Annotated in this window: 402 protein-coding genes, 4 tRNA genes, 1 other RNA gene and 1 pseudogene (2 of these 408 cut by a window edge); 229 read left to right on the forward strand and 179 right to left on the reverse strand. The window is 35.3% G+C overall.

Annotated features, from left to right (window positions below; genetic code table 11):
* The 3 genes in view from ACM6F9_RS02475 to ACM6F9_RS02485 are tightly spaced (at most 4 nt apart) and all read right to left on the reverse strand, a layout consistent with a single transcriptional unit that may run on beyond the window.
* Window positions 1–680, reverse strand: the 5' portion of a protein-coding gene (locus tag ACM6F9_RS02475) for a patatin-like phospholipase family protein (protein WP_414844255.1). It extends 361 nt beyond the left edge of the window; only the first 680 of its 1041 coding nucleotides appear in the window; the start codon lies at window positions 678–680; its stop codon lies off the left edge, out of view.
* Window positions 681–684: 4 nt separating this feature from the next.
* Window positions 685–1488 carry a phosphatidate cytidylyltransferase gene (locus ACM6F9_RS02480; protein WP_414844256.1) on the reverse strand — a complete coding sequence of 268 codons (804 nt, stop codon included), beginning with the start codon at window positions 1486–1488 and terminating at the stop codon, window positions 685–687.
* A complete protein-coding gene (locus tag ACM6F9_RS02485; protein WP_414844257.1) occupies window positions 1478–2080 on the reverse strand; it encodes a CDP-alcohol phosphatidyltransferase family protein in 603 nt (200 codons plus the stop codon). Before ACM6F9_RS02485 ends, ACM6F9_RS02480 begins: the two co-directional genes overlap by 11 nt.
* 153 nt (window positions 2081–2233) lie before the next feature.
* Here ACM6F9_RS02485 and ACM6F9_RS02490 point away from each other — a divergent pair, with 153 nt between their 5' ends.
* A complete protein-coding gene (locus tag ACM6F9_RS02490) occupies window positions 2234–3841 on the forward strand; it encodes a CTP synthase (protein WP_414844258.1) in 1608 nt (535 codons plus the stop codon).
* A gap of 178 nt (window positions 3842–4019) precedes the next feature.
* Window positions 4020–5819, forward strand: a complete 1800-nt coding sequence (gene yidC / locus ACM6F9_RS02495) for a membrane protein insertase YidC (protein ID WP_414844259.1) — start codon at window positions 4020–4022, stop codon at window positions 5817–5819.
* A gap of 131 nt (window positions 5820–5950) precedes the next feature.
* On the opposite strand, the gene ACM6F9_RS02500 is transcribed toward yidC, so the two are convergent.
* Window positions 5951–6535 (reverse strand): ribonuclease HII, encoded by a 585-nt coding sequence (locus tag ACM6F9_RS02500; RefSeq protein ID WP_414844260.1) that lies wholly within the window; start codon window positions 6533–6535, stop codon window positions 5951–5953.
* Window positions 6536–7087: 552 nt separating this feature from the next.
* Here ACM6F9_RS02500 and ACM6F9_RS02505 point away from each other — a divergent pair.
* The 8 genes from ACM6F9_RS02505 to argS all read left to right on the forward strand — a co-directional run bounded on the left by ACM6F9_RS02505 (window position 7088) and on the right by argS (window position 23798).
* Entirely contained in the window at window positions 7088–10093 is a 3006-nt protein-coding gene (locus ACM6F9_RS02505) for a SusC/RagA family TonB-linked outer membrane protein (protein ID WP_414844261.1), read from the forward strand.
* Between the two features lie 24 nt (window positions 10094–10117).
* Window positions 10118–11731 (forward strand): SusD/RagB family nutrient-binding outer membrane lipoprotein, encoded by a 1614-nt coding sequence (locus tag ACM6F9_RS02510; RefSeq protein WP_414844262.1) that lies wholly within the window; start codon window positions 10118–10120, stop codon window positions 11729–11731.
* Between the two features lie 407 nt (window positions 11732–12138).
* Complete coding sequence (locus ACM6F9_RS02515; protein WP_414844263.1) at window positions 12139–15099, forward strand: SusC/RagA family TonB-linked outer membrane protein; 2961 nt, start codon at window positions 12139–12141, stop codon at window positions 15097–15099.
* Window positions 15100–15103: 4 nt separating this feature from the next.
* Window positions 15104–16564, forward strand: coding sequence for a SusD/RagB family nutrient-binding outer membrane lipoprotein (locus ACM6F9_RS02520; protein WP_414844264.1), 1461 nt, complete (start codon window positions 15104–15106; stop codon window positions 16562–16564).
* A 59-nt stretch (window positions 16565–16623) separates the two neighbouring features.
* Window positions 16624–17070, forward strand: coding sequence for a lipocalin family protein (locus ACM6F9_RS02525; RefSeq protein ID WP_414844265.1), 447 nt, complete (start codon window positions 16624–16626; stop codon window positions 17068–17070).
* A 330-nt stretch (window positions 17071–17400) separates the two neighbouring features.
* Complete coding sequence (locus tag ACM6F9_RS02530; protein WP_414844266.1) at window positions 17401–20328, forward strand: SusC/RagA family TonB-linked outer membrane protein; 2928 nt, start codon at window positions 17401–17403, stop codon at window positions 20326–20328.
* A gap of 6 nt (window positions 20329–20334) precedes the next feature.
* The gene (locus ACM6F9_RS02535) at window positions 20335–21903 is read left to right on the forward strand and encodes a SusD/RagB family nutrient-binding outer membrane lipoprotein (protein ID WP_414844267.1); all 1569 of its coding nucleotides are present in this window, start codon (window positions 20335–20337) and stop codon (window positions 21901–21903) included.
* A gap of 137 nt (window positions 21904–22040) precedes the next feature.
* Complete coding sequence (gene argS / locus ACM6F9_RS02540) at window positions 22041–23798, forward strand: arginine--tRNA ligase (protein ID WP_414844268.1); 1758 nt, start codon at window positions 22041–22043, stop codon at window positions 23796–23798.
* Between the two features lie 96 nt (window positions 23799–23894).
* Here argS and ACM6F9_RS02545 read toward each other — a convergent pair whose 3' ends face one another.
* From ACM6F9_RS02545 to ccoN, 5 genes are all read right to left on the reverse strand, one after another.
* Window positions 23895–24836: a YihY/virulence factor BrkB family protein gene (locus tag ACM6F9_RS02545; RefSeq protein ID WP_414844269.1), complete on the reverse strand. Its 942-nt coding sequence runs from the start codon at window positions 24834–24836 to the stop codon at window positions 23895–23897.
* A 1-nt stretch (window position 24837) separates the two neighbouring features.
* Entirely contained in the window at window positions 24838–27165 is a 2328-nt protein-coding gene (locus ACM6F9_RS02550; protein WP_414844270.1) for a BamA/TamA family outer membrane protein, read from the reverse strand.
* Window positions 27165–32198: a translocation/assembly module TamB domain-containing protein gene (locus ACM6F9_RS02555; protein WP_414844271.1), complete on the reverse strand. Its 5034-nt coding sequence runs from the start codon at window positions 32196–32198 to the stop codon at window positions 27165–27167. Before ACM6F9_RS02555 ends, ACM6F9_RS02550 begins: the two co-directional genes overlap by 1 nt.
* 289 nt (window positions 32199–32487) lie before the next feature.
* On the reverse strand, window positions 32488–33375 hold the full coding sequence (locus ACM6F9_RS02560) for a cbb3-type cytochrome c oxidase N-terminal domain-containing protein (RefSeq protein ID WP_414844272.1): 888 nt from the start codon (window positions 33373–33375) through the stop codon (window positions 32488–32490).
* Between the two features lie 19 nt (window positions 33376–33394).
* The gene (gene ccoN / locus ACM6F9_RS02565) at window positions 33395–35674 is read right to left on the reverse strand and encodes a cytochrome-c oxidase, cbb3-type subunit I (protein WP_414844273.1); all 2280 of its coding nucleotides are present in this window, start codon (window positions 35672–35674) and stop codon (window positions 33395–33397) included.
* Between the two features lie 183 nt (window positions 35675–35857).
* Here ccoN and ACM6F9_RS02570 point away from each other — a divergent pair, with 183 nt between their 5' ends.
* The 5 genes from ACM6F9_RS02570 to ACM6F9_RS02590 all read left to right on the forward strand — a co-directional run bounded on the left by ACM6F9_RS02570 (window position 35858) and on the right by ACM6F9_RS02590 (window position 40712).
* Window positions 35858–36151: a helix-turn-helix domain-containing protein gene (locus ACM6F9_RS02570; protein WP_414844274.1), complete on the forward strand. Its 294-nt coding sequence runs from the start codon at window positions 35858–35860 to the stop codon at window positions 36149–36151.
* A gap of 312 nt (window positions 36152–36463) precedes the next feature.
* A complete protein-coding gene (locus ACM6F9_RS02575; RefSeq protein WP_414844275.1) occupies window positions 36464–37882 on the forward strand; it encodes an amino acid permease in 1419 nt (472 codons plus the stop codon).
* A 237-nt stretch (window positions 37883–38119) separates the two neighbouring features.
* Complete coding sequence (locus ACM6F9_RS02580) at window positions 38120–38731, forward strand: hypothetical protein (RefSeq protein ID WP_414844276.1); 612 nt, start codon at window positions 38120–38122, stop codon at window positions 38729–38731.
* A gap of 4 nt (window positions 38732–38735) precedes the next feature.
* Entirely contained in the window at window positions 38736–39842 is a 1107-nt protein-coding gene (locus tag ACM6F9_RS02585; protein WP_414844277.1) for an agmatine deiminase family protein, read from the forward strand.
* 237 nt (window positions 39843–40079) lie between these two features.
* Complete coding sequence (locus ACM6F9_RS02590) at window positions 40080–40712, forward strand: HdeD family acid-resistance protein (protein ID WP_105702794.1); 633 nt, start codon at window positions 40080–40082, stop codon at window positions 40710–40712.
* Between the two features lie 580 nt (window positions 40713–41292).
* Here ACM6F9_RS02590 and ACM6F9_RS02595 read toward each other — a convergent pair.
* The 3 genes from ACM6F9_RS02595 to ACM6F9_RS02605 form a co-directional block, all read right to left on the reverse strand.
* The gene (locus ACM6F9_RS02595) at window positions 41293–42873 is read right to left on the reverse strand and encodes a hypothetical protein (protein ID WP_414844278.1); all 1581 of its coding nucleotides are present in this window, start codon (window positions 42871–42873) and stop codon (window positions 41293–41295) included.
* 711 nt (window positions 42874–43584) lie between these two features.
* Window positions 43585–43655, reverse strand: a tRNA-Gln gene (locus ACM6F9_RS02600).
* A 165-nt stretch (window positions 43656–43820) separates the two neighbouring features.
* Window positions 43821–43891, reverse strand: a tRNA-Gln gene (locus tag ACM6F9_RS02605).
* A 99-nt stretch (window positions 43892–43990) separates the two neighbouring features.
* On the opposite strand from ACM6F9_RS02605, the gene ACM6F9_RS02610 reads away from it, so the two are divergent.
* The 4 genes from ACM6F9_RS02610 (at window position 43991) to ACM6F9_RS02625 (ending at window position 47461) form a co-directional block, all read left to right on the forward strand.
* The gene (locus ACM6F9_RS02610) at window positions 43991–45019 is read left to right on the forward strand and encodes an AMP-binding protein (protein WP_414844279.1); all 1029 of its coding nucleotides are present in this window, start codon (window positions 43991–43993) and stop codon (window positions 45017–45019) included.
* A 39-nt stretch (window positions 45020–45058) separates the two neighbouring features.
* Window positions 45059–45451, forward strand: a complete 393-nt coding sequence (gene arfB / locus ACM6F9_RS02615) for an alternative ribosome rescue aminoacyl-tRNA hydrolase ArfB (RefSeq protein WP_414844280.1) — start codon at window positions 45059–45061, stop codon at window positions 45449–45451.
* Between the two features lie 366 nt (window positions 45452–45817).
* Entirely contained in the window at window positions 45818–46198 is a 381-nt protein-coding gene (locus tag ACM6F9_RS02620; protein WP_414844281.1) for a GreA/GreB family elongation factor, read from the forward strand.
* 291 nt (window positions 46199–46489) lie between these two features.
* Window positions 46490–47461, forward strand: coding sequence for a deoxyhypusine synthase family protein (locus ACM6F9_RS02625; protein ID WP_312075460.1), 972 nt, complete (start codon window positions 46490–46492; stop codon window positions 47459–47461).
* A gap of 478 nt (window positions 47462–47939) precedes the next feature.
* On the opposite strand, the gene ACM6F9_RS02630 is transcribed toward ACM6F9_RS02625, so the two are convergent.
* The gene (locus tag ACM6F9_RS02630; RefSeq protein WP_414844282.1) at window positions 47940–48086 is read right to left on the reverse strand and encodes a hypothetical protein; all 147 of its coding nucleotides are present in this window, start codon (window positions 48084–48086) and stop codon (window positions 47940–47942) included.
* Window positions 48087–48159: 73 nt separating this feature from the next.
* Here ACM6F9_RS02630 and ACM6F9_RS02635 point away from each other — a divergent pair, with 73 nt between their 5' ends.
* The gene (locus tag ACM6F9_RS02635) at window positions 48160–48456 is read left to right on the forward strand and encodes an MGMT family protein (protein WP_414844283.1); all 297 of its coding nucleotides are present in this window, start codon (window positions 48160–48162) and stop codon (window positions 48454–48456) included.
* Window positions 48457–48740: 284 nt separating this feature from the next.
* Here the strand turns inward: ACM6F9_RS02635 and ACM6F9_RS02640 are convergent, their stop codons facing one another.
* Both ACM6F9_RS02640 and htpG read right to left on the reverse strand, forming a co-directional pair.
* A complete protein-coding gene (locus ACM6F9_RS02640; protein ID WP_414844284.1) occupies window positions 48741–49133 on the reverse strand; it encodes a helix-turn-helix transcriptional regulator in 393 nt (130 codons plus the stop codon).
* Window positions 49134–49634: 501 nt separating this feature from the next.
* Entirely contained in the window at window positions 49635–51530 is a 1896-nt protein-coding gene (gene htpG / locus ACM6F9_RS02645; protein ID WP_414844285.1) for a molecular chaperone HtpG, read from the reverse strand.
* Between the two features lie 154 nt (window positions 51531–51684).
* Between htpG and ACM6F9_RS02650 the strand changes: the two genes are divergently transcribed.
* Window positions 51685–54582, forward strand: a complete 2898-nt coding sequence (locus tag ACM6F9_RS02650) for a prolyl oligopeptidase family serine peptidase (RefSeq protein WP_414844286.1) — start codon at window positions 51685–51687, stop codon at window positions 54580–54582.
* Window positions 54583–54693: 111 nt separating this feature from the next.
* On the opposite strand, the gene ACM6F9_RS02655 is transcribed toward ACM6F9_RS02650, so the two are convergent.
* Window positions 54694–55473, reverse strand: coding sequence for a hypothetical protein (locus ACM6F9_RS02655; protein ID WP_414844287.1), 780 nt, complete (start codon window positions 55471–55473; stop codon window positions 54694–54696).
* 462 nt (window positions 55474–55935) lie between these two features.
* Here ACM6F9_RS02655 and ACM6F9_RS02660 point away from each other — a divergent pair, with 462 nt between their 5' ends.
* The gene (locus ACM6F9_RS02660; RefSeq protein WP_414844288.1) at window positions 55936–57369 is read left to right on the forward strand and encodes a hypothetical protein; all 1434 of its coding nucleotides are present in this window, start codon (window positions 55936–55938) and stop codon (window positions 57367–57369) included.
* 314 nt (window positions 57370–57683) lie between these two features.
* On the opposite strand, the gene recA is transcribed toward ACM6F9_RS02660, so the two are convergent.
* The 3 genes from recA to ACM6F9_RS02675 all read right to left on the reverse strand — a co-directional run bounded on the left by recA (window position 57684) and on the right by ACM6F9_RS02675 (window position 61081).
* Window positions 57684–58685, reverse strand: coding sequence for a recombinase RecA (recA, locus tag ACM6F9_RS02665; protein ID WP_047379082.1), 1002 nt, complete (start codon window positions 58683–58685; stop codon window positions 57684–57686).
* A 331-nt stretch (window positions 58686–59016) separates the two neighbouring features.
* Window positions 59017–60201, reverse strand: a complete 1185-nt coding sequence (locus ACM6F9_RS02670; RefSeq protein ID WP_414844289.1) for an oxygenase MpaB family protein — start codon at window positions 60199–60201, stop codon at window positions 59017–59019.
* Window positions 60202–60280: 79 nt separating this feature from the next.
* The gene (locus ACM6F9_RS02675) at window positions 60281–61081 is read right to left on the reverse strand and encodes a response regulator transcription factor (RefSeq protein WP_414844290.1); all 801 of its coding nucleotides are present in this window, start codon (window positions 61079–61081) and stop codon (window positions 60281–60283) included.
* 143 nt (window positions 61082–61224) lie between these two features.
* Here ACM6F9_RS02675 and ACM6F9_RS02680 point away from each other — a divergent pair, with 143 nt between their 5' ends.
* Entirely contained in the window at window positions 61225–63120 is a 1896-nt protein-coding gene (locus ACM6F9_RS02680) for a hypothetical protein (protein WP_414844291.1), read from the forward strand.
* Window positions 63121–63263: 143 nt separating this feature from the next.
* On the opposite strand, the gene gap is transcribed toward ACM6F9_RS02680, so the two are convergent.
* The 4 genes from gap to ACM6F9_RS02700 form a co-directional block, all read right to left on the reverse strand.
* Complete coding sequence (gene gap, locus ACM6F9_RS02685) at window positions 63264–64268, reverse strand: type I glyceraldehyde-3-phosphate dehydrogenase (RefSeq protein WP_047096698.1); 1005 nt, start codon at window positions 64266–64268, stop codon at window positions 63264–63266.
* Window positions 64269–64300: 32 nt separating this feature from the next.
* A complete protein-coding gene (pfkA, locus tag ACM6F9_RS02690; protein ID WP_414844292.1) occupies window positions 64301–65287 on the reverse strand; it encodes a 6-phosphofructokinase in 987 nt (328 codons plus the stop codon).
* Window positions 65288–65370: 83 nt separating this feature from the next.
* Entirely contained in the window at window positions 65371–66249 is an 879-nt protein-coding gene (locus tag ACM6F9_RS02695) for a DUF4846 domain-containing protein (RefSeq protein WP_414844293.1), read from the reverse strand.
* Between the two features lie 122 nt (window positions 66250–66371).
* Window positions 66372–66665, reverse strand: coding sequence for a winged helix-turn-helix transcriptional regulator (locus tag ACM6F9_RS02700; protein WP_414844294.1), 294 nt, complete (start codon window positions 66663–66665; stop codon window positions 66372–66374).
* A gap of 94 nt (window positions 66666–66759) precedes the next feature.
* Here ACM6F9_RS02700 and ACM6F9_RS02705 point away from each other — a divergent pair, with 94 nt between their 5' ends.
* The gene (locus tag ACM6F9_RS02705) at window positions 66760–67560 is read left to right on the forward strand and encodes a DNA alkylation repair protein (protein WP_414844295.1); all 801 of its coding nucleotides are present in this window, start codon (window positions 66760–66762) and stop codon (window positions 67558–67560) included.
* A 322-nt stretch (window positions 67561–67882) separates the two neighbouring features.
* On the opposite strand, the gene ACM6F9_RS02710 is transcribed toward ACM6F9_RS02705, so the two are convergent.
* Together ACM6F9_RS02710 and ACM6F9_RS02715 are read right to left on the reverse strand one after the other, a co-directional pair.
* Window positions 67883–68641: a TIGR03915 family putative DNA repair protein gene (locus ACM6F9_RS02710; protein ID WP_414844296.1), complete on the reverse strand. Its 759-nt coding sequence runs from the start codon at window positions 68639–68641 to the stop codon at window positions 67883–67885.
* Between the two features lie 171 nt (window positions 68642–68812).
* The gene (locus ACM6F9_RS02715; protein ID WP_414844297.1) at window positions 68813–70072 is read right to left on the reverse strand and encodes a putative DNA modification/repair radical SAM protein; all 1260 of its coding nucleotides are present in this window, start codon (window positions 70070–70072) and stop codon (window positions 68813–68815) included.
* Between the two features lie 156 nt (window positions 70073–70228).
* Here ACM6F9_RS02715 and ACM6F9_RS02720 point away from each other — a divergent pair, with 156 nt between their 5' ends.
* The 5 genes from ACM6F9_RS02720 to sucC all read left to right on the forward strand — a co-directional run bounded on the left by ACM6F9_RS02720 (window position 70229) and on the right by sucC (window position 75784).
* Window positions 70229–71557, forward strand: a complete 1329-nt coding sequence (locus ACM6F9_RS02720) for a hydroxymethylglutaryl-CoA reductase, degradative (RefSeq protein WP_414844298.1) — start codon at window positions 70229–70231, stop codon at window positions 71555–71557.
* Window positions 71558–71723: 166 nt separating this feature from the next.
* Entirely contained in the window at window positions 71724–72794 is a 1071-nt protein-coding gene (locus ACM6F9_RS02725; protein WP_414844299.1) for a hypothetical protein, read from the forward strand.
* A gap of 1 nt (window position 72795) precedes the next feature.
* On the forward strand, window positions 72796–73182 hold the full coding sequence (locus ACM6F9_RS02730) for a DUF423 domain-containing protein (RefSeq protein ID WP_034694871.1): 387 nt from the start codon (window positions 72796–72798) through the stop codon (window positions 73180–73182).
* A 2-nt stretch (window positions 73183–73184) separates the two neighbouring features.
* Window positions 73185–74462, forward strand: a complete 1278-nt coding sequence (locus tag ACM6F9_RS02735; protein ID WP_414844300.1) for a chloride channel protein — start codon at window positions 73185–73187, stop codon at window positions 74460–74462.
* A gap of 131 nt (window positions 74463–74593) precedes the next feature.
* Window positions 74594–75784, forward strand: coding sequence for an ADP-forming succinate--CoA ligase subunit beta (sucC, locus tag ACM6F9_RS02740; protein WP_034694875.1), 1191 nt, complete (start codon window positions 74594–74596; stop codon window positions 75782–75784).
* 328 nt (window positions 75785–76112) lie between these two features.
* Here sucC and ACM6F9_RS02745 read toward each other — a convergent pair whose 3' ends face one another.
* The gene (locus ACM6F9_RS02745) at window positions 76113–77000 is read right to left on the reverse strand and encodes a mechanosensitive ion channel family protein (RefSeq protein WP_414844301.1); all 888 of its coding nucleotides are present in this window, start codon (window positions 76998–77000) and stop codon (window positions 76113–76115) included.
* Window positions 77001–77095: 95 nt separating this feature from the next.
* Between ACM6F9_RS02745 and ACM6F9_RS02750 the strand changes: the two genes are divergently transcribed.
* Entirely contained in the window at window positions 77096–77731 is a 636-nt protein-coding gene (locus tag ACM6F9_RS02750) for a peroxiredoxin (protein ID WP_414844302.1), read from the forward strand.
* 103 nt (window positions 77732–77834) lie between these two features.
* Here the strand turns inward: ACM6F9_RS02750 and ACM6F9_RS02755 are convergent, their stop codons facing one another.
* The 3 genes from ACM6F9_RS02755 to ACM6F9_RS02765 all read right to left on the reverse strand — a co-directional run bounded on the left by ACM6F9_RS02755 (window position 77835) and on the right by ACM6F9_RS02765 (window position 81583).
* Window positions 77835–78428, reverse strand: a complete 594-nt coding sequence (locus tag ACM6F9_RS02755; protein ID WP_414844303.1) for a hypothetical protein — start codon at window positions 78426–78428, stop codon at window positions 77835–77837.
* Window positions 78429–78697: 269 nt separating this feature from the next.
* Complete coding sequence (locus ACM6F9_RS02760; RefSeq protein ID WP_105703943.1) at window positions 78698–79213, reverse strand: hypothetical protein; 516 nt, start codon at window positions 79211–79213, stop codon at window positions 78698–78700.
* A gap of 96 nt (window positions 79214–79309) precedes the next feature.
* Window positions 79310–81583, reverse strand: a complete 2274-nt coding sequence (locus ACM6F9_RS02765; protein WP_414844304.1) for a TonB-dependent siderophore receptor — start codon at window positions 81581–81583, stop codon at window positions 79310–79312.
* A gap of 179 nt (window positions 81584–81762) precedes the next feature.
* Between ACM6F9_RS02765 and ACM6F9_RS02770 the strand changes: the two genes are divergently transcribed.
* On the forward strand, window positions 81763–82818 hold the full coding sequence (locus ACM6F9_RS02770; RefSeq protein ID WP_414844305.1) for a Gfo/Idh/MocA family oxidoreductase: 1056 nt from the start codon (window positions 81763–81765) through the stop codon (window positions 82816–82818).
* Between the two features lie 172 nt (window positions 82819–82990).
* Here ACM6F9_RS02770 and ACM6F9_RS02775 read toward each other — a convergent pair whose 3' ends face one another.
* The gene (locus ACM6F9_RS02775) at window positions 82991–84883 is read right to left on the reverse strand and encodes an ABC-F family ATP-binding cassette domain-containing protein (protein WP_414844306.1); all 1893 of its coding nucleotides are present in this window, start codon (window positions 84881–84883) and stop codon (window positions 82991–82993) included.
* A 207-nt stretch (window positions 84884–85090) separates the two neighbouring features.
* Here ACM6F9_RS02775 and ACM6F9_RS02780 point away from each other — a divergent pair, with 207 nt between their 5' ends.
* Window positions 85091–85603, forward strand: coding sequence for a 5' nucleotidase, NT5C type (locus ACM6F9_RS02780; RefSeq protein WP_414844307.1), 513 nt, complete (start codon window positions 85091–85093; stop codon window positions 85601–85603).
* 81 nt (window positions 85604–85684) lie between these two features.
* Here the strand turns inward: ACM6F9_RS02780 and ACM6F9_RS02785 are convergent, their stop codons facing one another.
* Window positions 85685–86548 (reverse strand): glycoside hydrolase family 25 protein, encoded by an 864-nt coding sequence (locus tag ACM6F9_RS02785; RefSeq protein ID WP_105703939.1) that lies wholly within the window; start codon window positions 86546–86548, stop codon window positions 85685–85687.
* Between the two features lie 66 nt (window positions 86549–86614).
* Here ACM6F9_RS02785 and ACM6F9_RS02790 point away from each other — a divergent pair, with 66 nt between their 5' ends.
* The 5 genes from ACM6F9_RS02790 to deoC all read left to right on the forward strand — a co-directional run bounded on the left by ACM6F9_RS02790 (window position 86615) and on the right by deoC (window position 91090).
* Window positions 86615–87877: an NAD(P)/FAD-dependent oxidoreductase gene (locus ACM6F9_RS02790; protein WP_414844308.1), complete on the forward strand. Its 1263-nt coding sequence runs from the start codon at window positions 86615–86617 to the stop codon at window positions 87875–87877.
* Window positions 87874–88545, forward strand: coding sequence for a tRNA (guanosine(37)-N1)-methyltransferase TrmD (gene trmD / locus ACM6F9_RS02795; RefSeq protein WP_105703937.1), 672 nt, complete (start codon window positions 87874–87876; stop codon window positions 88543–88545). Before ACM6F9_RS02790 ends, trmD begins: the two co-directional genes overlap by 4 nt.
* A gap of 362 nt (window positions 88546–88907) precedes the next feature.
* On the forward strand, window positions 88908–89843 hold the full coding sequence (locus ACM6F9_RS02800; protein ID WP_414844309.1) for an endonuclease: 936 nt from the start codon (window positions 88908–88910) through the stop codon (window positions 89841–89843).
* 28 nt (window positions 89844–89871) lie between these two features.
* Complete coding sequence (locus ACM6F9_RS02805; protein WP_047379047.1) at window positions 89872–90342, forward strand: Lrp/AsnC ligand binding domain-containing protein; 471 nt, start codon at window positions 89872–89874, stop codon at window positions 90340–90342.
* A 4-nt stretch (window positions 90343–90346) separates the two neighbouring features.
* Window positions 90347–91090, forward strand: a complete 744-nt coding sequence (deoC, locus tag ACM6F9_RS02810) for a deoxyribose-phosphate aldolase (RefSeq protein ID WP_414844310.1) — start codon at window positions 90347–90349, stop codon at window positions 91088–91090.
* Window positions 91091–91141: 51 nt separating this feature from the next.
* On the opposite strand, the gene dusB is transcribed toward deoC, so the two are convergent.
* Window positions 91142–92137, reverse strand: a complete 996-nt coding sequence (gene dusB / locus ACM6F9_RS02815; RefSeq protein WP_414844311.1) for a tRNA dihydrouridine synthase DusB — start codon at window positions 92135–92137, stop codon at window positions 91142–91144.
* A 114-nt stretch (window positions 92138–92251) separates the two neighbouring features.
* Window positions 92252–95479 (reverse strand): hypothetical protein, encoded by a 3228-nt coding sequence (locus ACM6F9_RS02820; protein ID WP_414844312.1) that lies wholly within the window; start codon window positions 95477–95479, stop codon window positions 92252–92254.
* Between the two features lie 152 nt (window positions 95480–95631).
* Here ACM6F9_RS02820 and ACM6F9_RS02825 point away from each other — a divergent pair, with 152 nt between their 5' ends.
* The 3 genes from ACM6F9_RS02825 (at window position 95632) to ACM6F9_RS02835 (ending at window position 98347) form a co-directional block, all read left to right on the forward strand.
* A complete protein-coding gene (locus ACM6F9_RS02825) occupies window positions 95632–96423 on the forward strand; it encodes a T9SS type A sorting domain-containing protein (RefSeq protein ID WP_414844313.1) in 792 nt (263 codons plus the stop codon).
* 93 nt (window positions 96424–96516) lie between these two features.
* Complete coding sequence (locus ACM6F9_RS02830) at window positions 96517–97377, forward strand: lamin tail domain-containing protein (RefSeq protein WP_414844314.1); 861 nt, start codon at window positions 96517–96519, stop codon at window positions 97375–97377.
* 160 nt (window positions 97378–97537) lie between these two features.
* Entirely contained in the window at window positions 97538–98347 is an 810-nt protein-coding gene (locus ACM6F9_RS02835; RefSeq protein WP_414844315.1) for a T9SS type A sorting domain-containing protein, read from the forward strand.
* A 204-nt stretch (window positions 98348–98551) separates the two neighbouring features.
* Here the strand turns inward: ACM6F9_RS02835 and ACM6F9_RS02840 are convergent, their stop codons facing one another.
* From ACM6F9_RS02840 to ACM6F9_RS02880, 9 genes are all read right to left on the reverse strand, one after another.
* Window positions 98552–99523: a Gfo/Idh/MocA family protein gene (locus ACM6F9_RS02840; RefSeq protein ID WP_414844316.1), complete on the reverse strand. Its 972-nt coding sequence runs from the start codon at window positions 99521–99523 to the stop codon at window positions 98552–98554.
* Between the two features lie 104 nt (window positions 99524–99627).
* Window positions 99628–102450 (reverse strand): aminopeptidase, encoded by a 2823-nt coding sequence (locus ACM6F9_RS02845; protein ID WP_414844317.1) that lies wholly within the window; start codon window positions 102448–102450, stop codon window positions 99628–99630.
* Between the two features lie 54 nt (window positions 102451–102504).
* Window positions 102505–103884, reverse strand: coding sequence for an orotidine-5'-phosphate decarboxylase (gene pyrF / locus ACM6F9_RS02850; protein ID WP_414844318.1), 1380 nt, complete (start codon window positions 103882–103884; stop codon window positions 102505–102507).
* A 121-nt stretch (window positions 103885–104005) separates the two neighbouring features.
* Window positions 104006–104347: a YkvA family protein gene (locus ACM6F9_RS02855; protein WP_414844319.1), complete on the reverse strand. Its 342-nt coding sequence runs from the start codon at window positions 104345–104347 to the stop codon at window positions 104006–104008.
* Between the two features lie 83 nt (window positions 104348–104430).
* Window positions 104431–104970: a TlpA family protein disulfide reductase gene (locus ACM6F9_RS02860; RefSeq protein WP_414844320.1), complete on the reverse strand. Its 540-nt coding sequence runs from the start codon at window positions 104968–104970 to the stop codon at window positions 104431–104433.
* Between the two features lie 8 nt (window positions 104971–104978).
* Complete coding sequence (locus tag ACM6F9_RS02865) at window positions 104979–105542, reverse strand: thioredoxin family protein (protein WP_414844321.1); 564 nt, start codon at window positions 105540–105542, stop codon at window positions 104979–104981.
* A 17-nt stretch (window positions 105543–105559) separates the two neighbouring features.
* Complete coding sequence (aroC, locus tag ACM6F9_RS02870; RefSeq protein WP_414844322.1) at window positions 105560–106630, reverse strand: chorismate synthase; 1071 nt, start codon at window positions 106628–106630, stop codon at window positions 105560–105562.
* A 50-nt stretch (window positions 106631–106680) separates the two neighbouring features.
* Window positions 106681–108315 (reverse strand): LIC_10190 family membrane protein, encoded by a 1635-nt coding sequence (locus ACM6F9_RS02875; RefSeq protein WP_414844323.1) that lies wholly within the window; start codon window positions 108313–108315, stop codon window positions 106681–106683.
* A 56-nt stretch (window positions 108316–108371) separates the two neighbouring features.
* Window positions 108372–108926, reverse strand: a complete 555-nt coding sequence (locus tag ACM6F9_RS02880) for a YMGG-like glycine zipper-containing protein (protein WP_414844324.1) — start codon at window positions 108924–108926, stop codon at window positions 108372–108374.
* Between the two features lie 244 nt (window positions 108927–109170).
* Between ACM6F9_RS02880 and ACM6F9_RS02885 the strand changes: the two genes are divergently transcribed.
* A complete protein-coding gene (locus tag ACM6F9_RS02885) occupies window positions 109171–109611 on the forward strand; it encodes a hypothetical protein (RefSeq protein WP_414844325.1) in 441 nt (146 codons plus the stop codon).
* Between the two features lie 453 nt (window positions 109612–110064).
* Here the strand turns inward: ACM6F9_RS02885 and ACM6F9_RS02890 are convergent, their stop codons facing one another.
* The 10 genes from ACM6F9_RS02890 to thrA form a co-directional block, all read right to left on the reverse strand.
* The gene (locus ACM6F9_RS02890; protein ID WP_414844326.1) at window positions 110065–110898 is read right to left on the reverse strand and encodes a glycosyltransferase family 2 protein; all 834 of its coding nucleotides are present in this window, start codon (window positions 110896–110898) and stop codon (window positions 110065–110067) included.
* 420 nt (window positions 110899–111318) lie between these two features.
* Window positions 111319–111546, reverse strand: coding sequence for a glutathione synthase (locus ACM6F9_RS02895; protein ID WP_414844327.1), 228 nt, complete (start codon window positions 111544–111546; stop codon window positions 111319–111321).
* Window positions 111547–112087: 541 nt separating this feature from the next.
* Window positions 112088–112531 carry a lysostaphin resistance A-like protein gene (locus ACM6F9_RS02900; protein ID WP_414844328.1) on the reverse strand — a complete coding sequence of 148 codons (444 nt, stop codon included), beginning with the start codon at window positions 112529–112531 and terminating at the stop codon, window positions 112088–112090.
* A gap of 91 nt (window positions 112532–112622) precedes the next feature.
* Window positions 112623–112693: transfer RNA gene (locus ACM6F9_RS02905), tRNA-Cys, on the reverse strand.
* Between the two features lie 58 nt (window positions 112694–112751).
* Window positions 112752–113249: an RDD family protein gene (locus tag ACM6F9_RS02910; protein WP_414844329.1), complete on the reverse strand. Its 498-nt coding sequence runs from the start codon at window positions 113247–113249 to the stop codon at window positions 112752–112754.
* A 44-nt stretch (window positions 113250–113293) separates the two neighbouring features.
* Entirely contained in the window at window positions 113294–114658 is a 1365-nt protein-coding gene (locus tag ACM6F9_RS02915; protein WP_414844330.1) for a DUF4403 family protein, read from the reverse strand.
* Window positions 114659–114694: 36 nt separating this feature from the next.
* Entirely contained in the window at window positions 114695–115063 is a 369-nt protein-coding gene (folB, locus tag ACM6F9_RS02920) for a dihydroneopterin aldolase (RefSeq protein ID WP_414844331.1), read from the reverse strand.
* A 4-nt stretch (window positions 115064–115067) separates the two neighbouring features.
* Window positions 115068–116372 carry a threonine synthase gene (gene thrC / locus ACM6F9_RS02925; RefSeq protein WP_414844332.1) on the reverse strand — a complete coding sequence of 435 codons (1305 nt, stop codon included), beginning with the start codon at window positions 116370–116372 and terminating at the stop codon, window positions 115068–115070.
* Between the two features lie 16 nt (window positions 116373–116388).
* On the reverse strand, window positions 116389–117315 hold the full coding sequence (locus ACM6F9_RS02930; protein ID WP_414844333.1) for a homoserine kinase: 927 nt from the start codon (window positions 117313–117315) through the stop codon (window positions 116389–116391).
* Between the two features lie 10 nt (window positions 117316–117325).
* Entirely contained in the window at window positions 117326–119773 is a 2448-nt protein-coding gene (gene thrA / locus ACM6F9_RS02935) for a bifunctional aspartate kinase/homoserine dehydrogenase I (RefSeq protein WP_414844334.1), read from the reverse strand.
* 333 nt (window positions 119774–120106) lie between these two features.
* On the opposite strand from thrA, the gene ACM6F9_RS02940 reads away from it, so the two are divergent.
* The 4 genes from ACM6F9_RS02940 to ACM6F9_RS02955 are packed head-to-tail and all read left to right on the forward strand — an operon-like array spanning window position 120107 to window position 121021.
* Window positions 120107–120301: a bacteriocin-like protein gene (locus ACM6F9_RS02940; RefSeq protein ID WP_129038112.1), complete on the forward strand. Its 195-nt coding sequence runs from the start codon at window positions 120107–120109 to the stop codon at window positions 120299–120301.
* Between the two features lie 51 nt (window positions 120302–120352).
* On the forward strand, window positions 120353–120523 hold the full coding sequence (locus ACM6F9_RS02945; protein WP_156121586.1) for a bacteriocin-like protein: 171 nt from the start codon (window positions 120353–120355) through the stop codon (window positions 120521–120523).
* Between the two features lie 59 nt (window positions 120524–120582).
* Window positions 120583–120780 (forward strand): hypothetical protein, encoded by a 198-nt coding sequence (locus ACM6F9_RS02950; protein ID WP_414844335.1) that lies wholly within the window; start codon window positions 120583–120585, stop codon window positions 120778–120780.
* A gap of 37 nt (window positions 120781–120817) precedes the next feature.
* The gene (locus ACM6F9_RS02955; protein ID WP_414844336.1) at window positions 120818–121021 is read left to right on the forward strand and encodes a bacteriocin-like protein; all 204 of its coding nucleotides are present in this window, start codon (window positions 120818–120820) and stop codon (window positions 121019–121021) included.
* 54 nt (window positions 121022–121075) lie between these two features.
* Here the strand turns inward: ACM6F9_RS02955 and nadA are convergent, their stop codons facing one another.
* The 3 genes from nadA to ACM6F9_RS02970 form a co-directional block, all read right to left on the reverse strand.
* Window positions 121076–122095 (reverse strand): quinolinate synthase NadA, encoded by a 1020-nt coding sequence (nadA, locus tag ACM6F9_RS02960; protein ID WP_414844337.1) that lies wholly within the window; start codon window positions 122093–122095, stop codon window positions 121076–121078.
* Between the two features lie 104 nt (window positions 122096–122199).
* Window positions 122200–122763, reverse strand: a complete 564-nt coding sequence (gmk, locus tag ACM6F9_RS02965) for a guanylate kinase (protein ID WP_414844338.1) — start codon at window positions 122761–122763, stop codon at window positions 122200–122202.
* Between the two features lie 86 nt (window positions 122764–122849).
* Complete coding sequence (locus tag ACM6F9_RS02970; RefSeq protein ID WP_414844339.1) at window positions 122850–123707, reverse strand: YicC family protein; 858 nt, start codon at window positions 123705–123707, stop codon at window positions 122850–122852.
* Window positions 123708–123881: 174 nt separating this feature from the next.
* On the opposite strand from ACM6F9_RS02970, the gene miaA reads away from it, so the two are divergent.
* Window positions 123882–124802, forward strand: a complete 921-nt coding sequence (miaA, locus tag ACM6F9_RS02975) for a tRNA (adenosine(37)-N6)-dimethylallyltransferase MiaA (protein ID WP_414844340.1) — start codon at window positions 123882–123884, stop codon at window positions 124800–124802.
* A 351-nt stretch (window positions 124803–125153) separates the two neighbouring features.
* Here miaA and ACM6F9_RS02980 read toward each other — a convergent pair whose 3' ends face one another.
* The 4 genes from ACM6F9_RS02980 to ACM6F9_RS02995 form a co-directional block, all read right to left on the reverse strand.
* Entirely contained in the window at window positions 125154–126566 is a 1413-nt protein-coding gene (locus ACM6F9_RS02980) for an efflux transporter outer membrane subunit (RefSeq protein WP_414844341.1), read from the reverse strand.
* A gap of 168 nt (window positions 126567–126734) precedes the next feature.
* Window positions 126735–129917, reverse strand: a complete 3183-nt coding sequence (locus ACM6F9_RS02985) for an efflux RND transporter permease subunit (RefSeq protein ID WP_414844342.1) — start codon at window positions 129915–129917, stop codon at window positions 126735–126737.
* Window positions 129918–129958: 41 nt separating this feature from the next.
* On the reverse strand, window positions 129959–131119 hold the full coding sequence (locus ACM6F9_RS02990; RefSeq protein ID WP_414844343.1) for an efflux RND transporter periplasmic adaptor subunit: 1161 nt from the start codon (window positions 131117–131119) through the stop codon (window positions 129959–129961).
* Window positions 131120–131482: 363 nt separating this feature from the next.
* Window positions 131483–132079: a TetR/AcrR family transcriptional regulator gene (locus tag ACM6F9_RS02995; protein WP_414844344.1), complete on the reverse strand. Its 597-nt coding sequence runs from the start codon at window positions 132077–132079 to the stop codon at window positions 131483–131485.
* Between the two features lie 310 nt (window positions 132080–132389).
* Here ACM6F9_RS02995 and ACM6F9_RS03000 point away from each other — a divergent pair, with 310 nt between their 5' ends.
* A complete protein-coding gene (locus tag ACM6F9_RS03000) occupies window positions 132390–132944 on the forward strand; it encodes a thioredoxin family protein (protein WP_047378998.1) in 555 nt (184 codons plus the stop codon).
* 106 nt (window positions 132945–133050) lie between these two features.
* Here the strand turns inward: ACM6F9_RS03000 and ACM6F9_RS03005 are convergent, their stop codons facing one another.
* Window positions 133051–133956, reverse strand: coding sequence for an AraC family transcriptional regulator (locus tag ACM6F9_RS03005; RefSeq protein ID WP_414844345.1), 906 nt, complete (start codon window positions 133954–133956; stop codon window positions 133051–133053).
* 123 nt (window positions 133957–134079) lie between these two features.
* Here ACM6F9_RS03005 and ACM6F9_RS03010 point away from each other — a divergent pair, with 123 nt between their 5' ends.
* The 3 genes from ACM6F9_RS03010 to ACM6F9_RS03020 are packed head-to-tail and all read left to right on the forward strand — an operon-like array spanning window position 134080 to window position 139246.
* Window positions 134080–135309: an MFS transporter gene (locus ACM6F9_RS03010; RefSeq protein ID WP_414844346.1), complete on the forward strand. Its 1230-nt coding sequence runs from the start codon at window positions 134080–134082 to the stop codon at window positions 135307–135309.
* 2 nt (window positions 135310–135311) lie between these two features.
* A complete protein-coding gene (locus ACM6F9_RS03015) occupies window positions 135312–136793 on the forward strand; it encodes a trehalase family glycosidase (RefSeq protein WP_414844347.1) in 1482 nt (493 codons plus the stop codon).
* A 23-nt stretch (window positions 136794–136816) separates the two neighbouring features.
* Window positions 136817–139246: a TonB-dependent receptor gene (locus ACM6F9_RS03020; RefSeq protein ID WP_414844348.1), complete on the forward strand. Its 2430-nt coding sequence runs from the start codon at window positions 136817–136819 to the stop codon at window positions 139244–139246.
* Window positions 139247–139347: 101 nt separating this feature from the next.
* On the opposite strand, the gene ACM6F9_RS03025 is transcribed toward ACM6F9_RS03020, so the two are convergent.
* The gene (locus ACM6F9_RS03025) at window positions 139348–139986 is read right to left on the reverse strand and encodes an MBL fold metallo-hydrolase (RefSeq protein WP_414845093.1); all 639 of its coding nucleotides are present in this window, start codon (window positions 139984–139986) and stop codon (window positions 139348–139350) included.
* A 70-nt stretch (window positions 139987–140056) separates the two neighbouring features.
* Between ACM6F9_RS03025 and ACM6F9_RS03030 the strand changes: the two genes are divergently transcribed.
* Complete coding sequence (locus ACM6F9_RS03030; RefSeq protein WP_414844349.1) at window positions 140057–141274, forward strand: DUF5103 domain-containing protein; 1218 nt, start codon at window positions 140057–140059, stop codon at window positions 141272–141274.
* A 369-nt stretch (window positions 141275–141643) separates the two neighbouring features.
* Window positions 141644–143608, forward strand: a complete 1965-nt coding sequence (locus ACM6F9_RS03035; protein ID WP_414844350.1) for a M4 family metallopeptidase — start codon at window positions 141644–141646, stop codon at window positions 143606–143608.
* Between the two features lie 83 nt (window positions 143609–143691).
* Here ACM6F9_RS03035 and hemH read toward each other — a convergent pair whose 3' ends face one another.
* From hemH to ACM6F9_RS03050, 3 genes are read right to left on the reverse strand one after another with little or no spacing between them, the layout of a single operon-like run.
* On the reverse strand, window positions 143692–144720 hold the full coding sequence (gene hemH, locus ACM6F9_RS03040; RefSeq protein ID WP_414844351.1) for a ferrochelatase: 1029 nt from the start codon (window positions 144718–144720) through the stop codon (window positions 143692–143694).
* A 15-nt stretch (window positions 144721–144735) separates the two neighbouring features.
* Window positions 144736–145263 carry an NADPH-dependent FMN reductase gene (locus tag ACM6F9_RS03045; protein WP_414844352.1) on the reverse strand — a complete coding sequence of 176 codons (528 nt, stop codon included), beginning with the start codon at window positions 145261–145263 and terminating at the stop codon, window positions 144736–144738.
* An 11-nt stretch (window positions 145264–145274) separates the two neighbouring features.
* Window positions 145275–146153 carry a NifU family protein gene (locus ACM6F9_RS03050; RefSeq protein WP_414844353.1) on the reverse strand — a complete coding sequence of 293 codons (879 nt, stop codon included), beginning with the start codon at window positions 146151–146153 and terminating at the stop codon, window positions 145275–145277.
* 163 nt (window positions 146154–146316) lie between these two features.
* Here ACM6F9_RS03050 and ACM6F9_RS03055 point away from each other — a divergent pair, with 163 nt between their 5' ends.
* Window positions 146317–146853 carry a gamma carbonic anhydrase family protein gene (locus tag ACM6F9_RS03055; protein WP_105701907.1) on the forward strand — a complete coding sequence of 179 codons (537 nt, stop codon included), beginning with the start codon at window positions 146317–146319 and terminating at the stop codon, window positions 146851–146853.
* A 142-nt stretch (window positions 146854–146995) separates the two neighbouring features.
* Here the strand turns inward: ACM6F9_RS03055 and ACM6F9_RS03060 are convergent, their stop codons facing one another.
* Window positions 146996–147448 (reverse strand): hypothetical protein, encoded by a 453-nt coding sequence (locus ACM6F9_RS03060; protein WP_414844354.1) that lies wholly within the window; start codon window positions 147446–147448, stop codon window positions 146996–146998.
* 82 nt (window positions 147449–147530) lie between these two features.
* Here ACM6F9_RS03060 and ACM6F9_RS03065 point away from each other — a divergent pair, with 82 nt between their 5' ends.
* Window positions 147531–149657, forward strand: a complete 2127-nt coding sequence (locus ACM6F9_RS03065; protein ID WP_414844355.1) for a helix-turn-helix domain-containing protein — start codon at window positions 147531–147533, stop codon at window positions 149655–149657.
* Window positions 149658–149691: 34 nt separating this feature from the next.
* On the opposite strand, the gene ACM6F9_RS03070 is transcribed toward ACM6F9_RS03065, so the two are convergent.
* Entirely contained in the window at window positions 149692–150540 is an 849-nt protein-coding gene (locus ACM6F9_RS03070; protein ID WP_414844356.1) for a M12 family metallopeptidase, read from the reverse strand.
* 323 nt (window positions 150541–150863) lie between these two features.
* On the opposite strand from ACM6F9_RS03070, the gene ACM6F9_RS03075 reads away from it, so the two are divergent.
* The 3 genes from ACM6F9_RS03075 (at window position 150864) to ACM6F9_RS03085 (ending at window position 153728) form a co-directional block, all read left to right on the forward strand.
* Window positions 150864–151868 carry an LLM class flavin-dependent oxidoreductase gene (locus ACM6F9_RS03075; protein WP_414844357.1) on the forward strand — a complete coding sequence of 335 codons (1005 nt, stop codon included), beginning with the start codon at window positions 150864–150866 and terminating at the stop codon, window positions 151866–151868.
* 68 nt (window positions 151869–151936) lie between these two features.
* Window positions 151937–153058, forward strand: coding sequence for a 3,4-dihydroxy-2-butanone-4-phosphate synthase (gene ribB, locus ACM6F9_RS03080; RefSeq protein WP_414844358.1), 1122 nt, complete (start codon window positions 151937–151939; stop codon window positions 153056–153058).
* Window positions 153059–153146: 88 nt separating this feature from the next.
* A complete protein-coding gene (locus tag ACM6F9_RS03085; protein WP_414844359.1) occupies window positions 153147–153728 on the forward strand; it encodes a Crp/Fnr family transcriptional regulator in 582 nt (193 codons plus the stop codon).
* 79 nt (window positions 153729–153807) lie between these two features.
* On the opposite strand, the gene fmt is transcribed toward ACM6F9_RS03085, so the two are convergent.
* From fmt to folK, 6 genes are all read right to left on the reverse strand, one after another.
* Entirely contained in the window at window positions 153808–154755 is a 948-nt protein-coding gene (gene fmt / locus ACM6F9_RS03090; protein ID WP_414844360.1) for a methionyl-tRNA formyltransferase, read from the reverse strand.
* Window positions 154756–154896: 141 nt separating this feature from the next.
* Window positions 154897–156801: an ATP-dependent DNA helicase RecQ gene (locus tag ACM6F9_RS03095; RefSeq protein WP_414844361.1), complete on the reverse strand. Its 1905-nt coding sequence runs from the start codon at window positions 156799–156801 to the stop codon at window positions 154897–154899.
* Window positions 156802–156879: 78 nt separating this feature from the next.
* Window positions 156880–158316, reverse strand: coding sequence for an OmpA family protein (locus ACM6F9_RS03100; RefSeq protein WP_414844362.1), 1437 nt, complete (start codon window positions 158314–158316; stop codon window positions 156880–156882).
* A 213-nt stretch (window positions 158317–158529) separates the two neighbouring features.
* Window positions 158530–160056: an OmpA family protein gene (locus tag ACM6F9_RS03105; RefSeq protein WP_414844363.1), complete on the reverse strand. Its 1527-nt coding sequence runs from the start codon at window positions 160054–160056 to the stop codon at window positions 158530–158532.
* 45 nt (window positions 160057–160101) lie between these two features.
* On the reverse strand, window positions 160102–161181 hold the full coding sequence (locus ACM6F9_RS03110; RefSeq protein ID WP_414844364.1) for an OmpA family protein: 1080 nt from the start codon (window positions 161179–161181) through the stop codon (window positions 160102–160104).
* Between the two features lie 17 nt (window positions 161182–161198).
* Window positions 161199–161615: a 2-amino-4-hydroxy-6-hydroxymethyldihydropteridine diphosphokinase gene (folK, locus tag ACM6F9_RS03115; protein ID WP_414844365.1), complete on the reverse strand. Its 417-nt coding sequence runs from the start codon at window positions 161613–161615 to the stop codon at window positions 161199–161201.
* Between the two features lie 20 nt (window positions 161616–161635).
* Between folK and sppA the strand changes: the two genes are divergently transcribed.
* Window positions 161636–163393 carry a signal peptide peptidase SppA gene (sppA, locus tag ACM6F9_RS03120; RefSeq protein ID WP_414844366.1) on the forward strand — a complete coding sequence of 586 codons (1758 nt, stop codon included), beginning with the start codon at window positions 161636–161638 and terminating at the stop codon, window positions 163391–163393.
* 74 nt (window positions 163394–163467) lie between these two features.
* On the opposite strand, the gene ACM6F9_RS03125 is transcribed toward sppA, so the two are convergent.
* From ACM6F9_RS03125 to rpmB, 6 genes are all read right to left on the reverse strand, one after another.
* Window positions 163468–163728 carry a GlsB/YeaQ/YmgE family stress response membrane protein gene (locus tag ACM6F9_RS03125; protein WP_414844367.1) on the reverse strand — a complete coding sequence of 87 codons (261 nt, stop codon included), beginning with the start codon at window positions 163726–163728 and terminating at the stop codon, window positions 163468–163470.
* 72 nt (window positions 163729–163800) lie between these two features.
* Window positions 163801–164754, reverse strand: coding sequence for a signal recognition particle-docking protein FtsY (gene ftsY, locus ACM6F9_RS03130; protein WP_105701893.1), 954 nt, complete (start codon window positions 164752–164754; stop codon window positions 163801–163803).
* Between the two features lie 15 nt (window positions 164755–164769).
* The gene (locus ACM6F9_RS03135; RefSeq protein ID WP_414844368.1) at window positions 164770–165237 is read right to left on the reverse strand and encodes a RidA family protein; all 468 of its coding nucleotides are present in this window, start codon (window positions 165235–165237) and stop codon (window positions 164770–164772) included.
* An 89-nt stretch (window positions 165238–165326) separates the two neighbouring features.
* On the reverse strand, window positions 165327–165479 hold the full coding sequence (locus tag ACM6F9_RS03140) for a DUF4295 domain-containing protein (protein WP_002976755.1): 153 nt from the start codon (window positions 165477–165479) through the stop codon (window positions 165327–165329).
* Window positions 165480–165499: 20 nt separating this feature from the next.
* Complete coding sequence (gene rpmG, locus ACM6F9_RS03145; RefSeq protein WP_027373683.1) at window positions 165500–165682, reverse strand: 50S ribosomal protein L33; 183 nt, start codon at window positions 165680–165682, stop codon at window positions 165500–165502.
* A gap of 6 nt (window positions 165683–165688) precedes the next feature.
* A complete protein-coding gene (gene rpmB / locus ACM6F9_RS03150; protein ID WP_002976757.1) occupies window positions 165689–165931 on the reverse strand; it encodes a 50S ribosomal protein L28 in 243 nt (80 codons plus the stop codon).
* A gap of 243 nt (window positions 165932–166174) precedes the next feature.
* Between rpmB and ACM6F9_RS03155 the strand changes: the two genes are divergently transcribed.
* Window positions 166175–167884, forward strand: coding sequence for a T9SS type A sorting domain-containing protein (locus ACM6F9_RS03155; RefSeq protein ID WP_414844369.1), 1710 nt, complete (start codon window positions 166175–166177; stop codon window positions 167882–167884).
* Between the two features lie 125 nt (window positions 167885–168009).
* Here ACM6F9_RS03155 and ACM6F9_RS03160 read toward each other — a convergent pair whose 3' ends face one another.
* From ACM6F9_RS03160 to ACM6F9_RS03170, 3 genes are all read right to left on the reverse strand, one after another.
* The gene (locus ACM6F9_RS03160) at window positions 168010–168897 is read right to left on the reverse strand and encodes a C1 family peptidase (RefSeq protein ID WP_414844370.1); all 888 of its coding nucleotides are present in this window, start codon (window positions 168895–168897) and stop codon (window positions 168010–168012) included.
* Window positions 168898–169335: 438 nt separating this feature from the next.
* Window positions 169336–170970 (reverse strand): apolipoprotein N-acyltransferase, encoded by a 1635-nt coding sequence (gene lnt / locus ACM6F9_RS03165; RefSeq protein WP_414844371.1) that lies wholly within the window; start codon window positions 170968–170970, stop codon window positions 169336–169338.
* Between the two features lie 70 nt (window positions 170971–171040).
* Window positions 171041–171154 carry a winged helix-turn-helix transcriptional regulator gene (locus ACM6F9_RS03170; RefSeq protein WP_414845094.1) on the reverse strand — a complete coding sequence of 38 codons (114 nt, stop codon included), beginning with the start codon at window positions 171152–171154 and terminating at the stop codon, window positions 171041–171043.
* Between ACM6F9_RS03170 and ACM6F9_RS03175 the strand changes: the two genes are divergently transcribed.
* Together ACM6F9_RS03175 and ACM6F9_RS03180 are read left to right on the forward strand one after the other, a co-directional pair.
* Entirely contained in the window at window positions 171099–171290 is a 192-nt protein-coding gene (locus tag ACM6F9_RS03175) for a hypothetical protein (protein ID WP_414845109.1), read from the forward strand. The two genes, ACM6F9_RS03170 and ACM6F9_RS03175, sit on opposite strands and share 56 nt — an antisense overlap.
* 63 nt (window positions 171291–171353) lie before the next feature.
* Window positions 171354–171776 (forward strand): VanZ family protein, encoded by a 423-nt coding sequence (locus tag ACM6F9_RS03180; RefSeq protein ID WP_414844372.1) that lies wholly within the window; start codon window positions 171354–171356, stop codon window positions 171774–171776.
* On the opposite strand, the gene proC is transcribed toward ACM6F9_RS03180, so the two are convergent.
* The 4 genes from proC to ACM6F9_RS03200 form a co-directional block, all read right to left on the reverse strand.
* The gene (gene proC, locus ACM6F9_RS03185; RefSeq protein WP_414844373.1) at window positions 171757–172560 is read right to left on the reverse strand and encodes a pyrroline-5-carboxylate reductase; all 804 of its coding nucleotides are present in this window, start codon (window positions 172558–172560) and stop codon (window positions 171757–171759) included. The two genes, ACM6F9_RS03180 and proC, sit on opposite strands and share 20 nt — an antisense overlap.
* 143 nt (window positions 172561–172703) lie before the next feature.
* Complete coding sequence (gene murB, locus ACM6F9_RS03190) at window positions 172704–173717, reverse strand: UDP-N-acetylmuramate dehydrogenase (RefSeq protein WP_414844374.1); 1014 nt, start codon at window positions 173715–173717, stop codon at window positions 172704–172706.
* 3 nt (window positions 173718–173720) lie between these two features.
* Complete coding sequence (locus ACM6F9_RS03195; protein ID WP_414844375.1) at window positions 173721–174203, reverse strand: hypothetical protein; 483 nt, start codon at window positions 174201–174203, stop codon at window positions 173721–173723.
* 10 nt (window positions 174204–174213) lie between these two features.
* Window positions 174214–175419, reverse strand: a complete 1206-nt coding sequence (locus ACM6F9_RS03200) for a pyridoxal phosphate-dependent aminotransferase (RefSeq protein ID WP_105701883.1) — start codon at window positions 175417–175419, stop codon at window positions 174214–174216.
* A 214-nt stretch (window positions 175420–175633) separates the two neighbouring features.
* Between ACM6F9_RS03200 and ACM6F9_RS03205 the strand changes: the two genes are divergently transcribed.
* The 4 genes from ACM6F9_RS03205 to ACM6F9_RS03220 all read left to right on the forward strand — a co-directional run bounded on the left by ACM6F9_RS03205 (window position 175634) and on the right by ACM6F9_RS03220 (window position 181366).
* Window positions 175634–178126, forward strand: a complete 2493-nt coding sequence (locus ACM6F9_RS03205; RefSeq protein ID WP_414844376.1) for a GEVED domain-containing protein — start codon at window positions 175634–175636, stop codon at window positions 178124–178126.
* Between the two features lie 143 nt (window positions 178127–178269).
* Entirely contained in the window at window positions 178270–179454 is a 1185-nt protein-coding gene (locus ACM6F9_RS03210; RefSeq protein ID WP_414844377.1) for a hypothetical protein, read from the forward strand.
* Between the two features lie 10 nt (window positions 179455–179464).
* Window positions 179465–180886, forward strand: coding sequence for a hypothetical protein (locus ACM6F9_RS03215; protein ID WP_414844378.1), 1422 nt, complete (start codon window positions 179465–179467; stop codon window positions 180884–180886).
* A gap of 24 nt (window positions 180887–180910) precedes the next feature.
* A complete protein-coding gene (locus ACM6F9_RS03220; protein ID WP_414844379.1) occupies window positions 180911–181366 on the forward strand; it encodes a DUF1801 domain-containing protein in 456 nt (151 codons plus the stop codon).
* A 263-nt stretch (window positions 181367–181629) separates the two neighbouring features.
* Here the strand turns inward: ACM6F9_RS03220 and ACM6F9_RS03225 are convergent, their stop codons facing one another.
* Genes ACM6F9_RS03225 through ACM6F9_RS03245 form a run of 5 tightly spaced genes read right to left on the reverse strand, consistent with a single transcriptional unit; the run spans window position 181630 to window position 190550 of the window.
* A complete protein-coding gene (locus tag ACM6F9_RS03225; RefSeq protein WP_414844380.1) occupies window positions 181630–182895 on the reverse strand; it encodes a TolC family protein in 1266 nt (421 codons plus the stop codon).
* The gene (locus tag ACM6F9_RS03230; RefSeq protein ID WP_414844381.1) at window positions 182885–185980 is read right to left on the reverse strand and encodes an efflux RND transporter permease subunit; all 3096 of its coding nucleotides are present in this window, start codon (window positions 185978–185980) and stop codon (window positions 182885–182887) included. Before ACM6F9_RS03230 ends, ACM6F9_RS03225 begins: the two co-directional genes overlap by 11 nt.
* A 15-nt stretch (window positions 185981–185995) precedes the next feature.
* Window positions 185996–187099: an efflux RND transporter periplasmic adaptor subunit gene (locus ACM6F9_RS03235; RefSeq protein WP_414844382.1), complete on the reverse strand. Its 1104-nt coding sequence runs from the start codon at window positions 187097–187099 to the stop codon at window positions 185996–185998.
* 56 nt (window positions 187100–187155) lie between these two features.
* The gene (gene mgtA, locus ACM6F9_RS03240) at window positions 187156–189828 is read right to left on the reverse strand and encodes a magnesium-translocating P-type ATPase (protein WP_414844383.1); all 2673 of its coding nucleotides are present in this window, start codon (window positions 189826–189828) and stop codon (window positions 187156–187158) included.
* A 23-nt stretch (window positions 189829–189851) separates the two neighbouring features.
* The gene (locus ACM6F9_RS03245) at window positions 189852–190550 is read right to left on the reverse strand and encodes an MgtC/SapB family protein (protein WP_414844384.1); all 699 of its coding nucleotides are present in this window, start codon (window positions 190548–190550) and stop codon (window positions 189852–189854) included.
* 362 nt (window positions 190551–190912) lie between these two features.
* Between ACM6F9_RS03245 and ACM6F9_RS03250 the strand changes: the two genes are divergently transcribed.
* Window positions 190913–191764 (forward strand): EamA family transporter, encoded by an 852-nt coding sequence (locus ACM6F9_RS03250; RefSeq protein ID WP_414844385.1) that lies wholly within the window; start codon window positions 190913–190915, stop codon window positions 191762–191764.
* Window positions 191765–191836: 72 nt separating this feature from the next.
* Here the strand turns inward: ACM6F9_RS03250 and ACM6F9_RS03255 are convergent, their stop codons facing one another.
* Both ACM6F9_RS03255 and ACM6F9_RS03260 read right to left on the reverse strand, forming a co-directional pair.
* Window positions 191837–193198, reverse strand: coding sequence for an ATP-binding protein (locus ACM6F9_RS03255; protein ID WP_414844386.1), 1362 nt, complete (start codon window positions 193196–193198; stop codon window positions 191837–191839).
* Between the two features lie 30 nt (window positions 193199–193228).
* Window positions 193229–193930, reverse strand: a complete 702-nt coding sequence (locus ACM6F9_RS03260; RefSeq protein ID WP_414844387.1) for a response regulator transcription factor — start codon at window positions 193928–193930, stop codon at window positions 193229–193231.
* Window positions 193931–194031: 101 nt separating this feature from the next.
* On the opposite strand from ACM6F9_RS03260, the gene ACM6F9_RS03265 reads away from it, so the two are divergent.
* Entirely contained in the window at window positions 194032–194706 is a 675-nt protein-coding gene (locus ACM6F9_RS03265) for a YiiX/YebB-like N1pC/P60 family cysteine hydrolase (RefSeq protein WP_414844388.1), read from the forward strand.
* Between the two features lie 159 nt (window positions 194707–194865).
* A complete protein-coding gene (locus ACM6F9_RS03270; protein WP_414844389.1) occupies window positions 194866–195177 on the forward strand; it encodes an NIL domain-containing protein in 312 nt (103 codons plus the stop codon).
* Window positions 195178–195575: 398 nt separating this feature from the next.
* Here the strand turns inward: ACM6F9_RS03270 and murA are convergent, their stop codons facing one another.
* Both murA and ACM6F9_RS03280 read right to left on the reverse strand, forming a co-directional pair.
* A complete protein-coding gene (murA, locus tag ACM6F9_RS03275; RefSeq protein WP_414844390.1) occupies window positions 195576–196883 on the reverse strand; it encodes a UDP-N-acetylglucosamine 1-carboxyvinyltransferase in 1308 nt (435 codons plus the stop codon).
* Entirely contained in the window at window positions 196883–197551 is a 669-nt protein-coding gene (locus ACM6F9_RS03280; protein ID WP_414844391.1) for a DUF4290 domain-containing protein, read from the reverse strand. The genes murA and ACM6F9_RS03280 overlap by 1 nt, the downstream gene beginning before the upstream one ends.
* A 187-nt stretch (window positions 197552–197738) precedes the next feature.
* On the opposite strand from ACM6F9_RS03280, the gene ACM6F9_RS03285 reads away from it, so the two are divergent.
* Window positions 197739–199178 carry an alpha-amylase gene (locus ACM6F9_RS03285; RefSeq protein ID WP_414844392.1) on the forward strand — a complete coding sequence of 480 codons (1440 nt, stop codon included), beginning with the start codon at window positions 197739–197741 and terminating at the stop codon, window positions 199176–199178.
* A gap of 236 nt (window positions 199179–199414) precedes the next feature.
* On the opposite strand, the gene ACM6F9_RS03290 is transcribed toward ACM6F9_RS03285, so the two are convergent.
* Together ACM6F9_RS03290 and ACM6F9_RS03295 are read right to left on the reverse strand one after the other, a co-directional pair.
* Window positions 199415–199825, reverse strand: a complete 411-nt coding sequence (locus tag ACM6F9_RS03290; RefSeq protein WP_414844393.1) for a thiol-disulfide oxidoreductase DCC family protein — start codon at window positions 199823–199825, stop codon at window positions 199415–199417.
* Between the two features lie 4 nt (window positions 199826–199829).
* The gene (locus ACM6F9_RS03295) at window positions 199830–200297 is read right to left on the reverse strand and encodes a heme-binding domain-containing protein (RefSeq protein WP_414844394.1); all 468 of its coding nucleotides are present in this window, start codon (window positions 200295–200297) and stop codon (window positions 199830–199832) included.
* 449 nt (window positions 200298–200746) lie between these two features.
* Here ACM6F9_RS03295 and katG point away from each other — a divergent pair, with 449 nt between their 5' ends.
* The 17 genes from katG (at window position 200747) to ACM6F9_RS03380 (ending at window position 221410) form a co-directional block, all read left to right on the forward strand.
* The gene (gene katG / locus ACM6F9_RS03300) at window positions 200747–203026 is read left to right on the forward strand and encodes a catalase/peroxidase HPI (RefSeq protein WP_414844395.1); all 2280 of its coding nucleotides are present in this window, start codon (window positions 200747–200749) and stop codon (window positions 203024–203026) included.
* A gap of 140 nt (window positions 203027–203166) precedes the next feature.
* A complete protein-coding gene (locus ACM6F9_RS03305) occupies window positions 203167–203685 on the forward strand; it encodes a hypothetical protein (RefSeq protein ID WP_414844396.1) in 519 nt (172 codons plus the stop codon).
* A gap of 274 nt (window positions 203686–203959) precedes the next feature.
* Window positions 203960–205285: a phage integrase SAM-like domain-containing protein gene (locus ACM6F9_RS03310; protein WP_414844397.1), complete on the forward strand. Its 1326-nt coding sequence runs from the start codon at window positions 203960–203962 to the stop codon at window positions 205283–205285.
* Between the two features lie 1057 nt (window positions 205286–206342).
* On the forward strand, window positions 206343–207890 hold the full coding sequence (locus tag ACM6F9_RS03315) for a T9SS type A sorting domain-containing protein (RefSeq protein ID WP_414844398.1): 1548 nt from the start codon (window positions 206343–206345) through the stop codon (window positions 207888–207890).
* Window positions 207891–207894: 4 nt separating this feature from the next.
* Entirely contained in the window at window positions 207895–210699 is a 2805-nt protein-coding gene (locus ACM6F9_RS03320; protein WP_414844399.1) for a hypothetical protein, read from the forward strand.
* Between the two features lie 6 nt (window positions 210700–210705).
* The gene (locus ACM6F9_RS03325) at window positions 210706–214452 is read left to right on the forward strand and encodes a DUF6443 domain-containing protein (RefSeq protein ID WP_414844400.1); all 3747 of its coding nucleotides are present in this window, start codon (window positions 210706–210708) and stop codon (window positions 214450–214452) included.
* 15 nt (window positions 214453–214467) lie between these two features.
* Window positions 214468–214794: a hypothetical protein gene (locus ACM6F9_RS03330; RefSeq protein WP_414844401.1), complete on the forward strand. Its 327-nt coding sequence runs from the start codon at window positions 214468–214470 to the stop codon at window positions 214792–214794.
* A gap of 65 nt (window positions 214795–214859) precedes the next feature.
* Window positions 214860–215276, forward strand: coding sequence for a hypothetical protein (locus tag ACM6F9_RS03335; RefSeq protein ID WP_414844402.1), 417 nt, complete (start codon window positions 214860–214862; stop codon window positions 215274–215276).
* Window positions 215277–215374: 98 nt separating this feature from the next.
* Complete coding sequence (locus tag ACM6F9_RS03340; protein ID WP_414844403.1) at window positions 215375–216151, forward strand: hypothetical protein; 777 nt, start codon at window positions 215375–215377, stop codon at window positions 216149–216151.
* Between the two features lie 93 nt (window positions 216152–216244).
* A complete protein-coding gene (locus ACM6F9_RS03345) occupies window positions 216245–217033 on the forward strand; it encodes a hypothetical protein (protein WP_414844404.1) in 789 nt (262 codons plus the stop codon).
* Window positions 217034–217143: 110 nt separating this feature from the next.
* Window positions 217144–217422: a helix-turn-helix transcriptional regulator gene (locus tag ACM6F9_RS03350; protein ID WP_105704396.1), complete on the forward strand. Its 279-nt coding sequence runs from the start codon at window positions 217144–217146 to the stop codon at window positions 217420–217422.
* Window positions 217423–217432: 10 nt separating this feature from the next.
* Window positions 217433–217876 (forward strand): hypothetical protein, encoded by a 444-nt coding sequence (locus ACM6F9_RS03355; RefSeq protein ID WP_414844405.1) that lies wholly within the window; start codon window positions 217433–217435, stop codon window positions 217874–217876.
* A gap of 72 nt (window positions 217877–217948) precedes the next feature.
* A complete protein-coding gene (locus ACM6F9_RS03360) occupies window positions 217949–218920 on the forward strand; it encodes a hypothetical protein (protein ID WP_414844406.1) in 972 nt (323 codons plus the stop codon).
* A 207-nt stretch (window positions 218921–219127) separates the two neighbouring features.
* Window positions 219128–219394: a hypothetical protein gene (locus ACM6F9_RS03365; RefSeq protein WP_414844407.1), complete on the forward strand. Its 267-nt coding sequence runs from the start codon at window positions 219128–219130 to the stop codon at window positions 219392–219394.
* Between the two features lie 265 nt (window positions 219395–219659).
* Window positions 219660–220250, forward strand: coding sequence for a hypothetical protein (locus tag ACM6F9_RS03370; RefSeq protein ID WP_414844408.1), 591 nt, complete (start codon window positions 219660–219662; stop codon window positions 220248–220250).
* A 57-nt stretch (window positions 220251–220307) separates the two neighbouring features.
* On the forward strand, window positions 220308–221147 hold the full coding sequence (locus tag ACM6F9_RS03375; RefSeq protein WP_414844409.1) for a hypothetical protein: 840 nt from the start codon (window positions 220308–220310) through the stop codon (window positions 221145–221147).
* On the forward strand, window positions 221144–221410 hold the full coding sequence (locus ACM6F9_RS03380) for a hypothetical protein (protein WP_414844410.1): 267 nt from the start codon (window positions 221144–221146) through the stop codon (window positions 221408–221410). The genes ACM6F9_RS03375 and ACM6F9_RS03380 overlap by 4 nt, the downstream gene beginning before the upstream one ends.
* Before the next feature lie 630 nt (window positions 221411–222040).
* On the opposite strand, the gene ACM6F9_RS03385 is transcribed toward ACM6F9_RS03380, so the two are convergent.
* Window positions 222041–222111, reverse strand: a tRNA-Gln gene (locus ACM6F9_RS03385).
* 373 nt (window positions 222112–222484) lie between these two features.
* Here ACM6F9_RS03385 and der point away from each other — a divergent pair.
* Window positions 222485–223795, forward strand: coding sequence for a ribosome biogenesis GTPase Der (gene der / locus ACM6F9_RS03390; RefSeq protein ID WP_414844411.1), 1311 nt, complete (start codon window positions 222485–222487; stop codon window positions 223793–223795).
* Window positions 223796–223855: 60 nt separating this feature from the next.
* On the opposite strand, the gene ACM6F9_RS03395 is transcribed toward der, so the two are convergent.
* Window positions 223856–224338 (reverse strand): GNAT family N-acetyltransferase, encoded by a 483-nt coding sequence (locus tag ACM6F9_RS03395; protein ID WP_414844412.1) that lies wholly within the window; start codon window positions 224336–224338, stop codon window positions 223856–223858.
* A 117-nt stretch (window positions 224339–224455) separates the two neighbouring features.
* On the reverse strand, window positions 224456–228376 hold the full coding sequence (locus ACM6F9_RS03400) for a Pls/PosA family non-ribosomal peptide synthetase (RefSeq protein WP_414844413.1): 3921 nt from the start codon (window positions 228374–228376) through the stop codon (window positions 224456–224458).
* Between the two features lie 148 nt (window positions 228377–228524).
* Here ACM6F9_RS03400 and upp point away from each other — a divergent pair, with 148 nt between their 5' ends.
* Window positions 228525–229175 (forward strand): uracil phosphoribosyltransferase, encoded by a 651-nt coding sequence (gene upp / locus ACM6F9_RS03405; protein ID WP_414844414.1) that lies wholly within the window; start codon window positions 228525–228527, stop codon window positions 229173–229175.
* Window position 229176: 1 nt separating this feature from the next.
* Here the strand turns inward: upp and ACM6F9_RS03410 are convergent, their stop codons facing one another.
* From ACM6F9_RS03410 to ACM6F9_RS03420, 3 genes are all read right to left on the reverse strand, one after another.
* Window positions 229177–229863 (reverse strand): alpha/beta fold hydrolase, encoded by a 687-nt coding sequence (locus tag ACM6F9_RS03410; protein ID WP_414844415.1) that lies wholly within the window; start codon window positions 229861–229863, stop codon window positions 229177–229179.
* 129 nt (window positions 229864–229992) lie between these two features.
* The gene (locus ACM6F9_RS03415) at window positions 229993–230646 is read right to left on the reverse strand and encodes a ComF family protein (RefSeq protein WP_414844416.1); all 654 of its coding nucleotides are present in this window, start codon (window positions 230644–230646) and stop codon (window positions 229993–229995) included.
* A 168-nt stretch (window positions 230647–230814) separates the two neighbouring features.
* Window positions 230815–232296 carry a helix-turn-helix domain-containing protein gene (locus tag ACM6F9_RS03420; RefSeq protein WP_414844417.1) on the reverse strand — a complete coding sequence of 494 codons (1482 nt, stop codon included), beginning with the start codon at window positions 232294–232296 and terminating at the stop codon, window positions 230815–230817.
* A 127-nt stretch (window positions 232297–232423) separates the two neighbouring features.
* Between ACM6F9_RS03420 and aceB the strand changes: the two genes are divergently transcribed.
* The 10 genes from aceB to ACM6F9_RS03470 all read left to right on the forward strand — a co-directional run bounded on the left by aceB (window position 232424) and on the right by ACM6F9_RS03470 (window position 241613).
* Complete coding sequence (gene aceB, locus ACM6F9_RS03425; protein WP_414844418.1) at window positions 232424–233998, forward strand: malate synthase A; 1575 nt, start codon at window positions 232424–232426, stop codon at window positions 233996–233998.
* 127 nt (window positions 233999–234125) lie between these two features.
* The gene (gene aceA, locus ACM6F9_RS03430; RefSeq protein ID WP_414844419.1) at window positions 234126–235406 is read left to right on the forward strand and encodes an isocitrate lyase; all 1281 of its coding nucleotides are present in this window, start codon (window positions 234126–234128) and stop codon (window positions 235404–235406) included.
* 173 nt (window positions 235407–235579) lie between these two features.
* Complete coding sequence (locus ACM6F9_RS03435) at window positions 235580–236152, forward strand: OmpH family outer membrane protein (RefSeq protein WP_105701824.1); 573 nt, start codon at window positions 235580–235582, stop codon at window positions 236150–236152.
* A 141-nt stretch (window positions 236153–236293) separates the two neighbouring features.
* A complete protein-coding gene (locus ACM6F9_RS03440) occupies window positions 236294–236680 on the forward strand; it encodes an acyl-CoA thioesterase (protein ID WP_414844420.1) in 387 nt (128 codons plus the stop codon).
* An 84-nt stretch (window positions 236681–236764) separates the two neighbouring features.
* Window positions 236765–237931 carry a hypothetical protein gene (locus ACM6F9_RS03445; RefSeq protein WP_414844421.1) on the forward strand — a complete coding sequence of 389 codons (1167 nt, stop codon included), beginning with the start codon at window positions 236765–236767 and terminating at the stop codon, window positions 237929–237931.
* Between the two features lie 9 nt (window positions 237932–237940).
* Complete coding sequence (locus ACM6F9_RS03450) at window positions 237941–238327, forward strand: hypothetical protein (RefSeq protein WP_414844422.1); 387 nt, start codon at window positions 237941–237943, stop codon at window positions 238325–238327.
* Between the two features lie 98 nt (window positions 238328–238425).
* Window positions 238426–238872, forward strand: a complete 447-nt coding sequence (locus ACM6F9_RS03455) for a 6-pyruvoyl trahydropterin synthase family protein (protein ID WP_034696824.1) — start codon at window positions 238426–238428, stop codon at window positions 238870–238872.
* Window positions 238873–238895: 23 nt separating this feature from the next.
* Window positions 238896–239666 carry a UDP-2,3-diacylglucosamine diphosphatase gene (locus tag ACM6F9_RS03460; protein WP_105701944.1) on the forward strand — a complete coding sequence of 257 codons (771 nt, stop codon included), beginning with the start codon at window positions 238896–238898 and terminating at the stop codon, window positions 239664–239666.
* 192 nt (window positions 239667–239858) lie between these two features.
* Window positions 239859–240851, forward strand: a complete 993-nt coding sequence (locus ACM6F9_RS03465; protein WP_414844423.1) for an acyl transferase — start codon at window positions 239859–239861, stop codon at window positions 240849–240851.
* A gap of 216 nt (window positions 240852–241067) precedes the next feature.
* Complete coding sequence (locus ACM6F9_RS03470) at window positions 241068–241613, forward strand: hypothetical protein (protein WP_414844424.1); 546 nt, start codon at window positions 241068–241070, stop codon at window positions 241611–241613.
* A 266-nt stretch (window positions 241614–241879) separates the two neighbouring features.
* On the opposite strand, the gene aqpZ is transcribed toward ACM6F9_RS03470, so the two are convergent.
* Window positions 241880–242596 (reverse strand): aquaporin Z, encoded by a 717-nt coding sequence (gene aqpZ, locus ACM6F9_RS03475; protein ID WP_089690627.1) that lies wholly within the window; start codon window positions 242594–242596, stop codon window positions 241880–241882.
* 220 nt (window positions 242597–242816) lie between these two features.
* Between aqpZ and ACM6F9_RS03480 the strand changes: the two genes are divergently transcribed.
* From ACM6F9_RS03480 to ACM6F9_RS03555, 16 genes are all read left to right on the forward strand, one after another.
* A complete protein-coding gene (locus ACM6F9_RS03480) occupies window positions 242817–243437 on the forward strand; it encodes a DUF5715 family protein (RefSeq protein ID WP_414844425.1) in 621 nt (206 codons plus the stop codon).
* 62 nt (window positions 243438–243499) lie between these two features.
* On the forward strand, window positions 243500–244279 hold the full coding sequence (locus ACM6F9_RS03485) for a hypothetical protein (protein ID WP_414844426.1): 780 nt from the start codon (window positions 243500–243502) through the stop codon (window positions 244277–244279).
* Between the two features lie 16 nt (window positions 244280–244295).
* Window positions 244296–244919 carry a hypothetical protein gene (locus ACM6F9_RS03490; protein WP_414844427.1) on the forward strand — a complete coding sequence of 208 codons (624 nt, stop codon included), beginning with the start codon at window positions 244296–244298 and terminating at the stop codon, window positions 244917–244919.
* Between the two features lie 62 nt (window positions 244920–244981).
* Window positions 244982–245701 carry a sensor histidine kinase gene (locus ACM6F9_RS03495; RefSeq protein WP_414844428.1) on the forward strand — a complete coding sequence of 240 codons (720 nt, stop codon included), beginning with the start codon at window positions 244982–244984 and terminating at the stop codon, window positions 245699–245701.
* A complete protein-coding gene (locus ACM6F9_RS03500; protein ID WP_105701816.1) occupies window positions 245670–246347 on the forward strand; it encodes a response regulator in 678 nt (225 codons plus the stop codon). Before ACM6F9_RS03495 ends, ACM6F9_RS03500 begins: the two co-directional genes overlap by 32 nt.
* A 148-nt stretch (window positions 246348–246495) precedes the next feature.
* The gene (locus ACM6F9_RS03505) at window positions 246496–247836 is read left to right on the forward strand and encodes a T6SS phospholipase effector Tle1-like catalytic domain-containing protein (RefSeq protein WP_414844429.1); all 1341 of its coding nucleotides are present in this window, start codon (window positions 246496–246498) and stop codon (window positions 247834–247836) included.
* Between the two features lie 270 nt (window positions 247837–248106).
* Complete coding sequence (locus ACM6F9_RS03510; protein ID WP_414844430.1) at window positions 248107–248841, forward strand: hypothetical protein; 735 nt, start codon at window positions 248107–248109, stop codon at window positions 248839–248841.
* Window positions 248842–248879: 38 nt separating this feature from the next.
* Window positions 248880–249128, forward strand: a complete 249-nt coding sequence (locus ACM6F9_RS03515; RefSeq protein ID WP_105701813.1) for a hypothetical protein — start codon at window positions 248880–248882, stop codon at window positions 249126–249128.
* Window positions 249129–249267: 139 nt separating this feature from the next.
* Window positions 249268–251196 carry an ABC-F family ATP-binding cassette domain-containing protein gene (locus ACM6F9_RS03520; protein ID WP_414844431.1) on the forward strand — a complete coding sequence of 643 codons (1929 nt, stop codon included), beginning with the start codon at window positions 249268–249270 and terminating at the stop codon, window positions 251194–251196.
* 147 nt (window positions 251197–251343) lie between these two features.
* On the forward strand, window positions 251344–251700 hold the full coding sequence (locus ACM6F9_RS03525) for a hypothetical protein (protein WP_414844432.1): 357 nt from the start codon (window positions 251344–251346) through the stop codon (window positions 251698–251700).
* Between the two features lie 263 nt (window positions 251701–251963).
* Entirely contained in the window at window positions 251964–254357 is a 2394-nt protein-coding gene (locus ACM6F9_RS03530) for a TonB-dependent receptor (RefSeq protein ID WP_414844433.1), read from the forward strand.
* Window positions 254358–254375: 18 nt separating this feature from the next.
* Complete coding sequence (locus ACM6F9_RS03535; RefSeq protein ID WP_414844434.1) at window positions 254376–254960, forward strand: hypothetical protein; 585 nt, start codon at window positions 254376–254378, stop codon at window positions 254958–254960.
* Between the two features lie 139 nt (window positions 254961–255099).
* Window positions 255100–256434 (forward strand): trigger factor, encoded by a 1335-nt coding sequence (locus ACM6F9_RS03540; RefSeq protein ID WP_414844435.1) that lies wholly within the window; start codon window positions 255100–255102, stop codon window positions 256432–256434.
* Window positions 256435–256670: 236 nt separating this feature from the next.
* Window positions 256671–257357, forward strand: a complete 687-nt coding sequence (locus ACM6F9_RS03545; protein WP_414844436.1) for a hypothetical protein — start codon at window positions 256671–256673, stop codon at window positions 257355–257357.
* A gap of 153 nt (window positions 257358–257510) precedes the next feature.
* On the forward strand, window positions 257511–260375 hold the full coding sequence (locus ACM6F9_RS03550; RefSeq protein WP_414844437.1) for a M16 family metallopeptidase: 2865 nt from the start codon (window positions 257511–257513) through the stop codon (window positions 260373–260375).
* Between the two features lie 299 nt (window positions 260376–260674).
* The gene (locus tag ACM6F9_RS03555; RefSeq protein ID WP_414844438.1) at window positions 260675–263521 is read left to right on the forward strand and encodes a M16 family metallopeptidase; all 2847 of its coding nucleotides are present in this window, start codon (window positions 260675–260677) and stop codon (window positions 263519–263521) included.
* 71 nt (window positions 263522–263592) lie between these two features.
* On the opposite strand, the gene ACM6F9_RS03560 is transcribed toward ACM6F9_RS03555, so the two are convergent.
* A complete protein-coding gene (locus ACM6F9_RS03560) occupies window positions 263593–264177 on the reverse strand; it encodes a DUF3109 family protein (RefSeq protein ID WP_129042100.1) in 585 nt (194 codons plus the stop codon).
* Between the two features lie 6 nt (window positions 264178–264183).
* Entirely contained in the window at window positions 264184–265089 is a 906-nt protein-coding gene (locus tag ACM6F9_RS03565) for a DUF6427 family protein (RefSeq protein ID WP_414844439.1), read from the reverse strand.
* 42 nt (window positions 265090–265131) lie between these two features.
* Between ACM6F9_RS03565 and ACM6F9_RS03570 the strand changes: the two genes are divergently transcribed.
* Window positions 265132–265365, forward strand: a complete 234-nt coding sequence (locus ACM6F9_RS03570) for a DUF6341 family protein (protein WP_047386641.1) — start codon at window positions 265132–265134, stop codon at window positions 265363–265365.
* Window positions 265366–265449: 84 nt separating this feature from the next.
* On the opposite strand, the gene ACM6F9_RS03575 is transcribed toward ACM6F9_RS03570, so the two are convergent.
* Window positions 265450–265887, reverse strand: coding sequence for a universal stress protein (locus tag ACM6F9_RS03575; protein ID WP_034696860.1), 438 nt, complete (start codon window positions 265885–265887; stop codon window positions 265450–265452).
* Window positions 265888–266527: 640 nt separating this feature from the next.
* On the opposite strand from ACM6F9_RS03575, the gene ACM6F9_RS03580 reads away from it, so the two are divergent.
* The gene (locus ACM6F9_RS03580; protein WP_414844440.1) at window positions 266528–267790 is read left to right on the forward strand and encodes a hypothetical protein; all 1263 of its coding nucleotides are present in this window, start codon (window positions 266528–266530) and stop codon (window positions 267788–267790) included.
* A gap of 254 nt (window positions 267791–268044) precedes the next feature.
* On the opposite strand, the gene ACM6F9_RS03585 is transcribed toward ACM6F9_RS03580, so the two are convergent.
* The 4 genes from ACM6F9_RS03585 to ACM6F9_RS03600 all read right to left on the reverse strand — a co-directional run bounded on the left by ACM6F9_RS03585 (window position 268045) and on the right by ACM6F9_RS03600 (window position 270654).
* Window positions 268045–268650 (reverse strand): fumarylacetoacetate hydrolase family protein, encoded by a 606-nt coding sequence (locus ACM6F9_RS03585; protein ID WP_414844441.1) that lies wholly within the window; start codon window positions 268648–268650, stop codon window positions 268045–268047.
* 76 nt (window positions 268651–268726) lie between these two features.
* A complete protein-coding gene (locus ACM6F9_RS03590; RefSeq protein WP_129042096.1) occupies window positions 268727–269131 on the reverse strand; it encodes a DUF2007 domain-containing protein in 405 nt (134 codons plus the stop codon).
* A 2-nt stretch (window positions 269132–269133) separates the two neighbouring features.
* Entirely contained in the window at window positions 269134–269898 is a 765-nt protein-coding gene (locus ACM6F9_RS03595) for a 3'-5' exonuclease (RefSeq protein WP_413929062.1), read from the reverse strand.
* A 42-nt stretch (window positions 269899–269940) separates the two neighbouring features.
* On the reverse strand, window positions 269941–270654 hold the full coding sequence (locus ACM6F9_RS03600; RefSeq protein ID WP_414844442.1) for a CDP-alcohol phosphatidyltransferase family protein: 714 nt from the start codon (window positions 270652–270654) through the stop codon (window positions 269941–269943).
* A gap of 89 nt (window positions 270655–270743) precedes the next feature.
* On the opposite strand from ACM6F9_RS03600, the gene ACM6F9_RS03605 reads away from it, so the two are divergent.
* The 9 genes from ACM6F9_RS03605 to ACM6F9_RS03645 all read left to right on the forward strand — a co-directional run bounded on the left by ACM6F9_RS03605 (window position 270744) and on the right by ACM6F9_RS03645 (window position 281592).
* Window positions 270744–272672 (forward strand): LTA synthase family protein, encoded by a 1929-nt coding sequence (locus tag ACM6F9_RS03605; RefSeq protein ID WP_414844443.1) that lies wholly within the window; start codon window positions 270744–270746, stop codon window positions 272670–272672.
* A gap of 151 nt (window positions 272673–272823) precedes the next feature.
* On the forward strand, window positions 272824–273243 hold the full coding sequence (locus ACM6F9_RS03610; RefSeq protein WP_414844444.1) for a DUF2147 domain-containing protein: 420 nt from the start codon (window positions 272824–272826) through the stop codon (window positions 273241–273243).
* A 235-nt stretch (window positions 273244–273478) separates the two neighbouring features.
* Window positions 273479–274459 (forward strand): pyruvate dehydrogenase complex E1 component subunit beta, encoded by a 981-nt coding sequence (locus ACM6F9_RS03615; RefSeq protein ID WP_414844445.1) that lies wholly within the window; start codon window positions 273479–273481, stop codon window positions 274457–274459.
* Between the two features lie 114 nt (window positions 274460–274573).
* The gene (locus tag ACM6F9_RS03620) at window positions 274574–276568 is read left to right on the forward strand and encodes a KUP/HAK/KT family potassium transporter (RefSeq protein WP_414844446.1); all 1995 of its coding nucleotides are present in this window, start codon (window positions 274574–274576) and stop codon (window positions 276566–276568) included.
* A gap of 65 nt (window positions 276569–276633) precedes the next feature.
* Window positions 276634–277107 carry a Fur family transcriptional regulator gene (locus ACM6F9_RS03625; protein ID WP_089689882.1) on the forward strand — a complete coding sequence of 158 codons (474 nt, stop codon included), beginning with the start codon at window positions 276634–276636 and terminating at the stop codon, window positions 277105–277107.
* 3 nt (window positions 277108–277110) lie between these two features.
* Window positions 277111–278850 (forward strand): OstA-like protein, encoded by a 1740-nt coding sequence (locus tag ACM6F9_RS03630; protein WP_414844447.1) that lies wholly within the window; start codon window positions 277111–277113, stop codon window positions 278848–278850.
* A 97-nt stretch (window positions 278851–278947) separates the two neighbouring features.
* Window positions 278948–280123 (forward strand): aspartate aminotransferase family protein, encoded by a 1176-nt coding sequence (locus ACM6F9_RS03635; RefSeq protein ID WP_414845095.1) that lies wholly within the window; start codon window positions 278948–278950, stop codon window positions 280121–280123.
* Between the two features lie 188 nt (window positions 280124–280311).
* Window positions 280312–280698, forward strand: coding sequence for an START-like domain-containing protein (locus ACM6F9_RS03640; RefSeq protein WP_034696870.1), 387 nt, complete (start codon window positions 280312–280314; stop codon window positions 280696–280698).
* A 78-nt stretch (window positions 280699–280776) separates the two neighbouring features.
* On the forward strand, window positions 280777–281592 hold the full coding sequence (locus ACM6F9_RS03645; protein WP_414844448.1) for an aminotransferase class IV: 816 nt from the start codon (window positions 280777–280779) through the stop codon (window positions 281590–281592).
* 85 nt (window positions 281593–281677) lie between these two features.
* On the opposite strand, the gene ACM6F9_RS03650 is transcribed toward ACM6F9_RS03645, so the two are convergent.
* Window positions 281678–282259, reverse strand: coding sequence for an N-acetylmuramoyl-L-alanine amidase family protein (locus ACM6F9_RS03650; RefSeq protein WP_414844449.1), 582 nt, complete (start codon window positions 282257–282259; stop codon window positions 281678–281680).
* Between the two features lie 104 nt (window positions 282260–282363).
* Complete coding sequence (locus tag ACM6F9_RS03655; RefSeq protein WP_105701116.1) at window positions 282364–282912, reverse strand: YqgE/AlgH family protein; 549 nt, start codon at window positions 282910–282912, stop codon at window positions 282364–282366.
* A gap of 24 nt (window positions 282913–282936) precedes the next feature.
* Here ACM6F9_RS03655 and pdxH point away from each other — a divergent pair, with 24 nt between their 5' ends.
* Window positions 282937–283578, forward strand: coding sequence for a pyridoxamine 5'-phosphate oxidase (gene pdxH / locus ACM6F9_RS03660; protein ID WP_414844450.1), 642 nt, complete (start codon window positions 282937–282939; stop codon window positions 283576–283578).
* A gap of 265 nt (window positions 283579–283843) precedes the next feature.
* Here pdxH and ACM6F9_RS03665 read toward each other — a convergent pair whose 3' ends face one another.
* Window positions 283844–284134 carry an HU family DNA-binding protein gene (locus ACM6F9_RS03665; RefSeq protein WP_002976900.1) on the reverse strand — a complete coding sequence of 97 codons (291 nt, stop codon included), beginning with the start codon at window positions 284132–284134 and terminating at the stop codon, window positions 283844–283846.
* A 399-nt stretch (window positions 284135–284533) separates the two neighbouring features.
* On the opposite strand from ACM6F9_RS03665, the gene panD reads away from it, so the two are divergent.
* From panD to ACM6F9_RS03705, 8 genes are all read left to right on the forward strand, one after another.
* A complete protein-coding gene (gene panD / locus ACM6F9_RS03670) occupies window positions 284534–284884 on the forward strand; it encodes an aspartate 1-decarboxylase (protein ID WP_029294648.1) in 351 nt (116 codons plus the stop codon).
* A gap of 3 nt (window positions 284885–284887) precedes the next feature.
* The gene (locus ACM6F9_RS03675) at window positions 284888–285913 is read left to right on the forward strand and encodes a lysylphosphatidylglycerol synthase transmembrane domain-containing protein (RefSeq protein WP_414844451.1); all 1026 of its coding nucleotides are present in this window, start codon (window positions 284888–284890) and stop codon (window positions 285911–285913) included.
* A 179-nt stretch (window positions 285914–286092) separates the two neighbouring features.
* The gene (locus tag ACM6F9_RS03680) at window positions 286093–286668 is read left to right on the forward strand and encodes a TerD family protein (protein WP_103232447.1); all 576 of its coding nucleotides are present in this window, start codon (window positions 286093–286095) and stop codon (window positions 286666–286668) included.
* Window positions 286669–286696: 28 nt separating this feature from the next.
* Complete coding sequence (locus ACM6F9_RS03685) at window positions 286697–287374, forward strand: TerD family protein (protein ID WP_105681319.1); 678 nt, start codon at window positions 286697–286699, stop codon at window positions 287372–287374.
* A gap of 85 nt (window positions 287375–287459) precedes the next feature.
* On the forward strand, window positions 287460–288098 hold the full coding sequence (locus tag ACM6F9_RS03690) for a vWA domain-containing protein (protein WP_105701113.1): 639 nt from the start codon (window positions 287460–287462) through the stop codon (window positions 288096–288098).
* A 17-nt stretch (window positions 288099–288115) separates the two neighbouring features.
* Complete coding sequence (locus tag ACM6F9_RS03695) at window positions 288116–289159, forward strand: TerY-C metal binding domain-containing protein (protein ID WP_414844452.1); 1044 nt, start codon at window positions 288116–288118, stop codon at window positions 289157–289159.
* Window positions 289159–290436, forward strand: a complete 1278-nt coding sequence (locus tag ACM6F9_RS03700; RefSeq protein WP_414844453.1) for a PP2C family serine/threonine-protein phosphatase — start codon at window positions 289159–289161, stop codon at window positions 290434–290436. The genes ACM6F9_RS03695 and ACM6F9_RS03700 overlap by 1 nt, the downstream gene beginning before the upstream one ends.
* 4 nt (window positions 290437–290440) lie before the next feature.
* Complete coding sequence (locus ACM6F9_RS03705; RefSeq protein WP_414844454.1) at window positions 290441–291952, forward strand: helix-hairpin-helix domain-containing protein; 1512 nt, start codon at window positions 290441–290443, stop codon at window positions 291950–291952.
* Window positions 291953–292100: 148 nt separating this feature from the next.
* Here ACM6F9_RS03705 and ACM6F9_RS03710 read toward each other — a convergent pair whose 3' ends face one another.
* The 7 genes from ACM6F9_RS03710 to ACM6F9_RS03740 all read right to left on the reverse strand — a co-directional run bounded on the left by ACM6F9_RS03710 (window position 292101) and on the right by ACM6F9_RS03740 (window position 297715).
* A complete protein-coding gene (locus ACM6F9_RS03710; protein ID WP_414844455.1) occupies window positions 292101–292541 on the reverse strand; it encodes a GNAT family N-acetyltransferase in 441 nt (146 codons plus the stop codon).
* Window positions 292542–292568: 27 nt separating this feature from the next.
* Window positions 292569–293090: a 3'-5' exoribonuclease domain-containing protein gene (locus ACM6F9_RS03715; RefSeq protein WP_414844456.1), complete on the reverse strand. Its 522-nt coding sequence runs from the start codon at window positions 293088–293090 to the stop codon at window positions 292569–292571.
* A gap of 199 nt (window positions 293091–293289) precedes the next feature.
* Window positions 293290–294489: a tyrosine--tRNA ligase gene (tyrS, locus tag ACM6F9_RS03720; protein ID WP_414844457.1), complete on the reverse strand. Its 1200-nt coding sequence runs from the start codon at window positions 294487–294489 to the stop codon at window positions 293290–293292.
* Window positions 294490–295130: 641 nt separating this feature from the next.
* Window positions 295131–295718, reverse strand: coding sequence for an NAD(P)H-dependent oxidoreductase (locus ACM6F9_RS03725; protein WP_414844458.1), 588 nt, complete (start codon window positions 295716–295718; stop codon window positions 295131–295133).
* Between the two features lie 75 nt (window positions 295719–295793).
* A complete protein-coding gene (locus tag ACM6F9_RS03730) occupies window positions 295794–296612 on the reverse strand; it encodes a helix-turn-helix domain-containing protein (protein ID WP_414844459.1) in 819 nt (272 codons plus the stop codon).
* Window positions 296613–296622: 10 nt separating this feature from the next.
* A complete protein-coding gene (locus ACM6F9_RS03735) occupies window positions 296623–297117 on the reverse strand; it encodes a GNAT family N-acetyltransferase (protein WP_414844460.1) in 495 nt (164 codons plus the stop codon).
* Window positions 297095–297715 (reverse strand): TetR/AcrR family transcriptional regulator, encoded by a 621-nt coding sequence (locus ACM6F9_RS03740; protein WP_414844461.1) that lies wholly within the window; start codon window positions 297713–297715, stop codon window positions 297095–297097. Before ACM6F9_RS03740 ends, ACM6F9_RS03735 begins: the two co-directional genes overlap by 23 nt.
* A 233-nt stretch (window positions 297716–297948) precedes the next feature.
* On the opposite strand from ACM6F9_RS03740, the gene ACM6F9_RS03745 reads away from it, so the two are divergent.
* Window positions 297949–298323 carry a hypothetical protein gene (locus ACM6F9_RS03745; protein ID WP_414844462.1) on the forward strand — a complete coding sequence of 125 codons (375 nt, stop codon included), beginning with the start codon at window positions 297949–297951 and terminating at the stop codon, window positions 298321–298323.
* Between the two features lie 136 nt (window positions 298324–298459).
* Here the strand turns inward: ACM6F9_RS03745 and ACM6F9_RS03750 are convergent, their stop codons facing one another.
* The 13 genes from ACM6F9_RS03750 to ACM6F9_RS03810 form a co-directional block, all read right to left on the reverse strand.
* Window positions 298460–299083: a hypothetical protein gene (locus ACM6F9_RS03750; protein WP_414844463.1), complete on the reverse strand. Its 624-nt coding sequence runs from the start codon at window positions 299081–299083 to the stop codon at window positions 298460–298462.
* Between the two features lie 94 nt (window positions 299084–299177).
* Window positions 299178–299558: a VOC family protein gene (locus tag ACM6F9_RS03755; protein ID WP_414844464.1), complete on the reverse strand. Its 381-nt coding sequence runs from the start codon at window positions 299556–299558 to the stop codon at window positions 299178–299180.
* 180 nt (window positions 299559–299738) lie between these two features.
* A complete protein-coding gene (locus tag ACM6F9_RS03760; RefSeq protein ID WP_414844465.1) occupies window positions 299739–300842 on the reverse strand; it encodes a serine hydrolase domain-containing protein in 1104 nt (367 codons plus the stop codon).
* Between the two features lie 123 nt (window positions 300843–300965).
* Window positions 300966–302246, reverse strand: a complete 1281-nt coding sequence (locus ACM6F9_RS03765) for a serine hydrolase domain-containing protein (protein WP_414844466.1) — start codon at window positions 302244–302246, stop codon at window positions 300966–300968.
* Between the two features lie 85 nt (window positions 302247–302331).
* The gene (locus ACM6F9_RS03770) at window positions 302332–303063 is read right to left on the reverse strand and encodes a methyltransferase domain-containing protein (RefSeq protein WP_414844467.1); all 732 of its coding nucleotides are present in this window, start codon (window positions 303061–303063) and stop codon (window positions 302332–302334) included.
* Window positions 303064–303262: 199 nt separating this feature from the next.
* Window positions 303263–303676, reverse strand: a complete 414-nt coding sequence (locus ACM6F9_RS03775; RefSeq protein ID WP_414844468.1) for an SRPBCC family protein — start codon at window positions 303674–303676, stop codon at window positions 303263–303265.
* A 3-nt stretch (window positions 303677–303679) separates the two neighbouring features.
* Entirely contained in the window at window positions 303680–304183 is a 504-nt protein-coding gene (locus ACM6F9_RS03780; RefSeq protein ID WP_414844469.1) for an SRPBCC family protein, read from the reverse strand.
* A 66-nt stretch (window positions 304184–304249) separates the two neighbouring features.
* Window positions 304250–304570 carry an ArsR/SmtB family transcription factor gene (locus tag ACM6F9_RS03785; RefSeq protein ID WP_414844470.1) on the reverse strand — a complete coding sequence of 107 codons (321 nt, stop codon included), beginning with the start codon at window positions 304568–304570 and terminating at the stop codon, window positions 304250–304252.
* A gap of 164 nt (window positions 304571–304734) precedes the next feature.
* On the reverse strand, window positions 304735–304935 hold the full coding sequence (locus ACM6F9_RS03790) for a YqaE/Pmp3 family membrane protein (RefSeq protein WP_414844471.1): 201 nt from the start codon (window positions 304933–304935) through the stop codon (window positions 304735–304737).
* A 28-nt stretch (window positions 304936–304963) separates the two neighbouring features.
* A complete protein-coding gene (locus ACM6F9_RS03795) occupies window positions 304964–305347 on the reverse strand; it encodes a tetratricopeptide repeat protein (protein WP_414844472.1) in 384 nt (127 codons plus the stop codon).
* A 51-nt stretch (window positions 305348–305398) separates the two neighbouring features.
* Window positions 305399–305818, reverse strand: coding sequence for a DUF1801 domain-containing protein (locus tag ACM6F9_RS03800; protein WP_414844473.1), 420 nt, complete (start codon window positions 305816–305818; stop codon window positions 305399–305401).
* Window positions 305819–306021: 203 nt separating this feature from the next.
* The gene (locus ACM6F9_RS03805) at window positions 306022–306456 is read right to left on the reverse strand and encodes a hypothetical protein (RefSeq protein WP_414844474.1); all 435 of its coding nucleotides are present in this window, start codon (window positions 306454–306456) and stop codon (window positions 306022–306024) included.
* A gap of 144 nt (window positions 306457–306600) precedes the next feature.
* Window positions 306601–308619 carry a M3 family metallopeptidase gene (locus ACM6F9_RS03810; protein WP_414844475.1) on the reverse strand — a complete coding sequence of 673 codons (2019 nt, stop codon included), beginning with the start codon at window positions 308617–308619 and terminating at the stop codon, window positions 306601–306603.
* Window positions 308620–308831: 212 nt separating this feature from the next.
* On the opposite strand from ACM6F9_RS03810, the gene ACM6F9_RS03815 reads away from it, so the two are divergent.
* Window positions 308832–309362 carry an SRPBCC family protein gene (locus ACM6F9_RS03815; RefSeq protein WP_414844476.1) on the forward strand — a complete coding sequence of 177 codons (531 nt, stop codon included), beginning with the start codon at window positions 308832–308834 and terminating at the stop codon, window positions 309360–309362.
* A 35-nt stretch (window positions 309363–309397) separates the two neighbouring features.
* Here the strand turns inward: ACM6F9_RS03815 and ACM6F9_RS03820 are convergent, their stop codons facing one another.
* Window positions 309398–309757 (reverse strand): DUF805 domain-containing protein, encoded by a 360-nt coding sequence (locus ACM6F9_RS03820; protein ID WP_414844477.1) that lies wholly within the window; start codon window positions 309755–309757, stop codon window positions 309398–309400.
* A gap of 131 nt (window positions 309758–309888) precedes the next feature.
* On the opposite strand from ACM6F9_RS03820, the gene ACM6F9_RS03825 reads away from it, so the two are divergent.
* The 5 genes from ACM6F9_RS03825 to rimM all read left to right on the forward strand — a co-directional run bounded on the left by ACM6F9_RS03825 (window position 309889) and on the right by rimM (window position 312779).
* Entirely contained in the window at window positions 309889–310338 is a 450-nt protein-coding gene (locus tag ACM6F9_RS03825; protein WP_414844478.1) for a hypothetical protein, read from the forward strand.
* Between the two features lie 104 nt (window positions 310339–310442).
* The gene (locus ACM6F9_RS03830) at window positions 310443–310952 is read left to right on the forward strand and encodes a nitroreductase (RefSeq protein WP_414844479.1); all 510 of its coding nucleotides are present in this window, start codon (window positions 310443–310445) and stop codon (window positions 310950–310952) included.
* A 1-nt stretch (window position 310953) separates the two neighbouring features.
* Window positions 310954–311538, forward strand: a complete 585-nt coding sequence (locus ACM6F9_RS03835) for a hypothetical protein (protein WP_414844480.1) — start codon at window positions 310954–310956, stop codon at window positions 311536–311538.
* A gap of 117 nt (window positions 311539–311655) precedes the next feature.
* Window positions 311656–312222 carry a 30S ribosomal protein S16 gene (locus tag ACM6F9_RS03840; RefSeq protein ID WP_414844481.1) on the forward strand — a complete coding sequence of 189 codons (567 nt, stop codon included), beginning with the start codon at window positions 311656–311658 and terminating at the stop codon, window positions 312220–312222.
* Between the two features lie 14 nt (window positions 312223–312236).
* A complete protein-coding gene (gene rimM, locus ACM6F9_RS03845) occupies window positions 312237–312779 on the forward strand; it encodes a ribosome maturation factor RimM (RefSeq protein WP_414844482.1) in 543 nt (180 codons plus the stop codon).
* 58 nt (window positions 312780–312837) lie between these two features.
* On the opposite strand, the gene ACM6F9_RS03850 is transcribed toward rimM, so the two are convergent.
* The 5 genes from ACM6F9_RS03850 to ACM6F9_RS03870 form a co-directional block, all read right to left on the reverse strand.
* A complete protein-coding gene (locus tag ACM6F9_RS03850; RefSeq protein WP_414844483.1) occupies window positions 312838–314490 on the reverse strand; it encodes a serine hydrolase domain-containing protein in 1653 nt (550 codons plus the stop codon).
* Between the two features lie 93 nt (window positions 314491–314583).
* Complete coding sequence (locus ACM6F9_RS03855; RefSeq protein WP_414844484.1) at window positions 314584–315498, reverse strand: helix-turn-helix domain-containing protein; 915 nt, start codon at window positions 315496–315498, stop codon at window positions 314584–314586.
* Window positions 315499–315664: 166 nt separating this feature from the next.
* Window positions 315665–316504, reverse strand: a complete 840-nt coding sequence (locus ACM6F9_RS03860; protein ID WP_414844485.1) for an SDR family NAD(P)-dependent oxidoreductase — start codon at window positions 316502–316504, stop codon at window positions 315665–315667.
* Window positions 316505–316624: 120 nt separating this feature from the next.
* Window positions 316625–317431 carry a helix-turn-helix transcriptional regulator gene (locus ACM6F9_RS03865; RefSeq protein WP_414844486.1) on the reverse strand — a complete coding sequence of 269 codons (807 nt, stop codon included), beginning with the start codon at window positions 317429–317431 and terminating at the stop codon, window positions 316625–316627.
* Window positions 317428–318357 (reverse strand): helix-turn-helix domain-containing protein, encoded by a 930-nt coding sequence (locus tag ACM6F9_RS03870; RefSeq protein ID WP_414844487.1) that lies wholly within the window; start codon window positions 318355–318357, stop codon window positions 317428–317430. The genes ACM6F9_RS03865 and ACM6F9_RS03870 overlap by 4 nt, the downstream gene beginning before the upstream one ends.
* A gap of 104 nt (window positions 318358–318461) precedes the next feature.
* Between ACM6F9_RS03870 and ACM6F9_RS03875 the strand changes: the two genes are divergently transcribed.
* The 6 genes from ACM6F9_RS03875 (at window position 318462) to rpoN (ending at window position 325936) form a co-directional block, all read left to right on the forward strand.
* Complete coding sequence (locus ACM6F9_RS03875) at window positions 318462–319061, forward strand: LA_2272 family surface repeat-containing protein (RefSeq protein ID WP_414844488.1); 600 nt, start codon at window positions 318462–318464, stop codon at window positions 319059–319061.
* 21 nt (window positions 319062–319082) lie between these two features.
* Window positions 319083–319544, forward strand: a complete 462-nt coding sequence (locus ACM6F9_RS03880) for a hypothetical protein (RefSeq protein ID WP_414844489.1) — start codon at window positions 319083–319085, stop codon at window positions 319542–319544.
* 29 nt (window positions 319545–319573) lie between these two features.
* Window positions 319574–320212, forward strand: coding sequence for a hypothetical protein (locus ACM6F9_RS03885; protein WP_414844490.1), 639 nt, complete (start codon window positions 319574–319576; stop codon window positions 320210–320212).
* Window positions 320213–320363: 151 nt separating this feature from the next.
* Window positions 320364–322106 (forward strand): helix-turn-helix domain-containing protein, encoded by a 1743-nt coding sequence (locus ACM6F9_RS03890; RefSeq protein WP_414844491.1) that lies wholly within the window; start codon window positions 320364–320366, stop codon window positions 322104–322106.
* Window positions 322107–322864: 758 nt separating this feature from the next.
* Window positions 322865–324313 (forward strand): asparagine--tRNA ligase, encoded by a 1449-nt coding sequence (gene asnS, locus ACM6F9_RS03895; RefSeq protein ID WP_414844492.1) that lies wholly within the window; start codon window positions 322865–322867, stop codon window positions 324311–324313.
* A gap of 159 nt (window positions 324314–324472) precedes the next feature.
* On the forward strand, window positions 324473–325936 hold the full coding sequence (gene rpoN, locus ACM6F9_RS03900) for an RNA polymerase factor sigma-54 (RefSeq protein WP_414844493.1): 1464 nt from the start codon (window positions 324473–324475) through the stop codon (window positions 325934–325936).
* 68 nt (window positions 325937–326004) lie between these two features.
* Here rpoN and ACM6F9_RS03905 read toward each other — a convergent pair whose 3' ends face one another.
* The 10 genes from ACM6F9_RS03905 to ACM6F9_RS03950 form a co-directional block, all read right to left on the reverse strand.
* Window positions 326005–326376, reverse strand: a complete 372-nt coding sequence (locus ACM6F9_RS03905; protein WP_414844494.1) for a hypothetical protein — start codon at window positions 326374–326376, stop codon at window positions 326005–326007.
* 15 nt (window positions 326377–326391) lie between these two features.
* Window positions 326392–327627 (reverse strand): DUF6625 family protein, encoded by a 1236-nt coding sequence (locus ACM6F9_RS03910; RefSeq protein ID WP_414844495.1) that lies wholly within the window; start codon window positions 327625–327627, stop codon window positions 326392–326394.
* 1 nt (window position 327628) lies between these two features.
* Window positions 327629–330679 carry a lantibiotic dehydratase gene (locus ACM6F9_RS03915; RefSeq protein WP_414844496.1) on the reverse strand — a complete coding sequence of 1017 codons (3051 nt, stop codon included), beginning with the start codon at window positions 330677–330679 and terminating at the stop codon, window positions 327629–327631.
* A complete protein-coding gene (locus ACM6F9_RS03920; RefSeq protein WP_414844497.1) occupies window positions 330676–331830 on the reverse strand; it encodes a lanthionine synthetase LanC family protein in 1155 nt (384 codons plus the stop codon). Before ACM6F9_RS03920 ends, ACM6F9_RS03915 begins: the two co-directional genes overlap by 4 nt.
* The gene (locus tag ACM6F9_RS03925; RefSeq protein WP_414844498.1) at window positions 331823–332740 is read right to left on the reverse strand and encodes an LLM class flavin-dependent oxidoreductase; all 918 of its coding nucleotides are present in this window, start codon (window positions 332738–332740) and stop codon (window positions 331823–331825) included. The genes ACM6F9_RS03920 and ACM6F9_RS03925 overlap by 8 nt, the downstream gene beginning before the upstream one ends.
* Before the next feature lie 68 nt (window positions 332741–332808).
* Complete coding sequence (locus ACM6F9_RS03930) at window positions 332809–332991, reverse strand: class I lanthipeptide (RefSeq protein ID WP_076596309.1); 183 nt, start codon at window positions 332989–332991, stop codon at window positions 332809–332811.
* 65 nt (window positions 332992–333056) lie between these two features.
* The gene (locus tag ACM6F9_RS03935) at window positions 333057–334685 is read right to left on the reverse strand and encodes an alpha/beta fold hydrolase (RefSeq protein ID WP_414844499.1); all 1629 of its coding nucleotides are present in this window, start codon (window positions 334683–334685) and stop codon (window positions 333057–333059) included.
* Window positions 334686–335015: 330 nt separating this feature from the next.
* Window positions 335016–336644 (reverse strand): AMP-binding protein, encoded by a 1629-nt coding sequence (locus ACM6F9_RS03940; protein ID WP_414844500.1) that lies wholly within the window; start codon window positions 336642–336644, stop codon window positions 335016–335018.
* A 58-nt stretch (window positions 336645–336702) separates the two neighbouring features.
* Window positions 336703–337377: a beta-carotene 15,15'-monooxygenase gene (locus ACM6F9_RS03945; RefSeq protein WP_414844501.1), complete on the reverse strand. Its 675-nt coding sequence runs from the start codon at window positions 337375–337377 to the stop codon at window positions 336703–336705.
* Complete coding sequence (locus ACM6F9_RS03950) at window positions 337370–337861, reverse strand: RNA polymerase sigma factor (RefSeq protein ID WP_002976998.1); 492 nt, start codon at window positions 337859–337861, stop codon at window positions 337370–337372. Before ACM6F9_RS03950 ends, ACM6F9_RS03945 begins: the two co-directional genes overlap by 8 nt.
* 164 nt (window positions 337862–338025) lie before the next feature.
* Between ACM6F9_RS03950 and rnpB the strand changes: the two genes are divergently transcribed.
* Window positions 338026–338349, forward strand: an RNA gene (gene rnpB / locus ACM6F9_RS03955) — RNase P RNA component class A.
* Between the two features lie 101 nt (window positions 338350–338450).
* Here the strand turns inward: rnpB and ACM6F9_RS03960 are convergent.
* Both ACM6F9_RS03960 and ACM6F9_RS03965 read right to left on the reverse strand, forming a co-directional pair.
* Entirely contained in the window at window positions 338451–339320 is an 870-nt protein-coding gene (locus ACM6F9_RS03960) for a polyphosphate kinase 2 family protein (RefSeq protein ID WP_414844502.1), read from the reverse strand.
* Between the two features lie 224 nt (window positions 339321–339544).
* Window positions 339545–340009 (reverse strand): DUF1573 domain-containing protein, encoded by a 465-nt coding sequence (locus ACM6F9_RS03965; protein ID WP_414844503.1) that lies wholly within the window; start codon window positions 340007–340009, stop codon window positions 339545–339547.
* A gap of 128 nt (window positions 340010–340137) precedes the next feature.
* Between ACM6F9_RS03965 and ACM6F9_RS03970 the strand changes: the two genes are divergently transcribed.
* The 5 genes from ACM6F9_RS03970 to ACM6F9_RS03990 all read left to right on the forward strand — a co-directional run bounded on the left by ACM6F9_RS03970 (window position 340138) and on the right by ACM6F9_RS03990 (window position 346012).
* Window positions 340138–342753 (forward strand): valine--tRNA ligase, encoded by a 2616-nt coding sequence (locus tag ACM6F9_RS03970; RefSeq protein ID WP_414844504.1) that lies wholly within the window; start codon window positions 340138–340140, stop codon window positions 342751–342753.
* An 87-nt stretch (window positions 342754–342840) separates the two neighbouring features.
* Window positions 342841–343476: a DUF4241 domain-containing protein gene (locus ACM6F9_RS03975; protein WP_105701062.1), complete on the forward strand. Its 636-nt coding sequence runs from the start codon at window positions 342841–342843 to the stop codon at window positions 343474–343476.
* A gap of 68 nt (window positions 343477–343544) precedes the next feature.
* Entirely contained in the window at window positions 343545–344435 is an 891-nt protein-coding gene (locus ACM6F9_RS03980; protein ID WP_414844505.1) for a ribokinase, read from the forward strand.
* Between the two features lie 90 nt (window positions 344436–344525).
* A complete protein-coding gene (locus ACM6F9_RS03985) occupies window positions 344526–345371 on the forward strand; it encodes a serine aminopeptidase domain-containing protein (protein ID WP_414844506.1) in 846 nt (281 codons plus the stop codon).
* Complete coding sequence (locus ACM6F9_RS03990) at window positions 345368–346012, forward strand: HD domain-containing protein (RefSeq protein ID WP_414844507.1); 645 nt, start codon at window positions 345368–345370, stop codon at window positions 346010–346012. The genes ACM6F9_RS03985 and ACM6F9_RS03990 overlap by 4 nt, the downstream gene beginning before the upstream one ends.
* On the opposite strand, the gene ACM6F9_RS03995 is transcribed toward ACM6F9_RS03990, so the two are convergent.
* On the reverse strand, window positions 346009–347253 hold the full coding sequence (locus tag ACM6F9_RS03995; protein ID WP_414844508.1) for a hypothetical protein: 1245 nt from the start codon (window positions 347251–347253) through the stop codon (window positions 346009–346011). The genes ACM6F9_RS03990 and ACM6F9_RS03995 overlap by 4 nt on opposite strands.
* 69 nt (window positions 347254–347322) lie before the next feature.
* On the opposite strand from ACM6F9_RS03995, the gene ACM6F9_RS04000 reads away from it, so the two are divergent.
* Window positions 347323–347916 carry a hypothetical protein gene (locus ACM6F9_RS04000; RefSeq protein ID WP_414844509.1) on the forward strand — a complete coding sequence of 198 codons (594 nt, stop codon included), beginning with the start codon at window positions 347323–347325 and terminating at the stop codon, window positions 347914–347916.
* Window positions 347917–347960: 44 nt separating this feature from the next.
* Here the strand turns inward: ACM6F9_RS04000 and ACM6F9_RS04005 are convergent, their stop codons facing one another.
* Together ACM6F9_RS04005 and ACM6F9_RS04010 are read right to left on the reverse strand one after the other, a co-directional pair.
* Complete coding sequence (locus tag ACM6F9_RS04005) at window positions 347961–348191, reverse strand: hypothetical protein (RefSeq protein WP_414844510.1); 231 nt, start codon at window positions 348189–348191, stop codon at window positions 347961–347963.
* A gap of 128 nt (window positions 348192–348319) precedes the next feature.
* Complete coding sequence (locus ACM6F9_RS04010; RefSeq protein ID WP_105701136.1) at window positions 348320–349210, reverse strand: DUF72 domain-containing protein; 891 nt, start codon at window positions 349208–349210, stop codon at window positions 348320–348322.
* Window positions 349211–349528: 318 nt separating this feature from the next.
* Here ACM6F9_RS04010 and ACM6F9_RS04015 point away from each other — a divergent pair, with 318 nt between their 5' ends.
* Window positions 349529–352714, forward strand: a complete 3186-nt coding sequence (locus tag ACM6F9_RS04015) for a TonB-dependent receptor (protein WP_414844511.1) — start codon at window positions 349529–349531, stop codon at window positions 352712–352714.
* A 453-nt stretch (window positions 352715–353167) separates the two neighbouring features.
* Here ACM6F9_RS04015 and ACM6F9_RS04020 read toward each other — a convergent pair whose 3' ends face one another.
* From ACM6F9_RS04020 to ACM6F9_RS04030, 3 genes are all read right to left on the reverse strand, one after another.
* Window positions 353168–354835, reverse strand: a complete 1668-nt coding sequence (locus ACM6F9_RS04020) for a ribonucleoside-diphosphate reductase subunit alpha (RefSeq protein WP_414845096.1) — start codon at window positions 354833–354835, stop codon at window positions 353168–353170.
* Window positions 354836–354881: 46 nt separating this feature from the next.
* Window positions 354882–355172, reverse strand: a complete 291-nt coding sequence (locus tag ACM6F9_RS04025) for a hypothetical protein (protein WP_414844512.1) — start codon at window positions 355170–355172, stop codon at window positions 354882–354884.
* A gap of 109 nt (window positions 355173–355281) precedes the next feature.
* Complete coding sequence (locus tag ACM6F9_RS04030; RefSeq protein ID WP_047378790.1) at window positions 355282–356256, reverse strand: ribonucleotide-diphosphate reductase subunit beta; 975 nt, start codon at window positions 356254–356256, stop codon at window positions 355282–355284.
* A 424-nt stretch (window positions 356257–356680) separates the two neighbouring features.
* Here ACM6F9_RS04030 and ACM6F9_RS04035 point away from each other — a divergent pair, with 424 nt between their 5' ends.
* The 42 genes from ACM6F9_RS04035 (at window position 356681) to ACM6F9_RS04240 (ending at window position 402603) form a co-directional block, all read left to right on the forward strand.
* Complete coding sequence (locus ACM6F9_RS04035) at window positions 356681–357370, forward strand: ABC transporter ATP-binding protein (protein ID WP_414844513.1); 690 nt, start codon at window positions 356681–356683, stop codon at window positions 357368–357370.
* Window positions 357371–357461: 91 nt separating this feature from the next.
* Window positions 357462–358691, forward strand: a complete 1230-nt coding sequence (locus ACM6F9_RS04040; protein WP_414844514.1) for an ABC transporter permease — start codon at window positions 357462–357464, stop codon at window positions 358689–358691.
* 67 nt (window positions 358692–358758) lie between these two features.
* Window positions 358759–360030: an ABC transporter permease gene (locus tag ACM6F9_RS04045; RefSeq protein WP_414844515.1), complete on the forward strand. Its 1272-nt coding sequence runs from the start codon at window positions 358759–358761 to the stop codon at window positions 360028–360030.
* 109 nt (window positions 360031–360139) lie between these two features.
* Window positions 360140–361351: an efflux RND transporter periplasmic adaptor subunit gene (locus ACM6F9_RS04050; protein ID WP_414844516.1), complete on the forward strand. Its 1212-nt coding sequence runs from the start codon at window positions 360140–360142 to the stop codon at window positions 361349–361351.
* 152 nt (window positions 361352–361503) lie between these two features.
* Complete coding sequence (locus ACM6F9_RS04055; RefSeq protein ID WP_414844517.1) at window positions 361504–363030, forward strand: glycosyltransferase family 39 protein; 1527 nt, start codon at window positions 361504–361506, stop codon at window positions 363028–363030.
* A 137-nt stretch (window positions 363031–363167) separates the two neighbouring features.
* Window positions 363168–364073, forward strand: a complete 906-nt coding sequence (locus ACM6F9_RS04060; RefSeq protein ID WP_414844518.1) for an NAD(P)/FAD-dependent oxidoreductase — start codon at window positions 363168–363170, stop codon at window positions 364071–364073.
* 127 nt (window positions 364074–364200) lie between these two features.
* On the forward strand, window positions 364201–365466 hold the full coding sequence (glyA, locus tag ACM6F9_RS04065) for a serine hydroxymethyltransferase (protein ID WP_105701045.1): 1266 nt from the start codon (window positions 364201–364203) through the stop codon (window positions 365464–365466).
* 57 nt (window positions 365467–365523) lie between these two features.
* On the forward strand, window positions 365524–365982 hold the full coding sequence (locus tag ACM6F9_RS04070) for a regulatory protein RecX (RefSeq protein ID WP_414844519.1): 459 nt from the start codon (window positions 365524–365526) through the stop codon (window positions 365980–365982).
* Window positions 365983–366336: 354 nt separating this feature from the next.
* Window positions 366337–368265 (forward strand): polysaccharide biosynthesis protein, encoded by a 1929-nt coding sequence (locus ACM6F9_RS04075; RefSeq protein WP_414844520.1) that lies wholly within the window; start codon window positions 366337–366339, stop codon window positions 368263–368265.
* Window positions 368266–368300: 35 nt separating this feature from the next.
* Window positions 368301–369122, forward strand: a complete 822-nt coding sequence (locus ACM6F9_RS04080) for a polysaccharide biosynthesis/export family protein (protein WP_414844521.1) — start codon at window positions 368301–368303, stop codon at window positions 369120–369122.
* Between the two features lie 6 nt (window positions 369123–369128).
* The gene (locus ACM6F9_RS04085) at window positions 369129–371528 is read left to right on the forward strand and encodes a GumC family protein (RefSeq protein WP_414844522.1); all 2400 of its coding nucleotides are present in this window, start codon (window positions 369129–369131) and stop codon (window positions 371526–371528) included.
* Window positions 371525–372820 carry a nucleotide sugar dehydrogenase gene (locus ACM6F9_RS04090; RefSeq protein WP_414844523.1) on the forward strand — a complete coding sequence of 432 codons (1296 nt, stop codon included), beginning with the start codon at window positions 371525–371527 and terminating at the stop codon, window positions 372818–372820. Before ACM6F9_RS04085 ends, ACM6F9_RS04090 begins: the two co-directional genes overlap by 4 nt.
* A gap of 6 nt (window positions 372821–372826) precedes the next feature.
* Window positions 372827–374017 carry an L-2-hydroxyglutarate oxidase gene (gene lhgO, locus ACM6F9_RS04095; protein ID WP_414844524.1) on the forward strand — a complete coding sequence of 397 codons (1191 nt, stop codon included), beginning with the start codon at window positions 372827–372829 and terminating at the stop codon, window positions 374015–374017.
* A gap of 39 nt (window positions 374018–374056) precedes the next feature.
* Window positions 374057–375184, forward strand: a complete 1128-nt coding sequence (locus ACM6F9_RS04100; protein ID WP_414844525.1) for a DegT/DnrJ/EryC1/StrS family aminotransferase — start codon at window positions 374057–374059, stop codon at window positions 375182–375184.
* A 13-nt stretch (window positions 375185–375197) separates the two neighbouring features.
* Window positions 375198–375770, forward strand: a complete 573-nt coding sequence (locus ACM6F9_RS04105) for an acyltransferase (RefSeq protein WP_414844526.1) — start codon at window positions 375198–375200, stop codon at window positions 375768–375770.
* 3 nt (window positions 375771–375773) lie between these two features.
* Window positions 375774–376790, forward strand: a complete 1017-nt coding sequence (locus ACM6F9_RS04110) for a Gfo/Idh/MocA family protein (protein ID WP_414844527.1) — start codon at window positions 375774–375776, stop codon at window positions 376788–376790.
* Between the two features lie 163 nt (window positions 376791–376953).
* The gene (locus ACM6F9_RS04115; RefSeq protein WP_414844528.1) at window positions 376954–378231 is read left to right on the forward strand and encodes a lipopolysaccharide biosynthesis protein; all 1278 of its coding nucleotides are present in this window, start codon (window positions 376954–376956) and stop codon (window positions 378229–378231) included.
* Window positions 378231–379559, forward strand: coding sequence for a hypothetical protein (locus ACM6F9_RS04120; RefSeq protein WP_414844529.1), 1329 nt, complete (start codon window positions 378231–378233; stop codon window positions 379557–379559). Before ACM6F9_RS04115 ends, ACM6F9_RS04120 begins: the two co-directional genes overlap by 1 nt.
* Window positions 379559–380737, forward strand: coding sequence for a glycosyltransferase family 4 protein (locus tag ACM6F9_RS04125; RefSeq protein WP_414844530.1), 1179 nt, complete (start codon window positions 379559–379561; stop codon window positions 380735–380737). Before ACM6F9_RS04120 ends, ACM6F9_RS04125 begins: the two co-directional genes overlap by 1 nt.
* Before the next feature lie 51 nt (window positions 380738–380788).
* Window positions 380789–381961: an N-acetyl sugar amidotransferase gene (locus tag ACM6F9_RS04130; RefSeq protein WP_414844531.1), complete on the forward strand. Its 1173-nt coding sequence runs from the start codon at window positions 380789–380791 to the stop codon at window positions 381959–381961.
* Window positions 381958–382572, forward strand: a complete 615-nt coding sequence (gene hisH / locus ACM6F9_RS04135; RefSeq protein WP_414844532.1) for an imidazole glycerol phosphate synthase subunit HisH — start codon at window positions 381958–381960, stop codon at window positions 382570–382572. Before ACM6F9_RS04130 ends, hisH begins: the two co-directional genes overlap by 4 nt.
* A gap of 6 nt (window positions 382573–382578) precedes the next feature.
* Window positions 382579–383340 carry an AglZ/HisF2 family acetamidino modification protein gene (locus tag ACM6F9_RS04140; protein WP_414844533.1) on the forward strand — a complete coding sequence of 254 codons (762 nt, stop codon included), beginning with the start codon at window positions 382579–382581 and terminating at the stop codon, window positions 383338–383340.
* Window positions 383341–383394: 54 nt separating this feature from the next.
* A complete protein-coding gene (locus tag ACM6F9_RS04145; RefSeq protein ID WP_414844534.1) occupies window positions 383395–384429 on the forward strand; it encodes a polysaccharide biosynthesis protein in 1035 nt (344 codons plus the stop codon).
* Between the two features lie 100 nt (window positions 384430–384529).
* Window positions 384530–385639: a glycosyltransferase family 4 protein gene (locus ACM6F9_RS04150; protein ID WP_414844535.1), complete on the forward strand. Its 1110-nt coding sequence runs from the start codon at window positions 384530–384532 to the stop codon at window positions 385637–385639.
* Window positions 385640–385670: 31 nt separating this feature from the next.
* Window positions 385671–386654: an NAD-dependent epimerase/dehydratase family protein gene (locus tag ACM6F9_RS04155; protein ID WP_414844536.1), complete on the forward strand. Its 984-nt coding sequence runs from the start codon at window positions 385671–385673 to the stop codon at window positions 386652–386654.
* 6 nt (window positions 386655–386660) lie between these two features.
* Window positions 386661–387086, forward strand: a complete 426-nt coding sequence (locus ACM6F9_RS04160; RefSeq protein ID WP_414844537.1) for a WxcM-like domain-containing protein — start codon at window positions 386661–386663, stop codon at window positions 387084–387086.
* A complete protein-coding gene (locus tag ACM6F9_RS04165; RefSeq protein WP_414845097.1) occupies window positions 387086–388204 on the forward strand; it encodes an NAD-dependent epimerase/dehydratase family protein in 1119 nt (372 codons plus the stop codon). The genes ACM6F9_RS04160 and ACM6F9_RS04165 overlap by 1 nt, the downstream gene beginning before the upstream one ends.
* A gap of 1 nt (window position 388205) precedes the next feature.
* The gene (locus ACM6F9_RS04170) at window positions 388206–389420 is read left to right on the forward strand and encodes an O-antigen ligase family protein (RefSeq protein ID WP_414844538.1); all 1215 of its coding nucleotides are present in this window, start codon (window positions 388206–388208) and stop codon (window positions 389418–389420) included.
* Complete coding sequence (wecB, locus tag ACM6F9_RS04175; protein WP_414845098.1) at window positions 389368–390504, forward strand: non-hydrolyzing UDP-N-acetylglucosamine 2-epimerase; 1137 nt, start codon at window positions 389368–389370, stop codon at window positions 390502–390504. Before ACM6F9_RS04170 ends, wecB begins: the two co-directional genes overlap by 53 nt.
* A 3-nt stretch (window positions 390505–390507) precedes the next feature.
* Entirely contained in the window at window positions 390508–391713 is a 1206-nt protein-coding gene (locus ACM6F9_RS04180; protein ID WP_414844539.1) for a glycosyltransferase family 4 protein, read from the forward strand.
* A gap of 3 nt (window positions 391714–391716) precedes the next feature.
* On the forward strand, window positions 391717–393210 hold the full coding sequence (locus tag ACM6F9_RS04185) for a hypothetical protein (protein WP_414844540.1): 1494 nt from the start codon (window positions 391717–391719) through the stop codon (window positions 393208–393210).
* 146 nt (window positions 393211–393356) lie between these two features.
* Entirely contained in the window at window positions 393357–393944 is a 588-nt protein-coding gene (locus ACM6F9_RS04190; protein ID WP_414844541.1) for a sugar transferase, read from the forward strand.
* A complete protein-coding gene (locus ACM6F9_RS04195; RefSeq protein ID WP_414844542.1) occupies window positions 393937–394896 on the forward strand; it encodes a methionyl-tRNA formyltransferase in 960 nt (319 codons plus the stop codon). The genes ACM6F9_RS04190 and ACM6F9_RS04195 overlap by 8 nt, the downstream gene beginning before the upstream one ends.
* The gene (locus ACM6F9_RS04200; RefSeq protein WP_414844543.1) at window positions 394893–395567 is read left to right on the forward strand and encodes a PIG-L deacetylase family protein; all 675 of its coding nucleotides are present in this window, start codon (window positions 394893–394895) and stop codon (window positions 395565–395567) included. Before ACM6F9_RS04195 ends, ACM6F9_RS04200 begins: the two co-directional genes overlap by 4 nt.
* A 64-nt stretch (window positions 395568–395631) precedes the next feature.
* Window positions 395632–396273 carry an acetyltransferase gene (locus tag ACM6F9_RS04205; protein WP_414844544.1) on the forward strand — a complete coding sequence of 214 codons (642 nt, stop codon included), beginning with the start codon at window positions 395632–395634 and terminating at the stop codon, window positions 396271–396273.
* Between the two features lies 1 nt (window position 396274).
* Window positions 396275–397411, forward strand: coding sequence for an aminotransferase class I/II-fold pyridoxal phosphate-dependent enzyme (locus ACM6F9_RS04210; RefSeq protein WP_414844545.1), 1137 nt, complete (start codon window positions 396275–396277; stop codon window positions 397409–397411).
* Between the two features lie 14 nt (window positions 397412–397425).
* Window positions 397426–397995, forward strand: a complete 570-nt coding sequence (locus tag ACM6F9_RS04215) for a sugar transferase (RefSeq protein ID WP_414844546.1) — start codon at window positions 397426–397428, stop codon at window positions 397993–397995.
* A gap of 14 nt (window positions 397996–398009) precedes the next feature.
* Window positions 398010–398555 (forward strand): dTDP-4-dehydrorhamnose 3,5-epimerase, encoded by a 546-nt coding sequence (rfbC, locus tag ACM6F9_RS04220; RefSeq protein WP_414844547.1) that lies wholly within the window; start codon window positions 398010–398012, stop codon window positions 398553–398555.
* Window positions 398556–398652: 97 nt separating this feature from the next.
* Window positions 398653–399954, forward strand: coding sequence for a 30S ribosomal protein S12 methylthiotransferase RimO (gene rimO / locus ACM6F9_RS04225; protein WP_414844548.1), 1302 nt, complete (start codon window positions 398653–398655; stop codon window positions 399952–399954).
* A 436-nt stretch (window positions 399955–400390) separates the two neighbouring features.
* On the forward strand, window positions 400391–400936 hold the full coding sequence (locus ACM6F9_RS04230; RefSeq protein WP_414844549.1) for a hypothetical protein: 546 nt from the start codon (window positions 400391–400393) through the stop codon (window positions 400934–400936).
* A 17-nt stretch (window positions 400937–400953) separates the two neighbouring features.
* Window positions 400954–401661 (forward strand): hypothetical protein, encoded by a 708-nt coding sequence (locus tag ACM6F9_RS04235; RefSeq protein WP_414844550.1) that lies wholly within the window; start codon window positions 400954–400956, stop codon window positions 401659–401661.
* 570 nt (window positions 401662–402231) lie between these two features.
* Entirely contained in the window at window positions 402232–402603 is a 372-nt protein-coding gene (locus ACM6F9_RS04240; RefSeq protein ID WP_103293848.1) for a septal ring lytic transglycosylase RlpA family protein, read from the forward strand.
* Between the two features lie 70 nt (window positions 402604–402673).
* Here ACM6F9_RS04240 and ACM6F9_RS04245 read toward each other — a convergent pair whose 3' ends face one another.
* The 4 genes from ACM6F9_RS04245 to ACM6F9_RS04260 all read right to left on the reverse strand — a co-directional run bounded on the left by ACM6F9_RS04245 (window position 402674) and on the right by ACM6F9_RS04260 (window position 407346).
* The gene (locus tag ACM6F9_RS04245) at window positions 402674–403438 is read right to left on the reverse strand and encodes an exodeoxyribonuclease III (protein WP_414844551.1); all 765 of its coding nucleotides are present in this window, start codon (window positions 403436–403438) and stop codon (window positions 402674–402676) included.
* An 89-nt stretch (window positions 403439–403527) separates the two neighbouring features.
* Complete coding sequence (locus ACM6F9_RS04250) at window positions 403528–403905, reverse strand: MliC family protein (RefSeq protein ID WP_414844552.1); 378 nt, start codon at window positions 403903–403905, stop codon at window positions 403528–403530.
* Between the two features lie 123 nt (window positions 403906–404028).
* Window positions 404029–405573 (reverse strand): PglZ domain-containing protein, encoded by a 1545-nt coding sequence (locus ACM6F9_RS04255; protein WP_414844553.1) that lies wholly within the window; start codon window positions 405571–405573, stop codon window positions 404029–404031.
* Window positions 405574–405705: 132 nt separating this feature from the next.
* Window positions 405706–407346, reverse strand: coding sequence for a S41 family peptidase (locus ACM6F9_RS04260; protein WP_414844554.1), 1641 nt, complete (start codon window positions 407344–407346; stop codon window positions 405706–405708).
* 163 nt (window positions 407347–407509) lie between these two features.
* Between ACM6F9_RS04260 and ACM6F9_RS04265 the strand changes: the two genes are divergently transcribed.
* The 10 genes from ACM6F9_RS04265 to ACM6F9_RS04310 all read left to right on the forward strand — a co-directional run bounded on the left by ACM6F9_RS04265 (window position 407510) and on the right by ACM6F9_RS04310 (window position 416152).
* A complete protein-coding gene (locus ACM6F9_RS04265) occupies window positions 407510–408736 on the forward strand; it encodes an HD domain-containing protein (RefSeq protein ID WP_414845099.1) in 1227 nt (408 codons plus the stop codon).
* Window positions 408737–408807: 71 nt separating this feature from the next.
* Window positions 408808–409839 carry a UDP-3-O-(3-hydroxymyristoyl)glucosamine N-acyltransferase gene (lpxD, locus tag ACM6F9_RS04270; protein WP_414844555.1) on the forward strand — a complete coding sequence of 344 codons (1032 nt, stop codon included), beginning with the start codon at window positions 408808–408810 and terminating at the stop codon, window positions 409837–409839.
* A complete protein-coding gene (locus ACM6F9_RS04275; RefSeq protein ID WP_089689994.1) occupies window positions 409832–411229 on the forward strand; it encodes a bifunctional UDP-3-O-[3-hydroxymyristoyl] N-acetylglucosamine deacetylase/3-hydroxyacyl-ACP dehydratase in 1398 nt (465 codons plus the stop codon). The genes lpxD and ACM6F9_RS04275 overlap by 8 nt, the downstream gene beginning before the upstream one ends.
* On the forward strand, window positions 411230–412024 hold the full coding sequence (lpxA, locus tag ACM6F9_RS04280) for an acyl-ACP--UDP-N-acetylglucosamine O-acyltransferase (protein ID WP_034699162.1): 795 nt from the start codon (window positions 411230–411232) through the stop codon (window positions 412022–412024).
* A 24-nt stretch (window positions 412025–412048) separates the two neighbouring features.
* A complete protein-coding gene (locus tag ACM6F9_RS04285) occupies window positions 412049–412384 on the forward strand; it encodes a hypothetical protein (protein ID WP_414844556.1) in 336 nt (111 codons plus the stop codon).
* A gap of 15 nt (window positions 412385–412399) precedes the next feature.
* Window positions 412400–412966: an elongation factor P gene (gene efp / locus ACM6F9_RS04290; RefSeq protein WP_076596574.1), complete on the forward strand. Its 567-nt coding sequence runs from the start codon at window positions 412400–412402 to the stop codon at window positions 412964–412966.
* Between the two features lie 67 nt (window positions 412967–413033).
* Complete coding sequence (locus ACM6F9_RS04295) at window positions 413034–413933, forward strand: LpxD N-terminal domain-containing protein (RefSeq protein WP_414844557.1); 900 nt, start codon at window positions 413034–413036, stop codon at window positions 413931–413933.
* Window positions 413933–414499, forward strand: a complete 567-nt coding sequence (locus tag ACM6F9_RS04300) for a hypothetical protein (protein WP_414844558.1) — start codon at window positions 413933–413935, stop codon at window positions 414497–414499. Before ACM6F9_RS04295 ends, ACM6F9_RS04300 begins: the two co-directional genes overlap by 1 nt.
* A gap of 90 nt (window positions 414500–414589) precedes the next feature.
* A complete protein-coding gene (gene sucD / locus ACM6F9_RS04305) occupies window positions 414590–415462 on the forward strand; it encodes a succinate--CoA ligase subunit alpha (RefSeq protein ID WP_047378735.1) in 873 nt (290 codons plus the stop codon).
* Window positions 415463–415480: 18 nt separating this feature from the next.
* Window positions 415481–416152: a porin family protein gene (locus tag ACM6F9_RS04310; RefSeq protein ID WP_414844559.1), complete on the forward strand. Its 672-nt coding sequence runs from the start codon at window positions 415481–415483 to the stop codon at window positions 416150–416152.
* Window positions 416153–416263: 111 nt separating this feature from the next.
* Here the strand turns inward: ACM6F9_RS04310 and ACM6F9_RS04315 are convergent, their stop codons facing one another.
* From ACM6F9_RS04315 to ACM6F9_RS04325, 3 genes are all read right to left on the reverse strand, one after another.
* Window positions 416264–417574, reverse strand: coding sequence for an ABC transporter permease (locus ACM6F9_RS04315; RefSeq protein WP_414844560.1), 1311 nt, complete (start codon window positions 417572–417574; stop codon window positions 416264–416266).
* A gap of 4 nt (window positions 417575–417578) precedes the next feature.
* Complete coding sequence (locus ACM6F9_RS04320) at window positions 417579–418490, reverse strand: ABC transporter ATP-binding protein (RefSeq protein WP_414844561.1); 912 nt, start codon at window positions 418488–418490, stop codon at window positions 417579–417581.
* 109 nt (window positions 418491–418599) lie between these two features.
* Window positions 418600–418950 carry a T9SS type A sorting domain-containing protein gene (locus tag ACM6F9_RS04325; protein WP_414844562.1) on the reverse strand — a complete coding sequence of 117 codons (351 nt, stop codon included), beginning with the start codon at window positions 418948–418950 and terminating at the stop codon, window positions 418600–418602.
* Window positions 418951–419068: 118 nt separating this feature from the next.
* On the opposite strand from ACM6F9_RS04325, the gene hemB reads away from it, so the two are divergent.
* Both hemB and ACM6F9_RS04335 read left to right on the forward strand, forming a co-directional pair.
* Window positions 419069–420058, forward strand: a complete 990-nt coding sequence (gene hemB / locus ACM6F9_RS04330; protein ID WP_414844563.1) for a porphobilinogen synthase — start codon at window positions 419069–419071, stop codon at window positions 420056–420058.
* A gap of 145 nt (window positions 420059–420203) precedes the next feature.
* Entirely contained in the window at window positions 420204–420350 is a 147-nt protein-coding gene (locus tag ACM6F9_RS04335; protein WP_414844564.1) for a bacteriocin-like protein, read from the forward strand.
* A gap of 80 nt (window positions 420351–420430) precedes the next feature.
* Here ACM6F9_RS04335 and ACM6F9_RS04340 read toward each other — a convergent pair whose 3' ends face one another.
* On the reverse strand, window positions 420431–420724 hold the full coding sequence (locus ACM6F9_RS04340) for a TM2 domain-containing protein (RefSeq protein WP_414844565.1): 294 nt from the start codon (window positions 420722–420724) through the stop codon (window positions 420431–420433).
* A 186-nt stretch (window positions 420725–420910) separates the two neighbouring features.
* Here ACM6F9_RS04340 and lptB point away from each other — a divergent pair.
* The 3 genes and pseudogenes from lptB to ACM6F9_RS04355 all read left to right on the forward strand — a co-directional run.
* Window positions 420911–421636: pseudogene (gene lptB / locus ACM6F9_RS04345) on the forward strand (LPS export ABC transporter ATP-binding protein); the annotation flags it as partial.
* 336 nt (window positions 421637–421972) lie between these two features.
* The gene (locus ACM6F9_RS04350; protein WP_414844566.1) at window positions 421973–422224 is read left to right on the forward strand and encodes a hypothetical protein; all 252 of its coding nucleotides are present in this window, start codon (window positions 421973–421975) and stop codon (window positions 422222–422224) included.
* 168 nt (window positions 422225–422392) lie between these two features.
* Window positions 422393–424120: an ABC transporter ATP-binding protein gene (locus ACM6F9_RS04355; RefSeq protein ID WP_414845100.1), complete on the forward strand. Its 1728-nt coding sequence runs from the start codon at window positions 422393–422395 to the stop codon at window positions 424118–424120.
* 49 nt (window positions 424121–424169) lie between these two features.
* On the opposite strand, the gene ACM6F9_RS04360 is transcribed toward ACM6F9_RS04355, so the two are convergent.
* The gene (locus tag ACM6F9_RS04360; RefSeq protein ID WP_414844567.1) at window positions 424170–424634 is read right to left on the reverse strand and encodes a carboxymuconolactone decarboxylase family protein; all 465 of its coding nucleotides are present in this window, start codon (window positions 424632–424634) and stop codon (window positions 424170–424172) included.
* A gap of 189 nt (window positions 424635–424823) precedes the next feature.
* Complete coding sequence (locus ACM6F9_RS04365; RefSeq protein WP_414844568.1) at window positions 424824–425396, reverse strand: Crp/Fnr family transcriptional regulator; 573 nt, start codon at window positions 425394–425396, stop codon at window positions 424824–424826.
* Between the two features lie 84 nt (window positions 425397–425480).
* On the opposite strand from ACM6F9_RS04365, the gene ACM6F9_RS04370 reads away from it, so the two are divergent.
* Window positions 425481–426434 carry a helix-turn-helix transcriptional regulator gene (locus ACM6F9_RS04370; protein WP_414844569.1) on the forward strand — a complete coding sequence of 318 codons (954 nt, stop codon included), beginning with the start codon at window positions 425481–425483 and terminating at the stop codon, window positions 426432–426434.
* Between the two features lie 224 nt (window positions 426435–426658).
* Here the strand turns inward: ACM6F9_RS04370 and ACM6F9_RS04375 are convergent, their stop codons facing one another.
* On the reverse strand, window positions 426659–427150 hold the full coding sequence (locus tag ACM6F9_RS04375) for a DinB family protein (RefSeq protein WP_414844570.1): 492 nt from the start codon (window positions 427148–427150) through the stop codon (window positions 426659–426661).
* Window positions 427151–427321: 171 nt separating this feature from the next.
* Here ACM6F9_RS04375 and ACM6F9_RS04380 point away from each other — a divergent pair, with 171 nt between their 5' ends.
* From ACM6F9_RS04380 to ACM6F9_RS04405, 6 genes are all read left to right on the forward strand, one after another.
* A complete protein-coding gene (locus ACM6F9_RS04380; RefSeq protein ID WP_414844571.1) occupies window positions 427322–427906 on the forward strand; it encodes a hypothetical protein in 585 nt (194 codons plus the stop codon).
* 335 nt (window positions 427907–428241) lie between these two features.
* Window positions 428242–430662 carry a TonB-dependent receptor plug domain-containing protein gene (locus tag ACM6F9_RS04385; RefSeq protein WP_414844572.1) on the forward strand — a complete coding sequence of 807 codons (2421 nt, stop codon included), beginning with the start codon at window positions 428242–428244 and terminating at the stop codon, window positions 430660–430662.
* Between the two features lie 195 nt (window positions 430663–430857).
* On the forward strand, window positions 430858–431427 hold the full coding sequence (locus ACM6F9_RS04390) for a cob(I)yrinic acid a,c-diamide adenosyltransferase (RefSeq protein ID WP_414844573.1): 570 nt from the start codon (window positions 430858–430860) through the stop codon (window positions 431425–431427).
* Window positions 431417–432064: a thiamine diphosphokinase gene (locus ACM6F9_RS04395; protein ID WP_414844574.1), complete on the forward strand. Its 648-nt coding sequence runs from the start codon at window positions 431417–431419 to the stop codon at window positions 432062–432064. Before ACM6F9_RS04390 ends, ACM6F9_RS04395 begins: the two co-directional genes overlap by 11 nt.
* 110 nt (window positions 432065–432174) lie before the next feature.
* Window positions 432175–433050 carry a tyrosine-protein phosphatase gene (locus tag ACM6F9_RS04400; RefSeq protein ID WP_414844575.1) on the forward strand — a complete coding sequence of 292 codons (876 nt, stop codon included), beginning with the start codon at window positions 432175–432177 and terminating at the stop codon, window positions 433048–433050.
* Between the two features lie 122 nt (window positions 433051–433172).
* Window positions 433173–434567, forward strand: a complete 1395-nt coding sequence (locus ACM6F9_RS04405) for an arginine decarboxylase (protein ID WP_105700994.1) — start codon at window positions 433173–433175, stop codon at window positions 434565–434567.
* A 118-nt stretch (window positions 434568–434685) separates the two neighbouring features.
* On the opposite strand, the gene ACM6F9_RS04410 is transcribed toward ACM6F9_RS04405, so the two are convergent.
* Window positions 434686–435345 carry an HAD family hydrolase gene (locus ACM6F9_RS04410; RefSeq protein ID WP_414844576.1) on the reverse strand — a complete coding sequence of 220 codons (660 nt, stop codon included), beginning with the start codon at window positions 435343–435345 and terminating at the stop codon, window positions 434686–434688.
* Between the two features lie 195 nt (window positions 435346–435540).
* Here ACM6F9_RS04410 and speB point away from each other — a divergent pair, with 195 nt between their 5' ends.
* The 3 genes from speB (at window position 435541) to ACM6F9_RS04425 (ending at window position 438103) form a co-directional block, all read left to right on the forward strand.
* Window positions 435541–436398, forward strand: coding sequence for an agmatinase (gene speB, locus ACM6F9_RS04415; RefSeq protein WP_414844577.1), 858 nt, complete (start codon window positions 435541–435543; stop codon window positions 436396–436398).
* A 69-nt stretch (window positions 436399–436467) separates the two neighbouring features.
* Window positions 436468–437310, forward strand: coding sequence for a bifunctional helix-turn-helix domain-containing protein/methylated-DNA--[protein]-cysteine S-methyltransferase (locus tag ACM6F9_RS04420; protein ID WP_414844578.1), 843 nt, complete (start codon window positions 436468–436470; stop codon window positions 437308–437310).
* A 184-nt stretch (window positions 437311–437494) separates the two neighbouring features.
* A complete protein-coding gene (locus ACM6F9_RS04425) occupies window positions 437495–438103 on the forward strand; it encodes an alpha-ketoglutarate-dependent dioxygenase AlkB family protein (protein ID WP_414845101.1) in 609 nt (202 codons plus the stop codon).
* Window positions 438104–438238: 135 nt separating this feature from the next.
* Here the strand turns inward: ACM6F9_RS04425 and ACM6F9_RS04430 are convergent, their stop codons facing one another.
* The 4 genes from ACM6F9_RS04430 to ACM6F9_RS04445 all read right to left on the reverse strand — a co-directional run bounded on the left by ACM6F9_RS04430 (window position 438239) and on the right by ACM6F9_RS04445 (window position 444158).
* Window positions 438239–440098, reverse strand: a complete 1860-nt coding sequence (locus ACM6F9_RS04430; protein ID WP_414844579.1) for a CocE/NonD family hydrolase — start codon at window positions 440096–440098, stop codon at window positions 438239–438241.
* 278 nt (window positions 440099–440376) lie between these two features.
* Window positions 440377–443148: an outer membrane beta-barrel protein gene (locus ACM6F9_RS04435; protein ID WP_414844580.1), complete on the reverse strand. Its 2772-nt coding sequence runs from the start codon at window positions 443146–443148 to the stop codon at window positions 440377–440379.
* 95 nt (window positions 443149–443243) lie between these two features.
* A complete protein-coding gene (locus ACM6F9_RS04440) occupies window positions 443244–443663 on the reverse strand; it encodes an SH3 domain-containing protein (protein ID WP_105700988.1) in 420 nt (139 codons plus the stop codon).
* Between the two features lie 6 nt (window positions 443664–443669).
* A complete protein-coding gene (locus ACM6F9_RS04445; protein ID WP_105700987.1) occupies window positions 443670–444158 on the reverse strand; it encodes a BON domain-containing protein in 489 nt (162 codons plus the stop codon).
* 230 nt (window positions 444159–444388) lie between these two features.
* Between ACM6F9_RS04445 and ACM6F9_RS04450 the strand changes: the two genes are divergently transcribed.
* On the forward strand, window positions 444389–445639 hold the full coding sequence (locus tag ACM6F9_RS04450; protein WP_414844581.1) for a dicarboxylate/amino acid:cation symporter: 1251 nt from the start codon (window positions 444389–444391) through the stop codon (window positions 445637–445639).
* A 6-nt stretch (window positions 445640–445645) separates the two neighbouring features.
* Window positions 445646–446368: a phytanoyl-CoA dioxygenase family protein gene (locus ACM6F9_RS04455; RefSeq protein ID WP_414844582.1), complete on the forward strand. Its 723-nt coding sequence runs from the start codon at window positions 445646–445648 to the stop codon at window positions 446366–446368.
* A gap of 186 nt (window positions 446369–446554) precedes the next feature.
* Here ACM6F9_RS04455 and ACM6F9_RS04460 read toward each other — a convergent pair whose 3' ends face one another.
* On the reverse strand, window positions 446555–449356 hold the full coding sequence (locus ACM6F9_RS04460) for a GH92 family glycosyl hydrolase (protein WP_414844583.1): 2802 nt from the start codon (window positions 449354–449356) through the stop codon (window positions 446555–446557).
* Window positions 449357–449450: 94 nt separating this feature from the next.
* Between ACM6F9_RS04460 and ACM6F9_RS04465 the strand changes: the two genes are divergently transcribed.
* Window positions 449451–451793 (forward strand): TonB-dependent receptor domain-containing protein, encoded by a 2343-nt coding sequence (locus tag ACM6F9_RS04465; RefSeq protein WP_414844584.1) that lies wholly within the window; start codon window positions 449451–449453, stop codon window positions 451791–451793.
* 138 nt (window positions 451794–451931) lie between these two features.
* Here the strand turns inward: ACM6F9_RS04465 and ACM6F9_RS04470 are convergent, their stop codons facing one another.
* Window positions 451932–452387, reverse strand: coding sequence for a hypothetical protein (locus ACM6F9_RS04470; protein ID WP_414844585.1), 456 nt, complete (start codon window positions 452385–452387; stop codon window positions 451932–451934).
* 228 nt (window positions 452388–452615) lie between these two features.
* Here ACM6F9_RS04470 and ACM6F9_RS04475 point away from each other — a divergent pair, with 228 nt between their 5' ends.
* The 4 genes from ACM6F9_RS04475 (at window position 452616) to ACM6F9_RS04490 (ending at window position 456870) form a co-directional block, all read left to right on the forward strand.
* Window positions 452616–454562 carry a metallophosphoesterase family protein gene (locus tag ACM6F9_RS04475; protein ID WP_414844586.1) on the forward strand — a complete coding sequence of 649 codons (1947 nt, stop codon included), beginning with the start codon at window positions 452616–452618 and terminating at the stop codon, window positions 454560–454562.
* Between the two features lie 39 nt (window positions 454563–454601).
* A complete protein-coding gene (locus tag ACM6F9_RS04480; RefSeq protein ID WP_414844587.1) occupies window positions 454602–455348 on the forward strand; it encodes a hypothetical protein in 747 nt (248 codons plus the stop codon).
* Between the two features lie 119 nt (window positions 455349–455467).
* Entirely contained in the window at window positions 455468–456574 is a 1107-nt protein-coding gene (locus ACM6F9_RS04485; protein ID WP_414844588.1) for an Mrp/NBP35 family ATP-binding protein, read from the forward strand.
* A gap of 47 nt (window positions 456575–456621) precedes the next feature.
* A complete protein-coding gene (locus ACM6F9_RS04490; protein ID WP_002977212.1) occupies window positions 456622–456870 on the forward strand; it encodes a NifU family protein in 249 nt (82 codons plus the stop codon).
* 113 nt (window positions 456871–456983) lie between these two features.
* On the opposite strand, the gene ACM6F9_RS04495 is transcribed toward ACM6F9_RS04490, so the two are convergent.
* The 4 genes from ACM6F9_RS04495 to ACM6F9_RS04510 all read right to left on the reverse strand — a co-directional run.
* Window positions 456984–457376 (reverse strand): DUF3060 domain-containing protein, encoded by a 393-nt coding sequence (locus ACM6F9_RS04495; protein WP_414844589.1) that lies wholly within the window; start codon window positions 457374–457376, stop codon window positions 456984–456986.
* A gap of 142 nt (window positions 457377–457518) precedes the next feature.
* On the reverse strand, window positions 457519–460557 hold the full coding sequence (locus ACM6F9_RS04500) for a choice-of-anchor I family protein (RefSeq protein ID WP_414844590.1): 3039 nt from the start codon (window positions 460555–460557) through the stop codon (window positions 457519–457521).
* 142 nt (window positions 460558–460699) lie between these two features.
* The gene (locus tag ACM6F9_RS04505; protein WP_156106575.1) at window positions 460700–460849 is read right to left on the reverse strand and encodes a hypothetical protein; all 150 of its coding nucleotides are present in this window, start codon (window positions 460847–460849) and stop codon (window positions 460700–460702) included.
* Window positions 460846–461373: the 3' portion of an NAD-dependent epimerase/dehydratase family protein gene (locus ACM6F9_RS04510; protein ID WP_414844591.1), read on the reverse strand. It continues 126 nt past the right edge of the window; only the last 528 of its 654 coding nucleotides appear in the window; its start codon lies off the right edge, out of view; it ends in the stop codon at window positions 460846–460848. The genes ACM6F9_RS04505 and ACM6F9_RS04510 overlap by 4 nt, the downstream gene beginning before the upstream one ends.

Below are 461373 nucleotides of genomic sequence, written 5' to 3' on the forward strand. Positions count from 1 at the left end.
TATTTTCCCTGAAGAAATGCAGGTTCTACATAAAACATATCGGAAATGGAAGCACGGGTGCTTTCAAGTAGAGAAAAGTTTGTGAAAATTTTGGGAGATTCTTCAATAGCACTATTTTTAAAACTCTCAGAATCAGCAATGATGTTTTCTGGATTGATTTTCTTTGCCGTTTCAGGATCTGTAAAGATTGTTTTTTGATATAGTTTTCTTCTGTTTCTTTTCTGTCCACAATCTTTTGGGGTAAAAAGAAGTTCGGAACCAATAATTACTGTAAGAATTTCTTTTGAAAACTGAACATTTTTGATAGACGGGAAACATTCGGATAGATCTTGAGGCATTTCCACAAGATATCGGTTGAAAACATCTTCGATAAAGGGAGCTTTTCTTTTATCCAGCATTTTTTTTAATGAAAAAAGTCCCATTTTTGATAACTTTTTTTGCTCCGTTACAATTGTACCTGAAACAAACCGAAAGTATTCCTCAGACTGTAGATATTCTTTTCGGGAAAGATGATCAGGAAAAGCATTGATGATTGTGGCTGCAAATGATCCGCCACAGGAAGCAATCAGGATGTCCGGTTTGAGATCGAGTTCTTCCAGCGCTGCAAACATCCCTAGATAAATCATCAGTCTTGTTCCGCCTCCTGAAAAAATAACTGCTCTTTTAAATTTTTCACTCATTGCCTTAATTTTTGATCAAAAGAGGAAATAACCAGAAGAATAGCGGAGCATTAAATACTAAACTGTCTACTCTGTCCAGAAGACCGCCATGCCCAGGAAGAAGGGTTCCTGTATCTTTCACACCTGTTTTTCTTTTTAAATAAGACATAAAAATATCTCCAAAAAAACCTGAAATTCCCAGAACAAGTCCTAAAATACTGTTCGTTAAAATATCAGTTTTAAGTAGGAAATAACCTAGAATATTACTTAAAACAATGGTAAGAAAGATACCGCCGATAAGACCTTCCAGTGTTTTGTTAGGACTTATTTGAGGTGTTATTTTATATTTTCCGAAAAACTTTCCCATCAGATACTGAAATACATCATTGAGCTCTGTCACAACGACAATGAAAATAATGGCACTCAATCCATCAACGCTATCTCTTATCCACAAGAGGTGAGGGAATGAGAAAAGACAAATTAATAAAGCAACAGAAATTCCGTAAAGATGTTTTTTGGAAGTTCCCCACAATATAAAGCGAGAGGAAATAAGTATTGATATAAGAAAACAGTACAAAAAATAGGTTTCAATATTCAAGAAATAAAGCAGGAAAAATTGTAAAGCTCCAATAAAGATCGAAGGAGCAACAGGAGATTCATAAATTTTAAACATCCTTGAAAATTCAAAAAAGCACTGATAACTTATCCACGAAACAAAAACGGTCATGGCAATAGGATGTGAGATCCCCAGCGCAAAAACAATAATGATGTAAATCCATGTTTTTACCCTTAAAGGAACATCCGCAAATTTATTTTCTTCAGGCTTCATTCAGAGATTTCTTAAGTCGGATATAAGTGCTGATTACAAGTAAAGCAATGATAATTCCAAAAATATATTGGGAAATATTGGAAATATCTACTCCAAAGAGCATTAGCAAGCCATATAACCCAAGAATAAGTGCTCGGTCACTTTTCCCCATGGGGCCATCATAACGGCGTTCTTTTCCTACAATTTTTCCCATTAATCCAGCAAATTCATTAATAATGCTCATTACGATGAAGATTACAATAAGATATAAACTCTCTGGTTGAAATTTAAGAAGAGGAAAAAATATAATGATATCGGAAACAATATCGCCCACTTCATTCAAAACTTCTCCAAGTGTACTGGTCTGATTGAATTTTCTGGCCATCATTCCGTCCAAAGCATTGAAAGCCATCCTCAGAAGCAACCCTACCGGAAGACTTAGGAAGAACCATTTCGAAATATCTGCATTCCAGAATAAGATCCCAATCACCACAGATAACAAGATAGAACTGATGGTAATCTGATTGGCTGTAATATTATTTCTGTGGAAAAATAATAAAACAGGCGTGAGAAGCTGCTGAAATTTAGGTTTTAATTTATATACGGAAATCATGATGGTTATAGCTTTGTTTCATTTGCTTATATCAAATATAGATAAAAATTTTTATCAGGTTTTATGATTGTTTGAAGGATGTTTTATCATTTTCAAAATGCAAAAGATTGCTTTGTATCTCTTTTTCCCATAACTTTGCACAAACCTAATCTAATGAGTAAAAAGAATACAAAGTACATCTTTGTGACAGGAGGTGTAACTTCATCTTTGGGAAAAGGAATCGTGTCTGCTTCTCTGGGACTATTGCTAAAATCACGCGGTTTTAACGTAACGATCCAAAAACTAGATCCTTATATCAATATCGACCCGGGAACTTTGAATCCTTATGAGCACGGAGAGTGTTATGTGACTGAAGATGGTGCAGAGACGGATCTGGATTTAGGCCACTATGAGCGTTATCTTGATGCTCCTACATCCCAAAACAACAACGTTACTACAGGGAAAATCTACCAGACTGTAATCGAAAAAGAAAGAAAAGGAGATTTCCTTGGAAAAACAGTTCAGGTAATTCCTCATATTACTAACGAAATTAAACGTAGAATTAAAATGCTTTCCAAGCAGAACTACGATATCATCATTACTGAAATCGGAGGAACTGTAGGAGATATTGAATCTTTACCATACATTGAAACTGTTCGTCAGTTGAAGTGGGAATTGGGAGAGAGCAATTCTATGGTAATTCACCTTACTTTACTGCCTTATCTGGCTTCAAGTGGAGAATTGAAAACAAAACCATCTCAGCATTCCGTTCGTCAATTGATGGAAAGCGGAATTATGGCAGATGTTTTAGTGTGCAGAACAGAACATAAAATTCCTAAAGATCAGAGAGCAAAACTGGCTCAGTTCTGTAACGTTCCTTTAGATAATGTTATCGAATGTAAAGATCTTGAAACAATCTATGAAGTTCCAATGTATCTTCAGAAACAAAATTTCGATGATGTAGTATTAAAAGAACTGGATCTGAAAAGTGATAAAGATGCAGATCTTAAAGACTGGAAGAATTTCCTTAAGAAATTCCAGAACCCTAAGAAAACTGTTGAAATTGCATTGGTAGGGAAATATATTTCACTTCAGGATTCTTATATTTCTATTGCTGAAGCATTCAAACATGCAGGAGCAGACCTTGAAACTGAAGTAAAAGTAAGATGGGTATACAGTGGAGATATTACGGAAGAAAATATCAAAGATACGCTGAAAGGAGTCAATGGTATTCTTGTAGCTCCTGGTTTCGGAGACAGAGGAATTGAAGGAAAGGTTCTTACCGCAAAATATGCAAGAGAAAATAAAATTCCAATGTTGGGAATCTGTTTAGGAATGCAGATCATGACGATTGAATTTGCAAGAAATGTTTTAGGACATACCAAAGCAAACTCTATGGAATTTGATACTGCTACTCCGGATCCTGTAATCTCTTTAATGGAAGAGCAGAAAAATATAGTAGATAAAGGAGGTACAATGCGTCTTGGAGCATGGAAATGTTCTTTGAAGAACGGATCAAAATTAAATGATATCTACGGAACCAAAAATATCTCTGAAAGACACCGTCACCGTTATGAATTCAACAGTGATTATCTTCAGGAGTTTGAAAAAAATGGTTTCCTTGCTACAGGTACTAACCCTGAAACAGGCTTGGTAGAAGCACTTGAATTTCCGGATCACCCATTCTATGTGGGAGTTCAGTATCACCCTGAATATAAGAGTACGGTAGCTACACCGCATCCTTTGTTCAGAGCTTTCATTAAGGCTTGCGAAAAGAAATAAGGTAAAACTTTATCATAAACGTCTACACATAAACTCAAGCTGATTATTCTCAGCTTGAGTTTATTATATAGTAACAACGTAAAGCATAGAGTTTTGATAAAAAAACAGTATTTTTGTCAGCTCAAATTATGTACACTGATATGTATATTTTAAATTTTAAATTTTAATATAAAATAAAATGCAACAAAACAACGGAATCGATAAGAAACAAATGATTAGTTTCGCGGTTTTATGCCTGGTTCTCTTCGGTTTTATGTTCTACTTCCAGAACAAACAAATGAAAGAAGAGGAGTTAAAAGCTCAGCAGCAGAAAACGGAACAGGTAAAAAATGTCGTAAAACAAACTCAGGCAAACAATATCAATCCAAATGTAACTCCTAATGCAATCCAGACTGCAAGTCTTGGAAATAATGAATTGAAACTTGAATTTTCAAGCTTAGGAGGGCAGGTTTCTAAAGTAGAGCTTTTAAAATATAAAGCCTACAATCACAAAACAGACAATGCTGATCAGCCACTTTATCTGATCAATAAAAATAATTCAAACTACGGTTTTCAGTTTAAAGACAAAACGGGAAAGGTTATTAATACTAAAGATTTAGTTTTCTCACCTACTGTTAACGGTAATGCAGTAACCTTAACTGCAGATTACAATGGTGCTGTTATTCAGTTTATTTATACATTGCTTCCTAAATATACTCTTGATTTTAAAGTAAGAACTCAGGGACTTTCTAAAATTACTTCAGACAACAAAGCTGATTTTATCTGGGATTATAATGTGAGAAATTTAGAAAAGGGTAGAGCTCAGGAGCAGTCTCACTCAGAATTTTCTTATGCCTTCAATAATTATAAAGACTATGATTATGATGGAAGAACCACAATGGATGAAGAAAAGGAAACCCTTAATTGGATTGGCGTAAAACAGCAGTTTTTCTCTTCAGTAATTGAAGCTAAAAACGGGTTTACTCAAAGTAAAGGAAATCAGGAAACTGTTGAGGAAGGAGAGTATTTAAAGGAATTCAACTACGAAGGTTTTGTTCAGATGACAGGAAGTGAGCTGAACCAAGACTTTACATGGTATTTTATGCCATTGGATTTACCATTACTTAAATCTTATGATAAGAACTTTGATGAGATCCTTCCATTAGGTTGGTCATTCATTGGAGCAATGAACCGTTATTTCTTCATGTGGTTATATGGTATTATCGCGGCATGGGGATTATCAGCAGGTTGGGTAATTTTTGTAATGACGATCATTGTAAAGCTGATTCTTTCACCAATTATGTATAAGCAGCATAAATTGAGTGCGATGATGAAAGTAATTCGTCCGGAAATTGATGAAGCAAATGCGAAGTTCAAAGATGCAGATCCAATGAAGAAGCAGCAGGCTACCATGGAAATTTATAGAAAAGCCGGAGTGAATCAGATGGCGGGATGTTTACCTGCATTGGTTCAGATTCCTATCTTCTATGCTTTATTCCGTTTCTTCCCGAACTTTATTGATCTTAGAGGACAAGGGTTCTGGTTTGCAAAGGATTTGACAGCTTATGATGATTTGATCAAACTTCCGTTTAAAGTTCCTTTCCTTGGGGACCATTTGAGTATTTTTGCATTAGCTTGTACAGTTGTTATTTTGATCTATACAGTAATGACTTCAGGAAACATGCAGCAGCCTCAGCAGGAAGGAATGCCAAATATGAAAGTATTAATGTACATCTTCCCGATTACATTCTTATTCTTCCTTAACACTTCGGCTTCAGGTCTTTCATGGTATTATTTTGTGTCGAATGCGATTAATATTTTAATCATCCTTGTTATTAAGTATGTGATTCTGGATGAGAAGAAAATCCATGCTCAGATTCAGTCTAATAAGGAAAAGCCAAAAGCAGAAGGTAAGTTCCAGAAGAGAATGAGAGAAATGATGGAGAAGGCTCAGGAGCAACAAAAAACTCAAGAGCAGCAAAGGAATAAAAAGAAATAATTCTTAAATTATAATAAAAAAAGAGAAGCAATTCAAAAATTGCTTCTCTTTTTTTATCTGGACTTTTATTTAGAATGATTTTAAATTTCTGATCATTGGATGGGAATTTAATAATTGGGAATCAGAGATTTTCAATCATATTTTAGCCTGAAAGATTGTCTGTGATGTGATGTTGGACCATATTTTATAAGGGCTTCCCGGTGTTTTTTTGTTGCATAACCGAAATTGGAGTCCCAGCCATATTCAGGATATTCTTCATGAAGTTGAATCATTAATTTATCCCGGTAGTTTTTAGCGAGAATCGAAGCCGCTGCAATTGATAAAACCTTAGAATCACCTTTAATAATACATTGATGTGGAATGTAATTATAGGGGTGAAACTTGTTACCATCTACCAAAATAAGTTCTGGTGTTATTGTCAGTTTATCCAGAGCACGATGCATTGCATGAATGCTTGCATTGAGAATATTATGCTCATCAATAAAAGAAGGTGGAAGTTCTGCTATAGCATAGCTTTTCACGTTATCTTTGATGTAACTGTCCAGTTCCATCCGTGTTTTAAACGTTAACTTTTTTGAATCATTAACCAGATTTTGCTTGAAATCATCATCCAGAATTACTGCAGCAGCCACTACCGGCCCGCTTAAACATCCTCTTCCTACTTCATCACATCCTGCTTCGATGTAAAGTTTTGACCAGTTTTTTATTAGCTCCATATTGATCTTAAATAACGGTACAAAATTAAAACAATAAATATATTAATTTATTCTTTGAGTGGAAGATTCTGCCAAAAATATGAACTTATATCAGCTGTCTTTTTAAAATAGGATTCTCTCAATATAGTAGATGAGTTTTTCTTATAAAAAAGAAACTTTTTTTGATAATAGTATTATTGTTTATGATTTTTTATAATATTTCTCTTTTTAGTGAGAGCTGAAGTATTGATTAATATTATTCTTAATATATTGATTTTTTGTTGTTTTCTTTAATTGAATTGATTTATATTTCTGTAAATCAATGTTTTGTGATTCATTTATTTGTGAATTAAGTTAATTTTTTTAATTAAAAATAGCATTATAGTATTAAAAAAATTATCATTTAATTTTTTTTTAACAATTGTTAAAAAATATATTTTTAACAAAAATTAATATTATATTTTTCTATTTTATTGATAATAATTAAAAATTTTATTTTTTTTTAAGAAAATGCTTTGTGTTTTTAAGAAAGTTTTACAAATTTGTAGCCTGTAAAAAATAATTGAATTTGATATGAAGAAATTAACTGCGAGTGTATTTGCGGTTGTACTATCGTCATCATTTATGATGGTATCAGCGCAAAACACGAAGGATACTCTAAAAACCAAAAATATAGAGGAGATAGTTGTTACCGGAGCCTTAGGTATCAAAAGAAAGGCTGATGCGGTAACAAATACACAGCAAGTTGTAACGACAAAAGAATTAAATCAAGCGTCTGCACCAACCGCTGTACAGGCGTTGACGGGTAAGGTTTCAGGTTTACAAATCAATTTGACAAATAATGGTGTAGATCCTAGTTATAGAGTTGTCTTAAGAGGTGCTAAATCTATCACGGGTAATAATCAGGCATTAATTGTAATTGATAACGTTATTTCATCTGCTGATATCTTACAGCAGATACCACCAGAAGCAATCGAAAACATTAACGTAATTAAAGGTTTACAAGGGGCGGCTCTTTATGGTCAACAAGGGGTAAACGGTGTAATTATCGTAACTACAAAAAGAGGTACAAAATCTGAGAAACTTCAGATGACCTTCAATTCATCTATTGACATTTCTAACGTTTTCATGCTTCCAAAAGTTCAGCAGAAATACGGAAAAGGAGTTCAGGATGAAGGATGGAGTGATGTAAGTTATGGTGGTACAAATTATGTGCCATGGGAAAATATGTCTTGGGGTGCTGCATATGATAATCCGGCTATCGGAGGAATGATGATGCCTTCAGGTCTTCCACAGGCTGATGGGTCATTTATTTATGAAAAATATGCTCCAGTGAAGAACTTTATGAATAAATTCTTCTCAACAGGAGTATTAACTCAAAACGGAATTACAGCAACTGCTGGTGGATCTGATGCTTATGTGTCTTTTTCTGCTAACAGAACAGAAAACAATTTCGTGGTTGAAGGTGATAAATTAAGACAAAACAGTTTTATTTTTAAAGCTGGAAAGAAAATTGGAAAATTGAAAATTGATGGTAACATCAACTATATTAATAGAATAGTATCCAATACAAACTCATCTTTATATGATGATATTCTTCAAACTCCTACTAACAATAATATTAAGCTTTACAGAAATAGTGGCATTGAAGGATACTATACAGGATATGCTGTAAACCCATATTGGACAATCGATCACGAAAGATACGACAGACGTAGTGACTACTTTAGTGCTATCCTTGGTTTGGATTATGAGCTAAATAAGAATATCAACATTACATATACTGGTAACCTTACAACAAGAGGTATGACTTATATGAGACATAATGATGGTGCTATTTTTACTAAAACTTATAATCTTCCAGGAGCATCTATTGATGGAGCTACTTTTGGCGATTTAGGACAAGGTGATATTACTTCTTGGTACTATGAAAGTACATCGAAAGAGAGAAATTATTATGGTGACTTAATGATTAACTTTAACTATGATTTAACAGACAAAATCAACTTAAAGCTTAATATTGGTAATAACATCCAGGATAGAACTTATAATGTAACCTCTGTAGGAGGAAATAATCTTGATATCCCAGGTTGGTACAATATTAAGAATGTGCTTAATCCGGATCCTTTCTCAAGTGCAAACTTGGATAACTATCAAACAAATAATAGAATTATTGCAGGATTTGCGAATTTAGATTTAAGTTATAATGATTATTTATTCTTAAACTCTACTTTCAGAATTGAGCAGTCTTCAGTAATGTCTACAATTCCTTATAATACAGGTAAGAGAACAAACCCAGTTTATCCATATTATTCTGTAGGTTTATCTTTTGTTCCAACAAAAGCATTTGCTAATTTAAAGGGAGATATTCTTAACTATGCAAAAATTACCGGTTCATATACAAGAGTAGGTAATACATCTGCTATTCCTCCATATGCTACAGACGAGATCGGAGTGTTCCCAACAGGATTCCCTTTCAACGGCCTAAGTTCATATATCAATAACCAAACTCCAACAGCAGTAGGTATTAAGCCTGAGTTTGTTAATACTTTAGATTTCGGAGTATCTCTAGGATTCTTGAAAGATAGAGTGAGATTAGATGCTTCAGTTTACCAATCTACTACTGATGATTTGATTACAGCTAAAACAACATCTAGTGCATCTGGTCTTACAAGTGTTCTTGATAACGTAGGTAAAATGAGACTAAGAGGTCTTGAGCTTGATTTAGGATTAACGCCTATTAAAACAAGAGATTTTACTTGGGATATGAAAGTATCTTATTCTACTTACAGATCTAAAGTATTAGAATTAGCTGATGGAGCTGATGAAGTATCTTTATTGAGTAGTACTGCAGCGGCTGTAGGTATCTTTGCAGTAAAAGGATCTGACTTCCCGGTTATCAAAGGAAGTGCATTCCAGAGAGATGATCAGGGAAGAATTATTGTTGACTCTAAAGGAAATCCTTTGACAACAAGTAACCTTCAGGTTTTAGGAAGAGCTACTCCTGATTATATTCTTGGATTCTCAACTAACATTAAATATAAAGGATTCACATTATCAGCAATGGGAGACTTTAGAAAAGGGGGGCAATTTGTATCCTTTACGAAAAACTTACTTGCCTTTACAGGAGGTTTAGAAGAGTCAGCTGAATTCGACAGAACACAAGGGTATATTGTTCCTAATTCTGTACAGAATACAGGTACAGCGGCTAATCCGGTATATACTCCTAACAATACGCCGGTTGGTGGTGCAGGAACGTATACTAATGTTACTAACTATTTCTCTAGTAGTGCTTATAGAGCGGTTGGAGAAAATCTTGTAGTGGATGCAACTGCATTGAAAATCAGAGAAATAGCATTGAGCTATGATATACCAAAATCTGTTTTAAGTTCTACTTTCTTAAACTCACTGACAGTTGGTGTTTACTCAAGAAACCCATTCTTTAAGTATGCAGACAACAATAGAAATTATGCGGATCCGGAAACTGCAAGTACAACAGGGAATGCTGCTGGTTTTGCTTACACAACGCAGTATCCATCAACTAGAAGCTTTGGTGTAAATCTTAAGGCATCTTTCTAAACTTTAATTAATTATTACTTGAAAATGAAAAAATTTAAATATACAATACTAGGTTTAATCGTTGCCTCAATGACGTTGACTTCATGTGATCATTATTTGGATATTAATGAAAACCCAAATAACATCCATGCGGAAGCTATTACCCCAACTTTATTATTCCCTGGTGCTGTTGCTCAGACTTACAGAACCCAGGCTACTTGGATGAATAGATTTGGTGGGCTAATGATGAACTCTTATGCAGGGAACTCTTATTCTTTTGGGTCTCCGTTTGGGAATGAGTATACCTTGAATGTTGATAGTTCTTTTTATCCGCAAATCTGGGATGGTTTGTATAGAAATGTAAGTAATTTCGTGGCGATTGAAAAATATGATAATTCAACACATAAATATGATAATTACTTAGCAGCTGCAAAAGTAATGAAAGCATTCTATATGCAGACTATTGTTGATTTATATGGAGATTCTCCTTATACTCAAGCGTTTATGGGGCAGGCAAATGCTACTCCAAAATACGATAATGATGAGGAAATTTATAAGTCATTAATTCTTGGTATCAATGACGCTATCACTATTATTGATAACGGAAATACGGCTGCGCTTGAATTAGGTGCTACTGATATTGTTTTTCAGGGAGATATGGATAGCTGGAAGAGTTTAGCTAATACCGTGAAATTAAGAATGTTGATAAGAATGTCTAAAGTAACAGGATCAATGGCTGCTTTTAGAGATCAGCAACTTCAAACGTTATCAGGTGCGCACTTTGTGGAAAATGATGTTTTAGTAAATCCAGGATATAGTGCTGCTAATGATGATCAACAAAATCCTTTCTATGGATATTATGTAAGAAACAGTTCTAACTCTCAGTTGCAAAATAATACACTATTTACAGCTTCTGAACACATAGCAACTTGTCTTAATGGTAACCCTTATAATATGGCTGATAATGTGTATCAAAAATTTAATGGTATCATTGATGGAAGAAGAGGAAGAATGTTTTCGTTAGTTAATTATAATAATCTTCCAGTTGTTAAAGGAGTTAGACAAGGTGCTACACCTGGTCAGCCAGGAGCTCCAACAGATCTTACAACAGTTTCCAGGTTTGGAAATGGTTGGATCTTTGGAAATGGTAATCCTAGCACTACTGCTCAGTTGACATCTGTTGGGTCTGCTAAATCAGGAGTTATAATGAGTTTAGCAGAAGCCAAATTCTTATTGGCAGAGGCTGCTGTTAGATATCCGAGTATCTTCTCCAATGGACAAGGGGTATTTGAAGAAGGAATCAAAGCATCTTTTGATTATCTATATGCTGCTGGTGCTGACTATACTACATACAAAAATGCAATACAGACTAAAGTAGGTTTAGGATGGACTGGTACTAATGACAATAAGATTGAAGCAATCATGACTCAAAAATGGTTAGCTACTGCAGGAATTAATCCTACTGAATCTTTCATTGATTATAACAGAACTGGTTTCCCGGTTACACCTATGGCAACTACTTCTGCAAAGCCTAACAAACCATACAGGTTGATGTATCCTTCTTCTGAGTATGTTGCTAACTCAGCTAACGTTCCTCAGATTTCAAATGCTGAATGTTTTACAAAGAACCAAACGACACCATTCTGGAATCAGAACTAATTTTTGTAATTACAATTTTAATATATTTTACCGCCTTCGGGCGGTTTTTTTTGTTTTAAAATCAAAAAAAATTCCAAATTCAAAAATATGCCTAGCATAGTACTAGCTGTGGATATTTATGGATTCTATCTTTGTGTTTTTTTTAATTTATTGATATTCAATTTGTTTATAATAATAATTGAATTTGAAATATAGATTATATCAATTTAATTGATTGTTATTATTTCTTAAAAAAAATTAAGTTTTAAATGAGGGTTTTTTGTTAAATGTTTTATTTTTAACTTATTTTAATAATTTATTGATTGTTTTTATTCTAAAATATTGAATAAGTTGTAATTTTTCTACATTTTCCTTTGTGGTATTGAGAAAGTTTTACAAATTTGTAAAGTCACAAAAATTAATTTGATATGAAGAAACTAACAGCAAGTCTTCTTGTTTTAGTATTGTCTTCTTCCATAGCTGTTGCCAACGCTCAGCAAAAGAATGATACTATTAAAACAAAAGAAATTGAGGGGGTGGTTGTAACCGCACTCGGGATTAAAAGAGAGAAAAAATCTCTTGGTTATGCTTCTGAAGAAGTTAAGGCTGCAGAATTAACCGGTGGAACTACCAATACCGGTAACGTAGCATCTCTTCTTTCAGGTAAGGTAGCCGGGCTACAGGTAAATACAAATAACAACTTTGGCGGATCTGCCAACCTTTTGATCAGAGGATACAAATCTTTAAATGGAGGTTCTCCACTTATCGTAATTGATGGTTCACCTGTTAATAATACAACAGTAACAACGGGAGCTCCATTTGATTATGGGAATTTCTTATCAGATATCAACCAGGAAGATATTGAATCTATTAACGTTTTAAAAGGAGCGGCTGCATCTGCTTTATACGGAGAAAGAGGTAGTGATGGGGTTATTCTTATTGTAACCAAAAGTGGTAGAGGTAATAATGACGGAAGCTGGGGAGTTACTTTAAACTCAGGAATTACAGCTGGTTTCATTGATAAATCTACATTTCCTAAATATCAGACAAAATATGGAGCAGGATATGGAGGAGAATCCTGGAATGAAGCGCCAGGGCCAGGAGGATATAATTATGCTAACTTTGGAGATGATGCATCCTATGGACCAGCATTTAATCCAAATTCACTTGTTTATCAATGGGATTCATTTGACCCATCTTCACCTAATTATGGTAAAGCAACACCTTGGGTAGCCGCTAAAAACGGACCCATCAAATTTTTTGAAACACCAGTCACTTATATTAATACAATTACCCTTGAAAAAGGGAATAAAACGTCAAACCTTTCCTTGTCATATTCCAATATGCTTTCTAATGGTTTGATGCCTAATTCAGAATTGAGGAAAAATACAATCTCAGCAAAATTCAGCCACGATTTTACCGACAAATTACATGCATCTGTTTTTACGACATTAACTTTACAAGGTACGAGAGGGCGTAATGAAACAGGGTATTCAGATAATATTGTTTCTGGCTTTAGACAATGGTGGCAGACCAACACGGATGTGTATGCTCTAAGAAATGCCTATCAAAACAATGGAAACAGTAACTTTTCCTGGAACAGAACTTCGGCAGATGATGGAACTCCACAATATTGGAATAACCCTTATTTCCAAAGATATCAGAGTTATCAATCCGATGATAGAACAAGAGTCTTTAGTTATGCACAATTAAAGTATGATGTTTCTAAAAATTTCGGTATCACTGGTAAGTTATCTTATGATGATTTACAGATGGTTGTAGAAGAAAGACTAATGAACGGATCATTGCCTCAGGTATTTGGAGCATCTGGTCTTAACGTGGGTTCAGGATATGCAAGAACGAATGTTAAAAATTCTGAAATGAATTTTGATTTGTTTGCTAACTATAAATTTAACATCACTCCTGACTTGAACGTTAGCGGGATTGCTGGAGGAAACGTGAGAAGAAACCTGATTGATAATGTGTATATGAGTACAGAAGGTGGTTTATCTAAACCAGGACTTTTTGCTATTTCAAACTCAGTAAGAACCATACTTCCACCGGATGAAAATTATGCGAAGTTTGTAACTTCAAGTTTATATGCAACGGCTTCTTTCGGATATAAAAACTTTTTATTTGTAGACGGAACATTCCGTGTGGATCAATCTTCTAACTTACCAAAAGGAAATAACAGTTACTCATATCCATCAGTAACAGGATCCCTAATCTTGTCAGAATTTGTAAAACAGCCATGGCTTAGCTTCTGGAAAATTAGAGGAAATTATGCTGAAGTAGGGTCTTCTACTACTAACTACAGATTAGCCAATACATTCAAAGCAAGAGGTGAAGGATTATTTGATCAGCCTTATTTCCTTGCCAATCCTGATTTGAAACCTCAAAGATCTAAAGAAACCGAATTTGGTATGGAGGCTCAGTTCTTCAAAAATAGATTAGGATTTGATATCGCTATTTATAAAACTAAAACTATTGATCAGATCATCAATTTACCGGTTTCTTCAGCTACAGGATATAGAACGTTCTTAGTAAATGCGGGGCAGATTGATAATAAAGGTATTGAAGTTCAATTGAATGGTACACCATTTAAATCTGATAACTTTAGCTGGGATATTAATGTGAACTGGTCTAAAAACGAAAATAAAGTTATTGCACTAAATGGTAATTCACAGAATTATCTAATGGCTACTTATCAGAATGGAGTTTCTTTGAATGCCCGCGTTGGAGAAGCTTTTGGAGCATTAGTAGGATCAGACTATCAATATGATGCTAATGGTAACAAAATTGTAGATCCGGTTAGTGGAAATTATCTTAGAAATAATAACCAGGTTATCGGAAATATTACACCAGATTGGGTAGGGGGTGTAAGAAACAGTTTCCGTTATAAGGATTTCTCTGTAAGCTTCCTTATTGATGTTAAACAAGGAGGAGATGTATATTCTCCGGATATGGCCTATGGTACAGCAACCGGATTATATGAAGAAACAGCTTATTACAGAGAAAGTGGGGTGATCAATCCGGGAGTTAATCCAAATGGAAATATCAACACTACTGTTGCAGGTGATCCAACTTCTGCGGGTAGTGTAGACGGATATGGTGTGATGCCAAACAAGAGATTCGTATATGATGCTTCCTATGTAAAACTAAGAGAAGCTAGTATAGGATATTCTTTGCCAAAATCTATTTTAGCGAATACTTCTATTCGGGATGCAAAAATATCTATTGTAGGTAGAAATTTATGGATTATCCATAAGAATTTACCATATGCTGATCCGGAAGCTGGTACTGGAAACGGGTTAGCTGCAAAAGGACAGTCTATCGGGGTATTGCCTACGACTCGTGATATTGGAATAGATTTAACTTTAAAATTCTAAAAAAATGAAAAAAATATTTTTAATTATAGGCTTGGCTTCATTATCGTTAACTTTTACTTCTTGTGAAAGAGAGATTACCTCATTGAATGAAGATCCTAAGCATCCAACGGAAGTACCTTCCGGAGTACTTTTTGCAAGTGCTGAACAGGTTTTGCTTGATCAGATTTTGAATGTGAATGTTAATCGTAATATTACCAGATTTTTTACTCAGCAATGGTCAGAAACAACATATATTGATGAATCAAGATATGATATGGTATCAAGACCTATTCCTAGGAACCACTACAATCGTATGATGGCTTCTTCCTCTGCTACAGTAAACTCTCCGGGAGTTCTTTCGGCACTGAGAGATGCCAGAAGATTTCTTGATGGGGAAAGTGTAAGTGGCATTGCGAAAAATAACAATATTGCCATGATTGAATTGGTAAATGTTTATGCATGGGCTAATTTAGTAGATACCTATGGAGATATTCCTTATTTTGGAGCTCTTAAGGCAACAGCAGAAAATCCTGGAAATTCGGAAATTCCATATGATGATGCAAAGACTATTTATCTTGATCTGATAAAAAGAATAGATGCTGCTCTTGCTATGATTGATACTTCAGGGACAGGATATTCCAATGACCTGATTTATAAAGGAGACATGTCAAAATGGAAAAAAATGGGTAATTCTTTGAAGTTCAGACTGGCAGTTACCCTTGCTGATGCAGAGCCTGCTCTGGCTAAAACGTATGCTGAAGCAGCATATTCAGGAGGATTATTTACAGATAAATTAGATAATTTTGGATTACAGACTTTCCCATCAGGTTTATTATCAAACCCTGTTTATCAAGACGTAATTCAGTCTGGTAGAAATGACTTTTTACCTTCTGATGTTTTGGTGAATTTTATGAATGGTAAAAATGACCCAAGAAGAGCTATCTGGTTTACAACTGTAGGTGGTGCATATCTTGGCGGAAAATATGCTAAACAAAATGTATTCGGACAATATTCTCACTTTACCAATGTTATTTCAGGAGAAAATGCTCAGGGATTTTTGTTAGATTATACAGAGATTATGTTTTTAAGAGCTGAGGCTGCACAGAGAGGATTCAGTGTTGGAGGTGCTGCTGCTACTTTGTATTCTGATGCAATTATGGCTTCTATGACAGAATATGGAGTAAGCAATGCTAATGCAACTGCATATATTGCTGCTAATCCATATGATGCTGTTAACTGGAAAAAATCAATTGGGGAACAATCATGGGTGGCTATGTTTAATAAAGGCTTCCAGGCATGGAACTTTTCAAGAAGACTGGACTTTCCTGTATTTGTAAATCCTTCAAACTCCAGAGTAGAAGCTGTTCCAATAAGAATGCGTTATTCTGATCAGGAATATCTTTTGAATTCTAATAACGTAAATGCAGCTGCTGCAAAGATTGGTGGAGATAAAGTTTCAACGAAGATCTTTTGGGATAAGTTTTAATTTGAATAATAATCCGGTTGGTATTATTATAACTGGCCGGATGTAGAAAATAATTAAGTATGAAGTATGTTATTGGAATTCTTTTATTGATGGGCATTGTTTCATGTTCCAGTGATGAAGATAATCATGTAGTGGTAAACGAGGTGGGTATAAACGGAACCTGGAGACCATTTAAATATGAGTTCAGAGGTAAAAATATTGCACTGAATGATTGCGAAGATAAAGGAGTAATAATGATTAATGCAGATTTTTCAGGATCTTATGACAGATATGAATCTGGAACTTCAGGAAATTGTAATTTATCAGACTCTTTTGTAGGAAAATGGGCTTATGATAGTTTATATAATACTCTTACAATAACTTATACAGATGCCGGAGGTACTAAAACTATGAAAAAACAAGTACAGTCGTATTCTGATACCGAGCTGAGAATTAATGATAACAGTAAAAACCTGGACAATACGCCCGGCAATGACGAGGCTGTCCTTGTTTTCAGAAAAGAATAAATTTTCTCATTTATCTATAAAAACCGCCATTTGGCGGTTTTTTTTATTTGTAATCATTTTTTTATAGTAAATAGTGAATTATATTTGATTTTTTAATTTATATATTACGTAAAATCAGTTAGTTGTGTTGGTTTTGTGTTGGTGAATTTTGATAACTTTAATTAAGATATTGAGGTTATTTTTTTTTATTAAATCATTTGTTTTTAACGTATTTTATTAATTAATTTAATTGTTTTTATATCAATTAATGGATTGTTTGTTATTTTATTCAGCTTTAGTTGCTAAGTTGTTAAGAAAAATACAAATTTGCTCCCTAAAAATTAATTTGATATGAAGAAACTAACGGCGAGTCTGCTTGTTTTGGTATTGTCTTCGTCTGTTGCAGTTGCAAATGCCCAGCAGAAGAAAAGTGATTCCGCAACACAGACAAAGGAAATTGAAGGTGTAGTGGTAACTGCACTAGGTATTAAAAGGGAAAAGAAAGCTCTAGGATATGCTTCTCAAGAAATTAAAGGAGATATTATTTCCGATGCAGGGCAAACTAATGCCGTAAGTGCATTGTCTGGAAATGTTGCCGGGGTTCAGGTTACAGCACCATCATCAATGGGAGGTTCTACGAGAATCACAATGAGAGGGATCAGTTCAGTTACAGGTGAAAACCGTCCATTAATTGTAGTTGATGGAGTTCCTTTAGATAATTCAAATGTTAACAGTGATGATACTCAAAGAGGAGCAGGTGGTAGAGATTATGGAGATGCCTCTTTTGATATTAACCCGGATGATATTGAAAGTGTAACTGTATTAAAAGGGGGACCTGCAGCCGCATTATATGGTTCACGAGCAGGAAATGGTGCGATTATTTATACTACAAAATCAGCTAAAAAAGGTAAAACCGAAGTTCAGTTTAATACAGGTGTCTCTTTTGAGTCTATATATATCAGACCAAAATTACAAAACCAATATGGGGGTGGTTTAGAGTCTGCTTTGCCTACAGCCACAATCAATGGGCAAACCTATAACATTACGGATTTCGGAACAGATGAAAGCTGGGGTCCTAAATATAATCCTAATTTATATTATTTAGGTTGGAATTCTTTTGATCCTGAGTTCCCTAATGAATATATGAAGTTAAAACAATGGGTTGCCCCTAAAAAAGATGTTGATGATTTCTTTAGAGTGGGTACTACTTTTACAAATAATTTCTCTGTTTCTAAATCGTTTGAAAATACCAACGTAAGATTATCTTATACGAATACAAAAATTAATGGTATTGTTCCCAACTCAGAAATTAAAAAAGATAATTTCAGTATGAATGTTTCGTCTAAATTATCAGATAGATTAAAGGCAGATGCTGTTTTCAATTATGTACATACTGCCGGGTTCAATAGACCAGAACAAGGTTATGGAGACAATTCACTTGCACAAAAGTTCTACCAGTGGGGACAAAGACAACTTGATTTTACAGAGTTAAAAGATTATAAGTTACCTAATGGGATGCAAAGGTCTTGGAATAGAACATCCTGGAGTGATGGTACTCCTAATTTCTCGGATAACCCTTATTGGACTATTTATGAAAATACTTCTGAAGACACAAGAGACAGGTTCTTTGGGAATGCCGGATTAACCTATAACTTATCTAAAAAAGTTTATTTGGCAGGAAAAGTATATGGGGATACCTATTCTCAGACAATCAGTTCGAGAGTTGCTATAGGTTCTGCAGCTCTACCTGAATTTAATCTTCAAAAAAGAAATAATTCGGAATTCAATTACGAAGGAAGAATTCACTACAATGATAATTTCGGAGATTTTAGTTTGAATACTTTTGCTGGTTTCAATATTATGGATCGTAAGCTAAGTGTTTTAGAAGGAAACTCAGTAGGAGGATTAATTATACCAGGTTTATATAATTTGAGTAATAGTGTTGAGCAGGCAAAAGCAACAAATTTATCCAGACACTCAAGTGTTCGAAGTTTATTTGGATCCGTTTCATTAGGTTATAAAGACTATTTGTTTTTAGAAGCAACGGGTAGAAATGACTGGTTTTCTATGTTAAATGATGATCAGTTTTATCCATCTGTTACCGGAAGTTTTGTGTTTTCAAAAGTATTAAAAACCGATTGGTTATCATTTGGTAAAATAAGAGCAGGTTGGTCAAGAATTGCAGGTGGTTCAGATCCATATATCAGAGGTACTTATGCTACTATTGGAACCCCGTTTGGAGGAGACCCTATATATTCAATGCCTACAACAAAGGGTGAGCCAATGATTAAACCTGAGATTAAAACGACGAAGGAGATCGGTCTAGAAGCAAGCTTCTTTAAAAACAGATTAGGATTTGATGTTACTTATTATGATGTAAAAACTACAGATTTAATTATTCCATTACCAGTTGATCCTTCTACAGGATATGGGTTCCAAAGAATCAACGCTGGGGAAATGACTAATAAGGGTATTGAGGCGATGGTAAATGTTACTCCTATTAAAAGCAGTGATTTCTCTTGGGATATAACCTGGAACTTTACAAAGAATAAAAATAAACTTGTTGAATTACAGGGGAATCTTCAAAATTATATCTTAACAAATGCTCCGTTTAGAGTACAACTTGCTGCTCAGGTTGGATATTCATATGGTGTAATCTTAGGTACTGATTTTGTGTACGATACAAACGGAAATAAAGTAGTTGATGCAAATGGATTCTATAAAGCTTCTGAAATTAAACCTTTAGGTTCAGTGCTTCCTGACTATAATATGGGCTTCAGAAACTCATTTAAATATAAAAACTTTGCATTGTCATTCCTTATTGATATTCAAAAAGGAGGAAAATATTTCTCAACTACCCATATGTGGGGAATGTATTCCGGTATGTTGGAGGAAACGGCACTTGGAGGAAATAGAGAAGCTGGAGTTATTCTTCCGGGAGTAAAAGAAGATGGTACTGCTAATGATATAAAATTGGATGCTCCAACATGGGGTGGAACTTACTATAATACAGTGGATGCTCAAAATGTTTTTGATGCAAGTTATATCAAATTGAGAGACCTTACGATATCTTATGACTTGCCAAAGTCTCTTATAGGTAATACACTTCAAGGTGTAAGAATATCGGCTTTTGGAAGAAACCTATTCGCGTGGAACCTTGCTTTTAAAGGTATTGATCCTGAAAACACATCGTATGGATCAGGTAACGTTCAAGGATTAGAAGGGGGATCATTACCGTCTACAAGAATGTATGGAATTAATGTAAACTTTAAATTTTAAATTACGATGAAAAAAATATTTTCAATATTAACATTGGCAGGCTTATCATTAGCACTTAGCAGTTGTGCAGATAAATTTGACGAAATAGATGTAAATCCAAACTCTACTGAGAATCCATTACCAACAGGTTTATTCAATAATGCAAATAAAGAGTATATGGATTATACAAGAGATGCCTGGGTATCAGGTAGAATGATGTTGCCTTGGGTGCAATATTCTGCTCAGAGACAGTATACAGAGGAGGATAGATATCAATATAGATTGACCACTGGTACTCAATTATGGACAAGATCTTATTATGTGGCTGAAGATTTAAGGAAAATTATAGAACTTAATACAGATCCTGCCACTGCTGCTAAAATGTCAAACTATGGAGCTAATGCAAATCAAATTGCTGCTGCAAGAGTTATGCTGTCTTATGTATTCTTAAATTTGGTTGATGCATTTGGTGATATTCCTTATTGGTCATATAGTAATAAAGATACTGATTTTCAGGCATTAAATGTGAAACAGTATTTACAACCTAAATTTGCGAGTCAACAGAAAGTTTATGCAGATATTATGAAAGAGCTTAAAGAATCTGCAGAAATGATCGATCTAACTCAAGATGTTGTTTTTACAAGTGGAGATCAATTATTTAAGAGTCCTGAGAAGCTTAAAAAATTTGCTAATTCATTAAGACTAAGAGTAGCTACAAGAGTGAAAGGTGTTGTTCCGGGAGCTGAAGCTCATATTACAGATGCAATAGCTTCGGGAGTAATGACATCTAATGATGATACAGTAGGCTTAACATATGAAAATAATCTGGTTAATCCTTCACCTTTCTTTGCTGCATATCAGACAAGATCTGATTTTGCAATTTCTAAAACTTTTGTACAGCTATTAAAAGGGCAAGTAGGAAGCTTTGGTGAAGATCCTAGAATTTTTAAATATGCTTCTCCAACATCTGTAAAAATTGGAAACATCAGAAACCAAAATATGGTTGAAGCTACAGATGTAAATCAGATATCTGGTATGCCTTATGGTCTTCCCAGTACTTTGGCTGCTAGCCAAGCTTCTTCCTCTAGCTTCTTTGGGGCAAGTGTCTTGAAGCCTGCTTATAATGAGGTGTTTATGGAATATTCTGAAGTGGAATTTCTGTTAGCTGAAGCTAATGGTTGGTCACAGAGTAACTACGAGAATGGTGTAAGAGCATCTATGGAAAGATGGAAAGTACCAGCTGATAAAATTAATACATTCATATCAGCACTTCCTGCAGCAAGTAAAGCAAATGTTTTGACACAAAAATATGTTGCATTATTTATGCAACCTAATGAAGCTTGGGCAGAATATAGAAGAAATGGTTATCCTAACCATTTATTACTACCTGGGCAAACAGCTAATCTAAATGTGCCATCAGCAAGTGGACAAACTACTTATACATTTACTTCACTTATTGCAGGGTTAACTGATTTACCAACTAGAATTTTCTATCCTACTAATGTTCAGACATTAAATACAGCTAACTACGAAGCTGCATCTAATGCTATCGGTGGGGATAAAATGGATACCAAACTAATTTGGGATAAAAACTAACATATATTTTAATAATATTCATGTAATACCGCCTTCGGGCGGTTTTTTTATTTCCGTATATTTGTAGTTCAGATTTTAGGCGGAAACATATTGTAAAAATGTTTCAACTATAAGCATTAAAAAGAGAATTTAGAAAAATGAATATTAAAGATATTATAGAACAAAAACTTTCGGAAGTCATTTTAAATGTATATCAGTTAAAAGACATCAAGTTGGAAGTTCAGGAAAATAAAACGGAATTTGAAGGTGATTTTACCATTGTCACTTTTCCATTGGTAAAACAGTTGAAAAAAAATCCTGAAAGCATTGGAGTTGAATTAGGTGAAGCTTTGACAGAGACGGATCTTTTCGAAAGCTTTAACGTAGTAAAAGGTTTTCTTAATGTAAAGGTGAAAAACCAATTGTTTGTAGACAATTTCAGATCTGTAACTAAGAATTTTTCTACTATAGAAAAGAAAAATGCTACAGTAATGGTAGAATATTCTTCACCGAATACCAATAAGCCATTGCACTTGGGACACATCAGAAATAATTTATTAGGATTCTCAGTAGCTCAGATTTTAAAAGAAGCTGGTTATGATGTGATCAAAACTCAGATCATTAATGATAGAGGTATTCATATCTGTAAATCTATGTTGGCTTGGGAGAAATTCGGGAACGGTGCAACGCCTGAAACAACCAATACAAAAGGTGATAAATTTGTTGGAAACTACTATGTAGAATTTGACAAAAACTATAAAAAAGAAATTGCAGAACTTGTAGAACAAGGTGTAGGAGAGGAGCAGGCTAAAAAAGATGCTCCGGTAATGAAGGAAGCTCAGAAAATGCTTTTGGATTGGGAAAATGGAGATGAAACAGTAAGAGCGCTTTGGGCTGAAATGAACTCATGGGTTTACAAAGGGTTCAATGAAACGTATAAAAGACTAGGTGTTGATTTTGACCAGGTTCAATACGAGAGCAATACTTATATTTTAGGAAAAGATCTTATTCAGGCTGGATTGGATAAGGGTGTTCTGTATCAGAAAGAAGATGGTTCTGTTTGGTGTGACCTTACAGATGAGGGGCTTGATCAGAAACTTTTACTACGTTCAGACGGTACATCTGTTTATATGACACAGGATCTTGGAACAGCAGTTGAACGTTTTAAGCAAAATAATATCCAAAAACTGATCTATACAGTAGGAAACGAACAGGATTATCACTTCCAGGTGTTATTTAAAATCCTAAAAAAACTAGGATATGAATGGGCAGATCAGTTGTTCCACCTTTCTTACGGAATGGTCGAATTGCCTGAAGGTAAAATGAAATCCCGTGAGGGAACTGTAGTAGATGCAGACGACCTGATGCAGGAAATGTATGAAACGGCAAAATCTAAAGCTCAGGAATTAGGAAAGCTGGAAACCCTTTCAGAAGAAGATAAAGAAGCATCTTATGAAACGGTAGGATTGGGAGCATTGAAATATTTCATGCTTAAAGTAGATCCTAAGAAAAAAATGCTTTTCAACCCTGCTGAAAGTATTGATTTCAACGGAAATACAGGTCCGTTTATTCAATATACGTATGCACGTATTCAGTCATTATTGTCTAAAGCAGGTGCTTTGCAAACAGAAATTGCTGATATTGAATTAAATCAATCCGAAAAAGAATTGATTATGCAGTTGACCAACTTTAAAACGACAGTAGCCAAATCAGCGGAAAGCTTAAGCCCTGCTTTAGTGGCAAACTATGTATACGATCTTGTGAAGGCATACAACTCTTTCTACCAGAATAACCCTATTCTGAATCAAGAAGATGAAAATGTAAAACAATTCCGTTTGAATATTTCAGATATCACAGCAAAGACGATCAAAAAATCGTTAGAATTGCTGGGAATCGGAACCGTAAACAGAATGTAAAAATAGAAAGCCTCCCGAATTTTTCAGGAGGCTTTTTTATATATCAATAATCTCGTATCAGGAATATCCCGGATCTCAAAATCTCGCAATCCAAATCTACGTTTTATCACTATTCTCACCGTTCATCTGCTTTAAACTATCCGCATACAACTTTGCAGGAGTCCATCGTGCATGTTTGGAAAGGACTACTTTATATCCTTTTTTGTAAGTGTAAACCTTGGTAAATTCTGCACCGAAGAATATCAGCATACAGGAATAATTAATCCACATCATAATCAGAATAACTGTTCCGGCAGCTCCAAAGGCTGAAGTAGGTTTTATCTGGTTGAAATAAAGGCTTAATAAAAATTTTCCAAGGGTAAATAAAACAGTAGTCAGAAATGCTCCTTTCCATACCGGTTTCCAGCTGACCAAAACATCAGGCAGAACTTTAAACATTAAAGCAAATAAGAGCATGACAAGACCAAAACCAACGGCAAAATTCACAGTTTCTACCAGCATATAGGTTTCAAAACCAAAATATTGAGTGATAATAGTGTTAAACAGGCTGATCAGGGAAGATAAAATCATAGTGATCATCAGAAGGAACCCCAGAATAAGAATCATTCCTAAAGAATTGGCTCTGTCTAATAAGAACTTGACCAGTGCTTTTTTGGGAGCGGCTTCTACTTCCCAAAGTGTATTTAATGTATGTTGTAGTTGAAAGAAAAGAGTGGTAGAACCAAAAACCAATGATCCAACTCCTACAGCTTTCATAAAAATATTCTTTTTGTCAATTAAGGCACCAGCGAGCATTCCTTCAATACTTTTAGCCACATCCGGCCCCATAATACCACTGATCTGTGTGCTAATCTGCCCACGGATGGCTTCTTCACCAAAGAAATTTCCAAGTACCCAGATAATAATGATCAATAATCCCGGGATAGAAAAGATAGCATAATAAGCAAGACTTGCTGAATCTTTTGATGCAGAAGAATTGTTCCATTCCGTAAACGTATCTTTTAGAACTTCCCAGAAAAATTTAACAGTATTGATCATATTAAAATGGATATCCGATGGCAATATTTAAAACAAGATTATCTTTTCTCCAGCTTGAGTCTCCGAAATTGATTTTATCGAAAGCCCATCTGTCTCCTTTCTGATAGTAAGGAACCCTCAGTGGCATCGCAAGATCCAGTCTCAGAATCAGGATAGAAAAATCCAGTCTCAGACCTACTCCGGCTCCCACCGCAATTTCATTTAAAAAGTCTTTTGAAAACTTAGCGCCCGGTCTGTCTTTGTCGTCGTGAAGCAGCCAGATATTTCCAGCATCTACAAAAACGGCAGCATTTAAAAATTTATAAAGATTGGCGCGGTATTCCGCATTCAATTCCAGTTTGATATCTCCGGATTGGTCAAAATAAGTACCAGGCTCCAGAGTTCTTGGATCAAAACTTCCCGGGCCTAATGTTCTCGCACGGAATGCTCTGATACTGTTACTACCTCCTGAGAAAAACTGCTTGGAGAAAGGTATAAATTCTGAGTTTCCATATGGATAGGCAATTCCTCCGATAAATCTCGTAGCCAGTGAAGATTTTTCAGTGAACTTATGATAGAATCTGAAATCGTTTTCAATCTTTACATACTGGCTGAAAGGAATACCAAATATTTTCTTTTCCTTATCTTTTTTTACATCGGCTCCTGTTGCCAGTCCTGTTATATTTCCTGCAAGATCAAGCGTTCCTTTATAATAAACCGTATTGGTTCTCGGCAGCATGGTGTTGGTGTACGTGAAAGAATAGGTAGGTCCGAAAATAAGCTGTCTATCTACAATTCGTTTCATAGCAGGATTTTTTTCAGATATTCTCATGTATTCATCAGTAACATTTGCAGGAGAAACTAGTGTAATGTCAATCACCTTCAGTTCATGCTCTTTTCTGGCATTTTCTTTCCACAGATACCCGAATGATCCGGTGAAGTTATTTAAAGTATAATATTTTGTTCTGTTTTGGAATTCATATCCCAATGTGATATTCGTTCTCGGAACAAATTCACTGGAAGAATGAAAACGGAAAGGCGCTACAATTCTTGGGATGGAAAGCTGTGCATTCGCTCCTGCACGGAAAATATTATTGGCATCCTGCGCACCTCCCATCTGGAAATCAAAAGCTCCGAAGATCGCTGCTTTGAATTGCTCTGCCCCTCTGAAGAAATTTCGGTGGGTCCAGTTCAGGTTGAGCTCACTCCCTGCATAGTTCGCGGAGTTTGTTCTTCCTAAAGCTTCCAGGCGAAGTGACTGGATTTGTCTTGGAGTCAATAAATAATACGCATCAAATTTATGACTTAATGAATCTGAAACCACAAATTCATTTTTTACAAATTTGAAAACGCCCAAACTGATCAAACGGTTCAAAGTAAGATTATGATTGGAACGGTTGTAAAGATCTCCTTTTTTGAAGTATAAAGCTCTGTCAAAAATTTTCGGTTTAAATTTATGCTGAGGATCAATAACATAAATATCATCAAAAGCATATTTGGAAAGAGAATCTTTATTCATCGGAATGCTATATTTTCCGTCTTTTACATCCTGAATGTTGTAATTGGGAAATACAATAACATTATTAATGCTGAATTGCTGTGTTGCTAAATCAGGCGTATTATCTTTCAGTTTTACGTTAAGTTCTACCTTATGATTTTTGCTTACCGTACTGTCTGCCTGAACGATAATATTATCAGGATGGAAGTAATAAAAACCTCTTTCCTTTAAACCATTATCAATTCTTTCTCTTTCTGCTTTGATGACATCCAGATCAAAAGGTTTTCCGTTTTTAAGAAACGTTCTTTTTGTTAAACCCTGGATTTCCTGATTCACCAATGTAGAATCCTTCTGGAATTTTACACCGTCAATCAGATATCTTGAACCCGGTCTTAGCGTATAAATTACCTGAGCCTTTTTGTTCTTGGAAACTGTATCATAAGAAGCTTTAGCATTGAAATAGCCTTTGTTTTCAGAATAATTAACAATGATATCTTTATTGAACTCCCGATCTACATCACCTAATAAGACAGGCTTTTCACCTACTTTATATTTAAGCCAGTAATTAAAACCTTTATCTTTTTTCGGTTCTTTGGCTATATTATAAAAATACAGCTTGGGACGCATTCCCAAAAATGTAGAATTGGGTTTAGGAGTGAGATTTTCTTCCAGTGCAGCCTGAAGATCTTTTTTTTCTTTTTTGGAAATCGTATCGTTTTCAATCTTTACTTTGGCTCCTGTGTACAGCATTTGCCCTTCTTTCAAAAACCTTGTGTTGCTGCACGAGACTACTGTGGATGCCATCCCGGAAACCAACAGATACTTACAATATATATGGAACTTATTACTCATTATTTAAATTCTACCACTTGGTTATTTTGATTTTTTTTCGGCTTTTTTTCTTTAGATTTCTGGAAGATCTCACGGAATTTGTCATAATCCAATGTAATGATGAATCCAACTCCGGTCTCTATGATCTGCCCCTGAAGAGCCACCTGATATTCATCCTTACGATATGCACGAAGCATATATCTTCCATCTTTGGAAAGGCTGTAATCTACAGAAACATTCCCTGCAATATTGGTCATATTTTCATTCTGGCGGGCCTGGCCTTCCAATCCGAAGTTACTTCCTACTGTTACTTTCAGACGATCATTCAGTAGTTTTTTACTGATGTCTACATTCAGATCCGTTCTGGTATTTTTTTGTCCGCTGGAATAGTCTTCAGAAGAATCAAGACCGAAATTAAGATCTACCCCTTTAATCAATCCTGCAGCAAGATTATTCAGTTGTTGTGAAAGTATTTTACTCACACTCTGTCTTGCCATTGTTTCAGCGGACATTCCGGCTCCACTTTCAAATGGATTTTCTCCAATGAAACGATTCAGAAGCAATAACGCAAATACCTGTTTGTTCATTTCAGATTCCTGAGTTCTGAGCTGAGCCAGTTTCTGATCTACAACATCTTTTACATTCGTAGAGATAGAATTGTTCTTTTCTTCCGTAGTAATGTCAAACGTAAGCTGAGGTTTCAGAAGTTCCCCTTTCATTTTCAATAAAGCATTGAATGGGATTCTCTGTTTAAACTGGTTGATGAGTGAAGCTCCACCATTTTCCGTACCTACCTGCTGTTCTACAAGATCTATAGGTGCTGCTTCGGTTTTGTAAACCGCCGTAATATCCATTTGAGCCATTGTAGGTTCACCCGTCCATGTGATCGTGCTGCCTTTCTGAATATCAAACTTACGCTTAAGCAAGCTCACAGAAAGATCATAACTTCCTTTTTCCACTTCATAAACGCCTACCAATGTCATTTTTCCGGAAGGATCAATTCCACCAGTCAGTTCAGCTTCTCCCTGAAGTTTTACAAAATCACCGTTTACTTTATCAATAATAATAGAGAGCTTAGCTTCTTTGCTGACCTCAATATTGACACTTACATCCATCCCTTTGATACGGCTTTTGGAATCGAGAGAATCTGCTTTGATGGTTTTATTTAAAACAACCTGATCCTGGTCTACAAATTCTACAATTCCATCTCTTTCCTGTAAAGATGGGGAAGATTGAGGAAGTACAAATGTGAAATCTGTGTTGTCTGCTACTTTCAGTTTTCCGTCCACTTTTGGGAGATCCAGGTTTCCGCGAATATGAAGTCCGGCATCAATAGCCAGAATCCCGTACATCATCGCATCATTTGACTTTTCTGAATTAACAACTTTAAAGTCCTTGGCATTTACATTTAGGTTAAAGGCGAAATCTCTGTACGTTTGGGTAAGAACCTGTCCATCTACGACTAGAGCATTTCCGTCTTTGTCTTTGATTTTGAATTTATCAAACTCAATTCCACGGCTGGTAAAATCTATTTCATCACTCAGATGTCGGAAATCACTTCCTGTTTTTGCTATTTCCAGCCCGGCATCATTGAATTTTACTTTTCCTAAAATATTAGGCCTGTCAGCAGTTCCTGTGATTTTTAAATTTCCTGAAAGATATCCTTCCGTATTGGTAATGGCATTCATGGAAAATCCTTGAATACTCTTCATCTGAAGCTGGTTGATGGCCATATTCAGATCAAAAGTACTGGAAGAAGTATTATAATCACCAAGGATTTTTACATCATTATTATTTCCGGAAAGTGCGATATCTGCATTTAAAATATTCGGTGAAGCATTGTTCACTTTTACAGCAAGATTTCCAACAGGACTTCCATACACAATTAAGTCTGAAATATTCAGATCAGAATTGAAAGTCATTTTCTTTGTCACATCCCGAAGCTGTGCTGTTCCGTTGATGGTTCCTCTTGCCAGAACGGTATCTTTTTTGATAAGTTCCGTAATGGTTTCAATTTTGAAATCTTTCAACGAAATGTTCAAAGGACTACTTGGGTTATTGCTTTCAGACTGAACTGCAATTTGGCTGTTTCCATTGGACAAAATAAAGTTATCCGCCAGAATTCCTTTGCTGCTGATCTGGATTTTGTTGTTTTCAGCAACATTCCAGTCTGTATAATTAAGCTTTAATCCGTTCGGATTTAAAGATATTTCGGTAATATCGTTCAGTGATTTTGCATTTCCTGCAATCAGGAATTGGGTAGCATCTTTCTCGTCTTTTGTCGTGACATTGTATCGGATGGTATTGTCTGCAACATCTCCATCAATACTGATTTTGTTTAAAGAAAAACTTGAACTTTTTAAAGCAGCAACATTCAGGTTGTACTGCAATGCCTGATTTTCATTGGTAACTTTTAAAGTTCCTTTTTCAATGGTATTTTCACCATATAATAATCGTGGAATCTGTCCGTCAATCTCAATTTTCTGAGAATCTGCATCATAATTTCCGACAAGATTGATGGTTTCAAAATCTTTCAGATCCGGAACAAATTTTCTGATCAGATCATCATTTTTAATTTTCGCAGTAAAGGTAAAATGCTGTCCCGGATCAATTTTCTGTTTGTTATCCGGTTTCTGGAACTGGTAATATTGATTCACTGTTTTTGTTAAAGCACCAAAAATCTGAGTCAGTTTATATTTACCTTTCAGTTCTACATCTGCTACCTGAGAATTGAAAATAATTTGTGTAGAATCCTTTGTGGATGAAGCTTTCAGATTGACTTCCTGTACAGGATAGACTTCTTTAGTATCAGAGAAAGCGAAATCTTTAAGGTTTAAATAGCCATTCAAATTATTCGGGTCTAAACTGGTGAAATCTCCATCAATTTTTCCGGCGATAATCATTGGCTTTTCATAGAAACCAAGCTTGTTGACATCCAGTTTGATGACTTCTCCATTCACTTTTACCGTAGGATTTTTTTCATCATATACTCCAGAAGCGGTCAGTTGTAAACTGGCATTTGGGTCTTTTGAATCCAAAATCACATGGTAGGCTCCTTTGTTAATTTTTCCGGTAAGGTTCATGTTTTGATAACGATATCCTTTGTAAACTGCGGAAGCAACATGACCTTTTAAGTCTGCATTGGCATTTTTAAAATCAAAGCTTTCTCCTTTTGCAGCTATTTGTGCAGTGATGGGACCAATATCTTTATTCTGAATAATTTTTCCTACCTGTATCCCTTGTAAATTTGCTTTCACATCATACAATTCATGATTTTTTCTGCGCATGTCTACCTGTGCGATGATGGCGGCATTCCCTAAAGTAGAGTAGAGGTTAAGATCTGTATTCACTACCTTGGTTGTTCCTTTTGCATTTCCTTTAATACTGAAATGGGAAGGAAGAGAAATATTGGAAGGGATTGTATTTTTAGGAACAAGATTGAATATGGTTTTGGCACTGGAAGAAAATTCCCCGATTCTCAGATCATAATACAATTGATCCGGATTCATCGCATTTTTGATTTTTCCGGAAGCCATTACCCTCAACTGATCCAGCCCGGAAACTTTAAGATCCTGAATTAAAAGATCATTCACGCTTCCTTTTACATTTGCATTGACATTAAGAATAGCGTTCGGGTATTTGTTGAACGGAACGGTATTTTTTAAAGATGGAACCAGATTCAGAATATCAGAGAACCCTATTTTTGAATCTTTGATGTTGGCTGAGATTTTTACAGCACCTAAGTTTGAACTGAGCTGATCTATGGAGTTATAGTTTAAAATAACCTCATCACGCAATATCGTTTTCGGCGTTTGAAGATAAAGATCTTTCAGATAAGCTTCCTTTTCTGCATACACGAAATCCGTATTGAATTTCTGAATATCCAATCCTCTTCCTTCTTTAATTTCTGCTGTGTTCACTGTTCCTGCAAAAGTATTATTCTCCATTTTGAAACTTCTTACTTCCACATTCATTTTTGAAAAATTAAGGTGATTGAAGTCTATTCCCTGTTTTGTCGGAGCGATGGCTGTATTGTTATAATTAACTTTTACATCGTTCAAAACAAGTTTTCCTAAGAGCAATTTCATGGCCTTATCCTGATCGGAAGCTTTGGAAACTTCAGGTTCTTTTGTTGTTTTTGGATTGGCATTCTGGGCAGGAAGATAAAGATTAGCATTAATATCTGCCCCGGAAAGAAATACATTCGCTACATTGAAAGCATTGTTTTCCAGATCCAGTTTATTAACCTTTGTGCTCAGCTCTTTGAAGATAACTTTTGCAAATGTTTTGGTATTGTCATCACCGTAATCAATATCGAAATGAGTAAGCTTGATTCCTCTCAGTCCAATATTCATCGGTTTTTTTTCGTTGAGAGAGTCTACTTTTTTCTCCACCTTTTTAGCCACTTCTTCTACAAGTCCTTGCTTTAACTTTAATTTTAATCCGTCAAGATTGATATCATTAACCGCATAATTATTTTTGCTGAGATCAAAAGTTTTTACTCTGGTATCGAAAGACTTAAAGTAGAGTTGAATATCATTCTTCGACTGTTGGTCATTAAACGTTACCCCAACATCTTTTAAATTGATTTTATCAAGAGAAATAATAAATGGCTTGGAAGGACTTTCTTCCCTATCCGTGGAAGCAAAAGCATCCATGATATAATCAAAATTGAATTTGCCATCCGGTTTTCGTACTACATTAGCACGCGCTCCTTCCATATTGACAGAAGTAATATCTGCTGTAGAATTAAGCAGCTTCAGCATGTGCAGTCCTACATCAAGCTTTTTAACGGCTAGAAGAGTGTCTACATCCTGTCCTTTGAGGTAAAGATTTTCCATGACAAGGCTGTTAGGAAATCCAATATAAACTCTTTCAAGGCTTACAGGAGTTTTAATTTTCTTTTCCAGATAAACAATAAGCTTGTCTTTGATGAAGTTTTGAACGGCGGGAAGCCTTAAGCTTAGGATCAACAGGGTAAGAAGAACCAATATCGAAATAAAGGTTATTGCAATACGCCTTAAGAGTTTTGTGATGTTGATTTTCAGTTTCAAATGCGAGGTGGTTTCTAACAAAGATAATAATACTATTTTACTTGGTCTTTGTTGTGGTACCCTTTTGCGAATGCAAAAATCCTGCCTTGGCTGTCTTTTTATGGAATTTCTAGTTTGTAGTTGTCAAGTGAATAGTTGAGTAAGACAGCCAAAGTAAGGATTGTTATTTGTAAAAAACGCCCCCTTTTATCATTTTTTAATGTTGAAAAGGTAGTTAGCAAAAATGAAATTCAAATGTTAGTAGTTGTGAAGGGGGCGTGGCATGGTTTATATGATAGATAATAATAATTTAGTTGTTTCCGTTTTCCCATTTCACTTCTTCTCCCTGAGGAGCGGCACCGCCTTGTGCCGTAGTGATAGGAGCTGTTTCCTGATTGATGTGATAAATGTAAGCGGCAATTTTTTCAGCATCTCTTCCGGTAATGGTTCCTTCTTTGATGAAAGGTCTCATGGTTGGATTGTTTGGAGAGCCATTTTCAAGCATCCAGAATACATTTTTAAATAAACTTTTTTCTTTTATATTGATCCAGTGGGTGTCGGTAAGGTTAGGACCTATTCCTCCTTTTCCGCCATCACCATGGCAGGTTACACAATTTGTTTTAAACAATTCCTGTCCTTCTGTGATATTATCTGCACTGTATTTTGCAGATTCCAGATTGATCTGAGGTGCTGTTTTCTCATATTCCGCGATAGATGCTAACATCGTTTTTGTTTCTTTGGTATATTCTGCTTCCGGATGGGCATAATCTGTGAAAGAAAAGGCAAACAGATACACGGCACAGAAGATACATCCGAACCAGAAAAGACCGATCCACCATTTCGGAAGAGAATTGTCAAGCTCTGTAATTCCATCAAAACCATGGTCAATAAGAATATCTTTTTCTTCCGTAGCGGTTTGTTTTTTGAAGGCAGAATTCCATAATTTCTGGTAATACGGAACTTTTTTCTCTTCCAGATATTGTTTTTTTTCTTCCTCGGATAATTTGCTGAAGCTTTGATTTTCTACCAGATCTCCAATAGAATTCATGATCAGCAGCAGAATCGTGGCGATTAATATCAGCGCCCAAAAAAAAGGAGAAGAAAAATATCCTGAATCACTGGCGAACATTTCAAAGGCCATGATCGTTAAACCTATCGTTGCTGCGATATATATTGAAATGGGGGTTCTCGTTTTCATTGCAGTTTAATTTTAAATGTTACTCTACGCTTGCGGTTTGTACCTGCGTTGTTTTAATGTCTGTACCTAATCTTTGCAGGTAAGCAATCATCGCTACAATTTCTCTCTGTTCAAGCGGTATATAAGCAGATCCTTTGGCTGCTTTTTCTTTTACCATCTGATCTTTTACATCCGTTGCTTCAGAGTAAATTCTCTGTACAATTGCTTTTGACTGATTATCTGCCCATTGGTTGGCAGAATCTATCTGAGCCTTTGTATAAGGAACATCGAAGGCATTTTTCATCAGTTTCATTTTATCCACCATTTGAGTTTTGTCCAGTTTATTGGTGATTAACCATGGGAAACGTGGCATGATAGAACCGGCAGACGTAATTCTTGGGTTGTACATATGTTTGAAGTGCCATGAATCCGGGTTTCTTCCTCCTTCTCTATGTAAATCAGGTCCTGTTCTCTTAGATCCCCATAAGAAAGGTCTGTCGTAAACAAATTCTCCCGCTTTGGAATACTGTCCGTTTTTCCCTTCAAATCTTACCACCTCATCACGGAAAGGTCTGATCATCTGAGAGTGGCAGGAGTTACAGCCTTCACGGATATATAAGTCTCTTCCTTCAAGTTCCAATGGTGTATAAGGTTTTACTGCGGTAATTGTAGGAACACTTTGCTTCAGGGACAGCGTAGGAACTATTTCTACCAATCCACCAATTGCTATGGTAATGAAAGCTAATACAGAAAGGAGAGTAGGTGTTCTTTCTAACCAAAGGTGTACGCCTTCACCTTCTTTTCTTATAGTCCCGATATTGGCTAAAGCAGGAGCTTCCGCAGGAACGTTTTTCTGGAATGAACCGACTTTAATCGTTTTGATAACGTTGATTACCATTAAAATCGCTCCTGATAAATAAAGTACTCCACCTAAGAATCTCATTTTAAAGTATGGAATAATTGCAGTTACCGTATCCAGCCAGTTTTTCCATAATAAAGTTCCGTCCGGATTGAATTGTTTCCACATTAATCCCTGTGTAAATCCTGAAATATACATAGGAACGGCATAAAAGATAATTCCTAATGTTCCCAGCCAGAAGTGCCAGTTGGCAAGCTTTTTAGACCAAAGGGATGTTCTCCACATGATCGGTACCAGATAATATACCACTCCGAATGCCATGAAACCATTCCATCCAAGAGCCCCTAAATGTACGTGGCCAATCACCCAGTCGGTATAGTGACCAATTTTATTTAATGATTTTGTTGCTAATAAAGGTCCTTCGAAAGTAGCCATACCATAGCATGTAACCGCTACTACAAAGAATTTAAGGATCGGATTTTCTCTTACTTTATCCCATGCTCCTCTTAACGTAAGAAGGCCATTCAGCATTCCTCCCCATGAAGGTGCAATCAACATGATAGAGAATCCTGTTCCTACTGCCTGTGCCCATGCCGGCAAAGCTGTATACTGCAGGTGGTGAGGGCCGGCCCAAAGGTATACAAAGATCAGCGACCAGAAGTGAATAATGGATAGTTTGTATGAGAATACCGGTCGCTGAGCTGCTTTAGGCATAAAATAATACATCAGACCTAATACTGGAGTAGTTAATACGAATGCTACCGCATTGTGTCCATACCACCATTGTACTAATGCATCTTTTACCCCTGCATATACAGAATAGGATTTCCAGCTTGTGAAAGATAACGGAACCTCCAGGTTATTGAAGATGTGAAGCATGGCTACTGCAATCCAGGTGGCTATATAGAACCAGATGGCTACGTATAAATGTCTCACTCTTCTTTTGGCAATCGTTCCGAACATATTGATTCCGAAAATGATCCATGAGAATGTAATTAAGATGTCAATAGGCCATTCATGTTCGGCATATTCTTTTGAAGTATTGATTCCCATAAGGAATGTGATTACTACACTTACAATCATAAGCTGCCATGACCAGAAGTGAATCCATGAAAGGGTATCGCTGTATAATCTGGTTTTAAGAAGCCTTTGCATACTATAGTAAGCACCACAGAAAAAGGAGTTACATACGAAAGCAAAAATAACAGCACTTGTATGAAGCATTCTGATTCTTCCAAAGCCCATGGCTCCCTGAGTATTGATCAGCCCCTGAATATTACCCGAAGCTAAGCTTTTAATAGTCGTATCATCCGTACCGAATAAAAATTCAGGCAGTTCAGGATAAAAAAGCATCAATGCAGCTGTAAGCCCCAGCAGAAATCCTACAAGTCCGAATGCGATAGTCGCATAGAGGAATGCTCTGACAATATTATTGTCATAATTAAATTTTTGCGTCTCCATAAATTCCAATAGTGTTTACCGAAGTGATATTTTCTCTGAAAAAGACATATTTTTAAGTCTTTTCTATGTTGAAAATAAATATCATGTAACGTGTATAATGTTTTGCCAAAGGTATTTATTAACTTTGTTGGAGGCTAATAGCTAATCTTCTAAAATATACCGAAAACTACTAAAACAAAAACGATGAAAGTATGTGGACAAAATATCAGGAAAATACGTAGGAGCAGAGATCTTACACAGGAATACATGGCGTTTGAAATGGGAATTTCCCAAAAAGCATATTCCGATATTGAGAATTCCAAGGTGAAGATCAACCTGGAGATACTAACTAAAATATCTGATATTTTAGACATCAAACCATCTGATATCTGTAGTATTTCGCATAAATGTGGAAATGATGAATATGAAGATAAATATCAAAGTCTTTTGGAATACATGAAAAAGAATGATATCTCTGTTCCCAAAGAATTTCTATAAATTTTTGCTTCCCTCTTTTACATTCAATTTAAATAATTATAAAAAATGATCTCCTTCAATAACTGAAGGAGATCATTTTTTGAAATAGGCTTATTATGAATGGTAAATAATTTCATATTAAAATTTTAAAATCCAATCTTTATTTCACCTATCAAGGTTGTTTTTGTAATGACATTTTAAACTTTATCAGGAATAGAGTAAAAAGAAAAGAGGGCTTATGTTCTGGGATGAGGTGGAATTCTCAATTTACCCCATGGAATGTGAATTTCTCTGAAAAGTTTTTATATATTTAGCGACCGAATAATTCATTCAATGAGCAACGAAAATAAAACAGGACAAAACGAGACTTTAGTTAGAGGATTAACAAACCGACATATACAATTAATTGCCCTTGGAGGTGCCATAGGAACAGGATTATTTCTGGGAATTGGACCCGCCGCAGTATTGGCAGGACCATCCGTAATCTTAGGCTATGCTTTGGCAGGAATTATTGCCTTTTTTATTATGCGTCAGCTGGGTGAAATGGTAGTTCAGGAACCCGTTTCGGGAAGTTTTAGCTACTTTGCCTACAAATATTGGGGGAATTTCCCTGGATTTGCTTCCGGATGGAACTACTGGATTCTCTATATTCTGGTAAGTATGGCGGAGCTTACAGCAATTGGACATTATATTCACTTCTGGTGGCCGGATATTCCACTCTGGGTTTCCAGTTTATTCTTTTTTATAGTCATTAACGCACTTAACCTTGCTTCAGTAAAAGTGTACGGAGAAACAGAATTCTGGTTTTCCATCATCAAAGTAGTGGCTATTATTGCAATGATTATTTTCGGAGTATATCTATTAATTAGCGGTACAGGAGGAGAAAAAGCAACCATCACCAATCTATGGAATGATGGAGGATTCTTTCCAAAAGGATTATTTAATAAAACAGAAAACGGATATTCGGGGTTATTTGCAGCCATGGCGATGATTATGTTTTCATTTGGTGGGCTTGAACTTATTGGAATTACTGCTGCAGAAGCAAAAAATCCGGAAAAAACAATTCCACAGGCTACCAATCAGGTAATCTATAGAATTCTTATTTTCTACGTAGGAGCTTTGGTGATTTTATTTGCTTTAAGTCCTTGGAGAGATATTACAGAAGGATCCAGTCCGTTTGTAATGGTATTTCAAAATCTGAATGGTCTTGAATTCAGCCTTTTTGGTAAAGTGATTCAGTTCAATACATTAATTGCTAATGTTCTTAACCTGATTGTTTTAACAGCTGCTTTGTCGGTTTACAACAGTAGTGTTTACAGTAACAGCAGAATGCTTTTCGGATTGGCTCAGCAGGGAAATGCTCCAAAATTCCTTAAAAAACTGAATAAAAACTCAGTTCCTACCAATGCAATCATTATTTCTTCATGTTTTGCAGGAATCTGTATTATCATCAATAAATTAGTACCGGAAAAAGCCTTCGAATACTTAATGGCTTTGGTTGTATCTACGTTGATCATCAACTGGTTAATGATATGCTACACCCATTTGAAGTTTAAAAAATCGATCAATGCAGATGGAATTCAATCAAAATTTCCTTCTATATTTTACCCAATATCCAATTATATCTGTATTGCGTTTTTGGTTTTGATTTTAGGGCTGATGAGTATTACTGGGATGGAAATTCAGGTAATTCTGATTCCAATATGGATAGGCTTTTTGTTCGTGATGTACAAATTATACAAACCGAAGTAAAAATATAAAACAGATCCAAACATGTTTTAAAAAGGTGAAAATCAATTGATTTTCACCTTTTTTGTTTTTATTTTCAGTAAATTAGGATAGAAAATATGATCACCTGTATTTATTTTCCGCTGTATGAAAAGAATGTCAATTTAGGACAAGATTTGCTTTTTTGAGAGCTGTAATTTTGCACCTGTAAATCATCACAATGATGAATTTGCATTGTAAAACTTCAAAAAAACAAATAGAATGAAAAATATATTTCTGCTCATCTTATTACTTCCTTTTTGTGCCCAATCACAAATTTCTGTGCAGGCATACGGCGGAAATAAAGAGACTGAACTTCTGGGAATTTATAATAAAGATTTCAGTAGAAAATGGAATTATTTCGCTTCAGGAACTATCAGTTATGATTATGCTTCAAAAAAAGTAACTCCCGAACTCTATCAGAACATTAATTATGGAATTATAAAGAACCTTGGTGTTTCTGCAGGAGTTCATATTTCAGAAAAAGATATCATGCCGTCTGTAGGAGTAGCGTATGGAAAAGAAAATGATGTTTTTGCTATCAACGTATTTCCTGCATTTACTTATTCTACTGATGCGAAAGAATTTGGTTTAGGGCTTTATACTTTATTGGAATATACTCCAAAAATCAACGAACCGTTTAATCTTTACAGTATGTTGATCGTAGAATCTGATTTCAGCTTTAAAGAACATCAGTCCAGCAGTCAGGTTATCCGTTTAGGATTAGAAAATAAGAAAAAAATGCAGTTCGGAATTGGAAGTAATATTTCCCAGACTGGAAGTAGCTTTGATACCGACGTTAATTTCGGTGTATTTATAGGAAAGAAATTTTAATGATATGAAAAAATTATTCACACTCACTTTAGCATTGAGCTTTATACTAAGTATGGCACAGACAGATTATAATTTCCCGGAAGAATCTTCAAAACATGAAGGTACGTGGCTACAATGGCCTCATCACTATCAGCATGGAATAACCTACCGTAAGAGAGTAGAACAGACATGGGTAGACATGACGAAAGCCCTTCAGGCTGGCGAGAAAGTTCACATTATTGCTTATAATAATGAAGAAAAAAACAGAATTATCAATCTTTTGGAGGAAAACAAAGTTTCCATGAAGAATGTTGATTTTAAAGTGTATCCTACAGATGATGTATGGATCAGAGATAACGGACCTATTTTCGTAAAAGATAAGAAAGGAAATGTTCTCATAGAAGATTGGGGATTCAACGGATGGGGTGAGAAATTTGATTTTGAAAACTGTGATAAAATTCCACAAAAGATAGGTGCAGATCTTGGTATAAAAGTCATCAATCTGAATGAAGAAATGGTGAACGAAGGAGGTTCTGTAGAAACGGATGGAAATGGTGTTTTAATGGCTTGTAAAAGCTCAGTAATCAGTCAGAAAAAAGGAGCTACCAGAAATAAAGATATCACTCAGGCAGAAGCTGAGGAAATGTTTGAAACCTATTATGGCGTTTCTAAAGTAATTTGGCTGGACGGAGTAACTGGATTGGACGTTACCGATATGCATATCGACGGTTTTATGAAATTTATTAATCATAATACCATGCTTATTATGAAAGAAGATGATCTCCTTGATCTTGGTCTTTCCGAAAAAGATGTCAATACACTTTATACTGCAACCAATGTCAATGGAAAAGAATATAAGAAAGTCTATGTACCGGCTACCAAAAATAAAGTGAAAACAGCCTACGGAAAGCAACTGGATGAAAAAGGCTCTTATGTTAATTATTATGTGGCCAATACTGTAGTGCTTGTTCCAAACTATGGAGATCCAAATGATGCAATTGCCAATAAGATTATTCAGGATCAGTATCCGGATAGAAAAGTAATAGGAATAGACGTAAGAAACCTATATGAAAACGGAGGAATGGTACATTGTGTAACCCAGCAGCAGCCTGCCGGAAATCCAGCAAGATAAATTCAAAGAATTAAATGATAATTATTGTGCATCAGGTGAAATCAGTTGAAAAATTGGCTTCATCTGATGCTTTTTTATGAAAACAATTCACGAAATGTGGCACTTTCTTCGGTTATTTTCCGTATATTAGTAAGAGGTTATATTTCAAATTCAGGTGAAAATTATAATCTGTTTGAAGTACCTGCGGATAAGCCGAAAACCATTACAAAAAAGTAGGCAGGACCAAAAAAGACACCTATGGCCAATTTATTTCAAACGCTTACCAACACTGTAAAACACTGGTACATCCCATTAATCTTCGGAATTATTTTCCTTATCTGTGGTTTCTATGTATTCAGTGTGCCTCTTGCAACGTATGTTACACTTTCTATCTTTTTCAGTGTTTCATTCTTATTTTCAGGAATTACCGAAATATTCTTTTCCTTACAAAATAGTAAGTCTCTACAGGGTTGGGGCTGGTTTCTGGTAAGTGGATTATTAACAACTGCAATAGGAGTATATCTTATTGCAAATCCTCAGATTTCAATGACGGTACTTCCGTTCGTGATTGGATTTACTTTACTGTTCCGCTCTTTTCAATTACTGGGCTTCGCATTTGATTTGAAGAGCATGAGAATAATGAGTTGGGGAAATGTAGCCCTTGCCAGTGTAGGAGGAATTATCTTTTCCTTGCTGCTGATATTTAATCCGGTGTTTACAGGAATTTCATTAGTTACTCTTACCGGTGTTTCTTTCATTTTTATGGGAATAGCTTCCATTATGCTTGCTCTGGATTTAAGAAAAATAAAAAAGATTCCAGGAAAAGTAAGTCAGGAATTAAGAGACAGAATCAAATCTATACAGGAAGAGATTGATGATCTTAAAAAATAAAGAGTTATACATTTCTAAATAAACAAAGCCATCTTTCAAAAAGATGGCTTATATTTTAATGAGGCATAAATCTACTGATGTCATCTTTATCAAAATACTGAGTGTTTGTTCTCTCTGATTGTGGAATCTTATTATTGGGATCATATCTTAGGTAATCAGAATAGTCATTGATAATGTATTGCTTTGTAGGGGTATTTAAGAATTCACGCTGCTTTGCTTTTACATCATCGACATTTTTGCTTATGCTATTTTTTTGGTCAAAAGCATTTGCTGTACAACTGCTAACTAAAAATCCAATAAAGATTGGAATAATGATTTTTTTTCATTTTTTAATCTTTATATCTGCTAAAAGTGTACCAATATAAAATGAAGGTGAATTAAAGGATAGATCTTTTATGAACTTCTTATAGGACTAATTGGGTTTTTAAATCAAAAATGCGATTTTTTATTTGTTATAAAAGTATGTTCAGTATCTTATCAAAGTTTTAAAAAAAGATGGCTACTGCAAAGTAGCCATCTTATCTTTGTTTATAAGAAAAACCAGTAACAATTAAAGCTTGAAAGTATAAGCTTAATGTTTCTAATTTTTAATACAACGAACTATATTTCCTGATCCTCTACCAACATTATTAATTGCTTTAGCAGTTGCTGTAAAATTTGTGAGTGATCTTGTTGTACCTGTCACAGTGCTTGATGTAAAATTGAAAACTTGTCCGGCACTTACAATATTTGCTCCAGTATAGGGTACAAAACCTGCTGCTGGAAGTTTAAATACAGAAGTGAATGCATCATTTGTATTATTCATACTACCGATTTCAGCATTAATTTCAGCTTGTGTCGGAACCCTAAATCCTGAAGGACACGGATTGTTGGTTCCGGCAACTCCCTGCCAAAGATTATCATTCTGGGGGGAACGCCAATCACCATTGCCACCTGGATTGGTAATAAATAAGTTATTTCCTGGCACATCCGTAGAAGATAAAGTAGTTGTTGATGGTTTATTATCTGCTGATGTACTGCTTCTCCAAGTGACATTTCCATGTCCGTCAGAAAGTCTTCCCCATTGAATTAAACAGCCATAAGCAGCATGATCTGTACTAGATAAAGCCGGACGGCTTGCACCTAAATTTCTATCCATCCATACTCTTGTTGTTGCTGGTGAAGTTATCTCTACAACTTGAGTAACATCAGAAGGGCCGCACTTAGCTAAAATAGTGATAGGAATGGTGAAATTACAAGACTGCCCACCAAGATTTACAGTAAAGGTTGCATTGGCTGTTTCATTGTTGGTTATAACATCCGTTTGACCTGTAATTGTAAATGTTAAACCTCCGCTTCCATTGGTTATTGTGCCCGCAGGGATATTCATAGTAAGCCCCGTAGCTCCTGTGGAAGGAATACTTAATGCAGGATATTGGAAGGTTCCTGTAGCCGTATAATTAATTACTTTAGTAACACCAGAAGCAGCTACTTTGTCTTCAACTGTTCCTGTAAGTGCTCCTGTGGTACAATTCAATGAATTGATTGTTCCTGATTGCACCGTTACGGAATTTGTACAAGTTAATGAGAGTTTCTTCCAGGTACCAGTAAGGGTACCTGTACTTGTAGGTGTTCCTGTAAGATTATAGGTAATGAGAACTGACTGCCCAGGTATTAAAGTGCTGGAAGCAGGAGTTACTGTTGATACAGAAACACCACTCACTCCACTTAAAGTCAAATCACTAGCTTGAGAGGCTATCGTTACATTACTAAAAGAATTGTTTGTAAGAGTCACTGTAAATTTTGCACCACTTAAGGCAGCTCCATTTAAATAAGTACCTTCAAAACCATTTTGTGCACAATTGGCTTCAACTGAAGGGGTTGCAGGTGCATTTAGACATGGCCCCCAGCCTTCTGGTGATGTTCCTCCTGTTGCGTGCTGGCTGTATACTTTAACGCAGTCTGCAGTACTATCATACATGATTGTTCCAGGAACAACATTTCCTCCCTGAGGATTGATCATATTAGTTGGAGATGTATTTGCGGGTAAGACAAGTCCAAGATTATAGCTTGTTGTCTTGTTAATGTCCAATGCACCCCTAGGGGTTGTCGTCCCAATACCAACTTGACATGTAGCAATTAAAGGTATTGTGGAAAAAAGTAATAGAAATTTTTTTTTCATGTTTTAAATATTTATTATTAATCTAATTTCAGATGATATACTATATTTAAACTGTTTAAGCTTTTATTAGATTAGAAATATTAGATAATTTTGATTGATCTAATTGATATTCGATGTTTCGTTTTTTTTAAAAGCTTTGAAACTATCAGGTTCATAGGCTGGACTTCTATTTTAAAACTTTCCTTATAAAGCTATGTTTAGTATCTTCCGGAATATTTATGAATTCCTCACTGATAAAACCAAAATTCATATTGAAAAGCATTCTTTATTTTTTTTATGTATTAAAATTACTTTTTTTTTTAATATATATCCTTATTTTAATCGTATTTTTTATAATAATAATATTAGATTGATATTAATTTAAAAATAGGCGTGTTTTGTTAAATATAATTCATGGTTTGGATTAAATGTTGAAAAATATTAATTTAAAAATACGGGCGTAAATTAAATATAGCTTATGATTGATATGAAATACTGTTTTGTATCTGGTAAGTAAATTCAAAAAAATGAAAAATCAGGTTTATTAGATGATTTTCACTTTAAGAAAAATTTTAACCTACTATTATAGAAAAGAAAGAAGGCTTTTTTATTTACATTGACTAGACTTTTATATAGTCTAAGTTTAGATATTAAATCAATAAAGACTTTTGATGAATAGAGAGCTTTGTTCTTTAAGATAAACAAAAACCATCCTTTAAAAAGGATGGTTTGTAGACCCACAGGGATTCGAACCCCGACTGACGGTACCAAAAACCGGAGTGCTACCGTTACACTATAGGTCTGCTTTACTTTGGTGATGCAAATTTATATATTTTTTTCTTATTTACAAATACCTCCTTTGAAAATTCTTGCTTTTTAAGGTGAAAAAGGATAAAGTCTGAATTTTTCTATACCCAAATACCCTATTCATTCTAAAAACAAAAACCATCCTTAAAAAGGATGGTTTGTAGACCCACAGGGATTCGAACCCCGAATGACGGTACCAAAAACCGGAGTGTTACCGTTACACTATAGGTCTGTTTTATTTTGGTGGTGCAAATTTACAGTTTTTTTCTTTACATACAAGAACTTTTTGAATTTTTTTTTAAATTTACTGTAGAATTTATTCACGGAAAATATGTTGTTAGACTTCAATAATCTCAATATTAATCAATTATCATTCGATACTGAATTTGAAAAGAAAGTAAAAATTTTTCTGGAAGAATGGTTTTCAGAAAAAAGAGTAGTAAATGTTCAGACATCAGGCTCTACAGGAGTTCCGAAAATCTTTGAAATTGAAAAAAAGAAAATGGTTAACTCAGCAGTGATGACCTGTAATTTTTTGGGATTAAAACAAGGTGATAAAGCATTGCTTTGCCTGCCGGTAGAATATATTTCAGGAAAAATGATGATTGTACGTTCTATAGAAAGGAAATTAAAATTAAAAATTGCCGCCCCTTCTTTAAAGCCTATTGGAAATTTGGAAGAAGAAATAGACTTTTGTGCTATGACGCCACTTCAGGTAGAAAATTCTTTGGAAAAACTTCATCTGATTAAAAATCTGATCATTGGCGGGGCTTCAGTCTCAGAAAGCCTGAAAAATAAAATCCTACAGATGAACCTCAGTAATTCAAATCGTATTTTTGAAACGTATGGAATGTCTGAAACACTTTCCCATATTGGTTTAAAACAATTGATGCCGGAACAGGAAGATTATTTCACTGTCTTTGAAAATGTAACCATCTCTTTGGATGATAGAGGATGTCTTAAGATTTTTGCCCCCAATGTAAATGCTGAAGTATTGCAAACTAATGATTTAGTTGATATTAAAAATGGAAAGCAGTTTAAATTCCTCGGAAGAATTGATAATGTGATCAACTCAGGAGGAGCAAAAATTTTTCCGGAAACCCTTGAAACTTTGGTGAAAAAAGAACTCCCAAACGAAGCCGTATTTATCGGTTTGCCGGATGATAGCTTGGGTCAGAAATTGATACTTGTTATAGAGGGAAATGAGTCTGATGAGGTAATAAAAAAGGTTTCGGAAATACCTTTTGAGAAGAGGTTCCACAAGCCAAAAGAAATTATTTTCATCCATGAAATTCCAAGAACACCCAATGGAAAAGTAAACAGAATAGAACTCTATAAAAATATAAACATAAATCTCTAGTCTTGGCTCTTGATTCTAGTATCTCAAAATCTTAAAAAAATGAAAGACTTTTCAAAAGAACTTAGTTTCAAAACTTCCCGGAGCAGTGGAGCGGGAGGGCAAAACGTTAATAAAGTAGAGACTGCTGTTACCGTACTTTGGAAAGTAGATGTATCAGAATTTTTTAATGATGATCAGAAAGTATTGATTCAGGATAAACTGAAAAACAGAATCAATGCAGATGGTTTTTTATTTCTCACCGTTTCTGAAAGCAGAACCCAGCTGATGAATAAAAATAAAGCCATTGAAAAAATAATTGATATCGTCAACAAAGCGCTTATTGTTCCCAAAAAGAGAACCGCAACAAAACCATCAAAAGGACAGAAACAAAAGAGACTGGATAACAAGAAAAAACTTTCCGATAAGAAAGAAAACAGGCGTTTTAGGTTGTAGTTTAAAGTTTTATTCTTGGTCAAAAAGATTAAAGTACTTCTTTGAGTATAAGTACTGCCATTCCGTTTTTAAGTCATATCTTTGTTAGAATTAACAATAATTGATAATGGCAACAACAATCTTTTTTTCTGCACAATACCACCGTTCAGGATTGCTGATGTCTTTACTTTATCGTCATACAGATTCTTTTCTGAAAAGTTCCAAGGACTTCATCATTTAAGCCCTGTCAGGATTCAAGACAGGGAATCACTTCCAATTTATTTATTACTTTTTGCAGTTTTCCATAGAAGAAGGCTGTTATATGCCTTGGTTCTACATTGGATCATTGGGGAATAACTGCATCTTAATCTAAAAAAAAATGAAAAAATGTCCAATCATATTATTGTAACCACCGGAATTTATGATGCTATAAAAGATACACTCAGAAGAAAAAAAGTAAGCATCGGAGAAGAAAAAAGGCTTACGGAGGAACTTAGAAAAGCGAAACAGGTATTGAGAAGAGATCTTCCTGCTGATATTGTAACCGTAGACAGAAAAGTGACGTTAAAAGACCATACATTAAATTTTGAACACGAATATATTTTTGTGCCCTCTACCAAAGCAAAGCTTAAAAAGAATAAACATTCCATCCTGTCGGATATTGCTCTTGCGGTTGTAGGATACAAAGTAGGAGATATCATAGACTGGCCTTTCAGAGAAGGAGAAAGGAAAATTGAGATTCTAAAAGTGGAAACCTGGGAAGGATAAGGCTTTGTTGAATAATATTAAGTTGAATTACAATGAAAGCGTGGCTCGTATGGGCTGCGCTTTTTTATAGTAATGTGATGGAAAACGCAAGGGCGCAAACTTTTTAAATACTAAATCCTTGCGCCTTACAATATTCATAAAGCTTTAAAATCCTTTGTGCCTTTGCGTTTTCCAACAACTTATACCTTCCTCATTTAACAAATGATAAAAAAATACTCCTCTATTACACTTTCTTCAAGTGCTTTGACTGCATTCCGTTTTTAAGTTTTATCTTTGCAAAAATTAAAAAAAATGAGCAAACCGATAACTGAATTCATAGAAAAGTATTACCTGCACTTCAACGCAGCTGCATTGGTGGATGCTTCTAAAGGGTATGTTGCACATCTTAAAGATGGCGGAAAAATGATGATTACTTTGGCTGGAGCAATGTCTACTGCTGAATTAGGAAAGATTCTTGCTGAAATGATCCGTCAGGGAAAAGTAGATTTTATCTCTTGTACAGGGGCTAACCTTGAAGAAGATTTAATGAACCTTGTAGCACACTCTCACTATGAAAGAGTTCCTCATTATAGAGATTTAACAGCTCAGGATGAGTGGGATCTTTTAGAAAGAGGTCTGAACAGAGTTACAGATACTTGTATCCCTGAAGAAGAAGCTTTCAGAAGATTACAAAAGCATATCGTAGAAATCTGGAAAGATGCAGAAGCTAAAGGAGAAAGATATTTCCCACATGAATTCATGTACAAAATGATTCTTTCAGGAGTATTGGAGCAGTATTATGAAATTCCTAGAGAGAACTCTTGGATGATTGCTGCTGCTGAAGCCAACTTACCAATCGTAGTACCAGGATGGGAAGATTCTACAATGGGTAACATCTTCGCTTCTTACTGTATCAAAGGAGAGCTTAAAGCTACTACAATGAAATCAGGTATTGAATATATGACTTACCTTGCTGACTGGTATACTAAAAACTCAGCAGGAAAAGGAGTTGGGTTCTTCCAGATTGGTGGAGGTATCGCAGGAGATTTCCCTATCTGCGTAGTTCCAATGTTGTATCAGGATATGGAAATGCATGACATTCCTTTCTGGTCTTATTTCTGTCAGATTTCTGATTCTACAACATCTTACGGTTCATACTCAGGAGCAGTTCCAAATGAGAAAATCACTTGGGGTAAGCTTGATATCACTACACCGAAATTTATCGTTGAAAGTGATGCAACGATCTGTGCACCATTGATGTTCTCTTATATCTTAGAAAACTAAGAACAAAATTCTCAAAAGAGATTACAATATCAGCGCTTCAATTCATTTGAAGCGCTTTTTTATTTTAGGGTTGGGATATAGATTTGTTTCAGAAACTAAAAGTAATGAACCATTAAGATTATTTAAGTTTTAAATATTAATAGTGGAAATGGCTAAAGCTATTTTATTTAGCAGTATGCTTTACTTTCATCAAAGATGAAACTTAATTATTCTTACAATCTTCATTTTTCTTAATGGTTTAAAAAAGTGGGATATAGTATTCCCACAGATCACACGAATTACACAGATTTTTATTATCTGCGTAATCAGCAAAATCAGCGAGAGATAAAATAAGCTACGTCGTATGAAATTTTATCGAAGATAAAATCCTTGCGCCCCTTACAACACATAGTATTAAAATAATTTTGCGCCTTTGCGTTTCTCTAAAAATATACATAAACATTTGTGAAAATCTGTGCGATCAGCGGGAAAATAAAAATCAATCTAAAGAATTCACCAGCACAAAATAACGATATGCCAGAATTCCCTTTTCAATTTTAGTCAGACTATTGGGATCCTTATTACTTAGCTTCGGAAAAACTTTTTTATTAACAGCATTCAACAGCTTGAAAAATGATTTTTTCATATCTTTATCTTTTAATGAAGCATCATTGAGTTTAAGAGTATTCAAAAATGATGCAAAAAAGATCGTGAGCAGTATGGACGAGATTTTCAAACAACAGGTATACGAAGTAGCAAGGCTTATTCCCAAAGGAAGAGTATCTACCTATGGTGCCATAGCAAAAGCTGTTGGCTATCCTAACCATTCGAGACATGTAGGAAAAGCAATGGGAGGATGTCCGAAAAATGTTCCTGCTCACCGCGTGATTTCCAGTTCAGGAGTATTATCTGTTCCGGAATTTCAACCTAAACTGGAAGCAGAAGGAATTACTGTGGATAATCTGAGAATAAAAAACTTCAAAAAACTGTTCTGGGATCCTTTAGAGGAATTGTAAATATTAAGTTTTTGGAAATGATAGGTTTTTAACGCAAAGATTTCATTTTCTTTAATATTTTAAGGGAGCAAAGGCGGAATACATTTCATTGATTCTTTTTAAGCTAACGTATTACTCAATGCTTCATCAACGACAGTGTCGCACCTCTTTGCCTCCTGAAATAAAGCATAGGAAAATTAATCCTTTGCATAAAAAACTCACCCATCAACACTACAAAGCAAAAAAAAATGTCACTACATAATTTAATAGAAGTGACATCAATATTTTTAAGTGTTCAAACTGTGTTATTTTCTTCCTTTCGGGAGACCTTTTAGTTCTTCTTTCAGCTTTTCGTTCTCCTCTTTTAATAGAGCAATATAGTTTTGAAGGTTTTCAATAATAGCTCCAGGGATATTATCATAGTTGTTCTGGCTAGTAATTATTCCCGCAGAAGAAGATCTGTCATTAAATACAGGATGATCATTATTAACAACTACTGTAGCTTCCTCTTCTTCATAAATGTCCTCAAACGGTACATTCAAAAAACGGGCAAGTTTGTCCCATTCATCTCTTACGATTCTTACATCACCGCTTTCTTTTCTGCTGTAATTAGATACATCTGTTGCGATATAATCAGCTACCTGCTGTTGTGTGTAGCCTTTTTGTTTTCTGATGACGCGTAATTTTTCTTTTTGCATGACCGACATTTTATACAAAAATGGCAAAAAAGCATAAGCTGTACAATAAAAAGTAGAAAAAAATAGGTACTAAAGAATAAGATTAAAGATAAAATAAAACTAAACTGAAAAACCGAAGTGTTATCTTGTTTAATTGTTGAAAATTTTCTTCAAATTAGTCCCTTGTTTCATAATAACTTCCGACTGATCAAAAATAGTAAGAGACAAGATTTTAACCTAAAAGATTTAGATTAACTATTGATGATTTTTATACTGTTTTTAGATTGTTGGAAAACGCAAGGGCGCAAAGATTTCCTAAGCACTACAAATATTTAAGGCGCAAGAAAATCAAAGATTTTCAGCAAGAATTAATTCTTATAGTATTAGGACTATGGAATTTTATCGCAGATAAAATCCTTGCGTTCTAAAGCATACATTATAAAAAAAACTTGCGTCTTTGCGTTTTCCCAACCTTCTGTAAACAAAAAAAGACTGCTTCAAAATGAAACAGTCTCTCGTAAATTATTTTTCAAGTTGCTTATAGCTTCTCTGTATAAAATCTGTAAGGTCTTTTCCTTTCAATAGGTTTTGGGAAAGCTTGGCTAGATCCAGAGCGTATTTAATTAAATTCTCTTTCTCTTCCGTATTCTCTGTCTTTAAAATCTGATTAGAAAGCTCACTGTTTGAATTCACCACAAGATTGTACATCTCCGGGAAACCTCCCATTCCGAACATACCACCTCCGCCTGTAGCCTGCATTTCTTTCATTCTTCTCATGAATTCTGGCTGGGTAATCGTGAACGGAGCATCAGTGCTGTCCAGATCTTCAAGCTGAACTGTAAATTTAGAATCCTGAATAGCCTCTTCCACATTCTTTTTCAAAGACTCTTTTTCTGTTTCATTCAGTTTTGAAATTACCGGCTCATCTTTTTTGATGAGATTATTCACGTGATCTGCATCTACTCTTGCAAACGAAATATTTTCTTTTGAAGTTTCAAGTTTCTGAATTACGTGTGAAATAATAGGAGAGTCTAATAACAGAACTTCATATCCTTTATCTCTTGCAGATTGAATATAGCTGTGCTGCTCATCCGCATTGGTAGCGTATAATACCACTAACTTGTTATCTTTATCAGTTTGCATTGGTTTGATTTTCTCTACCAATTCATCCCAAAGGAAATATTTACCGTCTGTGGTAGGATATAGTGTGAATTTGTCTGCCTTTTCAGCAAATTTTTCTTCAGTAACAATTCCGTACTCAATAACTACTTTGATGTCGTTCCATTTTTGCTCATAGTCTTCACGGTTTTCGTTGATTAAAGAAGCCATTTTGTCGGCTACTTTTTTCGTGATGTAAGACGAAATTTTCTTTACAGCACCGTCTGCCTGAAGATAAGAACGGGAAACGTTCAATGGGATATCCGGTGAATCAATTACCCCTCTCAGAAGCATCAGGAAGTCCGGAACGATACCTTTTACTTCATCTGTTACGAATACCTGGTTTTGATATAATTGAATTTTATCCTTATCGATATTCAAATTGTTGCTCAGTTTCGGGAAGAAAAGAACTCCCGTAAGGTTGAAAGGATAATCAACATTCAGATGAATGTTGAATAATGGTTCTTCAAACTGCATTGGATACAATTCATGGTAGAACTTCATATAATCCTCATTGGTCAGTTCACTTGGAGCAATTGTCCATGCCGGTACCGGATTGTTGATGATATTGTCAATCTCTTCCGTTTCAGCTACAGTACCTTCGGGAGCATCTTCTGGTAAAGGAAGAGTATGTGTTTTTGTTCCGAATTTAATTGGAACAGGCATGAATTTGTTATACTTTAATAACAGCTCACGGATTTTTCCTTCTTCTAAAAATTCTACAGAATCTTCAGCGATATGAAGAATAATTTCCGTTCCTCTGTCAGTTTTGTCGGCAGTTTCTTCAAGAGTAAATTCCGGGCTTCCATCACAGATCCAACGTACAGCTGGCTCATCTTTATAAGATTTTGTAAGGATTTCTACTTTTTCCGCTACCATAAATGCAGAGTAAAATCCAAGGCCGAAATGTCCGATAATCCCTGAATCTTTCGCAGAATCTTTATATTTTTCCAAAAACTCTTCAGCTCCTGAGAAAGCAACCTGGTTGATGTATTTTTCAACTTCTTCACCCGTCATACCAATCCCCTGGTCTATGATACGTAAAGTTTTCTGGTCTTTATCAATTTTAACTTCAAGTTTTGGATTTCCATATTCAATTTTTGCCTCACCAATGCTTGTTAAATGCTTTAATTTTAAAGTTGCATCAGTAGCATTGGAAATCAATTCTCTTAAGAATATTTCGTGGTCACTGTAAAGAAATTTTTTAATAAGCGGGAAAATGTTTTCCACAGATACATTAATATTTCCTTTAGTTGTCATATTTTATAATTTTTAATTTTCAAATATTTCTCAAAAAAAATACCACGAAGAAGAATGTGACAGATTGACATTTTCTCGATTTATAATCGAATAGGTCTATTGTGTGTATTTTTCAAAGAAATACCTTACTTTTAATTCTTAAAATTCTTTAAAAATGAAGTTGAAATGTACAGTTTTTATTCTGCTCATGATGACCTGTTTTGTGTATGCGCAGAAAAAGCCTTTAGACCATTCTGTTTATGACAGTTGGCAAAATATCGGCTCGAGAAAAATCTCAAATGATGGAAAATGGGTTGCCTATTCTGTGGATGCTCAGGAAGGAAATCCTAACCTTTTTTTATATTCGGTTAAAAATAAAACCTCGAAGAAGTTTGCAAGAGCTACAAAATTGAATTTTACAAATGATTCCAGGTCTGCTGTTTTTCAAATCCGTCCGGAGTATAAAGACATAAAGGCGGTAAAAGATAAAAAACTCAAACAAAATAAATTAACAAAAGACAGCCTTGCGATCGTTGATTTTTTAAATGATAAAACAGAGAAAATTCCTAATGTAAAAGGATTTAAAACTCCTGAAAAAGCAGGCTCTTACATTGCTTATCTTCTGGAAAATACAAAAGATAAATCTTCAGATGACAACTCTGATAAAGATGACGGAGATGAAAAGGATGAAGAAAAAAATGCAAAACCATTACAATTGGTAGTACGAAACCTTTTGGATGGAAAAAGCACTACATATGATAATGTAGTACGCTACGAGTTCAGTAAAAATGGGAAGCAGCTTGTTTTCGTGACTAAGAAGCCTGAGGAAAAGATCAGTAAAGATAAAAAGGAAAAGAAAGATTCATTAGACAAAAAATCTGAGGATAAAAAAGTTACTGACAAATCAAAACCAAAGAAATATGCATTTCAAACGGTACAGGTAGTGGATCTGCAAAAAGGAACTGTCAATAAAATTTCTGAAATGGAAGGAGATTTTTCACAGTTATCTTTTGATGAAGAAGGAAATCAATTAGCTTATGTAGGAACGCCTTCGGCACAGAATGATCTGGTGAAATTCTATCAGTTGTACTACTTTAATTTTAAAGGAAACAAAAAAGAAATGGTTACCAATGAAAATACCCAAATGAAAAAGAACTGGGTGATTTCTGAAAACCGATTACCTATTTTCAGTAAAAACGGGAAACAATTGTATTTTGGTGTTGCTCCAAAACCTATCGCAAAAGATACAGCAATGATTGCGAATGACCATGCAGTGGTAGATGTCTGGAGCTACAGAGATGACTATCTGCAAACGGTACAGTTAAAAGAACTGAAAAATGATCTGAAGAAATCTTATGCTGCAGTAATGCAGACAGAAAAACCGGACTTTTTTAGAAATATAGATGGGGAAGATCTGGATACTTTGCGATTGGTTAACGAAGGAAATGCAGAATTTGCAATCGGTATTACAAGTCTTAATAACCGTATTTCTTCGCAGTGGGAAGGCTCAACAAAGAAAACGTATTTTCTGATTGATAATAAAACGGGGGAAAGAACAGAAGTTATTAAAAACCTGGATGGAGCAGTTGCCGTATCTCCGCTTGGAAATTTTGTTGTGATTTTTGACAGAGAAAAAGGGAAATGGTTGAGCTATAACGTGAAAACAAAACAAACACTTCCGTTGAATACTGGATTACCTGTTCCCTTTGTTGACGAGGAATTTGATATGCCGGATTTCCCGAATTCTTATGGTATTGCATCATGGACGGATAAAGATGAATCTGTGATTATCAGAGACCGTTACGATCTTTGGGAATTTTTCCTGAATGGTTCAAAAAAACCGAGAAACATCACCAATGGATTTGGACGTAAAAATAAAATAACATTTGATACGTACGATTTAGATAAAGATATTAAAAGTTTAAACCGAAAATCAGCCATTTATTTATCAGCGTTTGATAATACATCCAAAGCGAACGGAATTTTCAAAACATCTATTCAGTCGAATTCTGATCCTGTGAAAATCCAGATGGAAAATGCTTGGGGATACAGAACTCTTCAAAAAGCAAAAAATGCTGAAGAATATATTTTAGTAAAAGAATCGTACACAGATTCTCCCAATATTTTCGCAACATCAGATTTTTCAGAACAGCAAAAACTGAGCAATACAAATCCACAGCAAAGTCAATACAACTGGGGATCTAGTGAACTGGTAAACTGGACAACTCCAAAAGGAAATACATCCACGGGAATTTTATACAAGCCGGAAGATTTCAATCCGAATAAAAAGTATCCTATGATTGTCTATTTCTATGAAAAACTTTCGGATAATTTAAACCGTTATGTTGCACCGGCTCCAACCCCTTCAAGATTAAATATCTCTTATTTTGTAAGCAACGGATATCTGGTTTTCACACCTGATATCTCTTATACAGATGGTTTCCCAGGAGAATCTGCAATGGAGTACATCAATTCCGGAGTTGAAAAGTTAAAGCAAAACTCTTGGGTAGATGGTACAAAAATTGGAATTCAGGGACAAAGCTGGGGCGGTTATCAGGTAGCCTATCTTATCGCGCATACCAATATGTATGCAGCAGCATGGAGTGGTGCTCCTGTTGTTAATATGACTTCCGCATATGGAGGAATCCGATGGACTTCAGGAATGAACAGACAATTTCAGTATGAAAAATCTCAGAGCAGACTAGGAAAAAATCTATGGGAGGCTCCGGACCTTTATATTAAAAACTCACCACTTTTTACCATTAATCAGGTAAAAACTCCGGTAGTTATTATGAGTAACGATAAAGATGGAGCAGTGCCTTGGTATCAGGGAATCGAAATGTTTACGGCATTACGCCGTCTTGGAAAACCAGTATGGCTTCTGAACTATAATGGAGACGATCACAACCTTATGAAACGCCAGAACAGAAAAGATATTCAAATCCGCGAACAGCAGTTTTTTGATTATTATCTCAAAGGGGCTAAAGCTCCGGTATGGATGACAAAAGGTATCCCAGCCACCCAAAAAGGAAAAGATTGGGGATTTGAGTTAACAGATGAGAAACCTAATTAATATAAAAGATATTGATGATATAGTTGAAATTAGATAAAAACCCTTGAAATGAGTTTCGTGTTATCACTGCTTATTTCAAGGGTTTTCTCAATCATGATTTCTTTACTCCTTTTAGTTTATTTTCTGAATTGAAACATTAGAAAGCCTGAATGTTTGCGGGGTTCCAGATGTTCCAAAAGTTAAACCTGCAAAACTTATTGTATCACCGGCACTTAAATCCAAAACTTCACTCCAGGAAAGGGAGAAAATAGCACTTGTAAAAGTTCCGCCTGTTTGGGGGATTGTACATCCAGGGGTACCTGTTGAGAGGCTAGTTCCATTTTTGTTAAGATATATAAAAAATGAATAGGATGATGGTACATCGCCTGTTACTCTTACTCCTCCAGTGAAGCTTACTAAGTATTTTCCTGATTTACCCGCTGGTACAGTTAAAGTAGTATTATTAGTTCTCCAACTGGCAAGAGTGCCAGTCCCAATACTCATATCTAAAGCTACCGAAGTATTATTTCCTGGATAAGGCACTGTATTTCCTGATATTAATGTTTCATAAGATACAAGAGTACCTCCGGTATTATTACTGGAAGTGGTCCATATATTCCCATTAAAAGTATAATAGCCAGGGGAGGTTACATTGATGGTTTTAGGAGTTGTAGGAGCTGCTGCAGCTGTTACATATACCATTGTTCCTGTTTGAGCTGCTGTATATTTTGCATCTTTTGCAGCTAATTGATTTCCGGTAAGTCTGGGTGCCATAATGCCATCTGCTTTAGTAGCATCATTTGGATTACCTACTACATCTAAAGTAGAATTGGCATTTGGTGTGTTAATTCCGACCTGGGAGAATGCAAATGATGTAGTAATCATCGCACATAGAATAATTGTTTTTTTCATTATAGTGTATTTTTAATGTGTTTAGAGCTATATCTATCTTGGCATTTATTAAAATGTTGTTATAATATTTATCAACAGATTAAATTGTGAAAATATTTATAGTCATCACTTTCCTTGGAACAGCCCAGATAGTTTAGATATCAAAAAGTTTATCTATCTTTTAAATTACATCAACATATTTTATTACTTCACTCATTTCAAAAAAAAGTAGAGTTAAATTTTGTAAGAATCAAAGAATATTTTTGGCGAATTTAAGTAATTTTTCAATTTTTTTTCAGATTCTTTAAAAAAAGGTATGAAATAACGATAAAATTCTATGAAAAAAGGTTTTTTTAATTATCAGATATATAATTTTTAACTCTTTCTTAAAAGTATGTGGAAAGAACTGACACAATGACATTTTTTTTATGTTGGGTCTGTTGATCGCTTTTATTATATTTACCGCCAATTATAAATAACAGTATGGGAATCTTTGATTTTTTTAAGAAAAAGAATAACAATCAGGAAAATGTGAGTACTCCGGTTCAGGAAATAGAAATGCCAGAGGAAAAAGTAGTAGAGGAAGTGGTGGAAGAAGTTGTTGAAACAATACCAGAAACTCCTTCACAGCAGGTAGAAGAGTCAAAAGTAAATGAAGAATTTGAAAAAATCAGGATTTATAATGATTATATCGTGTATTCTATTGCACTTCAGTTAAGAGGAGAATATACACCTCTTTCAGCTTTTGAAAAAGAAAATGGCGAGGTAGAAGGCTTTGCTTATATGGTAACTGAAGATGCTTATGCACTTTCTCCACAACAGGCTATTGCGCAGATGGAAGAAAAGTTCGAAAATGAGCTTCAAGAAGGGAAAATTAAATCTTATATGATTCTGTATCATTCTCAGTTTGATCATAACGGAAATCATACTCCGGCAACACAGGATGGAGAGTTTAAAGGAATTTCTCTTGCATATCATTTTGCAGAAGATGACAAGGCGAAAACAGGTCTTCCTTATGTTTTTGAAAATCAGAATGTCACTTATAAAGGTTTTGCAGAGTTTTCTCACGAAGAAAATAATGAGATCATGAATCATCAGTTGATTGAAGGCAAAAATTATTTTCCGAATACAGAAGGAATTGCAGCTCCTGAAATGACAAATGAAGCAGGAATTATCATCAGAAAGTCTAATATTCATAATCTTGTCAATACATGGAGCGGGATTTTTGGCCATCAGAATTTCCAAACTAAAGATTACGGTCAGTATCTTACAACTATTTTGATGCAGTCTACTGTTGCTGATCCTACGGGAGAAAGTAAAAGTAAGACGGAGTTTGAAGATGTAAGATTCAAAACGATTGTAACGGATGAACTGAGCACGATCATTCCTGAAGTAAAAACTGATTATACGTTGGATTTTGAAACAAGATCAATCAGAGAATGGGAAAATGCACTGAATTTGCAGGCGATTGTTGCAGGGCCTGCCAGAGATACTTTTGGCGTTTGGTTCTTTGCAACGGATTATGCAGAAAATAGAAATACATACATGACACAGCCTCATCTTAAGGTGAATGTGAGTGGAATTGTTCTGATCCTTGATGTTCATACCAATACTGATTTACCGGATGGTACCAAAATGAGTGAAGATTTCACAACGTATGCACCAAGCCAGGATCTTCCTAATTATGCATGTTTTGACTTCATTGGTCAAATTATAGACTTTAAGGAAACAGAATTGCTTGATGATGGAAGTGTTAAAGGATATATTCTGAAACTGAAGCTGATTACGAATGAAGAAAATGAAAACTTCTTCACGATTGATGCTTTTGTGAATAAAGAGAATATGAGAATAGAAACGCTTACAAAAGGAATGAAAGTAACAGGAGCCGTTCAGCTGCAGGGTAAAATTGCTGGATAATTTTTTTAAAATATAAAACTTGAGGAGGTTGTTCTACGGAATGACCTCTTTTTTATTTCTAGTAATTAATGATTTAAACGCAAAGAAATAACAATTCGAAAGCTGGTCCTAAGGAAGCAAAAATTTGCGACTTTGTCGCTGATGAAGTTTTAAGTAAATACATTCGCTTAGTAAGAATCAATAAAATTGATTCCATCCTTTGCTCTCTTAAAAATATGATAGTATACAGATAAAAACTTTGCGTTAAAAAACAGCATCACTTAAAAAACAAAAAAGGCAATCCGAAGACTGCCTTTTCTATATTTTCTGAAAAATTATTTGTTTTTCATTTCCTCTTTGATCTTGTTTTCCAATTCTTCGGAAAGATCTGGATTGTCTTTCAAAACATCTTTTACAGCATCACGTCCCTGACCCAATTTAGTCTCTTCGTAGCTGAACCAAGAACCGCTTTTCTTCACAATTCCCATATCTACAGCAGTATCAAGAATTTCTCCTACTTTAGAAACTCCTTCGCCATACATGATGTCGAATTCTGCCTGCTTGAAAGGAGGTGCTACTTTGTTTTTCACAATCTTCACTTTCACACGGCTACCGATAGCTTCATCACCTTGTTTGATGGGTGCACTTGCTTTTCTGATATCAATTCTTACAGAAGCGTAGAATTTAAGAGCGTTACCTCCGGTAGTCGTTTCAGGGTTTCCGAACATGACACCGATCTTTTCTCTTAACTGGTTAATGAAGATTACTGTACATTTTGTTCTTGAAATAGTAGCAGTCAATTTTCTTAATGCCTGAGACATTAATCTTGCGTGAAGACCCATTTTGGAATCTCCCATTTCACCTTCGATTTCTGCTTTTGGAGTAAGAGCAGCTACGGAGTCAATAACAACAATATCAATAGCTCCTGAACGGATTAAGTTATCAGCAATTTCTAATGCCTGCTCACCGTTGTCCGGCTGAGAAATGATCAGGTTTTCAAGATCAATTCCTAATTTCGCAGCATAAGTTCTGTCAAAAGCGTGCTCCGCATCAATGAATGCAGCAATACCGCCTGCTTTTTGAGCTTCAGCAATAGCGTGAAGAGTTAATGTTGTTTTACCTGAAGATTCAGGACCATATATTTCAATGATTCTTCCTTTTGGATATCCGCCTATTCCTAAAGCAATATCTAATCCTAAAGAACCGGAAGGAATTACTTCTATTGTATTGTCTATAGATTGATCACCTAAAGTCATTACAGTACCCTTTCCATATGTTTTATCTAGTTTGTCAAGCACTAAAGCGAGTGCTTTTTTCTTATCATCAATGTTACTCATCTCTATTAAAATAATTTCTCAAAAATACATAATTTAAATATCAAAAGCTAATATTATTTATTCCTGAAAGCTGTTTTTAGAGTTAAAAAATGATAAATTTTTATGGCTGATCTTATTCATTACGAAGCAGATGCAGAATGTGGTATTAGTACATGAAAAAATAGTAACTATTAGCTAAAAATGATGCTGGAAGCTGGAAGAGGGAAGTTATTGAAGCTCGGAAAATATTATGAATTTAATATTATTACTATTTTAAAATTTTTACTAAAAGAGATTTATTGTCCAATAGAAACTTTCTGCCTCCATCTTCCATCTTCGAGCTTTTTTAAACCTAATGAAAATTTGAATTTTTAGTGATCGCAAGATAATCTTCCAGTACTTTCATCTGGTCCTTATTTCCTCTTTGTATTCTCGTTTCACGACTGACGAGTTGATCATAAATTTTGTTGAAAAGTATTTTCGATTTGGGAAACAGATTTTTGCAAGGAACCTCTGGAATTTGTAATCTTTTGCAAACTTCGTCATCCAGAAGAAACCAGGTACAGCAGACGTGCAGATATTTCAGATTTTTTCTTTGAAATTCATATTTTAAAATAGGATTTTCCAGCGATTCATCCAGCAGAGAATGAGCAAGAAGAACAGAATCTTTATCTGAGGGTGGTTGAACCGAAGTCCATAAATAAAAATATTCCGTTGCCTGTTTTTTATCATCAGGAAGAAGCTGTTCCGGAATTCCCAAAAGATACCCTACATATTTCCAAAGGTGAAAAATTCCCTGCTCCTCTTCAATGGAAAAGCTGTTTCCCAGCTTCTGAAGGCTGTGTAGAAAGACCAGACTGAATCCGATATAGGTTGCCATCATATCCCATGAATTAATGGGTTCTCCCCAGTTGTCAGTTTCCCAGTCTTTATAATGTTTTTTAATAGAAAGTCTGGCGTATGAGTGAATCAGACGGGTTTTTATGGCAAACTCATACCCTTTTGCATGAACTTCCAATGCATTATAACGGGTAGCATTCACCCAAAAATCTAATGTTTCAGAAAGACGCTTTACAGCCCCTTTTTTCAATGCTTCTGTGACAATTAGGGGTTTGTTGAGATAAGCGTAGTCATAACCACCGATCAGACAATAATCTCTCAGGGAGATTAAAGAATCGAGGTTGCTTCTCATACAAAGCTCAGCACCGCTTTTGAGAAGATTATAATCCAGCCATTTGGGAACTTTTTGAGTCTGACTGAACAGTTTTTTTACACTTTCAGGAACTGAATCTGTTTCTGAAACACCATTTCTGATGTAGTGCTCAATTTCTCTTGATGCTTCATGGAATTTTTTAGTGAAATAAACATCTTTTACCACCTCGTCACCCGTTTCATCCACATGATGAAAATAGGGGGCAAACTTTTCAAATTTTTCGAAGCTAACTTCAGCTCCGGAAAATTCAATAAGCTGTTTTCCGTTGCCATTTTCCCAAAAATTCCTGAAATGGGCAGCATCTTTAAAACGGGGTTGTATCATGTTCATTCCTTTACCTATAAAAGTACAAGTTTTGCACCGAAATATATTGGTGAGATTTATCAGGCTTATGATTTGTTCTCTATAAATATCCCCATTCAAAAGTTTTTTTGATCAGCTCCGAGCTGTTTTTGCAGTCGGATTTTCTTAAAATATTTTTTCTGTGGGTACGAACAGTTTCTTCTGAAATATTCAGCAGATCCGAAATTTCACATGTTGAGTATCCTTTTGCAATGCAATTGATGACTTCAACTTCTCTTTTGGTGAAAATGACAGGGATAGCTTCGGGGAATTTGCCATGATCCATCCATTGCATCTGGTGAAAATCTTCCCGTCCGTTGATTCCGGAAACCAATACAACATAAGAATTTTGATGGGTTATATGTTCGATATTGGTGTGGATATTAACGGCCTGCAAAAGTCTGCCGTCTTCATCTTTATAGGTATGTAAAGCCTGATGATGGAAGAGTTCATAATTACCTTTTGATGTTCTCATCCTGAAACAATAGCTGGTTTTCAATTCCTGTTGATAATCAAAACCGTCAATTTCTTTTATTTTTTCTATCGACATCCTTTCTGCTTCCATCACAAATTCTATGTCATCAGGATGGATGAGGTCTATAATTTCTTTTAGATGTACAGGATGTTTATGGAGACCATGAATTGCTAAAATATCTTCATCGTGGTTACAAATGATGGTGCTGTCTGCGAAATTGATGACATAATAATAGAATTTTCCGGGAGCAAAAATTTCTCCGATTATTTTTTCAATGGTGGGAACGGGTAGTATTCTGTTGTTATTCTGTAAAATTTCAGGATAATCATTCCAGACCTTAATGAGGGGATGAGGTCTTTTTGCGTGAGTCAGGTGTTTTTTCTTCATTGGTTAATGTTTTCTTAAAAATAATAAAATTATGTTAAATAAAATCACCCTTTTGTGGTATTTCGGGTGGTAGGGAAGTATTGTAGTTTTAAATAAAACTAATGACCATTTCAAAAAAACTTTAATCTGAAAAATAAATAACCATGAAAACAAAAATTGTATTGCTGTTTCTGCTTGGATGGGTGGGGATGGTTTATGGACAGGAGAAAAATATCTCTGCATCAAAAATAGAAAAAGAAGTAGGAAAACAATCAGGAAAACCCAATAGGAAAAGTGAAAAACATAAGGATCAAAAAAATCAAGAAATAATTTATAATTTTTCGACTGGTGAATTTGAAAAATCTGTAATAAAACCTCGTCAAAAAGTTCCTACGGTGTTAAAGATAAAAAATATTAATACATATTTTTATGATATTCAGATCCAGTCTAAGGATATTAATATTAATTCCGAAGGTTTATATGAAACTTCAACAAATGCACACAAGACGGCAATTATTAAAATTGACACTACGGCAGTTTTAGGGATTTTAGATACAAAATCTATTAATGCTATACCAGTAATGCCAAATGCAACTAATAACAATACAAGTGGCCTTGAAGAGATAAAAAAGAAAGAAGAAGCATTGGCATCGAATAAAAATGCTTTACAAGAATCCAGTAAATCACTCAATGAATCAGAGGTTGAAAAAAAAGAACTGGAAAGTATAGATATTTTAAAGAAAGATATTAATGCTATTCAAAGTCTTCCTGATTCTTTAAAAGCGAAAAATATTAGTTTATTAAGCACTAAACAAAAAGAACTTTCTAATTTAGCGAATAAGTATAGTAATAAAAGCATTGATTCAATAAATAAAGAAATTGCTCAAAAAAAGTCAGATATAGAAGTAAAAAAATCTAATGTTTTTATAGCAGAAAGTGTACTGGATAGAGAGCTTTTAAAGCTGAAAGATAAAAATGAGATTTTGTTAAAGGTAAATGATGGGATTTTTAAATTAAATATTAAATATTTCGAGCTTGACACAGAATTTACGGATGTGTTGAAAATAGCTGGAGCTTACAATAATTTTATCTATAAAATTTATCGCCCCGGTATAAATAAAGGAGAGTATAAAAAAATCAAAAGTCCTGAAGAAAAATTTGAAACTGTTGCTATTCTTAATTCTGAAAGAATATCAGAATATTATACACAGCTAAAAAAGTTCAATAGAATTTATTCCGAATTTCAAAGTGTATACAATCAAATAATGCATCAGAATATTTTGCTAATGCAGGATCAAAATGAAGAACTAATGATAATAAAATTGACTTTACAAAATGAATTTGGTAGGATCAAAAATGTTACAGACCAAATGCTGAAAAAAGTAGAGGATATGAGTCTATCTACCAAACTGAGTTCTGTAGAAATATATAATAGAGAACTTCAAAATGATGAGACATTTGTATATGTGTCAGATCCTATTCAAGGTTTAGGAGATTATATAGAGTTTGATGTTACAATAAAACCCAAAACAGAATTTAAAGAAGTTTTTGCTAAAAATCAGAATCGTAGATTCAAATATTCAGAATATCTACGTGGTGGGATTCGATATGATTTCAGTGTAGGTACAGTATTCGATTTTGTAAACAAAGACGAATTTTATGAGAATAGAAACAATACTATTGCAAAAACTTCTAATAATAAATATTATCCTACGCTTGCCGGACTTTTTCATGTAAGTTTACGTTCAAGTTCTCTCTGTTCTGTAGGATTTAGTTTAGGAGCTTCACTCAATATTACAGAGTTTGATATTAACTCACTTTTTATTGGTCCTAGTTTATTAGTAGGGAAAAAAGAGAAAATTATATTTACTTCAGGGATGTCTTTCCGAAAAACGAAACAATTAAAAAGTGGATACTCTGATGGGCAACAAATAGTTGGAGAAAGTAATATAGATAATTATTTGACAAACAACTTTAGATTAGGTTTTTTTGTTGGAATCAGCTATAATCTAACGAAAAAGCAAAAATCAAGTCTGAAAATTGCAGGTAACGAACAATAATTATTAGGATAACTTTTTGAATTTTGAGAGTAATTACCTATAGAATTAAAGTTAAAGTAGAATGCTCTCGGATCAATTTAATATAAACAAAAAAACCTTCCCATCGGGAAGGTTTTATATTATTGCTTATCGCTCATTACTTATTATAAAGAAGCAGCGTGTACAAGCATATCTACTAACTTGTTAGAGTAACCCATTTCGTTGTCATACCAAGAAACAAGTTTCACGAAGTTAGGAGAAAGCATGATACCAGCATCTTTGTCGAAGATAGAAGTTCTCTTATCTCCTACGAAGTCCTGAGATACTACAGCCTCTTCAGTATATCCTAGGATACCTTTCAATTCACCTTCAGAAGCAGCTTTGATTACTGAACAGATTTCTTCATAAGAAGCAGCCTTTTCAATTCTCACTGTTAAATCTACTACAGAAACGTCAACAGTTGGTACTCTGAAAGACATACCTGTTAATTTTCCGTTTAGTGAAGGGATTACTTTTCCTACCGCTTTAGCAGCACCTGTAGAAGAAGGGATGATGTTGTTTAGAGCAGCTCTACCACCTCTCCAGTCTTTCATTGAAGGACCGTCAACAGTTTTCTGAGTAGCTGTTGTAGCGTGTACAGTGGTCATTAAACCTTCTACGATTCCGAAGTTATCGTGGATTACTTTAGCTAGAGGAGCTAAACAGTTTGTAGTACAAGAAGCGTTTGATAAGATTTTGATATCATCAGTAAGTTCCTTGTGGTTTACGCCCATTACGAACATTGGAGTATCATCTTTAGAAGGAGCAGAAAGGATTACTTTCTTAGCACCTGCAGTAATGTGTTTTGCAGCGCTTTCTTTATCTAAGAATAAACCTGTAGATTCTACTACGTAATCTGCACCAATTTCATTCCACTTTAGGTTGCTTGGGTCTTTTTCAGCAGTTACTCTGATTTTTTTTCCGTTTACTACAAGATCATTTCCTTCTACAGAAACTTCACCTGGGAAAATACCGTGTACAGAGTCATATTTTAACATGTAAGCCATGTATTCTGCATTGATTAGGTCATTGATTCCTACAACTTCAATGTTGTCTCTTTCAGTCATTGCTCTGAAAACAAGACGTCCAATTCTACCAAAACCGTTGATACCTACTTTAATTGTTGACATAATAGTTTGTTTTTATTAGATTATAAAAATAATTAGATTGCTAAAATTTCTGAAATCAGTAAAAGATCTTTATTGATTTCGTTATGTTTTTTAATGGCTTCTTCAATTGGGGTATACGTCAGATCATTAGAACGCATTCCTGCCATTACGTTGGTTTGTCCTTCCATAAGTCCTGTTACGGCTCCATAGCCTAGTCTGCTTGCCAAAACTCGGTCTGCACAGCTTGGAGAACCTCCTCTCTGCATGTGTCCCAAAATGGCTACACGAATATCGTAATCAGGGAATGTCTGTTTTGTTTTTTCTGCAAGTTCGTAAACGTTGGCTAATTTTTCACCTTCCGCTACTACTACAATACTGGATGATTTTCCTGTTTTTTCAGCATTTCTGAATTTCACAAAAAGCTCATCAATACTGTCTTTCTTTTCAGGAATTAAAATATCCAGAGCACCTGCAGCCAATCCACTGTTTAATGCAATAAAACCGGCATCACGACCCATTACTTCCACAAAGAAAACTCTGTTATGGGAAGTTGCCGTATCACGGATTTTATCAATCGCATCCATTGCGGTATTCAAAGCAGTATCGTAACCAATGGTATTATCAGTACCGAAAATATCATTATCGATAGTTCCCGGGATACCGATTACTCTGATTCCGAATTCTTCATTAAAGATTTTTGCACCGGTAAAAGTTCCGTCTCCTCCAATACATACCAATCCGTCTATTCCAAGTTTTACGCAGTTGTCGTAAGCTTTTTGACGGCCTTCTTTCGTTCTGAACTCAGCGGATCTGGCAGATTTTAGAATCGTTCCACCCTGATTGATTATATTTTTTACGGAACGGGCTCCCATTCTCAGGAAATCATCGTTGATAAGGCCATTGTAACCTTCTCTTACTCCGTAACATTCGATATTATAGTAATTGGCGGTTCTTACTACCGCTCTTAATGCCGCATTCATACCCGGAGAGTCACCTCCTGAAGTAAGAACTGCAATCTTTTTTACAGCACTCTCTTTCATCAAGTAAAAAATTTCGAACACAAATTTACAAAAACAAGTTCAGATTATCGTAGTAACTTTCCAATAGTTTTGAATATAAATTATTAAAAGCTTCTGAAGTTTGTAGGTTTAAAAAAATATCGCGCAGTTTTCGTTTCCGAAGCATTCACGTCAAGGTCGTACCAAGGCGTAAAATAGGGATTAAATGGATTGGAGAGCACATGAACCGACTGAGCCGGGGTGAATCCTTCGCTCAATAAAAATAATCTTTCCCCTTTCTTATTTTGGCAGATACCGGAAATAAAAACGATATGTCCCGGACTGCCTGGTGTGATCAGAATATCTCCCGTTTTCAGATCAGAATTCTTTGTTACCGGCTTTGTCTCCTTGTTTAATGAAATGGTTCCGGCATAATTGAAAATCAGATCCAGATAATTTCTGAAACTCTGGTAAGAATCATCAAAAGCAGCTGTTTTTCTAAAACTGACCGAGTTTCCATTGACAAAAGCTCTCGTTCCGTTTTTATAATCATTCCAACTTAGAAGATCACCGCTCGTGAAATGAAATTTAATTTCGTCAAACTTTTTAGCCTTATAAAGATATTCTGCCCTTATCCGGATAGCCACATCAGCACATTGCTGTAAATCTTTATTTCCGGTATCGATATCAAAAACAGCTTCATGAAGATGTTGGGTAGAAATAGGCGTTCCATCATATTTTACAATCTGGGTGCCATAAGGTTTTAGTTTAAAATTTTCAATAAAATACCCGAAAGACCCCGGTTTTTCTTCAATCCATTCATAACCCTCCGGAGGAGAAAATCTTTCCCGTATGGTATTTTTATTTTTATGAATTTTTAAAGCGTTTTCTGTGATTAAATGCTCGTTTTTATCCGGCTCAGCCAATAGACGGTCTGATGATTTTTCTTTTATACAGCCTGTGAGAATTAAAAATGCTGCGATTCTGGTGATAACTTTTTTCATGTGTTTTTTTAGTTCAAACAAATATCATTTTTTTTAGCTTATCTGCCAATATATAATCTGAAAATCTGCTAGTTTAATGACTCTTCATTCTCAGGAATCAATAATTTCCCCCAATCATTCAGTTACCAGAGAATTTTCACAAGCTGTTCACCAAGTTCTGTCAACGTGTATTCAACCCTTGGTGGAAGTTCATTGAAAGATTGCTTGGTTAAAATACCGTCTTCTACCATTTCACTCAGCTGCTGATTGAGAACTCGCCGGTCAACTTTAGCAATACCACGTAAAAATTCACTGGGACGTTTTTTCCCTTCATTGATCTGCCAGACAATAGGAATTTTCCATTTGCCGCTAATGGTATTCACAGCCACTTCCAATGGACAAATTTTATTTTCTTCAGCTTTTTTCTTTGTTTCCATAAAATTGACTTTTTTATCCCTATGGGTGAAAAATATGCGCTATTGTTTTTGTCTGCATAGTTTCAGACTTTTGTAAAGATAATCATTAAATAGTATGACAGAAAAACGAAAAGGAGCCCGCTCTATCAAAGATATTTCACCCGATATTCTGGAACAGCTGAACAGAGGAGAAATTGAAACCGCCAACCTTACAGAATGGCTGGCAGTAGATCAAAGACTGCTGCTGGAAAACTTACTATTGCAGAATAATCGCAAAGAATACTTGAAACCCATTTTAGAAAGTGTAAACCAGCTGAAAAAACAAACGGTGAATACCATTAATGAAACAATTGGTGTTGAGCTTCTTAATCTGGCCATAAAAAATAAAGATGATGAATTTCTTCATAAATTGGAAACTCATTCTGCGGATCTTGTACGTTGCTGGGCGGCTTATACCATTGGAAGAAATAATGATTTACAACTAAAAGAAAAGTTAGACAAAATTCAATCGTTTGCTGTAGATACTCATTTTGGAGTGAGAGAAATCTGCTGGATGAGCGTGCGAACGGATATTTCTAAAAATCTTGATGAAAGTTTATCTATTTTATCAGAATGGACGATGCATGAGAATGAAAATGTGAGACGTTTTGCCAGCGAATCTACAAGACCGAGAGGAGTTTGGTGTGAGCATATTCATGCTTTAAAACAAAACCCAGGACTGGGGCTGGAAATTTTAGAACCTTTACGATCCGATTCCTCCAGATACGTGCAAGACAGTGTTGGGAATTGGCTGAATGATGCGAGTAAATCACAACCCGAGTTTGTAGTAGAAATCTGCGATGAATGGCTGCGCGAAAGTCCGACAAAAGAAACTCAATATATCATTAAAAAAGCCTTACGAACCCTTAAAAAGTAAGAGTTATCCACAAAACATGAATGCAGATATAATTCGTTATCGCATACGTTACATATTTTCAGACTTTTAAATGGTTTTTGAAAACCATTTTTCTTCGTTGGGTAGGGAATATTCTGCTCTTTTTTCTGATGAAAATAAGATTTAAAAAATTCTAATATTAACGGAATGTTAATTGAAAAAAGTTATCCACAATATGAGTTTTCGATAAGTGTGAATTATATCTTCCATAAAATGAGTTGATTAAATAATGTGCTTCACAAAAGAGCTTGAAATAATTTATTTTTTAGTCGAAATAAAAAGTTATCCACAATATGAAATTTGACTACCATTTTTCAGTCAGATATTTCCAGTATCTTTTTGGTACATGCTGAATATGAAGTTTCATGTTTTTTCTTTCCACGATATTGGTTTTCGTGAAATAGCGCTGCCAAAGAATCTGATAATTCTTTTCCTCATCATGGAACTTTTGCTGATAATGCTTCAAATCAATTTTTTCATCCGGATAAAAGAACTCGCAGGTGTCCAGATCATAGAGAAGACCGTAGTTTCTTTGAAGATCATAGATCATCCATTTCTGGTTCTGGTATCGATCTTTAAAATGTTTTCTGATTAAAGGAAGCACATTGAAGTCGGGATCTATTTTAGAGAAAAAAACACCATCCTGCATTTTTTCAAAGCGGACAAATGCGGTCATCCTGTGCCTTTCTCTATCCACGGATTTGCAGATTTTTGAAATTTTTAAAATATCAGAATCAGCGAAATTTTCAAGAATATTGTCATTAGGATGTTTTACTGACTGTCTTACTGCAGATAAGATGAGGTTTTCCAGATCCGGCTCCTCAGATAAAAAAACTTTTAAAAGTTTGTAAACCCCCTGTTTCCCGATATTCAGCTCCAGTTTATTCAGAACTCTCTCAGATTTGTCCGGTTGAGTTATGACTTCATGGATTTCAGCGAAAATATTTTCCTGATGAAACCTTTCTTTACAAGTAATCTCCACATCCTGATAGCGATATTCGAAAACTTCAAATATAGCAGTGAAAAGACCGTCAAAACTTCCATCGTAGAGTAAGGTTGTCATGTATTGAATTAAAATTTAAAATTTAGTTGGTTTACCACTGAATAAAATAAAGAATCTGGTTCATTGAAGAGATGCTTCCTCCGTCAGAATGACAAATATGCTGTTATATCTGCATAATAAATTAGTGATCATTTGTGAAAACATTGGTGCTATTAGTGTTTAATATCAAAATCAAAACAAAGTCAGCTGTTGTGAAAACTGATTGTGAAATTTGGATGAACTTCCACCTACTAACAACTTCCTGAAGTTTTTATCCGTTAGATATTTCAGATAAGCATTTCCTGCATTAAAATCAATAAAATATTTTGCACGGTTGACAGCTGCTCCCAGTTTTTTCAAATGATCTATTGTTAAGATCTGAAAACGTCTTGCACTCACAATTTTCTGAGCTGTTTTCACTCCAATTCCCGGAATTCTTAAAATCAACTGATATTCTGCGGTCTGAAGATTGATCGGAAATTGATGAAGGTTTCGCAGTGCCCAGCTTAATTTCGGATCTACTTCCAGATCAAGGAAAGGCATATTTGGGTCTAAAATCTCTTCCGCTTTAAAACCATAAAATCTCATCAGCCAATCCGACTGATACAATCGGTTTTCACGAAGCATAGGAACTTCCGTCGTTAAAGAGGGCAGTCTCTGATCTTCCAAAACCGGAACATATCCGGAATAATACACCCTTTTCAGATTAAAATTTTTGTAAAAATGATCAGCAACTTTGATGATTTGGAGATCATTTTCATTGGTTGCCCCCACGATCATCTGGGTAGATTGTCCCGCCGGAGCAAACTTGGGCACCTTTTTCAGAATTTTCTTTTCATCCTTATATTGAATGATCCCTTTTTGAATATACCTCATCGGGCTGATCATATCCTGTCTGTTTTTTTCAGGTGCCAGCAATTTTAATCCGCTTTCCGTAGGAATTTCAATATTTACTGATAAACGGTCTGCATATAAAGCTGCTTCCTGCATCAGATCATCACTTGCTCCCGGAATAGATTTTAAATGAATATACCCGTTAAAGTTTTCTTCCAGACGCAGTTTTTTAGCAACCCTTACCAATCTTTCCATCGTGGTATCGGCATTTTTGAATATTCCTGAACTCAGAAATAAACCTTCAATATAATTTCTTCGGTAAAAATTGATGGTAAGATCTACCACTTCTTCTACGGTAAAAGCAGCTCTTTTAATATCATTAGAACTTCTGGAAACACAGTAAGCACAATCATAAATACAATGATTGGTCAATAGAATTTTAAGCAGTGAAACACATCTTCCGTCTTCCGTATAGGTATGGCAAATCCCGCTTGCAGAACTGTCTCCCAAAGCCCCTTTTTTATTCTTTCTCGTGCCTCCGCTTGATGAGCAGGAAACATCATATTTCGCTGCATCAGCAAGGATTTCAAGCTTTTCTTTAAGGCGGTCAAAATTCATATTTTTAAATAATTGATCTGTTTTGTATCAAAATTGTAGTTTAATTTTGTTCAAATTTAGTTCCAAAATTGATAAATGTCAATCTTTTTTCATAGAAGTTATCAACAAAAAAGAGTCTCAAAATCATTATATTTACGGCTCATTAAAGTTTATATCATGAATCATAAACCAATCGAAGGTTTTTCTAAGCTTCCAAAGCAGGGGAAAATCGAATGGCTCGTAAACGAATATCTTGAAGGAAACCAGGAATATCAAAATATATTAAAACAATACTGGAATGAGGATGCGGATCTTCAGAAGCTTCACGAAGAATTTTCTGAAAATACCATCTCCAATTTTTATATGCCTTACGGAATTGCTCCGAACTTTCTGATCGACGGAAAACTATTGGCACTTCCAATGGCTGTTGAAGAAAGTTCTGTAGTAGCAGCAGCTTCCAAAGCTGCTAAATTCTGGATCGACAAAGGAGGTTTCAAAACTACCATTATCAATACAGAAAAGCTGGGGCATACCCACTTTATTTTTAATGTAGAACCTCACAAATTATTGCATTTCTTTAATTTCAGTTTAAAGAAAAAATTATTTGAAACCACTGAGGATATTACATCCAACATGAGAAAACGTGGTGGCGGTATCTTAAATATCAGTCTGGTGGATAAGACCGCAGAAATGCCGAATTACTATCAGTTGAAAGCAAGCTTTGATACGGTAGATTCAATGGGAGCCAACTTTATCAATTCATGTCTTGAACAGTTTGGAAAAACATTGAGACAGGAAGTGGCTGCCAGCGAAGATTTTACTCAGGAAGAAAAGAATTCATTGCAGATTGTAATGAATATTCTTTCCAACTTTACTCCTGACTGTATCGTAAGAGCTGAGGTTTCATGTAAAATGGAAGATTTAAAAGATGACAGCGGAATTTCTCCTGAAGAGTTTGCTGCTAAATTCAAACAGGCTGTTACCATTGCAGAAATTGAACCTTACCGTGCAACAACTCACAATAAAGGAGTAATGAACGGAGTAGATGCTGTGGTAATTGCTACCGGAAATGATTTCCGAGCTACAGAAGCCTGTGCGCATGCTTATGCTGCAAGAGACGGACAATACAGATCTCTGACCCACTGTACAACAGATAACGGTGTTTTCAGATTCTGGATTGATCTTCCTATTTCTGTAGGAGTTGTAGGAGGACTTACCAATCTTCATCCTTTGGTAAAATTCTCTCTGGCACTTCTTGGAAAACCTTCTGCACAGGAATTGATGAGTATTCTTGCCGTTTCAGGTCTTGCACAAAACTTTGGTGCTTTACGTTCTCTGGTAACAACAGGAATTCAGAAAGGACATATGAAAATGCACTTGTTGAATATTCTGAACCAATTGGGAGCAACCGAAGAAGAAAAACAGCACTTTGTGACGTATTTCAAAGATAAGACCGTGAGCCACCACGAGGTGATCAATGAATTTAACAGAATGAGAGGGAACTAATGTTACAGATCATTTTGCCCATCGTATTCCTTCTTTTTGGATTTTTTCTGAAAAAAACAAATAATGAAGGTTTCAGAAGCTCTAAGAAATTCGCCAATATGTTTATCATACTTGGAATTTCTACGCTGGTTGCCAAGTTCATTTTAATGTACTTAAAATCAAAATAGTGAAAAAGAGTATTGTATTCTTCTTATTGATTTCAGGGTTAAGTTTTTCGCAGCAGAAAGACTTAAAAATACAGGATTTACAACCTAAATCAGAAAACTTTGTGTTTCCGGTAGTTACTTATTCTGCAAATCCTTCCGTGGCCAATAAGATCAATACATTCCTTCAGGTCAATGAACTTGAATATATCCCGAATTCCGGAGAAAATCCTTTTAAACTGGCCTCTACAGCTACTAATTCTTATTCCAACTATGTTTATTTTTATGATTGGAAGAAATTGGATACTCCTAAGAATGTTTTAAGTATAAATATCAATGGAGAAGCTTCGGGAGCGTATCCGGAAGAATTTGCAGACTGGAAGAATTTTGACCTGAGAACAGGAAACTATATCAATGCTGAGGCTTTATTTCAAGCAAGTGCTGCCAAAACGGTTACAGGTTTGATTCAGAAAAAAATTAAAAAAAGAGTCAATGGCTTTCTCGTAAAATTGAAATCCGAAAAGAATCCTTCAGAAGAAGTTCAGGAGCAGATTGGCTTATATGAAGGCTGCTTCATGGATTATAGTTTGAATGGAATCCGATATTTTTTTGGAAAAGATAAGTTAACTTTTGTAGCAGGCAGATGTTCTAATCATGCGATGCGGGCATTGGATGATCTGGGAAGTCATGAACTTGAATTTACCTATAAAGAACTTGAAAAATACCTGAGCGTTTATGGAAAGAATCTGATATCAGGTTCTGAAAAGATGGGTCAAACGGGTCCCGGAAATAAATTATACAAAGGAAAAATTGACGGAAAATATCCTATTACAGTTTTATTTAACGAAATCAATGAGGATGATTCCTTTTCAGCCACTTATTGGTATGATAAGAACAAAAAACCAATCAATTGGAGAGGAGAATTTGTACATGACCATTTTTCCATCACAGAAGATGATTACCATAGTGAGGAATTGAAGGAATGGATACCAAAAGCCTTAATAGAAGCGGATTTGAAAGGAAATAAAATCATCGGGAAGTGGCAGGATTATAAAACAAAAAAATATTTAACCCTAGAATTAGAAGAGTTATAAAATGAAAACAATTACTTTAGTTTTTGGAGCGGTTTACGGAATGGTTTCTGTAATCCTGGGTGCATTCGGAGCACACGCTTTAAAGAAAATATTAGCTGTGGAAAGACTGGAAAGTTTTGAAACAGGAGTAAGATATCAAATGTATGCAGCTTTTTTCCTGCTGATCATTGGTTATATCTTAAAATTCGAAACTTCTGCAGAGAAATGGACTTCCATTTTAATGATTGCAGGTACCCTTTTGTTCTCAGTAAGTATCTATTTTCTGAGCATGCAGGATTATCTGGGAATGAATCTTAAATTCTTAGGCCCAATCACTCCGCTTGGAGGTCTTATGATGATCTTAAGCTGGGGAATGCTGATCTTATATTTTGCTAAAAACAGAATTTAAGAATGAAAATTAACAGACGACGACGGTTAATACGAACCTTCAATCTCTTAGATCAACCTATCAGATTTAACCCGTTTGTATTCAGTCGTACTTTTTTTATGTGGGCTGTCACAGGCCTTGTAGGTGGTATCATCGCTGGAGGATATTGGATAGTACTGGAACATTTTACAGAGTTTTTAGCTGAATTTCAAGGCTGGCAGGTAATTCCAACCATGGCAATCTGTGGTTTGCTGGCTGGGCTGGTGATCCATTTTATCGGTGATCCGGGAGAAATTCATCTGATTGTTAATAACATCAGATTCAATAAAGGAAAACTGGAGCCGAAGAACAATCCTTCCATGATCCTTTCATCCCTGTTTTGTGTAGCATCAGGAGGAAGTTTAGGTCCTGAAGCACCATTGGTACAGGTTACGGGATCTACGGGAACGTCGCTGGGTAAAATTTTCAGACTGAAAGGAGAAGAGTTGAGGTCATTAAGTATTGCCGGGATGGCTTCCGGGTTTACAGCATTATTTGGTGCGCCGCTTGGAGGAAGTCTTTTTTCTCTGGAGATATTGCATCATAAACATGCTGTAGAATATTACAGAGCGATTATTCCTGCGTTAGTGGCAAGTTGCTTCAGCTACCTGATGTTTGCACTGATTATCCATTTGGGAATTGGGGCAACATGGGATTTGAAAGCGTATCATTACACAGGAGTATATGATTTTCTATATGCAACCTTGTTCGGAATTGTAGGAACATTTTTTGGATGGATTTTCATTTTTGTAGTTAAATTTTTCAAAAAGGTTTTTGAATACAGACAATTTCCAATTTATATTAAAACATGTGTAGGAGGAATTGTTTTAGGAATTATCGCCTATAATTTTCCTATTACTAGGTACTTTGGACACAACGAAATCAATCAGCTGATTGGTGGGAATTTCGGACTGAACTTTTTAGTTTTAATTCTTGTTTTTAAAATATTAGCCATCGCTATTACAGTAACTTCCGGATGGAGAGGTGGATTTATCATCCCTCTGTTTTTTGTAGGAACAACATTGGGGTTAATTATCCACAATTTATTCCCAAGTGTAGATACCACGCTGGCTATTGTAAGCTGTATGGCAGCAATCAATTCCTGTGTAACAAGAACACCGATGAGTACTACGATTATCTTAGGGACGCTTACCGGATTTACGTATTTCGTACCAATATTGTTTGCTAGTCTTACAGGATATTTCCTGGCTCCAAAAATTCCGTTTATCGGATCTCAATCTGAGGAATTAGCGGAGGAATAAGGGAAAATGGAAAGATATGTTAAAAATCAAGTCCATCAGACTTTAATTTTTGAGTCAATAAACTTGAACTTCCGTGTCTTTTTAGTAAATTTGTCAACCTTTAAATATTAAAATAAAATAATAAAAATAATATGAATCTTCACGAGTATCAATCAAAAGAGATTTTATCAAAGTATGGAGTAGCTATCCAACGTGGTTTCGTTGCAAACAACGTAGATGAAGCTGTAGCAGCTGCTGAAAAATTGACTGCTGAAACCGGAGCACAGGCTTGGGTTGTAAAAGCACAGATTCACGCAGGTGGTCGTGGTAAAGGTGGGGGTGTTAAGTTTTCTCCAAACATGGATAAGCTTAAAGAAAACGCTCAGAATATCATCGGAATGCAGTTGGTAACTCCACAAACTTCTGCTGAAGGTAAAAAAGTACACTCTGTTTTGGTTGCAGAAGATGTTTATTATCCTGGAGAATCTGAAACTAAAGAATTTTATGTTTCCATTCTTTTAGATAGAGCTGAAGGTAAAAATACAATCGTATATTCTACTGAAGGTGGTATGGATATTGAGCACGTTGCTGAAGTAACGCCTCATTTGATCCACAATGAATTAATTGATCCTGCTATTGGTCTTCAAGGATTCCAGGCTAGAAAAATTGCTTTCAACCTAGGTCTTGAAGGAAATGCATTTAAAGAATTTGTGAAATTTATTTCTTCTCTTTATAATGCTTACACAGGAATTGATGCTTCTCTTTTCGAAATCAACCCGGTATTAAAAACTTCTGATAACAAGATTATCGCTGTAGATGCTAAAGTAACTTTAGATGACAACTCATTGTTCCGTCACAAAGACTTAGCTGAGCTTAGAGATACAAGAGAAGAAGATCCAATGGACGTAGAAGCTGGTGAAGCTGGTCTTAACTTCGTAAAACTAGACGGTAACGTTGCTTGTATGGTAAACGGTGCTGGTCTTGCAATGGCAACTATGGATATCATCAAATTATCTGGTGGTAACCCGGCTAACTTCCTTGACGTAGGTGGTACTGCGGATGCTCAGAGAGTACAAACTGCTTTCGGAATCATCTTAAGAGATCCAAACGTAAAAGCTATTTTGATCAACATCTTCGGAGGTATCGTAAGATGTGACAGAGTTGCTCAGGGGGTTGTAGATGCTTACAAAGCGATGGGTAGCCTTCCGGTTCCATTGATCGTAAGATTACAGGGAACTAACGCTGTAGAAGCTAAAAAATTAATTGACGAGTCTGGTCTTCCGGTACACTCTGCAATTACTTTAGAAGAAGCTGCAAACAAAGTAAAAGAAGTTTTAGCGTAATCTAAAATTTTCAGATAAATAAGAAAACCGTTTCATTTTTGGAACGGTTTTTTTATTTGTAAATCTAAAGATATATAAGAATTTTTTTGGATTAAATTTTCCCACAGATCCCACAAATCCCGCAGATTTTTATTAAAATCCATGTCATCTGTAAAATCAGAGTGAGATAGGCAGCATGTAATTTTATCGGAGATAAAATCTTTGCGCCTTAAAATATTGAATATAGAGTTGAAGAATTAATTGCGCCTTTGCTATATCTAACCTTTAATAGTGTAAAAAAATACCACTTCAACATTTGAAATGGTATTTATATTTTTAGAAATAAGACTTACTTATCCTGATGGGTTTCGGGTAAACTACTTTCACCACTTGTAATGCTGATACTTGTTGGCGTTACCAATTGAATTTTATCCGCATCAAAACGTTCTTTAATACCTAAATATGCCTTACTTCTTATTTGAGCAAGATTGGCACCTACTTTTATCCAGAACTTCACCTGGAGATTAAAAGCGCCCTGCTTAAGATCTGTAAAGATCACTTCTATGGTGTCCAGCTTATCCACATTATCAAGATTTTTAATAACATCAAGAATGCTTTTCTGGGCTTTGCTGATATCTTCATCTGCTGGAATTTCAAAATTTAAAATAATCCTGCGCTGTGGGGAAGCCGTAATATTGTAGAAAGGAGCATTGAAAACAACCTGATTCGGAATATATGCCTTCTTGCCATCATCAGTAAGAAGTTTTGTCGTTAAAAAACCAATTTCCTGTACCGTTCCGGAGTGTGCTCCGATTGTAATATAATCTCCTACTTTGTAGGCTTTATCAATTCCAATCAGCATTCCCGAGAAAATACTTGATACAAGATCTTTTAGAGCTACCCCTGCGATAACCCCTGCAACTCCTAAACTTCCGATAAACTTCCAGAGAAAACCGCTGAAGCCCATTATTTCAAGAGCAATAAAGGTTCCCATCAGCATAATCAGGAATCTGAAAATACTGATTAAAGTAACTAATGAACTCTCTTTTTGGCTTTTTGGGAAAAATTTGTGGAACAATTTTACAGCCCCTTTACTTAAATATTTACTCGTAATCAGAAAAAATGTAAATACTAAAATTCCGACAATCAGTTTGGGAGTAAGCGCAGCAAATGTTACATACCAACTTTCCAATACTTTATAAACCACATCTACATACCTGAGGCCCGTTTTCTCCATGAATAAAAATTTTAATTAAATATATAAATTTTCATCAAAAAATTTGCCAGTTCCAAAAAGTCTACTAAATTTGTAGACTATAAAGAAAAAACATTATGTCAATTAAACTAGGAGATACAGCACCCAACTTTCAGGCAGAGTCATCTGTAGGTGACATCAATTTTTATAATTATCTGGGAGATTCCTGGGGAATTCTGTTTTCGCATCCTGCAGATTATACACCGGTATGCACTACAGAGCTTGGCTATACGGCGAAATTGCAGTCTGAATTTGATGCGAGAGGAACCAAAGTAATTGCTTTGAGTGTAGATGGAGTAGAAGATCACCAAAACTGGGTGAATGATATTAATGAAACTCAAAAAACCAATGTTCAGTTTCCTATTATTGCTGATAAAGACAGAAAAGTTTCAGAGCTGTATGATTTTATTCATCCTAATGCTTCTGTAACGGCAACTGTACGTTCTCTTTTGATTATTGATCCTTCCAAAAAAGTAAGACTGATTATTACCTATCCGGCCTCTACAGGAAGGAATTTTGACGAAATCCTTAGAGTGCTGGATTCTTTACAACTGGTGGATAATTATCGTGTGGCAACGCCTGTTAACTGGGAATATGGAGAAGATGTTATTGTTCCTCCTACCATTTCCACAGAAGAGGCCCGAAAAATATTCCCGAAAGGTGTGACGGAAATAAAACCGTATTTACGATACACGCCTCAACCCAATACATGATTTATTTGATTTTTTATAGTTTAGTTTTAATTTGTACGAAAATCGCCTCGAAAAATTTTTCGAGGCGATTTCAATGTATACTTTTATATAGTGAAGCAATTGATTATTTTACTTCATTAACAACTTGCTTAGCTTTAGAGGTTGGCAAATAAATACTAAATCCTAGGTTAAAAGTAATATTAGATGTTAAACCTTGATTTCCGAAACCTGTAACACCAGCATATTTTACTAAACCTTCTAGACCAATATTTGGAGTGATAAAGTAAGAATACCCAGGTCCTGCACCGAAGTCAAGGCCTGTTGTAGAGTTACCTCCTTTGCTGATAGAATAACCACCAACACCTAAGTTACCTTCGAAAAACCATCTTCCGTGGTGTAATAAGTTATTTACTCCTTGTTCTCCAGGAGAAAGATAGTAACGTCCTAAAGCTCCTACACCATAATCAAATCTGGTATTAGAAGTATTAGAAGATTTGCCAATACCTAAATTTACATAACCCCCAACGGCTAAGTTATCTTCGATAAAATAAGCTCCTTTTGGTTGTAGGTTAATTTGGTATCCACCACCTGTATTTAATCCAAAATTACTTGTTGCCAAGCTACTTCCTACCATCCAATTACCTTTCTGAATCTGAGCGTTTGCAGTTGCTGTTAAGCCTGCTACGGCTAATATCCCTGTTAAAATAAGTTTTTTCATAATTTATTATTTTAATAATTAAATGTTTATTATTCACGAATTATAGAAAAAACAATAAATGTGCCAGACTCTTAATTTTAGGTAATTTTTCCAAATAAACGTTAACATTATCAGGGAGATATATTTTATCTTTTTAACATATTAACTGAATATTTCGTAATGATAAAGAAAATAAAAGGGTATTTTAAAAATGGATATAATAAAAACAGCTGTCAGATCATTAATACTCTAAAATGATGTTTTTTTCTCTTATTCTGCTTTAGTATTAATTAAATAAATAGAAGAATCAAAGAAATAATAAGTCCTGCAATAGTAAACTTAATACCACGTTTGAACGCTTTTGTTTTAGGATTAAACATCCAGAAACTGGAGATCACAAAAAAGAAAAGAGAAACTCCAAAGAATACGCTTAGAGGCGATATGGCATCTTTAGACTGCGATTTGTGAAGAGATACCATTTTGTCCAGTACGAAAGGCAATTCCTTTTTGGTGTACTTTGCTTTTCCGGTGGCGCTGTCATAAGTTCCCTGTTTAAAGTAAAGCACGCTTCCTTCCGTTTTTTCCACTTCAAGACCTTTCATTTTAAGCTCTTTCTTAAGCTCTTTCTCTGTAAGATTAGCAGCGATATTTTTTTCGTATTTCTTTTCGTTCTTTAGAAAATCGGTGTCTCTGTACACCAGAAGAATTCCACTTAACGAATATACAGCCATAATACCTGCAAGGAAATATCCCAGATAACGGTGTGTAATTCTCATGAAACTTCTTGTGTCTTTAATCTTATCCATATCTTATTGTTTTGTTTTTGTTTTAAAATTTCAAAAGTGGAAACTGCAAAAAATGCAATTTCCACTTTTAATGAAAGAATTATTATATAAAGAATTCTATAGTCTGTATGTCAGTGTGAAATAGTAGTTTCTAGGTGTGATAGGATTCACTGAATAATTCTCGTGGACATTGTAGTTTACGACATCAAATAGGTTCCCCACTCTTCCCTGGATAGAGAATTTGTTCCATTCGTAGCCAACTGATACGGAAACAGTGGTGTAATCTTTTAGATCAAACATTCTGCTCACGTTGTTTCTACTTGTATTGGTAGATTTTGTATCATTCCATCCAGCGATTCTGTCGCCAATGTAGTAAACTCCAGCTCCAATTTTCAACCCTTTTACATAGTTTGTAAATTTATAGAAAACGGAAGCATTTGCTGTTGTAGCAGGTGTTCTTACCAGTCTTTGGTTTTCAACATATCCTTTTTCAGGAGTGTCAGTGTAAACAGAATTGTTGTAAGAGAAACCTCCGATGATGGATAAGTTTTCTGTAGGATTTCCTGTAATATCAAGCTCCACACCACGGCTTCTCATATTTCCTGCAAATTCTTTAAGATTCGCATCTGTTGAATTTACCGGAGCTCCGTTTGGAGTAGAAGCAAACCAATAGGTCTGATAATAATTGTTGTACATAATCTGGTAAGCCGTTAAATTAACAGCTAAAGCATTGTTCCAGAAATTCTTTTTAACCCCAATTTCGTATTGATCAACGGTTGATGGCTTTATGCTTTGTTTTGATAAATTATTTAACTGATTTTGAACTTGTGACGCAGATTGGTTGGTATTTACTGTACCGAATTGATCTGAAGTATATCCTGCATTTGAAGCAAATGAATTCGTATACGTTGCAAATACTGAAAGGTTTTCATTAGGTGCATAAACCAAACCTACTTTTGGTGAAAATGCATTATCAGCGGTTGAGGAATTCGCTACTTCAAATTTATCATTTAATGTAAAACGGGTGGTCAATGTAGGCATATTCTCTACATAAGACCATCTTAAACCTGCAATAACTTTAAGTTGTTTTGTTATGCTGATAAAATCCTGTGCATATATTCCGATTCTTCTTGTGTTAATTCTATTTCTTGTATTAAGAGTAGAATTTGGCATGTCGATACTTCCCCATGTTGAAGGATCATCTAAATATAAAATATTAGAAGTTGCAGCTAAAGTATATGTATAAGCATCTGCCTGGCTGTAATCTGCATCAGAACCAATCAAAACTTTATGGTTGATTTTTCCTGTATTGAACTCACCATTGATGTTTACTTGTGCAGAAGTATAGTTTTGCTCGTTGTATGTTTTACCAAAAGGTCTGTTCCATGATAGTCTGGTCGCAGTTGGTGAGCTGTAACCCCATTGTACTCTTTCAGAAGAGAAATAATCTTTAGTATAGTTTTGGTAAGAAGCAGTAGCATTTAAAGACCATCTTTCGTTAAATTGATGATTAAACGTTACGTTTGTAGAAGCTTGCTGTACATTTTGATATTGCCAGTCAGTTCCGAAGAAAATGTTTCTGGAAATATTATCATTCAATCTATAGCTTTGGTCTTTTTCAGTAATAGATCCAAGACCAAAATCTGGAGTGAAATTATTTTTAAGATAATCTGCCTCAACAATTAATTGAGATTTATCACTTAAATTAAATAAGAATGAAGGGTTGAAGTAATATTTTTCAGATTGTACAACATCTCTGAAACTTTCAGCATACTCATAAGTTCCGTTTATTCTAAAAGCAACATTCTTAGATAAAGGTCCGTAAATATCTACTGTTGGTTTGTAAGAATTCCAGCTTCCGCCATTTAATCCTATACTTCCGCCAAAATTGAATTTAGGCTTTTTCGTAATCATGTTGATAATACCGCCGGCAGCAGTATTTCCGTAAAGCATTGCGTTTGCACCTTTTAAAACTTCTACTCTTTCAAGACCACTTACCTCAGGGAAAACTCCACTGTTTATTCTAGAACCATTCTTGAAAATATTGTCATTTCCTAAAATGAAACCACGTCCACCAAAGCTGTCCTGAGAATTTCCTCTTGAAGAGGTAACGTACATCCCGTTTACATTCTGAAGAACATCGCTAAGTTGTTTTGCCTGCTGTTGCTCAATAATTTCATGAGTAACAATCGCAATAGGCTGTGGGTTTTCCATTACCGTCAGGTTTGACTTTGTCGATAATGGTCTTGCCTGGTTAGGATTTCCTGTTTTATGAAGATTAATATCTTCAATAGTCTGGGTTCTGATAGTATCTGCTTCAGCATTTTTCATCTGAGAACTCACAGAAACAGCGATAAATAGCAGCCCTAAAGAAAGTAGTTGTCTTTTCATTTTATTTTTATGTAGAACAGTTTTAAATAAGGCGCAAATGTAAGTATTTGTTTAGAATAGATAAAAATAATTTTATGATTTAAATCATATTCTATCAATAATGGCATGGATTATTTCTATACCTCTTTTGGAACTGGGAATGAAGTGTTTTTATGAATATATTTGTTAAAAATTTTAATATGCAATTGGTAAAAGCAGGGCTTTGTGCCTTTGGAATGAGCGGAAAAGTATTCCATGCTCCCTTTTTAAAGGAGCATCCGGGATTTTTCATTTCTGCCATAGTGGAAAGAAGTAAAGAAGAGTCGAAAGAAAAGTATCCGGAAGCAACCATTTACCGTTCTGTAGAAGAAATGCTTCAGCAGGCAGATGTAGAGCTGGTAATTATCAATACTCCGGTTCAGACGCACTATGAGTATGCGAAAAAAGCGTTGGAAGCAGGAAAAAATATTGTGGTGGAAAAACCTTTCACCGTAAATGTTTCCGAAGCAGAGGAACTGGTGCAGTTGGCAGAAGAAAAAGGACTGTTTCTGAGTGTGTATCAAAACCGAAGATTTGACCGTGATTTTTTACAGGTTCAAAAGATTTTAAATGATAAAAAAATAGGAAACATCAAAGAAGCTGAAATCCGTTTCGACAGATTTCGAACGACTCCCAGTGGAAAACAACATAAAGAAAGCCCGGATCAGGTTGGTTCAGGATCACTTCATGATTTGGGAGCTCATCTTGTAGATCAGGCTGTACAATATTTTGGATATCCTGAAAAATTGTTTGCTGATGTCTTTTCAATGAAAGGGAAAGAATTTGCAAATGATTATTTTGAGATTTTGTTATTCTATAAAAATGATCTGAGAGTAAGATTGAAGACTTCGGTTTTCAGTAAAGAAGGTCATTATGCATATACTATTCATGGTGACAGAGGAAGCTTCTTACAGGAAAGAACAGATAATCAGGAAAATGAACTGGTAGCAGGCACTATTCCTGAATATGGTAAAGAATGGACACAGCCGCTGAAAGAATCTGACGGAATTTTAAATTTCCTGAATGATCATTCCGAAACAGAAAGAATTCTGACTTCAAGTGAAGCCGGGAATTATATGGATTATTACCAACAGATCTATGAACACATTGTTTTCGGATATGCTTTGCCATCTTCAGGAAAAGAAGTAATCCAGAATATGAAAATCATTGATGCTTCTCTGGAAAGCGCAAAAGAGGAAAGAATTATTCAATTATAAAAAGGTTATTTAATTATAAATGATGAGTTATGAATTATGAATGAATTCAAAGTTTAATGTTTAAGGTTGATTGTAGTTGTGATTAGAAATCTTCAACTCATTTACACTCAAACCCTAAAACTCTCCAACTTATTGAATTCATTCATAATTCATCATTTATAATTCATAACTATTAAAGGATTTCCTGAAGCTCCAGCCACCTCATTTCGTGGTTCTCCAGTTTTTCTGAAACAGATTCCAGATTTGCAGAAAGCTTGGCTATTTTTTCATAATCAGATTCATTATTGAGCTGCTCCAGAATTTTGGAACGCTGATCTTCCAGTTCAGGCATTTCTTTTTCTATGGTTTCCAATTCTCTCTGCTCTTTAAACGTTAATTTTCGTTTAGGACTTGAAGATGAGTTGCTTTCTACTACAGGAGCTGTTTCTTTAACCGGTTCAGGTTTTACTGCTGCATTTTTTTCTAATGCTTCTTCACGGCTTTTTGCTTCTCTGTACTCTGAGAAATTTCCTACAAAATCTCTGATTTTCCCTTCTCCTTCAAAAGCCAGAACATGATCTACAATTCTGTCCATAAAATACCTGTCGTGGGAAACAATAATTAAAGATCCCTGGAATTGCTGAAGGAAATTTTCAAGAACCGTTAATGTAGGAAGATCAAGATCATTCGTAGGCTCATCAAAAATCAGGAAATTGGGATTCTGATATAAAATATACATCAGGTGGAGTCTTCTTTTTTCACCCCCCGAAAGTTTGGAAATAGGAGAGTACTGTGTCTGATCATCAAATAAGAATAATCTTAAGAACTGCGATGCAGACAGACTTCTGCCATTGGCTAAAGGATAAAATTCTGCAATCTCTTTAATGAAATCAATTACACGTTCATCCTCCTTATAAGTAAGACCTTTCTGAGCGAAATAACCGAAAGATATCGTTTCTCCCGTTTCAATTTCACCCTTGTCAGCCTTTTCAAAACCTTGAATAATATTAAGCAGGGTAGATTTTCCTGCCCCGTTTTTTCCAATGATTCCTACCTTTTCACCACGTTGAAACTTGTAGCTGAAATCTTTTAAAAGGACTTTTGGTCCAAAGCTTTTATCAATGTTTTTAAGTTCAAGAATCTTATTTCCCAGACGTTTCATCTCAAAATCCAGTTCAAGTCCTTCTTTTCTGGTATCGGTTTTTGCTACTTTTTCCGTTTCGTAGAAAGAATCGATTCTGCTTTTTGATTTTGTAGTTCTGGCTTTTGGCTGTCTTCGCATCCATTCCAGTTCCTTTCTGTAAAGGTTGTTGGCCTTATCAATCGTAGCATTAAGATTATCCTCACGGATCATTTTGTTTTCAAGATAAGTGGCATATGAACCATTGTGTACATACAGATTTCTATCTTCCATTTCCCAGATAATATCGCAAACACTGTCAAGAAAATATCGGTCGTGGGTTACAAGCAATAAAGTGATTTTTGCTTTGTTCAGATAATTTTCAAGCCATTCTACCATATCTACATCCAGGTGGTTGGTAGGTTCATCCATGATAAGAAGGGTGTGTCTGTGCTCAGCTCTTGTTTCCGTTAAAAGTTTAGCCAGTGCTACACGTTTGATCTGTCCTCCGGAAAGGGTTCCCATTTTAGCTTCCAGATCAGTAATTTTAAGCTGGGAAAGAATTTGTTTCATTTCATTTTCCAGATCCCAGGCTTTATGAACTTCCATATCAGCCAATGCTTTTTCAATAAAATCATGATCAGTAGAATGTAGTGATTTATGGTAATTCTTAAGAGCAAGAATAGGCTTGGAATCCAAAGTCATCATAAACTCCTCAATGTTGAGGTTAGGATCATAGTCAATTTCCTGGTCAAATAATACCACCTGGATATCTTTATTGATGATCGCAGTTCCGCTGTCTGCAATTTCTTTACCCATTAATATTTTCAGAAGAGTAGATTTTCCACTTCCGTTTTTGGCAACAATAGCAATTTTATCTCCTTCATTGATGTGAAAAGAAATGTTTTCAAACAAAACTTTGATGCCGTAAGATTTGGTAAGATTTTCTGCAGAAACGTAATTCATTGGAAAGTAATGGTTTGATTTTAATTTTGAATAGAACCGCAAAAGTACGAAAATGTAGCCTAAAATTTTCTGTAACAGCTTTTATAAAAATGAAGATTTATGATTTTTTAATAGACTGTGTCCATTGCCTGCAAAAACTAATCAGTAAATTTGAAATGCTAAAATTTACATAGTATAAATATTAATACAAAAAATCTGATTGAAGTAATGAAAAAAGTTATTGTCGACATGGATGGGGTAATGGCAGATGTATATCATCAGCTGGTACAATTTGAAAAAAGAGATACAGGAAGAGAAATCGAAATCAGTGATTTGGCAGGTAAATCTGAAATAGAATCTTTTCCCAACGGAAAAAAACATGTGAATGAGGTTGGATTTTTCAGAACTTTACCTCTCATGAATGGAAGCCGTGAGGCTATGGAATATCTGAATAATAAATATGACCTGTATATTGTATCTGCCGGAATGGAATTTCCGAACAGTTTAAGAGAAAAATACGATTGGCTGGCAGAACATTTTCCTTTTATCACCTGGGAACAGATTGTTCTTTGCGGAAGTAAAAAAGTAGTGGCAGGAGATGTGATGATAGATGATTATCCTAAAAACTTAGACCATTTTGAAGGTCAGAGACTTATATTCACTCAGCCTCATAATGAATTTATCGAAAATGAAACGTACGAAAGAGTTCATTCCTGGGAAGAAGTGATGAATATTCTTTAAAAGCTGGTAGGAGGAAGCTGGAGGTTATTAATGTAATTTCATCAACTTCCATCTTCCTGCTCCCATCGCCCTTTCTCTCCTCTAATCCAGTGTAAGTCTTTTCAACGACCAGGAATTACCATTGTAAATATCTAGGTCTACTTTGGCATTGATGCCATGAACAATTCCGTTTTCCGTAAACTGCCAGAAATCCCACTGGTCATCGGGAGAAGGAGTGGGGACATCATTGTAATTAGCCAGCCATAAAGGATAACCTTCAAACTCACCTTTCAGAAAATCTTTATAATAATGATAATAAGTATAAATGATAGGTTTCTCACCATAAGCTTCCTCTACAATTTTACACCATACTTTTAGGTCTTCAATTAATTTTTTATTGGTTTTACGCTTTGGTATTTTTTCAATATCAAGAATAGGAGGAAGGTCGCCGCTTTCAAGTTTTACATTCTCCAGAAAATTATTTGCCTGGATCACAGGATCTTCATCAGCTCTGTAGAAATGGTAGGCACCCCGGATAAGATCATGTTTTTTAGCACTCTCCCAAAATTCATCAAAATGCTTGTCGGCACTTCGGTTTCCCATAGTAGCACGCATCACTACAAACTCCAGTGGAATGGTTTTATTGCCAATGCTTAGGCTGTCCCATTTGATATCTTCTCTGTTCTGATAATGAGAAACATCAAAACCATAAGTTTTATCAAGATTACTGCTCAGTATTCTCTGAATTCTTAAAGATTCCTTTTCGGTGTTGTGAAGTTTTTTGTGTCTGAATTTATTAAAGTACAATGCATAATAATAGCTTACAGACTGCTTCAAATAAAGACCTGTTCCTACCAGTGCTATGATTAATATTGCCAATATTACCCATCTTCGGAAAAAATAGTTCTTCCGTCTTGTTTTGTGGACTTGTTTGGCAGTTTTTTTGGTGTACTTTTTAGGTGTCATAAAGTTTTGCAAAACTAACTTTTTTCACTATGAAATGCTAAAATAAAATCAGTAAATTTGTGTATTATGGAAACACGCGAAAAAATCATCATTATAGGAGGAGGATTTGCGGGGCTGCAGCTTGCAAAAACATTGAATAACAAGAACAAAAAAGTTATTGTTCTGGATCGGATGAATCACCATATGTTTCAGCCGCTTTTTTATCAGGTAGCCTCAGGGAGGATAGAACCTTCCAACATTTCTTTCCCTTTCAGAAAGATTTTTCAACAGTCCAGAAATACACAGTTTCGTATGACAGAGGTCAAAGAAATAGACCCTGCCAACAATAAAGTCATTACTGACGAAGCAGAATTTACTTATGATAAACTCATTATTGCTACGGGCTGTAAAACTAATTTTTTCGGAAATAAAGATCTGGAAGGAAAAGCTTTCGGGATGAAAAATACTCAGGAAGCCATCAGCATCAGAAATCATGTCCTGATGACCTTTGAAAAGTTGATCATTGAAAAAAGCCGAAGTGATGACGGAAACTGGAATATCGTTATCGTGGGAAGCGGACCTACCGGAGTAGAACTGGCGGGTGCTTTTGCCGAAATGAAAAAAGATATCCTTCCAAGAGATTATCCTTACATGAATTTTGATCATCTGAAGATTATTTTAGTAAGCTCTACGGAGAAACCACTAGCGGTGATGAGCAGTGAAGCTCAGGAGAAATCTGAAAAATACCTTAAAGATCTTGGGGTGACTTTTATGAGCGGAGAAGTAGTTACGGATTATGACGGAGATAAAGTTCATTTGAAAAGCGGAAAAGAAATCCCATCCAATAATGTCATCTGGGCAGCTGGAGTTACAGGAAATGTTGTGGGAGGTTTTCCGGAAGACAAATTAGTACGAAACAGATATATTGTAGATCGATATAATAAAATACAAGGTTACGATAATATTTATGCCATCGGGGATATTGCCTACATGGAAACACCAAAATATCCACAAGGACATCCTCAGGTAGCCAACGTAGCTATTAATCAGGCAAAAAATTTAGGTAGAAATTTATTAAAGAAAAGCCAGAGCGAGTGGACTGAATATGAGTATGATGATAAAGGTTCATTGGCAACTATTGGGAAACACAGAGCCGTGGTTGATCTACCATTTATAAAATTTCAGGGATTTTTGGCATGGTATTTCTGGATGTTTCTCCATTTAATGCTAATTTTGAGCGTTAGAAATAAGCTGGCCATATTCTTCAACTGGATGTGGAGCTATATCAACAAAGATTCTTCTTTAAGATTAATTATTATACCTACTAAGAAAAACGGAACATTACAATGAGAATTGACATAATAAGCGTACTTCCGGAATTGATGGAGAGTCCGTTCCAGGCTTCTATTTTAAAAAGAGCAATGGATAAAGGACTGGCAGAAGTACATTTTCATCAGTTAAGAGATTGGGCTATCAATAAGCACAGACAGATTGATGATGAACCATATGGAGGCGGAGCAGGAATGGTAATGATGATAGAACCACTGGATAAATGCATCTCAGAGCTTAAGTCCCAAAGAAATTATGATGAAGTCATCTATCTGACACCGGATGGCGTTACCTTAAATCAGAAAATAGCTAATACACTTTCCATAAAGAAAAATTTGATTTTCCTTTGTGGACACTATAAAGGAATAGATCAAAGAGTAAGAGATCTTCATATCACAAAAGAAATTTCGATTGGAGATTACGTTCTTACAGGAGGTGAGCTGGCTGCCTGCGTTCTTGCAGATTCAGTGATAAGACTTCTTCCCGGCGTTTTGAATGATGAGCAGAGTGCTTTGACAGACAGTTTTCAGGATGATCTTCTTTCACCACCAATTTATACCAGACCGGAAAGTTATAAAGGATTAGATGTTCCTAAAATTTTATTGAGTGGTAATTCCGGTAAGATTGAAGAATGGCGTCATGATGAAGCCGTAAGAATCACCAAGGAGAAGCGTCCCGATTTATTGTAAACAAAAAATATAGAACTTTATTTGATTCCATTTATTATTAAGATAAATGGAATAATATTTGTTGTAGGTCAAACATATGTGAAAGATATTAATGTTTTTGATTTTAAATTGATGTTTTATCTCGATTATTTTCGATTTTGCTTATTGTCTCGATTTAGATTAATATGATAAAACTCTCTAATAATTGAAAAATTAATTCGATACAACTGATTTCATTAGTATTTTTTACTATATTTGAACTGTTTTTTGTTGGAAATTGATTCGCTTCTATTGGAGTGAATCTAACATGTATGAAAAAAAAATATAAATTTAAGACCTTAAAGAAAAGAACATAATAAATTAAAAGTATAGAAATTAGGTAGATGGAACTGTTCTCTTTTTATAATGTTGAAAATTTATTTTTACCCGATCCGAAACCTGTCCACAAATTAGATCCTACCCGGTCAGGATTGAGGAATTGGGATGAAAAGAGATATAAAAACAAGCTTTTTAAAATCTCACACGTATTTCAGTTAATGAAAGAAGACAATGGCGTATTGCCATTTATGATTGGATTGTCTGAAGTTTCCGGAAGGAAAGTTTTAGAAGATCTCGTGGAGATGGAACCTTTTAATTCGCAATATGGAATTGTACATTACAATTCTATGGACGAGAGAAAAGTGGATGTAGCAATGTTATATGATAAAAATAAAGTAGAGGTAATAGATTCTGAAACCATTACTTTCTTTTTTGAAATAGAAAATAAAAACACAGGAAATTACGACACAACAAGAGACATACTTTTTTCAAAAATAAAATATAAAGGGGAAATTATTAATGTCTTTATCGCCCATCTTCCCTCTAAGCGAGAAAAAGATATTAATAAACCTAAAAGAGCCTTTATATTGAATGAAGTCCGGGAACGGATTATGAAAATTGTAAATGCTGATAAAGAGCATGTCATATTGTGTGGTGATTTTAACGAAAACCCGGATGATGAAAATTTAGTACAGATTCTCTATGACAATGACCATGAGAAGGTTTTAATGAACCCTTTTCAGAAATTGTTTTCTACAAGAAATTATTCTACTTTTCATTATAAATCTGGATTGTTGTATGATCAGATCATTATGTCAAGATCTTTGCTTGATAATAAGAAGCTGGCTTTTCAGGATGCGCATGTATTTAATTCTGAAAAAATCCGCAGCAGAACCAGAAATTTTGAAGGACGGCCTTTCCGAACATATGCTGGTACCCGGTATCTAGGAGGATATAGTGATCACTTTCCGGTTTTTGTAAAATTTAAAAATTTACAGTAAAAAACATAAATAATAAAAAAAGTAGAAAATGAAAAATTCGAGCAACACAAGCTACCATTTAGATTCTATTGACAAAGAAATCATCTACATGTTGATGGATAATGCTAAAACTTCTTTAGCCCACATTTCCAAAAATGTTGGTATTTCCACCACTGCAGTGCATCAAAGAATCAAAAAACTCGAGCATGCAGGAGTTATTGAAAATTCAATATCATTTCTTAATCCTAAAAAAATTGGATATAAGGTGATTTCCTACATCGGTGTATTTCTGGATCAGCCAAGTCATTATCCAGAAGTAGTAAAATCTTTACATGATATTAACGAAGTAGTGGAAGCCCACTATACTACAGGGAATTATACGATATTCCTGAAAGTTCTTTGTAAAGATAATGATCATTTAATGCAGATTCTGAATAAGCTTCAGAAGCTGAAAGGAGTAACAAGAACAGAAACCTTTATATCTTTGGAACAAGGTATTTACAGACAATTGAAAGTATAACGATATGAACATAGCCCAATATTTGGATTCAACCTACCTGAAGACACCAGAACAATCAGGTATTTCCCATGAAAAAACACTTCAAAAAGATAAAGAACTAGCTCAGGAAGCAATAGATAAAGGTATTTTTGCAGTGATGATTCGTCCCGATTACGTATCTGAGGTCAAGAAATATATTCAGGAAAAAAATTCAAATGTTGCAGTAGGAACTGTAATAGGCTTTCATGAAGGTACATATTCTATTGAAGAGAAGCTTGCAGAAGCATCAAAAGCAATAGAAGACGGTGCAGATGAGTTGGATTTTGTTATTAATTATACAGCTTATTTACAAGGAAATATAGCATTGGTAAAAGAAGAATTTGTAAAATGTACGAGATTATCTCTTGAACATCACAAAGTAGCAAAATGGATTATTGAAATTGCTGCTTTGACCAATGAACAAATTGCAGATCTTACTAAAAATATTTCTACTTGGGCAGAAGAGAATTTCTCCGAAAATGACCTGTCGAAAATTTTTGTTAAATCTTCAACAGGGTTTTACGAAACTACTGATGGAAAGCCTAATGGGGCAACTTTTGAAGGGATTACCATCATGCTCAATAACGCAGGGAAGCTTCCTGTAAAAGCAGCAGGTGGTGTAAAAACTCCTGAAGATGCTGAGAAAATGATCAGTATGGGAGTAAAGAGAATCGGAACCTCTTCAGCATTAGCTCTGATTGAAAACAAATCTTCATCTGAAGGATATTAATCAAAATTTTAAATAATAAAAAACCATCAGAAAAACTGATGGTTTTTATTTTTATATCTGTGCCTGATACTCTTCGTAGAATTGTTGTGTTTCCTGGATTAAGCTGTTCATCTCTTCCAGTGTGAAAACTTCCAGGAATTTTTTTCTGAATTCTTTAAAGTGCGGGATTCCTCTGAAATAATTGCTGTAATGCTGTCTCAATTCTACCAATCCTAACCTTTCTCCTTTCCATTCTACACTCCATTCTGCATGCTGGCGAACTGCCAATAATCGGTCTGATATGGTAGGTTCAGGTAAATTTTCTCCTGTTTTAAAGAAATGCTTGATTTCATTAAATATCCATGGATAGCCAATAGCAGCACGTCCTATCATAATCCCGTCACAGGCATATTTTTGTTTGTATTCTAATGCCTTTTCAGCAGAATCTATATCACCATTTCCGAAAATTGGAATCTCAATATTAGGATTTTGTTTGATTCTGGAAATATGTTCCCAGTCTGCTTCACCCTTGTACATCTGAGCTCGGGTTCTGGCATGGATGGTAAGTGCTTTGATTCCTGTTTCCTGCAGGCGTTCTGCTACTTCATCAATATTGATGGTATGGCTGTCCCATCCTAAGCGGGTTTTAACAGTTACAGGCAGGTGAGTAGAGCTTACAACGGCTTTTGTAAGACGAACCATGAGGTCAATATCTTTCAAAACACCTGCTCCGGCTCCTTTGCAGACAACTTTTTTTACAGGACATCCAAAATTGATATCTACCAGATCCGGATTTACTGTTTCAACAATTCTTGCGGACATAGCCATTGCTTCTTCGTCTCCACCGAAAATCTGTATACCAACCGGTCTTTCATAATCGAAAATATCAAGCTTTTTACGGCTTTTGATAGCGTCACGAATCAACCCTTCGGAAGAAATAAATTCCGAATACATTAAATCTGCACCATGCATTTTACACAAACGTCTGAACGGAGGATCACTAACATCTTCCATCGGAGCCAACAAAAGTGGAAATTCCGGCAGTTCTATGTTGCCTATTTTTATCATGGTGCAAATTTACGAAATTTTGAAAAAACAATATTTTATAAATTTAAATAGGTCTGGTATTTACTTCTGTTGATTTATTTAAGGGATTTTTTATGTAAATAATAACCGTTGATCTTAGAAACTGGCTTTCACCTGCATACTACCGATATGAATGGTTCTGTCACCCGAGTTTCTTCCTTCATAGTTAAGGTTAAGCTGAATAAACGAGTTAATAGCCTGTTGGATGAATACACTCCATACCTGGTTTTTCCCAGGCTTCAGACCATCCAGCATCTGGTTTCCTACAATACTGAAATTGTTTCCTGTAAAATTGTTGCTGATGAATGAGAAATTTCCACGAATAGACGTTTTTCTACGCTCCCATTGAATGGTTCCTGTAACATCAAACGCTTTAAGAAGCTCCTCACCATCCAGTCTTTGTTTCTGACGGAAAGCCGAAGACAGTTCAGCCTGGATAGCATCTGTAAACTTATAAGTGGCTTTAGGTTTCGTTTCAAAGTTATTAAGACGGTAATCTCTTGTTCCAAACAATTGTGAAGAGTTTTTGATATCATGAACAGAATTTTCCCAGTCAACCCTGAATTCTTTATTGAACCAATATCCTACATTCAGGAAATGAGAGGTCTGCTCACGTTCTTCATTACTGAAATTGGCATTGATAAGGTTATCATTGGTGATGAATCTGTAGTTTCCGTTCCAGCCTGATTTGTCAGTCGGATTGAACTGTACGGAAGCAAGGATATTTTGATTTTTAAGGATCTGATCGCTGTTCTTTTCAAAAGGATTCAAAACAAGTACTTTATCTTTTTTATAGAATGAGTTTTGAGAATTCAATGAAATGTTGAAATTCCAACGTTTTAAAAATCCGTTCTCCGAGTTGAAAACAATGGCCGGATTGACAAATAAAGCCAACTGTAATTTATTTTTATTGGAAGGGATATATCTTACAGAATTCGTATACACACGAATATATTGTGCAAGATCGGAATATTCAGCAATTTCAAATTCGTCCAGCTGCTGAACACCATCTCCGTTGTAATCCGTCCATTTGTACACACCCTGTCCGTCCGTTACTTTAATGTATTGGAACTCTCTCTGTGCTTCCTGTCCGTTTCCAAGTTCATAGAAAGCCTGAAGACGCATACCGTTTCTGAAAAGCTGCTGATTGTATAAGATATTTCCAACTATAAAGTCATTATTTCGGGTAACATCACCTTCAGCTCCGGAGTAGAAGAATTTTCTATAATGAATTAAAGCATTTAAAGTAGTTCTTTCCGTTTTGATGATCTGACTTTCTGCCATGAATCCCAAAATATTATTCATATTCTGAAGTCTGTTATCACGCACGGAGTCATTATCCCTCATGTATACCTTGGCCAATAACTTTGTCCTTGTACTGTCACCGATTTTCTTTTGTAAAAAGATTTCTTTCCAGCTGAAACTTGTGACATCCATAAGCTGAGTGTCATTGTACTTTTTCTCATTGTGCTCCATGCTTCCACCAATTGCCCAGCTTCCTTTTTTACCGGTAAATTCAGTTGAAGCTCCTCCACGGATGAATTTAGTATCCTGAAGAGTAGCATTGGTATTCAGGAAGGAAAAATTCCCTTTCGTAAAGAATTTCCCAGTGATCCAACCAAAATCCAGATCGTTTTTAAGCCCTTTGTAAGAATTTTGTTCGTTCAGATAATTGACACGGTAGTTCAAAGTAGATTTGTTGTTCCATTTATTCAGGAAGCTGAAAATAAATCTGTTTTGAGTCTTCTTATTAAATTCCTGTGCAAGGTTGAAATCTCTGGAGAATTCCACATCATTGATACGATCAAGGATATGGAACTGTCTGTCAATATATTGATATTCGAAACTAGGTGTTCCTTTCCATGTGTTCTTTGTAAAGCTTTTATTTCCGAAAATACGCCATGCATACCCCATATTCTGATTAGAATCTTTGGATGAAAATAAATTGACATCATAATTACTCAGGGAAATATCTGCTCCTATTTTTCCCTCATTTAATAGATATTCTGAGTTTAGAGAGTATACTTGAGATTTTTGTGGGGAAGGAAGTTTTCTTACCGCTCTGTAATCTCCAGCATTTGGTCCTACATATTGGAAAACACGTCCGTTGTTAGTAGTTTGAGCTATTTTATAATCTCCCAGATTTGCCCCAAAATAAGTAAAAGAAACCTGATACAGCGTTAAGCTGGAATCTGTAGAAAATTCATAGAAGTTTCCGGCGGTATTTAATTTGTATAAAATTTTATTGACATCATACTGTGTTACTACTCCTGATGGTGCATACATTAGATTAGGATCATTTCCGGCTTCTGCAAGAATTTGTTCATCCTCCTTAGAAAGACTTAGAGAAAGAGGAGCATTCTTGTTGTCATTTTCCATGAACCAGTTAAGACCTACTTTGAATTTTTCTCTCTGATGTTCAACTTTTCCGGTAAATAAATATCTTGAATAATTTCTGTTGGCATAGTTATAAGAAATCGTAATGAAATTCTGCTGGAAAATAGGACGGAAACTGGTAAAAGTAACCTCACCCGTATTGTAATTGATTATATAATCCTGATTTTCTCCTCGTTTCATCAAAATACCATCAATGAAAACCTGTTCGGAACCGGAGATCAACGTAATAAACTGTTCACCATTCTTACCAGTCAGACGATAGGGTCCCTGATTACCTTCAACCCCCTGAAAACGGATTCTGTGGAATTCACTTCGTGCAACACCGGCAGAAATATCCACTAATGTTTTGTTCTCCTTCCCGAATTCTGTCTGGAACTGAAGTCCCATACTCCTTCTCTGGTATTTGGCAAAATAATTTTTAGCTTCTACCAGATCAAGATGCCCGGCTCTGAGGATAGACTTTTCCTTGATGTTAAGCTGCATATAGATTTTATCAAACTCCTCCAAAGTCTGGGTATAACCATCCGCCTGAATAGGAAGATTGTGGTCTGAAATACTGGCTAAAATGGTGACATCTTTGGATAATCTCCCCGAGATCTGGAGATCCATAGAACTTTGTACGGATTGCCCCTGGTTATTTCCAAAAGTAATCCCACGGATAATTGATCCCTTTGAATTAAGTTCACCTAAAAATCTCTTTTTATCATTTTTTGCCAGTACAGCTTCATCAATAATGATCTTGTTGTGCGTTCTGATAAAGTCCAGTGTATCTTTTGCAAAAATATCCTGTTCAAGTCTTGCTGCGAGAATACTATCTCTTTTTATACTGTCTTCAGGAATGTTGGGATTTTTCCACGAGAATACCTGAGCATTTCCTGAAAATATGCCTAAGAAGAAAAAAATGAATACAAGAGTAAAATTCCGCAAGTCCTCAAAAATAATTCGTAAAAATAGCTAAAAAATGTTAATACTAAGAGGTTTAGAATTATTAACAGAAATTTAATGCAAATATTGTGAAGACGTAAAAAATCAACGTAATTTAGCCCTCGAAATTATTAATAACAAAAAAATTTTAAATCATGAAAAAACTTTATTCGTTTGTAGCGGTTGCTATGTTGGCTGCTACTGCCTTTGGACAAACTACTCTTTTGTCAGAAAATTTCGGAACTACTAATAATACATTACCTGCAGGCTGGATAAGTACAAGTACTGCCAATGGCTGGAATGGAAGTACTGCTTCTGTATCAGGTACGTATGCCGGAGCTTCCGGAGGTGCGAATGCTTTATTTGCTGGAACAGGAACTAATGCTGTTACTCATACCCTAACTTACTCTCTATCAACAGTTGGATATAGTAATATTAATATTATCTGGGGTGCAAGAGGAACTACTGCTTTCGCTCAGAATGTTAATTTTCAATGGAGCACAAACGGTTCTACATGGAATGATGTAACTTATACTTATGCCAAAAATGGCAACGCTTGGGCTCTTGTAAACGGTGGAGTAGCTATCCAATTGCCGGTACAGGTAGAGAATGCAACAACTTTAAGTCTTAGATGGTCATCTGTTACAAGTAATACTGGAAACTATAGAATTGATGATGTTAAAATTGTAGGAACTTCTGCAACATTAGGAACTTCTAATTTAAACACATCTAAAAACGTTTTTGTTAAAAATACAGTTGTAAACAGCGAAATTACTTTCGGAGCAAAATCTGATGTGAAAATCTTCAACACTGCTGGTCAGATTGTGAAAACAACAACTGTTTCTGAAAACCAATCTTTGAATGTTTCAGACCTTAAAGAAGGTACTTATATAGTAACCGGAACTGTAAATGGTGAAGTAGTTTCAGAGAAAGTGATTAAAAAATAACGTCTATAATTAACTTATTGTTAAATATATAACGCTGTTCAGATTGAGTAGCGTTTTTTTTGTAGTTTTACGATGTATTAAAAAAAATTATTTATGAAAAAGATCTTTACTATTTTAGGAATTGCTTTTGCATCAGTATTAATGAACGCACAAGTAACCATTGCACAAGTATATGTTGCTGGAGGAAATACAGGTGCAACTTATAACAGAGATTATGTAGTTCTATTTAATAAAACTGGAACGGCAGTAGATATTTCCGGATGGTCTTTACAATATGGTTCTGCTACTTCTACTGCAGCTTGGTCTGGAAAAGTAACTATCCCTGGAGGAGCAAGTGTTGCCCCATATTCTTATTATCTTGTAGGTTTTGCCGGGACGGCTGCTGTAGGTGCTGCATTACCAGTTGCTGTTGATTTTGATGGAGGAATGGGAGGTGTTAACATGGGAGCAAATGGAAAAGTAGCTTTAATGGATAACTCAACAACGATTAATGGAGCGGCTCCTACCGGTGCTATTGATTTTGTTGGTATGGGAACAGCAAATGCTAACGAAGGTGGCGCTAATGCACCAGCTGGAACAACAGCTAATGCTATTTTCAGAGCGAATGGAGGATGTACGGATACAAATAACAATAGTGCTGATTTCGCTTTAGCAGCAGCAACTCCAATGAACTCTACTTCTGCGACTAACGTTTGTGCATCTCTATCAGTTTCAGATACTAAAAACATACAATCTTTAAATTTTGTAAAGAACTCTTTCGTTAAAAACAACGAGATTGTTTTCGGATCTGATGTAAAAGACGTAAAAGTTTTCAATATGTTCGGACAGCTTGTAAAAGAAACTTCTGTAAAACAAAATGGAACTGTAAGCGTTGCTGAATTGGCAAAAGGAAATTATATCGTAACAGGTACAGTAAACAACCAGCCGGTTTCTCAAAAAGTTCTTAAAGACTAATCTATTCACAATAAAAATAAAAACAGCCGCTTCATTGAAGCGGCTGTTTTTTTATATGACTATTTGCTGTTTTTTTAAATCTTTCTATCCTATTTATTTCTTAATTTGGTGGTATTGTTTTTGATATTTTTATTTCAAATCCATTTCTAAAATTAAGACGATGAAAAAAATCTTTACTCTTGCAGGGCTTTTATTATTAACAGCCTTTTCGAATGCCCAGATTGTGATCAATGAAATTTATGGCGGTAATGCCAATTCTGGTGCTGTATTGAAAAATAATTATATTGTGCTTAAAAATATCGGAACCAATCTGGTTTCTTTGACGGGAGCCAGTATACAATATGGGCCTGCCATTGGTGCTTTTACTGAATATCATATGCTGCCGGATTTGACTTTAGGACCTGAAGAAACCTACTTAATTCAGGAGTCAGTCATTGAAGATGGTACTGAATCTTTACCGACACCCAATTTTATTGCCACTACGATAACTAATTTTGATGGCACACCCAACAAATCTTCCGGATTGAAGATTTCCAGTGTTTCAGGGAAAATAGCCTTAGCTGGAAATATAGTGCAGGTTACCGGGCCTTCTGCATCCAATGTGCTGGACTTTGTAGGATATGGATCAAATGCAGACCAATTTAAAGGCGATGGGCCAGCTCCTTCTCCCACTACCACCACAGCCATTAAAAGAACATTAGTGAGTAATAATGATAATATGGCAGACTTTTCACTCGAAGGCAGCGTGAAATCAGGTTTTGTTCAAAATCCTTTTATAAAAGACAGTAAAGTCGTATTCGGAACAGAGGTGAAAGATGTAAAAGTTTATGATACATTCAGACAGGTTGTTAAAAAATCACCCACAAAATTAGCCTCAAGTCTTGATATTGCTGAACTGCCAAAAGGAACTTACATTGTAACAGGAACTATTAATAATATTCCGATATCTCAGAAAATTATAAAAGATTAGTTTTTAATAAGGTATATTCGTGAAATATTCAATCTATTGTATATTAATGAATTAATTCTATGTTTAAATGAATTAAACCCCGAATTTTAGCATTTTAGCTGAAAATCGGGGTTTTAAATTTTTAAGTCATAGACTAGTTGGCATGGTGTTTAATCCTTTAGCTACAGCAGTGATTTTTTAGCAAATAATGCCAACATGAATAATTTATTTTCTTGTAAAAGCATCCATTAACTTCATTGTTATAAGTGCATCTTCACCACTACATGGATTTTGCCCTCTGTCTAAAAAGTAATTGACTACTTTTTCGATCATCGGCTGTTGTACATGCTGTAGGGGTTCAAATACATATTCTTCTGATTGATCGGTAGTAACTGTAATTTTATTACCAAATACTGGGAAACTAATATGTCCTTTAGAACCATATATCACACAGCTATCAACTTGATCTTGCGGGGCAACTGAGAAGCACCAGGTACCGCTGAATACAATTCCGTTCTTGAAAAGAATATTACCAGTAACTAAATCATCAACATCGGTATTTTCTTGTTGCTTGATGGCGATGCCTGAGGCGCTTTCAACTGGGCCGAAGTAGTAGGTCATAAGATCTAGTTGATGAGGTGCCAGATCATGAAATAGTCCCCCACCAGAAATGATCGGGTTAATCCGCCAATTTTCGACTGTTTTGGCAATGAGTGCAGGGTTTGGAGATTGTAACATCTTTAACCTTACAAAACGGATATTACCAATGGTATTTTGCTTCAATAGTTCTTTAACTTTCAGGAATACAGGTTGTTCACGACGGTAATGGGCTATACAAAGTTTAAGTTTAAGTTTGTTTGCTGCATCAGTCATCCTTTGAGCAGCGGTAGCATGCAAAGTCATGGGTTTTTCTACATATACAGGTTTCCCTGCATTGAGAGCCTCGATAGTATAAGCTTCGTGCTGCAGTGGTGGTGTAGCAATGTAAATTGCATTCACCTCTGGATCGTTGATTAGTTGAGAAGCATCATCATACCATTTCGGAACATTGTGTCTTTTTGCATAATCTGCTGCTTTTGCACCATCGCGCCTCATTACGGCTACCAATTTAGAATTGGCTACCTTATTAAACGCTGGTCCACTTTTTATTTCCGTTACGTCACCACAGCCAATAATACCCCATCTGACTTCTTTCATTGTCCTTTTAATTTGAAAGTGTGAAGTTAAAAAAAATATTGACGAAAACTGACTTGATTGGCTACAAGCTTTTGTGAAAAAAAGGATTAACTACTTCCAGAATCTTAATACCAGCCTCTTCTCGCTGCATTAATAATTGATCCAAGATTAAGAATCAATGTATATCTTATACGTTTACCATAATCCTTGAATGAAGGTTCGAATCCTAAAGAAGACTGTATCGGGAAATAAACTTCCAGGAAATCCGGGATAATTCTTACTTTAACTCCAGTGTCCCAGATGAATTTGGCAGGAAGATCTTTGTTTTTATAAACCCCGGCATCAGCATAAACATGGAATATTTTCCAGATACTTGAATCTACGTTTGCAGAAGTGATCCATTGGTTCACAGTTCCCGGTAGGAATGATTTAAATCCACCATCAGCTAATATAAATTGTTGCGAAAGAAGACCACTGCTGGCACTCTCTCCCAAAAGAGTATAAGAGAATGAATAATTGGAAACCCTTGAAATACCATAATCGAAAAGATTATTTCTGGTATTATTTCTTAGAAAATATCCGGCAAATAAACGTAAGCTAAGCTTTTGTTTAGGGGCAAATTCCCATCTGTAGAAACCTTCAGCAGTTATTTTATTGAAATCTTCCATTCCCTGGGTGCTCAGACTAAAACTTTTTTCATGAATCATCTGGCTGTCGCTATAACCATATCCGATACTCCAGAGATTATACTTCTTATAATCGTCATTAGCAATCATTAAAGGACTAAGATCTCTCTCGAAATAGTTATAAGAAACTCCGATTCCTCTGCTTACTGTACTTCTTGGGTTCTTTCTGAAATTGATAGAGGAAGATATGGAAGTCTTTCTGTAAGCCAGATTATAATCATAATGAAAATAAGAACCGGATAGTCCAAAGGTTAAGCTTCGGATAATACTTTCAGCAGGCAGAAAAGAGTAAGAAACCGCTCCGGAACCAGTCAGTTTTCCTGTTCCGGTACTATAGGTTGGTGTTACTGAATACAAGAATTTCTGATCAAAGAAAGACTGGTTTTTTAAATTGACTCCCAAGAGGAATTTATCATATGTATTGTTGAAACGTACTCTCGGGCTGATATAAATTTCGTTGTATTCCGGATTGGGAATATCTTTTATTAATTTAAGTTTAATCTTTTTTGCATTGGAAAAAATTCCTTTTGCATATAGAAAATTATCTCTGTAATTGGATTCCGGAAAGATGTAGCCACTGTTTAAAGTTACTTTGTAAATATTATCTGAAGCCGGAAGCGTCAGACTGGTCATACGTTCATTTTCTTCAGTATCTATCCAGTAAGCCTTCTTTTCTCCTGTTTTTGTTTCTGTTTCCAATTTTACGGGAATGGAAATGTCAGTATTTTTTACAATGTTTATTTGTAGAGAATCGTTTTCTTTTCGAATGTTTTTTAATTTGAAATCAACTCTGTTTTTCTGTTTGAAAAAGTTTGAAAGATAAGCTGTTGATTTATTTTTTTCGGAAAGTGAAGTCAGAAAATCTTCAGGGTGTATTCTTTTTCCCGAATTCTGAGAAATATAATTTTTTACAATACCATTGAATTTGTCATACCCCATTTTATCCGCTGAATAATTGAACAGACTCCCGGTTTCAAAACTGCTGACAGCCATATCATTGAAATTACTTAAAACAGGGAAATGTTCAGTAATTTTCTGATCAAGATTTTGCAGCATGATATATTGATAGGAAAGTCCGTAGCGATCCAGAAGTTTTACTTTGGAGGCATGGAATAATTTTAAAGGCTTTACTCCGAAAATTTTAGTTTCCGGAAGGGTCCCTAAAAGTTTTGTATCGGCATAGAATTTTTTCAGATACTGAATTTCCAGGTAAGATTTTAAACCATTTTTAAACCAATGATCTTTCTCTTTATCTGCAATAACGGTTTCATCAAGAATTTTCTTGGTAATCATTCCAAAATAATCGAGATCCGTTTTTTCTGTATTGGTAAATAACTGGAATCTGAATTTCCAGAAAGTAATATCATTATTTCCAAAAAAGTCTTCTTTAGCTCTGAATTTATCTGAAATAAAAAGACTTTTAGGAAGAATACCCAGTCTCTCCTTAAGGAATTTTAAATGTAAAGGAAGATAAAATTCCAGATTCTGTTTTTCTTCGGGATTCAGGTTATATCCAAATTTTACTTCGGTTTCATCTCCATCAATATTGGTTTTTATGGAAGGATATCCAATGGGAGAAATTAAAAACTCAGGATCCGAATCCAGATTTCCTTTAAAAGAATTCATCTGAATCTGCGGAAGATTCCCTTCAACAAAAGTATTGACAGGAATATCAAAATTGATGGTCCAGAAAGTATTGAAACTTACCGGTTCTTCAATATCGTGGTAGTTTCTTTTGGAAATATTGTCCGGATCAAAATGATCCGGAACAATAAAGAAATATTTTAATACCGTATTCTGGACTGATGTTCCATATCCCGTAAAAGTTTTATCGGGAAGCTGCATTTTGTATTGCAGCTGTAATGTAACACTTTCGCCAGGTTTCAGTACGTTTTTCAGAGGAATAAAAAGATTTTCATCTGAGAGTGTATTGACAGGGATAGCTTCATTTTCAGAATTTTTAATATCTAGTTCAAGAAGTTTTCCCAATTGATCACTTTTTGCAAAGTGCAAATCCGTATTCCGGTCTTCCAGTTTTCTGTAGACTAAAGAAGTTCCGCGTCTGTTGTATGCGGAAACCCAATTCAGGAGTTTTACAGTTTGAAGATCTTTTCCGGAATGATTGTAATAAACAATTTCCTGATTGATCTCAAGGTTTTTCTTGTCAGGAGACAGTTTGGCTTCAATATAAATACTGTCTTTCTGTGCAGAGACCTGTGCGACTCCCCAGAACAAAATAAGGCAAATGCTGAACTTTTTCAAATATTCGTGATAAAGCCCAAATATAACTTATTTTGTATATACTTGAGTAGGATTTTAACCTTGAATTGCTTTTTTATCCAAAGAATTAACATAAGCATTCCATCCTTCAGTCTTATAAGTGATGGCAGATGCTTCAGGATCATTGGATTTATAAATTCCTCTTCCTACAATAATAAAATCCGTATGTAGTGTTTTAAATACATGCTCCGGTGTATTGTACTGCTGTCCTTTACCATCTCCTGAATCTGCAAGATTCACACCCGGAGTGAATAATAAAAGGTCTTCCGGAATTTTGTTTTGAGATACTCCACCAATTACATTTGGATGAGATAAAGCTACTTTTAAAGCTTCTTCACGATAGCTGGCTGTTGTAAGCGCTCCTTTTGAAGACATTCCAACGATGGCTACCACGCCTACATTTTTGAAACAGTCTAATGATTCAAAACCTCCGATCACTTGTGAAGTAACGAAATCTGCCCAATCTGTAATTTTGAAAACCCCGCTTGTAAACTGAAGTTCCTGTGTATTTCCGATGTCTGCAAATTTTCTGTCTTCCATCAATAAAAACTGATGTTTTGCAGCAATAGCTTTTAAAGGAGTGATTGTTTTTTCGTACTCAAAATCAGAAATAATATCAATATGCGTTTTTAAAGCAATAACGTGCGGACCTACCTTTTCAGCAAGTTCCAACAGCTCCTGAGTCGTTGTAACATCAGCAGAAGCAATAAGGTTTGATTTTTTCGCTAAAGCTGTTTCCAGTAATTTTTTTGATACAGAATGCTGTGTAGCTTCAAGTTTCTGCTCATAAGAAGATCTTGTTTCTTCTTCAAACTGAATGTGGTTCCCCTGTAGGAAATCCTGAATTCTTTTAACCTCTTCATCAGACAATTCTCCGGTTTCCTGAAGAATGTCGCATACCTCCGAAATATTGAAAAGCGTGTGTACTCTGTAGCCTTTGCCTTCTAACAGCTGCTTTCCTCCCTGTTCTCTATCCAGTACCACTACAATATCAGAAACTTTAAGATCTTCCTGTTCTATTTCAGGAATGGTTTCTAATAAAGACTTTCCTGATGTGATCACATCTTCTACCAAAAGACAGTTTTGTCCTTTCTGGTAAATTCCTTCGATCAGTTTTTTTGTACCGTAGCTTTTGGCTTCTTTTCTTTTAATAATTAATGGAATGTAGCTTTCCAGAGACATCGCAGTTGCCATAGGAAGAGCAGCATAAGGAACTCCACAGATTAAATCAAAATTATCTAATGGAAGCATTTCCAATAAATAATTAGCAAGATTTTTTAAAATTTTAGGATCTGAAGCCAAAGGTCTCAGGTCTACATAAAATGGGCTTTCAATACCACTTTTTAGGGTAAACCTTCCGAATTTGATGATACCTAGCTTGTAGCACTCTAAGAAGAATTCTTTTTTACTTTCCATTATTTTTTATTAGATATTGCAAATTTAAGCAATTGAAATAAGGCTCAAAAATTTATCGCTCATTTGTAAATAAAAAACCATCCCGGATGGACCAGGATGGTGTGAAAAATATAATAAACTGTTATTTTACGATTTCAGCCTCAATGATTTGGGCTCCACTGTATTTTTGTTCGGCTTCCCATAATAAAAACTTGTCTACCTCTTTGATGAGTTTCGGAATGGTAAGTGACAATACTGCCAGGTCATCCATTACTCCTAATACTGGTATCACAAATTCAGGAAGCAGGTCAATAGGGGAGAGTACATATAAAATTCCCAGTAAAGGAAGAATAATGTCTATGGATCTCATCGGATAAGCTCCTTTTCTCCACATTTTAACCATTCTGAAAATATCAGGGATCTTTTTTATAAAGCCCTTGTGATTGATGGCTTCTTTTGCAAGATTTAATTTTGAATATTTCATTTTGTGTTAGGATTTAATAAATTTTTCAACGCTATTAAATTCGCAAATCCTGTACCAATAAATTATAAAATTTAGTTAAAATATTATTTGATAATATTGTCAATGAACTGATGCACAGTCTCTGTGTTCCAGTCTTTTGTAGCATCCTCTTTAATAAGGATTCTTCCATGCTTATCCAGAAGGAAAGTGGTAGGGAATACCTTTGGAAGAATTTTCTCAGAAATAGGGCTTTGAGCAATATATACAGGAACGGTATAGTTATTTTCTTTTAAAAATTTTCTTACATCCTCTTCCTTATCATTCATGGCAATCAGTACAAAATCTACATGATCTTTTCTGGTATCATACAGTTTCTGAATAGAAGGCCATTCTTTTCTGCAAGGCGGGCACCATGTTCCCCAAAAATTCAGGAACACCCCTTTGTCCTTAAAGTTTTTAAGGTTGGTGCTTGGTGCATTGATTCCTTTAAGCTCTATATCGTAATCTTCTTCGCTGATGTGAACAGCATTTTCAATGGTGGCTACCGGAAAAAATGTATCCTTCAGGAAATTTCTTATTCCCGGTACAAATGCAGCAACACCAATGATCGCTATGATTACAATATATATGATACTTTTTTTCATATCTTTTTTTATAGAAGATCTAGAATTTCCTGAACAGCGTCTTTTCCTCTGTTTTTGGCATAATATATCTGCAGATCATTATAGAACATATCTTTTGAATACGTTTCAGGATCAGCTTTGTATTTCATCAAGAGTTCATATCCGTATTTCGGACGCGGCCCCCATGAGTTTTTTACATTAAGGTCTTTATCAAGGATAATTACTTTAGGAATAGATTCGGTACCATTGGTCAGAAACTGATTGATTAAACTTTTATCACTATCTCTCAGGAAGACTCTTACCTCATTATGTCCTTCAAAAAATCTGAAAAGAGCAGGCACTGTTGCGCTTGCGTCTCCGCACCATGCTTCGGAAATAATTAAAATCTTTCCGTCAAAGTTTTTGGCAGCAAGTTCTTTTAGCTGATCTTCATCAGGAACGTATTTTTTTACTGTTCTGTCCATTCTTTGAAGACCCAGTTCGTAATATTGTTTATAGTCAAGTTCCTGTTGGTTAGCAGGATTTTCTAATCTTTCTTTTGCAATCTGAAGATATTCTTCAAAAGAAATTCCTTTATCCCAGTAATTTTTCATTACTAAAAATATTTATGTTAAAAATTATTGATGTTTCTTGTTTTGTTGATCAAAAACAGGTCTGCCAGTACAAATGCAGCAAGACTTTCCACTACAGGAACGGCTCTTGGAACTACACAAGGATCGTGACGGCCTTTTCCTTCTACGATAACAGGATTTCCGTCTTTGTCAATACTGTCCTGAGGTCTCAGAATAGTAGCCACGGGTTTGAAAGCTACACGGAAATAGATATCCATTCCGTTAGAAATTCCACCCTGAATACCTCCTGAAAGATTAGATTTTGTAGTAAAATCTGTATTGAAAGCATCATTGTGCTCTTTTCCTGTCATTTTGGCACCGCAGAAACCGCTTCCATATTCAAAACCTTTACAGGCATTGATATTAAGCATTGCTTTTGCCAGTTCGGCCTGAAGTTTTGAAAAAATAGGTTCACCAATTCCTACAGGAACATTTTTAATCACACAAGTGATGGTTCCGCCGATTGTATTACCTTCTTTTTTGATCTCTTTGATTCTTGCAATCATCTTTTCTGCTGTTTCAGCATCCGGACAGCGAACGTCATTGCTTTCCGTTTGAGAAAAATCTAAAGCCTGATATGGTTTTTCGCAGAAAATATCCCCTACGGAAGAAACGTAAGCGTTGATCTCAATGTCTGGTAAAAGTTGTTTCGCAAGTGCACCTGCTACTACCCAGTTCATTGTTTCTCTTGCAGAAGATTTTCCACCGCCGCGGTGATCCCTGAAACCAAATTTCTGGTCATAGGTGAAATCAGCATGGCTTGGACGATATGCCCCTGCGATATGATCATAATCTTTCGATTTCTGATTTTCGTTTTCAATGATAAAACCAATTGGGGTACCTGTTGTTTTTCCATCAAAGATTCCGGAAAGAAACTTTACTGTGTCACTTTCTTTTCTTTGTGTAACGATTGCTGACTGGCCGGGCTTTCTTCGGTTCAGTTCGTATTGAACCTGATCGAGATTTACCGCTAAACCTGCCGGAAAATTATTGATGATACCGCCATAAGCCACTCCGTGACTTTCTCCAAATGTTGTAAGACTAAGAAGATTACCTAATGTGTTGAACATACTACAAAATTACCTTTTTTTCTTCAGATAATAAAGTTTCTGGATTTGTTCTATTTATAAGTGTTTTTGATATTATTGATAACCTTTTGGGCTTCCTTTTCTTCTTCTGAAGTCATTTTTTTCCAGATAAAACCCTTTTTGAGATCATTTTTGTCTAAAAGCTGAGGGAAAATACCTGCTTTTACGTAATCAAAAATATAATTAGGGCTCACTGCAGGAATGGGAGTATCAAAACTGTAGGGGTAGTGATGGGGTATATTAAATTTAAAATTCCCGACTTTATATGGATCAAACTGATGATATTCGTAGGTTGAAGGCTGGTAAAGCTGTTTCTTTTCAAATCCTGTCATAAAACTTCCCACTCTGAAACTGGGAATATATCTTTGAATAAATTCAGGAAAGGATAATAGTGAAATAAAAAATAAACTTAATGCAGAAAAGACAATAATAGATTTCTTCTGATCAAAATATTCATAAAACAGAACAAAGAATATTACAAAAAAAACATCTAAAAAAAATCTGTATTGGGCAGAAAAAATAAGGATTAATACACTTTTTACTAATAATGAGATACAGATCAGGGTGATCATTTTTTTCTTTTTTATTAAGGCAAATGCAGAGAGAACGACCAGGCTCAAAACAAAAAGAATATTGATTTTGGATTTGATTCCTTCCAGAGAAAACCAGTTTTTGATATAATCTATAGTCGAAAATTTCTGAATTTCCTCATATGCGTACTGCATATCATAGGTTTTCATGATCGCAAATTGTGAAGAAATTTTTAAAACTTCCTGATTAGGTTTCCAAGATATTCCCAAATCACCTATGGCTACAGGAAAGACAGGATAACCAAATACCCAAATGTTTTTCATGAAAAAAAGGAAGAGAATGATCATTCCTAAAAACAGCTGTCTGAAGTTATTTTTGAAAATAAAAACAGAATTTAAGAATGCCAATATGGGAACCCATATCATAGTAGGTTTTATCGCAAAAACAAAGACCGAAAATGCAAAAAGGAGTTTAGTATTTCTGTTTCCGGCTATAATTTCATTTAAAATAATCAATGAAAAAATAATGACAGGAAGATCCGGGCTCGGAGATTGAGAAAATAGCAGTAATACGGGCAGAAAACAAAGGTGGATCCAGTTCTTCTTTTCAATGACATAAATGCTGTAGATAATAAGTAGAATGGAATTAATTCTCAAAAAAGGATCAGAGAAATTGGAAACCCCTGCCTGAAAAATATGCCATAGAGACATTTGTCCCAGCGTTAGGTCTATATTTGAAATTCCCTTTACCAGTCCATATTCTGTGAGCCATTTCAGAGTGGGGATATAGTATCCAAAATGATCTAATATATAAGGGTAAAAAGAGCCTGCAAATAGAATGGTGAGTGAACTTACACTTAATAATGCAAAATCTTTTTTTGAAAACTGATAGAATTCCTGGTAGAGCTTATTTTTAAAGAAAAAGAATAATCCCAATAGGATGGAGGGGAGTTCTACTTTCATATTTAAAGGGATGAAAAAAGAAATAAGTGTCCATATAAGAGTTATTCCCAAGATTCCGGATAAGATTTTTCCTGAGATTCCCTGGAATAAGATTCCCCATATATTTTCCATGATTTTCCCCCAGCCCATAAGGACAGGAATGATAAAAATGGAAGAAAACAGAATTAATATCATAAAAAAAGATTGCTTAAAAGTAAGCAATCTTTATATTTTATTCTTAAAAATATTTATTAACGGGGTTGTACCCTTCCGTCTTTTCTATCTTGTGATCTACCTATGGTATATCCTGTGGCTCCACCTACAACACCACCAATTACAGCTCCTAATCCTCTGTTTTTCTTAGCAATCAGGGCTCCGGCAGCAGCTCCACCTACAGTGCCAATAACGGTTCCTTTGGCAGCTTTACTCCATCCTTTTTTCTGGGTAGTTCCCTGTGAAGTACCACTTCCGTTGTTGGCGTAGCTTCCGTTGCTGCTTCCTCCGGAATTGGAATTTGAGCTTCTGTCTCTATATACTGTTCTTGTTTCTCTGATTACTTTTGGTCTTGAATTATTTTCAGCAGCAATTCTTGCTTTTTTGCTTTCTGATATACTGTCTGCTTTTTTCTGGGCTTCATAGACCATTTTTCCCTTTTCAATGGCTAGTTTTTGTTTTTCTATTTCAAGTTGTCTGGCCTGAAATTCAAGTTTCTGTGCTTCCAGTGATTTTTCTGCAACGCTGTCATCTTTCTTGCAGGCCGTCATTAAGAAGACGGATAAAAAACCTGCTAATACTATCTTTCTCATAATTCAAATTTTAATACGATAAAGCCAAAACGACTTTAATTTTAGTTTTATTTTCAATTATGAAGCCAAATTTTAGTTAATGAATGTTAAAATTGTTATTAAATCACCAAAGTAATTTCTAATAACGCTTAGTTTTATATTGCTGGTACGGGATTTCGGGAGTATTTGTGAATTTTAATTCACTGATAGTTTTTATTGAATTCATATAAGTTGATTATTTTTGAATACCAAATTAGTTTTTAATATGAAAAAATCAATTTTTACAGTGTCAGCATTGATTGGATTGCTGACTGTTACCATGTCGTTTTCCTCTGGAGAAATAATAGAAGGCAATAAGATTTGTTCTGAAGTATCTGATAAGACTCCAAAGGCTCAGATTTACAAAATCCGTTATGGACTTCTTTCAAAAAGTGGAACAAAAATTCTTTCGGGAAATTATGACGTAGGAAGTTTTGTTGCGGAAAATGTGGCTACCGGGGAAGTGTACGATACATATTATGGCGGTGGATTTCAGTCGGTTCCTCAATATTATGATGGCCTTCCGGGAGGAACTTATACATTTTCTGCAATGCAGGGGCAAGGTGGCTGGGTAGGTTATGGAACGGTAGTTGCTACAGTTTCTGACGCACAGGTAGATTCTGATGGATATATAACGGTGTATATTCCGATCGTTTGGGAGGAATAGGTTTGTGAACCCAAAATATTTAGTTAAATTTACCCTTCCAGAAATGAAGATTTTTCTTTAGATATTCAATGGATATCTTTGTTTATTTTTTATGCAACTATTGTAATAGTATAAAATTGAGATTGATTTAATCTTCAGGATGCAGTTTGATTCTTATAGAAGTATTCATTCTTCAATTCCGACTTTGTATTATATTTTTCTATTGAAGAAAGATAATTAAGCGGTTGTGAGGGATAATTTTACAATATTCTGTTTGGATTTTTCTAAATAGATTTTTTCATCATTTGTGTTTTTTAGGCCTCCACCAGGAGGCCTTTTCATGTAAGTTTATTATAATGTGAAAATTATGATTCTGCTCATATAATAATTGTGCAGCATATGCTAGATTTGATAAAACATTTTCATTCCATATTTATCAAAAAGACTTTTCGAAACGAGAAGTCTTTTGTTTTTTTAGATACTATCCAAAGTAATTTTTATTTTGCTGATTAAACGTTCCATTCGATTGTTCTGATAATTAAGAAGTTCAAATATTTCCTGTGAACTGGTAAAAATTTCAGGAACCGTTTTGTTATTAATTGCTTTAAGTCCTCGTCTCTTCATGGTCTCATGGATTACTCTGGCAAATGATTCTTTTGCACTTTGTTTTGCTTTATCCTGGGAAATTCCATGGGGATGAATTCTGTATAAATATAGAGGTTCTTTGAGGTATTTTACTTCTCCTTGTTCCAATATTTTTAAGTAAAGATCCTGATCTACCGCATTTTTCAGATTAGGATTAATGCCTTTTGTTCTTAAATATGTTTCTCTTTTGAATGTAAAGAAATGGGCAACCTGAATAGGGCAATTAAAAAAATAACGGTTGTTGTAGATTTGCTTGGTGCCTGCATATGTGCTTTTAGGAGTGAGGTTTTCATCACAAAGTCTCATTTGGGAATAAACGGCTGTCAGATCATTTTTGTAAATAAATTCATGAACGATTTTTTCAAGTGCTTCGGGATAAATGGCGTCATCCGGATCCAGGTAAGCACACAGATCTCCCTGAGCATATTTTATGCAGGCTGCTTTTGTAAAACCGCAACCTTGATTGATGACATTATGGTAGAGTTTGAACCGGGAATCATTTTTAATCAGAGACTGGATCATCTCTACTGAATGATCTGTAGAAGCATCATCAATAATAATCACCTCCCAGTTTTCATAGGTTTGATTAATTAATGATTGATAGCATTCTTTGAAATACTTTCCATTATTATAGTGGGCTATAAGTATAGAAAATTTTATCACGTTATTTTGAATTAATGATGTAAAATTATAAAATAATGCAGATTAAAAACTTAACATGCATCATGGTGTATTTGGTATTTTTTTAATATATTTTAAATGTTATTAATTAATATTATTCTTTAAATATTATTTATGAATGTAAATAGAATAAAATATTTAAACTTAATCCGATGTTTGATTGTTATTATGATTCTTTATTGTCTTTTTTTGAGAAATATTGTCTGCGAACCAGAAAATCCGCTATTTAAAAGAATTAATAATTTTATGATTATACTCATAAAATAAAAATAAAGACTGGTATATCTTTGGTGATAGAATCAACAGATAAAATGATTTTTATCTTTGATATAAAATTTTTTTTCATCATTTGTGTTTTTTGAGGCCTCCATTTTTTGGAGGCTTTTTATATCATGAAAGGCTTTAAGCATCAAATAGTATTCTGCCATCAAATGGTGTATCCCAGATGATAAATATTTTGTCATTTGATTTTCGTAGAGGAGCCTGAACAATTTCATAGTCTCCTTTTTCGGTTAGCCTTTCTATGATAAGATCAGAACCTTCACCTATTTCACTTATTTTGTATTCCAACTGATATTCTTTTTCGTTGCTTTTTGTGAAATCTTTTTTACTAAAAATTCTTTGTGCCATGATTATTTAAATTTATTAGATTGATTTAAATAAAGAATAAATGATGCCAATTGTGTATGGATGTGATTTTTTTTTTTTTTTTTTTTTGAAGATCAATACCTATATGTTTCTTTAATATGAATTTAATTTTATGAAACTGTAAATTATTTTTTTGTTATTATTTTTATCTTGGTATTGGAAATGTTTTAATTAATTATTAATAATTATGAAGTGGTTTTTAAAACATCTATAAAATCGGTTTAAAATGCTGAAATCACAAAAATGATAGCATAGGGATAAATAGGTTTTTTTTATCAAAAATGATATTCTTGGCACGATTTTTCGATATAGTAATATAACTCATGTTTAATTTGAGTTTTCATGGTTATTAGTTTTTATCCTCGGAATTTCCGAGGATTTTTTATTTGATACTGTTTATCAATCCGGATTATCAATGTCTGTCTGTGAATGACACTTTCTATCCATCATCAATTTTTATATTATTTATTAAGCTCTTCATTAAAAAGAGTTTATTTGTGTGAATTACAGTAAATTGGAAAAATTACATTATGAACAGGAATCCATAAAGATTGAATAAGGAGTGAAAGAGTACTGTAAGAATAAAACTGTATTTAAAAGAATGCTTTCTGTAATAAACATACAGATTATTTAAAATAAGACCACCAAAAAATGTCATGACAATATACAGCCAGTTATAATAATGCATTGATGAGAAAATGATACTCATTATCAAAATACAAAATGCCTTATTTTTAATACCTATCCATTTGTTCAGAATCAGATAAGGTATATATTGGAATATAAAAGTTTCCAAAAAAGGGGCAGCGAATATGGCAATGAAGTTTAATTCATTTTCTGAAATATTGGGGTTTTTATTTTGATTTATTTCCAGATGAAAGAATGTATCATTAATGTAATTAAAAAAATATCCATTTAAAAGAGCCAGCGCAAATGAAATTAAAAAGAAAATCACTGTTTTTTTCATAATTAAAAATATGGATTGCAAAAAGCAAATGAATATTTAAAAGACTTGCGAATAACAAAAAAACCTCTAAATAACTTAGAGGTTTTTTCTGAGGTACCTAGCGGATTCGAACCGCTGTAGATGGTGTTGCAGACCACTGCCTAGCCGCTCGGCCAAAGTACCATTTTTACCATTTTTGAGGTGTGCAAATATAGCAAAATTTCTTTATGAACAAAAGTTTTTAAGCAATTTCTTTCTTTCCAAGAGCTTCTATTTCGCTTTTTGCTTGAATTTCAGCCTGATAATTTTTAAGGTTAATAACTCTGGTATCACTCCAGCTGTCATGCCATCCGTTTACACCAAGAAATGATAACCCATCAAAAGGGACAATTCTGGAAAGACTTCTGTAAATAATTTGCTGGGTAGTTGGTTTTGTACCATCTGTACTGATTACTTTGGTTCCTGTAATATATTTGGCAACGGTTCTCCCATCTAAATAATTTTCCATCAGAAAGTAATAAAGGCAATAATTGAAATTTCCAATCAAGAGCTGCCATAACATATTTCCATTACTGTAGAAGTAGAAAAACTCAATTGAAGTTACTTCATAAAGAAGATTAGAAACAGTAGAGAGGAGATAATTAATAATATATAGTACTATAAGATCAAGAAAATTATTAGCAAGTCTGATCCCTGATGAAGCTTTGTTATATTCAACAACATTTAGAATTGTTTTCATGTATAAGATTATTAGTTTTTTAGTTTAATTTTTTATTTGAAGTTTTAGAAGCCATTGACCAATAATTTTAATGAAGCATTGGTATCAATGACTGCTGTAATGCCTGTACTGCTAAGTAAAATTTTACTAGGCTTAAGATTGAAAACCTTTCCGTTCATCTTCAAACCTTTATAATATTCTTTGTTAAAAGCCTCTTCGATACTTTTTCTTGAAGTTTCTTCCAGTTCCTGAGTAGGAATACCGTATTCTTCTTCAATCATTTTTACGATTTTCCCCTGGAATAGAAGGGAAGCCGTTTTTTGCAAAATATTAGTTGTTTTCAGCTTAAATTTGGTTTCTGATAAAACAATCTTTCTTTTGGTTTCATCATACACCGGAATCCCTGAAATAATGGAGGTTCCTTTGATATAGCCATCGGTCTGAGCCTCAATAACCACTCTGTCATCAACACCATATACTCTGATGTCGGTTACCTTCACTTTAGAATCACGTACATCAAACTCCTTGTTCAGGAACGTTTTTCTAGCCATATTGCTTGCTTCAGTGAAGGGAATGTTGGCTGTTGTCTGTAAAATAAACTTATCCGCAACAGTAGGAGTGGAATTAAAATTAGCAACACTGGTCACTGGGGAAGAAGCGGCAGGTTTATTTCCTGTAAAAGTTTCAGAATAAATATCCACCCCAAGAGTAGCATTGATCTGGTTTCCATAAAATTTCAAAGGCGTGATATTGACTCCCACAGGGCTTACTTTAAGCCAGGTATTATATTCTTCCGAAATATTGAAAGGCTGCAGAAAAGTATTCCACGCCATTAAGGCATATTGCTGGAAATTCAACTGGGTCGCCATTTGCTGATCGATGGTTTTACAGAATTTTTCCTGTTGTTCTTTTAAGCTTTTTTCAACGATAGAGGTAATAGGAATCTGTATTCTCCCATAATCCAGCACGGGTTTGGTTACCCATCTGAAACCGTTCGGCTGGGTATTCGTAGTGATTGTCCAGTTGTTTTTAAAAGTAACGGTTGTATTGAAAGACATTACCGTTTCAAAAGTGGTATTCTGATACGTATATACTCCCAAAGTACCAATACCTTTTTCTGCCCATATTTTTAAAGGAACTTCAATCAGTAGATTCTGGCTGGTTCCTCCTACAAGTCGGATGGGTCTGGTCTTCCAAACTTTTACTTTGAACTGGTCATTGTTGTTATCCGTATAAGAATCATCCTGATATACCAGATCTTTCACAGAAGCATTAATCATATTGCTTAGCTCCGAAAGAGGAATCGTCACAGGCATCGTAATGCTGGACTTGATCTTAGGGAAGTTATAAGCTGCTAATTGATTATCAACACCGGTTTGACCAAAAGTGCTGATCCCTATTGCTAAAAATAATATTTTGACGAATTTCAATTTGTATGTTTTTTTAATGAAACGAAAATAAGCATTTTAATTTTCAGGCTTAAAGCTCTTTTCAAGCTCAATGCTGGCTCCTGTCATTTCTCCCTGCATAGGTGGAGCTGTTTTCGTTATTTTTAATTTAATATAATCGACCTGTGGAAAGCTGTCATGAATTTTTGTGATGATTCTTCCGGCTACATGTTCCAGTAATTTGGATTGTATTTTCATTTCCTTGTGGAGAATATCATTAATGTCCGCATAACTTATGGTGTCATGCAAATCGTCTGATATAGCGGCTTTCCACAGATCGGTATGAAGTTCTGCATTCAGAATATAATAGGTGCCAATGATATTTTCTTCAGGAAGTACACCATGGTACGCATATATTCGCACATCTTCAAGATATATTTTGCTCATTGCTTCAGATTTTATGAAGCAAAAATCGTTTTAATTCTTCAAAATCTGAATTTATTTCTATAGTTTTTTTCTCCTTCTTCATAAGTTCATTCAATGTTTCCGGAATTTCAATCTGGGTATGAATAGCTTTTTCCACCGCATCAGGGAATTTTACCGGATGCGCAGTACCCAGGATAAATCCTTTTTGAGATGGATTTTCCTGCAGATATTTTTCCATTGCAGTATATGCGACAGCACTGTGAGGCTCAAGAATATATCCGTATTTCTCGTAGACTTCCGTGATGATGTTCATTGTTTGCTCATCATCAATAGAGTAAGCAGATATTTTGTTTTTTAAAGTTTCAAACTGATGCCCGAAAAGTTCCAGGATTCTTACAAAATTACTCGGATCTCCTACATCCATAGCATTGGATAGGGTAGCGACCGCTTTTTGTGGCTGGTAGTTTTGAGTTGTAAAATAATCCGGAATGACATGGTTGGCATTACAGGCTGCAATAAAGTGACTGGCGGGCAAACCTCGGAAATGAGCCAGCAATCCGGCACAGATATTTCCAAAATTACCACTTGGAACACAAATTATTGGATGTTCTTTATGATATTGTTTCCATTGTTTTAATGCGATTAAATAATAAATCTGTTGGGGAAGCCATCTTGCCACATTGATAGAATTGGCAGATGTCAAAAATAATTGATTGTTGATTTCCTCATCTGAAAAAGCCTGTTTTACAAGGTTCTGGCAGTCATCAAAACTACCGTTAACTTCCAATGCTGAAATGTTTTCTCCCAATGCTGTAAGCTGTTTCTCCTGAACTGGACTTACCCTGTTTTTTGGATATAAAATGACTACATTAATCTGCGGGATTTTATAAAATCCATGGGCAACAGCTCCACCCGTATCTCCTGAAGTGGCTACAAGAACAGTGACTTTTTTTTGCTGGTCTTTCAGAAAATAAGACAGACAACGGCTCATGAATCTCGCACCAATATCTTTAAAAGCCAGGGTAGGACCATGGAACAACTCCAGTATAGAGATCTGTTCATTGATTTTGATCAAAGGGATATCAAAACTGACAGTTTCTGCAACAATTTCTTTTAAGATTTCTGATGGAATTTTATCTCCGACAAAATCTTTCATACATCTGTATGCAATTTCTTCATTAGAATATTGATCAAGATTTTGAATAAATTCTTCATCAAACTGAGGAATGTTTTCAGGGAAAAACAATCCTTTTTCTTTTCCCTGACCTTTTATGGTTGATCCTCTGAAATCAATTTTTTCTGAATGGTCCTTTAAATTATAGTATTTCATTTCTGTTTTTTTATGATTAAGCTTCTTCAACGATCTGGATGCCCGCCGGATTTATTTTTGAAACGTATACAAAACTTTCTATTTCAATTTCATCATAGACTGATTGCATCATTTGGGCAATTTTTTCTGCTGTTTCTTTTTGTTCAGACAGCATAAAAATAGAAGGCCCTGAACCGGAAATTCCGCCTCCCAAAGCACCCAATTGCAGACTTTTTGCTTTGATTTCGTCAAATTTCGGAATCAAGATACTTCGGATGGGCTCTATAATAACATCGTTAAGGCTTCTGCCAATCAGTGGAAAATCGTTTTTTTGAATTCCTGCCACGAGTCCGGCTATATTTCCCCATTGTTCTACTGCACTTTTTAAGGTGATGTTTTTCTTTAAAATCTGTCTGGCATCTGAGGTTTTGACCTCCACTTGCGGATGTACGGCAGTTACAAATAAATCAGGACTATTTAAAGGAATAATATCAATTGGGCTGGTAGATTTTACCAAAGTAATTCTACCATAGATGCATGGTGCGATATTGTCTGCATGGTGTACTCCTGAAGCAAGCTCTTCTCCAAACATGGCAAAATGAACCATTTCCTCTTTCGAAAGTTTGTTTCCTAATAAAATATTGGCACCAAAGGCAGCTCCGGCGGCACTTGCCGCACTGGAGCCGAGCCCGCTTCCCGGTTTTATATGTTTATGGATAATGACTTCAAAACCGTTTTTCAGATTAAAATATTCCTGGATTTTTAACAAGACAACTCCTGCAACATTTTTAGAAGGTTCTTCAGGAAGTCCAAAAGAATCAGAATGTTTTATAATGATCTCAGGGGTTTCCAGTAATCGGAATTCCATTTCGTCATAAGGATCATGCACAGCCATTCCCAGAATATCAAATCCGCAAACCAAATTGGCAACAGTGGCGGGTACTTTTAATTTTACTTTTTTCATAACTGTATTTTTAAATAGAACGAATAATATCTGCAAAAACTCCGCTTGCTGTCACTTCAGCACCGGCACCAGCACCTTTTACAACCAAAGGCTGTTCGGAATATCTAAGTGTTTTAAAAATGACAATATTATCTTTACCATAAAGATGAAACAGGTCACTTTCCGGAGCAATATGCTGTAGACCTACTTTGGCTTTTCCGTCTTCAAATTCTGCAACATATTTTAAAATCTTTCCTTCGGCTTTTGCTTTATTTAATAAGTTTTTAAAATGCTCTTCATATGCAGTAAGCTTTTCGTAAAAGCTGTCAACACTTCCCTGCATACATTCTTCAGGGAGAAAACCTATGTTTTCAATTTCATCAAACTGAAGGGGATATCCAGCTTCTCTTGCCAGAATTAAAACTTTTCGTGCGACATCTGTTCCGGACAGATCAAGTCTCGGATCGGGTTCTGTATAACCTTCTTTCTGAGCCTGTGCCACTACTTCAGAAAATGTTCTGCTGCCATCATAATTATTAAAAACAAAATTTAATGTTCCGCTTAATACAGCTTGAATGGATTGTATTTGATCTCCACTTTTGATGAGGTCGTTGATGGTTCCTATTACCGGAAGCCCTGCACCAACATTGGTCTCAAAATAAAAATTGCAGCTGTGGTTTCTCGCTGTATTCTTTAAAATTTTATATTTTTTAAAATCTGAGGAAGCTGCTATTTTATTACATGCAACGATGTTCACGCTTCTTTTCAATAGGCTTTCATATACTTCAGGAACATCAGGACTTGCTGTTACATCAACGAAAACAGAATTTCTAAGGTTTCTTCTGATAATTTCATCAGCAAATTCTTTGGCAGAAGCTTTTTCACCTTGCTGATTCCAGTTAAGATAATTTTCCTTTGATATTCCCTGATCTGAAAACAGCATATAACGGCTGTTGGAAATTCCTGCCACCCTCAAATTGATCAAAAAGTTTTCCTTTAAATATTCATTTTGGTTATAAATCTGCTGAATCAGTTTTGAGCCTACATTTCCGGTTCCACAAATGTAGAGGTGAATTTGTTTAACTTCTAATTCAAAAAATTCTTCGTGAAGTACATTCACTGCTTTTTTACTGTCCTTTGCTGAAATGACAATACTGATATTTCTCTCCGAAGATCCCTGAGCAATCGCTCTTATATTGATTCCGTTATTTCCGAGACATCCGAACATTTTTGCACTCACTCCACTTCTGCTTTTCATACTTTCTCCTACCAGAGCCACAATGGAAAGCTCAGTTTCAATTTTTACAGCATACACTCTTTCCAGACTGATATCATCAGCAAAAGAAGAATTGATAGCATGTTCGGCTCGCAAAGCTTCTTTTTCTTCAATAGCAATGGTGATAGAATGTTCTGAAGATCCCTGAGTAATAAGGATTACATTTATTTTTTCATGACTTAAGCACTGGAAAAGTTTTGCCGAAATTCCTGGAATTCCTACCATACCACTTCCTTCTAATGTGAGAAGGGCAATATTGTTCATGTTTGAAATCCCTACTGCGATCTGTTTTTCATTCTCTGAAGATTTCAGCTGATGTGAAATTAAAGTTCCCTGTGCATTAGGATCAAATGTATTCCTGATGATCAAGTCTATGTTTTTTACCATCACAGGCTGAATGGAAGGAGGATAAAGCACCTTTGCTCCAAAATGAGACAGTTCCATCGCTTCATGATAAGATATTTCTGAGATAGGTTTAGCGTTAGAAACAAGACGAGGATCAGCAGTCATCATTCCGCTTACATCGGTCCAGATCTGAAGTTCTTCTGCATGAATAGAAGCTGCAACAATAGAAGCCGTGTAATCAGAGCCTCCTCTTCCTAATGTTGTTGCATTATTTTTTTCGTCTTGAGCTATGAAGCCTGGACCTACAATGATGCGGTTTTGATTTTCATTCAGAAAATTGATGATATTTTTTTCTGTGCATTCAAAATCTACTTTTGCATGAGTGAAATTACTGTCTGTTCTGATTAACTCTGCAGAATTCATCCATACACAATCTAATGCTTCATGCTGAAGTCTTGCAGCTATGATTTTTGAAGACAGAAATTCTCCGTAAGAAGAGATCTTATCTTTTATTCTGTCAGTAAGTTCTCCAAGCACAGCGATTCCGTTGCAGAGGTCTTCGATGTCATTGAAATGCTTTTTTACAAAGCTTAACCATGAGCTTTGTTCCGTGATTGGGAAAAGCTCTTTCACCAGATTGATATGTTTTTCTTCAAGATTCTGAACAATCTGAATATAGCTTTCATCTTTTACTGAAGCATATTCTGCCGCTTTGATCAGCTGATCAGTAACACCATGTAGGGCTGATACAATAACAACAACTTTGTTTTTTAAAGATTCACTTTTTATGATGTTTTCCACCAATAAGATATTCTGAGAATGGGCGACTGATGTTCCGCCGAATTTTAAAACTTTCATCAATTATTTTTTTGAAGTTGGATAAAAAGAAGTGGTTACTCTTTAAAAAAAGAGTACGGGTACCGGAAATAATATGTGAAAATTTACCCCGTTATGGGGTAGTTGTTGTAGTTGTGAATGTAGAAACGGAAGATATGCCTGAAATAGGTAATTTCAGGGCAGAAATATCAGATATGTTTCTTAATACATTCATTGTAAGAGACAAATGTACAAATTATTTTGAAACAACCAAGTTTTTAACATAATAAAATATATTTCCTTTTTTGGAGATATAATTTGGTGTAATTGGCTAAAAATGTTACATTTATAATGTTAACTAATAACGAAATAACCATGAAAAATTTAAAAAAATTAAACCGTCAAAATCTGAAATCCATCAGTGGAGGTAATGTAAACAATTGTTTTGAAAACTGTCCTGCCGGACCTTACGGACCAGGTGAGCCTAGATCATGTGCTGATTATTACGCTTTACCGGAATGTTGTAAAGGAAGAGTACTGGTAAGTTTTGAATGTTTTGGTCCTAATTAATTTGAAAGATACAATTTATTATTATTCAAAAAATACTAAAATTATTACAATATGAAAACAATCAAGAAATTATCAAGAGAAGATAAGAAAAATATCAAGGGTGGCTTCACTGATATTCAGATTGAAGCATGTGGTGGAGAGCAATTTGTCTGTTTCCGCGGAGGTGGAAAATGGGGATGTTGGCTAAAACCGGGAGGTACTTGCTATGCACCGATGCTGTAAGTATTGACTGATTTCATTTAATAAAAACTATCAAAATTTAATTTAAAATAAAAACTACCATGAAAAATTCAAAAAAATTAAACAGAGAAGGTTTAAGAGCTATTATGGGAGGGGGAGGAGATGATTGTGCTGTAGATCTTGACTGTGGACCAAAAGGCTGTGCTGTATGTACAGATTTTAAAGGGCGTAAAGTTTGTCTTTACCTTTTCCCTTATGATCCATCCATCCCAGGCAGCTGCCCAATTCTGGAAGGTTAATGAAAAATCAAAATCAAAAATTTAATTAAAAACGACTATGAAAAATTTAAAGAAATTAAACAGAAAAGAACTTCAAACACTGCAAGGAGCAGGTCCTGCCACATGTACAGGATGTCCTAAAAATACGACTTACGGAAATAATCCTGGCGATGCTCCCTGTGAAGCTTTTCAGATGCTTCCTGACCGTTGTAAAATGTGTGTTATTGTGGATATGTTATGTATGAGCGGAGGAGTATCTTAAAATAAGATTTGTTTTAATAGCAATAAAAAAGCACTGTTTTCACAGTGCTTTTATTTATTTTATGCTTTTTGAAAGATCAAGCATGGCTTCAATAGGCTTCAATGCTTTTAATCGTAATTCTTCGTCGATAAGAATTTCAGGAAGCTCATATTTCATACACAAATACAATTTTTCCATGGTGTTACGCTTCATATAGAAACATTCTGAACAGTTACAGCTTTCGTCAAAAACTAATGCAGGAATGAGTTCTTTGTGAGGTGCACGTTTTCTCATTTCGTGAAGGATACCTTCTTCTGTAGCGATGATGAATTTCTGACAGTCATCTTTTTCTACATAGTTCAACAGAGCAGAAGTAGAACCGATGAAGTGAGCCAGTTTCAAAACAGCTTCTTCACTTTCAGGGTGTGCAATCAGTTTAGCATCTGGATTGTCTGCCAATTGCTGGGCAATTCTTTCCATTGAAAATGCTTCGTGTACTACACAGCTTCCATCCCATAGGATCATATCACGTCCTGTTTTCTTAGACAGATATCTTCCCAGGTTTTTATCCGGTGCGAAGATGATTGGTCTGTCTTTCGGAAGGGCTTCAATAACTGTTTCAGCATTGGAACTTGTTACGATGATGTCACTTTCTGCTTTGGTTTCTGCATTACAGTTGATGTAAGTTGCAATTAAAGCATTGGGGTGCTTTTCGCGCATTTTTCTTAATCCTTCTCCGGAACAACCGTCTGCAAGGGAGCATCCAGCCATGGTATCAGGAAGAACTACTTTTTTAGTTGGATTCAGAATCTTGGCGGCTTCTGCCATAAAATGTACTCCACAGAATACGATCATGTCAGCATTGGTATCTTTTGCCTGTCTTGCCAGCTGTAAAGAATCTCCAAGGAAATCTGCGATATCCTGAATTTCCCCCGGTTGGTAATAGTGGGCAAGAATAACAGCATTTTTTTCCTCTTTAAGTTTAAGAATGGCTTTCACCAATTCTTCTCCCTGAGGAATAGCAATATCTTTTATATCCAGAAATCCTCTGACAGGAATTGCAGATTTAGCTTTTTCTAATGTTTCGGTACTCATATCAACCTCAATTTTTTATTATCAGAAGCTAGAGGTTAGAAATTAGAAGTTAGATTTTGAGAATATTTAATTACTCCCATCTTCCTGCTTCCATCTTCCAGCCATTAATTACTGATAAAACTTTTTATTAAACTTTCTATTTCTATTTTAGCTGCATCAAGATCTTCATTAATCACGATCTTGTCAAACTCGCTTGCATAGGTCATTTCTTCTTCTGCCTTTGCTACACGGGTTTTTATGGTTTCTGCATCATCTGTATCTCTGGAGATCAATCTTCGTTCCAATTCTTCAATGGAAGGTGGTTCTATAAAAATAGACAGTGCCTTTTCACCGAAATATTTTTTTAGCGAGATACCTCCTTTTACATCTACATCAAAAATAACTACTTTTCCCTGCTTCCAGATTTTTTCTACTTCAGATTTTAAAGTACCGTAATATTTGTCAGTATATACTTCTTCATATTCTACAAAAGCATCTTCAGAAATTTTTTGTCTGAATTCATCAGGTGTCAAAAAATGATAGTCCACTGCATGAATTTCATTTCCTCTCGGCTGTCTCGTTGTGCATGAGATAGAAAACTCCAGTTCAGGAAATGTTTCCAGTGAATGCTTTACTAATGTAGTTTTTCCGCTCCCTGATGGTGCTGAAAATATAATTACTTTATCCATTTTTTACAATTTCGGGTTACGAGGTCCGAGTTTCGGGTTCTTGTCTTAGAAATGACAACCACGCATCTCGTACCTCGTACCTATCATTACAATACGTTTAACGTTTGTTCTTTAATTTTTTCAAGGTCATCTTTCATCATCACTACCAGTTTCTGGATTTCTGCGTGATTGGCTTTAGAACCAAGAGTATTGATTTCTCTTCCGATTTCCTGAGAAATGAAGCCCAGTTTTTTTCCGTTGAAAGATTCATTGTCCATTACTTCTTTATAATATTTCAGGTGCTGGGCAAGTCTTACCTTTTCTTCAGAAATATCAAGTTTTTCGGTGAAGTAGGCCATTTCCTGGTAAAAACGTGTTTCATCCACATTTTCGAATTCTTTCAAAGATTTCTGATAACGCTCTTTCACGCTTACAATTCTTTCTTCTTCAAAAGGAATCACCTCTCCAAGATACTTGTCGATATTCTGAATATTTCTGTTTAATTCTTCATGGAGAATACCGCCCTCAGTTCTTCTGAATTCTTCGAATCTGTCTACGGCGTTGTGAACAATTTTAGCCAAAGCTTCCCATTCCCCTTCCGTCAATTCGTCAGGTCTTGATGTAATAGCATCAGGAAGTCTTACCGCCATTTTAAGGTATTCGAAATTGGGGCCGTCAGAAGCTATGTTTTTAAGTTCGTTGATATAAGAGTCAATTAAGTTTTTATTAATTTTTACATCATTGGACTCTTCAAGATTCTCAATATTAACGTAGCAGTCTACTTTTCCACGGATAATTCTATCGTTAAGAATTTTTCTGATTTCAAATTCTTTTTCTTTATAACGTAAAGGAATTTTGATATTCAAATCAAAGCTCTTGCTGTTCAGAGATTTAATATCAATTGTAATTTTTTTTCCTTCAAAAACATCTTCGGCTCTACCGAATCCGGTCATTGATAAAATCATAGTTTTTTATTGTTCTACAAAGATAAACAATTAAGTCTATAGTTTGGCTAATGTTGAATGGCTGGAAGATGGAAGCGGGAAGCGGGAAGATTGTTATAGATCCAATTTTAACTTCCAGCCTCAGGCTTCCATCTTCCAGCAAATTAAATAAACTCGTTTTTGTAAATTAGCGCTGTGAAAAAGAAAAATTTAATTTCTGTAGTAGGACCCACCGGAATTGGTAAAACGAGATTGGCAATTGATTTGGCTCAGCATTTCAATACGGAGATTATTTCCTGTGATTCCCGTCAGTTTTTTAAAGAAATGAAAATAGGAACGGCTGCTCCTTCGGAAGAAGAATTGGCAGGTGCACCTCATCATTTCATCGGAAACCTTTCGGTGGAAGAATATTATTCTATTGGACAATATGAAGAAGATGCGCTTCAAAAACTCAATGAACTTTTTACAACACATGATACCGTAATTCTTGTTGGTGGAAGCATGATGTATGAAAAAGCGGTGATAGAAGGTCTGCATGATCTTCCAGAAGCTAATGTGGAAAACCAAGAGAAACTTCAGGTTATCATGGAGCAGGAGGGAATAGAAAAACTTCAGGAAATTTTACAGGAACTTGATCCTGAGTATTTCAGCGTGGTGGATATTCACAATCACCGCAGGCTATTGAGAGCCATTGATATTATCTGGCAAACGGATAAAAAATATTCTGAACACATTTCGGTTTCTCAAAATGGCAGAGATTTTAATGTGATCAGAATCGGAATAGAAGCTCCAAGGGAAGAACTGTACGAAAGAATCAACCGAAGAGTGGACATTATGATGGAAAATGGATTGCTGGATGAGGTAAAAGGGCTTGAAAGATTCAAGGAATTGACTGCTTTAAATACAGTAGGATATGCGGAACTTTTCAAATATTTTGACGGAGAGTGGGATCTTGATTTTGCAGTTTCAGAAATTAAAAAGAACAGTCGAAGATATGCAAAACGCCAGCTGACGTGGTACAGAAAGGCGGATGATATTCACTATTTACAGTTGGGATATTCTGAAAAAGATTACGAAGATTTGCTGAAATGGCTTGCGGAGGAGTTTGATAAGTAAATGCTTTTACATTATTAAGAGGCTCTGTAAGCTTTGAAAATATAGATTCCTACGGAATGACATAGCGTGCGGAGAAACTAAGCGCTTAGTTTGTCATTCTGAATGGAACAAAGTGGAGTGAAGAATCTCAGTAACAATTAAAGAGATTCTTCCTTCGTCAGAATGACAAACAGAATGTTTTTAACTTGGCTCTATCAAGTATAGTCTTAAAAATCTATTTGATTTTTCTTAATTAAGCTTAGTAACTTAAATGTTCTTAATGGTTCAATGATTATTTATTTCATTGATGAAATCGTAAAAAAATGCGGTCCTGAAAAGAACCGCATCTTAAAACAAATATAATTTAATTTACTACTTCCAACCGCCGCCCAGCGCTCTGTATAAATCTACAATGCTGCTTAATCTCTGTCTTTTAATGGAAGCCAGATTCAACTCTGCCTGTAGGGAATTCCCTTGTGCTGTAATCACTTCCAGGTAATTGGCTGAACCTCCTTTGTAAAGAAGTTGTGCACTTTTAATTCCGTCTTTCAACGTGGAAGATTGCTCTGTGGCTTTCTGTTCCTGAACTTTTAAGTTTTCATTGGAAACCAAAGCATCAGAAATTTCTCCCACAGCATTTAATACTGATTGACGAAATGCCAGTACATTTTTCTCTCTTTGAATTTTTGCTACTTCCAGATCTGTTTTTAATTGTCTTTTCTGGAAAATAGGCTGGGTAATTCCTCCTAAAACGGATCCAAATAACGAAGCCGGAATCTGGAACCAGTTATCAAATTTGAATGAATTAACCCCTCCATTAGCTGTAATCTTCAGTGCCGGATACATATTGGCCTGAGCAATTCCAACCATCGCATTGGATTCTAATAAAACCAATTCCTGCTGACGTACATCCGGTCTGCGGCTTACCATAGCTGCCGGAAGTCCTGCGGAGATATTCTGAGGTAATGAAGTATCAGACATTTCAATGGTTCTGTTTACTTTATTAGGCAGCTCACCAGTTAAAATACTCAATGCATTTTCCTGAATAGCAATATTCTGTTCCAGCTGAGCAATCAGAAGTTCTGTTGCTTGTTTTTGTGCTGATGCCTGTTGTACTCCTAAAGAGGTATTGTCACCACTTTCCCACATTTTTTGCGTGATTAGCAGGGTATTGCTGCTCAGTTCCAGATTGGATTTTGCAATAGCCAATTGTCTGTCAAGCATTAACAAATTATAATACCCTTGTGCAATAGCTGCTACTACCTGGGTCTGAACTGCTTTTGAACCTTCATACGTCTGAAGGTACTGCATTCTTGAAACTTCCTGCTGGTTTTTGATTTTCCCCCAGATGTCAGCTTCCCATGAAAGGTTGAAGGCTGCATTATAATCTTCAACATGGCTTGAACCTAAAAATAAATTTAAGCTTTGTCCGTTCATGCTGTTTTTGGAAGGTCTTGAAATCTGTCCGCTTACTCCGAAGCCAACGTCCGGATATTGCATATATTTTGCCTGTTTCAGTTTTTCCTGTGAAGCAGCTACCTGTTTCAGGGCAATCTGAAGGTCATAATTGTTTTTAATTCCTTTTTCAATCAATCCCTGTAAAATTGGATCGCTGAAAAACTGTTTCCACTCCAGATTGGCTATGCTGGCTGTGTCGGCAGTTGCGGTGTACTGAAATTTCTCCGGAAGAGGAAGCTCGGGCTCAGCGTATGCCAGTTTAGACACACATGAAACAGAGCCTATAGCCAGTACGAATGTTAGAATTATATTTTTTACTCTTTTCATAGTTTTTAAACTTTTAATTGAATACAAAACTTAGAGAGGTTTTTTGAGGCAAAAATTGTCTTTAGTAGGAGAAAATAGTTAGCTTTTTCAAACCATTAAGATTAGTAAGAGAATAGTTGATCTTTTAATCTTAAAATTTTCTCTAAGTTTTTGTTATTCATTTTTTTATTAGTGACTAGCAGCTAAAAGTTCTTCCTCCATTTGTTTTTTCAGAAGTCTTTTCTTTTTTCTGCTTGGCATTTTTTCATGCAGATACTGGAATACCACATACATTACCGGAATGATAAAGATTCCTAATATTACTCCTGTAAGCATTCCGCCTACTGTACTATACCCGATAGAATGGTTTCCTTTTGAAGAAGCACCCTGCGTCCATACCAATGGAAGCATTCCCACGATGAAAGCGAAAGAGGTCATTAAGATTGGTCTTAAACGTAGTCTTGATGCCTGAAGCGCAGATTCAATTAATGTTTTACCTGCTTTTCTTCTCTGTACGGCAAACTCTACAATCAGGATGGCATTCTTGGCGAGTAGCCCGACCAGCATGATCAATCCTACCTGAACATAAATATTGTTATCAATTCCTGCTAATCCTGTGAATGCAAATACTCCGAAAATCCCTGTTGGAATCGTAAGAATAATGGCAAACGGAAGGATATAACTTTCATATTGTGCTGCCAGTAAGAAGTATACGAACAGGATACTTAGGAAGAAGATAAATGAAGTTTGTCCACTTGTTTTAATCTCTTCACGGGTAATCCCGGTCCATTCATATCCATATCCTCTCGGAAGGGACTGCTGAGCAACTTCTTCTACAGCTTTGATGGCATCTCCGGTACTGTAACCAGGTTTTGGAGTTCCATTAATTGTTACTGCGTTGAAAAGGTTATTTCTTGTTACCGTTTCAGGACCGAAAGATCTTTTTAACGTTACCAGAGTTTTTGCAGGAACCATTTCTCCCGATTTATTTTTTACATAAATTCCTTCCAGGGAATTGACATCTGTACGATAAGGAATATCTGCCTGAGCCATTACTCTGTAATATTTTCCGAATCTGTTGAAATCTGATACAAAGCTACTTCCGAAATAAATCTGCATAGTCTGCATCAATTCTGTTACAGAAACACCTAACTGATTGGCTTTATCCGTGTCTACATCAATCGTATACTGAGGATTTCCTGCTGCATAAGTTGTAAAGGCAAATGCAATTTCAGGTCTTTTCATCAGCTCTCCAATGAACTGTTGCGTAGTTGTTCCCAACTGTTCGAAAGAACCATTCGTTTTATCCTGAAGCATGAACTCAAATCCGGAAACGTTACCAAAACCTTGTACAGTAGGGAAGTTGAAGAAGAATGCATTGGCATCTTTCACCTGGCTTACCTTTCCTGTTAATGTTGCTGCAATCTGATCTGGATCTTTCATATCACCACGCTTGTCATAATCTTTAAGCTTAATGAAACCTGCAGAATATGGAGAAGCGTTGGCATTACTGATGAAGTTCATCCCATCTGCTACCCAAAGGTGGTTGGTGGCTTTTTCACCGTTGATAATTTTATCAATCTGCGCCGTCGCTCTGTGCGTTCTTTCCAGTGAACTTCCCGGAGGCGTATTTACTGCATACAATACGAATCCCTGATCTTCAGTAGGAATAAATCCTGATGGTGCTTTTTTGATCAAAAATACACTTGCCACTGTGATAAGAACAAGACCTCCTATAGCAACCCATTTATTTTTAATTAAAAACTTAAGGCTGTAGATATATTTTCTGGTCATGCTGTTGAAGCTGGCATTGAAAGCATTGAAGAATCTTGCTCCAAAACCTTTTTTATGACCGTGTTCACCATGTTCTCCCTGCGGATCATTTAAGAACATCGCACATAATGCCGGGCTCAATGTTAATGCATTCACTGCTGAGATTAAAATTGCAATGGCTAATGTGAAAGCAAACTGTCTGTAGAATACCCCTGCAGGTCCCTGCATGAAACCAACCGGAATAAACACGGCACACATTACCAATGTAATGGAAATGATGGCTCCTGAAATTTCACTCATCGAGTTCATTGTAGCCTGTTCTACCGGCATACCTGTTTGTTCCATTTTAGAATGGACGGCCTCTACCACTACAATGGCATCATCCACTACAATACCGATGGCCAGAACCAATGCGAATAAAGTAAGCATGTTGATACTGAAACCAAATAACTGAAGGAAGAAGAATGTACCAATAATGGCTACAGGTACGGCAATAGCAGGAATTAATGTAGATCTGAAATCCTGAAGGAAAATAAATACTACAATAAATACCAATACGAAGGCAATAACAAGTGTTTCCACAACCTGATGAATCGAAGCATCAAGGAAGTCTTTGGAATTATACATGATAATGGGTTTCACTCCTTTTGGAAGCGTGGTTTCCATTACTTTCACCTGCTTTTCAATTTCGGTCAGGATTTCGTTGGCATTAGAACCTGCAGTTTGTAAGATCGCAAATCCGGCAACCGGTTTTCCGTCTACTCTGTTGGTAGCAGTATAGGTATAAGATCCGAACTCTACTCGTGCAACATCTTTTAATCTTAAGAAAGAACCATCACTGTTCGCTTTGATAGCGATGTTTTCATAGTCTTCATTCTTATTCAGTTTTCCTTTATATTTAAGGATATATTCGTAAGTTTCCTTACTACCTTGTCCAAGACGCCCTGGAGCTGCTTCAAGGTTGTGATCTTTAATAGCTCCCAAAACTTCCTGTGGAGAAAGATTGTTGGCTGCCAGACGATCCGGTTTCAGCCAGATTCTCATAGAATAATCCCTTGTTCCGAATACCTGAGCCTGTGCAACTCCCGGGATACGCTGTATCTGTGGAATTACATTGATCTTCAGGTAGTTTTGAAGGAATAATTCATCGTATTGTTTTTCATTTTCACTGGTTAATCCCATGAACATGATCATACTGTTCTGAACCTTCTGGGTTGAAATCCCGGCCTGTACTACTTCCTGAGGCAGCTGGCTCATTGCTTTTGATACACGGTTCTGTACGTTTACCGCAGCATTGTCAGCATCTGCTCCTTGCTTGAAGTACACACTAAGTGTCATAGTACCGTCATTACTGGAGTTGGAAGTCATATAGGTCATATTCTCAACCCCATTCACAGCTTCCTCAATAGGTGTGGCAACCGAACGTGCTACCACCTCAGCATTAGCTCCAGGATAGAATGCCGTTACCTGAACGCTTGGTGGAGCGATGTCCGGAAAGAGGGCAATCGGTAAATTAAAGAGAGACAAAGCTCCCAATAATAAAAGTATTATGGAGATGACCGTTGAAAGGACCGGTCTTTCTATAAATTGTTTTAACATAAGAAGTTTATTTTTTTAAGTCTTCTGTTTTTCGGAAAGGACTATAATGGTTTCGCTTTTAATAAGCTGTCAGACGAAATATTTTTCGGTCTGATGGATGCGCCGTCTTTTAAGTTTCCAATTCCTGTGTATACGATTTTTTCTCCACGGGAAAGTCCTTCAGAAATAAAGTAATAGCTGTCCGTTTTTCCGGATATTTTAATAGGTCTTCCCATTACTTTTTTATCTTTATCCATCACATAGACATAGGTTTTATCCTGAATTTCAAATGTTGATTCCTGAGGAATAACCACTGCATTCGAGATCAGCTGAGGCATACGCACTCTTCCCGTGTTTCCGGTTCTTAAAGTTCCGTTGGCATTAGGGAAAACGGCACGTACACTGATGGCTCCGGTAGTTTTATCAAACTGTCCGTCTACAATGCTTAATCTTCCTTTTTCAGGATAAGTACTGTTATCGGCGATGACAAGATCTACCATCGGCATATTTTTCAGTTTTTCTTCTAAGCTTGCTCCCGGATATTTATTTTGGAAAGCAATGAAGTCAAGTTCACTTAAAGAAAAATAGGCGTAGATTTCACTGATATCAGATAATAATGTCAATGGATTTACATCTGTTCTTGAAATAAGACTTCCTTTTTTGTAAGGAATTCTTCCGATATAGCCACTTACGGGAGCGGTAATTGTTGTAAATCCTACATTGATTCTAGCGCTTCCTACAGAAGCTCTGGCTTGTGAAGCAGCCGCAACAGCAGCTTCATAATTGGCTTTTGCTGTTTTAAGTTGCACATCAGAAACTACTTTTGCAGCAACCAGCGGCTGAAGTCTGTCTACTTCCACTCTTGCTTTTTGAATATTAGCGTTGGCAGCCTGAAGATTGGCCTGAGCCATATTCATCTGCTCACCGTAGCTTCTTGAATCTATTTTAAATAACGGTTGTCCTGCTCTTACATAAGCACCTTCTTCTACATAGATTCTATCCAGGTATCCGTCTACCTGAGATCTGATTTCTACGTTGTTTTTCCCTTCCAAAGCAGTTGGGAATTCCTGATATGTAGTAGCGGGTGATGTAATAACGGTATAAACCGGAAGTTCTGGAGCTGGAGGTGCGGCATTGGTTCCTTCTGCGGCTTTTGTGCAGCTCTGTAAAAGAATTATACTTGCAATAAGTACAATAAACCTTGTTTTTCCAGGTAATTTCATTGTTGGTTTAATTTTTTTAATGAAGTGTTAGAGGTAAGTAAAGTGTTTTAATAAATGCTGTATTTTTTCCTAACAGTGTTAATAATTAGTTCAAAAAAAATTACAGAATTTTTAATGTCCAATGAAGTCGATTGTTTCCATAATTGAAAATTGTTTTTAATGTATTTAAGTATATAATGATGGTGTAAGGTGTGTTAATTTTACTAACAGTGTTAATTTATAAGCAAAAATGACTAATTTTAACAACTGAATTCTATGAATGGTTCCATAAATGATTGCGTTTTTAATCAGGAAAAACAGAATAATTTAAATTAATTAAGCGTTAAATTTCCTAACGGTGTTAATTTTTAATTCAAAAAAAATTTACAAAGACTTAATAAAAGCCGAAACTGTTTCGTCCAATGTAGTCTTATTCATCGTAGAAGGGATATCAGCTGTACGCATCATCATAATAGAGATCATTCCGTGTACGGCAGAAAACAGAGCGTGAGACATATGGCAGGCATTGTCCGGATTGGATCCGTTTTTCTTTATAGTCTCATAAGTGCATTCATAGATAAGCTCCTGAAATGATGAGAATTCCTTTTTCATCTGACCTTTTCCGCAGCATTGCATTCCAAGACCAAACATAAGCTGGTAATATTCCTTGTTTTTAAAAGCAAAGTTCCAGTAAGCATCCACAATGGCAACAAGCTGCTCTTCCGGTGTACTGTGTTTCTGCTGAGCTTTTAATAATTCAATATGTAACTTGTGGAAGCCATCTAAAGAAATTTCAAATAAAATAGCTTCTTTATTTTCAAAATAATCGTACACCACCGGGGCACTATACTCAATAGCGTCTGCTATCTTTCGCATAGAAAGTGATGCCCAGCCTTCAGTTTTAGCCAACGTAAAAGCAGCCTGCAAAATATTTGCACGGATGGATTCTTTTTCTCGTTGACGGCGTTCATGTAGACCCATGATATTTATTTACTAACAGCGTTAGCAAAACTACAAACTTTTTAATATAACTTCCAAAGGATATTATGACTTTTATAGATTGGGTGACTATTTAAAGAAAAGTAAATCAAAGGCTGGAAGCTGGAAGAATGGTAGCTGGAAGTTGTTTTTAGGATTGAATACTGTAATAATAGAATTTGACTATAACTATTTTTGAAGCCTAAAATCTTCCCAACTTCAGCTTCCCGCTTCCTTACTTTATTAAAAATGAAAATGTCTTCTTCCTAATTAATAAAAGAAATATCTATCTTTGCGGTAAAGAAAAAAGGATATGAATACTCCCTCAAATATGCTGGCATTAGGAACAAAAGCACCGTTTTTTGAACTTCCTAACCCGTCAAAAACGAATGAACTTCAGTCTTTGGATGAGCTGAAAGGAGAAAAAGGAACTTTGGTGATCTTCATGTGCAACCACTGTCCGTTTGTTCTTCATGTGATCGACAAGATCAATGAATTATATGAAGATTATAACGAGCGTGGAATAGAATTTATCGCCATCAATGCTAATGATATTGAAAAATATCCGGCAGATTCTCCTGAAAAAATGATCGAATTCCAAATTGAAAGAAATTTTGATTTCCCTTATTTATTTGATGAAAGCCAGGCTGTAGCAAAAGCTTACGAGGCTGCTTGTACTCCGGATTTTTATTTCTTTGATGATAAGCTTGATCTTGTGTACAGAGGCCAGATGGATGATTCAAGACCGGGAAATAATAAAGATGTAACAGGTGAGGATCTGATTATTGCTTTTGAAAATCTTTTGGCTGGAGAAGCTCAGGAAGAAATTCAAAGACCTAGCATGGGATGCAATATTAAATGGAAATAATTGCTGGTTATTTAGTTACTGGTTTTATTCATTATAATACAAGGCTGCTCTTTCGGAGCGGCTTTTTTGTTTTTTGTTGATTCATAGTAGGAGTCTAAATAAATTATTAAAAGCTTGCTTTAGTTTTAGTTTCCTTTTCAGCCTTGATATCTACATTGACATTGCTGTGAGAATAATTTCTGATAAACTCTGAAGGTGTCTTTCCTGTATATTTTTTAAACATCCTGTTAAAATACGTTACATTGTTAAAGCCACACTGGTAGCTGCATTCTGAAATAGATCTGTCCTGCGCCATCAGCAGACAGGCTTTATTAATTCTGTATCGGTTTACAAACTCTGTAAAAGTAATCTGTGTCGCTTTTTTAAAGAAATTACAGAAAGCCGGTAAAGTAAGATTGGCTAGCTTTGCAACATCTTCAATATCAATTTCCTTGTCGTAATGATGTTCTACATAGGTGAAGATATTCTCAAGGCGGGTCTTATTTTTTGAAATAATGGTATAGGGCATGATTTCTTTATTTAAAAGATCATAATCCTCACATTTTGAAAGCTCAAAAAGAATTTCAAGCAATAATAAATATCTTTTATAGCCTTCTGATTCCAGCATCAGTTTCAGTTTGGGAAGCATTACTTTTTTTACTTTCTGATGAAAATGAATCCCGTATTTTGAAAGTTCCAACAGATTTTTAATAGATCTGGCTTCTACTTCCTGCTGAGGAAACTGAAGTATTTCTTCTTTGAACTGAAGCACAATTTCTTCGTGCGGATCAATAGAATTCAATCCAAATCCGGAATGCGGAATATTGGATCCAATCAATACCAGATCTCCATTTGTATAATTACTTTTATGATATCCTACGTGGCGGGTTCCGTTCCCGGAAATGACGCATACCAGCTCAATTTCGGGATGATAATGGTACTCCCATTTAAATTCTGAAATGGGGGAGTTATTATGAATAGTGCGGAATGAACTCTTTTCATTAGGGATTACCCTTTCAAAAGTAACTTTCATTTAATTAATCATATTTATTTGCTAAAAATAGTAATTATATTAATATAGTTCAAATATTGATTTACTGTGTTAAATTATCGTTAACAGAAATGCTTCTATCTTAGCCGACAAGAAATAACCTGAATGAAAAATCTTAACATCAAGGCCGTTTTATTTTTAAACTATTTTGTCTTCGCAATTCTTCTGAATTCTGTAGGAACAGTTATCCTACAGGTACAGCAGAATTTTGGGATTTCAAAATCTTCGGCCAGCATTTTGGAAGGTTTCAAAGATCTTCCGATTGCCATATGTTCTTTCATTCTGGCTTCATTTCTTCCGAAGATAGGAATCAAAAAATCAATGCTGACTGCTTTATTGCTGGTAAGCTGTATGTGTTTTGTAATGCCGTTTACCAATGACTTCTGGGTATTCAAATTGTTATTTGCGACAGTGGGAGTTTCATTTGCATTGATTAAAATATCGGTTTTTACTTCTATTGGACTGGTTACGGAAACAGATAAGGAACATTCCAGTTTTATGGGATTTTTGGAAGGTTTTTTCATGATTGGAGTATTGGCCGGAAATGTTTTATTCAGCTTATATATAGATGATCATAATCCGAAATCTACAGAATGGTTAAATGTATACTGGATTCTGGGAGGACTTTCAAGCTTATCTTTTTTATTCTTATTCTTTTCAAAACTGAACGAACAGGAAGCTAAAAGTGAGAAAACAGATCTCTTGGGAGACTTGAAAAACAGTGTAAGCTTATTCAGTTATAAAAAGGTTTTGTGCTTTTTATTATGTGCTTTCCTTTTTGTACTGGTAGAGCAGAGCTTTCAGACCTGGACGCCTACTTTTTATAAAGAAATTTTAAAAGTACCTACATCTATGAGTATCCAGGCAGGTGCCGTTTTAGCAGGAGCCTTTGCATTGGGAAGATTTTTGTCGGGATTCTTCTCTAAGAAATTCAGCTGGATCTATGTAGTTTCTTTCTGTGTGGTTGGTTTTGCTATCAGTTTACTGCTTGTTTTACCACTGACACATAATATTCATATCGATACGAATACAAACTGGATGAATGCACCTTTGGTTGTCTATTTATTTCCTTTGATGGGAGGTTTGCTGGCACCTATTTATCCAAGTATTAATTCTGTAATTCTGGCATCTATTCCGAAATATCTGCACAGTGCGATGTCAGGATTGATTGTTGTTTTCTCAGCAATCGGAGGAACGATAGGTTCTATCATTACCGGTTTTGTGTTTCAGGAGTTCAGCGGACAGCAGGCATTTTACCTTTCTCTGATTCCGCTTTCATTACTGATCACATCTGCGGTTTTCATGAATAAATTAAAAATTAATCCTAAAAAATAACAATGAGTAACCAACTTTACATAAACGAAATTCAAAGTCTGTTTGATGCGGTACAGAGATCTGAAGTTTTTGAAGATCAGAAAATGATGACAGATGCAGTTCCTCTGTTTCCTATTGCAAAGATTAATGAGGATTATGAAAAATCAAAAAATACCGAAGGTTTTAATCTGAAAGATTTTGTGATGACTCATTTTGATTTTTTAGGAGCAAGAGTTTCTGTACACAGAGAAGAACAGCTTCCAATTGGTGAACATATTGAAAAGTTATGGGATGAACTGACTCGTACAGCATATGAAGAAAAAGGAACGCTTTTAAAATTACCCAAGCCTTATATTGTTCCGGGAGGCCGTTTTAATGAATTTTTTTACTGGGACAGCTATTTTATTATGCTGGGATTACAGGTTTCAGGAAGAATAGAAATGATGGAAAACATTATTGAAAACTGTTCTTCTCTGATCTTAAATGTAGGATTTGTTCCCAATGCAAGCAGGACTCATTTCCTGAGCAGATCGCAGCCCCCTTATTTTTCATTAATGCTGGATCTTCTTTTTGAAACGACGCAAGACGAGGAAATTTATAAGAAATATCACGAAACACTGGAGAAAGAATATGCTTTCTGGATGAATGGCGAAGAATGGCTTGAAAAGGGATCCAGTGTAAAAAGAGTAGTTAAAACAACAGACGGAGATATTCTAAACCGTTACTATGACGCAGAAAATGCACCACGTCCCGAAAGTTATCTGATCGACATTGAAGATCATGAGACCACTTCAGGTGACGAATTTTACAGAAACATAAGAAGTGCCTGCGAATCAGGCTGGGATTTTTCCAGCAGATGGTTTGCAGACGGAGAAAATATACAGACGATAGAAACGCTGAACTTAGCACAGGTTGATCTGAACTGCCTTTTGTGGCATTTGGAAATGACTTTGGCAAAATCTTCAGCACTTCAAAATCTGAGTGAAAAAAATAATTATTTTTCAGAAAGAGCAGCAAGCCGAAGACAGATGATCAATAAATATTTCTGGGATGGAAATACTAACAATTATAAAGATTATCACACTAAAAAAAACACAAAAACACCGTCTGAACATATTGCTGCTCTTTACCCTTTATTCCTTGGGATTGCAGATCAGGAGCAGGCTGAGGCGGTTGCAAAAGCTGTTGCTGAAAAGTTTCTCTATCAGGGAGGGCTTGTTACTACAACTAAAAACTCAGGGCAGCAGTGGGATCTTCCCAATGCATGGGCTCCTTATCAATGGTTAGGATTTAAAGCCATGAAAAATTATGGCTTTGATGAACTGGCAGAAAAAATTAAAAATAACTGGTGTTCCAATGTAGAAAGAGTCTATAAAAATACCGGTAAACTGATGGAAAAATACAATGCATTAGACACAGAAACAATAGCAGGCGGCGGGGAATACCCCAATCAGGACGGATTCGGTTGGACCAATGGAGTGTATTTACAATTACAACAAAACTGAAACTAACAATAAAAGATATGGCTATGAAAAAAAAATCGATCTTTTTAATCGCCGCAACAGCTACATTATACTTTAATAATGCTTATGCCCAGGAAACTCCGAAAGATTCGGCAAAAGTTTCTTCTATAGATCAGATTGTCATTACCGGAAATTCCGGTCCTAAGAAAAAAATAGAATCCAGTACTGCGATTTCTACATTTAGTGCTAAAGAAATTCAGAAACAGAATCCTATCAGTGCAGCTGCTTTATTACAGAGAGTACCCGGATTCGCTGTAGAAACTTCAGGAGGTGAAGTAGGAAATAACCTTTTTGCAAGAGGGATTCCTTCTGCAGGTGCCTATGAATTTGTACAGGTACAGGAAGACGGTCTTCCGGTTTTTGAAGATGGAGCGCTTCAATTTGCTAATGCGGATAATTTTTTCCGTGTAGATAATTCGGTAAGCCGTCTGGAAGCCTTGAGAGGTGGCTCAGGGTCTATTTTTGCTACCAATTCTCCAGGAGGACTTATCAACTTTATTACGAGAGAAGGAACCAATGATTTCAGAGGAACTGCAAAATTGGAAACAAGTACTTACGGATTGATGCGTACAGACCTTAATGTAGGCGGAGCATTGGTTCAGGATAAATTATTCTTCAATATTGGTGGTTTCTACAGAACAGACAGTGGAATCAGAAAAACGGGTTTCAAAGCCAATGATGGTGGTCAGATCAGAATGAACCTGAAGTATGTCTTTGATAAAGGCTATGTAAAGGTATATTATAAAAAACTGGATGACAGAAATACATTCTTCCTTCCGATTCCTTTGATCCAAAATGGAGATGATCTGAAAGGATTTCCAGGTTTTGATCCAAACTATGGAACCTACAGTTACAGATCAATCAGCCAGCTGAATATCCCACAAGCCGGAGGAGGATTTTTCAAAAGAAATCTTGAAGACGGAATTCATCCGAAAGTAGATGTTTTGGGTGCTGAGTTCAAATATGATCTTGGAAATAACTTCAGTGTTTTAAACAAAACAAGATATACGAATATCAACATGAATTATACAGGGATTTTCCCTGCAGGAGCTCCATATACAGCAGGTGATTTTGCCAAGCGCAGTGGAATTGCCGGAAATAATTATCAGTATTCATTAGTAAGTAACGGAGCTGTTGTAAATCCGGCCAATGTACAGGAATTAGGTTTCTGGGCTATTGACAAGCAGATGAATAACTTTGTGAATGACTTACAGTTCAACTATAAATTCGACAAAGGAAATGTTACCGCAGGTTTCTATAAGTCTAACTGGAAGTCTCATCAATACTGGAACTGGAGCAATATTCTGGCAACTGCAACAGACAGACCGGAATTGCTGAACCTTGTGGATACTTCTCTTACCCCTTTGGATAATGGATACTCAAAAACATATAACGGAGTGACGAGTATGACATTTTTACAGAGAGACACTCAGACTCAGGGAAGTTTGAATGATCTTTATGTAAACCTGGACTACAATATTACCGATGCTTTAAGTGTAAACGGAGGTCTTCGTTACAGCCACGATTATTATAAAGGGAATTTCGCCAATACAACTACTGGCAATTTAAATAATTCAGGGTTAACAACTGATGGAACTCACGGTTTCAACACGACAACTGCTGATGATAATATGAGTGTTTTAGGAAACAAATACACGTATTGGAATTATAATATTGATAAAGTGTCTTTCACTTTAGCGGCTAATTATAAAATCAACAGAGAAAATGCAGTGTACGCTCGTTTTTCTAATGGTTTCAGATCACCGAATGAAGAAGCATACTATAATTATTTCTCCAACCCAACTCCTGATAAACCGTTAAAATCTGTAACAACCAATCAGCTGGAAGTAGGGTACAAGTATTACTCGCGTACTTTTGATATCGCAGTGATTCCGTTCTATTCTACATTGAAAAACCTTTCTTTCACAGATATTTTCTCTAATGGAAAATCTGAAAATACATTTGCGAATACACAAAACTACGGGGTTGAATTTGAAGGGTATGCCCGTCTGTTCAATAATATTTTAGAAGTTTCATTCAACGGAACCGTTCAGAGTCCTAAATATAAAAATCTTGAAGCAGGAAGCGTTCTTGAAGGAAATGTAGTACGAAGAATGCCGAAATTTTTCTTTAATATTTCACCGGCAGTTAATATTACAAAAGCCTGGAGAGCCTATGCAAGCATGAATTACTATGGAAAACGTTTCCAGGATGAGAAAAATGTACAAACCTTACCAGCTTTCACAGAATTCGGGGCGGGTACATCTTATCAGTTAGGAAAAATACGCTTTGCAGTTGATGGAACCAACATCTTTAATACCATTGGTATCACAGAAGGAGATCCAAGAGCTGGATCACCAAACGGAGATGGAACCATTATGGCAAGACCTATCATGGGAGCCGCTGTAAGAGCATCCATTACTTTAGATTTCTAAAGTAAACTCTATTTTCTTCTTATTAATGAACCCACCAGAATATTCTGGTGGGTTCATATTTTATTTAAAAATTAACCTCATGTTTCTTGATGAGAAATCTTTTATTTCAAAAACGGATTATATTGTTTCTCAAATCCGATAGAGGTTGGGTTTCCGTGTCCAGAGAAAACCTGAGTATCATGATCTAGAATGAATAGTTTTGATTTAATACCCTCAATTAGCTGATCATAATTTCCTTTATATAAATCTGTTCTTCCGATACTGCCTTCAAAAAGAACATCCCCGGAAATCATGAATTTCTGATTTTCATTATGATATACCACACTTCCCGGAGAATGTCCCGGAACATGGTAAATTTTAAACTTTTCACTATCCAAATCCAGTTCATCACCTTCCTTAATGTATTCTACATCCACTTTTACAGGATCTATCTGCATTCCGAATCTTACTCCGCTTGCCTGAAGCATATCCAGTACTTCCTGATCTTCCTGATGCATATTCACAGGAACTTTGAAGGTATCAAAAGCCCACTGAAGCCCGAATACATGATCGATATGAGCATGTGTTAAAAGTATTTTCTGAATTTTCAGACCGTTTTCTTTGATGAAGTTGTCTATAGCCTGAGTTTCCTGTCCGCTCATATTTCCCGGATCAATTAACCACGCATTTTTATTTTCGTTATAAATGATGTACGTATTTTCGCTCGCAAAGTTGAATACGAAACCTTGAATCTGAAGCATATCTGAATATTTTTTATTCAAAAATACGATATTATTAAGAAAATGGCTATTTTTCGCTATCTTCGTCATAATGAAAACTTTGCGAATACTCTTACTTTTTTTGAGCGGACTGGTTTTTGGACAAAATATCCAAAGTGTTCAGCTGTTCAATCCTCAGACCAATGATGAAACCCCGGTAATTAAAATTGGCGAACAGCTGGTTCTGGGTTTTGATGATCTTACCAATGGCAGTCAGATCTACAGATATACATTCAAACATTATGACAGAAACTGGAATGAAGATAATCTTTTTTTTACAGAATTTGCTACCGGAAGTATGAATGCACTTCTGGATCAGTTTCAGTATTCTTTTAACACATTACAGGCTTATACCCACTATAAACTGGTTTTTCCGAATGATAAAATCCAGCTTAAGGTGTCAGGGAACTATGAACTGATTGTTTACAAAGACTCTGCAGACAAGCCTCTTTTCAAAAAAAGATTTTATCTGGTAGAAGATGTAACCTCTGTAGCTTTAAATATTTCAAGATTTGCGGATGCAAAAAAGCCAAACCTCAACCAAAGGGTAGAAGTGAATGTTTCTCCAAAAGGAGGAGATATTTCTTCCAACATCAATTCAATCACGATGAATGTGATGCAGAATAACAACCCGAATATGGTCATTTCCAATCTTAAACCAAGCAGTGTTTTAGGAAATCAGGTTCTTTTCCAACAGATGAATCTTACTTTTCCTGGTGATAATGAATTTTATTATTTCGATAATAAAAATATGAATATGGCAGCCGATATGGTACGTGTAACCGAAATAAAAGATGATGTCAACCAGACTTATCTGCATCCGGTATGGGCGTTTCCTTTAAATTACCAATATCAGCCGGATGTGAATGGAGCCTGGTATTACAGAAGAAATGATTTAGGAAGAGAAAGAGATGCAGAAAGAGAAGCTGATTATTCATGGGTACATTTCTATCTGGAATCTGACCCTGTAGATAAAGAGATCTATGTATTAGGTGGGTTTAATAACTTTTTGCCAAGCAAAGAAAATCAGATGCAGTATGATGCTGCTACCAAACAATATGTGGCTAAAATATTCCTGAAACAAGGTTTTTATAACTATGTTTTGGTCACAAAAGATGGAAGCGGTTTGAATTTTGGAGAAGTGAATGGTAATTTCTGGCAGACGGAAAACCTTTATCAGGCATTTCTTTATTATGCTCCTTTTGGGAGAAATTATGATGGCTTGATGGGATATGGTGAATTCAGAACACCCATTGCTAATAAACGCTAATCAATGGATTTGATATAATTTTAAATAAAAAAATATACATAAAATAAGGACTGTCTTTTAAGATAGTCCTTATTTTTTTACCAATATTGAACATGTTAAACCCTAAAATTTCAGATTTATATAAAATTTTTCGAAAATAATGCACTTCATGGTGAAAAATAATAATTCACAAAATTTTGATTTTAATTAAATATTTTAATACAAAAATTACATTGTAGAAAAATTATATTTAAATAATTTTCTTTGTTTTAAAATCATCATTGTGTTTTATTTATTGATTTATAATATCAATTGAATTTTTATCATGTTTTATATCATTTTATTGTGAAAAGTTTATAAATTCGTCGTCACAATCAACCAAATATTATTATGAAAACGAAATTTATCTTAGTGGCAAGCGTTGCTGCCTTCTCTTTTGTTTCTGCACAAAACAAACCATCAAAATTAGATCCGGGTAAAAGCGGCTTACATGCAGAATTTATGAGATTTGAAAAAAATGCACCAGCATTCCAGGGAAGCCCTGTTTTATTTGATGAAGCTTCACAAAGGCTTTCTCAAGGACAAGGACTTAAGCTAGGCTTAGAAAGAGATGCATTGGGTTTTGAAACTCATAGATTCCAACAGACTGTAAACGATATTCCTGTAGAATACGGAATGATGGCTGTACAGACAAAAGACGGAAAAATCGTAGGACAATCAGGAAAATGGGTTCTTAATGTTCCGAAAGGAGTTGAAAAGAAAGCTAATCTTTCTGAAAACATTGCACTGCAAAATGCTTTATCATTCATAGGAGCAGAATCCTACAAATGGCAAAACAGAGAAGAGGAAGAATTTTTAAAAAGAGATTCCAATAATTCTAATGCAAGCTTTGCTCCTAAAGGCGAATTGGTATATTATTCAGATCCTACAGATGAAAAACTGAATGATTTAACACTCGCTTACAAATTCGATATTTATGCTGAAAAACCATTAAGCAGACAGTATGTTTTTGTAGATGCCAAAAATGGTAAAATACTGGGAACAGATGCCATCATCCACGAAGTAAATACTCCGGGAACGGCTACAACAGGGTACAGCGGAAGCAGATCTATTGTTGCTGACTCTTATAACGGAAGCTACAGATTAAGAGAAACCGGAAGAAACGGAGGTACTGCTGTAGAAACATATAACCTGAAAAAAGGAACCAATTATTCAACGGCGGTAGACTTTACAGATACTGATAATGTATGGAATAACGTAAACACCAATAAAGATCAGTATGCTACCGATGCTCATTGGGGAGCAGAAATGACTCTGGACTATTACTATACAAAATTTGGAAGAAAAAGTATAGATAATAATAATTTTGCAATCAAATCTTATGTTCATTATTCTACTAATTATTTCAATGCATTTTGGGACGGTTCAAGAATGACGTATGGAGATGGAAGCCCTACAACAAACGGAGGAAAACCACTAACGGCTCTTGATGTTTGTGGTCATGAAATTACTCACGGTATGACTTCTAAAACAGCCAATCTTGCGTATCAAAGAGAGTCCGGGGCATTGAATGAGGGCTTCTCTGATGTTTTCGGAAACTCAATAGAACGTTGGGCGAGACCTACTCAGGCAAGCTGGACGCTGGGTGAAGATTTCAGTTATGTAATCAGAGATATGGCAAATCCAAATGCTTATAGCCAGCCGGATACTTATAAAGGAAAATATTGGAAAGACGCAAGCAGTTCTTGTACTCCTCAGGGAAATCCTAATTTGCCAGGGTATAATGATTCTTGCTGGGTACACACCAACTCAGGAGTACTTAATTTCTGGTATTATTTACTGGTAACAGGAGGTTCAGGTACTAATGATAACAGTTTCGCTTATAATGTTTCCGGGATTGGACTGGATAAGGCCGGAGCTATTGCTTACAGAACTTTAACAACCTATCTGACGTCATCATCCAATTATGCAAATGCAAGAACCTATTCTATTCAGGCAGCTACTGATTTGTATGGAGCTACCAGCAATGAAGTAACTCAGGTTAAAAATGCCTGGAACGCAGTAGGTGTAGGAGGCGGAACTTCTGCAGCTGGAAAAGTAGCAGCTACAGATACTCAGCTTTATACAATAAGTCCAAACCCTGCAACAGATAGATTCACTGTGAATTTCGAAGGTAAAGCCGGAAAAGGAATTGTAGAACTGGTAAGCCTGACTGGTAAGAAAGAGATTTCTGAAAAAGTTGAAATGACAGATGGTATCAATAAGCTGAATATCCAATTACCTTCTAATATGCTTCCAGGAGTATATATTGTAACAGTAAACGGACAAAAAGCAGGAAACCTTATTAAAAAATAAACACCAAATTTTAATATATTCAACAAAAAGGCCACAAGTTAATTCTTGTGGCCTTTTGTTTTTGTATATTTTGAGTGAATTGATTATACCAAATAGAAATCATTCAGTTTTTCTTCACAAAGTATTTTTACAACATCAATCCATCGGTCTTCATCATTCAGACATGGAATATAATGGAAATTTTCACCACCTCCATGCATAAACTGTTCTTTTCCTTCTACAGAAATTTCCTCGAGAGTTTCCAGACAGTCAGAAACGAATGCTGGACATACAATAGCCAGGTTTTTAATTCCTTTTTTGCCAATTGTTTCTAACGTCTCATCCGTATAAGGTTCAATCCATTTGTCTTTTCCTAATCTTGACTGGAAAGAAACAATCGTTTTCTCTTTAGGTAAATCCAGTTTTTCAATAACGCGTTGCGTTGTTGTATAACATTGATGACGGTAGCAGAACTGGTGGCTTGGATTATCTTCTCTGGAACAACAGTCATTAAGATTGCAGGTCTTTGTAGGATCTGTCTTATAAATATGTCTTTCCGGAACTCCATGATAAGAAAACTGTAGCGCATCAAAATTTTCCGGAAGTTTTTCTTTAATACTTTCTGCCAGACAGTTGATATAAATATCCCTATTGTAAAAAGGTTGAATATAATTGATTTTTATATTGGGAAACTTCTTTTTTCTCACCTCTTCTGCCTTTTCAATAACAGTTTCCGTTGTACTCATAGCATATTGAGGATATAAAGGAAAAAGAACAATTTCCGTGATTCCCTGATCTACCAGTTTCTGAATACCCGTTTCAATACTAGGCTGAGCATATCTCATCCCGATTTCTACCGGAACATCTACCACTTTCTGAAGTTTTTTCTGAATTTGTTCAGTGATAACAATCAGTGGTGATCCTTTATCTGTCCAAACCGTTTTATACGCTTCAGCAGATTTGGCGGGTCTTGTTTTCAGGATAATTCCTTGTACAAGCAGAGCACGAAAGATCCAACGGTAATCAATCACTCTCTCATCCATCAAAAATTCATCAAGATATTCCTTTACGTCGTTTACAGAGGTTGATCTCGGTGATCCGAGGTTGACCAGTAAAATTCCTTTCTTATTCAATATTCTAAATTTTAATTATGAAACAGAAGTTGTAAAATCTGTTACTAATTTTGATACTTTAGCAAAGGTATTACTTTCCAGTAAGCCATTGCTCTCAAATTTGCCTTTTATCCCTTTTATTAAAGCCTGATGTTTATCATCTGCTGTCGCACCCAGAGTTTTTAATATCAATAATAACTCTTCATGGCCTTTTTCACCACTTGCGGAAGCCGTAATCACAGCTACTGGCTTTTCAGAAAAGATTGTAGTGGAAACACACCATTCCAGCATGTTTTTTAATCTGCCCGGAATGCTGAAAATATATTCGGGAGTAGAAAATATAACTCCCGATGAATTTTTAATCGCTTCTCTTAATTTCAAAACCTCTTTGGGAGTATTTTCATCCGTTAAAGCAGTATCAAAATGGGGAAGAACAGAAAGATCACTGTGCATCTGGAAATCAATATTATTCATGTTTTCCATTACTTGTTCCATTAGTTTCAGGTTACTGGAATTTTCAGAAGCACTTCCAATAATGACCACAATTTTCTTTCTGTAAGGCATCTCAGCTATTATTATCCATTTACAGCTTCCACTCTTTCTACTAAATCAGGAACGAATTGCTTTAAAATGTTTTCAATTCCGTTTTTCAAAGTAGCAGTAGAACTTGGGCAGCCTGAACAAGCTCCCTGTAAAAGCATTTTTGCTGTTTTATTCTCCTGATCATATTCCATTAAAGAAATCTTTCCACCATCATTTTCTACAGCAGGAGCTACATATTCATTTAAAATGTCAGAAATTTTCTGCTCATCTTCTGTATAATCTCTGTTGATAATCTTTTCAACAGGGTTTTCATGCTTCTGAGGTTCAATATTAGCAATTTCACCACCATTTTGAAGATATTCAGCAATAAGACCACGAACAGCCATCATTACCTGGTGCCATTCTACAGAATTATTTCTTGTAACGGCTACAAAATTGTCAGAAATGAAAACTTCCGTTGCAAAATCAAATTCTTTAAAAATAGCTTCTGCCAAAGGAACTCCCTCAGCTGCGTCTCTCGATTTTACTTCCACAAAACCCTCCATCAGCAATTTGCTCGAAACAAACTTCATTACATTAGGATTTGGAGTCATTTCAGCATAAATCTGATACATTTCTTTTTTCTTCTGAAGATAAATTCTTGGGTTGGCCAATAATTCGTCCTCAATTACATTTTTCAGACTTTCAGCTACATGTTCCCATTCTATCGTATCCTGTTTTGCTATAGCCACAAAATTAGCCGTGATGAAAATTCTTTCCACAAACGGATAATTGAAAAGTTCCTGAGCTAAAGGAATTTCTGAGATATCTGAATTTCTGTCCAACTCTAAAGACCCGGGAATGAGATTGTAATCTGTTACAAATTTCATTACTTTCGGGTTTTCGGTAGGTTCTATAAGTACGGTACGCATTTTTTCGTTAAATTTGAGATACAAAAATACGCATTAGAAGTTAGAAGCTGAAAATTGAGAGTTAGATTTTTGCTATCACTGTAATTTAGAACTTATATACATAAAAAGATAGTATATTTTAATTTTCAAATTGGCCTATTTTTAAATTTTCAAATTAATACTTATGGCACTTATAAAAGAACTCTTAGGAAAAGCACCACAGATTGGAGAAAACACCTTTTTAGCAGAAACCGCTACTATTATTGGCGATGTTACGATGGGAAGAGACTGCAGCGTTTGGTATAATGCGGTAATCAGAGGCGATGTTCATTATATCAAAATGGGTGATAAGGTCAATGTTCAGGATAATGCAATGCTTCATTGTACCTATAAGAAACACCCTCTGAATATCGGTAATAATGTTTCTATCGGGCATAATGCCATTGTGCATGGATGTACCATTAAAGATAATGTTCTGATTGGTATGGGCGCTATTGTAATGGATGACTGCCTTGTAGAAGAGAATTCTATTGTAGGAGCAGGATCGGTAGTTACTCAGGGAACTCATATAAAATCCGGAGAAGTTTGGGGCGGAGTTCCGGCAAGAAAAATCAAAGATATCAATGCCCAATTATTAGAAGGAGAAGTGAACAGAATTGCAGATAACTACGTGAAATATTCATCGTGGTATAAAGAAAATGTAAAGGATCATCAATTCTAGTCTGTCAAGTAAATAGTGAATAGTCAATTTGCTGCGTTTGTCAATTTTTTGATGATAAAAATTGATGTGATTTAAATAAATATAAAAAGCTCTGTCTCAGGACGGAGCTTTTTTCGATTTGATATAGAACCTTTGCTTTATGTTAGTTAGGATCGGGTGTGATCAATCTTATCTTTCCCTGAACACATTTAAGAGAGGTAGGGGGAGTGATCATTACACAATCTGACATAATATTATATTTTTCATTAAAAGCCCTTACTTTATCCGTATAATCATTCACTCTCTGTAAAAAAGAGGTTTCTATTTTCTTGGGATAAGCAATATACAGTTGCGGACCACCACAGGATTTTGCACCCATGGGAGCAAATGCCCATTCACTGGCATCGGTACATTTTTCCCCGGATACTTCAGATTCAATCGAAGCTTTTAGTCTGTCGAGCTGTGCCTGTTCATATTTTTGGCTGTCCTCATCGGCAGGTCTGTTTGCGATATCAACGGGAAGATTAGTATTGATATTCTTTGATGTATTACAGGAAACTAAAGTTAATGTAGTACATAATACTATTACCGGAACATGAAAGAATAATTTTTTCACAATAAACTTTTTTCTTTTTATAATTTTTCAAAACTTATGCCAAGGTAAGAAATTCAAATTCATTTCCGTATTTTTGACGACGATGAACAATCATTTTTTTGACTTAATAGAATATACCAACAGAAGCGTTTTTTTAACCGGGAAAGCCGGAACAGGAAAAACGACATTTCTTAATGATTTTGTAAGACGAACAAAGAAAAAACATATCGTAATAGCTCCCACGGGAATTGCTGCGATTAATGCAGGTGGAGTTACTATCCATTCTATGTTTGGTCTGCCGCTAAGAACCTTTCTTCCTACGACAGATAGGATAGATACCAGTTTGGCAAATAATATTGCCGATCTGATGCCCCATTTCAAATACCGTAAAGATAAACTGAAGCTCCTGAGAGAAGTAGAGATCATTATCATTGATGAGGTTTCAATGCTCAGAGCAGACGTTCTGGATATGATGGATTTTTCTTTGAGATTTATCAGAAGGAATAATCAGAGATTTGGAGGGGTGCAGATGCTGTTCATTGGGGATTTGTTTCAGCTTCCTCCGGTAGTGAGGGACGAGCATATCCTGAAAATGTATTACAATTCACCTTTCTTTTTTGACAGCCACGCCATTAAAGAAATTCCAATTGTTACCATTGAGCTGACAAAAGTCTACAGACAATCTGACGAAGAGTTTTTGGAAATTCTAAACGCTATCCGTGATGGTGACGTAGATAATATAGATTTTAATCATCTCAATGAAAGGTATGATCCTGATTTTGATATGGGAAAGGAATCTTATGTATATCTGTGTTCTCACAATAAAATGGCAGATGAGATCAATCAGGAGAAATTGAAAGAGATCAAAGTGGACCCTCAAACGTATGAGGCGAAACTTGTAGGTGATTTTAAAGAAAATCAGTTTCCGAACGAGCAGTTTCTTGAACTGAAAATAGGAGCTCAGATTATGTTTATCCGAAACGATATTTCCGGTGAAAAGAAATATTTTAACGGAAAGCTGGGAGAGATCATTGGATTGGATGAAAATGAAATCCGTGTCGTACTGGACGAAAGCGAGAGGGAAATTGTTGTAAAAAGAGAAACCTGGGAACAGAAAAAATATTTCCTTGATACCGATAAAAATATCAAAGAAGAAGTTTTGGGAAGCTTTGAACAGTTTCCCATCAAATTAGCATGGGCAGTTACAATACACAAAAGTCAGGGATTAACATTTGATAAAGTGATTATTGATGCAGGGAAAAGTTTTACTGCCGGGCAGGTATATGTTGCTTTATCCCGTTGCAGAACGTTGGAAGGGATTGTTTTAAAATCAAAAATTACTCCTGAAGTTATTTTCAAGGATAACAGGATTTTACATTTCCACACGGATACGATTGCCAATGACAATGTAGAAGCCATTCTGAATCAGGAAAAATACGATTACAGTATCAGAAAAGTACTTCGTACCCTGGATTGTACATGGTTTTTGAAAGAAGTAGAAGAGTGGAATAACCTTTCGATTGTTACCAAAAATATTGACCATGCTAAAACCAAACAGCTTTATCTTCAATTGAAACACGAAGCTGTAAATCTTGGAAAAATATTTGAAAAGCTGGAACGTATCATTTTTCAAAAGGTTAATAATTTTATTGAACAGAAGGAAGAGTGGTCTGAGATTGAAAGCAAATCAAAAGGAGCGGTTAATTTCTTTTTTACAGAAATCAGGAATAAAATTTTTGATCCTTTGAAAGATTTCTATGCCGAAATAAAAGGAGCGAAAGGCTTAAAACAATATAACGAAGAATTTAAAAACTGGCTGGAAGACATTGAAGAATATCTGAACAGCCTGAGAGATATTCACCTTCTTGAAACAAAACTTTTAGATGAAAAGAATGATAAAGAAATCAATCTGAAAATTGCCAAAGTTCCGTCACAGGTTTTAACCTTTCAATTATTTGAGCAAGGGAAAACTATTGGTGAAATTGCTTTAGAAAGAGGTTTGGTGAAAGAAACAGTAATTGGACATCTTGCCAAATTTGCAGAACAGGGATTGCTGGATATTGCCAGAGTTATCACTTCAGATAAGATCAAGGCTTTTGAAGATGAGTTCTACAAAAATCCACACGAAACATTAACCGAATGGAAAAATGCACTGCCAAGCACTTTTGAATTTAACGAAATCAGAATTTTAATCAATCATTACAATTATAAAAAAGAAAAGAACTCCTAGGAGTTCTTTTTTGATTTGATATGAATTTTTAAAACTAAGGATACATTGCATTAATAGTATTGATATCACCGGTTGTAAATCCGGTTCTGTTATAGGTAAAACTGCTGTTGTCAGCTCTGGTGATCGTTGGTTGTCCGTTTTTAGAATATGAGGTTGGCCAATACATCATCACCGAATTGATATTGAAAGGTCCTATATCCGTACCAGAACTATACATATTAAAATTATATGACTGTCCGCTTTGGATATTGTTCCACAGGATTTTTACATACTGATCCCTATCTTTACGTGTATGTTCATGGTAAAGTCCTACCGTATGCCCCATTTCATGAATAACTGATCCCACAGAAATATATTGATCTAAAGAAACATTTTGTTTTCCACCCTGATATCCGATATGAGCCCAGCCATCCGATCCGGATGAACTTCCGAATATAAATTCAACATAATTAGACTGATTGGTGCGGTAGATCCATTGTGTATTGGTTTTGTTGTTATACTCGCTGATTGCAGAATTGATTTTATTAACGTTGATTGAACCCATGTTGCTGGCAATCGTATAATAAATTTTACCGCTTGGCCATCTGGAAAAACTGGCACCTCCTTTATTGAGTTCGCCACCTTCTGAAAGTTGCTTGTCTGAAAGAACAATATCTCCCTGGAAGAAATTCATTCCATCTTTTCTTTCATACATAATGTCTTGGCCATTCAATTGTCCTTTTTTAACGTTGTCAGCATTGAATGCATTGGTTTGAGCTTCGGAGGTAATTTCTTCATTGTTTTTACTGCAGGATGATAATGTTGCAGCGATAAGAAAGCTCATAAAGACAGTTTTTCCTGTCAGGATCTGCCAATAAAACAGACTGTTTGATTGTTTGTTCATATTAAAGTTTTTTTAAGATTTGGTATCCAAATATAATAAATAATTCTCTTTTTAATGAATTATTAATGTTAAAATGTTTTATTTATAGTATAAATGATTTTTTAGAATTTTAAACCAAAACATTACATAAATAAAATCAATTAAATAAAAATTGAAACGCAATAGTTTTTCCCTGAACTGATCAATTGTTTTTATTAATTACAAAAAGTAACTAATGCAGTTTTTATGTTTTAAATTTGTTTTGTTTTTAAGAACCCAATTTAGAATTATGAAATTGACGAAGGAGATTCCCTATCACCTTCGGAAAAATTAACGATCTCAATATGAAAAATTTTGAAATTTCTGTTTTAGATCTTGCACCGGTAAAGCAAGGCAAGAGCATTCATGATACTTTTCAGGACAGCTTATCATTGGCTAATCACGCTGAAAATTTAGACTATAAAAGATTCTGGCTGGCAGAGCACCACAATATGGAAAGTATTGCAAGCTCAGCAACTTCCGTTTTAATAGGTTTTATTGCCAATGGAACAAATAAAATCAGAGTAGGTTCTGGAGGAATTATGCTTCCCAATCACAGCTCCTTAATTATTGCAGAACAGTTCGGAACTTTGGAATCTCTTTTCCCGGGAAGAATTGATCTTGGATTAGGAAGAGCACCAGGAACAGATGGATTGACGGCTCAGGCTTTAGGAAGAAATCCAGCCATTATCAATGAGCAGTTTCCAAGACAGATCCTCGAGCTTCAAAGATATTTCTCAAAAGAAAATTCAGATGCGATGGTTCGTGCTATTCCCGGAGAAGGTTTGGATGTTCCACTTTATATTCTGGGATCAAGTACAGATAGTGCTTGGCTGGCTGCGGAATTGGGATTACCTTATGCATTTGCAGGACATTTTGCTCCGGAACAGATGGAAATGGCTTTTAAAATATACAGAGAACATTTTGAACCCTCAAAATACGCAGATAAACCTTATATCATTGCCTGCGTAAATGGTGTTGCAGCCGAAACATCTGAAGAAGCTCATAAAATTTCGACTACTTTATTTCAGGCATTCATTAATATTGTAAGAAACGACAGAAAACCTTTTGCACCACCAGTGGATGATATGGATGAAATCTGGTCTCCAATGGAAAAATCTATGGTGCTTCAGAAGTTGAGATATACTTTTATTGGCGATTATGCTGAAGTTCAGGAAAAGCTTAGAGATTTTCAGGAAAGATTCCAGGTTGATGAGCTGATGATCAATTCACATATCTACGATCATCAGAAAAGATTGAGATCTTACGAAATTTTCAGAGAGGCAGCTAACTCCTTATCCAAAGCGTAACAAACCATTCATAATTAATTGGCAGATGCTTATTTTTATGAGTATCTTTGCACAAATAAAAAGTAAAAATGTCCGATATTAAATTAAATACTATTCCAGAGGCTATTGAAGACCTTAAAAATGGTAAAATAATCATAGTAGTAGATGATGAAGACAGAGAGAATGAAGGTGATTTTCTTTGTGCTGCAGAGCTGACAACACCGGAAATTATCAATTTTATGGCGCTTCACGGAAGAGGGCTGATCTGTATGCCGCTTCCTGAAAAAAGATGTGATGAGCTTGGCCTTGAAGTGATGGTAAGCAGAAGCAGCGACCCTAAAGAAACTGCTTTCACTGTATCGGTTGACCTTCTTGGGAATGGAACATCTACGGGGATTTCTGCAGGTGACAGAGCAAAAACTATTTTAGCACTGATGGATGAAAAATCCAAACCTACAGATTTTATGAGACCCGGCCACATTTTCCCGCTTCGTGCAAGAAAAGGGGGAGTATTAAAAAGAGCCGGACATACTGAAGCAGCTATTGATCTTACTCATTTAGCAGGATTGAAAGAAGGAGGAGTGATCTGTGAGATCATGAATGAAGATGGTACAATGTCCCGTTTGCCTGAACTTCAGGCATTTGCTCAAAAGCATGATATGAAGATCGTTTCTATTGAAGATCTGATCCATTATCAGCTTAAAAAAGGAAATCTGGTAGAAAGACTTGAAGAGAAAAAAGTAAAAACGCACTACGGTGATTTTGATTTTTATGCTTTTAGAGAGACTTCAAATGACCAGATTCACTTTGCTTTGACAAAAGGAGCATGGACAGTAGATGAGCCTGTTTTGGTAAGAGTACAGTCTTCAGATTCTTATTTTGATGTATTAACAAGACTAAACAACGGTGAAAAGCCATTGTTGGAAAAAGTAACTAGTATGGTCAATGAAGCTGGAAAAGGAGCGATTATTTTCATTAATAACGTTTCTAATTCTGAAAATACATTGAGAAAGCTTCAGCAGTTCCTGAACTATCAGGACGGTCAGGAGCAGCATCCTACATTGGCGTACAATTACAGAGATTATGGAATTGGAACGCAGATCTTAAAGAATTTAGGAATCAATAAGTTCAAAGTAATCACTCAAAATCCTAATATCAAACCTCAGGTTGGAGGATATGATGTAGAGGTTACTGAATTGGTGCAACTATAATAAATAATAGTCAAAATTCACTTTTGACTGTTTATAATATGAAATAAAAGGTTTAGGATTTTTCTAGACCTTTTTTTATTTTTAAACTATGACTGAGCCTTTGAAAAAACACATCCGGGAATATATTGATATTTCAGATGAAAAGCTGGAGAAATACTGCAGTGCTTTTACTCTTCGGAAAATAAAGAAAAAAGATTTTCTTTTGAAAGAAGGAGACATCTGTGAATTTGAAGGATTTGTGCTCAGTGGCTGCCTGAAAGTTTTTCATACCCATCATAATGCTGCCGAACAGATATTATATTTTGGAATTGAAAACTGGTGGATTTCCGATATTGACAGCTTTATCAACCGTATTCCTTCAAAACTTAATATTCAGGCACTTGAGGATAGCGAAGTTCTTCTTATTCCTAAAGAAAATAAAGAAAAATTGTATGCTGAGATGCCAGAGATTGAAAGATTAATGAGGCTCAAATTCCAAAAATCAATTATAGCATTACAACGCAGGATTATTGATAACCTGAGTAAACCTTCAGATGAACGTTATGTGGAATTTTTAAAAGATTACCCGAAAACGGCACACCGTCTTACCAATATTCAGATTGCTGCCTATCTGGGCGTAACACCAGAGTTTATAAGCAGAATCCGAAAAAAGATTGTAAGTAAGAGTTAATGGTGAAAAATTTAAAAAGTCCCAAAAGTTTTATTTGAAAATACTTTTGGGACTTTTTTATGTATAATATCTCTTATTTTTAGCTTAATGAAATTCCATCAAAGTTTCGGAAACCATTAAGAAAATCTTTGACCAGCATTCTTTTTTTACCTTCCAGTTGAAGTTCCTGTGGATAGTATATTCCGTCTTGAGTATAAATCTTAAATTCATTTTTTGAAATATCCAAAGTTCCGGCAGGTTTTCCATGGTCAGAAAGCTCAAATTTGCCTCCGAATATTTTTAATCCTTTTTCTTCGTTTTCAATTTTTAAAGTGGTGAATGCTGCAGGATAAGGAGACATTCCAAGGATAAATTGATGAACGGTTTTTGAAGGCTGCTCCCAATTGATTTTAGTATCTTCTTTGAAAATCTTATACGCATTTTTAGGATGTTCTACCTGTGGCTGAGGCTTTTCTTCAATTGTATTTTCAGCCAGACCATCTAATGTTTTAACAACTAGCCCTGAACCCATTTCCATCAATCTGTCGTGAAGGCTTCCCGCATTTTCATCAGGTAAAATTTCCATTTCCTGCTGAAGTAGAATATTTCCTTCATCAATTTTTTCATTAATAAAGAAAGTAGTTGCTCCGGACTTCTCTTCTCCGTTGATCACTGCATAATTAATAGGTGCAGCACCTCTGTAATCTGGAAGCAATGAAGCATGAAGATTGAATGTTCCCATTTTAGGCATTTCAAAGAGAACCTTAGGCATCATTCTGAAAGCTACCACCACAAAAACATCGGCATCTAGTTTTCTTAGTTCTTCCAGAAACTCTGGATTCCTTAGTTTTTCCGGTTGAAAAACAGGAATATTATTTTCTTCAGCATAGATTTTTACCGGTGATTGGTGAATCTTTTGTCCACGTCCACTTGCTTTATCAGCTACCGTTACTACACCTACCACCTGATGGTTAGATTGATGGATTGCCTCCAAAGAAGTTTTTGCAAACTCAGGAGTTCCTAAAAAAACGACTTTCAATGATTTCATACTGCAAAGATAAGTTTTTGATCTGAGAGTCGAAGGGTGTTAGGGTTTGGGGATATGAGAGTGTGAGAGTTTTAGAGATAGGATAAGTATATTTATCTTTTTAATTTAAAAGTTTATTCTATTCTTACTTATTGCTCATTACTAATGATTCAGCTCATACGTTCTGAAGTTCAGCATTCTTACCTTTCCGGAATCTAAAAGAAAAATAAGATTTTCTAATATATTCTCTTTAGAATGATAGCTTAATTGTATTGAAAGTTCTTCAATCGTTGCTGGCTTTTTTGCTAATAAATTAACGATCTGCTGAGAAATATTTTTCCCAAACATAGATTGTTTATTTTTTTCACAGACCGAACACTGACCACAGTTTTTGGAATTTTTTTCACCAAAGTAAGCTAGAATTAGTTTCATTTTACAATAGTCATTGTTTTCTACATAAAACTTCATCTCTTCCCATTTTTGGATTTTATTTCTCTGAATATGTTCAAATAATTTCCAATAAGCATTGTTTACAGCTCTTTCGTCGCGGGGCTTCAAAAATTTAATACTGGAAAGTGCACCGTCAATATATTCAAGATAATTCTTTTGCTGAAGTTCTTTCAGGCGCTCCTTGATCAGAGGAACGCTGATATTTATTTTATTACTCACCTGCTGTTCACTGAACATTACTTTGTGAGTTGTAATTCCTGATACAGTACGGAAAAGGAGCTCCATAAAATGGGCATCTTTTTGTGGTAATTGATCCATGTCCTCAGCTTTAATAAAAAGTTCGAGAGAAGACAGACTTTTATTTTCGTTGTAGTAAATAATTTCTTGATTATGCAGAAAATTAAGAATATTATTAATTTTTGCTTTCGACAGTTTGGTGAAATTCTGTATACTCAGCGTATTCAGCTGAAATGTTTTTTCTGGAAGTTCAAATTCTGCTACCTGGAAAATAGAGTAGAGGAAGCTGATGATCTTTAAAAACTCTGCTTTGTTGGGAATTTGGTTTTTTAAAATCTGATCAAAATTCAGAAGTTCCTGTTTATTCCAAAGCATGAAAGCAAAACTGTCTTTTCCATCTCTTCCGGCTCTTCCGATTTCCTGATAATAGTTTTCCAGAGAAGCAGCGGGAGAGTAGTGGATGACAAAGCGTACATTGTCTTTGTCAATACCCATTCCAAAGGCATTGGTAGAAATAAGGACATGATTATCACTGTTATTCCAAAGATGCTGTCTTGCATTTTTTTCTTTGGTTGTCAAGCCGGCGTGAAAATAATCTACATTTTTCAGTTGATTTTTTTTCAGGAATTCTGCCAGCAGTTCTGCTTCTTTTCTGGTTCTTACATACACAATCCCAGAGTCGTTGCTGTATTTTAAAATATCAAAAACACGCTGGAATTTATCGGATACTTCATCGCTGAAAATTTTAATATTTTCTCTTTTGAAACTTTTTTGGAAAACAAACGGTTTTTTCAGTTCCAGTTTATTTTTAATTTCTTCCAGTACTTTCGGAGTTGCTGTTGCAGTCAGGGCAAGACAGGGAATCTCAGGATTGTTACTTCTAAATCCTTTAATATTCTGATAACTTGGTCTGAAATCCTGACCCCATTCTGAAATACAGTGTGCTTCATCCACCGCAATAAAGGATAGCTGAATTTCCTCCATATTCTGAATAAACTGGGTATTGGTAAGTCTTTCAGGAGAAACATAAAGTAATTTGGTAAGGCCTTCTTTACATCGGTCATAAATAGCTTCTGCATCATATTCATCCAGTTCAGATGAAAGATATTCTGCTTCTATACCGCGGGATTTAAGCTGATTTACCTGATCTTTCATCAATGCAAGCAGAGGGGAAACTACGAGGCAGGTTCCTTCTTTGAGTAAAGCAGGTAATTGATAGCATAAAGATTTTCCTGCTCCTGTAGGTAACAGTACCAGAGTATCTTTTTCATTGATAACGGCATTAATAATTTCTTCTTGAGAGTCTCTGAAGTCGGTATAACCCCAGAAATACTTAAGAGTATCATATTTGAGCTTTTGAAAATCCTGCGGAGAAATCATGTTGTAAAAATAAGGAAAGAATTATGACAAAAAAAGCCACGCATAGCGTGACTTTTATATAATATATCAATAAGTTTATTATTTAGCTTCGAAGTATACTCTTCTGTTGGCTCTGTTTTTCCATTCAGGGCACTTCGTTGCTGGCTCGCACTCAGGGTATTTAAGGTCTTTTTCACCTTTTCCTACTGCCTGTAGTTTACCTGTTTGAACACCGTTTTTGATCAGATAGTTCTTAACGTTGTTTGCTCTTCTTTCAGATAGTTTTTGGTTGTAAGCATCAGTACCTCTTGTATCAGTAGCTCCGATTACATTGTAAGAACCATTTGAAGAATTAATATAATTTACAGCATTGTTTAGAATTGGAGTATTTGAAGGTAAAATTCTGTCAGAATTTAAATCAAATTCAATTCCTTCCAATTTAGTTTCTGTTTCTACTACAGGTCCTGTGGTTGCTACTGGACATCCATTGTTTTCAACAGGTCCAGGAACAGTTACGCACTTGTCGTAAAGATCGATTACACCATCTAAGTCTGTATCAAGAGCAACTCCGGCACCATCCACTCTTGCTCCTGCAGGAGTATCAAGCTGTCTGTCCCAATCGTCGCATACTCCATCGTTATCAGCATCTCCTTTTTTACATACTTCAATATCCTGGTTTTTATTAGCCAGTACATCCAGTTTGTAATAGATTTCCTGAAGTGGATCATGCCACATTACATGAGACTCGTGTTTTCCAAGTTTTAGAGAAACCCCTAAAGTAGCGTTAAAGAAGTTATCAGAAACCTGCTCAGATTTTCTGTTGATAGCACTGTAAGCGTCACCACCTCCATCAAACTCTTCATCACCTGTTACAACATACATTAATCTACCTTCGATATCAATTCTTCTGTTCACTTTAAACTTCAGACCTGTACCAGCCTGCATGAACATTGAACCTAATTGGAACGGTTTTACTTCAGTCATCAATCTCTGTCCGTTGATGTCTTTCTGGTATGCTCTGTAAGCGATAGTACCGATACCTGCATATCCATGAAGTGCCCATCTGTAAGGGGAGTGGTTATCAACTCTTCTTAATAGATTAGAGAAGTTAATATCTCCTAAGATTGAAATTGCATCATACTGAGTTCTTCCCGCTACAGATCCTGCGTCAGGCGCTGAATCTTTGGTATTGAACCAACCTTGTCTGGTCTCACCTCTGTCATATTGTAAATTGATTCCAAAAGCATGTGTAATGGCTTTATCAATACTTACATAAGCTGAATATCCAAAAAGGTTTTTACCGTTACCATTTTTGATTGAAGTCAAATCTGCAGATTGAAGAAGTGGAACCCCCACCCCGGCAGAAATAGACCAATCATTAAATCTTTTAGATTGATTGGTGAATGGGGAAACATTAGCAGATCCCGAAGAAAATGTATTAGGATATTCTCCTTTTGAAACTGCCGTTGAGTCTTGTGCATAAGTGGCAGAAGGAATTGCCAAAGCAAATGCAACAATTGCTAAACTTAATTTCATAGTGTTATTTTTTTAAGTTAAGTTATTTTAAATGATTTTTTTACGATAAAAAGTGATTTTGTGTTGATTTTTTTCAAAACAAACTTACTGGTTTTTAATGTTTTTCATACCATTTGCCATGAAAATAATGATAAAGGTATGTAAAATAATTCGTAGTAGAAAAAAAATGAACCGAAAAGAATAATTCTTTCCGGTTTATATTGTATCTAAGAATTATTTTTTCTTTTTCTTAGCTGGAACTTTTTTTACAGCCTTTTTTACAGGAGCATCTTCATAGTCTTTCTTTTTGATAGCATCCCATTCTGATGTTTCAATATATTTTACTGTAACTTTTCTGTCTGCCATTCTTTCAGCATCTGAAGCTGATGCAGGAATCGTTGCTTCTGCAGAACCTACACCTTTTGATTTCAGTACATTTTCATTGATTCCTCTGCTTTCTAAAGCTCCTACAACAGCAGCAGCTCTTTCTTTAGATAGTCTTAAGTTGTAAGCAGCGCTTCCTTTGATATCTGTATGTCCTGTTAACAGGTAATTACCTCCATTTTCTTTAATGATAGAAGCGGCTAAATCCAATTTTGAGTTAGACTCTGGTCTGATAGTCGCTTTGTTGAAATTGAAGTAAATATCTTTAAGCGTTTTTTCTACTTCTTTGGCTGTTTCATTGTTGTCTTTTTTGGCTACCGGACATCCATTGTTTTCAACAGGCCCAGGAACCGTTACGCACTTGTCGTAAAGATCGATTACACCATCTAAGTCAGTGTCAAGAGCAACTCCGGCACCATCCACTCTTGCTCCTGCAGGAGTATCAAGCTGTCTGTCCCAATCGTCGCATACTCCATCGTTATCAGCATCTCCTTTTTTACATACTTCTACATCCTGGTTTTTATTAGCCAGTACATCCAGTTTGTAATAGATTTCCTGAAGTGGATCATGCCACATTACATGAGACTCGTGTTTTCCAAGTTTGAAAGAAAGACCTAGAGTAGCGTTAAAGAAGTTGTCAGAAACCTGCTCAGATTTTCTGTTGATAGCACTGTAAGCGTCACCACCTCCATCAAACTCTTCATCACCTGTTACAACATACATTAATCTACCTTCGATATCAATTCTTCTGTTCACTTTAAACTTCAGACCTGTACCAGCCTGCATGAACATTGAACCTAATTGGAACGGTTTTACTTCAGTCATCAATCTCTGTCCGTTGATGTCTTTCTGGTATGCTCTGTAAGCGATAGTACCGATACCTGCATATCCATGAAGTGCCCATCTGTAAGGGGAGTGGTTATCAACTCTTCTTAATAGATTAGAGAAGTTAATATCTCCTAAGATTGAAATTGCATCATACTGAGTTCTTCCCGCTACAGATCCTGCGTCAGGCGCTGAATCTTTGGTATTGAACCAACCTTGTCTGGTCTCACCTCTGTCATATTGTAAATTGATTCCAAAAGCATGTGTAATGGCTTTATCAATACTTACATAAGCTGAATATCCAAAAAGGTTTTTACCGTTACCATTTTTGATTGAAGTCAAATCTGCAGATTGAAGAAGTGGAACCCCCACCCCGGCAGAAATAGACCAATCATTAAATCTTTTAGATTGATTGGTGAATGGGGAAACATTAGCAGATCCCGAAGAAAATGTATTAGGATATTCTCCTTTTGAAACTGCTATTGAGTCTTGTGCATAAATGGCAGAAGGAATTGCCATAGCAAATGCAACAATTGCTAAACTTAATTTCATCGTGTATTATGATTTGAATTCTTTTAAAAAGAAATTTTTTTTAAATTATTTTACTGGGCATCCATTATTCTCAACAGGTCCAGGAACCGTTACACATTTATCATAAAGATCGATAACTCCGTCAAGATCTATATCCAAAGCAACTCCGGCACCATCTACTCTTGCTCCTGCAGGGGTATCAAGCTGTCTGTCCCAATCGTCACATACTCCATCATTGTCTGCATCTCCTTTTTCACAAACTACAAGATCAGTAGAAGCATTTTCTAAAACACTAGTTCTATAGTAGGCTTCCTGAAGAGGATCATGCCACGCAAGATGAGATTCATGCTTTCCTAATTTGAAGCTTGCCCCTAAGGTTACAGCCCATGAATTATCTGATTTTCTAGGATTAATTAAATTATAGTTGCTGTATGCAAAACCACCTCCATCAAATTCCTCATCACCACTAATAAAATACATAGTTCTAGCTTCAATGTCAATAAGCTTAGATACATTATATTTTAGTCCTAGTCCTCCTTGATAGTATACGGAACCAATTCCCAGAGGAACATCAATAAATGCAGGTGTTGTTTTATTACCCCATTTATTTACATCATTGTCATGCAATGAAGTTCTATATCCCTGAAGACCAATTCCCATATATCCATGGAAAGCCCATCTGTAAGGAGAATGGTTGTCGACTCTTCTTAATAGATTAGAAAAGTTAATGTCACCTAATAAAGCCAGCTGGTCAAATTGCGTTGTAGCTGTAGCCACTCCTGCTGACTGTCCTGCAGCGCCGGCAAGTTGTCCGGTTTGTTTTGTTTCTCCTCTTGTATACATGATGCTTAAGCCGAAAGTATGTGAGATTTGTTTATCAATACTTACATAAGCATTATATCCCCAATTAATCTTGTCCTTGCGTATAGATTTTAAATCGGAGTGAACCATAAATGCAGGACCTCCTCCAACAGAAATAGACCAGTCTCTGAAACGTCTGGCTTTGTTGTCGAAAGGCTGTACATTAGCAGAACCTGAAGAGAATGTATTAGGGTACTCTGTGGAAGAGTTTACCGTTGTACTGCTATTCTGAGCGAAAGCAGCAATTGGCAAGGTTGTAGCCAATAATAATAAACCTAATTTCATACAATTTGTTTTATGTTTTAAATAAATTTTTCTAACAATACTCTTGAAAAATCCCTTTCAAAAAGATGTTTTTTATGAGGGATTTCTAATCTTTCTGATATAAAATTTAATTCATTATACTTAATGATATCAATGTCAATTATCCTGTCAGTATAGCCTCCGGATACTATTGAATCATTAATTCTTCCCATCTCAACTTCTATATTCTTAATACAATCAAGCAGTTGAATTGGTGAAAGATGTGTGAATATTATTGCTGCAATATTACAAAAAATATTGGAACTGACAAACTCTACGGGTTCAGACATTAAATATTCGCTGATTTGTGAAATGTTATTTCCTGCATCTTCTATCTTCTTTAATGCTAGCTCTATATTTTTTTTTTGCTCTCCTAAGTTACTTCCGAGTAACAAAACGACCTTATGCTGCGACATATTAGAAAATTGATTGATTTATGAGAAGTTTCTTTAAAAATGTTTTGGCAAATATAGTAGCAATTATCATACTTTGCGCTTTATTTTTCATTTTTTTCATTGTGATGCTTGTGTTCAGTTCTATGGGAAATGATAAGTCTGTAGCCGTGAAAAAGAACTCGGTTCTTACGATTAATTTAAAGACAAATATAATAGACAGCCCTACTGAAGAGCAGATGGGATTGTTCGGTATTGGTGCCCAAAATAAAAGTGTTCTTTTATATGATGCATTGGAAGCTATTAATAAAGCTAAGACCGATGATAATATTAAAGGAATCAGTATTGAAGCAGATGATTTATATGCAGGCCTTACGCAGATTGATGATATTAGGAATGCTATAGAAGATTTTAAGAAAAGTGGGAAGTTTGTGTATGCTTACGGGAACGGAGTTTCGCAGTCTGCTTATTATTTAGGATCTGTAGCAGATCAATATTATCTACATCCGGCAGGAGGAATTGAGTTGAAAGGTTTATCTACTGAAGTTACTTTCTTTAAGGATTTTGCTGATAAATATGGTATTGGAATTGAGGTTATCCGTCATGGTAAATTCAAATCTGCTGTAGAACCTTTTCTACGAAATGATATTTCTCCGGAGAATAAAGAACAGCTAAGTACTCTTCTGAATGATCTTTGGAAAAATACATCCAATAAAATGGCAGCTTCCAGAAAAATTGATACTGCTCAGTTCAGAACAATTACAGACAGCTTATACGGAATGATTCCTGAACAAAGTTTAAAATATAAACTTGCAGATAAGCTTATCCAGAAATCTGAATATGAAGATCTTCTTAAAACAAAGCTAAATGTAAAGAATGATGAAAAACTGAACAAAATCTCTCTGACAAGTTATATCAACTCCTATGCTGATGAAGATAAATCCGGTGAAAAAATCGCTGTACTTTATGCTTCAGGATCTATCAACAACGGAGATGAGTATAATGATATTCATTCTGAGAAATATGTGAAGTATATTAAAAAACTTCAGGAAGATGATAAAGTGAAAGCTGTAGTCTTCAGAATTAACTCTCCGGGAGGAAGTGCGAATGCTTCTGATGAAATCTTGTTTGAATTGCAGCAGTTGAAGAAGAAAAAACCGTTGGTGGTTTCTTTCGGTGATTATGCGGCTTCAGGAGGGTATTATGTAGCAATGGCAGCGGATAAAATTTATTCTGAGCCTAATACACTTACCGGTTCTATCGGAGTATTTGGGGTAATGCCATATTATAAAGATATTGCCAGCAAAAACGGAATCCGTGCAGATATTGTTGCTACCAATGCCAATTCAATGTATTATTCCGGATTAAATGGAGTAACGCCTTACGGAGTCAATATGATGACAAGAAGCGTAGAAGGTACCTACAAGAGATTTGTACACTTTGTGACTCAAAACAGAAAGAAAACTTTTGAACAGATAGACAATGTAGGTGGTGGTAGAGTATGGAGTGGTGTTCGTGCTAAAGAAATTGGTCTGGTAGATGAACTTGGTACCTTAAATGATGCCGTGAAATTTGCTGCACAGAAAGCCGGATTAAAATCTTATCAGGTAGATGCTTTCCCTAAGAGAATGTCACCATTTGAACAAATCTTTAAAGATCTGAATGAAGAGGATGTTTCTGCCAGAATTATCAAGAACAAAATTGGTAAATCCAACTATGAGATTCTGCAGCAGATCACAGATAAAAAGCTACAATCTGAGGTGAAAATGGAAATGCCTTATCAGATTAGAATCAACAACTAACTAAATTTTATATTGTAAAAATCCCGGGTCTGAAATTTCAGATCCGGGATTTTAATTTTTTATAAGCGTTACAATTAGCTTTTCTTGGTGGCCATTCCGTAAATCCAGAGAATGATTAAAGCTCCTCCTATTGAAAGAATCCAGCTTCTAGGATTCCAGAATGAACCGACATCTCCCCAATGTAGAATGTAAACTCCTATAGCTCCTCCTACAAATGCTCCTAAAATTCCAAGGATAATAGTGATTAGCCATCCTCCTCCCTGAGCTCCAGGCATGATCATTTTAGCAATTGCTCCTGCAATAAGACCGAATAGGATCCATGTTATAATTCCCATAGTTGCAAATTTTTTTATTGTTAATATTTAAAAATGAATTGTTTGCTAATATAAGGGAAAACATGATATAAATCATCTTTTCTTGAAGAATGAGTCTACAAATTCCGTACCATTAAAAAGTTGCAAATCCTGCATTTTTTCACCTACACCAATATATTTTACGGGAATTTGGAACTGATCAGAGATCCCGATTACAACACCTCCTTTTGCTGTTCCGTCCAGTTTTGTTACTGCTAAAGCATTTACTTCCGTAGCTGCCGTAAACTGTTTTGCCTGTTCAAAAGCATTCTGACCTGTGGAACCGTCAAGAACCAAAAGAATCTCATGAGGAGCATCAGGAATGACCTTTTGCATTACTCTTTTGATTTTTGAAAGCTCATTCATCAGGTTGATTTTATTGTGAAGTCTTCCTGCGGTATCAATGATAACAACATCCGCATTTTGTGCAACAGCACTTTGTACGGTGTCAAATGCTACAGAAGCAGGATCTGATCCCATTTCCTGTTTTACAATAGGAACACCCACTCTTTCGCTCCAGATGACAAGCTGGTCTACTGCAGCTGCTCTAAAGGTGTCAGCCGCTCCAAGAACTACCTTTTTGCCTTCGGATTTAAATTGGTGAGCCAGTTTTCCGATAGTAGTTGTTTTTCCCACTCCGTTTACCCCAACAACCATGATGACATAAGGTTTTTTGGAAGTATCAATATTTCCTGTACCGGCATGAGGGTTTTCAAGCAGCAGCCCAGAAATCTCATCACGAAGAATTTGATCAAGCTCGTTTACTCCAACATATTTGTCTCTGGCAACGCGCTCTTCAATTCTTTCAATGATTTTGATGGTAGTAGAAGCTCCTACATCAGATGCAATCAGTACTTCTTCAAGATCATCAAGTACTTCATCATCTACTTTGCTTTTGCCGACTACGGCTTTCGTCATTTTTTCAAAGAATCCCTGACTGGATTTTTCCAATCCTTTGTCTAAGGTTTCTTTTTCTTCCTTTTTGAAAATATTTTTAAACCAACTCATAGTTTTAGTTTATTCTTATTTATTTTTAATCACTGCTGTGACTTCTACTTCTATAAAAACGTCATCTCTGAAAAGCCTGCTCACTTCCACAAGGGTGCTTACAGGAGGGTTCTGAAGATTGACATACAAATCCCTTACTTTTCTGAAATCGGGTGTTTTTTTGATGTCTGTGGTAAAGATTCCCAGTTTGATAATATCTTTTCCTGTTCCTCCGTATTCTTTCAGGATACTTTCAATATTTTTGAAAACCTGATGCGTCTGTTCTTCTATCGTATTTCCCACAAGATTACCTTCCGGGTCCAGAGGCACCTGCCCGGATAATAAAATCATTTTGGAACTTCCGCAGTCAATACTTACTGATTGGGAGAGTCCTTTTATGCTGAAAACTTTTGGCGAACTTTTATATTCTACTGGGTTCATTGTTTTCTGACTGAATGAAAATAGAAAAGTTGCTGTGCAGGCCAGAACAAGTATCTTTTTCATACTTTACTGATTAATAATCTGGTGCACAAAGATAACAAAAAAACTACCCAAAATATGAGTAGTTTTTTATATTGTAAATAAAGTACTGATTATTTTTTTAAATAACCATCTACTTCATCAGCATTCATTACTTTTTCTTCGAAAACGTAAGCTCCTGATTTAGAAGACTTAACCATTTTCACCACTTTCGTCATTTTCTTAGACTGACCGCTTTGTAGGGTTGCTACTACTTTCTTTGCCATGGTAAGTTATTATTTATAAATTACTTAATTTCTTTGTGAAGGGTAGATCTCTTAAGAACAGGATTGTATTTTTTCAATTCCAATCTTTCTGTAGTGTTCTTTTTATTTTTTGTAGAAATGTATCTAGACATTCCTGGCATACCACTTTCTTTGTGCTCTGTGCATTCAAGGATTACTTGAACTCTATTTCCTTTTTTTGCCATGATTTATTAATTCTTTTTAATCAATCCGTTTCTAGTAGCTCTTTCAATAGCTTCCTCGATTCCAATCTTGTTAATCACTCTCAATCCATGAGCTGATACTTTCAGTGTAACGTGCTTATCTTGCTCCGGAAGGTAAAACTTCTTCTCTAATAAGTTAATTTCAAAACGACGCTTCGTTTTGTTATTAGCGTGAGAAACGTTGTTACCAACCATTGCACGCTTTCCTGTTATTTGGCAAATTCTTGACATATCTCGATGTTCTTATTTGTATAATATTTGAGAGTGCAAAATAACGAAGAATTTTTTAGATAGACAAATCTTTTGGAAAATATTTGTAAATAAGTAACTGATTAATAATATTGAATTTTTAAAATAGTAGAATCCTTGGGATACAGCAGATAAAGGGTGCTGATATATTTCATGCAGGCTTTTTTTTACCCAGAGAATTTAATATTCTATCTTTGTTTTTAATTAATCTAAATAAAAACAACTATGAAGAGGATTTATATTTTATTGTCTATGTTACCTGTCAGCATTATGGCTCAGAACTTTACTGAGATCCAGACGGGCATGAATAATTTTTATTATTCTGCAGCTGATATTGCTGATATAGACAACAACGGAACAATGGATATCGTGCTTAATGGGGCTATTGATTCTGATGGAGACGGAAATGTGGACAGTACTTACAATGAAGTATATCAGAATAATGGAACAACATTAGTACCTTATGCAGGACTGGGGGCAGATGTAACGCATCTCGGAGACATCAGATTCATTGATTTTAATAATGACGGGCTGATGGATATTGTTTCTACCGGGCTCAGCTATTTGGATGTTGTTAATTATAAACATTATCGGTTCAGAAATACAGGAACAGATTTTGTGAAAGAGGCTGACCTTCCTGGAAAGATCTACGGATCTATAGAAGTTTTTGATTTTAACCACGATGGAAAATCTGATTATGCCATCAACGGAACGCAATACGCTCATGGAGGAGGCTTCAGAAATACACTGGATTATTATAAGAATACAGGTGCTGGTTTTGATATGACGGAACACTGGGCAGATGGTACTCAGAGTGGAAGTTTTAAAGTAGTAGATTTGAATAATGATAACCTTTTGGATCTTGTCATTATAGGATCGGATATTAATGGTGTTCCTGTGTCTAAAGTTTACATGAATCAGGCCGGAGTTCTTACTCATACACAGGATCTTGCTCCAGTAGGGGTGGGGAAAATAGATTTTGCAGACTTTAATGCAGATGGATTTCAGGATGTTGTCATCGCTGGAAGGGATGGAAATGACGACGGATATTTTGCAGTTCTCATGAATGACGGTACTGGTAATCTGGCACCTCAAATGATTAGCGGAACTGATATTTCAGATGTTTCATTAAACGTTGGTGACTTGAATAATGACGGTTATTATGACTTTATTATTTCAGGAAATGAAAATTATAATGCAGTTGTGAAAACCTATATTTATGATGTGGCCAATAATAAATTTAATGAAGGAACGATCACAGGAATTACTAATCTGGGAGGTCCGGGGCTGATTCATCTTTTTGATTTTAACAATGATCATCAACTGGATGTCTTGCTTAGTGGTTTTGACTGGGCTGCTTCTGATCTGCCTTCACTTACGAAAGTATTTAAAAATAATTCCACAGCAGTCAATGCAAAGCCTACCGCGCCAACGCAGCTGAACATGACGAAAAACGGAAACAGATTCAATTTTGCATGGAGTGGGGCTTCGGATGATAAAACTCCGGTAAATGCATTACTTTATGAAATTACAGTAGGATCTACACAGGGCGCTTATGATATTGCCAAATATGTTGTAACAACACCTTCATGGTTTCTGGAGCTTGATCCAACTATTCAGAATGTATACTGGAGCGTGAAGTCTATTGATGCTTCAAAAGTATATTCTGATGCTTCCACACAAGGTACGCTAGGTACCGCAGAAATTAAATCAGATAAACAGCTTGTGATCTATCCGAATCCGGCATCAGATAAAGTATATATCAAAGGAGAAAAAGTTTCGGAAGCCGAAATGTATTCTATGGATGGAAAAAAATTGAATATTAGTGTAAATGGAGATCAGTCTATTGATGTTTCTCATTTACCGAAAGGAATCTATTTACTAAAACTGAAGATAAAAAATGAAATAACCACAAGGAAACTTACGATTAAGTAATTGAATCAATTCTATCTTCTATCAATGAGAAAAGCCAGGCGTCCAGCTGGCTTTTCTCTTTTTAATTCTTGATTTTTTATAATATAAGCTGATTTAAGTGTCAGCCTATTTTAGAATGGCTCAATTTATTGAACATACGCTACGTAAGATTCTCTGACAGCGCCGTTAAAGTTTCTTGTGAAAAATGAATAACTTATCCAGAAATAACCATTCTGGCCCCAGCCAGTGCCCCATGAATTCTGGACTTTGAAAGCCTGCTTAGCATCATCATATCCTATAACACAAATTGCGTGTCCTCCTCTTACTGCACCAGAGTGGGATTTCCATACCCAACCGTTTGCTGCGCTTAAATTGTCAAAACTGGCATCTACATTTACTGCAATGATTATTGGCAGGTTCATACTTAGAAGTGTTTTTACATTACCAAGATTTGTTTTATCTACAATTGCCCAGTTTGTAAACTTATGTGTGCTTGCTGCATTTTGTTGTGTAGGGTTAGGTTGAGTAGAGCATCCGGTGTCTGTGTATGGCATTTCATCCCAACTACAAACCCCCTGATTTTGTATTAGGTTTAATGCGTCAGGGATTAATGAGCCCTGGCTGCAATCATTGGGATTAGATTTTATTTGATTAAATACATATTCCGGGCTTCTAGGTGAAATAACTCCTTTGTAGTTGAATTCCAATGCACTTGTAGCGGCATAAGCTGTGGACCACGCTACACAAGAACCTTCCGCTCCCTGATTTTTAATAGGTGCAGTAGTAGGTATTGAATAAGCAGTAGGTAGAGCCGCTTTGGCAGTTGTTTCATCTTTCCCTTTGTATTTCAATGTCAGCTCATTTACATCTACTTTCTGAAAAGAATCATATGTATTTTGATCTACAAAATTTGCTCCTAAAGCATGTAATTGAGGTGTTTGGGTAGATGTGTTGTTTAAATCGTCATCAGATTTTTGACACGCAGTAATTGATAGCAATCCTATTGCTGCAATTAATAGTTTTAAATTTTTCATAAATTAATTATTTTTGATTGATCATTGCGAATATATACTTTATTGTCAATAATCAGTCGTTTTATTTGATTAATTCATGTTGTTTGCTAATAATAATTGTATTTGTAATAATATTTAAACATCCTTGTGTTTTAATAATTTATTTTATAAACTTTAAAAGTTAATATATAGTATTATTTTACTGATTTAATATTTTGTTTTCTACTTTTTTTATATATAAATAATTTTATGTGTGATTTTTGCTTTTATAAATAAATTATTTTTATTAATGTGAATTTTTAGTTAAAAAATATTTTTTTACTTATGGTTGAAAAATTATTTTTTTTCTCAATTTTTTGAAAAAAAATGTAAAAATTATGCATGATATAGTAGTTTTTAGTTACAACTTTTGATTATCAAGAAATAAGATATAATATAAAAAGGTAAATTTTCCTGTTTTTAAGCTTTCTTTGTTTTCTTTTTAAACCATTCAATTAGAAAATAGAACAGTAAAAATCCTAATGCAAATATGGAGAACCTTGAAAGAATATCTCCTGCTCTTGTATAGAATGTCATGGTATCATATAGATTTACTTTCGCAAATAAAGCTGTTTGATCTCCATAGAAAGTATCAGCAGTCACTTCACCTTTCGCATTGATATGTGCTGAAATTCCACTGTTGGCTGCACGGGCAATTTCTCTTCTGGTTTCAATAGCTCTTAGTTTAGCATAAGATAAAAGCTGTTTGTGTCCTTCCGTAACACCCCACCAGGAGTCATTGGTCATAATTCCTAAGAAATTAGCTCCTTTTTTTACATAATCTGTTACAAACTCACCATAAATGCTTTCATAACAGATGATAGGTGCGAGTTTCCCTTTGTTGTAAGGATTTGCAAAAGCAACTCTTTCTTTGTCTGTTCCCAAAGAAGCTACTGTACCTCCCAGATTGAGCATAGCATCTCCTAACAATGGTTTTAAGACGTTCATATAAGGGAATATTTCAACACCTGGCACTAGTTTTCCTTTGTGATAAGCCTGAACTTTTTGATTAGGCACCAATTGGATAGCCGTATTATAACTGCTCACCCAAACACCACTATTGATCTGGTAAGCTTCTTTAGGTAAGTCAGCAGGATTATAAAAGAAACGGTGTGAAGAAATTCCAGTTGCAAAAACAGATCCCGGATGTTGGGATAAAAATCCTTTGATATTATTTAAAAGTAAACTCTTTTCAAAAGCAGTTTCAGAAATAGAACCTCTTCCAGGTAATGCTGTTTCAGGAGCAATATAATAATCAATTTTACCTGTTGAGTTTTTTTCAGCAAGAGCCAATAAGTCCTGCTCAATTGTAAGACTGTCTTTTGAATACTTTTCTGCATAAGGATCAAGATCCGGCTGCAGCATCAGAACGTTTACCTGTCCGGTTGGTTTTTCATCAAAATTATTGTATTTGATTACTGAAATAATCATTGGAAGAACAATTAAAACTCCAACAATAGCAGAGTTTTTAATCAGATCTTTTCTCTTTCTGCCAGCTTCCCAGGTTCTTACGGTATAAAAAATCAGGACATTAATAACAAGAATCCAGAAGCTGCCTCCTGTGGCTCCTAAAGTGTCATACCATTGGATCAGTTTTGGGTAATCTGAAAATACATTTCCCAGGTTAAGCCAAGGCCATGTCAATTCCCATCCCAAATGAAATTTTTCAAAACTCATCCAGATCGCGATCAAAAATCCTAATCCCCAATAGGTTCCCTGTGCATTTTTATACCAGTGATAGCATTGAAATACCAAAGAATATAAAAGTGAGTTTACCAATACTGGAAATACAACAGCCATCATGGAATGGCTTCCGTCCGGGTTTTTTGAGCCATACAGCCATCCTGTAGTTACTATGTTCCAGATTACAAAGCATAAGTAGGACAATCCAAAGACTACCCAGCTTTTTCTTTTATAATCTGAAAATTTTGAAACGCTATGTTCCATCATCAAAAGAGGAACAAGGGCAAAAAATATAAAAAACGGAACTCCGTAAGTAGGCCATGAAACCGACAGCAGCATTGCTGAGATAAGGGTAAGTAAAATGTATTTCATTGAGATAAAATATAATGCAAAAATAAGACTTGTAAAAGGAAACTCAAAGCCAAAAGAAATTATTAAAAAATTAATTTTTTAAGGCCATATCTTTAATTCCCCAATCCTGAATGGTCAACAGGATTGGCATGAATGTTTTGCCATATTCCGTAAGCTTATATTCTACTCTGGGGGAAGGAAATATTGGTGGGAGAGGTTTTGATACAGAAGAAAACCGCCCTACCAATCTGCAGACTCCTATGAAATGGAAATGGAAATGGAAATGGAAATGTTACAATTTAAAAAGAGAATCTGATAACTTTCTTTTTTTTGCAGGATAAATTTTAAAAATCTGTTTTAAAGGCTGTTGATTATTTTTTTGAAATGAATATCTTAGCGGCGCAATGTTGAAAAAAATATATAAAATCCTTATCGTACCGTATACGCTGTTTCTGCTTTATCTGATGTTTTTAGGGATGGGCAGATTTCAGTATGATGATAATTTGATTACAGTAGAGCCTATACTTTCTACCATTAAATATATACAGGGAGTCAGATATTGGAGAGACACTGTAACCGTGGTTCTTGGAAATGTTTTGATGTTTATTCCATTTGGTTTTTTAGGCTGGGTTTTTCCAAAGTTGAGAGATTTAAAAACATTACTCATTAATTTTATTGCTGCAATTACCATTGTGGAAGCACTTCAATACTTTACAAGAATGGGAATATTTGAGGTAGACGATATCATCCTGAATGCTTTTGGAGTGTATTTAGGATGGCTGCTTTGTAGGTTTATGGAAAAGAAATTTAGCTATTTAGTTCTTTAGCGCGTTTTTCTGCATTTAGTATTCCCTGCTTTAGAATATCTTTGAAGCTGTTTTCTTCAAATGTTTTTAAAGCAGCTTCGGTAGTTCCGCCTTTAGAAGCTACGTCCTTAATCAGTTCTTCAAGATTTTTTTCTGAATTATTGATCAGGTGATATGCTCCCAGCATGGTTTGTTTTACAAAAAGCTTGGAAAGGTTTTCTTCAATTCCCATTTCAATACCTGCTTTAATCATAGCATCAATAATGTAATAGAAATAAGCAGGGCCACTTCCTGAAAGTGCTGTAACTCCATCTAAAAGATTCTCTTCTTCTAAATATACTGATCTTCCGGTGCTGTTCAGTAATCGTTCTATATTGATTAGCTGACTGAAAGAAATTCCGTCTGCAGCAGTATATCCTGTAATTCCCATTCCTAAAAGAGTAGGAGAGTTGGGCATTGCTCTTACAACTAATGGATGATTCAGAGATTTTTGAATTTTTTCAATGTTAATCCCGGCCATAATGGACAATACCATCTGGTTTTCTTGTAACGTAAATTGAATATTCTGGGCTACTGCATGAAAATCCTGAGGTTTTACGGCGATGATGATCAAATCAGCATCAAGATCCTTAACTTCTTCAAACGTGGAAATTTTAGATTTGGGGAATTCTTCAGCTATTTTAGAGATTTTTTCCTGACTTCTGATAATAAGATGCAGGTTTTCAGGTTTGATCAGTTCGTATTTCAAAAAAGATTTTGAGAAAGAAAGCCCCATATTTCCGGCTCCAAGAATAGCTATTTTCATCTCGAATTGTAATTTTTAGCTAAAATAATGATTTTTTTTTGATGATGTATCGTATAGAGTAAGTGGAAATATTTGCGTGTACCAACAAATTTAAAAGATAAAAAAGCTGTCCTCATTATGAATACAGCTTATATATTTAAAAATTAAATAATATTTACTTCCCTTTCAAGTTCTATCCCGAATTTTTCTTTCACGGAATTAATGATTTCTGTAGAAAAATCGAAAATTTCTTTTCCGGTAGCATTTCCTGTTGCATTAATGATCACCAATGACTGTAATTTATGGGAAGCTGCATTTCCAATTTGCTTTCCTTTCCATCCACACTGTTCAATAAGCCATCCTGCAGGAACTTTTACTTTATCTTCGTTCGGGTACCCCTGGATATTCTCAAATTTTTGTTTCAATGCTTCAAACTGGGCCAGAGGAATGGTTGGGTTCTTGAAAAAACTTCCGGCATTCCCGATTTCTTTAGGATCCGGCAGTTTGCTTTGGCGGATATTGATCACTGCTTTGGAAACATCCTGAATTGTTGGGTTTTCTATACCTAAATTTTTCAGTTCAGATTGTATAGCACCATATTCTGTTTTAATATGATGATCTTTTTGAGTAAGCTTAAAAGTGACTTCAAGAATAACATATCTGCCTTTTCCTTCCTGCTTGAAGATAGAATCCCTGTATCCAAACCTGCATTGTTCAAGATTGAATACTTTAATCTCAAGATTTTCCAGATCTAATACCTGGCAGCTAACAAAAACATCTTTAATCTCAGTTCCATAAGCCCCAATATTCTGCATAGGAGAAGTTCCTACATTTCCGGGAATTAAAGAAAGATTTTCCAGTCCGCCGAAGTTTTTTTGCAGGCAATACATCACAAATTCATGCCAGTTTTCTCCTGCTTTTGCTGTTACCAGTACTTCATTTTCATTGAGATACTCTTCAGAAATACCTTTTAAACTCAGTTTGATGGCAAGACCTTCAAAATCTTTGGTCAAAAGAATATTGCTTCCGCCTCCCAAAAACAGAAGTTGAAGAGCGTTGGCCTTAGATAAAATAAGCGCTTCTTTTAATTCATCAATACTATTGACTTCAGTAAAGTATCGGGCTGTGGCTTCAACACCGAATGTGTTATAAGGCTTTAATGAAAAATTTTCCTGCATGTTTTATTTATATTCTTTAGGAAGAATCTGGTCTAGTTGTTCTTTAGTTTGTTGTAGCTGCTTGTAATGCAAAGTATCCACAAAAGCATTTACATAGATATGTGATTTTTTTGGAGTACGGATCTGAAATGTTTCATCTATTCCATCTACAGACTGTTGGCTGGGAGAACTTTTTATAGAGTCGAGATCTGCAATTTTGACCGATGATATAAGCTGTTTCCAGGTGTCTTTACTAATGGCAGATGCCCATGCTTTGTGGGTTTGATTATCAGTCTTTCCTTTTTCTGCAAAAACGGAATCTTTTGTGACTTTGATAATTCTGTAATTTCCAAGATTTCCCTCGACATGAGATACACTGATGAAAGTAATTTCGTTCGAATTTTTATGGGAAACTGATTCTGTTTTTTTTGAATCACATGAAAAAAATGCCGACAGCAAAACGATCGAAAACAGGATTTTCAGATATGTAATTTTTGTTGTCGGCATCGTGTATATTTTACAGGCTGAATTCTTCTCTGTATTTCTTTAGAGCTTCCTTAAGGATTTCAGCACTTCTTTTTAAATCTTCTTCTTTCAGAACGTAAGCAATTCTTACCTGTTTCTTACCTAATTCCGGATTACTGTAGAATCCACCTGCAGGAGCTACCATGATCGTCTCATTGTTAAGAGCATATTTCTCTAGCAGCCATTGTGCAAATTTTTCAGTATCATCTACCGGGAGCTCAGCAACACAGTAGAAAGCACCTCTTGGCTTAGGGCAGATTACTCCAGGAATAGCATTTAAAAGATCTACCAATACATTTCTTCTGTGGGTATATTCTTCTCTTACTGCTCTGATGTAAGGACCATCGTTCTGGTGTGCCGCTGTTGCTGCAATTTGTCCCAAAAGAACAGGGCTTAATCTTGCCTGTGCGAAAAGCATCGCTGCATTACGGATTTTGTTCGAACGGGTAACCATACATCCGATTCTTACCCCACACATAGAATAACGCTTGGATTCAGAATCAATGATGATACAGTTTTCTGCTAATTCAGGAAAATCAAGCATTGAGATTTGCTGTTTTCCGTCATATACATATTCTCTGTATACTTCATCGGAGATGATCACAATGTCATATTTTAAAGCAATTTCTGCAAGCTTTTGAAGCTCCTCACGGGTATACAGGTATCCTGTAGGATTTCCTGGGTTACAAATGATAATTGCTCTTGTTTTTTCTGTAATTTTTTTCTCAAATTCTTCAACAGGAGGCAATGCAAAACCTGTATCAATGGTAGATGGTACTGCTACTACATTTACATCAAAAGTGCTGGTGAAACCATTGTAGTTGGCATAATAAGGTTCAGGAATAATCACCTCGTCACCCTCATCACATAAAGTAGAGATGGCGAAGTTAAGGGCTTCAGAACCTCCATTGGTAACAATGAAGTTATCAGGAGTAAGATCTGAAAAACCTAAAGAATGATAGTATTCTGTAAGGGCTTTTCTGTATTCTATATTCCCTTCAGAAAGCGCATATTCCAATACTTTTAAATCTATGTTTTTTAAAGCATTTAAAGCTGTTTCCGGAGTTTCAATATCAGGCTGTCCGATATTAAGGTGATATACTTTTATTCCTTTCTGTTTTGCTTGTAACGCAAAGGGAACCAGTTTTCTTACCGGCGATGGCGGCATATGCAGTGCTCTGTTTGAAATATTCGGCATTGTTCAAAAAATTTGTATGACAAAAATAGGATTTAATTTCACAATAATAAAATTAAGAGCTAATAAGAAGTGGATCAAGATCTTTTAATTTTTCATAATTTTTGCATTTATAAATGCTGATATTTTATTTTGATTGAAAATATTTTACTTTTTATTTAAAAATAACTTTTTTGTATTGTTATTTTTACTAAATTTCGCCATAAATGTAATCAAAATGGTAATAAATTTATTTTCTAGAGTGGTGCCAGCCATCGCTCTCTTCTCTGCCAGTGTAATGATGGCTCAAAATTATCAAACTTTACCCGTTTCGTCGGGCTTTACAGCTGATGTAATCGCAAATGGTATAGGTTCTTCAACAGTTTCTACCAATAATGATGTAGATGGAGTTTCTTATGCTTTTGTAGCTAAAGATTTTCAGCTGACATCTACAAGCGCTGCTATTACGTATGGTATTCCTGTCGATGGAGTAATTAATTCTGTAGTGGCAACCACTCCAGGATTGAGTTTTCAGCTGGCAAGTCTGAATGCAAACAACTCGTTAAGACTAGCTGCAGTCAATGATGTAGGAACTTTAGCGTTTACAACACCAAAAGCCGTTACTAAATTGTATATGCTTGCCGTAAGCGGAAGTGGTACTTCTACGGTAAATGTCGTGGTAAACTTTACAGATGGAAGTTCTCAGACATTTTCAGGCATCAGTTTAGCAGACTGGTATGGAGGAAGTAATTTTGCTATTCAAGGCATCGGAAGAATTAAGAAACCTGGTGCAACTCCTGCCAGTGGTGATGATGTTCCTTCTCCTGAGGGCGGAACAAATCCAAGATTATATCAAAGTGAACTGGTTATAGACGCAGCCAACCAGGCAAAACCTATACAAAGTGTAACAATAACCAAAGCAAGTGGTTCCGGGTTACCGAATATTTTTGCTTTTTCAGCAGATGCTTATTCAGACTGTGCTCCTCCTGTATTGCAGGCGGTTTCAGGGATAACAGCTAATTCTGCTTTAGTTTCATGGACGGGTAATGCTGCCAGCTATGATGTATATCACAGTACTTCAAACACAACACCTGCAGCTTCAGTAACTCCTACTTATCCGGGAGTGGCGGGTACAAGCACAACAATAGGAAGTCTTACTTCCAATACAACCTATTATTATTGGGTAAGATCTAACTGTAATACGGCAACCAGTCAGAGCGTTTGGTCTTTCGTCGGATCATTTAAAACAGCCTGTTCCACCTTCACTGTGCCATATACAGAAAACTTTGATACAACAAGTGTTGGTACTTCAACAAATACGAATGCACCAAGCTGCTGGGCATATCTGGAAAGTGCATCATTTGCCGGTTACGGATACGTAGCTGCATCCAATAGTTATTCTGCACCTAATTCTTATTATCTGAATAATTCAAGTGGTACTACAGGAAGCCAAATGTTGGTAGCTCCTCCAACTGTAAACCTTTCAGATGGTACTAAGCGTATAAGATTTTATGCAAAAGCCGGAGGAAGTGGCTATACATTATTAGTAGGTACTTTATCAAATCCTACGGATCCAGCTTCTTTTACACAAATTGGGTCTCCTATTAGTTTAACGACTACGCATACACAATATACTGTTAATATTCCTGCCGGTTCTGATTTGCAGTTAGCATTCAAACATGGTTTAGGCGGTTCTTCCCGTTCTATTTATATTGATAATATTACGGTTCAGAATATTCCTTCTTGTATTGAGCCCACTGCAGTTACAGCTTCAAACGTGACAATGAACACAGCAACAATTGGTTGGACAGCCCCAGCTTCAGTTCCGGCAAACGGATACGAAGTATACTACAGTTCAACCAATACAGCACCTGATGCTTCTACAGTATTAAATGCTACGAACTCTGTAGCTTCTGCTACAACTTCTGCACCATTGAGCTCATTAACGACAGATACCAATTATTATGTATGGGTAAGGTCTGTGTGCAGTGGTACTGACAAAAGTATCTGGAGTGAATTGACTTCGTTAAGAACAGGTTATTGTCTGCCTTCATCTACGGGACAGGCTTCATGGCTTTCTGCTTTCAGTTCTACTGGTGGACTTATAGATATGGCTTATTCATCAGGTTCTAGCGTAACCGGAGGATATCAGAACCTTACAGCAACCAATAACAGAATCACAAATGCTCCGGGAGCGAGTACTTCGGTATCTTTCACAGCCGGAGGTCCTACGTGCGGAATTGCGGTTTGGGTAGACTGGAATAATAATTTAACTTTTGAAGCTTCAGAAAAAATGTTTGTTACTTCCGGTTATATAACAAACACTTCAGGAACGATTACTGCACCTGCGGGAACACCAATAGGAAATTACAGAATGAGAGTGGTAACGGATTATAATAGTACAGCGCCTTCAAATGCCTGTGCTGCTATTTCAAGAGGTGAATTCATTGATTTTATATTTGAAGTCGCTACTTCTTTATCAACTTCAGAGACAAGTTTGAAGAAAAAAGAAATCAGTGTATATCCAAACCCTTTCAAAGATGTTCTTCATATTGCTGATATCAAAGATGTAAAATCTGTAACCGTTACCGATGTAGCAGGAAGAGTAGTGAAAACTATTGATAATCCAACTACGGAACTTCAGTTAGCTGAATTGAATGCTGGTTTATACTTAGTGACAATGAACTTTAAAGATGGTTCAAAATCAACAGTAAAAGCCATTAAAAAATAAAATTTTTTGAGTTAATAATTTCTGTAGGCAGTTGCATTCGTGTAGCTGCCTTTTTTATGATCAAATTAAATAATAACTGGAAAAATTATTATTCGAAAATGTTGATAAAATTATTATAAATTTGCTGCGAAAACTATGACACTATGAATAAACTTAAACTCTTTTTTTTAATATCATTATTTTATTCCGAATTTTCACAGGCGCAGAGAATTGATAAAGAAACCATCAGTTTTCAACTTTTAAAAGAACCGGTTTTTCCTACGGAACTTTCCAACAGAAATTATAAAGTTACGGTACAATCTCCTTATAATATCACTAAAGATGATGTGGTAAGACTGTCAAAAGAAGACTATCAAAAAAAGGTGGATAACTATCAGACGAATGTGGAAAATGCCAAGTACGAACACGGAGAAAGATTAAAAGACTATGATGCTGAGGTGAAAAAACTTCAGGAAAAATATAAACTGGAATCTGCAGAGTACAGCAAATTATCGGCTGTTGAAAAAATAGCTGCCACCAATGGAGCTCCTACATTGAGATTACCTTCAAGACCAATTCTTAATATTCCTCCAACGCCGGTTTACCAACAGCCAGATTTGAGAGATGCTCTTATTGTGGATAATAAAATCCTGGCTTCTCAAATTGATGTAATTGGTTTTTCAAAAGGCGGAAATTATCTTGATATTGTCATTGAAATGGAAAGAACGAATTTTCAGGACAATCAGGGAAAAACATTCGCCAATCAGCCAACAAGAATTGTAGCAAAACAGGGCGGAACAGTAAAACTGGATAAGACTTATTTTTCCGATTTTGCTGAAATAGCAAGTGTTCCCACCAATGAAATTAACCTGAATGCTCAGGAAAAGAGATATCTGCAGAGAACAATAGACCGTACAAGGAATATTATTAATGAAAACTTCGGTTATCAAACCATCAATTCTACAGTGGTATTAGCAACTGTAAAAAATAAAGGGGAATATGATGATCTGGAGAAAGCTTACATCTACGTTACAACCAACTTGAAAAAACTTCAGGCCAAATCAGACTACGCACCGAATAAAGTAGCCATGGAAAATATGCAGAAAGGAATTGATCTTTGGAAGAGTGCTTTGACAAAAGTAAATTATAACGACAAAAAAGCGCTTTACAATCAAAAAATCGGGGAATACCTTTATTTTAACCTGATCAGATTAAATATCGCTTTAGGCAACTACCAGGAAGCTGAGAAATATTTAAATGAATTGCAGGAACATCTGGTAGATATCAAATTATCTTACGATGCTAATCTTGAACTGAAAAGATTAGAAGAAAAAATTTATAATAACTAAAGAAAACGATATGATTAAACAGATTATTGCTTCGGCATTAATTACCGCTTCTGTGTACTCTTTTGCACAGACGAAAGTGACTGAAGGAACAAAATTCACGGTGGATGCCAATCTTGAAACCGATGATAAACTGGTATTGGCAGATGATTACAATTCTTATATGTTCAGTGCCATTAATATTGACGGGCTGATGAGAAATGTTTTTCCTCACAAGAAACTACTGATGAGAAAACTGGATCAGAACGGAAGCCTTGTAGATACCTATGTAAAAGATTATGCCAATAAAACAAACGGTGTTCTTCACAATTATCTTGGATCACAGCAGATAGATGATGATAAATTCATTGCATTTACCGAAGAGTATTTCGGAAAAGAAAACAGAAAAGAAGTTTTTCAGCATGTTTTCAGTAGAAAGGAAGGTACTTTTACCACAAAAAGTATTGCAAAATACAGCATTGAATCTACCAACAGATCAGGAACAACGTATGTTCTTTTCTCAGAAAACGGGAAATATGCAGCGATCTTTAATGATAGATTTGCCAACAAAAAAACAGAGAATATAAATGATGTTCTGGTATTGGACCTGAGAACACTGACTCCGGTTTGGAACAAAGAAATTACATTGAGCAATGATTATGTTGAAAAATCTTTGACATTAACCAACTCAGCAAAAATTGTTGTATTGCGTAAAGCTTCAGGATGGAAAGAGTCTTATAAACTGGAACTGGTTTCTAATACAGAAGATAAAGACCTTCCGTTCGATGATAAATATATTCCTGAAAAATTATACGCGTTCAGTAAAAACGACAATGATTATCTGGTAACTTTTGGAAGAAAAAATGCTGCGGTTACGATTGGAGCAAGTACTTTCGGGACAGTAATGTTCTATGACATGAAATCCGGAAAAGCAGTGATCAGCAATACCAACTTAGCGGGAAGCAAAGATATGAACGATGTAAAGGTGATCAAAACCATTGTGAAAGAGGATGAAACTTTAATGGCTGTTCAGCAGGAAACTGTGACAAGACCAATGCCTACCGCAATGAACCGTTTTCCCGATCCTGTTTATTCACTGGATGCCGGGATGTTGATCAAGTTTGGTAAAGAAGGAGATGTAAAACAATTTGTTGCAGCAGGAACTTCTACAGGAAAAAGAATCAATATCGTTGAAGCGGGGGACAAGCTTTATATTTCTGCATTCTATCCTAAAGGAGCGTTTGGAAATACAGGATTTTCTATGAAAGTTTTTGATTTTGCCAATCTGAAACCTCAGGAAGTAAGTCTAGATTATAAAGGAAGAAACTTTTTCCAGAACTATGGTTTTGCAGATGGAAATATGATTCAGTACGTTCCGAATGTGAATAAAATGATGTTCCTTCAAAAGAGCAGCAAAGATGTTCAGATGTTCAATGTATACAATTTTATAAAATAATCGTATTTTAGAAAAAAATACAATATGCAGATTCAGTCAGTTTCCATAGAAGATTATATCTCCAAGATTCCTGAAGAAAGACAGGAAGCTTTCAAAAAACTTTACGATACGGTGAACGATAACCTTCCAAAAGGTTTTGAAGATGCTGCTAATTACGGAATGATAGGTTGGGTAGTTCCTTTGGAAACATATCCTGCCGGATATCACTGTGCACCGGGAACACCTCTTCCATTTATCAATGTGGCTTCTCAGAAGAATTTTATAGCATTGTATCATATGGGGCTGTATTCCACACCGGAACTTTTGGACTGGTTTGTAGCGGAATATCCTAAACATTCCAAAAAGAAACTGGATATGGGAAAATCCTGTGTCCGGTTCAAAAAAGTAGAAGATATTCCTTTTGAACTGATCGCCGAACTCAGTAAAAAAATGACTGCAGACGACTGGATCAAAATTTATGAATCGCAGTATAAGAGATAAAAAAAGCTCCGAAATCTATCTGATTTCGGAGCTTTTTTATGCTGGGAGCTGGAGGCTTGAAGCTGGAAGTTATATTTGTTTTTAAAATTAATATGAGACAGGAAGTTGGAAGTTGGAAGTTGGAAGCTGGATGCTGGAAGTAATATTTGTTTTTTAAAGCTACCGATTGTCATTCCTTGATGAAAATTCCAAGTGTTAATTAAATGGCGGGTATTTATTCATCGGCTTCCATAAACCTCCCTCTCCCAGCATCCATCTTCCAGCTAAAAACGAATATCCCAGATCCCCACTTTACGCTCAAGCTCAATCAAAGCAGCAGCATTATCTGCAAGCGCCTGATAATAATCTTTTCGTACATTGTTATAGGTTCTCTGGGCATTCAGAACTTCAAGGATAGAGCTTTCTCCTCTTTTGTAGCTGTAGGTAATTCCTACCAAAATGCTTTGTGCTTCTGAAAGCATTCCGTTATGGAATTGTTTGAGCTGCTTCTGGGTTGCCGTATATTGCTGATAAGCCTGCATTACTTCGGCCTTTATGCCTTGTTCGATCTGTTTATATTCAACTTCTGCCTGAGAGTGGGTCATTTCAGCGATTTTCAATCCTGCATTTCTTCTGTTGGAAAATTTTATGGGAATGCTAATGCCCATTTTTACAGCATTTACAGTTGGGGAAGGCGCAATTTCGTTGGTAGCCTCGGTATGCCGTTCTGCACCGGCACTGATGCCAAGATCTATGACACGATTGGCTTTTTCAAGGTTGATCTGACTTTTTGTAACCTCCGTATTTTGTTTGGCTGCCAATAAATCTGCTCTTTCATTCAAAGCCTGAAGAATCAGATCATCAATGCTGAAATCTCGGTTGAAGGTGTTAAAATCTCCGGAAACATCTCTCCCTGTTATTTTATTATCTCCAAGAAATACAGACAAACTGGTGAGAGCCTGTTCTTCTGCACTTTCAGCCTGATATACTTCATTAAGCAGAGAAGCAGCTTCAAGCTTACTCTGTTTCGAAGTGACTAATGTTATAGTTCCTAATTTATAGCGAATACTGTCAGATTTTGCCAGTTGCTGCATGTTTTTATAAGAATCCTGCTGTACTTCATGTAAAGCTTTGGATTTTAAAGCCTCAATATATCCTAAACTGGCATCCGCACGGAGATTTCTGAAAAAATCCTGCAATTGTATTTTGCTCAGTTCGGACTGGTTTCTGGCGAGATTAACTCTGGCTTTTCTTTTTCCACCCAATTCAAGTGTCCAGCCAATGGAGGCTCCGTAGACATACCCCATATTCTGCTTCACTCCGTTATTGGTGGTTTCCATTTCCAGTTGGGGATCAGGAAACATATTAGCCGTCTGGATTGCGGCTTCGGCCATACTTACATTATATTTCTGAGAAGCATAGCCCAGATTTTTATTTCCGACAAGGCTCAGGTATTCTTCAAATGGTAAAAGCTCTTTTTCCTGTGCTTTTATCTCTGTAATGCTGAATAATATTACAGATAATATGATAATTTGAACTTTAATTTTCATTTGATTCTAAATTTTGTTTTTCGCTTCGGCGTTCAGCCATAAAATAAATAGCCGGCAGCACGAATAGGGTTAAAATAGTAGAGAACATCAGCCCGTACACAATGACTGTTGCCAGTGGACGTTGTACATCAGAACCGATCCCTGTGGCCAATGATGCAGGAAAAAGCCCGATTACGGCAACTGTTGCGGTCATCAGTACTGGTCTGAAACGGTCTTTTGCGCCTTTGATGGCTGCCTGTTTCAGTTCGTATCCTTTCTTACGCAGATCGTTGATGTGGGAAATCATAATGACTCCGTTCTGGATAGCAACTCCAAAGAGGGCAATGAATCCTACCGCTGAAGAGACATTCAAAGACATTCCTCTTATATTGAGTGCCAGCATTCCGCCAAATAACGCCAGTGGAACAATAGACATCAGAACCAAAGCCTGTCTGAAATCTCCAAATGCACCATATAACAAAAGAAACATGATCGCTAATGCCAACGGAACAATAAATGCCAATCTGGAATATGCTCTGTTTTGATTTTCAAATTGTCCACCCCATTTGATTTGGTATTTTTCATGATCGTATTTGATATCCTTTTCAATTTTATCCTGTGCATTTTTTAGGAAAGAAGAAAGGTCAGTTCCTCTTAAATTCAGTTTTACCGTAAGATGTCGTTTATTCATTTCTCGGGTAATGGTGCTTTCTCCGGTACTCAGTTTCACTTCTGCTACCTGTGATAAAGGGATTTTTGCTCCGGAAGCTGAGGTCAGCATCAGGTTTCCTATTTTATCAGGAGTATCCCGGCTGTCTTCTGTATAACGGCATGAAATGTCATATACTTTATTGCCAATGAAGATCTGGGAAATAGCTTTTCCACCTAATGCAACTTCAATAAGGTCGGCTACATCGGCTACATTCAAACCATATTGAGCAATCTTATCTCTGTTGGCAATAATCTGCAGTTGAGGTAATGGTGGTTCCTGATCAATGGCTAGGTCTGCCGAACCCGGAATTTTGTTTAAAGTAGACAATACATTTTCTGCAATTCGCCTGGTTTCTTTGAAATCTTCTCCGTAAACCTTTACCACCAGTTCACTGTGAGCTCCGGAGATTTTATCCATCACTCCGTCAATCATCGGCTGTGAGAAACCTACGGTAAATCCTGGCATATCTTTATAATCTGCTGCCAGTTCTTTGATGAGGTCTGCTTTTGTTTTTCCGGCTGGCCATTCGCTGTAAGGTTTTATCCCGACAGAGACTTCAAAATGGGAAGCTGTCCATGGATCGGTACCATCATCGTTACGTCCTGCCTGAACCATCATATACGTAATTTCAGGATGTTTTAAGGTGCGGGCACGTAAGGTATCGCTCATTTCTTTTGATTTGGCTAAAGAAATTCCGGGAGGCAGCTGTACCTGAAGCCATATGGAACCTTCATCAAGCTCCGGAAGGAAGTCTTTTCCTACATGATAGGAGAGAACTCCGGCCGAAACTAAGACAATCATAATGGGGATGATTACTCTTTTGGGTGTCTGCATTATTTTTTCAATGCTTTTTCCATAGGCTGTGCTTAGTTTTTCCAGCCATTTATTGTGATATATTTTCTGTGGTTTACGATAGATCACATAAGCCAATCCGGGGATCAGAAGCAATGCTACAGCAAGTGCTCCCAATAGTGCATATCCTACTGTAAAAGCCATGGGGGTAAATAATTTTTTCTCCACTCTTTCAAAAGCAAATAAGGGAAGATAGGCGGTAATGATAATGATGGTTGAAAAGAAAATAGGTTTTGCTACTTCAATCACTCTTTGGGTAATGGTCTTTTCTTCCAGTGTTTCTTCTGAGTTTTCTTCTCTTTTCTTCAAAATGGTTTCCAGCATGACGATGGCTCCGTCTACAATAATCCCAAAATCTATGGCTCCCAGTGAAAGGAGATTGGCCGGAATATTAGTAAAATGCATTAATATAAAAGCAAACAATAATGAAAGCGGAATGGTAATTGCTACCAGCAACGCTCCGCGCCAGCTTCCAAGAAATATAATTAGTACGATAATAACCAAAACAATTCCTTCAGTCAGGGTATGAGAAACTGTGGTCAGTGTTGTTTTAACAAGGTCTGTTCTATCCAGAAAAGGATGGATTTTTACTCCGGGAGGAAGTGTTTCGTTATTCAGTTCTTCGATTGCTTCATGTACACCTTCCAGTACTTGTGAAGGATTTTGTCCTCTTAATAAAAGTACAATTCCTTCCACACTCTCAGAATAATTTCGTTTTTTGTCTGTGTAGCCGAGAATTCCTTTTCTTTCAAGGTTTCCGTATTTCAGTGTTCCTACATCATTAAGAAAAACAGGAACACCATTTTGTGTTTTTACCACAATTTTTCCAAGATCATCCAAGTCTTTTACCAAACCTATTCCACGGATTACATACGCAAGGTTTCCGCGGGGAAGCATACTTCCTCCGGCACTCACATTGTTTTTGGAGATGGTTTCGGTAACTTCTGACAGAGATAATCCATACTGTTCAAGCTTATGCGGATCCAGCTCAATTTGAAACTGAGTGGTAATTCCCCCGAAATTGGTAACATCAGCAATTCCTGAAACCTGTTTGATACGGGGAATGATGACGAATTTCTGTAAATCTGTCAATTCCCGCAGACTATGGTTGTTACTTTCGATAATATAACGGTACACTTCGCCGATAGGAGAGGTGAGAGGATCTAATCCTGGTTGTGCACCATAAGGAAGCTCTACCTCTGTCAGTCTTTCCTGAATACGCTGCCGTGCCCAGTAATCATCTATCCCATCATCAAATACCATGGTGATGATGGAAAGTCCGAAGGTACTTTTGCTTCGCATGACATGCATTCCCGGAAGTCCGTTCAGAGATCTTTCCAAAGGGATTGTGATTTGCTGTTCCACTTCTTCGGCAGCAAGTCCCGGAACCTGTGTTACGACTTGTGAGGTTACATCGGCAATATCAGGATAAGCCTCTATGGATAATCTGGTCCAGGAATAATACCCGAAGAATCCCAGTAAAAGGAAGAGGGCAAGCATAAGCCATCTTTTCTGTATAGAGATTGTTAGTAATTTCTTCATAGTTTTTCTTTTACATTATTTCGCATCCAGCATATAAATTCCCCCTTCAGTCATGATGGTTTCTCCGGGTTGTAAGCCTGATGTGATTCTTACTGTTTTCTGATCTGTTTCTCCTGTTGTCACAGAGCGTTTTGTATATTGACTCTTACCGGTTTTCACCCATACATACTGGGAATTGTCCTGCTGCATTAAAGCGGTTACGGGAATCATCACTGTTTTTTCAGGAGTTGTTGAAAAGCTGACTGTAGCATACATGCCCGGTTTTAATTTTCTGTCCGGATTGTCACATTCAATAAGAACTTTTATGCTTCGGGTATCTTCGTCTACAATTTCATTGATGTGATAAACTTTCCCGGTAATATTCCTGTCGGGATAAGCACTTACTTTTACAGAAACCTGATCTCCGGTGTTGACAAAGCGGATGTCTTTTTCTTTTACATCACCGGAAATCCAGACTTTTGATAATTCTGCGATAATCATTACCGGATCGGCATCTCCCTTCAGATATTGGCCGTTTACAATTTTGTTGGAAATAATTTCCCCGTTAATGGGAGCTCTTACCACAAGAGGACTTCCGATGCCTCCGCCTTTGCTGTTATACACCTTCAAAGCGGAAGAAGCATTGGAAAGAGATGTTTTTTTATTTTTAAAATCAGTTTCTGCTTCGTCCAGCTCCTTTTGAATACCTACTCCATGTTTTACGAGATCCTGCTGGCGTCTGTAATTTTTTTCTGCAAGCTGTACATCATTCAATGCATCTGTGTAATCCTTTTGAACCGAAAAATAATCTGAAGAAAGGATTTCAAAAAGAGGACTTCCGGCCGAAACATTTTGTCCAAGCTGAATAAACGATTGGGTAATTCTTCCGGAAAAAGGACTGGCAATTTCTGCATAATGATTGGGAATTGCCTGAATTGTTCCCGCTGAAACCACACCATCACTATGTTCCTGTTCGGTAACGATCTGTGTTTTAATTTTTTTGAAAACAGGATTGTTTTCCGGAATTGTGACCTGATCGTTTTTGATGAGGAGATCCTGATCCTGCGGGGTTTCACTTTTTGGATTTTTACAAGAGGTAACAAATGTCAAAAGTACCATTGTTAAGACTGTTTTTCTCATATAAGTTATTTATAACCATTATTTTATTGATAGATCTGTAGGCTATGATTTTTTTATTAAAGCCACTGCCCGAATTTTCTGATAAACCATTGCTTGACAAACTGGGTTAATACACAATATCCTGTAAGAATTCCTATTAAATAAGGGAAATAACTTAGAGGCAAGGGCTGCATTTTCAGATACAAAGCCATTGGAGTGAAGGGAATCAGAATTCCGATCAGCATGATTAAACTTGTTAATGCAACAACTGGTGTGGCTGCCCAGCTTTGGATAAATGGAATTTTTTTCGTTCTGATAATATGAACAATCAAAGTCTGGGATAATAAACCTTCCACAAACCAGCCTGTCTGAAACAATCCTTGTTGTTCCGGTGTATTGGCTTTGAAGATAAAAAACAGTACTGCAAAAGTTACATAATCGAAGATGGAGCTCAAAGGACCTATATACAGCATGAATTTTTTGATGCTTCCGGCGTCCCATTTTTTGGGTTTCTCCAGAAAATCTTTATCCATTGTATCCCATGGGATGGAAGACTGTGATACATCATATAGTAAATTCTGTGTCAGAATCTGCAACGGAAGCATAGGCAGAAAAGGAAGCAAAGCACTGGCACCGATCATACTGAACATATTTCCAAAGTTGCTGCTGGCCGTCATTTTGATATACTTTACAATATTCCCGAAAGTTCTTCTTCCGTAGATTACGCCGCTTCGAAGCACCATCAGATCTTTTTCCAGCAAAATGATATCCGCACTTTCCTTGGCAATGTCTGCTCCGGTATCCACAGAAATTCCGACATCTGCTTCCTTGATGGCTGCCGCATCATTGATTCCGTCTCCCATAAAACCAACGGTGTGGCCTTTCGATCTTAATATTTTTACAATACGTTGTTTCTGTAGCGGACTTACTTTGGCAAAAACAGAGTAGAGATCCATATCCTTGCGAAGTTCATCATCACTCATATGCTCCAGTTCATCACCCAGCATAATGGTGTTGATAGGAATTCCTACATCATGGCATATTTTTTTAGCAACAATATCATTATCTCCGGTTACCACTTTTACTTCTACTCCCAGCTTGTGTAAAGCTTTGATGCTTGGCTCTGCAGAGGGTTTTGCCGGATCAAGGAACCCCATAAATCCTGTAAGGGTAAGGCTATTTTCATCTGCAACAGAATAATTCAGTGGATGATCACCGTCAAATTCACGGATGGCAATCAATAATACACGTTGTCCTTCAGCATTCAGTTTTTCGGACATTCTGATAATTTTCTGCTTCATAACATCATCCAGCGGAACACTATTGTCATTCTCGATATGCAGACTGTGATCTTCTCCCGGATCTAAGGCATATTGGCATAAAGGAAGCATTTCTTCTACTGCACCTTTGCAGATCATCAGATGCTTTCCTGTAGATGTATTCAATACAACAGACATTCTTCTTCGTTCGAAATCAAAGGGAATTTCGTCTACCTTTTGGTACATCTCATCGGCTCTCATCAGGTTATGAACTTCAGCATGATCCAGAACAGCCTGATCCAACAGATTTTTGAGCCCGGTTTGGTGGAAACTGTTGAGATAACCCCATTTCAAGACTTCATCATCTTCAATTCCACGAACGTTGAGGTGGGTTTCCAGTACAATTTTGTCCAGCGTAAGCGTTCCTGTTTTATCAGTACACAGGATATCCATAGCTCCAATATTCTGGATGGCATTTAATCTTTTAACGATTACTTTCTTTTTGCTCATATTGACAGCACCTTTGGCAAGATTGGCTGTAACGATCATAGGAAGCATTTCCGGAGTCAGTCCCACAGCTACAGCAATGGCAAATAATAAAGCCTGCATCCAGTCTCCTTTTACCAATCCATTGATCAGGAAAATAATAGGAGTCATGATCAGCATAAATCTGATCAGCAGATAGCTCACTTTATTCACTCCTATATCAAAAGTAGTTTCAGGTCTTTTAGTAGCGAGGCTTCTGCTGATGCTGCCGAAATAAGTAAATATTCCTGTATTGGCTACCACGACTATTGCTGATCCGCTTACCACATTGGTACCCATAAAGCAGATATTCTGAAGACTGAGAGGATTGCGATCTTTGGCATCTTTAATGGGGAGTGCATTTTTCTCAACCGGAAGGGCTTCTCCCGTCAGGATGGATTCACTGATGAAAAGATCTTTGCTCTTAAGAATTCTGCAGTCGGCCGGAACCATATCTCCTGCGGACAGAATAATAATATCTCCGGGAACAATTTCAGTGATTTCTATTTCTTTGCTTTCATTAAATTTTCTTTTGGTGAGACAGCTCGTCTTTACCATTTTTTTTAAGGCTTCTGCAGCTTTATTGCTTCGGAATTCCTGAATGAATCTTAAAACCGTACTAAAGAGCAGCATCACCGAAATAATAATACTGGTGCTAAAGTCCTTTTCACTTGGAGGCACAAGAATAGCATCAATGAATAATGAAATTGTGGCAATGCAGGCCAGGATATAATTAAATGGATTAAAGAAAGAATGAGCAAACTGTTTTACCCATGAGGGTGCTTTTTGAGTGGCAATTTCATTCTTACCATAGATTTTCAAACGGTCTTTTACCGTGTTTTCGCTGAGTCCTTCTTCTGAGGTTTCCAGTAGAGCATAAATCATTTTTTCGTTCTCAACTGCAGCTTCTTTCAATTTTACAAGAGCTGCGGAATTGAGATTTTTGTTTGAAGATTTTTTTAACATCGCTTCAATGGTTGTTTTTAATGTTACAAATCGTTTTCCGTGCCTATAATTTCCCAACTTACTTTGATGACTTTATCTTCAATCGTTAATCTGCTGGCTGTTTTTTCCATGAAACTGTCCTGTGGAGTAGAAGCGTGGACTTCTGCTGTAATGATGGCGTTTTCAGGCAAACCGTTGTCATCGCTGGTTAGGGATTTCAGTAATACTTTATCATTTCCGCTCAGAGACTGCATTAGCTGTACCCGGACGTGATTTTCCACTTCACTTTTGCATTTGATGCTGAGAAGGTATTCTGTATAATGATTTCTGCTGTTGATATTATTGCCCAGTTTTACCCCTAGAGGACGGAGAATGATATGCGTGAGAATAATAAATCCGCTGGTAATGGCTGCTTCAATAGGAAATCCCATGGCGCTGAGTGCTCCTACAGAGGCCGAACACCAGATAGTAGCCGCTGTATTGAGTCCTCTCACGGTAAGACCATCTTTCATGATAACGCCTCCACCTAAAAAACCGATCCCGCTTACAATATAAGAGGCTATCCTGCCTGTAGCATCCCCTCCAATTCTGATAGAAAGAAGAACGAATGCTGCAGAACCAAGGCATACCAGGGTATTGGTACGGAGTCCTGCACTTTTCTGGCGCCATTGTCTTTCAAAACCAATGCTGGCACCAAGGGCAAATGCGGTAAGGAGACGAAGGGTAAATTCTAATGTAGTCATAACTTTTCCTGTTTTTATAAAGCTTTTCAGCTGTACGGGAAAAGTGAGTACAACTAAAGCTTTTAAGATTGATAATTACTGTAAGGATCAGAGTCCATATGCTTTATTTTTTACTGTGCAAAAGTAAAACTGTCAGTTTTTTTTTACCGTTAGAAAAGCTTTAGAATGTTATTAGAAAATCATTAGAGAAAATCTGAGCGAAAAAATTATATGGAATCTGTACCCATTGCAGACGATAAAATTTCAATACATTTGGAGCGGATAATTTTAAATAATATATCTCACAATTTGTCATGTGAGATAAGAGATTATTTAATCCCGGAAACTTCTTTCCAAAAATTTTTGAACTATATATTTTAGAAATGAAAAAATCAAACTTAGCAATACTAGCTACGCTTTTAGCGATTATCTGTGTACAGGGAGGAGCTTCCATTGCAAAGCAGCTTTTTCCCGCGATTGGAGCCATTGGTACGGTTACTTTAAGAATTGTACTTTCTGCTGTTTTGCTTACTTTGATTAACCGTCCGAAATTTTTGCAATTTAACAGACAAAAGTGGCAGTATTGTGCGATGTACGGAATAGGGCTGGCTGCTATGAATCTTATTTTCTATATGGCGATTCAAAGGATTCCTTTGGGACTTGCCGTTACTGTAGAATTTGCAGGACCATTGTTTCTTGCTCTGGCTTTATCCCGTAAACTGTTAGATGTAGTATGGGCATTATTGGCTTGTGTGGGAATTTTACTGATTGTTCCGTGGCAGAATGATCATGTGGATTTAGTAGGGCTTGGACTTGCCTTTCTGGCAGGGATGTTCTGGGCTGTTTATATCATAATGGGAGGAAAGGTTTCTAAAATAATGGATGGAAAAGATGCTGTTACCACAGGAATGATATTTGCCAGTCTTGTGATCATTCCTTTTACAATATGGGATGGTGCTGTTTTTAATCTTACCCCAACTATTTTTGTAAAAGGGCTTGGTGTGGCTATTCTTTCAAGTGCTTTGCCTTTTTCATTGGAAATGATGGCCTTGAAAAAACTTCCTGCAAAGACATTCAGCATTCTGATGAGTCTGGAACCTGCATTTGCAGCGCTTTCCGGATTGGTTTTTCTTGCTGAAGAATTATCTTTTTTACAGTGGATTTCTATTGCCTGTGTAATTGCGGCCAGTATTGGGACAACCGTTTTCAATAAGAAATCTCTTTCTCATGATTGATAAAAATTTTTAAAACATTAAGCTAATTAAGGTCAAGATTCATATAAATATGAATGAAGCTTTTTTGATACGTTAACTGATCATAAACTCAACTGTAAAAGTAGTCTTGTTATCTTCTGAAACAACTTTGACTTTTGCATTGTGGAGCATAATAATTTTCTCAGTGAGAAATAATCCAATTCCGTGACCTTTTTCCTGTTTTGAAGTTTCGCTTCTGTAAAATGGCTCGAAAATATGTTGCAAATCTTCTTTATGAATGCTGTTTCCGGTATTGGTAAAACTTATTGTAAGAATTCTTGAATTAGCTTGCACGTCGATGAGGCAAGTATGTTCCGGTGAGTATTTACAGGCATTGTCAATAAGATTGTTGAAAGCCACCTGAAGAAGATATTCATTGCCTTGAATGATAAGTTGATGCTCTTCTAAGGAATCTTCTATATTCAGAGAAACTTTGTATCCTGAATTTTCTTTGATGATCTTAGTGTAAGATTCCAGAAGAACTTCATCAAGGCGGACTTCCGAAAAACTGATTTCATTAGGATCATAGCTTGCTTTGGCAAGATCCATTAAACTATTCGACAATTTTACCATATTTCGGGCATCATCCAGTGCATATTGGATGGTTTCCTGATATTCTTCTTTGGTTTTATCTTTTTCAGAAGCCAGTTCCAGCTCAGTAATGATAGCCGATAAAGGAGTTCTCAGCTCGTGTGAAATATTAGATACAAAATGTTTTTGCGAATCAAAAGAATTTTCAAGTCGCTCCAGCATTCCATTGAAATTTTGGGCAAGTTCATTCAGTTCGTCTTTTTCTTTTGTTGTTTTCAAACGCAATTGTAGTTTCCCTGCAGTAATTTTTTTTATCTGTATGACCATTTCACTCAGTGGGCTCAATGCTTTTTTGGAAAGAAATATCCCCGCCAGATAAATTAAAATCAGGATGATAAAAAAAGAGATAATGCTGATGGTCAGAAGGTGGGTAAGATAATCGTATCCGTATTTATCGTAAGCTGCAGCGGTTACAGCATATGTTTTTCCTTCATAATGATACACCATTCCGATCACCTGCAAATCTTTCAGAAAGAAATTAATCTTCTTTTTCTCGAATATCTGAGAAAGCATTTCCGGAGTTTCCTTTACATAATCTACCTTGGCATCATCGTGATAAATCAGTTGTTTATTGACATCATAAATGGCGACCTGAACTTCATTAAGAGTTCTGGTATTGTTTTTATAAAGCTTATGCATTTCCTGTTCGGGAAGTGAGCTTCGGAAAAATAAGTCAGCTTTGGCGATTGCTTCGTTCTGAAGTTCGCTGTAAAAAGATTTTTCTCTGGCTTCTTTGGATGAATAATAGATCGAAATACTGTAAACGCTTAAAAGCATTGCAGTGATTAAGGTAAAAAGCAGCGTAAGTCTGGTTCTTATTTTCATCCGGATATTTTTAGTTCATCTTAATGATTACTATACCGTGCCTGATTCGTAGTCTTTTTTCAGAATAAATCCCATACCGGCTTTGGTGTGGATCAGTTTGGTTTCAAAATCTTTATCTATTTTTTTTCGGAGATAATTAATATAAACATCAATAAAATTGGTACCTGTATCGAAATGAGTTTCCCATACTTTCTCAGCAATTTCACTTCTGGAAAGAACTCTTTCAGAATTTTCCAGCATGAATTTTAAGAGATTGAATTCTTTTGGTGTTAATTTGATGGGCATTTTATCACGGCTTACGATTTTCTGTTCCAGATTCATTTCAATGCCTTCATATTTGAGAACAAAAACTTTTTGCTGTCGCTGTTGTGAAAAACGTTTTAGAAGTACTTTGATTCTTGCTACGAGTTCCCGCATTTCAAAAGGTTTGGTCAGATAATCATCAGCTCCGGCATCAAATCCTTCCAGTTTATCATCAGTAGTTCCCAATGCAGTAAGCATAATGACAGGAAGATTAGGTTTTAACCCTTTGATTTCGTTACAGAATTCCAGACCGTTTTTTTTAGGAAGGACAATATCTGTCACCACCAGATCATAATGATTCTGCAAAGCTAGTTTCAAACCTGTGTTTCCGTCATAAGCCACAGTAACCTCAAATTCAGCTTCCTGAAATCCTTTTGCAATCAGTTTTGAAAGTCTGTCGTCGTCTTCAACTAATAAAATATGTGGCATAAGAATGTTGGAAATGTTTGGGTTGGTGTGAAGAATAGATCAATATTCCCACAAATGTAATAAATTCTATTTTGTAATTTTGGCACTGAAAGTATAATAGAATGTCTGAATTTAAAATATTTTTTAGCAAAAGAATCAAAGAGATTGCAGTTATAGGGATTTTATCCTTTTTAATAGTTTTATTGGTTCAATGTAGTCACGCTTGTCCAAGCAATCTAAAACTCAAAAATGGAGATCTTCTTTTTGTTACTGCCAAGGAATCCGGGCTTTCCGGAGCAATCAATAATGTAACTCAAAAACAAAAGGCAGCGTCATTTGATCATATAGGAATTTTGGAACAAGATGGGAACAGAATGTTTGTTCTACATGCTGCTCCTAAAGGCGGTTCCCAAAAGCAGGATTTGAATGATTTTATTAAAGATCAGAAAAAAGAAGGGCAGGAGGTGATCATTTATCGATTAAAATCGGAATATCAGAAAGCAATTCCTGATGCTGTTAAAAAGGCGAATTCGATGTTGGGGAAACCTTATAATTTCAATTATATTTTGGATGAACACTCATATTACTGTTCTGATTTTGTGGAGAGAGCTTTTCGGGCGGAAAATATTTTCAAATTGGAGCCGATGACGTTTATAGATCCAAAGACAGGAAAAACGAATACATTCTGGGAAGAATTTTACCACAAAAAAAATCTCAAAGTCCCTGAAGGAGAGCCGGGTTGTAACCCAAACGGACTTGCTGGTTCTGATAAACTTGAAAGAGTAGGGAATTTTTAAAATATTGCAAGAAGCTGAACAAGCTTCTTTTTTTAGGTTAAATTTTTAAAAATATTAGTCTACTAATTTGGTGGACTAATATTTTTTTATATTTTTGTGACAGATTTAAATGCAGAGCGCACTATGATCTGACAATGTTTAACCAAAAAATGTTTAGCAATGATTACACCTAATCCCGGCCTGCAGGTTTTGCAAAATAAAATAAGCCTGCCTAAAAAAGAATTATTACTGGAAATAGAGTTGAATGGCAAAATGAAATTTGAACATTTGATGAATACCATCTATAATCAATTAGGCATCTGTCATAGAGTGTTATCTGCTAATGTAGAATATGTAAATGGATACAGTTTTGGTTCAGTACAGTTATATATTAATGTCAATTCAGAAGATTTCCATCAGCTTGAGATCTATCTGAATAAAAATAAACTTATCAATACGACGGTAGAATATACCTGCAGAAGCTATTTTTAAGTGAGATTCATATAGTTTTAATTACTCAAAGTGTCCGGTTATTTTACCGGGCACTTTTTATTTTTTGTACTAAAACAGATAAAAAGATCAATCGTTAACCGGGACAAAATTCCCCTCCTCTGGAGGGGTGGCAAAAATTCAAAGAATTTTTGACGGGGTGGTAAAAAAATAACACAGAGGTAAACAAAAAAGCGTTCAGAATATTCTGAACGCTTTTTAATAAAATTATTGACTTATTCCTTTTATTAATACCCGAGATTAATAATTAACAAAGGATTTCTTATTGATAACCCTTCGACAGGCTCAGGGTGACAGCTCGAATACCAACTGAATTTTTAGGCGTTGTCAGGCTGAGCCTGTCGAAGCTATTATTAAAAGGATTAGGTCAATAAATAATTTTAAATTCTTTCGATGTCTGCACCGATTGCTTTCAGCCTTCCATCAATATTTTCATATCCTCTGTCGATCTGCTCGATATTGTGGATAATAGATTTTCCTTCTGCAGAAAGTGCGGCAATAAGAAGTGCATTTCCAGCTCTGATATCTGGGGAAACCATAGTTGTTCCTCTTAAAGGAGCTTCCTGGTTCAATCCGATTACTGTAGCTCTGTGCGGATCACATAAAATGATCTGAGCCCCCATATCGATTAATTTATCTACAAAGAATAACCTGGATTCAAACATTTTCTGATGAACAAGAATACTTCCTTTTGCCTGAGTAGCTACCACTAGGATAATAGATAATAAGTCCGGTGTAAATCCTGGCCATGGCGCATCCGAAATAGTCAGGATAGAACCATCAATAAATTTCTGGATTTTATAATGTTCCTGAGCCGGAATGTAGATATCATCACCGCTTTGCTCAAGCTCAATTCCTAATTTTCTGAATGTATTTGGGATCACACCAAGCTGGTTCCAGTTTACATTTTTAATGGTGATTTCAGATTTTGTCATGGCTGCAAGACCAATCCATGATCCGATTTCTACCATATCCGGAAGCATCGTGTGCTCTGTTCCTCTAAGGTAGTCAACCCCTTCAATGGTAAGAAGGTTGGACCCGATCCCTGAGATATTAGCTCCCATTCTGTTCAGCATTTTGCATAATTGCTGAAGATAAGGTTCGCAGGCAGCGTTGTAGATTCTTGTTTTTCCTTTTGCCAGAGCTGCTGCCATTACAATATTAGCCGTTCCGGTAACAGAAGCTTCTTCCAATAAAATGAATTTTCCTCTTAATTCTTTAGCTTTTAAAGAATAGAAATATTCCTCTTCATCATAATTGAATTCAGCACCTAATTCTACAAGTCCCTGGAAGTGGGTGTCTAATCTTCTTCTTCCGATTTTATCACCTCCCGGAGTTGGCATATAAGCTTCTCCGTAACGGGCAAGCATCGGGCCCATCAGCATAATGGATCCACGTAATTTTGCTCCGTCTTTTTTGAACTCGTTAGATTTAATATAATCAAAATTAACCTGATCTGCCTTGAAAGTATAATCTCCTTGTCCGTTTTTAGTAATTTTTACTCCAAAATCCCCAAGAATTTCAATCAGTCTATTGACATCATGGATATCCGGAATATTTTTTATTCTTACTTCTTCGTCAGTCAGGAGAACCGCACATAAAATTTGTAGAGCCTCATTCTTGGCTCCTTGTGGAGTTATTTCACCCTGCAGTTTTTTTCCTCCTCTTATTTGAAATGTTCCACTCATTATTTTCTGTTTTTATGATTGTTATTATGCCTTCTCTTATTAGGCTGGTTATTATTATTTTTATTGTTATTATTCCTGTTGTTGTTATTGTTATTATTTCGGTTGTTATTATTGCTGGTGTAATAGATTTTACTTTTCTCAAGAGAATCAATTCCAGTAAGATCCAACCTGTTTTCAGACAGTTCTTTCAGGTGGCGGAAAATTACATCATCCGTCACATGTTCTTTATTATAGACATTGTAAGATTTCTTCATATTGTTGGCAATCACTTCGATAAGGGCTTCTTTTTCGTCACCCATTTCCAGTTCTATTGCTTTTTCTATCAATTGAAGAATACTTTTTCCGTAAAACTTAAAGTCACCCTGAAGTTTTGGATATTCCATTCTTTTAGGTTTTTCTGCTAGTTGTTCCATGGTCGGGAACGGATAAGGTGAGTCTACATCCAGATCATGATTAGCAAGAATATAAAGATGGTCCCAAAGTTTATGTTTATAATTTTCCTCGTCGCGAAGTTGTGGGTTTCTCTGACCCATAAAATCGATGATTGCCATAGCCATTTCGTTCCTTTCCTCTTTGGTAGGAAGTTCTTTGCAGCGCTCAACCAACTGTTGTATAATTCTGCCATATTCCGGCATATGAAGCTGAGTTTTTTGGGTATTGTATTCCATAGTATGCAAATATATGCATTAAAAGAAAAATGACTTCGAGAATCTTAAAAATTTATGATTTTTTAATGAAATATTTAAATGCCTTTCTTCTTGATTTTTTGTGGAAAATTAAATTATTTCCCGTTGGTTTGAATTTGTTTTCAATAAAATTGTATATTGTTTAATAGAATGATAATTAATTATTACGATGAAAAAAACTAACTTTTTCCTTTCACTACTGGCTTTAGCATTAGTAAGCTCATGCCGTACTAGTGATGAATTAATCACTGAACCCTCCAAGCAGGAAGAGGTTCATAACAAAACAGTCAATGTAACCCACCATGACGGGCGGCCTTTCAGTACCGGAAATGAATCCGGATCTATGCAGGGTAAATTTGTATCCGGTCCTGGAGGTGGAGTTCTGATGCAGGGCTTTTACTGGGATGTTCCGGACGGGGGCAACTGGTGGAATACTGTTAAAGATAAGCTGACAGCATGGTCTGATGCCGGAATTGGTGCCGTATGGTTACCTCCCGCTTCAAAAGCGCAGAATGGAGCCTATTCTATGGGGTATGATCCTACTGACTATTATGATTTTGGAGATTTTAACCAAAATGGAAGTGTAGAAACCCGTTTCGGATCCAGAACCGAACTGGAAGCTTTGATTACAAAAGCACATACTGAAAATATGCAGGTATATGCAGATATTGTGATCAATCATAATAGTGGTGGACAATCTGAAGCCAATCCTTTTACCGGGACGAATACATGGACTGATTTCTCAGGAGTAGCATCCGGGAAATTTCAGAGAAATTACAATGATTTTTACAAAAATGCTTACGGAAATAATGACGAAGGAGCTTTTGGTGGTTTTCCGGATCTGTCTCATGCTAACCCTCATGTGCAAGACTGGCTTTGGGGAAGGGATGATTCTGTGGCAAAGTATTATAAGAATGTGATGAAATTTGATGGCTGGAGGTTTGATTACGTTAAAGGTTTTGGTCCCTGGGTAGTCAATACCTGGAATTCTAAGGTAGGAGGATTTTCTGTAGGAGAGTTATGGGATTCCAATGTCAATACATTGGAGTGGTGGGCAAATAATGCCAACAGTTCCGTATTTGATTTTGCCGCTTATTATAAAATGGACGAAGCTTTTGATAACGGAAACTTAAACGCTTTGAATGATGATATGATGTGGAAAAGAAATCCGTACAAAGCCGTTACTTTTGTAGCCAATCATGATACTGATATTATTTACAATAAAATGCCGGCATATGCCTATATATTAACCCATGAAGGCTATCCAACCATTTTTTACAGAGACTATGAAGAATGGCTGAATAAGGAAAGACTAAACAATCTGATCTGGATTCACAACAATAAAGCTACCGGAACAACCTCTATCCTGTATACCGATAATGATGAATATATTGCAAGACGTAACGGTTATAACGGTAATCCAGGGCTTGTTGTATACATCAACACCTCCTCAAACTGGCAGGAAAGATGGATAGAAACCAACTGGAGCAGCCAGCAGATCAAAGATTTTACAGGAAATTCAAGCTGGTATCCAACCACTCAGGGTGATAAATGGGTGAAAATCCAATGCCCGCCGAATTCTTATTCTGTATGGTCGCTGAATTTATAAGTAATGAGCAATGGGTAATGAATGATAATTGATGAATGATAATTGATTAAGCTGGTAAGAGACTGTTCTTCAGTTTAACTTCCATTAAACATTAAACATTAAACATTAAACATTAAACATTAAACATTAAACATTAAATATTAAACAAAAACAACCATACATCTTATTTGTCATTCCGTAGGAAACTCTTACGGAATGATATTTTTTATAAGTTAAATGAAACGGTGTAAGAATAATTACACCTGGATAAATTTTTTCTTCTGATGCTGATCCGGTAGATAACATTTTTGATTGGCCAGTTTCATTCTGTTTCTGGAAATGATATCATACACTTTGTCACTTAAAAATGAAGGCAGGATTTTCCCAACAAAGGAAAGTTTATAAACTCCTCCCAATAAGTTGGCGATTTCCAATACTGCCCTTGATTTGATCTGATAATAGCGTCCCGGTTTCCACAGATACATGGTATTAAATACATTTGTTTCCAGGCCTCTTTGAGATAAAAACTGCTGTCCAAAGTCAGACTGAAGAGAAGCAAACATGAATTGGTCTTTCTTATCCTTCTCCAAAATCCATTGCACCCAGAAATTACAAACTCCGCAATCTCCATCAAAAAAAACAATATGTTTATTTTCCCAGCTTTCCATGACTTTATTTATTAAACATGATTCCTCTTTCAGTATCTTCTTTTACTTTTTTGAAATATTGAACAAGATCTGCACGCTGTTCATCAGACAATTTGGCGTCTTGGTGTCCTAAATAATAAGACTCAAGCGGCATTTCTTTCTTCTCAACCATTTCTATACATTCTTCCAGTTTATGAATCTGTCTTTGAGGTTCATATACTGCAAAGGTAGAAAAATTAAGATGTTTTCTGCCTTCATCAATATGATTTTTTACCCACCACGCAGTAGGGGAGATATTGGCATACCATGGATACTTTGTTTCATTGGAATGGCAATCATAACATGAAGTTTTCAGGGTACGGGCAATTTTCTCCGGAGTATTTTTTATCTTCAGAAAATCCATGCCGGGTGTAGGTGGTGGATTCGTTTTATCGATCGGAAAAAACTGGATGATGATAAATGCAACAAGAATGATAACAATTATTTTTTTCATAGCAGGTGTTTCATATTTGATACATATAAAGGTAGTTAATTTATTTTTAGTGAGATAAAGCAGGAAGCTGGGTGAGGGAGGCTGGAAGTTCTTGAAATAATGATTTTCTTAAATTTAGATCAATATTAAATGAATATTTCTTCGGCGATTATAAAAACTTCCTTCCTTCAATATCGAGCTTCCTTCCTTCTCAAATTCTTACGTTGAGTAATTCTAAATTGCACTGTATACTGCTGTTTTTATTGAAGTTAATTTGAAAAATTACTAACTTAATACCACAATTATGTCTTAGCCGAAAAGCTGTCGGAAAAACCTATTTATAGTTTTTAACTATCGTTGAAATAAAAATTAATAGATTGTATTTATCGATCAAACGTTGTAGGTTTGTCTTGTTCTTACAACAGAGAATTTAAACTGTATTAATCAATATAAAAATAAAATAAACGACAATGGAAAACGATTTGAATGACATCAGTAAATGCCCGTTTCATAATGGAACGATGAAGAAGAGTGTAGCAGGTGGCGGAACTCAAAATTCTGATTGGTGGCCAGATCAGCTTAGAGTAGATCTTCTGCGCCAGCATTCTTCCCTTTCTGATCCTATGGATAAGGATTTTGATTATGCTAAAGCTTTTGAAAGCCTGGATCTGGAAGCTGTAAAAAAGGATCTTCATGCATTAATGACAGATTCACAAGACTGGTGGCCGGCAGACTTTGGTCATTATGGGCCTCTGTTTATCCGTATGGCATGGCACAGTGCGGGCACGTATCGTGTAGGTGACGGAAGAGGTGGAGCAGGAGCAGGACAGCAGCGTTTCGCACCATTAAACAGCTGGCCGGATAACGTAAGTCTTGATAAAGCAAGAAGATTATTGTGGCCGATCAAACAAAAATATGGAAGAAACATTTCATGGGCAGACCTTTTGATCCTTACCGGAAATATTGCTCTTGAATCAATGGGCTTTAAAACATTCGGGTTTGCAGGAGGACGTGCAGATGTTTGGGAACCGGATTCCGATATATACTGGGGATCAGAGAAAACATGGCTGGGAGGTGATTTACGTTATGCTCACGGTTCGGAAGGAGTACCAGAGGGACATTCCGCAGTTCTTCCTACTGATGATAACGCAGACGGAGATATTCATTCAAGAAATCTTGAAAATCCGCTGGCAGCTGTACAGATGGGGCTTATCTATGTAAACCCTGAAGGTCCGGACGGAAATCCAGATCCTATTGCTGCAGCCAAAGATATCCGTGATACTTTCGGCCGTATGGCAATGAATGACGAAGAAACAGTGGCTCTGATAGCAGGAGGGCATACTTTCGGTAAAACCCATGGCGCAGGTCCCGCAGATCATGTAGGCAAAGAACCTGAAGGTGCAGGAATTGAACAACAGGGACTTGGATGGGCAAGTACCTATAAATCAGGAAGTGGAAGAGATGCTATTTCCAGCGGTCTGGAAGTAACCTGGACTGAAACTCCGACTCAGTGGAGTAATTATTTCTTTAAAAATCTTTTCGAAAATGAATGGGAACTAACGAAAAGCCCTGCCGGAGCTCACCAATGGGTAGCAAAAGATGGAGCTGATATTATTCCTGATGCATTCGATTCTTCTAAAAAGCATAAACCAACGATGCTTACAACAGACCTGTCATTGAGACTGGATCCTGTTTACGAAAAAATTTCAAGACATTTTTATGAAAACCCTGATGCGTTTGCCGATGCTTTTTCAAGAGCATGGTTTAAACTGACGCACAGAGATATGGGACCACGTGCCCGTTATTTAGGATCGGATGTGCCACAGGAAGAACTAATCTGGCAGGATCCTATTCCTGAAGTAAATCATGAACTGGTTGACGGAAATGATGTAGAGGCATTAAAATCAAAAGTTTTAAACTCAGGATTAAGCAACGCTGAACTTGTAACTACAGCTTGGGCTTCTGCTTCTACCTTCAGAGGAAGTGATAAGCGTGGTGGTGCTAACGGAGCGAGAATAAGACTGGAGCCTCAAAGAAGCTGGGAAGTGAATAATCCTTCACAGCTAAACAAAGTATTGGGAGTATTGGAAGGAATTCAAAAAGAGTTCAATGATTCTCAAAACGGAGGTAAGAAAATATCATTGGCAGACTTAATTGTATTGGCTGGTAATGCTGCTGTAGAGTCTGCTGCAGGAAATGCAGGTCAGGATGTGAAAGTTCCTTTTGCACCAGGAAGAATGGATGCTTCTCAGGAACAGACTGATGTGGAATCTATGGGATATTTGGAACCAGCAGCTGATGGATTCCGTAATTATCTGAAAAGAAAATACACGGTTTCTACAGAATCTTTACTGATTGATAAAGCACAGTTATTAACCCTTACTGCACCAGAACTGACAGTGCTAATAGGTGGGATGCGTGTTTTGGATACCAACTTTGACGGTTCAAAACATGGCGTTTTCACCAGCCGCCCGGGAGCTCTTACCAATGATTTCTTTGTGAATCTTTTGGATATGGGTACGCAATGGAAAGCAATGTCAGACGACAAACAACTTTACATGGGAACGGACCGCTCAACAGGTCAGCCAAAATGGACAGCAACGCGTGCAGATCTTGTTTTCGGATCCAATTCTGAATTAAGAGCAATCGCTGAGGTATACGGAAGCGCTGATGCTCAAGGTAAGTTTGTGAATGACTTTGCTGTAGCATGGACGAAAGTGATGAATCTGGATAGGTTTGATCTGGTTTAATAAATAAAAATGAAAATAGAAAAAGACAGCATTTGTGCTGTCTTTTTTTATTCATATTGTAGAATTTTTTTACAGTTAATTCTTATATTTTTTAGAGTTTGTAAATTTGAATGCTATTAAAGGAAAAGATTTAAACGCGGATGAAAACAAAAGAACTTATCAATAAAGTAGTTTCGGTTACTTTAAAGAATAAAAAAGAATTTGCAGGTATATTGATTGATGTCTCAGAAGATTGGTGTTACCTGAAATATATTCCTGTAGATTATGTAGTAGATGGCTTTGTATTGATCAGTCAGAGATATGTTAAAAGTATTGAAAAATCGGATGATCATAATTTTAAAGAAAATATACTGAGATTAAAAGGAGCGATTACTGCAAAAAGTGTTGAACTAAATATTGATGATAGTATAAGATTACTATCGGATATGCAATCTAAAGTTGAGCTTATTCAAATTGAACTTAGATACCCCGATAAATGTTATATTGGTAAAATTGATATTGTTAAAGAACATTCATTCAAAGCGAGATTATTGAGCCCTAACGCAAACTGGTTGTTGATAGAATCTTTTTTATATAAAGAACTACGAGCTATTTATTTTGATAACGATTATGTTAATTCTTTACAACTGGTATCATCTCCTATTTCAAATCAGGACTAGATATAATTTATAGAAATATAAAAACAAAAACCACCCTTAAAAAAGGATGGCTTGTAGACCCACAGGGACTGTAAGTATTTAACTGTCTTGAATCTATTTTATTTCTGCTTAATTTTTAATCATATATAATGTTCTAGTAATCATTATTTTATTGTTTTATTAATTATACTGTAGTTAAATGAATTAAAATAAATTTAGAATATAATGATTTATTATTGACTAGAAATTGACTAAATGGTTATATTTGTATTGTTCAAACTTTAATAGTACAAAAATGGCTACGGTAAAATTTATTCTTCAGTCAAAGAAATCCAATTCAACCATTTATATGAGATTTTCTATGGGAGCTAATCAAGTGTATAAACGTAAGACCCGTGAAACCGTCAATCCTGAAAACTGGAATGCCAAAAAAGGCTCTATTATTCAAAGATCAGCACTTACAAAATACGACTTACAAAAGCAAAACGAACTCATCAGTACTTTAAATAAACTGGAAACATTCATATTAGATCAGTATAGAAAAAGAACCGAAACTGAAATTATTAATGGTGAATGGCTGGATGAAATTATTGCGGCTTACTATTCTGGTGGTCGTAAATTTGAGCAATTGGACTTTATAGAAAATTATTTAGAACATTATAAAACGGATATTTTACCTTTTAGAAAATACAAAGGGAAGCCGATTACCCAAAGAACTAAGCAGAAACATTTAACGATCATAGAAAAGTTTCAGAATTTTTTGAAATCAGAGAAGAAGAGGCTGAAGGTTTCGGATTATAATATAACTGTAGGAAACAGATTTGTTACCTTTCTAAGAAGGCAGCATTTAAGTGATAATACCGTAGGGAAATATCTAAAATATACCAAAACGATATTTAAAGATGCAAAGATTGAAAATATTCAAGTCAATGAACAGTTGAGTGAAATCAAAGGATTTACTATGGAAACTCCAACTCCATATCTAAAAGTAGAAGAGCTGGAAAAAATACAGGATTTACTAATTGTTAATGAAAGGCTTGAACAAACTCGAGACTGGCTAATTATTGGCTGTTATACCGGGCAAAGGGCTTCCGATCTTTTTAGAATGGCTCCCGATAAAATTGTAAATATTAATGGAAAGGAATTTATTAATCTAAGCCAGAAGAAAACGAAAACTCCGGTTTTGGTTCCGATTCATACAGAGGTAAAGAAAATCTTGAATAAAAGAAATGGTAATTTTCCTCCGCAATATTCAACTAACTTAGAAAGTTCAAAGACCATATTTAATGATAATTTAAAAAAAATCTGTAAGCTGGCAGATATTGACCGTCAGGAATATGGAAGAGTATTTGATGAGTTTAAAAAGCATTATGTTTTTGGAAATTATCCAATGTATGATTTAGCTTCGTCACATATATGTCGAAGAACCTTTGCTACTATGTATTATTCTAAAATTCCTACAGCTATTATTATGAGTGTAACAGGGCATAAAACGGAAACAGAATTTTTAGGATATATTGGAATTGATAATAATACACTTTCTGAGCAGATGTATTCTTACTGGGAAAAGCTGGATATTAAGGAAAATCAGACAGAGTTGCAAATTAAAAATGCAAATTGATTTTTAAAATATATTAAAGTCTTGAAAACCCAAGAAAATCCAAAATAACCCAGTGGGTTTCTTGGGTTTTTGCTAATATTCTAAGTGTACCATGTTTAAGAAAATAATGTAATGTGGTTCACAGTGAACCACAAAGTGAGTCACAAAATTAAACTTCGACAGGAGTCTGTAATATCTGGTCAATCACCCTAAATTTAAAATACCCGATTTTCTTACCCATAAAAAGTCTCATTTTTTTATTTCAGGTGATTAAATATTTAATACTCTTCAGTAATTTTTATTCCAAAGTTTCTTAATAATTTAGATTCCTGAACTCACAATCTTCCCATCAATTTCCCTATCTGTCATACGCACGGAAAACAACAATAAAAACATCTAGAGAATTCATATTCCCCTATCTCTTCATATGTAAGAAGATTAATTACCGTTTTTTCTACCATTATATCTCAAAATTTTGGTATATCAATTATGGTAAATTACGCTACTGATGGAGAATATTTATCAAATAGAATCTAATTTAAGCTAGTGTATAGTAAAACATAGATTAAAATATGGGGAAAATACGGATATGAATGTCTACCATTTAATATAAAATATATTTATCTTCGCGATCATAATTTTAACGAAACAAGCGTAAGCTATCATTTGGGCTAGAGAAAACTGCGAATCTTCTATACAACCTAAAAATGGTAGGCTTACGCCCGTGTACACATACGGGCGCGGGTTGTAAGTCATATCTGGTTGTGGGTTCTTCGCAGTACCTCTCTAGCGGATTGGCTTCAGCTTTGCGCCTTTCTTTATATTATAAAAAGCATACAAAAATTGTTTCAGGTTGGAATCACTTGCAATAAAATACGACACGTTCTGTCGCTGTAATGAAATAGTTTTGCAATATGATAGATTAAGATAATTTAATACAAGAACAAAACATATGAAAAAGCATATTCTATCTAGGTAAAATAATATATCATAAAAGTTATAATTGAAATATGGGGTTTTTACGGGGTATATATCTCCAACATTAATAATATTTTTGACACGTTAACAACACAAGCCTATGAAGAAAAATTATTTCTGTGCATTTACTTTATGCACAATCTTGAGTTTATCTGCTCAGGAAAAGGATGTAGTATGGCAAAAAGACATCAAATCCACTACTCAGGATTTTTTAAGCCAGGTTACCACTACAATAGATCAGCAGTATCTGATCACAGGAAGCTCGATTCAGAGCGACAAACGACAACAAACGAGTAAGCAAAACAATGGTTATGATTTCCACCTCGTAAAACTGAATCAGCAGGGAGAAGAAGTCTGGGAAAAATATTTCTCAGGGCAAAATCATGATTATTTATCTGCAACAGTAACCACACAGGATGGTGGATTTTTGTTAGCTGGAACATCTTATTCAGGAAAAGGTCTGGATAAAAAGGATAATTCTAAAGGAGGCTCAGACATTTGGTTAATCCGTATCAATGAGTTTGGGGATGAATTATGGCAAAAAACGTTGGGAAGTTCTTCAGATGAAGAAGCAAGAGCCGTGATTCAAACAACAGATTTAGGGTTCTTTGTTGCAGGCAACGTTCAAAATTCTTCAAAAGGTTACGGTTCTAAAGATGTCTTGATCACAAAACTGGACAAAGAAGGAAAAGAATTATCACAATTAATTCTAGGTGGAAAAGGTTTAGATGAAGTAGAAAAAATGATTCCAACAAAAGACGGAGGAGCCTTGCTTGGAGTTTACTCAAGAAGTGGTATTTGGGGATCAAAAAAGACGGAGAATTACGGTGAAGGAGATTTCTATATTATTAAACTTGATAAAAACGGAAAGGTAGAATGGGAAAAGAACTTTGGAGGAAAGGGGGATGATCATATCAGAACCCTGGCTTTAACTTCAAATGGATTTATCATTGGTGGAGAATCCACATCAGACAGGTCGGGAAATAAAAGAGTAGGTATTGAAGAAGGAACAGACCTATGGCTGATTTCTTTAAATGAAAGAGGGGATGAACAGTGGCAGAAATCTTACAATTTAAAAAACAGAGACATTTTAATGGGAATGAGTGTTTTGTATTCAGCAGATGACAAATCTTCTAAAGGTATTCTGCTGGGAGGCTATACTCAGGCTGAGGGAAGGATTGAAACGGATGACGAAAAGTTTTGGATGTTATATTTAGATGCAAACGGAAACGAACAATGGCGTAAACACATAAAAGGTGAGGCTTCTAAACGTGAAGAGCGATTATCAGATCTTAAATTAAACAGAGATGGTTCTATTATTCTGGCTGGAACCAGCGCAGAAGAATTAGGCAAAGAAAACTGGAAGATTGTAAAGCTGGGAGACAAACAGGTTGATCAGTTGATTGAAAAATATGACATCAAAATCTATCCAAATCCAGTATCTGATTATGCTTATGTAGAAATCGGATTTGACTTCAAAGAGGCTGATATTCTCTTGTATGATATGAGCGGAAGACAGCTTCAAAGTATTAAAACTAAGAACATAGTGACGAAGATTAACACTCAGGCACTCATTCAGGGTGCTTATCTGGTGACAATAAAAACTGATAATAACAAAACGGCGAATGCCAAATTAATTAAGAAATAAAGCCATGTTTAAGAAAATTATTTTAGCTCTGATTTTTCTAACCTTTAATTTAGGAAAATCACAGATTGAAAGGAATTATGGGGATACAGCTCAGCCCGTACCATCGGCATCTTCTTTTTCTTCTTATGTAAATACCCCTATTTCTTTATCTACTGGTGTTCCTAATATTGGAATTCCTTTATTATCATTACCTACTGGAAATAAAGACTTTGAGATTGCTACATCATTGAACTATCATACTTACAATACAGGACAGGATAAACCCGCTAGTGAAGTTGGTCTTGGATGGTCTCTTTTAAAAGGGGGAGCTGTTATTTCAAGAGTGATCAATGGATCTGTCGATGAATTCAATTATGATGTTACAAAATCAAGCTACAAAAAGAATTTATTTGATGATATTTACTATTATGATTTACCAGGTAATTCAGGAAAGTTCAAATTTGTCAGAGATACCATTAACAATACTTTTACGCTGAATAATATTTCAGGAAGTAATGTTAAAATAGAATACACAAGAGATTCTAACACTGCGACACTTGTCCTTAACTCTTTTAAAATAACAGACAGCAAAGGATTTAAATATATGTTTGAAGATTATAGTATTGCAAGATTTGATACAAGTTATAAAGGATTTAATTATAAATCTGCCTTCTATTTAACAAAAGTTATTGATGAAAATAATTTTACAATAGCTACTTTCAATTACCAGAAAAATAGTAAAAATGTAGGTAATAGCAGTATTTTATTATATCAGAACTGTAAGGTGGAAAGTATAGCGACTTCTTATGGAAAAATCACTTTTGAAAATCTATATACCGGAATTAGTGATGATGACCCTTATATTATAAAAAGTCTTAGTTTATGGGATATATCCTCTCATCTTATTGCTAAATACAGGCTTGATTATGGGAGTTTTTCGAGTTCCGCTTATCCAGTTAATGTCAATAAAGGAAAAAGGACTCTGTTATCAGTTCAAAAACTAGACAGGAATCAAAACCCTATTGAAACAAGACAATTTACGTATGATGAGGCAGGTTCAGAAACCAACTATGGAGCTACTCCAAATCTAAATGAATACGGAAACTTTTTGTGCCCTGACAACGCAAAAACTAATTCTAAAACGTACACATTAGGATTGCTTAAAAAAATGACTTTACCTGAAGGAGGATATGTAGTATACAACTTTGAAGCGAATGAAGTGTATGAAGATAAAAGCAATCTACAACTTAGTAGAAATCAAATTACGGACCCTGCTTTACAATATTTAAGTCTTGCCGGTACGGTCAATTATAATACAAATAATAGTAGAAGCTATACATTTCAGGTATCAACATCACAAAGATTTTTTATTAAAATTTTGACTGATGAGGTTTATGAAATCGTGAATATCCATGGTAATATTATTATCCCACCAACCTATAAATTACTAAGATCATCAGGAACTGAGGTTAATGGTGTTGCTAATGGCTGCTCAGAAAATATTAAATATTATGACTTAGTCCCCGGTACTTATACATTCCAAATCAGCGGAAATGGAAATGGAAGCATGCAAAATTATGTAATCAATAACCTGCCTGCTCCTTATAAAAATACTGCACAATCGAAAACTGGAGCCCGCATTGCCAATATAAAATATTATGATGCAGATAACACCGTAAAAAAAGCGATGTCTTATCAATATGATTTATTTGATAATAGCGGCTCGAGTGGTAAATTGTTTTCCGGTGAGGTATGCAATGAGGAAGCTGGAAATCTAAATGAAACAATATTATATAAAAATGTAAGAGAAATATATGAGGGAACTTCGGGGAATCTGGGGTATAGTAAATATTATTTTAAGACTCCGGATGACTATACAAGTACTGTCAATCTCTATAAACCTTATTATAATATTACCTCTACAGGCCTTTTGACAAAAAAAGAAATGTATAATCAGCAAAATCAGAAGCTTTCCAGTGAAAATACAGAGTATGTACTTGATGAAATTGCTGGAGTACAGGAATATATTATTTGTGGAGGTTACAAATCTAAAAGTGCTTGGTTAAAATCAACCACAACAACATCTAAAACATTCTATGCTAACGGAAGCAGTTTAGAAGGTACTACAGAAACAACTTTTAATACTTCTAATTTTCAACCTGCCTATACAAAGAGTACTTCACCAGACGGTAAAATCACAGAAACCAATATAAAATACCCTTTAGACCTATCTAACACTCGTTTAATCAATGCCAATATGCTTTCCGTTCCTCTTCAAACGGAAACCAAGATAAATGGAAATGTTGTTAGCAAAGGTGGAGCGAAATATGAATTTGCAGATAATTTATATCCATCTTCTGTAGTTACTTTTGAGATGAAAGACTTGACTGCGATAACCACAATGACTTATGATGTATTTGATAATAAAGGAAATTCGGTTCAGATAAAAGGGAAAAACGGTATTCCTACTGTTAAAATATGGGGATATTATCAGACGCTACCTATTGCTGAGATTGCAGGAGTTAACTATAATCAAATCTCTAATTTACCATCAGTAATTGCAGCCATAAATGCCTCTAATGCAGATGCTGATAATCCAATAAACGAAGCACTTTTATTACAAGCTTTGGATAATCTGCGCAAAGATCCGGCTTTACAATCTAAGCCTGTTTCGGTATATACCTATGATCCTTTGATTGGTATTACGAATTCAGTGTCTTCTAATGGGATAAAAACATCCTATGTTTATGATTCTGCCAACAGATTAATAAAAACAATGGATTCAGATGGAAAGACACTCCAGGAATACCAATATAATTATAAACACTAATATCTGATGAAAAAAATTTTAAATATATTCAGTCTTTTATGGATAGCAGGGTATTCTTATGCCCAGACTTTAAATGCTTCTACTACAGAAAACTATGTATATACCAAAACTTGCCTAGATGCAGACTGTTTAAAAAAAACGGAAGCAATACAGTATTTTGACGGGTTGGGAAGAATGAAACAAACAATAGGAATTAAAGCTACTCCATCCGGAAAAGACATAGTGAATCATGTAGAATATGATGCATTTGGAAGAGTAGCTAAAGAGTATCTTCCAATCCCACAAAATACAACACAGAATGGAGCTTTTTATATGGCTCCTCTTGCCAATGCTCCCTCAGTATTTGGACAGGAAAAAATTTATTCTGAAAAACAGTTTGAAAACTCTCCCTTAGGTAGAATTAGCAAGATTACGCCTTTAGGTAATGATTGGGCACAGCATCCTGTACAGATGGAATACAGTGCAAATATTGCCGGAGAGGTGAAGAAATATACTGTTATCAACACCTGGGTCGATGAAGCTACTTATTCAAAACTGGTAGAAAGTGGAACCTATGGTGCCAATCAACTGATGAAAACTACTGCCATAGACAGCGATAATAATACTTCTGTTGAATTTAAAAATGCTGCTGGGCAGACAATTTTAGTACGCAAAAATGACGGAACACAGAATGTTGATACTTATTATGTTTATAATAATTTGGGAATGCAGGTTTTCGTCATTACTCCATTGGCAGCTACAACCACGGTAGATCAGAATGCTTTAGATAACCTTTGTTATCAATACCGTTATGACAGTTTGGGAAGGCTGGTAGAAAAGAAACTTCCTGGCAAAGATTGGGAATATATGGTATATGATAAAGCCGACAGGCTTATCCTTTCTCGTGATACCAATATGAAGCAAAACAACCAATGGTTGATAACAAAATATGATGAGCTTGGGAGACCTGTTTATACAGGCTTTTTAAAAGGAGGAGATAGAGCAACGAGACAAAATGATTTGAAAAACCTTATCATCACTGAAAAAAGAGATGCAGCTGGGTTTTTCAGGAGTGCAACAAATGTTTATTATACAGAAAATTATTTCACTGGTGAAACACCTGTCATTTTAAGTATCAATTATTACGATACATATCCACAAGGAACTCCTTCTAAACCTGCTTCTATTTTCGGACAGGACATCATAGGGGATAATCTGAGTGCTTCCCAGAGCACCAAAAATCTTCCTACTGCTTCTTATGTGAAAAATATTGATGATGATAACTGGACTTATAACTGGATCTGGTACGATTCAAAATTAAGGGCAGTTGGGAGTCATTCTATCAATCATTTAGGAGGATATACGAAAACAGAAACAAAACTGGATTTTGCTGGTGTTGCAATGCAAAGTAAAGCATACCACAAGAGAGTACAGACTGACACGGAAAGAATTATTAGTCAAATTTTTGAATATGATGATCATAACAGGCTTTTGGTACAGAAACATCAGGTTGATAACAATCCTGTTGAAATTCTATCTCAGAATGAATATAACGAACAGTCTCAGCTGAAAAGAAAAAAAGTAGGTGGAACTTTACTTTCTTCACCTCTTCAGGCTATAGATTACAGCTATAACGCTTTAGGTGCACTTATTAAGATCAATGATCCTGTTAACTTAAATGGTAAATTGTTCGGATATGGAATTAAATATACCAATCCAGAATATAGTAATGTTGGCCAAGGGAAATATAATGGCACGATTACAGAAATAGATTGGCAAAGCGCTTCAGAGAATGTACAGAAAAGATATACATATACTTATGATAAGCTTAACAGACTGAAAGATGCCATATACTCAGAACCAGGTTCTACAACTCCATTTAATAATTATTATAATGAGTATCTGACCTATGATCTGAATGGAAATATTAAAACCTTAAAAAGAAATGCCTTTCCTATATTTGGCACAACGGCTACACAAGTAGATGACTTGGTGTATGATTATACAGGAAACCGTTTAACCAAAGTAACAGAGAACTCTTTGAATGACTCAGGGTATGAAGGGGGCAATAATACTATTACCTATGATCTGAATGGGAATATGAAAGATATGTTAGACAAAGGAATACAGTCTATCAGTTATAATTTTCTTAACCTGTCAGATACTTTTACTATTGTACAGAACGCATTTGGTAATCCTATTAATAATACTCTTAAATATCTTTACAGTGCTGATGGAACTAAGTTTAGAAAAATCTACACAAGCCAAACCACAGGAAGAGGGGCAAGCACTACTACCCAAACTACAGATTATCTGGATGGATTTCAATACACTTTTGAAGATGGGAGTGCCTGTCTGACCTGTAGAACAAGTAATGCTTACGAACAGCAGGCCTACAAAGGGATTGCTGATCTTGAAAGAGTGATTACACCATTATGGAATCTTGATTTTGTAGGAACGTCGGAAGGTTATTACAGTTTCATTCAAAACCGCTATATTTACCAGTATAAAGACCATCTTGGAAATACCAGGGTAAGTTTTGCAAAAAACAGCGCAGGCGTTCCTGAAATTTTAGATACCAACAATTATTATCCTTTCGGTCTCAACCATATTGGAAATACATTCTCTCCGTTTGGAAGTTTCTATAGCTACAAGTATAATGGAAAAGAACTTCAGGAAAGCGGGATGTATGACTATGGTGCAAGAATGTATATGCCTGATTTGGGAAGATGGAGCGCAACAGATCCGTTAGCTGAAGCATTCAGTCAATTTAGTCCTTATCATTATGGTGCTGATAATCCGGTAATGTTTACAGATCCTGATGGGATGAGAAATGTTCCTTATGATGGAGGAGTTATTAGTAATGTTCCTGATGGCTCATATTGGTTTGCCGGGATGAATGGAAATTTCACTTATACTCCTCAGTTTAAGCAAGGAAGCAAAACTGGAGGCGGGAGTGGAGGTTCCAGCGTGAATTTGGTTAATAGAATAGCATCATTAGGCGGAAACTGGACTAATACCGGTTCTGGTTTCCAAGACAGTAGTTTTATAAGCCTCGGGTATGATGGAGGCTATCAAAGCCTTAATAGCAAAAACGCTGAAGGTGGTATTGGAGATGCGTATGTAAATATTCCTACAGTGGAGCTTTCGGGGAATTTTGCGATTGAATTTGCATTACAGCTGCGGAATCATGTAAATGATTATATGTCTGGGTGGAATGCCCAAAGTATGCTGGAATGGAAAAAATTAAGTTGTCCACGTTGTTTTGATGGTCCTATAACTTTTATAGGAAATGCTGGAGATCCAGCTGGGGTTTTTGATATTGGAGGTCAGGTGATTAGCAACTGGAAGCCTGAAAATAGGTACCTAGCGATGGGTGTTGGAATTGTTGGAGCTATAGCTTTGAGAAAGCCGGGGTTAGCGGTAAAAGAAGCTGATGGAGCTTTTTATTCAATTGCATATGAAATGAAACTTGCTAAATCATCATACCCAGGAGTAACCCGATATATGCACTTCAAAGAAGCTAATATTGCATTAGAGTCTGCTATGAAATCAAACCCATTATTAAATGAATTAGGGATAGCTATACCAAAATCGGTATCGGGGTCTATTATAGGAAAATCACCTAAAAATTGGGTTTGGCACCATGATATTGAGAAAGGTGTTATGCAGTTAGTTCCAAAAAGCCAACATCCTAATGTTCCTGGTGGAATCTTTTGGGAAACAATGCACCCGGGAAGAAAAGGAGGATTTTCAATTTGGGGAAAAAAATAATTTAAATATAAAAAAATGAAACTACTAGATTTAGTAAAGTATTTTAGAGATGGAGGCTCTTTTGAAGAGTTTTGTCAAAAACAATCTTTGGATCTTGAATCTGAAGCTATTGAAATTTATATGGAACAGCCCTTGAAAATTGACAATAATCTGGCTTTCTTTGAAATTGAGAAAACAGAAGGTTATATTGAGTATGATTATAAGAATATAAAATATTCTAACCTTTTTGATTTCTATTATTTTTTGGATGCTATAGAAGAATCGAAAAATGCTCAAAATCAGTCATTGTCAAATGAAGAACTTACAAAGCTTCTGTTCAATTATGCAATTAATGATGCATAAACAATATCTGGTTAAAGGTAGCCTATTTCTATAAGCTGCCTTTTTTTCTAATACAAAATCTGCTAATGTATAAAATTATTGAACCAGAAGTAGCCGGAGGCTTAGGTAAACAAACCCAAATGGATAATTCTTTTTTTCCTCCTCTTATTAAAAATCTTCATTATGAATTCGAGGGTTGGATAGATAATGATATTTTAGAGTCCTTTCCATGTTATATAGTAACAGAGAAGCTAAGAAAAGGTATAGAAACTGAAAAACTTACAGGTATTATTTTTGATGAGGTCATAATATCTAAATCAGAAACCTTTTTAGAGCTTTATCCCAGTAAAGAACTTCCAACCTTCTTTTGGGCCAAAATAAGTGGAGAATCAAATAGAGATGACTTTTTTATAACGAAGAAAAATACTTTAACAGTTTCTGAAAGAGCTTATTTATTATTAAAAAATTACAACATAGATCAAGCTGATATTGAAGATTTATGAATTTATTTTTTCTGAAAAATTTTAATGCGACATTCTTTGTCGCATTTGTTATTTAGTTTAGCTAAACAGAATACATGGTTAAATTAAAATAGTTGAAAATGGAAGCTGAAAAAAAGAAATTGGATGAACTCGAAGAAGATTTATTTATTGCTACAATTTTATCCTATGAATCTCAATTTATACATCATTTAGAAAAATGTATGGATATTTGTTTTATAGGATTGCAGGGGATATTTGAAGAAAAAGAACCAGCCGTTGAAGATGAGGTCATAGAGTTTTCAAAAGCTATGCAGAGTGCGGTAGAAGAGCGTTTTTTAATCACTGATCATTTGAAAGAAACATTCAAAGAGTTTGATTATGCCATAGATAATGGAAAAATTTACTTTAGAAGTACTTGCATTCTAAAAATCTTTTCAAGCTACCTTTCATACGAAAAAAGATTGGAATTTGATAAAGATGATGAGCTTTTTGATTTTCTGTTTTATTTCTATTATTTAAATGGATCGGAGTACAAGGATACCGCACAGGAAATTCTGGTAGAGTTTTTACTGAATCTGTTTCATTATATCATCTATAGAGACTTTTTAAAGCTAACCTGTTTTTTCAATAAAGACTTTCTTATTTCTCCAAATGACAATCATATTCCCATTAGAATTGCCATATTAGATTCCCTAAACCTCATCAGTGATCTGAATAATAATGTTCCCAACAGAGAAAATATTTACAGAATCATTCATGCCATTGTTGGTGGAAACGAAAACAACGTTAAAAAATACTGTCATTCCCTGATTGGAAAAAATAGCCTATCACAAAAACAAATTACTAAAAAACATAAAGAGTTTGCTCAAAGATATATCAATGATAAGAAAATGTAAATAGACATAATTTACATTCTCAGATATTTAATAGAAATGTTTTGTTGTTTCAGTTGTTTTAGATAGATTTATTTTAAGAATAAAATTAATAACATGGAAGAAATAGATGATCAAGAATTATTTGAGAGGTTACAATATAGCTTAGAAAGAACACTGGTTTACAGTCATACAATTGATGTTATTGCTCTTTTGCAAGGTATTATGAATAGAATTCATAAAGATTTAAAATTTTTATATCGGTATACTGAGCCAATGAATGAAGATGATGTGTTAAACAAAATTGAAGATTTAAAGAATGAGGTTTTTAACGATTTTGGACTTACACATACCTTAAACGAAATATTTAACGAATTTGATTATGCAATAAACGAAAGTGAAGACAGAATTTATTTTGATGTTGATCGGATATTAGATGTTTTTTCAAATTACTTGCTACATGAGAAAAGAATATTATTTGAGACGCAGGATCCTGTGTACAATTTCATGTATTATTTTTATGATTATGGAAAAGAAAAAGAGAAAGAAATGGCTAAAAAACTAATTATAGATTTTGCAGTTCATTTGTATGGTTTTATTTTATACAGAGACTATCTTAAAATTATAAAGTATATTAATCCGGATTTTTTAATATCTCCTAATGATAATCATATTCCAATCCGGATAGCTCTCTTAAACTCATTAAATTTAATAAATGAGTTAAATAATACGGTTCCAAATAAAGAAAATCTCTACCGAATAGTTCATTCTATCGTTGGTGGAAATGAAGATAATGTGAAGAAATATTGTCTTTCCTTAATAGGCCATAATAGCACATCCCAGAAGCAAATAACTAAAAAGCATTTAGAATTTGCCCAGAAATATATTAATGAAAAAAAACTCTAGTTTAAATAAAAATAGACCCCAACTATACCCCATCCATACCCCTGATTAATAAAATACGGTAAGTGTAATTTCAATCTTTGTATTGTGAAACAAATAAAACTCACAATACAATGGAATCTATAAACTTTATCGGGGTAGAACCTGAGAACCTCATCAACGAAATCGTAAGTAAGGTTAAAGAATCCTTACTCACAGATCTGGAAAAAACCTTTAGAGAAAACGAGCCGAAACGCTACCTTTCCGCAGAAGACATCTGCGAACGTTTTGGTGTGACCAAACCCACGATTCATGAGTGGCGCAAACGTGGGATCCTCAAATCCTATAAACTCGGTGCAAGAGTTTACTACAGGCTGGACGAGATAGAGAATGCAATGATTGTTAATGATTAATTTTTCTATTATGCCAGCTTCTAACAATAATCAAGATTATACAACTATCATCTACCAGCTAGATGAGGTTAAAAAGACTTTCCGACAATATAAAAGGCAAGGACAAATACCACAAGAATTTGTCAAAGCAAATCTTTTCCCTGAATTGATACGCATCGAAAAAAACAATGGTTATAATACCTTCAGCGGATTCAATAATCTTTTACGGCTTCGTGATGCTACCAATTGGTCTGCATGTACAAGATTGGGATTAAAACCGATAGGAATTAGTAATTTCTATTGTGCGGATTTACTTGTAGAAAATAAAAGGATTTTGTGTATTGTCTATTATTCTAGAGATAGCCAGTTAACTGAACTCAGTATTTTTCCAGAGTTTTATCCATGTCAGAAATCTGAATTAACAGAAATAATAAAAGAACTCGCCCAGAGTATAGTCCATAAAAAAGGAATATAAAAGCTTATATCCCTTTGGTTGTTCAAACTTTGACAAAAGTCTAACCTTTTGTCTTTGCAAAGATAAGAAATTATGCCGATCGACTTTGTAAAAATTCAGTACACGGACAAAGATTATGAGCTTCCCATTAACAAGACCGATTTCACGATTTCTGTAAACAATGAGACTGGAGAAACCGACAATAAAAAGGAAGGCGAATATTTTGGAATGCAGATCATCAAATATGCCTCTGGTCGGTTAATGGTAAAGGGAAGTATTCATAAACTTTTTAATCGTACAGACTTTAACGGAAATGATTTTGATATAATCAATTTTTCCTCAGCATTACAAGACCTTGAAACTGAACTCGGATTGAAACCTGAATATTGCAGGTTAGAAAATATTGAAATAGGGGTAAATATTCAATTACCATTTGATCCGAATTTGATATTACAAAATTTGCTGTTTCACCGATCAGTAGAATTTAATAAAACTATCTCAGGTTCTTTTTATTATCAGTCTGCTAAAACAGAATACATTATTAAGATTTATAATAAAACTGCACAGTATGAGAAAAGATTAAAAAGGATAGCCCAAAACCCCAATATAAAAAATAAGCAGGATGAGGAAGAAACAAGTTTTCTGAAAGAAACAATAGAAAAACAGCTTCAGCCCAATACCTTACGATTTGAAGTCAAATTTTTGAAAATGAATATAATAAACGATTTGGGACTTGTTTATTTATCCGATATTACAAAACCTGAGCTGAAGGAGTCTCTTAAAAGTCTTTTATTAAAAGAGTTTCAGGAAGTTTATTTCTACGACTACACCATGGATGAAACTAAAATGAGAGTATCTGAAATCAATAAGCTAAAAGACTATCGGAATCCGAATTATTGGATTAACCTCAACAAAAAAGATAAATACTATCATAAAAATAGATTTGAAAAAATGACAATGAAATATTCTCAGAATTTGAAAGGTAAAGTTTCGGAATTGATAAAACATAAAATAGAAAGATTAACAGCAAAAAGTTTAGACTTTTTTACCAGCAATTCTAGTTAAGCTGAAAAATAAATGTTTGGACTTTTTTACCATTCAGATATAGGGTGAAAAAGTCTAAATCTATACCTTAAAAATTAAGAATATGAAAAAGAAAGATGTGTTAGAAAAAAATGCGAAAAATACCGATGTAAGAAATTATGATTTGTTAAAAATAGCCAGCAAAATGTAAAAGACAATAAAGCACATGAGAAGAGAAAAGAGCAGTATTTGCAGGAACCAAAAATTGAAGTATTTGAGGTTAATCTTTCTGACCTAGAAATTAATATGTCAGCTTTAGATGTTGATATTTTGAAGATGTTGGATATTGTAATGAATATACCTGAATTTGATATGAAAGTGTTTGATATAGAAATGCATGAAATAGAGATAGGTTTTCCGGAAATAGAAATACCGGAAATGGATATAAACCTACCGGATTTACTGGAAAGTACAGATTTTGAATTATCTGATTTTGATGTATTTATCGAGGAATGATGGAGGTTTACAGATAATATAATTCGTTTTTAATAAGTGAAATTTTTGAACATATTTTGAAACGTCTGCAAATACTATGAATAAAGGGTTTAACATGAAAACAAGCTAAAATACATGGAAAGTTCCTTAATAATTTAGGTTATTAATTCAAAACAGAAAACTGACTCTTAAATTTTAAAATGACTTATTAAAATTTAATAAAGTAAATGCAAAAGCTAGGCATCCGTAAAACACTAACAAACATTAACAATTAAAAATAGAAATTATGGGACGTTGGAGTAATTCTCCTGATGAGGTAGAGTGTTTAAAATGTATTAGTATCTCAGATTTAAAGAAACTGGGATATTTAGAGCCTAATATCTCTATGAGTAGGAGCCTTTATTGGACTGATAAGAATGGAGAAAGAACGAGTTCAATTACAGTCATTATAGATACCACTGAAACAAAAGGAAATGTCACCTTTGACTACACATATAATCAGTCTCAAAAGATTAATTATACTGTCAAGCTTATTACCAGACCAGCAAACCTGGGAAATGGCTTGCTTTGGTTTTTTGTTTGTCCCAGTACATTTAAGGTGTGTAGAAAGTTACATTTAAACAGTGGTTATTTTATTCATAGGACAGCTTTTAAAGATGTTTATTATGAAAAACAGTTACAATCTAAAAAGTGGAGGAATTGGGAAAAAGTGTTTGGTTCTTATCTGGATGATAGATTATATGAACAGTTATACAAAAAGCATTTTAAGAAGTTTTATAATGGGAAACCTACTAAGAAATATCTTCAGCTTATGAAAAAGATAAATGCAAGGAAAGATATTGATTTTGAAAATGTTGAAAAATTTTTGCTAGCATAATTTTTTATCCTACATTTAAGAATTAAGTATTATCTGTAAAAAAATGTTTATTATTTTATGAAACTGAATTTTCGAAACGACAAAAATGTTAAACCTCCTGGTTCAATAACTCAATTACTTTCACATCCTTACTATCAGGATTGGAAAAGTATTGAAATATCAATATTTAATGACCATAGGTATGCATTTTTCTTTTGGAATTGTTGGACACAGAAATTAATTGAAGATGATAGAATTAATTATAGTCCAAGTTTGGTTTCTTTGGATTGGCATCAAGACTTAGTATATCCTACCACAAGCGAAAAAGAAATGCTTAAAGAACTAGATTTAAACAATAATAAAGATGTAGCCCTATATTGTTGGGCTAACCTAAGCCATATAAATGACACTCACATTATGGCTGCAGCATATTTAAATATCATAGGTGATATTTATATACATTGTCGTCAAGGAAGTTCTGAAGCTGCTTGGAATGATGAGCAATTCATTGATAGGTATGGAAATATTCATACCGTTAAGAAATTTAAAAAGTATGATGATTTGAAGACTTGTCTTTTGAATAGTGATGAAAATAATGTGTACTTTGATATAGATTTGGATTTTTTTACAATAAAGAATCCTTTACAGATGGGAAGTGGAAGCAGCGAATATACCTATTTGTCAGAAGAAACGATACGTGAAATGCTTAAAATTGATAATCCTTTAATCGAATGGATTTTCCAAAGACTCCAAGGTATTACTATTGCTGTAGAACCAGAACATACTGGAGGGCTTTTGAATGCACATAAATTTCTTAAACTAATTAATAATATTTGGTTTAAGCCATCATTGTTTACTTCATATCCTGGAAAATGGAAGAAAGAGACGCAATGGAGGCATCTAAAGAATAAAAAATGAGCAGAAAAATAAAAAATAAAAAACTTGGATTCTGCCGTTTGTGTCTCAAAGAAGATATGTTGTCTTTTGAACATTTCCCTCCAAAATCAACATTTAATAAAAGAATGAAGTATTTTCATCTTGATCCAGTAGAAATGAATACATTAGATTGGATTGATGATAGAAAACCTAATAAGAGAATTTATGAAGGACCTTTGGGGGATCATTCCCTATGCGAAGAATGTAATAATTTCCTAAATAAAGAGTATGTAGGGGCTTTTTAGACATTTTGCTTATTGCGCAAGCCATATAATTTCCTCCATTAAACCCAGTTCTGATAAAGTTTACTTCACAATCGAGAATCTTAATTTATTAAGAATTTATAAACATATTATATCTATGTTCATATCTATGAATGATACATGGTATACAGATTCCTATCCTGAACTAAGAGAGTATGTAAACAATCCTGATCAAAATTATCTCTCAGATAAATATCGTTTATATTTATATTTAATCAGACCTCATTCGTTTAGAAAGTTAAAGTGGAGCATGGTTAGCGATATTGGAGCAATTTCTGAATTTGCTTTTTATCCTTTTGGATTTGTTCTCTCATATGATAATCTACTATTGGGAAATCATACTCCCTTATATGACTTATTTCCCTGAAAGTTTTTCAATAAAGACAGAGAAACTACTGTAAATTTCCTATTACCAATACTTGAAACGCATCTACCAATACCTTTGGATTATCGACAAAAAGAAACTTTGAGAAAGTATGTTTAAGTTAAATTTGGACAAGTAATATTTACAAGGAGTTTTCACGAAATTTTAATAAAAAATAAACTTATTGACTATATATTGACTAGAAAATAAAAAACCACTTGAAAATCAAGTGGTTGATTGTTAGATTGTAGACCCACAGGGATTCGAACCCCGACTGACGGTACCAAAAACCGGAGTGCTACCGTTACACTATAGGTCTGTTTCTATGCTGCGAAATTATAGAAATTATTTTAAATATGAAAATCAAAATTAAAGATTATTTAACATAATAGCGGCTTAAATAGCATTACATATTGATATACAAATAATTATTTTTCAGGAAAAATTTAAAAAAATCTACTTTTATAAGGTAATTGCGGATTTTAGGATATCGTTTATTTAATTTTAATGAGAATGACTATTATGAACTCTCCGATGAATAGTGACTTCCAGCCTCCTTCTTCCAGCTTCTATCACTAAGTTCTTGTTAAATAATAAAACCTTATCTTTGCAAAAAATTGGGCTCCAAAAGTTGAAGTAACCCATTAATAACATATCCTTGAGCAAAGCAAAAGGATTATTAAACATTTTTTATGTCAAATATTGTCGCAATCGTTGGACGTCCCAACGTAGGAAAATCCACGCTTTTTAATCGTTTATTAGAAAGAAGAGAAGCTATTGTAGATTCTACAGCTGGTGTTACCAGAGACCGTCACTACGGAAAATCAGACTGGAATGGAGTAGACTTTACGGTAATTGATACCGGAGGTTATGATGTAGGTACAGATGATATCTTTGAAGAGGAAATCCGTAAGCAGGTACAGTTAGCAGTAGATGAAGCAACTTCTATTATCTTCATGGTGAATGTGGAAGAAGGGCTTACTGATACAGATTACGAAATTTACAGACTTCTAAGAAGATCCAATAAACTTATTTATTTAGTTGTAAACAAAGTAGATTCCTCAAAAGAAGAACTTCCGGCAACAGAATTCTATCAATTAGGAATAGACAAATATTATACACTTTCTTCTGCTACAGGATCCGGAACCGGTGACTTGTTAGATGATATCGTTAAAGATTTCCCAACTACAGAATACAAAGATCCTTTTGAAGGGTTACCTAAAATTACCATTGCAGGTCGTCCAAATGTAGGGAAGTCTACCATGACAAATGCTTTATTGGATGTTGAAAGAAATATTGTAACCGATATTGCAGGAACTACAAGAGACAGTATCCAGACTTTATACAACAAATTCGGACACGAGTTTGTGTTGGTGGATACAGCAGGGATGAGAAGAAAATCTAAGGTAAACGAAGATCTTGAATTCTATTCTGTAATGAGATCTATCCGTTCTATCGAATATTCTGACGTAGTGATTATCATGGTGGATGCAACACAAGGATGGGAATCTCAGGATATGAACATTTTTGGGTTGGCCCAGAAAAACAGAAAAGGAATTGTAATTCTTGTGAATAAATGGGATTTGATTGAAGACAAACAGACCAATACAATTCGTGATTTCGAAAAATCAATCAAAGATAAAATTGGTCAGTTCCAGGATATTCCAATCTTATTTGTTTCAGCTTTAACGAAGCAGAGAATCTTAAAAGCTGTAGAAGTAGCCATGGAGGTTTATGAAGACCGTAAGAAGAAAATCAAAACTTCAAAACTGAATGAAGTAATGCTTCCGATCTTCGAACAGACACCACCACCGGCATTGAAAGGAAAATATATTAAAATCAAATATTGTGTTCAGCTTCCTACGCCGTCCCCACAATTTGTATTTTTCTGTAACCTTCCACAATATGTGAAAGAACCTTATAAGAGATTTACTGAAAATCAGTTGAGAAAACAATTCGGGTTTACCGGAGTTCCGATTGAAGTTTATTTCAGACAAAAATAATAAGAACGAGTGTTCAAAAAGACTCCGGCAAGCAAAGCTTGCCGGAGTCTTTATTTTAAGCTACATCCATTTTTCATATACCAATCTTACAGGCTGGTACCCTTGGGAAGTCAGCCACCGCTGCATGGTGTCATTGGTGCAAAGCGTATAACGATAGATTTTTCGAATTTTATAGTCTGTATAAGCTTCTTCAAATGCTTTGTTAAGGGCAGAGTAGATTCCATGTTTTCTAAACTCTTTTTTTACATATCCTTCAGAGACATACAGGTCATCACCCTCTCCTGATTCAAAATTACTGTCGTCTTTCTCATCAATATATCCGAAGAGAAAACCAATAGCTTTTCCATCAACTTCAGCAATAAGAAAAGTACCATTATTTTCTTCCTCACATTCGGTCATAAAACGGAGGTAATTTTGTCGGATCAGACTCCAGTCAGCAGTTTTATTATTCATTTCTTTTTCTGAAACATGAAGTTCTCCTACCAATTCATCCACGATAGATAGATTTTTACTGATTTTTATTTTTCTGATGGAATAATTCATAATGATGTTTTTTTATTTGTTGGAAGCCGGAAGAAGGAGGATGGGAGTTTATCTAGTAACAGACATTCATCCCTGTTATTTGCTTTCATCAACTCCAGTATCCATCTTTCTGGGTAATTACTTCCCTCTCAACGGGCTTCCGTACCATGATGTATTATCTGATAGTACTTCACCTTTCATTACGAGAGAAAGAGGATCTATATTGACATTGTTTCCAATTTCACTGTCGTATAAAATAATGGTTCTTGAATTGATTGTAGTCTGTTTTCCAATTTTTACACTCCCGATTTTCATAATCCGGTCTTCAAAAAGATGGGTTTGAGGACCGCAGTCTTCATTCAGCATCGTTTCATCTCCGATAGATACCATGTCAAACTCTGTAATATCAGTGGTATTAAGCCATACTCTTTTTCCAATTTTTACGCCTAAAAATCTCATGAAGAATGGCAGCCAGAATGTACCTCGCAGAAAGTCAAGGAAAAATTGTACAGGAAGTGCTTCGTAAATGGTAGTAATTCCTTCACTCAACCATACTTTCATGCTGTACATTGGCATTTCGGTTTTTTTATATTTTCCGATCAATACCCACTTCAATATGACGGTGAAGAAAAAAGAGGGTAAAGCAACAATTCCTAAATAATAAAAAGGAGCCAGTAAGATAAGATAATGAATATTCCCTTCGAGATAAGTGCTTGTATATGCAATGAATAATACACTGCAGATAATCACTACCGTCTGTGGAAGAATAATCCTGATGCCTTCTACAACAGCTCTTGCCAGCTTAAGTTTGAATGGCGGATTATACGTAAGGGTATCCTGAAAAACATCAGATTTCTGTCTTGATGGAAGGCCAATCGGAGGAGATCCAAACCAGTCTTTTTCAGTAGAATTTTTCAATTGTTCTTCTGATGGTGCTTTGCTTAGTACCCCGATCAGCATATCGTTTCCTAGCTCATATCCCTGAGGAATCAGTCCGCTGTTTCCTACAAAGCTGTTGTTTCCAATCGTGGTTTTGGATAAAATTAATTTCTCATTTCTTACATCATGTTCTCCAAGGATTACAGCATCTGCAATAAATGAGCCTTCCCCAATTTCCAAAAGATGGTGAGAAACATCACTTGCAGTAGATATTTCTGAGTTTTTCCCCACTTTTGCTCCCATCATTCTGTAAAACTTACTGATATAAATAGAAGCAAAAAGCGGATGTACAATAATCAGGGACAAGTTAAAAATCTGATCCTTTATCCATTTTTTATAATACATAAAACTGTAAACAGGATAGATACCCGGTTTCATATTGTATTGTAAAATGCGGGTCAATATACTTATCACTCCAATAAATAATAAAATATATACTGTGGAAAGTATTGGAGCCTGCCACAAATAATAAAAAGTATAATCAGCAGAGCGGTCATCCAGATAATATAAAGTGTAAAGTGTAGGGGCTAAGGGCAAAACAATAAGAAGAGGAAAGAAGAACAGTGAGCATGCATACAATAACGCAAACCGATTTCTTTTTCCTGACGAAGCCAATTGAGGAACTTCAATTTCTTCACCTGATTTTACTCTTATCTTTTCAGCTGGACTGCCATTCCATACTTCTCCGAATCCAATTCTTCCTCCTTCATTAAGGCAGCTTAAATCCTGAAGTTCCCCAAATTGATCGATCTCTGTGTCTCCGCATACAATAACAGAAGATCCCAGGTAAGCATGTGCTTTTATATGCACTTTTCTTATTCTTAAGATTCCATTTTCAACAGAAGCATTATCGATGCTGCAGCCGGAGCTGGTGTTCACATTTTCATCAATGGTGACAAGATCTTCCGCCGCAATAGGAAGTAAACTCAGTTGTGCACTTGGATGCACCTTTACTCCCAGTAACTTTAGGTATTTTGGATATAAAGGAGTTTCTACAATAAATTCTGATGGCATTAACCGTTTAATAGTCTTCCACAACCACCATCGGAAATAATACCATCCCCAGAGCGGATAATCTCCTTCTTTTATCTTTCCAATCACCAGCCATTTCGTAAGAACGATAATAGTGGAATACACCGGAGGAATCAACGTATAAAGCAAAACGGCACTCAATAAAGCATAATGCAGTCCATACCCGTTAATCTGAAAATAATAATAACTTAAATAAGGGAAAAAGATCTGAATACTCAATAAAGCAAATACAACCAGCAGACTGATTGTCTGGGCAATATTACAGGCAATATATTGGAAAGTTGAAACCCTTTGAAAAGGCTCCTGATGAGCTGCTGTCTGAGCATGTTTATTTTTGAGACACTCAGAATATACCGATAAAGGTCGGTTTTCATAGATCTCTTTTAATGAAGCTGTAGGAATTCCTGCTTTTTGACGAAGATGAGAAACTAATGTAGCAGCCAGAAGAGAATGTCCGCCCAGATCAGTAAAAAAATCCTGATTCAGATTAATTTCTTTTCCCGGAAATACCCATTGCAGTGTTTGAATAAGTCTTTCTTCAATAGGAGCTTCAGGATCAATTTTTATCTCTTCTTTTTTATCATGAATGAGGAAGCTTTCAGGAACAGGAAGTCGTTTTCTGTCGATTTTACCACTTGGCATCCTTGGCATTTCTTTCATCAGAACAATAGAAATAGGAACCATATAAGGTGCCAGGAATTTTGCCAGTTCCTTCCGCATTCCATTTTCATCAAAAGAATGTTCGTTATTCATTACAATGTATCCTACAAGTTGTCCCTGTTCGTTGGAATCTTCCTTCACAGCCACAGCAGCTGAAGATACATCATGAAGTTGGTTCAATCTCGATTCTATTTCTCCAAGCTCAATTCTATAGCCACGCAGTTTAATCTGATCATCTATTCTTCCCTGAAATTCAATAAAGCCATCTTCACGGATGACAACTGCATCTCCGGTTTTGTAAATTCTGTCTCCCGGAAGATCTTCAGGAAACGGATTCTGTAAAAATTTCTGTTCAGTAAGCTCAGGAAGATTAAAATATCCATTGCTTACTCCGGGACCGGAAATAATCATTTCACCGCGTTCTCCCCGTGGAACGATATTCATATTTTCATCAACCACCGCAACATGATAATTGGGAAGAGGAGGTCCGATAGTCAGCTCCTGTTGGCTATTCAGTTGAACCATATTGGAAGAAACTGTGGTTTCCGTAGGGCCATAGCTGTTGATGAAAGTTCGATAGGGTTTTGCCCATTTTTCCTGTACCTGTTTTGTACATGCTTCTCCTCCGGTATTGATCAGTCTGATGGCGGGAACTTCATCAATAATGGCCAAAATACTTGGAACAGCATGAAGGATCGTAATGTTATTTTTTGTTAAAACATTGCTGAGTTCATCAATCGCTTTTACAGTAGTGGCATCAGCGATCCATATGGTAGCTCCTGAAAAGAGAGTGATCCATACTTCTTCGCACCACATATCAAAAGACACAGAAAAACCCTGATAAACAATATCTGTATCCTTTATTCCTATAAAATCCTGTTCGGAACGGATCAGATGGCAGATATTTCGGTGAGAAATAGGAATTCCCTTAGGATTTCCTGTGCTGCCGGAGGTAAATAATACGTAAGCCCAGTTATCAGGGGTATAATCTACAACAGATAAAGTAGCAGGAATCTTTGGCTGTGGGACAATTTCTAACGGCTGGCAGTGAATATGAGCATCTGTATCTGAAAAATAAGTCTTGACATTGATATCTGTAAACACCTTTTTGATCCTGTCTTCAGGCATCTCGCGGTCTAATGGAATATACGCCGCACCAGCTTTCAAAATTCCGAGTATAGCTACAGGAAGTTCAAGGCTTCTGGGATACCATACCCCTACGCGATCACCTGGCTGTACTCCCTGTTCCTGCAGTTGAAGGGCTATTGCATTACTCCAGCTGTCCAGCTCAGCATACGATATTTTTTTATCTTTAAATATAAAGGCTGTTTTATCTTTATATTTTTCAAAGGTGGGAACCAGTAATTCAGGCAGAGTTTCTTCTTTGATAAACTCCGGGCTGATCTTTCCTAAAATCAGGCTTTTCATCATTAAAAAATTACAATATAATGTGTTGGGAATATTTTTATAAATATACTTTATTTCTCAGCAAGCCCGATCTTTCAATTCGTTTTTTAGTTGTAATTTTGTAAGAATTAATATCAATTAACTGAAATTAAAAAAAAATAAAATTTTCATGCTTACTATTTTATCGCAACACTTTTCTCTTGTCAATGAATGGATCAACGAACTTAGAAACGTTGAAGTCCAGCACGACCGAATGAGATTCAGAAGAAATATGGAAAGAATCGGGGAGATTGCCGCTTTTGAAATCAGTAAAGGACTGGAGTACAGAGAAGTTGAAATTCAAACTCCTTTAGATACAATAAAAAGCAGAGAAATTGCTGTACAGCCTGTTATTACTACTATTCTAAGGGCCGGAGTTCCATTGTTTGAAGGAATTTTAAACTACCTTGACAGAGCAGACTGTGGTTTTGTGGCAGCTTACAGAAAACATGATGCCAACGATTATTTCTCCATCAAACAGGATTATCTTACTTGCCCAAGCATTGAAGGAAGACCTTTGATCGTAGCAGATCCCATGCTGGCAACAGGTGCTTCTTTAATTGAAGCGATCAAAGATTTGCTAACCAACGGAAATCCAACCCAGCTCCATATTGTAGCAGCTATTGCTTCAAAACAAGGCGTTGAAACAGTTCAAAATGCCTATCCTGAAGCTCACATTTGGGTAGGAGCTATCGATGAACATTTAACTTCTAAAGGATATATCACGCCTGGATTAGGTGATGCCGGAGATCTTAGCTACGGAGAAAAACTTCAGAGATAATTTAAGAAAGATTCCAGAAATCTTTTATTAAGTTCAATAATAAATTAGGTCGTACTTTATCCATAGGGTGTTTTGTATCCGGAAGTACGGCCAATTTTGCATTAGGAAGGCTTCCGTAAACTCTTACACTTTCCTCAATGGTAACCATATTGTCTTTGTCGCCCACCATAATCTGAGTCGGAATATTAATCGTGGTAAAGTTATTTTCTAAGGGCGGATTTTTACCTAAATCAATCATTAAATCAGCAATAGCAGGAAGAAGCTGTTTCCATTTTGCTCCGTGCTGCGATTCTAAAAGCTGGGCATACTGCGGAATTTTCTCAAGAATAACATCAGGATTTAACATTTTGCTTTCTTTCAAAGCCTGTTCCTCAGTCCAGTCAAATTTTGTTCCCAACGTTATAATAGAATTTACATTTTCCGGACTTTTCATCGCATAACAAAGCGCAACATAACCTCCCATACTATGCCCGAAAATGGAAACATCTGTTAGGTTATTCACTTTACAGTATTCGGATAATTCCTGAGTATACTTTTTAATATTAATTCCATCTGCAGGAAGCTCCTGATCTCCATGTCCTGAAAATAAAGGAGTATGTACTGTGAAATATTGAGACAAAGTGTTCAGATAGGGCTTGAAAATGTCGCTGTGGCCTAAAGCTCCGTGCAGTAAAAGCAGATTGGGCATAGTTGTTTAGTTTCCGGAAAATTAGGAAAAAGAATTGAATAGTGAAAATGTATTGAGTAGGAGAGTGGGAGAGTTGTAGAGTTTGAGGGTTCTAGAGTTTGAGAATATTTTTGAAGATGATCCTCCATATCAAACATCCACTGCCATTACCAAAACACTCACTCTATTGTTCCCGGCATTTAAAATCTCCCAGGCAACTGATGAAACTGTATTTCCAGTAGTGAAAACATCATCAATCAGAAGAATATGTTTTTCGGTAATAGGATAGGTGATTGAGAATGTATTGATTGATTCCAATCTGTGTTTCTTATCCTTTAAGGCTTGTGCTTTGGAATAATGATTTCTTTTGATTAGCTGATGATCGAAAGGAATGCTGTAAAATGAAGATAAAGTTTCTGTAAATAAATGAAGCTGATTGTATCCCCGTTCCTTGAGTTTCTTTGGGTGAAGAGGTACACTTACCAATAAGTCAGGTTTTTCGTCTTTGAATTCCAAGCGTTCAGTGGTCCAGTCTGCAAGAATCTTTCCTGCTTTTTCCCGGTTTCTGTATTTTAGGTCGTGAATAATCTTACGGCTTAAGCTTTCCTCTTCAAACTGTATCAGTGCAAAAGTGTTTTCAACCGGGAAAAACAAACTGCATTTTTCCTTCACCGGATTATTTTCGAAATAGTTATAATGAGTAAAATGAATCTGGCTAAAGCAAAGATCACATACCAAAAGTTCAGGATCAATGATTCTGTTGCAGTGGCTGCAACGGTTCGGAAACAATAAATCTAATATCATAAGTGTGTTTTTACTAAGATATAAAAATATTTGTCAATTTTTATTTTGGAAAGCCAATTAGTAAATCATAGATTAAAAAAACAGTAGATTATTCATAACCCCGAATCACGTATTCCGAAACATGCGTAAATTCATAAACGAAGCGCATTGATAATTCATTACCTACACTTAAATATCCTCAAAATTCTTCCTGATTTTCTCTACAGCATTCTTCATACTCAGATTAAAATGCTCTTTTTCCAATCTTACGGGTGGAGCCTGCCTTACCTCACAATCTGCAATGCTGCAGGATTCACAAGTGACTCCTACGTTGATGGTTTTTAAAGAAGGAGACTTTATGAAACTTATTTTTTTGATCGTTTGAGAGTTTAATAAAATTCCCAGACAATAACTTCTGTTGCTCCCGTCTGAAAAAGGATTTTTCTGTGAAGTGGAAATCACCAGATAGCTTATGCCCTGATCCTTATAATGAGAAATCTGAGCATCTGTCAGGGTTTCATTTTCTTTTAAATGGTCAAGGTTTTTCACAGCAATCCACCTTCTGCAGTAATGCTCATTGGTTGCATTGGCGTGAGGAGCCTGCTGATGATTAAGGTGAAGTTCTTTTAAGATCTGAATTTTATCCGAATTCTTCTTTTTGACCAGACATAAATAAAACAAATCTTTGATTCCCATCTCTGCCGAAAGAATATTGGTCAATCGGTAATAGAATGTTTCAGGAGAATGAGTAAAGTTCTTGATAAGGCTTTCAAAACTTTTCGGCTCCCACTTATTTTGCTGGAAAAGCTCTGAAGTTTTTTCAATAACAGGTTCTTTTGAAATTAATAAAGCTCCTGCGAAATATGATGCGTAAAAGTTGTTCAGAATCTCTTCAAAACTTCCAAAATCAAGCCATGAATAAGTATTTGGACGATTTTTTAATTCCAAAACATTGAATCCAATTTCTTTCGCAAGAATGAAAGTTTTCTGATCCTTTTCCAGTTTTTGATTCAATAATAAAAGTTTTTTCTCCGGAATGAAAAGAGAACGCAGGTTGTCCAGCGTCCCATATTTTTCAAAATCTCCAGACTGAATGGTGTAATTGAATTTTTCTGCAAGGATCTTTTCTAAAATATCAGACTTTAAGTTTTTTCCAATTTTTAACTGATTTTCTTTCGTGAAAATGTCTACTTTCTCCTCAATTTCCGGGAAATAATTATCGTACAATTCCTGGAATGATCTTAATACGGCAAAATAAAATCTTTCCTTTCCAAGATTGTAATTCTGTGAAATTTCGATCAATGCATTGATAAAAGCAGTTACCTTTTTAGGAGCATCACTGATAATGCTGATGAGGTTATTCTTATTGATTCCGAACAGTTCCAGCGGAACTTCTTTGAAAAAATCAGATTGAAGAATTTCATTGAATGGAGCCAGACTTTTATCAAGCTTGGTAGAAACCAGATCATCGAAAGTACAGTTCAGTGCTTCAGAAAGCTGAATGATCTTATCGTGCTTGGGATACTTTTTCCCGTTCTCAATTTCGTTGAGGTAAGATTTTGATAATCCTGTCTTTACAGCAAGATCCTGCAGAGACCAGTTTTTCTTTTGTCTCTGCTGTTTCAGCTTTAGGCCGAAAACTGTTTTGATATAGTCGCTTTCTGAATTCATTACTCAAATATAAATAATTAGATGCGATTATTCGCATAATAAATTTTAAATAAATTTAGCGAACGTTCGCTATTTTATGAAAGTTTTTATTTATGTTTGTAATATCAAATCACAAAATCAATATGTTATGGAAACCAAGACTCAATTAGAAATAAAGTCACAGAAGCAGTTTGAAGAAATATTTACTCCGGATTTAGCAGATTTTCTGATTTCGCTTCATCAGAACTTCAATCATCAAAGACTTGAACTTTTAGAAGAAAGAAAAAATACACAGAAGAATTTTGATAACGGAAATCTTCCTGAGTTTTTAAAAGAAACAGAAAATATCCGAAACGGAAATTGGGTATGTGCTCCACTTCCTGATGATATGCTGGACAGAAGAGTAGAAATTACAGGACCTGTAGACCGTAAGATGATCATCAATGCCTTAAATTCCGGAGCATCTACGTTTATGGCTGATTTTGAAGACAGTAGCTCGCCGGTGTGGGAAAACTGTATCCAGGGACAGATTAATCTTTCTGATGCCATTCATCGAACTATTGATTTTGTCAACGAAAAAGGAAAAGCTTATACCCTTAATGAAAAAACGGCTGTTTTACAGGTTCGTCCGCGTGGTCTTCATCTTCCGGAGAAGCATATTGAAATCAATGGAGAGAAAGCCTCCGGTTCACTGACAGATTTTGGAATGTATTTTTTCAGGAATGCAAAACAACTTTTGGAAAACGGCAGTGGTCCTTATTTTTATCTTCCAAAACTGGAACATTATAAAGAAGCCCGCTGGTGGAATGAAGTTTTTGTTTTTGCTCAAAACTACCTCGGAATTCCTGAAGGAACCATCAAAGCGACTGTTTTAATAGAAACCATTACAGCTTCATTTCAGATTGATGAAATTTTATTTGAATTAAAAGAACACAGCGCAGGCCTGAACTGTGGAAGATGGGACTATATTTTCTCTTACATCAAAAAGTTCAGAAATCTTCCCGAATTTATTGTTCCGGACAGAGATCAGGTGACCATGACTTCTCCTTTTATGAGTGCCTATTCAAAAAGAGTAATTGAAATCTGTCATAAAAGAAATGTACATGCTATTGGCGGAATGGCAGCGCAAATTCCTGTAAAGGACGATGACGAAGCCAATAATATTGCTTTTGAAAAAGTAAAGAATGATAAAGAAAGAGAAGTGAAAAACGGCCATGACGGAACATGGGTAGCCCATCCGGCATTAGTAGCTGTAGCAAAAGAAATTTTTGATCAGTATATGCCTTCCAAAAATCAGATCGATAAAAAATTTGAATATCATGTTACAGAAAGTCAATTATTGGAAATTCCCAAAGGAGATATTACCGAAAAAGGTGTCCGAAAAAATATCAATGTAGGAATTCTTTACCTTGAAAGCTGGCTGATGGGAACGGGTGCGGCAGCCATTTATAATTTGATGGAAGATGCCGCTACTGCAGAAATTTCAAGAACTCAAATCTGGCAATGGCTGAAAAATGAGGCTGTATTAAGTGACGACAGAACTTTAACCCGAAATATGATATTGCAGTGGGAAAAAGAAGAAATGGACAATATTGAAAAGTATGTAGGAGAAACCCGCTTCAATAACGGAAAATTCAACCTTGCGAAGGAACTTTTCAATGAATTGATTTTCTCTGAAAAATTTGAAGAGTTTTTAACCCTTAAAGCATATCCTTTTATTTAGTAAAAATGTTTGTTGTTGGTTTTATAGTTGTTGGTTGAAAACCAAATCATCAAATAACAGGTAACAATAGAACCGGCATCTAGTAACAAAATTACTTTCAAATCTAATCAAACAAAATCCAAATATTATGAAAACAAGACAAGAACAAATCCAGGCTCTAGAGCAAGATTGGCTGACAAATCCACGTTGGAATGGTGTAAAAAGACCTTATACAGCAGAAGAAGTTTTAAAACTCCGCGGATCTTATACCATAGATTACACCATTGCCACTGAAATGTCTAAAAAATTCTGGGATAAATTGAATACCCAGGATTATGTGGCAGGACTTGGTGCACTGACAGGTAATCAGGCAGTGCAGGAAGTGGACGCAGGGCTGGAAGCTATTTATCTTTCAGGCTGGCAGGTAGCTGCAGATGCTAATTTATCTGGGGAAATGTATCCGGATCAGTCGTTGTATCCTGCCAACTCAGTACCTTCTGTAGTGAAAAAAATAAATAATGCTTTATTGAGAGCAGATCAGGTACAGTCTGTGAGCGGAACAGGAAATAAAGAATATCTGGTACCGATCATTGCAGATGCAGAAGCAGGTTTTGGTGGTAATCTGAATGCTTTTGAACTAATGAAGCAAATGATTGAAGCAGGAGCGGCAGGAGTACATTTTGAAGATCAGCTTTCTTCAGCCAAAAAATGCGGCCACTTAGGAGGAAAAGTATTAGTACCCACTCAGGAAGCTATTAATAAACTGATTGCTGCCCGTCTGGCTGCCGATGTACTGGGAGTTCCGAGTCTTATTATTGCAAGAACTGATGCGGATGCTGCAGATTTACTGACTTCCGATATTGATGACAGGGATAAAAAATTCGTGACGGGAGAAAGAACTTCTGAAGGATTTTATGTAGTAAGAAACGGCGTAGAGCAGGGCATCGACAGAGGTTTGTCATATGCACCCTATGCAGATCTGATCTGGATGGAAACCTCCAATCCTGATCTGGAGCAGGCAAGGAGATTTGCAGAAGGAATTCATGCCAAATTCCCAGGGAAAATGCTGGCCTATAACTGTTCTCCTTCCTTCAACTGGGCGGCAAGGCTGAGTGTAGAGGAGATGTCTACTTTCAGAGAAGAGCTGGCTAAAATGGGATACAAATTTCAGTTTATTACTTTGGCGGGTTTCCATGCTTTGAATACCGCAATGTTTGAGTTGGCTTTAGCTTATAAAGAAAGAGGAATGGCCGGATATTCTGAACTGCAGGAGCGTGAATTTGCTTTGCAGCAGAAAGGATTCCGGGCGGTGAAACATCAGTCTTTTGTAGGAACAGGATATTTTGATGAAGTACAGAATGTTGTTACTAACGGCTCTTCAGCTACCGTGGCGATGAAGGATTCTACAGAAACCGCACAATTCCATTAGTCATTCTTTCCATATTTTTTGATGTTAAACCTTCTCTTTTTATGAGGAGGTTTTTCTTTGTTTAAAATCGTTTTTTAATTCATTTAGACTTCAAAATAATAAAGAATAAATATTACATCGCAAGTAATTGAAATTTGAATTATATTTGGGGCTTGAAAAAAATATTATTAAAAATGAATTTAATTAAAACACTTTTTATTGCATTAGGATTAACACTTACTGCAAATATCGTAAATGCTCAACAGAAGGTTGGAAGTGTAAACACAGAGGAAGTTTTTGCAAGTTTATCTGAAGTTAAAACAATAGGTGCTACCATTGATAATCTTACTAAGACTAAGCAGACTGAAATTGAAAAGCTGATCAATGATTATCAAGCCAAGCTAAAAACGGCTCAGGATAAAGAAAAAACTTTAAGCGAAGCCAACAAAGAAGCTGTAACTAAAGAACTGATTGCAGCACAAACGGAATTACAAACTTTAGGGAAAAAGATAGAAGAAACCAGATCACAGGCTGCTAAAGATATCTCTGCTAAACAAAACGAATTGTTTAGCCCGCTGCAGAAGAAAGTAAGAGAAACTATTTATGCTGTTGCGAAAGAAAGAAGTCTGAGCTATGTATTTGATACAGCAGCACAGGAATCTAATAATCTGCTTTATACTGACGGAAGTGAAGATATCACTGCTATTGTGAAAAGCAAATTAGGGGCTACAGCTACAACAGCTAAACCAGCTGGAAAATCTAAATAAGAATTTCAATATACCCAATATTATAGACGGAATCAGAGAACATCTGATTCCGTTTTTTTATGTCTGAAATGAATGAATTGTTTCCGCAGGACTAAGGTAGTTTTGTTTTAAAATGATAAATTTGAGTAAACTTTCAGGAGAATGAATTTAATGTATGAAAAACAAATCCAGGTAACAGAAGAACATATTGACCAGAACAATCATGTGAATAATGTACAGTATGTACACTGGGTGGAAGAAGTGGCAGCAGAACACTGGGATCTTTTAAAACATCAGACCGAATATGCAAACGATGTCTGGATGCTTCTTGATCACCACATTCGATATAAAAAACAGGTTTATCTGAATGATACCATCACCGTAAGAACTTATCCCATGCCTCCTGAAGGAGCCAAACAGCCGAGAAAAGTGGAATTTTACTGCAATGATGAGTTGGTGGTAGACTCAAGCACGCTTTGGATTCTGTTTGATCCGGAAACTAAGAAGATCAAACGTCTTGAGAGTGACTGGCTGGAGAATTTTTTTTAAACAGGTAAATAATTAAAATCAGAGTGAAGAATAGAACTTTGATTTTTTATTTTAGGATATAGCATCAATCAAAAACTAAATAACATGAAATTCTTTTATTCACTGACTTTGCTGCTTCTTGGCATGGCAGGCTACGGTCAGGAAAATCCTTATTGGTTTTCGGACGATATTAAAAAGAAGTTGGAAGATCCTGCTCAAAATCAGTCCTGGAAAAGCCAGATGGGAGCAACATATTATTCGATAAGCGGGCAATATAAACAAGCACTGGAAAGTTGGGATACAACATTCGGAAGAGTGAAAAAACTAGATCCTGCAGATAGTTTGAAATTCACAAGATTAATCCCTATCAATGCAAAAGAGTATATTTTGGAAAAAGCAGTGAATGAACAGATTATTATCATTAATGAAGCCCATCACAACGCTCGTCACAGAACCTTTGCCTCTTCATTGCTTCAGGGATTATATGATAAAGGGTACAGGTATCTTGGACTCGAAACATTAGCGAGTGACTCTTTAAATACAACAAAATTTGCTACTCTTAACAGCGGATATTATTCTCAGGAACCGGAATTTGGGAACTTTATTTATAATGCTCTGAAAATAGGATTTAAACTTTTTCCATACGAAGCAGAAGGAAACAATAAAGAAAGGGAAATTGGTGAAGCCAAAAATATCTCCGATTATATGCAGAACAACAAAGAAGGGAAATATCTTATCTATTGTGGTTATCAGCACGCTTACGAAGGAACCCATAAATCATGGGAAAAAACCATGGCTGGTAGGCTTTCTGACTTAACAGGTATTAATCCATTGACTATTGATCAGACCCAGTTTTCAGAGAAAAGCAATCCTAAATATAATGAACCGCTTCTCAGAATCGTAAACAATACCTTTCCGGTTGTTTTAAAAGATGAAAAACAGGTGATCTATAATGGAGAAGATAAAATATTGTATACAGACATAAAAATCATTCATCCCACAACAAAGGACGTTAAAGGAAGGTCAGGCTGGATGCTAGCGGAAAACCGAAAATTGTACAAGATTCCGTCTTCTGAAATTCCCAATTATCCGGTTTTAGTGTTAGCCTACAGAAAAGGAGAGTTTGAGCAGAAAGGAATTCCTGCTGATATCATCGAATTGAATACTTCCAAAGACAGCCGTTTTTTAATCCTGAATAAAGGAGAGTATGAGATTGTCATTAAAAATAAGGAGTATAAAGTCATCAATAGATTTGAAAAAATGATCAGATAAAGAGAGATAATGAAAAATAAATTAAGAAAGATAGTCATCGATAATAATGAATATCTGTATTCGGTTACGGATCAATTGAACGCTGGAACTGAAACTAATACTCTAAAATTGAAAGTTTTTCTAAGCGGACAGAAGCAGACTCCTTTAATTATTGAGTTTATAACAGTTGATCATTATATTATGGGTCAGCCTTTAAAATCAGGTGTTAAGTTGATAAATAAAATAACAAATTCTGAAGATGAGGTTAATATGAATGAGCCGAAATACATCAGACAATTTATTTTACTTGGACTAAAAAATGGATGGTCCGGAGTTAATTCAATAGCAGTTCAAGATGGACTGGGCTATTTGCATCAATTAGGTTTTGAAACAGATCAATTAATTTTCAGGAAGTAATAGATATCACTTTTGAAAACTGCTAAAAAAATATTTTAATATCGCTGTAATAGAAACAGTCTTTTCTGTATTAAGCGGTTTTGTCATATCTTTGTACTATGATACGTATTACAAAAATTTTTACATTCGAAACAGCTCACGTGCTTTACAATTACGATGGGAAATGTAAAAATATGCATGGACATTCCTATAAACTGTTTGTAACAGTGAAAGGAAAACCGATCAATGATATTGAAAATCCTAAAAATGGAATGGTGGTAGATTTCGGAGATATTAAAAGTATCGTAAAATCTGAAATCGTAGATGTATGGGACCATGCGGTTCTTGTAAACGCCCTGTCACCACACAAAGAATTGGGTGATGATCTTGAGCAGAAAGGACATAAAGTAATCTATTGCAGCTTTCAGCCTACCTGTGAAAACATGTTGTATGCCATTGCTGCCAAAGTAAAATCAAGACTTCCGGAAGGAATTTCTTTAGCTTATCTTAAACTTCATGAGACCGAAAACTCTTATGGAGAATGGTTTGCAGAAGATAATCAATAATTTTACCCAACAAAACTCACAAGGTGTTAAAAACGACAATTAATTTAGAACCTGGAAAAAAAGTATATTTCGCTTCAGATCAGCATTTTGGTGCTCCTACACCAGGTGAAAGCAAAGTGCGTGAAGAGAAATTTATACGCTGGATGGATCAGATTAAAGAAGATGCACAGGTTTTGTTTTTAATGGGTGATCTTTTTGACTTCTGGCATGAATGGAAACATGTAGTTCCCAAAGGATACGTCCGCGTACTCGGAAAAATTGCAGAGCTTAAAGACAGGGGAATTCATATCTATTTCTTTGTCGGAAACCATGATCTTTGGATGAAGGATTATCTTGAGGAAGAAATCGGATGTACTGTTTTTTATCAGAAACAGTATTTCGAAATGGGAGGAAAACAATTTTTGCTGGCACATGGAGATGGTTTGGGACCTGGTGACAAAGGATATAAAAGAATGAAAAAATTATTCACAAATCCTGTTGCACAGTGGTTTTTCAAATGGCTTCATCCGGATATTGCAATGAAAGTGGCTTTATATCTTTCCCAAAAAAATAAAATGATTTCCGGAGAAGAAGACAAAGCTTTTCTTGGAGAAGATAAGGAGTTCCTGATTATTTATTCTAAAGAAAAACTGAAGACTCAGAAGATAGACTATTTTATCTATGGACACAGGCATCTTCCAATGGTACTGGATCTGGAACAGAATGCAAAATATATTAACCTGGGAGACTGGATTTCCTATTTCACTTACGGAGTTTTTGAGAAGGATTTTGAATTAAAGACCTTTGAAAAATAAGACAAAAAAATTACCCCTAAAAAGAGGTAACCTTCGAACGGGTGGAAACCCACTCTTGTTTTTAATCCATATTCCATTTAGGTAATTGCAAGAAGCCTACCAAAATAGGTTCTGCAGATTAAAAAATTATTAAATAACATCATTTTATCTCTATAATTGCCTTGTAGTGAGGGATTAAGAAATTCAAAAATTATGGAATTGAAAAATATATTCAACATACAGACCGAACAGGATTTCCTGAATGCATCATTGAAAACATTTCGTTATCAATATGAAAATGTTGAAATATACAGGAAGTTTGTGGATTTTCTGAAAGTGAATCCTGATGAGGTAGACAGCTTGGTGAAAATTCCTTTTCTGCCTATTGAAATGTTCAAAAATCATCAGATTCTGGATAAGAATGTAGCTGCAGATCTGTTTTTTCAAAGTTCAGGGACAACTCAGATGAATCTTTCAAAACATTTCATCGCAGATCCAAAGCTGTATGAAGAAAGTATTTATAAAAGTTTTGAACAGTTTATCGGAAAACCAGAAGATTTTATTTTTCTGGGTTTACTTCCAAGCTACCTTGAAAAACAGAATTCATCACTGATTTACATGGTAGATTATCTGATGAAAAAATCGGGCAAGTCTGAAAACGGATATTTTCTTTACAATCATTCTGAACTTTTTGAATTATTGAACAACCTGCAGGGTAAAAAAGTTATTCTTTTCGGAGTTTCCTTTGCCTTATTAGATTTTCTGGATTACTGTCATGCTGAACAAAGCGAAGAATCTCTAAATTTTCCTGAAAATTTAGTAGTGATTGAAACCGGAGGAATGAAAGGGAGAAAAGAAGAAATGACCAAAGACGAATTACTGAAAATTTTGCAGTACGGTCTTAAAACAGATAAAATCTATTCAGAATATTCCATGACAGAGCTTCTTTCACAGGCTTATTCCCTTGGAAACAATGAATATGAATGTCCCAACTGGATGAGAATCATGGTTCGTAATGCAGAAGATCCTTTAGCGTATGAAAAAGAAGGAAGAACGGGTGCTATTAATATCATTGATCTTGCCAATACGCATTCCTGCTCATTTATTGCAACCCAGGATTTGGGGAAAATAGTTGGCGATAAATTTCAGGTACTTGGAAGAATAGATCATTCAGATATCAGAGGCTGCAGTCTATTGGTAAGTTAGAAGGCGTAATATCAAAGGGTAATTGTGAATATTTAATTCGCTTCGCTTGTCAATTTTTGTATGATCAGAATAAATAAAAATTGCTCATAACTTTTGCTGAGTGAAACGCCTTTGCGAACATCTAACAGTTGTGAATGAAAACTTTGTGAACCTTGCGTTTATCATATTTATTATTAAAGAATAGCATTATCATTAATCCTTTTTACAATCATATCAATGATCAAAATAGAAGAACTTATCCACGCCTACATCCATTCACACTGCGATTTTGAAAAAGAAATCGTACTGACGAATTATTTTCAGGCAGACTGGGAAGCAGATATTCTGATCATTGATGCAGAGGGTGGAAGTCATGAAATCGAGATCAAGTTTTCAAAAAGTGATTTTAAAAATGATTTCAAAAAATCATATCTGAATAAAGATACCGGAGAAAAATTTCTGAAGCATGATAAGATTTCCTGTGGAGATTATGTCTGTAATTCTTTTAGTTTTTTACTTCCAATGGGAATGGTAGATGCTGCAATTATCCCTGAACATTGCGGGATCATTGAATTTTATCATAATGCAGACACTTGGGAAACAGAATTTTATCTGATCCGTCCACCCAAAAAACTTCATGAAGATTCTTACTGGAAACTGAATGATAAAGATCTTTTTATCAGAAAAATGGCTCTGAATCTTCTTCAGCGCAAAATGGAAATTAAAGGAAAACATGAAGAACTGATCTTCAAAAATCCTTTTGACATCAAAAAGCTGAAATAAGATTAATATTTTTTTAACGCAAAGTTTAAATTCTTATTGATAAGCTTTAAGGATGCAAAGAAGGAATCTATGAGATTGATTCTTACGAAGCAAACATTATAATTAGCTTCATCCACAGCGTAGTCTTACCCACTTTGCTCTCTTCAGTAATCCTTCTTCATAAAACTTTGCGTCTACAAATAATTTCAAAGTAACTTATTCAAAATCAGAAAATAAAAAAATCCTGCCGCCTGACAGGATTTTATAATTGATTATTATTTGAAAAATTAATCTGCGATTTCTGCAGTATCTCTCTGAAGTAAGAACTTGTAGATTAATCCTCCTACAACTCCTCCTAAAATTGGAGCTACCCAGAACAACCAAAGTTGTGACATTGCTGTACCTCCCACAAATACCGCCTGAGAAAGGGATCTCGCAGGGTTTACAGAAGTGTTTGTGATTGGAATAGAGATCAGGTGAATCAAAGTAAGAGCAAGACCAATAGCAAGACCGGCAAATTTACCGTTAGCCCATTTATCCGTAGCTCCCATGATCACGATAAGGAAGAAAGCAGTTAATAAAAACTCAGCAAGGAATGCTGCTCCCATACTGAATGCTTTTCCATTGTAGACCGCCTCTCCGTAAAAGTTTGTGGCAAAATCTCCGGGTTTTGAGAATTCTACCGCTCCCGCTCCGTTAAGAATTGTATACAGACATCCTGCTGCTACAATTGCTCCCAGACATTGAGCTACAATGTATGGAATAAGATCTTTTGCAGGAAATCTTCCTCCAGCCAGCAACCCGAAAGAAACTGCAGGGTTAAAGTGTCCTCCTGAAATGTGTCCTACAGCATAAGCCATAGTAAGAACAGTAAGACCGAATGCTAAAGCAACTCCTAAAAGTCCGATGCCGATGTCTGGAACACCAGCTGCGAAAACAGCGCTTCCACAACCTCCGAAAACAAGCCAAAATGTGCCGAAAAATTCAGCGAAAAGTTTTTTTATCATGTTGTTTATTATTTAAATGTATCTCAAATGTAAAATTTAAATCTTAAAGTAAAAAGCAAAAACTGAAAAAATATTTCGAAAAAGTGTGAACAATAATTGTAAAATCTATAATTTGGTGTAAAGTTTGTTTGGGATTTATTTATAGAGTATTATAGTCAGTTTTGAAAGATCCAACATAAATGTTTTATCTTTCATTTGTAATTTAAAAGGAAGGTGAATGAGAAAGTTTTTTTGTGTGGTCTTTGTACCTTTTATTTATAGTTTACATTATTCGCAGACGGCAAAAAAAGCTTTTCCCTGCTATGATCTTTCTACTGTATTGAAAGTTGAGGCTACACCGCTTTACAAACCTCACCTTGATGCTTCAAAAAGTTTCGGGATACAGCTTCTGAAAGATTCCAAAACAGTTCAGAAGTATATCGGCAACGGAAAACTCCACAAAATAAAAAAATCAGGAAAAGGATATCAGGTTCAGAGACTGGATTACAGCAGGGCTTATATGGTATCCAAGGGAAAAACAACCCTGGAGAAAATAGGTTCCAAATTCAGCAAAGATACCAAAGGCGGTACATTCACTGTTTCATCCATTACCCGCACTCTTGAAGACCAGTGCAGGCTGAGAAGAGTAAATTCCAATGCCTCACTAGGGATTAGTTCGCATAATTATGGTAACTCTTTTGATATTTCTTATATAAGATTCAACAACGTTCTTAAGTATAATCCCAAAATGGAAATGGCGTTGGAAAAAGTATTGAAATATTATGAAAAAGCCGGTAGAATCTATTATATCAAAGAGAGACAGCAGAGCTGTTATCATATAACAGTGAAAAATTATTAATAAAAATCTTCTTGCATAGCATATTTAGTTTATATATTTTTATACAACCAAAAACTATGCTTATGACAACTTTAAACATTGTAGACTACATGCTTCCTGTAGAAGAATGTAGAGCGGCATCCCTTGAATGGAAAGCCCGCTTTTCTGATTTTTCCAAACTGCAAAGTCTGATTCCTACCAATTACGTTTTCAATATTTCAAGAGAACATCTTGAATGGATGAAAGGATTTAGTAATTATAAAGACTTTTGTTCAGCAATAGGAGTATATAAAGAACGTTTGATTATGATTCTTTATCCTATGAATGATAAAGGTGGAAAAATAGACGTAAATGAATATCCATACAGTTTCCTTACTGAACTGGACAGAGATCTGAGACTTCAGGAGATCCAGGAATATACTGTTGTTAGAAACGCAGTTCTTTCCAAAGATCTTGAAAGCACAGAGAAGAATGCCAATATGGGATTCCCTGTTTCTAATGCACCAATTCTTGAACAGGATGTAGCTGTAGCAGCTATTGAACGTTGGAGAAACGAAGGAATGGATTGGTTCTACAAAGAATGTAGCGAAAATCAAGGAGCTGGTATTTTCAGAAAATTCTATGTTCCTACGGCGGACCTTTGTCTTGATGATGCTGGCTTAACAGGAATTACCTGTTCTTTTGGACTTAAATACAATGATATTTATGGAAAAGTGCTGGTAACTCTTATCTTCATCTCTTTCCGTGAAAACCTTAAGAATTCAGAAGTAGGAGCGGAAACCATTTCAAATACATACGACTGGGCAAAACCATGTCCTCCTATCTGCCGTATACCGGATGTAGATGTAGGATGTGAATTTTAAAAAGATAAACTGAGGAATGGCTGGACTTTATAAGGCAATTTTATTCCTGAACTATGCACTGCTTCTATCTGTTATACTGTTGGGAGCAGCAAAATATCGCATATTAAACTCAAGAGAAAAGCAATATTTTCATTGTATTGCTTTTCTTTTTTTTATTGAACTGCTGAATCTGGCACTGCCATATATCTTCAGGCTGAATGATACCTCATTTCTCTATCCTTTGTATATCGCAGGAGAGTTTTTTTTGCTGACAGGTTTATTCATTAGAAAACTAGATTGGCCAAAAGTGGCTCTCTGGACTGTAGGGATATTGGCAGGAGGTTTTATGGTTGCAAAATATGGATTTGATTACCCATCCAACGCAGATATTGCGAAAGTAGTTTCCAATATCATCATCATCTGCCTTTCCGGATTTACCCTCATCCGTGAGATTAAGAATACATCTGTACAGAACCGTTTTCTTTTTGTAGATGCAAGTATCTTTTTCTATTATTCGGTTTCGGTATTTATTTTTATCATTCAGCATCAGATTGCCAATCTGTCAGAAAACGATTATTATATTATTCTCAGTGCCAATAATATTCTTTCGAGTATTTTGTACTGTTCATTTTTATACACATTTATCAGATTAAAGAAGTAACTTTAAATATCAATCTGCTGATCCTTATAATTGTTACCATAGCAATTATAGTAGCTTTTATTATGCTTGCTTACAGAGCATTTATAACCAGAATTATAAAGGAAAAAAGTGTTCAGCATGAGGCGGAAGTTCTTCATCAGAAAAAATTAGTACTGGAAAACATCAAAGCCCAGGAAGAAGAAAGAAAAAGAATTGCGGTAATGATTCATGATGATATCGGAAACCGGCTCAACATTCTTTCATTATGGTTGAATAACCTCGATACCCAGGGCGATGAGCTGATCAAAAAAAATATCTATGGTCAGATGTCTTCCCTGATTGATGCTGCCAGAAGTATTTCTCATTCATTGTACCCTGTAAATCTGGAATCTGTGGGACTGGTTTTATACGTTGAAGAATTAATAGCCAACCTTTCCCATAAAATTAATATTTCCATGCAGGTAATGCCTGGATATAAACAGAAAGATCTTTTCGTGGAAGTACAGCTGTACAGGATTATTCAGGAATTTACTACCAATGTGATCAAACATTCTGATGCAACAGATCTCTGGATTTATATTAAAGATTATCCTGAAAATATGGCAGTGGTAATTTCGGATAACGGACAAGGCTTTGAATATGAAGAAGTAAAAAAAGGAATGGGAATAAAAAATATAGAATCCCGTATTAAATCTATGAACGCCACACACAAATGGAAAAAAACATTTTCGAATAAAGGAAGTCGTTTAATTATAAAAATTCCAAAATATCATGAGTTCCCAAATCAAACTAGCACTGATTGATGATGAACAGCTGATCCTCGAAGGGGTAAAAATGTTGCTGTCCAATGAAAAAAATATATCGGTATGCCTTACCGCGGATAATGGCCCCGATTTTATAGAAGACCTCGGAAAACTTTCAAAAGATGAATTTCCTGATATGGCTCTTGTAGATGTTCAGATGAAACCTATGAACGGTTTTGAACTGGTAGAAATCCTGAAGGAAAAATTTCCCGATCTTAAAATTATTATCCTGTCATCCCATTATAAAACCTCTATTCTTGGATATATGGTCAAGCTGGGAGTATCAGCATTTCTTCCTAAAAACTCGAATAAACAAACATTTATTGATGCCATTACAATGGTGGATAAAAACGGAGTCTTTTTCACCGCTGAAGATCATCAAATGCTGTTTACTTATATGAACAGTACTGCTAAGAAAAATTCTCTTTTTGAAACCGAAGACGAGTTGTCCGAAAGAGAAAAAGATGTTGTAAAACTAATCTGTCAGGAATTTACCAACAATGAAATAGGAGAAAAACTCTTTATCAGTCCGAGAACCGTAGAAAGTCACCGACAGCGTATTCTCGAGAAGATTGGAGCCAAAAACACAGTAGGTATAGTCATTTATGCCATTGTCAACAATATATATTCCCTTGAAAAAATATAATCTGATTCCGTAGAAATACGGAATTTTTTATTTGGTACTTTTCACTCTAGCGATCCTTGTTTTTCTTCTGTTATTTTGAAATGTCTCTTTTAGGGATGTTAATTGAAAAAACACAAACAAGATCTGTAATAAAAATTAAAGTAAAAACATGAATGGCAGCAGCGTGATTTCCGTCGGGATTTTCTTTGACGGTACAGGAAATAATGGGGTTAATATTCTTTCAGCGGATAAACCACTGAACAATAATGAAAGCTATTATGGTACCTTCAGCAATATCTATAAATTATACAGTTTATTTATTGGAGATGAAAAAATATATATCGAAGGAATAGGAACCGTAACAGGTAGTGAAGATAGTAATTTTGCGATGGCAACATGTGCCAATCCACCATATGGGAATGGATATTCTTCTGATGATAAACTTCAGAAAGTCTGGGATTTTATACAGGAGATTGCTCATGACGAAACCAAAGAATACAATTTTTATATCTATGGATTCGGGAGAGGAGGTATGCTGGCAAGAACTTTGTGTAACCAGCTTTTGAGCCATTTTTCTCCGAAAAATTGCAGAATAAAATTTTTAGGAGCCTTTGATACCGTAGAGTCCAAACCTTTTAATACCTATAACCTGAACATTCCTGTGCAGGTAGAGAATGCTTTGCATCTCTGTGCAGTCAATGAAAGTCGATTTTTTTTCCCACTTACAGGTTTTTTTGAAAACTCAAAAACCATGCAGGATCAGAAATCTGAAAATGAGTCATCTGTTTGGAAGGAAGTTTTTGTACCGGGAGATCATGCGGATATAGGAGGAGGATATCTGGAAGGGCCACAATCTGTTTATATTTCTACAGATTTCATGAATATTGATGATCTGCATAACTATGTCTCAGATATAAAAAATGCAAAAACCAATGCCGAAGGAAATAAAATATGGGATGCCTTGCTGTCAGGATATAAAGTGGAGACAGCCAATGGACTTTCACAGGCATATGTGTGCAGAGATAAAGTATACAATGATCTTTCAAAAGTATATGGAAAACTGATGATGGAAGAAACCAATGAAATATTATCCGTTTTTAGTACAGAAAACTATGCCTACTTTGGAACGGATTATAATAAACATGCTTTTCTCAATCGGTTTTATATCAAAATGAAAGAATATATAAAAGATCTTTCTGTAAGCAAAAAACCTATATACGATTTTGCGAAATTTGCAGATTATACCCATATTTCAGCCAATTTCGGATTGTATAGTAATAGTTTCAGGAATAGATCGCAGCAGGAAATTAATATTGAAATGATTAACAACGGGCTCAATGTTTCCAGCAGTACATCTGTTGATCAAACCAGCCAGACAAGACTTTCTGTGGAACTTCATCTGCCGGAAGACAGCTTTGTTGCAGATTTTCTTTATGGAACCAGTGTTCCTAATAATGATATCTGGGTCCGTTCCATTATAAAAACTCCAGCAGTTATTACTTCACATTAAATGAAATAAAGAACCAGTGCAACACTTCTCAGTTTTAAATTTAGGTTAGGGGACATCATTCAGGTGTCTCCTTTTATTTATAATTATTTTATAATCAATTGGGTATAATTACTGAATCCTGAATTTGGTATTTTATACTGTAGTTTCTGGATTTTAATTCCTGTTACTTTGAATTGTTCATTTCGCGAAGCTTCGAAACACGAAACTGAACAAAGGCGTATTCTGAAAAGCCTAATACCAAAAAGAGTAAGAACACCAAAGATTAAAACAATGGAAAAGACACTAATTCAAAGACCCGGAATTACGAGATACTCAATTAATTTTGATTTTACATCCGCTGATCAAAGACGAATTTTACAATACTTGCAGGAAAATGGATATCAATTCTTAGGGTATAAAGGAGCTACAGGGCTTAACCAGATCACTTCAGGAGTACCAACTTGGTTTGCGATGAACTTTACGGAGATGTTCGGTATGGCAGAAATAGATTGTGAATCACAATATAAAGTGTATGTCTTCAATAAAGAAATCATTCAACCTAATACAACCATCCAGATGCAGGCATTATCGCAGGAAATTCCTTTAGGTACATCCTTAACATTTCATCCGGATGGCTCGTTTTCTACTAATGGAAATGCTCCTGATGGAGTAATTACCGTAAGAAATGAAAGACCGGCAGGTACTCCTGCTCTCACCATTGGTCTTGCAGGAAAAGTTAATGGAAGGTTTCAACCTTTCTGTGCATTTACTTGTATGTCACAAGGACAGGTGAGTATGGAACCTAATGATAATATAGCTTTATTTGCGGTTCAGGCTAATTTAACCTCAGGATCTGTTGCCAGTAATGCCAGAACATCAGGATGTGAGTTTATGTTCAGTGCCGAAAATATGGAATATGATCTACAGATTGTTCCGGGTACATACAGCATAACAAGCTCTCCGGGAGCAGCTCCGGTATATCCTGTATCTGCAGGTCAGTCATTAATACCGCTTCTGAATAAATAAAAACATTTTACATTCAAATCACTAAAAACAAAATAATTATGAAAGTTTCAGAATGGCTTAAAAAAGCAAACAAACTTTTAGACACTTGTGAATACGAGATCAGTATTAAAAATGGAAGTAAACCCATCACAATGTCTGAAGCTAAGACCTTGAATGAATTGCAGGTTGCAATAGGATCTAACCACGGGATCAAACAGGTGAAATATAAAGAAGCAGAAGCAACCCTTGTAGAAATGATTGCAATGGTACAGGCAGGACAGAAAACACCGCCGCTTACCCCAGGATAAATTTCTTGTAAAAATCAGTTCATATGCAAATGAAATAGTTGTCTGTTTTGGGCAGCTATTTTTATTTCTGGGCTATTCATTTCTTTTTCCGTATTTTTGCACCCGAAAATTCATTATTCATTACTAATTATTAATTAAGATGCTTTCGGTTCAAAGTTTAGGGTTACATCATTCAGGAAATTACTTATTTCAAAATGTCAGTTTTACCATCAAAAAAGATGATAAAGTAGGTCTCGTAGGAAAAAATGGAGCGGGTAAATCCACTCTGTTAAAAATGCTGTCCGGAGAAATTAATTTCTACGAAGGAGAGGTTGTAACTGAAGGTAGTGTTACCATTGGTTTCCTAAAACAGGATCTTGACTTTGTAAAAGGAAGAACCGTTTGGGCTGAAACAATGCAGGCTTTCGAGCAGATCAATGCCTGGAAGAATGAGCTTGAAGAGGTGAATCACCAGATGACAGTGAGAACAGACTACGAAAGTGATTCTTACACGGATCTGATTAATAAAATGACCGAATTAAACGATCTTTTGATGAACCATGATGCCTACAATCTTGAAGGCGACATGGAAAAAGTTTTGTTTGGTTTAGGATTTAAAGCAGATGATTTCCAGAAAATTACCGATGAATTTTCCGGAGGATGGAGAATGAGAATCGAATTGGCAAAATTACTTCTTCAGAAGAATGATATTATGCTTCTCGATGAGCCTACCAACCACCTGGATATGGAATCCATCATCTGGTTGGAAAACTTCCTGAAAGACTATCCGGGAGCTATTGTTCTCGTAAGTCACGATAAACAGTTCATGACAGCAGTTTGTAACCGTACTTTTGATATCAACAATAGGAAAGTTGACGACTATAAAGCCAACTACTCGAAATATTTGGTCATGAGAGAAGATCGTCGTGAAAAACTGATTCAGGCTAAAAAGAATCAGGATGCGGAGATCAAGCAGATGGAAGATAATATTAATAAGTTCCGTGCAAGTGCTACAAAAGCATCTTTTGCACAGTCACTTATTAAAAAATTAGATAAAATAGAGCGTATCGAAGTAGATAATGAAGACGTTTCAAAATTCAACATTCGTTTCGTACAGTCTATGGTTCCTGGAAAAATTATTTTTGAAGCTGAAAATTTAGGAAAAGCTTATGGTCAGAAACAGATTTTTGATGATGTAGACTTTATCGTTCAGAGAGGAGACAGAATTGCCCTTTTAGGACAGAACGGACAGGGAAAGACAACTTTGGCTAAAATCTTAGCAGGAGATATTAAAGATTATTCCGGAACATGGAATCTTGGCCACAACGTCAATATCGGATATTTCGCTCAGAATCAGGAAGAGGTTTTAACACCTAATAAAACGGTTCTGGAAGAAGCGGAAGATGCTGCAACAGAAGAAACCAGACCTAGAGTAAGAGACCTATTGGGATCTTTCCTTTTCCAGGGAGATGCGGTTACCAAAAAAACAAAAGTGCTTTCCGGAGGAGAAAGAAACCGTCTGGCTCTTTGTAAACTGTTACTTCGTCCTTTCAACACACTGATCATGGACGAACCTACCAACCACCTTGATATCCAGTCTAAGGAAATTATCAAGCTGGCGTTGCAGAACTTTGAAGGAACTTTAATTGTGATCTCGCACGACAGAGAATTCCTTCAGGGACTTTGTGATAAGATCTACGAATTCCGTGACGGGAAAATGAAAGAATTCCTTGGAGATATCAATGAATATCTTGAATACAGACAAAAAGAAACCATCAGAGAAATTTCTGCAGAAAAGGCTAAACTTCACAGCGAAGTAAAGGTAGAACCTAAGAAAGTGGAAGTGAAGCCTGTTGTAAGCAGCAGCCCATCTTCAAACATTGTAAGTAAAGAACAGAAAAATATTCAGAATAAAATCAAAAAAGTAGAAGAAAAAATTTCCGAGCTTGAAACAAAAGTGGAAGAAATGGAAGCTTCTTTTGCCAAAGAAAATCCTTCAGATGAAACCTTAGAACAATATAATAAAGCTAAGGAAGAGCTGGATACAGCTTTACAGGAGTGGGAATATCTTGGAACCCAACTGGATTAAACTAAAATATAAAAGCTTCATAAACTAAAAATTATGAAGCTTTTTTTTGTAACAAAATCAGCCTGATTTCTACATATTATCAATAATCATAGAGTAATTTAATGAAACTTTAAGGAAACAATTAAATTATTTTCATAATTTTGAACCATGATTTTTAAAGAAAGCAGAAACCTAAAGAGTTTTATCTCCAAGCTATTGTTTGGAGTATATTTCCTCGCGCTGCTTTCTCAGAGCTTTCACCATCATGATTCCGTAGATTATTTTAAGGCTTTCAATCTTAAAAAAGTTGAGAATACAGTGACGAAAGCAGTTACTAAAGAGAAAGCTGGCGACTGTCTGGCCTGCCACTTTTTGGTTACCGGACATACATTAGCTCCTGAAGAATTCAACTTTACTTTTGAGCATTACAGCCATGAAGTAAAACAAATCATCGCCATTCAGGAGAAAATCTGGTCACAGACCAAATTCACTTTTCAACTTCGGGGACCGCCCGCACTTTCATAATTCACAGATTCTTATTGGGTTTAAAGTTTTTTACTTTAAAGTTCAATGTTTAATGCTTCAAATTATTTGATGTTTAAAGGTTTAATGTTGTTAGGAAAACAACTGATCGTTTGTAATTACTATTTCAATAATATTCAATTACTAACTGCTAATTTCTCACCTCTAACTTCTCATTAGACATTTTACAATTAAACTAACCCAATCCCATAAATTTTAACGAAAAATGTACTCCATTGAAAGAGTACGCAATCAATCTATTTACAATGAAATTGATATATTGCCTGCTGCTGATCTTTTGCGGATCAGTATTTACAAGTGCACAAAAAACTTATACTGTAGAGGGAACCGTTCATGATTTTCATGATAAAACACTGCTGGAAAATGCAGTGATTAAAATCGGGAGCTTTACAGCCAAAACGAATAATAAAGGTCAGTTTTCTTTTGACAAAATTCCTGCAGGAAAGTATACACTCATTGCACAGCATCCTGATTGTGATGATTATACTGAAAATATAGGAGTTAATCAGGATGTACATCTGGTTATTACACTGGAACATCATGTCAGAGACATCGAAACAGTGACCGTTCACGGAAGCCACAAGAACAATGGAAGCATGGTAGTGAAAACTCTTGATAAATCAGTGCTTTCAAGAAATGTTACTGAAAATTTAGGGAATCTACTAACTAATATTTCCGGTGTTAACGTTCTTAAAACGGGAAATAATATCGCCAAGCCTATTATTCATGGGCTTTATGGAAGCAGAGTTTCTATCCTTAATGATGGGGTGAAACTTGCCGAACAGGAATGGGGAGTAGAGCATGCACCCAATGTAGATGTCAATAATTTTGAACATATTGATGTCATCAAAGGAGCGTCAGCCTTGAAGTATGGAGCCGGAGCTGTAGGGGGAGTCGTTGTCTTGCAGCCTCAGGTTTTGCCTAAGAAAGATACCATCATGGGGAATGTTTCTCTTTCCGGAATTTCAAACGGAAGAGGGGCGGATCTGAATGTAAAACTGGCAAAAACGTGGGAGAATGGTTGGGCCATCAAAACCAATGGAAGCTATAAAAAGCTTGGTGATCTTGAAGCTCCGGATTATGGCTTGATGAATACCGGACTTGAGAGCTCAGGATTTAATTTTGGGGTGCAGAAAATGACATTTGAAAAAGGTTTTTCGTTTGATTATTATCTGACTAAAAGCACTGTTGGGATTCTTAGAAGCTCTCACGTAGGGAATTCCGAGGATCTGCGTACTGCTCTTACCTCACCGGAACCAATCTATCAGAGAGATTTTAGTTATGATATTGATAATCCTAAACAGGAAATTGAGCATCATATTGCTAAAGTTTCGGCTTACAAAAGGTTTGAAAATTTTGGAAAGATAACGGCTACGTACAGCTTCCAGTACAATCATAGAAAAGAATATGATATCAGACGCACAGAAGCTTTGAGCAAAAAACCGGCACTGGATCTTGAACTGATTACCAATGATCTGAATGTGAACCACCTGATAGAAAGAGGAAACTGGAATCTTGAAACAGGGATTAATGCAGGGTATCAGAATAACTATTCTAATACGCAGACCGAGGCAAGACGTCTTGTTCCGAACTACGACAGATATTATGCAGGAATTTATTCTGTATTAAAATATAAAATTGCTCCCCAATTGGATCTTGAACTGGGAGGCAGATATGATTACGATCATTATGATGTAACAAAATGGTATGATCTGAGCGACTGGAATAAGACCTATGCCGCAGATTATTCAAATTTTGTAGTAAGAATAAACCAAAACAGAATTCTTACGAATCCATCATTAACCTATAATAATATTTCAGTAAACGGAGGACTGGTTTACCATCCATCCGAATATTTTAACCTGAAATTTAATTATGCCAGAGTGTCAAGATCTCCAAATATTGCAGAGCTTTTTGCAGACGGACTTCACCATTCTGCAGCCATTATCGAAAGAGGAGATATGAGAATGAAAAGCGAAACAGGAAATCAGTTCAATCTGGTTGCAGACGTAAAAGCAAATGTCTTGAAAGGATTGAATATTTCAGTAAACCCGTATTTCTTTTATACTCAGAATTTCATCAACCAGATTCCTACAGGATATCAGAATACCCAGTGGGGAGGAGCTTTTGTAGTATACAGTTATCAGCAGATCAATGCAAAAATGTATGGATTAGATATTGATGCACAGCTTAAGATCACAGATAATCTGACTTACAAAGGAAGCGGTTCCTATGTTTATGGGCAGGATACGACTAATAATGTACCTCTTATCCTGATGATGCCTCCGAATTTTAACAATTCATTGGAATTCAATAAAAAAGAATGGAAAAACTTCTATTTCACTGTAAGTAACAACACGTATCTGAAGCAAACAAGATTTCCTGTTTATAACGTTCCGATCAGATTATTCGATTCTGATGGAAATGCTTACAATGAAGATGTAGATATCTCTACGCCTCCAAGCGGATATTCGCTTTGGAACCTTCAGACAGGGGTGAATCTGTCTAAAAATTTCGGAATTGATTTCTCAGTTCGAAATGTATTCAATAAGTCTTACAGAGATTATCTGAACAGACTTCGTTTCTTTTCCAACGAAATGGGAAGAAACTTTATTTTAACTCTTAAATATCAATTTTAATTACTTAAAATCAAAAACATGAAAAATATTTTTAAAAATACTACTCTTATCTTAGGACTTTTCTTTGCAGTTGCTTTAAGCGTAACATCGTGTAACAGAAGCGATGATGAAGCAGATGATCTTCCTCAGGAAGAACTTTCAGATGTTCTCTTAAGAGTAACAGATGTAGCTACAGGTACTCCCGTCGTATATGATTACCAGGTGAACAGTACTACGAATCCGAATGTTAAATTGATCAACGGTCATACCTATAACGTAGAAGTTATTTTCAAAAATGGTGATGAAGATGCTACTCAGGAAATCAAAGAAGCTAAAAATGAGCATTTCTTAGTGTATAACTTTCCCAACTCTGATATTACTTTAACCCGTACAGATGATGAATCTTCTACAAGAGGAGATGGAAACCGAGTAGGATTGAAAACAAAATGGGTGGTAAATACTGCTGTGAAAAATGCTTCAGCACCTAGTCAGCTGGTTCTTACATTATTCCATGAGCCGGTAACAGTTTCTGAAACTTCTGCGGTAAGTGGAAACGGAGTGATCTACGGAACCCATACAGGAGGTGAAACAGACGCGCAGGCTAACTACAATATTATTAATTAATATATTCTTTAATCTTGTTTGAACCACCGGAATTCTCCGGTGGTTTTTTATTTAACAATATTTGGCGTTATAAGTTGATTTTAAATGGGTGATTTTCATAAAAAATTCATATTTTTGCAACCTAAAATTTTAATCAATAATGAAGGTTACCGCACAAAACCATGATGACGTAAGTGCATTGCTTACAGTAACATTGGAAAAATCTGACTACAAAGAAAAAGTAGAGAAGCAGTTGATTAATTATGCTAAAAATGCGCAAGTTCCTGGATTCAGAAAAGGGAAAGTGCCTTTGAGTATGGTTAAAAAACAATATGAAGCAGGTATTGCATTTGAAGAAATCAACAGACAAGTTTCTGATGCTTTAAACAACTATGTTAATGAGAACAAATTAAGATTAGTTGGTCAGCCTGTTCCTCAGCCAGTAAACGAATTAGATTACAATGCTGAACAATTAGAAGTTGCTTTCGAAGTTGGATATGAGCCTGAATTCACTATAGATTTAGCTAAATATGAAGCTCCTCATTACAAAGTAGAAGCTTCTGACAAAGAAATCAGCAAGAGTATTGAAAACATGCAGAAGCGTTTCGCTGAGCAGGTTCCTCAAGATAAAATCACTAAAGATTCTTACATTGCTTTAGAAGTTTCTCAGGTTGTGGAAGAAGATGCTGAAGGAGAGCACCACCACCACCCAAAAAACCTTACCGTTACAGCTGATAACAAAGAAGCTTTCAAATTGGTAAAAGGTTTGAAAATGGAAGGTTCTGTAAAAGTAACGAAAGAAGCTCTTGCAGGTGATGAAGAATTAGCTAAAGAATTAGGATTCAGCAAAGAAGAAGTTGAGCACCTACACCACAATGAATTAGAAGTAAAAGTAAAAGATTTCTATTCATTAAACTTAGCTGAGCTTAATCAGGATTTATTCGACAAAGTATATGGAGAAGGAAACATCAAGTCTGAAGATGAGCTTAAAGATAAAGTAAAAACTGAATTAGACGAGTATTTCCAACAAAATGCTGATGTTCACTTTGTGAATAAAGTATTAGAGCAGGTAACTGAGAAAGAAGAAGTAAAACTTCCTGAAACGTTCCTTGTGAAGTGGTTATTATTCTCTAACCAGAATATCCAGTCTGAAGCACAAGCTAAAGAAATTCTTGAAGCAGAGAAAAACCAGTTGAGATACCAGATCATCGAAGGTAAATTGATGACTGATAACGAAATCAACCTTGACTATGCTGATGTATTAGCTCAGGCTGAGCAGTTGGTGAAAAACCAATTGGCAATCTACGGAATCCACCACTTAGGTGATGAAGAAGTTCAAAAATATGCTGTTGAAATGTTGAAAGATCAGGAGCAGGTAAGACAAATTTCTTCTGAAGTAGCTATGGCTAAATTGAAAGATGTAATTCTTGAAAAGGCTAGCAAAAAAGAAACTAAAATTTCTCACGACGAATTTTTAGAAGAACTTAAGAAATAATTATATACAGATATAAATATTTGAAAACCGTCAATTTTTTGGCGGTTTTTTTATTGTAAAGCAGTTCCGGGGCTTATAAAATTTGTGAAATAAACAGAACCGTATATAAACTTTAGTTTAATTAATTTTTTTATAAAAAAATTAAATTAACATTTATGATCTGTTATTTATGTTTTTTTTAGAGTGATAATATTCATCAATATCCCTATATTTACCCAATAAACTTTATTATAAATATGAAAAAGATCATCATTCCATTTTTCTGTGCTGTGCTTTTTTCAGTACCTGCAGCAGCTCAGAAGAAAGGGGCTGCATCTGCTAAAACAGAAGCTGTAAAATCAAAACTGACCTCTAAAGAAGTTCTGGATAATTATTTCAAAGCTTTAGGTGGAAAAGATAAATTGGAGGCTGTAAAATCTACCATTACTGATAACACGGTTTCTGTGCAGGGAATGGAAATTCAAATGACAACTAAGAAATTAGGAAATAAATTCAAATCCGTACAATCGCTGATGGGAAAAGAAATGATTCAGCTTTTTGACGGAGAGAAAGGATATTTTGATCAGGTGGGAACTAAAACAGACATTCCTGCAGACAAAATTGCTGAGCTGAAAAAAGGAAAACCAATTGATGCTTTAGCCTTTGATGCTTCTAATTTCCAGACAGTATCTACGGAAAAATTGGACGGGAAAGATTATAATGTATTGTCTTCAGACAAAGGAAAATTTTATTTTGATGCTGGAACCGGACTTTTGTATAAAACAAATGCAGGAGAAGGAAACGCAACAATCAAAAGCTATATGGCGGTAGACGGATTACAGTTTCCTGCTGAAGTAGAAGCTGAAGGTGGAGGTCAGAAAATGACAATCAAAACTACAAAAGTGGTAATCAATTCCGGAGTTACGGATGCTGATTTTAAATAAAAAGTCACTTTTTAAGAGATAAAAACCGGGAAATTCCCGGTTTTTTTGGTGTTTTAATACTTTTAACTCAAATTTAACTATAAATTTTTGACTTAGTATTTCTTCAGCTTGTGAAGAATTGATACTTTTAGCATGCAAATAAAATCAAATATCATGAAAAAAGTATTATCTTCATTTGCAGTCATTTTCCTGATGTCTGCGAATGCCTTTGGACAGAATATCCCTGTGGATCCGTCCGTAAGAATGGGTACCCTTTCCAACGGAATGAAGTACTATATCAAAAAAAACACTTTACCCGAGAAAAAAGTAGATTTCCGTCTGGCGATCAATGCCGGATCTATTCTTGAAGACGAAAATCAAAGAGGATTAGCTCACTTTATGGAGCACATGAACTTCAACGGAACCAAAAATTTTCCGGATAATAAATTAGTAGACTTTCTACAATCTATCGGAGTGAAATTCGGTCAGCACCTTAATGCTTACACCAGTTTTGATGAAACAGTTTACATGCTTCCTGTTCCTTTGGATAAACCTGGAAATCTGGATGCCGGACTGAAAGTAATGGAAGACTGGGCATTTAATGCAACCCTTTCAGACAATCAGATCAATAAAGAAAGAGGAGTTGTACTGGAAGAACTGAGATTAGGTCTTGGACCGGATAAGAGAATGATGGATAAATACCTTCCAAAACTTTTATACAAATCTCAATATGCAGACAGACTTCCGATCGGTAAAAAAGAAGTATTGGAAAACTTTAAACCTGATGTGATCAGAAAATTCCATCAGGAATGGTACAGACCAGATTTGATGGCGATTATCGTGGTAGGAGATATCAATGTAGATGAAATTGAGAAAAAGATCAAGGATAACTTCAGCAAATATAAAAACCCTTCAAAACCTAGGGAAAGAAAATCTTTTGATCTTCCGAATCATAAAGAAACTTTGGTAGCGATTGAAACAGATCCTGATGCAACCAATTCTATGGTACAGTTTATCATGAAAGATGCTGATGCTTATACGCCGGATGTAACTGTTCAGCAATATAATCAGAGTCTTATAGAAAATCTTTCAACCACGATGTTGAATAACAGGTTGAGAGAACTGATCAACTCTACAAACCCTCCTTTTACGTTTGGATCAGTATACCACGGAGGAACTTATGCAAGAAGTAAAGAAGCTTTCCAGGGATTTGCTATGGTAAAAGAAGGAAACCAGCTGAATGCATTAAAAGTTTTACTGGAAGAAGTAGAAAGAGCAAAAAGATTCGGATTTACACAGTCTGAATTGGACAGAGCAAAATCTCAGGTACTTTCCGATCTTGAAAGATCTTATAACAACAGAGATAAGACAGAAAGTGACAGGCTGATAGGGGAGTATGTAAGAAACTTCCTGGAGCAGGAACCAATTCCCGGAATTGCTTGGGAATATGAAGATACCAAATCTTTCTTACCATCCGTTACTCTTGCACAAACCAATGATATCATCAAGAAAATGGTGAAAGATGACAGCAGAGTGATCGTAATTACAGGTCCTAAAAAAGATAATGTAACCATGCCTACAGAAGCAATGGTGCTGAATACATTTGATGCCGTAAAAATGACAGATCTTAAACCTTATGAAGAAAAGGCTGCCATCAAAAACCTGGTAAAACCATTTAAATCAGAAGGGAAAATTGCTAAAACAGAAACAGATGCTAAGTTAGGAACAACAACCTGGACTTTGAGCAACGGAGCTAAAGTAACTTTCAAGAAAACTGATTTCAAAGATGATGAAATCGTATTTACAGCAAGAAGTTTAGGAGGAAGCTCCCTTATTCCGGATGCTGATTACAATAAAACACAATTTGCTTTCTCTGCGCTCACAGAAGCTGGCGTAGGCGGATTCTCTAAAGCAGATCTTACCAATTATCTTGCCGGTAAACAAGTGGGGGTAAATCCTATGGTGACTTCACTTTTTGAAGGTATTTCCGGAAGAACTACCCAAAAGGATTTAGGAACAGCTATGGAATTGATGTATGCTTATTTTACAAGTTTAAATTACAACCCTGCTTCCTTTAATGCTTACAAAGAAAAGCAGTCAGCAATGCTGAGTAACCTGTTGTCAAACCCTCAGGCTTATTTTTCTAACGAACACGCAAAATTCACGAATCAGAAGAATCCGAGATTCATTGGGTTGTTTCCACTGGAAAAAGACTGGGCCAATACAGACTATAAAAAAGCATACGACATCTACAAAGAGAAATTTGCGAATGCCGGAAACTTCCAGTTCTATTTCGTAGGAAATATTGATGAGGCGAAGTTTAAAGATGAAGTACTGCAGTATATTGCCAGTCTGCCATCATCAGGAAAAACTACCATGTTTAAAGATACAGGATACAGAACGATTACCGGTGATTATACAAAAGTGTACAAAAAAGGAAAAGATCCGAAGAGTATGGTATCTATCTCATACAGTGGAGAAGCGCCTTACAACGAGAAAGAAGCCTTAGCATTATCTGCTCTTGGAGAAGTGGCTACCATCAAGGTGATCGAAAAATTAAGAGAAGATGAAAGCGGTATCTATGGTGGAGGAGCAAGAGGAGGTATGAACAGAATCCCTTACGGTACTTACAGTTTTGGGATCAACTTTCCTTGTGGTCCTGAAAATGCAGATAAATTGACTAAGAGCGCCATTGCTGAGCTTCAGAAGCTGATTGACAATGGTCCTGAGCAGAAAGATCTGGATAAGTACAAAGAAGGAGAATACAATGACAATAAAACAGAACTTAAAGACAATATGTTCTGGATGAATGCCATTGCTAAAAACCAATTAGATGGAAGTGATAAATATGATATCCTGAATTACCAGGATAAAGTAAAAGCACTTACCGTAAAAGATCTTCAGGATGTTGCTAAAAAATACCTTACAAAAGGAAGAATTGTAGCCACTCTGATGCCGGAAGACGGATGGGAAAAGGCTAAAAAAGAAGAACCTAAAAAAGCAGAAGTCACAGCTGTAAAAGCAGGTGCTTCTAATTAAATTTTTTTCTTAAAATAACAAAACCGTTGTATTTTACAGCGGTTTTTTTTGTTGAATAAGGATAATATAATGGTATATCAATGGTAAATTTTAGGTTATGATGAAAATAAACTTATTTTTAATTAGTCTATTTAATATTATTTGCGAATATTTTAAATTAAAAATTACTTTTATCAAAATAAAAACAATAATTTGTTTTCATTTTGTAATATTTAAATTTTTTAACTTGAATTTAACCCTGTTGCAAAAGGCTAATTGTAAGGAGAAATGATATTTTTGAGTGTCAAAAAATAATGCAGATGAAAAAAATATTATCTTCGTTTTCAGTCATCTTTCTGATGTCAGTAAATGTCTATGGACAGAACATCCCTGTGGATCCTTCTGTAAAAATCGGTACCCTTTCCAATGGAATGAAGTACTACATCAAAAAAAATGCTCTACCTGAGAAAAAAGTAGAATTCCGTCTGGCGATCAATGCCGGATCTATTCTTGAAGACGAAAATCAGAGAGGACTGGCTCACTTTATGGAGCACATGAATTTCAACGGAACCAAAAATTTTCCGGATAATAAATTAGTAGATTTTCTACAGTCTATCGGAGTGAAATTCGGTCAGCACCTTAACGCTTCCACTGGCTTTGACGAAACGGTTTACATGCTTCCTGTCCCATTGGATAAACCTGGAAATTTGGATGCCGGACTGAAAGTAATGGAAGACTGGGCATTTAATGCAACACTTTCAGACAAACAGATCAATAAAGAGAGAGGAGTGGTATTGGAAGAACTGAGATTAGGTCTTGGACCGGATAAAAGAATGATGGATAAATATCTTCCAAAACTTTTATACAAATCTCAATATGCCGAAAGACTTCCGATCGGGAAAAAAGGAGTAATTGAAAACTTCAAACCCGATGTGATCAGAAAATTCCATCAGGATTGGTACAGACCGGATCTGATGGCGATTGTCGTAGTAGGAGATATCAATGTAGATGAAATCGAGAAAAAAATTAAGGATAATTTCAGTAAATATAAAAATCCGTCCAAACCTAAAGAAAGAAAGTCTTTTGACCTTCCGAATCATAAAGAAGCACTGGTAGCTATTGAGACAGATCCTGATGCTACAGGTTCCGGAGTACAGTTTATCATCAAGGATTCTAAAGCTTATCAGCCCGATGTAACTGTTCAGCAGTATGATCAAACACTTATAGAAGGCCTTGTGAATATGATGTTGAACAGCAGATTGGCAGAGTTGGTTAACTCCACAAACCCACCTTTTACTTATGGTTCGGTATACCACGGAGGAACGTATGCAAGAAGTAAGGAAGCATTCCAGGGATCAGCCACTACAAAAGACGGTGATCAGCTGAATGCACTGAAAGTTTTACTGGAAGAAGTGGAAAGAGCCAAAAGATTCGGATTTACACAATCTGAATTGAATAGAGCAAAAGACCAGATGCTTTCTTCTTACGAATGGGCCTACAACAACAAAGATAAGTACGAAAGCAGCGAACTGATTGATGGATATGTAGGTAATTTTCTGAGACAGGATCCAATGCCAGGGATAACCTGGGGATATGAACATATTAAAAAAGTCCTTCCAACTGTAGAACTAACGCAAACAAATGAAATTATCAAAAAGCTGGTAAAAGATGACAGCAGGGTGATCATCATGACAGGACCGAAAAAAGATAATATTAAAATGCCAACAGAAGCTATGGTTCTGAACACATTTGATGCAGTGAAAATGGCTGATCTTAAACCCTACGAAGAAAAAACTAAAGCTGAAAATTTAATAAAACCTTTCAAATCTGAAGGGAAAATTACTAAAACAGAAACGGATGCTAAGTTAGGAACAACCACATGGACTTTGAGCAATGGGGCAAAAGTAACTTTCAAAAAAACAGATTATAAAGATGATGAAATTGTCTTTTCTGCAATAAGCCTTGGAGGAGTATCTGTCATTCCGGATGCTGATTACAATAAAACAAAATTTGCCTTCGATGCTTTGCTGGAAGCCGGATTAGCCGGACTTTCCAAAACAGATCTCATCCATTATCTAGCAGGAAAACAAGTGAGTGTAAGCCCTTATATTGGTGGACCTACAGAAGGGGTTTCGGGAACGAGTTCGAAAAAAGATCTGAAAACAGCTATGGAATTGATTTATGCTTGCTTCACAGACTTAAATTATAACCCTGATGCGTTTAATGCATATAAAACAAAGAAATCGGCAATGCTGGCTAATGCAGACTCAGATCCGCAATACTATTTTTCTAATGAATATTCAAAATTTATCAATCAGAAAAACCCAAGATTTACCAGCCTTGAACCTACAGAAAAAGATTGGGCGAGTACAGATTATAAAATGGCCTATGATATTTACAAACAGAAATTTGCCAATGCAGGTAATTTCCATTTCTATTTTGTAGGAAACATAGACGAAGCAGAGCTTAAAAATGAGACACTGCAGTATATTGCATCACTTCCTGCAACAGGAAAATCATCTACATTTAAAGATACGGGTTACAGACCTTTGCAAGGAGGATATACCAAAGTTTATAAAAAAGGAAAAGAGCCGAAGAGTCTCGTTACAATTTCCTACAGCGGAGAAGCCCCTTATAATGAGAAGGAAGCTATAGCTCTTTCGGCGCTTGGAGAAGTAGCTACTATTAAAATTCTTGAAAAGCTAAGAGAAGAAGAAAGTGGTATTTATGGAGGCGGGGCAAGTGGAAGCTTCATGAAAATTCCATATAGTGCCTATGATTTTACCATTAATTTTCCTTGTGGTCCTGAAAATGCAGATAAGCTGACAAAAAGTGCAGTGGCGGAATTACAAAAATTAATAGATAAAGGTCCTGAGCAAAAAGACCTTGATAAATATAAAGAAGGTGAATACAACGAATATAACACAAGCCTTAAAAACAATGGATTCTGGTTACAGGGGATCGCCCAAAACCAATTAGACGGCAGTGATAAATATGATATCCTGAATTATCCGGCTAAAGTAAAAGCGCTTACCGTAAAAGATCTTCAGGATGTTGCTAAAAAATACCTTACAAAAGAAAAGAATGTAGCGACTCTGATGCCGGAAGAAGGTTGGGAAAAGGCTAAAAAAGATGAAACTAAAAAAGCAGGTGCAGCAGCCCCCTAACTTTTTTATTTTAAATAAAAAACCGCAGAGAAATCTGCGGTTTTTTGTTATTGAATTCAAATCCTGACCGGTTAAGAACCATATTCTTTTTTCCATTCTTCAGCAGCTTCGCTTAAAACAGTATAAAATTCTTCACCGTACTTTCTCGTTAATGGAGTTTTTAAAAACTTATAAACAGGAACCTGAAGTTCTTTTCCAAGCGTACAGGCATCGCTGCATACATTCCATTCGTGATAATTTAATGCGGTAAAAGCAGAGTATTCCGTAATACGGATCGGATAAAGGTGGCAGGAGATAGGTTTTTGCCAGTCCACGGCACCATCCTCGTATGCTTTTTCAATACCACATTTGGTAATTCCTTTTTCATCGAATGTTACATAAGCACATTCGCGATCCTCCACCATAGGAGTAACATACATTCCGTCGTGCGGATCAGTAGTCCATGTTCCTTGTTCTTCAAGGGCTTTGATTCCTTCCTGAGTAAGGTAAGGTTTTATTTGATCAAAAATACTGTCCAATATCTCAAGCTCGTTTTTATCCAACGGAGCCCCTACATCTCCCTCCACACAACATGCACCTTTACATTTCGTAAGGTTGCAAACAAATTCTTCGGAAAAAATTTCCTCAGAAATCAATTTATCGTCTATCTGAATCATAATTTTTTAAAATAAATCAAAAACTGTACCTGCTTTGAAGGCCAGTAAACTAGTAATAATAAGCCATAAACCGGCTTCACGCATCCAGTATTTGGGTAAAAATCTCATCATTCTACTCAGAATAATACTTGAAGGAAATGCCAGAAGCAGCAGATATTCATAGCTTTTATTCATATACAAGATGATGGAAATAAGCTGTGCTACCGAAAAGACCAACAGAAAAGTATATTTGTATCTGCTTATCGGGCTTTTCTTATTATAGTTTTTAAAATGGTCATATACTGCATAAATAAGCATCAGAACCACCGGGGTCAGTGGTAGAAGTTCCGTATAATCCGTTACCGGTTTCATTTTTCCAAAAGGAAAATAGTCTATATTCCAGGAAGTAAACTGAACGAAATACATGACTGAAAAATAGCTGAATGTAATCAAAACAATTCCCAGTAGAAACCTGAAAAGGTTCAAAGTAATTCTGGCAGAAGTAGCAATCACATGAATGATCACAAACACAGCCATTGGCCAGGTAGTGGGAAGGAAAATAAAGTTCAGTGCCACAATAGCTCCTACAAGAACATACGACTTTTTTCTGATATCTTCATCTGCACTCGTTAGAAGTAGAATAAGAAAGGAATTGGTAAGCAGCGAAACAGCAATTCCTATATCCAGATTTCCGGGATACAGCCCAAAAATGAAAAAAGTATATAAAAATAAAGGCAGATGGGTCTGATAATTAAGAGCAATACTGTGAAAACAAAAATATCCCAAAGCAATTCCCAGAAAAGTTATTCCGGCAACTATAGCTTCGTAAGTATTGAAATTCAGTATGTTAAATATTACGACTACTAAAAGAAGAAAACCAATATAAACAGGAATTGAAAAAATATTGCTTTCTTTTGAAAGTAATTTAAACATTTTTTATAAATTTGTACAAAGTTAATTTAAAAAAGGAAAATAATGACGTCTTTCTTTCTATTCTTAAGTAAAGTTTTCAAATGGACTTTCGGTTTCTTTGATACTTTCGGTAATGTTTTAAACTGGATTTTATTTGCAGTTTGCTGTGTACTATTTACTTATTGGTGCTATGTACTAGTAGTTACACTAGGTGGTGACAAAGACAAAGACTATTATTCTCCAACGGAAGGTAAGAATCCTTACTACGATCCGAATATCTACAAAAAAGAAGGTTAATTAATTGGTTATATAGTAAAAAACCGATCAAACATTATGCTTTGATCGGTTTTTTTATTACTAACGATTAAAATTTTCTGTTTCTTAGTCGTGAATTGGAAGTACCAGTACAGGAATGCTTGAACTTTTTGTGATTCCTTTTGTTAAGCTTCCCACAAATACATCATAAATTCCGCTTCTGCCGTGTGATCCCATCACAATATAATCTGCATTTTTCGCTTTTGCATGTTCCAGAATAATATCTTTGGCAAGCCCTTGTTTTAAAAGATGCTCACAATCGATATCATGTCCTATGATTCTTTGCTCAATTTTATTAAGCTGCACCAGCTCTTCTCTTATTTCATTGGCTTCCACTTCCGGAAAATATTGAAATCCCATATCACCAATAGCAAAGCCGATATCTGATGGCGCTACGTGAATCAGGTAAATTCTGCCGTTAAGCTGTTTTGCAAATTTTATGGCACCATCTACCAGTTGGTCTGTCTTGTCCCCAAAATCTACGGGTAATACAATATTTATCATAACCTCTATTTTGTTACCTAAAGATAGGAAAAATTTACCAGAGTCTATGTTAAATAAGTCATAATATTAATTTCGGAGTACCATCAATACTAAGATTGCCGTTTTTTATCCATCCCAGATATCTTCAATTTGATAAATAAAAGATAAGATAACTTATTTAGACTTCTTAATTAACATAATTTGAAAATAAGCTGATTAAGCATCAAATTATACAATCACACGGTTGTTTATAAATTACATTATATTCCTGTATTTGTGATTTTTTTTAATATTTCGGCAATAATATTTTTGATCATTTATGAAACTATATTTCATTTAATTTTTTACAAAAACAAATTCATTTTTAAATAATTTTAGAAATAATGATCTCAAAAAGGATATTACATAAATATTATATTATCCTTTTTGAACTTTATTTTGAAAGTTTAGAGTAGCTCTATGAAAAAAAACTATATTTTTTAATTTATTGATTTTTAAGTTTTTGTGAAATATTTTTAAGCGTAAAATGAATTGTTATATCTAAGTAAGGGTTCTTATTTTGTCTTCCAGATATGATTGGTTTAAAATTGCATCAACACTTTAAAAATTATTTATAGAATAATCTTCGCGATTATAATTAAAAGATTAAAAGATGAAAAAAATGAAATTATTTTTACCATTCAGTTTTTTTTCAATAGCTGTATTTGGACAAGTCGGAATTAATACAACAAACCCTCAGGGTATTTTTAATGTAGACGGTGCAAAAGATAATGCAGTAAGTGGAGTTCCTACAATAACTCAACAAGCCAATGACTTTACTATAACTTCCACAGGGAGTGTTGGAATAGGTACTGTAAGTCCTAATGCTTCAGCTATTCTGGATGTAACTTCTACAAACAAAGGAATATTGGCACCCCGAATTTCCTTATCTTCAGCTACAGATGTAACGACTATTCCTAATCCTGCGGTAGGATTATTGGTATTTAATCTTGGAACTCAGCCTTCCCTTAATTATAACGGATATGTTTTCTGGAACGGGACAGAATGGAGAGCTCTTGATAACTCTTTTCTTATAGCTGGAACTCTAGGTGCCATTGATTGTGATGGAGCCTCACTTTCTCCTAATTCTTACACTGCCGGTGTTCCTTATACAGGTACAATGAGTATTTCTTATACCGGAGGAAACGGAGGTACCTTTGGTGCACAGACGATAGGACCTGTTAATGGGCTTACAGCTACATTGTCATCAGGTAATTTTAATAATGGAGCAGGAACTCTGAATTATACTGTTTCAGGAACCCCTACGATATCCAGCCCGGCAACGGCGACTTTCCCTATCAATATTGGAGGGCAGAGCTGTAGTGCAGCAGTAGGAGCCGGAAACGCAATTTCTCTTGGTGAGGAAATCTACTGGTCTGGACAAGCCCCTGCCAATATAGGAAGTGGAGGGACAAATGCAACGACTTCTGTTATAGTTAATTATCTAAGTAATTATGCTGCAAACGTACCGGTAGTGGATGGGATGAAATTTGATTTCTACTTTATTAATCCTTCTACAGCTGCGGGATCTATTTCGGGGATTCCTCGTATAGTTAACGTTTCAGGAGGTAATATTAAAGTTAATTTTGCTGCCGCATCAAGTGTTCAGAATTATGGATCGAATAATATCTTATTAGGTCCTGGTGATTTCATTAATCTCGATGATGGTATTTATAACGGATTTGGAGCAAATATGACTACAAGCAGTACACCTGCAAGTTATACCAGCCCTGCAACTACCCATACAGAAATAGAAACGGTAAACCTTTGGGTAAATAATCACTGGTACAGAGCAACTTATTATCCTGTAATAGATAATAACAACACAGCAGCAGCAGCAGATGACATAAGAAAAATAGCAATTTCTGTACAGAGACTTAAATAACAGATTTTTCATAATACCTCTGGCTTATTCGAAGGTTTTATGAAACTGGTTTCAAAGATGATTATTGATGATTGATTTTAATATTACTTTCATTTGTCCCCATTACAAAAATCATTCTCTCTTTTTTACAATTTAATAGCTACTACAAATGAAAGACTGAAGCCATATGCAAATATGGCTTCATTATTTTTTTAACAGAATTTAAAATCCTAAGTTTTGTATGCTATAAGCTGATATGAAATCTCTGTAGCGGATTACATTACTCGAATGTCAAGAATTTTTTCCTTTTCAAGATAAGCTTCCAGAATATCATTTTCTTCTACTTTTCCAACCCCTTTTGGCGTTCCTGTGAAGATAAGGTCACCCACTCTTAACGTAAAATACTGAGAAGCAAAAGCAATGATATCATCAAAATTGAACATCATATCTGTTGTATTACCATCCTGTACTTTCTCTTTGTTTTTTAACAATGAAAACTGAAGGTTATCAAGACTGAATTCCTCTTTTTTGAAGAAACTGCTTACCACAGCAGAACCGTCAAAACCTTTGGCAAGCTCCCATGGAAGCCCCTTTGCTTTTAGCTCACTCTGAAGATCTCTGGCTGTGAAATCTATTCCCAGACCTATTTCTTCGTAATGTTTATTAGCCGTTTCTTTCTGGATATATTTTCCGCCCTTTGATATTTTTAATACTACTTCAAGCTCGTAGTGAATATCATTTGAGAATTCAGGAATATAAAAATCACTTCCTTTCAGAACCGCTGTATCCGGTTTCATAAAAATAACAGGATTCTCAGGAATTTCATTTCCTAATTCTTTCGCGTGTTCACTGTAGTTTCTTCCTATGCAGATGATTTTCATAACTCTTTCTATTTTTTTGACTTCATCATTGAAAAGAACGAAGCCATCTTTTATTAGATGATTGGTTGTTTAATTTCTATTGGTCATGGGTAAATTCATTCCCACAATAATAGCATTTGAATTTGTGGCTCGTCAGAAAAGAAATTCCAAAGAAGCTAGTGGCACTGTCATCCCTGTAAATATGATTGGAACCGCATTTAGGACATACAAAATCAAACTCAGGATCAGAAATAGTGTGTTCTACTTCCAGCGAATATTGCTCATTATCTTTGTAGTCCTGAAGAATCTGCTGAGCTTTTTCCTGATCATCTTCAAAGACCTGAAGTTGTATACCGCCTACAGCCTGTGAAAGAAGCCAATCCGATTGAATCAGCTGTTCATTCGCAATGAAGCTGTTGATGCCGTTTTCAGCAAGTATCTGCTTATCCCTGTTTGCTTCGAGGGCTGTTTCATAAAATTTAAAACGAACAAGTTCTGACATTTTTAAAATCTGCTTGATAGTTGAATCTTTGTAAAAACTTTCTTGGTATACAACGGAAAATCAGCATTCTGAAGCCATCCGAAATATCCTAAATCCTTTTGGAATACTGCTTTCACCCCCTGGCCTTTATATTTTCCAAAATTGAAAACTTCTTCCATTTTTTCATTATAGCCGATAAATCCGGCAAGATCTGCATTCTTATTATGGAATGTAAATTCACTTAGTGGTGCTATTTCGTTCGGGATATCATCGTATTTTCCTACCTGAGCATCCAGAACTTCAAAAGTCGCCATTACATCAGCCTCTGCAGAGTGTGCATTTTCCAATGTTTTTCCACAGTAAAACTGATAAGCTGCCCCTAAATTTCTAGGTTCCTTTTTATGGAAAATAGTCTGTGCATCTACCAGTCTGAATTTACTCAGATCAAAATCCATACCTACTCTTAAAAGTTCTTCTGCCAAAAGCGGAACATCAAATCGGTTAGAATTAAATCCTCCCAAATCACTTCCGGTAATCATCTCCATCACTTTAGAAGCAATATCCCTGAAGGTAGGAGCATCTTTTACATCTTCATCATAGATCCCGTGGATCTCACTGCTTTCTTTAGGAATAAGCATTTCCGGGTTTACACGCCATGTTTTGCTTTCTCTTGAGGCGTCCGGGTTTACTTTTAAGATACAGATCTCAACGATTCTGTCTTTTCCGATATTAGTTCCTGTAGTTTCCAGGTCGAAAATACAAAGTGGTTTATGGAGTTTTAAATTCATGTTGATGATTAATAATTTGAAGTGTGTTTTATATTAAATACGTTATTTTAACTGTCCCTGAAAAATAAGAGACACCAATATATAATAAATAACAAGCATTGGGATTCCTACAATCTGGAATATCGCAAGAATGGCAATTCCTCCTACCAGTAATACTACTTTAGGATAGTTATCTTTTAATTGTTTGGATTTGAATTTCATAGCCATCATCTTAATCGGGCTGATCAGAAGCCATGAAGTAAGAAGTGTCAATAGGACTAATAGCAGCTCATTATTGAATAAAAAGTCAAAAGTTCCTGTTTCTTTAAATGCGTAATAAAGTCCAAACAGTAAAACGGTATTTGTAGGCGTATTTAATCCTTTAAAATAATAGCGTTGTTCTTCATCAAGGTTGAAGATAGCCAGTCTTAGGCAGGAAAATACAGTAACAATTAATCCCAGATATTTGATCTCAAACGGAAAGTGAATCCCAAGCAGCTCAGCGCCAAATGGTTCCAGTGCTTTATACATCGTAAGCCCCGGAATCACCCCAAAGCTCACCATATCCGCAAGAGAGTCCAGCTGAAGCCCCAGATTGGAGTTTGATTTTACTGCTCTGGCTACAAAGCCATCAAAAAAATCAAAAATAGAAGAGAGAATAAGGCAGATCGCTGTAGTCTGATAATCTCCTAAAATTAGATGTATTGCACCTATACAGCCTGCAAATAAGTTAGCCAGGGTTAAGGCATTGGCCAGATTATTTTTTATAAAATTCATAGACACAAAATTACATTTTTTAGAAATTCTAATTCAAAATAATCTGAACTAAAAAATGCATTAAAGTGATTTTGATGTAAATTTGCCCCATGAAATTTTTAAAAGGATTTAGAAAACAGGAAGTTCTGGCACTCGTTTACAGGATTTTTCTGGCCTATGTTTTTTATCAGATTGCCAGACTTTTATTCTGGTATTTTAATAAAGATCTGATTAAAGTTGACTCTGTTTCAGAATATATAAAGCTGGCTTTCCATGGTACAGCTTTCGATACCACAGCTATTTTGTATGTGAATGCCTTATTTATACTCCTCAGTTTATTACCCTTGATAATCAATACGAAGAAAGTTTTTCAACAAATTCTTTTCTGGCTTTATTTCATTACCAACGGGATTGCCTATGCGATGAATTTCGGAGATTTCATATACTATAAATTTGCACAGGCAAGGCTTACTTCTGCGGTATTTCAGGTAGCAGAACATGAATCTAATGTTTCCAAAACATTGATGATCTCCGTTGGGGAACACCCTTTTGTGCTGATCTGGTATATAGTTTTGATGATCCTTTGGGTTTTCCTTTACAAAAGAGTAAAAGTAGAGGATATGAAGCCTTCGAAGCTGATTCCTTATTTTCTGACTTCCATTATTACTCTATGTATTACAGCAGTGTTGGTTGTGGGAGGGATCAGAGGAGATTTCAAACACAGCACAAGACCTATTAATATGGTAGATGCTACCCGTTTTGTAGCCAATCCGCTTCAGGGAAATATAGTGCTCAACAGTACATTCTCCTTTTTCAGAACTTTAAATACTAATAACTTTAAGGAAGTTCATTTCGTAGATGAAAAATATATTGAAGACAATGTACATCCTTATAAAGTATACGATAGAAAGGTGGAAAACCGCCCCAATATTGTTATTTTCATTGTAGAATCTTTTGGGAGAGAATATTCCGGAGCTTTTAATAAAGATAAAAATATCAAAGATTACGTCTCTTACACGCCATTTATGGATAGTCTGGCTGGTCAAAGTCTTATTTTTCCAAATACTTTTGCGAATGGAAGGCAGTCTATTCATGGGATGAGCAGTGTATTGGCGGGAATTCCGAGTCTTACTGATGCATTTACAGGATCTCCGTATTCCAACCAAAAAATTCAGTCCATAGTTTCTGTGTGTAATGATCTGGGTTATGATACTTCTTTTTATCATGGAGCGCCTAACGGTTCTATGGGATTCCTTGGATTTGGAAATATTTTAGGATTTAAACATTATTTCGGAAAAACAGAATATAACCACGATGAAGATTTTGATGGCATGTGGGCTATCTGGGATGAACCCTTCTTACAGTATTTTGCTAAAAATGTAGGAAAGAAACAGCCTTTTATGACGACTGTATTTACCGCTTCCTCACATCACCCTTTTAAAATCCCTGAAAAATACAATGGGAAATTTAAAAAAGGAAAAATACAGATGCATGAGCCGATACAGTATACAGATTATGCGATTAAAAAATATTTTGAAACTGCTAAAAAGCAGCCATGGTACAATAACACCATCTTTGTTTTCACGGGAGATCATACCAATCAGGTATATTACCCTGAATATGAAAGAGCGATGAATCATTATGCTGTTCCACTAGTTTTCTATTCTCCGAATCCTGCATATCAGCTAAAAGGAGTTAGCCAGGAAATAGCACAGCAGGCCGATATTTATCCTACATTGGCAGATCTTATCGGGTATAACAAACCAATAAGAAGTTGGGGGAGAAGCTTGGTAAGTGATAAAAAATATCCTTTCCTTGTAGTCAATTCCGATGGAAGTACAGATCAGTTCATGATCGGGAACTATATTTACCGCTTTGATGGCAAAGAAATCATTGGAGTATATGACAAATCAGATTTGAGCCTTGAAAAAAACATCATGAATGAAGTTAAAACCCCTGAGGTTGAAGCCGGAAAGAAAACGGCGAAAGCATGGTATCAGGATTATATGGATAGGGTGATTAACAGAAAGCTTTATTAAGGTTGAAAAGGTAAGCTTTGAATTGGTTTTATTGTCTTTCTTTACCTCTTTATGCTTTGTATAACAAAAGTTTTTGTTCGTTGAAAATTAATTTATATTTTTATCAATACGTAGATAAGAATATTGTAATTAAATTAAAACTAAAAGAAATATGAAAAAATTATTGTTAACGTTCGCGCTTTCTTTTTGCGGTGCGCTTACATTCGCACAGATAGAAGGTAAGTGGAAAACGATAGATGATGAGACAAAACAGGCAAAATCTATTGTTGAAGTGTACAAAAAGTCAGACGGGAAATACTATGGAAAAGTTTCTCAGTTATTGATCAAACCTGCTGATCCGAACTGTACAGTTTGTAAGGATGACAGAAAAGGAAAACCCATTTTAGGATTGGAAATCATCAGAGGATTGAAAAAAGACGGTGATGAGTTCACCGGAGGAACCATTACTGACCCTAAAACAGGAAAAACATACAAGTGTACCATTACAAGAAGCGGTGATAAGCTGAACGTAAGAGGTTACTTAGGATTATCTTTATTAGGAAGAACCCAGGTTTGGGAGAAAGCTAATTAATTTAAGTTTAAATAGAATTTTAGATGACATCTCAGAAACGGGATGTCATTTTTTGTGGATAAAAATTCTCTATAACTTCTTCAGAACCTGGAAAAGCCACAGGAAGCAAGCAGAAAGCAGGAAATCTGATTTTAAATACAGTTAATATTATGACTTCTCATGGAAATGAAGAGGCTTTTTATGATGTGTATAATAAAAAAACACTATTTTTGTAGTCTAAATTTTTCGAATAAATATGGCAGAATATACTTTTCGTGAGGTAATTGCACAGGCAATGAGCGAGGAAATGCGTAAAGACGAATCCATCTTTTTAATGGGGGAGGAAGTTGCAGAATACAATGGTGCGTATAAAGCTTCAAAAGGAATGCTGGATGAGTTTGGTCCTAAAAGAGTAATCGATACTCCAATTGCAGAACTTGGTTTTACAGGAATTGCTGTGGGTGCTGCGATGAATGGTAACAGACCAATTGTAGAGTATATGACATTCAATTTCTCATTGGTAGGAATTGATCAGATTATCAATAATGCGGCAAAAATCCGTCAGATGAGTGGTGGACAGTGGAATTGTCCAATCGTTTTCCGTGGTCCTACAGCTTCTGCAGGTCAATTAGGAGCTACCCATTCTCAGGCTTTTGAAAACTGGTTTGCAAACATTCCCGGTCTTAAAGTAGTGGTTCCTTCAAATCCTTACGATGCGAAAGGGTTATTGAAAACTGCAATTCAGGATAATGATCCGGTTATTTTTATGGAATCTGAGCAGATGTATGGAGATAAAATGGAAATTCCTGAAGAAGAATACTACTTACCAATAGGAAAAGCAGATATTAAGAGACAAGGTACAGACGTTACTTTAGTTTCTTTTGGTAAAATCATGAAGCTGGCTTTACAGGCTGCTGAAGATATGGCTAAAGAAGGAATCTCTGTAGAAGTTATCGATCTTAGAACAGTTCGTCCTCTGGATTTTGATACTATTTTAGAATCTGTGAAGAAAACAAATAGATTGGTTATTTTAGAAGAAGCTTGGCCATTTGCTTCTATATCTTCTGAAATTACTTATATGGTACAGCAAAAAGCATTTGATTATTTAGATGCTCCAATCAAGAGAATTACTACTCCTGATGCACCTGCACCTTACTCTGCAGCATTGTTTGCAGAATGGTTCCCTAAGCTTGAAAAAGTAAAAGAGGAAATCAAAAAAGCGATGTACGTAAAATAGTTATAGAGAAAAACTTCCGAAAGGAAGTTTTTTCATTTATTATATTCATGAAGAAAAGTTCTTGACGTCATAAAATTAGTATAAATTTGCGCCTTTAAAATAAATTAAGCTGATATGGCAGAAGTTACAGAAGATGGCTACCACTTCGATATAAAAAAGCTTTCCTTTATGGGAGTTTTAGTGTCTCTAGGAATTGTTTTTGGAGATATTGGTACCTCTCCGCTTTACGTAATGAAAGCAATTGTGAATGCACAGTTACAGGGAAGTAATATGCCATTCAATGAATACATAGAAGGTGCTCTTTCTTGTATTATCTGGACTCTTACACTACAGACCACAGTAAAGTATGTAATCATTGCTTTGAGGGCAGATAACAAAGGTGAAGGAGGAATTCTGGCCTTGTTTTCATTAGTAAGAAACCTCAAAAAGGGATGGCTGTATCTCATTGCAATTATTGGCGCAGCAGCCCTTATTGCAGATGGAGTGATTACCCCATCACTGACTGTAATGTCAGCTATTGAAGGTCTTCAGATTTATAATCCGCACACACCTGTTGTTCCTATTACCATCGGAATCCTGATTGCTATTTTTGTAGTACAGCAGTTCGGAACCAGCTTTATCGGGAAGTTTTTCGGCCCTGTGATGGTGGTTTGGTTCCTTGTATTGGGAGGGTTGGGAGTAATGCATTTGAGCGAGAATTTTGAGATTCTAAGATCTTTTAATCCTTACTACGCTTATAAACTTATTGTCAACTCACCGAGTGCTATTGTTATTTTGGGAGCTGTTTTCCTTTGTACAACAGGGGCAGAAGCTCTTTATTCAGATTTAGGACACTGTGGTGCTAAAAATATCAGAGTAAGCTGGGCATTCGTTAAAATTATGCTTATTCTAAACTATCTTGGTCAGGGAGCATGGCTTTTGACCAATTACAACAAACCTGGATTCTCCGTAGTAAACCCGTTCTTCGGAATTATGGAAGAATGGATGATCATTCCGGGAGTAATTTTGGCAACAGCCGCTGCAATTATTGCCAGTCAGGCATTGATTACAGGTTCTTTCACCATATTCTCAGAAGCAATGTCTCTTAACCTTTGGCCGAATCAAAAAATTGATTACCCTTCCGGAGTTAAAGGACAGATGTATATCCCAAGAATCAACTGGGGGCTTCTTATTCTGTGTATCATTGTAGTTCTTCACTTCAGGGAATCTGGGAAAATGGAAGCCGCATACGGACTTTCCATTACAGTAACGATGCTGATGACAACCGTCCTGTTGGTATTCTGGTTACTGAAACACAGAGTGAGCAAAATATTAATTTTGTTTTTTGCATTAGTCTATATGGCCATTGAACTAGGTTTCTTCAGTGCCAATATCATCAAGTTTATGGAAGGTGGATGGATTACTGTTGTATTGGCAGGTTCTATCGGAATTTCTATGTATGCATGGTATAACGGAAGACTGATCAAAACAAGATTTATCCAGTTTGTAAAGATTGAAAAATATGTGTCTATCCTTAAAGACATGAAACTGGATGAAACAATCCCGAAATATGCTACCAACCTTGCATATCTGAGCCGAGCAAAAAGAAATGATGAAGTAGAATCTAAAATTATCTATTCTATCATCAAAAAACAGCCGAAAAGAGCAGATCATTACTTTATCCTGAGCATCGTAAACCAGGAAGATCCATATACTTTCAGATATACGGTAGACGAAATTCTTCCAGGGACCGTATATAAAATCAATTTCCTTTTAGGATTCAAAGTAGACCGAAGAATCAACGATTATTTCAATATGGTCCTTAAAGATTTAATGGCAGACGGAACCATTCCTTCAAGAAGCAGCCACCCTTCTTTAAGATCTCATGAGATACCACCGGATCTTAAATATGTAATCATAGATAATACTTATATCAACGATATACTTTTAACTGTTAAACAAAAGATTATTCTTAACATTTACAACTTTGTGAAGTATATCGGAAGTGATGACTTTAAGGCTTGGGGAGTATCTTCTCATAACGTTGAAGTAGAATCTGCTCCGATTACAGAATTAACAGTTTACGATAATAAGATCGAGCAGTCCGGATATTTCCGTCACAACTCTTAACCCACTAGCAGTAACCATACTATCTATTTAAATAAAATTCAATAAATTTGTAGATAATTTTTTTAATGGATACAATACAAAAAGAAAAAAATATAGCTTTGATCAAGGATGTTTTGAGAAACTACTTATTAGAAAAAGGGTTCAGAAACACACCTGAAAGATATACGATATTGGAAGAGATTTATAATATGGATCATCACTTTAATGTTGATGATCTGTATCTTCTGATGATGCAGAAAAAGTATCATGTTTCCAAAGCAACCATTTACAACACGATCGAAATTTTCCTTGATGCAGGATTGATCCGTAAGCATCAGTTCGGAGAAAAGACATTGACCTCTTCATCTTATGAAAAGTCTTATTTTGACAAACAGCATGACCACCTGGTGATCTACAAAAAAGACTCTGACAAAGAGATTGAAGAAATTATTGAATTCTGTGACCCAAGAATCCAAGGAATCAAAGAAGCCATCGAAGAAGCGTTTGGCGTAAGAATTGATTCTCATTCGCTATATTTTTATGGCACTAAGAATGACTAATTAATGAGAATAATCCTTTTTCTGTTACTCTTTATTTCTACGCTGAATTTTGCGCAGGATAAAACACCTGTGAAAAGAGATCCTTATTTACAGACTCCCGCCCAGCCTAAGCAGGTGCAGGTAAGACCTGAAGATAAAGTAAAGATCATCCACGCAGACGAAATCAAGAAAAACCCTGAAAAATACGACGGGAATCAATATTTTACCGGGCATGTTCAGATTGAACACCAAGGCTCCATTCTTACCGCGGATGAAGTGGTTTTGTATAATGAAGAGAACTTTGTAAAAGCTATAGGCAATACAAGACTTCAAAATACAGACGGCTCTGTAATCACAGCAGGAGAAATGGAATATGACGCCAATACCCAAAAAGGTGTTGCCAGAAAAGACGTTGTCTTAACTGACCCCAAACAAACCATAAAAACAGATATTCTGTATTACGACAGGCTGGCTAATCAGGCTTATTTTAATACAGGAGGTACAATCTCTGACGGTCAGAATGTAACCTACGCCAAAGTAGGAACCTATTTTCTAAATACCAGAGTGGTAGATCTTACCGGAAACGTTAAGATTGAAACCCCTCAATATATCATAGAAGGTCCGAATATCAAACAGAATCAGAATACAAAAATTGCTGATTTTTTAGGACCTACAACCATTACCAGCAAAACCAATCCAAGAAACAGAATCTATACGGAAAAAGGAACGTATAAAATGGATTCTAAAGAGGCTTTTCTAACCAAAAACTCCAGGATATTTTATAACGAAAAAATCCTTACCGGTGATGATATGTACTACAATCAGATTACAGGATTTGGTAAAGCAACAGGAAATGTAACCCTTGATGATCCCAAAGAAAGAAGATATATAAAAGGCGGTTACGGAGAAATCTTCGAGAAAAAAGACTCCGCAATGATGACGAAAAATCCGTATGCAGTAAAAGTAATGGAAAAAGACTCTATTTACTTTGCTTCCGAAAAAATTATCTCTTATCAAAGACCGGATTCACTGGATATCAAAGTGAAGAAAAGCTATTTGAGAGCCTTTAAAAAAGCCCGTATTTTTAAATCCAATGCGCAGGGAAGAGCAGATTCTATTGCCTTCAATGAAACAGACGGAGTGATGCATATGTATACCAACCCAATTCTTTGGAGCGGCGAAAAACAGGTAACCGGAGATAAAATAGAAGCTTACTTTAATACGAAAACGGAAGATATAGACTCGTTAAAAGTAATCGGAAATGCATTTGCGATCAGTAAAGTAGATTCTCTGACTCTGAAAGATGAATTCAATCAGGTGAAAGGAAAATTCATGACGGTTTACTACGAGAAAAACGCCATCAAAGAGGCAAGAGTAGTTGGGAATGCCCAGTCTATTGTTTATGTGGATGATACCGATCAGGAAACCAAAAAACCGGAAAGAATAGGAATTACCCTTTCTAACTGCGGAATTATTGGAGCATTATTTGAAGAAAGAGCACTGCAGATTATTTCATGTAGTATCGGTGCTGTTTCAGATACATATCCCATGAGTAAAATTGAACCTTCAAAAAGAAAATTTGCCGATTTTAACTGGAATACCAAAGATCGGATTCGAAAATGGCAGGATATTCTGGTAGACACCCCGAACAACGAGGAAATACAATATACTGCTGATAGCGAGCTCTTCGATAAAGCACAGAAAGCGATTGACGATGAAAAAGCCAAAGAAGAAGCTAAAAAACCTAAACGAACCAGAAAATAATATAAAAGACCAGTAACTTACTGGTCTTTTTTGTGGATTAATTTCAGCATTTAATGAATCTTTTATAGCTTTGCTGAAATTTTTGGAGACAATGGAAATGCATAAAGATTTTTTTATATATCAGGCTCAGACCACAAAATTTGCTGCCGGTTTTGAAGTGGAGAAAGCAGTAGGAAGTTATATTTACGGTACAGACGGAAAAAAATACCTTGACTTTGTAGCAGGAGTTTCCGCCAATACACTGGGACATTCACATCCTAAAATTGTAAATGCGATCAAAGAGCAGACCGATAAATATCTTCATGTAATGGTGTATGGAGAGTATGCACAGGAAAAGCCCATAGCTTTATGCAGACTGCTTGCAGAAGCTACTCCAGATCCCTTAGAGGTTACTTATTTGGTCAATAGTGGTGCAGAAGCCATTGACGGAAGTTTGAAGCTGGCCAAAAGATATACAGGAAGAGAAGAAATTGTTTCCTTTAAAAACTCTTACCATGGGAACACTCATGGCGCTTTAAGTGTTTCAGGAAATGAAACCCACAAAAGAGAATTCCGTCCTTTACTACCGATGGTTTCCTTCATTGAATTTAATAATGAAGCAGACTTCGATAAAATAACAGAAAAAACCGCTTGTGTTATCCTTGAAACCATTCAGGGAGCAGCAGGGTTTTTGGTTCCAAATAATGACTATCTGATCAAGCTGAAGAGAAGATGTGAGGAAGTAGGAGCTCTTTTGATTTTGGATGAAATACAGCCGGGATTTGGAAGAACAGGAAAATTATTCTCTTTTGAACACTTTGGAATCGTTCCGGATATCCTTGTGATGGGTAAAGGAATGGGAGGAGGTGTTCCTGTAGGAGCTTTTATGAGCTCCAGAGAAATTATGGAAACCCTTTCGCATTCACCAAAACTTGGCCATATTACTACTTTTGGAGGAAATCCACTGATTGCAGCAGCAAGTTATGCCACATTAAAAGAAGTGCTGGAAAGTGGCTTAATGAACGAAATAGAAGAAAAAGAACAGCTGTTCAGAGAGCTCTTGGTGCACCCAAAAATTAAAAATATAAATGGTAAAGGTTTAATGCTTGCTGTGAATCTGGGAACACCGGAATATACGCTGGAAGTAGCCAAAAAATGTATGGAAAAAGGATTGGTGGTTTTCTGGCAGCTGTACAGAAATGAATATCTGAGAATCTCTCCACCGCTTACATTATCTAAGAACGAAATCAGAGAAGGATGTCAGATTATTCTTGATATACTGAACGAAAATTAAAGATAAAATCTCTCTGAAAAGGAGAGATTTTTTTATGCTTTACATGGCAAAAATAGGCCTTAAAACTTAATGTAATAAAGATTTAAATCCAGTGATAAATATCATACAGATTCTATAAAAAAGTAATTGTTTTTTTGCGTAATAAAAAAATTAATTTATATATTGCGGGACGATAAAACAAAGATTATATGGCGAAACATAAAGTCCATTACGAATTTCCAATGCACTGTTTATCAGAGATTTTATACGAATATCTGGCGACTGCAGAGGGATTGTCTGAATGGTTTGCGGATGAGGTAACAGAGAAAGGCGATGATTTCTTTTTTAGCTGGGGCGGAGGACCTGCTGAGAAGGCCACTTTGATCAGATATAAGCCTGAAGGTTTCGTACGTTTCAGATGGGAAGAAGATGAAGGAACAAAAAATTTCTTTGAAATGACTATCACAATTGATGATATTACAGAAGATCTGGCTTTAAATATTACAGATTTCTGTGAAGAAGGTGATGAAGAGGAAAATGCAATGTATTGGGAAAATCTTATTGAAAACCTGAGAATAAAACTAGGTGCGGCATAATACCGGGCTATATTAAATGATAAAACTGATGAACGATTTATCGTTCATTATTTTTTTGTAAATAAACCACATCAAAAATTGGAAAATCAATATTTTACATCAGACGAGTTAAATGTAAAGAACAGAGCTTTTCTTTGGGGAGACTCAGTGAAGGTTTCTTTCTTTGTAAGAAATGGTGGATTGATCATGGACGAAGAATGCTATTTTTTCCTAATGGCTTCCATGAGAAAGATGAGACTGAATATTCCTTTGACTTATACATTGGAATTTTTCCAGACCCTTTTTCAAAAGGAAATTATTGAAGGTAAAGGAGTGAAGAACGGAATTATCAATTTCCAGGTGTTCAGAAATAATGATGGAGTGACATTAGTAAAATCTTCTGTTTCCTATTTTTACGAAGTTTCAGAAATGGAAGATGTACTGGCTGTTCATCAAAGATCTTTAGAGTTAGATTTGACAAAAGAAATTAACGTTAATAATAACCTTCTGAGCAATATCAGGGTTCACTGTCCGGAAAATATTTACGGAGCGATCTATGCGCAGGAAAACGACCTTGATGACGTCATTCTGTTGAACCCTAATAAGAGAATTGCACGTACCACTGTGGGAAATCTTCTTTTTTTGGAAGGTAACGTTATTAAAGTACCAAAACAGACTGAAGGAGCCTACATTTCTCCTTTGATGGAAAATTTTGTTACTTTTTTACATAAAAATAACCTGGCAGATATCCAGGAACACGAGATTATTGCATTCGAATCTCAGAAAGCTGAAGAAATTTTAATGATTTCTGACGAGAAAGGTATATTTTCTGTAGGTAAGATTAGAAATAAGACTTTTGAAAGTTCCCGTTTCTCAGAATTGGTAGAAAGCTGGAAGAAAAGTTTTAATCAATAAAGATATTGACAAACCCGGTAAACAACAAAGTTCCAGAAGTCCTTTACCGGGTTTTATTCTGATTTAATCAGAATTTGTATTTTATTTAATATTCGTTGATGATCTCAACAAATTTCTGTGCAATTTCTTTTTGTCCTTCCGTACTGGTAAGGTATTCCCGGTCTTGTGTATTATTAATAAACCCTAGCTCTACCAGAACAGCAGGAGCTTTGGTTTCTCTTAAAATATGAAGATTGCGTCCTTCTATTTTGCGGGTATCAAATTTTTTAGAAATTTTTTCAGCCAATTGTTTTGAACCTTCAGAATTCTGAACATAGATTTCAAATCCGTGATAAGGAGTTTCCTTTGTGAGATTTTTGTTAACGTGAAGTGAAATAACTAATTCAGGATTCAATTTATTAATTTGATCTGTTCTTTCAAAAAGAGTCGGGAATTTGTCAGAATCTCTCGTTAAAATAACTTCATATTTATCCTGACTTTCATTGATTTTTCGGATTTCCTTAGCAACACTTAATGCAATATTTTTTTCCAGAATTTCACCGTGGGTAGCCCCAAAATCATTTCCGCCATGGCCGGCATCAATGACAATATATTTTTTGTTATTAGGGGTGAATGATAAAAATGCTGTGGAAAATATTGATAAAGCAAGTAATGTAACACCTTTCATATCTGTATTTTAGTTATTCAAAGAACGGAAAAACTTTCTTTAAAATTGGTTAAAGGAATCTTAAAGTTTGTTAATTGTATAAATGCCGCAAAAAATATACTTTTTTAGTTCAGTGAAATGTCTTCAGGAGAGTTAGCCCAAAGAAGAAATTCTCCCCCAAGATTCTGCATGATAGATTTCCAAAGCGTCTGATCATTAGGAAGGGTGTAGTCGAGATTATAAACATCCACTACCGTCCACATTTTTCTTTGAACCTCAGTATCCAGCTGATTAGGAGACCATCCTGAGTATCCCGAAAATATTTTAATATGCTCAATATCCAGCTCACTGCTCAACACAGCATTAATGATACGTTCAATATCTTCAGTAAGGTAATATTCATCAGTGATGTCAGTATAGACTTCGGTAACTCTTTTACCTTTTACAATAAAAAATACCTTGTCGTTTTCTACAGGACCTCCATCGTATACCTCAATTTTAAAGTCAAAAAAATCTTTGAACTTACTGCTCATCTGGCTGTTCTTTTTGTTTAAAATCAGACCAAATGCACCACTTTCATTATGTTCAATAACCAACACCACCGATCTTGAAAAAAGATCACCGGAAATGTCAGGTGTCGAGATTAATATTTTACCTTTGTATGAGTGATTCATACTCAAATTTAATAAAAAATATTTATGGAAAACCTGCACGACAAAAGAAAAGTGTACGATAAATCCCAACTTATTGAAAGTGAGATAAAACAAAATCCAATTGAGCAGTTTAGAGACTGGTTTTTGGAGGCAAGTGAAAGCCCAATGATCTCAGAAGCCAATGCTATGGCTGTTTCTACAGTAGAGGAAGATGGGTGTCCGAGAACAAGAATGGTACTCCTTAAAGCATATACCCATGAAGGGTTTATTTTTTACACCAATTACAACAGCCGAAAAGGAAAAGCAATAGAAAATAATCATAAAGCATGCCTGCATTTCTTTTGGCCTAATCTTGAAAGGCAGATTATTATCAAAGCAGACCTGGAAAAAGTAGCGGAAAACCTAAGTGATGGTTATTTTCATTCACGACCGAAAGGAAGCCAGTTGGGAGCAGTAGTCTCTCCACAGAGTCAGGTGATTCCCAATAAAGAATTCTTGGAAGAAAAACTAAGAGAATTGGAGAAAGAATATGAAAATACCGAAGTACCAAGGCCAGCCAATTGGGGCGGATACCTGGCAAGACCTTATGAAATTGAATTTTGGCAGGGAAGACCAAACCGTCTTCATGACAGGATTATTTATCAGCTTGAAGATCTGGATTGGAAAATATCAAGACTGGCACCTTAATGAGAGGTTAGAAACTAGAAGTTAGATGTTAGTGATGATGTTTTTAAAATATGATACTGGCATCCTGAAAATATGAACTTTGTGATATCAGTGGAAGCGGGCTTTAGCCCGCTTATTTTATTGTATGGGACAATAGGAGGCTTTAGCCAAAACTTAATAATTCTTAACCCCTTAAAACTTCTTAATGGTTTAATTTTCTATCACTATTGGCAATAAAAAAAGGCTGTTTCTTAGAAACAGCCCTGAATTTTTGTAATCTGAATGATTATTTTTTCTTAGCACCTGAAACTGCATTTGATAAATCAGCTCCAGCCTTGAATTTAGCAACTTTTTTAGCCGCAATTTTGATTGGTTTTTTAGTTGCAGGGTTAATACCTTGTCTAGCCGCTCTCTCAGCTACTGAGAAAGTACCAAAACCTACTAAAGAAACTTTTCCATCTTTTTTCTTTAAAGTAGTTGTTACGTTACCAATGAAAGATTCTAAAGCAGCCTTTGCTGCAACTTTCGTGATACCTGCATCTTTTGCGATTGCGTCGATTAATTCAGACTTGTTCATAATTTTTAATATTAAAGTTAGTTCGTAATTATAGCAAATATAATACTATTTTCTAATTGTGCAATTTTTTTATTAAAACTTGTAAAATTTTTTTGCTTTTCGGTGAAAACAGTTAAAATATGATAATTCCACTTTTCACGGAAAATCTACGTTACAGGTTACTAAAATCATGCCAAATGCTTATGTGTATTGACTTTAGCAAAAAGTTAATATTATTTTTCGTATTTATTAAATCCTAAATTTTGTATAAACAATTAATTTTTTTGACCATATGATTATTAAATCTCTAAGTAATTTTCGGAATCCTTGTGTTTTGTAAAATTAAACCCCTGTGTTTGTGGGAGTTTTAAAATCATACTAAAGGTCTGTTTTATTAATTTTTATTAATAAATTTGCAACATGTTAATAGAAGTTTTCAAGTCTAAGATTCATAGGGTGAGAGTAACAGCCTCTGACCTTAATTATATAGGGAGTATAACAATAGATGAAGATCTTATAGAAGCTGCCGGTCTGGTAGTGGGAGAAAGGGTCTATATTGTAAATGTGAACAACGGAGAACGTTTTGATACTTACGTGATCAAAGGGAAAAGAAAATCCGGAGAAGTATGTCTGAACGGGCCTGCAGCAAGAAAAGTACAGAGAGATGATATTATCATTATTATTGCTTATGCTCAGATGACCCCGGAAGAAGCAAAAGACTTCCAGCCGAAGATCGTTTTCCCGGATGAAAAAACAAACCTTCTTACGTAGTCCATGGAGAAAACATCAAAAAACCCGGTAAAATCAATACTTACAATTGTAATATCGCTTGCTTTTGCAGGCTTTTTTTTATGGCTTGCCTTAAAGGGATTGGATTTTAAAGTGATTCAGAAGTCTCTGGCAAAAGCAAATTATCTTTGGGTCTTGTTTGCATCCGTATTCGGTCTTCTTGCCTATTGGTTTAGAGCGATCCGCTGGAATCTGATGCTGGAGCCGATGGGACACAGAATTTCAAATTCCAATGCGCTTTGGTCCATATCATTTGGATATCTGATGAACCTTACCATTCCTAGAAGTGGGGAAGTGGCAAGAGCCACGGCTTTATATGGAGTAGAAAAAGTACCTGTAGACAAATCTTTCGGAACCATCATTTTAGAAAGGGTGGTTGATCTGGTTTGTATGCTTGGGTTTCTTGGATTGACATTCTTGTTTAAATATGAAGCAATTCTGTCGTTTTTTAAAAATTCAGGAATTAATATCCCAACTAAGATGCTGATAGTTCTTTTGGTATTGGCGATAGGAAGTATTCTATTTTTTATTTTTAGAAAAAAACTTGTAGATGTCCCATTTTTAGGAAAAGTTGTTAATTTCATCGATGGAATTTTTGAAGGATTAACTTCAATTTTTAAACTAAAAGAAAAAGGGAAATTCATTCTTTATACATTAGGAATCTGGATTTGCTATTATTTTGCGGCTTATCTTGTGTGTTTTGCACTTCCTGAAACCTCCAATTTTACCTTTGCAGATGGTTTTTTCATCATTGTAGTAGGAACATTGGGAATGATTATTCCTGCGAGTGGAGGAATTGGTGCTTATAATCTTGCGATGAAGTATGGTTTTATGGCTCTTTTCATTTCAATAGGAAAAAGTGCAGATTTCGGAGGTGAAATGGGACTTACCTATTCTTTTATCTCTTTACCTCTGCAGATTGTAATTATGCTGGTAATGGGACTAATTTCCATTCCTATGCTGGCAAAGGCAAGAAATAAAGCAGTAGCCGGTAAAGAATTCGAAAATTAATTCAATACATTTTAATAAATACAAGGTTCAATTTTTTAATTGAACCTTTTTTTATGATCATTTTCTGACTTAAATCGTTTTAATTAAGCTTTATAAAATATTTTTTTAATAAATAAATTTGGTTAATTCGTAAATCACTTCTATCTTAATGCGAAAAATAATTCATAATATAAAACACTATGGCAATTAATCTACAGAAAGGGCAAAAAATCGAGATAGGATTGACGAAAATGACGATTGGATTAGGCTGGGACCCCAATGAAGGAACCGGTTACGACTTTGACCTGGATGCTTCTGCAATCATGATTGATTCTGACAGAAAATTAGTAAGCGAAGAATACTTTGTTTTTTACAATAACCTGAATTCTCCGGATGGAGCACTTACCCATACAGGCGATGATCCGAGCGGTAAAAACAGTGATGGCGACGATGATGAAGCTATCGTTATAGATCTTGATAAAGTAGATTCAAGAGTGGAAGAAATTCTTTTCGTGGTAACCATTGAAGATTTTGAAAGAAGAAGACAGAATTTCGGGCAGGTGAGAAACTCTTATATCAGAGTGGTAGATAATCATTCCAATCAGGAAATAGCAAAATATGAACTGGATGAAGATTTCTCTATTGAAACAGGAGTAGAGTTCGGAAGGCTGTACAAGAGAAACGGAAGCTGGAAGTTTGAAGCTTCAGGAATAGGATACAGAGCAGACTTAGGTTTCTTCCTTGAGAAATACTACAAAGGGCAAATCATCAAATAAAATCATCAAATACACAAAAACGATAACTATGGCAATTAATTTACAAAAAGGACAAACGATAGATTTAAGAAAGAACGACCGCGGAGAAAGCGTTTATGATCTTTCAAAAGTGACCATCGGCTTAGGATGGGACGTAAGAAAACAAGGCAGTGGATTCTTTGGAAAACTCTTCAGTAAAGAAGCTGAATACGATCTTGATGCAGTAGCATTTCTTTTAGATGGCAATGGAAAAGTAGCCAATTTGGGAAGAACAGTGCAGACCAATGACGGAAGGCAGATGGGGCTTTATCAGGGAGATGTGGTTTTCTTCAATTCTATGCAGCATCCAAGCGGGAATGTATGGCTTACGGGAGACAACAGAACGGGAGCAGGTGATGGTGATGATGAGCAGATCATTGTAAGACTGGATCAGCTGGATCAGAGTTACCAGAAAATAGTCTTCATTGTTACTATTTATCAGGGAAGAACCAATAACCAGCACTTCGGAATGATCGAAAATGCATTTATCCGTGCGGTAGATGCTTCAGGAAAAGAAATTACAAAATACAGCCTTTCCGGGGATTCAAGTATGAATGGTAAATGTGCCATGGTTTTTGCAGAAGCATACCGTCATAATGGCGACTGGAAATTCCGCGCTGTGGGAGAGCCGCACAATACAGATAACTTTATAGATATTCTGAGACAGCAGTACGCTTATTCCAACTAGATTTTAAATTTTTTCAACCCATATAAAAGCCGGCTTGGAAGTCTCCGACTCCCTCCGCCGGCTTCAGAATTAATACTTGTCTATAATGAGCAGGAGATTATTAGCTTATTTTTTATTAGATACTTCGGGATCTATGAACGGAGAACCTATTCAGGCTTTGAATAACGGATTCAATGGTCTTATCAGTATGCTTCGTGCAGATCCGCAGGCGATGGACAGTCTGCATTTAAGCGTGATTACATTTGATAGAGAGGTTAAAAATATTATACCCTTAACAGATCTGGCGAGTTTTTATCCAATGGAAATTACTTGTCCGGACAGTGGTCCAACCCATACAGGAGCTGCTCTGGAAATGGTTTCAGAACTGGTTCAGAGAGAAATTGTAAAAGAATCAGCTGATGCAAAAGGAGACTGGCAGCCTTTGTTGTTTATATTTACAGATGGAAAACCTTCAGATATTCAGAAATACAGGCAGATGATCCCGGTGATCAGAGGATTGGAATTTGGTGCTATCGTAGGATGTGCAGCCGGTCCTAAAGCCGATGAACAGTTTCTGAAGGAATTAACGGATCATGTTGTAAAACTGGATACTACAGACGCTATAACGCTTTCTTCCTTTTTCAAATGGGTGAGTTCTTCCATTACACAAGGAGGGCAATCGCAGAATACGGGAGAACATATTACGTTACCTCCGCCACCATCGGAGCTTAATATTATTATTTAAAAAATTGTCTTTACACAATGAGAAGACTGCCTATTTATTTTTTAGTAGACATCTCCGAATCTATGGTAGGAGAGCCTATTGAGCAGGTACAGGAAGGTATCGCCAATATCATCAGGGATTTAAAAAAAGATCCGTATTCACTTGAAACGGTTTATATTTCTGTGATAGGTTTTGCGGGAGAAGCGGAAGTGATTACTCCGATGCAGGATATTATCAGTTTTTATCCGCCTAAAATCCCTATTGGAAGCGGGACATCACTTTCGCAGGGCTTAATCAAAGTCATGGATTGTATTGACAGGGATATTGTAAAAACAACCTATGAAAGAAAAGGCGACTGGAAACCTATTGTCTTCCTTTTTACAGACGGTGTTCCCACTGATGATGCAACGAAAGCCATTGAAAGATGGACTCATAAATACAACGGGAAATCCAATACGATTGCTGTATCTATTGGGGAAAATACCAATTATAAACTTCTAGGTTCTCTGGCAGATCATGTTTTATTGTTCAATAATTCCGATGAGAATTCTTATAAAGAATTTTTCAAATGGGTAACGGATTCTATTAAAACAACCAGCCAGAGTGTCACGGAAGCCAAAAAAGAAGGGATTAATTTGTCTAAAATCGATTCTCACATTCTTGAAAAAGTAGACCCTGAAATGGAACAGGGATTTCCGGATAATAACTTTGTTGTTTTAAACGGGAAATGTCAGGAAACAGAAAGGCTTTATCTTATGAAATTTAAAAAAGCATTTGCAGAATCAAGCATACCGGGAATGGCTACAAGATATTACAGATTGGATGGAGCATATAAAATTGATGAAAAAGCCTACTACAGACTTTCCTCCAATCAGAAAACGCATCTTAAAATCAATATTGAAGAACTGGATGGCGGAACATCATGTCCTCACTGTGCGAATCCTATTGCTTTGGCTACCTGCTCATGTGGAGGAATTCACTGTCTAAGAGGCGAAGGATATAGCAAATGTCCATGGTGTGGAACGTCGGATTATTATGGATTTTCCGGAGGTGGATTTGATATTAACAGAACGCTGGGATAATGATGGGTAAATTTTTCAGGAAATCAGGTGATGAATCCAAGCCTAAGACAATGGAACAGGCTGTTATTTATAAAGAAAAAGAAGAATTCAAGGAGGCTCATTGGGTGTTGAAAAATGCCAGTGCAAAACAATTCTATGAGTTCAGTTTTGATATGGAAGACTTTCCGAACATCAAGATTCAGAATATTGGAAATCTGGAAGAAACGGGACTTAGTTTTGAAAACAATACAATTTCAGGAACTCCCATGACGAATAATATGTATCATCTGGATGTTCAGTTTTATCACATTTACGATCATAATCATCTTGAGACCAAGAAAATACAGCTGTTTGTCAATGCAGATCCGAAAGACTTATGGAAGAATATTCCAAGCGATACAAACGCTGCTTTTTATAAATCGGAAGAAGACTCATTCAAAGGTTCTTTTTCAGATAGAAAAATTGTTGTGGCTTCCAAAAGAGGACGTTCCCATGCTCATGAAGGTAAATTTCGTGAAGATGATTTCGCAGTGAATATTCTTTCCAATGGCTGGAATATTGTTTCTGTCTCAGACGGAGCGGGTTCGGCAATAGCTGCAAGAGAAGGTTCAAGGTTGGCAACCACAACGATCAATCAGTTTTTCAGTTCGCATGAGATTTTAAACCAGATTGAAAATTATATCAATATTCTGTATACCGTCCAATCTTCCGGTGAAGAACAATCGGAAGCTAAGAAGAATATCATCAATGTTTTATCACAAAGTATTTTACATGTTTATCATACATTAGAAAAAACAGCAGTAGACAATGCGCTTTCAGTAAATGATCTGCACGCAACCCTTATTTTTACTTTGGTTAAAAAGTTCAGTTTTGGATATGTCATTCTGAGTTTCGGAGTAGGAGACTGCCCAATTAATCTGATCAATGCTGACTTTTCTGAAGTGAAACTTTTAAATCAGATGGATGTAGGAGAATTTGGCGGAGGAACACGTTTTATCACCATGAAAGAAATTTTTAATGATCAGATGAATTCCCGCTTCAGGATCACCTGTGTGAATGATTTTTCTTATCTCGTACTGATGACGGATGGCATTTACGATCCTAAATTTACCACAGAAAATAAACTGGAAGATACAGAAAGTTGGAAATCCCTTTTTGAAGACCTTGCCGGAAACAACGATGACAGGACGAAAGTGGATTTTATCAACAATGAAAAAATTGATGAAGAACTTTTAATCTGGAGCGACTTCTGGAGCAGAGGAAATCATGATGACCGTACATTGGCCATAATCTATTAATACCATGAAAAAGACTATTAAGGTTGTTTCTGTTCTGAACACAGCCAAATCCTATGAATATGTAGATGAAAGCCCAATCCGGGGCGGAGTGAAAGATGTTTATTTTTCGCCTGATAAAGACTATGTAGTCGCTTTTTACCGAAGTCCGCTGGATGAAGGACAAAAAGAAAGAATCATGAGAATTGTTTCCACTTATCTTCAGAATATAAAAGGTGGAAATACCTCCGAATACTTTCTGAACGAAATATTCAGATGGCCTTATGATATTGTGGAAAGAAATAAACTCACAGGAATTGTAGTTCCTGTATATCACCATAAATTCTATTTTGCCAAGGGATATATCGGTTCAGATAATATCCAGGGACAGGATAAAGTGGGGAAGTGGTTTACCGCTCCTATGTTCAGAAATGAGCAGTATCCGTTGAGACTCGACCAGTCAGAGTTAGGAGATTGGTTGAGCTATTTCCAGATTGCAGTCAATATCAGCAGAGGAGTGAAAAAACTACATCAGATGGGGCTGGCACATTCCGATTTATCATATAATAATATTCTGGTAGATCCCGTTACAAAATCTGCCTGTATCATTGATATTGACGGTCTTGTTGTTCCCAAGCTCTTTCCACCGGAAGTGATAGGCACCGCAGATTTTATTGCCCCTGAAGTGTTGAAAACAAAACATTTGAATCTTCAGGATCCGAACAGACATTTACCCAATCAAAAAACAGATCTGCATGCTCTTGCCGTTCTGATTTATATGTATCTGCTGAGAAGACATCCGCTGCGTGGAGGAAAAATTTGGGATCTGGATTCCGAACAGGACGAAATTTTATCCATGGGAGAAAAAGCAATGTTTGTAGAACATCCGGAAAACTCGTCCAACCATGTAAAACCTGATCATCTCAGAAAATGGGATGCATTCTGGGGTGATCCTCAAAAGATTCCGTACACTGTTACGGGGCCTTATATTTCAGAATTATTCCGGAAAACATTTGTTGACGGATTGCACGATCCTATCAGGCGTCCCACTGCCAATGAATGGGAAACCGCTTTACTGAAAACTGTTGATCTGATCCAGCCTTGCTCTAATTCAAACTGTACCGAAAAATGGTATGTCTTTGATAATACCAGCAATCCTAAATGCCCGTTCTGCGGAACCCCTCATCAGGGAACACTTCCGGTATTAGATCTGTATTTCAGATTTGATGATGAAGTATGGAAACCGGAAAATCACAGGCTGATGGTCTATCATAACCAGTATCTGTTCAAATGGCATGCTTCCAGAAAGGTGATACGCAACGAAAATCTGACGATGCAAGATAAAATGCCTGTAGGATACTTCACATTCCATCTGGGAAAATGGGTATTGGTGAATCAGGGATTATCCGGAATGAAAGATATTACAGAACAAAAAGAAATTCCGCCAGGTTCTATGGTAGAACTTACCGATGGAAAAAAAATATTGCTTTCCTCAGAAGAGGGCGGAAGATTGATCTATGTAACCATGACAAATCAATAAACCGTCATTGCGAACGTAGTGAAGCAATCTCAGATTCTCAGATCTTACAGATAATTGTGACTATTTGTGCCTATTTTATTTGTGAAATTTGGGTTTAAATCAAAGAAAAAATTCCAACGACTTTAGCCAAAACATAAATAATTTCAATTTACTCCCTTTCCGTTTCCATAAAATAAGAATACTGATCTTCATCCACAATTCTGAACCCAAGACTTTGATAAAGATTCTGTGCTTTATTAGTCTTTAAAACACTTAGCGAAACCGTTTTTCCTGCCAGTGAAGCTTCCTCTAAAATATCTTCCAAAATCTTTCTCCCAAGACCCTTACCTTGCTGGCTGGGATCAATCTGAAGTTGCAGCACCTCAATATTGGTAAATGTCCTGTCTACTTTTAACAGACCGATGGGCTGATTATCTAAAAAAATAATATTTGCTTTTTCAAACTGATACAGAACTCTTTGAAGGGTTGTTTCTCTGTCTGTAGAAAGCCCCGAAGCTTCATAATGAGGATTCATTGTTTTCATTCTGAGATTGAGAAGAAAATCAATGTCAGTTTCATCGGCTTGTTTATAATGCAGGTCAGGATTCATATTCAAAAATAAAATTAGATAGAGTTCTTACTTTAATACAATTTTCAGTCCCATTTCTTCTTTCATGTACAATAAAACTTCAGCATTTCCTCTGGCATCGTCTACAGGATTGTGCGTGTGTTCCGTCTTGCGGAGATGCTTCCATTGGGCAAAAGTATCCTTTTCCAGTCCACAGTACAGATCAGAAAGTCTTCTGGAAGAAAAGCCAAAAGGATTTCTTCCGATAAAATGATGAAAATACCAGCAGATAAACATCCAGTCGAAACCATTATTATCACTGATGAAAATGGGTCTGCCTTTAGAATGATTTTTAATCCAGTCTTCAAAAGCAAGCATTACCTCCTCGGGATCATCAAAACTCATTGTTTCTTCCCTGCTGAAGCCCGAAACTGCTAAAGCATCAGGGTTGAACTTATCAGAAACAGGCTTTAATTTTCCATAAAAAGTAGTGTCCAGTTCCTCATTCACGAGTACTGCCCCGAAACAGACCATTGAAAAATCACCGGGAATAGGACCATCCGACTCTATGTCAACCATGATGTAGCTCATTGGAAATAGTTTTTTAACAGGACGAAGATATTGAAATATGCTGGAAGATGGAGGAGGGAAGCTGGAAGTTATTTTTGTGTTGTCAAGAACTTTTTGTCTTTTAATTCAAAAAGCTCCTTCAAAAAATACCTCAATCAAAAAACTTTCATCAATTCATCGTCTTACAAAACCTCCTTCTTCAAGCTCCCATCTTCCATCCTTATATCAACTCAAAGAAGCCCCTTTTTCCGATTTTTATTTTAGTTTGAGGGATCAGTTCCATTTCTTCATTTGCATCTGTTATTTTGATTGTATTGATCTGAATTCCTCCGCTCTCAATTAATCTCCGGATCGCCGATTTGCTGTGGTCATTTTTAAGCTGATGACAAAGCTCAACTAGAGAAATTTTATTTTCAATGCTTTTCAATGAATCAATAAGAACCGGTTCATATACTTTCTCTTCAAAATTTTTATTCTGAAATTGATTGATAAAAAATTGTTCTGCATTTTCGGCAGAAGCAGGATCATGGTATTGGCTGATTATATTCTTTGCAATCAGTTTTTTAATATTCATAGGATTTTCACCCTCTTTTATTCTCAAAAGAAGTGCTGTTTTTTCTTCCACAGAAAAATCTGTTGTGAGGTTTATAAATTCGTCAATCAAAGCATCCGGAATCGACATCGTTTTTCCAAACATCTCATTGGGTTCATCTGTCAATCCGATAATATTGTTCAGTGATTTGCTCATTTTTTCTTTTCCGTCAAGACCTCTCAGCAAGGGCATGCACATCACAATCTGCGCAGGCATCTGATGGACTTCCTGAAGCTGTCTTCCCATCGTACAATTGAAAAGCTGATCCGTACCGCCCATTTCAATATCACATGCTATTTTCACAGAATCAAAACCCTGAAGAATAGGATATACCAGTTCATGCATGGCAATAGGTGTATTTTCTGTAAACCTTTTATTAAAATCATTTCTGTGCAGCAGTTGGGCAACGGTCACTTTTGAAAGCAGCTGGATCACCTCTGAAAAGTTCAAAGTATCTAACCAATCAGAATTGAAAACAATCTTTGTCTTCTGTACATCAATTACCTTGGAGAGCTGATTGATATAAGTGTGTGCATTATGCTGAACATCCTCAGTACTCAAAGGTTTTCTTGCCTTATTTTTCCCGGTGGGATCGCCAATTCTGGCCGTAAAGCTTCCTACAACAATAATAATCTGATGTCCCAGATCCTGAAACTGTTTCAGCTTTTTTAAGACTACGGCATGTCCCAGATGCAGATCCGGAGCGGTGGGATCAAAGCCCAGTTTGATGGAAAGCTTTCTGTTTTCTTTTTCGGCTTGAGCCAGTTTTTCTTCCAAACCGTTTTCCGGCAGGATGATAACCACATTTTCTTGTAATGGATGAATCATGTTGAATAGTTTTAAAATGAAAAAAGCCCGGACAGATAATGTCCGGGCTCTATATATATGTTAGATTATTTTATTGGATTACAGATATAGAAAGTCTTCCCGAACGATAGCTCGGTGCATAATATTCACTGAAGAATGGAAGACGTAATATGCTGTTAAGATGTTTCATTGTGATCAATATACAGGATTTTCCTGAAGAGCCAATATCTAAACCATTAAGATACATTGCAGGGTTATAACAAGATTTGTTTTTTAAGAAAAAACTTAACCATCCATCAATCTTAATGGCTTAAAATAATGGTTCAAAACAATTTTACTTGCGGTTTTTGAAGCCAATTTCATGCCATAAATCACTTAAAAGCAAAATACAGGAGAAAGATATAGAAACTGTATTTTATTATTTTCTTGGTCACTTGATAAGAAGTCAGTAAAACCGGGTGGAAGCTTTGTTTTTCAATAGGTGTTTTCATAGAAAAAAATTAATAATTTAAGGTAATTATATACAATTTTACACTAATCATAATATTTAATTATTATGACTCTGTCATTCTGAATGTAATGAAGTGAAATGAAGAATCTAAGCTTTACATGAGATTCTTCCTTCGTCAGAATGACAACAGTATAAAATTGTATACAGCCACCTAATTTAATACATAATCAGAGTATAAATTTCTTATCTGATCTTTCCAGATTTCCAGATTTTCCTGAGAAGCTTTATCTGCTTTATCAAAAAATAAATGTTTGATGATTTCCAGCCCGGAATAAATGAAAATGCCATTGTCAGAAGTGAGTGTAAGTGCTTTATCCATGCCTGTTTTTTCATATTCTTCATGAGATTTTCCATGGGTATTGATGATAACGGTTTTTTTGCCTTTCAGAAGCCCTTTCTGTATTCCCTGGTCATAGCGGTAAGCAAATCCATAACTGAAAACACGGTCTATATAGCCTTTCATCATAGCGGGAAGCCCAGTCCACCAAATAGGATAAATAAAAGTAATCTGTTCTGCCCACGAAATATGCTCCTGTTCAGTTTTTATATCATCAGATATTTCTCCCATTCGCTGTCCTTGCATATCTGCGAGAGAAAGTACTGGATCGAAACCGATTTTATACAGATCTCTCACAATAATTTCCTCATTATGGGATTGAAGTGTTTCAATAACAGTGTTTAAAAGAGTATGATTTAAACTGCTTTCGTTAGGGTGTGCGTAAATGATTAAATGTCTCATTGTTTTGATTGTTAAGATTAATGAGACAAAATTAGCGCAGCGTACTTTCCAAAAATTGTAAGAAAACGAAACTGCCTATTTCGACTTTGGATTACAGATTTCCTGCTGAAATTTTAAATACTGAGCTGGTGAGATGTTGATAAAATGCTTGAAATCATGAATGAGCTGGCTTTGATCGTAGTAACCACATTCATCAATAATGGTAAACCATTTGACGTGACTTTGTTTTTCGGTTTCTTTTTCAATGAGTTGGATAGCTTTTAAAAAACGGTTGTAACGGGTAAGTTCTTTTAAAGAATATCCAAACTGTTCTTTCTGCTTTCGCTGTATGTTTCTTTCCGTCTGGTGCGTTTGTTCTGCAATGACTTTAACAGGATTTAAAAGGTCATTCTCAAAACTGCTCAAAAGCAGGCTGGTCATATCCCGATCCTGTAGATAAGGTTTACAGAATTCAAGAATATGATCTACCTGTTCTGTGGCTGAATTTAATTGAGTAAGTTGATGCCAAAGCTCTGTAAAACAATTTTCTTCCAGCAGTTCATCCGGATGTTTTATCGATTGTTTAATGGAGATCTTGCCAAAGAATCTGAAGAATGCATCATCTTTAAAATTAGCAACCAAAATAGAACAGCCAGCGGGAAGGGTATACTCAAATGCTTGTCTCACTGGCCCGAAGACCATACATTTATCAACATCTATGATGGTTTTTTCACGGGTAGACATGGTAGCACTTTCCCCAAAACAAAATAACAGAATTGTCTGATAAGTGGGTAAAAGGGTTTTGGTTATGGATGTTTCAGAGGTATTTTCAGCAAAGTAAAAATGAGTAAATACGTTTTCAAATTCCTGAGGAACTGAAATTCTGTATTCATTATATTCTGAATGTAATTCCATAAGCCTGAAACTAGGAGATGAGGTGTTTTACCATTTTATAATTGGTCATTGCAATTCCTTTTACGTTGACAGTCTGTTCCTGAACAATTTGAAATCCTGCTTTTTCAAAAAATGGTCTGGCTGTTTTGCTTACATCAGCAGTAAGTTCTTTCTCATTGCATCGCAGAGCTTCTTTTTCAACCTTTTGGTAAAGCAGAGATGCGATTCCTTTATGCTGATGATCTTTGTGCACAAAAAGCAGATCAATATAATTTCCCTGATCGAGCGTACAAAAACCCACTATTTTATTTTCTATGGCAGCCATTAAAACATATTGATCTCTGATTACCTTCATCCATCTTTCCTCATTCTCGGTACCGGATTTCCAGGCTTCGAGCTGTTGAAGATTATAGTCTTGTTTACATATCTCATCTATCGTTGCTGTAAAAAGCTGCAGCATTTCCGGAAGATCAGCACTAACTCCTTTTCTGATGGTGATTTGATTATCTGATGTAATGTTGTTCATAAAGCTTTTGCTGTTCTTTGTTGAGAAGTGGATAAAAAAGATTCATCTGCAGCAGCGTATAATGCTGAACCGCTTCTTTCGGATTAAGTTTCGAAATAAGTCTGTTGTGCGTAAGCCAGTTGTCAGCTATGATGAAAATCTGCTCCACAAGCCCTTCTATAATAAAATGAGGAACATCTTTTTGAAATATATGGTTCTTCTGAAGACCGGAAAAAATCAGCTGAAATTCTTCTTTTCTGCTGAAATTGATTCCTTCATATTTAGATTCGATGTCAGGATTCTGATTCAGAATATCTATAAAATTGATGAATATAAAACGGAAAGAATAAAAAATTTCGCACGTAGAATAAGTAAACTTGTAAAGGTCTTCCAGCGTTTTATTCTCCCTTTTTTTCATCTCATTCAGCAGTTCATCCATTTTTAAGGTAAGCTCTGAGAAAAGGACCTTAACGATGTCTTCCGAATGTTTGAAGTGATAATGCAGATTTCCCGCACTCATATGAAGTTCAGCCGCAATATGCCTTGTGGTAATATTGTTATACCCTTTATCATTAAATAATTCCAGTGCTTTAGACAGAATTTTATCCTTTGTCTTCATAACCCAAATATAAGAATATAAGAATGGATATAAATCATATTTTTAAAATTAGAACAATTGTTCTAATTTGATATATTTGCAATATCAAATCTTATGACAATGGAAGGTAAACAGAAATTCAATTATGATTCAGCAGAGAATACCAACAAAGAAAATAAAACAGACCCTCAGGAAGTTATATCAAAAATATTGCAGATAATTCTTGGAGTAATAATGGCTATATTACATATGTGATGAAAAAAAGGATTTCATTTTGGTTTCTGCTGGGGCTGGTAGTCTGGGGGATAATTATTCTACTGAGAAGAAACGGAATTGTTATTCCCGTTATCAATGATTATTTTACGGATTGTATTTCAGTTCCTATGTATTGCTATCTGATAGAATATATAATGAATGGAGTTCTTGGCTATCAATGGAAACCTGATTTAAAATTTGTACTAACCTCAGTGTTGTATCTGTCTTTTTTATTTGAAGTGATTTGTCCGAAACTATCTACTCATTTTACCGGAGACTTTCTTGATATGCTGGCTTATTTTGTGGGAGGTATTTTGTATTATTTTTTTGCAGTCAGGAAGATTCATAAAAAAGCCAGCAGTTCCACATCGTAAAAGGAGACTGCTGGCTGTGTTATAGTTTTTATCCTGATTCAATACTTATTCTTACTGCATTTTGAGCAGCAGTTTTCTTTCGGTTATGTATAGAAGACAATTATTGAATGCAAGATGTTACATGAGATGCGAAAAATTACTCTTGCTCAAGCTTAATGATAGAACCTTTGTAAAACTTAGTAAGATCATACAGATCTGCAAAATAATGCTGAAGATCCGGGATCAGGGTGTGATCAAACTCTTTCAAATTACATTGGTTTTCTGCCAGAAGATATAGAGATTGGTTATCCGGTTTCAGATATTCGCAAAGGATATTATCCGGATGCTGTTCCTTGTTGATAATCTCAGTCAGGAATATCCCATAGATCAGAAACTGATTGAAATTTTTGGAATCAACAATATAATTCATGTCCTGCTGCAGAAGCTTTTCATAATCTGAAAGGATCTGAAGAAATTTTTCAACATGAACGGTAGTCGGAATTTCATAAAAAAGATCTATGCCATTGATGAAAAGCTGTGTTTTGGTTTCCTCGTGATCTGAAGAATAGACTTTATGAAACCACTGAAAAATAAGCAGAAGTTCTTCCTGGGTAAGTTCTTCAACAGAATCCTTGATCTTTTCTTTAATCGTTTCAAGGGTGTTTTTTGCTTCAGGCTGAAGAAATTTCAGAATGTTTTCTTCTTCACGGCTGAGCTTATTGTACAAATTAATTTTGGCAACAGTTGGATTGGTCTTGATGAAATAAAGTTCTTCCGCCATAGTTATTTACCAAATCAGATTTCAAATGGTTATTTAAATATACAAAATATGCGTCAACCGCATTAAAAAATTTAATATGCGATGAATGGTATAGCTATTTTACGGTTTCATGAAGTGCAATTCTGTTACCTTCCGAGTCTTCAAATTCTGCTACAGCAAATCCGTATTTTTCATCAATTCTTTTGGGATATAAAATATTTCCTCCGTGTTGAACGGCTTTTTCCAATGTTTGGTCAATACTCTCTGTTTTAAAGTAAATAATAACTCCGTTTTTGGATGGTTTATAAACCTCTCCTTTGGCCAAAGCTCCTGTAATACCACTGTTTTTTTCTTCGAAAGGAAACAAAGCCATCTCATAGCTGTCTATGATTTCTTTATCAAAACTAAAGTTGAAAACAGCGGAATAAAATTTTTCAGCACGCTCCAAATCATTCACAGGAATTTCAAAATAGACAACAGGATTGGTAGATCTCATATTTTTTGCAGGATTAGATTTTTCTGATTTACTGCAAGATACGCCTATTAGCAGTAAGAATATGAAAAAGTAGGGCCGTGGTTTCATAATCAGGTTATTATTTTCTGACTCTAAAATAAAGTTTTTAAAGTTCCCAATCATGTTCTTCCTGAAATGAGGCATAAAAAATAAATATTGCTTTTAGGGTTTCTTGGATGAGGTTTTAATTTCATTTAAAGTTGCTTTTGCAATATTTTTGGTTATTTCGGTAGGAGAGTGGCAGTCGCAGTTGCTGAGCCCAATCACATAAATATCTTCAGCAGGAATGTAAACACCCATGCTTTTAAATCCAAATACGCTTCCTCCATGTTCGCGGTCAGGAACTCCATTGATTTCTTTCAAATGCCATCCGTATCCGTATGTAAATTCTTCACCATTATTCAGTTTATATTTTTGAAAAGCCTTTTGTGTTTCTTTTGAATTCAGTAATAAATTTTGATTCAAAGCCTGCTGCCATTTCAGCATATCATCTGTAGTAGACATTAGTGAACCGGAAGAAAATGGTACACTGAAACTGATAACTGTTTTATTCACAAATCCCTGTTCTTTTTTGTGATAGCCGTAAGCTCTTTGAGGAATCACTTTTCTGTCAGAAGCATAATAAGAATGATTCATTCCAGCTTTGTCAAAAATATTTTTCTTAATAAAATCTTCATAGGAAGTTCCGGAGACAAGCTCAATGATGTATCCCAAAACAACGTATCCGGAATTGTTGTAATCAAACTTCTCTCCGGGAGCAAAATCCACAGGTTCATTTTTAAAGAAATTAACCATTTCTTCAGGTTTCATTTCTTTTTGGGCAATAGAGGAAAGCGATTTTATTTTTGTGAAATCTTTTATTCCTGAAGTATGGGTCAAAAGATGATGAATGGTGATTTTATCTCCGTTAGGATAATCTTTAATATATTTGGAAACAGGATCATTGGTATTGAGTTTTCCCTGCTGCTCGAGCATCAGAATGGACACAGCAGTAAACTGTTTGGTCATTGATCCGATTTGAAAAACATTATCCGGTGTCATATTGACATTGAGTTCAAGATTCGCTTTCCCAAATGCTTTCCTATACAGATTTTTTCCGTGTTGAGTGATCAGAAAAACACCTCCGGGTTCATTTTTATTCCCGAATTCAGTCTGGATAATACTGTCAATTTTCTTTTCATATCCTTTTGATAGTGCCTGAGCATCCACAGTATTGATTAAAAATGGAAGCAGAGCAAAAGTGGCTATTAATTTTTTAATAATCATATTGATGTAATTTGTTATGCAAAGATATAATTTATTTTCATTACTATGTTATGCAATATAGTTATTTGTATTTTTAAATTTTAAAAAATTAATCAGGACAGCTTAGACAAAGAATATATGTTTTTATTGTACCCGTTTAGCCTTTAATTTTACGCCGGTTGAAATAATGACTAAGTCATATTGATCATCATGGGTGTTTACAAATTGATAGCCGTCTTCTGACTCCGGATTATCAAAAAAAGAAGTTTGAGACTCAGGATAAATTTTCGTTTTTTCTCCGTCTTTATCAAGAATATACAGAAAATTATTTTCCAGAATAATGGTGAAAATTTGTGAATGGTCTGCTTCAAGTGCAAATTTTCCGGTGTACTGTTTTAGAATTTCATCCGAAACTTCAATTGTTTTTCTGCTGATTTTCTGAGGAATGCTGTAGGGTTGATCATTCAAAAGATGAATAATGTCTTCAGTTACTTTCTGAAAAGGAATATCCGTGAAATTTGATGTAAAAATAAATGTGATTCCCGATTTTAGGTTTTGATAGTAATAAGCCCTATAGCCGGGTCTTCCTCCTGCCTGTACTAATTGGCTGTCTTTTCCAAACATGGTAAGAACAAGATCTTTTCTGAGATTCTTCCCTGAAATGAGCTGTTGGCTAAAACTATAAAGATCATCCGTAGTTGATACATAATTTCCTGTTTCAAAGCGGTTGATGCTGGTATGGGGAACAGCTATAATTTTACCGTTCTCACTTGAAAATCCGTAAGCAAAATCAGATAGTGATTGTGCAGAATTGAATTCACTGGTATTTTTTAAATGATATTTTTTGATGATTTCAGTCTGGATAAAATTCCAATATCCTTTATCAGACAATTTCCCAATGAGATCATGCAGGATAAAGTTTCCTACATTTGAATATAAAGTCTGGGTTCCGGGCTGAAATTGCAATGGCTCCTGTTTGGCAAGTTCTATTATTTTTTCAAGGCTGAGGTGGTCATACTTTTCATAATCTTTGATTTCTCTTGGAAGTCCGGATTGATGAAATAACAGATTTTCAATTGAAATTTTTTCACCATTGGGAAAATCACTGATGTATTTGTTGAGGGGATCTGACAGCTTTAATTTTCCTTGCTCAACCAATTTTAAAATTCCATACTTAACAAAGATTTTTGAGACCGAAGCTATAATGAATTTACTGTTTTTATTGACCTGTAAAGCTTTGTCCTCATCCGGAATATTATATGTTTTATCAAGAAGAATCTTATTGTTTTTTGCAATCTTCACATTTCCGTTGAAATTTTTCAGATTGGTCAGTGCCGTAAAATAATCATCAAGTTCTTTCTCGTATTGCTGAGCAGAAAGTTGGATTGAAAAAATGAATAGGAAGAAAAATGTCAAAAGCTTCATAATCTGTTGTTTGTAACGAAACAAATATACATTATAATCACTTATGAACTCTTTTTAAGGCTATTTTGTTATACCCGTTTCAACGTTATTTTTCTACAGAGATTAACAACATCATAGGTCTGCGGAGCTCCTCTTTCATTTCCGGAATTTCTTTCAACATTTCCTGACTTGGCTCCGGCTCAATGACTTCTTTGATTTTGAAGCCGTGTTTTAATAAGGTATTTAGATAAGACGTTAAAGTACGATGGTATTTGATGACATTTTCTCCAAGAAAAGTAGTATTCCTTTTTCCTTCTATAAAATAACGATCCACCGGCCAGTAGATTTTCTCGCCATTTTTATCATATACCCAATCCTGACCGCCTTCTGCAGTAAAAACAGGATGTTCTACAGAAAATACAAATGATCCTCCGGGAGTAAGCCATTGGTAAATATTATGAACCAAAGTATCGAAGGATTCTACATAATGTAAGGTCAAAGAACTCAATATCAGATCAAATTTTTCAGCAGGATAATGCACTTCTTCCAATGCTTTTCTTTCATATTGAATGCCTTCCATATTATTGATCTCTTTAGCTTTTGCAAGCATTTTTTCTGAAAGATCAATTCCAATGACAGATCGGGCTCCGTTTTCCATCACATAGCGGCAATGCCATCCGAAACCACAGCCAAGGTCGAGAATATTTTTTCCTTGAAAATCCGGGAACATATTTTTCAATGTATGCCACTCGCCAGCTCCTTCCAATCCAATCTGAGAACGAAGCATTTTTTCGTACTGATCAAAAAATGAAGGATTGTCGTATTTATTTTCTTTCATGACATTAATAATTTATGTTTTTTGATGTTAAAATGTTTCAGTAAAAGGAATTTACTATTCTGGTAGTTTCTCTGATGAGAGCGAGATCTAGTGTAAATTTACGATAATTATATCAAATTCATATGTTGGCATCAATTCAAAACAAAAGCTGGATGTTCTACATCCAGCTTTATTTCATTGTTTTTCAATTGAAATCTGTTTAATTCGATTCCGTATATTTTTTAAAATTATCAAGAATAGCCTGCCAGCCTCCTTTCTGCATTTCTTCAGGATTCTGATTTTCCGGATCGAAAGCAACATCTACATGAGTTTGACCTGCATTTTCTTTAAAATCAACCTGTACCTGTCTTCCGTCCGGCATGGTGTACTTAAAGTTTTCACCATCCTTTATTTCATCATAAACCGCTTCAAAATCGAAACCGAAACTTCCGTCTTTAGCTTCCATTCTTGCAGCATATTTTCCCCCGACTTTCATATCGTTGGAAGCAGAAGGACATTGCCATGAAGGATCAGCAAAGTTCCATTGGGTGATGTGTTCAGGATTGGTGTAGTAATTCCATACTTTTTTTGCATCTGCATTGATGGTAGCAGAAACTGTGATTTTTTGGCTCATTTTTTATGATTTTAATGTTAATAATAATTCGTCAAGTTTTTCCAGTGTGGCCTTCATTCCCTGTTCCATTCCCATCTCGATAATGGTTTCAAGATCCGCTAAAGATTGATAGGTAACAATAGTTTCCACAAAGGTATTTTCATTTTTATCTGTGAAAGTGACTATCCATTCTGCCTGAGGCAAACTTGCGTTGATTTCTCCCTGTTCATTACAGAAAGCATCGCTGGAAGTATAAGAATCGATAGGGTTGATCTTGTGATAACCGACCCAGCCCCAATATTCTGTTCCATTGGGCTCTACCATAGCATAATGCCAGTGTCCGCCTTCATGAAATTCCATTGATTTTGTTTTTGTAGTCAATGGTTTTGGGGCAAACCAGCGGTCGAGTAGGTCACTCTTTGTGTAACAATCCCAAACCATTTGTCGGCCTGCCATAAATTCACGTCTGATCGTTAAGGTGTTCTTTTCCTTGTCAGCAAGAAAATCGAACTGAAGAAGATGTTTCATAATATTGTTTATAATTTGTTTTGGTTAAAATGATAAAAAAACACTGTGGTTTTATGGTGTCAACCTTTATTTCTGCTGGCTTTTCAATGTTGCCAGTAAAGTGTCAAGCTGCTCAAAACGACTTTCCCAAATCTTTCTGAATTGTTCCAGCCAATGATCTATTTCTTTCATTTTATCAATTTCTAAAAAGTAATATATTTCTCTTCCCTGGTGATTTTGGGTAATCAGTTCACACTCAGTCAGGATTTTCAGATGTTTTGAAACGGCCTGTCTGGTGGTGTCAAAATGCTCAGCTATGGCATTCGGTGTCATTGCCTGTACCGCTATTAATGCAATAATAGCTCTGCGTGTAGGATCTGCTATAGCCTGAAAAATATCTCTTCTCATGGATGATAATTTTTAAATGAAACCATATGGTTGCAAATATATGTGCAACTTTTTGGTTTTGCAAATATTTTTAATGAAATTTATAAATCAAAAATTTGAAAAATAATAGATGTTGTTTATTAATTGGTTTTAAATCAGTTGTTTGTGGTTGATCTGGGCAAGCTTTATCTTTTGTTTTCCCGCATGGCTTTTATGAGCCTGTCATTTCTTTTGTCAGCTCTTGCATTATTTAAAGAAAGCACAGCCCAGATGGCAGCAGGAAGCCATCCGATCAGGGTAATCTGCAAAATCAGACAGATAATTCCGGTGAGAACCTTTCCACGAACCATGAAAGATAAGAAGGGTAATAATATAGCTAATAACATGATTTTAAGTTTTAATTGAATTGGTTTTTTAACGGGATTGAGGATCGAAATACGCTTTAAAAGTAAGCAGATCTTCCGTTTTATCCTCGGCTTCTTCCAGATATTCCAGATACTCTTCCTGGTGTTTCTCCATATAAACAAGCACAATGGCAAGGTTTACAAACAGATTTTTGTCTTTGGAACCTAAATTCAATGCCTTTTTTAAATACTCCAGAGCTATTTCGTTTTCTCCCATATCAGAATAAATAGCACCAATATTGATTAAAGCCGAAGTATTTTCAGGTTCAATAAGTAAAATTTCCTCTAATTCTTTCACTAAAAGATCGTTCAAAGTATCCCAGTGATCTTCATTTTCCCATCTTTTAGCCTGAAGTTTTTTTACGTTTTCTAATCTTGTTGTTATCGTACTCATTATTTAAAATTACAGAATGGATGCTTACTTATAATGTGCAAATTTAGCTTTTTACTCTTTAAGTCCATCCAGTATTGCAGCTTTCAGGATTTCAATGTTGATATCTTTCAATGTTTTGAATTTAATACAATATCCCGTTACGCTGGCTTTACCTATTTTTTCTCCATAGGTTTTGGATAAATAAGTTTTATCACTGATATTCATAATATAAACCGAAATACCTGTTGTATTGGCACTCATTCCAATCTGGTAAAAGTCTCTGGTTTTTCCACCTGCATATTGCATGGTATACAATCCATATCCAATATTAGGATTGGAAACGGTTTTATTCTCACTGTTTTTACCATCCAGAAACCAAAGTTGGCATTCTGGCATGAGATTCAGAATGATGTTGTGGAGTTCCTGCATATCATTACGCTTTATTTCAGGATGGCTGTTGATATACTCCTGGATTTGTTCTTGGATAGTCATGTGAAATTTTGATTATTTAAATATTGGTCAAGATTATTATTAATGATTAATCCTCTTGTTTGCTTTAAGATTTTTCTTATTAACTAACTAAGGTTGATAAGATCTTAAAGCGGCTTCAAATTTATAGAAAAATGACGGAAAATATCTTCTGATATATTTTTGAATTCTTATTTATTCTTTATCAAAAATATTACAGTTGTTTATTATTTTATGATACTGTATTTATAATCTTTAAATAAATATCTACGACTTGCTTCTTTAAGATTACTTTTTTTTGGATTAGGTATTCCCTGCTGAATTACTGAGTTTTTCTCATCAGGAATAAAAACAGGTAAATCATTTTTTTCTATTAAAACTCCTGTTACTTTTACGGTTTTAGCATCGTGTTCATTTACATAATATCCGTCTGGCCAGCTATCTAGTCCTTCCATCCATATGTTTTCTCCATTTTCCGTAATCAATAGAGCTCCCATTTTCATATTTATTGTTTGACCAATAATAGTTATACGTTTTCCAATAAACCCTTTTAAATCTTTATTCTGCAAATCTTCTTTTATAGTTTGCTTGGGATTTGAACATGCATAGATGTACAATATACTGAGGATTAAAAATCCTTTTATTACCAACCTTTTTCTCATAATTTTCTACAGTTAATTTGTGCTTGTCTGCAGACTAATTTATATATTTTCATTGAGATATAAAGCTGATAAAACAAAAAAGAACAGCAATCACTGTTCTTTTTATATTGTATTTTCTTGATGTGTTCAATCAGTTTCTGTTGATTATCCAAATGCTCTTTTCAGTAAGCTTTCCACTTTCGGTTCGCTGCCTCTGAAACTCTTGTAAAGTTCCATTGGGTCTTTAGTTCCGCCTGAAGAAAGCAATACTTTATATTTGGCTGCAATCTCAGGATTGAAGATTCCGTTTTCTTTGAAATACTGGAACGCATCAGCATCCAGAACTTCCGCCCATTTGTAAGAATAGTATCCTGCTGAATATCCGCCCTGAAAAATATGGGAGAAACTTGGGCTCATAGCTGTTTCTGAGTTAGAAGGATAAAGAGTGGTTGCTTTGGTATATTTATCTTCAAATTCCTTTACACTCTCGTTCTCCAATTCTGCTACTTTTGTATGATAATTCATATCCAGAAGTCCGAAACCTAGTTGTCTTAAGGTTTGATATCCCTCCATAAAGTTTTTAGACTGCTCAATTTTTTCAATTTTTTCGTCAGGAAGTACTGCTCCGGTTTTATAATGCTTTGCAAACGTTTTTAAGAATTCCGGTTCATAGCAGAAGTTTTCCAGGAACTGTGACGGAAGTTCCACAAAATCCCATTTTACAGAAGTTCCGGAAAGGCTAGGGTATTGAGTATCGGCCATCATTCCGTGAAGAGCATGCCCGAACTCATGGAATAAAGTAGTCACCTCCTGGAATGTCAGTAAGCTAGGCGCATCTTTTGTCGGTTTGCTGAAATTGCAGACGATTGAAATATGCGGACGGGAATTTTCGCTGTTTTGCTTGTATTGATTTTTATAGCTGGTCATCCATGCTCCGGCTCTTTTCCCTTTTCTTGGAAAATAATCGACGTATAAAAGAGATTTATAAGTCCCGTTTTCTTTTACTTCGTATACTTTTACATCTTCATGGTATTTCGGAATATCATTTCTTTCCTCAAAAGTCAGTCCGAAAAGTTTTCCAGCCAGTCCAAATACAGCATCCTGTACCTGGTTGAGTGGAAAATAAGGTTTTAATTCTTCATCATTAAGATCAAATTTAGCTTTACGAAGCTTTTCAGCATAAAATGCGTGGTCGTAACCTTGCATTTCGTCAATTCCGTCAGCTTTTGCTAAAGATTTCAATTCTTCAATTTCTTTATCAGCATAAGGTTTTGCTTTCGTTAAAAGTTCGTTTAAAAAATCAAGAACTTTTACCGGAGATTTAGCCATTCTCTCTTCCAGTACAAAATCTGCATAATTTTTATACCCGATAAGCTCAGCTTTTTGTTGCTTTAAATTCAGAAGTTCTTTGATCAGATTCTGATTGTCAAATTCTCCTCCGTCAAAGGATTTTTTACCATTTGCTAAAGCCAGTTCCTTTCTCAGTTTGCGGTTTTCAGCATAGGTCATAAACGGGATATAACTTGGATATTGTAAAGTCACAACCCAGCCTTCAAGATTTCTTTCTTTAGCTTCCTCAGCATATTGATCGATGATGGCTTCAGGAATTCCTGCAAGATCCTCTTTATTCGTGAGATGTTTAAAATAAGCATTGGTGGAAGCCAGTACATTTTGTCCGAACTGTAAAGATTTTAAAGAAAGATCCATACTTATTTTCTTTAGTTTTTCTTTGTCTTTCTCATTCAATAAAGCGCCGCTTCTTACAAAACCTTTGTAGGTTTCATTCAAAAGCATTTCCTGCTCTTCATTGAGATTATATTTTTCCCTTTCATCATATACTTTCTTGATCTTGTTGAAAAGGGCTTCGTTTTGAGAAATTTTTGAAGAATATTCTGTTAGGATAGGAGAAACTTCCTGTGCAATCTGCTGAATTTCGTCGCTGGTTTCTGCAGAATTTAAATTGAAGAAAATATTAGAAACCACGTCCAGCTGTTCCCCTGAATATGCTAATGCTTCAATTACATTTTCAAAAGTGGGTGCATCAGGATTATTGACAATAGCATCAATTTCCGCTTCAGATTTTTGAATCAAATCCTTAAATGCAGGAAGATAATCTTCATTTTTAATGGTATTGAATGGAGCTGAATGATATGGCGTGTTAAATTTTTCTGTTAAAATATTCATTTTTGATCTTTTTATGTAAGGTAAATTTAATGATTCATCGGGAACCACAGCTGAAATGCTCAAAAATAATGCCTCAGTGGCAAGTTATGACAAAAATACCTTATCTTTAATTAATCTTGTCATATGGAAAGAGGGAGTGATGTGGGAATATTTAATTTTGAAAACAGATTTGAAAATCATTATTAAAATAAATAACCTTAAATATATAGACTATGAAAACACTCTTAAAAATTATTGGTACTATTATCGTACTGATCCTTATCTATGCTGTAATTGCCATGTTGGCTTTCAGTAAAGATTACCATTATGAAAAATCTATTGTTATCAATGCACCACAGGAAAAAGTATGGGCCTATACAGGTAACTTAAAAGGGTATAACCAGTGGGATCCTTTTTCCAAAGCTGATAAAAATATTGTCATTACCTATTCCGGAAACGGAGATAAAGTAGGAGATTCCTATCATTGGAAAGGAGATAAAAATGTAGGGGAAGGAGAACAATCTATTACTGAGCTGATTCCGAATCAGAAAATGGGTACAAAACTTCACTTCGTAGAACCTTTTGAAGGAGATATGAAAGCCAATTTCATTATGGTTCCGGAAGGAAGCGGTACCAAAGTGACCTGGATGATAGATAACGAACTGACTCCTATGATGAAGGTTATGAAACCGTTGATGAACGGTAATATGGATAAAATGTTTAGCCAGGGACTGGGTGATCTGAAGAAACTAGCTGAAAAATAAAATAAAAGCCTTGTAAATTTTACAAGGCTTTTTTATTACAATTCTTTCTTACCAATCTCGTTGATCGAGTTATAGTTTCCTTCACCTTTAGGATTAGGACCATACTCATTAGGACCATGATCGCTGTCTGCGAATAACATCCATAAACTATAGAAAGGAATTAATTGATACCAACCGGAATTTCCCCTGTCGTGACATCTTTTTGCCCCTTGTGCAAGAAGAAACCAAAGAAATGGAATAAGAAAAATAACGAATACAAAAGTAAGAACTGCTGATGGTTCATTATTTTTGATATAAATATTAAAAGGTACAGAAAATACCAGATATAGAAGATAGGACAATCCGTATTCTGTCCTTCTGATTCTTCCATCAAATGAAAATGGTGCTTTAAACATGGTTTTAGTTTTAAAAAGGCAAATCTAAAAATAAATTTTAGAAGATGATGGTTATTTTCTGAGCATTATTTTATGTTAAGCTCAGGAAATATTATTCTAAAAATATTATCTTTATATAAAGAATAGATTGTATGGAGAAGATCGTATTTGAAAAAAGTGATATCAGAGACTTTGTGAAGACCACCATCGCAGAGAAAATTGAAAAGCTTAAAAACTTTATTGAATTTACCCTGGAAGCCAGCCGTGACATTAAAAAAACTCCGAAATATGACAGCATGAGAGAAGAGATGCAGGAGGAGATTTATCAGATGCAGCGACAACTGGGGGCTTTGAATGATCTTAAAAGAAATATGGCAAAAGTCCTGAATACGGCTACAGAAAGAGTGCAGCTCGGCTCATTGGTCATTACTAATAAAGCAAGGTTTTATATATCGGTGTCATTGGGTGAGTTCTTTTTTGAGGGAGACAGGTTCTACGCGATCTCTCCCGAAAGTCCTATGGCCAAAAAAATGATGGGGATGAAGCCGGGCGATGAATTTACCCTGAACCAAATCCATCAGAAGATTATAGAGGTTTTATAAGTAAAAAGTAAATTTGATAAGTTTCTGCGATCTCTATTATTCTGGCTCACATTAAACTTCCTTTATCCTGCCTCCTGCTTCCATCTTTTTCGTAATTTTGTTTCATGAATAATGCATCCATTTTAAAAGAAATTATAGAGCAAAGAAGAAGTATTTTCCCAAAAGATTATACAGACACAGAGATATCTCAGGAAGTTGTAGAGGAAATTGTAAACTCTGCCACATTTGCTCCCAATCATAAACGTACTAAACCTTGGCGTTTCAAAATATTCAAAGGGGAAGAAAAAGCAAAGCTGGCATCAGAAATGCAGGCAATCTATAAAGCAATTACACCCGAACAGCTTTTCTTAGAAAAAAAATATGCAGACATAGGTTTTAAAATCAATAAAGCCAATGTTGTAGTTTCCATCGTAGTCAATTTCAGCGGAATGGTTCCTGAATGGGAAGAAATAGCAGCGACTTCAATGGCCGTTCAGAATATGTATCTTACCTGTACAGCGAATAATGTAGGATGCTACTGGAGCTCTCCTAAAATTGTTGAGGAGCTGAAAGATTCTTTGACTATTGAGGAAAACCAGCAATGTCTGGGGCTTTTTTATATGGGAACGGTATAAAATGAAGAATATTTACAGAAATTATAATGAAGAAGATTTGCATGCTGCTTATCTTCATATGACTGATCATACCGGTACAATCAATGATGAATTGCGGGAAGTAATCAGTCAGAAATTCAATTATGATGAATTTGTAAAAGAAGCAGAATACAGGAAAGTTTTAGTCAAAGAAAAAGGGAGAATCTCATTTGAAGTACACAAAAGGGTACAGAAAGGAGAAAAGATAAATACTATTCTTGAAAATGTCTCTTCAGAAATGATAGGTAGCGGAGATCTGAAAATTTTTATTCTGGATAAATTTGATCAGTTTTCAAAAGTAAAAGAGAATGATAAAATAGATGATAAAATAATTTTTAAAAGCCTTTTAGGAATTGTAGCAGCTTCTGTTACCGGACTTCTTTTTTTAAAAGCTATAATCTCATTTACAGGACAGTTCTCCTTCTTTCTTCTGGTACCTGCTTATATCATCAATTATCTGGTGATTTATGGTATTACAGGAAAAACACGGGGTAATTTTGCTGTTTTTATGGCTGTTTTAATTTCCGTAATTATTTCAACAATATTTTCTTTAGCCCTGCTTGGTTAGAAAAAATAATCTGAATTTATAAAACTTTTTACTCAGAGCTTTTTACTTCAAACTTTTTTACTATCTTTGCACTCTTAAATATTTAACTGGGACGAGTTCCCGTAAAATTCAAACATTATGTCAGTAAAAATCAGATTACAAAGACACGGTAAAAAAGGAAAACCTTTTTTCCACATCGTGGTTGCAGATTCTAGAGCTAGAAGAGATGGTAAATTCATCGAAAAACTAGGAACTTACAACCCAATTACTAACCCGGCAACTATCGAATTGAACGTTGATTCTGCTGTACAGTGGTTAAACAACGGTGCTCAGCCTACTGATACTGCTAGAGCTATCCTATCTTACAAAGGTGCTCTTTACAAAAAACACTTACAAGGTGGTGTAGCTAAAGGTGCTTTTGACGAAGCTGAAGCTGAAAAAAGATTCAATGCTTGGGTAGAAGCTAAAGATTCTAAAGTACAAGGTAAAGTAGAAGGTTTAGCAACTGCTAAAGCTGATGCTAAGAAAGCTGCTTTAGAAGCTGAAGTAAAAGTAAACGAAGCTAGAGTTGCTGCTGCTGCACAAGCTGATGCTGATGCTAAAGCTGCTGAAGAAGCTGCAAACGCACCTGCTGAAGAAGTTGTTGCTGAAGCTACAGAAGGAGAAACTCCTGCTGCTGAAACTGAAGAAAACACTGAAGCTTAAGAACAAACCCTGTTATGCGTAAAGAAGATTGCTATTTTTTAGGAAAAATCACACGCAGACATGGACTTGCGGGTAACGTAATCCTTAAATTGGATACCGATCAACCCGAGCTTTACAATAAATTGGAATCAATATTCGTTGAAATCAACGGATTATTGGTTCCATTTTTTATTGAAAAATCATCCTGGAGCAAACTTGATGCTCTGAATCTTGCATTCAAAAACTCTTCTGAGGCTCTAGTAGATCAGGTGTTGGGTAAAAGTGTTTACCTTCCGCTTACCTCTTTGCCTAAACTTTCAGGAAAACAATTCTATTACCATGAAATCATCGGATTTGAAATTTTCGATCAAAATGATAACAACTGTGGAGTGATTAGATCTGTAAATGATCAGACAGCGCAGGTGTATTTTGTTACCAATCTGGATGGAAAAGAAGTGGTTATTCCTATGATCAAAGACTGGATTCTTGAAGTTGACAGAGAAGAAAGAACAATCAAAATGGAGCTTCCTGAAGGTCTTATTGATGTATTCCTTATTCCATCCAAGAAAGACGAATAGCTTTCAGTAAGCAATAAGTTATTCTTTCTCACTTTTCCACATTATTACTGATTATTCATTACTCATTACTCATTTTTAAGGCGGGTAAAAGATATTCCTGTACTATTTTTTCAGATTGCTGGTGTGCATATGGCTTATTATAGGCTTGTGCAGTAATTACTATGACAACTGGTATTTGAGTGAATATAATGATTTTATTTCCCCCATTTCCACTGGATTGGAAAGCTTCATAGCGGTTGTTGCCCACCGTGTAAACTTTTCTCCAGAATAAATATCCATATCCTTCAAAATCAGAATTATCAGTGAAATAATTGGTGAAAGATTTTTTAATCCAGTCCTTACTCAGGATTGTTTTTCCATTCCACACTCCGTTATTTTTATACAGTTGCCCGAATTTTGCGAAATCAAGTGCTTTCATACGCAATCCTCCAGCCAGTGAAGGCTTTTGCTGTGGTGTAAACTGCCATTTATAATTAGTGATTCCAAGAGGTTGAAATAACTTCTTATCAGCATATTTTTCCAAACCTTGTGGAACTTTTTTATCTAAAATATCTCCTGTTAATACAACCCCAGCAGTGAAATAACTCCAGTTTTTCCCTATTGTATTCTCTGTCATAGGCAGATCTAATATAAACTTAATCCATTTTTCAGTGGGATACATATTTTCTTCATTCCCGGGAGATTCATAATTTTCATCGTTTCCGTCAAATCCTGAGCTCATTGTCAATAAGCTCTTTATCGTGACATTATCTTTTTGTGAAGAATAATTTTTAAAGGGCTTCAGGTTATAAAATTCCTTCAGATTTTGATTTTCACTCTTTAAATATCCATCTTTGATCGCGATTCCCGTTAAAGCTGAAGAAAAAGATTTTCCTACAGATCGTGTATCTTGTAAAGAATCTCTTCCGGATCCGTTGAAATATTCTTCAAGAAGCAATTTCCCTTCTTTTATAACGACAATGCCGGTTATATTTTTAAACCTGTTTTCTGCAATTTTCTTATTCAGGGTTCTGATGATTTCCGTATTGATTTTTTCCTGAGAAATTATCCATCCGCTATTGGATTGGATAGGCTGAAGTGCAATCTGCTGTTCCGGAATATTCTGAGAAGGAACAGTAAGGTTGATTTGTCCTTCTGCAATTATAGGTCCTGTTTTGATGATAGAAGCATTGAGATAAGGTTTGATTTCAATTTTCAATAGGTGATTTTCTGCTGTCAGTGCATCAATTCCGTTGTGAGCCATATAAAAACGCATCCATAGATACCTTCCCCATGAATCTTCATTTTTACTGCTGACAAGAGGAATCCGTAATGTAGTTTTGATTTTTTTACTGTCCGGAGTACCTGCGCCTGTATTAAGGTTTTCCTTGTAGATGAGCTTTCCGTCTACATAAAATGAAAATTGATAATTTCCTTTTTTCAGCAATTCATCCACTGTCCAGCTGGGTTCAATCTGATGCAGATAGTTGACCAGAGAATTATCAAAGAAGGCCTGAATTCCAAGATCTCCGTTTTCCTGAAATACAGAAGAAGTGAGGATGTCTGAATCTTTCAGATTTTCCAGCACAATGTTTTGGGGAAGAAAAACAATTTTTCCGGAGTATTTTTTTTGAATTGGATTCTCAATTTTCTCAGGATTGACAATATCCTTAGTTTGTCCCTGATAAGAATAAAATATAAAGATAAAGATCAATAATAGGATAGGTTTCATCTTAAAAAAGTATTTAAACAAAAATAATGAACTTCCTTATGGTAAAATAGAATGAAATTAACATTTCTAATGTATTATTGATCTCTACAGATTTTAATTAAATAACTTTCTGAATTCTCCCGGAGACTGATGGGTTTTCTGTTTAAAGAGCTTACTGAAAGATTGTGGATGTTCGAATCCTAATTCATAAGCAATTTCGCTTACAGATAAACTGGTGGTACTCAAACGTTCTTTCGCAGAATCAATTAATTTATTCTGAATATGCTGCTGTGTATTTTGCTGAGTATGCAATCGGAGCAGCGTTCCCAGATAATTAGGCGAAATATTCATCTGATCAGCAATGGTTTTTACCGAAGGAATCCCATTTTCAAGGAGATTTCCGTTTTCGAAATATTGAGAAAGGATATCTTCGAACTTGTATAATAATTCGTGACTCGATTTTTTCCTGGTGAAAAATTGACGTTCATAAAAACGGTCTGAGTAAACCAGTAATAATTCAATCTGTGAAATAATTAGTTCCTGCGTAAATCTATCGGTATTTGATTGATATTCTCTTTCAATATTTTTAAAAATATCAACAAGAGTTTTCTCTTCTTTATCGGAAAGAAAAAGAGCTTCTTTTACCTGATAACTAAAGAAATCATAAGATTTTATTTTCTTTGTTAAAGAAGTATTCCACAGAAAATCAGGATGAATAAGCAATAAAAATCCGGTGGGGTTTACTTCAACCTCAGGATTGACCTCAAGACTTAAATATTGCTGAGGCGAAACAAAGCACAGGACTCCTGAATCGAAATCATATTGCTGCTGCCCATAATTGAATTTCGGGCTGACATTTTTTTTCAGGCCAATGGAGTAAAAATTCTGAATCCATTTCAATTCATCATTTTCAATAATATAATTGACTTTGCTGTAATCTATCAGGCTGATCAGAGGATGTTCAGGACTAGGCAGACTACAGAAAGCATGAAAATCTGAAATGGAATTAAAACGAATAGGCTGTTTCATAGAGCGAAGTTAGTTGTTTTTGTAAAAAGGATAACGTATTGATTCAAAAAGTCTTCGACTCCGTCCAGACAGACTTTTCTAAAGGTTTATATTTAATTTAGTCGATTAAATTAAAATATAAGTAGTGGGAATGTCATCCTGAGCGGAGTCGAAGAATATTACCAGATTAAATCGCAGTAGAAACGGTAAGAGTTTCCCATTTCTCAGCATCTTTCTTTAAAATATCAATTTTATTATTCAGAAATTCCACCGTTCCTACCCCTAATAATAAATGTACCGGAGGATTTTTCTCTTTACTGATCTGGATCAGAACATCAGCTGCTTTTTCAGGATCATTGGGCTGATTTCCATTGATTTCATTAAGATGAGCCTGTTCCGAATTTCTTGCTGCTTCATAAGCCTGAATAGGATTAGAAGGTGTTTTTACAGAATCTTTGGTTAAGAAATCTGTACGGAAATATCCTGGATAAACAACGGTAGCGTGAACTCCAAAATCTTTTACTTCTTCAGCCAGTGCTTCTGTAAATCCGGCAACGGCAAATTTTGTTGAACAATAGATTCCCCAGCCCGGAAAATTAGCAGAATAGCCGCCCACAGAAGAAATATTGAAGATGTTTCCTGATCTTTGTTCACGAAGATAAGGCATGGCATTTCTAATCACATTTAAGGTTCCGAAAACATTCACTGCATAATTTTCTCTTGCTTCCTCATCGGTAAGTTCTTCCAGTGTTCCGATTTGTCCATAGCCTGCATTGTTGACCACCACATCAATTTTTCCGAAATGATTCACTGTTTTTTCAATAGCAGATTTAATGTCATTATTGTCTGTAATATTGACGCTGAGAGGAAGGAAGTTTTCTGAAGATTCTCCGATAGTGGAGATCAGGGATTCAACGGTACGGCTTGTAGCAGCAACCTGAAATCCTTCGGATAGTAATTTTTTTACCAACTCGAATCCTAAGCCTTTTGAAGCTCCTGTCACGAACCATACTTTTTTTGTTTCCATTTTTAAATATTTTTTTGTTTAAATGATGGTACAAAGATGGAAACTTAAGGAAAGGGAAATGTAGCCGAATCGGGGAATGATGTATCCAAATCGTGAATGGTGATTGTATTCAGATAGATTTTAATAATTTTTCAGAAGATTCCTGTATTTCAAAGGAGTAATTCCTATATTTTCTTTGAAACATCTGATAAAATGACTTTGATCTGAAAAACCGCATTCCAGAGCAATATCTGTCAAAGAATTAGGCAAAGTGAGAAGTTCAAGAGATTTATTGAGCTTTAATTTTCTTAGGTATTCGCCCAGATTACAATGGAAATACTTATGAAAATCCCTGCTGAGATGAATAGGATGGATGTTCAGTGTTTTGGAAAGTTCCGTAAGATTAAGGTTTTCCGTAAAGCTTTCATGCAGAATTTCATTGATCTGGCCTACCCACAAAGGTTTTCTTTCAGCACTTTCTTTTTGATGGGTTAACTGACTGAAAAGATGTAACAGCAGCTGATTGACAGTGAGTTCAAAAGAATTGTCATTGCTTTTGGTTTCTTTAAACATCTGATACACCAGAAGTTTCAGTGCCGGATCTTTTATATTAAAACTTCCTTCCACTTTATTTTTCTGAATATCAAACCGGTCAAACCAGCTTTGAGTGAGCTCTATATGAAAACCTCTTGTAAAAACATCAGGTTTAATATTGTAATGTGGATCTTCCCAATGGTGATATAATAAGGTTCCTGCAGAACAGCCATAGACTTCTTTTCTGTTTCCTTCCGTCATATTGCCTTGCAGAAGAAAAGTGAAATAAGCATTTTCATGATAATGCCAGTCTACGTAAGGATGAGTATATTCTGTATCGGTGATGGTCAATCCTTCTAAATTGACCATTTGATTGGTGTTTCCAAAGTATTCGCCGTTACGAAGCGTATTCATGATAAATTTTGTTTTAATCGGTCAATCTGTTCATACATTTTATTGAAAAACATTTTCCTTTCACGGTTTCCGGATTCATTCAGTGATCTTGAATTTTTAATCTGATGCTCAAAATAGCTCAGAGAATCTTCACACGTGATTTTATCATTGGTCATCATATATCCAAACATGCTGAAAGGGACAAAAAAGGAACATTGTTCTTCATTTTTAAATAAAATACTGTTGTTTAAAATTACTAAATCATTCACATAAATCTGAAAATTAGTTTTTTCCAGCGTTTTTATTTCAAGTCCTTCCAGTAATTGTCTCAGGTCTTCCAGAATAAGATCCACATCATTTTTCTTTAATAACCCCATTTCATAATAGAATGAGATTTGTCTCAATGCACTCATAATCGTAGTGTCATTCCATATTTCTGTTACGTTTTGTTTATCGTAAAGGTCTTTCAATAGATCATTTTTTACAGAATGATATTCCATATTAAACTCATGAAACGGGCTCAGGAACTTATCCTGATTCAGTAGATTCATCCAGACATAAAACTTGAAACGGGACAGAATGGAATCTGAAATGGTATAAAAAAATGGGATGTCTTTTGCAGAGTAAAATACTTTGGAATTGGTGATATTCTGAAAAACATTCAAAATCTTCAGAGAGTTCTCGAAATAGTTTAAAAGATCTTCGGTGGTTTTTACAGGCTGTGTTCTTTTGACCACCAACTGATTTTCAGTTCCCAGAAACTGATCCAGCGAGATTTGATAGTATCTGGCGAGCTCCAGTGCTTCCTCAAAACTGAACTTGGCTTTCATAGAAGTCCTTCTGTGAGCTGCATCATAGCTGATATTAAGAATATTGGCGATCTCATCATTTAAAGATTTCTCACCGATTTTTCTTCGGATTTCCTTAAGCAGAGCTTCCTGGTGCATAGTTTTGTGATTTTCACAAATGTAGTATTTTTTTTAATTTTTTTTCACATTCGGAACAGGAACTTCTGCTGATAATTTTGAACTATAATTTTAAAATAAGAGTTATGAAAACACGAATTTTAGTAATAGCAGTTCTTTTATTCAGTAGTCTGGTTCATGCATCAGACAGTTTAAAAGTTGATTCTTTAAAGCCGAGATTAATCGCAGCTTCCCCCTCAAAGAATGTCCGAAATGTCAATGGGATTTTATTTAAATATTTTGATGAAGAAGACCATTTTAAACCTAAAAAAGTAAATGGATTGGGAATGGGATTCAATTTTGTGGGCATTTTTCTTCCACCATTGATGCTTGTTAACTTAAAATTACCAGGCAGTTATGATTATGTCATTGTTCCCCGTGAAAAGATGAATACAATCAACGGACTTCAATTGTCGATAATCAATATGGAACCTACAGTCACCAATGGATTGGAAATCAGTATTTCTAGTAATATAGATACCTATGCGGTAATCAACGGGATGTCTGTGTCTCCATTTTTTAATGTGCATCATGAGATGAAAGGCGTTTCTGTAGCGCCATTGGCCAATATTGGGAAGAAATGCAGAGGAATACAGATTGGATTGTACAATAAATGCGATGATTTCAGAGGAATACAAATTGGAGGGTGGAATGAGAAAGCTTCCTTTGATCAACTGGAATTTTAAGAAAAAGAAAACAAATTAGGCATGAAAAAGCTCACTCTAATAATCACAGTATTTCTTTGTGGCTTTCTGCAGGCCCAATTTGAAGAAATTAAGGAGAAAAGAGGACTGGCAATGCTTCTATGTACAAGAATTGAAGGAACTTCAATGGATAGAAAGACATTTTTGTCAATAGGAACAAAACTTACTGATGGGTATAATTATTACAGTTTAAGAGGTCACTTTAATTGGTGGGATGAAAGAAAACTGCTGGTTATTCCCGAGTTTGATTATTTCAGAAAGGTTGTATCGTTTCGGGATGGAGCAGAGGTATCCTCTTTATATGCAGGTGCAGGAATTTCACCTTATGCAGTTTCGCCCAAGGCAGGAATCAATTTCTACCATTTCTTTTGTGCAGAATTCGGGTACAACTTCGAATATAATACCTATAAACCATTCCCAATTGAAGGATTCCGCTTCGGAATAGGAATTAACCTGGTCTTTTAAATGATTTTAAACCATTAAATAATTCAACCATGAAAAATTATAAACTGATATTATTTTTATTACTGTTTTCAGGCCGCATTTTCTCTCAAAATGCCATCAATGATACAGTGAATACTCCAACAGAAGAAACCTTTGACTATAAAAAATATTATGACTGTGATTTTGGGGAAGGAAATGTTTTGATCGTCCTCAAAAAAGGAAAAGAGTTTACAGATCTTAAAGATTTAAGAAAATCTGGAAAAGGTTTTGCTATTAAAATGGAAGCGATCTACAGTATGGAATTTGCAGATGGAAAGAGATATGAATCAAGTGTGGTGAAGAAAATTACGAGCGATAGCCTTTCAATCACTAATTTTTTCAATGAAAATGCAGCCAAGCTGGAAGAACAGCCTTTTAAGTTGATTACGTATCCTCTTTCTTCTTTGAAATATGTCCGTTTTATAGATGATAGGATGCTGTCTCTATACAGCAAAAAGAATATTCAGAAGAGCTTTGACCTTATTGTAAAGAAAATGGATCGGGCGAAAATGTGTCCTGCGGTTATAGATTTTAAAGAAAGAAATGAAACCAAAGTGTGCCATTTTTATCTGACATCTCAAGGATATGATCTTCTTTATGAGGATAAAGGGAAGGTATATTACTTGGAAGGAAAAGTAGAATGGAAATGATTTTGAGAGGGTGCAGTCTTCATACTGTACTCTCTTTTGTGAGTTTATCAGCATTGGTTTTAATAAAATTATTCCCCATCCACGGAAAAAAATAAAAGGATTGGTGCATCTACTGAAGAAAAATAATATTTTTGTAATATAGCTAGGATGAATGATGAAAATAAAATTTTCACTACTGTTTTTAATTATTGGGATGGTGTTTTTTCATGCACAGGTCAATAATTTAGAAAAAAATACTCCGGAAAAACGAACTTATGAGGAATTGGAAAAAGAATTCTATAGTACTCGTATGGGAGAGGGAAACAGTAAAAGTATTGCAGATTATTATCTTAAAAAGGCAAAATCTGAAAAAGATGCGACTCATACTGCTGAAGGATATGTGATGCTTCACTTCGAAGCAAACTTACCGGATGCACTAAAATATCTTGACAGCTTACAACATATCACCCAAAACTCCAAAGAAAATACGTACCCGGCCAGAATTTATCTGTTAAGAGGGAATCTTTATTTTAGAAATGACAATCTCCAGCCTGCATTGAATAATTATATCTTAGGGCTGAAGTATGCAAAAGAAAAAGGAAATAAGAGGCAGATTGCGATGGCCCATATCAGTATTGCCTATCTGAATAATTATATCGGAAAACATGAAGAAACAGCTAAAGTTCTAAGGCATTACGTTTATGATGCTGATTATATGAATGAGGATGAGAAAAAAACGCTCAAACTGAATCTGGCTGATGCTTACATAGAAATCAATAAGATGGATTCTGCCTATATCCTGATACAGGATGGATTACAAGAATCCAGGAAAAATAAAGATCTTTACCGCTATTATGAGAACCTTGGGCTTTTGGGGTATTATAATCTGCATTCAAAAGAATACCAGAAAGCCATTGGCAGCCTGTTAGAATGTGAGAAATATTTCTTTACGAATAATAATAGTGATAAAAGAAGCCTGCATTATACCCTTTTATATTTGGGAAAATCTTATGCAGGCCTTCAGCAAAAAGACAAAGCCGTAGATTTTTTCCGAAAGATAGATTCTATGGTTCTTAAAACAAACTACATTTATCCTGAACTGAGAGATGTATACACCTATCTGATTGATTATTATAAAGAAAACAGTGATACCGAGAAGCAGCTGTATTATGTAGAGCGGTTTTTAAAGGTGGATAATGTTCTGGATAACCAGTTCAGATATATTTCCAGAGAGCTTCCGAGAAGATATGATACGCCGGAACTTCAGCAGGAAAAGGAAAGTATTACCAATGAGCTTACAAAAAGAAAGAGTCTGTTTTATATAGTGTTGAGTCTTTTATTGATATCACACTTGTTGTTCATCAACGTTTATTTTAAATATAAAAAGTCTGAAAAGAACTATAAAAAGATTGCTCAGGATTTAATTCTTTCGGCTAATGAAAGAAGATTTGATAGAGACTATAAATCTGAACCAGAAAAAGAAACCTTCTCTGAAACTCTTCCGATAGAAAATACAGGAAACTTAGAAGACAGGACTACCAGAACAATTTCGGAGGATATTGCTCAAAGTATTTTAAAAGAACTTGAAATATTTGAAAACAAAGATCAGTTTTTGAATAAAGGAATCACACTGGGAAGTCTTGCCAAAAAAATAAAAACCAACTCGAAATATCTGTCGGAAATGATCAATACTCACAAAGGAAAAAACTTTGCAACGTATCTTAATGATCTTCGTATTGATTACGCCATCAGCCGACTGGCCAATGACAGAAAATTCAGATCCTATAAAATTCCTTTTATTGCCGAAGAATTAGGGTATAATAATGAACAGGCTTTCACTTTAGCCTTCAAAAAACGAACAGGAACACCTCTTTCTATCTATCTGAAAGAAATTGAAAACATGACCGGAAAATAAGTTTAACTTATTCATTTTCATTTTATTTGTATTTATAGATTCATGATTTTAGGTATATAAATTTATGAATCTATATACCATACACTTGTGCCGTTATTCCAGTTCCTGCATCTTTGCTTCAGGTAAAAACACAACCATTTATTTTGTATGTGCACAATACAGGATATCAATTCAAAACTGTTGATTCATTACCATCTTAAGTCAGGAATTGAATCAATAAAAATTAATAATAAAGAGGATAAAAACCTAAAATAATAACCAAGAAAATAGAATGTAAATAATGAGATAATTGTTCAGAAATTTAAAAATATAAAGTGTAGTGATTATTTAAAAATCATAAGCATTTAAAAACAAAATCCGGTGAATCCTCCACAATGTTTAAAAGTATAGTATAGTCTAAAAATGGATGTATGGCCGGTAATGTACCACAGAGTTATCACTTAAAAACTAATAACCATTTCAGTAAAACTAATTCCATGAAAGCTCAGAGTAAAATAAAATTTTATTTTTTTTAAAAGTGATAGTGTAAAGTGTTCATTCCGGATCAATACGGATTTTATTGAAGTTCAGGACAATATTGAGTGGAAATGTAACCTGAAAATGCAGAAGAGTAAGCAGAAGAAAAAAGGTGAAATTCCTGAACAGAAAGTTTAAATGCTTGTTAAATGATTTTTAAAGACAGCGCAATCATCAAGTTGCGCTGTTTTTTTGTAACTTTGCGGACATTAATTTTTATATAAAAAATTTATCATCAACAAATGAAAAAGCAAACGATCAAAGAAGTCCTAAAGGATTACAAGAAAGTATTACATCATGACATTACAGTTTACGGATGGGTAAGATCCTTCCGTGCTAATCGCTTTATTGCGCTTAATGATGGTTCTACGATTAATAATTTGCAGATAGTTGTTGATTTCGAAAATTTTGATGAAGCGATCCTTAAGAATATCAGTACAGCTTCTTCCCTTAAAGTAGTAGGTGAAGTGGTAGAAAGCCAGGGAGCAGGACAATCTGTGGAAATTATTGCTAAAAAGATCATTGTTTTAGGAGATAACTTTACAGAAGAGCTTCAGAGTACGATTCTTCAGCCTAAGAAACACAGCCTTGAAAAGCTTCGTGAGCAGGCACACTTAAGATTCAGAACCAACCTTTTCGGAGCAGTGTTCAGAGTGCGCCATGCAGTAAGCTTTGCGGTTCACTCGTTCTTCAACCAGAACCAGTTTTTCTATATCAACACTCCGGTTATTACAGGAGCGGATGCAGAAGGAGCAGGTGAAATGTTTGGAGTAACGAACTTTGACCTGAACAATATGCCGAAAACTGAAGAAGGAGAAATTGATTTTTCACAGGATTTCTTCGGTAAGAAAACCAACCTTACCGTTTCAGGTCAGCTTGAAGGAGAAACTGCAGCAATGGGATTGGGAAGAATCTATACTTTCGGACCTACTTTCCGTGCTGAAAATTCTAACACAACAAGACATCTTGCTGAGTTCTGGATGATTGAGCCGGAAGTAGCATTCAACAACCTTGAAGATAACATCGACCTTGCGGAAGATTTCTTAAAATATGTGATCCAGTACGTATTGGATAACTGTAAAGATGATCTTGAGTTCTTAGACAGCCGTTTTGCGGAAGAACAAAAGACAAAACCGGAAAAAGAAAGAGCAAAAGAAGGTCTTATCGAAAAACTTCAGAATGTAATCGCTAAACGTTTCAAGCGTGTAAGCTATACAGAAGCTATCGAAATCTTATTGAACTCTAAAGAAAATAAAAAAGGAAAATTTGCTTACCCGGTTGAAAAATGGGGAACAGATCTTCAGTCTGAGCATGAAAGATACCTTGTAGAAAAGCATTTTGAAAGCCCGGTAGTATTATTTGACTATCCGAAAGAAATCAAAGCTTTCTATATGAAACTGAACGATGACAACAAAACCGTTGCTGCTATGGATGTTCTTTTCCCGGGTATCGGTGAGATTATCGGTGGATCAGAAAGAGAAGCAAGATTAGATGTATTAAAACAGAAAATGACAGATATGCATGTAGATGAACACGAGCTTTGGTGGTACCTTGATACCCGAAAATTCGGTTCTGTGCCGCATGCAGGCTTTGGTTTAGGATTGGAAAGACTAGTTCTTTTCGTAACAGGAATGACGAATATCAGAGATGTAATTCCTTTCCCTAGAACACCGAAAAGCGCTGAATTCTAGAACAATAAAAAAAGCCTTAATCACAAGTTAAGGCTTTTTTTATTATTTAATAGTTTATTATATTAAGGTAAGTCATGCAAAAATCATGCTAAATGCGTTTTTTATCAAATAAATTTATTAAATTCGTAGAATATGTTATGTTAAAACGTAAATTAGAATATGCTTAAACAACACTTACAACTCAAATTAGGACAGAAGCTGGCCCCTCAGCAGATCCAGTTGATGAAGCTTATTCAACTTCATACTCTTGAATTTGAAGAGGAGTTGGAGAGAGAGTTAGAAGAAAACCCGGCTTTGGAAATTGCAAAAGAAGATTCTAAAGAGGATGATTATTCTTCTCTGGAAGACGCTTATCAGGATGAGGGTACAGAAAGCATTGAAACAGATTTCGACGTCAATGAATATATCTATGATGACGAACCAAGCTATAAAACTGCATCCAGCAACTACTCTCCGGATGATGAGGAATTTGATAATGAAAGCCTTCTAACGGAGGGACAATCTTTATATGACTATCTTACGGAACAGATTCACTTGGTGAATATCAATGAAGAAGATCTTAAGATTGCAGAATATCTTATCGGAAACTTAGATACAGACGGCTATCTGAGAAGAGAGATCAAGTCTATTGTTGATGATCTGGCTTTCTCACAGGGAATTTATACCACAAAAGAAAGAGTAGAGGATATTCTTGAAAACTATGTTCAGAAACTGGATCCATCAGGAGTAGGAGCAAGAGGTCTGCAGGAATGTTTATTATTACAGATTGAAAAGAAAGTAAGCTCAGACAAAGCGGTGTCTTTGGCGGCCAATATCTTAAGACATCAGTTTGAAGCCTTAACGAATAAGCACTATAATAAGATCATTCAGAAATATGATATTGAAGAAGAAGATCTGAAAGATGCACTGGATGAAATCTCAAAACTATCTCCTAAAGTAGGAGGGAACTTTGATACCCAGACCATTACAATCAATCAGGAGATTATTCCGGATTTTGTGATTCAGGTGAAAGATGGGCAGGTAATTCCAATGCTGAACAGCAAAAATGCACCTACCTTAAGAGTTTCTGAAGAATATAAAGATATTCTGACTACTTATTCTCATGATAAGAATTCATCAGAACATAAGCAGGCTGCATTATTTATCAAGCAAAAACTGGATGCTGCAAAATGGTATATTGATGCTATTAATCAACGTCAGAATACCTTATTACAGACGATTACAGCCATTGTGAAGTTCCAGAAGGATTATTTCATTACCGGAGACGAAAAGTCTCTGAAACCAATGATTCTGAAGGATGTTGCAGATATTACAGGATTTGATATCTCCACGATTTCAAGGGTGGTAAAAAGTAAGTATGCAGATACTCCTAATGGTATCGTATACCTAAAAGATCTGTTCTCAGACAGCTTAACTAATGATGATGGAGAAGAAGTTTCTACCAAAGAGATCAAAACCCATCTTCAGGAAGTAATCAGCAAAGAAAATAAGAGAAAACCGCTTACAGATGATGCATTAGTCGTCATTCTGAAAGAGCAGGGGTATAATATTGCCAGAAGAACGATTGCAAAATATCGTGAACAGCTCAATATTCCTGTCGCAAGATTAAGAAAAGAACTTTAAGTTTATAAACATAAAAAAGGTGAATAGATCTATTCACCTTTTTTGTATTTTAAATTCATCTGATATCCCTAAGAAATCAGAAATATATTGTCACTTATCCTTTTAAACAGGCTGAATGTATTCACCTGTTTTCCATATTCTTTACTTTCCCAATGTATTTTTCCACCTTTATAATCATTCATCAGGACAAAGATTCCTCCATTGATCTTTAAGAAAGCAATAGCGGGAAAGCTAAGTTCTTCAATATCTTCCCACTCGTCCAGCCTTATTACCATTGCCTCAATGTCAAAATCATCTTGTAGTATATTGTAAAAACTGAAGAAGTTATAATCTTCCAGCGGTAGGGTATAGTCTTTTATTTTTCCTGCTTTTTTATGCTGCTGTACAAATTTCTTCAACAAAAAATTAAAGGACAGGAGATACTCATATTTTGCAATCATAAATGCTGAATTTTTTTAATAAATATAGTAGGCATTCTCTGTGATACGATTCTTTATGTTCTTGATGCTTATTTTATAGGGAATATTTTCTTCGTTTTTATAATGAAAATCAATCGTACTGATATTTTTTTTACTTACTCCTATCCATTGATTGCCCTTAAGCTTATAAAGAGAAAACTGATTATAATGGAGCGCATTCTCGCCTTCGTTAATTATGATCAGTTTATTTTTGTCCTGCGGATAAAAGGTAATATGAGTTTTTCCGATCTTGTAAGACTGTTCTTCCAGAAAATTCACATGCTGTTTTTGGTTGTAAGCAAGAAGCCTGGATTTCCATAATAAAAATCTGTAACGGGTATTGGTTACTCTTCTCTCTATATTTCTCCTGATCTTTTTTAAGGGATAGGAAACCTTGTTAGATTTATAATGAATCCCTTTTGGAGAAATTGAAAAGTTGCCCTTAGGTTCAAAACGATCTATAAAGAAATGCGGATTGTCCTTCAGATTGATAAGATGAATCAGCAGATATTGTTTTTCGGTTACAGTATTGAAAATATTACCCTCCACCCAATGATGGGTTACATTGGAATAAACAAACTCCTGAACAATATTTTTGTGATAATATTTAATTTCCTTTTGAAGTTCCAGCTTTCTTACCACGAGAGTGAAACTTTCAATTTCAGTTTGGATCTCAGTAATATCTTTGGTATGAACAAGATTAAACTCAAAGTTACATTCATCAAAACAGAAATGACGTGTATTTTGTAGAATATGCGCATAATCTTTACTCTGTTTGAAAAGGTTAATGCACTGTTCATTGTTTTTCAACAGGGTGAAGAATCCCGCAGGATAGTTTTTGTGGGGCGAAATAACATCATATTTTTTCAATAGCTTCTCCGTGATAAAATACCGGATATTCCCGAAAATAATATCAATGTCACAGTATCCCCAAAAGTCATATCCCTTTAAATAATCCTGAAATATCAATCCATAAGTAGGTTTAAAATCACACAATTTGTAACCATCCAAAATGTTGATGGATAAATTCAGTTTTTCGCTTGCTATTGCACTGAATTCAGCAAGGCTGCTGATCTTTATAAAATGAACATTCGGTAGATGAAAAGGCGCTTCCAGGTTGGTGAATAATAAAAAATCAACATCCGGATTGTATTTGCAGCTGTATAAAAAATGGTTGAAATACTCAGGCCAGCTTTTGCCAAAATAACAGTTTATTAATGCGATTCTGGTCATCTTACGTCAGTTTTTTAATATTCAGTAACGAGTCATAGCTTTTATGTAAGAAGTAGTATAAAATAGACTCGTGGATATTCGGTTTTGAAGCAAATGTTCTGTTGATAAACATATGAATATAGCTTACCACTAATGATTTTACCATTTGCTGGGATTGCAGTTCCATAACTTCAGCAATATAACGGGCTGTTTTTTTAGACCTTATATCCAGAATTTTAGAGTACTCATCTGTGCCTGCCAGAAGTTCCAGGGTCTGATGCCTGTGATCTCTATATTTATCTTTTAATGTCTGTTTAGAATGATCATCCAGCATGCTCCCATATCCATTGGAGAGTTGCTGCAGGATATCTCTTTTTTCCGCCATGTTATAGCCGAAATCATCCAGAATCCTGTTGATTCCGGCAACGGAAGCTTTCCAGATAGGAGTTTCGGTGTATTCGGCTTCTTTCAGTAACTGGCAGACGCATTCACTGTCAAAGTAAAAAATAGATTCCATCTGGTCTATTGTGGTTTCACCATATCGCTCAATCTCCCTATTGTAGGTGTCCAGAACAATTTTATGGATAATCATTTCTCGGGTAAGATATTTGTCAAGCAACTGATAAATCTGGTTAGAAAGGGTATGATCTTGTGACGCAGTCAGAAATCTTATTCTGATGTGCATATCCGGATCGCTGTAACGGATGAAGAACCATTTTTTGATAACCCCTTTTTTAACAAGTCCATTGGCGAATTTATAGAGGGTATCTTTAATAATCTGGTCCGAAACCTTTGTACTGCAATAAATTTTATAGAAAAGCCACTCACTTCCCGGAACAAAATTTCGGGTCACTGTATTTTTCACAGGGAAAAGGGTCAATTTATCTTTCTTTTTGCTGCTGAAATTATTCCATGGAACAAGAAATTCATTGCTGTGATGATTTCCTTGTTTATCCTTAGTAACAGTTTTGTAATGGCTGGAAAGGTTTTCCAGAACTCTTATCTGTTTTTCTTTCAGTAAATGGTCAAAAAGAATTTCCAGTGAAAGAGGATTATTGGTAAATACGGGAAGTTCCATGTCTTTTTCTGTGAAAACACAGATTTCAGGAATGTTTTTCTCCTTTAAATACTCTTTGAAAGCCTCAATAGAAGCCTTCTTTCCATTGAAAATTTTATGATAATCCAATAGCCATGAAGCTCTGGACAGAATCACATTGTTGATCATTATCCTGGGCAGATATTCATAATTCACAAACATGCCCCAGTTCCAGTTATAGGAAGGAGTTGTATGCTGGTACTGAAGATCACATAGAAAATGATACATCGGTACTTTATGCAGGTTATAATTATGCGCAGACGAAAGACTTGGAATAACTTCTTTATTATATTTTTTAGAACGAAGAACAATTCTGTCGTTTTTTACAGAAATCATAATGTCATTCAGATAAATGGGCTCACCATCCGTGTTGTGACGATTGATGATAGGAATTTCATATTTTCTCAGATGAGGTCGGATCGTAATATTTCCAACCCTTGGCTGCGGATTGTGTACCACTTCAGCAATGATCTGTCCGTCAAAGAAAGACTCTTCTTCCAACAGAGCATTTTTTACTGATTCCTCCAACTGGTTATCCATATGGCAAAAACGTCCCATATAAGTAGAAGATGAAGGTCCATCACTGTATTTATGGAAAATGACGGGTTTTCCTTCCAGGTCTTCATAGATATGGACCAGTGAAGACATTGAAAAAGGAATATTTTTATTCTCCTCTAAAAATGGAGTAACTTCTTCCTGTGTTATCTGTATTAAATTCTGATTGTCTTTTAGGGCATCAATGAGCTTTTCTCCTAAAAACTGATTCCACTTCAAAGATCCCTGGATAATGTTTGTAGTATTTTCAGACTTAAACTGAATTCCATCTGTCAGATTAGAATTTTCATTATCAGAATGCAAAGGATAATTGATCCCAGACAGCGGATCAAGAGCTAATAGTATCGGAATTTCCTGCTGATCATACCTTGCGATGAATTCCTTTTTAAAATTATCCAGAGCGTCAATAGTATCTGCAGCTCCAATCTGAAAGACTGTAGAAAGTACTTTTTTAAAGTCTTTAAAAATATTTTTATCCAGTGTATTGGATGTTTTCCCTTTCAGTAAGTCTGTCTGAAGGATATTCTTTTTGTGATTTTTAATCCCGATTGAGGTTAATATCTCAGAAATCTGATCAACAGCAAGAAACGTACTATTGGTTTCGTTAGCTTTCTGTACAATTTCAAAGATGGTAATCAGGCTTTGGACCAGTTCTGCGTTTTCTTTGTTTTCTTCATCCGCAGGAATCTTTAAATCTTTTAAAAACTGATAGATGAAATTTTGAAAATTCTTGTCAGTAACCTTTGGTGAAAGTTCACTGACAAGAATTTTTGAATCTATCAATTCGTTGATATAGTCGAAACTGTCTTCATAAGAAATATCCTGATTAACTAATATTTCTATTATCTCTGAAAGCTTTAAGCCATCCTGACAGGCTTTTATGATAGAATTCAGATATTTGTTTTTTTCGGTAGAAATAATCTCATATTTCAACCCTGAATCCTTGATAGTAGGCTCAATATAGCGGTATTTATTTTTAGTGCTGTAGATGGTATTGTTGGTATAGAATTTACAAACTTTTCTCACCTGCATATTCTCTTCCAGCTTTACGGTAATGTCATGCAAAAGCTGCATATCCAGTCTCGCAAATATTTTATCCTGATCTTTATCCAGAGTAATATGAGTGCTGTCACTCCATTCGCCCATACTTACGCCGGCATTGGTGCCAAAAGGAATGGTTCTGAAATGAGTTCTCAGCCAATACTTCAACAGAGATTTTTTTATTTTATCAACTTTTTCTTTGGACAGTTTTTGTTCGTCCCAATGAATGAGCTGCTCATATAAATCCGGTGATGATAAATAAATGGTATTACGGAAACTTTCTGTATGGATATCCTCTTCCCACTGATCTATGTTTTTCTGTGGAAGAAAGGGAGTTCTCAGCAGGTAAAAGTTGAGTTTTTCTATATCGTTATATTTCATCCTATGTTCATTAAATAAATTTTGTCCCAATCTTTTGCTTTATCGGGATACTGATAGTCCAGCAATACCATTCCTACTCCGGAAATACCTTCCAGAAGTCCTGTATGTTCTGCCCATTCGTCATTCTTAAGATCGAAAGGAAATTTTGCTCCTTTATCCAGTTGTTGTAAGGTTAGAGACATCCAGTAATCATGAGCCTCTTTCAGCTCTTCATTTTGAAATATCCTGTGGAATTTATTGAATATATGAGAAATTCCGGATGTCCCGTGGCATATTCCTGTGTCTATACACTCATTTTTTTGACTATAGAAAACCCCGGAATTGTCTGCTTTTACTTTTGATACATTCAAAATCATGGAATGGCACATCGTTTTCAGCTCTTCATCCTGTAAAACGGTGTAAGCTTTCCAGATGCTTATTGCAACTCCTAAATCACCATAGCACCATGCCAGTCTTTCGGATAACTGTTTTTCTCCTGTGGCAATATTGAGTTTTGAAGGAAATATGAATTGTGCATCTTTATTTTCTTCGTAAAGTTCCTTTAGAAAGTTGACACTTCCCCTGATCAGTTTTGAACATGTTTCCTTCTCGCAGCCTTTATGATAGCATTCGGCTAAAAAGGATATGATAGAAGGCTGGCCGTGGGCAAGGCCAAGGTCAATAATATTGTTTTCTTTTACTATATGATCAATCCAGAAAAAGGATTGGTTTCTTTCATGTTTTAAATGGTCTATGTGAGATACTATTTTTGCAACAGCATCCAGTTTTTGAATTTCAAGAAAATAGATTCCTAATCCAATCAGACCTGTGAATAAATCGTACTCTTTTTTATCAGCAGCGGCAGAAAGTAGTTCCAGGAAAAATTCAATAGAATCTTCTTCTATGCTTTCAATATCTTCGTCCGTAATAATATTGGAATTATGCAGAAGTCTCATGAAGTAAATGATGGCTAGGCTTCCGGTAGCAAATGATGAATAAGAAGCTTCTGACGCCATGTCAATAAGATCCTCAATTTTTTCAATCTCAACATCATTGTTGTAAAATAATGAGTAATATCCGTTTCCCAGGCTGAATGTGATGTTTTCACCTTTGTCTTCATTACATTTTTCTGAAATTTGGGTTAAAAAGAAGTCGATTTTATCTTTATACATATTGGCTTAATATTTCAATAGCTGTTAAGGAATCTTTGTGTGATCTCGAGATATTATTGAACATAAATTCATTATATCCGTAGAGTTCTTTAAATTCCAGCAGTTTTTCCTGAAAGAAACTTCCGTCTCCTACAAGGCTTATGTTGCTTATATCGTTGTTGGTACTTTTTTTAGCAACGTTGATTGCCTTTTGTTTTGTTTTATGACAGCAACCTGAAAAAGTAAGGACCATTGAAGGTTCTTTTCCATGTTTTGCTTTGTATTCTGCTCTGAAATTTTGTAATTCTTCTTTAAGATATTCTTTGTTTGATTCTCCATGAAATATGGATCGTGCAAAATTAAGATCATGCTCTAAAGCAACTTTTAAACCTGAGTGTGAAGATCCCATATACCATACATCCGGAATATTTCCTTTGTAAGGAGGGATAATCAAATCTTTTTTGAGAAACTCACTTTCATCTCTCAAAAAGCTTAATGTAGATTCCAGTTTGGGAAGGAAGGATGAAAAATAATTTTCTTTATCTACATCCACGTTGAAATATTTAAGATCATATTCACCTACGAGACCTTTAACGAACCCGAGGTCTAATCTTTTGGGATATAAACTGGATAGCAGCTTATAATTGTGAGCCACTCTGAAAGGGCTTTGTAAGGGTAAAATAACTCCTGCAATTCCTATTTTTATTTTTTCTGTTAATCCTAATAAGATAGGAATCAGCATTTCAGGAGTAGACCAGGCCATGTCATGTGCTTTTGAAAAGTAGTTTTCTGTAACCCAGAATCTGGAGAAACCCAGTTCGTCCGCTCTTGTAGCATAGTCAATGATATCGTATAATGATTTCTTAGAATTGTTGAGCGAGTTTTCTCTTATGCCAAATTCTAAAAGGCCTATTTTTAATTTATTTGCCATAATAGAGCTATTAAAAGCAGCTACCCCTTACGGAGTAGCTACAGTTTTTGTAAAATGTTTCTGATTTACTAAGCAGGACAAACGCAAAGGTTAGTAGATCTGCTGCTTCCAGCAGTACATGTCCAGTGCGAACAATCAAAAACAGATGTTACTAGCTCTTTTCCAGCTTTTACTGATTTCATTTCTTCAGAGTTTAATTGAGATAACTTCTCTTTTTTAAGAGTTAACTTTTTTGTAAGCTTTTTGCTCATGGTTTAAAAATTTTAATTTGTACCTACTCGTTAGCTTTTCGGTTTCCGCTTTATTATCAATTAAATTATATTTTTAAAAATTTGATGATCGACTTATTAAGTATGTCTGGTTTCTCAAACGGAACATAATGAGATGCATCAGGAACGATCAGGAGCTGTGAATTTGGTAGGCTGCTATTGATCAATTTCGTATGTTCTTCTTTGATCACATCATTGCTTCCTGCGATTACCAAAACAGGATTTTTTATGGTTTTTAGTTGATTTGTCTCGATATGTGGCTGCTGAACCATCAGTTTTATTAATCTTTGGTTAGGAGCATCTTTTATTTCAAGTTGCTTTTTAAAGATATCCAGCGTTTTAGTTTCTATGCCTTCCGGATTGAGATTAGCTCCAATAACGATCAACTTATTAACTAATTCAGGATGATTAATGGTAAATAATAAACCCGTAATTCCGCCATCGCTCCATCCAACAATATTGAATTTGTTGATGTTAAGTTCTTTTGTTACTGCGAGTAAGTCATCAGAAAACTTTTCATAAGTATAATCTTCCGTGGAAAGATCTGTACTTCTTCCTTGCCCTCTTGTATCTAATACAATTACTTTGAATTGTTTTGCCAAATCAGGAATCTGATTATAAAAATCTGATATACTGCCATTGTTTCCATGAAGTAGTACAAGCGGTTCCCCACTTCCATATTCTTCATAATATATTTTAGCATTCTTAAGATCAATATACTTTCCGGATTTATTTTTTCCATAGACAGTTTTCCCTGCCTTCTCTTTATTTTTATAATAATCAACAAGTGATTGATCTTCAGTGTTGTTGTCTGTTTGGCTTATATTCTTCGGAGTATTTTCATTTTTATCTTTCATATAATTAACATCAATATTGGAGATAAAACTTCCTTTACTGGCATCCCATTTCCCTTGACTTTGATAGCGGAACAGAAGATCATTAGACAATGTTTTTTTTGCAGAGATTCCAAATACGAAGTCTGCATTATCCTGAGGTACGCTTTCAACAAGCTGTAAGGTAATCGCCAGTTGATCAAGATCCGTGTAAATTAATTTATACTTTTGAAGATCAATGGTTTGCCATCCTGTGGTGCTCGTTTTGAATATTATATTTTCATAAAGCAGAGATTTCTGTGGTAAATTATCCTTTACAGAATATATATTGAGCTTTAAAGTAATTTCCTTGAATTTAGAACTCGGAATAATGAAAAAATTATAGCTGTTAAGTTTCGTCCATTTATAAATGTCAAATATTTGTCCTTGCTCTATGGTTGGAACATTTTTATCAAACATTTTAGAGAAAGTAAGCATGGGGCTTTTTGTATTGCCCAGTGCTTCATTTTTTGTTTTTTTCCCTGTTATACTAATTTCCGGAATAATATTAATCTTTTTGCCTAATTTGATATGGGCATCTGTAATTATTTCTTGTACAGTAACTTTTTTATCGTCATACCCATTAGATTCAAATATGATATAGTCATTTTTTTTTGCATTTTCGGGGATATCTATTGAATAGTTCCCATTAATATCGGTAATCGTGCTGGTATTTATATTCTCCAGGCTTATGGAGCAGTAAGAAATAGCTTGGTTGCTTTCATCGGTAACTTTCCCTGAGATTTTTTGAGAGTAAAGGGTTATACTAAGCAAAAGGGCACCTAGTACCGATATAATTTTCATGAGTTAGTTTTTTGTAAATATATTATTTTATTTCATATTAATCACATGGTGAGGAAAAAAATGAAAAAAAATATTTACTATATATTCTTGTTTTAATCGTATTTATTGGTTTTTTTTAAATTTATTTCAAAAAATACATGTTAAATTTTCATTAAAACTAAGTTTTTGAAAAGTGCTTGTATTCTATGTTTTTCACATATTTGTGTATTAAATAACTCTATTTTTCTAAGAAAAATAGAGTTATTAATTTCTTTTTAGCAAAAATGAAGCTTATTGATATGAAGGAGATGCTAAAATTATTGATTGGAGCTTTTTATGATACTAACAATCTTAGTGATTACTTTTCATATAATCCAATCCTAACTCCTTCATGGAGATTTCACGCATCTCCACCTTTCTTATTTTTCCGGAAATAGTCATTGGGAATTCATCTACAAACTTCCAGTATTTTGGAACTTTGTAGTGGGCAATTCTTCCTTTACAATATTCCTCAAGTTCTTCTGCAGAGAGGACAAATCCTTTTCTCACTTTTACCCAGGCCATTACTTCTTCCCCGAATCTTTCACTCGGAACTCCAATAATCTGAACATCCAGAATGTTGGTATAAGTATATAAAAAATCTTCAATTTCCTTAGGGGAGATATTTTCTCCACCACGGATGATGAGGTCTTTAATTCTTCCTGAAATCGTAATATAACCGTCTTTATCCATTACCGCCATATCTCCGGTGTGCATCCAGCGGGCATCATCCAGTACCTTTTTGGTATTTTCAGGATCATTCCAGTATTTCAGCATGACAGAGTAGCCTCTTGTACAAAGCTCACCATGTTCCCCACGCTGAAGAGTTCTGCCATTTTCATCCACAATTTTTATTTCAAGATGATCCTGAACAGTTCCTACAGTACTTACCTGCTTCTCCAATGGCGTTCCTATTAAAGTCTGAGTAGATACGGGTGATGTCTCTGTCATTCCATAGCAAATGCTCATTTCTTTTATATTCATAAGGCTCTCCACCTTTTTCATGATCTCCGGAGGACATACTGAACCAGCCATAACACCTGTTCTTAAGCTTGAAAAATCATAAGTATCAAAATCTTTTACTGCCAGTTCAGCAATAAACATCGTTGGGACACCATACAAAGATGTACATTTTTCGTCTGAAACGGCTTTTAAGGTAATATCCGGATCAAAGCTGTCATTGGGAATGACCATACAGGCACCGTGAGCCACGCAGCACATATTTCCGATGACCATACCAAAGCAGTGGTAAAAAGGAACCGGTATACATACACGGTCTTTTTCCGTATATTTTAATCTGATACCAATAAAATAACCATTGTTGAGAATATTATGATGAGAAAGAGTAACACCTTTCGGGAAACCTGTAGTTCCGGATGTATATTGAATATTAACAGGATCATCGAATTGTACATGTTCCTCAAAACTGTGAAGAAATTCATCTGAAATATCCTGGCCGTTATTCACAAATTCTTCCCAGTTTTCATCAAAGAAAATTTCATGCTCAAGAGTAGGGCATACCTCCTTGGCATATTCCACCATTTCTTTGTAGTTGCTGGATTTGAAACTTAAAGAAGAAAAAATAAAACGAATTTCAGATTGATTGAGTACATACGTCAACTCATGAGTTCTGTAAGCAGGATTGATATTAACTAAAATAGTTCCTATTCTCGCCGTAGCAAACTGTAAAAGTACCCATTCATAGCGGTTGGAAGACCAGATCCCTATTCGGTCGCCGGCTTTTGCTCCTAAAAGAAGTAAAGCTTTCGCAACAGCAGTGGTCTGATTATAAAATTCCTGGTAAGTAGCTCTGTAGTTCTGATGAACACAGACTAACGCTTCCTGATGGGGGGATTTTTCGACAGTCCTTTTAAGATTGGATCCGATGGTCTGTCCTAATAATGGAACATCAGAAGTTCCATATACATAAGATAAGGGCATAGTTTAAGATTTGGTGGGCTAAAATTAATGATTATATCCCGAACTATGCCTATGAATATTAACTTTCCTGCGAATCTATTTCTTTAAGCTGGTTTAGGTTTTTATCAAGTTTTCTGATAATAGTACCATAAACCAATCTGTAATAAAACCAGATCATGGAAATTGCCAGTAAAGTGCTCACAACTATTCCTACAATAATGATAGTGAGATTGGAGCCGCTAGGCTGTATATTTTGAGAATTTAAAGTGTAAAATATAAATGCTGTCAGTACAAAAGTAAAGACTACTAATAATACAATACTGATTAGAATAAATGCATTGACCGTTGTTTTGAATTTAATGATCCTGGTGATTAGTCCCTTCAGATTTTCCTCAATCTTAATTTTTCGGTAATTCTGATAAAATTTAAATACAAAATAGGCTGTGATCAATAGACTCAAGATCTTTATAGCTAAATAAACATGACCGAAGTTGTTCTCTACTTCAGGAGCTTCCTGAGCACCAAGCCTTTCCAGCATTTTACGGAAACTGTCCGATTCTTCCTCTGGAAAAAGATAAAATAGTCCCAATACCGAAAAGAAAAGAAATTCTACAACACTGATCCAGAAAATATATTTTACGTAATTACGTGATTTTCTATTCAACATCTGAAGAATCTCCTTGTTGTCATATTTAGGCTGAACAGGCTGTTCCTGCCATGTTTTTTTAAAACTATCTAAATCAAATTCAGGCATATTTTTCCATCTGTTCTTTAAGGGTTTTCTTTAATCTGTTCATTTTCACACGTGCATTAACTTCAGTGATTCCGAGGTTTTCTGCAATATCCTTGTAAGGCAGATCGTCAAGATACATCATGACAATAGCTCTTTCCACATTAGGAAGAGTCTTGATTACAGTATACAAAAGTGATACCTGTTGTTGTTTTTCATCATCATCTTCCACAAAATCTCTGTGGTTGATGTCTAACTCGTTCGTAGGAAGGCTTTTGCTTTTTTTTCTAAAGAGGGTAATGGCGGTATTGAGCGCTACACGATACATCCATGTGGAAATCTTGGAATTTCCTTTAAAAGAATCATAACTTCTCCAGAGCTGTAACACAATTTCCTGGAAAAGATCCTCTTCATCCTCCAGAGAATTGGTGTAAAGACGCGATACCTTAATAATCAGCCCCTGATTATCTTTGATAAGTTGCGCAAATTCTTTTTCTCTGGAATCCATAGATATATAATGGCACGAAGATAATAATAAAGTGGTAACTGGTGAAAAATATAATACAAAATAGTGGAAAGATAAAAATACCAAAATTGGACAAGTATACTTGATCTCTCTGCATCTTGTGCTTTATCAGCTTTCTTTACGAAATTTATGTATCTTTGCCACCGCGAGAAAATCGGCTTGTTGATTTCCCGTTTTCGGGAGGTAGGAAAGTCCGGACACCATAGAGCAGCAAAGCGGATAACATCCGTCACCCGTGAGGGTAGGACAAGTGCAACAGAAAGCAGGTACAGTTCGGCTGTAGTGAAACCAGGTAAACTCTTTGCGGTGCAATGGTAAGTATATCGGTTCTTTTCAGCAATGGAAATAGGGGCGGCTCGTCCTGAAAACCGAGGGGTAATCAGCTCAAGTGTTGCAGCAATGTAACACGTAGATAAATAACAGGCACTTCTTCGGAAGTACAGAATCCGGCTTATAGATTTTCTCGTGATTTTTTTTAAAAAAGCTGAAAGTTAGAGGCTGGAAGAATGAAGTTTTTTAACCGTAATGATTTTAAACCTCCACTCTTCAAGCTTCCTCCTTTCATCCCAATTTATTCACTTTCCAATTGTCTTTTAGATTCCTGCAGATCTTGTTTGTCCTTATCAGAAAGGGTGGGGTATTTAAGATCCATTTTCTCCAGAGTATCAATAATAATCTGTATAGCAGCTACTCTTGCAAACCATTTGTTGTCAGCAGGGAGTACATACCATGGAGCATGATCTTTTGACGTTTCGTTAATAGCTGTTTCATAAGCCTCCATATATTGGTCAAATAAAGCTCTTTCCGGAAGATCTCCTGCAGAGAATTTCCAGTTTTTTTCCTGTTCATCAATTCTGTCTAAAAGCCTTTTTTTCTGTTCATCCTTAGAGACATGTAAAAAGATCTTTACAACGGTTGTTCCATTTTGAGCGAGGTGTTTTTCAAAATTCCGGATGCTTTCATATCTGTTTTCCCAGAATTTATTGTCAAAATCTTTTACTGAAGACCATGTTTTTTCACTTAAATTATATTCAGGGTGTACTTTGCAAACTAGGACACTTTCATAATGAGAACGGTTGAAAATTCCAATCATTCCTTTCTGTGGCAGTGCAAGGTAGTGTCTCCATAAAAAATCATGAGAATACTCCTTAGAGCTTGGCGTTTTAAAGCTGGTCACATTACAGCCCTGAGGATTTACTCCTCCGAAAACATGCTCTATCATACTGTCTTTCCCTGCAGCGTCCATTGCCTGAAGCACAACAAGAAGAGACTTGCTTCCATCAGCATATAATTTTTCCTGCAGTTCACGAAGCTTTTCTTTCTCCTGAATCAGCATTGCTGCTCCTTCTTCTTTAGTAAGTTTTCCTTTATAAGAGGTTGAAGTTTTTTTTATTGAAAATTTTCCATTTATTTTAAAGTCATCTGAGAAATCGGTATCCATATATTAAAAAATTATATTATTAAAATTCAATAGGGGTGGGCTTTAGCCCAGTCATTTTAAAGAGAAATAAGTCCAAAGGCTTCAGCCAAAACCTAAATACAGATGATAAATTTCAACACTATTTCCTGTCGCCTATCACTTATCATCTGCAACCTATTCTAATATAAATGTAATAAAAAAACCGCCTCAATGGAGACGGTTCTTTTATTTTTTTTGAGTAGAGATTACTTCGCGGCAGCCTTTTTAGCTAGTTTTGCAGCTTTTTTCTCAGCTTTAGCAGCTTCTTTCTGCTCAGCAGGAGTCAATACTTTTGGCTCAGGTGCGTTAGCATCTACGTTACCTTTGATGTAGATTACACTTCTGTTGTTTGCAGGGTCGTTAGAGAAAACCTCAATCATTTTGTTGAAAGGACCAGGAATAGCAGTGTTGTATCCAACTTTGATCTTAGCTGATTTCCCAGGCATAATCGGATCTTGGCTGAACTCAGGAGTTGTACATCCACAAGAAGGTTTTACATTTGAAAGAATCAAAGGCTTATCACCAGAATTCGTTACTGTAAAGAATCTTGTACCATCACCATTAGGCTTAACAGTACCATAATCGAAAGTCGTTTTATCAAATGTAATAGTTTGTGCAGATGCAAGAGCAAATGTCCCGAATAATGCAATTCCTGCAATTAGTTTTTTCATATTCTTGAATGTTAATATGTTTGTTAGATAAATTTTGTGAAACAAAGTTAAAAATTATTTTAATTCATGCTTAAAAATTTTTTTCTTTAGACTATTTTTGCAAATTGCAAGCCAAAGAAATAGAATTTATGCAGATTTCAGAAAAGTACAATCCACAGGAAACAGAACAAAAATGGTACAGTTACTGGTTGGAAAACAAATTTTTCCATTCAGAACCCAATGACAAACCACCATATACCATAGTCATTCCTCCGCCAAACGTGACGGGGATACTGCACATGGGGCATATGTTGAACAATACCCTTCAAGATGTTCTGGTCCGTCGTGCAAGAATGCGCGGATTTAATGCTTGTTGGATTCCGGGAACAGATCACGCTTCAATTGCTACTGAAGCTAAAGTTGTTGCTAAACTGAAGTCTGAAGGAGTCAATAAGTCAGATATTACCCGTGAAGAGTTTTTAACTCATGCATGGGACTGGACCAATAAATATGGAGGAACGATCCTTGAGCAGCTGAAAAAGTTGGGATGTTCATGTGACTGGGACAGAACCCGCTTCACTCTGGAGGATAAACTTTCGCAGCAGGTTATCAAAAGTTTCGTAGATCTTTATAACAAAGGATTAATCTACAGAGGCTACAGAATGGTGAACTGGGATCCGGAAGCGAAAACCAACATCTCTGACGAAGAAGTAATATTTAAAGAACAAAACGGAAAATTATATTTCCTTAAATATAAAATCGAAGGATCTGAAGAATTTCTTTCAGTTGCTACTACACGTCCTGAAACTATTTTTGGGGATACCGCTGTATGTATCAATCCTAATGATGAAAGATATGCTCACCTGAAAGGTAAAAATGTAATCGTACCGATTGTTGGCAGAGTAGTTCCAATCATTGAGGACGAATATGTTGATATTGAGTTCGGAACCGGAGCGTTGAAAATTACTCCTGCTCACGATATCAATGACTATGAAATCGGACAGAAACATCAGTTGAAAATGATTGATGCTCTTGATGATGACGGAAATCTTAACGAGCATGGTTTACATTATGCCGGGAAAAACAGATTTGACGTAAGAAAGCAGATCGCTAAAGAACTTGAAGAAAAAGATCTTTTGCTTAAAGCTGAAGATTATGTAAATAAAGTGGGAACTTCAGAGAGAACAGGTGCTGTTATTGAGCCTAAAGTTTCAGTACAGTGGTTCCTTAAAATGTCTGAAATTGCTAAGCCAGCTTTGGATGTGGTAATGGATGATGAGGTTAAGTTTTATCCTGAAAAGTTCAAAAATACCTATAAGCACTGGATGGAAAACATCCGTGACTGGAATATCTCCCGTCAGCTTTGGTGGGGACAGCAGATTCCTGCGTATTATTATGGAGAAGGAGAAAATGATTTTGTAGTTGCTGAAACTAAAGAAGAAGCTTTAGAATTAGCAAAACAGAAAACAGGAAACTCAGGCCTTATTATAGAAAACCTTAGACAGGATGATGATGCACTAGATACATGGTTCTCATCATGGTTATGGCCAATGTCTGTATTTGACGGATTGCTTGATCCTGAAAATAAAGATATCAACTATTATTATCCAACATCTGATCTTGTTACAGGTCCGGATATTATTTTCTTCTGGGTAGCCAGAATGATCATGGCCGGATTGGAATACAGAAAAGAAGTTCCGTTCAAGAATGTTTATTTTACAGGAATTGTAAGAGATAAGCAGAGAAGAAAGATGTCAAAATCTCTTGGAAACTCTCCGGATCCTCTTGAATTAATGGATAAATACGGAGCAGATGGAGTACGTGTAGGTATTCTATTGAGCTCTGCAGCTGGAAATGACCTTCTTTTTGATGAAGATTTAATGCTTCAGGGAAGAAATTTCATGACGAAGATCTGGAATGCATTCCGTCTGATCAATATGTGGAATCATGAAGATAAGCCAGCTATTGCTACAGATAATCAGGCTATTGAATGGTTTGAAAATAAATTGAACAAAACAATTGCTGAAATTAATGATCAGTTTGAGAAATTCAGAATTTCTGATGCCCTTCATTTGATCTATAAATTAATTTGGGATGATTTTTGTGGTTGGTATCTTGAAGCCATCAAGCCAAATTATGGAGAAGGAATTTCTAAAGAAGTATATAACAAAACCATCTATTTCTTTGAAGAACTAATGAAGCTTCTTCATCCGTTCATGCCTTTCTTAACAGAAGAATTATGGCAGACGATCTCAGAAAGAAGTATTGATGAAGCTTTGGTGATTGCTCAGCAGAAAGAAGCAGAGGCATTTGATGAAACGATTATTAAAAACTTCGAAACGGCAGCAGAATTGATTTCTGGAGTTAGAAACTACCGTCAGACAAAAGGAATCTCACCAAGGGAAGCCGCTGAGGTTTATACTAATGCTGCTGAATTTACTAATGAAGCTGTAATAAGAAAACTGGCTAATATTTCTGAAATCCACTTTGGACAGAAGACGGATAAGCCAAGTTTTACCTTCCTGGTAGGAGCCACAGAAGTTTCTATTCCTTTAAGTGAAAACTTAGATTTAGGAGAAGAAAAGGCAAAAACCGAAGAAGAAGTAAAATATTTAAAAGGATTTTTAGTTTCAGTAGAAAAGAAGCTTTCCAATGAGAAATTTGTGGCAAATGCAAAACCTGAAGTTGTAGAGGTGGAGCGTCAAAAACAGAAAGATGCTTTGGATAAGATTGCGATCCTTGAAGAAAAACTGAAAAGTTTATAAAACATAGACAATAAATTTTGTCAAAATCTCAGGCTGGATACACATGAACAATTGTATCCAGCCTGATGGTTTAAAAGAATAAATACAATGACACACATAGAAAACATAAAAAAACTATTCTCGAAAGACTTTGTAGAAAGCCCATTACTTGAAAGTTTTGAAGTAGGAAAGATTTACCTTTCCAGTGGTAAGCTGGTTGCCTGCGATCCATTGATCACCAATGATATGCTTCCTTTCACTACAGAATTTCCGAAAGGAGATTTCTCTGTAATGTTGCATAAAGAAAGAGAAAGCAATTGTGTAGCCTATACTGAAATTATTTTCAATAATTCTGAAATTAAAGAATGGAAAATGGCCACTACAGCGGGACAGAATATAAAAGATCTTGCGAAAGAAGAAGTTTTTGGATATCCTGTAGAAAGTGGTATGGGATGCTTCATGGATGTTGACACCCAAAATAGCCTCAATGATCTGGAGCAGAGATTGTATCAAAATAAAGGAGGTGATTTCATGGGAATCTACGAAGAGTTTTTCCATGATTATTTTTTTGATGAAAACGGAGCTATAGATCAATATGCCTTCCTGAAACCAGCAAAAGAACATCCCGGAACTATATTTGCTTTTGAAACCGGATATGGAGAAGGATTTTATGCAAGTTATATAGCTTACAGCAAAGATCAACAACCAGTTAAAATAATTACTGAATTTATTGAAATAAGTTAATTTTAAATTAGTTATTTTTGAAGCGCAATTTTTGTCAGGTATAAATTTTAAAGCTAATACAAAACACAATGAATTTCTCATCAGAACAACCTCGTATTATTGTTGTAGGCAGCTCATCCATAGATTTGGTTCTTGAAACCGAAAAACTTCCTTCGCCTAATGAAACCGTTCTAGCCGTCAAGTCAGACAGTTATTTTGGAGGTAAAGGAGCCAATCAGTCCGTAGGTACTGCCAGACTTGGAGCAAGTGTGTATTTTATTGGATGTGTAGGAATGGATCCTCTCGGGCAGCAGATCATGAGGAATCTGGTAGGTGAAAATGTGAATGTAGGATTTGTTCATGAAACAGATAAAGAAGCTACAGGAACTGCCTATGTAACAACATCTCATGGAAATGCAGCTATTGTGGTAGTGCCGGCAGCCAATAAATACCTTAGCAAATCACACATAGACGAAGCAGATAAATATTTTCATACAACAGATCTTGTGCTGGTACAGCTTGAGGTTTCTATGGATGTAGTAGAACATACGGTTAAAAAAGCTAAGCAGTACGGAAAGAAAGTAGGTTTATATGCTTCTCCCGCAATGAGAGTCAGAGAAGATATTTTAGAAATGGTCGACTTTATTGTAGCGAAGAGCAACGAACTCTATACTATTTTCGGAGAAGAAAAAAGAGAAGAAGTTCTTAAGAAATATTTCAATAAAGTTTTTGTAAGAGATGATACCAACTCAACCATTTATTTTGATGGTATGGAGATGAAGTACTACAGAAACGATAAAGACGAAAAAGTTTATAAGATGGGAATGGGAGATGCATTTACTTCAGGATTTGCTATCGCGCTCTGCCATGGGAATTCTATTGAGGAATGCGTGAAATTCGGGAATGAAGTTTCATCAAGAGTTTCCGGAGGTAAAGGCTCTCAGACAGGATTGCCAAGAATCTCAGATTTCTTTTCCTAAAACTATTTACGACATATCAAAAGTCTGAAACTTAACATAAAAATATAAGTAAAATGTCCACTTTTATAGTGGATTTTTTCTTTTTATACTATGGAAAAACTAATATTAACCACAGAAGATCATACTCCTCTGGCTGTCCATCTTTTTAAACCGGAAAAAGATAATGGGAAACTCCTGCTGATCAACTCTGCAACAGGAGTAAAACAACAGGTTTATTTTTCTTTTGCCAGCTATTTCTCTGAACAGGGCTTCACCGTAATTACCTATGATTACAGGGGAATAGGACTTTCCAAGCCGAAAAATATGAGAGGATTCCATGGCTCAATGCGGGTATGGGGCTCAAAAGACTATAAAGCTTTAACTCAATATATCAAAAAAGATTTTAAAGAATACAAAAAGTACTGCCTTGGTCATTCTGTAGGAGCACTGATCCTGGGAATGAATCAGGATTCTGAAATATTTGAAGAATTTGTCTTTGTAGGAACACAAAATGCCTTCGTTGGAAACCTTAGAGGAATGACAAAAGTGGAAGCTTATTTAGGCTTTGGAATTGCCCAGCCATTAACAACTTCATTGTTAGGATATTTTCCTGCACATTGGTTTGGATTGGGAGAAAGTCTTCCAAAAAATTGCGCATATGACTGGAGAACCTTAATTTTAAACAAGAAATCAACCAACAGGCTGTTGGAAAAAATTGAGAATTTCTCTGAAAATTTAACGCAGAAAGTATTTGTAATTCGGGCTGAAGATGATATCTGGCTGACAGAAAGAGGAGTATTAAGCTTATTAAATAATACCTATCCTAATCTAAAACCAACTTACAGACTGGTGACGGTTTCAGAATCTGAGAAAAAAGAAATCGGACATATCAATTTTTTCAGAAGTTACAACAGCAAGCTTTGGGATATTATTTTAAATGAACTGATAGATAAATGAAAAGTACGATTGACAACACAGTAGCATTTGTAAAAGAAAAATTAGAAGGAGCCGAAGCAGGACATGACTGGTTCCATATTGAAAGAGTCTGGAAACTGGCTGCTCAGATAGCAGAAACAGAAGATTGTGACAAAGAAGTAGTAGAGCTGTCTGCTCTTCTTCATGATATTGCAGATCCCAAATTTCATAATGGTGACGAAACCATCGCTCCCAAAATATCCAGAACATTCCTTGAACAACAGAATGTTTCTGAAGAAACCATTCAGAAGGTTTTATTTGTAATCGAAAATATTTCGTTCAAAAACAAGGATCAGGCACCGGTAAACCCATCCATTGAACTGCAAATTGTGCAAGATGCCGACCGTATTGATGCCATAGGAGCTATTGGAATTGCCAGAACATTCAACTTTGGAGGGTTTAAGAATAATTTGATGTATCACCCGGATATAAAACCCAAATTAGGAATGTCAAAAGAAGAATATAAAAAGTCTGATGGAACTACCATTAACCATTTCTACGAAAAACTATTGCTTCTGAAAGATATGATGAATACCAAAAAAGGAAAAGAAATGGCCGAAGAAAGACACTATTATATGTTGAATTTCCTCGACCAGTTTTATAAAGAATGGAATGTAGATTAAAAAATATTATATCCAAGAATTAAGGATACATATTTAAGATCTGCAGTCGCAGAATTTCTTTTTTCATCCAGTAGATTAGTATTTGTATTATATCTTGCTTCAATGCTGTACTTATTCTTATAGTTGAAGCCCACACCAAATACAACACTTTTAAAATTTTGGGACGGAGATAATTGCAATTTGTCAAAAACCGTCCCATCATAATCTAGATCAATGCTCTCAGATGAGCTGGTTTTAAACGAAAGAATATTAATCCCGGCATTGATAAATATTTTTGAATCATCATTGATAAACATATAATGTCTTAAGCTAAGCGGAAGACTGAAGAATGCATAATTCTCCAGATGCATACTATATAAATTATCACTTGTTTTAATGGTCGACTTATTGTTGTAAAGAGTGTAGGTAGGTTCCAAAACTAATGACCATTTATTTTTGTTGAATGGTAACACAATTTCCGCCTCTACACCTATTCTTACCCCTGTTTTAGAAGAGAAACCCTCATTGCGGTATGTTTGCTCTATTTTCAGCGGAGAGTAGAAATTAGCCCCCGGTCTTATGTTCAGGTTAAATTTTGCTTTCTTTTTAGCGTCTGTGAAAGACTGCTCACTATCTGAGGCTGCTCCGGAAAATTTACTGTTGTATACACTGAAGATCTTTTTTAGATCGCTGGTGGTATATTTTGTTTTTGCTGCCAGAGCCTGTGCGTTGCTATCGCCCGAAAAAATTGTTTTCAATTGATTGATATAATCATCATTGGTTGCAATCTGTGAACTGCTGCCGTTGAAGTAATATTTTTTGTAGATCAATGGCTGAATAGAAGAATCAGAATCCGAATAAAAATATCTTTCAAAATTTTGTTTCTGATAGAAATACAGATTTTTATTTCCTTTTACTACTTCTTTTAAGAAAACGATTCCTTTTTTAAATTCAGGTTCTTTATTGTTGGAAAGGTCATCAAGATGATCAGATGAATAATCAATATCACCATTGTAACTAATAAACTTTACCTCATTATAAATTCCAAATTCTTTAATTGAAATGGGAGTACCGGTGTTTTCTGTTGAAGTTTCATCTGTTTTGTAAATGAAATTTTCAGGAGTACTTACCCATCCCTGATTTTTGATGAGTACCTCTTTTTTTACATCATTGCCATTGATGATGTATCCTTTTTCGAATTTTACCTGAGCGCAAATAAGCACGATACAGAAGGAAAGTAGTACCGAGAATGTTTTTTTCATGGTTAGTTAGGATTAAAAATTTGGGCGCAAATATAGATAAAATAGAGAGAAGAAGTATCTTTGTAAAATATGACACTCATTATTTTTATAATATTCCTTGCTTCTGTTCTTTCTTTGGTCCTGTTTAAGGTTACATCAGGAAGTATGGCGAAGTGGGCAAAACTGTTTCGTATTGTAACACTGGTCTTTTCAATTTCTGTTTTTACGTACTGGTTTATCAAGAAAAGTGCGGTGGCATTTGTAGATAATTCTGTTGGACTGCAGGTTGTGAATAAACTACCTCAGACATTAGACTTCTACCTTATTAATGTCAATAAAACCGATAAAAATACTACCCTTGAACCAAAACATATCGGGAAAATACGTCCGGAATATTACAGAATAGAATATCTGAAAATGGATAAGTCTGATGAATATTGGATTGCAGGGTATCTCGGAAAGAAAAATCTTGTATACTTTTCTCAACATTCTGTGCCCAATAAAAATATTGATCAGATTGTAGAAGTTCAGAACTACATCAACCAAAGTATGAAACTTTCTGAGACTGCCAAAAAACAGGTAGATGCCTATAATTATGATAATACTAAACTGGGCATCTGGATTACACTGGATTTTCTTCTTCTGTTCCTCAATCTGGTACTGCTTCTTCGAAAAAATAAATAAAAAAGGAATGAGACTTTACTGCTCATTCCCCATTTTTTGTTTTGTTAAGGATAATCCAGAATCTGCATGACCTGTTCTTTACATTCTTCAGGACACGCTCTTATGAGTTTGTCCTTAGTATGTTTATTAATACTTTTAGGGGCAATCCATTCCGTTTTATCGGAATTCAGACTTTGGCTGTCATATACTCTTTTTATGGTATTGTTGTCATAAAAAATATATTCATCACCAAGCCAGTTATTAACAACACTGATTGTACAAATTTCCTTTTCCATGATTTATGTTTTTTAAAGTATAATGATTAACGAAAAACATTATACTCTAATATACGAGTTTTTGTAATGAAAAGGATTGAATTGCTGGTTAAAAGTATATCGAAATTATTCTATTTGAATTGATCTCATTAAAAAAGTGTCCCTGTACTCTCTGTAGCCATTTGAGGAATATGAATATCAGTTTTCCATTCCTCATTTACTTTCTTGATGAAATAAGCTGATAATAATGGAGAGGCTTTTTCAATATTCTGATGCACGAAAAAGTAAAGATTCTGAAGACCATTTTTCTTCCATTGAGTAAGATGCTTCAGCCAGTCATCCAGTCTTTCATAATCACTTTCCGCATTGGCACCCACATAACGGATAAATGCATTAGGAGTTGTAAGACGCATATGAAGCATATCTCTTCTTCCTGCAGTATCTACAATAATATTGGTAATGTTATGAGCTTCAAAAAGGTCACAGGTTGTATTCAGAATTTCTTCATTGGTAAACCATTCCGTATTTCTGAGTTCAATAGCTAATGGCACTTCTTTTGGCCATTCTTTTACAAACTTTTCCAGTCTGTCATAATCTTTAGGTTTAAAATTATCATGAAGCTGAAGGAAAGCCATTCCCAGTTTTTCATCAAAATTGATAACGGAAGAAGCAAACTGTGTCACCGGATCTGTCACATCAATCAATCTTCTGAAATGAGAAACCGTATTGGTGATCTTCGGAAAGAATTTAAAATCTGCCGGAGTCTTTTCTTTCCAGGTGGTTACCTGATCAGGAGTAGGCATTCCGTAGAAAGTAGCATTCAGTTCAATAGAATTAAACTGAGTGGCATAATACGTCAGTTCATCCTTAGTTCCTTTAGGATAAAATCCTTTAAGGTCGGTTTTATTCCATTTGGCGCATCCGATAGAAATGTTTTCCAGCCCTTTTTTATTAAGAGCCAGCATTTCTTTGGTTTTAGGATGATCTTTGGGTAATGTGAAATCTATTTTTGAAGGGTCTTCTACTTGTCCGAATTTCATATCTGTAGTTTTGGTATTAAACAATAAACACAAATATAAACCAAAAAAATCAGAGCATTCTATGATTTCTCCGGAAAGTACTTCAACAGAAAATAGTTGTTCATAGTAGAATTTTAAGAAATTGAAACCTTTTGAAATACCTTAAAAATAGAGCGTTTTTTGAGTGTTGTCTAGAAAATTTTTTAAGATTTTGAACCTCTTTCTATTAAGTTTTTTTTAAGGAAATATTAAACATTCTGTTACGTAATGTTAATTCTATGTTACCATACTTCATTTTTTGTAGATCTAATTTTACACCAAGTTTATAGCGAATAAAATATGAAGAAAAAAATCATCTGTGCTTTTGCTCTGTTATCGTTTGGGTTTGCATTTTCACAGGAAACCAGCTCTAAAATTTTTGGAAGATTAAAGGGAATCTCTTCCGAAGTTACAGTAAAGGTAATACACATACCTACCAATAGTACCTTTGAAACGAAAAGTAACAGCAAAGGACAGTTCAGTTTGGATAATCTTCAGCCGGGAGGACCTTATAAAATTGAAATCTCTGACGGATCACAGGTAATCTATGAAAATCCTAATCTTCAGCTTTCTTTAGGAAGTAACGATTTACCTGTAGTAGAAATTGGAAATAAAGAAAAGACAATTGATGAGGTAAAAATTACTTCCAAAAAAACGACCGCAAAATATGGAGTAGGGATCAGCCAGGCCCAGATTTCCGGTCTTCCGAATATTAACCGCGGAATTCAGGATGTTACAAAACTAGTTCCTCAGAGTGCTAACAACTCTTTCAACGGAACTAATTTCCGTTATAATAACGTAACGATTGATGGTTCTATCAATAACGATGCTATTGGTTTCAGTCCTTCATTGGGAGGGCAGACAGGTACTTCAGGAATGCCGGGAAGCAGTACGCGTTCCAATTCTATAAGTCTGGATGCTATTCAGGATGTGCAGGTTTATATTGCGCCTTATGATGTAAAATTGGGGAATTTCCTTGGCGGAAGTATTAATGCGGTAACCCGAAGCGGAAGTAATGATGTTACAGGATCCATCTATGCATACGGAAGAAACGCGGCTATTACTGGTAGAAACAGAGTAGGAGACAATTCTAAAATGCCGAGTGACTTTGAAGACTTCATCTATGGTGGAAGAGTGGGATTGCCTATTGTAAGAGATAAAGTTTTCTTATTCACAAATTTAGAATATACCAAAAGAACAGATCCTGTATTCTATAATGCCAACGATCCGGGAGCATTGGTGAATGAACAGACTGCACAGCAGATTTCAGATTTTGTACGAAATAAATACGGATTCAATGTGGGAAGCTTTAACCAGTACAATAACTTCTCTGAAAGTTCTAAACTTTTCAATAAGTTAGACTGGAAAATTAATGACAAACATACTTTATCCATTAAGAATAACACGGTATTTTCACAGGCATCCAACCTGGAAAGAGACGGAGCCAACTTCAGGTTCTCCAGCATGGATTTTGTTCAGAAAAATACGGCGTCCACCACTACACTTGAATTGAAAAGCCGTTTTAATGATAAATGGAGTAATAACTTGGTGGTAGGATATTCTTCCATTCATGATTACAGAGATCCTACTTCCGGTAATGCCATGTTTCCACAGGTAGAAATTGCTTACAACGGAGGAACTATTCTTCTTGGAAATGACAGAGAGGCTACCGTTTTCAATATGAAACAAAAGACTTTCGAAATCACAGATAATCTTACCTACAAAACAGGAAATCATACTTTCTTGTTAGGAACTCACAATGAGCTGTACAATATCGATTATGGTTTTGTGAATGCTTTAAACGGAAGAATTTCCTATAAAAACCTGACTGATTTTTATAATGGAACACCTTCAAGAATAAGAGGTACTTATCCTTTCAACGGAGACAGCAGAGAGACGCTTTTTGATAATCCGTATGCTCAGTATAAGGTAAATCTTCTTTCCATGTATCTTCAGGATGAAATCAATTGGGGAAGAGTGAGACTTTCACCGGGAGTAAGAGTAGATTATACAGACTTACCGAATAAACCGCAATTAAGTCCATTGGTATCCAATTCTTCTCAGGATCCAAATGCTGGAAATACTTACAATTACACTCCTTTAAGTCAGCTTACCAACAACTATCTGAATAAACCTACATTCTCCCCAAGACTTGGATTTACAATTGATCTTACAGAAAACAGATCTATGGTATTAAGAGGTGGATCAGGTATTTTTGTGGGAAGAATTCCTTTTGCGTGGTTAGGATATGCGTATTACAATGATGGAGTAGGTTTTGGAAGTTATGATTACAATGCACCAACACCCGCACAGCTTGCTGCCAACGGAGATCCATTGAATAGTGCCAATTTCCCGAAATGGCAAAACTCTTCAAAAGTACAGGTAGACCTTGTTGATAACAATTTTAAAATGCCAAGAGTGTGGAGAAGTTCATTAGCTTTCGATTATACTTTAGCAGGATATAAGCTGACCTTAGAAGGGATCTACACAAAAGTACTTTATGACCTGAAATTCCAACAGGTGAATAAGACCGATAATGTGACGTATTACAGCTATGATACGAATCATGAAATGCCGATCTATACCACAAATATCAACAATAATTTTTCTAACGCCTATCTTTTATCGAATACAAAAGAGGGATACCGTTATAACCTGACGGCACAGCTTTCAAAGTCGTATGATTTCGGATTTAATTTCTTTGTGGCTTATACTTACGGAGATGCTAAAGATATTACCAACGGTATCAGAAACTCCATGGAAAGTAACTGGCAGATGAACCAGTCTCTTACCCCTAACGATCCGAAGCTGACAACTTCCAATTTTGCGATCAAAAACAGAGTAGTAGCCAATCTTGGATATGCTTTTAATATTTCTGATACCAACAGATTATACACCAATGTATATTTCAATGCGCAGTCCGGAAATCCATTTTCATGGGGATTTGTAAACAGTACGATTGCCAATACCGGACAGGCTGCAGGACTTTCATATATCTTTAAAGATGCTGCAGAAGCTTCCAAATATATTGTTCCTATAAAAGATGCTGCAGGAAACGTCGTAGTAACTGCTCAGCAGCAGATTGCGGATTATGAAAACTTTGTCAACAGTAATGACTATCTGAAATCCAGACGAGGGAAGTTCACAGAAAGAAATGGCGATGTTACTCCATGGAATATTCAGGCAGATATCAGGATCATGGATGAGATCAGGCTGAGTAAAAAATCTAAGAATAATATACAGATCTCATTGAGTATCATCAATTTTACCAACTTGCTGAACAAAGACTGGGGGAAAGTTTATTTTGTGCCAAATACTTTCAACTCTACGGCAAGTGTCGGTCTAACGAAGGTGGGAAATGTAGCAACAGGACAACCTTCTGCGGGAGATCCTACCTATAATTTCAAAACTCCGGGACTGCCTTATACCATTGATCAGTTTGCATCAAGATTCCAGGCTCAGCTGGGAGTTCGATACAACTTTTAATGACGCTTTTACATTTTACTTCATATAATTCTTTTTCAAAGGTTCGGATTTTCTTTCCGGACCTTTTTCATGAACTATAAATGATGAATGATGAATGATGAATGATGAATTTTGCCGATAAAAGAAGTGCGTTTTTATTCTTACTAAACCATTTTAAATACATGCAGTTATCTGTGGAAATCTGCATAATGTGTGGTTAGCCTCCAATAATTATATACACATTGTAATTATTCAATAGGAACGGGCTTTAGCCCGTTTAAAAAATAAAGACCAATCCCGACAGCTTTAGCCAAAACCTATCAACATTAGGAGCTGAAGTGAATTTTTTTCAATTTTTACCCAATCATCTGTGAGAATCTGTGCAATCTGAACTATCAATCCAGGCCTATGAAAACGACAAAAGCACACCTCTCGGTATGCTTTTGCAAAATATAGCGTGTTTATTACTTGATCCTATGCCTCACAGCTTGAACATGATACGAAGTTAACCATCATTTCTTTTGAAACAGATGAACTTCTTTGGTAGTAAAGTGTTTTTACTCCTTTTTTCCAAGCTTCAATATAAAGGTAGTTGACATCTTTCACAGGCATTGTAGAAGGAATCTGAAGATTCAGAGATTGTGCCTGATCGATGTATTGCTGCCTTTGTGCAGCCTGAGAAATAACCTCCATCGGAGAAATTTCTTTGAATGTTTTGAATACTGCTTTTTCTTCAGGAGTAAGCTCATTCAGGTGTTGTACAGATCCGTGGTTCAACATGATGGTTCTCCATGTTTCTTCGTTATCCAACCCTTTTTCTTTTAATAGTTTTGCAAGGTATTTGTTTTTACGCATAAAGTTTCCTTTCGCAAGACCTGCTTTATAATAGTTAGAAGAGAAAGGCTCAATTCCTGGGGAAGTCTGTCCTAAAATTGCTGAACTTGAAGTCGTAGGAGCAATTGCCATTGTAGTGGTATTTCTTAATCCGTACCCTTTCAATACTTCCGGTTCTCCATAGATGTTAGCAAGTTCTCTTGAAGCCTGCTCAGCCTGTTCTTTGATATGTCTGAATGCTCTTGCGTTAAACTGAGTCGCCTCGAAGCTTTCAAACGGAATCATATTTTTCTGTAAATAAGAATGGTAACCTAAAACTCCTAATCCCAGCGCTCTGTGACGCATAGCAAAGTTTCTTGCCCCCTGTAGGTAATAGTTACCATCAGTTTTGTCGATAAACTCAGATAATACAGCATCAAGGAAGTATACTGCTAATTTTACAGCATCTGTATCTTTCCACTCATCGTATAACTCAAGGTTCATAGAAGACAGACAGCAGATGAAAGACTCTTCCATTGTAGAAGGAAGCATGATTTCAGAACAAAGGTTACTTGCGTTTACCGTCATTCCTAAATCTTTATACACCTGAGGTTTGTTTCTGTTCACGTTGTCTGTGAAGAAAATATACGGAAGACCTTTTTGCTGGCGGCTTTCCAATACTCTTGCCCAAACTTTACGTTTTTCCATATCACCGTCAATCATGTCCTGCATCCAGTAGTCTGGTACACATACTCCGGTAAATAAGTTCTGAATAGGACTACCGATATCTTTAATGGATAAAAATTCTTCAATATCTCCGTGGTCAATATCTAAGTAAGCAGCAAAAGCTCCTCTTCTTACGCCTCCTTGTGAAACAACATCCATAGCTGTATCAAAAAGCTTCATGAATGAAACTGCTCCTGAAGACTTTCCGTTATCCGTTACCGCTGTTCCTCTGTTTCTCAATTCTCCAAAATATCCTGAAGTACCTCCTCCGATTTTAGTCTGCATGATAACTTCACCCATTTTGTGAGTAATCCCTTCAATGCTGTCCGGAATGTGAGCGTTGAAACATGAGATAGGAAGACCTCTTTCTGTACCCATATTAGCCCATACAGGAGAAGAGAAACTGATCCATCCTTTTGTGATCATCTCTTTGAATGCTGCTTGAAGTTCTGGTTTGTACAACCTTTTTGCAGCAGCAGTGGTAATTCTGTCGATAGCTCCGTCTACCGTTTCACCTTTCAACAGATATCCTCTGTTCAGCATTTGCTCAGACTCTTCATTGAGCCACCATATATTTGAATTTTGCTCTTCCATAGATGTTATATTTTCGAATTCCGAAGTGAGAGAATCACTCCGGAATTTTGTTTTTTTATATTATTGATTGTAAAATTTCTACTTTGTGGGAACCGTTCAACCCGCTTTCGTCTCTTAGTCTTTGAAATTCTTTAAAAGACGGAACATTCAAAACTTCATGCTGAACTTCTTCATTAATGTAGTTTGAATAATGGACAAAAGTAACACCGTCTTCCTTTACAAAAACCTTGTATTCAAATGTTGATTGATCCAGATTTTTAAAATCTTCCAGAAACTTTTGGATATTGGTTTTATTGTTTGGAACAAATTCGGGGTTTACCGTATAGCTTACTATTACATTGATCATTTCTTTGGTATTTGTGCTTTATTAATGAACAGCAATTCCACTTATGAATCAGAAAAGGATTAATCCTGATACTGACTGCTTTGACGCTCGCTTCGCTCGCGTCTCCGTATTAAAACAAATCGTTTGCAGTAATACTTTTATCGTGCTTCGTATAATCTACAGGTCTTTTTGCAAAGAAATCATCTAATGAATTTGCGAAAACTTCCTCTTCGAACCATACCATTGGTTTGTATTGTTCAGGAGTGATGTTGTATCTTGTTTTCATGTTGATTTTTTTCAAGCTGTCATCTACACGGTATTTCATGAAGTTTAATAAATCTTCTTTAGAAACATTGTCAATTTCTCCCAATTCGAAGATCCAGCTAAGGATATCACCTTCTCTTGCGATAGATTCGTCTACTAACGTGTAGATATCTTCAATATCGCTGTCTGTTAATAAGTCAGGTTGTTCCTCACGGATTTTGTTGATCAGGTAGATTCCTGCATTAGCGTGAATCTGCTCATCTACTGAAGTCCATGCGATGATATTGGAAACATTTTTCATGAATCCTTTGAATCTTGTGAAAGAAAGGATGATGGCAAACTGCGAGAAAAGAGAAACATTTTCTACTAAAATACTGAATAACAGTAAAGCAGAAACATACTCTTTAGGGGTTGCAGAATTAGCATGTTTTAAAGCATTTCCTAAGAACTCTATTCTTCCTTTTACCGCAGGAATTTCGATCACATTAAGGAATTCGTCGTTATATCCTAATACCTCTAATAAACGGGAATATGCTTCAGAATGACGGAATTCGCATTCTGCAAAAGTAGATCCTAATCCATTGAATTCCGGCTTTGGTAGGTGGTTGTATAAATTCCCCCAGAATGTCTTTACAGACACCTCGATCTGTGCAATGGCTAACAGCGCATTTTTCACAGCATGCTTTTCATGTGGTTCCAACTGCGAATGAAAATCCTGAACATCTGCAGTAAAGTCCACTTCGGAATGTACCCAGAACGATTTGTTGATTGCCTCTACAAATTGAAGAACCTCCGGGTATTCAAATGGCTTATAACTTACTCTTTTATCAAAAATTCCCATATTAAATATCTTTATAATTAAATAATTTAGATCCTTGTGGATAACGTTCCTGAAATACTTAACTTTCTGTTTATCTGTGAGTTGTTAAATAAAGTTATTCACTTCCACAAATTCATATTTCTTGTAAAGAACTAATAGCAAAGTTCGAAAAAAAGAACTGATTTTGAAAGAGGTAAATACTAATCGGTTGACTTTTAGCCTGAAAAGTTTTCCACATTTACATGAAACTGGCTCGAATAATAGGCTAGACCGCTATCTAAGGGGTAAATAGATGGAAAACCGTAGTTACAGTTAAACAAAATTTAATAAAGTACTATGAATAAAGGTTTAATCTGTTAAACAAAAAAATATTTGAATAAATTTTTATTCTTGTAACAATTTGAAAATATCATCTACTTATTGGGTATAAAACATACATCACTTAATGTTAGTAATTCAGGATTTAAATAAGTCATACGATACAGGGAAAAGCAAGCTTCATGTTCTCAAAGGAATTAATCTGAATATTTCTGAAGGGGAGTTTGTTTCTATTATGGGAAGTTCCGGTTCCGGAAAATCTACGCTTCTTAATATTATTGGGATTCTGGATGAAAAAGATTCAGGAACCTATGAATTGGATGGAGTTCCTATCGAACATTTATCTGAAGTAAAAGCTGCAGAATACAGAAGTAGATTTTTAGGATTTATTTTTCAGTCTTTTAACCTTATCAATTATAAAACAGCTTTGGAAAATGTAGCACTTCCTCTGTACTATCAGAATGTACCGAGAAAAGAGCGAAATCTGAAAGCAATGGAATACCTTGAAAAGGTAGGGTTAGCACAATGGGCCAATCACCTTCCAAGTGAGCTTTCCGGAGGACAGAAACAGAGAGTGGCTATTGCAAGAGCCTTGATTACCAATCCAAAAGTTGTACTTGCAGATGAGCCTACAGGAGCACTGGACTCCAAAACCACTCATGATATTATGAAACTGCTTCAGGATATTAATAATGAAGGGAAAACAATCATTGTTGTAACCCACGAACCGGATGTTGCTGCACAAACTAAAAGAAATGTAGTGCTGAAGGACGGAATTATTGAAAGTGATGAGTTTATTAAGCAGATTGTGCTTTAGGAATTTGAAAATTTGAAAACGAGATAATTTGAAAATTTAACGGTTCAGTTTTTAATCTTTAAATTTTTCAATCTTTAAATACCAATAAAAAATGTTTGACCTAGATCGTTGGCAGGAAATATTCAGTTCTATCCGTAGTAATGTACTTCGGACAGTACTTTCAGGGTTTACGGTAGCTTTGGGACTGTTTATTTTCATTGTGCTTTTCGGAATTGGAAAGGGCCTTCAGAATGCATTCTCTGACGGATTTGCAGGAGATGCTAAGAATCTTATTATTTTTTCTACAGGAAAAGCCTCTTTAGCTTATAAAGGTCTTCAGTCTGACCGAAATATAACAATGAATAACTCAGACTATGATTTTCTAATTAATGCAGATAAGAAAAAAGCAGGGCCTTCCAGTCCTAGATATAGTGCCAATTTGATGGTGAAATATGGAAAAGAAAGTGGTCTTTATCAGATTAATGGGGCTGAACCCGGAGAGCAGGTCATTGAAAACAGAAAAATTATTGACGGCAGGTATCTGACGGCTATGGACCTGGAAAGGAAATTAAATGTTGCGGTGATTGGAAGAATGGTTCAGAGAGACTTGATCAAAAATGGGAGCCCGATAGGAAAAGAACTCGATATTAATGGAACAATGTATAAGGTCATTGGAGTTTTTTCAGATGATGGAGGAGATAGAGATGAGAGACATATTACTGTTCCGATTACTACTTTGCAGCAGATGAAAAAAGGATCTGATACAGTAAATATAGCCTATATAACATACAATGATAAACTGACTCCGGATCAGGCCATTAAGTATGGTGATGAGCTTAAAGATAAATTAAAAGCGAGAAAAAGTGTTTCTCCTGATGATGAAAACGGTGTACGTGTCTGGAATAATGCCCAAAATATGAATGGTACCTTCACTTTTATGGCGGTACTTACAGCCATTGTTGGGTTCATTGGCTTGGGAACACTGCTGGCAGGAATTATCGGAATCAGTAACATCATGGTGTATATCGTAAAAGAAAGAACCAAGGAAATTGGGGTACGAAAAGCAATTGGAGCAAAACCAAGCGGAATTGTAGGTCTGATTGTTCAGGAAAGCGTTGTCATTACAATGGTGTCCGGACTTATTGGAGTAGGAATAGGGGTTTTGACATTAAGCCTTATTGGGAACAGTCTTGAAGAGTTTTTTATTAAAAGCCCAAGCGTAGGGTGGGGAGCCATCATAATGGCATTTATCGCACTGATTTTTTCAGGACTAATTGCAGGTTTTGTTCCTGCATACAGAGCCTCGAGAATTAAACCAATCGAAGCTTTAAGAACAGAATAATTTGTGAAAAAAATAAACAGATTAGTGAAATTCATAATCCATAATTTATAACTTATAATTCAATAAGGTGAATATCATATTTAAAAAAGATACTTGGCAGGAAATTTATTATTCATTGAAGAATAATAAACTCCGAACATTTCTTACCATGATAGGCGTAGGATGGGGAATGTTTTTGTATGTGAGCCTTCTTGGAGCAGCAAAAGGAATGGAGAATGGTTTTGATAAAATATTTTCCGGTTTTGCTACCAATTCAATTTTTTTGTGGGCGCAGAAAACCTCTATTCCCTATGAAGGATTTCCTAAAGGAAGAGAAGTTCACCTGAACTTGGTTGATATGGAAATGCTGAAAAGAAAAGTAACTGCCATAGATTATATTTCGCCTCAAAATGCGCGGGGAAGCTTTACCGGAACTCCCGGGGAAGCCATGTCCAGAAACGGAAAGAACGGAACATATTCGCTTACCGGGGACTATTCTGTAGGAAATAAAATTTCAGAAAAGAAACTGATTTTCGGGCGCTACATCAATGATGCCGATGTTTCAGGAAATAAAAATGTAGTGGTGATAGGAGAAGAAATTTATAAAAACTTCTTTGATGCCAAGAAAAAAGAGAACCCAATAGGAAAATCGATCAATATTAAAGGATTGTTCTTTAACGTAATCGGAGTTTTCCGTGTGAAAAAAGGAGGAGGATTCGAGAATGATCAAACAGTTTTTATCCCGCTTTCTACTTATACAAAAATGTATAATGCAGGAGATCAGATTGATATGTTTGCTATTGTAAGTAAACCTAATGCCAATGTGAATTCTGTAGAAGAAGATGTAAAACAGGTTTTAAAAACAAAAAATAAAGTTTCTCCTGAAGATACCAACGCTTTTGGAAGTTTCAACTTTGGAAAAGAATTTAAAAGAATCACTGGTTTTCTTACGGGAATGCAGTTGTTAACAATCATCGTGGGTACGCTTACCATTCTTGCGGGAGTAATTGCTATTTCGAATATTCTCTTGATTACGGTAAAAGAAAGAACAAAGGAGATTGGCATCAGAAGAGCATTGGGAGCGAAGCCAGCAGAAGTAAGAAATCAGATTTTGCTGGAAAGTGTTGTGATTACGCTCTCCTCGGGGCTATTAGGCTTTATGTTCGGGATTTTTGTACTGATGATACTTAACATCGTTACCCAGGGACAGGACGTATTTCCGTTCTATAATCCGACAGTCAACTATGGAAACGTATTTGCTGCGATGGCTGTTATGGTAACTTTAGGATTGATCATCGGGATGATCCCAGCACAGAGAGCTGTAAAAATCAGACCTATTGAGGCCTTAAGAACAGAGTAATTAATTTGAAAATAAAACCATTTTAAGATTTAAAAATAAAAAAAAATAGAGAATCAATTTTTTGAATTTTAAATCTTTTAATCTATTTAATAAAAAATAAACTATACATATGAAAAAGAAATTCACCTGGAAAAAAGCCATTTATATACTGTTGGGGCTTTTATTTGCAGTGGCATTGTTCTCAGGGATTGGCTATCTTATCAAATCTAATTCTCAAGAAGGAGAAGCTTTCCTTACCCGTAAGCCTACTATTCAGAATATGGATGATAAAGTAATGGCTACAGGGAAAATTGTTCCAAAAGAAGAAATTGAAATCAAACCCAATATTGCAGGGATTATAGAAAAAATCTTAGTAAAAGAAGGAGATAAAGTAGAAGTAGGCCAGCTGATTGCTACAGTGAAGATTGTTCCTAGTATCTCTGAAGTAAACGCAGCTCAGCAGGAAGTACAGAATGCACAGATCCAGATCAGCAATGCTCAGATGAATGTAGGAAACATGCAGAAGCAATATGAAATGCAGGATAAACTGTATAAGCAGGGAGTAACTTCTAAACAGGAGTATCTTAATTCTCAGCAGCAATTATTCTCACAGCAGCAGACGTTGAAAAATGCTCAGCAGCAATTGAATACCGCTCAAAAAAGATTGCAGATCGCTAAAACGGGAGCAACACCTGAACTTAAAGGGCAGGGCTTAGCTACGACAGAGATCCGTTCCAAAGCTTCAGGTACCGTACTTGAAGTACCTGTAAAAGCAGGAAGCCAGGTGATTGAAGCCAATAACTTTAATGCCGGAACTACAATCTGTTCAGTGGCAGATTTAAATGTTCTGATCTTTAAAGGTGAAATTGATGAAGCTCAAGCAGGAAAGTTAAGCGAAGGTATGGATATGAATATTGTAATCGGTGCATTACAAAATAAAACTTTCCCTGGAAAACTAACCATGATTGCTCCTAAAGGAAAGGATAATGCAGGAACTATTAAATTTCCGGTAGAAGGAAACGTAACTAATCCTAATAATGAGTATATTAGAGCAGGTTTTTCTGCCAATGGTGAAATTGTTTTGAGTTCTCAGAAAAATGCACTATTATTGGATGAATCTTTAGTTCAATATGAAAAGAAACAAGGAAAAGACGTACCTTTCGTAGAAGTAAAACAACAAGACGGTAAATTCAAAAAAGTATACGTGAAACTGGGAGCAAGTGACGGTATCAACGTTCAGATTCTTTCAGGATCAAATATTACTAAAGATACTGAAATTAAAGTATGGAATCCATCCGATAAAGATAAAGAAGAGCTGAAAGAGAAATCTAAGCAAAAATAATAAACTACACTATACACTTTTAAACTGTGAATCCTGGAGGAATTTTTTTCTCCGGGATTCTTTTTTATGGACATATAGTATTATAAAATAGCAGGAATGTAACAAAAAGTAAATTTAAAATGTCTTAATTTTAAATTTCAAACTATACCTCCATGAAAAAAGACTATTGGATCCTGTTTCTTTTTATTATTGCAAAGTTTGTACTCCAATACTCATTGATAAGCCCTGAGTATGAACTGCACAGAGATGAATACCTGCATCTTGATCAGGCTAATCATCTTGCGTGGGGATATCTCTCCGTTCCTCCTGTCAACTCCTGGCTGGCCTGGATGATCAAAATGCTGGGAAATTCCATATTTTGGGTTAAATTTTTTCCAGCTTTGTTTGGTGCTTTAACCATTACATTGACATGGAAGGTGGTTGAAGAACTCAATGGAAGCCTGTTTGCCAAAGTACTAGCCTCTTTAGGAATATTATTTTCAGTACTTCTTCGGGTAAATATGCTGTTTCAGCCAACATCTTTAGAAATTTTGCTGTGGTTGTTCCTTTATTATAGCCTGATTAAATATGTTAATTCCCAACAAGTAAAGTGGATTTATGTAGGAGCTGTCATTTTCGGAATAGGAATATTAAATAAATACAATATTGCTTTTTCCTTATTGGGACTTATTCCTGCTCTATTATTAACAGAGCAAAGGAAGATTTTTATGCAGGGTCATGTGTATTGGGCTGCGCTTTTAGTCTTAATGATTATTTTTCCCAATCTTCTTTGGCAGTATCAAAACCAGTTTCCGGTTATTCATCATATGAAAGAGCTTTCCGAAAAACAGCTTGTACATGTAGACCGCATGGATTTTATGAAATCTCAGATTTTATTTTTTATAGGCGTTATCTTCGTAATTATTGCAGGGTGGGGAGCTTTGTTACTCTATAAACCTTTTGAGAAATTCCGGTTTTTCTTCTGGAGTTATATCATAACCATTACCCTGTTTTTATTTTTCAAAGCAAAAGATTATTATGCAATAGGGCTATATCCTGTGTATATTGCTTGTGGTTCTGTTTTTCTCGGTCATGTATTTGAAAAAGGATGGAAGAGGTTTTTGAAACCGGTCAGCATACTTATTCCGGTACTTTTATTTCTTCCTTTATATAATGTAGCCTTTCCGAATAGAAGTCCTCAATATATAGAATCCCATCAGGACGAATACAAAAAATTTGGACTGCTTCGCTGGGAAGATGGGAAAGATCATCCCTTGCCACAGGATTTTGCCGATATGCAGGGCTGGAAAGAACTGGCTCAAAAAGTAGATAAAGAATATTCCCGACTGTCAAAATCTGGAAATACCATGGTGTTGTGTGATAATTACGGACAGGCTGGAGCGATTAATTATTATTCAAAGGCCGGTGTTGTTGCAATGTCGTTTCATGCAGATTATATCAATTGGATAGATTTAAGCAAAAAATATAAAAATGTGATCAGGGTAAAAGATGCTCCCGAAGCAGGAAAGGAGCTTGAAGAATCCGGTTCCTTTTTTAAAGTTTCAAAATTAAAAGACTCTATCACCAATCCGTACGCAAGAGAAAGAGGAACTGCTATTTTTAGTTTGCAGGGAGCGAAAATAGATGTCAATAAAAGAATCCATGACGAAATTATCGAAGTTAAAAATGAATGGAAGTAGTTTTTAGTAAAGATGAAAATGATGATTTGTTGATAAGATAAAGTTAATAGATAAATATTATTGCAACTATATTGCATTAGTTGATTTTAGGTTAACTTTGCATTATCAATTATCAATTATCAATTATCAATTGAACTATGGAAAACAAAAACTTTGATGTCATTATTATAGGAGGAAGCTACTCTGGGTTATCCGCAGGAATGTCTTTAGGAAGATCTTTAAGAAATGTCCTGATTATTGACAATGGAAAACCCTGTAACAGACAGACTCCACATTCACATAATTTCGTTACCCATGACGGGAAAACACCAGCAAAAATTGCAAAACTGGCAAAAGAAGATGTAGAAAAATATGACACCGTCCGGTTTTATAATGGAACAGTCATAAAAACAGTGAAAGCAATGGAAGGTTTTGAGGTTGAAATTTCATCTGGTGAAAAGTTTTATGCTAAAAAGCTGATTCTGGCATCCGGAGTGAAAGACATAATGCCGGATATTCCTGGATTTGCAGAATGTTGGGGTATTTCTGTAATACATTGTCCATACTGCCATGGCTATGAAGTGAAAAACGAAGTTACCGGTATTCTTTCTAATGGAGAAATGGCTTACGAATTCTCAAAACTGATTTTTAATCTGACCAAAAATCTTACTTTGTTCACCAATGGAAAGGCTGCACTTTCAAAAGAACAGATTGAAAAACTGGATCAGAACAAAATCATGCTTAACGAAGATGAAATCGAAGGAATACAACATGAAAACGGCTATATTCAAAAACTGGTTTTCAAAAACGGACAGGAAGTATCTTTACAGGCTTTATATGCTAAAATTCCTTTTAAACAGAATGTAAATGTAGCGGACGATTTGGGATGTGAACTTACTGAACAGGGATTTATTAAAGTAGATATGATGCAGAAAACAAATATTCCCGGACTTTTTGCCTGCGGAGACAATGTAACCATGATGCGTTCTGTAGCCAATGCAATAGCACAGGGTAATTTTGCGGGTGCCGTGGTGAATAAAGAACTTTCTGATGAAGAATTTTAAAGACTTTCCGAAGAAATAAAACACATATATTTTCATTTTTTAGCGTTTAAAAATCATTTTTTCAATAGAGAAATCTCGACGAAAATTCCGTACATTTGGGGTGGAAATTTCAAAAACTAAAAGTAAAATGGATATTATTTTCGACCTGATTGAAAAGGAAAGACAAAGACAAACCCATGGATTAGAGCTTATCGCATCAGAAAATTTCGTTTCTGAAAACGTGATGAAAGCAATGGGAAGTGTACTGACAAATAAATATGCTGAAGGATATCCCGGAAAAAGATATTACGGAGGATGTGAAGTAGTAGACGAGGTTGAAACATTGGCTATCAACAGAGCAAAAGAACTTTTCGGAGTAGATTATGTGAATGTTCAGCCACATTCCGGTTCTCAGGCGAACGCTGCCATTTATCTTGCAGTTTTGAAACCAGGTGACAAAATCATGGGTATGGATCTTTCAATGGGAGGACACCTTACTCACGGTTCTGCAGTTAATTTTTCTGGTATTCAGTATAATGTAGTTTCTTACGGAGTTCAGCAGGAAACAGGTCTTATCGACTATGACCAGATGAGAGAAGTGGCTTTGAGAGAAAAACCCAAAATGCTTATCGCAGGTTTCTCAGCCTATTCAAGAGATTTAGATTATGCGAAATTCAGAGAGGTAGCAGATGAAGTAGGTGCAACGCTTTGGGCAGACATTGCCCACCCGGCTGGTTTAGTAGCAAAAGGATTATTAAACTCACCATTCGAACACTGTCATGTAGTAACTACCACTACTCACAAAACCCTTAGAGGGCCAAGAGGAGGAATGATCATGATGGGTAAAGATTTCGAAAATACATATGGCCACAAAACTCCAAAAGGAGAAATCAAAATGATGAGCCAGGTATTAGACGGAGCTGTATTCCCAGGTATTCAGGGAGGTCCGCTTGAGCATGTAATTGCTGGTAAAGCAGTAGCTTTCGGTGAAGCTTTAGATGTTCAGTTCGAAACCTATGCAAAACAGGTTAAAGCGAACGCTCAGGCATTATCAAAAGCGATGATCGACAGAGGATTTGATATCGTAAGCGGTGGTACAGATAATCACTTAATGCTGGTTGACCTTAGAAACAAAGGTGTAAATGGTAAGGAAACAGAAAAAGCATTAGTGCTTGCTGATATTACTTGTAACAAAAACATGGTTCCTTTCGATGATAAATCTCCATTTACTACATCTGGGATCAGATTAGGAACTGCTGCTATTACAACAAGAGGATTGAAAGAAAATGATATGGATACTATCGCAGGATTGATTTCTGAAGTAGTGGATAATATCAAAAATGAAGAAGTTCTTTCATCAGTAAGAAAGAAAGTGAACGAATTAATGGAAGGAAAAGCTTTGTTCAATTACTAACAGGCATTCCAATATCATATAAAGAATGGGCAGACTGCTCATTCTTTTTTTATTCAAATGGACAAAAAATCATATACTTTCGAGGAAATCAAACAAAAGCTGGTCAATTACTGTGTTTACCAGGATCGCTGTCATGCAGAAGTGGAACAGAAGATGAGAGAATTTTTGCTTATTGATGAAGCAAAGGAAGAAATCATTTTATATCTGCTGAAAGAAAATTACCTGAATGAAGAAAGGTTTACACGAAGCTATATCAGAGGTAAATTCTATATCAAACATTGGGGCAGAACTAAAATAAAAATGAATCTGAAGCAAAAACAGATTTCTGAGAGGTTAATCAATTCTTGTTTTGATGAGATATATGAGCCTGATTATGAAAAAACTATCAGAAAGATTTTTGAAGATTATTATTCCAAGCAAACCGGCTTGAAAGAATATCAAAAAAAAACCAAGACAATAAAATATTTAATGAGCAAAGGTTTTGAATATGAGAAAATAATTGATATTTTTGACTAGAATTTTAACGAATTAAAAAAACTAGACCGTGATTTATTTAGATAAAACAAAAAGTTCATTGAAAAAGATTGATATATAGATATTTAATAATTATTTTAAATATAAAACAGCTACAATAGAGGGTTTTTACCAATAAATATCACTTCTGTAAGATTTTTTATGGTATGATTTTTGTCTGTCAGTTTAGCTGTGTTGTGATGAAATTGTAAGATTTCATAAATGTAACATCAAATTTATTTTTGATTTCAACATATTGAGATAAATTTATTTATTTTTGCATGATTGTATCGGAATTATCTTTGATTGTATGATCAGATATTAGACTTTAATTAAATATGAACACCAATATAGACAATGTACAATTCTCTTAGGAAAAAATTATTTGGAGGGGATAATGTTGTCAATCTCTCAGACGTAAGGTATCTTCCTAGATGGATAATTCTTGTAATAGACATTATTATTCTGGTTATATCTTTATTTCTTTCTACTTACATTATCGAAAAAATTACCAAGCAGGAATTTATATATCATGAAGATAAAAGCGTGATTTTCGTTTTTATTATTCTGATGAATACTGCTTTCATGTATGCGTTTAAAACCTATGCAGGAATTATCCGCCATTCGACATTTATAGACTTGTTTAAGCTTCTGATATCTTGTTTTTGTACAATGATAGCGATCGGAGCAATAAACATACTTTATTTCTGGACCACTGGCAGTAAGTTTATACTTACTCCCTATCTGGTACTATATTTTGTAATTTCTTTTATGGGATTATTTCTCTTTAGATTATATGTGAAAGAATTTTTTCATATTGTAAGAGAATACAGAAGAAGTGCCTTGAAGAAAAGAATTCTTGTACTAGGGATTGATGAACAGTCAATTGCTATTGCAAGAGCAATTCTTGATAACCCAAGCCTTCCCTATCAGGTGGTAGGGTTTCTTACTCAGAGAACAGACTCAAAAAGAGCTTCATTGCTTGGGAAACCAATCTATGAAAAGAAAAAAATTGAAGAACATACAAAAGAGGACCTTATCATAGACGGTGTGCTCATTGTGAAAGAAATGATGGCAAGAGATGAAGTGAACTCTTGGGTAAACTTATTTCTTGAAAAAGACCTGAATGTTTTCAAAGCTCCATCTGTACAGAAATTAAGAGATAGTGATTTGGGAGGATCTATCAGAAATCTTCAGATTGAAGATCTACTGAATAGAAAACCGATTAAAATCCAAAACGAAAAAGTAAAAAGCAGACATTTTGATAAAACGGTTCTGGTAACCGGAGGAGCAGGGTCCATTGGGAGTGAAATTGTAAGACAGGTTGCTAACTTTAATCCTTCTTTAATTGTTATATTAGATCAGGCGGAAACACCACTTTACGAAATTGAACTTGAAATGAGAGAAAAATATCCTCATATTGCTTTCAAATTTGTTTTAGGAGATGTTTCTAACCAACATAGAATGGAAGCTCTATTCCAGATGTACAACTTTTCAATGGTATATCACGCTGCTGCCTATAAACATGTGCCTTTGGTAGAAGAAAATCCTCATGAAGCTATTTTTGTTAATATATTAGGTTCAAAAATTGTTGCAAGGCTATCCAGCAAGTATAAAGTAAACAGATTTGTTATGGTATCTACAGATAAAGCTGTAAATCCGACGAATGTAATGGGGGCTTCAAAACGTGCTGCAGAACTTTTTGTACAGTCGCTTCAAAATGTGGATGGTAACGTAACCAAATTTATTACAACAAGATTTGGAAATGTATTAGGTTCTAATGGTTCAGTAATTCCGCACTTTAAAAAACAGATTGAAGCCGGAGGGCCGGTAACCATAACTCATCCTGAGATTGTAAGATATTTCATGACTATTCCGGAAGCTTGTGAGCTTGTACTTCAGGCTGGAACTATGGGAGAAGGAGGTGAGATTTTTGTCTTTGATATGGGCGAACCAGTTAAAATTCTTGATCTTGCGAGGAGAATGATAAAATTATCAGGGTTCGAACCTAATATTGATATTAAAATTATTTATACAGGACTCAGACCTGGAGAAAAACTCTATGAAGAGCTCTTAAGTGATGATGCGAAAACACTTCCAACTCACAATGATAAGATTATGATCTCCAAAGATCCTTCTATGGGATTTGAAGAAATAGATACACTTACTAAACAAATTACTAAGGCTTCCTTAAGAAGAGACAAGGTGGAAGTAGTTAAAATATTGAAAACAATTGTCCCTGAATTTAGAAGCAATAATTCTATTTATGAGGCACTAGACAAGTAAAAAATATAAATGTATATTTGTACAATTTTTAAAATATGAAGGGTAAAGCATTAGCAATATTTCTGGCATTTTTGTTGGTTTCTTGTAAGACTAACCAGAAAGCTCAAAATGATTTGAACTATATGCAGAATATAGAAAACGTAGCTTTGGAAGCTTCTGCAAAAAATTCAAAATCGACAATCCAAACCGGAGATCAGTTAGTAATTCTGGTTACCGCAAAAGACATGGACGTTGTAAAATCGTTCAATCAAAATTATTCTGCTTCTGAACTGATACAGACAAATACCTTAGCAGGAGGTAATACTCCTAATCAAGGAGCAACAACACTTATTGGGCCTACTTATATCGTAGATGCCAATGGGAATATAGACTTTCCTGTAATAGGAAAACTAAATACAACTGATAAATCATTAACTGAATTTAAGGATGAGCTAAGGGAAAGAATGACAAAATATGTTATTAACCCAACAGTAAATGTAAGGCTCGCCAATTTCAAAGTTACAGTATTGGGAGAAGTAAACAGACAAGGTGATTATACTATATCAAATGGTCAGGCCACTATATTGAATGCTTTAGGACTTGCTGGTGATTTGACAGTATATGGGAAAAGAGAAGAAGTATTGGTTATTAGAACTGAGAATGGAGTTGTTACACATGGCCGTGTAAACTTACATGATGCAAACCTTATTAATTCTCCGTATTATAATCTAAAACAAGGAGATGCAATTATTGTTTCTTCTAATAATACAAAAGACCTTATCGCAAAACAAAACCCGAACACAGGACTTTACTTAACAGCAATTTCCATAGGTGTTACCGCCATAGCAGTAGTAGTAAGTTTATTTAATAAGAAATAAAAATTGATGGATAACCAGCAATCTTCGCAATTTTCAGAAACAGAAAACAGCTCAAACAATATTAATATCAATGAAATCATAAAACCATTTATCCGAAGATGGCCGTGGTTTATTCTCAGTGCATTTATCGCTTTGATTATAGGATATATTTCACTGAAATTTATGGTTCCTGTATATGATGTACAGTCTACGATATTAATTAAAGATGCAAAGAATTCTTCTTCGCCAATGATGGCAAATGATTTAGGCATTTTACCCGATTTATCGGGAATTGGAGGTCTTAAGACAAACAGTATTGCTAATGAAATAGAAATTTTGAAGTCGAAAAAGATGATGCGTGAAGTTATTCTTAATCAAAACCTTCAAACTAATATTACTGCAAAAGGAAGAATTTCAACTTTAGAGCTGTATAAAGAAACTTCACCGATTGACGTAAAAGTAATTTCAGAAAAACCGAGTAAATCTCAAACAAATACAGTTAAACTTTCTCTAGATGGAGAAAAGCTTACATTAAGTTCTGAGGATCTTAAAAAAGAAATTATTACAACTTATGGAAAAACAATCAGTTTACCATATGCAAATATAATTATAACAAAAAATCTTACATTTAATCCAGCAGAAGTTAAAGGTGTAGATACAAAGAATCTTGATATTCAGATTTCTTCTGTGGAAGCTAAAGTTAACAACCTTCAAGGACCTCTTACGGTAGCATTAGTTAATAAAGAAACTACGGTTTTGAAGTTAGCTTATAAATACCCTCAGATATCAAAAGCAAAAGATATTATCAATAGTCTTGTAGTAGCTTATAATAATGATGCTATTTTAGATAAAAACTCAGAATCAAAAAAGACTCTGGATTTTATTGAGGACAGAATCAAAAAATTATCTGGAGAACTTGGTGAAGTAGAGAATCAGAAAGAAAGTTTCAAATCAAAAAATAATCTTACAGATTTAGAAACAGAAGCTAAGATTAATCTGGAAAGCTCTGCAGCAGCAAGAGCTAAACAATTGGATGTGGATGCACAGTTGGAGCTTACAAATGCATTAATTGGCTATGTTTCTAAACAAGGACAATATCAGGTTTTACCTGCAAATGTTGGATTGAATAATCCTGACGCAACCTCTGGTATTTCCACATACAACCAGCTTGTTCTACAAAGAAATAGATTGTTAGAATCTGCTACAGCAGAAAACCCAGCCGTAGTAGATGTTACAAAACAAATAAATGGAATGCGTAATTCTATTATGCAGAGCCTTCAAAGAAATAGAGTAGGTCTTGAACTTGCCAGAAATGAATATCTAGGAGAACAAAATAAAGTTTCAGGGAAGATATCAAAGCTGCCTTCTATTGAAAAAATGTTCAGAAGTATAGAAAGACAGCAACAAATTAAAGAGAATTTGTACCTGCTTTTACTTCAGAAAAGAGAAGAAACAGCTATCGGCCAATCTATTACAGCTCCAAAAGCGAAAATTATTGATGCTGCTTATGCTTCTGCAGCACCTATTTCTCCTAAAAGTAGTATTATCTTTATTGCTGCATTAGTGTTAGGATTGTTAGTGCCTTTCATTATTATTTATGTATCTCAGCTTCTAAATAATAAAATTGTTACGAAACATGATTTAGAGAAACTAGTACATGCACCTATTATAGCAGAACTTCCTAGCCTGGAAAAAGGAGATTCAGATATTGTAAAAGTAAATGATGTTACTCCTATGGCTGAAGCATTCAGAATTCTTATTACCAATATGAATTTCATGCTGCCTAAAGAGAAAAAAGGGAAAATTGTGTTTGTTACATCTACGGTAAAAGGAGAAGGGAAAACCTTTGCTTCCGTTAATTTGGCTTTAACATTAGCTAATCCTAAGAAGAAAGTAATAATTATTGGTTCCGATATTAGAAACCCACAGCTTCAAAGATATAATCCTGCCAGAAAGGGACTTACAGGACTTACAGAGTATCTTTATTCTGATCATACAAAACTTGAAGATATTGTTCATGTATCATCTTTTAATCCTCATTTGGATGTGATCTACTCAGGGATGATCCCACCTAATCCAACAGAATTATTATCCAATGGTCGTTATGAAATACTTTTGGATGAGTTGAAAGGGAAATATGATTATATCATTCTGGATACTGCTCCATTGCTTCTGGTTACAGATACATTCCTTATTGCTGATCTAGCAGATGTTACAATCTACGTATCAAGATCTAAATATACTGAAAAGACATTGCTTGACTTTGCAAATATTAATATTGATCAGAAGAAGATCAGAAATGTAGGATTTGTACTTAATGATGTAAGCAGAGAAAATCTGGGATATAGTAACAAATATGGTTATGGATACAATAATCATGTTGAGAAATCTTGGTTTGAAAAATTAAAAAATAAACTTAGTAAATGATGAAAACATATAAAATAGCAGTTATTGGGCAAGGCTATGTAGGACTTCCATTGTCATTAGAATTTGCGGCTCATTACCCTGTATTAGGATTTGATATCAACGCACAACGTGTAGAGCAGCTTAATGACGGAGAGGATATTACTTTAGAGGCAGACCTTGACAAACTGAACAGTGGTCTTGAAAGATTTAAAGAATCAAACGGAACTATAGGATACAGATCTACAAGCCAGCTTTCTGAAATTGCAGATGCTAATGTTTTTATTGTAACAGTGCCTACACCTATTGATAAATATAATGCACCGGATCTAAACCCTTTGATTTCTGCTTCAAAAATGCTGGGAGAAATTATTAAAAAAGGAGATATCATTATATATGAATCTACAGTTTTCCCTGGTTGTACAGAAGAAGAGTGTGTGCCGGTTCTTGAGAAATATTCAGGTCTGAAATTTAATGAAGACTTTTATGTAGGATATTCACCAGAGAGAATTAATCCTGGGGATAAAGTGAATACACTTACAAGTGTAAAGAAAGTAACCTCTGGTTCTACAGAAGAAATTGCAGAAGAAGTAGATAATCTTTATAAAAAAATTATTACTGCAGGTACCCATAAAGCACCAAGTATTAAAGTAGCAGAAGCTTCTAAAGCTATCGAAAATGCACAGAGAGACGTTAATATCTCTTTTGTAAACGAACTGGCTTTAATTTTTGATAGAGTGGGTATTGATACCAATGATGTATTGGAAGCTGCAGGAACAAAATATAACTTCCTGAAATATAAACCAGGATTAGTAGGAGGACACTGTATTTCAGTAGATCCTTATTATTTAGCACATAAAGCAGAACAGTTAGGATACCATCCTGATGTTATTTTATCTGGTAGACGTGTAAACGATTCTATCGCAAAATTTGTTGCTTCCAAAGTAGTAAAACTTCTTATTGCAAAAGGAGGAGTGATCAAAAATTCAGAAGCTTTAATCTTAGGGGTTACCTTTAAGGAAAACTGTCCGGATGTAAGAAACACAAAAGTGGTAGATATCTACAGAGAGCTTTCAGACTTTGGAGTAAATGTAGATATTTATGATCCTTGGGCAAGTAAAGAAGAAGTACACCATGAATATGGTATCAATATCCTTGATCAGCTTATTGAAGGGAAAAAATATGATTCTCTTATCATTGCTGTTTCCCATAATGAGTTCCTTGAGATGGATCTTAATACACTGAAAAAAGAAAATGCAGTGGTGTTTGATACCAAAGCATGCTTAGACAGAAATTTGGTTGATGCTAGACTGTAATTGAGAATGAATTATGATATTGTAATAGTTGGTGCAGGTTTAGTAGGGTTGGCAACAGCTTATCAGGCTAAACTTAAAAATCCAGATTCTAAAATTCTTATTTTAGAAAAAGAAAAAGATGTAGCATTACACCAGTCTGGACATAACAGTGGAGTAATTCATAGTGGTATATATTATAAACCAGGAAGTCTTAAAGCAACCAACTGTATAGAAGGATACAACTCAGTAATCAATTTTGCTGAAAAATATGGGATCAAATATGATCTTTGCGGTAAAATTATTGTAGCTACCTCGCAGGAAGAGCTACCTCTTCTTGATAATATTTATAAAAGAGGAATAGATAACGGTCTTCAGGATCTGAAATACCTTTCAAGAGAAGAATTCCGTGAAATTGAACCCCATTGTGAAGGAATAAAAGCGATTAAAGTACCGCAAACCGGAATCATAGACTATCCTGGAGTTGCTAAAAAGATCAAAGAACTCTTTGAAGAGCTTGGAGGAGAAGTTAAATTCAATAATGAAGTAAAAAACATTAGAAATACCGATTCTGAAGTGATTGTTACAACCAGTCAATCAGAATTCAAAGCAAAGCAATTAATTTCATGTGCGGGACTTTACTCAGATAAAATCACAAAAATGACCAATGAGAAAAATGATGTCATTATCATTCCTTTCAGAGGCGAGTATTACAAAATAAAAGATGAGAAAAAACATCTTGTAAAACACTTGATTTATCCTGTTCCTGATCCTAATTTCCCTTTCCTCGGTGTTCATTTTACAAGGATGATTGATGGAAATATTGAAGCTGGTCCTAATGCTGTTTTAGCTTTCCGAAAAGAAGGGTACAAGTTTTTTGATTTCGATTTCAATGAAACAATGCAGACCCTTACATGGCCTGGTTTCAGAAAAATTGTTGCAAAATATGGAAAAACAGGTATGGGAGAGGTTCACCGCTCTCTTTCAAAATCTGCCTTCACAAAAGCTTTACAAAAACTGATGCCCGAAATACAGGAAAGTGATCTTGTAACAGGAGGAGCCGGAGTAAGAGCACAAGCTTGTGACAGAAACGGGGCATTAATTGATGATTTTGATATCGTGAAAAACGGAAATATCATCCATGTAAGAAATGCACCTTCCCCGGCTGCAACATCTTGTTTTGCAATTGGGAACAAAATAAGTGAGCTTATACAAAAATAAAGAACCACTTTTTGTGTGATATCCAAAACAGATATAAATATGAAAATTCAAATGGTTGATCTTAAAGGTCAATATCAGAAAATAAAAACTGAAATCGATGCCGGTATTCAGGAATGTATCGATAATACAGCATTCATCAATGGTCCTGCAGTAAAAGAATTTCAGCAGGATTTTGAAAAGTACTTAGATGTAAAGCATGTAATTCCTTGTGCTAACGGCACGGACGCATTGCAGATCGCAATGATGGCTCTGGATCTGAAACCAGGTGACGAAGTACTTTGTCCGGCATTTACTTATGTAGCCACTGCAGAAGTCATTGGTCTTTTAGGATTGAAACCTGTTATGGTAGATGTGGATGAAAATACTTTTGAAATTGAGCTTAAAGGGCTGGAAAAATATATAACTTCCAATACAAAAGCCATAGTTCCGGTTCACTTATACGGACAAAGTGCTAACATGGAGAATATCCTTGAATTTGCCAAAAAACATAACCTGTTTGTCATTGAAGATAATGCTCAGGCTATTGGTTCAGATTATACCTTCTCAAATGGAACAGTAAAAAAAACAGGTACGATAGGAGATATCGGGTGTACTTCTTTTTTTCCATCAAAAAATTTAGGTTGCTATGGAGATGGAGGTGCTATAATGACCAATAATGATGATCTGGCTCTAAAAATCAGAATGATAGCAAATCATGGACAGCAAAAAAAATATCATCACAAAGTTTTGGGTTGTAACTCAAGACTGGATACCATCCAGGCAGCTGTTCTTAAAGTGAAGTTGAAGAAACTTGATGAATATTCAGAAGCCAGAAATAAAATGGCGACTTATTACGATGAAAACCTTACCGGTATATCCGAAATTCAGGTTCCGGAAAGAGCAAAAAACTCTACCCATGTTTTTCATCAATATACTCTTAGAGTGAAAAACGGAAAAAGGGATGCATTACAACAATATCTTGGTGAAAAAAATATTCCAAGTATGATTTATTATCCACTTCCGTTATATAAACAGGAGGCTTTTCAGCAGTATGTAGAAGAAGGCTTTAGTCTTCCGGTTACAGAAATACTTTGCTCAGAAGTTCTTTCGCTTCCTGTACACACAGAATTTGATCAGGAATCCTCAGATTATATTATTTCCGAGATCAAAAATTTTTTTAATCAATAATAATCAATATAATATGTCGGATTTTTTTGCACACGAAACAGCCGTTATCGATGAAGGATGTAAGATAGGAGCCGGAACTAAAATCTGGCACTTTTCACATATCATGCCAGATTGTATTTTAGGAGAAAAATGTAACATTGGTCAAAATGTAGTGATTTCCCCTAAAGTCGTTTTAGGAAAAAATGTAAAAGTTCAGAATAACGTTTCTATTTATGAGGGAGTGACATGCGATGATGACGTTTTCTTAGGCCCATCTATGGTTTTTACCAATGTGATCAATCCAAGAAGTGCTGTAAACAGGAAAAATGAATACCTGAAAACACACGTTGGAATTGGTGCCTCCATTGGAGCTAATGCAACTATCGTTTGTGGACATGATATTGGAAAATATGCATTTATCGGAGCTGGAGCTGTAGTAACAAAAGAGGTTCCTGATTACGCATTGGTGGTAGGAAATCCTGCAAGACAAATAGGATGGATGAGTGAATTCGGACATCGTCTTAATTTCAATGAAGAAGGTATCGCTGTATGTGAAGAAAGCGGAGAACAATATAAACTTGATAATAATAAAGTTTCAAAAATTTAAAAAATGCAAATAGCTGAAAAAATAAAATTTGCAGTAGTAGGCTGCGGGCATATCGGGAAAAGACATGCCGAAATGATCTCAAGAAATGAGGAATGTGAGCTTGTAGCTCTAATCGATGTAAAAGATAAATCTGTTTTAGGAATTGAAAGCTATGATGTTCCTTTCTTTGCATCTTTGGATGAGTTTTTGAAATCCGGAATTGAAGTAGATGTTATCAATATTGCTTCTCCAAACGGATTCCACTTTGAACAGTCTTATAAAGCAATTGATGCCGGAAAACATATTGTTGTAGAAAAGCCAATGGCTTTGAACAAACAGGATGCTGAAAAACTTATTTTCCAGGCACTGCACAAGCATAAACAAGTTTTTGCTGTAATGCAAAACCGCTATTCTCCACCTTCGGCATGGGTAAAAGAGATGGTAGAAAGCGGAAAATTAGGCGAAATATATATGGTTCAGCTTAATTGCTATTGGAATCGTGATGAAAGATATTATAAACCAGAATCATGGCACGGAAAGCTTGAGCTGGATGGAGGAACACTGTTCACACAGTTCTCTCACTTTATCGATATCATGTACTGGCTATTTGGTGATATCACTAATATTAAAGGAAAGTTTGCAGATTTTAATCATAAAGATCTTACTGATTTTGAAGACTCAGGCTTTATTAGCTTTGATTTTGTAAATGGAGGAATGGGAGCTTTAAATTATTCTACTTCTGTATGGAATCAGAATCTTGAAAGTTCAATGACAATCATTGCCGAAAATGGAGCTGTCAAAATTGGAGGACAATATATGGATAAAGTAGAGGTATGTAATGTTAAAGATTATGTAATGCCGGAACTTCCTCCTACAAACCCAGGAAATGACTATGGTGCCTATAAAGGTTCTGCAGCCAATCACCACTATATCATCGAAAATGTGGTAGATGTACTGAAAGGAAGAAATACTATTACAACCAACGCTTTGGAAGGATTGAAAGTAGTAGATATTATTGAGAAAATATATGCTCTTAAATAATTAAAGCAATTTTTTTCAAAAGGTTTTAGTTTCTATATAAGTGAGATTAAATTATTCAATACATTATTGATCGTTTCATTATCTTACCAACGGCAGACATAAACTAGCTGAAAAATTCAATGGAATTGACAAAAAATATGAATGAAAAATTATTTAAATAATTTTGGATTTTAGAGGTATCATAAATAGAGTAAAATCTAATTCGTTCTTTAGGAATGTTGCAATATTGGCTAGTGGTACCATTATTAGTCAGATTATTGTCATTGCTTTTTCTCCATTGCTTTCCAGACTTTATTCTGTGGAAGCATTTGGATTACTTTCTCTTTTTACGAGTTATATGGTAATCTCTGGAGTAGTTTCTACAGGGAGATTTGAACTGGCAATAGGGCTTCCTGAAAAAGACAGTGAGGCCAAAAAGTTATTTCAACTTATATTGTTCATTGGCTTTTTTGTCTCGTTAATATATTTAGGAATAATAATTATTTTAAAGGAGTTTTTTAAAGACCGGTTAGAATTGCAGATTCTTAATTACTGGTGGATTTATCTGGCTCCTCTTTATATATTTTTTATTGCTGTTTTTTCTGCTTCAGTTTATTGGTTGCAAAGGAAAAAAGAATATAAAAAAATAACATTTGCCAATGCGCTTCAGGTTATCATTACGACAATTTGTAGTGTAGCTTTAGGTTTTATGAAATTAGGTGAAGGAATGATATTTGCCTTGATTTTAGGAATAATTATTTCCAGTTTTTATATCATTTATTCAGAGCCGGAGTTAAAGAAAGGAATTTTTGTATTTAAAGATATCAAGAGAGTAGGTAAAGAATATATTTCTTTCCCTAGATATATGCTTTTTTCTGATTTGTCATTAACTGCCAGTCAGCAATTTATACCTATTTTATTCTCTATAATATATAGTACTACTATTGTAGGATTTTTCTCAATGGCCAATAGAATGTTGAGGCTTCCTAATATCGTTATTACTACAGCTATAGGAAATGTTTTTAGGAATGATGCGATAGATGAAATTAGAAAAAACGGAAATTGTATAGATCTGTATAAATCTACATTCAAAAAATTGGTTATTATGTCATTACCAATATACCTTTTTCTGTTTATCGTTTCACCGTATCTGTTTGTAGTAGTATTTGGAGAAAAATGGTATGAAGCAGGAATGTTTGCTAGAATTTTATCTGTTTTATTGCTCGTGGAATTTATTGCTACACCATTGAATGTTCTATTCAATATCAGAGAAAGACAAAAGATACTTATGAGGCTTCAGTTTTTGAATGCAGTTATAGGAGGAATTATGATTTTTTTAGGGTTTAAGATTTTTAATAATGCTTCAGCATCCTTGATTTTATTCACTATAAACGCTTTAATTTTTAATATTATTTTTATAGCATTATCTTATAGGATCGCAAGACAAAAAATTTCAAATTAATGAATGTAAAAAATATAAATTTTGAATCCAGATATAAACTAATTATTTCCTCTTTGATATTAAGTATCTTGGTGGGAATTGGTTATTTTTCCTACCTAGTGCCTACTTGGGGGTATTTTGGTTTGGAGAGTGATGAGCCAACACTGGAGATCTGGAGTTTTTATATTATTTTCGCGACGCTCCCCTCATTATTCATACCAAAGGAAATCACAAGACCAAGTATGTTTGGAGTATGGATACTTTATGTATTTACATATATACCAATGATCACCGGAACTTTTTTTGATAAACAGATCATTTTTAATGACAAAATTACAATTTCTTTCTGCTATTGTCTAGGTTTTTGGGGATTATGTAGCTTCTATAAAATTAAACTTTTCAAATCTAAGCCATTTAATGTACCCTATCGTCTGTTCTGGACACTTTACTATTTTTTAGTATTTACCATGTTGGCTTATATTGTTTTTTTATATCGTGATAATTTAACGTTTGTTAATATTCTTGCTTCTGAAGAGGTGTATCAGACTCGTTTCGCTGGACAGGAGATTCAGGAACAGTCTGCTTTTGCAGGGCATATTATATTATGGCTTAGTAATGCATTTTTTCCCTTTATTTTATGTATAGGTTTCATTGAAAATGATAAGATAAAGAAGATAATAGGTATTTCAGGTTTGGTCATTTTATATATGACTATGGCTAATAAACAGTACATCTTCTCTATTGTATTTATATACTTAATTTTCAAATTATTTTCATCAACAAACAACAGAGCGAAGATTTTTAGATTTTTTAAATTTATAATAATTCCTACAATCGTTCTTCTATTTTGTAATGAATTTGTTGATATTCCATTCGTCAATGATGTGGTTTTTGCTCTTTCAGGAATTTTTCTGTTTAGAACTTTGTATACAAGTACGTTGATGACTGTTTATTATAATGTTTTTTTAGAGAATCATCCATATACTTATTTTAGCCATATTTCAATCATCAATAAATTTGTAGAATATCCTTATCAGGACCAATTGGGAATAGAAGTAGGAACTTATTTTATAGATATTGATAAATTTAATGCAAATGCTAATTTCTTCATCACAGATGGCTTGTCTTCTATTGGGCTTCCCGGAATTATTCTTATTGGGTTTTTCTGTTCGTTCATATTTTATCTATTTGATTCATTTTCTTTGAATACTAACAAGTTACTCGGTATATTACTTATAAGTGTGGCTTGTGTTGTGTTAATGAATGTATCTCTTTTTACAACCTTAGTTTCAGGAGGTCTGCTGTTCTTTATGCTCCTACTTAATAACAACAACATAATTAAAAAATAATGAAGATCTTAATGCTCTGTGAGCTATACATAGAAAATTTAGAATATCAGGAAAATCTTTTAGTAAAGTATTATCGAAAACATGGGCATGAGGTGACAGTAATTACTTCAACTTATGAAAATGTATTTGATTATTATAACAATATTCATGATAATTCTAAACCCAAAAGAATCTATTATGATCATGGAGCAAAAATTATAAAGCTTCCTTTTAAATTTAATTTATTAGGTAAAATAAAAAAATATACTGATATTACAGATATTGTTGAAGACTTCAAACCTGATTTGCTATATATTCATGATATTATGCCCAATATGTTTGAAATGTTAAAATATAAGAAGAAGAATCCCCATGTTAAAATGATTATGGACTATCATTGTGATTATTCTAATTCTGCTAATAATTGGCTGTCTCTCAGTATTTTGCATAAAATCATTAGAAAACGCTTGTATATGGATCCTATCCGCAAGCATATATCGAAATTTTATCCTATAGTTCCTGGTAGTACAAAATTTTTGAACGAAGTATATCAGATTCCTGAAAAAGAAATGGAAGTTTTGCCTTTGGGAGCAGATATTGATCGCGTAAAAGAAATTAAAGCTTCAGGAAAAAGAAAGGAAATAAGAGAAAGGTTGGGAATCACAGATGAAAATATAGTGATATTTTCGGGAGGTAAGTTCACACCTGCAAAAAAAATAGATCTGTTACTTCAGGCATTTAATGAAATTAATGATCCTAACGTTCATCTCATTATTGTTGGTGATGCAGATCAGTATAATAAAGAGTATAAAGAAATATTGCTAACTTTATCACAGAACAACCCAAATATTCATTATGTAGGATGGTTGGATAATGGGGGAGTTTATGAACATTTGTCCGCGGCAGATCTTGCAGTTTTTCCTGCAAGTCAATCTATTGTCTGGCAGCAGGCAATAGCTTCAGGCTTAGCATTAATTGTAGGGGATACAGGTGAACAGTCTATACAATATCTTAATGAATTTAATGCAATAACAGAATTGAAAAAAGACGAAATAAATTCTGAAAATATTAAAAAAAGCATTGAAGAAATTATTTATAAAAAAGATGAACTGGAGAACAGAAAAGCATTAGCAGCGAAAACCGCTTCAAAATATCTTGATTGGGATCATCTTATTAATAAAACGTTATCACATTTTTAGAATAACATAAACACAGAAGTTGAAATTTAATGATAATTTTGATTTAAACTTATGAACAAAAACCAAAATAGCATAGGGATGAAAGAAGACAGAAAATATCAGATCTGTACCAAAACAATTATGGATACTTCAGATCCTAATATTGTTTTTAATGAGAAAGGAGAGAGTGATTATTATATTAACTATACAGAAAGTATTTTACCAACCTGGCATACGGATGAAAGGGGGCTCAAAGAACTTGAACAGGAGGCTGAGAAGATAAAAAAAGATGGTAAGAATAGAGACTTTGACTGTATTATAGGACTTAGCGGGGGACTTGACAGCTCATATGCAGCCTATGTAGCGAAAGAAATAATGGGACTTAGACCTCTTATCTTTCACGTAGACGCTGGCTGGAATACAGACCGAGCAGTAAGTAATATTGAAAAATTAGTTAATGGACTTAATTTGGATTTATATACAGAGGTAATCAATTGGGAAGAAATGAAAGACCTTCAGGTTGCCTTCCTGAAATCACAGATTGCAGATCAGGATATGCCTCAGGATATTGCTTTCTTTTCAGGGCTTTATAAATTCGCAAAAAAGAATAAAATTAAATACGTTCTTACTGGAGGAAATTTCTCAACAGAATGTTGTAGAGAACCCGAAGAATGGGGAGCTTACCCAGGGATAGACAAAACTTTAATCATGGATATCCATAAAAAATTCGGGAAAAGAGATCTTAAATCTTTTCCTATAGTAGATATCATGAGCTATAAACTTTACTATAAGTATGTCTTAGGAATGCAGGTTTATAAACCATTAAACTGTCTGCCTTATATTAAAAATGATGTAGAAAAATTGTTGCTTGACAAGTATGGTTGGGAGAGTTTCCAGCATAAACACCACGAGTCAAGATTTACAAGGTTTTTCGAAGATTATTGGCTACCTAGAAAATTCGGATATCAAAAAAGAAGAGCTCATTTTTCGAGTTTAGTTCTGACAGGGCAGATGACAAGAGAAGAAGCATTAGATAGAGTGTCAAGACCAGAACTATCTGAAGAGTTTTTACAGAAAGAGTTTGAATATGTAGCTCATAAATTAGACCTTACTACGGACGAACTTCAGAAGTTATTTGAAGGTGAAAATAAAACCTATCATGATTATAAGAATAAAAGATCACTTATAGGAATTGGTGCACAGACTATGAGAAAACTTGGTCTTGAAAAAAGATTATTCAGATGATAACAATTATTGATTACGGTGTTGGAAATATCAATGCCTTCGTTAATGTATATAAAAGAGTGGATGTTCCCGTGAAGATTGCAAAAACAAAAGATGATCTTGAAGGAGCGGAAAAACTTATCCTTCCGGGTGTTGGTCACTTTGACCATGCAATGACCCAGTTGAACAATTCAGGAATGAGAGATAAACTGGACGAACTTGTATTAGGGCAGAAAGTCCCTGTTATTGGTATCTGTGTAGGAATGCAGATGATGGCTAATAACAGCGATGAAGGAAAACTCGATGGTTTGAAGTGGATAGATGCTACTGTTAAAAAATTCGATGAAACAAAAATTCATCAGGTAACCAGACTTCCACACATGGGCTGGAATGATGTAAAGCCGGTAAAAGATATTGAATTATTTAAAGGTCTAGAAAACAACTCCATTTTTTATTTTCTTCATACCTACTATTTTCACTGTAATAATCAGGAGGATATTATGGCAATTACAGATTATGGTGGAGAATTTGCATCAGCAGCTCACCATGAAAATAAATATGGAATACAGTTTCATCCAGAGAAAAGCCACCATTATGGTGAAATCTTATTACACAACTTTGCAAAACTTTAAATATACATGCTAAGGCCAAGAATTATACCGAGTCTTCTGATCCAGGATAACGGACTTGTAAAAACTGTTAATTTCAAAAATCCCAAATATGTGGGAGACCCTATCAATGCGGTAAGAATTTTTAATGAAAAAGAAGTTGACGAACTTGCCATTTTTGATATTGATGCTACAGCAAAAGGTTTGGAACCCAATTACAGTTTAATAGAAAGAATTGCTAATCAATCCAGAATGCCTTTATGTTATGGAGGAGGAGTAAAGACTTTAGAACAAGCTCAGAGAATTTTTGGATTGGGAATTGAAAAGATTGCATTATCCTCCGCTGTACTCCAAAATCCGAAACTGATTACAGAGATTGCAGAAAGAGTTGGTTCACAAAGCGTAATCGTTGTTTTAGACGTTAAGAAAAAGCTTTTTGGGGGATATGAAGTATATACCCATAATGGAAAAAAGGCTACAGGAATCAATCCTTTTAAATTTGTTGAGGAAGCACAGAAACTGGGTGCTGGAGAAATTGTTATCAATTCAATAGATCAGGATGGTGTGATGAAGGGATATGATATGAGCCTTATAGATAAAGTAAGAGAAAAAATATCACTTCCCCTTACTGTTTTGGGAGGAGCAGGTACTTTGAATGATATTAAGCAGGTAATCGATAAGCACGGGATTATAGGTGTTGCTGCAGGAAGCCTTTTTGTATTCAAAGGAGTTTACAAAGCCGTTTTAATAAATTATCCTACTTTTGAAGAGAAGGAAAAACTAATAAAATAATAATAGAAGATTTTACCCTGTTTAGAGTAAATAAACCATATACAACAAAAACACATGCAAATAAAAGATAAAGTACTTCTTATCACCGGAGGAACAGGTTCATTTGGAACTGCTGTTTTAAGAAAGTTTATAAATACAGAGCATTTTAAAGAAATTCGAATCTTTTCCCGTGATGAAAAGAAGCAGGATGATATGAGAAACCAGTTTAAAAATGATAAACTGAAATTTTATATTGGTGATGTAAGAGATTATAAAAGTCTAGAGCCTGCTATGAGAGGAGTAGACTATGTTTTTCATGCTGCAGCGCTAAAACAAGTACCATCTTGTGAGTTTTTTCCAATGCAGGCTGTGAAAACAAATGTAGAAGGAACTCAAAACGTAATAGATGCAGCTGCTCAAAATAAAGTAAAAAAAGTAATCTGCCTTAGCACTGATAAAGCTGCATATCCTATTAACGCTATGGGTATTTCCAAAGCAATGATGGAAAAAGTAGCAGTTGCAGCTTCCAGAAATCTGGTAGAAACTGTTGTATGTCTTACAAGATATGGAAATGTAATGGCATCCAGAGGTTCTGTAATTCCATTGTTTATAAAACAAATCAAAAATGAGGAACCTATTACAATAACAGATCCGAATATGACAAGATTTTTAATGTCATTGGAAGAAGCTGTTGATCTGGTACTATTTGCTTTTGAACATGGAAATCCTGGTGATTTATTTGTTAATAAAGCTCCTGCAGGAACTATTGGAGATCTTGCTGTCGCTTTAAAGGAAATGTTTAAATCAGACAATCCTATAAAAATTATTGGTACAAGACATGGAGAGAAGCTTTATGAAACTCTTTGTACACGCGAGGAAATGATTAAGGCAGAAGATATGGGAGATTTCTACAGAATTCCTGCAGATAACAGAGACCTTAATTATGCCCAGTATTTCTCTGAAGGAGTAGAAGATATCTCTAAAATTGAAGATTATCATTCCCATAATACAGAACAGCAGGATGTAGAAGGAATGAAAAAATTATTATTAAAACTTCCATTAATCAGGAAAGAAGTTTTGGGAGAAGATATCATGCAATACCCGGATTAATATATTCTAATTTAACTTTTAATATAATTCTTTTAAACCCATGAAGATAGCAATAGTAACTGATTTTTTTGGAGATAATTTGACTTATATTGAAAATGAATTGGCAAAACAATATATTAAGTTGGGTTTCCAGGTTTTTATTATTTGCTCAGTTACAGATAACGTTTTTGATTTTTATAATCATCATTATTATACATATCGGGAGGCGTCTGTAAAGATGAGTAATGGGATAAAAATATATAGACAACCTTACCAGTTAAATTTAAAAAAACGTATTAAAAAATTTGAAAACTTCTATAACATTCTCTGTATAGAAAAACCTGATTTTATTTTTTTTAATGCTATTCAGCTGAATCTTAAAGATGCTGTAAAATATAAAAAAAAGGAAGGCTGTAATATTATATTATATTCTGAAATTGACTATAGTAATTCCGCGCAAAATTGGCTTTCTCTGAATATTCTTCATAAAATTATTTGGAGAAATGTCTTGAATAGATATAAAAAGCATATTTTTAAAATATTTTATGCTACACCGGGAAGCTCGAAGTTTTTGCTTGAGGTTTATAAAGTACCCGTAAACGAAACCAAATTATTGCCGCTGGGGTGTGATTGTAGTTTCTCAGAAATTATAAAAGAAAAAGTAGATCGAAATACTTTTAGAGAAAAGTTAGGAATTGCAAAAGATGATATTGTACTGATAACAGGTGGAAAACTGGATCAGAAAAAAAGAACAGAGGTGATAATTGAGGCTGTCAGGCTTTTAAATAAAGCTCATTTACACCTGATTGTTTTTGGAGCTCCAGCAGCGGGAGCTGATCAATATTTTAATCAATTAAAAGATAGGGCAGCAGGACATAATATTCAGTTTACAGGATGGCTTGATTCAGAAGCTTTCTATGAATATATGGCAATTTCTGATATTGCTGTTTTCCCGGCAAGTCAGTCTGTTTTATGGCAGCAGGCAATAGGAATGCACCTGCCTTTAATTGCAGGTGATTCAGGAAATCAGGATATGTCTTATCTTAACTTTAATGAAAATGTTATCAAAATAGAACAAAATGATATTACTCCAACTAGATTTGCTGAAACATTAGAAAAGATTATTTCAGTGCCAGGTCTTTTAAACAAGATGAAAAAAGGTGCAGAAAAGACCTCTAAAGAAAATTTAAGTTATGATATTATTGCTAAAATGTCAATTGGATATGAATAGAATTTTATCCTTTAATTAAAATCTAAATAATATGCTTTTAGGGGGGGTAGACAGGAAAAAAATTATCGTAACAGGAGGAATGGGATTCGTAGGTCACAATCTGGTTAAGTCATTGGTTGATCGTTACGATTGTATGGTTGTAGTAGTAGATAATTGTTGTAATAGCAGTCCTGACAGACTTTCTGCATACATGCAGAAAATTATTTTTATAAAAACAGATGTTTTAAATGTTGAAAACTATGTTGATCATTTAGATGATTGTGATTATGTTTTTCATTTAGCCTGTTCACACATATCTGTATCAGGAGAAAAACCTGAACACGATCTCGAAGTTAATGCCTTAAGTACATTGAGAATATTGAATTATTTAAAAGACTCAAATCCCAATAAACTTGCCCGGTTCATTATCACTTCATCCTCGTCAATTTATGGGGATATAAACAATAATGAAGCTCCATTTGATGAAAGCTCTGCCCCCAATATTTTGAGCAATTATGCCGCCACTAAGCTTTTGAGTGAAAATTATGCTCTGTTGTATGCAAAAAAACATAATATACCAGTTACCATTTTAAGATATTCCAATGTGTATGGTTATGGACAGTCTTTTAGTAATGAGTATTGTGGAGTTTTAGGAAAGTTTATTTATAATGCTCTTACCGGGTCAAATCTGACGGTATTTGGGGATGGCGAGCAAACCCGTGACTTTACATTCATAGAAGATGCTGTAGATGCTACTATTTTATCTGCTGTGTCACCAGATTCAGTGAATGAAATTTATAATATTAGTACAGGTCAGGAAATATCTATTAATTCATTAATTACTATTTTAAAAAAACAAGTTCCACATTTAGCGGTTGTGGTGCACAAAGAAAGAGATATTGATAATATTAAAAGAAGAGCTGTAAGCTATAAAAAAGTTAAACAGCAATTAGGCTGGAAACCTGTAGTAGATATAGAAAAAGGGATTAAGCTGACTCTTCAGTGGTATAAAAAACATTTAGAAGAAATAATATAATATTTTATGGGCCAACCTGAAATTATAAAAGGTGAAAATTACTCGGATATCAGAGGAAATTTATTCTTTAATAACAAATTAGATCTATCAAATATTAAAAGACTATACTATATAGAAAATGTCAATACTGAATTGATAAGAGGATGGACTGGGCATAAAGTAGAGCAAAGATGGTTTTCTGCAGTATATGGAAGTTTTATCATACGGTTGATAAAAATTGATAGTTGGGAAAATCCGAACGAAGAAACTGATATATTGGAGTTCGAATTGAATGCTGACCAATTAGATGTATTGCATATGCCCAAAGGGTATGCAAGTGCAATTCAGGCAAAAGTAGAAAAATCAAAATTACTGGTAATGGTTGATCATTCTCTAGGGGAGATTGATGATGATTATCGGTTTCCAATAAATTATTTTAAAAAATTAGTATGATGAAAAAAATTGGAATTACAGGCCAGAATGGTTTTGTTGGTTCACATTTATACAATACATTAGGGTTAAGACCTGAAGAATTTGAGAGAGTTGATTTCCATAAAGAATTCTTTGATTTTCCTGAAAAATTAGACGCTTTTGTTGGGCAATGTGATGTTATTGTACATCTTGCTGCAATGAACCGTCATCCGGATCCTGAAGTCATTTATGAGAACAATGTAAAATTAGTAAGAGAACTTACAACATCATTGGAGAGAACCGGATCGAAAGCTCATGTTCTTTTTTCATCGTCCTCTCAGGAAGAAAAAGACAACCTTTACGGAAAATCAAAAAAAGAAGGACGTGAAATTTTTGCCCAATGGGCAGAAGCTGCTGGAGGGAAATTTACAGGAATGATTATCCCAAATGTATTTGGCCCTTTTGGCAAACCAAACTATAATTCTTTCATTGCAACTTTTTGTTATAAACTTACCCATGGAGAAACTCCGGTAATTGACAATGATGGCGAAGTAAAGCTAATCTATGTGGGAGAATTGGTTCAGGAAATTATCAGTCAGATAGAAGGTGGTAAAACGAATAATGTATATGAAGTTTCACATACTTCTGTAAATAAAGTTTCAGAAGTACTTCTGAAACTTGAAAATTATAAAAAACTTTATTTTGAAAACGGAGAGATCCCTGTATTGGAATCAAAGTTTGATCTGAATCTCTTCAATACATTCAGATGTTATTTTGATATTAAAAACCACTATCCCGTAAAATTTACACAACATACTGATCCAAGAGGAGCTTTTGTAGAAGTAATCAGATTGGGAATAGGAGGACAATGCTCATTCTCTACTACAGTTCCTGGTATCACAAGAGGAAACCACTTTCATACAAGAAAAATAGAAAGATTCGCAGTAATAAAAGGAAAAGCTCTAATACAGCTTAGAAAAATAGATACTGATGAAGTTCATGATTTTTATCTGGATGGTGCAGAGCCCGCTTATGTAGATATGCCGGTATGGTACACCCATAATATTAAAAATATAGGAGACGAAGAATTATATACAATCTTTTGGATCAATGAACCTTTTAATCCTGAGGATTCAGATACTTATTTTTTAAATGTCTAATATGGAATTGGTAAAAAAAAATAATATTGGATTTATCTTTTTACTAACCTTCGGGTATATATTTTCATACTCGTTCGCTATTTTAGTAAATGCAGATTCAAATAATTATTTTTCTGTTCCTTTCCGTATTACAGTCTTATTGTTAGGCTGTTATGTTATTTATCAAAATTTTGAGAACATTAAGAAAAGGAAATTTACAATTATCTGTACATTCCTTTTCTGGATGTTCTATTTATTCAAAGCTATTTATAGTTTTAAAAATGACACTTACTTACCGGATACAATCAATGAAGAAAATAGAACTTATATAAGGATCATTTTTTTGAACCTGATCCCTTATATAGCTGTTTTAGGAATTAGCTTTACAAAAGAGATCACGGTGAAACTGAATTCTCTTATATTCAACTTCCTATTAATTATTTTGGGAGTAAGTTGTTTATGGACAATATTTGTATTTCAGCACTTTGAAAAATCAAGTGGAATATTTGTCAGTTACTATATAAGTGTTGGGCATTATGGTTTGTCATTGCTGATATTGTCAATTTTCTATTATTTTCAATCACCTCAAAAATGGCTAAAACCAATTTTAGGTACATTAATAGGTGGATTTACTATTTTCAGTTCTTCTGCAAGAAGCCCTATGCTGGCCGCATTTATTATTTTATTAGTACTACTGTTATATATCAACAAAATAAAATATTGGATCGCTTTAGTAGCTTTTGCACTTATTTTTATTATCAGCATTTATTTTCTAAAGCAAACATCAGCATCAGACTTTGAATTTGTAAACAGGATGTATAATGCAATTTTTGAAGGAAACGGAGGTGGACGGTCCTATTATTTATTAAAGGGATGGAATGTTTTTAAAGATAATATTCCTTTTGGTGGGCGTATTTTGTTTGAAGATGGTATGTATCCACATAATATTTTTGTTGAGGTATTGATGAGTATGGGAATAGTGGGTGTTATTTTATTATTTTTCTATTTTAAAGATTTTGGGAAATTCAAAATAAGGTATATCAAAAAAAATATCTGTTATTTACCCTTTTTTTTATTTTTTATCCAATACTTTGTGTTGGTTCTTACTTCATACAGTATCTTTGCGAATATGGAGTTTTGGAGCTTTACAGCAGTAATTATATCTATAATTTTATTTTGTTATGATGAAGAAATTAAAAGTAATGACAGTCGTAGGAACACGACCGGAAATCATTAGACTATCAAGAGTATTATCAGCTTTAGACGCATCTGAAGCTGTAGAACATATTATTGTCCATACCGGGCAAAATTACGATTATGAACTTAATCAGATTTTTTTCGATGATCTGGGGTTAAGAAAACCCGATTATTTTCTTGAAGCAGCAGGAAAAACAGCAACGGAGACTGTAGGAAATATTCTTATTAAAATAGATCCGCTTCTTGAAGAACTAAAACCTGATGCGTTTTTAGTACTTGGAGACACTAACTCTTGTTTATGTGCTATTCCTGCCAAAAAAAGACAAATTCCGATTTTCCATATGGAAGCAGGAAACAGATGTTTTGATCAAAGAGTACCTGAAGAAACAAACCGCAAAATTGTTGATCATACTTCTGATGTCAATTTGACATACTCAGATATTGCAAGAGAATACCTTCTAAGGGAAGGGCTTCCTGCAGACAGGATTATTAAGACTGGATCTCCAATGTATGAAGTTTTGAATCATTATCTTCCGAAAATTAAAGATTCTGAAGTTCTTACAAGACTCAACCTTGAAGAAGGGAAATATTTTGTTGTTTCATCTCATAGAGAAGAAAATATTAACTCCGATAAAAATTTTAGAGGATTAATCAGCAGCCTTAATGCTATTGCAGAAGAATATCAATATCCGATTATTGTTTCTACACATCCAAGAACAAGAAATATGATCGATAAAATGCAGTTGGAGGTTAGACCTGAAATTCAATTTCTGAAACCACTGGGATTCCATGACTACAATGCTCTTCAAATGCGAAGTTATGCGGTACTTTCAGATTCTGGTACAATTTCAGAAGAATCATCAATTTTAAATTTTAGAGCTCTTAATATCAGAGAAGCACATGAAAGACCTGAAGCTATGGAGGAAGCATCAGTAATGATGGTGGGCTTATCTCCGGAAAGAATCTTACAAGGACTAGTTCAATTAAAACAACAGACAACCGGAAGTGAAAGAAACTATAGACAAGTATCCGATTATTCCATGCCAAATGTATCAGAAAAAGTAGTGAGAATAATCCTCAGCTATACAGATTATATTAATAGAGTAGTTTGGAGAAAGATATAAAAAATGAATATATTATTTCTTACCCTGGCTAAAATAAATACGTTAAAAGAGCGAGGTATTTACCATGATTTGATGCGTGAGTTTTCAAACCATAATCATAATGTATATATTGTAAGCCCGATAGAAAGACGTGAAGGTCAAAAAACAACTGAAAGAAAAGAAGGAAATGCAACTTTCCTGAATGTAAAAACACTCAATATCCAAAAAACAAACTTTATTGAGAAAGGAATTTCAACGTTAGCGATTGAAAAATTATTTTTAAATGCAATAAAAAAATATTTTTCAAAAGTGAAGTTTGACCTTATAATCTACTCTACACCGCCTATTACATTTACAGGAGTTATTAAATACATAAAACAAAGAGATAACGCCAAATCATATTTGCTTCTGAAAGATATATTTCCACAAAATGCAGTAGACATGAAGCTGTTATCAAAAAAAGGAATTTTATATAAATATTTCAGAAATAAGGAAAGAGAACTATATAATATATCTGATAAAATTGGATGTATGTCTGAGGCAAATGTAAAATTTGTTCTCAATCATAATTCCTATATATCTAAAGAAAAAGTAGAGATTAATCCAAACTCTATAGACTTGCAATTGGTTGCAGATATTTCAGAAGATAATAAAAAGAAGATTCGGGAAAAATACCAGATACCTTATAACAGAAGGGTATTTATATATGGCGGAAATTTAGGCAGACCTCAGGGAATAGATTTTCTTATAGAAACGTTGCAGGCGAAGTCCAGAGATAAAGATATATTTTTTGTTATAGCTGGTTCAGGAACAGAATATGATAAACTGAAAAACTGGTTTGATAGTTTTAAACCTGAAAATGTATTACTACTTCCGGCAATTCCGAAATCAGATTATGATCTTTTGGTTCAATCCTGTGATATAGGACTTATTTTTTTACATAAGGATTTTTTGATTCCAAATTATCCGTCAAGATTGCTTTCTTATTTGGAGTTTAAAATGCCGGTACTGGCTGCTACAGATTCTAATACAGATATAGGAACTGATATTGTAAAAAATAATTGTGGTATGGCTGTTCATTCAGATGATTTAAAATCAATGATTAATGCTATTGATACTTTGAAAGAAATGGATGGCGCTAAATTTGAAGTGTTGAGACAAAATAGCTTGAATTTTTTGAAAAAAGAATTTCAAGTTGAACAGTCTTATTTCAAAATAATAGAAGCTTAGCTTATGAACAAAGAGAAATTTATTTTAATATGTATTCTTTTATGTAATGTTTTATTGGGACAAAAACCAATAATATACTATTCTGCGTATGCTTCAAAAACGCAGAAGGATCATAATGTTTCTCTGATTAAGTTTTTTCAGGATGTGTCAAATAAGAATGCGGTTGGAGTTGTTGACGGTTATAATATTGAACTCGAAAAAGAGATAACTGTAAAGAATATAAATAATCTTGAATTATCTTTTAAAAATTCAACTTTGTATTCCAATAAAAGATTTTCTGGGTTTTTTATAAACTTTTTGAATTCTAAGAATATTAGAATTGATGGCTTTAGTGTAGAAATGTTTCGTTCGAAGCTTCAGACCTATATTAAAGAAGATTATCCCAATATTTTTAATGGAGGATTGGGCTTTAAAGGGTGTGAAAACATTGAAGTTAAAAATTCCAAATTTTTGAATTTATATACCCGGTCAATCCAAATAACAGAAAGCTATGGGAATGTATCCATAAATAATAATTTTTTTAGTTCAAAAAAACAAAATCAAAAATATTTGCTGGAACATGTAGTTTTTGGGTCATCCCGAAATGCAGTCATATCAGTCAGTAAAAACAGATTTGATAATGAAACATATGAAAATCCAGATTTCGGTATAGCTGCTATTTCAGGATATGGATTAGGAAAGAACGGAGGAAAAGTAAGTATTGTAGATAATTACATTAATAACGCAGGCAGAAGTAATTCAGGACAGCATCGTCTGTATGCTATTGATTTTTATGATGATTGTGATAATTTATTAATAAAAGGAAATACTTTTAATAACATTATGTGGGGGGCTGTAAGATTTAATGGAAGTTCAGAAAATATAAGTATTACAGACAATAATATTTCTATAAAAAATCCAGATGATACATCATGTATAACGAGCTCCACTACGGGTAATAGTCCCTATTTTAGAAATATTAGTATTGAAAATAACAGTATTACAACCTTATCAGGACTCAATTCTGCAATCATGCTTCAGAATCAGTTTGAAAAAACGAAAACAGAAAACATTTCCATTAAAAATAATAAAATAAATAATTCTTATAATAACATTTTTATTTTGGGATATTTTGATGATGTATCTGTAGTTCAAAATGTTTTTAAAGGAACCGGATCTTCAATGGGAATCTGTTTTATTTTAAAGAATAAACAGATTAATAAACCAATATATATAACGGATAACAAGATTAGTGCCTTTAATACAGGTATCTCTTTAAATTCTAAAGACAATACGATTAATTATAATAGTTTTTTTGTTAAAAATAATGAAATCATTACAGGTAACAAGGAATTTAATGGTTTTGGGGTTATTGTAAATTTGGGAATGAAAGGAAATGTGAACATTGAAGATAATAATATTCTTAATTATAACACAGGGTTATATATAAGAGAAAAAACAGTAAATACAAAACTTAATAAGTTTACTGGAAACATAAAAAATATGTCCAGAGAATAAAATATTGGGACATTTTATAAATAGAATTGATAGAATTTTTTGTAATCAATCTATTTGAACAGATTTTTTTAATTTTGGAATAGAACTATGAGAATTAAAATGAAATTATTTCCGTATATATTTTTAAACATATGTAAATTATAATAATGATGTATAAGACATTTATCAAAAGGTTATTGGATGTTTTTATAGCACTTTCAATCATTATATTTTTATTCCCTATATTTCTGATCGTTTATATTTTAGTTAGAATAGACAGCCCTGGAAAGTTCTTTTTCTTTCAGGAAAGATTAGGTTATCAGGGAAGAGTATTTAAGATATATAAGATAAGAACAATGTATGATAGGGAGAGGGTGGCAGATAGAGAAATACTAAAAGGAGATGCAGAGGTAACCAGAATAGGATACTATTTAAGACGTTTTAAAATAGATGAACTTCCCCAGATTATTAATGTATTTAATGGTGATATGTCTTTAGTTGGTCCACGTCCATGTTTACCGAGACAACTTACAGAATTCAATGAAGACGGGAAAAAAAGAATTCAGGTGGTTCCTGGCCTTACTGGATTGGCGCAAATTAATGGAAATATTCATTTATCCTGGGAAGAAAGATGGAAGTATGATAGAGAATATGTCGAAAATCAAAGTTTTTTATTAGATACTAAAATCATACTTAAAACATTTCTGATATTGTTTAATGGTGAAGATAAATATATAAACCGCCCAAATGTATAAAATATTAGTAATAGGAGCTGTGAATTCCACAGCTAAGATTATTCAAAAATTAATTGAAAATGGTCTGGAAGTAGTTGGAGTCCTTGGGCATGAACCTAAAGATAAAGATAAGATTTCCGGATGGGCAGACTTGGCTGCATTATCTTATGATCTTGGTATAAATTACAAAAGTTTTACCAAAATTAATGATGAAGAAAATCTTAAATGGGCTGCTGAAAAAAAGGCTGACATAATTTTTGCTGTTGGATTTTCTCAGTTATTGCAGGACGATTGGTTTTCTGTTTCGAAATTAGGCTGTGTTGGTTTTCATCCCACAATGCTTCCGGTAGGAAGAGGAAGAGCTCCTTTGGCATGGATAACGTTGGAGCAGTCTTATGGTTCAGCTACGTTTTTTCTAATGGGAAAAGGTGCTGATGACGGACCGGTTTTTGTGCAATCTATCTTCAAAGTTCAAGAAGATGACAATGCAGAAAGTGTTGAAACCAAGATTTTGGAAAATATTGAACTGGCATTGGATCAATGGCTTCCTGAATTGAAGAATGGTTTATGGAATCCTATTCCTCAATGTGAGCACTTAGCTTCTCATTATGGAGTAAGAAAAGAAGAAGATGGACTTATCAATTGGAATGATAATGCCGGATTTATAAACAGGTTGATTAAAGCTGCTTCCAAACCACACCCGGGAGCTTATACTTATTGCAAGGATGAGAAACTGATTATCTGGTCTTGCCGACCGGAAAAATATATTCAGTTCAAAGGAGTAATAGGAAGAGTTTTGTTGAAAAATGAAAAACAAGAACTTCTGATCCAGACAGGTGAGGGATTACTGTGGATAGAAGAATATCAATTCAAAGGAGATCTTGGTATTTCAATTAATGTTGGAGATAAATTGGGTTACAATATAGAAGATGAAATATATAAAATAAAAAACATTTTAAAAAATAATAAATGAATAGAGTAGTAATAGTGGCACCCCATGCTGACGATGAAATCATTGGATGCGGAGCAACGATTGCCAGACATATAAAAGCTGGAGATGAAGTAACTATAGTAATTGCAACAAATGCTTCGGAAGGAGCACCCGAGCTTTATTCAGCAGATCAGGTTAAAAGTACACGTTCTGAAGCTATGGCAGCACATCAGTTTTTGGGAGTAAAAGAAACTTTTTTTTTAGAATTTCCTGCCCCCGCTCTTAATGCCTTTCCTGAATTTAAAATTTCTTTGGAAATTTCTAAAATATTTCAAAAAATAAACCCCACTCATTTGTATCTTCCACACCCAGGAGATATTCATCAGGATCATAAAGCTATTTATCGTGCTTCTTTAGTAGCTGCAAGGCCACAAGGAGAAAACAAAATCTTAAATATATATTGTTACGAAACACTATCTGAAACAGAGTGGACACCAATGCAAGAGAAAGCATTTGTACCCAATCACTTTGTTGACGTTACTGATGTATTTTCAAAAAAAACTGAAGCAATGAAGTTTTTCGGTTCACAAATAAAGGAATTTCCTCATTCAAGATCATTAGAAGCCTTTGAAGCATTAGCTATGTATAGAGGAGCTACTATAGGTGTAAAGAAGGCAGAAGCATTCGTTGTTGAGAGACAGGTGGTTTTATAATAATAATTATTCCGCTTGGAGATAAGTAAATTTTAGAAAATTTTTTTTAAGAAAAATTTAAAATATGAAAAAAATAGCAATTATTGGAGCAGGAGGATTTGGACGTGAGGTGAAAATGCTGATCGATCATATCAACCAAAAAGATCAACAATTTGAGATTCAAGGATTTTATGATGATAAACATTATGATCATGATATTAATGGAGTTCCATATTTAGGGAAAATTGAAGAAATAAATGAGGTAGAGCATCCTTTATGCATTGCAGTAGCGATAGGAGATCCTAAAACAAAGAAAAAAATTATACAGGGAATAAATAATCCTAATATTGAATTTCCATCTTTAATACATCCATCAGTAATTATTGGGCAAGATGATACAAAAATTGGAAAAGGAAATATTATTTGTGCAGGGGTTATTATTACAGTAAATATAGAAATAAAAGATTTTGTAATTCTTAATCTTTCTTGTACAGTAGGGCACGATACAATAATAAAAGATTATTGCTCATTCATGCCGACAGTTAACATTTCAGGAGAAGTAGTTATAAATGAGGCAGTTTATGTAGGGACAGGTGCGAAAATTATAAACCTTCTTGAAATTGGTGAAAATACTATTGTTGGAGCAGGGGCAGTAGTTTATAAAAGTCTTCCTGCAAACTGTACAGCAGTAGGAATTCCAGCTAAACCTATAAAATTTCACGAATAATATGAATACTAAAATCTGGTTATCCTCACCACATATGGGAGGTAATGAATTAAAATATATCCACGAAGCATTTGACGAAAATTGGGTAGCTCCATTAGGACCTAATGTTAACGGTTTTGAAAATGACCTGGAAATGTTTTTAGGTGAAAATGCAAAAGTAGCTGCTCTTTCAGCAGGGACTGCGGCACTACACCTTTCCCTTATAGAATGCGGAGTACAGCATAACGATGAGGTAATCTGCCAGTCTATGACTTTTTCAGCCTCAGCCAATCCTATTGCTTACTGTGGGGCAATCCCTGTTTTTATAGATAGTGAACCAGACACTTGGAACATGTGCCCAAAAGCATTAAGAGAAGCTATCGAAGACAGAATTCAAAAAGGAAAAAAGCCTAAAGCTATTATTGTGGTTCACCTATATGGTATGCCGGCAAAGATGGATGAAATTACGGCTATTGCTCAGGAATTTCAAATTCCAGTAATAGAAGATGCTGCAGAAGCTCTCGGCTCTAAATACAAAGGACAAGCATGTGGAACATTTGGCCGTTTTGGAATCTTAAGTTTTAATGGAAACAAAATTATCACAACTTCAGGAGGAGGAGCTTTGGTTTGCCATACTCAGGAGGATAAAGATAAAGTTGTTTTCCTTTCTACACAGGCTAGAGATAACGCTCCTCACTATCAGCATTCACATATTGGTTTCAACTACAGAATGAGTAATATCGTAGCAGGGATAGGAAGAGGACAGATGGAAGTGCTTAAAGACAGAGTTGATGCCCGTAGAGCAATGCATGATTTTTATCTTGACATCTTCAAAAATATTGATGGAGTAACCGTATTTTCCGAACCAGGAAATGATTTTTATTCAAATCATTGGTTATCCGCAATAATTATCGATCCGGAAACTACAGGAAAAAACAGAGAAGATTTAAGACTTGCATTTTTAGAAGATAATATCGAATCAAGACCGCTTTGGAAGCCAATGCATCTGCAGCCGGTTTTTGAATCAGCTCCTTACTATGGAGAAAATATTTCTGAAAAGCTTTTTGATAATGGGTTGTGTCTTCCATCAGGCTCTAATTTGTCAGATGACGACAGAGAAAGAATAACAAAAGTAATCCATACTTACTTTGGAGTTTAATATTGTTAAATTAAATGAATCAGTATAAATATTGGAAAGTAATTTTTGATTTTATCTTAGCAGTACTATTTGTGCTGCTGTTTATGCCAATACTGATCATTTTGTTTGTGATTGCAAGTCTGGACACCTCTTCTAATGGGATTTTTTTTCAAACCCGAATAGGACAGTACGGAAAACCTTTTACCATTTTTAAATTTAAAACAATTCATGAACATAAGAGAACATGTTCCGGAACAGGGCAGGCTCTCAGGAAATTTAAATTTGATGAACTTCCGCAATTGTTTAATATTTTGAAAGGTGATATGAGTTTTGTTGGTCCCAGACCTGATATCGAAGGATATTATGATAAACTTACAGGAAAAGACAGAAAAGTACTGGAGCTGAAACCAGGATTAACTTGTGAAGCAAGCATAAAATATAGAGATGAAGAAGAACTTCTGAGAAACCAGAAGGATCCTTTAGCATATAATGATGAAGTATTGTTCCCAAGCAAGGTAAAAATGAATCTTGATTATTTTGAAAATATGTCTTTCAAAAACGATATCAAAATTTTATTTAAAACATTAAAAACCGTATTGAAATAGAATTTGTTACTACTATGAAAATTAAAGAAACCCCGCTTAAAGATTGTTATATCCTAGAGCCTACCGTATTTGAAGATGATAGAGGATACTTCTTTGAAAAGTACAACGAAAAAAGATTCGAAGAACTTACAGGAATGAACGGACACTTTGTACAGGATAATATTTCCAAATCTTCTTATGGAGTACTTAGAGGCCTCCACCTTCAGAAAGGAGAACATGCACAGGCAAAACTGGTATCTTGTCTTGAAGGCAGCGTATGGGATGTAGCGGTAGATCTTAGAGAAGATTCTCCCACATTCGGAAAATGGTTCGGAATAGAACTCACGGCTGAAAATAAACTTCAGCTATATGTACCAAGAGGTTTTGGTCACGGATTTTCTGTGTTGAGTACCCATGCCGTATTTTCCTATAAATGTGATAATTTTTATAATAAAGAATCAGAAGGCAGCGTAAAATACAATGATCCGGATCTTGGTATAGACTGGAAAGTTGATGAAAAGGATGCTATACTTTCTGAAAAAGATCAGAATGCCCCTGCATTTAAAGAAAAAAACTTTTAAAGTTATATCCCTGAAAACCACTTTTCTAAAGTGGTTTTTATTTTTTAATTCCTAACTCTTCAATATTTTGTATCTTTGCAGACTCAAAATCAAAACGATGCGTACAAAATCTGTAGGGAAGAAGAAAATCAATGTAGTCACTCTTGGATGTTCCAAGAATGTATATGATTCTGAAGTATTAATGAGCCAGTTGAAGGCCAATGGCAAAGAAGTGGTTCACGAAGACCGTGGTGACATTGTTGTAATCAATACCTGCGGATTTATTGATAATGCTAAAGAAGAATCCATCAATACTATTTTAGATTATGTAGAGGCTAAAAATAGAGGTGAGGTTGAAAAAGTATTCGTTACAGGATGTTTATCAGAAAGATATAAGCCGGATTTGATAAAAGAAATTCCGGATGTTGACCAGTATTTTGGAACACGAGATCTTCCGATGCTGCTAAAGCACCTTGGAGCAGATTATAAACATGAATTGGTAGGTGAAAGGCTGACAACTACTCCAAAACATTATGCATACCTTAAAATTTCAGAAGGCTGTGACAGACCGTGTTCTTTCTGTGCGATTCCATTGATGAGAGGAGGGCACATTTCAACCCCTATCGAAAAACTGGTTTCTGAAGCTCAGAAACTAGCAAAAAAAGGAACGAAAGAATTAATTCTTATTGCGCAGGATCTTACTTATTATGGTCTTGACCTTTATAAAAAAAGAGCATTGGGTGACCTTTTAAAAGAACTGGTAAAAGTAGAGGGTGTAGAATGGATCCGTCTTCATTATGCTTTTCCAAGCGGTTTCCCGGAAGATGTTCTGGATATTATTCGTGAAGAACCTAAGATTTGTAATTATATAGATATCCCGCTTCAGCATATCAATTCCGATTTGTTGAAATCAATGAAGAGAGGTACAACCCACGAAAAAACAGATGCTCTTTTAGGAAAATTCAGAGAAAAAGTTCCTGATATGGCAATCAGAACAACACTTATTGTCGGGTATCCTGGTGAAACAGAAGAAAGATTCCAGGAGCTTAAAGACTGGGTAAGAGAACAGAAATTTGACAGATTAGGCTGCTTTACTTATTCTCATGAAGAGAATACTACAGCATATGTATTGGAAGATGATATTCCGCAGGAAGTAAAAGAGGCGAGGGTAGAAGAAATTATGGAACTGCAGTCTCAGATTTCATGGGAAAAAAATCAGGAAAAAATAGGGAAAATATTCAAATGTGTTTTTGACCGTAAAGAAGGGAATTATTTTATCGGAAGAACAGAATATGACTCACCTGATGTAGACAATACTGTATTGGTTTCTGCAGAAGATACTTATATTTCTATAGGCGAATTTGCAGAGGTCAAAATTACTTCAGCAGAAGAGTTTGATTTATATGGAGAATTGGTATAGCTAAACACTTATTAATCAGTTCAAAATAAGGTTTATAAAATTAATAGATTAATAAATTTTAACATAGAATTTTCTCTGCTATTTATTTTTATTTAGTTGATAATCAAATTGTTAAGATTTCGTAAAATTAAGATTTTTTAATTTTCTTTTTTTATTTAGATAAATTCAAAAATTATATCTTAAATTTGCGCAATAAACAATATTTTTAAATAATGTGCTTTCAATGAGTTAATCATTAGAATGAGACTAAAAACTGAATTGAAATAGTTATTTTAGTTTATATATAGTATTCACAAGTTGGGATGCATTTTCCTTTTTGGAAATATTGATGAAAAAAAATGTAATTAAAAATCTTTAAAAACTTATGAAAAAAATTTTATTAACAGCAATTATGCTTGTTGGCCTTTCGGCTTTTTCTAAGGCTCAGCAAGGGCGAGTGGGGATTAACACGACCACGCCTGCCGCAACGCTAGATGTAGTAGCTAACACTACTGATCCTGCTAGACCTGATGCCTTATTAGTCCCTCGTATGACGGCAGCGGAATTATCTTCTAAGGATGATACTAGTGGTACATATGGTGCACCTCAGAATGGAGCAATTGTTTACATTACTGGAGGTACTGGTACTGGATCTAGAAAAGTTAAAATTACTGGTCCTGGGTTCTATTATTTTGATAATTCAGTTCCTGAATGGAAACCTGTAGGTGGAGGTGCAGTTACAACTGTCGGGTATACTAACGTTGCACAAGGAACAACTATTAACAAAAATGAATCAATGATAGTAACTACTAACGTAACTATCGCAGCTCCTGCAGTAGGAACTTCAGTAGCTGGAGATAAATTCAGAATAGTTGATGCTACAGGTGGTTCTGGTTTTAGTGTTACTGGTGTTCATCCTACTACAACTACGTCTCCAGCCGTATCAGGTTCGGCATTAGAGTATACTTTCATCAGTGGTGCATGGTATTGCACAAGTTTATAATTTAAAATAATATTGAAATGAACACAAATAAAAAAATTTCTGCTCTTGTATTATTAGCTGTGGGTATCTTTTCTAATGCACAGATCAAAACAAATAATACAATTAATGCAACCATAGGTGGAGAATCAGTTTACTTAGATGCTTCAAGTTTCCCGGCATCAAACAGTTTAGGAAAAGGTTTAGCTTTTCCAAGAACAAACCTGACTAATTTTACATTTACTACGCAAGTAACTAATGGACTAAAGTTCCCTACTGCATACGATGGTATGATCGTTTATAACTCAGTTGCGGGTACTACTCCTGCTTCAGGTTCAGGTATTGGAGGTCAAACTGTGGGTGTAGGTTTTTACTATTTCAGTAACCCTACTCCAACACCAGCATTTTCTTCTGCTTCTGGACAATGGTTGCCATTAGGCGGGTCAGGTAAAGAAAATATTCTTACTACTGAAACTGTTACAAACAGACAAGTAAATAACGCACAAATTTATGGTATAAAAGGAACTTTCGCTGCAAATGGTACTACTACTGCAGTAACAATTCCTGCTCCTACTGGAATTACTGCTATGTACGGAATTACTATTTATAAAGCGGGTACTAATACAGTATATTCTAGAGAATTATATTCATATGATACATCTACAGGAGCTGCTGTTACAGGATCTCCAAGTATGTCTGTAGTATATCCGAACGGAACATATGACTATGTTTTAGAATACTTAAAATAAAGAAATTTATTTAGTTACATAATAAAAACCAATGAGAAATCATTGGTTTTTACTTTTTAAAAAGGACTTGTGTTCATTTAATTTTTTTGGTAATGCATCATCATTAATTCATTTTTTGAGCCATTAAAATCTAATTTTAGATCAATAGATAAATCAGCATCTAAATTTTAACAAAATAAATGGTGTTAAAAACCAGTCTGTAAATCTTATTTTATGAAGCGAAACTTCTTCTGTAAGAAAGTTTATCCAATATCCGGTTTTTAAGACTTTAAATGTTGAAAATAAATTTTGTGGTTTTTATTTTAACTTTATAAATTTTGTAAGCTATTGATTTTCAATTGTTTTTATATTTTATAAATTTTAATTATGTACGGGTTAGTTAATTATGTTAACTTTTTGAAGTTTTTTTTAACACTTTTTAACAGTGTGATTTAAAAGCCCTATCCATAGGGGCTTACAGGTTTAGTTAACATTTTGTTAGTGTTTTGTTAACTGTTTTTAACATATTGAATAGGGTTTTATAAAGATTCCTGATACATTTGCTCCGTCAAAACCATATAAAAGTTCAACATGATGAAAAGATTCATTCTCGTAATCATAATGATGATTTCAACCCTGGGTGTTTATTCTTTTACGAGTAATGCCTTAGATGCGAAAAAAACAAGTTATGCATCGTACTACCACGATAAATTTAACGGTAGAAAAACTGCTAGCGGAGAAATCTTTGATAACTCAAAGTTTACTGCAGCAAACAGAACGCTTCCATTTGGAACAAACGTTAAGGTTACGAACCTTAAGAATGGTAAAGAGGTAATAGTGAGGATTAATGACAGAGGACCTTTTCATTCATCAAGATCTTTAGACATGTCTAAAGCTGCGTTCGATGAGATCGGAGATATCAATCATGGTACAATTCCGGTCGAATATGAAATTGTCGATTAATTTTATGATTTAAATTAAAAAAAAGCCAGCTGATTCAGCTGGCTTTTTGTATGCATCAATATCTTGTTGATTATACATCCAATTCCAATAAAGCAGGGCAATGGTCAGAATGCACGGCTTCCTTTAAAATAGCAGCCCTTGAGAGCTTATCTTTTAAGCTGTAAGAAGTGAAGTTATAATCCAGCCTCCAGCCTTTATTTCTCGCTCTGGAATTTTGTCTGTAACTCCACCAGGTATAATTGTCAGGATCACCATTGAAGAACCTGAAGCTATCTATTAGTTCACATTCATTCATAAAATTGGTCATCCACTCTCTTTCCATAGGAAGAAATCCTGAAACATTCTTTAAGCCCTCCGGATTGTGAATATCAATTGCTTCATGGCAAATATTAAAGTCACCGGATATAATCAGATTGGGAATTTCTTTCTTTAAATTTTTGATATACTCCAGAAAGTCATGGCAGAACTGCATTTTGAAATCCAGTCTTTCAATATTAGAAGCGGAAGGAACATATACAGAAATAGCTGAAAATCCGTCAAAATCTGCACGAATGATTCTTCCTTCATTATCATAGCTTTCGATACCACAGCCATACTCTACATGATTAGGTTTAATTTTGGAGGCAATTCCGACCCCGCTATAGCCTTTTTTAACGGCTGAGTGCCAATAACTGTGATAACCTAATTTTTCAAGGCTTTCGATGTCTATCTGATCGTTTCCGGCTTTACTCTCCTGAATACAGATGATATCCGGGTCAGCAGCCTTCAGCCAGCCGAGGAAATCTTTTGTGAAAGCAGCTCTGATTCCGTTGACATTATAAGTGATTAATTTCATAAGCAAGAATAATTTTTTTCAAATGTAGGGAAATAAAAAAGCCGGTTTTGAATTTCAAAGCCGACTTTTTATATTTTTAGGAAGAGATTTTATTTTTTAAAAACGGTTTTACCATCTTTTGTTAGTTCTATTTCCTCACCTTTTCCTCTCAATTCATAATGATCATTCTTATACCAAATCCCTGATGCAGGTTTTTGTCCTTGCAATTCAATGGTTTCTTTGTTGAATACTACTGTAGCTGTATTTTTGGTATTGTTGAAAGTCATCTCCAAAGTTTTTCCGCTTTTGTCTTTCGAAGTACTTTTTACAATTTCATCCTTAGTTCCAGCAACAGCTGCGGAATCAGAAGGTTTAGAAGCAATACTGTCCGCAGTGGCAGAAGTTGAATCTGTTGCTTTTTTTTCTTTATTACATGAAGTCAAAAATAATGCGGTAGATGCTGCTGCAATAAAAATGTGTTTTTTCATAAATGTATATTATTAATGTGTGTGCCTTTTTGTATGCAAAATAAATGCCTTAAACAAAAAAGCGAAAAAAATCATTCGATTTTTTCCGCTTTTAACTCAAGATTAAATAAACTATGAAGAAAACTACTTGGGTTCTAGAACGCTGAAAGGAATAATACACTCTTCCAGTGAAATTCCTCCATGCTGATAAGTCTCTTTATAGTAATTAACGAAATGATTATAATTTTTAGGATAAGCCAGGAATATATTGTTTTTAGCAAAAATATATTTCGAACTTAAGTTTCCTTTCGGAAGGAAAAGCTTTTCCGGATTTGTAATCGCCCATACATCACTGTCATCATACGTTAAGCTTTTACCTGTTTTGTATCTGATGTTGGTAGAAGTTTCTCTGTCTCCCACAACTTTACTAGGCTTTTTAACATATACCGTTCCGTGGTCTGTAGTAATAACCAATTTATAACCGTTTTCTGCAGCTGTTTTAATAATCTTCAGTAAAGAAGAGTTTTCAAACCAGTTGTAGGTAAGAGAACGGAAGGTTTTATCATCACGGATCAACTGATCTACGATATGGTTATCTGTTTTCGCATGGGAAAGGATATCAATAAAGTTGTATACAATTACCAGCAGATCGTTATTTTTATGCTGGTTGAAATCATCATAAATTTTTCTTTCAAAATCTGCGTTCAGTACTTTAAGATACTTCATGGATTTTGATCCCAGACCAATTCTTTTCATCTGATCCTCCAGAAAGTCACGTTCAAATTCATTTTTGTTTCCTTCTTCATTATCATTAAACCATTTATCAGGGAAACGTTTCTCAATCTCAGACGGCATTAATCCTGCAAAGAAAGAGTTTCTTGCATATTGTGTAGCGGTAGGAAGGATACTGTAGTAGTAATCTTCCGAGATTTTATTGTAATACTTTGTAAACAAAGGTTCAATAACTTTCCACTGATCATAACGAAGATTGTCTACCATTAGTAAGAGAACTTTTTCTTTTTCTACTTCTGGTTTTACTTTTTCTTTGAAGAGCGTGTGGCTCATTAGAGGTTTGTCTGAGTCAATAAGCCAGTCTGCATAATTTTTCTCAATGAACTTAGCAAACTGAATATTGGCTTCTTCTTTCTGAGATTGCAAAAGATCAGCAAATTCATTATCTGCTACTTTATCAAATTTGATTTCCCAACTGAGAATCTTTTTATAATATTCCGCCCATTCCTGATACGTTCTCAGGTAAGAAAGCTCCATAGAAAGGTTTCTGAACTCCTGCTGGTACTGTAAAATTGTTTTTTGCTCCACCAGATTATCCTGCTGAAGATTTTTCTTGAGGGAAAGTAATATCTGATTAGGATTTACGGGCTTTAATATATAGTCGGCGATTTGAGATCCAATGGCTTCTTCCATAATATGCTCCTCTTCGCTTTTGGTAACCATTACAATTTTTAAGGCATTATCTTTTTCCTTAATCATTGGAATAGCCTCCAAACCGGAAATACCGGGCATATTTTCGTCTATTAATGTTAAAGCAAATTTCTCTGAATCCATAAGTTCCAAAGCCTCATTCACATTATTAACAGGGGTTACCTGATAACCCTTCTTTTCTAAAAATACGATATGAGGTTTAAGTAAATCTATTTCATCATCTATCCATAATATCTTTTCTGACATAATTTATTTTTTACACGGTTATAGTATCAAAATGTTGACCAAATCCTTTTAAAATCTCACAAAATAGAGATATTAAAAGTTAAATATTAGTTAAATGAAAATATCGTTTGATATTTCACATTTTTGTTTCATTCAATTGGTGGTTCTTATATATTCCAAAGCCTTTTCCAGGATTTCATCTTTTCCATTTTTAAGCCCTTCTATGCTGGGTTTTATAAGAATGTCCGGAATAATACCTATTCTCTGAGTTTCCCTGCCATCCGGATAATACGCTCCAAGACCCGTAAAGCGGGTATCAAGATCAGCAATTTTAAACATAATGACATCTCCGTTGGCTCCTGAAGTATTACTTCCGATAATTTTCGCTTTCGGGTGCTGCTTAAACATCATTGTCGTTGTTTCTGCCTGGCTTTGGGTATTCTCATCTACTAGAACGATTACATTTCCTTTATAGTATTCGGGATTCTTTCTGCCGGTAACATTTTTTCTGCTGTAAAACTTACCGGGATAATTGGTGTCCGGAAAAGTAAACTGATAATAAACCTTAGGCTCCGGAAGCAGGAGATAACTTAAAGGAATGATTGTTTGTTTCGGATAATTTCTAAGATCAAAAATAATAGATTTTGCAGATTTTAGATCTCCATACATTTCGTCCAAATCTTCCTTTTCTATGATTTCCATATTGACATACCCGATTTTTTTCTCATCATCAACGAATTTCCATTTTTTAGGAGTCGGAGTTTTTTCATGGATAATATCTCTGATAAGATAAGTTCTGGCTTTTATTTCCAGATTTTGTCCATCTCTTTCAATCTTTAAAGAAATAGAATCATTATTGCTGAAGAGAAGCTTATCCTTTATTTTGCTTACTTTGCCCCATGAGTTGGATGCAGGAATGTATTTTCCAAGACTGTTGATCATTTGAGGAATTGTTTTACCTTCAATATCATAAATGACATCCCCTGTATGTAAAGGACTATTGTTTTTGGGGCGGGTGTCTTTTATTTTTGTAATCACTAATTTTCCTTCAGCATAGGAGTATTCTGCAGGAACTTTTCTTTTTCCAAATTGATTAAGTTGAATTTCTTTTGATGAAAGATAAGCATGTGAGTCATCCGTTTTGGTCACCAGCTCTGCCAGTGCCAAGTGATAATTTTCATCATTATCAATCAAAAGAAACCTGGGGATCATTTCTGTAAGAACATTATTCCAGTTTTGATCAGTTTCATATTTATAAGGAAAGAAATATTCTACGTAATTCCAGTATCTGAACAACTCCAGTAAGCTATTTCTTTTAGACGTAAATTTAGAACCATAGGATTTTTCATTCCTGAAATATATTTTTCTTCCTCCTTTTCCAAAATAGTGATTGTCTCCAAGATTCCTGTTGTTTTCAATATATCGAAGTTTTTGAGATACATCATCGGAGAAAATTTGAGAATTGTCAATCCAGCTCAGGTCAAAGTTTTTAAGAAAATACACTTTATTTTCCTTTACTGAACATTCTTTGCATACAGGAACTTCTCCGAGACTTTTAATCCATTCAGAATAAATAGTGTTCAGTGACTGTTTATCATTAATATATTCAAGCTCATCTATTTTTTGAAAAAGCTGTTTGTCCCAGTTCAGATTTCCTTTGGCAACATCAGGATGATAATATTTTAAAAACCCCCATATTCTGCAGAGAGACTCCAGTTTTTGGGTTTCGGTTATAATTTGTGCAGAAAAATGTAAACTTAAAAATAGTAGAAGGAAAAGAACGTATTTTCTCATTAAAAGTTATCGTGTTTTCTCTCTCAAAGATAGCCTTAAAATACAATAGTGACAAGCGTTTTTAAAGAATAAATACTGAACGGGGGCAGATCTTCTTTTAACATGAAATTAACCAGAACTCAAATTTAAAATGCCTAACTTTGTTCCTAATATTGACGTTTCAATGCAGAATAAGCTAAAAATTATCAACGATCCTGTTCACGGATTTATCAAAATTCCACACGAAATTTTATTTGATATCATTGAGCACCCTTACTTTCAGAGATTGAGGAGAATTGGGCAGACGGGACTTTTGAACCTGATCTTTCCGGGAGCTACTCATACAAGATTTCATCACGCGCTGGGAGCAATGCATCTTATGTTTACTGCTTTGGAAACATTGAAGCAGAAAGGCGTGAAAATTTCTGAAGAAGAGGAAAAAGGAGCGATGCTGGCTATTCTGATGCATGATATTGGTCATGGTCCGTTTTCTCATGCATTGGAAAGTATGCTGATGGACGACTGGCATCATGAAAATCTATCTCTATTATTGATGAATAAGCTGAATGAAGAATTTGAAGGCCAGCTTTCCATGGCTATTGAAATGTTTCAGGGAAAATACCATAGAAAATTTTTCAATCAGCTGATCTCTTCCCAACTGGATGTTGACCGTCTTGATTATTTGAAAAGAGACAGCTTTTTTACAGGAGTATCTGAAGGAAATATTAATACACAGAGAATTATTTCCATGATGAATGTATGTGAAGAAGGGGAGCTGGTGATTGATGCAAAAGGAATTTATTCTATTGAAAATTTTCTGACTGCCAGAATGTTTATGTACTGGCAGGTGTATTATCATAAAACTTCAGCTTTGGCCGAATTCCTTTTGGTTAAAATCCTTGAAAGAGCAAAATATCTGATTTCCCAAGGCACAGAGCTTCCTGCGACCGATAATCTGAAATATTTTTTATACCGGGAAAAGAGCGGTGCTACAGACGAAGATGTAGAAAGATTTACCAAGCTTGATGATAATGATGTGATCCAGGCGATGAAAGAATGGCAGAATTCGGATGACTTTGTTCTTTCATATTGGTGTAAATGTGTAATTCAGAGAAATTTACCTAAAACAATTATTTCATCACATCCTTTTGGAAAGGAAATAATTGATGAAAAAGTGAAAAATAGTAATGAATTTTTCGGAATCAATAATGGAAAAGAACTGGTTCACGAAATAAAGCGAAAACTTTTGCCCTATCATGCGGAGAAACAACCCATTTATTTATTGCATAAAAATGGTAAGAGAACAAGGCTTCATGAGTCAGAAGATCAGCTTTTATCAGGGTTAATTGTAAATAAAACAACCCGCTATATCCTTATGTTTCCAAGAGATATCTCCGGACTAGACTCTTAAATAATATTAAAATTTACGATCTGAAACCAAAAAATGTTTGCAAATTCTAGAATTTCTTATCTTTGCAGAATATGGAATTTACAGCTTCGCAAATTGCAAGTTTTATTGACGGAAAAATAATAGGTGACGAGAATGCACTTATTACAGGGGTTTCACCAATTGAAAATGGTGAATCAGGACATCTTTCTTTTATAGCACAAGATAGATTTTCTCATTTTTTGGATACCTCAAACTGCTCTGTTATTATCGTTTCGGAACAACTTCTGGATAAAAATAGTTATAACCCTACCTTAATCGTTGTAAAAGATGCCTATCTTTCTTTTCAGATTCTGATGAATTTATATCAGGAAATGCAGGGAAGAAAAGAAGGTGTTGAGGATGGCTCATCCATCCACGATACAGCAATAATAGGAGATAAAGCCTATATTGGAGCATTTACTTATGTTTCTGAGAAAGCTAAAATCGGGGAAGGGTCACAGATCTATCCACATGTATATATAGGCAAAGGAGTAAAAATTGGTAAAAACTGTAAGATAGACAGTGGTGCCAGAATTTATGACTACTGTATTATTGGGGATAATTGTGTGATTCATTCCAATACGGTAATTGGAGGTGATGGTTTTGGTTTCCAGCCAACAGCCGAAGGCTTCAAAAAAATACCACAGCTTGGAAATGTAATCATTGAAGACGATGTAGAAATTGGTTCAAACTGTAGTATCGACAGAGCTACAATTGGTTCTACCATTATAGGAAAAGGGACTAAAATTGATAACCTGATTCAGATTGCCCACAACGTAAAAATAGGTCAGAACAATGTAATTGCTGCACAGGCAGGAATTGCAGGTTCTACCACTATTGGTGACTGGAACCAGATTGGTGGTCAGGTAGGAGTTGTAGGACATATCAAAATAGGAAATCAAGTGAAAATTCAGGCCCAGAGTGGCGTGAATTCCAGCGTTAATGATAGAGAAACATTGTATGGCTCACCAGCAATCAGCTACAATGACTATTTGAGAAGCTATGTTCATTTCAGGAACTTACCTGGAATAGTAAATAGAATAAATAATCTTGAGAATAACTCAAAAGATAATACTAATGAGTGATATGCAAAAAACACTTCAGCAGGAGGTTACTCTTTCTGGAATTGGTCTTCACACTGGTAAAGAAGTAAAACTTACCATTAAACCTGCTAAAGAAAATACAGGTTTTGTATTTGTAAGAACAGACCTGGAGGGACACCCTCAGGTAGAAGCAGATGTAAATTATGTTGTAGCAACAGAAAGAGGTACTACATTAGAAAAATTAGGAGTAAAAATTACTACTTGCGAACACCTTTTAGCAGCTCTTGTTGGTTGTGATATTGATAACGCAGTTTTAGAAATGGATGCCTCAGAACCTCCTATCCTGGACGGATCTTCAAAATACTTTGTGGAAGCTATCGAAAGTGTTGGAGTAGCAGAACAAAGCGTAGCAAGAGAATATCTTGTGGTAAAAGAAGTTCTTACATACAGTGATCCGGCTACTGGTTCGGAAATCACAATCATTCCTTCAGATACTTACGAAGTAACAACAATGGTAGATTTTGGGACTAAAGTTTTAGGTACTCAGAATGCTACTCTTAAAAATATTTCAGAATTTAAAGACGAAATCTCATCAGCTAGAACATTTAGCTTCCTGCATGAATTGGAAATGCTTTTAGATCATGGTTTGATCAAAGGTGGAGATATTTCCAATGCCATTGTATACGTAGATAAAGATCTTACTCCTGAAACTACAGAAAAATTAAAGAAAGCCTTTGGAAAAGATAATGTATCCATCAGACCAAACGGTATTCTAGATAATCTTAATTTAAATTATCCTAACGAAGCGGCAAGACACAAATTACTCGATGTAATAGGTGACCTTGCTTTGGCAGGGGTGAAAATAAAAGGTAAAGTTATTGCCAACAAACCGGGACACTATGTGAATACTCAGTTTGCGAAAAAACTAAACCGCCAGTGGAAATTGCAGAAAAAGAAAAACGTTCCGGATTTTGACCTGACAAAAGAACCAGTATTTGATATCAACGGAATTATGAAGCTTATGCCTCACAGACCTCCGTTCTTATTGATTGATAAAGTTCTTGAACTTTCAGACTCTCACGTAGTAGGGTTGAAAAATGTAACCATGAACGAGCCATTCTTTGTGGGACACTTCCCTAAAGAACCTGTAATGCCAGGAGTACTTCAGGTAGAAGCATTAGCACAGACAGGAGGTATTCTTGTATTGGCAAGCGTTCCGGATCCTGAAAATTACTCTACTTATTTCATCAAAATTGATAAAGTGAAATTCAAGAGAAAAGTAATTCCGGGAGACACACTAATATTCAAAATTGAATTGATAGAGCCTATCAGAAGAGGAATTGTTCATATGCAGGGGTATGGATATGTAGGAGATGCAGTAGCAGTAGAAGCAGAGCTTATGGCTCAAGTTGCAAAAAATAAAGTTGATTAAATGATTCATCAATTAGCAGCCGTAGATAAACGTGCGAAAATCAGCAAAAATGTAATCGTAGAACCTTTTACTACAATTGCAGGGGATGTAGAAATTGGAGAAGGAACCTGGATTGGTCCTAATGTAACCATCATGGATGGTGCAAGAATAGGGAAGAACTGTAGGATCTTTCCCGGGACTGTAATCTCTGCAATTCCCCAGGATCTGAAGTTTGATGGTGAAGATACTCAGGTAATTATCGGTGACGAAACGACAATCAGAGAGTGTGTTACCGTAAACAGAGGGACAAAAGCCTTAGGGTATACCAAAATAGGTGCTCACTGCCTTATTATGGCAACTTCACACATTGCACATGACTGTGTTATCGGAGATCACGTAATCATCGTAAACGGGTGTGGTATTGCAGGCCACGTGGAGATTGGAGATTATACGGTAATGGGAGGTTTATCAGCTGTTCATCAATTTGGTAAAATCGGGAAGCATGTGATGATTTCCGGAGGTACTTTGGTAAGAAAAGATATTCCGCCTTACGTAAAAGTAGCAAGAGAGCCAATGTCTTATGCAGGTATCAATTCTGTAGGCTTAAGAAGAAGAGGATTTACCAATGAGAAAATTTTTGAAATCCAGAAAATCTACAGAGCAATCTTCCAAATGAAGATGAACGTTTCTCAGGCTATTTCTCATATTGAAAAAGAAATGCTTCCAACGGCTGAAAGAGATGAAATCTTACAGTTTATTCAAAACTCACCAAGAGGTATCGTAAAAGGATACGGAACCGGAAAGGATAGAGAATAATTTAATAACAAATACTATCAGGCTATGAAAAGTTTACTTGTACTTACAGCGCTTTCTGCAACATCTTTTTTGTTTGGACAGCAAACAGAAAAGTCTGAAACCGGGAAAAAAGAAAAACCTTTTACCATAGAAAGAAAAATTTCTGAAGTACCTAATGATAGTATTGCAAAGAATAACTTAAATAGTATTCTGAAACAGAAAAATACCGGAAGTTCAATTTTAGGAACAGCCGATCAGTATAAATCTGATCTTCAGATGAATGTAAACAGATTGAATAATAATGTGAATACGTTCAATAATAATACATTTAACAGAATGATGCCGCAAGGGCAGGGAATACAGTTTAATAAAAGAAAATAAATATCTACAAAATTAATGGCAACAAGTAACGATATCAGAAAAGGTCTTTGCATCGAATATAGCAATGATATTTTTAAAGTAATCGAATTTCTTCACGTAAAACCAGGAAAAGGACCTGCTTTCGTAAGAACAAAATTAAAATCAGTGACTAACGGAAAAGTAATTGATAACACTTTCTCTGCAGGACACAAAATTGATGAAGTAAAAGTAATCACAAGAAAATTCCAGTATCTTTATGATGATGAGAACGGATTCCACTTCATGAACAATGATGACTTCTCTCAATTATACATCAACAAAGAAATGATCGAAAACTCTCAGTTTATGAAAGCTGGTGAAGAAGTAACAATCATTTTAAAAGAAGCTGATGAAACTCCACTTTCTGCTGAACTTCCACAGTCAGTATATCTGGATGTGATTGAAGCTGATCCGGGTGTAAAAGGAAACACTGCAACAAACGCTCTTAAAAACGCAATCGTTGAAACAGGAGCAAGAGTTATGGTTCCTTTGTTCATCGAACCGGGAGACAGAATTAAAGTAAGTACTGAAGACGGTAGCTACTTAGAAAGAGTAAAAGAATAAATAAAATTTACATAAATTCGGTTTGCATTAGCAGTCCGAATTTTGTTTTATAAGAAAATCTATTGTTATGAGATTCCATTCTCCGCAAAAGCTTAAAACGATTGCAGATTTAATAGGTTCAGTATTTGTTGGACCTGAAGACTTTGAAGTATTGGGAACTAATGAAATTCACATGGTAAAGCCAGGGGATATCGTTTTTGTGAACCATCCTAAATATTATGACAAAGCTTTAAACTCTGCAGCAACTATTATTTTAATTGATAAAGAAGTAGAATGTCCGGAAGGCAAGGCACTTTTAGTTTCTGATGATCCTTTCAGAGACTTTAATAAAATCAATACTCATTTTACCAGAATATATAATTTCACAGAAGAACTTCACGATGTTGAAATAGGAGAAGGCACAAAGATTCACTCTTCAGCAGTGATTGGAAACAATGTGAAAATCGGAAAAAATACCCTTATCTTCCCTAATGTTGTAATCGGCGACCGTACAGAAATCGGAGATAATGTCATTATTCAATCCAATACAGTGTTAGGAGGTGATGCGTTTTATTACAGAAAATTAAACGGAAATTTTGACCGCCTGATTTCGGTAGGAAATGTGATCATCGAAAACAATGTAGAGATTGGAAATGGATGTACCATTGACAGAGGAGTTACAGACTCTACCATTATTGGTGAGGGCTCTGTTTTGGATAACCAGATTCAGATCGGACACGACACCGTTATCGGGAAAAAATGTCTGATTGCTTCTCAAGTAGGAATTGCAGGATGTTGTATCATTGGAGATGAGGTGACATTATGGGGACAGGTAGGAATCGCTTCCGGGAACAAAATTGAGTCAGGATCTGTACTTTTGGGAAAAACAGGAGTAAACAGAGATCTTGAAAAAGGAACCTATATCGGGATGTTTGCAGAAGATTTCAAAACTTATCTGAAAAAAGAAGTAAAGCTGAGAAAACTGTGATGAAGAATTTACTAGCTCTATTTCTTTTTATATATTCAATAAGTTTCGCTCAGAAATCACAGGTTGAATCAAAGGTTACATTTAGCGACAACAGAATAGTAGATGCTAAAATACCTTTTATAACAAACCTTTTTGATAGTAATCAGATTGATGAGATAACGATTAGCGACAGAAAAGTTAAGATTTTGGAAGATGGAAAAGCTATTAAGTACCAGCCTTCTGAAATTCAGAAAATAGAATTTACAGATCTTAAAGGTAAACCAAGGATTTTCATTTATTTTCCTTTAGAATCAACTAAAACTTTGGTGGAGCTTGTGTATGATGGTAAAAAAATAAAATGGGTGAAAGCATATAGACGCCACGGCTATGATGGATCTACCCTTGTATCAGATGTCTTGTTCAAAGGAGATATAAGACAACCTTTGAATATTTTGGTCAATAACAGGAAGAAATTAAAACAATTAATGGTTGAAAAACCCGAACTTGAGCCACTTATTGAAAATATTAATTATAACAGACTTAAGGAACAGGATTTAATCGATCTGTTGAAAAAATATGATGAATAAAATCAGATTTAAAAATTTTTTTAACGACAAATAATCATTATTTTTGTCTGACGTATAAACTGAAAATAAATAAATTAAAACAACAATAAAATGTCAATTTTAGTAAACAAAGATTCTAAAGTAATTGTACAAGGATTTACAGGGAACGAAGGAACTTTCCACGCTGGTCAGATGATTGAATACGGAACAAACGTAGTAGGTGGTGTTACTCCAGGAAAAGGAGGTAGCGAGCACTTAGGAAAACCGGTATTTAATACAGTTGCTGACGCTGTTGAAAAAGCAGGAGCAAATGTAAGTATCATTTTCGTACCACCGGCATTCGCAGCAGACGCTATTATGGAAGCTGCCGAAGCAGGAATCAAAGTGATTGTATGTATTACTGAAGGTATTCCTGTAGCTGATATGGTAAAAGTAAAATCTTACATCGCAGACAGAGACTGCAGATTAATCGGACCAAACTGCCCTGGAATCATTACTTCTGAAGAAGCTAAAATTGGTATTATGCCAGGTTTCGTTTTCAAAAAAGGTAAAGTAGGTATCGTTTCAAAATCAGGTACTCTTACTTACGAAGCTGCTGATCAGGTAGTAAGAGCAGGTTACGGTATCTCTACTGCTATTGGTATTGGTGGTGACCCAATCATTGGAACGACTACTAGAGAAGCATTAGAGCTGTTTATCAACGATCCTGAAACTGAAGCGGTGGTAATGATCGGTGAAATCGGTGGAGGTCTTGAAGCTGAAGCTGCAAGATGGTACAAAGCAAGCGGATCTAATAAGCCGGTTGTAGGTTTCATTGCTGGACAAACTGCTCCAAAAGGAAGAACTATGGGGCACGCAGGTGCTATCGTAGGTGGTGCTGAAGATACAGCTCAGGCAAAAATGGAAATCATGAGAGAAAATGGTATCAATGTAGTAGATTCTCCTGCTGATATCGGTGCTACTGTAGCAAAAATCTTAGGATAAAATACAAAACCAAAACATATGAAAAAACTTTTATTAGCCTCAGCCCTGACTCTTTCTGCTTTATCTTTTGCACAAGTGCAATGGGAAAGCACAAGATTTGGTGTTACAGGCGGCCTAAACTACTCCAGAGTATCCAATGCCCATAACCCTTCGGGCCCAAGATATACTTTTCAAGGTGGAGCTTTAGCTTTAATCCCAGTAGGGAAAACAAATCAATTCTTTATACAACCCGAAGTTCTATACTATGGTGCAGGAGAGACAGGGAAAAATAAAGATTCTAAAGGTGTAAATGGTTATGATGCTCTATACGCAAATAACTATCTGAGCGTACCTCTTTATTTTAAAGGGTATTTTTCAGAAGCTGAATCTGAGTTCTTTGGATTATTAGGGCCAAGATTTAACTTTCTGCTAAGTCAGAACGTTAAAGATATTCCAGCAAACAGACCTTATTATGATCCGGATGTTACTGATCCTTCACAGCCGGCAGGCGTAAACGGGAAAGCAAACAGCTTTAACTGGGGATTAGGATTAGGAATCGGATATAGCTACAAAAGACAACTTGAAGTAGCAGTAAAATATGATTTAGGTCTTGCCGATACTTATCCTGGTCTAAGAAATGAAACCAAGGGTAGTAGTAAGAAAAAATCAGAGCAGGTTTTAGCACTTACGTTAAGCTATATATTCAACTAGAATATTTCAAAATAAAAATCCCGGAAATTAAGTTTCCGGGATTTTTTTGTTTATATGTTTTTAATTATCAAAGGAAATAGGAACACTTCTTTCTTTGCCTTCTTAATTATTTTACCCTCTTATCCACTTCCAAAGCTCTTTCATAGTAGCTTTATTTCCATACATCAGAATACCTACACGATAGATCTTTCCCGCCAGGAAGATCATAAAAATAGTAGTTGCCAGTAACAATACGATAGATAATACAATCTGCCATATAGGAACTCCAAACGGAATTCTGGCAATCATTGCAACAGGTGATGTAAACGGAATGATCGACAGCCAGAAACCTAATGGTCCGTCCGGATTGTTCATTAATGTGAAGCTTCCATACATCCCTAATGTTAATGGTAAAATTGCAAATAAAGTGAATTGCTGTGTTTCTGTTTCATTATCCACAGCAGAACCAATTGCGGCATAAATAGAACTGTAAAAAATATATCCTAAAAGGAAGTAAACGATGAATACAAAGATAATCAATGGGAAATTCAGTTCCAGTAAACTGTGAGAAATCTGGGTAGCAAGCTGTCCCATATCCAGTTTACTCGCAAGTTCTTCGCTTCCTCCCGGAATATTCTTCTGAAGAGGAGAGAAGCCTGTGTTTAAAACCAGTGCTCCTATTACAGACATTGTGATCCAGATCAGAAACTGTGTCAATGCAACCATTGTTACTCCCAGAATTTTACCCATCATCAGTTCAAAAGGTTTTACAGAAGAAATGATGATCTCTACAACACGGTTGTTTTTTTCCTCAAGCACACTTCGCATTACCCTTACCCCATAAATAATGATAAACATAAAAGTAACATACATCAATACCATACTTAGCCCGGATTTCACTCCAAAAGCAAGATCAGAATCTTCTTTATTATTATCCGTAACATTGATGGTTTTTAATGTGAAATTTTTATCAAGATCATTTAGCTGTGTCTCCTGAATACCCAGTTGCTTAATTTTTTCTTTTTTAACAACATCGCTGATGTCAGAAACGATTTTCTGCTTTGTATCAAATCCTATTTTACTGTTGATCACTAATCTTGTGTCCTTTTCAAGGGCATCAAAATTTTGATTTTTCAGCTCAGGAAGAATCAAAATACCATCCAGAGATTCATTTCCCTTTAAATTGTTGATCTTAGATTTTTCATCTGCAGCAGAAACAAAAACGTAATTTAATTTATCATTAGATTTTAGCTGATTGGTAAATAGTCCGCTTTTATCAACCACTTCTATAATACTGTGAGATTCATTCGCCTTAAACATCAATCCGATTACTGCTCCAAAAGCAATAATCATTACCGGAGCAAGGAGTGTCAATATGATGAAAGATTTTTTCTTAACCTGCGTAAGAAACTCTCTCTTGGTAATTAAAAAAATATTATTCATAAAATTAAGAATGGTTACTTACAGCGTTAATAAACACCTCATTCATACTAGGAATTCTTTCGTCGAATGATCTCACTTTACCTACCTGTACAAGATCAAGAAGAACATTATTCTGGCTTTCTTCATTTTTCAGGTCAAAAGAAATAAGATTATTTTCATTGGATAAATTGAAAATATCATACTTGCTTTTGAAGCTGTCAAACTGATCGTTGCTTACCTCAGAAAGGGTAACTCCAAAAATATTTTTTTTGAATTTTTCTCTTACGTCAAAAACCCTTCCGTCAATAATCTTTTTAGAATTGTTGATCAAAGCAACATAGTCACACATTTCTTCCACACTTTCCATTCTGTGGGTAGAAAGAATAATAGTTGTTCCATTATTTTTAAGATCAATGATCTGATCTTTGATTAAATTAGCATTAACGGGATCAAAACCTGAAAAAGGTTCATCAAGAATTAAAAGGTGAGGTCTGTGAAGAACGGTAACTACAAACTGAATCTTCTGTGCCATTCCTTTAGACAGCTCGGAAAGCTTTTTCTTCCACCATTGATCAATGTGAAGCTTTTCAAACCATTTTTTAGCTTCATTCTGAGCATCACTTTTACTCATCCCTTTAAGTTCACCGAAATATAGAATTTGATCACCAACACTCATGTTTTTATACAATCCTCTTTCTTCGGGCATATAACCGATGTCTTTGATATGACTGGGATTCAGTTTTTCTCCATTGATGAAAATATCTCCTGAGTCGGCCTGAGTAATTTGGTTGATGATACGGATAAAAGAAGTTTTCCCGGCTCCGTTGGGACCTAAAAGACCATAAATACAGCCTTTCGGGACATGGATGCTGAAATCATCCAGTGCGACCTTTTTACCGGCATTATAGGTCTTTTTAATATGTTCAGCTTTTAGCATTAAAATTGTTCTTTTTACTATTAGTATTAAAAAGTCCCGAAAGTTACGGAAATATTAAAACAGAATTAATGTAAAAAGAAAAAATCCTGATGATTATCAGGATTTTAATTTATTGTTTTACAATTTGAGTAACTTTCTGTGTGTTGTCACTTAAAATATAGCGTATCATATATTTTCCGGGCTTTAATTTTTCAATATTAATCTCACCGGAGTTCATGTTTACTGTATAACTGGCAACCTGCATACCCAAAATTGAATAAAAAGTCACACTCTTGATCTTTAAAGATGGATCTTTTGCCTTAACGATAAGAAAATCCTTTGCAGGATTTGGATAGGCAAGCAATACCCCATCATCTGCCTTTTGAGTGATGGAACCCGGCTCTTTAAGCTGAGCTTTTAAATTGTTGGAAAATCCAACAAAAGTGCCTACAAATAGAAATAAAAGTAAAAGTTTTTTCATCAAATTTATAATTTCTCGAATATATATAACAAATATAATAAATTCTACAATTTCATACAATAGTTTTTTGTAGAACTTATATTAAATTTGTAGAAACTTATTCAAAAAGTATTCCAAAATGATACATTCAAGAAATAGAAGACTTAGAGTTAATGAATCTATCAGAAGTTTGGTAAGAGAAAATGTGCTTACAACTGATGATTTTGTAATGCCGATCTTCGTAATGGAGGGCGAAAACAAGCAGGAGGCAATCCCGTCTATGCCGGGAATTTTTAGGCGGAGTATAGATTTAACAGTAAAGGAATGTAAGGAATTATTTTCTTTGGGAGTAAAAGCTGTCAATTTGTACATGAAGGTGTCAGAACATCTGAAAGACAATACAGGAAAAGAAGCCTGGAACAAAGACGGATTAATGCAAAATACCATTAAAGCAATCAAAGATGCGGTTCCGGGAATGATTGTGATGCCTGATGTAGCGTTGGATCCTTATTCCATCTACGGACACGACGGAATCATTGAAAACGGAAAAGTATTGAATGATGCTACCAATGACGCACTGGCAAGAATGTCAGTATCTCATGCAGAAGCAGGGGCAGATCTTGTAGCTCCAAGTGATATGATGGACGGAAGAGTGCAGATCATTCGTGAAGCATTGGAAGAAAGCGGATTTACAGATGTGGGAATTGTAAGCTATGCTGCCAAATATGCAAGTTCTTTCTATGGACCTTTCAGAAGTGCTTTAGACAGTGCTCCGAAAGATGATATGGAAATTCCAAAAGATAAAAAGACTTATCAAATGGATTTTCACAATACCCGTGAAGCATTGAATGAGGTTTTCAAAGATATTCATGAAGGTGCAGATATGATTATGATTAAACCAGGTCTTCCTTATTTGGATATCGTTTCCAAAGTACGTGAAGCTATTGACCTTCCGATTGCAGTATACAACGTAAGTGGAGAATATGCCATGGTAAAAGCGGCTGCTCAAAACGGCTGGTTGGATAATGACAAAACGATCATTGAAAGTCTGACATGTTTCAAAAGAGCAGGAGCAGACATGATCTTCACCTATTTTGCGAAAGAAGCGGCTATCTTATTGAATAAATAAAAGCTAAAGGATTATTGATCAGGATATAAACGTTAATGTTACGTTAATAGCCTTTGTCAGTAAGTTCTTCATAGATAAAAATATTATTTTTGAGTTAAACTAATTTCGAGAAACGAAATCATTAAAACATCAAAAAGAATTATTTATGAAAAATCTTAAAAAGATTGAGAGAAATCAATTGAAGAAGATCAAAGGGGGCGACATTATTATTGATAATCCTAATTGTGGAACATGGTGTAAAGGAATCTGGCATCCATGTACAATCAACCATTTGGCTTGTCCTCCAGAATGATCGTATCCAATATAAAAACAAATAGGCCGTTCGAATGAGAACGGCCTGTTTTATTTTAATAAAGAATATGAATATTGATTTTATAACCAACCCTTTTTTCCATATACATAAGTATCATCAAATTGCTTGTCACTCATAAAAAGATATAAAATTCCCTCAATAAAAGGAATAACAGTTGCTGCTCCTAAAGTAACTACATTAAGAACCAGCTGAATAATAGCTTCCTTTTTATAGCCCAGGTAAAATTTATTTAAAGCCAGCCATCCCACAAGAATTCCCAATAAAGCAGCAGGGATTTTCTTCTCTGAACGGTATGGAACATTGCTTTCCTGGTTTTGTACATTTTCTGTTTTTGTATAACCGTAATTTTCCATTTCTTATTATTTGTAATTGATTGATATGTTTTATGATAAGTAGTTTAAAATGATAAAAAGTTACAAGAAGAAAAACGATGAAACGATGAAAAGGTAAATTCTTTTATGACAATTTTATGATTTTGTCTTTTCTCTTTTTTACTTTTTCGCCTCTCTGCGAGTTTATATTTTTGATATATTTGCCCTATGATTTTACGAGGAGAAAACTTAATCAAGGAATACGGTCCTAAAAAAGTTGTAAAAGGCGTTTCTGTACAGGTTCAACAGGGAGAAATTGTTGGTTTGCTGGGTCCCAATGGAGCAGGAAAAACCACATCGTTTTATATGATTGTAGGGTTGGTTAAGCCCACTTCAGGAAAGATTTTCCTGGATAAACAGGAGATTACTACAGATGCCATGTACCGAAGAGCCCAAAAGGGAATAGGGTATCTGGCGCAGGAAGCTTCGGTTTTCAGAAAGTTGTCTGTAGAAGAAAACATCATGGGAGTATTACAGCTGACCAAGCTTTCGAAGCGTGAGCAGCAGATCAAATGTGATGAACTGATTGAAGAGTTTTCTTTACAACACGTTCGTAAAAACAGAGGAGATCTTCTTTCCGGAGGAGAAAGACGTAGAACTGAAATTGCTCGTTGTCTTGCTACAAGCCCGAACTTTATCCTTCTGGATGAGCCTTTCGCTGGGGTAGACCCGATTGCCGTAGAAGATATCCAGAAAATTGTAAGAAGCCTTGTTGATAAGAATATCGGAATTCTGATTACCGACCACAACGTACAGCAAACTCTTGCTATTACTAATAAAACCTATATTATGTTTGAAGGAAAGATCCTGAAAGAGGGACTTCCGGAAGATTTGGCAAACGATCCACAGGTAAGAGAAGCCTATTTGGGTGAAAACTTCGTCTATCAAAGTATTTTGGATAAACCTAAAAAGAAGAAATACGCTTATAATATTTGGGCAGGTAATTTTGATTCAAAGGCTCAGCTGCAGGGATTTGTAGATGAAAACTTCAGACAATTTGATGATTTGAGACTGATGTATGGTTTTGAAGATATCAGCTTTGCTTCATTAGCGAATTCTGAAATTGAACATATCTTTAATGATGTTGTGGATAAAAATGCCAACAACTCATTTATTTTCCAGAAAAAGGAAATCAATACTAATTATTCTCTGGAGCAGGCAGAAGCAGAATCTAAAGAAGCCAGCAGAAAAGAGCTGCACTACCTTACAACTTATCTATTTGAAGGATAGATGGATGATCTTTATAGATATGAAGATTTTCAAGTAGGAACCAAAGTTTTCTTGGATAATGAATACGGTATTATAGTGAATGTAAAGTTTCATAAAAATTCAACTGTAGTCCGTTGGGATACATCTCTTGAAAATGATTTTGAGGATTGGTCAGGAATGTGGGGGCCTTTTGTACAAATGGGAGGGAAGATAATTGATCCAAACTATCAATTCAAATACATCAATGACGATGGTACATTGAAAGATTTTTAAATAAATCTTAGATGAACAGTTTAATAATAATTCGTACCTTTTTCTTTTGAAAGCGGTACGTTTTTCATTTAAAAATGACTTCTATTTATGGCTAAACCTTTTAACAGAACCGTAACCTTATTCGGAATCTATAAGCAGCTCGTTCCATTTATCAAACCTTATCGTCCCATGATTTACGGAACACTGTTTCTTACTTTTCTGGGAGCTCTTGCAGCGCAGGTGAACCCGATTGTTTTGAAATATACCGTGGATGAGGTCACTAATCTTACCCATCTTCCGCATCCGATGACGGAGGGGATTCATATTCTCATTATCATTTCCATTATTTTACTGGGAAAAGAATTGCTCAACATTTTTATCAATTTCGGGCAAAAATTTTATGGCGAAAAAATCAGGATTAATGTAAGCTCTGTATTGGCACAATCCGCGATTGATAAGATTCTGACCTATAGAGTTGCTTATTTTAATGATGAAAACCATGAATCCGGGAAATTACAGATCAGAATAGACCGTGGAATAGAGAGTCTGACAAGACTGGTTCAGAATTTCTTTATTGATATTCTTCCTCTTTTTTCCAATGCGATCATTGCGCTGATCATTATGTACATGCAGAACGTGTATGTTGGGCTTGTTTCTACAATCATTGTTCCGATTTACTTTTACATCAGTTCTCTGCAAGCTAAAAAGCTGGGCGGAGTTCGCCGTCAGCTTAGAAATCAAAGAGAAAAAAAGACCTCAGGACTTCTGAATCTGATCAATTCAATCATGGTGATTAAAAGTTTTGTCCGTGAAAAATTTGAAGGAAAAAAACAGTACGATCTTCAGATGGAGTTGATGGAAAGCCAGATGATTACCAGGAAAACGAACTTTATTTATGATGGTTTAAAGACCTTTATAGAGCAGTTCGGAGTGGTTTTAATTATCCTTTTAACTGTTTATCTTGTGCTTGATCAGCAGATGACTATTGGAGCAATCATGCTTCATATCATGCTTTTTAACAACGTTTCTGCTCCCATTCGCCAGCTTCACAGGATTTATGATGATATGAATGATGCCATGATCTATGCTGAAGGGTATTTTGATATTCTGAATGCAGATAATGAAACAGAATCCAACGGGAATTTTGTTGAAAAAGAAATCAAAGGAACTTTTGAATTGAAAAATGTTGATTTCACATATCCCAATGGTACAAAAGCTTTGCATGATGTTTCCATGAAAATTGAAAACGGAAAAACGACAGCTTTGGTAGGATTAAGTGGTGCTGGAAAATCTACAGTTATTAATCTTTTATGTAAATTCTATCTTCCGGATTCCGGAGAAATTCTCTTAGACGGAGTCAATCTTAATGAATTTGACAATACTTTTCTGAGAAGTGATCTGGGGCTGGTACTTCAGAGAAATCATATCTTTCAGGGAAGTATAGAAGATAATATCCGATACGGAGATATGAATGCCAGTTTTGAAGAAATTGAAGAAGCCGCAAAAAAAGCGTATCTGCATGACCAGATTATGGATCTTCCTGACAAATACCAGCATGATGCTACTCAACTTTCAGGAGGGCAGCAGCAGAGAATTGCGATTGCCAGACTGTTTCTTAAAAATCCTCCAATTATCTTTTTGGATGAGCCCACAGCCAGCTTAGATGCCATAGCCACTGAACAGATTAAAAACTCTTTAGATGCGATAAAAGAAGGAAGAACCGTTATCATCATTTCCCACTCACTGTCACAGATTCTTGATTCTGATATCATTTATGTCATGAAAAAAGGAAGAGTCGTTGAAAATGGAACCCATGATGAATTATACAATAAAGAAGGAACCTATCGTGAGATTTTTGATGCTTCAGCCCGAAGTTTAAATCTCGATAAACTGGTGAATACTTTTAAAGAAAATTAAATAAAAAACTCAGCGGTAAGGCTGAGCTTTTATATTTTTATAATTGTGATTAATGGGCTTTTTCCGGAACCTGATACGTGCCTACATCTGCTCCGAAAGCAATATTGATTCTGTTATAGCTATTGATAGCAATCACAGCCATTGTTAAATCTACCATTTCAGTTTCAGAGAAGTAATGACTTACTTTTGAATAAATTTCATCATTTACTTCTTTACCATTCAGAGCCGTTAAGGTTTCAGCCCATAGAAATCCTGCTTTTTCTTTGTCTGTATAAAATGAGCATTCTCTCCATGCGCTTACCAGAAATATTCTCTGTTCAGTTTCACCTTTTGCCAGTAATTCTTTAGAATGCATATCTAAACAGAAAGCGCATCCGTTCATCTGTGAAACACGGAAATACATCAGTTCCAGAAATGAATTGTCCAGTGAGGAATTTTGTACCTGAAATCCCATAGTGTGAAGTGCGTTTACAGCCTTGTTTCCGATCGCAAATGCGTTGATTCTTTGTGACATAATATTTATTTTTGTGATTAATTATATGACAAATGTAGAAGGTAATTTTCCTGAATTTTTTTACAAATGATAAATTTTAAAAGGAAAGATTTTTGAAGCTGGAGGATGGGAGCGGGATGCTGGAAGTGACTATTAGGTAAATAACTTCTATTCTGGCTACAATAACTTCTTTCTTCCAGCATCCTTCCATTAAAGTTTTTGCGCTCTGATTCTGCTTAAAGAAACCTGAGTGATACCAATATAATCTGCAAGATCTCCAAGGCTGATGCGCTGAATAAGATCAGGTCTTTGTTTCAGAAAATTATGATACCGCTTTTTCCCATCGTCTTCAAGCATTTCACTAATTCTGCCCATCATATTCACCGGAGCTTTAGAATAGAGTTTACTGAAAAGTGTTTCTGCGGTGTGGTATTTTTTGCATAACCCTTCAATCACATCTCTGTGTATCCGGAGAACCTGAGTAGGTTCCAGAGCAACGATCATATATTTTGACGGCTGTCCGGTAAGAAAACCGCTCAGTTCTGCAAAAAATGCATCTTCAGCAAAAAAGGTCATGATGAAATCTTTATCTCCATTATCAAAAAACAGTTTTACAAGCCCTTTTTCAATAAAATAAAAATACCTGCAGGTTTCATCTGCTTTTAACAGAAAATCTCCCTTCCTGTACATTTTGGATTCCAGACTGGAAACAAGTGCGTCTATCACTGCCTGTTCCGGTTTTAAAATTTTTTCAATAGACTGAACAAAATGAGTATGAAGCATAAAGAAAAGACTGTTTGGTGAAAAATAAAATTAATAAAAAAAGCCGTCTCATTTCTCAAAAAAGAATTTTAGCTTTGTTAGATAATGAACGATCACTATTTAAAAAAACTCGATCGGGTAACAGCTATTCTTACCCAGCTGCAATCTAAACCTATTGTGCGGGCTCAGGATCTTGCTGAAAAATTCGATGTAAGTATCAGAACCATTTACCGTGATGTGAAAACCCTTGAAAATGCGGGAATTCCTATTGTTGGAGAAGCTGGGAATGGTTATTCTTTAATGGATGGTTACAAACTTCCTCCCATTATGTTTACCAAAGAAGAAGTTTTAAGCTTCATCACCGCTGAAAAACTGATGCAGAAATTTTCTCATCAAAGCTTGGGAAATCATTATCAGGCAGCCATGGAAAAAGTACGTTCGGTATTAAGGCATTCTGATAAAAACCTGATTCAGAATATTGAAAAACAGATTGATGTTTTCAGCTTTCATACAGATTCCGGAGATTCTCTTAAAAATGTGATTCCTATTATTCTGGAAAGTATTGCAGAGAAAACCCAACTCCATATAAGATATAAAACTGTAGACGGAAGGGTGGATAACAGAACTATCGAAACGGTTGGGATGTTTTTTGAGTTTAATATTTGGTACATCATGGCATACTGTACATTGAGAAAAGATTTCAGACAGTTTCGTATCGACAGGATTTTAGAAATTTCAAAAACACAGAATCCTTATTTGCAGGAATACGGACAGGTAAATGATTACCGTAAAAAATCAAACGGGAATAAAGTTAAAGCCAAACTTCTGGTTGACAAAAAGATAATGAATCATCTGGTGAATTCTAAAAAATACTATGGACTGACCGAAGAAGTTGAGACAGAAAATGGAGTAGAACTCACTTTTGAAACAGAATGGATTAACGATGGGTTTCCACGTTGGGTTATCACTTTTGCAGACTATGCTACTGTTTTGGAACCGGAAAGTCTTCGTACACGATTGAATGACCTGTTAGTGAAAATGATAGAAAGACATCAATAATAAAACCCCAACAAGACAGCTGTTGAGGTTTAAAGACTTAATTGAGGCAAATAAATGAAATGGTTAATAAGCTAAAGGCAAAATTGCAAAAAAGCTAAATTTGTTTTGTCGCAAAAATGATATGAGTTGTTGAGGTTGAATAAAATCACTATTAATAAATGACATTGCAGTTGTATTTTATTTCAGGATTTCTGCCTTTTTGCAATTTTACCTTTTTGTTTTTATTAGAATCTTTCCCAGAAGAAAGGAGGTTCTATTCCTAAAGCTCTCAGATAAACATATCCCTGTCCACGGTGGTGAACTTCATTATCTACAAAATAAAGAATGTTCTGATATACCGGGAATTCATACTCTCCAAACAGATTGAAGGTTTCCTGGAAACGCTCCTCAGAAATCAGGTTAAAATAATGATTAATCACGCCTGTTTCTTCATCCCACTTTTTTAAAAGTTCTTCTTTTGTTTTTGGATTGAATGCTTCTTCGTTATAAGCTTCCATAGTTCCTTCCACAATTCCTTTTAAAGCAGGCCCTCCAATACCAATCAGTTCCACCGCCAGTTTTGCAAACGGTCTCATTCCACCTACTGAAAATTCAAATAATTCTTTTTCAGGAAAAGCTTCAATCACTCTTCTTGTAAGATTTCTGTGTCCCTGCCAATCATTTAATAGCTGTTCAGAAGTCATGAATTGTTTAGTGGCTGTTGCTGTAGTTGTCATAATGTTATTTATTTTGTTTGTTGTTGATACAAAGGTAAGAGAGGGTTATGACAACAGTTTGTCAGTAGGATTTTTGATATTGAAAAAATAATTTTTTAATCTTCAAATATTGGCTCCACTTTTGCGTTAGAAGAGTAGTGTATTACTGAAAAAAACGCAATTAATAGAATTATGAAGAAGTATATTTTGCCTATTGTCACTGCTTTTTTAGTAGTATCATGCAATAAGATAGAGGAGAAAATTGACCAGACTGTTCAGAAAACAACAGAAACTGTGCAGCAGAAAGCACAGCAGGCTGTAGAAGAAACGGTAAAGAAAACAGTGAATGAATCTATTAATTCTCTAACCAATTCCGAAGACGTTAAATTTAATACCGTTTTCCCTGGTGCAGGAACTTCCATTGTTTCTGATGAAAAAGGGAAGAAAATTAAAATTCCCGGAAGATCTGAAGGGTATATTTTTAAATACAAAGCAGATATTGCGGTATTGCTCCCATTTTTAGAAGGACAACCTACTTCTGATGAAAGTAAATCTGATAAAACTGCCCGTAAGATTGATGGACAGAATATTATAGATAAAATAAGTTTTATATCAAAATTCCTTCCTGACAATACTTTTGATGCAAGTATTCTGGAAGATATAAAGTCCGATAAAAACATTCAGTATTATAAACTGAAAAGATTTCCCAACAGTAGTACGATAATCTACAACCCAAAAAATCAGACCATCATACAATACGTAGAGGTAAATAAATAATTTGGATATGGCCGGTTTCTCCCGGCCATTTTTTGTACACTGTCATTGCGTGCCATAAGCAAAGCGATCACAATTTACTGAAAACTACTTACCCATAAGAATGAAATCATGTTTATTTCTGATGTTAACTAATTATTTTTTTAATACAAATAGGGTGTTATTGCTTTATTTATTTTTATATTATTAATAAATAACTTTATATTTTGCAAATCAATTCTTGTTTTTATGAAATAATATAATTTTTGTTAATAGAAGAGCGAATTGTTATTATATATATTATTTTTGTGTTTAATATCAATATTTTTACTAGATTTATTGAATTATTAACAATTGACATGAGAAAGAATTTATTTAATATAAAAATTTGTGCATTAGTATTAAGCGGATCGGGCACTGTGGTATATGCTCAGGACAGCATAAAACAAAATAAAATAGATGAAGTGGTGGTTACCACTGGTAGAACCAAGCCTAGAACGATCATTACTTCAGCAATTCCTATTGATAATATTTCAGCAGTACAGCTAAAATCTACAGGACAAATTACTTTTGATAAAGCTTTAACATATGCTGTTCCCTCTTTTAATTCATCACAGCAAACTGTTTCTGATGCAACGGCTCACTTTGATCCTGCGGATTTAAGAGGATTAGGACCTTCCAGAACATTGGTTTTGGTGAATGGTAAAAGAAAAAATCAAAGTGCTTTAATTTATGTAAATGATACACCGGGAAAAGGTGAGGTAGGTACGGATCTGAAAAGTATTCCATCTGCAGCCTTACAGAATGTAGAAGTGTTGAGAGATGGTGCATCTGCACAATATGGGTCTGATGCTATTGCAGGAGTAATCAATATTATTCTTAAAAACAGCGTTGGAAAAAGTACAGTCAATCTTTTTTCAGGGATTACTTCGAAAGGAGACGGCTTTAATATCGGAGCAGATTTTAATACAGGAATCAGAGTTGCCAAAAATGGAAGTCTAAACCTTACACTGGGATATTCTTCCCAAAATAAAACCAACCGAGCAGGCTCTGTTACAAAAGATGAACTTTTTGGTGTGGATAATGCCTGGACGCAAGCTAATCCTGGTTTAGGAATGATTATTGGGCAGCCGGAGACAAAAGTTGCCAATATGTTTGTGAATTTTGAGTTACCAACAGGTGAAACGGGTAAGTTTTATGCTTTTGGAGGTACAACTTATAGAAATGGAACCAGTTATGCTTTGTATAGAACACCGTATTGGGTACCTTCAGATTTTGGTTTATTAACTCCACAAGGACAACCTTACAATGGATTTCAACCGCAATTTAAAACAGATGTTTATGATTATAATTTAACCTCCGGGTGGAAAGGCATGTTTGGAAAATGGAATTTTGATGGGAGTGCAACCTTTGGCTCTAATGCTGTAGATTATGCTGTCGCAAATACTATTAATACATCTTTGGGTGCCAATTCGCCAACCCGTTTTAGAGCAGGAGGTCATCAGTTTAGTAATATTATAGGAAACATAGATATCAACCGAAATTTTGGTACGTTTGTGTTAGGAGCTGGTGTTGAAGTTCGTAATGAAAACTATAAAGCAAGAGCAGGGGAGGAAGCCTCTTATATAGGGAGTGGAGCAGAATCATTCCCGGGACTGCAGCCTCAAAATGAAGTCAATAAAAACCGCCAGAATATTGGAGCTTATTTGAATGCTGAATGGGATGTTACAAAAAACCTGTTAATTGGAGGAACTGTGAGATATGAAAATTTCAGTGATTTTGGAAATAATGTTTCATGGAAAGCAAATGCAAGATATAAATTGTTAGATGATAAATTGGTTTTCCGTGGATCTGTTTCTACAGGATTCCGTGCACCTTCATTACACCAGATTTATTATTCCAATGTTCAAACCAAAATTACAGGGAATACGGTAGCTAATCAGGGTACTTTTAATAATGATTCTCAAATTGTAAGATCAGATCTTGGCGTACCAAAATTAAATGCTGAAAAAGCCTTTAACATTACTGGGGGATTTGCGATAAAACCTTTCAAAAACCTGACGATCACAGCAGATTATTATAGAATAAAAATTAAAGACAGAGTACTTTTCTCAGGAGATATTGGGTACAAAACCGGTGCTCCGGGGAGTCCGGATCTAACAAACCCTGTAGAAGTAATATTAGACAATAACAAAATAACCTCTTTGAAGTTTTTCACTAATGCAGTAAATACCGTTACTCAAGGGGTAGATTTTGTAGCTAATTATAATACTTCTGCTATTGGCAAAGGAAGATTGGGAATTATTGCCGCTTTCAATTATAACGAAACAAAAATAGTAGATAATATTGCGGTTCCTCCTATTTTGGCTGAAAATGGTTACTCAGAAAACTTTTTTGACAGAAAAGAACAGTCCAGAATTACCACTGCAAGACCAAAAACAAAAACTATTCTTAGTCTTTCGTATGATATTTCAAAGTTTAATTTTAACTTTAATAATACTTATTTTGGTTCTGTTACATGGCAGCACGCCACAGATCCTGCTAAAGATCAGACATTCTCTGGTAAGGTAATTACAGATTTAGTTTTAACATATAAAATTACAAACGACCTTAAAGTTTCCGGAGTGGTAAATAATTTATTTAATATTTATCCGGATGTGATAGACAGCAAAGGAGATGTAGTAACAGATCTTGGAGGAAGGTTTAAGTATCCTTGGGAGGTCAATCAGTTTGGATTTAACGGAACAACTTTTCAGCTGAATGTTAATTATACTTTTTAATCTATAAATAAAGGAATTGGAATTTGCTTTGTCATACTGAACAAAGAGGAAACAATTTCAAAAGATATAAAAACCAACTTATGCAAACATTCCCTGACATTATTCTTAATGTCAGGGAATGTTTTTTTCAGATAGGATAGACGTTATTACTGCATTTTACTTTTTACATTGTACAAAAAAAGGTATTTTAGTAGTATGAAAATTTATACGAAAACAGGAGATAAAGGTCAGACAGCATTATATGGTGGAACAAGAGTTTCCAAAGCCAGTGCAAGAGTAGACAGTTATGGAAATATAGACGAGCTGAATTCATTCATCGGGATTGCAAAAAGTCATATCGAAGATGAAGAAGTGTTGAAACAGCTGAAAAAAATACAGTTTGATTTATTTACGGTAGGTTCAGAAGCTGCAACCCCTGTAGATAAGTTGATGCTGGCAAACGGAAAATCACGTCTTCCGATCATCATTTCAGAAACAGAAATTGAAGAACTGGAACAATGGATGGATGCTTTTGAGGAAAAACTGGAACCGCTTCAGTATTTTATTTTGCCCGGCGGAGGAAAATCAGCGACTTTTTTACACGCAGCAAGAACCATCTGCAGAAGAGCAGAGCGTTCATTGGTGTTTTTGAATGAATCAGAAGAAGTACGCCCCGAATTGATTAAATATTTAAACAGGCTTTCAGATTATCTTTTTGTATTGGCCAGATATATTTCAAAACTGAACAACGAACCGGAAGAATACTGGAACCCGAATGAGAGATAAAGCATTACTTTTCATCAACGGAGATGCTCCAAAATCATTACCTAATCCGGAAAAATATGGTTTAATTGCCTGTACAGATGGTGCTTTCCATTATTTAAAAAAAATGGGTTTTCCACTGGATAAGCTGGATTTTATTTCCGGTGATTTTGATTCACACTCCGGATCAGATGAAGATATGTATGAGGGAAAATTCATCCTTACATTAGATCAGGAAAAAACAGATTTTCATAAAGCGTTGGAAATCATTCAGGAAAGAGGTTTTTCAGAGATTGATGTTTTCGGAGGAAGCGGAGGTGAACAGGACCATTTTCTGGGAAATCTTACGGTTGCTTATGCATTCAAAGATCAGATGAATATCAAATTTTATGATGAATTTTCAGAATATTATTTTATTCCCAATCATTTTACATTGAAAGGAGTAAAAAATAAAATGATTTCTCTCTATCCATTTCCATCAGTGAATAATATGACCACAAAAGGACTGAATTGGCCTTTGACTAATGAGAACCTAAGCATTACTTCAAGAATAGGAACCCGGAATTTTGCTGTTGAAGATGAAATTGCCGTGGAATATGAATCGGGAGCTGTTTTATTATTTGTAGGAATCAAGGAGATAGAATATCCTGCAATTTATTAGAGTGATTATTATCAATAGAAACGGGCTATAATCCTGAGCTTAGACGAAGTGAGCCCGTTTAATAAAAATATACAAATCCATTGGCTTTAACCAAAACCTATTAAAAACAATTGAAGAAACTAATCAAAATATCAGTTTTCATCATTTCATTATGCTGTTTTTTCTCATGTAAAACGCAGCATTTTGAAACTCCTGAATATGGAAAAAATGAAACTGAAAAAGTGATTCAAATAAAAAAAGTAACGAATTTCCGAACTGTTGGAAATATTAAAAATGTAGATGGAAGAACCTTAAAAGAAGGAAAGTTCTACCGAAGTGCTCATCTTCATAAGCTTAAAAAGGAATCTTTTGACAAATTTGAAAAACTGGGGATCAAAGAAATTATTGATCTTAGAAATTCAAAAGAAATTGCTGAAAAACCGGATCAACTGCCTTCAGAAACAGGTTATAAAAAATATTCAGCGTTTGAAGATGAAGGTGATCAGTTGGCTCAGGCCAGAAAATTGGTTCTTCAAGGCAAAGTAAATGCTGCCGATGCTGATAAAAGAATGATCGATTTCTATCGCGAATACGTTACAGAAAATCCTGAAACAATAAAGAGGATCATTACAGAAATTCTGGAATCCAAAGATCCGATTCTCTATCACTGTACAGCCGGAAAAGACAGAACAGGAATTACAACAGCATTAATTCTTACAATCCTGAAATTTGATAAAGAAACTATTTACAACGAATATCTTCTATCTAATAACTACAGAAAAGACCTTGTTCAGAAGCGACTCCGTCTTGCCAATAACCTGCATTTCCTTTATCCAAAGATGGATTTGAAGGTACTGGAAAAGCTGAGCTGGGTAGAAAAAAGATACCTTGATGCTGCTTTTGAGGAGATCAACAAAAAGTATGGATCTACAGATGCTTATATTCAGCAGGTATTAGGGATTTCAGACACCAAAAGAAACGAGTATATTCAAAAGTTTACGTATTGATTATCAGAGGTAAATTTTTGTGAGATTTAATATTGAGTTTTAAATTAAAATTATAATAATTTTAACACCTAAAAATGAAACTTTTTTAGCAATTTTGCATTTCTTAATTCACTTGTTTAGAAATGAAAATAAAGTACTCGGAACTTATTGATCAGACATTGTATTTCCCTACTGAGGAATTTAATGTATCTGAGAACAATTTGTTGTTTCACGACGTTCCATTGATGGATGTAGTTGAACAATTTGGCACTCCGCTAAAGATTAGCTATCTGCCGAGAATTTCTCAAAATATTCAGAAAGCCAAAAGCTGGTTTAAAGAGGCTTTTGAAAAAATTGAATATAAAAAGAATTATACCTACTGTTACTGTACAAAATCCAGTCATTTCAATTTCGTATTGGAAGAAGCTTTGAAGAATGATATTTCGATAGAAACATCGTCTGCTTATGATATGGATATTGTAAAATCTCTTTATGAAAAAGAGAAGGTAGATAAAAGCATTGAGGTAATCTGTAATGGATTCAAAACTGATGATTATCTGACAAAGATTTCAGATATGATCAACAGTGGTTTTGAAAATATTACTCCGATTCTGGATAACTACAGAGAATTGGATAAACTTACAGAAAGTATAGATTCTACATTCAATATCGGAATCAGAATTGCATCAGAGGAAGAGCCGAAGTTCGAATTCTATACCTCAAGATTAGGAATCGGATATAAAGATATTATTCCTTACTACAGCCAGAAGATCGCTGAACACCCGAATGCAAGATTGAAAATGCTTCACTTCTTCATCAATACCGGGATTAAAGATACTTCTTACTACTGGAATGAATTGTACAAATGTCTTCGTGTATATGCACGTTTGAAGAAAATTGCTCCTGAAGTAGATTCATTGAACATCGGAGGTGGTTTCCCAATTAAAACTTCTTTGAATTTTGATTATGACTATCAGTATATGGTAGAAGAAATTGTTTCTCAGATCAAAAAATTCTGTGAAGAAGAAGGAGTAGAAGAACCTAATATCTACACTGAGTTCGGAAGCTTTACTGTAGGAGAAAGCGGGGCAAACCTTTACAAAATTATTTCTCAGAAACGTCAGAACGACAGAGAGAAATGGAATATGATTGATTCTTCTTTCATGACTACTCTTCCTGATACCTGGGCAATCTCAAGACACTTTATCATGCTTCCACTTAACCGTTGGGAAGATACTTATGAAAGAGTTTTTCTTGGAGGATTGACTTGTGACTCGGACGATTATTATAACTCGGAACAGCATACCAACGCGATTTATTTGCCTGTTTTCAGTGATACAAAACCTTTGTATATCGGATTTTTCCATACTGGGGCTTATCAGGAAACCATCGGAGGATATGGCGGAGTACACCACTGTTTGATGCCTCAGCCTAGACACGTTCTGATCCAAAAGGATGAAAACGGTGAATTGCAATACGAAATTTTCCGTGAAAAACAGGAACCGGAAGATATTTTGAAAATTCTTGGTTATAAATAATTCTATGATCAATAGAAATGGGCTTTAGCCCATTTACAATCAATATAAAAAGTCAATTGGCTTTAGCCAAAACTTATAATAAACAAAAGCTCTCAGAAAGATCTGAGAGCTTTTTTATTTAAAAATATGTTGAAATCTTATCCAGTTCCAATTCCTCGTAATCAGAAACTACAGTATCGGCTAACGTATAATCCTGGTTTTTTGAATGTGGACTTCTGTAAGCTGCACAGAAGATTTTTGCTCTGTGGGCAGCCAGAATTCCGTTGGTAGAATCTTCAATCACCATGCAGTTTTCAACAGGTTCTCCTGCCATTTCTGCAGCCAGTAAAAAAACTTCAGGATGAGGTTTTGATTCTTTTAAATCTGCACCGCTGATCTTTCCGCTGAAATATTTCTCCAGTCCAAACTTTTCAAAAACCATATTGATCGTTACCATCGTAGCAGAAGAAGCGAGGATTAGCTTTATTCCATTTTCGTGATAATGTTCAATAAGTTGTCTTACGCCCGGAATCAAATCAAATTCATCATCATTATAAAAATAGTCTTTGAAATGAGACCTTTTGATTCCTGCAATGGCTTCATAAGTCTGATTCAAATTAAATTCTTTAATTAATGTCTCAGAAACTCTTTTGGTGGAAGCTCCGGTAAATGAAGTATATAAATCTTCGGAAACAGCAATTTCCAGTTCATCAAACGTTTTGAAATAAGCTTTTCTATGCAGGGGTTCTGTATCTACAATTACCCCATCCATATCGAAAAGAACAGCTTTTAAAGGCATATAATGAGTTTTGTACAAAAATAGCTATTTGAGTTGAGAGTGGAAAGGGAAAAGGTGGCAGGTAAAAGGTCGTAAAGGGAAAGTCTGGTAGCTATAAACTCTCCGATACTCTTACGCTCCAACTCGCAAACTCTTTGTATCTTTGTGGAATCTTTTAATTTTTCAATCATTTAATTTTTTAATTAATAATTATATATGAAAACATACGCAGGAATTCCCGAAGAAAACGCAACGTTAGAGAATTCGAAAGTAATGTTGGTAACTGTTCCTTACGATGGAACTTCAACATGGGGTAAAGGAGCTGATAAAGGCCCGGAATTATTTTTAAACGCTTCTGAAAACATGGAGCTTTATGATATTGAAACTCAAACAGAACCTTATCTACAGGGAGTTTACTTAGCTGGTGAAGTTTCTGAAAAATCTTCTCCAGAAGCAATGACGGAAGCAGTTTATCAGAAAACAAAAGAACTTTTGAACAATGATGGTAAATTATTCACTCTTTTTGGTGGAGAGCACTCTGTTTCTATCGGTTCTATCCGTGCAGTAGGAGAGAAATTTGAAAACCTTACGGTTCTTCAGTTAGATGCTCACACAGATTTACGTCCTGATTTCCACGGTTCTACTTCAAACCACGCGTGTGCGGTTTTTGAAGCTAATCAGAAGCATAACTTAGTACAGGTGGGAATCCGTTCTATGGATGTTGAAGAAGTGGAGTATTTACCGGAAGGAAGAGTATTTTTTGCTCACGAAATCGCGAATAATGAAAACTGGATCAATGATGTATTGGAGAAAGTATCAGGAAATGTGTATATCACGATTGATTTAGATGCTTTTGATCCTTCTATTGCTCCTTCTACAGGAACGCCTGAGCCAGGTGGATTACAATGGTATCCAACGTTGGAATTATTAAGAAAAGTATTTGAAAAATGTAATGTAGTAGCCTTTGACATTGTAGAATTAATGGATTCTCCAATGGCTAAGCCAACGGCTTTCCTTTCTGCTAAGCTATATTACAAAATGCTTGCTTATTACGATATTTATAACAACAACTAATATTCCGCAAGAATCGGATTTTTTCTGCCGTATATTCTTTGGAAATTTGTGAGGTAAAATAATAATACAATGTCCACACAAAGTCAAATCGATTATAACAGAATTGCTAAGGCGATAGAGTATATCCAGAGCAATTTCAGGCTTCAGCCAAGTTTGGAGGAAGTGGCAGAGAATATTCACTTGAGTCCGGCTCATTTTCAGAAGATATTTACTGATTGGGCAGGAACAAGTCCGAAAAAATTTTTACAGTTCATCAGCCTTGAACATGCTAAAAATTTATTAAAGGAAGAAAAAGCAAGTTTGTTTGATGCTGCATACGAGACAGGTTTTTCAAGCACGAGCAGACTTCATGATCTGTTTGTAAAGATTGAAGGAATGTCTCCGGCAGAATATAAAAACGGAGGAAAAAGCCTTAGTATTCATTATAGTTTTTCCGGAAGCCCTTTTGGAAATCTGTTAGTAGCTTCTACTGAAAAAGGAATCTGCTATATGGCTTTTGAAGACGATAAAGAAAAAGCATTCGGGGAACTGAAACAAAAGTTCCCTAATGCTTCTTTTGTTGAACAGGAAGATACCCTTCAAAAGAATGCCTTGTCCATATTCGATAAAGACTGGACAAAACTCAATACCATAAAATTACATTTAAAAGGAACCGATTTTCAGCTGAAAGTATGGGAAAGCCTGCTGACCATTCCAATGGGAAAACTGTCTACCTATGGCGGCCTTGCTGAAAAAATTGGAAATCCTAAAGCATCCAGAGCTGTTGGTACAGCTATTGGAAGTAATCCAGTTGCATTTCTTATACCGTGTCACCGTGTGATTCAGTCTACAGGACATCTCGGCGGCTACAGATGGGGAAGTGAAAGGAAGCAGCTGATTGTAGGTTGGGAAGGCTCACATATTTATTCCTGAAATAAAATATGCGGATACGTTTCGGCTAAAGCCAATTGGAATTTCTTATTTTTAATTAAACGGGCTCCCTTCGTCTAAGCTCAGGATTATAGTCCGTTCCTATTGATGTGAAATTCGTGTCATTTGTGAAAAATATTGGTGTAATTTGTGTTTAAATATAAAAGCATTTAATTAAAAAATTATGATGAGTCTCTTCGAAGAAATAGCAGATTATCCTCTCAATATCCTTCCGCACGACGGAACCGTTCATTATTACGGTAAGGTTTTCTCAAAAGAAAAATCAGATTTTTATTATGATTATCTGCTCAACCAAATTCCATGGGAGAATGATGAAGCACTGATCTTTGGAAAACTGATTTTAACCAAAAGGAAAGTAGCTTGGTTTGGAGAAAAGGCTTTTGAATATACCTATTCGAAAAGAACAAAGTATGCCAAATTCTGGACGCCCGAATTATTGGAACTGAAGAAGAAATGTGAAGAGGTTTCCGGTGAGACTTACAATTCATGCCTTCTGAATCTGTACCACGATGGAAGCGAAGGAATGGCTTACCACAGCGATGGTGAAACAGATCTGAAGAAACACGGAGCTATTGCTTCTCTGACCTTTGGAGCGGAAAGAAAGTTTTTATTCAAACATAAAACAACCAAAGAAAAGGCAGAAATATTCTTAGAAAACGGAAGCTTATTGATTATGAAAGGAACTACCCAGGACAACTGGCTCCACAGACTTCCTCCCACTACAAGAGTGAAAACTCCCAGAGTAAATCTGACCTTCAGGACCATTGAAGAATAAATTATGAGCCTGTTTTAATATCAATAGAAGTGGGCTTTAGCCCATTTGAACAAAAGAACAAAATCATCTGGCTTTAGCTAAAAACTTCAAGCTCTCAAAAATAAAAAAGCTGTTCAAACGAACAGCTTTTTCAATTTATTTTAAAACTTCAGCTTCGATAGAGCTGTCATCATATACTTTAATAAATGCTTTGGTGTAATCCTCTTTATTGGCAAAATTTGGATTATCCATAAACTTTTGCGGGTTGATCGCGAAAAGCGGGAACCACGTACTGCTGATCTGGATTTGGATTTTATGTCCTTTTTTGAAGGTATGAACCACATCCTGAAGTCTGAAATTAACAGCCGTTTTCTGGTTCGGAACTAAGGCTTCTCCCTTTTCTTTCGTATTTCTGAACCTTGCAGGCATGATCTCACTTCTTACCATTTGGTGGTAGTTGCCATAGATAACCCCATCTTTTTTTTCTGCAGGTTTGAAATCTTCAGGGTAAACGTCAATTAATTTTACTGCAAAATCAGCATCTGTAGAAGTGGAAGCAATATTCAGTTTGGCCATGATCTCTCCGGCAAACGTAATATCATCAGTCAGTACATCGGTAGTGAACGTTAATACATCAGGTCTTCCGACTGCAAATCTCTGGTCTTCCGACATATAATTTTTTGGAGTGAATCCATTAAAATCTTTTAAATGATCAGAGCTTAACACAGGGTTATTAGGATCACTGTAATATTCAGAATATCCTTGTCCTGATGATTTTTTTAAGGTTTTATCAACCAGATAGAAATTAACTTTCTGAGCATTTTTAGGTGGATAAGATGCAAATTCTTTCCATTCTTTAGCTCCGGTGTCATACATCAAAGCTTCAGGAAGTCCTGCATCTTCTTTGGTGTTCCCCTTTAAATAATGGTTGAAGAATCTTGTTTCAATATTTTTCTGATAATATGTTGCAATGCTGTCACCAAAATAGGTTTCACTGTGGAAATGTTTTCCCTGTTCCTGAGACCATCCACCATGAGAGAAAGGTCCCATTACAATGGTGTTTTTAGCTTTAGGACTTGTTTTTTCAATGGTTTTATAAATATTCAGAGGACCGGAAAGATCTTCAGCATCAAACCATCCACCAACAGTCATTACTGCATGGTTAATGTTCTTCAAATGAGGGAGAAGTCCTCTTTTCTGCCAGAATTCATCATAGTTGGGATGATTCATAATTTCTGTCATGAAGAAATTGTTCTTATAATATTTTTCATAACCATCTTTCAGAGTACCCATATCTCTATAGAACTTCAAACCGTCTTCAGAAGTCTGCTTAATGAAAGAATCCATATACCAAGCCTGTTTTTCCGGTTGTGTTTTCTGAACTCCGAAAACTGGGAACGTTCTGAAATACCCTAACATAAATCTTCCGTTGTGAAGGAAATCATCATTCCAGAAATCAGAAATAGGTGCCTGAGGTGAAGATGCTACCAAAGCAGGGTGCTGTGACAATGTTCCTACAGCAGTATAAAATCCAGGATAAGAGGTTCCAAACTGACCTGCTTTTCCATTATTGTCCTTGATATTTTTCAAAAGCCATTCGATGGTATCATATGTATCTGTGCTTTCATCCACATCTTTTTTGGTTTTACGCTCAACCTGCGGAGTCATATTGGTAAATGTACCTTCACTCATATATCTTCCACGCACATCCTGATACACGAAAATATACTTGTCTTTCATAAGATAGGTGTTGGGACCTACCTTTGTTTTATATTCATTCTCTCCGTACGGGGCGATGCTGTAACAGGTTCTCTGCATCAGAAACGGATATTTGTTTTTGTTGGATATATCTTTGGGGATATACACCGCTGTGAAAAGCTTCACTCCATCACGCATAGGAATATAAAATTCTTTCTTGGTGAAATTGTCTTTAACGAAAGTATCTTTCTGTTCCGTCTTCTGGGCTTTTCCAAGAATGAAAAAAAGGATACATAATATTGAAATATGGATTTTCATAAAAAAAATTTACCGCTAATTTAAAAATAAAAACAGGTTTATGGATAAATCTTGTTTAAAAGGTTAATGTTATTAGTATTTATTGGATGAGTATGATTAAATTTTGTGGGAAACCACCCCGTCAAAAATTCTTCGAATTTTCGCCACCCCTCCGGAAGAGGAGAATTTTTCGTCTTCAGTTGTAATGGCGTTCAGGATTGAAATACAGTTTATTCATAAAAATAGCCGGAAAGATCCGGCCATTATCAAAAATATATATATAAAAGTGTGGTGTTGCTTTATTGCGCTTTTTTACCTGCAAATTTATTCAGTTTCATGCTGATGGAGAACATGATGTATCTTTTCAGGATGAGGTCTTCACGGTCTTCAAAATAAGAATCTGTGATGGTTCTTCTTACGCTTTGATTTTGGTTTAATACATCATAGATTTTCACTTTTGCTGTAAACTGTTTTTTATAGAATGAATATCCTAAGCTCGTATTCCAGAAGTAAAAATCCTTTTTAAAGCCCGGAGCAATATTTGAGTTGGTATTGTATTCAAAGTCATTTCCAAATACGAAGTTGCCTTTAAATAGATAATTGGTGAGTTCAAGTTTCAATGACTGATTCGCTGTATTGACATTGGTTACACTATAATTGGTGTAATTGGAGAAGCTATATCCAAGTCTGTAAGAAGGCCTGATCGTCATTTTATCCTTGATCTCATACGTCAGGTTAATACCCGGATTAAGGCTATATGAATTGCTGGTAAATGCCTGCCCATCAATAAAACCATTATTGTAAGCATAATTCATGTTGAATCTTGGGCTGATGGTTAGTTTATTGTTTTTCCATTTCAGAATTTTGCTTAATCCTGCTCCGGCGTTGATGCTTTTATTTCCACTTACGTTATCATAGGTGACAATTTGCTTTCCTGCATTATCATATTTTGTAAAATTGATGATATCATTATTTCTGTAGGTAAAGCCAACATTGATGTAGTAGCTGAGATCTTTTACTTTATTATAATTGCTGAAATACACTGAAAGGTTGTTTGACCATGTATTTTTCAAATCAGGATTTCCCTGATATGTGGCCAATGGATTAGATTCATCCTTATACGGTGTAAGCTGCTCAGCGGTTGGTATAGTGAAGTTGGCGTAGTTGTAAATACTAAGATTTTTTCCTTCGCCAAGCTGATAGTAAAGGTTTACGTTATATTCAGGCAGGGCAAAATTTTTCTGCAGATCATACTGCTGCCCATTAAAGATAGAATTTACTTTCATATCCGAAATATCAAGCTTTACAGAAGCCCAGAAATTCAACTTATTTTTGTTGATCTGATAGGTAAGTTCAGGAGAAATCTGATTGATTCTCTGCCTCATATTGTTGGATAAAAGCTGGTTGTATTTGGTATAATCACCTGTCGTATTATCAAAATCATTTACATTCCTTAGATCTCTGGCAGATCTTGTTTCATATTTTACTTCAAAACTGACGCTGGATGAATCGGAAATGGGTTCCGTATATCCGGCATTGAAGTTAAACGTGTTATTCTGATTTTTATTTTTGGCTAACTGGTCCCTGTTATCCACAGTAGTGCCGCTTTGTTGGTAAAAAGTATTCTGAGACTGGTTCAGATTATCTCTTTTAGATTCTGAAATTGAGCTTGTTATATTAGCTGAAACTGAACGTCCTTTTTTCTTAAATTTTCTTGAAAAATATAGGTAGGGATTAAATGAATTGCTTTCGGAATCATTGCTTGAATAAGAATTACTTTCATTCAGAAGGCTGCCATTTCTTAAAGAAGAAGATTTGGAGTTATTAAAGCTAAAGCTGCTGTTTTTAGAGAACCTCGGCGATAGATAAATGCTTGTCATAGAATCCAGCTTTATTTTAACTGAAGTATCAACGTTGTATTGTTTGGATTCATTTTCTCCATTGCTTTCAGAATTGGTCTGAAGCGTATAATCCGGTAGAAGGGTAGATCTTGAAACTTTGGATCTGGATTCTGTATTAGAATCGGTATGCATCAGACTGAAAGAGTCCAGGTCAGCATCTTTTCCCAGCTTATCACTATAGTTTAAACCAATTGTTGTAGATCTTTGAATTCCTTTCGTGCCGCCGCCACCCTGGCTGTAATACGTTACATTCCCTACTGTAGAGACAGATCCTCCCTGCATCATCCAGGCATTTCGGCCATTCCCCATGCTGTCAAAAACCTCATCCCGGGAGAATCCCTGTGAATTGATATTATTGGAAGAAGCCAGTAAACTTATTTTCGTATCCCCTTTAAAATAACTGGCCAATCCGCTTGTTTCATACCGTTTGTCTGAACCGTAGCCTACCGTAAGCCTTGTCAGTAATCCTTTATTTTTCTTTTCATCAATATTAAAGTTGATGGTTGTATTTTGGGATTTCGCTGCTTTTCCACTGAGCTCTTCCTCCTTTGTTTTGGTGGTGGTGAACTGAATATTCTTGATGATATCCGCGGGTAAATTTTGAAGGGCTATTTTTCCGTCTTTGTCAAAGAAAGGTTTTCCGTTGATCATAATCTGATCCACTTCTTTTCCGTTGACAGTAATTTTTCCATCATTATTGATCTCTACCCCAGGGATCTGCTTCAGAAGTTCCTCAATTTTACTATCGGGACGTACTTTTATTGAAGCTGCGTTGAATTCAATGGTGTCTTTTTTGATTTTTACGGGAGATGCTTTGATTTTTACCTCATCAATATTGTTGACGATATTCTGTTTCTCAAGCTGAATATCTCCTAACGATAAAGATTGATCAATTTTCTCAAATTTTTTAGAATAGGAAGATAATTTATCAGCATCAATTTTCAGGATGGAAGGTTCTTTCATATCATTAATCTTCAGTGAGAATTTCCCTTCCTTATTGGTTGCCGTATAATTGATAATGGATGAATCTTTTTGTTTCAAAAGATAAACGGTGGCATTTTCTATCGCTTTTTTTTCAGGATCCGATATTTTCCCGTCGATGTGTAATTTTTGTGCATGCAGTATAATGGCTGTGAATATCAAAGCCAATAGCAACATAATTTTCTTCATTAGTTTCTTTTCAGATCGGTAAAAATATAAAAACATCCCAAAGTTGGGATGTTTCTATGCTTTTTTTGTGAAAATTTATTATTATTTAATAAAAATTAAGCTCTTAAATATCTTGAATAAGCATATCCTTCCTGTCCGTCGTCAGTTTTCACTTTCCACCAGTCATCAGAAGTCTGTTCAATTAAAGTTACAGAAGAACCTTTAGCAGCTTTACCTACAACAGCAGCTTCAGTAGAAGGCTCCTGTCTGATATTCAGGTTAGAATCTTCAGTAGCAACCGTTAAAGAAGCACCTGAAGTAAGACCTGCAACCTGTACATCAATATTGATATCTGAAGCAGAATAAGTAGAATCAATAGCTCCTAAAGCATTCCATACAGCATCTTTAGCCGCAGTATTGGAAGCACTTCCGGTAACATAAAGAATACCGTCCTGCTCCTGAACCTGAAGATTGGAGATCCCTGCAGACTGAGCCGCTGAAACTACGCTTGAATATTTATCTTGTAATTCGCTCATCTTAAATTATTTTACGATTAGGTTGTTGTTATACTTTCCGATTTTCAAAGCATCTACAGATTCTTTGATTTTTCTAGCCTGTAAACCAGAAACATTACCTGTAAGAGTAAGCTGTCCGTTTACAACTTCTACTTTTACAGAAGGGAAATCCTTCACTGCATCCTGAACTTTTTTCTGAACAGCAGGATCTACAGCAGAAGCCGTTTCAACAGGCGCTGCAGTTGGAGCAGCAGCTATTGTAGACATATCCATTACGTCTTTTACTCCGCTGATCGCTTTTAATTTTGCAATCATCGCATCTTTCGACTGCTGATCTGCAAAAGTTCCACTTAAGTGAGCTACACCTTCTTTTACTTCCACAGAAGCATTGGGATTAGAGGTTACTACCGTTGTAGCCTGAGTCTGAAGATCGGCATCAGAAACTTTCTTTTTACAAGAAATAGCACCGAAAGATACAGCTACAGCTAATGCTGCCATTGCAATAGTTTTTTTCATTTTGTATATTTATTTTAATGTTGTTATACACTCAAATGTAATAATAAAATTTGTACCAAAAGAATAAAAATTCAATAAATGTTTTTATTTTTTTTTACAATATTTTCTAAATCAAGGTTTTAATTTTCAGGTATTAAAAACTTAGCACACATAATGTGAAATTTATCAACATTTTTAAAATATACTGCCAATTCTAAAACTATTATATTTGCGCAAATTGAAACTTATATATGAAAGGACAGAATAAACTTTTTATAGCAATTATCATTGCCCTTGTTGTGGGTGTAGGGATTGGAGGTGTTGTGCATGTGAGTTATCCGGAAAGTGCAGAACCTTTTTCCAAGAACATAAAACTGTTAGGAACGGTTTTTATCAGATTGGTCCAAATGATTATTGCGCCTTTGGTTTTTACAACTTTGGTAGTGGGAATTGCCAAAATGAGTGATATTAAAATGATTGGAAGGGTAGGAACAAAAGCAATGCTTTGGTTTATTTCTGCTTCTCTGGTTTCTCTTTTTATCGGGCTAATCCTTGTGAACTGGCTTGAGCCGGGACATGTTACCAAATTACCGATTCAGGATGTTTCCTCTGCTGATGAGCTTCTTAAGAACAGTAAAAGCTTTTCTATGGAAGATTTCGTAAAGCATATGATTCCTAAAAGTTTATTTGAAGCCTTTGCTACCAATGAAGTATTGCAGATTGTTGTATTTGCCGTAATGTTTGGAGTTGCACTTGCTAATTTGGGCGAAGAATATGCTAAACCAGTAGTAAAGCTTTTTGATATCATTGCTCATGCTATCCTTAAAATGGTAGGGTATATCATGTGGTTTGCTCCGCTTGGGGTACTGGGAGCTATTGCAGCAGTAGTGGCAACCAATGGTTTTGAAATCTTTAAAGTATATGCTATCTATTTAAGAGACTTCTTCTTTGCAATAGCAGTTCTTTGGCTGGTTTTATTACTAGTAGGGTATTTCATTTTAGGAAACCGTCTTTTTGACTTATTAAAAAGAATTAAAGAACCCTTACTGATTGCTTTCTCTACAACGAGTTCAGAAGCTGTATTCCCGAAATTGGTGGAAGAGCTTGAAAAATTCGGTTGTAATAGTAGAGTAGTATCTTTTATTTTACCTTTAGGATACTCGTTTAACCTGGATGGAAGTATGATGTATATGACCTTTGCTTCAATCTTTATTGCACAGATCTACGGGATTGAAATGACGATCGGACAGCAGATTACCATGCTTTTGGTATTAATGCTTACTTCAAAAGGAATTGCTGGGGTTCCGAGAGCTTCTCTGGTAATTATCGTTGCAACCTGTTCTATGTTCGGTATTCCTCCGGAAGGAATTGCCTTAATTTTACCAATTGACCATTTCTGTGATATGGGTAGAAGTATGACCAACGTATTAGGAAACACACTGGCAACTACAGCGGTTTCGAAATGGGAAGGACAGCTGACTGAACCATTAGACAAAATTTAAATATCAATGAGTTTAAATAACTTAAAAAATATAAAAAGCCATATTGAAGAATATGGCTTTGCTGTTATTGATAATGTATTTTCGCAGGAAGAACTTGAAGATATCAACGTTGTTCTGCAAAATATAGATACCTCAAAAGAGAACTTCCGAAAGTCTGAAGATCTTTTCGCCATAAGGCAGTTTTTAAAAGAAGTTCCGGAAATCAAAGACCTTGTATTTAATGAGAACATCAGGAAAGTGGTAAAGGAAATCTTTGGAGAGAAATATTTTGTGGTCAAAAGTATTTATTTTGATAAGCCTGAAACTTCCAACTGGTATGTAGCCTATCATCAGGATCTGACTATTTCTGTGGATAAAAAGCTTGAGCTTGCTAATTTTGGTCCATGGACTACCAAACAAAATCAGTTTGCAGTACAGCCCCCACTGGATATTTTGGAAAATATCTATACCATCAGAATCCATCTGGATGATACCGATGAAAGTAATGGAGCATTAAAAGTAGTCCCAAAATCTCATGCAAAAGGTATCTACAGACTAGAAACCATTGACTGGAGTGTAGAAACAGAAGAAATCTGCAACGTACAAAAAGGCGGAATTATGATGATGAAACCTTTAACGCTACATGGCTCCAACCGAACCACCAATGGAAAGAAAAGAAGAGTAATCCACATCGAATTTTCTGATATAGAACTTCCGGCAATCCTGCAATGGTCTGAAAGAATGAATTAAAAAATGGCCTTCAAATTTTCGAAGGCCATTTTTGTTGGAAGCTGGATGTCGGAAGAAGGAAGTTTTGAAAGTCTATAGATTAATATCAATCTATTTTATTAATTTTTTAAATATAAAATTTCTGCAAGCCAGCTTTAAAAAGTAATTCGGCAAATAGAAGCCTCCAGCTTCACTCTTCCATCTTCCTTACTTCACTGTAATCTCATCAATAAAAATATAAGCGTCACCGCCTGCTCCCTGATGCCATTCCGGAAGTTTTCCGAAATAGTATGCTTTTACTTTGATGTATCGGGCTTCGGTAGGAAGAATTTCTGTAGAAAACTCTTTGATCTGTACTTTCTCATCTTTAGGATCAATATCATTGTCAATCGTCTTCAGAAGGATAAAATCTTTTCCGTTCATGGAAGCATAATATTCTACCTTTTTAGGCATCAGAATCCATGCTCTGCTGTCCTGAAGATAAGAAGATGATAAAAGTTTGATGTTTTGGGGTGATTTAAGATCAATAACTGCTTCAAAATTTTGCCCCTGATAACCTTGCCATTCACCTTTTCTCCAGTTTATATCTCCTCTTATTCCGTCAATAAGAGCAAGTTTTCCGGTGGCACTGTATTGTGGAGTCACTTTTGACAAAATATTGATATCCCAATAATTAGGTCTTCTGTTGAAATTAGCGGTGGTTACAGAACTTTTTTCTCCGTTTCTTTCAGCGTAAGCCATTACCTGTGTGGTTTTGGTGATAGAGAACGGAGCTTTATAAGTAGAGAAAGTTTTTCTTTTATTACTGTCACTGTCATCTATTGTCATATAATAAACTTTGTCGTTGGGATTCAGTGGGGTAATCTCAACTTTGGTAGAAAAATCAAAGATTCTGTCGGCCGAAATTACTGGGGAAGCCGTTTGTTCGGCATATTTAAAATCTTTAACAGGTTTCACATTTTCGAAGCCTAGTTTTTTAAGTTCTGCTCTGCTGGTATTTTTGGTAATAGTTCTTGTAGTACCGTCTTCAAGATGAATTTTAATTTCATCAAAATAAGGTGTTGTTGTTTCCCATTCCGGTAGTCCAGGCGTAACGGAATAAATTCCCATGGAGCTTAAAATATACCATGCACTCATCTGGCCGCAGTCTTCATTTCCAATCAGGCCGTCTGGGGTATTTTTATAAAAATTGTCCAGGATGTATTTGATTTTAGCATCTGTTTTTTCAGGTTTATCTACAAAATTGTATAGATAAGCAATATGGTGACTTGGCTCATTTCCCTGAGCGTACTGTCCCATCAATCCAGTGATATCCACCTGTTCTCTTCCTGTTGTTTTATCCGGAGCGGTAAAAATAGCATCAATGAACTGTTCAAATTTTTCTTTTCCACCATGCGCTGTAATCAACCCCGGAATATCCTGCTGTACAGAATATGAATAATGCCATGAGTTTCCTTCCGTATAATTATTATTCACTTCTCTCGGATCAAAAGGCTCATACCAGTTTCCGTTTTTTCTTGGCTGCATAAAACCTGTTTTTGGATTGTAAAGGTTTTTCCAGTTCTGAGAACGTTTCATGAAATACTGATAATCTTCTTTTTTGCCTAAAATTTTTGCCATCTGAGCAATACACCAGTCATCATAAGCATATTCTACAGTTTTGGAAACACTTTCATGCTCATCATCTATGCTGATATAATTATTCTGTTTGTAGGCATTCAACCCAAAAATATCCTGCATGGCAGAACCTTTTGCAGCCTGAAATGCCTTTTCGTAATCAAATCCCTGAATTCCTTTCGCCATAGCATCCGCAATGACCGAAACAGAATGGTAACCTATCATACATTCTGTTTCGTTGGAAGCCAGTTCCCAAACCGGAAGTTTTCCTCCCTGCTCGTATTGTTTGATGAAAGTATTGATAAAATCAGCTGTTCTTTTTCTGTCAATTAAAGTCATCAAGGGATGAGCGCCTCTGAAGGTATCCCAAAGTGAGAATACCGTATAATAATCAAAACCATTGGCGTTATACAGCTTGTTGTCTCTGCCTCTGTATTTTCCATCCACATCCATATTGATGTTCGGCTGGGTGAAAACATGGTAAAGAGCGGTATAAAAAACGGCTAATTTATTTTTATCATCAGATTTTACTTCAATTTTTGAAAGCTCTTTATCCCACTCGGTTTGTGCTTGTTTTCTTACAGTTTCAAAATCCTTCGATTCTCCTTCTGCCAGCATATTTTTTCCTGCACCTTCATAACCTGTAGGAGAAATAGAAACTTTTACATTGATCTTTTCTCCTTTTTTAACTTGAGCTGAAAATGCCAAGGCAAGTTTTGTTCCAGTGAAAAGATGGGTTTCCTGTTTTCCGTTAGTCTCTTTTTTTGAAATTTTCATCGGTTTTGAAAATTCAATCCTTGCGTAGATATATTGGTTGGTAGCCCACGCTTCACTTCTTCTCAATACCTCAATGGTTTTATCATCAATAATTTTCACTTCACCTTCCAGAAGTTTATCTCTGTGGTTGAGGTCTAAAATGATATTGGCATTTCCTGCATTGTTGAAGGTGTATTCATGATAACCAACTCTCTTGGTGGTTGTCAGACGTACATCAATATTGTTTTTATCTAATTTGACTGCATAAAATCCGGCTGTTGCTTTTTCATTTTTATGCGAAAATTTTGAAGAATAGTCTTTGCTGTTTAGACTTGGATTTCCCATGGTCGGCATCAACATAATATCTCCATAATCCGAAACTCCTGTACCGTTCAGGTGGGTATGTGAAAAACCATAGATCACAGAATCCGAATAATGATATCCACTGCATCCATCCCAGCTTCCGTCAATTCTTGTATCAGGAGAAAGCTGCACCATTCCGAAAGGAACAATAGCCCCGGGGAAAGTGTGGCCATGGCCTCCGGTTCCTATAAATGGATTAACATATTGGGAGTAATTCTGTGCAGAAATGATCTGGGTAATAAATATAGAAAATGCAATGAGCCCTTTTTTCATGTTTTGATTTTATAAAGGCGAAGATATTGAAAAACAGTAAGACAGATGTAATAAAAGACGATTGCAGTTTGTCTTATTAAAAACGATATAATTCATGAAGAAGATATTAATTGCTGTGATCATGCTGTTGCCGATAGTTGCATTTGCTCAAAGTATAACAGGGAAGATCACCCAAACCGGAAATTCTGTTCCTTATGTTGAGGTGGTTGCCTTAAAAGATCAGAAAAAGCATACCGCCATTTCAGACGAAAAAGGAAATTACTCTTTGAAACTTTCAGAAAACGGAAACTATCATATTAAACTTATACAGGATGGTATAGAAATATCCAGTAAAGATATTATCATCAACGGAGAGGTGAAGCAGGATTTTTCTGTTGAAAAAAGAAAAGAAAAACAGATAGAAGGCGTTACGCTTACTGCCAGAAAAAAACTGATTGAGAGAAAAGCAGACAGATTAGTTTTCAATGTATCCAATTCTGTAGCATCACAAGGAATGGATGGCGCAGATGCTCTTGCAACAACTCCTTTGGTGAAAGTAGATGACAACACAGGAGTTTCTATTGTCGGGAAAAGTGGAGTAGCAGTAATGATCAATGACAGGATTTTGAATTTATCTGATGCTGAACTGGTTACTTATCTGAAAAGCCTCAGATCCGAAAATATAGAAAAAATTGAAGTCATTACTTCACCTCCCGCCAAGTATGAAGCGCAGGGAAACAGCGGTCTGATCAATATTGTTTTAAATAAAAATCAAAATCTTGGATGGAGCGGAAGTCTAACTTCCAGTCTTCAGCAGCAGACCTATACCGGAAATTCAAACAGTGTGACAGTAAATTATCAGAATGAAAAACTGCGAACTTCACTAAAGTTAAGACAGAATAAAAATGAAAAACACTCTTACGAAAACTATTGGATAGAAGGTGCAGATGGTCTTAAAAGTAATGATAACAGAAGGGATTTTGGAGACGGGCTGGGTGTCAACCTAAGTCTGGATTATCAGTTGGGTAAGAAATCTAATATCGGGTTTATTTATGATGTCGGATTCGGGCATTCCAATATGGATATTACAAATACTTCAAACTATTTCCAGAATGGTAATTATACAAATACCCTCCTTACTGATGCGGAACACAGAGCTACCAGCAGACAACATACTGCAAGCGCCTATTATGACCTTAAATTCGGGAAACAAGATAACAAATTGAGCATTACAGGGAATTATTTTTCCAATACTCCGCAAACTACGATTGATTTTACCACTACGGAAAGTTCTGGTGATCGGTTTGTTGTAAAATCACCTTCTATGGTAGATTATAAAATTTATTCCGGACAGGCGGATCTTACATTGCCTTATTCGTTTGCAAAGACAGAAACAGGAGTGAAATTCACTAATTTTGATAATAATTCCAATATATTTTATAAGAACTTAACGAACGGAGAATATAGTACAGATCCACTGAAAAGCAATGAGTTTGAATATAATGAAAAAAATTATGCAGCTTATATCAGTTTTGAAAAATCATTCAACGAAAAATGGTCGGCAAAGGCAGGTTTACGCTACGAATATTCTGTGGTGAACGGAAATTCTTTAACGTCCGGACAGCAGACCGAAAATTCTTACGGAAAGTTTTTTCCTACAGCTTATATCAGCTATAAAAGTAATGAAAATCATACTTTTAACCTGAATTATTCTAAAAGAATCAACAGACCAGGATTCCGTGCTATTAATCCGTATCGCTGGTACATCAACATCAATTCTTATTTTACCGGAAACCCTTTCCTGAAGCCGTCTATCAATCATAATTTTGAACTTTCTTATGTTTATAAAGGAAAATTGTCGGCATCAGCTTATTTTCAGAGAACAGTGGATGCATTTGGTCAATTGGCCAACCTGAAAGGTGAAAACAGAGTGAGCACTTTTGAAAATTATTACAATCAGAATAGTATGGGAGTTTCTCTTAATTATTCAGATACTTTTTTCAAAAAATGGGAAGCCAACTACTCTTCTAATTATTCCTACATGAACACGGATGTTTTTGCAACGGACGCCCTTTCCAGAAAAGGAAATAGCTATGATTTCGATTTTCAGAATAATATATCACTCAATCAAAGTAAAACAATACAGCTGATTCTCAACTACTGGTTCCGTCTACCTTCCAACTCCGGAAATTCATATATGAAGTTTGCGGGAAATCTTACTTCAGGACTGAAACTGAATCTTATGGAAAAAAGTCTTCAGCTGAACATATTTGTCTCCGATATTCTGAAGCAAGGTAAAAGTCAGGGTGAAATCTATTATACCACAGGAACACATTCTTATAATAATTATTACGATGCCAGAAGACTTACGGTGTCTGCTACCTATACTTTTGGAAATAAAAAAGTAAAAGGAATGGACCGTAATGTAAAGTTTGATGAAAAAAACAGAGCAAACTGATAATTTGGACTTAAGTCATTTTTATGCTTCATGTCATTCTGAATGAAACGAAGTGGAATAAAGAATCTCTTCTTTCTACGGGATTCTTCCTTCGTCAGAAATCGAAGATTCGACAGAGTCAATGACAATACACAATACTTACACCTCTCCCTCAAAGAAATCATTGAGATATTCCTCTTTGTCTTTTTCTTCCCGCCCAGAGCCCAGATACTTCTTCCAGGACTGGGATTCATGATATACAATACCCATTTCCCAAACACAATAAGTCGGGAGGTGGGTTTTGTTTCTGTCCCATATTTCAAACTCACCGGAACCATCATAATAGACACTTTCCCACAACTCATTTTCACTTCGCCACGTACAGACTAATAGCAGATAGTGCTCTCCGCAACGGTGCATAATGACAAATCCGAGATCATCAATATTCTGAAAATTTTCCTTTGCATTTTCAATACATGTTTGAGCCTTAAGAATATCCTGTGAAGAGATTTCTGCAGGATCTAATGCAAGATCATACCATTTAAAATTTGTTTTCCCAACGGTGAAAAGTCCTTTGGGTAATGCATATTTGGAAGGGTAGGTATTGGTTGTCATAATCGTTATTTATGATGATGAAAGTGTCAATAAATCTAATTATTTTATTTTAAATATCTGGCCATAAATATTTTTATTCATCAATAAAATACCACAAAAGTGTTATTTGAATCGAATTTGAAATTTCATAAATTTGATGATCAACTAATAATTTCCTGTTCTGCATATTAAAGAAACGTTTTAATATAAAAGATTGGAAAAACGAAGACAAACTCAATCAATAACACGATGGAAACACTGTTTTTTTACCTTCTGCTGCTCGTTGCAGCTGCGTTTTTGATATTTTACTTTAAAGACAGTCTGTATTCTGCTAAAAAAGTGAAAATATTCAAAGATATTTATGAAAAATACCCCTATTATTTTATTCCTCAGAAGCCTGTTAAATGGTTTGATTTTACCGGGCTGATGAATAGTTTCAGAATGGTTTCTCTTTCGGCGGATATTCTTTCTATCATTGATAAAAGAGAAATGCAGACTGCATTAGGAAAAGATACGGGAAAAGAACTGATAGAGAATAATTGTGATGAATCGGAAGAAGAATTCTGGTTTGATTTCATTGCAGATACGGGCGATGGTTTTGATGCCACTACCTCTGTTTTTTATCATTTAACAAGAGACAGCTATACCTATTCTTTTAAAAATGAATTTGATAGGGATGTGGAGAACGAGGCTGAAATTAAACTGAAAAGAGGATCTGTTCTGGTGGTAGGAGGTGATCTGGTGTATCCCGTAGGCTCGGAGATTAATTATAGAGACCGTTTCAAAGGACCTTTGAGATTGGTAGCTCCGGATACAAGAGAATTGGGACCTATTCTTATTGCCACACCAGGAAACCATGACTGGTATGATGGGTTAAGTGCTTTTTTCAGACTCATGTGCCAGAGAAGTAAAATCAGTGATTACAGAACAGTGCAGAACAGAAGCTATTTTGCCTATTCATTGAGAAAAAATGTTCACCTGATGGGTATTGACAATCAGCTGCTGGGTGATATTGATATTCCTCAAATGACATTTTTTACAGAATATGTAGAGAAAATATCAAAAGGGAATGATGTCAACCACGTGATACTGCTCATTGCAGAACCTTACTGGTACAATTATGACATAAAAGACAGACATAAGAGAAGACAGCGCATGGACAGTCTTGAATACATTATCAGAACGATGAAAGAAGCGGTAAGAAAACTGGAGGCCAGTAATATAAAGTCAGAGATTATTTTTGATGTAGTGCTTACAGGAGATATTCATCATTATTCCCATTATAAATTGGATGAAAATGTGAAAGGTTATGATAAAGAAATCAAACACTATATTACTTCAGGCGGGGGAGGAGCCTTCGGTCATATTACCCACTTCTTAAAAAATGAAATTAAGCTTCCCATCTTACAAAATACAACCACTACAGAATTGAAATATGAACTGGATGGTAAATACCCGTCTAAAGAAAAATCCGGCAAGAAAACATTCTGGAATCTTATTTTCTTTATCATTAATTACGAATTCACGGTATTGCTGTTTTTCCTTTCATCAATCGTGGCCTGTATCTTTTGTTACTCGGATTCTCTTATGAAATGGCTTGTATTATTACTAATTCCTATCGTATTTTGGTTTATTATCACCAAAGTTACCAGTACAGAATGTTCAGATGAAGAACAATGGAAAAGCAAAATGATGCGGATCGCTTTGTTTTTGCTGTCGTTTGGTATTCAATTATGGGTATTTGCGGTATTTCCCGAATATGAAATCCTTTCTTTACAGGATAGCCATTTGTCTTTTGTTGAGAGCTTAAAAAACTTTTTTAAAGTTCCGGCCGGAAATAATTACCTGATTGCGCAGGTTATTATTTCTGCACTTTTACAATCCATACTTTTCGGGTGGTATATTCTTCTAGGCTACTATCTTTTCAAATTTTATATCACAGAAATCTCTTCAGGAAAAATAAATACAGGAAATAAAAACTTCTTGAAATTTAAAATAACAGATAAAGAAATTGTCATCTATGTAGTAGCCATCAGGAAAACATACCAATGGATGAAATTATTAAAAAAGAAACAGGCTTTTTTCCTTCAAAGAGAAATGCTTACAGAAGATCCGAAGAAATTTATCAAAGACAATTTTAAACTGGATCCGGACAAGAATGTGAAAATTATTGACAAAATAACAATTCCATTATAACTTCAGTTTCAAAACAACGATAACCTCAAAACCAAACTCATGGAAACTAATTTTAAAAAACCAGCTCACGATGATAATAACGGAGTTCTGATCTCCTATTATCAATTACGAATGTTTATCGGACTGCTAGGATTTCTCCTTTCATTTCTTCTTGTTATGACCACTTATTTTCTGAATGACGAACATCCGTTTAAAGTAAGTATCAGTCATTATTACTACAGTTTCGGACATGTGATCTTTGTAGGAACCTTATGTATCCTAGGCGGATTATTTGCTACCTACAGAGGGAAAGACAAATATGAAAACATGCTTTCCAATTTTGCTGGAGTGATGGCGGTACTGGTTGCTGTATTTCCCACAAGATTTAAAGGGTATGGAGGCAATATTTACATTAATATTGATCAAGTAAACTACCAGAACTGGTTCACTTGGGTACACTATATCAGTGCAGGATTGCTTTTCCTTTCTTTTGCCGTTTTTTGTCTTTATTTCTTTCAAAAAAGTGATAAAAAACAGGATGGGGAAACCATTTCCGAAGAAGAAGCACTCAAGAAAAGCCGTAGAAATCTGTATTATAAAATCTGTGGCTGGGGAATACTGATCAGTCTTGCCTGTATTGGGCTTATTGCTCTTTTAGGTGCTGATTCGGATTCTGATAATCAGTTTCTGGTCTATTCTACCCTTATTTTTGAAACCACATCCCTGTTTTTCTTTTCCACTTCCTGGCTGTTAAAATCCAGTGAGTTCTGGAACAAAAATATCCCGCTGGTAACCTATTTCAGATAATAACTTGCCAGTATATAAAGAGCTGAAGGTCTGTGTTTACAAAAGAATTTATCTATGATTGTGTTTACTTATTCTAAATAGGTGAAAAATGCGTAAATTTGTAAACAATTTATATTTATATGTTGACGAAAGAAAAGGTTCAGGATTTCCTTAAAGAAATAGAAGTAGACGACTTGGTGAGTAATTTTCAAATTATGGGTAATGATGTTTATATTGACATGACTGCTCATTCACCTGCAATGCACGAAAAGAAAAAACTGGAGGCTGCCATGAAACAGGCTTTTGCCAGTGAGTTTGGAGAAGACGTTCATTTAAAACTTAAGATCGTTTCTCCGGAGCCTAGTGAAATTCAGCAAAGTCAGATCAAAGGAAAACAGATTCCGGGAATTCAAAATATTATCGCTATTGCTTCTGGAAAAGGAGGAGTAGGAAAATCTACAGTGTCTGCAAATATGGCAGTAACATTGGCTAAAATGGGCTTCAAAGTAGGATTATTAGATGCTGATATCTACGGTCCTTCAGTTCCTACCATGTTTGATACAGAAGGTGAAAAACCAATTTCTGTAGAAGTAAACGGAAAGAGTTTGATGAAACCTGTTGAAAATTATGGGGTAAAAATGCTTTCAATCGGTTATTTCTCAGGAGCTAATCAGGCAGTAGTGTGGAGAGGTCCTATGGCTTCAAAAGCATTAAACCAGATGATCAGAGATGCTGCATGGGGAGAATTGGATTTCTTATTAATTGACCTTCCTCCGGGAACAGGTGATATTCACTTATCTATCATTCAGGAAGTGCCGGTAACAGGAGCGGTGATTGTAAGTACACCTCAGCATGTTGCATTGGCAGACGTAAGAAAAGGGATTGCAATGTTCCAGATGGAAAGCATCAATATTCCGGTTCTTGGATTAATCGAAAATATGGCGTATTTTACACCGGAAGAACTTCCTGACAATAAATATTATATCTTTGGAAACCAGGGAGCGCAATATTTAGCTGAAGATCTTGGAATTCCTGTATTAGGAGAGATTCCTTTGATCCAAAGTATCAGAGAAGCGGGAGACGTAGGAAGACCAGCTGCGCTTCAGGAAGGATCTAAAATTGCAGAGATCTACACAGAAACAGCCAGAAAAATGGTAGAAAGCTTAGTGGAAAGAAATAAAAGTCTTCCTCCTACTGAAGCAGTGAAGATTTCAACGATGGCAGGATGCTCTCCAAAAGCAAAATAATAATAACTTTCAATAAAATTTGAAGAAACCGAATCGAACTGAAAAATATGGAAACAAACATAACACACGAAGATACAGTAACAAGAGTAATGGAAGCTCTCGAAAGCATCAGACCATTTTTGAATAAAGATGGAGGTGATATTGAGCTTATTGATGTGAAAGATAATCAGGTGTTTGTGAAACTTTTGGGTAACTGTTCCGGTTGTTCACTGAATTTTTCAACCTTAAAACTAGGTGTTGAAAATACAATCAAACAACATGCTCCGGAAATCGAAAAGGTAATCAACGTAGAGTAAAATTATATCTGAGATATTTTTAAAAAGACAGGCTTTTTTTAAGGCCTGTCTTTTTTTATATTAAACCACACCGATTTTGAAAATCGGTGTGGTTTCTGATGACGTTCTCCAGCTTACTGTTTTACAACTTTATTTCCTACTCCCGTAATAGAAACATCCGGTTTTCCTGATTTTGTTCCAGAAGTTCTGTAGTAAACAGTGTTATCACCACCTTCCATAGAAATTCTATCCACTTTGTCAACATATACTTTATTACCTGTTCCAGAAACCTCAATCTTCTTTGCACTTCCTTTGATTGTTAATGTGTTATCACCACCCTCTACCTCAACTGTTCCTCCATTGAGAGCATAATTGAGGGTATGGCCCACACCTTCTACATGTACCATCTTGTTACTCTCTTTTTTTTCTACACCTTTTTGGGATTCTACTTTTCTGGATTGTGAGAAAGCGGTTCCTGTTCCGAGTAAAAGGAGAATTAAAATTCCTCCTGTTTTCATATTTTTCATTGTGAATTGGGTTTTGTTGAAGGTAAATATAGATATAAAATGATTTTTTCAAGAATTTTAAAAGTTAAATCATCTTAAATTTCTCCATAACAAAAAAGATCCGGAAGATCCGAAGCCTTTTCAATCAACTAAATAGTATATTTTACTTTACAATAACCCTTTTGATGTGCCCTTCCGAAGTTTTTACAAGATAAACTCCTGTAGAAAGGGTAGAAGTGTTTATTGTTAAAGCATTCTTTTCTTTTCCGATTAACTTTCCGGACATATCGTACAATTCGTAATCCTGTTTTCTGTTAAAGTAAAGGGTATTTCCTTTGTTGACAGGATTGGGGAATACATTGAAGGTTGCTTGCTCAGTTTTTATTTCACCAGTTCCAAGTGTTGCTGGCATTGCCACTTCATACATAGACAACGTTCCGCTGATTTCATTGGCAACAATCACATAACCTTTATTGGTGGTTGTATTTTCAGGAGCAATGTAGGTGATTCCTTCAGGGCCGTTATCACCTCCGTATGCTGATGTCGAGCGGGAGTGTTTATAATCAGTAAAAGTAGGGTTATTAGGATCCGTGATATTATACACCATAACTCCTCCTGTTCTTTCCAATGTGATGAAAGCATAAGTCTGCCCGTTGATCTTTCCTAAAGCTACTCCTTCCGGCTCAGGACCTTTGGCGCGGCTTCTGTTTTTAGCACCGTTGGATTCATTATCCGCATTGAAAATTAATGGATGATTAGCAGCAATATATCGTTCAAACTGATCTCCACTGTCATATACAATCTGTTTGGTATCAGCATTGAAAATGGAGAATGAACGCGCTCCTAAAGCCGCCATTTCTTCAAACTCTGCATCTCCGTCTGTATTTCCTGTAGCAGATGAAACCCTGAATCTTCCAAGGTTATAGGAAGCCTTTAAAATATTGGAATTCGGGAAAAGAACTGGATCTAAAATATAAGTGTTAGCGCCAACGGTAGTTCTTTCGCTGAATCCTGAAAGATCTTTTTCATCACCTTCATTAGCAGTTACAATATAGTTGGTGCTTCCTACCTTATAATTTTGTACAGCATCCGGAACATAGTAGGCTTTTACCGGCCAGTTGGCAATTAAAACTTCTCCATTATTGTCTGAAGCATCAAATCCGTTCCCCGGAAGGCTCATGTCTTTTTTGCCTAATCCCCAGACTCCTGTAACGGTTTTGGTTGCCAGATTAATCTCAGCAATGGCATTGTTTTCTTGAAGCGTTACCCATGCTTTCTGACTGTCAGCGCTGATGGTTACATATTCAGGTTCCAGATCCTGAGAAAGGGTATTATTTGTTCTTACTTTTCTTAAGCCAGTAGCGGTTAATGCTGCTACCTGAGAATCAAAGCTATTGAAATTAAGAGTGGTTACATTAGTTTGGGTAAGGTTTCCGATCCCTCCGGAAATATCAATGATGCTGATGGTTCCTTCAGGATCTACCGTATAAGCATCATTAGGTTCTCCTTCATTGGCAGTAACCACTTTTGTTCCATCCGGTGAAAACGTTACCATGTCAGGTAGAGCTCCTACAGTTACTTGTTTCAGGAAATTTCCATTAATATCAAAGAATACTACAGAACCGTTTTGCTGAGGATCGGTGTTAGGAGATGCGGCTGCAATGATTCCGTTTTTTACAGCAATACTTGTGATTCCTCCATAAGGAGCCATATTCACTGTTTTTACTACTGATGGTGTTGCAGGAGTACTGAAATCAATAATATCAAAAACATCCGTAATGGAGCTGATGGTGAATAAACGTTGTGTGGATGGATCATGAACTACAATTTCTGTAGAACTGCTATTGCTTCCTGAAGGATCAAAACTTAGGAGATAATTCAGCTGAATCTGATTGGAAGGAACCGGAGCCGGTTTATCATTATCTACAATATAAACAGTTGCAGAATTGTCTCCTGAAATAGTAGCTCCAACCGGATTTTCAAGGCTTACAACAAAATATTCTGACTGTTGTTCTGCCAAGGTGTCATCAATAATTGGAATATTAACCGTATAACTCGTTGTAGATGGAGTAATATTGATTGTTTGATTGGCTAAAGTAAAATCATTGCTGTCAGCGGTACTGAAAGGCGCTGGCTTTACAACAAGATTGACAGTAGCGTTTGATGGATTGGTGATATTGATTTTAAATGCGAGATTTCCTGCATTTTCATTGACTTTGATGAAATTCTTTTCTAAAGAAATGGTTGTTCCGACAGTTGCAAAAGTGCTGGAAGTAACGGAAGTAACTCCATTGTCATTGAAATCTTCAACCATATTAGGCTTAAGAGCTACATAATAAGTCTGTCCCAGCGCAAGTCCGGAAGTTGGGATTACAGTAATGGTATTGTTGCTGAAAGTCGTTGTGAAGGGAACTTGGGTACCTGTCGCATTTCCAAGACGGAAATCGATGAGGTTTTGTGCATTAGAATCGTTGATCGCGGAATTATCGGTTAATCTTACATTTTCATTAAAAGATAAGGTAGGATTTACAGTCGTTGAAACATTATTTGTGTTATTTGCAGGAAGGTAAGTGACTGTTGGTGGGGTAGTATCAACATTTCCAAGAGGTGTTGCATCTACTGTAAAGTTATCAAAACGATTGTTTCCCCCTGTTCCTCCTCCTGTAGCGGAAAACTCTACTTTTAATTTAAAATTCGGGTTGTTACTAGCTCCCTGTATAGCAGAAAAGTCCAGTGTAACAAGCTGTGGATCGGCATCCTGAGGACTTACCGTCTGAAGTTGTACAAAAGTAGTTCCGTTGGTAGAATAAGACCAGGCTTGAGTTCCTGCCCCCTGTGCAGATCTTCTGGTAGTAAACTTAACAATTACATTATTATATCCTGTTGTAGGAAGATTAAATTGTAGAGCTCCTCCAATGGGATTATTGAATCTTAAATGAGTTCCGGAGCCATCACCGTTTCTTGCATTTAAATTTTGAGAATTAAAATTTTGTCCGGTACCTCCGGCAAAATCAATTACGCTTGTTCCTCCTGCTATAGCCGCAAGAGAACCGTTCACCAAAGTAGACGAAGGTGTAGTGACTGTAGCCGCAGAAGAGTTATCGTTAAAATTCCAGTAATGAATCAGTGTCTGTCCGAAAAGACCGCTCTGGAAAAAGAATGCGGCTATCACAGACCCTTTTAATAGGTAGTTGTTGATCATTTTTTACTTCAATTAGATAAATGCAAAAATGAACTTTAAGTTTCGCAACTATTTTAATGGAATTTTAAGAAATGTTTAAAAAATAGGTTTGTTTTCGAATAAAAGACAAAATTATGTTGGAATGAGGAACTTTAGAATAAAATTATTTTCCGGATTTTCCGGAAAAGTTTAAAATCGTTCCTGATTTATTTCCTTCCAAAGGATGCTTCTGCATATAAAAATATCCTGAAACAGCAGTCACAAGCAAGAGTACAAAAATAACCAGAACAATTCTTTTTAACATGTCTCTCATATCGCTAAATTTTTAATGTCTCTAATTTCTAAAGTAGATGTAGGGTATCCGTTTTGTGTCACTTTGATCATTGCTCTACCCACTTCGTGTAAAGTTAATGATTTTGATTGAAAAAAAACAGGAAAAATCCAAATAAAAGGTTTAAAAAACCATTTTACATTCAATTGACCTTCAACAGGTTTCATGAATCCGGGACGGAAATTATAAGCTCCTTTGAAATTCATTTTTTTCAGATCATTTTCTGTTTTGCCTTTTACGCGTGCCCACATCAGTTTTCCACTCTCTGTGCTGTCTGTACTTGCTCCGGAAACATAGCTGAATACCATGTCCGGATTTTGATTCAAAACAGCTTTCGCAAAGTGAATGGTTGTATCGTAAGTAATTTTGGTGTAATCTGCTTCATTCATCCCTACACTGCTGATTCCTGCACAGAAAAAACAGGCATCATACCCTTTCAGTTTTTCATCATGAAGATCGATGGATAAAAAGTCAGAGATAAGATATTCTTTCAGCTTGGGATGTAT

Origin of the sequence: Chryseobacterium sp. IT-36CA2, assembly GCF_949767875.1 — a bacterium.
Taxonomy (GTDB): Bacteria; Bacteroidota; Bacteroidia; order Flavobacteriales; family Weeksellaceae; genus Chryseobacterium.

Excerpts from the sequence above, each read along its gene's own strand:
- ACM6F9_RS04430 (WP_414844579.1), bottom strand. The coding sequence starts at position 440,098 with ATGAAAATCCATATTTCAATATTATGTATCCTTTTTTTCATTCTTGGA.
- ACM6F9_RS03625 (WP_089689882.1), top strand. The coding sequence starts at position 276,634 with ATGGATACAATACAAAAAGAAAAAAATATAGCTTTGATCAAGGATGTT.
- ACM6F9_RS02765 (WP_414844304.1), bottom strand. The coding sequence starts at position 81,583 with ATGAAAAGACAACTACTTTCTTTAGGGCTGCTATTTATCGCTGTTTCT.
- hemB (WP_414844563.1), top strand. The coding sequence starts at position 419,069 with ATGATACATTCAAGAAATAGAAGACTTAGAGTTAATGAATCTATCAGA.
- ACM6F9_RS04425 (WP_414845101.1), top strand. The coding sequence starts at position 437,495 with ATGAGTCTCTTCGAAGAAATAGCAGATTATCCTCTCAATATCCTTCCG.
- ACM6F9_RS03450 (WP_414844422.1), top strand. The coding sequence starts at position 237,941 with ATGAAAAATAAATTAAGAAAGATAGTCATCGATAATAATGAATATCTG.
- thrA (WP_414844334.1), bottom strand. The coding sequence starts at position 119,773 with ATGAAAGTTTTAAAATTCGGCGGAACATCAGTCGCCCATTCTCAGAAT.
- ACM6F9_RS03770 (WP_414844467.1), bottom strand. The coding sequence starts at position 303,063 with ATGAAAGAAAATAAATACGACAATCCTTCATTTTTTGATCAGTACGAA.
- ACM6F9_RS02770 (WP_414844305.1), top strand. The coding sequence starts at position 81,763 with ATGCAATTGGTAAAAGCAGGGCTTTGTGCCTTTGGAATGAGCGGAAAA.
- panD (WP_029294648.1), top strand. The coding sequence starts at position 284,534 with ATGTTAATAGAAGTTTTCAAGTCTAAGATTCATAGGGTGAGAGTAACA.
- ACM6F9_RS03400 (WP_414844413.1), bottom strand. The coding sequence starts at position 228,376 with ATGAAAAGCCTGATTTTAGGAAAGATCAGCCCGGAGTTTATCAAAGAA.
- gap (WP_047096698.1), bottom strand. The coding sequence starts at position 64,268 with ATGTCAACAATTAAAGTAGGTATCAACGGTTTTGGTAGAATTGGACGT.
- ACM6F9_RS03995 (WP_414844508.1), bottom strand. The coding sequence starts at position 347,253 with ATGAAAAAAACATTCTCGGTACTACTTTCCTTCTGTATCGTGCTTATT.
- ACM6F9_RS03935 (WP_414844499.1), bottom strand. The coding sequence starts at position 334,685 with ATGAAAATTATATCGGTACTAGGTGCCCTTTTGCTTAGTATAACCCTT.
- ACM6F9_RS04070 (WP_414844519.1), top strand. The coding sequence starts at position 365,524 with ATGGACAAAAAATCATATACTTTCGAGGAAATCAAACAAAAGCTGGTC.
- ACM6F9_RS03830 (WP_414844479.1), top strand. The coding sequence starts at position 310,443 with ATGAATAATGCATCCATTTTAAAAGAAATTATAGAGCAAAGAAGAAGT.
- ACM6F9_RS03110 (WP_414844364.1), bottom strand. The coding sequence starts at position 161,181 with ATGAAATTAGGTTTATTATTATTGGCTACAACCTTGCCAATTGCTGCT.
- ACM6F9_RS04025 (WP_414844512.1), bottom strand. The coding sequence starts at position 355,172 with ATGATCAATGTAATAGTAAGCTATACGGTAAACCCCGAATTTGTTCCA.
- ACM6F9_RS04460 (WP_414844583.1), bottom strand. The coding sequence starts at position 449,356 with ATGAAAAAAGGGCTCATTGCATTTTCTATATTTATTACCCAGATCATT.
- ACM6F9_RS03710 (WP_414844455.1), bottom strand. The coding sequence starts at position 292,541 with ATGAATCCTGACCTGCATTATAAACAAGCCGATGAAACTGACATTGAT.
- ACM6F9_RS04260 (WP_414844554.1), bottom strand. The coding sequence starts at position 407,346 with ATGAGAAAATACGTTCTTTTCCTTCTACTATTTTTAAGTTTACATTTT.
- ACM6F9_RS03485 (WP_414844426.1), top strand. The coding sequence starts at position 243,500 with ATGACAACTTTAAACATTGTAGACTACATGCTTCCTGTAGAAGAATGT.
- ACM6F9_RS04210 (WP_414844545.1), top strand. The coding sequence starts at position 396,275 with ATGAATACTAAAATCTGGTTATCCTCACCACATATGGGAGGTAATGAA.
- ACM6F9_RS04000 (WP_414844509.1), top strand. The coding sequence starts at position 347,323 with ATGACACTCATTATTTTTATAATATTCCTTGCTTCTGTTCTTTCTTTG.
- ACM6F9_RS04390 (WP_414844573.1), top strand. The coding sequence starts at position 430,858 with ATGAAAATTTATACGAAAACAGGAGATAAAGGTCAGACAGCATTATAT.
- ACM6F9_RS03335 (WP_414844402.1), top strand. The coding sequence starts at position 214,860 with ATGTATAAAATTATTGAACCAGAAGTAGCCGGAGGCTTAGGTAAACAA.
- dusB (WP_414844311.1), bottom strand. The coding sequence starts at position 92,137 with ATGATAAAAATAGGCAACATAGAACTGCCGGAATTTCCACTTTTGTTG.
- argS (WP_414844268.1), top strand. The coding sequence starts at position 22,041 with ATGAATATTAAAGATATTATAGAACAAAAACTTTCGGAAGTCATTTTA.
- ACM6F9_RS02985 (WP_414844342.1), bottom strand. The coding sequence starts at position 129,917 with ATGTTAAAACAATTTATAGAAAGACCGGTCCTTTCAACGGTCATCTCC.
- ACM6F9_RS03410 (WP_414844415.1), bottom strand. The coding sequence starts at position 229,863 with ATGCCCAATCTGCTTTTACTGCACGGAGCTTTAGGCCACAGCGACATT.
- ACM6F9_RS03885 (WP_414844490.1), top strand. The coding sequence starts at position 319,574 with ATGAAAAATTATAAACTGATATTATTTTTATTACTGTTTTCAGGCCGC.
- ACM6F9_RS04325 (WP_414844562.1), bottom strand. The coding sequence starts at position 418,950 with ATGAAAAAACTTTTACTTTTATTTCTATTTGTAGGCACTTTTGTTGGA.
- ACM6F9_RS02780 (WP_414844307.1), top strand. The coding sequence starts at position 85,091 with ATGAAAAAAGTTATTGTCGACATGGATGGGGTAATGGCAGATGTATAT.
- ACM6F9_RS03305 (WP_414844396.1), top strand. The coding sequence starts at position 203,167 with ATGAAAACAAAAGAACTTATCAATAAAGTAGTTTCGGTTACTTTAAAG.
- hisH (WP_414844532.1), top strand. The coding sequence starts at position 381,958 with ATGATAACAATTATTGATTACGGTGTTGGAAATATCAATGCCTTCGTT.
- ACM6F9_RS04315 (WP_414844560.1), bottom strand. The coding sequence starts at position 417,574 with ATGAATAATATTTTTTTAATTACCAAGAGAGAGTTTCTTACGCAGGTT.
- wecB (WP_414845098.1), top strand. The coding sequence starts at position 389,368 with ATGAAGAAATTAAAAGTAATGACAGTCGTAGGAACACGACCGGAAATC.
- ACM6F9_RS02755 (WP_414844303.1), bottom strand. The coding sequence starts at position 78,428 with ATGAAAAAACTTATTTTAACAGGGATATTAGCCGTAGCAGGCTTAACA.
- ACM6F9_RS03735 (WP_414844460.1), bottom strand. The coding sequence starts at position 297,117 with ATGAACAACATTACATCAGATAATCAAATCACCATCAGAAAAGGAGTT.
- ACM6F9_RS03860 (WP_414844485.1), bottom strand. The coding sequence starts at position 316,504 with ATGGAAACAAAAAAAGTATGGTTCGTGACAGGAGCTTCAAAAGGCTTA.
- ACM6F9_RS03965 (WP_414844503.1), bottom strand. The coding sequence starts at position 340,009 with ATGAAAAAACTAATTGCAGGAATTGCATTATTCGGGACATTTGCTCTT.
- ACM6F9_RS04160 (WP_414844537.1), top strand. The coding sequence starts at position 386,661 with ATGGGCCAACCTGAAATTATAAAAGGTGAAAATTACTCGGATATCAGA.
- ACM6F9_RS03195 (WP_414844375.1), bottom strand. The coding sequence starts at position 174,203 with ATGCCGACAACAAAAATTACATATCTGAAAATCCTGTTTTCGATCGTT.
- ACM6F9_RS02700 (WP_414844294.1), bottom strand. The coding sequence starts at position 66,665 with ATGGAAACAAAGAAAAAAGCTGAAGAAAATAAAATTTGTCCATTGGAA.
- ribB (WP_414844358.1), top strand. The coding sequence starts at position 151,937 with ATGTCCGATATTAAATTAAATACTATTCCAGAGGCTATTGAAGACCTT.
- ACM6F9_RS04165 (WP_414845097.1), top strand. The coding sequence starts at position 387,086 with ATGAAAAAAATTGGAATTACAGGCCAGAATGGTTTTGTTGGTTCACAT.
- ACM6F9_RS03420 (WP_414844417.1), bottom strand. The coding sequence starts at position 232,296 with ATGAATTCAGAAAGCGACTATATCAAAACAGTTTTCGGCCTAAAGCTG.
- deoC (WP_414844310.1), top strand. The coding sequence starts at position 90,347 with ATGAACATAGCCCAATATTTGGATTCAACCTACCTGAAGACACCAGAA.
- mgtA (WP_414844383.1), bottom strand. The coding sequence starts at position 189,828 with ATGTTAAAAAAATCTTCAAACAAAAATCTCAATTCCGCAGCTCTTGTA.
- ACM6F9_RS04060 (WP_414844518.1), top strand. The coding sequence starts at position 363,168 with ATGGAAAACAAAAACTTTGATGTCATTATTATAGGAGGAAGCTACTCT.
- ACM6F9_RS02785 (WP_105703939.1), bottom strand. The coding sequence starts at position 86,548 with ATGACACCTAAAAAGTACACCAAAAAAACTGCCAAACAAGTCCACAAA.
- ACM6F9_RS02485 (WP_414844257.1), bottom strand. The coding sequence starts at position 2,080 with ATGATTTCCGTATATAAATTAAAACCTAAATTTCAGCAGCTTCTCACG.
- ACM6F9_RS03295 (WP_414844394.1), bottom strand. The coding sequence starts at position 200,297 with ATGAAAAAAATAATTGTTATCATTCTTGTTGCATTTATCATCATCCAG.
- ACM6F9_RS03675 (WP_414844451.1), top strand. The coding sequence starts at position 284,888 with ATGGAGAAAACATCAAAAAACCCGGTAAAATCAATACTTACAATTGTA.
- ACM6F9_RS02545 (WP_414844269.1), bottom strand. The coding sequence starts at position 24,836 with ATGATCAATACTGTTAAATTTTTCTGGGAAGTTCTAAAAGATACGTTT.
- ACM6F9_RS03760 (WP_414844465.1), bottom strand. The coding sequence starts at position 300,842 with ATGATTATTAAAAAATTAATAGCCACTTTTGCTCTGCTTCCATTTTTA.
- ACM6F9_RS04490 (WP_002977212.1), top strand. The coding sequence starts at position 456,622 with ATGGAAACAAACATAACACACGAAGATACAGTAACAAGAGTAATGGAA.
- ACM6F9_RS03745 (WP_414844462.1), top strand. The coding sequence starts at position 297,949 with ATGAAAAAAAGGATTTCATTTTGGTTTCTGCTGGGGCTGGTAGTCTGG.
- ACM6F9_RS02910 (WP_414844329.1), bottom strand. The coding sequence starts at position 113,249 with ATGAAAACAATTCTAAATGTTGTTGAATATAACAAAGCTTCATCAGGG.
- ACM6F9_RS03685 (WP_105681319.1), top strand. The coding sequence starts at position 286,697 with ATGGCAATTAATTTACAAAAAGGACAAACGATAGATTTAAGAAAGAAC.
- ACM6F9_RS03330 (WP_414844401.1), top strand. The coding sequence starts at position 214,468 with ATGAAACTACTAGATTTAGTAAAGTATTTTAGAGATGGAGGCTCTTTT.
- ACM6F9_RS02710 (WP_414844296.1), bottom strand. The coding sequence starts at position 68,641 with ATGACAACCTTACTCTACGATGGAAGTTTTGACGGTCTTTTCACTGCT.
- ACM6F9_RS03540 (WP_414844435.1), top strand. The coding sequence starts at position 255,100 with ATGAAGGTTACCGCACAAAACCATGATGACGTAAGTGCATTGCTTACA.
- ACM6F9_RS03360 (WP_414844406.1), top strand. The coding sequence starts at position 217,949 with ATGCCGATCGACTTTGTAAAAATTCAGTACACGGACAAAGATTATGAG.
- ACM6F9_RS02560 (WP_414844272.1), bottom strand. The coding sequence starts at position 33,375 with ATGAAAACGAGAACCCCCATTTCAATATATATCGCAGCAACGATAGGT.
- ACM6F9_RS03055 (WP_105701907.1), top strand. The coding sequence starts at position 146,317 with ATGGCACTTATAAAAGAACTCTTAGGAAAAGCACCACAGATTGGAGAA.
- ACM6F9_RS03815 (WP_414844476.1), top strand. The coding sequence starts at position 308,832 with ATGAAAACACTCTTAAAAATTATTGGTACTATTATCGTACTGATCCTT.
- rimM (WP_414844482.1), top strand. The coding sequence starts at position 312,237 with ATGCGTAAAGAAGATTGCTATTTTTTAGGAAAAATCACACGCAGACAT.
- ACM6F9_RS03945 (WP_414844501.1), bottom strand. The coding sequence starts at position 337,377 with ATGCCTGAATTTGATTTAGATAGTTTTAAAAAAACATGGCAGGAACAG.
- ACM6F9_RS03705 (WP_414844454.1), top strand. The coding sequence starts at position 290,441 with ATGAAAAAGACTATTAAGGTTGTTTCTGTTCTGAACACAGCCAAATCC.
- ACM6F9_RS03160 (WP_414844370.1), bottom strand. The coding sequence starts at position 168,897 with ATGAAAAATTTAAAACTATTAATTGCAGCAATAGGATTGCTATCAATT.
- pdxH (WP_414844450.1), top strand. The coding sequence starts at position 282,937 with ATGGAAAACCTGCACGACAAAAGAAAAGTGTACGATAAATCCCAACTT.
- ACM6F9_RS03140 (WP_002976755.1), bottom strand. The coding sequence starts at position 165,479 with ATGGCAAAGAAAGTAGTAGCAACCCTACAAAGCGGTCAGTCTAAGAAA.
- trmD (WP_105703937.1), top strand. The coding sequence starts at position 87,874 with ATGAGAATTGACATAATAAGCGTACTTCCGGAATTGATGGAGAGTCCG.
- ACM6F9_RS03835 (WP_414844480.1), top strand. The coding sequence starts at position 310,954 with ATGAAGAATATTTACAGAAATTATAATGAAGAAGATTTGCATGCTGCT.
- ACM6F9_RS03035 (WP_414844350.1), top strand. The coding sequence starts at position 141,644 with ATGAAAACGAAATTTATCTTAGTGGCAAGCGTTGCTGCCTTCTCTTTT.
- ACM6F9_RS03915 (WP_414844496.1), bottom strand. The coding sequence starts at position 330,679 with ATGAAATATAACGATATAGAAAAACTCAACTTTTACCTGCTGAGAACT.
- ACM6F9_RS02570 (WP_414844274.1), top strand. The coding sequence starts at position 35,858 with ATGAAAGTATGTGGACAAAATATCAGGAAAATACGTAGGAGCAGAGAT.
- ACM6F9_RS02580 (WP_414844276.1), top strand. The coding sequence starts at position 38,120 with ATGAAAAATATATTTCTGCTCATCTTATTACTTCCTTTTTGTGCCCAA.
- ACM6F9_RS03070 (WP_414844356.1), bottom strand. The coding sequence starts at position 150,540 with ATGAACAAACAATCAAACAGTCTGTTTTATTGGCAGATCCTGACAGGA.
- ACM6F9_RS02655 (WP_414844287.1), bottom strand. The coding sequence starts at position 55,473 with ATGAAAAAAACAATTATTCTATGTGCGATGATTACTACATCATTTGCA.
- ACM6F9_RS04180 (WP_414844539.1), top strand. The coding sequence starts at position 390,508 with ATGAATATATTATTTCTTACCCTGGCTAAAATAAATACGTTAAAAGAG.
- ACM6F9_RS04500 (WP_414844590.1), bottom strand. The coding sequence starts at position 460,557 with ATGATCAACAACTACCTATTAAAAGGGTCTGTGATAGCCGCATTCTTT.
- ACM6F9_RS03550 (WP_414844437.1), top strand. The coding sequence starts at position 257,511 with ATGAAAAAAGTATTATCTTCATTTGCAGTCATTTTCCTGATGTCTGCG.
- ACM6F9_RS02900 (WP_414844328.1), bottom strand. The coding sequence starts at position 112,531 with ATGAAAAAAACAGTGATTTTCTTTTTAATTTCATTTGCGCTGGCTCTT.
- ACM6F9_RS03495 (WP_414844428.1), top strand. The coding sequence starts at position 244,982 with ATGCTTGCTTACAGAGCATTTATAACCAGAATTATAAAGGAAAAAAGT.
- ACM6F9_RS03280 (WP_414844391.1), bottom strand. The coding sequence starts at position 197,551 with ATGGAATACAATACCCAAAAAACTCAGCTTCATATGCCGGAATATGGC.
- ACM6F9_RS04250 (WP_414844552.1), bottom strand. The coding sequence starts at position 403,905 with ATGAAAAAACACATTTTTATTGCAGCAGCATCTACCGCATTATTTTTG.
- ACM6F9_RS03715 (WP_414844456.1), bottom strand. The coding sequence starts at position 293,090 with ATGAGCTACATCATGGTTGACATAGAGTCGGATGGTCCTATTCCCGGT.
- ACM6F9_RS02970 (WP_414844339.1), bottom strand. The coding sequence starts at position 123,707 with ATGATTTTATCAATGACCGGATTCGGTAGAGCCGAAGATGTTTTTGAA.
- ACM6F9_RS04170 (WP_414844538.1), top strand. The coding sequence starts at position 388,206 with ATGGAATTGGTAAAAAAAAATAATATTGGATTTATCTTTTTACTAACC.
- ACM6F9_RS04445 (WP_105700987.1), bottom strand. The coding sequence starts at position 444,158 with ATGAAAAAAACTATTGCAATGGCAGCATTAGCTGTAGCTGTATCTTTC.
- ACM6F9_RS03590 (WP_129042096.1), bottom strand. The coding sequence starts at position 269,131 with ATGTCAGAACTTGTTCGTTTTAAATTTTATGAAACAGCCCTCGAAGCA.
- ACM6F9_RS04245 (WP_414844551.1), bottom strand. The coding sequence starts at position 403,438 with ATGAAATTAATCACTTATAATGTCAACGGAATCAGAGCTGCTTTCACA.
- ACM6F9_RS03010 (WP_414844346.1), top strand. The coding sequence starts at position 134,080 with ATGAAAAATCTTAACATCAAGGCCGTTTTATTTTTAAACTATTTTGTC.
- ACM6F9_RS03125 (WP_414844367.1), bottom strand. The coding sequence starts at position 163,728 with ATGGGAATTATAACATGGATCCTATTCGGTCTTATTGCAGGAGCAATT.
- ACM6F9_RS04030 (WP_047378790.1), bottom strand. The coding sequence starts at position 356,256 with ATGGGAATTTTTGATAAAAGAGTAAGTTATAAGCCATTTGAATACCCG.
- ACM6F9_RS04410 (WP_414844576.1), bottom strand. The coding sequence starts at position 435,345 with ATGCCTTTAAAAGCTGTTCTTTTCGATATGGATGGGGTAATTGTAGAT.
- ACM6F9_RS03905 (WP_414844494.1), bottom strand. The coding sequence starts at position 326,376 with ATGATTGCAAAATATGAGTATCTCCTGTCCTTTAATTTTTTGTTGAAG.
- ACM6F9_RS04435 (WP_414844580.1), bottom strand. The coding sequence starts at position 443,148 with ATGAAGAAAATTATGTTGCTATTGGCTTTGATATTCACAGCCATTATA.
- pfkA (WP_414844292.1), bottom strand. The coding sequence starts at position 65,287 with ATGAAAGAGAGTGCTGTAAAAAAGATTGCAGTTCTTACTTCAGGAGGT.
- efp (WP_076596574.1), top strand. The coding sequence starts at position 412,400 with ATGGCAACAAGTAACGATATCAGAAAAGGTCTTTGCATCGAATATAGC.
- ACM6F9_RS04370 (WP_414844569.1), top strand. The coding sequence starts at position 425,481 with ATGAACGATCACTATTTAAAAAAACTCGATCGGGTAACAGCTATTCTT.
- ACM6F9_RS03630 (WP_414844447.1), top strand. The coding sequence starts at position 277,111 with ATGAGAATAATCCTTTTTCTGTTACTCTTTATTTCTACGCTGAATTTT.
- ACM6F9_RS02790 (WP_414844308.1), top strand. The coding sequence starts at position 86,615 with ATGGAAACACGCGAAAAAATCATCATTATAGGAGGAGGATTTGCGGGG.
- ACM6F9_RS03960 (WP_414844502.1), bottom strand. The coding sequence starts at position 339,320 with ATGGATACCGATTTCTCAGATGACTTTAAAATAAATGGAAAATTTTCA.
- ACM6F9_RS02875 (WP_414844323.1), bottom strand. The coding sequence starts at position 108,315 with ATGATATTAATTCTGTTTTCTTCCATTTTTATCATTCCTGTCCTTATG.
- ACM6F9_RS02805 (WP_047379047.1), top strand. The coding sequence starts at position 89,872 with ATGAAAAATTCGAGCAACACAAGCTACCATTTAGATTCTATTGACAAA.
- ACM6F9_RS04050 (WP_414844516.1), top strand. The coding sequence starts at position 360,140 with ATGAAAAAGAAATTCACCTGGAAAAAAGCCATTTATATACTGTTGGGG.
- rpmG (WP_027373683.1), bottom strand. The coding sequence starts at position 165,682 with ATGGCAAAAAAAGGAAATAGAGTTCAAGTAATCCTTGAATGCACAGAG.
- ACM6F9_RS03975 (WP_105701062.1), top strand. The coding sequence starts at position 342,841 with ATGACACACATAGAAAACATAAAAAAACTATTCTCGAAAGACTTTGTA.
- ACM6F9_RS04035 (WP_414844513.1), top strand. The coding sequence starts at position 356,681 with ATGTTAGTAATTCAGGATTTAAATAAGTCATACGATACAGGGAAAAGC.
- proC (WP_414844373.1), bottom strand. The coding sequence starts at position 172,560 with ATGAAAATAGCTATTCTTGGAGCCGGAAATATGGGGCTTTCTTTCTCA.
- ACM6F9_RS04120 (WP_414844529.1), top strand. The coding sequence starts at position 378,231 with ATGAATGTAAAAAATATAAATTTTGAATCCAGATATAAACTAATTATT.
- ACM6F9_RS03065 (WP_414844355.1), top strand. The coding sequence starts at position 147,531 with ATGAACAATCATTTTTTTGACTTAATAGAATATACCAACAGAAGCGTT.
- ACM6F9_RS03730 (WP_414844459.1), bottom strand. The coding sequence starts at position 296,612 with ATGGAATTACATTCAGAATATAATGAATACAGAATTTCAGTTCCTCAG.
- ACM6F9_RS02745 (WP_414844301.1), bottom strand. The coding sequence starts at position 77,000 with ATGGAGAAAACGGGCCTCAGGTATGTAGATGTGGTTTATAAAGTATTG.
- ACM6F9_RS03920 (WP_414844497.1), bottom strand. The coding sequence starts at position 331,830 with ATGTATAAAGATAAAATCGACTTCTTTTTAACCCAAATTTCAGAAAAA.
- ACM6F9_RS03490 (WP_414844427.1), top strand. The coding sequence starts at position 244,296 with ATGGCTGGACTTTATAAGGCAATTTTATTCCTGAACTATGCACTGCTT.
- ACM6F9_RS03680 (WP_103232447.1), top strand. The coding sequence starts at position 286,093 with ATGGCAATTAATCTACAGAAAGGGCAAAAAATCGAGATAGGATTGACG.
- ACM6F9_RS03595 (WP_413929062.1), bottom strand. The coding sequence starts at position 269,898 with ATGAATTTAAAACTCCATAAACCACTTTGTATTTTCGACCTGGAAACT.
- murA (WP_414844390.1), bottom strand. The coding sequence starts at position 196,883 with ATGAGTGGAACATTTCAAATAAGAGGAGGAAAAAAACTGCAGGGTGAA.
- ACM6F9_RS03510 (WP_414844430.1), top strand. The coding sequence starts at position 248,107 with ATGGAAAAGACACTAATTCAAAGACCCGGAATTACGAGATACTCAATT.
- ACM6F9_RS03030 (WP_414844349.1), top strand. The coding sequence starts at position 140,057 with ATGAAAACTTTGCGAATACTCTTACTTTTTTTGAGCGGACTGGTTTTT.
- ACM6F9_RS02880 (WP_414844324.1), bottom strand. The coding sequence starts at position 108,926 with ATGAGAAAGATAGTATTAGCAGGTTTTTTATCCGTCTTCTTAATGACG.
- murB (WP_414844374.1), bottom strand. The coding sequence starts at position 173,717 with ATGCAGGAAAATTTTTCATTAAAGCCTTATAACACATTCGGTGTTGAA.
- ACM6F9_RS03635 (WP_414845095.1), top strand. The coding sequence starts at position 278,948 with ATGCATAAAGATTTTTTTATATATCAGGCTCAGACCACAAAATTTGCT.
- sppA (WP_414844366.1), top strand. The coding sequence starts at position 161,636 with ATGAGAAGTTTCTTTAAAAATGTTTTGGCAAATATAGTAGCAATTATC.
- ACM6F9_RS03585 (WP_414844441.1), bottom strand. The coding sequence starts at position 268,650 with ATGAAAATCATCTGCATAGGAAGAAACTACAGTGAACACGCGAAAGAA.
- ACM6F9_RS04090 (WP_414844523.1), top strand. The coding sequence starts at position 371,525 with ATGATGAAAACATATAAAATAGCAGTTATTGGGCAAGGCTATGTAGGA.
- ACM6F9_RS03340 (WP_414844403.1), top strand. The coding sequence starts at position 215,375 with ATGGAAGCTGAAAAAAAGAAATTGGATGAACTCGAAGAAGATTTATTT.
- ACM6F9_RS03325 (WP_414844400.1), top strand. The coding sequence starts at position 210,706 with ATGAAAAAAATTTTAAATATATTCAGTCTTTTATGGATAGCAGGGTAT.
- ACM6F9_RS04100 (WP_414844525.1), top strand. The coding sequence starts at position 374,057 with ATGAAAATTCAAATGGTTGATCTTAAAGGTCAATATCAGAAAATAAAA.
- ACM6F9_RS03000 (WP_047378998.1), top strand. The coding sequence starts at position 132,390 with ATGAATACTCCCTCAAATATGCTGGCATTAGGAACAAAAGCACCGTTT.
- ACM6F9_RS02750 (WP_414844302.1), top strand. The coding sequence starts at position 77,096 with ATGTCAATTAAACTAGGAGATACAGCACCCAACTTTCAGGCAGAGTCA.
- ACM6F9_RS02855 (WP_414844319.1), bottom strand. The coding sequence starts at position 104,347 with ATGAAATATTCAAAATTAAATCTTGCAAAAGAAGCCATCAATCACAAG.
- ACM6F9_RS02515 (WP_414844263.1), top strand. The coding sequence starts at position 12,139 with ATGAAGAAACTAACAGCAAGTCTTCTTGTTTTAGTATTGTCTTCTTCC.
- ACM6F9_RS02610 (WP_414844279.1), top strand. The coding sequence starts at position 43,991 with ATGTTGTTAGACTTCAATAATCTCAATATTAATCAATTATCATTCGAT.
- ACM6F9_RS04340 (WP_414844565.1), bottom strand. The coding sequence starts at position 420,724 with ATGGAAAATTACGGTTATACAAAAACAGAAAATGTACAAAACCAGGAA.
- ACM6F9_RS03355 (WP_414844405.1), top strand. The coding sequence starts at position 217,433 with ATGCCAGCTTCTAACAATAATCAAGATTATACAACTATCATCTACCAG.
- ACM6F9_RS02695 (WP_414844293.1), bottom strand. The coding sequence starts at position 66,249 with ATGAAAAAAGTTATCACCAGAATCGCAGCATTTTTAATTCTCACAGGC.
- ACM6F9_RS03790 (WP_414844471.1), bottom strand. The coding sequence starts at position 304,935 with ATGTTATTAGCTATATTATTACCCTTCTTATCTTTCATGGTTCGTGGA.
- ACM6F9_RS04395 (WP_414844574.1), top strand. The coding sequence starts at position 431,417 with ATGAGAGATAAAGCATTACTTTTCATCAACGGAGATGCTCCAAAATCA.
- ACM6F9_RS02930 (WP_414844333.1), bottom strand. The coding sequence starts at position 117,315 with ATGAAAAAAGTAAAATTAAAAGTACCCGCCACTGTTGCCAATTTGGTT.
- aceA (WP_414844419.1), top strand. The coding sequence starts at position 234,126 with ATGAAAACAAGACAAGAACAAATCCAGGCTCTAGAGCAAGATTGGCTG.
- ACM6F9_RS03455 (WP_034696824.1), top strand. The coding sequence starts at position 238,426 with ATGATACGTATTACAAAAATTTTTACATTCGAAACAGCTCACGTGCTT.
- ACM6F9_RS04085 (WP_414844522.1), top strand. The coding sequence starts at position 369,129 with ATGGATAACCAGCAATCTTCGCAATTTTCAGAAACAGAAAACAGCTCA.
- ACM6F9_RS04440 (WP_105700988.1), bottom strand. The coding sequence starts at position 443,663 with ATGAGCGAATTACAAGATAAATATTCAAGCGTAGTTTCAGCGGCTCAG.
- ACM6F9_RS04080 (WP_414844521.1), top strand. The coding sequence starts at position 368,301 with ATGAAGGGTAAAGCATTAGCAATATTTCTGGCATTTTTGTTGGTTTCT.
- ACM6F9_RS03565 (WP_414844439.1), bottom strand. The coding sequence starts at position 265,089 with ATGTTTAAATTACTTTCAAAAGAAAGCAATATTTTTTCAATTCCTGTT.
- ACM6F9_RS02830 (WP_414844314.1), top strand. The coding sequence starts at position 96,517 with ATGAAAAAGATCTTTACTATTTTAGGAATTGCTTTTGCATCAGTATTA.
- ACM6F9_RS04130 (WP_414844531.1), top strand. The coding sequence starts at position 380,789 with ATGAACAAAAACCAAAATAGCATAGGGATGAAAGAAGACAGAAAATAT.
- ACM6F9_RS03850 (WP_414844483.1), bottom strand. The coding sequence starts at position 314,490 with ATGAAACCTATCCTATTATTGATCTTTATCTTTATATTTTATTCTTAT.
- ACM6F9_RS04455 (WP_414844582.1), top strand. The coding sequence starts at position 445,646 with ATGAGTTTAAATAACTTAAAAAATATAAAAAGCCATATTGAAGAATAT.
- ACM6F9_RS03775 (WP_414844468.1), bottom strand. The coding sequence starts at position 303,676 with ATGAGCCAAAAAATCACAGTTTCTGCTACCATCAATGCAGATGCAAAA.
- ACM6F9_RS03810 (WP_414844475.1), bottom strand. The coding sequence starts at position 308,619 with ATGAATATTTTAACAGAAAAATTTAACACGCCATATCATTCAGCTCCA.
- aceB (WP_414844418.1), top strand. The coding sequence starts at position 232,424 with ATGGAAACCAAGACTCAATTAGAAATAAAGTCACAGAAGCAGTTTGAA.
- ACM6F9_RS03560 (WP_129042100.1), bottom strand. The coding sequence starts at position 264,177 with ATGATTCAGATAGACGATAAATTGATTTCTGAGGAAATTTTTTCCGAA.
- ACM6F9_RS03800 (WP_414844473.1), bottom strand. The coding sequence starts at position 305,818 with ATGACTATCCAAGAACAAATCCAGGAGTATATCAACAGCCATCCTGAA.
- ACM6F9_RS03880 (WP_414844489.1), top strand. The coding sequence starts at position 319,083 with ATGAAAAAGCTCACTCTAATAATCACAGTATTTCTTTGTGGCTTTCTG.
- ACM6F9_RS03320 (WP_414844399.1), top strand. The coding sequence starts at position 207,895 with ATGTTTAAGAAAATTATTTTAGCTCTGATTTTTCTAACCTTTAATTTA.
- ACM6F9_RS03225 (WP_414844380.1), bottom strand. The coding sequence starts at position 182,895 with ATGAAAATTAAAGTTCAAATTATCATATTATCTGTAATATTATTCAGC.
- ACM6F9_RS04420 (WP_414844578.1), top strand. The coding sequence starts at position 436,468 with ATGTCCACACAAAGTCAAATCGATTATAACAGAATTGCTAAGGCGATA.
- ACM6F9_RS03650 (WP_414844449.1), bottom strand. The coding sequence starts at position 282,259 with ATGAAAGGTGTTACATTACTTGCTTTATCAATATTTTCCACAGCATTT.
- ACM6F9_RS02955 (WP_414844336.1), top strand. The coding sequence starts at position 120,818 with ATGAAAAATTTAAAGAAATTAAACAGAAAAGAACTTCAAACACTGCAA.
- nadA (WP_414844337.1), bottom strand. The coding sequence starts at position 122,095 with ATGAGTACCGAAACATTAGAAAAAGCTAAATCTGCAATTCCTGTCAGA.
- ACM6F9_RS03025 (WP_414845093.1), bottom strand. The coding sequence starts at position 139,986 with ATGCTTCAGATTCAAGGTTTCGTATTCAACTTTGCGAGCGAAAATACG.
- ACM6F9_RS04480 (WP_414844587.1), top strand. The coding sequence starts at position 454,602 with ATGGAAACTAATTTTAAAAAACCAGCTCACGATGATAATAACGGAGTT.
- ACM6F9_RS03890 (WP_414844491.1), top strand. The coding sequence starts at position 320,364 with ATGATGAAAATAAAATTTTCACTACTGTTTTTAATTATTGGGATGGTG.
- sucC (WP_034694875.1), top strand. The coding sequence starts at position 74,594 with ATGAATCTTCACGAGTATCAATCAAAAGAGATTTTATCAAAGTATGGA.
- ACM6F9_RS03525 (WP_414844432.1), top strand. The coding sequence starts at position 251,344 with ATGATTTTTAAAGAAAGCAGAAACCTAAAGAGTTTTATCTCCAAGCTA.
- ACM6F9_RS04235 (WP_414844550.1), top strand. The coding sequence starts at position 400,954 with ATGAACACAAATAAAAAAATTTCTGCTCTTGTATTATTAGCTGTGGGT.
- pyrF (WP_414844318.1), bottom strand. The coding sequence starts at position 103,884 with ATGGAAAGTAAAAAAGAATTCTTCTTAGAGTGCTACAAGCTAGGTATC.
- speB (WP_414844577.1), top strand. The coding sequence starts at position 435,541 with ATGAAAACATACGCAGGAATTCCCGAAGAAAACGCAACGTTAGAGAAT.
- ftsY (WP_105701893.1), bottom strand. The coding sequence starts at position 164,754 with ATGAGTTGGTTTAAAAATATTTTCAAAAAGGAAGAAAAAGAAACCTTA.
- ACM6F9_RS02705 (WP_414844295.1), top strand. The coding sequence starts at position 66,760 with ATGACAGAAAAACGAAAAGGAGCCCGCTCTATCAAAGATATTTCACCC.
- ACM6F9_RS02550 (WP_414844270.1), bottom strand. The coding sequence starts at position 27,165 with ATGAGTAATAAGTTCCATATATATTGTAAGTATCTGTTGGTTTCCGGG.
- ACM6F9_RS03925 (WP_414844498.1), bottom strand. The coding sequence starts at position 332,740 with ATGGCAAATAAATTAAAAATAGGCCTTTTAGAATTTGGCATAAGAGAA.
- ACM6F9_RS04140 (WP_414844533.1), top strand. The coding sequence starts at position 382,579 with ATGCTAAGGCCAAGAATTATACCGAGTCTTCTGATCCAGGATAACGGA.
- lpxD (WP_414844555.1), top strand. The coding sequence starts at position 408,808 with ATGGAATTTACAGCTTCGCAAATTGCAAGTTTTATTGACGGAAAAATA.
- ACM6F9_RS02990 (WP_414844343.1), bottom strand. The coding sequence starts at position 131,119 with ATGAAATTACCTGGAAAAACAAGGTTTATTGTACTTATTGCAAGTATA.
- ACM6F9_RS04485 (WP_414844588.1), top strand. The coding sequence starts at position 455,468 with ATGTTGACGAAAGAAAAGGTTCAGGATTTCCTTAAAGAAATAGAAGTA.
- ACM6F9_RS02650 (WP_414844286.1), top strand. The coding sequence starts at position 51,685 with ATGAAGTTGAAATGTACAGTTTTTATTCTGCTCATGATGACCTGTTTT.
- ACM6F9_RS04255 (WP_414844553.1), bottom strand. The coding sequence starts at position 405,573 with ATGTCAGAAAAGATATTATGGATAGATGATGAAATAGATTTACTTAAA.
- rpoN (WP_414844493.1), top strand. The coding sequence starts at position 324,473 with ATGCTTAAACAACACTTACAACTCAAATTAGGACAGAAGCTGGCCCCT.
- ACM6F9_RS02625 (WP_312075460.1), top strand. The coding sequence starts at position 46,490 with ATGAGCAAACCGATAACTGAATTCATAGAAAAGTATTACCTGCACTTC.
- ACM6F9_RS04215 (WP_414844546.1), top strand. The coding sequence starts at position 397,426 with ATGAATCAGTATAAATATTGGAAAGTAATTTTTGATTTTATCTTAGCA.
- ACM6F9_RS03255 (WP_414844386.1), bottom strand. The coding sequence starts at position 193,198 with ATGAAAATAAGAACCAGACTTACGCTGCTTTTTACCTTAATCACTGCA.
- ACM6F9_RS02825 (WP_414844313.1), top strand. The coding sequence starts at position 95,632 with ATGAAAAAACTTTATTCGTTTGTAGCGGTTGCTATGTTGGCTGCTACT.
- arfB (WP_414844280.1), top strand. The coding sequence starts at position 45,059 with ATGAAAGACTTTTCAAAAGAACTTAGTTTCAAAACTTCCCGGAGCAGT.
- ACM6F9_RS03640 (WP_034696870.1), top strand. The coding sequence starts at position 280,312 with ATGGCGAAACATAAAGTCCATTACGAATTTCCAATGCACTGTTTATCA.
- ACM6F9_RS03755 (WP_414844464.1), bottom strand. The coding sequence starts at position 299,558 with ATGAGATCTACCAATCCTGTTGTCTATTTTGAAATTCCTGTGAATGAT.
- rfbC (WP_414844547.1), top strand. The coding sequence starts at position 398,010 with ATGAAAATTAAAGAAACCCCGCTTAAAGATTGTTATATCCTAGAGCCT.
- ACM6F9_RS03820 (WP_414844477.1), bottom strand. The coding sequence starts at position 309,757 with ATGTTTAAAGCACCATTTTCATTTGATGGAAGAATCAGAAGGACAGAA.
- ACM6F9_RS03100 (WP_414844362.1), bottom strand. The coding sequence starts at position 158,316 with ATGAAATTAAGTTTAGCAATTGTTGCATTTGCTTTGGCAATTCCTTCT.
- ACM6F9_RS02800 (WP_414844309.1), top strand. The coding sequence starts at position 88,908 with ATGGAACTGTTCTCTTTTTATAATGTTGAAAATTTATTTTTACCCGAT.
- ccoN (WP_414844273.1), bottom strand. The coding sequence starts at position 35,674 with ATGGAGACGCAAAAATTTAATTATGACAATAATATTGTCAGAGCATTC.
- ACM6F9_RS03315 (WP_414844398.1), top strand. The coding sequence starts at position 206,343 with ATGAAGAAAAATTATTTCTGTGCATTTACTTTATGCACAATCTTGAGT.
- ACM6F9_RS03695 (WP_414844452.1), top strand. The coding sequence starts at position 288,116 with ATGAGAAGACTGCCTATTTATTTTTTAGTAGACATCTCCGAATCTATG.
- ACM6F9_RS04015 (WP_414844511.1), top strand. The coding sequence starts at position 349,529 with ATGAAGAAAAAAATCATCTGTGCTTTTGCTCTGTTATCGTTTGGGTTT.
- ACM6F9_RS03265 (WP_414844388.1), top strand. The coding sequence starts at position 194,032 with ATGTCTGAATTTAAAATATTTTTTAGCAAAAGAATCAAAGAGATTGCA.
- ACM6F9_RS03310 (WP_414844397.1), top strand. The coding sequence starts at position 203,960 with ATGGCTACGGTAAAATTTATTCTTCAGTCAAAGAAATCCAATTCAACC.
- ACM6F9_RS03700 (WP_414844453.1), top strand. The coding sequence starts at position 289,159 with ATGATGGGTAAATTTTTCAGGAAATCAGGTGATGAATCCAAGCCTAAG.
- ACM6F9_RS03875 (WP_414844488.1), top strand. The coding sequence starts at position 318,462 with ATGAAAACACGAATTTTAGTAATAGCAGTTCTTTTATTCAGTAGTCTG.
- ACM6F9_RS03500 (WP_105701816.1), top strand. The coding sequence starts at position 245,670 with ATGAGTTCCCAAATCAAACTAGCACTGATTGATGATGAACAGCTGATC.
- ACM6F9_RS03575 (WP_034696860.1), bottom strand. The coding sequence starts at position 265,887 with ATGATAAATATTGTATTACCCGTAGATTTTGGGGACAAGACAGACCAA.
- ACM6F9_RS02895 (WP_414844327.1), bottom strand. The coding sequence starts at position 111,546 with ATGGCACAAAGAATTTTTAGTAAAAAAGATTTCACAAAAAGCAACGAA.
- gmk (WP_414844338.1), bottom strand. The coding sequence starts at position 122,763 with ATGGATAAAGTAATTATATTTTCAGCACCATCAGGGAGCGGAAAAACT.
- ACM6F9_RS04335 (WP_414844564.1), top strand. The coding sequence starts at position 420,204 with ATGAAAAATCTTAAAAAGATTGAGAGAAATCAATTGAAGAAGATCAAA.
- ACM6F9_RS03610 (WP_414844444.1), top strand. The coding sequence starts at position 272,824 with ATGAAAAAATTATTGTTAACGTTCGCGCTTTCTTTTTGCGGTGCGCTT.
- ACM6F9_RS02715 (WP_414844297.1), bottom strand. The coding sequence starts at position 70,072 with ATGAATTTTGACCGCCTTAAAGAAAAGCTTGAAATCCTTGCTGATGCA.
- ACM6F9_RS03135 (WP_414844368.1), bottom strand. The coding sequence starts at position 165,237 with ATGAAAAAGATACTTGTTCTGGCCTGCACAGCAACTTTTCTATTTTCA.
- ACM6F9_RS02630 (WP_414844282.1), bottom strand. The coding sequence starts at position 48,086 with ATGAAAAAATCATTTTTCAAGCTGTTGAATGCTGTTAATAAAAAAGTT.
- ACM6F9_RS03285 (WP_414844392.1), top strand. The coding sequence starts at position 197,739 with ATGAAAAAAACTAACTTTTTCCTTTCACTACTGGCTTTAGCATTAGTA.
- asnS (WP_414844492.1), top strand. The coding sequence starts at position 322,865 with ATGAAAAAGCAAACGATCAAAGAAGTCCTAAAGGATTACAAGAAAGTA.
- ACM6F9_RS03415 (WP_414844416.1), bottom strand. The coding sequence starts at position 230,646 with ATGATATTAGATTTATTGTTTCCGAACCGTTGCAGCCACTGCAACAGA.
- ACM6F9_RS02720 (WP_414844298.1), top strand. The coding sequence starts at position 70,229 with ATGAATCATAAACCAATCGAAGGTTTTTCTAAGCTTCCAAAGCAGGGG.
- ACM6F9_RS03690 (WP_105701113.1), top strand. The coding sequence starts at position 287,460 with ATGAGCAGGAGATTATTAGCTTATTTTTTATTAGATACTTCGGGATCT.
- thrC (WP_414844332.1), bottom strand. The coding sequence starts at position 116,372 with ATGAAATACTATAATTTAAAGGACCATTCAGAAAAAATTGATTTCAGA.
- ACM6F9_RS04055 (WP_414844517.1), top strand. The coding sequence starts at position 361,504 with ATGAAAAAAGACTATTGGATCCTGTTTCTTTTTATTATTGCAAAGTTT.
- ACM6F9_RS04010 (WP_105701136.1), bottom strand. The coding sequence starts at position 349,210 with ATGAAATTCGGACAAGTAGAAGACCCTTCAAAAATAGATTTCACATTA.
- ACM6F9_RS04285 (WP_414844556.1), top strand. The coding sequence starts at position 412,049 with ATGAAAAGTTTACTTGTACTTACAGCGCTTTCTGCAACATCTTTTTTG.
- ACM6F9_RS03950 (WP_002976998.1), bottom strand. The coding sequence starts at position 337,861 with ATGGATTCCAGAGAAAAAGAATTTGCGCAACTTATCAAAGATAATCAG.
- ACM6F9_RS03290 (WP_414844393.1), bottom strand. The coding sequence starts at position 199,825 with ATGGAAAGCTGGGAAAATAAACATATTGTTTTTTTTGATGGAGATTGC.
- ACM6F9_RS03270 (WP_414844389.1), top strand. The coding sequence starts at position 194,866 with ATGATTACACCTAATCCCGGCCTGCAGGTTTTGCAAAATAAAATAAGC.
- yidC (WP_414844259.1), top strand. The coding sequence starts at position 4,020 with ATGCAACAAAACAACGGAATCGATAAGAAACAAATGATTAGTTTCGCG.
- ACM6F9_RS04040 (WP_414844514.1), top strand. The coding sequence starts at position 357,462 with ATGTTTGACCTAGATCGTTGGCAGGAAATATTCAGTTCTATCCGTAGT.
- ACM6F9_RS04125 (WP_414844530.1), top strand. The coding sequence starts at position 379,559 with ATGAAGATCTTAATGCTCTGTGAGCTATACATAGAAAATTTAGAATAT.
- ACM6F9_RS03930 (WP_076596309.1), bottom strand. The coding sequence starts at position 332,991 with ATGAGCAAAAAGCTTACAAAAAAGTTAACTCTTAAAAAAGAGAAGTTA.
- ACM6F9_RS03200 (WP_105701883.1), bottom strand. The coding sequence starts at position 175,419 with ATGCCGAATATTTCAAACAGAGCACTGCATATGCCGCCATCGCCGGTA.
- ACM6F9_RS03910 (WP_414844495.1), bottom strand. The coding sequence starts at position 327,627 with ATGACCAGAATCGCATTAATAAACTGTTATTTTGGCAAAAGCTGGCCT.
- ACM6F9_RS03765 (WP_414844466.1), bottom strand. The coding sequence starts at position 302,246 with ATGAAGCTTTTGACATTTTTCTTCCTATTCATTTTTTCAATCCAACTT.
- ACM6F9_RS02945 (WP_156121586.1), top strand. The coding sequence starts at position 120,353 with ATGAAAACAATCAAGAAATTATCAAGAGAAGATAAGAAAAATATCAAG.
- ACM6F9_RS02520 (WP_414844264.1), top strand. The coding sequence starts at position 15,104 with ATGAAAAAAATATTTTTAATTATAGGCTTGGCTTCATTATCGTTAACT.
- ACM6F9_RS03865 (WP_414844486.1), bottom strand. The coding sequence starts at position 317,431 with ATGAATACGCTTCGTAACGGCGAATACTTTGGAAACACCAATCAAATG.
- ACM6F9_RS03655 (WP_105701116.1), bottom strand. The coding sequence starts at position 282,912 with ATGAATCACTCATACAAAGGTAAAATATTAATCTCGACACCTGACATT.
- ACM6F9_RS03105 (WP_414844363.1), bottom strand. The coding sequence starts at position 160,056 with ATGAAATTAAGTTTAGCAATTGTTGCATTTGCTATGGCAATTCCTTCT.
- ACM6F9_RS04470 (WP_414844585.1), bottom strand. The coding sequence starts at position 452,387 with ATGACAACCAATACCTACCCTTCCAAATATGCATTACCCAAAGGACTT.
- ACM6F9_RS04005 (WP_414844510.1), bottom strand. The coding sequence starts at position 348,191 with ATGGAAAAGGAAATTTGTACAATCAGTGTTGTTAATAACTGGCTTGGT.
- ACM6F9_RS03075 (WP_414844357.1), top strand. The coding sequence starts at position 150,864 with ATGAAAAATTTTGAAATTTCTGTTTTAGATCTTGCACCGGTAAAGCAA.
- ACM6F9_RS03600 (WP_414844442.1), bottom strand. The coding sequence starts at position 270,654 with ATGAATTTTATAAAAAATAATCTGGCCAATGCCTTAACCCTGGCTAAC.
- ACM6F9_RS02530 (WP_414844266.1), top strand. The coding sequence starts at position 17,401 with ATGAAGAAACTAACGGCGAGTCTGCTTGTTTTGGTATTGTCTTCGTCT.
- ACM6F9_RS04465 (WP_414844584.1), top strand. The coding sequence starts at position 449,451 with ATGAAGAAGATATTAATTGCTGTGATCATGCTGTTGCCGATAGTTGCA.
- ACM6F9_RS02775 (WP_414844306.1), bottom strand. The coding sequence starts at position 84,883 with ATGAATTACGTTTCTGCAGAAAATCTTACCAAATCTTACGGCATCAAA.
- ACM6F9_RS03230 (WP_414844381.1), bottom strand. The coding sequence starts at position 185,980 with ATGAAGAAATTACTAACAATCTCTATACAGAAAAGATGGCTTATGCTT.
- ACM6F9_RS04505 (WP_156106575.1), bottom strand. The coding sequence starts at position 460,849 with ATGAGAGACATGTTAAAAAGAATTGTTCTGGTTATTTTTGTACTCTTG.
- ACM6F9_RS04365 (WP_414844568.1), bottom strand. The coding sequence starts at position 425,396 with ATGCTTCATACTCATTTTGTTCAGTCTATTGAAAAAATTTTAAAACCG.
- ACM6F9_RS02995 (WP_414844344.1), bottom strand. The coding sequence starts at position 132,079 with ATGGGTCTACATGAACGCCGTCAACGAGAAAAAGAATCCATCCGTGCA.
- ACM6F9_RS04380 (WP_414844571.1), top strand. The coding sequence starts at position 427,322 with ATGAAGAAGTATATTTTGCCTATTGTCACTGCTTTTTTAGTAGTATCA.
- ACM6F9_RS02510 (WP_414844262.1), top strand. The coding sequence starts at position 10,118 with ATGAAAAAATTTAAATATACAATACTAGGTTTAATCGTTGCCTCAATG.
- ACM6F9_RS03555 (WP_414844438.1), top strand. The coding sequence starts at position 260,675 with ATGAAAAAAATATTATCTTCGTTTTCAGTCATCTTTCTGATGTCAGTA.
- ACM6F9_RS02620 (WP_414844281.1), top strand. The coding sequence starts at position 45,818 with ATGTCCAATCATATTATTGTAACCACCGGAATTTATGATGCTATAAAA.
- ACM6F9_RS03435 (WP_105701824.1), top strand. The coding sequence starts at position 235,580 with ATGAATTTAATTAAAACACTTTTTATTGCATTAGGATTAACACTTACT.
- aroC (WP_414844322.1), bottom strand. The coding sequence starts at position 106,630 with ATGTTCAACACATTAGGTAATCTTCTTAGTCTTACAACATTTGGAGAA.
- ACM6F9_RS02860 (WP_414844320.1), bottom strand. The coding sequence starts at position 104,970 with ATGAAAAAAAGTATCATATATATTGTAATCATAGCGATCATTGGTGTT.
- htpG (WP_414844285.1), bottom strand. The coding sequence starts at position 51,530 with ATGACAACTAAAGGAAATATTAATGTATCTGTGGAAAACATTTTCCCG.
- ACM6F9_RS03205 (WP_414844376.1), top strand. The coding sequence starts at position 175,634 with ATGGTAATAAATTTATTTTCTAGAGTGGTGCCAGCCATCGCTCTCTTC.
- ACM6F9_RS02835 (WP_414844315.1), top strand. The coding sequence starts at position 97,538 with ATGAAAAAAATCTTTACTCTTGCAGGGCTTTTATTATTAACAGCCTTT.
- lnt (WP_414844371.1), bottom strand. The coding sequence starts at position 170,970 with ATGAAATACATTTTACTTACCCTTATCTCAGCAATGCTGCTGTCGGTT.
- ACM6F9_RS02760 (WP_105703943.1), bottom strand. The coding sequence starts at position 79,213 with ATGGATAAGATTAAAGACACAAGAAGTTTCATGAGAATTACACACCGT.
- ACM6F9_RS03020 (WP_414844348.1), top strand. The coding sequence starts at position 136,817 with ATGAAAAAAAAATCGATCTTTTTAATCGCCGCAACAGCTACATTATAC.
- ACM6F9_RS03465 (WP_414844423.1), top strand. The coding sequence starts at position 239,859 with ATGGAATTGAAAAATATATTCAACATACAGACCGAACAGGATTTCCTG.
- ACM6F9_RS02680 (WP_414844291.1), top strand. The coding sequence starts at position 61,225 with ATGAAAACAAAAATTGTATTGCTGTTTCTGCTTGGATGGGTGGGGATG.
- ACM6F9_RS03210 (WP_414844377.1), top strand. The coding sequence starts at position 178,270 with ATGAATAAACTTAAACTCTTTTTTTTAATATCATTATTTTATTCCGAA.
- ACM6F9_RS04350 (WP_414844566.1), top strand. The coding sequence starts at position 421,973 with ATGGATGATCTTTATAGATATGAAGATTTTCAAGTAGGAACCAAAGTT.
- ACM6F9_RS03795 (WP_414844472.1), bottom strand. The coding sequence starts at position 305,347 with ATGAGTACGATAACAACAAGATTAGAAAACGTAAAAAAACTTCAGGCT.
- recA (WP_047379082.1), bottom strand. The coding sequence starts at position 58,685 with ATGAGTAACATTGATGATAAGAAAAAAGCACTCGCTTTAGTGCTTGAC.
- ACM6F9_RS02865 (WP_414844321.1), bottom strand. The coding sequence starts at position 105,542 with ATGAAAAATTACTGGGATAAAGGAATTTCTTTTGAAGAATATCTTCAG.
- ACM6F9_RS02640 (WP_414844284.1), bottom strand. The coding sequence starts at position 49,133 with ATGCAAAAAGAAAAATTACGCGTCATCAGAAAACAAAAAGGCTACACA.
- ACM6F9_RS04200 (WP_414844543.1), top strand. The coding sequence starts at position 394,893 with ATGAATAGAGTAGTAATAGTGGCACCCCATGCTGACGATGAAATCATT.
- ACM6F9_RS02730 (WP_034694871.1), top strand. The coding sequence starts at position 72,796 with ATGAAAACAATTACTTTAGTTTTTGGAGCGGTTTACGGAATGGTTTCT.
- ACM6F9_RS03350 (WP_105704396.1), top strand. The coding sequence starts at position 217,144 with ATGGAATCTATAAACTTTATCGGGGTAGAACCTGAGAACCTCATCAAC.
- sucD (WP_047378735.1), top strand. The coding sequence starts at position 414,590 with ATGTCAATTTTAGTAAACAAAGATTCTAAAGTAATTGTACAAGGATTT.
- ACM6F9_RS03250 (WP_414844385.1), top strand. The coding sequence starts at position 190,913 with ATGAAAAAATCAAACTTAGCAATACTAGCTACGCTTTTAGCGATTATC.
- ACM6F9_RS04405 (WP_105700994.1), top strand. The coding sequence starts at position 433,173 with ATGAAAATAAAGTACTCGGAACTTATTGATCAGACATTGTATTTCCCT.
- ACM6F9_RS04295 (WP_414844557.1), top strand. The coding sequence starts at position 413,034 with ATGAGATTCCATTCTCCGCAAAAGCTTAAAACGATTGCAGATTTAATA.
- ACM6F9_RS03395 (WP_414844412.1), bottom strand. The coding sequence starts at position 224,338 with ATGAATTATTCCATCAGAAAAATAAAAATCAGTAAAAATCTATCTATC.
- ACM6F9_RS03805 (WP_414844474.1), bottom strand. The coding sequence starts at position 306,456 with ATGAGAAAAAGGTTGGTAATAAAAGGATTTTTAATCCTCAGTATATTG.
- ACM6F9_RS02575 (WP_414844275.1), top strand. The coding sequence starts at position 36,464 with ATGAGCAACGAAAATAAAACAGGACAAAACGAGACTTTAGTTAGAGGA.
- ACM6F9_RS03045 (WP_414844352.1), bottom strand. The coding sequence starts at position 145,263 with ATGCCTTACAGAAAGAAAATTGTGGTCATTATTGGAAGTGCTTCTGAA.
- ACM6F9_RS03970 (WP_414844504.1), top strand. The coding sequence starts at position 340,138 with ATGCAGATTTCAGAAAAGTACAATCCACAGGAAACAGAACAAAAATGG.
- ACM6F9_RS02505 (WP_414844261.1), top strand. The coding sequence starts at position 7,088 with ATGAAGAAATTAACTGCGAGTGTATTTGCGGTTGTACTATCGTCATCA.
- katG (WP_414844395.1), top strand. The coding sequence starts at position 200,747 with ATGGAAAACGATTTGAATGACATCAGTAAATGCCCGTTTCATAATGGA.
- ACM6F9_RS03515 (WP_105701813.1), top strand. The coding sequence starts at position 248,880 with ATGAAAGTTTCAGAATGGCTTAAAAAAGCAAACAAACTTTTAGACACT.
- tyrS (WP_414844457.1), bottom strand. The coding sequence starts at position 294,489 with ATGATTCATCCATTACAAGAAAATGTGGTTATCATCCTGCCGGAAAAC.
- ACM6F9_RS03740 (WP_414844461.1), bottom strand. The coding sequence starts at position 297,715 with ATGAAGACAAAGGATAAAATTCTGTCTAAAGCACTGGAATTATTTAAT.
- ACM6F9_RS02595 (WP_414844278.1), bottom strand. The coding sequence starts at position 42,873 with ATGAAAAAAAAATTTCTATTACTTTTTTCCACAATACCTTTAATTGCT.
- ACM6F9_RS03725 (WP_414844458.1), bottom strand. The coding sequence starts at position 295,718 with ATGAGACATTTAATCATTTACGCACACCCTAACGAAAGCAGTTTAAAT.
- ACM6F9_RS03580 (WP_414844440.1), top strand. The coding sequence starts at position 266,528 with ATGAAATTATTTTTACCATTCAGTTTTTTTTCAATAGCTGTATTTGGA.
- ACM6F9_RS03870 (WP_414844487.1), bottom strand. The coding sequence starts at position 318,357 with ATGCACCAGGAAGCTCTGCTTAAGGAAATCCGAAGAAAAATCGGTGAG.
- ACM6F9_RS04155 (WP_414844536.1), top strand. The coding sequence starts at position 385,671 with ATGCTTTTAGGGGGGGTAGACAGGAAAAAAATTATCGTAACAGGAGGA.
- ACM6F9_RS03005 (WP_414844345.1), bottom strand. The coding sequence starts at position 133,956 with ATGAAAGTTACTTTTGAAAGGGTAATCCCTAATGAAAAGAGTTCATTC.
- ACM6F9_RS03980 (WP_414844505.1), top strand. The coding sequence starts at position 343,545 with ATGAATTTCTCATCAGAACAACCTCGTATTATTGTTGTAGGCAGCTCA.
- ACM6F9_RS02675 (WP_414844290.1), bottom strand. The coding sequence starts at position 61,081 with ATGAAGAAAAAACACCTGACTCACGCAAAAAGACCTCATCCCCTCATT.
- ACM6F9_RS03440 (WP_414844420.1), top strand. The coding sequence starts at position 236,294 with ATGAATTTAATGTATGAAAAACAAATCCAGGTAACAGAAGAACATATT.
- ACM6F9_RS02525 (WP_414844265.1), top strand. The coding sequence starts at position 16,624 with ATGAAGTATGTTATTGGAATTCTTTTATTGATGGGCATTGTTTCATGT.
- ACM6F9_RS02585 (WP_414844277.1), top strand. The coding sequence starts at position 38,736 with ATGAAAAAATTATTCACACTCACTTTAGCATTGAGCTTTATACTAAGT.
- ACM6F9_RS03235 (WP_414844382.1), bottom strand. The coding sequence starts at position 187,099 with ATGAGAAAAACAGTCTTAACAATGGTACTTTTGACATTTGTTACCTCT.
- ACM6F9_RS02635 (WP_414844283.1), top strand. The coding sequence starts at position 48,160 with ATGGACGAGATTTTCAAACAACAGGTATACGAAGTAGCAAGGCTTATT.
- ACM6F9_RS04320 (WP_414844561.1), bottom strand. The coding sequence starts at position 418,490 with ATGCTAAAAGCTGAACATATTAAAAAGACCTATAATGCCGGTAAAAAG.
- der (WP_414844411.1), top strand. The coding sequence starts at position 222,485 with ATGTCAAATATTGTCGCAATCGTTGGACGTCCCAACGTAGGAAAATCC.
- ACM6F9_RS04145 (WP_414844534.1), top strand. The coding sequence starts at position 383,395 with ATGCAAATAAAAGATAAAGTACTTCTTATCACCGGAGGAACAGGTTCA.
- ACM6F9_RS03175 (WP_414845109.1), top strand. The coding sequence starts at position 171,099 with ATGAATGTTTTGCCATATTCCGTAAGCTTATATTCTACTCTGGGGGAA.
- ACM6F9_RS04205 (WP_414844544.1), top strand. The coding sequence starts at position 395,632 with ATGAAAAAAATAGCAATTATTGGAGCAGGAGGATTTGGACGTGAGGTG.
- ACM6F9_RS03220 (WP_414844379.1), top strand. The coding sequence starts at position 180,911 with ATGCAGATTCAGTCAGTTTCCATAGAAGATTATATCTCCAAGATTCCT.
- ACM6F9_RS04075 (WP_414844520.1), top strand. The coding sequence starts at position 366,337 with ATGTACAATTCTCTTAGGAAAAAATTATTTGGAGGGGATAATGTTGTC.
- ACM6F9_RS03750 (WP_414844463.1), bottom strand. The coding sequence starts at position 299,083 with ATGGCGGAAGAACTTTATTTCATCAAGACCAATCCAACTGTTGCCAAA.
- ACM6F9_RS03260 (WP_414844387.1), bottom strand. The coding sequence starts at position 193,930 with ATGCCACATATTTTATTAGTTGAAGACGACGACAGACTTTCAAAACTG.
- ACM6F9_RS03370 (WP_414844408.1), top strand. The coding sequence starts at position 219,660 with ATGGGACGTTGGAGTAATTCTCCTGATGAGGTAGAGTGTTTAAAATGT.
- ACM6F9_RS03245 (WP_414844384.1), bottom strand. The coding sequence starts at position 190,550 with ATGACTACATTAGAATTTACCCTTCGTCTCCTTACCGCATTTGCCCTT.
- lhgO (WP_414844524.1), top strand. The coding sequence starts at position 372,827 with ATGAATTATGATATTGTAATAGTTGGTGCAGGTTTAGTAGGGTTGGCA.
- ACM6F9_RS03780 (WP_414844469.1), bottom strand. The coding sequence starts at position 304,183 with ATGAAACATCTTCTTCAGTTCGATTTTCTTGCTGACAAGGAAAAGAAC.
- ACM6F9_RS03605 (WP_414844443.1), top strand. The coding sequence starts at position 270,744 with ATGAAATTTTTAAAAGGATTTAGAAAACAGGAAGTTCTGGCACTCGTT.
- ACM6F9_RS03215 (WP_414844378.1), top strand. The coding sequence starts at position 179,465 with ATGATTAAACAGATTATTGCTTCGGCATTAATTACCGCTTCTGTGTAC.
- ACM6F9_RS02660 (WP_414844288.1), top strand. The coding sequence starts at position 55,936 with ATGGGAATCTTTGATTTTTTTAAGAAAAAGAATAACAATCAGGAAAAT.
- ACM6F9_RS02490 (WP_414844258.1), top strand. The coding sequence starts at position 2,234 with ATGAGTAAAAAGAATACAAAGTACATCTTTGTGACAGGAGGTGTAACT.
- rpmB (WP_002976757.1), bottom strand. The coding sequence starts at position 165,931 with ATGTCAAGAATTTGCCAAATAACAGGAAAGCGTGCAATGGTTGGTAAC.
- ACM6F9_RS04240 (WP_103293848.1), top strand. The coding sequence starts at position 402,232 with ATGATGAAAAGATTCATTCTCGTAATCATAATGATGATTTCAACCCTG.
- folB (WP_414844331.1), bottom strand. The coding sequence starts at position 115,063 with ATGAGCAAAATATATCTTGAAGATGTGCGAATATATGCGTACCATGGT.
- ACM6F9_RS03990 (WP_414844507.1), top strand. The coding sequence starts at position 345,368 with ATGAAAAGTACGATTGACAACACAGTAGCATTTGTAAAAGAAAAATTA.
- ACM6F9_RS03530 (WP_414844433.1), top strand. The coding sequence starts at position 251,964 with ATGAAATTGATATATTGCCTGCTGCTGATCTTTTGCGGATCAGTATTT.
- ACM6F9_RS03545 (WP_414844436.1), top strand. The coding sequence starts at position 256,671 with ATGAAAAAGATCATCATTCCATTTTTCTGTGCTGTGCTTTTTTCAGTA.
- ACM6F9_RS03085 (WP_414844359.1), top strand. The coding sequence starts at position 153,147 with ATGACTGAGCCTTTGAAAAAACACATCCGGGAATATATTGATATTTCA.
- ACM6F9_RS02500 (WP_414844260.1), bottom strand. The coding sequence starts at position 6,535 with ATGGAGCTAATAAAAAACTGGTCAAAACTTTACATCGAAGCAGGATGT.
- ACM6F9_RS02735 (WP_414844300.1), top strand. The coding sequence starts at position 73,185 with ATGAAAATTAACAGACGACGACGGTTAATACGAACCTTCAATCTCTTA.
- ACM6F9_RS04360 (WP_414844567.1), bottom strand. The coding sequence starts at position 424,634 with ATGTCACAAAGAATCAACGCATTTGCGATCGGAAACAAGGCTGTAAAC.
- ACM6F9_RS02980 (WP_414844341.1), bottom strand. The coding sequence starts at position 126,566 with ATGAAAAGAGTAAAAAATATAATTCTAACATTCGTACTGGCTATAGGC.
- ACM6F9_RS03095 (WP_414844361.1), bottom strand. The coding sequence starts at position 156,801 with ATGATTTCTCCGCAGGATTTTCAAAAGCTCAAATATGATACTCTTAAG.
- folK (WP_414844365.1), bottom strand. The coding sequence starts at position 161,615 with ATGTCGCAGCATAAGGTCGTTTTGTTACTCGGAAGTAACTTAGGAGAG.
- ACM6F9_RS04185 (WP_414844540.1), top strand. The coding sequence starts at position 391,717 with ATGAACAAAGAGAAATTTATTTTAATATGTATTCTTTTATGTAATGTT.
- ACM6F9_RS03050 (WP_414844353.1), bottom strand. The coding sequence starts at position 146,153 with ATGCGTACCGTACTTATAGAACCTACCGAAAACCCGAAAGTAATGAAA.
- ACM6F9_RS02480 (WP_414844256.1), bottom strand. The coding sequence starts at position 1,488 with ATGAAGCCTGAAGAAAATAAATTTGCGGATGTTCCTTTAAGGGTAAAA.
- ACM6F9_RS03470 (WP_414844424.1), top strand. The coding sequence starts at position 241,068 with ATGATCAAAATAGAAGAACTTATCCACGCCTACATCCATTCACACTGC.
- ACM6F9_RS02940 (WP_129038112.1), top strand. The coding sequence starts at position 120,107 with ATGAAAAATTTAAAAAAATTAAACCGTCAAAATCTGAAATCCATCAGT.
- ACM6F9_RS02885 (WP_414844325.1), top strand. The coding sequence starts at position 109,171 with ATGAAAAAATCAATTTTTACAGTGTCAGCATTGATTGGATTGCTGACT.
- ACM6F9_RS04300 (WP_414844558.1), top strand. The coding sequence starts at position 413,933 with ATGAAGAATTTACTAGCTCTATTTCTTTTTATATATTCAATAAGTTTC.
- ACM6F9_RS03570 (WP_047386641.1), top strand. The coding sequence starts at position 265,132 with ATGACGTCTTTCTTTCTATTCTTAAGTAAAGTTTTCAAATGGACTTTC.
- ACM6F9_RS04105 (WP_414844526.1), top strand. The coding sequence starts at position 375,198 with ATGTCGGATTTTTTTGCACACGAAACAGCCGTTATCGATGAAGGATGT.
- fmt (WP_414844360.1), bottom strand. The coding sequence starts at position 154,755 with ATGAAATCATTGAAAGTCGTTTTTTTAGGAACTCCTGAGTTTGCAAAA.
- ACM6F9_RS03825 (WP_414844478.1), top strand. The coding sequence starts at position 309,889 with ATGGAGAAGATCGTATTTGAAAAAAGTGATATCAGAGACTTTGTGAAG.
- ACM6F9_RS04450 (WP_414844581.1), top strand. The coding sequence starts at position 444,389 with ATGAAAGGACAGAATAAACTTTTTATAGCAATTATCATTGCCCTTGTT.
- ACM6F9_RS03505 (WP_414844429.1), top strand. The coding sequence starts at position 246,496 with ATGAATGGCAGCAGCGTGATTTCCGTCGGGATTTTCTTTGACGGTACA.
- ACM6F9_RS03445 (WP_414844421.1), top strand. The coding sequence starts at position 236,765 with ATGAAATTCTTTTATTCACTGACTTTGCTGCTTCTTGGCATGGCAGGC.
- ACM6F9_RS03855 (WP_414844484.1), bottom strand. The coding sequence starts at position 315,498 with ATGAAACAGCCTATTCGTTTTAATTCCATTTCAGATTTTCATGCTTTC.
- ACM6F9_RS02840 (WP_414844316.1), bottom strand. The coding sequence starts at position 99,523 with ATGAAAGAAGTCAGATGGGGTATTATTGGCTGTGGTGACGTAACGGAA.
- ACM6F9_RS02950 (WP_414844335.1), top strand. The coding sequence starts at position 120,583 with ATGAAAAATTCAAAAAAATTAAACAGAGAAGGTTTAAGAGCTATTATG.
- ACM6F9_RS04475 (WP_414844586.1), top strand. The coding sequence starts at position 452,616 with ATGGAAACACTGTTTTTTTACCTTCTGCTGCTCGTTGCAGCTGCGTTT.
- ACM6F9_RS03665 (WP_002976900.1), bottom strand. The coding sequence starts at position 284,134 with ATGAACAAGTCTGAATTAATCGACGCAATCGCAAAAGATGCAGGTATC.
- ACM6F9_RS03180 (WP_414844372.1), top strand. The coding sequence starts at position 171,354 with ATGTTGAAAAAAATATATAAAATCCTTATCGTACCGTATACGCTGTTT.
- ACM6F9_RS03840 (WP_414844481.1), top strand. The coding sequence starts at position 311,656 with ATGTCAGTAAAAATCAGATTACAAAGACACGGTAAAAAAGGAAAACCT.
- ACM6F9_RS03615 (WP_414844445.1), top strand. The coding sequence starts at position 273,479 with ATGGCAGAATATACTTTTCGTGAGGTAATTGCACAGGCAATGAGCGAG.
- ACM6F9_RS03535 (WP_414844434.1), top strand. The coding sequence starts at position 254,376 with ATGAAAAATATTTTTAAAAATACTACTCTTATCTTAGGACTTTTCTTT.
- ACM6F9_RS02590 (WP_105702794.1), top strand. The coding sequence starts at position 40,080 with ATGGCCAATTTATTTCAAACGCTTACCAACACTGTAAAACACTGGTAC.
- ACM6F9_RS04385 (WP_414844572.1), top strand. The coding sequence starts at position 428,242 with ATGAGAAAGAATTTATTTAATATAAAAATTTGTGCATTAGTATTAAGC.
- ACM6F9_RS04495 (WP_414844589.1), bottom strand. The coding sequence starts at position 457,376 with ATGAAAAATATGAAAACAGGAGGAATTTTAATTCTCCTTTTACTCGGA.
- ACM6F9_RS04195 (WP_414844542.1), top strand. The coding sequence starts at position 393,937 with ATGTATAAAATATTAGTAATAGGAGCTGTGAATTCCACAGCTAAGATT.
- ACM6F9_RS03620 (WP_414844446.1), top strand. The coding sequence starts at position 274,574 with ATGGCAGAAGTTACAGAAGATGGCTACCACTTCGATATAAAAAAGCTT.
- glyA (WP_105701045.1), top strand. The coding sequence starts at position 364,201 with ATGGATATTATTTTCGACCTGATTGAAAAGGAAAGACAAAGACAAACC.
- ACM6F9_RS04275 (WP_089689994.1), top strand. The coding sequence starts at position 409,832 with ATGAGTGATATGCAAAAAACACTTCAGCAGGAGGTTACTCTTTCTGGA.
- upp (WP_414844414.1), top strand. The coding sequence starts at position 228,525 with ATGCTTACTATTTTATCGCAACACTTTTCTCTTGTCAATGAATGGATC.
- lpxA (WP_034699162.1), top strand. The coding sequence starts at position 411,230 with ATGATTCATCAATTAGCAGCCGTAGATAAACGTGCGAAAATCAGCAAA.
- ACM6F9_RS03155 (WP_414844369.1), top strand. The coding sequence starts at position 166,175 with ATGAAGAGGATTTATATTTTATTGTCTATGTTACCTGTCAGCATTATG.
- ACM6F9_RS03015 (WP_414844347.1), top strand. The coding sequence starts at position 135,312 with ATGAGTAACCAACTTTACATAAACGAAATTCAAAGTCTGTTTGATGCG.
- ACM6F9_RS03940 (WP_414844500.1), bottom strand. The coding sequence starts at position 336,644 with ATGCCCTTATCTTATGTATATGGAACTTCTGATGTTCCATTATTAGGA.
- ACM6F9_RS04190 (WP_414844541.1), top strand. The coding sequence starts at position 393,357 with ATGATGTATAAGACATTTATCAAAAGGTTATTGGATGTTTTTATAGCA.
- ACM6F9_RS04355 (WP_414845100.1), top strand. The coding sequence starts at position 422,393 with ATGATTTACGGAACACTGTTTCTTACTTTTCTGGGAGCTCTTGCAGCG.
- ACM6F9_RS03785 (WP_414844470.1), bottom strand. The coding sequence starts at position 304,570 with ATGAGAAGAGATATTTTTCAGGCTATAGCAGATCCTACACGCAGAGCT.
- rimO (WP_414844548.1), top strand. The coding sequence starts at position 398,653 with ATGCGTACAAAATCTGTAGGGAAGAAGAAAATCAATGTAGTCACTCTT.
- ACM6F9_RS04110 (WP_414844527.1), top strand. The coding sequence starts at position 375,774 with ATGCAAATAGCTGAAAAAATAAAATTTGCAGTAGTAGGCTGCGGGCAT.
- ACM6F9_RS04265 (WP_414845099.1), top strand. The coding sequence starts at position 407,510 with ATGCAGAATAAGCTAAAAATTATCAACGATCCTGTTCACGGATTTATC.
- ACM6F9_RS03380 (WP_414844410.1), top strand. The coding sequence starts at position 221,144 with ATGAGCAGAAAAATAAAAAATAAAAAACTTGGATTCTGCCGTTTGTGT.
- ACM6F9_RS02535 (WP_414844267.1), top strand. The coding sequence starts at position 20,335 with ATGAAAAAAATATTTTCAATATTAACATTGGCAGGCTTATCATTAGCA.
- ACM6F9_RS03520 (WP_414844431.1), top strand. The coding sequence starts at position 249,268 with ATGCTTTCGGTTCAAAGTTTAGGGTTACATCATTCAGGAAATTACTTA.
- ACM6F9_RS03345 (WP_414844404.1), top strand. The coding sequence starts at position 216,245 with ATGGAAGAAATAGATGATCAAGAATTATTTGAGAGGTTACAATATAGC.
- ACM6F9_RS03985 (WP_414844506.1), top strand. The coding sequence starts at position 344,526 with ATGGAAAAACTAATATTAACCACAGAAGATCATACTCCTCTGGCTGTC.
- ACM6F9_RS03480 (WP_414844425.1), top strand. The coding sequence starts at position 242,817 with ATGAGAAAGTTTTTTTGTGTGGTCTTTGTACCTTTTATTTATAGTTTA.
- ACM6F9_RS04375 (WP_414844570.1), bottom strand. The coding sequence starts at position 427,150 with ATGACAACTACAGCAACAGCCACTAAACAATTCATGACTTCTGAACAG.
- ACM6F9_RS02670 (WP_414844289.1), bottom strand. The coding sequence starts at position 60,201 with ATGATACAACCCCGTTTTAAAGATGCTGCCCATTTCAGGAATTTTTGG.
- ACM6F9_RS03375 (WP_414844409.1), top strand. The coding sequence starts at position 220,308 with ATGAAACTGAATTTTCGAAACGACAAAAATGTTAAACCTCCTGGTTCA.
- ACM6F9_RS04310 (WP_414844559.1), top strand. The coding sequence starts at position 415,481 with ATGAAAAAACTTTTATTAGCCTCAGCCCTGACTCTTTCTGCTTTATCT.